This window comes from Nostoc paludosum FACHB-159 (genome assembly GCF_014698835.1).
Classification (GTDB): Bacteria; Cyanobacteriota; Cyanobacteriia; order Cyanobacteriales; family Nostocaceae; genus Nostoc; species Nostoc paludosum.
This window is the reverse complement of the sequence record NZ_JACJTU010000001.1, coordinates 57672-519044: the sequence shown is the minus strand read 5'-3', so window position 1 is coordinate 519044 and position 461373 is coordinate 57672. Positions and strand designations below refer to the sequence as shown.

The window sequence follows — 461373 nt, the reverse complement described above, 5'->3', positions numbered from 1 at the left end:
TAGAGTACTTATTAGTAGATAATAACAGTAGCGATCGCACTTTTACCTCCCTCAAAACAGCTGCCGAAAATTGCCCGATTACAATTCGCCCGCTGAGTGAAAATCAAATTCAAAGCTCCTACGCTGCTCGTAACACTGGAATTCGTGCAGCTGTTGGCGAAATCATAGCTTTTACTGATGCAGATTGCCGTCCCCAACCACAATGGCTAGAAGCATTAATTCAGCCTTTTGTCAACTTAGAAGTGGTAATTGTTGCCGGGGAAATTTTGGCACTACCAGGCAAAACTTTGTTAGAACAACACGCAGACCGTGAAGAAACCCTGTCACAAAAACACACTCTTGGTCATCGCTTTCGTCCCTATGGACAAACGGCTAATTTGGCAATTCGCCGCATCGCCTTAGAAAAAGCGGGTCTATTTCGTCCCCATCTGACAACCGGCGGCGATGCAGACATTTGCTGGCGAATTTTGGCCGAAAACATCGGGCGTTTAGAATTTGCCCCCAATGCCATCGTTCAGCATCGCCACCGCACCACACTTTTAGAACTGCAAAGTCAATGGCGGCGTTATGGGCGTTCCAATCGCTATTTACACGAACTGCATGGTATAGATTTAATGCGAGATATTACACTTGGTGAGTGCGGCTATCGTTTGGCGCGTTGGTTATTAAAAGAAGTACCAAGAGATATTAGTAAGGCGATCGCTGGTAAAGCCACTTTGGTAGATTTATTAAATACTCCCATTGGTCTATTGACAGCTAGGGCACGTGCAACTGGACAAAGACAAGCCAAACTCCCAGAAAATGCCAAGATCGTTGCTCGGTTGTAACAATGCTAAAAAGCTTGCTCAGATAGCTCTAATTCTGTTGTAGGCTATCCATAGTATTATCTACTACCAATTAGCAAACATTCTTGTCAGCCCGAATGTAGCAACTGAAAATTTTATCTAACTAAAGTTACTGTTTTCCTAAAATGTATCTTAAGAGATATTTTAAAAATTAGGTAAAGCAGATACAATGTTAATAACATAATATTCAATTATTAACAAAGTTATATTCTGTTCTGTTTATTTAGAATTTGTCCGGTGTTATGACTAACTGCTGCTAACCTGCTTAATACAGCCCCAAACTCAAGGAAAGCGTAGAACGTCCTCATCCTTTATAGTTTTGCCATATCGAGCCGCATGAACGCAGACGGCTTTAGCCAACATATAGAAAAATTGCGCTCACAAGTACAGGAACTACTGCAACGCAGTGCAAATGAGCCCAAGTTGGAACCAGAGATAATAACAGAAGCTTTTGAAGAACTCCACACCACAGTTGAAGAACTATTAATAGTCTCTCAAGAGTTAGAGGTAACACGAGCAGCACTATACAGAGAGCGTCGGCGTTACCAAGATTTGTTTGAGTTCGCTCCAGATGCTTACTTGATAACTAATACCGCAGGAACAATCGAAGAAGCCAATCATGCAGCAGCAACCTTGCTTCATGTCCGCCAAAAGTATCTAGTGGGTAAACCATTAATTCTCTTTATTGCTCAACAAGATCGGCAGTTGTTTAGCTACCACATGAACAATTCGCAGCAGCTACTCAACTGGGAAATTAATCTACAGCCACGGGGGGGAAAACCTTTCCCTGCTAGTGTTAGGTTATCTGCGGTGTACGACGAAAACCGGGAGCAAATTAGCTGGCGTTGGCTGCTGTGCAATATCACTGAACGCAAACAAGCTCAAAAAATGTTGCACCAAGCTTATGAGGAGTTAGAAATACGCGTAGCAGAACGGACAGCAGAACTGGTAAAAGCAAATCAGAAATTACTGACTGAAATTACAGAGCGTAAACGAGCACAGTCGCAACTGCTACACCTTGCTTTTCATGATGCATTGACAGGTCTGCCAAATCGTGCTGCATTTATTAATCGTTTAAGACATGCGATTAATTATTCTAAAAGGCATCCAGATTATTTATTTGCTGTACTGTTTATCGATCTAGATCGATTTAAACTAATCAATGACAGCCTTGGACACCACAAAGGTGACCAATTTCTGCTTGCCATTGCAAGTCGGTTAGAAATATGTGTACGCTCCATAGATACAGCAGCACGGCTTGGGGGAGACGAATTTACAATCTTGCTGGAGGGAATTCAAGATGTGTCAGACGCTATCAAAGTCGCTGAGCGCATTGAACAGGAGCTAAAGTTACCCTTTGAGCTTGACGGAAAAGAAATCTTTACAACAGCAAGTATTGGCATTGCCTTGAGTTCAACAGTAGATTATGAACGACCAGAAGACGTGTTGAGAGATGCTGATACAGCAATGTATCGAGCTAAGATTCTCGGTAGAGCGCGTTATGAACTATTCAACTCAAATATGTATGCTAATGCTCTGGCGAAATTGCAGTTAGAAACCGATTTACGCCGGGCAATTGAGCGCAGTGAGTTACGGGTTTATTATCAACCGATTGTTTCTTTAACTAGTGGCTTTATTTTAGGTTTTGAAGCTTTATTACGCTGGGAGCATCCAGAGCGGGGTTTGCTCAGTCCAGCAGATTTTATTCCCATAGCCGAAGAAACTGGACTAATTTTCTCCATTGGCAAGTGGGTGTTAAATGAAGCCTGTAGCCAAATGCAAACTTGGCGAACGTCCTATCCTTCCAACTCGCTCAATAAAATCAGTGTAAATCTCTCGTTGAAGCAATTTTACCAGCCGGATTTGATTGAGCAGATTGGGCAAATTTTAGAATCCACTGGTCTGAATGCTGACAGTTTAGCGCTGGATATTACTGAAAGTGTAATTGTCGAAAATGGCGATCACGTAATTACTGCACTCTCAGAACTTCGAGAAATGGGGGTTCAGTTATCAATTGATGACTTTGGTACAGGCTACTCTTCATTAGGTCGTCTTTATAACTTCCCCATTAGTCTGTTGAAGATAGACCGTTCTTTTATCAGTTCAATCAACACTAAGAGTAGGGATTTAGAAATTGTTGAAATACTTGTGACATTGGCACACAAGCTAGGTGTGGATGTGCTTGCTGAAGGAATAGAGACTAAAGAGCAACTAGTACTACTGAGAAAATTGAACTGTGAATATGGCCAGGGACATTTTTTCTCAGTTCCATTGAATAGTTCAGCGGCAGAGGCGTTAATTAAGGCAAACCCTCAGTGGTAAAGCATCTTGGAAGCTCAGGTTAAGTATACTTTTAAGCGGTTTAAAAACTGCGATCGCTCGGACGTTAAAGGGTTGACTGAGACAAGATGTCAACTTTAAAAGTTTTGGGGGCGGTAGAGGTGAATTCAAGTTGTTCAATGCTTGTCAACTTTCGCTAAATTGGAAAAAGGTAAACTTAAGGAAATTTTCAATGTCAGCACAACTGTTACTGGTGGATGATGAACCAGGGATACGGGAAGCCGTGAAAGATTACTTGCAAGAGAGCGGTTTCAGCGTTCAAATCGCCAGTAATGCTGTTGAGGGATGGGAATTGATGCAGGTGAATACACCCGATCTAGTGATTTCCGATGTCATGATGCCCCAAGTAGATGGCTATCAGTTCCTCAAGCAACTGCGAGAAGATCCGCGTTTCAAAGCACTCCCTGTGGTATTTTTAACCGCTAAAGGAATGACAGGCGATCGCATTCAAGGTTATCAAGCAGGTGTCGATGCTTATCTTCCCAAACCTTTTGACCCAGATGAGTTAGTGGCCATAGTCGAAAATTTGCTAGCCCGCCGCGCCGCTAAACCTGCAACCACAGCAGATGACCTTGAAACTCCTGATATTGCTGAACTAGCCAATCAGATAGCCCAAATCAAGGCCTTGTTAACTCAAAGAAATGCCATTTCTCAATCACCAGCGCCTTTCAAAATTGATTTGACCCCCAGAGAACAAAGTGTTTTAAACTTAGTCGCTGAGGGGTTGATGAACAAAGAAATCGCCCGTCGTTTGGAAACCAGCGTCCGCAACGTAGAAAAATACGTCAGCCGTTTGTTTAGTAAAACCGGTACCAATAGCCGTACAGAGTTAGTTCGTTTTGCTCTAGAACACGGTCTTGCTAAATAATTATTGGGCATGGGGCATGGAGTATGGGGAAAGGGAAAGGGGTAAAGGGGAAAGGTTAAATTTCCCTTTTCCCTTTTCCCTTTAACCTTTTCCCCTCTCTCCCTCATCCCCATATCCAATTGGTAATAGATAAAACATAAGTATTTCAGCAAATCAGGCACTTAGTTAGAGCAAAAAGCCAAAAGAAAAGTTATTTATTTTTCCTTTAGTCTTTTAGGTTTTCATTGCATTTGCGCCTGTTGTCTAACGCCTAATCTGTAAAGACACAGGGTTTTGTTTTTCCCAATGTTTTGATGTTAACTCGGTAAAATGCACCCGGCTGAATTTGCTTTGAGATTCTACCAGTAACCTTTGCTACAAACTTTTTTAATTAAGGAAACTGTTCCTGGGACTTTGTGCTGCTAAATAAGACTTTCACAAAGCAGAAATCAAAATATTTTATGAATTCTACTGACTGCTTAGTTGTTATTGCAACGGGTGTATTGACGGTATGAGATGCCTATTCGATTTGATACTTAATTCCAATTTTTCACTAGTTAAATTACACCTTTAAATTTGAGGATTTTCAGCAGCATTACGCAAGCGCATCAGCTGGCGTCGCATTTGAGGTGAGGCTTTGAACTCTGATATTTCCTGAGCTTTAACGGACGCTTGTAGCGTCTCCAGAAAATCGTCAGATCCCTCGGTCAAAGCATCGAGTAGCACCTGTAAGAGTTGCTCGCGATCGCCTAATAGACTCTTTTCCTCAATCAACCGAAATTTGAGATGTACTTCGCACTCATAAACACCTACTTCGAGATTATTGATTTGGCGTGGTAATGCTTTGGAGTTCATAGCTATTGAGATTCCTTTACTTGGTAGTCATGAGGGTAAGGAGGTAGATGTCCAGCAAAAGTTCTTTATATCTTTTTTGAATCCAAAGTGCTTGAATTAAGAATTTTTCTTCATCAAACACCAATGTATTCCATTTCACTCTCCTGTGTTTTGTTTTCAAGCTCAATTTTTACTGTCTAGATTCTGGTCTAACTGTGCCAGATGTAGCTTATGGTAAGCCATAACTATTATTCAGTTTTTAAGATTCTACACAATAAAGTTTCTGTAAGAAGTTGTCCGAGCTTTTTAAAGCTTTTTACATCAACTTTATGTGAACGTCAATAACAGTTTGACTTGTTACTTGATTTTTGGTGTTTTTACTTACGTAAAAACACCAAAAATTTTTCCTTTTATTAATGCCAGAGGTATGTGTAGCGTTATTCCGTAAAATTACTAGATGTACGTTTTTTTCAAGAGCAATTTGAGGAGAAATTGATTCACATAGTTATTAATGTAAAAATTTTTGTTCTCGCTCAAAAATGTACACAGATCAAATTATTCCACCCCGAAACCTTATCCTACCGTCTTCTAGACTTAATAAATACAAAAACCTTAGCAATAAGCAAGATAAACATAGGGCTGAGACTGGTTTGTATTTGCCTAAATAAAAATACTCTACCCAGTAATTTGGGTGTGAAGATTATAAAGATACTGTCAGTACTAGCAACTAACTGAGACTTCAACTACTAATACAAGTAAAAGCAGTAATCAGTACAGACAATATTTTTACTTACACCTAAGGCAGCAAATTTTTTTGTGTTGGCTGTTAAAAGTTGAGGGTTGACAGTTAATCGTTAATCGTCAACACCATGAGTAACTCTGTACAATTTCAAAGCGTAATAGCTAGCCCTTTTGCAACTGCCCTCAAAGCTTGTAAATTAAGAGCATTTAAGCTTGAATATAGGGTTTACAATAATTTCAGTGTAATTCACCCAAATCTTACACCCTTTTATGGATAATCCGACGCTGCTCAAGTCCACAACCCGGCATATCCGCATTTTTGCGGCTGAAATTGACCAACATGGCGAACTCCTTCCAAGCGATCAGGTCTTGACACTAGATATTGACCCAGACAACGAATTCAACTGGAATGAAGATGCCCTGCAAAAGGTTTATCGAAAATTCGATGAACTAGTAGAAGCTTCTAGTGGCGCAGACCTCACAGACTATAACTTACGCCGCGTCGGTTCAGACTTAGAACATTATGTGCGATCGCTCCTACAACTCGGCGAAATCAGCTACAATCTCTCTGGCCGCGTCACCAACTACAGTATGGGAATCCCCCAAGTTGCAATTGACGAGCAGCAGTAAGCTACTAAATGAACGCCAGTTGCTACCCTACGGGAACGCTAAGAGCGAACAAGCCGGGGAACCCGTCCAACGCACTGGCTTCTGTTGAGTGCAAACAATGGGATATTTTTCTTTGAAGTCCCTAACGTAGAGAGCTATTACCAGATGGGCTAAACTATCTGGAGAATAGAGAGTGGGGAATGGAAAAATCGGAGCAAAGGGGAAGTTATAGTAAGTCTTTCCCCCCTCTTTTTGTCCTTCCACCCCCTCAATTGCCCATTATCTGACTTGTAAAAACCTGGAAACAGCATTTTTTAAGCAACTTCATTCGTCAGGTAGTTTTGCCACCAACTCTATTACAGTTATGAGACTTCTATTTGATTGCTTCAAAAAAGCTCCAGCCCTATTCCCTACTCCCTAGCTACACAAATAAGCTCAACCTTCAAAACCGATCGCTATATCTTAATTCTTAATTAAAGTTAATTATTGCTATCTTACTTATAAACTAGATAAATACCAATATTATCTGCCTATTGAACATGGAGTAATTCAGCAAAAGCAAATAGCACAGTTATGCTTGAGCTATCTTTGGTGAGACGGTTGGAGTTATTTGCTTTAGCGATGGAGAGTCACACAGCGATAGAAGCTATGATGGGGCTGTAGGGTTAACTTGGAAGCGTAATCTTTAGATAAGTTAAATATTAGCATCTGCTGATAAAGGCCAGCTAAAATCATCATCTAAAGCCTGAATATGTCAAGTTTAAGAAAGACGAGCGGTCTAGATTGTCCCTAGTAATGCTATTAAAGAAATTGCCAATCTGCGATCGGTGGGAAAACTATGGAAAATGATGCGGCAACGCTCCAGTGTCCACATGAAAATTGTCAGGCTGCCAACCCCCTGACTCATAAGTTTTGCCAGCGATGTTCTACGCCTCTACCCAAAAATTACCTCTGGGCTGTGATAGACGACCAGAGTTTGGGTAGCCCTGGAAAAATATTAGCCGATCGCTATTTAATTGTTGATAAATTTGTCCTATTAGATACCAAGCCTGGTTTATTAACCCTAACGCCAGAGCTAGAGAATTTACAGATTCCCAGAGCTTACTTAAGGCTCATTCCCTACCGCTTACACGTACCGCAGGTACATGGAGTACTTCCCTTAACTAAGGACTCCCCCCAGCGAGAAATATTACTTTTAGAAAAACCACCAGTAATGGTGGATAATACAACCCAACAAGTGCATCTGGGCAGCGAGTTAACCAGTGCTTGGCGTGATGCTACATCCATGCGCCAACTCAATTGGTTGTGGCAAATAGCTCATTTGTGGCAACCCCTGGCCAGTGAAGGTGTCGTTTCTAGCCTGCTTGACTCCTATGTTTTACGGATAGAAGGCTCGTTAGTCCGTTTGTTGGAATTGCGCTTCGACGATACCACATCACCAAAATTACCTCAATTAGGGGAATTCTGGCAGCAATTGGTCGCTAACGCCAAACCAGCCATAGGAGAATTTATCGATCGCGTTAGCCTTTCCCTGATTCAGGGCGAAATTCACTCATCCGAACAATTAATCACCGCTTTAGACCGGGGACTGGCAGAATTAGGGCGATCGCAAACACCCACAATCAAAATTATCACCAAAACCGATACCGGGCCTAGCCGCCAACGCAATGAAGACGCCTGTAGCCCACCCAGCGGCACTCTAGTAAGCAAGCCACCCCAGCCTACAGCCTTAGCAATTGTCTGTGATGGCATCGGCGGACACGAAGGCGGCAATGTTGCATCAAATTTAGCCATTGAAACAATCCAACAACAAGTACAGCAACTTACCAAAGTTCCCTACGACCACATAGACCCCTCACTGCTGCTAAATGACTTAGAAAAAGCCGTGGCAATGGCTAATGACAAAATTAGCCAGCGCAATGACGGTGAAAATCGCCAAGGGCGTCAGCGTATGGGCACAACTTTAGTTATGGCACTACCTGTCGCTCACGAAATGTACATTACCCACGTCGGCGATAGTCGTGCCTACTGGATTACCCGCCAAGGCTGTTATCAAGTTACCCTTGATGATGATGTCGCTTCCCGCGAAGTTCGCCTGGGCTATGCCATTTACCGCGAAGCCGTGCAACAAAGTTCTGCTGGTTCTCTCGTCCAGGCTTTGGGGATGGGCCCTAGCACTTCATTGCATCCCACTTCTGCACGATTTATGCTCGATGAAGATGCAGTTTTTCTGCTGACATCCGATGGCTTGAGTGATTTCGATCGCGTGGAAGAGTACTGGGAAACAGAAATCTTGCCGATTTTGCTTGGGGAAGCAAACATCGTCAATGTAGCAGATAGATTAGTAGAAATCGCTAACAGCAAAAATGGACACGATAATGTCACCGTCGCTTTAGTACACTATCAAGTCCAATACTGGGAACCAGAAATCACCATCAAAGCTGTTATTCCAGAAAGCTATTCAGCAAAAACCGTCGATTTGGCATCCAGAGGGGCAAATACGTCAGTTTTAAGCAGCCCAAACCACAAAACTCAGGTGATTGAGGAAAGTCAGCCTACCAAAACTCGCCAATTGCCCCTACAGTGGATAGTTCCGTTACTATTTGTTCTAGCAGCGGGTACTGGCGGATTTATCATTCAACAACTGCGATTAAAATCCACCAGCCAGCCTCCAATTGCTTCTAATCCCACACCAACTCAAACTCCTACTGTTGCAGCCACAGAACCACCCCGAACCCTTGCTAACCTTGCTTCTGGTTGGGTAATTCAAACCACCAAGGAAATCCCGTTGGCGAATAACCAATCACTTCCTCCTAAAAGTTTTTTAAAAGTTATCAGCACTGACCCAAATCCCAAACCTGCATCTGGAGATTTCTTAGTTCGGATGCAAGTCTGTACATCAACTCCAGCATCATCTCCATCAAAACCTGGGTTGAAACCAGGCCAAGAGGTAGCGATTGAATTTTCCAAACTGAAGGGTTCTGGAGCGTCTGTTTTGGAATCAGGCGCAGCAAATCCATGTAAACCCCCCACTCAACCACCAGTTACTCAACCATCTGATAGTAGTCAAACTTAGTTAAATACTCGATAAACTAGTAAAAACCTGGAATAATAACAGGTAAGAATCAGACTCAAAAACTGATAAGGTAAAAAAGTAAAAATTTTTACCTTCGAGAATTGTTATTTGAAATTATTTGTTTTTAGCTTTTAGTTTTATGAATCCATGCCATCCCTGATTTTGGCGATCGCCCGTCTGTTAAACACTGGCACTGACAATTTCGCCATTTGGGTGGTCAAGGCTCCCTATCCCAGTGGCCATGTTTTACGTGACTGTGTGTGGCCTGTTGAACTCACCCAAGTCTGGCAAGAATGGCGGCAGATGTTTTCTGGCCATAACCATTTAGTTCTTCCCCCAAACTCCACATCTCAAAACAGCAACCTATTACCCACTGATTCGATTTCATTTTCTTCAAATCAGACCACTGGCCCTTACAGCAGTCGCCTGATGCAATATCTGGGAATGCTTTTATGGCGCTGGGTATTCGATGGACAAATTCTCGGTAGTTTAGAACGCAGCCGGGGAATTGCTATGGGTCAGCATACACGTTTGCGCTTTCGACTGGAAATTCGCGACCCCGATCTGATTGCTTTCCCTTGGGAAATTATGCAGCGCGAGCCTGGCCAATCGGCTATGTCCCTTTCCCAAGATTTGCTCTTTAGCCGCACTAGCAGTGAAGTTGACCCGTTACCGTATTTGCGAACTGACCAGGCTTTAAATATCCTGTTGGTTTTAGGTCATGATGAGAACCTGCAACTAGAACAAGAAGCGCTGATTTTGCAGCAAACTCTGACAGATACCCCAGTCGATACTAATTCCCAAAGATATGCACCCTGCACGGTGAATCAGCTGTTACAACCAACTCCAGAAGAGTTGATTCAAGAATTAGAAACTAAAGCATACAATGTCTTCTTTTATGCTGGACACGGTTTGCCAGATCCAGACGGTGGGCTACTGTTTTTGCGACCGGGCATGATCCTCAATGGTATAGAATTAGCCCAAGCATTGACTCGTACAGGTGTGAAATTAGCGGTTTTCAATGCTTGTTGGGGAGCACAACCAGCTGTCAGCAATAATCAAGCGATACCTGCCAGCAGTTTGGCAGAAGTATTAATTCGGCATGGTGTACCAGCGGTTTTGGGGATGCGAGATGAAATCGCCGACCACGAAAGCCACAGTTTTATTCAAGCCTTTGCTGAAGCTTTGCGATTGTATAAGCCAATTGATGAAGCTGTCAGCCAAGCCAGAAAAGAATTGTTAACACTGTATAGATTCAATCAACCTGCTTGGACTTTGCCCGTTCTCTATCTACATCCAGATTTTAATGGCGAACTGATTAAAAACCTGGATGAAGGAATTACCGAATTACCAGATACAGCCATTCCAGATGTCGGTTCTGGGCTTCCTAGTGCAAGTTTACGATCGCTCTCTTCAAAAGATAAAACCTGGTTATTGCGTTATGGAGTTACTCGCATCGGCCGCACCAAAGATAATGATATTGTCATCCCCGAACCGTCTGTTTCTAAACGTCACGCTGAAATCTTCTGCCGCAATACTTTGACTGATGCTACACTAGTGCGAACTTATTATTTACAAGATTTTTCCACTTACGGGACAACGTGGTTTTTAGGCCCTAATGGCTGGCAACAAATCCTCCGAGAGGAAGTGCCCTTGAAATCCGGTATGCAGTTAAAGTTTGGAAGTGCTAGAGGTGAGACCTGGGAGTTCATTATTGAAGACTCCTAGTACGGCTATTACAGAATTAAATTTTGGTCTTGAGTATCAATTTTAAAAATCTGTTTTTACCAAGAGAAAAAATCAACTTTTTTGCGGAAATCTCTTCTGGGCAATTGTAGCTGTCAATACCACTAAATAATCGTGAGGCAAGAAAATGACTAATAAAATTAATGGTTCAGACACTTTCTATTCTTTGCAGTCTCAAGTAGATTTAGAGTTATTAGAAGCTTTACTAGAACCAGAGGATGCTACTTATCCTTGGAATGTGGCTGACGAAGAATCAGAAGCTTATTTTCAAGAATTAGAACAACAATTCGAGAGCCAAGATTTAATCGATGAAGATCTGACTAAGCGATCGCAAGATTTTTACAAGCATTTAGATACGCTTTGGTCTGGTATCTCTTTTAATGAAAGCTATGATGGCAATTCCCAACAATCAGTAGTGGTTAATCTCCAAGAAACATTACGCGCTAGTTTTTGTACCTGTGTTCCCCAAACATTGCTCAACACCATTGCTACTAAAGCGGCTGAAATATTTGCCCGTCAGCAATTAAGAGGCGAACAACTAGTTGAGTGCGTTCAGGCTGTACTTCCAACTTGGGGAGAAGAGGATCTTTTAGTTTTAGCCCGTCCTTTTGCTTATGCGATGCGAAGCAACGAATCACACAACCCAGCATCTACAATGGCTAACTTGAACAATCGGGAATGGACAACTTTATCAGAAATAGAACAAGCAAAGGTTAGTCTGGCCATCGCCTACTACGCTTTAAGTCAACTCAGCAAATACCAGTCCCAACCATAACTCCAGTCTGTTATTTATTTTTTCAATAATTCAATTTTCGAGATAGCTAGCCTTATCTGCGTAATATTGTCTTGCTTTGTTATACCAATTCAGAATTCAAAAACTTAGATACAGCAATACTTTCCTGATTGACATTTGTTGGTTTATTTTCGAGAACTGGTATTAGTTTTCAAGTAAAGACACCTAAGGTAGATCGATAATAGCCTAATTTAATCATTAGACCATCTATCGCAAGATATATATTTTTATAGTCTTTAGGAATTGGACATTGGGAATTGGGCATTGGTTATCCGCCCTATTTTCCCATCTCCTCACCGCTTCATCCCCCTCATTTATTATCTGGGGCCAAGGAATCGGGTAGCAAAGTTTTGCGATCGCGTTGGTGAAAGCGCCCGTGCCTTGAGAATTGCCGCCATCAAAAAGGCGTAAGATAGCACTCCAACAACTACCAAAAGCAAGGCATTGATCGATCCAGTGGCATTCCAGAGGGCGTGGAGTGCAGAGGCACTCAGATAACCAATAGAAAGAATTTGCCAACTTCTACTGGGTTTGAGGACGGCTAAGCCGATAAAATAGCCCAAGTAGCCACTATAAGCCATGTGTCCAGCCACAGAGCCTAAAATTCGCGGAATTAGCAGTTGTAAACCCGCCAGTTGACCGGCAGCACCGATACCCACCTGTTGCGTGACATTTTGAGTGATATCGGGCACATATTGACCGAGAGTTTCCAACAAAGTGAAGCCCACAGCAGAAGCCGTTCCCAAGAGAATCCCGTCTAGAGGTTCCCAAACTCCGATGCGTTCTCGCCAAGGTGAAGACAACATTCTACCAATGGCGAATACTGCAAGTACAGGCACTGCTTTGAGTAATTCCTCCATCAACCCAGCGCCAAAAAACATCCGTACCAGTAACTCTGTGAAGGTGGTAGATTCTTGGGGTGAGGGTAAGTTTCCAGGCAAGATGCCACGAAAAACGAAGATAAATAAATCTAACAGCGGACTGAGCAAAATCAACGCCGTACCCAATGCCGTAGCCATTAACACCCACCAAGGCTTTTGTTTACCACAAAGTTGGTAAACAAAATAATAGGCGGCGAAGGCAATGTAAGTTGCGACGATTACTTGATTTGCTTGGGGACGACCGACTGTAGCAAACATCAACACTACGAAGATTACAGTCAGTATGCCTGGTACGAGGTAAGCTTTACGAGTTAAATCTTTACCAGTGGAAATAATCGGAAAAAGCTGAGTGAAGCTAACAGAATCGGGCTGCTTTAATTGGGTGTGGTTGTGGTAGTTGGTTGCTGAAGGCAGTGATGCCAGTTGGTTAACTGTTGTTGCCGGGGTTTGCGAGGTCAACTCGTACTCAAAAACGTATTGCGGCCCATCAGAACCTAGAGAAATGCGATCGCCTGGGTGCAATTCTTGACATTCATACAAGCGTTGTCCGTTCAAATAAGTGCCATTAGCACTATTTAAATCACAAAGCACCCAGCTAAATTTGCTATCTGGAGATAAAGACAGAGGACGAACCACCGCATGACGACGAGATACCATTCGGTACATCATGGCATCCAAGACAACTTGGCAGCTGGGGTCGCGTCCAATTACTATCTCTTTACTGGGGGAGAGCGAGAAGCGAGATTCCGATCCCGAAGCTGCTCCATTACCAGACACTAGCCGCAGAAATGCATTATGTCTTGCGTTTTTGCCTGTCATTGAGTTAGAGTGAGTGCGTTTCTAAATTAATTCTTAAAATAATTTGGCAGCAGGACTAACCTTAGCCACATCAACAGCAGCATTGCTAAATCCACTATAGCTTCACTTACTGCTAATAAATTTAAATTTCTCGATGCAAAATTTCAAATTTTTTCATTCATCTACTGTTAATAAGTATTTCATCCACTGAAACTTTTGACTCAACCTGTGTTGTTAGGCAGATAAATTCAGATTCTATGGCCGATCTACATCTTGACATCCTAGCTGCAAATTAAACGCACGGCAATTTATTACTAAATAGTAGTTTTTACTGCATTTAGTTAAGTTAAGAAAATATATAATTTCCGCTGGTCTATTGCCGGTTCTTTTTGCCACTAATGATTGACTAAGTTGTTTTGGCACAGGAAATAGGGAGTAGTAAAATAAACTACCCCAAAGTATTGAAAGATAGCAGTCCTAAATGAGAAAGTGAAATCTTGTTCCCCAGACTGTTAACGGTCAACCCTCAACTGTTATATAAGATTTCTGGTATCTTGTCTCTAAACAACTGTAGCCAGTTTGGGGTGTTCAATCTTAGTTCCAAGTACTGTGAGGAATTCTGCCAGCCAACGGGGATGAGCAGGCCAAGCTGGCGCTGTTACCAAGTTACCGTCAACTATGGCCTCATCAACAGGAATATCGACATAGATACCTCCAGCACTGTTGACATCTGGGCTACAAGCAGGGTAAGCAGTACATCTTTTGCCTTGTAACACATCGGCAGCTGCCAATAACTGCAAGCCGTGGCAAATAGCAGCGATTGGCTTATTTGCTTGGGCAAAATGACGAGTAATTTCTATTACCTGCTGATTCAGGCGGATATATTCTGGTGCCCTTCCTCCGGGAATTACCAAAGCATCGTAGGTTTCGGCTTTTACCTCTGCAAAGGTAGCATTTAAAGTGAAATTATGACCAGGTTTTTCGCTGTAGGTTTGGTCTCCTTCAAAGTCGTGAACTGCTGTTCGTACTTTATCGCCAGCTTTTTTATTGGGGCAAACTGCATGGACAGTATGTCCTACCATTTGCAGTGCCTGGAAAGGAACCATTACCTCATAGTCTTCTACATAGTCGCCAACCAGCATTAAAAGTTTCTTTGCAGCCATATTTTTGCTACCCTCAGTGATTAATTATTTATTTATCATTGGTCAGTTGCAAAGCACAAATGACAACTTTAACGTCTAAATGTCCAATTTAGACAGATATCAGCTAATGCGTTTATCCGCGAATTTATCGATATATTAGAGCATTAACTTTGGCAAAATGCACCTTTTGAAGGCTACGATTTAACAAAGTTTAACGCATCCTTGTATATTATTTGCTAGTTAGGAAAAGGCAAGAGAAACCACTGCCTATTGCCTATTGCCCATTACTAGCTATAATTAACTACTGAGGTTTATTAAAGCAAATGAAATTCTGCGATCGCTCTGCTAAAGTTTTTGTTTTCATGTCCTGGGCGACTCAGTTTAATTAAGGCGAAACGCTGTAATGGTGTTAAATATGCCCATTGTTGTTGTGTCAGGACTACTCCGATTTCTTGAGCTTTTTCTTGGACAGTGGGTGGTATGGTATCAGAGTCAAGCCATGCAGGATGCGCTTCTATAGGCAATTTGCCAACTACTATGCCCGTGCGCTGTAAAATCAACTGCTCGATATATTTGCGGTAAGACTGAATTTCGGTTTCTGTAGTGCAAGGCAATTCGACTAAAGCTTGACGCTCTGCTGTAGTCATTTGATTCCAATCAGACAATTTTAGCTTAATGCCACAGGTATCTAATTTGCAACGCACCTGCATGGGAATACAACGCAGCGAATCAACAAAATCTGCTTCAAATTCAAAGAAATCTGCCATAGCAAAGTATTGAAAAATGGCTTATAAGAATATTGGTTGAGTAATATAAAATTTCTCGGTGACGGTGGGGAATAAAGGGTGTAAAATACAGTACATTTCATCTAAATTAGCTATAGAAGGGCGGGCAGGATGCCCACCCCACAAGATTTATCATATTAAGATGCGTACTTAATTTACTTGCAAAGTGCTGTTTTTTTAATCCACAACAAGTTGTTATGTCTTTTATTTAACTTTTTTACCTGGAAGTACTGGAACGAATTATTAAATAACTAATTGATAGGGCAAGAATAGCGACACCTAAACCAATTATATCAATTCCGGGAACTTTTTCTAAATCAAGAATAATAATTTTTCTGGCAACAGCAATTAAAGAAGTTACAATAACTAATTCAACCTGAATAACGTGTTTTCTCAAATAACCTGTGATGTTTTCTAAAATTTCTAAAGCAATTAAAATATTCAAAAATAAACCAAATATTTTATATAGTGTTGTGTTAAATTTACCATAAGGCATTGTAAATAATTCTTTATATAGAAAAAATGCTAAATCGCCGATCGCCACTAAAATTACAACTACCATTAAAATAGATAAAACCTTAGAAACCAGCACTTCTACATTTTCAATCATGTGCATGAAGTTCTGGTCTTTGGTAGTTGCTAAAATTGCCTTCAGTAGCCTTCTCATGTCCTGCACCTGATTCTAAAATAAAATCCCATAGAAAAATCTAAAGGATTAAAAAGATTACTTATCGATGCTTTGTAAGTTTTTTATTTCCCAGATTAAAATGGGAGCTAGTAAAATTTCTTGTGATTCAAAATTTTACCTCTTTAAATATAGTAATTGGTAATAGCCAAGAGTTGAGAGACAGAAAAAATAATAATAACTATTGACTATTGAGTATTGACTAATTTACCTATTGCTGGTTACCGATTCATGGTTAAGAGTTATATCATTTCACGAAAATCTTAATACATTATAGATTTACCGTAGGGACGTACAACTGTAAAGCCCATACCAATATATTTGTATCAGGTTGAAAGTGAAACAGTATTACACTTAGCATCTCACCGTTGTAAGGATTGGAGTTGATGATTTTTGACTGTAGTTTCCAGAGAAATTGGTGTCAATTGTACTGCACAGGCTTTTAATTCTGGTTGCAGAGAATCGGGACAAGATTCAGGGTGGGTGAGGGCGTTTGCTTCGGCATTATCCGCCCAAAGGTAACCCCAGTGCATGGGGACAAAAACTGTACCAGGTGCGATCGCTTTTGTTACTTTAGCAGGAAATTTAGCTTCACCGCGACGCGATCGCACTTCTACATACTGATTATCTACAATACCTAAACGAGCAGCATCACGGGGATGAATTTCGATAAACGGTTCGGGATGCATTTTGCAAATTTTTTCAATCCGTCCGGTGCGCGTCTGGGTGTGCCAATGGCCGTAAAGTCGTCCGGTAGTTAATACAAAAGGATAATCAGGGTTTGGTGGTTCTGCCAATCCTTTAGAGTAATACGCGCCAAATCGAGCGCGTCCGTCAGGGGTGTGGAAGCGTAAGTTGGTGTAGAGGCGTTTGGAGTTAGGAGTGAGGAGTGAGGAGTTAGGAGTGAGGAGTGAGGAGTTAGGAGTGAGGAGTGAGGAGTTAGGAGTGAGGAGTGAGGAGTTAGGAGTAGAAGATTCTAATTCATCACTCTTAACTCTTAACTCATAACTCTTTTCTGGGTGAGGCCATTGAGTCGGGCCTTGTGCTTTTAATTGAGCGTGGCTGATACCCGTCATCTCACAAAGGCGATTTTTAGTTAGTTTGGCAAACTCCGCGTAAACTTCAGCGGAGTTAGCAAAGGCAAATTCTTTAGTAAAACCGAGCCTGCGTCCAACTTCAGCAAAGATTTCCCAATCTGGCTTCGCTTCTCTTGGCGGTTGGCGGAAGGCTTGACACAGAGTCACCGTTCGTTCCGAATTGGTCATGACGCCAGTTTTTTCACCCCATTGGGCTGCTGGTAGCAGAACATGAGCGTAAGCAGAAGTTTCTGTGGGATAATAAGCGTCTTGGTAAATGGTAAAAGGCGATCGCAACAAAGCCTTCTTCGTCCGTTCTAAATCTGGCATACTCACAGCCGGATTTGTAGCAGCAATCCAAAGTAACCCTACAGCATTATTTTCTAGCCCAGTAATCATGTCCCAAGCAGTCAAACCGGGATGGGGCGAAATTTGTCCAGGGTTGAGTCCCCAAAACTCTTCAATTTCTGCGCGGTGTTCGGGATTTTTGACTAGCCGATAACCCGGTAATAAATGCGCTAAACCCCCAGCTTCCCTTCCTCCCATTGCGTTTGGTTGACCGGTGAGAGAAAAAGGGCCGGCGCCTGGTTTACCAATTTGTCCAGTCATCAGATGCAGGTTGATGATGGTTCTCACCTTAGCCGTTCCTTCTGATGATTGATTTACACCCATCGACCACAACGACAATACCCGCTTTGATTGACTCCAATATCGAGCTGCTGTTTCTAAATCTTCAATAGTGATGCCACATTCACGAGCTACGACTTCTGGAGGGTAGTGGCGAATTACCTCAGCATAAGCAGGAAAATTGCTGGTACAGTCTTCGATGAACATGGTATCAACGTGGTTCCAGCGCATCAACAAATGAGCGATGCCGTTTAACAAGTCGATATCTGTACCCGGACGAATCGCTAAATGTAAATCTGCGACTTCTGCGGTTGGCGTGCGCCGGGGATCGACGACAATCATTTTGACTTTGCGGTTCTTTTTGTGATATTTTGCCAGTCTATTGAAAGCGATCGGGTGACATTCAGCTGCATTAGTACCAATTAAAAATGCACAGTCAGTTAACTCCAGGTCTTCGTAACAGCAAGGAGGCCCGTCTGAACCAAAGCTTTGAATGTATCCAGCCACAGCACTAGACATACATAAACGGGAGTTGGCATCAAAATTATTAGTACCCAAACACCCTTTCATGAATTTCTGGGCTATGTAATAATCCTCGGTTTGAAATTGACCAGAACCATACATACATATAGCTTCTGGGCCTTGGGTGAAACGCACGGTTTGAATACGCTTAGTGATGAGATCGAAAGCTTCATCCCAACTAACACGGCGAAACTCTTGGTCTAAAGACTCTCGCACCATTGGGTAATGTAATCTATTTTTATCTAGAGATTCGGCGATGGTTGCACCTTTGACGCAAACCATACCTTGACTAGATGGATGAGCTTTATCACCCCGTACCCGCCAAATTGGATTTCCTTGGTTATCTCGATTGGTTGCTTTGCCAAGTTCTGCTGGGGGCGAAACTTCTAATCCGCAACCAACACCACAGTAAGGACAGAGGGTTTTGGTAAATTCACTCATGGCAGTTGTATATGGATAGTTTCACGCAGAGACGCTCCAGGTGCAGAGAAGAGATGAACAGAGGTATTGAGTGTTCGTAGAGAATTGAAAATTGCTCTTCTTAACTCTCTGTGTCTGTGCGACTCTGCGTGATATTTATTCTTCGGTTAACAAGATAGTAGGCGACGTTTCTGATATTTCACTTTCATCAGCAGCAAAGGAATTTTTCGGCTCTTTGAGGAAGAAGGCACACATAAAGGCGCAGATTATGGCAGCTAAACCCATTGTGCTGAATAGTGTGGGTGCGTCAGTTAAGCTAAAAATTGTTAGGTAAACTACGCCGCCAAAATTACCGTAAGCCCCGACGTTGCCGGCAATTTGTCCGGTGGCTTCTTTTTTAATTAAGGGTACGATGCTGTAGGTTGCACCGCAGCCAGCTTGGGCAAAGTAAGCGGCAAACATTGTAGCTGCGATCGCCAATGGAATCGGCCAGTTACTATTAATAAAATGCGCCATCAAGTAGCCAACACCAATACCTGCACTGATAATTGTCATTGTCCATTTACGGGAACTGAATTTATCAGAAATTAAGCCACCGCTAGGACGAGAAACTAAGTTCAGAAACGGATAAGTAGCGGCAATCATCCCAGCAACAACGTGTTCTAAACCAAAGGTTTTCTCAAAAAATGCTGGCAACATGGAAACGGCAGCAAGTTCTGAACCAAAGTTAGTGACGTAAGTAAATTCGAGTAAAGCTACTTGACCAAATTGAAAACGTTGGGCTGGTGGGTAAGTTTTTTTGCCCATTAAAAGTTCGCGGTTGACTTGCCAAGCTTTATAACTTTGATAAAGAAATAATCCTGCTAATAATAACCAAGCCAGATACATTTGGCTCAAAGTTAAGAAGTGAATGTTCTTTTGTTCTAAGCGCCAAGCTAATAAACCGAGAGCGAAAATCAAACCAAAATTCGAGACAATCATCGCCCAGAAGCTTTTAATACTGGTTACTTCTAAAGCACCATTTTTCTTAGGTTTTTTGTAGATTTTCCCAGTGGGCGTATCTTGGACACTGTTGTAATAGATTACGCCGTAGATAGCTGCTACGATGCCTGTAGAAGCGATCGCTAATCGCCAATTAGAAGCACCACCAGCCAAAAAGCTTGTAGAAACTGCAATTATCGGCAAGGCAAACTCGGCACCAAAAGCCCCAAAGTTACCCCACCCGCCGTAAATACCTTGGGCAATTCCCATCTCTTTCGGCTGGAACCATTCAGCCACCATCCGAATACCGACAACAAACCCAGAACCAACTATTCCCATCAACAAACGACTGATGACTAATTGATTGAAATCCTGGGCGAACGCTGTCGCCAAACAAGGAACAGCTGCAAATATTAGCAGCATTGAATAGGTAATTCTGGGACCAAAACGATCTAAAAGCATCCCAATAATTAACCGTGCGGGAATTGTTAAAGCCAGGTTACAGATGCCTAAAGTTTTGATTTGTTCTGGTGCTAAATCTAATTGTTTGCCAATAGTTGTAGCGAAGGGAGCAAAGTTAAACCAACAGACAAAGGTGAGAAAAAAAGCAAACCAGGTTTGATGTAAGATGCGATAGCGATCGCTGAATGAAAATAGATTTTTAAGCATTCTAATTCTTGAAGGTGTAGGGATTGCTGACTGGGGACTGGGGACTGGGAGTATGAGAAGTACAGAAGAATAATTCATAACCAATGCCCAATGCCCCATGCCCATTTTTTTTATTCGTCAGTGTGAGCAAATCGGCGATAGAGGAAGTCTAAAGCGTAGTTCCGCAGGTTGTAGTATTCTGGTTCCATGATGCGGTGACGGTTGCGGGGGCGCGAAATACGGTTCAGTTAAGGCTAGGACTCTTTTTTTGAACATAGACGCGCAGCGGCTTGCGGCAGGCTACCACAGAGGCGCAGAGGACACAGAGAGAAGAAAGAGAAGGAAAAATTGCTTAATTGAACTGTATTGGGGTATGGGGCATTAGTTATTTCTTTCCGTGCCTCCCCACTCCCCAATCTTGTACAGACAAGGGTTAATCGCGTCTGTACTAACTACCAACTACTAAAGCTTCTTGTTTGAGTTTTGCTCCAAAGTTTTTGATGAGTAAATCTTGCAATATTGGCTGTAAATCTTCACAGGGTATGCCTTTGATAATGCAACTTCCCAGATGGGCATCTTTGCCAACTTTGCCACCCATATATATGTCAACGCCTTCGAGGGTTTTGCCATTTTTGCGGGTTTTAGTTCCCATTAAGCCGATGTCTGCAACTTGAGGCTGTCCGCACGAATTAGGGCAACCAGTCCAGTGAATTCGCACGGGATGGGGGAAGATTAAATCTTCTTCTAAGGCTTTAATCATTGCTAGGGCGCGGTTTTTGGTTTCGATGAGGGCAAAGTTGCAAAATTGTGCGCCTGTGCAAGATACTAGCGATCGCGTTAATAAACCTGGATTAATCGAAAATCTCTCTAGCAAAGGTTCTGCTAAAAACGTGGCTAATCTCGATTCTGCAACGTTGGGGATCACAATGTTTTGCTCGACTGTTAACCGGATTTCGCCACTACCGTAAACTTCTGCTAGACGAGCAATTTCAAACATATCATCGGCATACAATCGACCTACAGGAATGTGCAAGCCTACATAATTTAATCCTGGTTGTTTTTGTTTATATACTCCGATGTGGTCGCGTTTTTCCCAGTCAATTTCGTCTTTTGGGGCTGCGAGTAACAATGATTTACCCAAGCGATTTTCTACTTGTTGGCGAAACTTTTCTAAACCCCATTCATCAATTAGCCACATCAGACGGGATTTTTGCCGATTAGCACGCGGTCCGCAATCGCGAAAAACTTCTAAAACGGCTCTACACACAGCTACCACATCTTCCGGAGCCACCCAAGCATTCAGCGGAATCGCCGCCTCACAGCGTTTGGCAGAGAAAAACCCACCGACGAGGATGTTGAAACCAAATATTGGGGATTGGGAAGAATTTTCCCCAGTCCCTAGTCCCCAGTCCCCAGTCCCCTCTTTAAATGCCGGCACGAATGCCAAATCATTAATTTCGGCGTGAACTGAATTGTCTCTGCCACCAGCGATCGCAATGTTAAACTTCCGTGGTAAATTGCTAAACTCTGGGTTGCCTTCGCCTTTGTTGGTGAGCATATCTTGAATTTGCTGTACTAACTCTCGCGTGTCGTACAACTCATCTGCATCTAACCCCGCCACGGGATCGCCTGTGATATTGCGGACGTTATCCATCCCCGACTGGACGCTGGTTAAGCCAACTGCGTGAAATCTATCAAAAATATCTGGTAAATCTCCAATTCTGATGCCTCGCAATTGAATATTCTGTCTTGTAGTAATGTCAGCGCTACCCTCATCACCGTAACGCTGCACTACTTGGGCTAAAACACGCATCTGAGTGCTGGTGAGAATACCGTTAGGCATCCGCAACCGCATCATAAACTTACCTGGAGTGACTGGACGAAAAAATACACCCACCCATTTGAGTCGATGATCTCGGTCTGTTTCGTCCATTGCTTCCCAACCCAAGGCGGCAAATTTTTCAATTTCACTCTTAATGGCGAGTCCATCTTTTTGAGCCTTGAATTTCTCGAACTTATTCAGGTTGGCGGTGGTAGTTGCTGTGTCTGTCATGAGGCTGACTCTCGTTGCAAGTTACTAAGTAAACGTCAAAACTTGTAGTTATTACCCGATATCAATCAACCCGTAGTCCCATCAGGTGGTGTATCTACGAGGATTAGAGATGAAAAACTTAGATATGCGATTACGGCTGATTATTTATACTTCCGAAAATTCCAACGCGAAACTTCAAATCCGTGGTTTGTTGAGGAAAATTTGTCGTAATTTACATTTTGGGAATTCGTCAAGGAGTTTTGGCTACTGTTCATGTAACAATTTCGATACTCATAAGTTAAGGTCAGATTTCTGTTAAAATCGTATAAATTGTTACGGTTTTTTAGTAAAATTGCAGAAAATGTATGAGAACTATGCATTTTTTACATCAAATTTAGATCTAAGTAGCCCAAAGTGCTTACATCAAAGGTATTTGAGATGACTGAAGGGATTTTCAATTACTATGTAGCAATCCTATTTGACGATCTGTCACAATTCTTGTCAAAGAACTATGAAACGTCGTGATTTTATTAATTGGGTAGGTTTGGGTTGGATAGCGAGTTCTTTACCTGTGGCGATCGCAGCTTGTTCTTCCGTGAAAAATATAGGATTAGAAGACTGGGTATCGGTAGGCCCATCGGCAGAATTAGATAAAACAGGTCAATTGCTGGCGAAAGAGTCACCTGTTGGGCCTGTGTTGATAGTCGGCACATCTAAGTCTGGAAGTTTGACGGCTGTTAGCCTTACCTGTACTCATGCAGGTTGTACCGTGGGATGGAAAACTGACACCAAAAAATTCGTCTGTCCCTGTCACGGTTCAGAATACGCCCTTGACGGTACAGTAAAAAGAGGCCCAGCAAAAGAAGGGCTGAAAACCTTTGCGGCAAAAATTGAGGGTGATTCAGTCGTAGTTAAACTAGGCTAAAAGCGATTGGGGATTGGGGACTGGAAGTGATGAGTGTTGACTGTTAACTGTTGACTCTTAAGCTGAGCTTGAGATGCTCCCTCCGCCTCCTGTGAAGAGTTATTATTCTTCCCTCTGCTCCCCCTACCTCGCCATCTCCCAAGTCCCCAGTCCCCAGTACCCAGTCCCCATTCACTTTTAGAATCGTGAACAACATCAACCAGCTTTTGGTGCAAGCCCAGACTGCCCATGATGCAGCTGATTGGTCATCACTAATTCAATATTTACAACAACTAATTTTAGGGGCAGATTCTGAACATCCAGAGATAGTTAAAAATCGAGAATATCTGCTCTCATTAGCACTTTCAATGTTAGAGATGGGGGATTTTCAGCAACGCTGGGAAATTACCAAGGTATTAACTAACTTGGGAAATATTGCCATCCCACCACTTATTGAAATCTTAAAAGATGAAGACGCAGACGAAGAATTACGTTGGTATGCAGCGCGGACTTTAGGCGAATTTAAGCACCCAGATGCCATCACATCTTTAGTAGAATTATTGAAAAATGATGAGGATGAAGAACTTAAAGCGATCGCAGCTACAGCACTAGGACAAATGGGTACTGTTGCTATTACTTCGCTCACAGAACTTCTAGTAGATGAAGATACACGACTTTTGGCGGTGCGATCGCTTTGTTGTATTCCGCAAACAGAAACCATTGCACCACTGTTGAGTGTAGTCCAAGACCCACAACCCGCAATTCGCACCGCTGCAATTGAAGCCCTGACTAACTTTGATGATGAACGCGTACCACCAGTTTTGTTAAACGCTTTGGATGATGTAGCCGCCACAGTTAGACGGAAAGCAGTGGTTGGTTTAGGTTTTCGCCCCAACTTGCGCCAAGCCTTCGATTTAGTGACGAGACTACAACCAAAGCTTTATGACATTAATCTTGATGTTTGTTGTGCAGCAGTCGTTACTCTTTCTCGTATGGATTGTGATGAGGCTGTCAAACACTTGTTTGATTTGCTAATTTCACCCCAGACACCGATAACGCTGCAATTAGAAACTATCCGCGCTTTAAGTTGGATGGGGACACCATCGAGTTTGGAATATTTACAAACAGTATTTGAGCAAAGCACATCAGAAACAGTGTGGCAAGAAATTGTCACAGTTTTAGGGCAAATGCAAAAGCCGCAGTTAACAACACTAGCAGCAGAGATTTTACTAGAAGTATTGCGATCGCAACATCCAGCTACAAAAATTCTCAATATCAAAAGTGCGATCGCTTTATCTTTAGGACAGTTAGGCAAAACCCACGCAATTGAACCATTAATTTCGCTGCTAGCTGATTCTCATACATCGGTGAGACTACATGCCATCGCTGCACTGAAAAATCTTGATAAACAAGCTGCATATCAAAAATTGCAGCAGTTAGCAAATAACGCTGCACTTATACCAGATTTGCAACAAGGAATCGCGATCGCTCTGGCAGAGTGGTAAATTTTCTGAAAGAGGATGAGGAACCAGGGGAGTGAATACTAGCTTTGAGAAAAGCATTAGAAGGTAATACAGCCATTTGGTTTTGTGTTGGTTCACATACAGAGTATGACATGTTAGTCTCTGAGTTATAGCTGATGACTGTTGACGGTTAGCAGTCAACAGTCAACTCACATGTCTAGAAAAATTGGGTTTTCCCGACGCCTTTTTATAATGTGATGAATTAAAAATCTTATCTAAAAATTTATATATTTCAGCAGAAAATAGTTAAGTCTTTTTTGGCGATATTTGCCGAAAAAGTCGGTGCAAAGCGGATAATTGACCACGAAGGCAGGAAATTCTGATTTAGGCAAATGTAAATCCGATCGAAAGACCTGTAACAAACTCTACTAAACTCTGGTGAAAAAACCGTTAACTTAATGAAACCGATAAATGTAATGCAGGCTACATAAAAATGCGCCTAGAGCAGTTGCAAGCCTTTCTAGCGATCGCCCAAACCGGCAGCTTTCAACAAGCAGCGCGAACATGTGGTGTCACGCAATCAACGATTAGCCGCCAAATCCAAGCATTAGAAGCAGATTTGGGGATAGAACTATTTCACAGAACTAGTCATGCCAAGCTAACGCTGGCGGGTGAACGTTTGCTACCTCGTGTCCGCAAAATTTGCCAAGAATGGCAGACCGCTACAGAAGAATTAGCCGATTTAATAGCCGGAAAGCAGCCAGAACTTTGCATTGCCGCGATTCACTCACTCTGCGGTTCTTACTTACCACCAGTGTTACAAAAATTTTGCCATGATTATCCAGAAGTGCAATTGCGGGTGACTTCATTGGGAAGCGATCGCGCCCTGAAAGTCCTTAAGGATGGATTGGTAGATTTAGCAATTGTGATGAATAATCGCTTTCTGACCACTGGTAGAGAAATGGTAGTAGAAGTACTTTATGATGAACCTATAGAAGTTCTAACCGCAGCCAATCATCCCCTAGCCCAATATGAATTCGTCCCTTGGTCAGAGTTAATTCGTTATCCCCAAGTCGTTTTTAAAGATGGTTATGGGATGCAGCGTTTAGTACAAGATAGATTTGAGCGTATGGAGGCTCCACTACAGGCAGCTTTAGAGGTCAATACCCTAGATGCCTTCCGGGGAGTCGTGCGCCAAGGCGAACTGATAGCTTTACTACCTCAATCAGCATTAGTAGAAGCACGCCAAGACCCTACCCTAGCCATTCGTTCCTTAGCCAGTAATAGTACTGGTAGTTTACCAGATAATTCTACTTTGACTCGCCGCGTAGTAATGGTTACAACTGGTGACCGTCTGCAAATTCCCCCCATCAAGCACTTTTGGCAACTTGTACTAGAGAATATCCCATTACAAATTGACCGGCAGCGATCGGCTTCATAATAATTGGGCATGGGGCATGGGGCATTGGGCATTGGGCATTGGGCATTGGGCATTGGGCATGGGGCATTGGGCATTGGGCACTTGTACTGAGCCTAGCCGTTGGCGCAGCCTCTCGTAGAGAAGTATGGGGCATTGGGCACTTGTACTGAGCTTGTCCTGAGCGTAGTCGTTGGCACAGCCTCTCGTAGAGAAGTATGGGGCATTGGTTATTAGTTATTGTTAACTAACAAAGGACTAATGACTAATGACTAATGACTAATAACTAAGGACTAATGATTAATGACCAACATATTTAGGGAATTCGTGCAGAAAGTAGGTAGCGGTAACCACACAGGGGAAAATTTAACTCGTGCCCAAGCAGCCACCGCTACTAAAATGATGCTGCTGGGTGAAGCTACACCTGCACAAATTGGAGCGTTTTTGATTGCTCATCGAATCAAGCGTCCCACCGGGGAAGAGTTAGCGGGAATGTTGGATGCTTATGATGAACTCGGCCCAAAACTGCAACCAATCGTTTCTGAGCGACCAGCGATGGTTTTGGGCATCCCTTACGATGGCAGAACCCGCACTGCACCAATTATTCCGGTGACAGCTCTACTACTCGCGGCGGCTGGACAACCAGTGGTAATGCACGGTGGCGATCGCCTGCCAACTAAGTACGGTTTACCTCTGATAGATATTTGGCAGGGTTTAGGAGTCGATTGGACTGCCCTACCCCTAGCAAAAACCCAGCAAGTATTTGCACAAACGGGAATCGGCTTTATTTATCTACCTCAGCATTTTCCCTTAACTACAAGTATTTGGGAGTACCGCGACCAACTTGGCAAACGTCCGCCCTTAGCAACAATGGAGTTAATTTGGTGTCCTTATGCCGGAGATGCTCACGTAATTGCCGGGTTTGTCCATCCACCAACTGAAGGCATGTTTCAGATAGCCTTAGGATTGCGGGGGGTAACAAAATTTACATTTGTGAAGGGATTAGAAGGTAGTTGTGACTTACCACGCGATCGCACTGCAATCATTGGCTTATCTGCATCGGTAACATCCCAAGAGATAGAACGATTGCACCTAGTACCGCGCGATCATGGTTTTACTACCAAAAACGTACCCCTTGGAACTACTGAAGAACTGGTGGCGGATATTCGAGATGTTTTGGCAGGTAAACCAGGGGAATTAATGCAAACCGCCCTATGGAATGGCGGATTTTACCTGTGGCGGAGTGGAATTTGCCCAAATATGCCAGAGGCTTTAGCTAAAGCAGAAGAATTATTAACCAGTGGTGTGGTAGCAGCTAAACTCGAAGAACTACAAGCCTTGCAGTAAATTCAGTGTCAGCTGCGGCCATACCCTTTAGGGTGTGAGCGACTTCTCCAAAATAGATTTTTGTTGTAACCAATCTTGACCGACTTGAATACTGATATCCGAGCCAAGGTTGCCAGTGCTTTCCACACGCACTTCTCCGAATCCCAAACTGTTGCGAATTGATTCGGCACTGTCACCATCTCCTTGTTGGGCAACGATGTGAGTTACCTCTAGAGGTTCGCCCCATGCCTTAGCTATAAATATATTGCGATAACCAGATTTTTCCAAGGCTGTGATTAATGGTTGGAGATTAGAGCGATCGCCACCTGTACTATCTTGAATTGCTACACGTAAAGAACGTGGGTCAGTCGTCTGCTGTTCTTCTTCAGATTCCAGACCAAAGTGTTGAGCCATGAGTTTGGCAATACCATTTTTGCTAGGTAACCAATAGCTAGCCTCAAACTCATTCTTCTCGCTAAATCGACCTGGTAGCATTAGCATTTGCATGTTGGAGCGATTTGTCCGGACTCCAAAACCTAATAGTGCTACTAATTCCTCAACCGTCAAGTTAGTGTCAATGTGTTCTTTAACGACATCAAGAACTTTAGGCAATTGAGCCACAGTAGCGGGGTTGAGAGTCTGATCCATCAAAGCACGCATAACCATTTGTTGCCGCTGAATCCGACCAATATCTCCGAGTTCATCATGGCGAAAACGTAACAATTGTAGTACCTGATCGCCATTGAGATGCTGCTTACCCGCTTTCAAATTGATGTACAAGTGCTGAGAATCATCTTGATATTTCATATCTTTGGGGACGTAGACTGTCACGCCACCTAAAGCATCAATCAGCTTGCCAACTCCCAAAACGTTAATTCGCACATAGCGATCGATTCCTACGCCACCCAAGAGATTGCTGACAGTTTTAGCAGTCAAAGCTGGGCCGCCGTCAACATTGGCAGCATTAATTTTTTTGACTCCATACCCTTCTATTTCTGTGCGAGTATCTCTGGGAATGGAGAGCATAACTATTTTTTTTGTCTCTGGATCGAATTTGACCAAGAGCATCACATCGGAAAGACCATCAAACGAGTTGACTTGCGGCAGATATTTAAGATTTTTAGTTTCGTGAGGGGGGTTTTGGATATCTGGCGGTAGTACGCTCATACCCATAACTAACAGATTAACCGGGCGAGTTAATTCTGAAAATCGCAGCACACCTCCGGAGATGCGATCGCTATCAAACACCGCTTCATCTTTTGGGCTTAGCTGGGCTTGCTGCAAAGGTGTACTAGTCAAAGACACCGCCAACAATGCCCCCGCTGTTGCCGATACCATTGCAATCCCACTCATACCCACCCAAAACCAGACCCAACGTCCGGATTTCGAGCTGTGGGAAATTTTTTTAATGGACTTTGAGGCTTTTCCCGATTGGTTTTCTTCTGCCGAACTTCTTTGAATGGTCACAGACTTCCTCACACTTACTCACTAATCAAATTCGGTAAATTTGCAGACTAAAAATATGCATACAAATCAACCCATAATACCTAACTCTTAATTATTAGTGCTAACTTTTTTAATCTAGTGTCAACCACAACACTTATAGCAGGATTTTTCCTTCTTTTGGGTAAATCTGGAGATGTTTTACTGAAGTATGGCAATAATAAACTGGATTTGACTAGATAGTATGAAGAAATCAATTGTAATTTTTTCCAATATCAGTAAAAATACTGTTAATTTTCATCCGAAAAAATTAAGATAAGTACTTTCCAACCACCCGTTCCGCTAAAGTAGTAAACCCTGGTAAACGCCCCGATTTGCCCTGTACTACACGGAAAATCAACCAAACACTCACTAAAAAATAACCTGATGTGAGAAAGCTATTAAGGATAAATAAACGTATTGTAAAAAAATCCGAAGTTGCTGCTCCGGTAGCCAATAATGAATATCCCAACAGCCAAGTAAGTGCCAAAGTAATAGACAGACGACTAATAGCGAGTTGTTCCCGACTACCGTGGCGGCGATAGAGAGTCCACAGAGATGGGAAAAAACCGATAATCGGAATTAAATATAAAAGTAACTGTGTTTTGGGCATTGGGGATTGGGCATCGGGCATTGGGCAAGCCGGAAGTGTGGGAGGTGTGGGAGGGTGGGGAAGAAATCTTTCCCCCCTCTCTCCCCACACTCCCGCATCTGTGTTTGTCTCCTCATCTCCCCCAGTCCCTAGTCCCCAGTCCCCATCCCCCATTCCCCACTCCTCAGTCTCATTTTGTTGATAATTTTCCATTGGGCTTAGTCTAACTCCTAAACTAGAAGGATGAATAAGACTCGTATAGTTAGAGATAATAGACTGTAAAGAAAGATTTAATCTTGTTCTATTCCGCAATCAGCTGAAAATGCAGACACGTAAGCTACTCGACTGGTGGCAGACATTTACACCAATGGCGCGAATCACGACGATCGCGTTATTCGTTCCGCTGCTAGTTCTCAATGGTTGGGCAATTTCGGTATTTTTTAATTATTTCCATTCTCTCATAGTCATTTTAGTCGGAGCCTCGGTACTAGCATTTCTGCTCAACTACCCCGTAAGCTGGATGGAGCATCATGGTGCCAGGCGAGAGCAAGTTGCTATTCTTGTATTTCTCCTGGCTTTATCGATTTTATTGGCCTTGGGTGTGACACTTTTTCCTCTAGCCCTCACCCAAGCTCAGCAATTAGTGGCTCGCTTGCCGGAGTTAATTGACTCTGGACGCTCTCAGCTAATGATTCTTAACGAAAAAGCTGAGATTTTCGGCTTACCCATCAACCTTGATGCTTTGGTAGTGCAAATCAACGATCGCGTTAAAGGACAATTGCAAGCGATCGCTGGACAAGTTTTAAATCTGGCTGTAGTCACATTCACCAGTCTGCTAGATTTTCTCTTGACGATGGTTTTGACTTTCTATCTTTTACAGCATGGAGGCGAACTTTGGCAAAGTCTAGTGGAATGGCTACCTGCTAGATTTCGAGATCCGTTTTCCAAAACCGTGCGCTTGAGCTTCCAGAATTTCTTCATCACCCAGCTAATTTTATCTACCTGTATGGCTTCAGCCCTAATTCCAAGTTTTTTGTGGCTGAAAGTCCCATTTGGACTGCTGTTTGGCCTAACTATTGGCATTATGGCTCTCGTGCCATTTGGTGGTTCTGTGGGCATCGCTCTAACTACACTATTGGTAGCGCTGCAAGATTTTTCAATGGGTGTGAAAGTTTTGATAGCAGCGGTGATAGTACAACAAATTCTGGAAAATCTAATTGCTCCCCGAATTTTAGGTAGCTTTACTGGTTTAAACCCAGTTTGGATTTTAATTTCAGTCTTAACAGGAGCAAGAATTGGCGGGCTTTTAGGTGTAATTGTCGCAGTACCCACAGCCGTTGTAATCAAGACCATTTTAAATGCAGTACGTCTTGGAGGGTTCACTAGTGAAATTGAGGAAGGTACTACAGGAGAAATAACTGGGTCGGTTGCACCAAACGAACCCCCAGAAGCTGATGCCAAAAAGACTCTCAGCATTTCGGAAGCAACATTACCCTAGTAAGAGGATAAGGGGACAAGGTGACAAGGGGAGTATTCTTTATTCCCGAATCACGCAAACAGAAGGGTTGTTGATCGTACTCACCAACCCTCTTAAGACTCGGTTATACAGTCCATATAATTCTCGGCCTTGCTTGAAATCTAAATAGTTACATTTAACCGCAAACTTCAGCCATACTTGAGTTTCTGCTGCCTCTGCCTCACAATCATTGAGTTTAGCAACAAAGGCTGCCTCACATCTTCGCTTGCGCCAGGCCTATGCTAAGTTAGCACACACAGAGCGAGATGAGCGTCGAATTTGGTCAGTTAAGGAATATCGCTCCTCAACAGGAAATTTTTTCGATATTTCAAAGATTTCCATTGCTGCGGAGAACGCCAGTTGATAAACCGCTAAATCTTCATGAGTCTTGATAGATTCTTTTCCCATTTCTTTGTCCCCTTGTCCTTTTCACTGTGGTTCAACAATTGAACCCATAAACAAAACGCTTCCCGTTTGATTATCCCTAATAGCACAAAAGAAGGGGCGATCGACAATCATGCGGAATGGTTCTGGCTCTTGTCTTAAAGAGGTTGCTACTATTCCTACAGAAGTAGCCGCAGCTGCTTGGGTGCCTTCTTCATTCACTTCCAAAAAAGTTTTATGCTTAACTTGGCTAATGGCAAAATTTTTACCCATGCCGGAAAAATTAGCTTTGTTGCTGAAAGCTTCTTCCATACCCAAAGCTTTCAAAGTATTATTAAGTGTAACATCGTATTCGGTTTTGAAGCGGGGTAAACGAATAAACCCTTTTTGTTTGTTGAACTGAGTCATCCATTTTTCCCAGTTCTCAACATTCAAGTTTTGAGAGAAGGCTTTGAGGTTAGAGTTTTGTTTGGGCAAGAAGATATAAAAACTGAGTTTACCATCTTTGCCATAAGGTAAACTCACTGCCTGAAATTGTTCGTTTTCATAATACCTGTAATCACCCTCTTGTGACATCATGGGGTGTGGTTTTTGTCTGCCAGATGTGATGTAAAACGGTTGTTCATTTGTTTGATTTTTATCAAATTCATTTGTCCAATTACCTTTAAAATATATGGCATTAATCAAAAACAACACTTGATCCGGTTCGATTTTTTGGACTATTTTATCGATTTTGCCAGCAGTATTAGCTTTTACCCAATCGTTTATGGTAGTGGTGGCTGTAGGATCTTGAAAGTTTAAATTGCTGACCTTGGCTTGATAAAAATTCTCTGTTCTTTGGAGAAAGTCTGGCTGAAATTTTACCTCTTGATTTGCCCAAAGTGAGTTAGCAATCTTCAGTTGCACTTTGGCATCAGGATTCTCTAAAAGCTGCTTTAATATTGCTGCGTATGCAGAGTTAATTTCTGACAGATTCATCCCCTGTAATTCCAGGGTTTTTGCCATTGCTTGTTGAGTCGAACCGCTAGCGCCATTGTATGTCATTGCTAGGGCGATCGCTACACTCGAAGGTGAGATAAAAACGTTTTTTTCTCTACCATCACTTTTGTTAACTTCGGAAAAAAGCTTGAAGCCAAACTTATTATTAGATTGAACAATTTTAGTATCAGTATTGACTGTTTTTTTTTCCAATGGAGTTTCTGGCTGGGGTAAACTAGATTGAGCAAGGGCACTTTTATTACTATCGACCTGAGAACACCCTAATACACTGAAGAGAACAACACTTGCAGCAGCCAAAACATAACGTCTGCCAAGACTAACCCCGTAACGTCTTTGCAGAAAATTTTCTTTCACACCAGTAAATTTTTGCCGATTCATTCTGCTACCTCACTTGCCAAAGATTGTTAATCTGTGTCTCAGGGTTGACGCAAAACCGTGTCAATGATTAACTATTGCACCTGCTGTAATAGAAGAATGGCACTGTTACAGTTTTTGTAACAGCAAACAATTAGGCTCAGAGGAATTAAACACAAGTTTTAGGGTTGGGAATTCCCAATTGCTGTTCCAGGCGTTTGTACAAAGGAGTTATCAAAAATTTCGATTTTTAGAAAATTGCCCAGTTATCTATAAACGTATAGTAGACTACGCAATTATAAAATAAGTAATTCCGCAGAATTATTTACACAAAGGCAATGGACAATAGCTTTTGACTATTCCCTATTGCCTAAATTTTATGTGTAGTTATGGGTTGCTACTTCAATTAATGGGCACACTCCACCAAGCTAAAGCATAAGGTTGAGTTGCTTCATTTAATTTTTGACGAAACTGGACGCGGATTTTGTAATTTCCAGTAGCAGCAACCGGGCAAAAAATATGTTCTACACTATCAATTTGACTGATTGAAGAACAAACAACACTGCTATCTTTTTGGGCATCAGCTTTTACTAGGTAGAGGTCGAGGTTATTCAAGCCACGATCGCGAAAATTTTCACCCACATCATACTGCTGATTCTTATTGCTATCATTGAGTTCTACCAATCGATCCCAACTCAGAGTAATCGCTACAAAACTACCCTGTTTTAAGGGTTTGGCTAAGGGATAATCAACAGAACCGCCAACATCGATTGTGCGATAATCCCAACCAATAGAGGGTATTGCGGCTGATGGCTGCCATTGACCAGCGTTAAATTGCTGATAAGCGCGAAAAACATTCAAATGACCTGCTCCCATTTGGGCATCCAAAGGAATTTTTGGATCTTTGTAAGCTTCAGAAGCCAGCCAATCTTGATTTTGCTTATCAATTAATGTCCGAGTCATTCCCAAACGCAAACCATCGCCCCTATCTTGGATTTTGTCTGCTGAATTGAGCAATACAGCTTTCATCACTTGATGACGCCGAGAATCTGTACTCCAATGAGGTTGTTTTGTTCGCAACTGTCGGTCACCAAGTTCCTGCAACAAAGCAACACTAGCAGTAACCTGAGGTGCTGCAAAACTTGTCCCCGTAACCTTGTTCAACTTGCCATCTGGATTAAGTAAATTGATGTTATTACCAGGAGCAACTAAACTGATAGCGCGACGCCCACCAATATTAAACTCCCTCCCAGCTAGCCGCCCAGTTGCTCCTTGATTTACACCAGCCAGATTAGCAACATCTACTTTATTAAAAACTCCCCCCCTGCGGGATGAAAAAGCTACGTTGATTCCGTTAAAATTATCTGTAGGAATGGGAATACCGCCCTTTCCTTGGTTGCCAGCGATCGCATACAAAACATCATGAACGCGACCAGACCAGTCAACACATAAAGTTAACAAAGCATTGCCGTCTAGAGTCGCCTGCGGCCGAGGATCGCGGCTCAGAGGTTCGCCAAAACTAAAGTTAATCGCACGGACATCGCCACTATTTTGCAGCGCTACATGCTGTGCTGATAAGCATTCTTCTGGCTGACCCATATTTTTAGTTGAACCGACAGCAGACGAGTAAAGTCGCGCTCCCGGAGCAACTCCTGGTATGCCTTTGTCTCGACTCACCATCACACCAGCAACATTGTAAGCATGGGGGTCAACACCGCTATTAGACTTAGCTGGCCCATTGCGTAAGAACACCGCAGCTAACGATATGGCGCGGTTTTTAGACACCGCCTTATCCCAGCCAAACATTCCCGGCCGACCGATTTCTACTTGACCAATAGCAATCTTGCGACCGATTAAATTATAAGGACTTTGATGTAACTTGAGAGCGTCAATGCCGTTAGTTCCCAAAGGAGACTCTAAAACTGAAGCAATTACTGGCGCACTCAGACACGAAGCACTCAATCCCCAAATTATCCAAGTTAGTTTTTTAGTCATTAGTTATTAGTCATTAGTCATTGGTCAAGAGTTAGGAGTTATTATTGTTCCTCTGCTCTTTTGTTATCTACTCCTGCAAAAAGGCCGGGATCAAAGTTATGAGTCTTGCTCAATGCTTTGTTACAATGATTACAGACGAGGACGCTTAAAAATCCACTAGCCATGACCCAAAACCTATCTCAAAAGCCCATTGTAATTTCTCCATCTATCCTATCAGCCGATTTTAGCCGTCTGGGTGACGAAATTCGTGCTGTAGACGCGGCCGGAGCAGATTGGATTCATGTTGATGTAATGGACGGTCGTTTTGTACCTAATATTACGATAGGCCCTCTGATTGTGGAGGCGATTCGTCCAGTTACAACAAAGCCACTGGATGTCCACTTGATGATTGTGGAGCCAGAAAAGTATGTAGAAGGATTTGCTAAAGCGGGTGCTGATATTATTTCTGTACACGCAGAACATAATGCTTCCCCACATTTGCACCGCACTTTGGGACAAATTAAAGAGCTTGGTAAGAAAGCTGGTGTTGTACTCAATCCTGGCACTCCTCTAGAGTTAATTGAATACGTTCTGGATTTGTGCGATTTAGTACTGATTATGAGCGTAAACCCCGGCTTTGGCGGTCAAAGCTTTATCCCCGGTGTGTTACCTAAAATCCGCAAGCTGCGCCAATTATGTGAGGAACGCGGCCTTGACCCTTGGATTGAAGTAGATGGGGGTCTGAAGGCAAATAATACCTGGCAAGTTTTGGAAGCGGGAGCCAATGCGATCGTTGCTGGTTCGGCTGTATTTAACACCAATGATTATGCACAGGCTATTACAGCAATTCGCAACAGCAAGCGTCCTACCCCAGAATTAGCCAAAGTTTAATTCATTTTTACATTGACTATACTTTACAAAAGGTAGGTTGGGCAGATTAATTGCCCAACCTATTTTTATTGGAAATAAAAAACTGGAAGCTATTCAAATTTTGAACTTCCAGCCATTGAAATATAAATTGAAAGTTTATAAACCATACATAATCCAGGTTGGGAGGACTAGGATTACAATAGTCAAAAGAGAAGCGTGTGAGCCACTAGTTCTACCAGCCAAGACAACAATCTAACCGTAACTATTTCTATTTCCGTTCTTGGTGTTGATGCTAAGCGTTTGCTTTATTAACTAAAGCAACACCAACCCCAAGATAGAAAACTTTATCAGCATGACTAACACCGTCTGCAGCTCGGTGAAAGCTTTATAAGATTTGGTTTGGGGGAAGCCACCTCTCCAAATTTTCTTTGCTCGGACTTTCTCGGAAAAAGAACCACCAGTAGCAACGGTTGGTTCATTGGTCTTGGTCTAAGAATTATCTAATACATGAAATGCTGACTATTTGTATAATCAGTTTGATCTATTTCATGTTGAGAACTAATGATTGATTTTATGTTTTAAATTAACTTGCTTGCCAGGCACCTCTATTTTGATTGAAGTTATTATTTTTAGTTTACCAATTTCGTCAGTATAAATTTGCCATTTTGGCAGATTTATACTAATCTGCTTTGATTTTTCAATTTATTTACGCAGGTAGAGAATGGGGAGTATGAATCCGATTAACCTTTCGTGTAGAGTTAAGGAATCAGATTTTTTGAGTTGAAGGCGAGTTTTTCAGACAATCAAATAGAAGTTTTATATGAAAAATCTGCCACCCATTAAAAAATGGCATGGCAGTAGCTGAGAGGCTTAATCAACCCCAAGCAAAATCTATTGATGCAAAATATTTTTAATTCAATCTCAAGTATCTCAAATAAATATTTTGAGTACTTCCAATTTTATTGTTGATTGGACTGATTGATATTCTTTAATTTATTGTGCCAGCCTGCGATCTAAACTACTACCACGGATTTCTGTTTTTTGCTTGCCCACTACTTCAAGATAAGGTATGTCTTTAATTTTAGTTAAGCAACTTGATGATACATTGCTATCAGATCTGGAATCGTTGGGCTGTTTGAGCAGTTTTATATTTTCAGTTTGCTGTTGGTTTACTCTACTACCTTGAGAGTTTTCTTTCAACAATCGATTATAAGTACGATATGGAATGTAATGAAGAGGATTATAACCAGCAAATCGCAGCATTAAAACACACGCCCAGGAATACTTTCCAGCCAAAATTGCTTCAACTACTTTATCAAATTGTTGAGCCTTCATTGTCTTGTCTAAGTTACTACTAATACTAGCAATGTCTTGATTCATAGTCTTTAGTTCTCTTGGGTAAAGTAAACTAGTTTGGTTTTTGCAATTCTTGGTGTTTCAATTAAGGCTTACAAACTAGACTAGCCTTTTTGCAGCTGTTTAATCGCTTGGGAGAAGTAATCCATAAGGGGCGATGTTGGATGTTGATAGAGAATAAGCATCCATCAACAGACGCGTAGATAAATTTCCCAAATTATCGCTGGCGATCGCTGCTTTCAAGTCTGGGCGTAGCTATTGGTAGATGCAGCTTTGCCCTCTTATAACTTTCTCAACCCCTAATTCAATCAATTTTTTTGGATTAACTATTGTATAAAATACTACTCACAAAGTGAAATCATTTCCGGGAAATTTCTAAACTTTTTAAGACTACTACAAAAAATTATTTACCTTTAGGCGTTTTAAACGCCATTTGTATTTATACTATTTTTTGCGGTTAATGTCACTTGCTATATTAGCAGATTTATAAGTTAAATTTACCGATCACTTTTCAATATTTACTTATGTATTGTGCAACTTTTACATTTGTCATATTTGCTAATTAATGGGGGGTAAGACCCCTCAGACAATATGAATTTTAACCCATTATTATTGTCTAGGAGCTAGATGATAATACCATTAAATATCATCTAAAACAACATCGCATTTAAGGAGTGTATATAGCATTGTCAATAAAACTAGCGCAGCATTTATTAAAAATATTCTTTATATCTGGCTAGAGCAAATAGTAATTTTTTGCTTGAAACTCTTGTTCTAAAAGGATTTTGTAAAACAAAATTTATAACATAGCCATGCAGTTTTAATTTTTTATAAATACTAAATATAGTTAGCTATATTTTAAATTAACTCCTTAATGCATACATATATTATTATGCAAAATTTTCTAGCATTATTTAAAACAAGTTAATAATGCTAGATTTTATATAATAAATAAAAATTAGTCTTTATGAAAAATATAAAAAGTTATATTTTTCATAAAGACTAATTTGATTGAAAGTAAAGTTTCCTATTTTTATTTAAAATAAATATATACTTATTAGAAACTTTAAGCTATTCAAATAAATAAGAATATTAGTCTAATTTTATTAGTAAAAAGCTCGAATAAAAGCTATTAGTCAGTATAAATTGCTCACGAACATCTTGGATAAATAGGATACCTCGGACGAAAACAAGGTATGCCGTGTATGAGCAATGGTGGAGAGAGCCTGGGATGATGATGAATTTAGTAAGATATTGACTAATTTGGGTTAAGTTCTCTTGAAATTAGCGTTCCTACTCAATAGTTAGGACTATAGTTGCTTGATTCAGAAGCGAAAATTGTTGGCTTTTGCATCAGTGGGGGATGCCTGCCGTTTTTGCTAGCCTACGCAATTTTTCTCCTTACCAGACAAAAAATAGCTCGGAAATTTCTTGCCAATAAGCTATCTATGGGTTATGATATGAGTCCGGCTAATTAATACTTGCCCAAACTACTAGCACCTCATATCCCAAAGTTTGGGCTACTTCTGGCTACTTCTGCTAAAACCGAGAGAAAACCACTGTGTGGTCTATCCGCCCAAAGTTACGCAAAGTCTAAATGTCTTAGCGTTTATGTTTGTAATATTGTCAGCTTTCTCCGGAAAACAGCCTGGACAATGCTAGCAATATTTATCGCTAAAACTAGTAGTATTTGCATTTTTTGAAACGTAGTCTTGAATTCTCACTACTTTAACTCATACCATTACTGAAATTTTCCTTCCCTTCCGGAAACACTGGAAAATAAAATTACAAATGTAGACTCTGACTTTTTACGTCATCTAGAAAAACTAGGGAGTGGGTAAAGACAAGGATTAACACCCTTGTCTTTACGGAGTGGGAAAATCAGGAGAATGAAGAAGTGAGGAACCTCTCAATACAGGATGTTGTTGGCGAATCAGGTGTCATACCATTTCCAACAGGACTTACGCAAAATCATGAAAAAACGAACCGCAGAGGACGCAGAGGGCACGGAGAAATAAGAGTTTCAGAGAGTTCTTGCGTAAGTCCTATCCAAAAATCTTTGGAACACATGAATCAGCTGTAGGGGTCTACAGCTGTACGCCCCTACCTATCTATCTGTATCAGGTATTTCGTGAAATGGTATCACACCGTACACCCACCCTTTTTCGTTATCCAACAGATGTAGAGACGTTGCATTGGAACGTCTCTACTGCATCCTACAAAAAGAGAGGTTTTGCAGATAACACTGAAAAGTTAGCTATTTTTCCAGGTAAGGGGAGAGTCAGTAATATGGTGCAAAAAAACCAAAATATATAACGAAAAGTAAAGTTGCTCAAAAAGCTCTTTCCCCCTGCATTGTCATAACGACAATTTTCAACACCGACCTACTTAACATTTGCGAAGTCAATCAATTAGTAAATAAATTCCCCAGATTGCCATTGGGCGCAGGTAAGTGCAGGCGCGAAAAGTGCCAGTTGCGGTGATGGCTTCAGGCGTGCGAAATTGTAGTCCATTGTCGTAAATTTGCTGCACTACAGCTTGGGTCAACTTAAATGCTTCATCTTTCATTCCCATCTGCACAAGAAAAGCGGCCAAGCCAAAGTTTATTCCTGTCCAGATTTCCAAAGGATGAGTAGCTTTGGGGTTTTCTGGCGAACCATCGGGACGAACACCGTTAGCAGCACCAAATTTCCCATCACAGAATTTCAAAAAGCAGGCATCATAAACAGTTCTCAACGCAGAGAGGGCACGATCGCTCGGTACAATATCTGGTAGTCCTAGCAATCGGGCGTAGAACTGTCCGCATAATTGATCCGCCATCACTACATCAGAACCACTTTCACTATCCAGCCGATAATACTGTCCATTCCAAAGCTTTTCTTGGTAAATTGGGCGAGATTGTTCTAACCAAGCTTCATAGGTTGATTTTTGAAATTCTAAGTCGTTGCGATCGCCAAGGTTGTGATTTAATAAAATTTGGCTAGTGGCGATCGCAGCTTCTAGCGCCGCTAACCACAACCCACCACAATAGGCGCTGACACCTTGCAACCGCCAGTCATCAAATGTTTGGTCAGGCGCACCAGAATTTTCAGGAATACCATCGCCATCTAGGTCAAAAGTTTTCAGGTAGTCGAGAGTCTTAACAACCGCATCCCAACAGTCTGCCAAGAATTCCACATCTTCACCACCCGTGAACAGAAAATCTCGGTATACTTGCAATACAAAATCGCTACCTAAATCTTTCCATAAATTGCAATCTTGATAACTGGTGTAGTTAGTTTTTTGCCAAACGTGTTCGTTAGGTGCGCCTAAATCGTGGGGTGTTGCACCAGGGGCTTTACGAACTGCAAGGGGGCTTTCTGCCTTGATTGTCATGTAATAGCCAATGATTCGGGGAGTGTCATCACCTTGGGGAATTGCCCGTGCAAATGCCCGTATCACTGATTTTTCTAATTCTGGAAACAGCATCAACAGGGCAAAAGAACCATACAACCGCACATCTAGACTTTCATACCAGCGATAATCTAGGCACTCCAGCACTGCAAACTGACCGATGGGGTCAAGTTTTGATGCTGCACTCCAGAGAGTACCGCCACAGGTGAGGTCGTAAAGCTCATTAAATAAAGCCATTTTGAACCAAGAAGGCAAATCTTTTCGGTCGAGAATGGGTTGTTGCCAACTTTGAATTTGCGATCGCCAGGTTTGGTATTGTTGTAAAGCGGTAGATGCAATCGTCCAAGCATGGCTACCATCTTTACCAAAAAAGTCTGTGTATCTGCGATAGTAGTTTATTCCGGCGGCAAATTCTGTAATCGGTAAATCCCAAGCCAAGACAAAGGGGATTTCGAGAGTTTCGCCTGGTTGAAGAGTAAAACGAATTGCGATCGCAGCTGCTAGTTGTGTGTTTTCTGCTGCTGGAGTTGTGTCTTGATAATTAGGTAAAGAACCATTTTCAGCAAAGGTTTGCCATATATCTTCACCCGTACCAATGGAATTCCAGCGCGTGTGATGAAATACTTCCACTCCTGGATGTTTCAAAGTTGCAATACACCAGGTTCCATCCCCTTCTTCCAATGGTTTGTCGCTATTAACCCGACCTAAAAGACAACCAAAGTATTCTGGATTTTCTACAATCTGATTATAATTTCCTTGACTTTCACCCCAGCGTGGTTGGTATTCATAAACTGGGCTACCATCATCCCGCACCCGCACTTGAGGAGATTTGAGGGCATTAGTAAACCAACCCACCATATTTTCCCAGGTGAACATGATGCCCAGAGTAATAGGTGCATTTGTGGGGTTGTGAGCATTCCAATGGAACACCGCCACAGGGTAGCTAGTTTCTTGGTAATTGCCAGCCCATACAGGTGAAAATTGCTCGCAAGTCAACTGTGTTTGAAAAACGTTTTCATACACAAACCAGCTACGGGGATACAGGGCATGATACTCGCCAGTTTGCTGTTGATTGATGGAGTTAATTTCTCCCCTGGTTCCTTGTTCCCCTGCTCCCTTGCTGTCTGGATACCATTGCCATGCTTTGAGACTACCATCCTCAGGTGCTTGGGTAGATAAAGCATAAGCTTGGGTAGATGTACCATTGGACTCAAATACACTGAATTGACAGGCGGGCACGTTTTTGAAGATATGCTCACCACCATCAATGTGCCATAGATTAAAGTCTCCCCGTGAAGAACGACCGATGCAACCTGCACCAAAGCCACCTAATGGCGCACCATGCCAAGGGCCATCATCAAGATTACTTGCGTAACGGACGGTATAGGGCTTATCCCAGCCTAAACCGATGGGACGATTCCAAGTGCAAGAGGGAATTTTTGGGGAGTATTGATTTGTCATCGCCTAATGTCACAGCGTGGAGTTACGTCCATGAAGACTAGCGCGATGTACGGTTTTTATCAAGTAGCAAAGTATTGGGCATGGGGTAAGGGGAAAGATTAAATTTATTCATTTTCCCTTTAACCTTTTCCCCTACCTCTCCTGCCCCCATGTGCCAGTCCCTTTTACGTCTATCAGTGCATTTCGTCGTATTCTGGGGCTTCAACTCGTCTTGGATCGATACGAGAAGCAGGCAGAAACTCAGCGCGACGTACTGGAACCAAGGGTGGTGTAGGACCTTGATAAGGGTGAATGACTTGTACGGTGCGGGTTGGACGCTGCCGTGGTGAGAATAAAGCCAACACACCAGCGACAACAACACCACCACCAATGGTGAGAGCTGCGCCTCCCACTGCCCACAGCATAGGTGAAGACCACCAGGGACTTTGTGGCTGGAATGCTGCTACTTTTTGTTGGTTATTTTGCTGAGCTAATTGCCACTGCTGCTGAGTATTGAAATTTTGGACTTGACCTTGCAGTTGTTGGTTAAACAACTTCAGCTGTTCATTGTCCTTTTTCAAACTCTCCATCTGCATGTTCAGCTTTTCCATTTCTAGGCGCTGGTCAGAATTGGGAGCAGTTGGCGGCTGATTGGGATAAATTGGTTGTGGTTGCCCGTAATACCCTCCTGGATATTGTACTTGTGGCGGCATAACCTGGGGCGCTACCACAGTATTCGGCATTTGCGGAGCAACAGCGAAGTTAGGTTGTACATTTGTTCCTTTGAGCAATACCAGAGCTGCCAGCCCAGCCACAGCGACCCCACCGATAAATGCCATACTCTCACTCATCGCCTTTGCCCCCGAACTGCAATATAACTATAACCATCTGTGAATGACTCACTCTCACACTCATAAATTTTGACCACTTCACATAATACTCAGACTATAAGCGACTGTATCAGCTAGTTTTTTTACATCTTGATATCTGATGTTAATATTCAAGACCAGAACAGTCAAATTGTCTACTAAACTTAGGATAAAAAAACTACGCTGTTACACTTTTTTAATCTACTTTTTCGCTCTCATCAACATGAGTATTTGTGCTGTTACGTGGTCTTGATGGCTGCTTTGAGACTTTGGCAAAATTGAGCGATCGCATTTAGTCCCTGTTCTGGCGTACCTTCTGCTAACCGCTTCACAAAAGCACTGCCCACAATCGCTGCATCTGCACCCCATTCCTTTATCTGACGGGCTTGGGCTGGTTCGGAGATTCCAAAGCCCACGCCAATGGGTTTATCAGTGACACTACGAATTTCTTTGAGTAAATCTGATACTCGCGTTTGGATTTCCGTTCGCATTCCCGTCACACCTGTGACGCTGACTAAATAAATAAATCCTTGGGAGGAACGGGCTATGGCTTGTATCCGTTCGGCAGAACTGGTGGGGGCTATCAACAAAGTTACATCGATTCCCATCTCACCAGCTGGTTTGAGTAAGCCTGCGGCCTCTTCTAAAGGTAAGTCCGGCACTACTAATCCTGCTACTCCAGCCGCAGCAACTTGCTGGAGAAATTTTTCAATCCCACGGTGCAAAATTGGATTGTAGTAGGCAAATAGAACAATGGGCGATCGCATTTTGGGAGTTGTTGCTTGGAGCATTTCCAGCACCTGCTCAAATTTCGTTCCCCTTTGCAAAGCGCGGGTAGCAGCTGCTTGAATGACTGGCCCATCCGCTAGAGGATCGGAGTATGGTACGCCCAGTTCAATGATATCTGCCCCACTGCGATCGAGGATTTGCAACGCTGCTGCTGTTGTTTCTAAATCTGGGTCGCCAGCGGTGATAAAAGGAATCAAGGCACATTCACGATTGTGCCTTAGGGTTTCAAAGCAATCAGAAATTGCAGTCATTAGTCATTAGTCATTGGTCATTGGTCATTGGTCATTAGTCATTGGTCATTGGTCATTGGTTATTTGCAAATGACAAAGGACAAACGACAACTGACCAATGATCACTTTACACCTGAGACTGCTCTTCTTGTTCTATCTCGGCTTGAATTCGTGCTAGTTCTTCGGGAGTTAGTTCTTCCAAGCGCTTTTGCAGAAATTCTTGCTCATACTGTTCCCGCTGTTGGTGGTAGGTCATTTTTTGTCCCACCGCACGGAAAAAATAGGTAGCTAACCAGCCAACTAACACAGCCACTAGTAAGATTTGGCTCCATATACCAGCTTGCTGATTATCGAAGCCGACTAGCTGTAATCCTACATACGCCAAGCCGCCGGCAATAAAAATGCCTAAGCCAATTCCAATAGCGTCAATCCGTCGCATGAGAGTTATGACCTACCAATTTCGTTAAACTTCAATTTGTCGCGGCCGGGGTCGAAAATTTGCAAACGGCGATAAAACCAATAAACCCGGAAAGAAAAAGAACACCAAAAAGTACATAAACACACGCTCGATGGAGCTAGCCACGTACCAACGCTGCTTTAGGTAGAGCAAGACAGCGATCGGAATTACTAGAAGGTAAGCTCCAGCCAAAATCAGATACAGCAGGGCGACGATCATAACTTTTTTGTCTAAGCATCTATTTCTCATCATAGGGCGAAGAGCGAGACTCAGGGAAGTAGAGTCATGATGCTTTCAAGAAATAGAGGGAGTGGAGAAATAGGGGGCACAGGGGCAAAGGAGTGAATAATAATTCTCTGCCAACGGTTATCAGTCAATATTCAGCACTCAGCACTAAAGGGATTTTGAGAAAAGCCGTCAAGAAAATTGACAAATGTCCAGTGTATGATGCTATGATAAATAGCCCGGTAGCAAATCAGTGCTATTGTCAGACAAGGTGGAAAATTTTCATCCAAATTGGTTAGGAAAAAATAAAAACTTCCAATTGGAAAAAATATTTTCAATCTAGTTGGACAAATGACACAATTGGTGGTGGAATAGATGAGGAGGTGTTTGCTGCCTCTACAAAATAAATAGCTACCGAACACCTGCGGGGGTGTGGCGGAATGGTAGACGCTACGGACTTAGATAACTGAGCCTTGAAGGAGAAATCCCTCAAGTGGAAGCTCTCAAACTCAGGGAAACCTAAATCTGGTAACAGACATGGCAATCCTGAGCCAAGCCGAAAAAAGTTATGAGTGCTGAGTAGTGAGTGATGAGTAAACTAAAAATTCATAACTCCTAACTCAAAACTGCTAACTATTCGGAAGGTGCAGAGACCCGACGGGAGCTACCCTAACGTAAAGTCGAGGGTAAAGGGAGAGTCCAATTCTCAAAACTTGAAGCGGCTGTTGCCATCAAGTAGCAGTGAAAATTGCGGGAGAATGAAAATCCGTTGACCGTAAAAGGTCGTGTGGGTTCAAGTCCCTCCACCCCCATTAAATTTAGACTTATCAGTTGCTGCAAACAGACAAATTTATTTGTCAGTAGTGATATTTTATTTTCATTGAGTCACTTTAGCTGTGTTAGCGATCGCTTAATTGCAGCCTTTTTATTTTGAGAAATTAATGTTGGCGATAATACCAGGCGATCGCACTAACAATCTTTGTATGTGGCAGGTTTTGTTATCATACACTTACCCTGCTATTTCCAAAGTTTCACTTTGGATAAGTCCAAAAACAATTTATTTGGATTATCGCTGACATAGTAATAGCTGTGTAAAATCAAGCTCAATGGTTGGATTTTGGGAGGTTGAAAAATCAGATGACAGCGCCTCAACCAACAGTCTTCACAAACTCTCATCTTTACGATCAAGATTTTTATTTGTGGATAGAGACAACAGCTAAACAATTAAAAGAAGGCAGATTTTCTGAGGTTGATTTAGAAAATCTGATCGAAGAGATTGAATGTATGGGGAGAAGTGAAAAAAAGGCAATCAAAAGTAATTTAATAGTTGTATTAATCCATTTGTTAAAATATAAATATCAGCCAGAAAAGCGCTCTAATAGTTGGAAGGGAAGTATTAGAGAACATCGCCGGAGGCTCAAAGAGGCTTTTGTGGATAGTCCTAGTTTAAAACCATATTTCCACGAAGTTATCGCACAGTGTTATCAAGATGCAAGAAAGCAAGCCAGTGATGAAACTGGTTTATCGCTTGATACTTTTCCTTTAGACTCTCCGTTTACTGCGGATGAGTGTTTAGATGAAGAGTTTTTACCTGATTAGTTAAGTTCTAATTTGGTAAGATTACAGCGGAATTGGTGAGTTCTTGGACTCAGAATTGATAAGTAAAATAGGCTTTATGCTTAATCCAAAATCCAAAATGGTGCTAACTGAAAAGTTATCACTCGGCAAGGCGTTCGTGTAACCAAGCCAAGGCAGCGCCTATGGTTTCAGATAGAATACTAATGAGGCGATATAAAGCGATCGCACTAAAAACTAAAGCAGCTGGAAACTGGTGTCGCAAAAGTTCATAAGCAGTCGCTTCAAACACACCCAACCCACCAGGCGCACCGGGAATCACTAAGCCGAGTAACCAAGCGCAACTAAAGGCCCCTAGCAATAAAGGAATTTGACTCCAATTTCCGGAATTGAGTGCAAATACAGTTAAAATAAACCCGACGCCACGCAAAGCTAAAAAGCCCAATTCCCCTAATAAAGGTCGTAGGGGATAGCGTTTGAGAGTTAAGACGACACTTGGCTGAGTATTAAGATCGGATTTTTTTGCCTTCAGTTTGTATAAAAAGCCAATGGCTGGGTTTAAAAACCGGGGATGAACTGCACAAAGCACCACAGCTAAACTCACCAATTGTAAGATTTGTACCGTTAAAGTGGTATTCTTTGCATCAAATTGACTACTGAATAAAATAATGAAGATTAAAGCAGCCGTCGCCATAAGTAGCGGTTCCAGCAAAACGCTTAAGGTGGCTGCACCAGCAGCAACGTTGGCATTTCTAGCGGCGAGAATTCGTCCGTAATAATGCCAGATATTACCTGGTAAATACTTAGCAATATTAGTTTTTAGGTAAACTTGGATGAATTGGGAAGATGGCACAGGTTGATTTAACTCTTGCAAAACCCAAGTCCAAACCCAGCCAGCCCAGGTATGTGCCAGTAAAGTGACGACTGTAGCGATCGCCATAATTCCCCATCCTACCCCATCAATGCGGATAGCAGTCACTTGAATCCAATTATCTTTCAGGGCTTTCCCTAAAAAAAATATTGTTCCGCCTAAAATTATCCAACGTAAAAATTGCTTCATTAAATTAGTATTTTAACGGTTAGGAAAAAAAGGTACAAATACCTCAAATCTTACTATATATATCTGCTACATATTCAAACATTTAGAAGTATGAAAAAGCTGGATGTAATTTTTTTTACTTAAAAGCTATTATATTATTTTATATCTCTCTAGAGTTAGATAAAAATATTATTTTTGTGCTAATAAAAATGTGGCCTGCGCTAGAGGTAAAAGTCGTTTTATTCTTCCTATCTTTGAATAGAGGTTATTCACAAATTAACCAACTAAACAACCACAATAACTGACTGAATAATAGCAATGATTCAGCTAAGACTTCAGCTTATTAATACTTTGGTAAGGAGGACTACGTGAACGCTGCGATCGCTTTTTTGAAAAAACTACGGCTGCGCCAAATATTAACAATTTTTCTCGCAGGATTATTGTTGATAGTTAGCACTGCTTGTAGTACAGGAGATGCTCAAGGTGCAAATCCACAAAACCCTGCTGTGCAAGCAGGTGGAGCCAACAATCCTTATAAGAATGGTGGAGACAAATACACTAGATCTCCCGATTCCAAAGTAACGAACCTAAAAAACAATCAAGGACGCGACCAAGCTAGCCTAGAGCCAAGCTCACTATTGATTGCTACAAATGTTGGAAATAGAGATTCTGAGATACTTTATCCTGGTGCTGAAACACCAGTAGGCCGAATCAAAAAAGAAGCAGAACTCCCAATTATCACAGACAAAAATTTCCAACAACCTGAACCAGGTGGTTTGATTCAGAACGAACCCAGTGTAGGAACTCGCGTTAAAGAACGCATTGGAACTGTGAAAGAAACTGTTGAAGAAGCTTCCGGCTTTTTAAAAGACAAGGCAGATGAAGCAGGTGGTAGACCAGAATTACAAAAAAATCCAGCAAGAGGCAAATAGAAATTTTATTTTGTCTCAATAGTTGAGATTTGAAATGGTTTGCAAATACCATCTTGTTTGAAGTTTAAATTAGCGACAAAAATGCAAGGAGTAAGAGTATGAAACAATTAGGTACTTGGTTGAAAAATATTCGTCCGCTGAAAGTTTTAGCTGCTTTTTTAGTAGGAATATTCTTGTTTGTGACCCAGGCTTGTGCTGCGCCAGGAGTAGCAACACAACCACCACAGCCTGATGCTCAAACGCCTCAATCAAATAATTATGTAAAACGTTACGATCCCACAAAAGATTATCCTCTTTCTGCACCTGCTGGTGGGATGAATAACTTTAGCGATGTAGATCCTAGAGGGGGATTAGGTGAAAAGGCTGCTAATGATAGAGCTGATGCGCTAGCGAAAAACGCTCAAAAAAATATTGAGCAAAAGAGTGTTGACTCTCGCGAGCAATATGTCCGGAATTACCAACAAGGTACACCATTTGGTGAAAGAGTGAAAAACCTGGGTGAAGATGTTGGAAGTTCTGCTGGAGAATTAGGGGAAGGTTTTGCTAAGGGAACTCAACGCGGAATTGAAAACCTCAAGGGAAATACCCAGAATGCAGCCAAAGATTTGACCAAAAATGCTCAACGTGCTGGCGAAGATGCTAGTACCAATATTCAGCGCACCGCTGAAGATGCAGCTAACGCATTGAATAGAAATTAGTCGTTAGACTGGTGGTAATAATCCAGTTTAACAAGCAACAATAAACGCACCACTCGTCAAAATTCATGCTGAATTTTGACGAGTTTTTATTTCATAAACAGGACTCAGAATGATGCAGACAATGAGAATCTAGAAATCTTTTTACAGTCAACAGTCAACACTATTTTCAAGATGGGTTAGTTGTTTTGATTTTCTAAATACCAATGCTGTAGCGCTAGCCGTTGAACTTCCCGCCAGGGAATATTATGTTTTCGGGCTAATTCTGCACAATCTTCGTATTCTGGCTGCACATTAGCAATAAGTTTTTCTGACGATCGCCCTTTCCATGCTACTTTAACGCGCACTTTGCCATATTCAGTTTCCACTTGTTGAATTTCTCGTTGTAAAATGGCGCGTTGCTGATTAGTTCGCCTAATACCCAATGTTGTGGTTTCACGGAATATAACAGCTTCACAACTGAGTAAATTTTCTGGATGACAGATAACAGTCAGCAAAATTCCTGGGCGGGATTTTTTCATCGCGATCGCCACAGTAAAAACATCCAGCGCACCAGCCGCAAACAAAGCCTCAAACACATAGCCGATGGCTTGAGGATTTAAATCATCAATTTGGGTTTCTAATACCGATATGGTTTCCACATTTGAGCTAGTATCGCCAGAATCACGGAAATCTGACTCTAAAATTGCGCTTTCGCCCAGCCAGAGGCGTAAAATATTGGGGATGGGTAAATTTATGGTTCCTGCTCCCAATCCTACCTGCTTGATAGTGATGGGGGGCGGCGAACCAAATTCTCTGACTAAGGTAGTGGCGATCGCGGCACCTGTTGGTGTCACCAGTTCTCGTTCAATGCCGTTGCTATAAACTGGACAACCCCGCATTTCCCACAGCTTTAATACTGCTGGTACTGGTACAGCCATTTGACCATGCGCCGCCCTCACAGTACCGCCGCCAGTCGGGAACGCCGAGCAGTATAGTAAAGGCAATCCTGACTCATTGCTCTCAATCCCTAGCCAATCCAACCCCAAGCAAGTACCCACAATATCTACAATCGCATCTACAGCACCCACCTCATGAAAATGAACTTTTTCAGGAGAAATGCCATGCACTGCCCCTTCTGCTACAGCTAGCTGCCGGAATACCGCCAAACTCCAAGCTTCTGCCCGTGGCGGTAACCCTGCTTTGAGAATCATCTGCTCTATTTCTGGCAGGTGGCGTTCGTGATGATGAGTGTGTTCGCGATCGTGGTGGTGATGATGATCTATTAAATCCACATGGACTTTAGTCGCCTGCTGACCATTCCGTTGCACAAGTTCTGCCCTTAACTTATATTCCTGCTCAATTCCCAACCCATTGAGTTTTTCAATTAAATACTCCACAGGAACACCCAAACTGACCAAAGCACCCAGGCACATATCACCAGAAATTCCTGTCGGACATTGAAGATAAGCGATTTTATTCATAGTCATTAGTCATTAGTCATTAGTCATTAGTCATTGATTATTGGGCATGGGGAGGTGTGGGAGGATGGGGAAGAAATCTTTCCCCCCACACTCCCCACACTCCCCACACTCCCCAGTCCCCAGTCCCCACCTATGGCAAAAATCTTCCCAGTTCATCCGGACAATCCTCAAATTCGCCGAATAGAGGAAATAAAGTCAGCGCTCTCTAGTGGTGCTGTCATGCTTTACCCTACTGATACAGTCTATGCGATCGGTTGTGATTTGAATGCCAAGTCGGCGGTAGAACGAGTGCGGCAAATTAAGCAGCTAGCAAATGATAAACCACTGACATTTTTATGTCCCTCGCTTTCAAATGTGGCGACTTATGCCTTCGTAAGTGACACAGCCTATCGGATTATGAAGCGCCTAATTCCAGGTACATACACGTTTTTGCTACCAGCTACTAAGTTAGTACCGCGATTGGTGCAAAGTCCCAAGCGGAAAACTACAGGAATTAGAGTCCCAAACCATACTGTCTGTTTGGCTCTGCTGGAAGCGTTAGGCAATCCGATTATCTCAACTTCCGCACACGTGCCACCAGATGAAGGAAATAATGGCTTGGTTCACATAGATCCAGAGACTATTCAATCACGGGTAGAGCTATTTGACCGTTTAGACAAATTCGTAGACATAATTGTAGATGCTGGCGAAGAACCTAAGTACGAAGTGTCTACTATTTTGGATTTAACAGGAGATGAAGCAGTAATTATACGGAGGGGTTTAGGTTGGGAAGCAGCAGCAACATGGGTATAAGGATTAAATTTCATCAGCGCACTTGTTAGTTTCGGAAATTGTGATTTAAATGACTCCAGTTTTGAAATTGTCATAATTAAAGGCGATATCAGTGGGTATAACAGGATGGTGGCAACACTGGCTAGAGCAAGGCATTTAACAACTTTGAAGAAATGCTGCGTATCCATTTACTAGCATCAATGTGGTGGTTTGTGGAAGAACCGACACATTGTCATAGCTATAACTCTTTCGTATTTCCTACAGTTTTAAATATGAGCTTTAGATGTGAGCATTACGTGGGGCAAGTCTTGATGGATGAATGCCCAAAGATTCTCCAACCAAGACTAGCCTCGATCGCTGTGTCTGCGTTGTAATTACGGTGCAATACTACTCCCTGGAAAAGTCATGAAAGCTAATGTCGCCAATCTACCAAACTCTACACCAGTTTTTAACAACCATGTTTCTGGCGAAGAATTGCCAGCTAGCAGCAGTGACACCTTAGTTCAATTGCTGTGTGAGGAAATGCAAGGGCAAGTGAAAGCAGCGCCCAGATGCGTACAAGCTTTAGCAAAGCGCATCGCCAAGGAAGTAGAACGCATTTGCGATAAAAGCTCGCGTATCCAAACATCTGGACAAATTCAGTCTTGGCAGATGACGTTGGCCAGACACCGGATGCAAAAGTGCTTGCGTTACTACCACCTAGGTTCCAAACAAGGACGGGTGGAATTACATAGCAATTTGGGCGCGATGGTTTACCGCCATGTCACTATATCCGGCTCGGAGTTGGGTTTTGACGCTCGTTACAGCCTAATTGAAGATTTTTTACAAGCATTTTATATTGAAGCGATTAAAGCTTTCCGCCGCGAAAACGAATTACCTGAGGATCACACGCCGCGTACTCAGCTGCAATTAGCTGAATATATGGCATTTACAGAACAGTACGCCAAACGTCGCATCAATTTACCTGGCGGCGCAAATCAGCAATTAATTATTTTGCGGGCGCAGGGTTTTGCTCGTCGTCAGCCCCAAGAAACTACTGTGGATATTGAAATGGCGGTGGAGTCTGCTAAGGGTGAAGAAGCAGAATCTTACCAACGTAATTCGGCGGTACAGCAACTGCGATCGCAAATGATTGCCAAAGCCAGTTTCGATCCATCAGAAGAATCAGAACGCGATCGCGTCATTGCTGAATTGATGAAATACTTAGAGTCCCAAGGTCAATCTGACTGTATGGACTACTTAAGTTTGAAACTGCAAGACCTTTCAGCACCAGAAATTGACCAAATTCTCGGTTTAACTAGCCGTCAGCGCGATTATTTGCAACAACGGTTTAAATATCATGTAGAAAAGTTTGCCAAGCAACATCATTGGCAATTGGTACATCAATGGTTAGGTGCGGGTTTAGAGCAAAAGTTGGGTTTATCTTCCCAACAATGGGAAATATTTATCGGTCAACTTACAGAACAACAACAGCAAATTTTACAACTCAAAACTGCACGGGAGAGCGACCAGGCGATCGCCAAAGCCATCAAATGTACCCCCAAACAAGTGCAAAAGCGCTGGACTCAACTATTAGAAATAGCCTGGGCTATCCGCAACGGTAATACTGAAGCTCAGACAGGTTGAAGTCTAAAGGAAAATTATTAAAATTTATCTAACCTGAATTTCAGTTATTAGAAATATTGCTATGGATATGAAGGTTTTGGGTGTAATAATGAAGGTGAATCAAATTAAGAAAACACCATGAATCCAGTATTTCCCGAACTCTCTAGTCTTTCGAGAGCGGAAAAACTTCAACTAGTAGAAGATTTATGGGATGAGATAGCCGCTACACCAGCAGCACTCCCAGTTTTAGATTGGCAAAAACAAGAGCTAGCCCGCCGCAAAGCTGAATATCTGCAAAATCCATCCATTGGCAGCAGTTGGGAAGATGTAAAAGCTAGAATCTCTCAACGACATGGCTAGAAAATTAACTATTCTTACAGCCGCAGAACTAGACATTATTGAAGCTTATGACTGGTACGAGGGGAGGGAATTTGGCTTAGGTGCTGAGTTTTTACGCTGTGTTGATGCCTGCCTGAATTTAATTCAGCGTCAACCCAGCACATACCAGATTGTTCATGAAAGTTATCGCCGCGCTACAATTAGGCGTTTTCCCTACGTCGTTTTTTACGAGTTTAATGAACAGGAGATTATTATCTACGCTGTTTTTCACTGTTCCCAAGACCCAGAAAAATGGCGTACTCGCTTGCAGTAGAAGGCATGTTTACAAGAGCTAAGAAAAGTATTAAAAGGAAAAATCACAAGGAAATTCCTTTTTTTTCACCCTTCTTGGAATCAGCAACCCTTAATTATCCAAATTATTAATACATTTGTATTTATTTAGTACATAGATACCAAATTTTTGTACTTTCAATAAAAATTCATATTAAGCAACTGACCATTTATTACTGCTTCTATGGAATCCTAGAATAAGCAGTACTTTTGGCAGAGGATTTTAGCATGGCTCTGACTCAAGGTGGGCGGGCAAATAAGGCAGGGAGAATTTTAGAAATTAATGTAGAAGCAATTTTGAATGGCCATAATTATTTCCAAGTCGGGAATTATGTCTCCAAAGAAATTGTACTAAATGCGGCTTTATTGCCAAAACGCTATGGGAAAGAGGTTTATATTGGAACTGGAATTTATCATACCGATTTAAAAGTTGATTTTTACGTTGTTGGCTCACCTGCAATGCCATCTGGTTTAATTATCGAGTGCAAATGGCAAGAAAGCCCTGGTTCGGTTGATGAAAAGTTTCCTTATTTGAATATGAACATTCAGCATTATTACCCTGCACCGACTATTGTCATATTAGGTGGTGAAGGGATGCGAGAAGGTGCAAGTAAATGGCTCAAAGCAAGAGTTAACGATAACCATAATTTATTAGCAGTCTATAGCTTAGATAGATTCATTGCCTGGGCAAATAAAAATCTTTAGAAGAAGTCATAATTCAGAATGTAATATTTGCTAAATTGACTATTAAATCTTGCTTTGATTTATTCAGTTACCAGTTGTACAGAATTCATGCTAATTTCTGAGTTATGACTCCTGAATTATTAATTATTAAAGGATGTAATTAATAGTTCGTCAATCATGCCTCGATTTTTGATATTCGAGTTAATTGAACGTGCTGCTTTAATTGTGTGCGTTTCAAAATTGATATCTGTATAAATTTTTTTAATAAATTCACAATCAGAATTGCATACCATAACTTTGACACCACGACTTGCTAACTCTGCACAAGTATCTCTCAAAAGTTCTTGGTCTTTTTTACTAAAAGAATTTGAACTATAAGCGGTAAAATAACTAGTTTGACTGATAGGGTGGTAAGGCGGATCGAAAAACACAAAGTCATTACTGCTAGTGGCATGATTTAGCACTTCTGTAAAATCTGCTTGTTGAATTTTAGCCTGAGAAAGCGCTGTAGAAGCAACTTGCAGTAAGTTTTCAGGACAAATGTTAGGATTGTTATATCTGCCTAAGGGCACATTAAAATTACCGTGGGAGTTGACTCGATAAAGACCATTGAAACAGGTTTTATTCAGATAAATAAAACGAGCAGCTTTTTCTAAATCTGTACCAACATAATTATTTCTTATAGTGTAATAATAATCTCTATTGTGTCGTTCTTTATGCTCTTTGAGAAGCAAGATTAATTCATCAACATTATCTCGAACGCAGCAATAAGTATTAATTAACTCAGCATTAATATCAGTTAAAATTGCTTTATTTGGTTGCAAATGGAAAAAAATAGCACCTCCACCTAAAAATGGTTCATAGTAATTTTGATAATTCTTAGGAAAATAAGGAATATATTGCTGAATCAACCTACTCTTACCCCCTGCCCACTTCAAAAATGGACGCGGGCTAGTTTCTTTGGGGATTTGAATAACCATTTACTTACAATTTTACCGAAATAGTTGCGACTAAATATAGTTAATATAGCTGACGAACCATATTTTATATTAACTGGGTAATTTTCCAGGCGCATAGATTACAATTAAATAGATAAAGAATGTCAAAACAAACGTAAGTCTATAGCAAGGCAGTTTAAATTCAAATGTTCGACGGATTTTGGGATAACGTCTTTCGCTACCCCCGCTACTTCATTACTGTCCTCTTAGGGGTATTTCTCAACACCTTTGCGCCATTAGTGCCACTGTTGAAACGCCCAATCACCTTAATTGCCCTTTTGGGTTTGTTTCTCAGCAGTCTGGTGTTCGTCACTCTCACCCTACGTGCAATGCTGGGATTGAGTACAATCTAGACTGGGGCGATGCTGCGGCTTCTGCCCTAGAGACAGTTGTTTTTGGCGTTACTTGCCATACGCTAGGTATTATCACCCAGCTTGCGTTTATATTATGTCGTACAACCTCTGTGAGGAGGCTAAACTTTTATGGCTACAAATCGCCGCGTTTCCCGTGTTGCTGAACTGATTAAACGGGAAGTTAGCCAAATGCTGCTCAACGGCATTAAGGATGACCGTGTGGGTACAGGAATGGTAAGTGTTACTGATGTTGATGTTTCCGGCGATCTCCAACACGCCAAAATCTACGTCAGTATTTATGGTACAGATGAAGCCAAGGCAGAAACAATGGCGGGCTTAAAGTCAGCCACGGGTTTTGTCCGTAGCGAACTTGGTGCTAGGGTACGGCTACGTCGCACACCAGAGGTTATCTTTGTCGAAGATCGCTCTATAGAACGTGGCAATAAGGTATTGGCACTATTAAATCAGCTGAATAATCAGCGATCGCCAGAAAATTCCACACCAGTAGAAGACACCACAGATCGAGATGATGACGAACTCTCAGAATAAGTAACCCAAATAACAATGTAACTTCAGAACAAATCGATCTCAGCAAATCCGCCAAACACTTTACAGACGCGACCAAATCGCGTCTGTTTTAATGTGAACATAAGTATAGGGGATGGGGCATTGGGCATGGGGCATTGGGCATTGGGCATTGGGCATTCGGCATTCGGCATTGGGCATTGGGAGGTAGGAAGCTTTTTTTATCGAAACAATCGGGTCTAAAACCGGGCTTCGTCCCGCTACGAAGACAGCCTTTTAAGGCGAAAAGTTTTTGGAACGCGGTATAAATCCTCGTTATAAAAACGGCCTCCTGCCTCCTGCCCCCTGCCTCCTGCCTTCGTTAACTCCCCTACACTTCCCCTACCTCCCGCCTCTGTGCCTTTGTACAGATGTTCTTCTAAAAAAAACCATGTAACATCGGCGCTGAAATTAACCAAGTAATTGCGGATTTGTTTAAGAAATTGTTAACAGTCGCTAGCTTAAAAGCCTTCATAGTGTAATTTAGCCGTTAGTTTTGCCATAGTTTATACCCTAGTTGCTGCCAAATATCCTTATCTTGTTTACCCTGAGATAGATACCAACACTTCTAGATACAGCTTTTAGGTAATTATTTGGTCTGTGAGCGATCGCTATATGGACTCTTCTCACTAGCCAAATCATGCCTCAAAGCGCTAATAGCAGAGCTTTGGAACCTGTTGAATAAAACTAACACAACTAGCACAGCAGGTTTCGTTAACTACTTTGACATTGTTTTGTGAAGCTTATTTTTCGGAAATGTCAGCTTTTGTTGACTTTCTTAACATTTCTTGAGATAATTTCAGGATGTGTAGCGTCAAAATGAAATTAGTTCCGTATAGCAAACTACAAAAGCATAGCCACAAGTCAAATCTCTGTCATGTTTGTTCCTTATAGCTAAACGGGAACACTATCTAAGTGTTAATTTGTGAGTAAAAACCATGAGTGTGAATACGGTGCCTTCTATTAATTACTACTCTCTGGATGTCATCCAAGACGAAGCACGCCGACTGGTGCAAAAGGGAATGGTCAGCCGACAACAGCCAATATATACACTCTGCCAATACATCCCAGCGAGAGAGTGGGTTTGCGTTGAATGTGAATTAGAAAAATGTGACTTTTTGTTACGCGATCGCATTGGTGATTTGATTGGTCGTGAAGAATGGGACAACGACTAATCAATGTTCAATTTCGGATTTGAGATTGGGAGTTTATTTTTGAAGTGTGGATTTCACAATCAATGATTTAACGCCCAATTTGGGATGATCTCTGGCTTTGGGGAAGCATTGCTGAATCTAGAATCTTGCGTTTTTCTTTAATACGGAAACATTAGAGTCTCAAATTATACAATTTTTCAGGTAGGTTTAGGCATTAAAACCAATAGTTTTGGTGCTACAACTTGAGTCTAGTATGTGGATTATCTTACCGGAGCGGTTCCTAATGTTGAACTGTTGCGGTAATTTTTCTAAATGGGCATGGGGCATTGGGCATTGGGCATTGGGCTTTCCAGGGAATGGTAAAAGGGAAAGGGGGAAAGGTTAAATTTATCCCTTTACCCTTTACCCTTTAACTTTTCCCCATCTCCCCATCTCCCTCATCCCACTTGGTCTAAATACTGATTAATATCATCAATGATGCGAGTCAATTCGGCTTCTGTAGTTATGCGGATGTTGATGTTGCGAACAGTCAGTAGGACTTTGGCTGCGAAGGGACTCGGCCAAATATTAGGATTACAGAAAACTTCTAAAAAGACTTCGCCAGTGTAACGATATTCCAGGGGAGGTTGGGGAGCCGCTTTACTGCTGCCAGGAGTGGATTTAGCAGCGACAGCTTTGAGGCCTTCCATTAACCGATCTATTGCTGCCTTTAATTCTCGTGCTGCTTGGGGTGAAAAACTGAAGGACACAGAACCTTCAACTAGGTTGAGTGTTAGAGGAGTTGAAGACATTAGCTTTGTATTAAAACTTCTTGGTAATTACTAATGTTACCTGAATAGGTAGTCTAGGCTCGTGCATTCAGCCTCAAAAGAATCATTGGTTCTGGCGTGCTTTACGTGATATCGAAACTTACGTAGGTTTTGAGGAGAAATGGCATCGTTCGTTTCCAAAGCAAGATATACAACTTCTCGGACAACAAATACAGAATTTCTAGTTTTGCTAACGCTGAGAAAACTTGCTCAAATTCTTTTTGCTAGAATTTGCAGACAAAAAAATTAATATCTATTTGCTATTAACGCTAAATATACGCTCTTATTTGCAAGACTATTACTAATAATTATCAAGGTTTTAGCGTATTTTAGTTAAAAACAATCTCAATAAATTCATATAATTTTAGCAATTATCGAGAGAATTACTTCTTACCGTGTAAGACTTTGATACATTTTATTTGTATCTATTGATGTTTTAAGTTTTACATTAGAAGTCATAGAGCTTGATGTAATAAATAATTTATGACTGCCGATAACCGTGCTGAAGTGCGAAAGGTTTTAATTATCACCCTAATACTCAACCTGTTTGTCATGGGATTAAAAGCAATAGTTGGCTCATGGACAGGTTCTTTGAGTTTATTAGCTGATGCTTTGCATAGTGTGACCGATAGTGCCAACAATGTTTTAGGATTAATTGCGAGTAAATTTTCTTCTCCCCAACCAGATCGCGAGCATCCTTACGGACACAGCAAGTTTGAAGCAGTGGGAGCATTAGGAATCGCAGCCTTTTTAGGAATAGCCTGTTTTGAAATTCTCCAGGGAGCAATTGAGCGAATTCTCAAGGGTGGTGAACCCGTGAGAATATCACCACCTGAGTTGTGGTTATTACTAATTGTGTTGGGTGTAAATATTTTTGTCGCGTTTTACGAACGTGGTGTAGGTAGGCGAGTAGGTAGCCCGATTCTCATTGCGGATTCTACACACACCATGAGCGATATTTGGGTGACAATTTCTGTAATTGGCGGCTTGATCGGAGTTTGGCTGGGTTATCAATGGATGGATGTGGTGTTAGCTTTTCCCGTAGCTTTGTTGGTATTTTGGAGCGGGTGGTCAGTTTTAAAAGAGAATTTGCCTTGGTTGGTGGATCAAATGGCGATCGCACCAGAAGTAATTCATGCGATCGCTACTTCTGTTCCTGGTGTAATCAACTGTCATGATATCGCTTCTCGCGGTGTTCTTGGTCGTCAAGTATTCATTGAAATGCATTTAATTGTAGACGCACCAGATGTACAAACTGCCCACCAAATCACTGAAGAAGTAGAAAGCCGATTGGAAGAACGGTTTCGTCCAGTGAGAATTTTAATTCACGTGGAGCCACCGGGATACAAGTCTGAGCAAATTACCTTTGAGACGAACAGATGAAGGGCAAAGGAGGGCAGCGACGAATAATAACTCCTAACGGAAGCTTCAGAATCTCCGGCTTTCCTCAACAGTCAGCGCTTCCAATGACCAATGACTAATAACCAATTTTTTGTATTAATTATTACAAGAGTTAACTAAATTTGCCACTATGGCCACTAGTTCCCCTGGATCGACTGGCTTAGATACATGCATTTGAAAGCCTGCTTCTAGGGCAGTGTTACGATATTCGCGATCGCCATAGGCAGTTAAGGCGATGGCAGGGAGTTTGCCATAAATATCTGGTTGCAGGGTTCTTATTTTGTGGATGAGAGTGTAACCATCTTCATTAGGCATAGCAATATCACATATCAAGATATCAGGCTGCAATTGGGGTAGTACTTTTAATGCGGCGGCGGCCGATGCAACTGCTGTGACGGATGCTCCATCTGCCTCCAATACAGTTGTAACGTAGAAGCGGCTATCCTCATCATCATCAACTACGAGGATGTTTAAGCCAGCAAGAGGGAGAGGAGATTCCATAACATTTCCATTAACGTTGATAGAATAAAATTTAATTGCTAATGACCTACTTGTTTTACTTTTTCAGTGGCCATATCATTGGTCATTTTACTGCGATCGCGCTTATTTTTCTAGGAAATAACTCAACTCTTTTAGCTATTATTCAATTTACAGCTAATTTTTCTCTGACATTAATCTTCTTGTCTAAATTCATTTACGTAAATAAATTTCATTTTAATTCAGTTACAGTTTCATCAACAAATCTGCTGGCAACAATGTTTAGATAGATTAAATCAAAAATTTGACAACTAAATTCAAAACTATTCTTAGACTGAGGTACATTCCTCAGGCACTAGTCATCCATTGGTACTAAAACGTGAACACTAACGATATTAACATTTCCTTTGAAGTTGATCTGACTAACTGCGATCGAGAACCAATTCATATTCCTGGTTATATTCAACCTCATGGAGTTCTTTTGGCATTAAAAGAACCAGAGTTAACTATCCTTCAGTGCAGCAATAATACTTATTCTTTAATTGGCATAGAACCAGAAGATTTACTAAATAAACCTTTAAGCAATTTTTTGGAATCTGAGCAAATCAATTTTTTGAAAGATTGTTTATCTCAAGACGATTTACAACTTGTCAATCCTCTAGAAATTACCATCAAGGCTGGAATTGAGAATTTACATTATGATGCGATTCTTCATCGGCTAAATCAAATTTTGGTTCTCGAATTAGAACCGACGTTTTTAGAAAAAAGTAATGGGTTTTTTAAATTTTATCATTTAGTTAAACAAGCTATATCTAAATTACAAGTGGCATCAGGTGTCCTAGAACTCACTCAAATTCTTGCTCAAGAAGTCAAAAAAATAACTGGCTTTGAACGAGTGATGATCTATCGGTTTGATGAAGATTGGAATGGTGCTGTAATTGCCGAACAAAAGCCAGAATATCTGACATCTTATTTAGGCTTACACTATCCAGCTTCCGATATTCCCGTACAAGCTAGGCAACTCTACAGCCAAAATTGGCTGCGGCTAATACCGAATGCTGATTATCAACCAGCAGCAATTTTGCCTACAAATAATCCTGTGACTGGGCAGCCTTTAGATTTAAGTAAGTCGGTATTGCGGAGTGTTTCGCCTTTACATATTGAATATATGCATAATATGGGCGTAACGGCATCAATGTCAATTTCCATTATGAAAAACCAAAAATTATGGGGATTAATTGCTTGTCATCATCAATCACCTAAATATGTTCCATATGAAATTCGTAATGCTTGTGAGTTTTTAGGACAAATTACATCTGTAGAACTTAGTGCAAAGGAGGATAGCGAAGATAGCGAATATAAAATTCAGTTGAAATCAGTTCATAGCAAGTTAGTAGAGCATATGTCGGCAGAAAATAACTTTATTGAAGGTTTAATTCAGCATCAACCGAATCTACTAAATCTTGTCAATGCCCAAGGAGCAGTGGTATATTTTGAGAAAGAATATTTTCTAGTCGGCAACACTCCCGAAAAACCAGATATTCAAAATTTAATTGAATGGATTTATCAAAACGTCCAGGAAGAAATTTTTTACACAGATTCACTATCAAAAATTTATCCAGAGGCAGAAAAATTCCGGGATGTAGCTAGTGGCTTGATGGCGCTTTCATTTTCTAAAGTTCAGAAAAACTATGTTTTATGGTTTCGCCCAGAGGTAGTACGAACTGTTAATTGGGGAGGTAACCCACATAAACCTGTGGAAGTAACTGGAAATGGGAATTTGCGTCTATCACCCCGGAAATCCTTTGATTTATGGAAAGAAACGGTGCATTTAAAATCTCTGAGTTGGAAAGCTTGTGAGGTGAATGCAGCACTGGAGTTGAGAAGCGCTATTATTGGTGTGGTGTTGCGAAAAGCAGACGAATTAGCGCAGCTAAATATTGAACTAGAACGTAGTAATAACGAATTGGATGCCTTTGCCTACATTGCTTCCCATGATTTGAAAGAACCACTGCGCGGTATTCATAATTATTCTAATTTCCTAATTGAAGACTACGGCGAAGTTCTCAACGAAGAAGGTAGAGAAAAGTTAAGAACTCTGATTCGTTTGACTCAGCGTATGGAAGATTTAATTGATTCGCTGCTACATTTTTCCCGCTTGGGAAGAGTCGATCTTTCTATGCAGCAGACTGATATTAATAGTGTTGTACAGCGAAATTTAGACTTGTTGAGTGCGCGAATTGAGGAGATGGGCGTAGAAATTCGGATTCCTAGATCCTTACCAACAGTATATTGCGATCGCGTCCAAGTAGGCGAAGTCTTCAATAATTTGATTGCCAACGCTATTAAATACAACGACAAACCCGAAAAATGGATTGAAATTGGCTATATCGAAGCCGCTTCACCTACACCAGTGATATTCTACGTGCGAGATAACGGCATTGGCATTCGAGAAAAACACTTTGAGGCAATTTTCCGCATCTTCAAACGGCTACACGGACCAAGCAAATATGGTGGTGGTACAGGGGCGGGATTGACCATCACAAAAAAAATAGTGGAGCGACATGGCGGTAAAATCTGGGTAGAGTCAACCTACGGCGAAGGTAGTACGTTTTATTTCACGTTACAAGCAGGAGACTGAATTCATGATTGGCAAAACCGCCCAACCTTTGCTGGTGATTGAAGACAGCGACGAAGACTTTGAAGCGTTATGTCGAATCATGCGCCGAGAAGCTGTGATTAACCCCATCTTTCGCTGCACTGATGGCGATGAGGCCCTGGACTTTCTTTACCACACAGGGGCCTACACTGATTCTCAAAAGTTTCCTTGTCCGTCAATTATTTTGCTCGACTTGAATTTACCAGGAACCGATGGGCGAGAAGTTTTAGAGCAAATCAAGCAGGATGGAAGCCTCAAAAATATTCCGGTGGTTGTATTTACCACCTCTTCTAACCCCAAAGATATTGAAGTATGCTATCGATATTGCATTACTAGTTATATTCTAAAACCAATCGACATTAACAGATTGGTACAAACTATTCAAAGTTTCATAACTTATTGGTTAGATATCGTCATTCTCCCTGATACTGTTAGCAAGTAGTCATGGTGCAACCGCTAACTGTTTTAATCATCGATGATTCTCCTGAAGACCGACAGGTTTATCGTCGCTATCTTTTGCAAGACCAAGAACACAGCTACACAATTCTCGAAGCAGAATTGGGAGAAGAAGCGTTGGCATTATGTCAACAATTGCAGCCTAAGGGCATCTTATTAGACTTTCTGCTGCCAGACATGGATGGACTGGAATTTCTAGCAGAATTACAGCAGCAGTCAAAGGGAACTATGCCAGCTGTAATTATGTTAACGGGATATGGCAACGAGTCTATAGCTGTCCAGGCGATGAAAAGCGGCGTCCAAGATTATCTCATCAAGGGACAGACAACAGCACAACGTTTGCGTTCTACTGTCTACTCAGCAATTAAAAACACTCAGTTACGCCAGCAACTACAATGCAGCGAAGAACGTTTTCGCACCTCGGTGGAGAATATGCTCGACTGTTTTGGCATTTACTCAGCTATTCGTAACGATACGGGTGAAATACTTGATTTTTGTGTTGATTATGTAAATGCCGCAGCTTGTGAATTTACTCAGATTAATAAGGAGGAACAGCTTGGCAAAGGACTGTGCGACATCCTCCCGAATTTTCGAGCAAGTGACTTGTTTGATGACTGTTGCCAAGTTGTAGAAACGGGTAATCCTGTGACGAAAGAATCACTCATCTACACTTCAAATTTTGATAGCAACCAGCTGCTAACCAAAACCATCGATATTCGCATCACCAAGATGGGAGATGGGTTTGTTGCTTCCTGGCGGGATGTAACTGAGAAATACCAAGCACAACAACGGTTGCGCTCAAGTCAGCAGTTCATCGAACGCATTGCCGAAACTACTCCGGGAATTTTGTATGTTTACGACTTAGTTAAACAGCAGAGCGTCTACATTAATACTCAGGTTAGTCAATTGCTTGGCTACACTCCAGAGCAAATTCAACAAATGGGAACACAGTTCTTACCCACACTGATGCATCCTGAAGATTTAGCTCGATTTCCTAGCGTATTCCAAGAACTTGGCTCAAGTGAAGAGAACAACATCGTGGAAAATGAATATCGGATGCGACACGCCAATGGAGAATGGCGTTGGTTTTTTAGTAGAGATACGATATTCACCAGAAATCCTGACGGTTCCCCACACCAAATTATCGGTACAAGCTTTGACATTACAGAACGCAAGCAAACTGAGGAACAGCTACGTTTGAGCAACGAACGTTTCCAACTAGCAGCAGCGGCGGTTAATTGCCTAATTTATGACTGGGATGTGGAAAACGACAAAATTGAGAGAACTGAAGGACTAACTAAAATTTTGGGTTACTCCTTAAAGGAGATACCAACAACCCATCAATGGTGGAAAGAGCAAATTCATCCAGAAGATCGAGAGCGTTTAAACGCTCAGTTCCACAGTATTATCTCTGCCAATCAAAATCACTATAGCGTTGAATATCGGGCACGACACAAAGACCAAAAATATCGATATGTGCTCGATCAAGGGTTAATTACACGAGATGCTAATGGCCGGGTAATTAGGACAGTGGGTAGTATGACAGATATTAGCGATGCCTATCGGCAAGCTACGCAACGCAAACGTGCTGAAGTCGCTTTGCAAGAAAGTGAAGCTAAGTTCCGCCGCATTGTCGAATCTAATATAGTTGGCATTTATTTCGGTGACTTCAGCGGTGGAATTTATGAAGCAAATGACGCTTTCTTAGAAACTTTCGGTTACACTCGCGAAGATTTAGCAGCCGGAATCATCCACTGGGATTCCATGACACCACCAGAATATCAAACCCTCGACCAACAAAAAATTCAAGAACTCGAAGTCTCTGGTGTTTGCACTCCTTTCGAGAAGGAATATCTTCACAAAAATGGGACTCGAATTCCAGTTTTACTGGGAATTGCCCGGATAGAAAGCACAAACAACAACGGTTATAGCGTCTGTTTCGTTCTCGACCTTACCCAACGCAAACGCACTGAAATAGCACTGCGCCAAAGCGAGGAACGCTACCGCTACTTATCCAATGCCATGCCACAGCTTGTCTGGATCTGCAATGCCCAGGGCGAATGCGAATATGTCAACGAACGCTGGTATGAATTTACTGGGCAACGGGCTGAAAATGCGATGGGGTTTGGCTGGACAAAAGTTATCCATCCAGAGGACATTGAAGCAGCTATGGCAGGATGGACTCAAGCCTTGCAAACAGGCGAACTTTACCAACAGGAAATCCGCTATCAAAAACGCGATGGTAGCTCTTCTTGGCATTTAGTACGAGGTGTGCCCATCAAGAACGAACAAGGAAGTATCATCCAGTGGTTTGGCACGAGTACAGATATTGACGATCGCAAACACTTAGAAGCCGAACGCAACCAACTTTTGCAACTAGAGCAAGCCGCCCGCACCCAAGCTGAAGCTGCTAACCGCACTAAAGATGAGTTTGTGGCAATGGTTTCCCACGATCTGCGCTCTCCACTCAATGCCATTCTCGGTTGGGTACAACTCCTGCGGACTCGCAAATTCGATGCAGCCAACCTCGCTAAAGCTCTAGAGACCATCGAACGCAATGCCAGGTCTCAAGAAAAACTCCTCGAAGATTTGCTGAATATGTCTCGCATCCTCCAAGGTAAGCTACAGCTTGAGGTCAGCCAAGTGAATCTGGGAGTAGTTGTAGGCGCAGCAATTGAAACTGCTTATCCATCCGCTAATACCAAAAATATTCGTTTACAGTCCAAAATTGACCGCTCAATTTCCCCAATTTCTGGTGATATCAATCGTTTGCTGCAAGTTCTCGGCAATTTACTCGCTAACGCTATCAAATTCACCCCGCCAGGGGGACAAGTAGAAATTAGTTTGTTTCGTAATGGCTCTCATGCCCAAATTACAGTCAGCGATACAGGTATCGGTATTAGCCCGGAGTTTCTGCCCTACGTTTTTGAACGCTATCATCAAGGACATTCGACTCACAAACAAGGTGGCTTGGGACTGGGTTTGGCGATCGCCCGTCATTTGGTTGAATTACATGGCGGCTCGATTCAAGTTGCTAGTCCTGGCATTGGACAAGGAGCTACTTTTTCCATCAAGCTACCGTTGTAAAAATTAAAAATTTATAGTTTGATTTATATTTTTAACTTGGCATTAATCAAAATAGTTATAGCAGTAGCCAATAATAACCAAGAATTTGAATACATCAAAAAAGCCTGTAATTAGTCAACTGCTCAAACAAACTAAACTCCTTGTTTTATTGAGAATTATTCGCATGAAATTAACATAACTTAATTAAATTTATAAATTTTATGAACTTTTGGCACTGGAATTCAGAAGGTATATAATGTTATTCCATGATTTGATCTCTTGCTGATACGCCTGGATAAAAGCGATCGCTAATAATATTCTCCAATGAATATAAACATTGTTCCGAGAAAGTTGACAGCGGCAAATTTGTTTCACCTGATGCTAAATCTCTAGCATTTTCATAAGCTTCCTGGAGTAATTCAGCCAAACAAGGCTTTAAGCTAGGATTTTCATTCAACAACTTCAGAGTCTCCCGCCTTTGCACGCGAATTGTAGCTAACCAACTGCGACTACGTTGTTCTGGTTGATATTCCCACTTCAGCAAATGTCCAATTAAGATACTGAGGCGATTTCTCAATTCTTGGCGTTCTTTTCTGCCCAAGGATTCAATTTCCTCAATTAAATTGGACAAATCCAATTGGCTCCATTGGTGATGACGCAATAAGTTAGCCTGTTGTTGAGTCCAAGCGTGGAAATCAGTTTCATAAAGGTTTTGGTTCGCACTTTTCGCTGTTTGCCCTATTTGTGGTGTCTGCATGGTGGGATCAAAACCTGGCGATGTTTTCCCAATTCTAGTATTTAGTCAAAGGGAAAGAAAAACTTATCTTCCCCTTACCAAAAACTAAATTATTCCCACTCAATGGTTCCAGGCGGCTTGGAGGTGATGTCATAAACCACTCGATTCACACCTTTTACTTCATTCACAATCCGAGTGGAAATTACTTCGAGTACATCGTAAGGCACTCTTGCCCAATCAGCAGTCATGCCATCTTCACTGGTGACAATCCGCAAAACGATAGGATAAGCGTAGGTACGTTGATCTCCCATGACGCCAACGCTGCGAATTGGCAGCAACACCGCAAATGCTTGCCAAAAGCTATGATACAAGCCTCGTTGGTTAATTTCTTGCCGCACAATTAAATCAGCATCGCGCAAAATATTTAAGCGTTCGGCGGTGACTTCACCCAAAATCCGAATTGCCAAACCGGGCCCTGGGAAAGGTTGGCGTTGGACAATTTCTTCTGGTAAACCAATGGAACGCCCAACTTTGCGGACTTCATCTTTAAATAGTTTCCGCAGTGGTTCCACTAATTTAAATCTTAAGTCTTTGGGTAAACCACCGACATTGTGATGGCTCTTAATTTTCACTGCTACGCGTTCGCCAGTTTGGGGATCGACGTTGGTATCAGCAGATTCGATCACATCTGGATAAAGAGTCCCTTGAGCCAGATAATCAAAGTGACCGAGGCGTTTTGATGTTTCTTCAAATACGCGAATGAATTCGTGACCAATGCGGCGACGTTTTTCTTCGGGATCTGTAACACCAGAAATAGCGGTTAAAAAGCGATCGCGAGCATTCACGTATTCTACAGGAATATGAAACTGCTCTTGGAACAGCTTCACCAATCGCTCTGGCTCGTACTTCCGCATAAAGCCTTGGTCGATAAACACGCAAGTCAGTTGCTCCCCAATGGCTTTATATAACAAGAAAGCCAAAGTCGAAGAATCCACACCTCCAGACAATGCCAACAACACCCGCTTCTCGCCAACTCTGGCGCGAATTTCCCGAATTGCTTCTTCTACAAAAGCTGCTGTTGTCCAAGTAGGTTCGCAATCGCAGATATGGTAGACAAAATTCCGAATTAATGCTAAGCCACCAACTGAATGCACTACCTCTGGATGGAACTGCACGCCGTAAAGTTTCCTTTCGTGGTCGGCAATGGCAGCACAGGGTGTATTTTCGGTATGCGCCAGCAATTCAAACCCCGGTGGCATTTGGGTAACTGAGTCTCCGTGACTCATCCACATCGTGGTACCGTCTTCAACATTGGTGAGCAAATCGGTGGGATCGTCTATATATAATGATGCTTTGCCATATTCACCCCGGTCAGCCTTTGCCACTTCCCCACCGAGTTGATTTACCATCAGCTGCATCCCATAGCAAACACCCAAGATAGGTATTCCCAAATTCCAGATTTCTGGGTCACAATGGGGAGCTTTATCGCCATAAACTGAACTCGGTCCGCCAGAAAGGATAATTCCTTTAGGATTGAGTTGGCGCAAATGTGCAGAACTAGTGCGATAAGACAAAACTTCAGAGTATACTTGAGTCTCGCGGATGCGACGGGCAATCAGCTCGGAATATTGGGAGCCGAAGTCCAAAATCACAATCAATTGGCGATTCAGCTGCCCAAAGTTTTCTAATGTTTGGGGAGCTTGTTCTGTTGGTAGAGACACCGCTGTATTCATGACGGGGAAAATTATGTCTATGAAGGATAAATTGATGCCCTGGGATCTTTCTAGCTTGATGCTATTATTCAGCCTGGGCAGGCTGATAATGGTATAAAGAACCTTGACAAACGCTTATTTATATGCGTTTATCTATTTCCTGAATTGGAGATGGTATTAGAAGGATAAACTTACCCGAAAGTGATTACTTAAAAGATTATTTATGTGAATTGTTTACGATTATTCATAATAAGTTAACATAATTTTCCCATTAACAGACCAGCAGTTTGACTCTTCACAATAATTTTGCGATCGCGATCAAACAGGGCCGAGCCACAGACTGTAACTGCTGTGCCCCTTTGGCTATGGCTTTGGATGTATTCTTGAGAACGGACATCAATAGTTTCAGCGATCGCACTGTAAACTTGATTTACCCAATTGCTACCTGTGGCAGCGTCTAGGGATCGTAAGTATTTTAATGCGGCTTCGGCGGTAGGGCTGTGAAATACAGCTTGGATATCTGATGATTGTAAACCAGCGATCGCACAATGGGCTGCTAAAATTTCCCGGCGTCCATCAGCTAGGTGGTGATGGGTGTGAAAAATCCCGCCTGCTAACTTCATCAGCTTCCCGTGATAGCCAAATAATAAGATTTCTTTCACACCCAGCACATCAGCTTCTACTAGCATTGGGCCAAGCCAGTTAGCAGTTTTCACCAATTGTTCGGGATTAATCCCTAGCTGACGCGCTAAATCTAGGCCATTCTCCCCAATACAAAATACCAAACTCTCAAAACCACTGGCTTTATTTTGTAATTCAGCTCGAAAAGCTGCAAGTTGGTCTGATGTACTCAAAGGTTGGGAAATGCCAGTTGTGCCTAAAAGGGAAAGTCCTTCAACCACACCAAAAGCAGAATTGGAAGTGCGAACAGCAAGCGATCGCCCTTCGGGTAAAATAATCGTCACCGTGATTTTTTCCCCAGCTGCCAACATTCGTTGCAAATTCTCTTGCAACAGCCTGCGAGCATAAGCATAAATAGCCGGCTTATCCTCAGCATTGGTCTGTCTGCCAATGCCTTCCCCACCTTGAATAATTACAGCGTCTTCTCCCTCTTCTCGCCATTCCACCATTGCCCAAATCGGTGTATCTTTGGTCAGGTCAAGATTATCACCAGGGTCACTACGAGTAATTGCTAAAGCTGTATTTTCAGATAGCCCTGCTACCTGTTCAATGGGGATTTCTGCGATTTGATTTGGTTCAATTAGATCTATGGATGCTGTGGTTAAAGGTAGGCGATCGTGTAACCAGTGTAAAGCAGCAACGGCCGCAGCGCAGGCAAAGACGGGAAGTGTGTATCCAGAACGGGACATTTTGTAAATTCAAAAATCAAAATAATTCTTCAAAATTGTTCGCGTAGCGTCTCCTACAGAAGACAATTTCAGATGGCAATTTAGATCCAACTGTAGTTTGCTTCTCTCAGGGTAACGTTCCCGCTCATCGGACGCAGATGATTTGTGCCCCTCAGCGATTGCTTTGCGGCGTTCTGGTGCAACGGGATTATTAGGCTGCGGTTATTCAACAAGGGGTTAACTGGGGGAATTCTCAATAGGACGTTTAGTTGCTTCTTCAGCACGCATCTTTCTAAATCTGTCTCGAATCTTTTGTAAATCTTCTTCGGTTTTAACTGCGTCTAAATCTTCAATTAACTCCTCAGCTTGCACAATATATCCTGGGTAAAACGCTATCTTCTCTTGAACGTTATAAAGCTTTTGAACGCTAAGCAGTGCTGTAGATATTAGACCTAACCATGCCGCAGCACTCACGCCCAAAGGGTTTGCCCAAGGATTTTGTGAGTCTTTGAATACAGGGCTAGTGCCACTAATAGCAATCAAAATAGTCAATATAATGGAAGCGCCTATGATTGTGTTATTTGTGTACTGATTACGCTTAAAACGAGCTTCGTATGAATCTCTGTATCGTTCTATTCTTTTCTTCAAATCTCCGGGCTTAAGACTATCCATCTCAGGCGACATTTTTCTCCTCACTTTTACCGTTTATCGTTGCAAGTCCAAAACTAGCAGGTTTTAAAACATCTTCTTAGATCGCACCGGGAGAGCAGTTTGGGAACTCTGACTCAGATAATATAGCTAGACTATAAATATGAGAACAGGAATGATGAAAGAGCTATGCTTAAGAACTCCTCAATCATTAGTGCATCACCCGAAATTATGGGCGGGACTCCGGTTTTTACTGGTACGCGGGTTCCTGTGCAGACGCTTCTTGACTATCTAATGGCGGGAGAGTCAATTGATGATTTTTTAGACGGCTTCCCAACTGTAACTAGAAAGCAAGTCCTTGGATTCCTAGAAGAAGCTGGAAGACAGGTCATAGCTATGGTGGCATAATATGAGGCTGCTTCTAGATGAGTGTATCGATCGCAAATTTGCGAGAGAATTTTCTGGCTACGAGGTGAAAACAGTTCCACAGATGGGATGGGCGGGAGTCAAAAATGGTCAACTTCTTGCCCTCGCTGAGACAGAGTTTGATGTTTTCATCACAGTCGATCGCAACTTATCGTTTCAACAGAATTTACCACAGTTCAATATTGCGGTAATTGTTTTGCAGGCATAATCCAACCGATTAGCAGATCTAAAGCCTCTGGCATCGCGGGTTTTAGCTATTCTAAGTATAGTAACTAAAGGGCAAGCTACGATAGTCAGTGAGTAAATACAAATTGTAATTAGTTACACTCCCACCTCTGAGAATAGAACTTGCATAGCTTCCCAAGAAACTCCTTGTTGAATATAGCGAGGGGCTTCCGGATTGTATGGACTAGCTACTCGGTCAATATTGAGAATAATTGCCTCATCTGGCAGAACGGGCACATCTGGATCGAATGCTGTTGGGTGCATCAAAGAACTGGAAAAACCTTTGAAAACAGCGATTGTATCTTGCTCTCCAGCAATTTCTACTGTTACCAGTAAGACTTCTTGGGGTCGTCTAGCGGTATATTGTTCCAGTCGCTTGCCAATGGAATCCATTTTTAGAATTTTAAATTTTCAGATTATTGAGGTGTAGCTGTGCGTCCCTGCTTGCCTAGCTTAATCAGGACAAAATAGCTTAAGTAAAGCACATAAATTACTAAACTAGTTATGCCAAGAAAACCTAAGAACTCAGCTTTGCTATTAGCATGAAAATATTCTTTAAACATTAACGGAGCCTCGAACCAGACGCGACAATAGGGTGTTTTGAGCGCACTGGCAGAAAAAGCGCAATTTAAAAAAAGTGTAGAAGCTACTGCGCCTAAAAGACAATAAACAGTAGTCGCCCAGCGCCAAGAAGTAAAAATGAACTTTAAAGATCCAGTGGTTTGATACTCAATTTCATCATTGATATCCACCCAAAACCATAGCGAAATCGGGATCAAAATCTGAGCCATCAATGCAGAAATAAAGCTAACTGGATACTGGGCAATCATCAGATAAATAGTGATTGCTAGCAGGCTTGATACTCGCCAGTATATAGCTAATAACCGTTGTACGCCTTCTGCTTTTTGGACAAATGCCCAAATCAGCAGAATCAGTGGAATAATTACCAAAAATAATACTGCCAGTCGATAATCAATCCAGACAAAAGGGCGAAACCAAACATTAAAATCCATAGTTTTTCTCAAATTATAATTGAAGGAAAATTCACCAATTCAGATGGCTTGTGTTTTGATAGAACATTTCTAATCAAAAGCGAAGATCCATAACCGATAGAAATCTACGTTGGAAACTGAAAATTTCAGTTTCAGAGAGTAGGCACTAGGGAGTATAAATTTCTAAATTACGCAAATGACATATAAATTTGTATGAGAAATTTTTGTTCAAGTCAATCAACTCTGACATACTTCTAAGCTATTAACTATAGCAATTGTATCCTAGTTGTCAAAATTACTTTTTTAACAAACCACTAAGGATGCAAAGAAGCAAAATACGTAGAAAGAGAATTTCATTACCTCAAGGATAATCCTAGCTTGGATGCTATGGATTCATTTGCATTAATGCGATCGCTTCCCAATCTATGCGGCTGAAAGTTTTTACGTATAACACTTTAAAGACTGTACTATAAAATACATTTGTAGGGGCGCACAAATGCACGCCCCTACAAATAGTTGATTTGTTACAAAAATTTTTGCAATCCGTATTACAGAATGAAATTTTGTAACTTAGCTAATTGATTTTCTGGAATTTTTTTATTTGCCAAAACACCAAGGAACTCGAAGATTCTAAATTTTGATTTTTTACCTACTTATATGTAGTAGTATCAGGGAAAGTTGGAAAACTTACCCAGCACCTATACATTTGCTAGTTTTAGACAAAACCCCAAGTTTTCTAGGGTGTAAAACTTTACTTCCCAAATAAGAATGCTTACCTCTAGATCTTTCACCAATTCTCTATCTTTTGGCTCAAGATAATGAAAAGGCGAGAGTGCCATTTTATAAGGGTAGTGACTGTAAGGCGCAATATATCACTAAATAGATCTTAAGTTGCCTGCTGACTAAACAAAAAATTCACTTGCCTCAATTTCTAATCGTCGTAAACTCGGCATTCAATTGCTTCTGGGTTATCATCACAATACTGTTCCAAAGAGTTTTTTGGTTTGCTTTGGCGTTGGTGAGAAGCTTCGGCTTGCAATTCTTCTACTGCATCCCAAGCAGCAGCACACTCTGGTGAGTTGCTACCGTTAACATCACAGACAGTACGTGCCTGTTCTACTTCTTGTTGGATTTGTTCTTGGATGCCGTTTTTTGCTGTTTCTTGAATGTTTGTCATTGTTTTAGTCTCGTTGTGTGTTGTTAGTACTAGTATAGAAAGACTTCAAAAATGGCAGTTTTTGGTTTTATTACTAACCATTTTAACCACTTAGCTGATAATTAAGTTAGCGTTTGAGTCTATTGATTTCTAATCAATACAGCAAAGTGTGACATTTATAATGTATCCATCTTTATTTTTTAAGATTTTTTGGAATCAGTACTATAGATAGATAATCATACAATATATTTAGATGCATGTATTAGGGAATGACAACCCCGGTTTGCTGGGATGGTGAATACAAACAACTGGGGTCAACTCTTCTAGGATGCAATTCTTCCCAAAATGAAAAATCAAAAACTACTAGCCTAAAAGCAAAAGAAGCCCAAAACTCATGGCAGACCAAATGCAGTGGGCAAACGCCCTATCAACCCATCATTCATTGGAAGCCGCAGTCGCAGATGTGGTACAACGAGCCGTCTCCTTGTTAACAGCACCTGCGGATTTAGGGCTGGTATTCATTTCGTCTGCTTTTACGAGTGAGTATTCTCGACTATTACCTTTGTTGGCTGAGAAGCTTTCTGTGCCAGTGCTAATTGGCTGTAGTGGTGGTGGTGTAATTGGGACAACAGTTAGCGGAGAAACCCAAGAACTAGAAGCTGAACCAGCTATCAGTCTGACTTTAGCGCACCTTCCAGGGGTGCAGGTTCAGGTATTTCATGTTGTTGCTGAAGAATTACCTGACTTGGATAGTTCCCCAGATGCTTGGCTTGATTTAGTTGGTGTACCACCCTACCCCACACCCCAGTTCATTTTGCTTTCTAGTTCCTTTGCTTCTGGAATCAATGATTTGTTGCAGGGGCTGGATTTTGCTTATCCAGGATCGGTAATAGTGGGGGGGCAAGCTAGTGGCGGGGGTATGGGCGGTCGTGTTGCCTTATTTTGTAAGGACGACTATGGCGATTTGGGTCAAAGCTTGTATCGTGAAGGAACTATTGGCATAGCTTTGACTGGGAATATTATTTTGGAAACGATTGTCGCCCAAGGATGCAGGCCTATTGGCAAACCGTTGCAAGTCACCAAAGCCGATCGCAATATCATTCTAGAGTTAGATGAACAAGTGCCTTTAATAGTATTAAGAGATTTGATTGCCAGTCTCAGCGAACAGGAACGGACTTTAGCACAGCACTCTTTGTTTGTGGGTGTGGCAATGGATGAATTTAAGCTAGCTTTACAACAGGGAGACTTTTTAATTCGCGGTATTCTCGGTGTCGATCCTACAGCAGGAGCGATCGCAATTGGCGATCGCGTTCGTCCCGGCCAAAGGCTGCAATTCCACCTCCGCGATGCCCAAGCCTCCGCCGAAGACTTAGAATTACTCCTCCAAAGTTATCAAGACCAACGTAACTCCGAACCCTCTGCCGCAGCTGCTTTGATGTTTGCCTGTCTTGGAAGAGGTGAAGGGCTATATGGTAAACCCAATTTTGATTCTGAATTATTTAGGCGCTATATCAAAGATATTCCCGTAGGCGGCTTTTTCTGTGGCGGTGAAATCGGCCCTGTTGGCGGTAGAACCTTCTTACACGCCTATACTTCAGCATTTGGAATTTGTCGGCAAAATCAGTTGTGAATTAGGAGTTAGGAGTTAGGAGTTGGGAGTTAGGAGTTAGGAGTTAGGAGTTAGGAGTTAGGAGTTAGGATTTGGGAGTTAGGATTTGGGAGTTGGGAGTTAGGAGTTAGGATTTGGGAGTTTAAATATCTAACTCTTCACTCGTGACTCCTGACTCCTCACTTCTTATTTTTAACTCCTCACTCCTCACTCCTCACTCCTAACTTTTAACTACTTATTCCTATCCAGCAAAAGTGTACTGTTATTATCAATCATAGTCAGGGTTCCACCTGTGGCGATGCCTGGGTTGGGCTGTGAAGCACCGTAAGTTTGAATGTAGCGGCGCACTTCTTGGGGAAAATGGGGGTAGTCTAACACAGCATCACCATCGGCAATAGTCGCCCAGAAGTCACGCAAACTAGGGGCTAATTCTTTTGCCTGCGATAGTGGTAAGTTTAATGGAGAGTGAGTTAGTAGTTTGATTAAAAAGGGGAAAGAGCGATCGGCCATCCACTGGCGTGATGACTGTTGCAAGTTGGGAAAATCAGGCACTGACTCTACCCTATGGGATAATATTTGCAACCATTCTCTACCTTGGCGATCGCGACGAAATTCTAGCACCCGATAAGGATGAGGATAGCTAACTAAAGAGCCGGTGGTAATATCATATACGCCTTTATCGTAAGCAACATCCTGAACGTGTAAATGCCCAGTAAACACTAGCTTGACTCCGTAGCGCCTGAGTAACTGCAACAATTGGGCGGAATTCGCCAGCATATAGCGATTTGCTAGTGGGTGACGGGATTGATTGGGTAAATGCTCAACCACATTATGATGCACCATCACCAAAATTAATTCATCACTACATGCCGCCAGCACTTCTTCTAACCAACGTAGCTGTTTGCTATCCAAACATCCTACCTGTTCGCCTTGGTCGTTAAAAGAGTTAGAATTCAGTCCAATTAGTTTGACTCCAGGTAGCAACTCACGAATGTAGTAAATCTGTCGTGGATCTTCATAGCCACACTTGGTGTAATAGTAGGGAAAATCTGCAAAAGCAATTGATTGTTCATTGGCCGACATCACGGGAACATCATGATTGCCAGGAACAACATAGACGGGAAAAGGTAGCTGCGCTAAGCGTTGTTGCAACCAAGCGTGATTTTCTCTTTCGCCGTGCTGGGTTAAATCTCCTGGCAACAACAGGAAGTCTAAATCGAGTTGTGTCAAATGTTCTAGTACACTTTCAAATGCTGAAATACTCACTTCCACAAGATGAAACCGACTAGGATGATTCCAGATTGTGTGGGGAAGTGCTAGGTGTAAGTCACTGACGATCGCAAACCGAAAATTGAGAGTCATCGATTTAGGAAAATGTTAAAAGGAGGAGCTAAAACAAGTCTTTTCCAAAAAGTATAACCCTTACTCAATCTTCCTGCTCAGCAGTGCGCCTATTTAACATTTGTACACATTGAGCATCGATTCCACGCTATAGTAACAATTAACTTGAAGACTTATGAGATACATTTAATCTGTAAAAATCAAAAAATTTGATTACTAAAAATTACGTAGCTTGCTTCTCGCCAGAGGCGAGTATTACAAATTACGAATTACAAACAAGGAGAAGAAATTTTGGCAGCAGTTCGAGTCCGCCAGCATGTTAATCCACTTGCCCAAAAGTATCAGACACCAGTAAGTCCTCTTGACTGGGAAAAAGTTTATGCAAAGCCAAATCAATCTCTACATTTAGATATTGGCTGTGCTAAAGGACTTTTTTTATTGAATATGTCCAAGATAGAACCAAACTGGAATTTTTTGGGCTTAGAAATTCGGGAACCGCTGGTGGTGGAAGCGAATAAGTTGCGTTCTCAGTTAGGTTTAACAAATTTGCATTATTTATTTTGCAATGTAAATAATTCCTTGGAATCGCTTTTATCTTCCCTACCTCCAGAAAGTTTACAGCGGGTGACAATTCAATTTCCCGATCCTTGGTTTAAAACCCGCCATGCTAAACGTCGTGTAGTCCAACCAGAACTAGTAGCAGAATTAGCTAATTATCTTGCAGTTGGGGGGGTTGTATTTCTGCAATCAGATATGGAGTTTGTGGCTATGGAAATGCGCGATCGCTTTGCTGCTCACCCAGCTTATCAGAAAGTTGGTACAGAAGAATGGCTAGCCGAAAACCCGCTACCAGTGCCCACAGAACGAGAAATATATACTCAAAACAAGGGTGAACCTGTTTATCGGGCTTTGTTTGTCAGACGAGAAGTTGGGAATCAGGAAGAATGACAGCGCCGTCTCCAGACAAAAAAGTTTTCAGGGCATAAATGTTTTAGTTGCTGCTCAAAATTTGAATTGCTGCGTAGGCGTAGCCAGCCGTAGGCATCGCTTTTGGCTTGAATAGAGGCGGCGATTTTCCCTTATCTTCTTATCTCCCCAGTCCCCAATCCCCAGTCCCCAGTCCCCTTCAATGGGACATAAAAGTTTTAGTTGTGTCGAAGGAAAAATTTTAACAATAGAGTCTACAATCTTCATTTTGCCTAAAATCGTAGAAGACAAAAGATTTCTTTTACAGAAAACTGCACTCTTTAAGCTTAGTATTCATATTTGATAGCGTATGACATTTATATTGAACTCCAACAATGTTTTCGATTATTTAGTTGAGCGTGACTTATTGACTCAATCAGAGCAATCTCTCACGAATATTGAGGCGATACCTGCAAAAAACTTTAATTTATTACTTAGCCTGTCAGACGGTGGTAAGCTTCTTGTGAAGCAAGAACGGTGCGATCGCGATGGAAAAACAGCAGGTGAGTTTTTAGATGAGTGGCGAATTCAAGAGTTATTACAAAAATTTCCGGAACTTAATTACACAAAGCCATTTTTGCCGGAAGTACTTTATTTTGATAGAGAAAATTCCATCATTGTCTTTAAATACCTAGATAATTATCGCGATTTAAACGATTTCTATATGAAGGGAAATATATTCCCACCGACAATAGCAGCAGCTATCGGTAGTTGTATAGCAACAATCCATCGTGAAACCTTCAATTGCCAAAAATATCAGGATTTCTTCTCTCAAAATTCCGATAATATAAAATCCGATCTGGTATTGCTTTTAATTCGGAAATTGGAGCAGATCGGCCCCGAAATTTTTGGTTTAGTACCTGCTGATGGATTGAAATTTTTCGCCCTTTATCAGCGATATGATAGCTTAGGGCAAGCACTTAGAGAACTGAGTACAGCTTTCCAGCCACGGTGCTTAACGCACAATGACCTCAAGCTCAACAACATTCTATTGCATCATGAATGGGAGCAGTCATTCCCGCAAGCGGAAGTATCAGAAAACGGCATTGTGCGACTGATTGATTGGGAGCGATCGTCTTGGGGAGATCCAGCCTTCGATCTAGGGTCAATTATCGCCAGTTATCTGCAAATTTGGCTCAATAGCTTAATTGTTAGTAAAGAGATGACTATCGATGAATCTCTGCGCTTAGCTACCACTCCCCTCGAATCCCTACAACCTTCTATTTATGCTCTGATTAGCGCTTATTTAGAGTCTTTTCCCGAAATTTTGGTTCACTATCCTGATTTTATTCAGCGAGTTGTGCAATTTTCCGGTTTGGCATTGATTCAAGCAATTCAGTCCATAATTCAGTATCAAAAATCTTTCGGCAATATGGGTATTTCTATGCTTCAGGTTGCGAAAAGTTTGTTGTGCCGCCCAGAGCAATCTATTCCTACCGTTTTTGGTACCACAGCAGCAGAACTAACCCGCCTCACTAGCTCTCGTACTGAAGTATTATCTAACCCAAGTTGCTAGCTCAAAAGAGTTTGGTTTCTAATGGTAATTGTAAAAATAATTGGGAATAAATGATTATTTATTAGCAACTTACAGCAGATAACTAGTAAATTACGTTATCTGTAAAATAAACTTTTGAGTATTAAAATCCTTGCAGCTTAGGTGAAATGACAGTTATGTTATTTCACCATTTTTTATATAATTGTGTCGCATGTAAAAATGTAAAGCATCTGATTTATTTAATTAGCCAATTAGAAAAAAGCAAAGATGACAAAAAAGGTGTATTAAAGGAATAAAAACTACTTGCTTATCCTAGCTAATCTATTAACTACTATGCCAACATTTAGGCATGAACTAAAAAGTTCATCATTCAATTTACTTTATTCAACTAGGAGAAATTTCATGGCTACTATCAAAATTCACGACTTAAGTCCTGCTGGTTCCGAACTGTTTCAAGATTCTGAAAGTTTTCTCAATGAGCTAACAGATGCAGAATTGGGAGTACATGGCGGTAGAGCCATAGAATCAGTCACTGTTACTATTAGTGTTACTTTGTCAGTTACTTACTCTTGGTCTTGGACTTGGTAATTTTTTACTTTTACTTTCAAGACAGTCTTGTTTGGTGAAACTGTCCTTTGTTGTTCATAATTCACACATTATTTTTTGAGGATGATAACCTATGGCTACTATCAAAATTCACGACTTAAGTCCCGCTGGTTCCGAACTGTTTCAAGATTCTGAAAGCTTTCTTAATGAACTCACAGATGAAGAACTGGGAGTACATGGTGGTTTAAGAATAGCATCAGTCACTGTAACTGTTACAGTTAGTTGGACTTGGACTTGGACTTGGTAATTTTTTAGTTTTGCTTAAAAGACAGTCCTGCTTGGTGGAACTGTCTTTTTTTTTTGTTCATAACTCACACGATATTTGAGGATGAAAACTGATGTCTACTATCAAAATTCATGACTTAAATCCCGCTGGTTCAGAACTATTTCAAGATTCTGAAAGCTTTCTCCATGAGCTAACAAATGCAGAATTGGAAGTACAAGGAGGTTTTAGAACGCAATCGTTCACCTATTGCTGGCCTGTGTCTTGGACTATCCCTTTGTAATCTTTTGTAGATAATTCACACAATATTCGAGGATGAAAACTGATGGCTAATATCAAAATCAATAACTTAAGCCCGGCTGGCTCAGAACTATTTCAAGATTCTGAAAGCTTTCTCAATGAACTCACAGATGCAGAACTGGGGACACGTGGTGGTATTATCTCACTTACTTTGCCTTTTACTTTGCCTTGGACTTTGACTTGGACTGTTACTACTATTGTGGCTTTGTAATTTTTTAGTTTTACCTCAAAGACAGTTCTGTATGGCGGAACTGTCTTTTTTTGTTTCTATGTTTAGACAGAATTTGAGAATTATAACTGATAGCTATGCGTGACAACTAGCTAATTAATGCAGAGCTAATACCAATTCTTCGTGAAGCTGCATAGAATTTTACCCCTCCCCAACCCTCCCCTTGGCAAGGGGAGGGTGCGCGCTAGCGCGGGTGGGGTATTTATATGCGTCTTCATATTAAATTGGTATAAGCAGATAAGAGAGATTAAACTTCTGTTTAGCTGGGAATTTTATGGTTATATAACCTGGCTTTTTCCGAAACTGATAATTGGTAAGGTTTTTGTTCTGCTTGGATGACACATTGCCTCCAAGCAGGTTTTTTTTGGGGCTGTATAGGATAACTTACAGAAATAAAACATGACATAAAGGTTTTAGTTGTGCCCGAAAAAGCATTCTATTTTTGTTGTTTTACTCAAATCAATATGCCAGTATTTAAACATGAACTAAAAAGTTCATAACTCACAATTAAATTAACTCAATTAGGAGATTAACTCATCATGGCTAATATCAAATTGCACGACTTAAGTCCCGCTGGTTCCGAACTGTTTCAAGATTCTGAAAGCTTTTTGAATGAATTAAATGCTGAAGAATTGAATAATGTCAATGGAGGTTTGCTCGGAATAACACTAACTATCACTATAACGATTACAATCACTTTTACTTTGTAATATTTGAAGCTATATAGTAGTTTGTTCGAGCATTAGTAACAGTGCTTTATCCAGCACTGTTACCCCTAAGGCGATAGTAAATCCTCTCTATTTATTAACTAGCTTATTCAATGATTGCTGAATTATTAGAAATTAACCCAAACCAATCACCAGAAGCAGATCGACGACTGTGGGATGCTTTAGAAGACATCGTTAATAATGTTGAAATCGAGTCTGATTTTTGCATTCGTCACCCAAATTACAAGCCTTTGGATTTGCCAGAAGAGGTGATAGTTCGTTTCAAAAAGATGTCTCAGGATGTTCAAAATAGATACTCGAATTTGCAACTGCGTAGTTTTCTTTATGGAATTTATTACAACGGTTCTCTGCAAAGGACTCTAGCGCTTGATGGAGATTCATCTAACCTGCAATTGCACCAAGATTTAGAAAATAACTCCTTCTTAGGGGTAGACTTGGCGTTTTACGATCGCTTACACAACAGCAATACTGGAGAGGGTTACTTTGACGCTAATTGGTCTGTAGTCAAGCAGGTCAATGATGATACCTTAATGGTCACAAAGGGCGGTTTAAATTTATATATTAAACGCGATTACCACTTACAACCAGCCGAACAATTTGCGGTAGTAGGCGATTTAGTTGCGATTCGATTGCCTAAAAATCGAGTTCAAAATGGATTTTATTTGGCAGTTGGCAATGCTGGCCCCCAAACTATCGGCAATCCAAATCATCAGCCACAAACTGTACGCATTTATTTTAATTTGACCCCTGAAGGTGCAGTTGCAGTTATGGGTAGCCTAACACAGCAACTCAACGAAATTAACATTCCTTTCACATTTAAAGCACTATATAATCCTGCGGACTACGGTCGCTATGACTCAGCAGTACTTTACTTTGAGAAAAGCTACTACGAAGCCGTTCGACCAATTTTACAAAGTGTTTATACAGAAAAACCATCGCACTTTAATCCAGAAGTTCCATTATTCACAAAATTACTGAAGCCAGGGCTAAGTTTGGCAGAAGAACCAAACCAGAGATTTGCAGCCCAAGAAAGTTTTGGTATCAATCGCTGTCAAATTATTGCTAATGGATTGTTACAAGCTAGGCAACAGGGAAATAACTCTCCCCAAGAACGGATGAAAGCTATTCTCGAAAACTTTTCACTTCTGGGAATTGAATTACACCGTTCCTATCTTAATGCCAACTCTGAAGATATCTACACACCGTTGAACTAATGCAAATACTCGACCTTGCGCCACCAAAAGTAGTAACTTCCAACGAAGTTAATTTCAACAATAAATTTCCCGAATCAGATTTGCCATTTTACCGCAAACTCGGACGAACTGATTTAACTGTTAGCGCTCTAGGATTAGGAGGTGGAGGTAAAATCTCTAGTGAAGATACCCTTTATGCCTTCGACCAAGGGGTTAACTTCTTTTTTTACTCTAGCGATTTGCACCACTATCTCTACAGCCACATGTCTGAAGGACTGCGGAAATTATGCGGTCGTGGCTCATCAGTGCGAGAAAAAGTAGTATTGGCAACGGTGAGTTATATCAAAAATCCAGATGCGGCAATGGCAGCCATCATCGACCAATTTGTAGACCTAAGAATGGACTATATTGATGTCTTCTTTTGGGGCTGGATTGGCACTAGTGATGAGCCAATGTTTGAGAAATGCTTAGACAGATCTAACGATCTTAGAGGTGCCGGCAGCATTTACGAACGAATTGTAGAAAGAATGTTTGGTGTTTCCGAACGTCTGAAAAAAATGGGGGCTGTTCGTTATATTGGCGCTTCTTTTCACGACTTAGATTTAGCTAACAAATGGCTGAATAATTCTTTAATAGATGTAGCGATGGTGAGACATAATGTCGCTCATCGTACTGCTCAAAAATCAGTATTTAACAATTTGGAAGCGGAAGATCCACAGCGATCGGGTGTTGTCACGTTTAAATCTGCGGGAATGCACGGGCCCCTTTGGCATCCTCCTGCTGGTTTGCCAGAAGGATGTTGGGTGCCTTCAGTTCCCGATTTATACCGCTATTCTTTGAGCCAAAACTGTGTAGATGTCTGCCTGATGGGTTCAGAAAAGCGGGAACATATAGACGCGGCGATCGCAGGCATTCAAAAAGGTAAACTCACTCCAGAAGAAATAGATTATCTCAACCTTTATGGTGATTTACATCGCCATCGTTTCCAAAACCAAAATATTCCTACAGATAGATTAATTTACAGGGGTTAATAATTATGACAGAAAATGTAGCTACACCAAGAATATCTAGCGGCGAAAACCTTTTAGCAACACTAAAACTCCCAGAAATTTCGCTCGCAACAAATGAACAAATATTAGACCACCTACGCCATTCATATAAAATTGGTGCTGTTGCTGCTGATGCCGAACAAGAAGTCTTGATTTTACGTCTCTGCGAACAGCTAGAAATTACAGTTTCTGAAGATGAATTGCAAGCCGCAGGAGATACCTTTCGCCAAGATCACAAATTATTAACAGCTTCAGAAACTTTGTCATGGCTAGCACAGCAACGTTTACAAGTAGAAGAATGGTCTGAAAGTATTAGAGTTGCACTGCTGAAACAAAAGTTGAAAGAACGTTTATTTGGCTCAACTATAGATACCCAATATCTAGTCGATCCTTATATTTTTAAACGCGTTGCTTTATCTCAGATTCTCGTACTCGATTTAACAGAAGCTTTGAGAATAGTCCAAGCACTGCAACAAGATAAGGCTGCCTTCTGTAGTTTGGCACTACAATATTCAAAGGGTAAGCAATCCAAAGAGAATGGCGGCTTTGTGGGTATTCGTTTTGTTTCAGAACTACTGCCGGAATTGGGACAAGCTATTGCAGAAGCAAAAGATGGTGATGTAATTGGCCCAATTCAAACCAAATTAGGTTATCACATTCTCAAAGTCGAAAAATGGTTTTCTCATGAGTTTAGAGAAGTCAAAGAGCAAGTACTAGAATTCCTTCTGCAAACATGGTTAAAGAGTCAAACTCACTCTGATTCTCAAAGTTTGGCAACAGCTAAAAATAATTAGAAATCGCACAAATTTCCTGGATATTTATATTCAATGTCCAGGAAATTTTAGACAAAATATCTATATAATCTAATCATCAAGCTATGTCAATGCATCCTCAATCGAGACATTATTACCTCAAACTCAGGTATATTGGTGAGTTTATGAAAAGACATTTCAAAAAAGTTTGGCTCTTTTTGGGCTTAACTTTTTTCTTTAATTATTTATTAGTTATTCTGTACCTAGCTTTAGGTGGTAAATGGGTCGTACCTGGTTCGCTGATTGTAACTACAGCTTATATGTTTATTCCCATGCTCGTTGCTGTAGTTATTCAGAAGTTAATTTACCATGAACCATTGCAAAAACCATTGGGTATTTCTTTTAAGTTCAATTGGTGGTTTTTAGTAGCCTGGTTATTAGCACCAACTATAGCATTTACGACCTTTGGAGTTAGTCTACTTTTTCCTGGAGTTGAATATTCTCCAGAAATGGCAGGACTATTTGCACAATTACAAACAGTACTCTCTCCAGAAAAATTGCAGCAGGTACAAACTCAAATAGCAGCTTTACCAATTCCATTGATTTGGATTAGCTTAATACAAGGTTTAATTGCAGGTGCAACCATCAATGCTGTTGCAGCTTTTGGTGAAGAATTAGGTTGGAGAGGTTTGCTGCAAAAAGAACTTAATTATCTAGGGTTTTGGAAGTCTTCAGTTCTTATCGGTTTGATTTGGGGAATATGGCACGCCCCAATAATTATCCAAGGGCATAACTATCCTCAACACCCATTATTAGGTGTATTCATGATGACAATTTTTACCCTATTGTTATCACCAATTTTTAGCTATATCAGACTTAAATCCCAATCTGTGATTGCTACTTCCATTTTACATGGAACATTAAATGCCACAGCAGGATTATCTATCTTATCAATTAAAGGAGGTAACGATTTAACAGTTGGTGTTACAGGATTAGCTGGTTTTCTAGTTTTAATAGCTGTAAACATCGGTCTATTTGTTTATGAGTATGCTAGTTCTAAAAGGTCATTTATAAAGTAAAATTCAACAAATCAATTATCTAACTTTGTGGACTGGAAAAAATGCCCAGTCCACAATAATTAATTGGATATTTTATTATTTATAAGTCAATATAGTTCAGTTAAGGCTAAAACTCTTTGCCAAAGTCAATTTTTTTAACCTAGACGCGCAGAGGCTTGCCGCAGGCTACCGCAAAAGACGCAAAGAGAAGAAAGAAATGCTTAACCCAATCTCTCTCTTCTCTCTGTGTTCTCTGTGTCTCTGTGGTTCGTAAAAAAGACTTTAGCGAACCGACCATATTAATTGATTAATCCCTAAAATGCTTATTTCTTTGGAGTAAGAACAGGCAGAAATTCAAATTTCTCGATTTGTGACTTCAACCAGCCAGTAAATAAATCTGTCAGAATTTGCCGAGATAGCTTATTATCTAGCTCTGGTTGAATGATTTCCTCAACTAATATTAAATGTATCCCTTTAGAAGTAACTATGGGTTTGAGAAGTTGAGGAGGTTTAGCAGCAAAGACCGCAGCAGAAATTTCCGCCTTCAAATCTTTACGGTACAATTTCCCCCGATAACCTAATTTCCGACGTAATTCCTTATCTTCAATGTATTTGTGAGCCACCTCATAAAAACTAATTTCACCTTCCTGGATGGCATAAAACAGTTCTAGGGACAAATCTTCATCATCTAAAATAACTTCATAAAGCAAGACCGTAGCATAATCTAGTTGATGTTCAAAGAAATATTGTTCAACTTTATCTCCAAACAGATGAGCAGCTAATTTTCCAGAGATAACAGTGTTGTAGACTAATTCTTCAAAATTATCGAGAGATAAGCTATGTTTTTCTAACCATGCCCAAGTATCATCAGCATTATTGAGTTTTTGAGCTAATCGTATTTGGTCTGCTGTTTGCTGGAGTTCTTCAGTTTCTACTTTGATACCTGCTTTATCTACCGCATCTTTGATAATTTGAAGAGTAATAATGTCTTCAACTATCTCAGGAATTTTGCAAGATAATTTTACTTGATTAAGAATATCTTCGGAAGTAATTGTAAGAGGTTGTGACATGAGAATCTCCTAAATAAAAGAATTAAAATTTAACAAAAAAGAATAAGCGATCGCTATTTTTTTACAATTTCACATCTCCCTGCTGTAACTTTTTAAATGGATCTAGTAGAAAATCAATAATTCGGCGCTGGCGCACAATTACCTCAGCTGTTGCTGTATCTCCAGGACGGAAGGGAATACACTTATTTGCAGAGGGAATGCAATTCTGTTTTATTGCAATATCTAAGTTATAAGCTGCCACTTTTCCATTAGGAGTATCTATCTCTATAGTAGTAGGAGAAATTTTGATTATTTCTCCTGATATAACCCCATAATCTTGAAAAGGATAAGCATCAAATTTCAGTTTCACTGGTAGTCCTGTCTGCAAAGAACCACTTTCTGTGGTTGCCATTTGTGCGCGAACTATTAAAGGCGAATTTAGCGATGCGATTTCGGCCACCATTGTTCCAGGCTGTACGACAGAACCAGCTTTTTCAATGGGCAGATGAAATAATATACCACTGGTGGTAGCTCTGATTTCTCGTTGGCTTAACTGAAATCTTAATGCTAAAATTTGTCTTTTACTTTGGGCAATTTCCGATTGTAATGAAGTAATATCAGTTTCTAAACTTTTCTGTTGTTCTCCGATTTTTAGCACGGCTAGCTGGCCAGAACGAGTCAAAGTTTCATAACTTCTTTCTTGTTCTTTTAATCGCAATCTAGCTTGTTCGATATCTGCATTAGTTTGGCGAATACTGCGTTCGTAACTACTCTTTTGTTCTGCTAAAGTTAATTTTGCTTGTTCAATATCTGACTTACTTTGTTCGTATATTTTTTGCTTTTCCTTAGCTATATCTTCCTTTTCTACAACATTAATTTCTGGAACTACTCCTTCTTGTTTAAGTTTGCTATAGCGTTCAACCTCTCGCTGAGTACTTATCAAACTACTCTCAGCTAACTTACTATTAGTTCGACTATGTTCGAGAGTTTTTTGTGCTTGATTAACTTGAGCTAATTTTTCTTCTTTTTGCAATTCATAGGCATTTTTTAAAGCATCAAGATTTTGACTTGCTTGAGCGATTTGGGTCTGCTTCTCTAACTGTTGAGATTGATTTTGTTGCTGTTGAGTTGCCAAAGACACAAGCAATTGATTTTTAGATGAATTTAACTGAGCGAGTCGATTTAATTGTCCCTCTAATTTATCCTGCGCCTGCTGCAAATCTGATTTGACTAGTTCTGATTCTAATACCAATAAAGTTTGTCCAGGCTTTACCGGATCGCCTTCTTTAACTCGAATTTCGGCAACAGTTCCAGCCACAGCAGCATCGAGTTTAATTGTCTTTTCTTTAGGCTCAGTTCGTCCTCTGGCTGTACCAGTTTCATCGACCTTAAATAGCATTGTCCAAGGTAATATTATAGACACAAATATAACTAAAAAATATAGCAATCCTCTTGTCCAAACCTGGGGAAAGCTATCAAGTGATTCCTTGGTAATCTCAGACCAATCATCAGTTGAGATTTCTGGAATTTGTGGTTCCAAAATTTCCTTGTCAAATATTTCTTCTGGTATTGAGTTCGTTACTCGTCCATTCAATATACTATTAGGCATAATTATTGTGAAATATATTTTTCAAGTGGATAATTTCTCAACTATTAATTACCAAAAAAATTTATGCTTTTAGAGTTTATGCTGCCACCTGTAACTGTTGTTGATTGAGATAGAAATAATGTCCCCGCTTGGACATTAATTCTTCATGATTTCCGCTCTCAATTAACACACCTCGGTCTAGTACTAAAATTAAATCGGCACTGCGGATTGTAGAAAGACGATGGGCAATTACTAAAGTGGTTCTTCCCCTAAGAATCGTGTTAAAGTTCTGTTGGATAATCCTCTCTGATTCGGTATCTAAATGAGAAGTTGCCTCATCTAAAACTAACAACTGAGGATTACCTAATAAAGCCCTGGCAATAGCGATTCTTTGTCTTTGTCCACCAGATAATAATCCTCCACCTTCGCCAATTTGTGTTTCATATCCCATTGGTAACTTTTTAATAAATTCGTCAGCACCTGCTAGTTTTGCTGCCTGAATTACCTCTTCTAAACTCGACCCTGGATGTCCTAAGCTAATATTTTCTCGAATTGTGCCGCCAAACAAAAAGGTATCTTGATCAACTACCCCAACTTGCTGACGCAAGGAACTTAAGGAAATACTGGTAATATCTTGTCCATCAATTAAAATTTTGCCGTCTGTTGGCGGATACAATCCTAAAACTAATTTAGAAATCGTAGTTTTTCCAGAACCGCTACGTCCTACGAGGGCTACCATTTGCCCTGGTTTAATTTCAAAGCTGAGATTCTCTAAAATATTGATATCACTGTCTGAATGATAGCGAAATGTCACTTTATCAAAGCGAATATTGCCTTTGATTTTTGGTAAATTTTGTCGTGGCTGGTGGTGTAAATCTTCTTCGGGTTCTGCATCCAATACATCATTAATACGTTCCATCGCTATCACGACTTCCTGAAACTGATTCCACAAAACAGTTAAGCGTTGAAAGGGGGAAATAATATTGCCCAATAGCATATTAAATGCCACTAGTTGCCCAATAGTTAATTGGTTGTGAATTACTTGGTACGCCCCAAACCACAGCAAACCAGTAGTCATCAATGCTTGAATTGTATTACTGAATATTTGTAAACGATTGTTAATAACTTGTCCAGAAAAGTTAGTTTTTACTTCTTTATTTAATAATTCCTCCCAATGCCAACGCACTGTTTGTTCTACAGCCGTTGCTTTGACTGTCCTGACACCGGTTAGGGCTTCAATTAAGTAACTACTTTCTTTGGCAACAGCGTTAAATATTTCTCTTGAAATTTTTTGTAAAAAAGGCGTGGCAATTAAGGCTAGTAAAGCAAAAGGTGGGATAATTAACAATGACAGCAACGCCATTTTCCAACTGTACCAAAACATTAATCCCACATAGATAAAGACGGTAAGTAAATCTAGCAGGATTGATAATGCTTCACCAGAAAGAAAGCGTTGAATTTTGCGATTTTCTTGCACGCGAGAGATAATATCTCCCACATAACGGGACTCGAAGAAACTCAAGGGTAGCCGCAGGGTATGGCGAATAAAACCCACAATTAATGCTAAGTCTATGCGATTGGCTGTGTGGTCTAGGAGATATTGCCGCAACCCTGTCATTGCTACCCGAAACAGGTTAAACATCAACAACCCTATGCCCACAGCGGTCAAGGTGAGTTCCGATCGCTGCACCACTACGCGGTCTAAAATTAACTGGGTAAATAAGGGAGTAATCAGTCCAAATATCTGGATAAATATTGAGGCAACAAACACCTCCAGCATTACCAAAGAATGAGGCTTCATCAACTCAAAGAACTGCCAAAAAGGCGTAGAACTCTCCTGAGTCTCTTTGAGCATGGCTGTCGGTTGCAGCAGCAATGTGTAACCAGTCCAGCTGGCTTTAAATTCGGTGTGAGTCAGGGTGCGTTGACCGATCGCTGGATCGGCTACAATTACATGTTTGGCGGTAATTTCGTAGACGACAATGTAATGCTTGCCTTCCCAGTGAACAATGGCTGGTAAACTTTGCTTCGCCAATTGCTTCAAACCAGCTTTTACAGGCCGTGTGGCAAAGCCTAAGCTTTCGGCTGCTACCAATAACCCGCGCAAAGATGCGCCATTGCGATCGACATTGGCAATATCTCGCAAGCGATTGACGCTAAAGCGTTTCCCCCAATAGCGAGACACCATCACCAAACAAGCTGCACCGCAGTCAGATCCACTCTGTTGGGCAAAAAACGGATAGCGTCGTGTCATTCGCTGCCATAAATGCCCGACTTGCTGAGTCGGATTGGGAAAATAGGCTTTGCTAATTTTCTTACCTTGGGGCACATCTGCTGGTTGTGAGAAAATATCTGTTTCAGAATGTGTATTTGTCTCAACATTGTTGGCAGCATTGCCTAATTCCACCTGTTCGGGATTGCGAGATAACGCCCTAGCCCATAGATGCTCCCGAATTTGAGGATACTTAGCCATCAATGACCACAGCACCTCACCGGGAATAAAACACAGTTGTAAATTTACTGAGGCTCTGGCTGCATAAGGCTGAAATTGCGTATCTGGGAATAAGGTAAATTCCCCGAATGAGTCTCCCGGCTCTAAAGTAGCGATTAATTCGTCGGCGCTATCGAGCAATCTTACCTTGCCAGCGATCGCAATATATATACCTGGTTCAACCTCAGTTCCTTGCCAAAATTTGCCGACTTTCGGGTTGCTTTCTTTAAATTGTGGCAGATATCCTTCAAATTCTTCTTTAGAGAGAGAATGCCCCAGAATATTGTTGAGTTGTTGCAGAGAAACCAACTGATTGGATATGTTGTGCGCCATTATTTGAATCTTTTGATAATTTTGCAAAGTTAATAGGTAATAATTCGGAATCTTCCGCATTAGTTACCGATTTGAGGTCACCAATCAAAATTTTGTTACCTTGAGTCTGCTCGTTGCTGGTGGCTTCGGTGTTGTTTGCTTTTGGCCGTGTGGATAACCCCATTTGTTTGAGCAGTCGCTTGAGATGGCGATCGCTTAATTCAATCCCAAATTCTTTTGCCAAATGTTTCGCTAGCCAGTTTGCTGTCCATCGCCGAAAAGAATAGCCATAATCCCGCGGACTATTTCTCATCAGTTCTTGCAAACGTTCTAAATACTCGTCATTTATTGCCTTCGGCCGACCAATCGGGCAATCTTGCCATTGATGCGCCATTCCTGTCTTCGCTATATGCGTCCAATGTCTTGCTGTTGCTGGACAACACCCCAAAATTTGACAAATCTGGGTTTGAGTTTTTCCCTCATCTGCCAACAACATAATTTCAATCCGTTGTCGATAAGATTCAGGTAAATCTTTCTGTAAATTCACTGACAGTAATTTCCGCTGAAATGATGTTAAATACTTACCAATATTTACATCTGCATATTTTGTTTTAACTTTCGTGTCACAGTCAGGCATATAAGTAAAATCACTTAATTTGTATACACGCCACTATCTGATTTTTAATGCTTCTTTAGTCCTATATCTCTAGACTTAAGTAGAAATTACTAGAGATATTCCAGAAACGAATTTTTGTTGTATCTGTAATACTTATTACGATTTGCATTTTATTTTATGCAATAATTTTAATTTTGCAAAGTAATATTTTTTACAGTACTTGTTGGTTTGTTGCTTTTTAGGGATAGATTAAGCTACAAATCGTATTTATAAATTCCGAAAATCTTTTTGTAAAGATAAATGAAATTACTCTGGACAGATAAAAAATAAGTCATAGGCGAACTGCTCGGACAATAGGCTTGAAAGTCTCTTATAATCAGGGGTTGACGAGCAGTTTATGTTTTCAACTATGCTTCAACTGCTATCTAGCAAGGAACTCTTTACTGACTGAAAAGCCTTTTGGTGTCTAAGTTTTATCATCTTTTGATGCCCTAACTACCTTAGCTGTTGCTATAAATTGTGAAAACCCCAATAGTGCGATCGCTTACCCTCACTTAGAAAGCAATTATGTATAAAAAAATACCCCTAAAACGGGGACAGAATAAAGGCGTAGGGTGCAGTGGCTGTGGGAATCATAACTAATTACCCGAACATGGTATTACACACTGAAGCTTGAAACACGATATCCCCTAGCCCCCTTTTTAAGGAGGTTGGGGGATCTAAATGCGTAGTCCTGATATAGTTTTTGTAGGGTGCATTAGGCTTAAGCTTAATGCAACGACAGTTATAATCGACGACAGCCGCCGCTTATCCTACCTACCCTACTTAAGGCTTACTGTATAAGTGGTTTTCCATAAATTTATATTTTTAGATTAAATAACAATCGGGGAAAACTAGGGGAGACGAGTTATTAGTTACAATAATTCATAATTTTTACCCTGAGCAACCAAAAACCCAGACCCCAACAGACTTTCGCAAGCCTATTGCCTCTTGCCTGCTACAACAACCTAAACTTCTAGTAAAGGCAAGGTGACAATAAAAGTTGTACCTACTCCTACTTGACTATTGACTACAATCTCACCACCGTGTGCCTCAACACACTTTTTGGCGATCGCTAGCCCTAAACCAGTGCCAGGAATGCTTCCGACGTTATCTGCACGATGGAAAGGCTCAAACAGTCGCTTTTGGTTTTCTTCAGGAATGCCAATTCCCCAGTCTTGAACTCGGAAAATTACTGCTTTTTCCTGGCCAATTAGTTCAAAGCGCACCATACCGCCTGGTAATGAATACTTAATTGCATTGCTAAGTAAATTGCTTAAAATGTGCCGCAGCAGGCTTTCATCCCATAGCCCTTGGTTTAATTCCCCAAAACTGCCGAACACCAAAGTGAGATGTTTTTGGCTAGCAGTTAATTGAACTTCATCGACGATCTGACGGCAAAAAGCTTCCAAATCCAGAGAAATTAAATCGCACAGCAGTTTCCCAGAATCAGCCCTACCGATCAATGAAACTTCATCTAATAGCTGTGCCATATTTTTAATTGCTGAGCGAATCAACTCCAAATGGTTGAGTTTTTTCTCCTTGGTCAATCTTTCGTCGTGAGTTTCTAGCAACCCAGCAGCCAAGAGAATAGTATTGAGGGGATTACGGATGTCATGGGAGAGCATCGACACAAATTCAGATTTAAACTGATTGAGTTCTTTAGCTTTTACCAGTTCAGCAGTTCGTTCTTCAACCCGGATTTGTAAAGTCTCATTGACCGTGCGTAATGATTCTAATACCTGCTTGCGCTCGATGGCATAACGCAGCGATCGCACCAATACATCTACATTTACCTGTCTCTTGACTAAATAATCTTGTGCCCCTTGCCGTACTGCCTCAATTGCTAGTTTTTCATCATTGGTGTTAGTTAGGACAACAATCGGTACACTTGGGGCTTGACCAATCAGAGGAGGCAAAGATGATAATCCTTGACTGTCGGGTAAAGTTAAATCTAACAAAATAACATCATAATTACACTTCCTTAATTCCTCTAGTGCTTCCCCCAATCGCTTCACATGAACTAAAGTGAACTCTTGCAACTGGGCTTGCATGAGAAACTCTTGTAACAACCTAGCAGAAGCGAGGTTATCCTCAATTAACAAGATTTTTACTGAGTAGCTCACAACCATAATCTTCGGGTTTCACCCCCTATTGCTCCTCTATCTTGTAAATGGGCATTGGGCATTGGGCATGGGGCATGGGGAGGTGTGGGAGGTGTGGGAGGTGTGGGAGGTGTGGGAGGTGTGGGAGGTGTGGGAGGTGTGGGAGGATGGTGAAAAAATCTTTCCCCCCTCTCTCCCCACACTCCCCCATCCCCCTCTCTCCCCTCTCTCCCCTCTCTCCCCACACTCCCCACACTCCCCACACTCCCCACACTCCCTCATCTTTGCGTCCTTGCGTCTCCCTCATCTCCTTATCTCCTCACTCCCCTCAATCCGATGGTAGCGTCACAGTAGAGAGCCAAAAGTCTTCAATACTCTTGACGATTTGAAATAGCTGGTTGAGGTTGCGGGATTTTGTGATGTAGCAGTTCACATGTAAATCGTAGCTGTGATAAATATCATCTTCATTTTTTGAGGTTGTTAACACAACAACTGGAATACGTTTTAGTACTGGGTCGGCTTTAATTTCCGCCAGCACTTCTCGACCATCTTTTTTGGGTAAGTTCAAATCGAGCAAGATAAGGTCAGGGCGCGGTGCGTTGGCATATTCGCCTTCTTGGCGTAAATAAGCCATAGCATCTATGCCATCCCTGACCGTTACCACCTCGTGTGGCACCGAACTATTTTTCAATGCTTCTTGAATTAAGCGAATGTCGGCTTTATTGTCCTCGACCAAAAAGATGGTTTTGTGTTTTTCTCCCGTTTCTACGCTCAAGTTCGCGTCCTCCAACTGGAATCGTAAAGTAGAAGGTTGCGCCTTTACCCAGTTCTGATTCTACCCAGATCCGTCCCCGATGGCATTCGACAATCTTCTTACATATTGCTAAACCCATACCTGTACCAGTATATTCATCACGTGTATGTAGCCGCTGGAAGATAACGAAAATGCGATCGCTAAATTGGGGGTCGATACCAATTCCGTTATCGTGGACTGAGAAGAGCCATGCATCTTCTATCCTTTCTGCTCCTACATGGATTTGTGGTGGCTGGTTACTGTGGAATTTAATGGCGTTACCGATGAGATTCTGGAATAGCTGCATTAGTTGGGTGCTGTCAGCCATGACTATTGGTAAAGGATCGTGGGTAATGGTAGCCCCAGTTTCCTGAATGCGTTGACGCAAATTACCCAAAGCTCGATTTAAGGCTGTTTCCACCTCGTTCATTTGAAATGCGATCGCTTGCATATCGACTTTTGAGTATGCCAGCACATCATCAATCAATGTCTGCATCAGGCTAACTCCCTGTACAGCATAGCTGATAAATTCCTGGGCATCTTCGTCGAGTTCTTCGGAATAGCGCATTTCTAAAAGCTGCACGTAATTCACGACTTGATTGAGTGGTTCTTGCAAGTCATGGGACGCGACGTAGGCAAATTTCTTCAATTCCGCATTAGAACGTTCTAAATCTTGCGCTAACTGAGCGAGTTCATCGGCTTGACGCAGCACAATATTCACAATTGCTTTTCGTAATTCTAGTGCTGCTTTGATTTCTACTTCTTTCCAAGGTAAAGAAGTTAAGCGAACGGTTTCTTTCCACAGTTCAAATGATTTGCGCGGACACAGACGCACATTTCCTTCTGACTGGCTGACTTCAAATGCTTTATTCGGATCGCCGCCCCAATTTACAGTTTGAATTACTTCTGGTCGGAACCACATAACGTAATTACGCTTAGCGATGGGAATAGCTAACAAGCCGCTGGCGACATTTTTAAATGTTTCCGCATCTGGATAAATCTGTGGCAAAGAATCCGTATAAAATACTTCTTGCTCAACATTATTTTTCAGCCATTGCACTAAGAAACTCAGTTCTTCTTCTTTGGGGGTTTCACCAACTACCCTACAATTGCCACCAAAACATACGGCTGCACCTTGGGCGCTGGCTAAATCTAGAAAATTTTGCGGGTTTTTAACTAAACCATCAATAAAGTTTTCTTCTTGGGACATATATTCAATCAAGACTGATTGAATATGTGTCAAATTTATCCGGTGATAGTAATCTTCTGTTTCTTCTCTGGCTGAAATTTCTGTGAATATGACTCTTCCTAAAAATTCGCAAGCCTTACGCAATTCGTAGGAAACATATTTTGGTGACAGATGATGACAAGCAATTAGTCCCCAGAGTTTTTCGTCTTTAATTAACGAGATAGTCAGCGAAGCACCAACACCCATATTGTGCAAATATTCTGTATGGCAGGAAGCAGCACTTCTGAGAATGGAGTTGGTTAAATTAATGGGGCGATCGCTAATCGGATTATTCACCGGAAAAAGTTTTACTGGCTCTGAATAAGCATCCGGGATAATTCTGATGGAATTGGAAGCAAATAACTTTCTCGCTGGTTTAGGAATATCCGACTCTGGGTAATGCAGCCCCAGGTATGGTTCTAGGCTTTCTAATTTTTCTTCAGCAACAACACATCCATGACCATCATCATCAAATTTATATAACATTACCCTGTCAAATTCCGTTAGTTTCCGGACTTCTTGAACGATAATTTGACAAAAATCATGGAGACTTGCTGTTTTTTCCAGTTGGTTAATGGAGGCTCTAGCTAGATGATAAAAGCTTAAAAATGGAATATTTTCTTGAGTGATAGCAGGTTCTAATTCCAGAATCAGAAATCCTTCTAGATTCCGGTGAAAAACTGCATCAAATACTATATAGTCATCACCTTTTTTTCTTACCCAAACCTTCGTCGGATTGATAAAATCGAGATTTTCCTCAGATAGTCCTTTTTTAATTCTTTCTATTTGAAATGAATCGAGTAAATCTTCGAGTTTTTTGTGCAACATATTTTCGGGCGTAATTCCGAAAATTTTTGATGTATTAGTGCTAACTTGTAATATTTTTAGCTCTGGCTCCTCCAATACCAACAGAACACCATGAGGCTGAATTTGACTAGAAATATGAATTGGTGCTTCTTTTAAGCTGATTAAATTAATACCTGGCAATTGTATGTTCATTTCCATGACGATCCTCCTGGTGCAGTTGGGGAGCATCAAAACTAGAGTATCTATAATTACTTAAAATAATGAAGGTAAAAATTTTCGTAATTTTAATTCATCATTTTTACTTAGTATCTAATTTTTCATGCCCTTGTATTGCGTATTACAGTCTTTTTACGATCTGCTTTCGCTTTAAAAGTTTAACAGTGAAGAAAGTTAGATACAGATAAGAAATATAAAAATTATGTGATTAAAAAATTCTGTATATATGTAGTTGTGTTAAGTCTAAAATTAGTGTGAGAGATTTTCGATGAACATCGTCTTTAGTCATTAAACCACATTGATGTATTTGACTAATGATTAAACATCTGAATTCGTCCTTAACCCTTGTTCGCGTAAAAGCATATCAGACCATAAAGCATCTTCTGGTTTTAGGGGTGGTACTGGTTCTTGATTATAATTAATTGCTAAATGATATCTGGCACGATTGTAGATACCATGCAACAAAGATTGCAAATTTAAAACTGGTTCTGTATCTTCTGACTGTAAAGGTAATGGGAATACAGGAATTGGTTCTCTGATGCTAAAACCGTATAATTTAGCTTGAGGCCGCGTGACACTTCTGCTAACAATGATTTGATAATCTGTTGGTGGAAATTCTCCTAAAATTAACATTGGTTTTCCCGCTCTGAGAAAATCAATTTCGACTAAATTAGAAAGACTAGCTAAAATTTGTTTACGTTTTAATTCATACGCCTTTCTACCTTCACCTGGGCGTTTATTTTTAGGAGATAAAACTTCGATAGAAGTGACTACAAAACCTGTAGAAACTTCTCGAATTTCTAAATAATTTTCTGTAATATGTTCTGGTAACGGTATGATGACTGTAATACCGTCTGATGTTGATGTTTGGCTATTTGTTACTGAATATTGCTGAGATGATATTTGTTTAGTAAAAACAGAAACATCAGGTATACCAACTAATAGAGAATCTGAATCTTCACTTAAATAAGTACGTTGTTCAATTGCAACTCTATATTCTGGCGGAATATTTTCCTCAATAGTATCTGCTAAGGCTGTAATCAATCGATGATGTACTTCTGCCCAAAACACAGGATTTTCTAAATAAGGATTCATTCCGGGAAAGGGAGAATTCATAGCTTGATTGTAATAGGGAGTAGGGGAAGTGGTAAAAATAATTCTAAACAATTGCAGTATTGCCTCAAAGGCAAGTTTAAAGCTTGTTTGACTCCTAACTACTGTTAGCCCAGCGGGGCGTAGCCCATTCACCAATTCTACTTTATCTAACTTAAACCCAAGACTTGAACCACATCCGCAACCAATAGCCTTTAGGGGAGAGGGGTAAACCTAAATAAATGGGCATCCAGAAAATAAAAGCAGCTAAAATTATAAAAGTGATGGTGACGCCTACTGCGCGGAGTTGTTGATAATAACTGCGAAGACACTGATCGACAAACCAAGCGATCGCTAAAAATACAAACACCACTGCACACATATAATGATAAATGAAAACGCACCTTGTAACTTTTACCCAAGGTAATAAATTAGCGGCATAATTTATTACTAAATACAAGGCAATCCAAGTATCAACGCCAACAGTTGCAGGTACAGAAAAACGCTCTCCCTTTACCCAAGGAATTAAGGCTTGCGACACCAGCATTCCGATTAAAAATAAAATCGCAGCAACACCAAACCACCACAAAAATGGATTACCCATTGCATGGACATCATAAATAACTTTTTCAGCACCAGCAGGCAAAGGCGGCCCCATAACCGGTAGTGGTTCGTTGAGACTTCCAGCCGTTTGATAATAATATGCCATTGGTCGAGTCATCAAAGGCCATTTGTACCAGGGGGCACAATAAGGATGCACATCTGAACTATTACCACCCAAATGCAAATGAAACTTCAAAATTTGCTGATGTACTGCGATAAATCCGTATGTTTTATCTAGTTGCAGGTGAGGAATCCAGATAATACTATAAATAAAAGCTGGAATTATCCCCAGATAAAAAAACATCTGGAAAACATTTAATTGAGTTAGATTTTGGAGTGGTGTCTGAGGTGGGGAGATGGGGAGATGGGGAGGTGAGGAGATGGGGAGATGGGGGGATGAGAAAGAATAACTCCTAACTCCTACTTCCTGCGGTAGACTTCTACTCTCTTGCTGCTCTACGTTGCTGAATGAGGGAGATGTTAAAAGAAGTTTGGAGTTAGAAAAAGAATAAATTCCCTGAATTATCCAGGCTGTTATCCAAAGAAGATAAGCGCCGAAAAGAAACCATAAACCATTCCATTTTGTTCCCACTGAGGCACCAAAATTAATGCCAGCAAGAACTAACCAAAACCAACGACGTTGATTTTGGTTGTCCAATGCTAATAATAAAAACCAGTGGCCTAATAAACCAAATATGATGATATAAATATTACTTAAGGCATAGCGAGATTCAACAAGAAATAAGCCATCACAAGCAGTGAAAAAACCTGCAAGCAAAGCAAAGCTACGACGATAACTTAATTGATAAGCGATCGCAGCTACAACTACAGGAATAAATGAGCCAGTAAGGGCATTAAACCACCGATAAGTCCAAGGCGATCGCAATGAACCTGTCAGCCCATTTACCGTATCGTGCCAAAAAGGAATGTGACTGCCAATCCAAATGCCGATACCAATCATATATTGACTCAACGGCGGATGAGCATTAAAAAAGGGCGTATGCGTAAGATAATTATTACCAAATTTGGCAAAATAAACTTCATCAAATACCAGGGTGTTGAATCTTTCTAGTCCCCAAAACCGTAAGGCAAGTGACATCAAAAATACACCCGCTATTCCAATTCGGAACCATTTTTTAGTCATTAGTCAATTGTTATTGGGTATTGGGCATTGGGCATTGGGCATTGGGCATTGGGTATTGGGCATTGGGCATTGGGCATTGGGCATTGGGCATTGGGCATTGGGCATTGGGCAAGGCGCACAAGAGGCGGAGGGGCAGAGGGGCAAAGGAGAAAGAACTTGTACAAAAACTCTCCTCTGCTCCTCTGCTCCCCTGCTCCCCTGCTCCCCATGCCCCATGCCCTATTTCCTACCTTCCAGTGCATTTTGTTCAAATACGAGCAGTTCAATACCGTAATACTTTGTTGTTCGCCCTATTGGCTTCATCCCTAATCTTTGAGTTACACGGATTGAGGCATGATTTTTTGGGTTCACTACTGCATAAATTACTGGCAAATTCAAAACATTAAATCCGTAGTTGAGCATACTTCGCCCTGCTTCGGTTGCATATCCTTTACCCCAAGATGCTCGCCGTAAGTGCCAACCTACTTCATAATCTTGAGTGGCTAAGCCGTCTTTGTCGGGCAATGGTTTGAGAAGGATAGTTCCGACAATTGTTGTGGTTTCCTTTTCGACAATTGCCCAAGATCCAGTACCATTGTTACGTCGTTGCGATCGCTCCAAGTTGTCCACTAAGCGCTGACGTTGTGACTCAATACTCGTGACGCGAGAACCATTACCAAGAAAATAGGTAACTTCGGGGTCGCTATAAATAGCAAACGCTTGTTCGGCATCGCGTTCGGGTATCCAACTGCGAATTATTAAGCGATCGGTTTCTAACAGGTTTGTCATTTTAGCTTTGACTAAACAAAGTTACTATTTTGCAAGATATTAAGGGGATGTTTTAAAAGTTGTGGTTGAGCTAACCAAAACTTTAGATCCGCTATTATCCTCCTTAAAAAGAAAGACTTTAAGAAGTGATTTCCCCATTTTTAAAGCTTGTTCTGGAGTATATCGATACAACGGTAAAGTTTACAAACATCCTCCAAGATAGTTATGGTTGAGCAGTCAAAAGCAATAGGCACAATTACACAAGCATAATACATGATTGCTGGTCATTGAATTGGTTATGCAACAGCAAATTCGGAATCTTTCCTCAGTTCCTCAGACCGGAATCCTAATACAATCCGATCCTTTGGTATACCTGCCCCGACAAGTTCTGTTGCAATTCCCTCTTCAGTGCCGTCACGTTGAATCCAAATTTTACCATCAATAATATCAACGTGAATCAGGCAGCCATGTACGCGACGAGTTGCAGTTGGAGAAAGTTCTGGGACTGGTTCTCGACCAAGAATCATCACCAAATATCGATCCTGCTCTTTATCAAAAATAGTTTCATGCTGAATATCGCCATAAGAGTAAGGTATTTTGGTATGTTCGAGAAGAATGTTGCAAATTAGCTGTCTGTATTGCTCTATAGTACCCATCGGACTATAACCTCCCGCTTTGGATTAAAAACGATTAGAGGAATTTTGTAGTCTTCCAATATAAGTTTACCAAGCGGTTCTTCCTCGAAAATGTCAGTAAAAATATCCTCATGAACAGCAATATACAAAACTCTATCTGGATGATTACGAGTCATGACAGCCAGGTAAGTAAAATACTGACCAATTGCCTGTTCGAGGTCTGCCACTTCTGAGTCACCACTGAAGGTCTTAATTTCAACGGCTATCTTTTGGGTTCCTTTTTCTGCTATTAGTAATTTTTCGGCTCCCAAATCAACGTATAAATCTTTTTTACCCCACTTTAGATGAAAAGGATCGTCTGTAATAGTCCAGCCATCTTTAATTAGGGCATTCTTTAAGTTGTCGTGATAGCGGTCTCTAGCTGGCATAAATTTACTCGAATTACAAATTAATACCTTCAACTTTTGCTACTTCCAACATTGTCTTTAACACCGAATCTGGATTTAAACTAATAGAATCAATTCCCTGTTCAACTAAAAACTGGGCAAATTCTGGGTAATCGCTGGGTGCTTGTCCACAAATACCGATTTTGCGATCGCATTTTTTTGCGGTTTCTATGGCCATTTTCACCATTCGCTTCACACCTTCACTGCGTTCATCAAACAACCGCGCCACCAAGGCTGAATCTCTATCTAACCCCAATGTCAACTGAGTTAGGTCGTTGGAACCAATGGAAAAACCATCAAATACCTCAGCAAACTCTTGGGCCATAATTACATTGCTGGGCAATTCACACATCACATAAACTTGCAAGTCGTTAACACCTTGCTTTAAACCATTTTTTGCCATTTCTGCTAACACTAATCGCCCTTCATCGGGAGTGCGACAAAAAGGAATCATGGGGATAACATTCGTCAAACCCATTTCTTCGCGTACCCGCTTTAGGGCTTGACATTCTAAGGCAAAAGCTTGTCTGTAACCATCATCATAATAACGCGCCGCCCCCCGCCAACCAAGCATGGGGTTTTCTTCATCGGGTTCAAATTGTTGACCACCTAATAAATTTGCATATTCATTACTCTTAAAATCTGACATTCGCACAATCACTGGTTTGGGATAAAAAGCTGCGGCAATTCTGCCAATGCCTTGGGCTAATTTATCCACAAAATATTGAGGTTTGTCGTCATAAAGTGTGGTAAGCTTAGCAATTTTATCTTTGACAAATTCATCTTTTAATGAATCATATTGAATCAATGCCATTGGATGAACTTGGATTTGGTTAGCAATAATAAACTCTGTCCGCGCTAAACCGACTCCATCGTTGGGAATTGCCGATAAACTTAATGCTTCTTGGGGATTACCCACATTCATTAAAATTTGCGTGCGGGTGCGGGGTAAGTTTTCTAAAGCGACTTCTTCAACTTCAAAAGGTAATAAACCTGCGTAAACTTTTCCTTCTTCGCCTTCTGCACAAGAAATTGTAATTTCTTGCCCATTTTTTAAGACATCTGTAGCATTGCCACATCCAACGATCGCCGGTACACCCAATTCTCGCGCAATAATGGCGGCGTGACATGTTCTACCACCAGAATTAGTCACAATTGCACTGGCACGTTTCATAATTGGTTCCCAATCTGGGTCAGTTCTTTCTGTTACTAAAACTTCCCCTGGTTGAAATTGTTCTAATTTTTGAACATCTAAAATTAAACGTGCTTTTCCTTGACTAATTGCTTCTCCAATTGCGCGTCCGGTGACAAGAGGATGTGGGGAGTGAGAAGATTTTTCCCCAGTGCCCAGTCCCCAGTCCCCAGTCCCTAATACTAAGTGATAACTCCGTAATACATTTCCTTTCTTCTGCGATTGGACAGTTTCGGGACGAGCTTGGACAATAAAAAGTTGTTTCGTAATTCCATCTTTTGCCCATTCGATATCCATTGGTGTGTAAATACCGTGGACTTGGGAATAATGGTCTTCAATTAAACACGCCCAAGTTGCTAATTCTAAAATCTCTTCATCGCTGAGGGCAAATTTGCCTCTTTCTCTAAAAGGAACAGATACATTTTTAGTAAATTTTGAGCCATCATCATAAATCATTTTCAGTTCTTTACTGCCCAACTTTTTGTCGATAATTGGGCGAAAACCTGCTTTTAAAGTTGGTTTAAAAACATAATATTCATCTGGATTTACTGACCCTTGAACAACGTTTTCACCTAAACCGTAGGCGGCTGTAATTAACGCTGCATCTTTAAAGCCGGTTTCTGTGTCAATGGAGAACATTACCCCAGAGGTTGCTAAATCAGAACGCACCATTTTTTGTACGCCAACCGCAAGGGCTATGCTAAAGTCATCAAATCCTTTAGTATGGCGATAGGAAATGGCGCGATCGGTAAATATGGAAGCAAAGCATTTATGACAAGCTGCTAAAACTCCTTCCACACCAACGACATTGAGGTAAGTTTCTTGCTGTCCGGCAAAACTGGCGTCGGGAAGATCTTCGGCGGTGGCGCTAGAACGGACTGCGACATCTGTCTCTGCATTGTATTTTTCACAGAGGGTTTGATAAGCTGCGGCGATCGCTTCTCGCAATTCTACAGGAAATGGGGTGTGGATTAATAGCGATCGCGCTTTTTTGCCCCGTTCTCGTAAATTTTTCACATCCTCAACATCCAAGTCAGCAAATAATTTCCGTAGCTTTGTTTCTAACCCCGCTGATTCAATGAAATAACGATAAGCATAAGCAGTGGTAGCAAATCCTGTAGGAACATTAATGCCTTTGGGTATTAATTGTTGAATCATTTCACCTAGTGATGCATTTTTCCCACCAACTAAGGGAATATCACTAATACCAACTTCATCAAACCAGAGGATGAGCGATCGTTCTTTGTCAGATGGAGATAAAGTGCTTGTAGATACTATAGTCATATGTATTACCTCTTAATTTAATGTGTTTTAAGTGCCTAATTATTACTGTCTAATTTCCCGCCAAGAAATAAATTTCACAGGCTTTTAGTTTGATCCCACTGAAGTTTATTAAGAAACATAACACTAACAGGGTTTACTCCTCTTGAGAGGACTTTCGCTATTAGCTGTATATTTCTAATCTATGGCGGTTTTTGCCACTAGTAGTATATGTTTCCCATATTTAATTGTAAATTTTGCAGCCATCTCGTCAGAGTCGCAGGATTTTACATTGTGCAATTAAATGCCTAGCTATAGTCCAAAAATAACAATTATTCGAGATAATGGCTGTATCGCAATACTAGATACAATCCACAATGGCGCAATTAGAAAGGCTGCTGCTCATGGCAGAAGATGAGCTAACTGAGTACAGTACTGATGCTCGGAAAATGGAAAAACTACGCCGTAAAATAGGTTTATCGGTATCGGCAGCCGAACAGCGCCAAGTTAAAGAAGCATTATTAGCTACAAATAAATCTAATATAATTACTCAAATTGTCGAAGAACAAAGACAAACCGTAGCCTTACCATTTTGGGGAATTGCTGGCTTAGGTTTGTTGCTGGGAATTTCTTTAAATCAACCCATAGGCTTGTTAGCCGCCGTAGCTGGGACTGTATCAGCTTACAGAATTCAGAAATGGGGTTGGCAATTGCAAGCAAGGCGTTTATTGTTACAAACATTAGAAGATATTGAAGCGCGTGTTGCTCAAGCTAATGTAGCAGGCAACAGGCAATAGGCAACAGGCAAAGAAAGTATCTCTCTGCTGGGATTTTACGCTCGGTTTATGTCCTAAAGTCGGCTTAAAATACATATAAATAATAGCAAGCAAGTCATTTGGCTTGATTTTAAAGACACCAAGAGATTGTTAATCCTTTTGCCTATTGCCTGTTTTATCCGGCTTTACGTGCAATAAACACCGCATGACCTGGCGATAGTTCATATTCGCCATAACTACGGCTGGTTTGAACCTCAAAGCCTACCTGCTGGAGTTGATTTGTAATCGTTGCTGTGTCGTATAATCGTTGGTGGTGTACTTCGTCATCTCGTCTATAGTATTCGCCTACTTTGCGGAAGGTGATAATTCGACGAGTCAAAGTTTTTTGTTCTATATCCTCGTGCTTTTCAACGAGTACTAGCCAGTCTTCTCCTTCAGTGAAACCTTTGGTTGTGGTTCCTGGTATAACTTGTCCCGTCTGTGAAATGTCGAAGATGAATACACCCCCAGGAGTTAAGGCATTATATATGCGGTGGAAGAGGTGAACAAGGTCGCAATCTTCGTCAAACACATAGCTGAGACATTCACTAATCGATGTCACAGCATTGCACGGGGGAATCTCAGTTTTAAATAATGATTCGATGCGAAACTCAGCATTTGGGACTCTACTTCGGGCAATATTTATCATTGACTCGGAAATATCGACTCCCAAAACATCATAATTAGCCTCGATCAATTCTTGCGCCCATAAGCCGCTACCGCAACCCAAATCAACCACTAGTCCATCAGATATTTTGTTTTCAGCCAATATTTTGAGTATGCCAGGTGCAGACTTAAGAGCATAGTCACGGTAACCGACATCATGAATAAAAGCCAGGTCTTCTTTGTACCACTCATTCATATATATATATAGTAAAAACTTAGTACAACATCTCATTAATTTATAGCAAATTCTCTGCGTCCCTTTGCGTTTAAATCTGCCCTAATTCATTAATTCTCGGTGTTGGGTTTCGTTCCTCAACCCAACCTACGCAGTTAAGCTTTTTAACTACAATCTTTTTATGTCTCACCCCTATTGAAACTTTCAACCAGGCTTTGGGGAAGTCAAAAGTCAAAAATAAGTAATTTCAGATTGTTGCTGTGTTAATATTTTGGTTAAATATTATTATTTATACCATTTCACTAAAATCCTAATACAAATTCTTTCCCCTCTGCTCCCCTGCTTCCCTAAATGTATCAACCTTAAAGTGAAACGGTATTACAGGCTGCGTGATTTCTAATTCCTCCCCATTTCCAGCCCAACCTTTTCTAAATTCTCTTGTATCGCCACACACCGAACATGCTCAACACCCCAAACTCGTTCACAAATTCCTAAAGCTTCTAAATAAAGAGATTCTGCTTCACTAAAACGCCCTGTTGCCCGATAAATTTCAGCTAAATTGTTGAGACTTTCCGCAACATTAGGATGATTTTCTCCCAACAAAAGCTTATCAAGTTCCAAGGCTTTTATACATAAAACTTCAGCCTCATTATAGCGTCCTTGTTCTCTATACAAATAACCCAAAGCATAGATCGTATCTGCTAAAAGCGGATGTGCCTTTTGTAATACACGCTGCTTCAGTTCCAAAGATTGTAAAAACAGAGATTCCGCCTCATTGTAGCGTCCTTGAGCGCGGTAAATTAAACCTAAATTGTGCAAATCTGTCGCCACATCAGGATTTTCTTCTCCCAAAAATTGCTTGTCTAATTCTATAGCTTGTTGCGACAAAGGTTCAGCTTCACTGTAGCGTCCTTGATGGTAATAAAGTAGCGCTAAATTATTCAATATCAGAGCAAAAGAAGGATGATTTTCGCCTAGTAAACTTGTAGCAATTTCTAGCGATCGCAGATACAAAGGTTCTGCCTCATCATAACGTCCTTGTTCATCATATAATAATGCCAAATTATTCAAACTAGCGACAACATCAGCATGATTTTCTCCCAATAAGCGTTTTCTTAATTCCAAAGCTTGTTGGTAGAGAAGTTCTGCTTTGCTATATTGTCCCGTAGATTTATAAATTCCTGCCAAATTATTCAGGCTAGTAGCATAAGCAGGATGATTTTCTCCCAACAGGCGTTTTCTTAATTGCAAAGCTTGTTGATATAGTGGTTCTGCTTCGCTGTAACGTCCTGTTGCACGATATAAACCTGCTAAATTGCTAAAGTTAACAGCTAAGTCTATTTGCAAACCTAATTCATTTTGCAATTCAATTGCTTGCTGCCAATACTTAATTGCTAGTTCTTGTTCTTCTTGATAATTTTGAGATTCCCCGCGTTCTAATCTGCTGCGATAAATATCACCCAATCTTGAATATAAAGTAGCCAAGCTGGGGTCTTTAGTTCCTCGTTCATGCTCGATATTATCAATCAGCCTTTGTAAATCTTGAATAGGCAAGAAAAAAGTATTACTTTCATTAGTATCTGTGCTGGCTAATTCCGTGTCTCGAAAAACAAAGCGTATAGGTTCTAATTCTTTACCAGCAATAGCATTCGTCTTTTTAGATACAAACCGAAATACACCGTTGCGCCAACTCCAAAAATCAGGAGCTTTTTTGCTCAAATTAATTAAAATTTGATTAGTTACCCAAAGCACAATTCCAAAAGGAAAATCACGCAATCCTTCCCTTGTCCACTGTAAATAACCAAAAAATTTCTCCTGTTCGGATTGTTCCTGTCCTAATCTGAGAAAATAAAGTTGTTCGGCACCCGTGACAGTAATTATTGCTGGTTGATGCTGACGGAGATATTCTTCTTGTTCTACAAGTTGGTTGAGAGCAGCTTTTAAACTTGGTTCATGACGCGCTAACATCACTCGATATGCACGAAAATTAGGTTCGAGTTCGGCTTCATATCTAGCAATAATCTCATCACGAAAATTAGGATCGTCACAAACAGCAATCAGTAAATTTAATCCTTGGGTTTGAGCTTCAATAGAAACAATTAAATCATCATATGCATCTTGATTTTCCCCCTCATCATCTAAAAAATCTTCATTTAACATTAATAGCTCCCTGCCTTTTCAAGCTTTCGATAATAATTGGATGAACATCGTACCATGTTTCTTCAGTGCGATATTCTAGGACATATAAACCATGTAGTAAATCTAAAAACTCAGCTTGTTTGGGGTCATTGGGCATAAGTTGTTCGTAAACACTTTGCAAGATATCGATATCAGTTTTTCCTAAACGAATGGAAAAATCATTGCGAATTTTATTGATTGCTTGGGCGAGAATTTGATCGTCAATGATAACTTCGGCGTTAGGATTTCGTCGAATCATCCGCAAACAAATACGGCAACACTCTTTAGAAATGCGAATTAACTCTCGCAGTACACCCCCACTGTAAATGACGATTTTTTCTGCTGTTTCTGCTGCTATTAATTCACTAGCGATACGCTTGCGTAAAACTTCACCGAGAATCTTTGTTGCTTCCGGACGCGGTTGAGCATTAGGAAAGCGATTTTTACCTTTATCAAAGATTTTGAGGACAGGCATGGCTACAATTTGGTCGTTAGTTTCTGTAGCAATTATTGTACTAATAAATGTCTCTCGAAGAACTGCGATCGGGATGGTATAGATAATCCGAAAGTTCGGTTGGCACAGAGCTTTAATATTATCTTTATAAATTTCATTAACTCTGCCTAAATCGAGTTTATCCAAATCATCAATAATGACTAAAACATCTTGTTTAGTAGCAGCTTGAATCAAAGCGGCAATTTCGTTAATTCTAGCCACCAAATCTGAAATTTTGCGCTCAAACTCTTGTTTAATTTCATCGCGGACGCTAGCATCAGCTTTTAGTTTAGAGCTAATCAACTTGAGTAGGTCAAAACCTATTTCAGCCTCTACTTGTAAATTTAATTCTTCAGTGCGGGTGCGGGTAGCAAACCATTTATAAAGAGCCTCTTTAGTACTTTGAGGAATATCAACTTGGCGTGCTTCCGCTTCTGCCATTAAATTAACTGCAATGGCAAAGAGAATATTAATATGGTTAACTGCTGACATTTCAATTTTGTCAGCAATAGAAAATAGAACTACAAAATACTTATTTTGAATTTGCCTACTAAATTCAGCCAACAAAGTTGACTTACCACAACCGCGATGTCCTGTAAAGACAATTTTGCCATCTTTATTGGGACTGTCTTCAACTAATTGGTTGAGGTCTGCAATCAAATCATCACCATATTCAACTCTAAATCTTTCCATTTCATTCCGTTCCATTAACGGAAATAATTCGAGATTGCTGTATGCTGACTGAAAAGAGTTTAATAATTCTTTAGACATTGGATTGTGCCGTAAAAGGAAGTGCTAACTATTCATATAATGCCTCATCCTTTTTGTAGCAAAAGCTCAGTCTATGTCTAGGATAGAGTATGCCTATTTAATTTATCAAATTTCCTCAATAAATGACTACTAGGTGAGTAGTTACTTATGTCTTACAAATAGATACTTGATTACCAAAATACCAACGGATAAATAAGTAATAGAGGGCAATAATAAATAAAACTGAATGATAGATTATACATTTAGAAGTTAAGATTGAATGAGAGATTATACATAGAAAATAGTGAAAGTTACTTAACAGAGAAAGAAAATAAAATTTTGAGTTATAAAAATAAATTTTTTGTGTGCTTCGCTTTATCTGGCTCTAGGGCTGAATGTAACTTAAAGCCATTTTCAAATAAATAGACCATACTGTAGAGGTTTAGCATTATGCTTTACTCCTACGATATCAGTGAGATTTGACGGTAGATTGTAGCGATCGCCAACTACAACACTGCTAAAATAAATCCATAAATATTCGATGCCCTATTCATTCTATGACCATAGCTCAAGAATTAGATTCTCAAGAAGGCATCCCTGCTGATGTTATATTTCCCCCTGGTGATTTATATAGTGACGAGCCTCCCTTGGAAACCGAACTGCATCTACGACAAATAATTTTACTTTTGACCTGTCTAGAATGGCTGTGGCGAGATAGAAATGATTTCTATGCAGCGGGAAACTTGACTATTTACTATAGTCCACGCCAACTCAAATCAGAATTGTTTCGAGGCCCAGACTTTTTTGTAGTCTTGGGAACCGAACGCAAAACGCGTAAGAGTTGGGTAGTCTGGGAAGAAGATGGTAAATATCCGAATTTAATTTTAGAAATTTTGTCAGACTCAACAGCGAAGACAGATAGAGGTTTAAAAAAAGAAATTTATCAAGATACTTTCCGCACCCCTGATTATTTTTGGTTCGACCCATACACATTAGAATTTGCAGGATTTCATTTAGTAGATGGACAATATCAACCTCTGCAACCAAACGAACAAGGATATTTATGGAGTCAACAGTTAGGGTTGTATTTAGGAATTCATGAGGGACTATTGCGGTTTTTTACACCAGATAGCCAACTCGTACCAACACCTGAGGAAACAGCAGAACAGATAGAACAAAGACTAGAACAAGCAGAACAAAAGGCGCAACGTTTGGCAGCAAAATTGCGAGAGTTAAATATTGATCCGGATACAATTTAAACTAGAGAATACGCAAGGAAAAATCAGAAATTTAATAAATTAATCAAAAAATAGGAAATACTTTAGAGGTTTAAGATAATAAAGACGTTGCAATGCAACGTCTTTATTGGTAAAGATTCAGATATCAATAAAAATTGAGTTTTTTATTTAGGAAAGGCTTGGTATTACAGAACGAACAGTGTTGATAAAATTTTGAGCATAATTATGCGTTGAGAAATCGAGGGCGCGTTGCCTAGCAGCGACTCCCGCACTTTGGGCAAATTCTTGCTCGTCAAGGTAACGGAGAATAGCGATCGCTAATTTATCCGCATCGCCGTAAGGTGTTAATAGTCCATTAATCCCATCTGTAATAATCTCCGTTGGCCCGCCTGCATCACCAGCAATTACAGGTTTGCCCAGCGCCATCGCTTCAATAATTACAATACCAAAAGGTTCTTTATCCGATGCATGAACAAATACATCCATCGCCTGTACCCACTCTGGAATATTGCGCTGTAACCCAGCCATAATTACTTGCTCTTTCAAGCCTAAAGTGGCGATTTCTGCTTTTAAAAAGTCCTCATAATCCGGTTCCAAATCGTGCTTACCGCCAACTATTACACAATGGGCATCGGGATACTGCTGTAAAATTTTAGGCATTGCTTGTACCAATACGTGCATCCCCTTCCATCGTTGCAATCGTCCGACGATTCCAATCAATGGCCCGTGCAAAGGTAAGCCCAACTTTCGCCGTGCTTCTTGAGGAGAAGGTAAAGCGCCAGGTTCAAATCTGTCTAATGCTACACCAGGATAGACCAGAGGTGTTGGTCTGTGCGGCCAAATCTCTGCTTGTGCTTGTTTACCATCTTGGGAGAGAGTAATAATTGCCCGCGCTGGGATTAAGGTAGCAAGTCGTACTAACAAAGGCTTATCGCTAGGTACTTCTAGCTGATACCACACAGCAGGTAACCCCGCCAGCATCGCCGCCAAGCCTCCGGATATGTGCGTTATCCACATCCAATTGACGATTATATCTGCATTTTCCTCGCGGGCGATCGCAGCTATCCGGAAAACAGCAGCGATAAAACGGTGAATTTGGCGCAAACGTCCACTTTCCACAACTCGCGTCTCAATACCCAGAGACTTTACTTGCTCTACCATCGGGCCGTTTTCTAAAAATATCACTATCCATTCCACGCCAGCATTACGTCCCTGCTGCATCAAATCCCAGAGCATCATTTCACCGCCGCCTCGTTGTTCGGCTAGTGGCATTACAATAATTACTTTCATAATTTCAACCTATTTAGTAAAGATATTTTTTTCACGCAGAGGCACAGAGAGAGAATTGAGAGTTTTTCAAGATGTTTAGGAATTTGAATAAGTACTCTGGCATTGCTGAATCTAGGGATGATTTTTACCTCACGCAAAGGCGCAAAGGCGCAAAGAATCTACCTTTAGCCTTCGTCAAAAATCTTAATTCATCCCGCATTTATGCAACGCCAGTACTCTCATCCTTTGTGCGAGTCTGCGTCTGTGCGTGAAAATTTTTCTTGATGTAAATAATATTTATGCCCTGCCATAGCCATAGCTAAAAATCCCCAAAGAATCATACCTGCTACGCTCAACATGCCACTACCAATAACTAGTTGTGTTGCAGAGCTAATACCAATGGCGCGGGCAGCACTGATAAAACTATCAAAACGACCTTCCCCATATTTGCTAACACTAATAATTAATAATATTAACCCACCCATATAGAAGATGGCTCCAAACCAACCAAGGGTAAAAAACATATCTAGAATGCCACTGTCAATGACTACTACTTCGATTTGGCCTGTTTTTTCGTTGACTTTCCAAATATTTCCTAATCCGTTACCTAAAGCATTAGAAAGAGCTAGACTCAGATTTTTGTCGTAACTTTGAGATCTATCTCTAAAACTATTATCTTCTTCCAAATTAGAAAAAGTTTCTAACCGAGCTGATACAACCTTAGAAATTGGCTCGATGGTTGTTAATGGCACAACACAAATCGCCATTACTACAATTATGGTTATTAAGCGCATTTGAATCCGGGTTTTGACTGAACCCACAATCATAATTATTCCCAATAACCAGCCGCCCCAATTTGTACGCGCTTGTGTCAACAAAAAGGATAAATAACCAACGGCTGAAGCCGGAAAAATTAAACTTCCGGAACTGGTAAATAACAACAATAACCCAGCTTGCATCACAGAACCAAAGGGGCCGACTGAGTGCAATGTACTCCAGACGCGCATCCCAAAAGGCACAGGATTTCCAGCGCTCATGAATAGTTTTGATTGTATCAGCCAGTATCTATCCCATTCAGGAGCGACAACAAATTGATATACGCCATAAGCTCCTAAAATTAATACACACCAGAGGAATGTTCGCTGAAAATTTTGGCGATAAGTAGGATAATCTCGCCAGTTAATAAATAAGTGAAAAGCAAAAATAATTGGCCCTAGCCAATCCAATAAACCGCGTGCTACGGGAACTGGTGCGTTGTAAATTAAACCTACTAAAAAGCCGTAAAAGACTCCAATAAAAGCCAAAATAAACGGCAAACCTCCCTGATAATAGGCGCTTTTAAAACGCCTTAAGAAAGTTGCAATGGTGACAAACACCACTAAGTATGGTGCTATCAGCATTTGACGGGTAGGGTCCCAGCCCACTCGATAATCAACTAAGCGGGTAGCTAAGGGTGTGAGAAAGCATATCCACCAAGTAAAGCCGATGTAGAGAATGGGATGGCGCAAGTATAAAAACACGGCTACTAATAAAGCTGTCACCGGATAAATTAGACGCAATGCAGCAGTAGCACCGGCAAAATAGCAAACTACAGTTAATAGGAGAAAGCCGGCGATCGCCATCCAACCCTGTGGCGATCGCTTTTCAGGGGAATAGCTTTCTTGTGAAAAACTATTGTAAAGTATCTGTTTGGAAATCATTCAATCTTGGATTTATATAACAGAACTCAGGAGTCAGAATTCAGAAGTAAAATAGTTTTGATTCCTAGCGTTTAGGTTGAGCTTATATATTTGGCAAACTACAAATGAGCTATAAATAAATTTACCAGTTATATTCTTGAATTCTGAATTCTGAATTCTGAATTCTGAATTCTAAATTCTTTATATCCTTGCCAACGTCCACGCCAAGATGCCAACAGCTTTTTATTTGCCAATTCTCTTTGACTGGGTAAAAATCTTAGCCATTGGATTAAGCCAAAACTATCGCGTGTTCCAACTAATATTGACCAAAATAAAAATACAATTCGGCGGATAAATGGCAGGTGTTCTAATAAAACTAGGGTTTCATTATGAACTAAATTAATTAAGGCAATTTCATTAAAGCTATTTCGCCGATCTTCATCAAAACGTTGTGCTGGGTAGTGTTCTACAGCAATGTTAGGGTCGTAAATTATCTTCCAACCAGCTCGCTTTAATGTCAGGGTGAATGCCATTTCAAAGTGTACTTGTGCTCCTGTACCTCGCATCCGTTCGTCAAAACGCAACTGCCCAATTGCCTGTTTACGAAAACTCATGTTTACGCCTTTGAGAACATCGACTTCGCGGGGTTCTCCGACTCCCAGATGATGGTTGCCAATTACTCGTCCAAACCACTGCAATCGACCAACAATCAAGCGAGATTCGTCTTCTAATTTGTTGCCGTGATGTATCCAATCACGTCCACCAAGACCACCAAGACGACTGTCACAGTTAAAGTAAGCAGCGATACGTTCTAACCAATCGGGATGGGGTGCAGCATCATCATCAGTGATGGAAACAATATCGCCTTGCACCTGTGCCAGTCCGGCGTTGAGGGCTGCTACTACCCCTGGTTGCGTAACTTTCACAGTTTGCAGTGGCAAGTTGGGTGCTTTGAATTGGGTGAGAAATTCCCAAGTTTCTACATCCGTATCGCGAACAACCACTATCACCTGATGGGCTGGTTTAGTTTGCTCCTGTAGCGCCAAAAGGCAGCGTGATAGGTCTTGTGGACGGCGATAAGTTGGTATGAGAACGGTGTTCCGCATTCTTGCTTAACTCCTCGAATAGATCCACATAAGTTTGTGCCATAGTAGTCCAGCTGTGTTGTTCTGCCACAGAACGAGCAGTTTGGCTCATTTGTTGCATCAGCGATTGTTCGCTTGTTAAGGACATCAATGCTGTTGCCAATGCATCGATATCATCTGAGTCAGTTAAGACGATGCCACATTCTGGTGTTACTAACTCTGCACCCCCGGTAGCTGTGGCAGTAATTACTGGCAGTCCTGAAGCCAGTGCTTCTAACAATACCAAGCTGCAAGCTTCATATCGGGAAGGAAAAATAAATAAATCTACCGATCGCATAATTTCGGGAATATCACGACGAAATCCGACGAAATGCACGCGATCGTTTAACCCCAAGGAAGCTGCTAATTGCGGAAAGGGACTACCTTCAATGTGACCTACCACTACTAGATGTAGATCGGCAACTTTGGTTAAGGCGTGTAGGACTGTATCTAAGTTCTTCCTGGGTGTGCGGATGTCACCGGCGAACAATGCTAGAGTGACATTTTCTGGTAAACCTAATTTTTGGCGATTGCTTTTACCAGGTGTAAACTCTTCTAGGTCTACTCCATTGACAATTACGCGGATGCGAGAACGGGGTACACCAATGTTAATTAATTCCTGGGCTACCTTTTCGGATACCGCTACAACGACCTTAGCTTTTTGAAAAGCTTGTTTTTCCCAACGTGCATTAAAAGCAGTAAATAGCCACTGATATAAACCATATAAATCTCGGCGGTTGCGAGAAATATGAACTGGCGATCGCAACCATGAACTATGGACAAAATGTACAGCATTCACATCAGCAGCAGCCATATTAATCGCGCCATTAATTTTGATTAAATCAATGTCTGAGCGATGTTGACGCAACCAATTTGTACTTTTTTGGGCAAAGATAAAATTACGTATAAATTCGGTGGGATAGCCTTTGACTGGAATTTTTACCCAATTTACTTGAGTATTATGTTCTAGTTCTGGCGCAATTTCACTTGCTAATAATGTTAGTTGGTGACCGCGACGGATTGCTTCGTTAGCAACTTCGTAGTTTACTCGACCTTGACCATCGCCTTTTTTAATTTTATGAGTAACAATGCAAAGTTTCATAGGTTATTTATTTAGAAAAAAAGCTCACGCAAAGGCGCAAAGTCGCAAAGTAAAAAAGAGTATTTTCTCTGTGTCCTCTGCGTCTCTGCGGTTCGTTATAAAAATAACTTGCTCAATTATTTCGCGACTCCTATTAACTTATTTGCAAAAAAGCGCGGAGTAAAACTAAGCGTCAGCGCCACTAGAGTTCGCAAATTAAATTTTTGTTTTTTCAATGCCTGCCAAAAATAAGGACGTGCAGCCGCTATTTCTTCACTTCGCAGCAAACCAATTCCCAATGTCGTATTTGCTTCCAACCATTTTTCTTGAAAATGCGTCCTAAATTCTTGTAGACGAGTATCTTCCATAAAGACTTCATAGCAAAACATTTCGCTTTTAGCTTTGCGAATTTTTGCCTGTACATTTCGACTACCACTGAGCATGGTATCAGTTTGTTCGTGGGCGCGATATCGTGTCAATCTTTCTGGATAATAGTAAGCACCACGGCCAGATATACAGCAAAGGTAAGTTAAATATAAATCCCACATCCCACCAACTTCTGAGGGAATACTATCCCAATCAATAAAGTTATTGCGAATTACACAAGATGCAGCGGTGGGTATACTTTTATCTATTAACCCAATTTTAGAGAAGGATTCATGAATTCCTGCTGTTAGTTTGTCGCGTTTGAAACCGCGTGTATTTTCTTCGGTTCCAATATTATTAATTGTGCCGTTTGCGTCTATGATATATTGGTCGCAAAAAGCAAGAATTAAGTCAGGATTTTCTTCTAATGGTGGTACAAGCTTTGCTAAAAAGCCTTGATTCCACATATCATCGTCATGAAGGCTAGCAACGTATTTCCCTTGGGCCATTTTGAAAGCATGTTGCTGATTAGCAAGCATACCCACGTTTTGGTCGTGTCGCCAAAATCGAATGCGTGAATCATTAAAAGATTCAACAATGGCTTGGGGATTTTCTGGACTGCAATTATCAGAAACAATAATTTCAATATTTTGATAAGTTTGTTCAACAGCGCTAGCGATCGCTTGCTTAAGATACTCTGCTCTATTATAAGTAGGGATAATAACGCTGACTAATGGTTGTTGATGCAATGACATATTTTTCTCTGTTAGTTTATTGAGGGATTTGATATAACTTTTTCCCTGGATAATCAAATTCAGCTATTGTTTTTGCATAAATTGTTCGCAGATTATTTACATGGCAATTCATTGTAAATTCTCTCATCAACAAAGCATGACCTTGTGCGCCCATGTCTCTACTTTTTTGATAATCTGTAGACAGTAAATTAATAGCTTGGGACAATTTTTTAATATCATTACCAGGAACAAGAATACCCGTTTCTCCATCTCGTAAATGTTCGGGTATTCCTCCGACTGCGCTACCAATTACAGGACGATAACGAGCATAGGCTTCGAGGGTTACAAGACCGGCAGGTTCAGGCCAAACACTGGGAAAAATGACTGCAAAACACTGTTGATATAGCTGATTTATTTTATGGCGATCGCACCAACCATGCCAAGTAATTCGATGATTCAATCCCAAGGTAGTTGCTAATTTTTCTAACCGCGGTCGTTCCCATCCTTCACCTGCAATATCAAGTTGAATTTGCGGGTTTGTATGTATTAAAGTTTTAATTAACCATTCCAGACCTTTATCAGAAACGATTCGACCAGCAAACAAAATTCTCTGATTTTGGTGGACTTCTAAACTTAGGGGTGCAGCTGGTGTTTGCGGCAGAGAAATACCACAATGTACTGTTACAGTTTGTTCGGCTGGTATGCCGTTTTTAATTAACTGTTGACGCACATATTCGCTATTAGCGATAAAAGTAACCTTTATCTTTTTTAAAACATCTAAAAACTGCTGAGTACCTTGAATCTCCCTGACAGTTCTTAATGGTTTACGGCTACCACATTTATCTACTAATTTACCCCAGGTACATCCTAAGTAAGAAAAGTTGCGATCGCAGATTCTTCGCTCTCCAGCTAAATACTTTGTACCGCTAGGACAATACAGTGAGTGATTATGAACGCTGAAGATTGTAGGACATTCACCTGTAAGGTGCAATAGTAAATCTGGGCTATGGAGATGTAATAATTTAAACTGGCTTTGATCGACATTCTTGAGCGATTTTATCACGCGATCGCTAATATCAGGCGAACGATGTTCAAATAGAGAAGCTAAATAAGTTTCAACGCCTCCACCCTCACCAACTTCAAAATTGGAGCATTGGTAAATCAGGTTTTCTGCAAACCTTTCGCTGTGCAGTTGTTTAGTTTTGTGCTTGAAATGATTAATTATTTTAGACATTAATTACTGCGTTATTACTAATTTTATTGCTTGTATATTTATAGTTTTTAGTTCATCGCTTTATATCAATTCTCCATGAAGATGCACTTAATATTTATTAAACGAACCGCCAAGGACGCCTTCTCTACGAGAGGCTTCCGCCAACGCGCAGCGTCTCGTTAGAGAAGGACGCCAAGGAAGAAGGAATTATCATTAAGTGCAAGTTCACAGAGAATTGGTATTATCTACCGACATTAAACCAAAACTTGTGTCTGACATCGCTAACATAATGCCTGAGAGCAATGTCTTTACTTGCAGATTTATCTGGATAAATGAACTGATCTTCTACATTCAGAACATAGTTTTTGGAGCAGAGAGGCTGACCATGATTGTGATGCATTGTCAGATGTACAATTGTTTGTTCGGTAAAATAGCTAGGATGTTCTTGAAGATTTGCTAAACGTTCAATAGCAAAAGTCCAGTCAAATTCATGCCTAAATAAGATAAATCCACCATTCACTGGATTTAACTTCTCAGAATCATCGTAGATAATTCGTTCATCTAGTGACATAGAACAATCAGGTAGATAAAGAGAGTATTTGTTGTTCGATTCACTCAAGTTTATTAAGTCTATACCGCCAGGAAAAAATAAAATATCTGAATCAGTGTAAATCGTAGTTCCATTAATAGGAATTGACATTAATGCCGATAATTTTTTGCCCATTGGATGCAGTTGAGCATAATCAAGAACGCATTGAGGTAAATCTGTTCTCACGAAGTTTTTTAAAAGTACTACCTCAACGCAGGGATGAATGCGGCGGAGTAAATTACAACTAGAGTCACTATAACTCCCATCAGAAACCACTGTGAATGTGTCTGGAATACCCACATGGCGAATAAATGAGCGAATACTTGCCACTTGTTCTGGCAAATCACGTTCGCATGATAAGGCATAAATATTTATGGGAGCTTGGCGAGTTTGTTTAATCGGGATGCTGACAATTTGAGAAAGGGCTGCTTTATATAGATAACGATTAAATTTACCTTGTAATTTAGCAGTGTGGTAGCCTATATTTACCATTAACTTTTCCTCGTTAAAACTATAAATAAGAGTTAGAAGGGTTCAGAATAATCCACCAATAACGTGATTTCGATAATTGAAAAACCTTGTAAATTCGTAATTCGTAAATTACGAATTACATAGTTTGCTTCTCACGCCTTGGCGAGTATTACGAATTACGAATTACGAATTACGAATTACGAATTACGAATTATAGTATTGCATCTGATGATATTCCCAAAGCTTACCTTGGCGTCCGAGTAATTCTTCATATTTGCCTTGTTCTACTATTCGTCCTGCTTCCAAAACCACGACTTTATCGGCTTTAGAAATAGTAGAAAGACGGTGAGCGATCGCAATTACTGTTCTGCCAACAGATAGCTTTTCTAATGAGTCTTGAATCAAGCGTTCCGATAGAGAATCTAAGGCGCTGGTTGCTTCATCCAAAATCAAAATTTCTGGGTTCCGTAGTAACGCCCGTGCAATAGCAATTCGCTGTCTTTGTCCTCCAGATAATCTAACACCCCTATCTCCTAATTGGGTATTAAAACCTTGAGGCATTTCTAAAATAAATTCTAGTGCATTCGCTAATTTAGCAGCTTCTTGAATTTGCTCGTTGGTAGCTTCTGGAGTCCCATAAGCAATATTTTGCCAAACACTAGTATTGAAAATAAAAGTGTCCTGACTAACAACTGCTATCTTTGAACGTAGAGAATTAATTTCAAAGAGTCGTATATCAGTTTCATCGATGTAAATATTTCCCTCTGTAGCATTATAAAATCGAGGAATTAAATCAGCAAGGGTTGTTTTACCAGCCCCAGAAGCTCCCACTAATGCTGTCATTTTTCCCTTTTCAATGGTTAGGGTAATATTATGCAGTACTAGATTTTCATCGTCGTAACCAAAATCTACACATACTAAATTAATTGATGTTTTTAACCCTTTAAATTTAATATGTCCATTCTGAAAATAATTTTTGTCATCAGTTTTTAGAAGATTTTTAATGTTGCTTGCGGAACCAGATAAAGTACTGAGAAACGCTCTCGTGCCATTAATATCTTGGACAAATGGGATAAAACGAAATAGCACAAAGAAAAATGTTAGTAAAGAAGCTACTTGTAGCGTTCCATTACTAACTAGGCTAGTGAATGCCAAAATAATCATTCCCACCAATACCGTAGTAGCTACTCCTTCGGCAATTGGTTTAACAAGTGTCCAAGTGAAGACAACTTTAGTTGTAGTACTTACGACTTTATCGCTAGCTTTATAATAACGTTGACGCTCAAATTCTTGAGTGCCATAGGAGTGAACAGTACGAATGCCATTAATAAATTCTACGGCTGTTGATGTAAAATTAGAATTAGCATTTGTGACGCCAAAACTTGATTCTCTAACTCTGGCATTTAAATTCGATAACCCTACACCTAAAAGTGTAAATAGTAATGCTGAAATCAAAGTTAGTTGCCATGAGATCAGAAACATTGAGATTAAGTAAACAAGAGTTGTTATTCCTCTAGTAAATAAAAAAGCTGCGGCGCTAAAACCTTGTCTAATTCTGTCAATTTCTGTGGTAATCGTGTTAATTAATTCCCCAGCACGAGTTTTGGCAAAGTAACTTAGGGATAAGGCTTGTAACTGCTCAAAGATTTGCTTGCGTAAGCGGTCTGCAAGATGTATTTGAGATAATTCTGTGTAGACTTGGGAAAAGTAATTAAAGGTAGCACGTAACCAAGTACTCAACAAAATTAATAGAGATACACGATATAGTCGATTAATTGCTGATGTCTTAGTTCCCAAAATCCAAACATCAAACAAATCTATTCCTGTCTGAACAGGTTGAGCGTTAGGACTAGTTAGGCTTTGCAAAAATGAAAGTAAGAAGCCAATACTTACACCTTCAAATACTGCTGCCAAAATTGAAAAAACCAAAGCGGAAATTGCAATTTTGCGGAAGTTTGCAACTTCTCGTAATATCAAATAATTGTCCTGCCAAAAGTTTGTGGCTTTGAGCAGATTGCTGATTGTTTGAGGAAGTTTCAAAAGCATGGATTTTTCTAACGAGAATTTGGCATATAAACAGGAGTCAGAATTCAGAAGTTAGAATGATTGGTAAGTTAATAACTGATAACATTATTCAAATTGGATATCAAACTTTTCTGAATCCTGACGATTAAACTATCAATTACCGTACAGATAAATTTCTGAATTCTGTATTCTGAATTCTGAATTTTTCTTCAACTAGTTGTATTGCATCTGCTAATGTCGAAGAACGAGATCCCATCAAACTCATATCACCGCGCAGTACATTAAATAACAATGGCAGATTGTTGAGGCTGTATCTATGCATCCAACGCCCTAGCAGTGTGATGTTGTGGTTTGGTGTCGTGGAAAATTTAACAGCTCGAAAAAGTTTACCTTTTTCTCCAACACGCCATTCATGACAAAAAAGTGACTCTGGCGAATAAAATTGCAGCAATACAATCAATCCCAGGATAACTGGACTGAGGAATAACAGCAATGAAAAAGCAACAATCCAATCAATTATTCGCTGTAACCATCTCAAGGTTTGATTGCTTTGTTTTAGCTGTTTATTGCTAGGGGATACGCGTAAGAATATTGGTTTATGAGCTTGTTCGCAGGCATCTGCCCAAAACTGTAGCAAATCTTCACCCAGTTTGGCATCTATGCTCACTAAATTTATAGGAGAATGTTTTAAGCATTCTACTAGCGATCGCTGATTATTTAATGAAGGCAAATATGGTAATTTAACTCGTCCCGGCGGCTTCACCAACAGTTTACCCCGTCGCCACAGTAATGTGCAGGCTCTGGAGTAATGGTTTTGGTTTTGCTGAGTTACATCATAAAAATTCTCTAGACTTGGAATTATTGAAGTTGTCATGATGTCTTTGGGTTTATACAAGAGTGAATTGCTGAAGCGAGGCATTATCAAAAACTATCAAGCTAATTCGTAATTCTGTGAGAGATAGTCATTTATATGTAATAATTCAGGAGTCAGTAGCCACAATCCAGAATAATTAGAAAATTAACCGTGTAAGAAATTGTTGATTTGATAATTTTCCTGAATCTAGATTCTGAATTACTACATTTAACCTCTATCTTAAACAAACCTACCTGTGGAGATAATGGTTTGAAAGCTTATGCTTAATTACAAGCAAGATTCTGATAAAGATTCTTAGGTAATTGCGATCTAAATAATTAGCGATGTGTAGAGAAAAATTACCTGTTGAATCTATATCTATGTTTAATTATGTTCAGGTGTTGCTGATGTCGATAAATTTAACAAAACTAGTTCACTCTTGTGTTTTATCTTTTTGGAAGTGCTTTAATCTCTAGAATATAAGACTCTGTAAAAATAGCGATCGCTCAAATCAATTCTTTATTTAGACTTTAATTACTCTGTGATTTTTCTTCAAACTGGTAAAGATAGCATAAATATACCAGATTTTTCCTGATAGTAATAAATCTAAATTTTAATAGCTTTTGATACATTTTTAGGGTAGCACAGCTGTGCCACCCTACCGTGTGTTACTGAAATTTAGTTAAAAATATATCTGCGTAGCGCACACATTATCTACAAACTTAGGACTTAGGCACTCAGATCCCCCTAAATCCCCCAATAAATTGGAAGACTTTGAGAGGTTTTTGCCCCCCTTTTTAAGGAGGGTTGGGGGGATCTAAACGCTGTGGCACAACTGTAGAAGGCTTGTGTATACACCCTAGCCTTAAGGGGGGTTAAGCCTCACCAATGCCCAATGCCCAATGCCCTATTTATTTTTCCACAGCTTGGCGCAGAGCTAATTGCTGTTGTTTGACATAAGGTACGTAACTACTGCTATTTGATACCCCATTTGCCACAACCCCAATCAAATTTAACTTGCTCAGCATGGCTGTAGCTTGAGTCAATTGGCTTCGGGTGACAATACCAATGCTTGCCACCATGACCACACTACGAGAAGATGATGCGGTGAGCATGGCATCTACCATGCCGAGAACTGGCGAAGCATCTATAAGTACCAAATCGTAGTTTTCCTCAAATGCTGCCATCAATTGCATCATCCGAGGGGAACTCAAGAGATTAGCGGGGTCAGCAGGTTTTGGCCCGGCGGTCAAAATATCGATGTAGGCTGAACCTGTGTACTGAATACTAATTTGGTTGGGTAGAGTTGCATCACTAGCCAACAGAGTTGAAAGCCCCTGTTCATTGGGAAGATTCAGCTGTTCGTGCAGACTAGGATCGCGTAAATTGGCATCAATGAGCAATACTCTTTTATGTAAACGTGCAGCACTCATGGCCAAACCCAACGCTAAAGCTGATTTACCCTCATCCGGCAAAGCCGAGGTGACCATCAAAGATTTCAAATTGGAAACAGCATTTAAAAGTTCAATGTTTTTGTAAATCAGATCCAGCGATTCCCAACGCGGTGGAGATTGCAATACTTGAATTGTCCAAGGTGCGAGAACTTCTGGCTTGCCAAAAGGCAATTTAATCATTGATTCTCTCGGTTTAGCTGGCGGTAATTTGGGAGTTGTTCCTAACAATGGTAAAGGTATTTGCTTCTCTAACTCAGCAGTAGTGTGAACAGAATCATCAATAGATTCGCGAATAAAGACAGCAATTCCTCCTAACATTAACCCAACTACTGCACCTAGCATTAAATTCTGCTGAAGATTGGGGCCTAATTGTGCGCCTTGTTGGGGTTCTTCTACAACTTCCCAATTAAATCCACCCTTAGCAAGTTCTTGCCGTAATTGTTGTTCTGCCCTTAAAAGCTGCTCTAATCTTTCACGGCTAAATTGTAGCTGCGGTAGCATCCGATTGTAATAAGCTAACAAAGGTGGAAAGCGTTTGATTTCAAAACGCAGTTCGTTTTCTTTCTTAGCTAAAGTTTGGTCGCGGGCGCTTAAAGCAACTAAATTTGTTTGGGTTTCTACTAACTGACTAGCAAGGTTGAGATCGATTTCACCGAGTTGTCCTTTTTCGAGCAGAGAGTCTCCAGAAATAAATGCACTAGCAGACTTTACGCCTAAAGTTCTTCCTACTTCTTGTTGCAATAATTCCTTTTGACTTTGCAGCTGTTCTTTGAGCTTTTGCACGCTAGGAGTTGCATCTGTAAACCGTAAGCGTTCTTGTGCTAGTGCCAGTTCTGTTTTTTGGATTTCGTTGAGTAAGCCTTGATAGCGAGTAGACTGACTCAAACGTGAAGCTACTAAAGCATTCTGTGGAGAACGGTTAAGTTGTTCTTCTAAAGATTTTTGCCGTGCTAAAGCCTCGCCATATTGAGCGCGAGTTGTTTGGCGTTCTTGAGCAATATTATTTAAAGCTGTTTCAATTGCTTTAGCCTGTGATTCGGGGTCGATTAAATTTTGGTTTCTGCGAAATCTTTGGAGATTTGTCTCAGCCGCTTTTACTTCTTCACTGGCTTTAGCTAACTGTTCCCTAATAATTTGCAGACCCTTTTGTAAACGCGAATCCTGTTGTTGTTTGTTGTATTCAACATAAACCTGCCGAATCGCAGTTAAAACTTTTTGGGTTTTTTGGGGATCTTTATCGGTGTATTCAACCTGAAAAATTTTAGTCGCAACATTATCTTCTTTGCTTCTTAATTGAGTTAAGACCAAAGAACCTTTAATCTCACCTGTCGTGATATCTGGATATTCAGACTCAAGTTTATCAACTGCTTTTTGAATTAAACCTGAACTTTGCATCAAGTTAAGTTGGGTTGCAGTGTCTATCACGACATTGGAGTCTGTAAACTCATTTTCTATTCCTCCTGCTTCTTTCCTACCTTGATAGTTCGGTTCTACTAGCAGCTGCATGGAACTTCTAAAAGTTGGTTTGGTCTTTAATGTTAATATGCCTGCAATAGTAACTGAACCAAACAATACTATTAAAAACCAAGGAAATCTCCGCAGCAAGACAGTAAACATTTGTCCATAGCTTGGTTCAGTTTCCGAAACTGTAGTTATATGAGAATTTAGACTAGTTTGAACCACTTTTATTATCCTTCCCAGAATTTACGCTAAGAGATAAAAAGAATTCAGAATTCAGAATCCAGAATTCAGAATATAATCAGTAGAGAATTGTTTTTTTAACTGTTTACAACTTAGTAAATCTTGGATTTACTCAGGGGATTAAAATAGTTATTTTGCAAGATTTACATAGCTTATTCTGACTTCGGACTTCTGAATTCTTTTAAAGATGCACGCTGCAAGCTTGGTTAATAATTTGCTCAACTTTACTGAAAAATGCGTTTTCAGAAAAGTTTGTGACTGCATGATTACGAATGCGATCGTAATTCCAAGAAATTCCCTTGGCTTCTTGTAATGCAATTTGCAAAGAATCAGGGGTTTGTCTTTTGAAAAAGACTCCAGTTTCACCAGGGATTTGAGTATCTAATACTCCACCTGCTCCATAAGCAATAACTGGTGTGCCGCTAGCATTAGCCTCTACCGGAACTAACCCGTAGTCTTCTAAAGCTGCCACAATAATGGACTTGGCTTTAGAAAATAAGTCTTTGCGGGTCTTATCACTTACGTGTCCCAAAAACTGAATATTTTGTAATGCTTTGGCTTTTAACCGTTCTAGCTCTGGGCCATCGCCTGAGATTAATAATTGCCAGCCTAACCAATTAAAAGCTTCTACTATTACATCAAGACGCTTATAACTAATCATTCGAGCAGAGGCGAGATAATATTCATCTTTAATATCAGAAAAAACAAACTTACTAGTATCAATTGGATAGTTCACCATCATTGCCTGTTTGCCGTAAATATTTTCAATTCGGCGGGCAACAACGCTAGAATTAGCAATATAAATGTCAGGCTCTTGTGAATATTTCAAGTCTACTTTTCTCATTACTTGGAAGACTTGCTCGATTAAAGGAGCAAAATATTTATAGTCTCCATACTCCTTTAAATAAGTTGCCGTATCCCATAAGAAACGAGTCACATTATGACAAAAACAAATGTGTCGGGCATTGGGATTTTTTCGCACTGCTTTGGCAAAGCTAGTGCTACTACTAATAATTAAATCGTAGTCTTGCAAATCTAAGGCACGAAAAGCAGGAAAGTATAAAGGTGCCATTGACCTAAAATACTTTGCTGCACAGGGAATCTTTTGTAAGAATGTTGTGTTAACTATGCGATCGCCAAGATCGATAGTTTTTTGTGGATCGTACAGAGATGTGAAAATGTCTGCTTCCGGATAACGCTTACAAAGCAGTTCAAATACACGCTCTGCCCCACCCCGCTGAGTTAAATAATCGTGGACTAGAGCAATTTTCATGAATTTTACCTAAAAAAATAGGGAATGGGGAGTGGGGAGTTAGGAGTGAGGAGTTAGGAGTTAAGAATTATTCTCCGCGTCCCCACGTCCCCGCGTCCCCGTGTCCCCTCATCTCCCTCATCCCCGCGTCTATAAATCTGAAATCCTAATACCCAACTGCCGCCAGGATTTTTTCTGGGGCGAAATAGTTGTTTTGCTCGGCTCGTAGCTGGTCGCAAAGTCTACCTTCGGGTAATTCTACATCGTCGTATGTGAGAACTCGATCTCTAGGAATGTCTCGTTTGAGGCGACAGCCTTCGGCTAAACCGATTGGTAGGAGATTTTGCTGTTGGACGATATCGGAATTTTCGCATTGTCCGTAGGTCATGTAGTAGCCGATGCCATCGAGGGTTTCTCCGGCTTTGAGGTCGATTTTGGCGGTGGTGACGACATCTACTAAGGGGCCTGCTAGGGGAGACATGACAGCATCACCGAACAAAACTACACGCGCTACAGATAAGGGAACTTCAAAATGACAGAGGTGATAAGGAGTATAGAAGCTGTAAAGGGGGCCTTCGCCTAATTTGTATAAGTTCAGATAGTGGCGTTGTTTGGGGTCGTCGTGAGTGGCAAATACATATACGCCAGGGCCGGGTTTTGCTCCAACTACATAATCGACGATACCACCAAGCTCTTTGAGTTGTTCGACATCATATAGTTGGGTCATTTCATCGACGTAGCCGGTGAAGTCATATCCGAGCATTCCTCGTTTGGCGACTTTCATGCCTGTGGCATTGGCTACGATCGCTTGCTCAAAGGAAATTTTGGTTCCGTCGGCAAAGCTAGCCACCATGTGGGGCTTTTGACCCCAACGTTTAGCAAATCCTTCTTGGGTGGTGGGGTTGCGATAGGGGTCTTGAAGTCCTTTAATGTTACCGCACAAAAGTGGAGTTAAACCAATGCTTTTAACAAATCTGTAGAGGTTCATTTGCACCCCTGGCTGATCGCCATCACAAGCGCTGAGGATAACGCCTGCTTTGTCGGCATACACTTTCAGGATGGGGCCAATGGTGCCGTCGAGTTCGGCATTCATCATAATTACATGTTTGCGATGGGCGATCGCTTCCATGACGATTTGAGCGCCAAATTCAATTGCACCTGTGACTTCGATGAGTGCATCGATACTCTCGGCGCGACACAGTAACTTAGCGTCTTCTGTGACTGCATATTGCCCGTTGGCGATCGCATCTTCTAATTCGCCGACAGTTGCAACAACTTGAATATCTTCAATTCCTGCTTCTGAATAAGCTTGTTTAGCTGCATCAATCTTGCGATTAAAGATAGCAACTAACTCCATTCCTGGGACTGAATTGACAATTTGGTTGGCAATTCCTCGACCCATAAAACCAGCACCAATCATCCCAACTTTAATCGGATTGCCTGCTGCTGCTCTGGCTTTTAAGGCGCGATCGATAATAATCATGAACTAAACTCCTTTTTAGAACTGTTTGTTGTGTTACAAATTCCCAATTATTTTGTACTTAATAATTTTTACCCTTTGCTGTTAAGTACATTTTCAGTCGCAATTAGTATTAGGTACTAACTAGTTGCTTGTTAGACTCTATGAAAGAACTCTGTTTTTTATTGTTGTGGTGTTTGAGCATTTGCTCCACAGCATTTTTATATGCTTGAGCAAAATTTTCTCTAGTATGATTTGCTCTTGCGTATTCCCATGCTTTTTGAGACATAGCTTTGAGGCTTTCTACAGGCAAATTGGAAATACTTCTAACTTTCGCTTTAATTTCTTCTAGAGAAAGGTTATCAAAAATCACACCAAAATCGTGGATATCCACACCAGATTCGTAGCTTAAAATTGGAATTAATCCAGCGTGTAAGCAACTGATGACTGCTCCTGACTGTCCCTCCGAAACGGAAGGATAAACAAGTCCGAGGCAATTATTTGTTACCTGTATAAACTCAGGGCTACTAACATCAATCCAGCCATAGGTATGAATGTTTGGTGTTTGGTAGAGTTCTTTATAGAAAGCCTTCTCAAATTCTTTGTCATTAGCGATCGGGCCGCAAACCGTTAAATGGTATTCTGGCATTTGAGCAAAGGCATCTAAAACTAAATCTAGTCCTTTGAGAACTAAAGCGCTACCACCAAACCAGAGGAAGTTTTTTCTAACAGCTTCAAAATCTTTCTGTTCGGGATAAGGATAAACAACAGGCGAAGAAATGGGAATACGATACATCGGTTTGTTGGCATATTGGAATGTACCAACTGTAAAATCGTTGCCCAAAACCGTAGCACAATCGGCGTATTCAATTCCCAAGTTGGGCATTTCAAATCGCTGTGGAGTTAAGGTAATTCCTCTGCGCTGTTGGAGTTCTAGAAGCCTATTGCATTCAGCTGCATTGCGAAAAACCATATTCGCAATGTCAACGTGAAAAATTTTGATGCAATCTTTATTTAGTTTTGCTGCAAGTGCCTCCATCCGATGACGAATATCAATGAAAAATGCGTAATCTTTTTGGGGAACGAATTTATCATTGTGAAACTGGATAACATCAACGTTGTAGCGCATGTCTAAAAAAGTTTGCGCTATTTGCCAAACTTCCCAGTACCAAGTATGGTCGTTAGGCATTGGCTGACCTGGTTTTAATAAGAATGGCTCAATTCGATAAGAAAGGAGTACGTTTCCTTTAGAAGGTTGTTTGGGTTTGAGGGAAACAACTTGTAAGGTTTTGGCGTAATTGATGCGGGCTTGGATTTTTTTGGAGATTAGAGAGAAGGAGTTGGTGATAGGAGATAGAATATTATTTGGCATTTATTTCTACCTAAATTATTTAGTTTTTTCACGCAGAGGCGCGGAGGCGCAGAGAGGAGGAGGTGAGATTGTTAGGAAATTGTGGCGCCGACGGTCATCATTCTTAATAGCGGCCAATTTAAATCTTTTTCGGAGATTTCAGTTACATTTAGAGGCCAATCAATGTTAAAGAATGGGTCGTCGTAGCGTAAACCGCGCTCATATCCAGGTGTGTAAAATTCACCTACTTGATAAACGACTTCGGTTTCATCTGTGAGTGTTTGATAACCGTGAGCAAACATTTCTGGAACATACAAAGCGCGGCGATTTTCTGGAGTTAGTTCTACGCCAATGTGTGATAAAAAGGTGGGAGATTCGGGACGCATATCAATAATTACGTCATAGATAGCGCCTTTGGTGCAGCGAATTAATTTTGTTTCTGCTGCGGGCAAAATTTGATAATGCATTCCCCGAATAGTGCCTTTTTTGTAATTAAAAGACAGGTTACATTGGGCAACTGTCGGCTTCAAACCGTGTTCTGCAAATTCTTGAGCGCAGAAAGTCCGAGCAAAAAAACCACGATGGTCTGGCTTTTCTTCTAAGTCAATAATGAATGCGTCTTTGAGTTCAGTTTCAGTAAAAATCATATTGATTCCTCTAACATAAATGTTGACTTATTCACTCTTCTCTCTGCGCCTCTGCGCCTCTGCGTGAGATATATTCAACTAAGTCTAAACCTGAACTCCATCTAATGCAGAACGTAACTCTACTCGGTGATAAGTATCATCCCAATATTGCGTACAAAGATCTGGTCTTTCTGGAGGGTTAGCCGTGTAACAAAAGAACAATGTTGACCGTTCTTCTGTGCGGACTGTACCGTGATGCAAAGCATTTTTCGTATCTACAATAATCACTGTACCTGCTGGCCCTGGGCAGGATTTCCAAGCTGATTTAGGGATAACTGGTTTAACATCTTCATCGTCAATACCCATATAATTCGACTTGAAAAGTTTGTAGTAAAGCTGAATATATTTCCAACTAAATACAGGAGCTAAAGAACGGGGAATATATTCAAATGGCCCAGTTTTTTCTTCTACATCACTCAGGTAAATAAAGATTTTGATAATGCGCCGATCTTCAGCATCGCTATGCCATAGCAGCGTCCCAAATTGATGTTTGCTCGGAAAATCTTTGCGTAAATGTACGCCGTGAAAAGCGACAGGAAGACCAATATAATTTTCGATGATATTTAGCAGCCTTTTCTCTTTTCCCCAGTTATAAATTTCTGGTACGCTTGTGACTGTATAAATTTGTGGCAACTTTTCATCTAGATGGGCGTTGTTTGGATCTTCCATCAAAGACAATTGCTCGTAAGCAGCTTTGAGGAGTTCTGAGTTAGAATCTAACCCTAAATCTGCAAGTGTTGTCACATAAACACCGTCTTTTTTGAGAGTATTGAGAATTTGGCGATCGCCTACTCCTAATTCCGGCAATTTTCTGCTATGCTTCCAACGGGCTAGGTAATATTCAAAGTCAGAAGACAATGTAGATATTTTGCGTTTAATTGCACTCAACATAATGTAATTTCCTTGAATTTTTTGATTATAAATCTCAGTAGTTTATGGCTCATAACTCCGCATTTCTTTACCAGATATTTCACTTGATTCTGCTAATGTGAATTCTTTATAAATCATCACATCAAAAGCACACAAGCTGACTAAAGCCAAAAATGGAACTACTGTTTTGATGGCGGACATCGGCCATCTTCTTAAAGCACCCAAAAAAACTTTCCAGTTGACTTCTTTACCGTTTTGCAAAACCATTCGTCTACAAAACTGCTTAGAATATCCATTTTCTTGCAATTTCAAAATCACTTCTGGTATGTGCTTATATTGCATTAACAGTGCAGATTTTGGCTCTTTCTGCCAATAACTCACACCAACAACACATTCTAAATAAGTTTCCTTGGTGACAATTACGCTACCATTTGCAGCACAATAACCGCCTAAATAAGCTAAAGATATCCAGTTGTTTTCAGCGTCTGGCCAGATTTCTAAAGCGCGTTTTACTAAATCAGTACGGTAGATGGTAGCCGTCAAGAAAATCACTGCACCGACGCTTTTTGAAAAACAATGCTCAAATATGGTTTTACCGTCACCATCACCATTTTCGCTATCTATATCAAACCAGCGGTTACCAACAATTGTCGGTGGATGAACTGGTTCACCAGTAATTTGATTGCGGCCAGAAAAATTCAGGAACAATAATGATAAATCTTCATGCAATCTGAGTTTGCTAATTACATAAGCAATGGCTCTATCCTGAATCGGATCGTCATCACCAATTGTCCAAACATATTTTGTTGTTACAGAATTTAGACAATACATAATATTTTTAACTACGCCTAAATTCTTCGAGTTTTTATTTGATTTGAATGTGATATTGCTCAGTGTTGTTTGCCATTTTTTTATCACTTCCTGAGTATTGTCTGTGGAACAATTATCAGAAACTAAAATTTCACAGTCATCTTCAAAACCTTTGATAGCTTGAGCCAGCCATGCTAATTGTTTATCGAGTAATACAGCGCGATTATAAGTAGGAATGGCAATGGTCAGTAATTTAGGCATAGTAGAGTAATGAAATTAGTAAATAGCCTATTGGTGGTTGGATAACAAATATTCTTATGGCAAATACGCCTTTATAGAAAAAGTAATTCAGGAGTTAATCATGAAATACAAACTAAATCTTTGTGTAACTTTACCTAGAAAACCTTAATAATTTTCACTTTTATCAATACCTCGTTACACTAATTAATTCTGATTTCTAACTCCTGAATTATCAATTCTGGTTTCTGATTCCTAAAAAGACTTATATTTATATTTACAGCCTTATTAGAACCCTATCAGGAACAGGACATGGGTAAATTTTTACTTCAGGAATTGGCACTACAAATTGCCCGCCCCATTCGCCAATAAATGCCATTTGTTCCATAATTTCTTCCTTGAGATTCCAGGGTAAAATTAGGACATAATCTGGCTGAGTTTCACTAATTTTATCTGGATGAAAAATAGGGATGTGGGTTCCAGGTAAAAATAAACCTTGTTTGTAGGGATTGCTATCTACTGTATAATCAATAAAATCTTTACCAATACCACAGTAATTGAGCAAGGTATTGCCTTTAGCAGGTGCGCCATAACCGACAATTGATTTTCCTTCTGCTTTAGCTGCTAAGAGAAAACTTAATAGCTTGTGCTTTGTTGCTTTAACTTTTTCTCCAAATGTGACGTAAGTTTCTATTTGATGTAGTCCAGCAGCAATTTCTTTTTCTTTCAAATACCGAACTCGCTCCCTAATGCTAGGATAATCAGTATCATCGTGTCTAGCATAAATTCTCAGAGAACCACCATGAGTTGGTAGTTCTTCCACGTCAAAAAGTCGCAAGTTATGTGCTGCAAAGATTTTTTCGATTGTCAGGAATGAGAAATAAGAAAAATGCTCGTGATAAATAGTATCAAATTGATTTTGCTCAATTAGTTGCAAAATGTGAGGAAATTCCATCGTCAAGATGCCATTTGGTTTGAGGATGGCTTTCATCCCGGCGATAAAATCGTTGAGATCTGGTACATGAGCTAAAACATTGTTACCTATTAACAGGTCAGCTAATTTTCCTTCCATAACCAGTTCTTTGGCAGTCTCAACTCCAAAAAACTTGTTAATAGTCGGAATACCTCTATCTTGAGCAACTTTGGCTATATTTGCGGCTGGTTCTATTCCTAAGACTGGGATACCTTTCTCTAAAAAATATTGCAGTAAGTAACCGTCATTACTAGCGATTTCAATCACTTGGGTATGATGATTAAAGTGAAACTTTTCTACCATCATATCTGTGTAGGCTTTGGCATGTTTTAGCCAACTTGTTGAGTAGGAAGAAAAGTAAGCATAGTCACTAAAAATTTGATCCGGAGTTTCAAATTGTTCTAATTGAACTAAGAGATTCTCTTCAGAAATATAAGCGTGAAGAGGATAAAATTTTTCTGCTTTATTTAGTTGCTCTGGTCTGAGATAAGCATTGGCTAAAGGTGACATTCCTAAGTCAACAAAGGTTTTGTGTAAAGGTTGACCACTGAAACGACATTTTGCGATCGCCATAATTTCAAGCCCTATTAATAGTGAATAAATTGCTGTGTGATCTCAGTCTTCATCAGGAATATATTTTCGTAGTTTGCACTTTAGTCTTAAAGCACAAACTACAAACAATTTCTACTTCTTCCAGAAGAAATCTTTGTCAATTTGCTCGGTACGAATCAAATACTCTAGCTGTTTTAAACGGGTAAATCCTCTAAACAAGAAAGTATCTTCAGCCATATCGATTTGACTGAATAAATTAAGTAGCTGCTGGGCACCAAGTCGAGCATTCCAGTCACACTTAAATCCGGGTAGAATGCTGTTAATTTTCTCGAAGGATACCCGATAGCTGCGGTTATCTGCGCCGTTATTGCCAAAGAACAATTTACAGTCAGGGAAAACATCAGCAATAATTTCAGCGATTTCTTTCACCCGATAGTTGTTGGCTGTATCTCCAACATTGAAGATTTGGTTATGTATAATGTCCCGTGGTGCTTCCAAAGCGCAGACTATTGCTTTGCAAATATCCAATGCGTGGACTAACGGGCGCCAAGGTGTACCATCACTAGTCATTTTGATTTGTTTGCTAGTCCAAGCCAACCCTGCCAAGTTGTTTAAAACAATATCAAAACGCATCCTGGGAGAAGCACCAAAAGCAGTTGCATTCCGCATAAAGGTAGGTGAGAAGTCATCGTCAGCTAATGGTGCAACATCTCTTTCTACAAGAGTTTTACACTCTGCGTAGGCTGTTTGGGGATTAACTGGAGATTCTTCTGTAACATCATCGTTGGTAGCAACACCGTAGACACTGCACGAAGACATATATACAAAACGACGCACGCCCATAGCTTTAGCCAAGCTAGCTAGACGAACTGAACCTACATGATTAATTTGGTAGGTAATATTGGGTGCCAATTGTCCGGCTGGGTCGTTGGAGAGTTCCGCCATATGAACAACAGCTTCCACACCTTCCAAATCTTCAGGGGTGATGTTGCGGATATCTTTGTTGAGGGTTTTGGCTGTGACATCAGTACCGTTGTAGAGCCAACCAACTTTATAGTAACCAGTATCTATACCGATAACTTCATGTCCGCGTTCGATTAATAGAGATGGCAATAATGAACCCAGATAGCCTTCTGTGCCGGTTACTAATATTTTCATTGTGGTTAATACCTTTGTATTGAAGAGTTAAATTCGATTTCGTTTTGTAGGGGCGCACAGCTAGCTGTGCATCCCTACAGCGTGTTGCATCAGACAACCGCTATATGAATCGCTTCACAGTCATTAGGTAGTTAGTAAAATCGTTATTCAGCAGTCAGAATTAGTTTCTTTGCCTTTGAAACTTAAACGATGTACTTCACTAACTTGAAATCTGCTGTATTTCCTGTGGGATATGCGTCTCGCCCGTCCTTCGGTGTGCTTGGGCGGGCTTTTCGGCCCACCCCACAAGATTCATCCCTTAATTGAGGAACGCCAATATGCATCCTCAAAATGTAAGCAATTTAAGTAAGGGGACATAATTAAATGTAAAATCCAAACCAGCGAAAGCTTTTACTGTTGAGGGTTTTACCTCCTGCCTCCTGCCCCCTGCCTTCTACTTATCTATGCAGTTACTACACTATCTAGATGCGAGAGTTGGGGAATTTGCGCCACTATGGCTTTGCCAATTTCTAGAGAAGAAGTAGCAGCAGGAGAGGGAGCATTGCAAACATGGATGGAGTTTTGACCGGAAACAATCAAAAAGTCGTCTACAAGCTTGCCATCGTTCATTAAGGCTTGAGCGCGGACTCCTGCATGGGTGGGGACTAAATCTTCTGCTTGGACTTCAGGAATTAGTTTTTGCAAACTTTTGACGAAGGCTGCTTTACTAAAGGAACGAATAATTTCTTGGATGCCTTCATCGGCATGTTTGGCTGCCAATTTCCAGAAACCAGGATAAGTCATAACTTCCAGAAAATCGCCCAGGTCAAAGTCGGTTTTTTTGTAACCTTCGCGTTTGAGAGACAAAACCGCGTTTGGTCCTGCATGAACGCTACCATCAATCATCCGGGTAAAGTGGACGCCGAGGAAGGGAAAATCTGGGTTGGGTACTGGATAAATTAGAGTCTTGACTAGATAGCGTTTTTCTGGAGTGAGTTCGTAGTATTCTCCCCGGAATGGAACGATTTTGGCTTGGGGTTCAACTTGATTTAATCTGGCAGTGCGATCGCTATGCAATCCACTACAATTTATTACGAACCTGGTTTCAAAGCTACCTTTGTTTGTTTCTAATACCTGAGTTTTACCCCTTGTTAGGATTTTCAGTACTTTTGTATTTAGGTGTAAATCTCCCCCCTGCTGTTGAATCAGCTGGGCATATTTCAAACAAACTTGCTTGTAGTTAACAATCCCAGTTGAAAATACCCGAATTCCACCTACGCAACTAACATGAGGTTCAATTTCCTTGACTTCTTGCGGGCTGATTCTTTGGACTTCTATGCCATTTTCCAAGCCGCGTTGGTAGAGATTTTCGAGGCGTGGTAGCTCTTGTTCTTCAGTCGCAACAATTACTTTACCACAAACTTCATGGTCAATTCCATGTTCTTGGCAGAAATCTACCATTGAGCGAGAACCATCACGACAAAATTTAGCTTTAAAACTTCCTGGCTTGTAGTAAATACCAGAATGAATCACCCCGCTATTATTGCCGGTTTGGTGAAATGCCCATTGACTCTCTTTTTCTACTACTAAAATACGTGCATTGGGATAGCGTTTTCCTAAAGCCAAAGCTGTAGAGAGTCCAACTATTCCCCCACCTATAATCGCAAAATCATACATTAGTATTATCGTACTTGTAGTTACACTATAAATTTACTTGAGCATTGGGCATGGGGCATTGGGCATTGGGCATTGGGCATTGTGCATTGGGCATTGGTTATTTCTTCCCCTGCTCCCCTGCTCCCCAGCCCCCCAGCCCCCCCTACCTCTACCACACTTTCCAAGGAGCCTGACCGCTATTCCACAGCCCCTCTAGGTGGTTTTTATCGCGTAAAGTATCCATTGGTTGCCAAAAACCATAGTGCTTGAAGGCAGATAGCTGTTCCATATAAGCTAACTTTTCTAATGGCTCTTGCTCCCACACGGTAGAATCATCAGCAATCAAGTTTATCACTTCTGGCTCTAATACGAAATAGCCCCCATTAATCCAAGCGCCATCGCCTTCAGGTTTTTCCCGAAAGTTAGTGATTTTAGTTTGCTCATATCCTAAGGAAATGGCACCAAAACGTCCTGCCGGTTGCACGGCTGTGAGTGTTGCTAAGGTGTTTTGTTGTTGATGAAATTTCACTAATTCGGTGATATTAATATCACTGACGCCATCACCATAAGTAAAGCAAAATGTTTCATTTCCCAGATGTTCGCTGATTCGTTTTAAACGTCCACCTGTCATTGTATTGTCGCCTGTATTTACTAAGGTGACACGCCAGGGTTCCGCATATCCGGAATGGACATTCATTTGGTTAAATCGCATGTCAAAAGTAACATCTGACATGTGTAAAAAGTAGTTAGCGAAATACTCTTTAATTATGTAACCTTTGTAACCACAACAAATGATGAAGTCATTAATGCCGTGGGCAGAGTAAGTCTTCATTATGTGCCACAGAATTGGCTTACCACCAATCTCAACCATCGGCTTGGGTCTGATACTAGTTTCTTCACTGAGGCGCGTACCAAGTCCTCCAGCCAAAATCACCGCTTTCATGCAATTACCTCGGAGATTTGTAGGGATATTATTTGTCTTTGTTGACATGAAGAGGATGCACTTATATGGAGAAAAATTGATTTCTGATTTGTTTTTCTCAGTCAATAATCTAACTGTATTTTTTTGCAAAATTATGAAGGAGATATAAATTAAAATCTTTTCTATATAAAGAATATCTATAGAGGAGAATTCAGTAGTCAGAATTCAGAATTCAGAATGGGCTTTGCCCCGCTGCGCTAACACAATTCAGAATGAATTAGGTAAGTATAAAATTACTCTTTTATTCTTTTTTAATAAATTATTTAATTAAATAAAAATGTTACACATATAACTATAGTAATCTGCTTTAATTTTTGAACTCCTACAGCGTAGGTATTAAATTATTGTAGGGGCGCACAGCTGTGCGCCCCTACAACAAATTGCTATGAAATTAACACTACCGAATCATAGTGAGATTTGATTTATTCAATCAAAATCAATAATATTCAACTAATACAGCAGCTTTCAATAATCCTGAAGTACACAATCTAAGTCTAGTACCTAAGCACAGAGATGATTCTAATTCTGACTACTGAATTCTGAATTCTGTTAGCGCAGCGGGGCAAAGCCCATTCTAAATTCTGAATTTAGTTGATTTTTTCTCCACTACTTGAGCCTTGGAATAAAGGATCGCATTTATTTTCGACAACTACACACATATTACTGAGTGCTTGCTGATAATTATCCATATCATCTTGCTCAAGAAAGATTTTAGCAGCTGTCTGTAAATCTGCGATCGCTCTTGTTTGGTTTTGGTTGGATTCACTACCACCATATTGGGCTAGCTCATAACGAACCATGCCTCGTTTGAGGAAGGCTTTTGCTAGTTTGGGGCTGATGGTTAAAGCTTGGTTAAAGTCAGCGATCGCTTGTCTATATTCTTCCTCATAATTGCTGCTATACTGGGCAATCTGATAGTAAACAACACCGCGCTGAAAATAAGCTTCTGCTTTAGATAAGTTCAGTTTGATTGCTTGAGTAAAATCGGCGATCGCTCTTTTGTAAACTTGTTGAGACTCGCCGCTATATTTAGCCATTTGGGCGCGGACAATACCGCGTCTAATATAAGCTTCAACTTCATTGGGTTCAAGTCCGATGGCGCGATTATAATCAGTCAGGGCTAGATTATATTCTGTATCCGGGTCGTTGCTATATTCAGCAAGCATAAACCGAGCATTTCCCCGATTTACTAAAGCTTTAATTTCGCTAGGCTTGATTTTCAGAGCTTGGGTATAATCTGAAACTGCTCCTTCATAATCTTTGAGATTATAACGGGCATTGCCACGATTTACGAGCGCTCTAGCATGTTTGGGTTCTTGTTCAATTGCTTGACTATAATTTGCAACTGCTTTTTCATAGTCTCGCTGTTTATAAGCAGTATGACCTTGTTGATAATAATCGGCGAAGCTGAGTTTATTAATTCCCTGACCAGATTTCAATGTTTGTTGAGTGTAAGCATTGTGAGAAACTAACGGCTCAGTAAATTTAATCATTAAGTCCGCAGATCCCAATAAAACTAAACCCAATAAGCAAAAACCAATGGGATACAAGTTTGATTTTTTGGAACGTTTATAATGCGAACCGGTTGGCGTCATGGGTTGCCAATAATTAGCCAGGTGTGGTGACATGGCTCGTTGTGGCAAACGCGGTGTTTGAGTGTGGCGCTTTTTGGGTTTGATTCGCGGTTGAAGATGTTCTCTGGCTTCTATGGCCCGATGTGATGGGAAAGGATCGCGGCCACCCAATCGCACGCTACGTTCGCACCAAGGACAAAGATTTAGGTGATTGTTGTAACGATGCTGAGGATTAGTAGTGCAAGTAATCAGGGAATCTTCGGCTTCGGCTATTGCACTAAGCCAAGTTTGGGCACTAGGACGCAGCTGTGGGTTGTTGTGGCCATCTTCAAAACAACGTAGAAATAGTTCTTGTAAGCTGGGATGAAGAATTTCCCAAGGAGGTGCGATGGGTGTAGGTAGGTAAGGTACGCGTCGCTTTTGGCTGTAAGTGAAATGACCGGCTGCGATGCGGGCTTCATAGGTTGGTGGCTCGATGGCGCCTTGAAAAATCCCCGAAAATGGGTGCGTACCTTCCATTAATAGTTGGAATACCAGTACCGCTAACCCGAATAAGTCGTGAGAAATTTCGCGATCGTGTTCCGCAAAAGTTTTATTTTGGAGTTCTGGTGGCGTAAACTCTGGTTTACCCACTGAGCAACGGTAAACAATGTCGGTGTCTGGGTTACGTACTTGGAAGGAGTCTGTATCTATCAAGGTCACCAGTGCTGTGTCACTGACGAGGATGTTGGACTCATTCACATCACCAATGCAATATCCGCTAGCGTGTAAAGCCGCAAAAGCCGCTGCCAAGTTCCGAGCCGTGCGGAGCAGGTACTGATAGTTGAATAGGGGGCAGTGTTGGCGACGGGTTCTGGGGTTATAAAAGTCAATGATTGGCCGCATTCCCTGAATGCGTGGCATTAAAAACCCCAGGATGCCGTTGCTACCATCTGCCGCGTGCAATAAATCCTCTGGCCAAGCAATGGAAATATGACCCAAACTAGCTGTGGGGTTTTCCGGCGGGTTAGCCAGCATTGCTTGGAGTTTTTCGGCATGGGCGCTGCTTGGCTTATGGTATATTTTGGCCACCAAGTTGTTATCGGATGGCACTGCATAAACACAAGCTTCACCGCCACGCCCCAAACTCATACTCAAATTGAGGATTTCTTTTTTAGGAGAACAACGTAGTACCTGCATAGTCAATTACCGCTAACGGGAGTATTTAAAATCTCAAACTTTTAAAGTTAATGCTTATGAGTTGTTGAATGCAGCTATTATCAGTGTCAAATCATCATCAGTGCGTTGGGCGATGCGCTCTGAGCGTAAAAATTTTACTAACTGCTCTTTTGCTGCTGTCTTATCCTCGGCATTGGCTACAAATTCAAACAGCGGAAAAAAGAACGGTTTATGAGGTTCCCCAACAACCATATTTAAAGCCAGCATTTGTAACCCGTCAGTAATTATACCAACATTTACTATGTCTGTACGCCATAATCTCATCTGTGCTGTATCTAAGGCAGTGGGCGAAGTCAAAAAAGTGGTTTCGTTGATGTATTCGCCGCTATCAGGCATAGTCAGTGCTAAAAGGTTACCCAGTCGGTCTTTGGCTACAGCCAACCCATCACCTATTTGGGCTACAGCTACAACGTCTGGTGTAGCAACCATAATAATTAAGGTAGTTGCTAATTCCGTAAGTTGTTTTTCACAAGCAACCGCCTCATTTTCTACAGCTTTTTTGGCAGCTAGTATGGCATCATTTAAGAGCGATCGCACATTAGCATCATTAGTCAAATTGTTTCGGGTCAGTCCTTTACTAGAAAGGTTTTCGATGGCTGTCTCCACAGCCAGCATCGCTCCCACTTTCCCCAGACTTGCAGAACCCGCGCCATCTGCCGCCGCTGCCACTAAAATGTTATCTGACAATATCTGCCAGTGATGAGCATCCTGACATAATTGCTTATTTCTTAAGTGACTTGTACCACATACTGACGCAGCCACTATCCGCCATTGAGCAATCTGTTTTGATATGTTCATAAGATTTTGTTCCAACAGCTAGCTGCCACCTTTGTAATTAAACAGTCCCCCAACCTATTGGCGGTAGTGCTACCTGTTCGTCCACCTGAGAATGCGAAACAGCTGACATACTAGCTGAGAGCCAAACAAACATCTCGATAAAGTTTAGCCCTTTGAGTTTCAGTGGAGTACGCACAGCTATTTGACTTAAGCGCGTCATATTCGCATTTTCTACCCCAACAGTAAAAAATGCTACTCGCTTACTGGCTTCATCACCTTGTAAGCGCTGGGCTGCTTGCTCTACTTCACGATCTAACTCACCTTGGGGTTCTCCGTCGGTAATCATAAATACCCAAGGACGGTAGTAAGCAATCCCATTGGCACGATACTGAGACTTTCTCTCTTGAATGATATCTAAAGCTTTATGAATTCCCGCACCCATCGTCGTCAATCCCTGAGCTGTTAAAATCGGCGGATTGAATTGATCGGCGGTTACAAAGTCTTGTACTACATTAATATTACTGTCAAAAGTGACGATCGCCACTTCCACTCGTCTAGCTGCCAAGGGATTTTTGATTAATTCATCCTTTAAACTGAGTAAACCCTGATTCAAAGCCTCAATGGGATCTCCTTGCATCGAGCCGGATGTATCTAGTAAGAGGACACACGGACAACGCGGTTCTGGGTTCTCTGCAAATTCTACAACTTCATCAAGTCTTAATGTGTCATGCATAACTTTTTGTGTTATGTTAAAATCCAAAGTTTTATTTTCCTGTTTTCAATGTATATGTTTGCTAGTCACTGACGCGACTACAGATATAGTATCTAGTGGTAGATGGCCTAATTGTCATCAAACAAATTATTTTCACCAACTTCTCTACATATTTCAGGAGAGATTCAGCGGCGTCTAGTTTTGCAAAAAAGAGTTTCTCAAAACTCAGCATTCCCTGTTGTAGTGTATCTACCAAAAATTTATATCTATCAAACCTACAGTACAATAAATACGTAGAATTTCCTACATAAGTTTTTAAAGATTTTATGTAGGACAATCCTTTCTTAATATAAAAGTAATTAAGCATAATTAAGTTCGGTTACTTTACAAGTGTGTCTGTGTAATTGTGAAAACTTCTAATCCAATTTACCTCACAAGGGAACTAGCATAACTAAAGATGTAGATGATTGCGGTCTTGAGTCAAGATTTATCAGTAGTAAGTCAAGTTAAAAATGGTCAACATGTACTGATATTCTATTTACAATTGGTCTTTACATTTGTTTATTTGTACCTACCTCAGTTAAAACAAAGCTGGAAACATAATCAAAGAGAAGTTGTTTAGTGCATAGTCTACATAATTAAACACAACTATTTATTTTTCAAACCTCCATAAAACGTATAAAATACAACTAAATATATTAGAATTTATAAATTTTAATATATTTACATATTTGAAATAAATAATTTCTGCATAAAGAAATATTACAAAGAAGAAAATACTTCATCGCTGATATTTGTAATTTACAAATGTTAGGTTGCTGATTCCGCAAAAAAGTAGAAAAAGTATGAATAATTCAGGTGTGTTCGCCAAACTACGTCCTTTAAATTTGTTAAGACAGTTATCTAATTGCTCCGACACTACTTGTTTACAAGCAGTAAGTAACTCAGTTTCGTGGTCGATTTACTTAGAACAAGGCAAAATAACTTACGCCACCCATTCGGTAGAACCCTTCGACCGACTAGAACGTCATTTGCGTCGCTTGGGCCATCAAATTCCACTACTTACCAACGAGGTTCGCGTTCAAGTTCGTTTGATGTTTGAACCTGACTCACACAGTCAGTTAACAGAACATGACACTCAATTGAGAAGCCAGCCTCCTGAATACCAAGCTATATACTGGCTCGTTAGTCAACAACATCTACATTCTACCCAAGCAGCAGCATTGATTCAAGAACTAGTCAAAGAAGTGATTGAATCATTTTTGCTCATCAAAGAAGGTAGTTATGAATTAACTGAACCTTTTAGTAGAATGCCAAAAATTTGCAGGTTCGATATAGAAAAAATTTTAGAACGTTGCCAAGCAAGATTAGAGAGTTGGCAGTCCTTTGCGCCGCAAATTTCTTCTCCATATCAACGTCCATATCTCTTGGCTAACAACCAATTTGAGCAAAAAGATTTACCAAACCTCCAGCCGAATTTAACTAACTGGATGAAGGGTTTTAGTATTTGTCATTTGGCTGCAATTTTAAATCAGGATGAAATTAAACTGGCTCGACAATTATACCCTTACATCATTCAAGGCGGAATTATCTTACATGAACCAGATCCACCATTTGATAAATTACCAAAAATATTTGAAGAAAAATCGCTTTCACAAAAATTGACTACAGATTTATTTGATACTAAAGAAGAAGTCAATACTTCTCTAGATATAGCCCAAGAGAATATCGGTACTGTTGAACAATTACCACAAATTTCCACTCCTCCAAAAGCGAACTTTCAAGAACCAACAATATCAAATAACATAAATTCTGCTTCCGAAAGAGTAACCGCCGCTACTGTAACTGCACAAAAAGTCCACAAAATTGTTTCTGTAGATGATAGTCCGACAATTCTCAAAGAAATTAGCCATTTTTTAGAAAATGAAAATTTTTCTGTAGTCACTATCAACGATCCATTAAAAGCCGTTTTGTCAATTATCAGGCACAAACCGGACTTAATTTTGTTGGATCTAAACATGGCAGGAATTGACGGTTATGAATTGTGTAGAATTATACGTAATAATTCAATGTTTAAACAGACTCCCATTATCTTTGTCACTGGTAACAAAGGAATTGTAGACAAAGTAAAAGCGAGATTAGTCGGGGCATCTGGATATCTAACGAAACCATTTACTCGTGCAGATTTACTGAAGATAGTTTTCATGCATTTAACTTAAATTCATGAATATACGGAGTTTTAACTAGTAGGAATAAATATGGCCAAAGTTTTAGTTGTGGAAGATACTCCTTCTGTGTTGGAGTTAATCAATAGTTTTTTAAGAGAAAGCGGACATACGGTGATTAAAGCTTACGATGCCAAAGATGGTATGAGTAAAGCTATTAATCACCAGCCAGATGCCATAATTACTGATGTGGTAATGCCAGAAGTTAGCGGGTTTGAATTTTGTCGCCAACTGAAAAGAAATCCAGCAACTAAAAAAGTACCTATTATTATTTGTAGTTCTAAAAATCAGCCGATTGACAGAATTTGGGGAATGCGACAAGGTGCAGATGTTTATTTAGCTAAACCTTTTACTAAACAGCAATTACTACATGCAGTTAAATCTCTTGTGGACGGAGGGGAATAGGGCATGGGGAGATGGGGGAGTGTGGGGAGTGTGGGAAGAGAGGGGAGTGTGGGAAGTGTGGGGAGTGTGGGGAGTGTGGGAAGAGAGGGGAGTGTGGGAAGTGTGGGGAGTGTGGGGAGTGTGGGGGGAAAGATTTCTTCCCCATCCTCCCACACCTCCCCATGCCCAATGCCCCATGCCCAATGCCCCATGCCCCATGCCCAGTTCCAGCCTATTGCCTGTTGCCTGCTGTGAATTGAGACTTTGGGATGGAGCGATAAACCAAAGATGAGGGGAAATCCAAGTTTTCCTGATTTGCTTGTTTTGTGGCTGTGGTAATCAAGTGATGGTGTGGTGACAGATGGCACACAGGATCGGTGGCAGTAGCATTATTAGTCAGAAGTAAGGCTTGGCAACGGCAACCACCGAAATCAACCTGGCGGCGATCGCAACTTTGGCAAGGCTCAGGCATCCATTCTGTGCCCCGGAAGCGATTAAAAGCAGGTGATTCAAACCAAATCCAATCTAGTGAATGGTTGCGGACGTTAGCAAATTCTAGTTCTGGAATAGAAGTGGCGGCTTGACAAGGTAACACATCGCCATTGGGAGCGACAACTAGAGCTAGATGACCCCAGCCACCCATACATGCTTTGGGATAATCTTCATAATAGTCTGGAAGCACGTATAAGATGCCCATTGGGCAGATGTTACGCTCTCTAGCGGCTGCTACTGCGGCATCTGCTCGTTTTAGCTGTTCGCGGGTGGGTAGTAAAACATCACGGTTGCGATATGCCCAGCCATAATACTGAGTGTTCGCTAATTCAACTCGGTCTGCTTTTAAAACCTCACATAGTTCTAAAATCTCCTCAATTCTGTCTAGGTTTTGCCGATGCAAAACAAAATTAAGTGTCAGCGGGAAACCTAAATCTTTTACTAATTTTGCTGCTTCTAGTTTTTGCTGAAAGCAGGGAGTTCCAGCAATATAGTCTGACTCAGCAGCACGACTATCTTGGATACTAATTTGTACGTGATCGAGTCCGGCATCACGCAACTGTGTAGCTCGTTGTGGAGTTAACAGGGTAGCAGCAGTAATCAAAGTGGTATATAGTTCGGCTTTGGCTGCTGCTGCCACAAATAATTCTAGGTCTTTTCGTAGCAGTGGTTCGCCGCCGGTCAAGCCAAGCTGTAACACACCCAAGTTTGAGGCTTGGTGAATTACTCGCAACCAATCCTCGGTAGAAAGTTCTTGACGATACTGGTTATCACCATAATTAAGCGGATTGGAGCAGTACGGACAACGCAGTGGGCAGCGATACGTTAATTCTGCAATTAAGCTTAAAGGTCTTGTCATACTAATTCGTAATTCGTAATTCGTAATTCGTAATTAATCAAGGAGTAAAATCTCCTGATAAATTGACTTTTACCTCCTGCCTGTTGCCTATTGCCTATTGCCTTCTACAATTAATAGTCCTCGTTTGCTAATTCGAGAGAGTAGATGGCGCACGTCCTCTAGCAGGTTTTCGCCCTGGTAGTGTTTTTCTAACTCTGTCGCGATCGCATTTAGAGTCCGCTCGCCATTACAAAGTGCCAGAATTGCCGCTGCTGTTGAGTTTAATTGTAGTGCCCCTTCTGGAACCAGGAGCCAATGCTGCTTTCTCACGTCATCCCAGCGTAAACGCACACCACGAACTAACCGCGGTCGAGCATGATTTTCTATAGTACTCATTTAATTCGTAATTAATGTGTTGGGCATTGGGCATACGGAGGTGTGGGAGGATGGGGAAGAAATCTTTCCCCCCACACTCCCCACACTCCCCACACTCCCCACACTCCCCCCTCTCCCCATCACCCCCCCAGTCCCTACCCCTCTTGAGGTCTAGTATCGCCCCGTTCGATCGCCTCTAACTGGCTCCACAATAAATTGCACTTGAATACTAAAGCTTGTACTGCTTTCTCCTGAGATTCACGAGTCCGACAGTGTTTGAGGACTTGCTTGAGGGCATATTGGGCATCTCTGGGGGCTTGGTAAAGACGCGCCCGGAAGTAGTCAAATCCGGCAGGATCGATCCAGGGGTAATGCTCTTCTAATGCAGCTAAGCGGACTCGAATTGCATCGGGGCCAAATAGTTCGGTTAGGGATGCAGCCACCGCCTCAATCCAGGGTCGAGTGCGACAAAAGTTAACGTAGGCATCCACAGCATATTGAACTCCTGGGAGAACGTGTTGGTCTTCTAAGAGTTCCTGACGAGACAATCCTACAGCTTTACCGAGTCTTAACCATGCTTCAATACCGCCTTGACTGTCGCCTTGACCGTCATGATCGATGATGCGTTGAATCCATTCGCGTCGCACTTCTAAATCAGGACAGTTTGACAAGATTGCAGCATCTTTCAGGGGAATACTTTTTTGATAGTAAAATCTATTTGCTACCCAGCGTCGGACTTCTGTTGGCGTTAAATCACCGCTGTTCATCCTCGCATGAAATGGATGCAGATGATGATAGCGGCGATGTTGCGATCGCAATACTGCCTCTAGTTCTGTCTGAGTCCAAGGGAGAGGTTCTTTAACTAATTCCAACACGCTTTTTCTTGCACCTCAAAATTACAATTCGATGGTCAAGCCATCGTAGCCAACTTCTATTCCTGCGGCTTCAACAATTTTGCGTTCTTCTGAATCAGGTAAAAGGATTGGGTTTGTGTTGTTGATGTGAACGAGAATTTTCCGGGGACGGCTCAAATTAGCAAGACTTTTTAAACTAACGTTCAAGGGTAAGTGTCCCATATCGCGGGCTTGTAGCTTTGATATTCCTAAAGCCAATAACTCGTCATTCTGCCAGCAAGTGCCATCTACTAAAATGCAGTCACTAGACTCAAATCGCTCTAGGATTTTTTCGTCAAGTTCGGCTAAACCTGGAGCATAAGTAGCAACTTTGCCAGTTGTGCGATCGCGAAATGTTAAACCGATAACCCAAACTCCATCTAAATTTGCCTTGTCGCGCATATATTTTGGTGGTTTAGCTGCTAGTGGAAAAACTTCCACCTCCAAACCATCTGCACCATTTAACCCCAGGTTTATAGGTACATGAGGTTCGAGTACAGACCATTCCACACCACAATAGCTGGCTAACGTAGACAGCAGGGGATAACCCTCTGTCAGAGCCATACGTACTGTTTGAGTACCGTAGACGCGGAGTTTTTCCGTAGATTCTCTCAGGATAACCAGTCCAGTAGTATGGTCAATCTCTGCATCAGTTAACAGAACACCAGCGATGGGGCTTGACCGAATTGTAGATGGTTGTCCTTCCCGTAATTTCTCTAACTGCGGACGTATATCTGGGGAGGCATTGACCAAAAACCAAGGCTGATTGTTTTTCCTCACCGCAATTGATGACTGGTTGAGCCAATTGACACCTGCGCGACTTGTGCGGACTGCTTGGCAATTGGGACAGTTACAATTCCATTGAGGAAAACCGCCACCTGCGGCAGTACCAAGAATTTTTAGGAACATAAAAACAAAAAGCAGGTAGAGGTTTTCATTGAGCAATTAGGCTTAGTTTTGACTATTATTGCCCATTGAGGATGTATGTCGTAATTTCCATACACAAGTCAAGCTCATCAAAATCTGGTTTTTCCCAATCAATGGCTGACTTAATATTTGGAGGAAGAAATGAGGTTCTAGCAGAGACATCCTCACTTAATTGTGAGCTATTGCTGTCTTGCTCTTGCATAGAGCGATCGTTGGTTTCGCGAATCATTAGGAACACCTATTAAAATCAATTTTTGATTTGGCCTACAATTAATTTTAGTAATTTTACTTACTATTTGTTTTAATTTGCTGGTTCCAAATCTGTTTGCTATAGACTAAACTGTGTTACACAAGAAGCACACAGTATTTTTACTGTTATTTTATTAAATTTTTATCGGGCGTAACAGTAATATCATCTATATAACTCATATTTGATTTCTGAAATACACGTAGGGTGCGTTACGCCAAAGGCTAACGCACCAGTTAACGATTTAGGTGCGTTAGGCTACGCCATAACACACCCTACAAATACTTAGATTTAGGTGCGTTAGGCTACGCCATAACACACCCTACAAATACTTAGATTTTTTCATAACTGAAATCGGACTCCTATATCTATCTATTTAGTAAGGTGAACGAGTTAATTACCTGCTGATATGCTCTCTCGTAAATAGCGTCATTATTGCCGTAACCAGTTTTGGATATTGTGATGGCAATAATTCGAGAGTTTTTTGGGTTGATAAAAGCGACATGTTCGTTTTCGTATAAGCCACTCGATTTAAATTTCAAACCTGTTTGCCCTGCAATTTTGGCAGTTTTGAATTCACGGGTTGCAGAAAATTCGTTATTTTTTTGAATCCACTTTTGCAAAGGTAATTTACTACGATTGTTATATACAGATACGCGTACATTCGCCGGGTATTCTGTACCACCTTCATATTCTCCGGCGCGGATTTTCTCGGCATGTTTGTGAGTCCAGATATCAATAGCAGCCAATGGAGAATTAACGTTATTGTTGGGAGTGGTTATTTTGTTATCTATTACAAAATCTTGGAGCGAGTAGCTAAACTGAAAACCAAAGCGATCGCTCTTATAAATACCGTGTTCTTTACGTGCAGGTTTGGGTGTAGACTTTTCTAATGAAACAACTTCTGCTGTAGCTGGGTTTGTCAAAGAAAAATTCATCTCTGTTTTGCAGGCGATTGTCGCTATTGCTAGCAAACCCATCATCATTGGATGTAAAATCCATTTTTTTACATTATATTTAACTTCCATGATTGGCTCCTGGGAACTTAATCTTTTAGGCTCTATAGCTTTAATAAATCCAACTTCTCAAAGACCATTTCCGCAATTTATTTTCTGGTTGCTGAAATCAACGTATTAGGATAGTCGGTCTAAAACTTTCAGGAGTTCCCTTTGAGTTAGCCTACTTAGTTAACTCAATTGTTTGTAATAGCTTACTGACTCCCAGACTTAACCGTTGAATCGTCGGTTCCGTGATGTAGGTGTAAAAGGCCAAGAAAAGATGAGCATGGGAGATTGTTCTGCTAGTCTGACGTAGTAGGATTGTTCAAGTGACAAGGCTATGACTTGCAGAGTGAATAGCGATCGCTCGCTAACAGACACTCTAAAATGAGAGCAAAAGACGATTCCTAAAACCAGCACACTCCATGCGTATTTCTCTAAATTGGCTGCGCGAACTAGTAGAGATAAAACTTAGTCCGGAAGAATTAGCCGAAACCCTCACAATGGCGGGGTTTGAAGTAGAAGATATTGAAGACCGCCGCACTTGGGCAAATGGCGTAGTTGTGGGGAGAGTGCTTGAGCGTCAACCACACCCCAATGCTGATAAATTAAGTGTTTGTCAAGTGGATATTGGCGCAGATGAGACTTTAAATATTGTCTGTGGCGCTGCTAATGTCAAGGCAGATATCTATGTGCCAGTAGCAACTACGGGTACTTACTTACCCAACATTGATTTAAAAATTAAACCCGCAAAACTGCGTGGTGTCCCCTCTCAGGGCATGATTTGTTCTTTAAAAGAACTCGGTTTGCCCACTGATGTAGACGGAATTTATATTTTTCCCCAAGAAAATTTAACCTTGGGTAGTGATGTGCGTCCGTTGTTGGGTTTAGATGATGTCATTTTAGACCTCACGGCAACTGCTAATCGTGCTGATGCGTTGAGTATGGTAGGTGTAGCCAGAGAAGTAGCAGCTTTAACTGGTGGAAAACTGAACATTCCTCAACCGAGTGAAGTGCAAATTGCCAAAAATGCAGGAAATTTAGCTTTAAAAATTGGTGATACCCAAGCTTGTCCTGCTTACATTGGTACAGTAATCGAACAAATTAAAATTGCGGCATCTCCCGAATGGTTGCAACAGCGTTTACGGGCTGCGGGAGTACGTCCGATAAATAATGTCGTGGACATTACTAACTACGTGTTGTTGGAATGGGGACAACCACTGCACGCCTTTGACCGCGATCGCCTAAAATCAGTTGCAAGCAGCGAAAGTTTAACCATCGGCGTCCGCTTCGCCACTGCTGGGGAATTCTTAAAAACCCTAGACGGACAAACTCGCACTTTAGCATCCCAAAATTTATTAATTACCGCCAACGAGAGACCCGTTGCCTTGGCAGGAGTCATGGGTGGAGAAGAAACCGAAGTCCATGAAGGTACCGAAAGTTTAGTTTTAGAAGCCGCTTTATTTGATTCCGTCGCAATACGCCGTTCTTCTCGCAGTGTTGGCTTAAGAAGTGAAGCTTCTGGAAGATACGAGAGAGGAGTTAACCGCGCCGAATTGGAAGTTGCAAATCGCCGCGCCTTGTCATTGATTAGCGAATTAGCTAGTGGAATTATTACTCACCAAGAAATCGCCGACACCCGCCCCGACCCATCTACCTGGAGTCGTTCCATTGCCCTGCGTTTAGATAGAGTAAATCAGGTACTAGGGCCAATCGATTTGGGAGAAGACACAGGAGAACTCCAAGAACAAGATGTTGAAAGGATTCTCACTGCATTAGGATGTCAGTTGACTCCTTCAGGTAATGCTTTAGAACAAAACAATACATCCCAAACCACATGGTCTGTTTCAGTACCACCCTATCGTTACCGCGACTTAGAACGGGAAATTGACTTAATTGAAGAAATCGCCCGTCTGTATGGATACAACAGATTTTGCGATACCTTACCAGAAAAAGCCGAAGCGGGTTATTTGCCTTTAGACCAAGAATTGATTCGCAAATTACGAGCTTTTCTGCGCGCAGAAGGGTTAACAGAATTAATTCATTATTCTTTAGTTAAACCAGGAGAAGACAGACAAATAGTATTAACAAACCCATTATTTGTAGAATATTCAGCCCTGCGAACCGATTTAATATCCGGGTTAATTGACGCCTATCAATATAATATAGAGCAGGGTAACGGCGCCCTCAACGGCTTTGAAATTGGGCAAATTTTCTGGCAAGAAGAAGACGGTTTGCAAGAAACAGAAGTCCTCGCTGGTATCATGGGAGGCGATCGCTTTATTGGGAAATGGTCAAAAGGCGGTCGAGAACAACCCTTGACTTGGTTTGAAGCCAAAGGCATTTTAGAAAGCGTATTTCGTCAACTTGGCTTGCAAGTAGAATATCAACCCGATCGCCGAGACGAACGCTTCCATCCCGGACGCACCGCTTCCCTATGGATTAGAGGTAGTAGACTGGGTATTTTTGGGCAAGTTCACCCCCAACTGCGACGCGAAAAAGGCTTACCAGATTCAGTTTATGTTTTCCAGCTAGATTTAAACGTACTTTTAATTTCTCTAGAGGAAGACGAAACTCTCAACCCCACATTTAATTCCTATTCCACCTATCCAGCAAGCGATCGCGACATCGCCTTTTTCGCACCCGTAAAAGTCTCAGTCGCGGAACTTGAAAAAGCAATTACCAAAGCTGGCAAAGATTTACTCGAATCAGTGGAATTGTTCGATGAATATCGTGGCGAAAACGTCCCCGAAGGCCAGCGCAGCCTAGCATTCCGCCTAATTTATCGGGCAAGCGATCGTACCCTCACCGAAGCTGAAGTCGAACCAGTACACAATAAAGTCCGCGAAGCCTTAGTGGAAAAATTCGGCGTCAACTTGAGGAGTTAGTCATTAGTTAGGAGTTAGGAGTTAGGAGTTATGAATTAATAATTCCTCACTCCCCAACCCACTGGTTCCAAAATCTAAAATCCAAAATCTCAAATCCAAAATTGTCTCAGTTATGCCTAAATATGTACTCTGGGGAACTTACTGCGAAGACGTTCTTGAAAAACGCGCCCCTCACCGTCAAGCGCATTTAGACGGATTAGCAAAACAGAAAGAATCCGGTGTGCTAATTACCATCGGCCCTACCAAAGATGTCACAAAAGTTTTTGGAATTTACGAAGCCGAAGATGAAGCTACTGTCCGCGACTTAATTGAAAACGATCCTTATTGGAAAAATGGCATCTGGACAGAATATTCTGTCCAAGAATGGATTCAAGCTTTTTGAATTGGGCATTGGGCATGGGAAAATGAGGCGGATAAACTAGAATGTTGAGCCTCAGAAGGTCAAAGTTGAGCCTCAGAAGGTCAACGTTGAGCCTCAGAAGGTCAAAGTTGAGCCTCAGAAGGTCAACGTTGAGCCTCAGAAGGTCAACGTTGAACCTCAGAAGGTCAACATTGAACCTCAGAAGGTCAAAGTTGAACCTCTGAACTTGAAACTTTCAGTTTTAACTCTCCCCATCTCCCCATACCCAATGCTCCATGCCCGATGGCCAATGCCCCATGCCCCATGCCCCATGCCCCATACCCATATATGAAAACTTGGCAGGCTGATTTTTATCGTCGTCCATCACCGGATGCATCTGGAAAAGCATTATGGGAGTTGTTGATTTGTGATGCAACTCGCAGTTTTGAATATGAAGCGACTTGTCTTCAGTCAGCAGCAAATTCTACTTGGGTTGCGACTCAACTTCAGCAAGCAGCTGGTGAAGAATTGCCAGATGTAATTCAAGTGTTTCGTCCTCAGTCTTTGAATTTAATTGAGGCGGCTGGACGTAGTTTAGGTATTCAAGTCGAACCGACTCGCCGCACTTTGGCGCTGAAACAGTGGTTACAGGAAAAGCAATATCCTTCAGTGCTGGATAAACCACCCCCAGCACCATTACCAGAAAACCTCTTGGGAGAACAATGGCGTTTTGCGACACTCCAGGCTGGCGAACTCGTGGATGCGTTTGCACAACGCCCCATTCCGATTTTGCACATACCAGAGTATCTCAAACCGATCAATTTAGGTTTGGCGTCAACGATCGCTGTTCCTGGTGTGATAATTTATGGTGGAAGGCGATCGATGCACTTAGCGCGGTGGTTACAGCAAGCCCGTCCTATAGAATTGACCTACATTTCAGGCGCACCAGATGGCTTAATATTAGAAGCAGGCTTAGTGGATAGATGGATTGTTGCGACATTTGAAGATCCAGAAGTTACCACAGCAGCCCAAACATATGAAAAACGAAAACAACAAAGCCAAGGATTACATTTTTTATTAGTCCAACCCGATGATTCTGGAATGACTTATAGCGGCTTTTGGTTATTACGGACAGAAAATTGATAATAACTTCCAAAAATATTTGTCTCCTGATTCCTCAGCCTTAAGCAAATGCAATTTTTTACAATAATTTAGTAGACTTCTTGCAAAAGTCCTGATTTTCGCCTTCTCCTTTGCGTCTTTGCGTCTTTGCGTGAGACCTCAAGATCCAGAGTATCAAACTGAAATTACTGCTTGGGATAGTGTTGTTGGAGATGGCATAACTATTTCTAATATTGCTTCCTGAGCTACAGCTTTAACTACATTAATACTTACAGAATTTCCCAGTTGATAATAAGCCTTATCATCATTATGATCAAGTATAAAACTATCAGGAAAACCTTGTAGTCTTGCAGCTTCTCGCGGAGTTAGTCGCCGCACTCTCTGATTGTGATAAACTCCCAATCTATTAGCATCACTAGCAACTAACGTTACTGAAATTTTATTTGGATCTACAAATTTATAAACTTCAAATGAAAAGTTACCTGATAGAGGTTTATATTTATCATTAATCAGTTTTAAATATTTTTTGTTAACCAGTGAATTCAAAATTTCTGCAACATTGGGATGTTCAAAAAAACTAGCTATTTGTTCCTGAGTTAATAATTTACCATCTTGCTCTTTTCCAAATTCTTTATTGCGCCTCTTTAAGATAAAACGGTTCATCAGTTCAATTTCTTCTTTACTACACTCGCCACGCAATCCTAAATCCCACGAGTGAATAGAGTTTCCACCCCGATAATCAATCAACCTAATGCCATGTAAGCGATTTAAATCGTTATTAAATGTTCGTTTCAACGCATTAACAAACTCTGGCGAACAATCATACTTTTCATCTGGGTTATTTTCTAAAATATCGCCAACAGTTACAGATTTGTTTAATGAGGAAAATAAAGATAACTGCTGAGGGTTATATGAATGAGAATCTTTTGGCCCTACGTCAGAAATTAATTCAAAAGTCGGAGAAGCATTTAAAATACCTACTAAATAAATACGGACACGATTTTGTGGTAAACCAAAGTTTGCACTGTTAAGTAAAAAGGCATCAAAGCTATAACCTCGTTTTTGAATTTCATGCTTAATCGTTGTCAGAGTTCGTCCTTTGTCGTGGCTATAAAGTCCTCGAACATTTTCAAAAATAAAAGCTTGTGGTTTATAGGTATCAATTAATCTTGTTATTTCAAAGAATAGTGTGCCTCGTGTATCGCCAAAGCCTTCTTTTTTGCCAGCATGAGAAAAAGACTGACAAGGAAACCCAGCTAATAAAAATTCGTGTTCTGGTAGTTTATCAATTAGTCGAATATCACCTAAGGGTATTTGACCAAAGTTTTTTTCATAAACTAATCGAGCATTTGGATTAATTTCGCTACTGAAAACGCATTCACTTTCTATATTTAAAGAATCAGCAGCTTGTTCAAAGGCTAACCTAATTCCCCCTATTCCGCAAAATAAATCAACAAACCGAATCTTCTGCATTTCCGTAGAATATAAATCATTCTAAGACAGTAGGACTTACGCAAAAACTCTCTGAAACTTTTATTTCTTTGTGTCCTTTGCGTCCTTTGCGGTTCGTTTTTTCATGATTTTGCGTAAGTCCTGGACAGAATATATTGTGTCTCTATATGTATAATATTTAATTAAATACCGTTGTAAATCACTTTGTCATTTTCTACTTTGATTGCACCCGCGCTTGCTTCACCATTGCAATCAAAGTTTGATGAGCATCTTCTGAATCTACTAAAACATGATCAAACTCAATACGAACTGGCACATCTTCCCCGTTTACTTTTGCTGTTAAATCCATGCCCTGTGCATCAATGGACAGCATTTGGGCTGCGATCGCATCTGTAATACCGCCAAAAGTTTTAGCATAAAGAACCACAGCATCACCATGATCTTCATTCATGTGGTTACAGATACGCGAACTAATTTCAGCAGAAAAATTGTTAGACATTGTGAGATAAAAATTTAGGTATACAGCAACACCTTAGATTCTAGGCTAACAACCTAGATGAATTTGACTGCTTTTTAAATTGTCACAAAAATCATAGACTATGTTGCGATCGCCAATCAAACTTATTTCTGACGGAATAATAATTAAATTAAAATTAAACTTTAAATTAAAATAAAGGCAATCCAGTGTTTTTACCTGTCATTGCGGAAACAAGACAGCTTAAACTGTAGCAGAAGTATTAGCGAAAGTTCCAAATTATTGTAGTCAAGAGACAATGAGCGAAACTAACCCCAGACGAATTGTAATTGGGGATGTACATGGTCACTATGAAGGTTTGATGATATTGTTGGAGGCCATCGCCCCCACATCAGACGATCGAGTCTATTTTCTGGGAGACTTAATCGATCGCGGCCCTCATAGCGCACAAGTAGTTAATTTTGTCAAGCGAAATAACTACTCATGTTTGCTGGGAAATCATGAGCAGATGTTATTAAGCATTCTCACTGATGAAAGGGCTTCTTCCCCAAGGATGCAAGCATGGCTATACAGTGGGGGGCAAGCGACTGTAGCCAGTTACCACGAGGCTACAATTCCAGATGACCATGTAGACTGGTTTAAGTCTTTACCTACATATATTGACTTGGGGGATATTTGGTTAACTCATGCTGGCGTTGACCCTTCTAAGCCAGTGATAGAACAAACAGCCGAGCAACTGTGCTGGATACGAGAAGAATTTCACAGCATTCCCAAGCCTTACTTCCCTGATAAGCAAATTATTATCGGTCACACCATTACCTTTACTCTACCAGGTGTTTCTCCTGGTCAACTGGCACAAGGGCAGGGATGGCTAGGCATAGATACTGGCGCTTATCATCCCCGGAGTGGATGGTTGACTGGACTAGATATTACAAACAATTTAGTTTATCAAGTTAACATTTTTAGAAATTATCTGCGTGCCCTACCCTTAAAAGATGCAGCGATCGCAATTGACCCAGCTAAAATCAAAGTTCATCGCCGGGATTAGGGATGAGGGAGATGAGGGAGACGCGGGGACGCGGGGACGCGGGGAAAAACTAATGCCCAATGCCCAATGCCCAATGCCTCATGCCCCATGCCCCATGCCCTTAACATTACGCCAAAGGTCGAATATTGGCTCTATAACTAGCACTATCTAATCCGTAAGTTCCATTACTAGGTTGGGACTCTATGGCACGTTTGAGGTTAGCAATGCGATCGCTCGTTCCGGGGTGCGTACTCAAAAATGTGGGAACAGAACCACCCTGTTTTAAAAGCTTTTGCATAAAAGAAACCATTGCAGACTGGGCATAACCAGCCCGTGTCAAAGTTTTTAATCCTCTTTTGTCAGCATCATATTCATCTTGACGACTGCGGGGACGATTCAAGGCAAGTTCTACACCAATATTGACAGCTGTGTTGCGATCTAAACCAGTCGCACTTGCTAAACCACTAGCGACCGCTTTTTGCCGCATCTGTTTAACCAAGTGTCTTCCACCAATGTGACCAATTTCATGGGCGATGACACTTGCCAGTTCTGCTTCATTATCTGCGGCTTTGAGCAAACCTGTGTTGACATATACATAGCCTCCCAACGTCGCAAAGGCATTAATCGTATTGTCTTCAACTACTTGGAAAGTATAGCTAAGATTGGGGCGATCGCTATTAGCCGCTAAGCGCCGACCAATTTGTTCTACATAGCTATTAACTCCAGCATTCTTGTAAAGCCGGACTTGACTCCCTATTATTTCCTGATTAATCTGCTTACCAATATCAGTTTCCTGGCGATCGGATATATTAGAAAGCTGAAGTACCTGGACTCCCTGCAATATCAGAGGCAAGAATTCTAAACTTCTTCCAGGCAAGGCTGTACCCAGGCACAGACTCAAAGCAACTACCACCGAAATTAGTGGATAAAACCAGCGACGCCGCCACATGCGGTAACTCACAACAAAACCTTTCCAATTCAACATAATCTGTACTGAAGATAATTTCGAGAGAACGTAAAATGATAAGACAAATTATGAGACGGATTTAGAGTATTCTAAGTTGCATTATTAGTTCAAAACCAAACGGATTGTTATACAGCTAATACTTACGCAAATCTACCGAAGTTTAGACGGCTAACGATTCCCTCTAGAGATAGGCTTAAACATTAGATTTTATCTCTTGGGTACATTAGTTCCAATACGCAAAAATTTTAAGGTTAGCTGCCGCAGCTCTAAACTTACAAACTCGTGATAAACTGTCCACCAGCCGATTTCAGTTATTACCAAATAGATAAAATTACCGTTCCCGTCGAAAAGATTCTTGCTACAATCAATTACTTCGCTATTACCTGGGAAAAGTTTTTATGGCTATTTTAGATTCAAAAGGTCGTTTGTTTGGCAAAATTAACCTCCTAGATTTAGGTGCTGCGCTGGTAATCCTGCTAGTTATATTTGGCATCTTTATTTTTCCTGGTACTTCTGGTTCTGTTGCCCAAGTTGGTGCCAAAACAGTACCCATAGAGGTAGATTTAGTAGTTCGTGGTTTAAATGTACGCGACCCAGAACAATTATTTGATAACGGATTAAAAAAAGGTGGTAAAACTAATGTGATTATCCGTAACCAACCTTATGGGCAGATTGAGATTAAATCAATTCAACAGCTACCAAGAACGGTCAATGTTTTCCAACCTGATGGAACTGTTAAAGAATTGCCAGATCCAAAAAGTAATAATTTTAGTACAGATTTTCTCTTAACTTTAGATGGCAAAGCCCAAGTAACTCAAAGCGGCCCTGTTCTTGGTAACAGTAAAGTTAAAATTGGAATGCCATTTGAGTTGGAAGGTTTTAACTACAATTTCAATGCTACTGTCATTGATGTCAGAATCAAAGACAAATAGTATTTGTAATAATTTAGAATTCAGAATTCAGAAGGGTTTGATACCAAACTTAATCAGTTAAAAAATTAATAAGTTGTAGCAAGTTTCATTTTCAAGTCCCACCCTTGATTCTGAATTCTGACTCCTGACTCCTGAATTCTGAATTCTGATATTAATTAAGCAAAGGCAAAAATTGACGAATTAACCCAATTGTGACTGCTGGCAATTCTAACTGCGGTGTTAAACCTACATCTTCCAATTGTTGAAAAAACCGGATTGCTTGGGGATTCATTTCGGCAAGACGGCGACCAATTGCAGGGCCTGTAAATTGCGATTTTTGTCCCCAAATAATAGCCGTGGGAGTGGTCAATTGTTGAATATAAAGGGATAAATCAAAGCACAAATCGCCACGTACAAAAGACAGTGCTGCATACTCAGCATTTGGCTGTTGGGCAGATTCTAAATAAGCATCTACAATTTCTTGGTAGACTCGATTGGACTGAGCAAACTGTCGTTGCTCTAAGAAACTGCGAATACCGCCACTGGTAGCAACTCCAGTACTATATAGCACGCGGTCAATAATAGGAACACTGATTAACTGAGCAAAAAAGCTGCGGGAATAGTCTTCGCCAAAATCGGAAAGTCCGGCGGGAGTAGTGAGAATTAAAGACTTAAATAAATCAGGATGAGCGATCGCCACTCTAATTGTAAAGGCTGCGGTCAAAGATGAGGCGATCGTTTTTACCGGGCCAGTACAAGTCTGCTGCAAAAACTCGCGAATTGTTGTCAAATAATCGTCAATTTTATAACTACGTGCTGGATGCTCAGATCTACCCCAACCGATTAAATCTGGTGCAATAACCCGATATTCAGCAGCAAAAGCCGGATAAACTTTCGACCACTCATAAGCAGAAGATCCACCACCAAAGCCGTGTAGAAAAACCAAAGTTTCTCGGTCATCTTTGAGACTCACATCGTTGTGCCAAGGCGACCCAACATTAGTATAATACACTATCTTACCTAATGAGGTAATTACGGAGCGTTGTTCAAATCCTATTGGCTCAAACATAAATATTTTTCTTCACTTTAATGATTCATTAACACGGATAACACCACAGACGGGGGCATAGGGGGACGCCAAGAGAAGTCCGAACACTGCTTTGACTAATGGTAACTTCGGAACATAAGTAGAACAGCGTAAAAAAATCGAAGTATGTAACCGAAATAGGACTTACGCACACTCTACGAATCCTTGGCGTTCTTCTCTACGAGACGCTGCGCGTTGGCGGAAGCCTCTCGTAGAGAAGGTGGTTCGATAAATAAAGCTTTTTGGCGATTTTTACGTAAGTCCTGCGAAAGAAAAGTTGCCCAAAAAGCTCTTTCCTTCTGCCTTGCCATAACGACAATTTTCAACACCCACCTCACCTACTTACAAGTAATTGTTTGCGTCCTGCGTCTCCCACTCCCCACGTCCTCTTCCTTCTTTGCGTCCCCGAATCTCCCACAGATTTATTATGGGCGAATCAATTACTTTAAGGCTTCTGGCCAGCGTCAGATTAAGCAGATGTAAAACTACTGAAGTAGTTGTAAAGATTTGGTGTTTATTTTTTCATTTTAAAAACGAAACTAACCTTGTAATTACTGTGTTTACATTATTCTACGTAGTAGCAAGTATCACTATAGACATAAATACAGATCAATTGTTTATGGTACTCTATGAAAAAACTGATAAATAATTTTGAGCTTCAGAAATAGCCAAAATGATGGTTTGAATCAGCTATTAGTTTTAGTTCTGCATCTAAAAACAATAGCTTTTGATATATTACTCATCTGATTATTCTCTAGGTAATGGTAAGGCGGAATGTCATGGTAAAGCAGGCTACTCTTCAATCAAATAAAGTACCAAGGATTGAAGACCCTAAATTTGCGCCTGACAATTTTAATATACAAAACCAAATTACAGCTTCATCCCGGCGCGATCGCATCAAGCCACCCATTGACCTTACCAAAGGCAGCATACCTACTTGTATTTGTTTAGACTTTGAAGACTTAAAGTGTTTTGAAGTAGTAGAGCGCCAGTATGAACGCTGGGGAGTAATTTTTCAGAATTCTCTAGCAATACAGCCATCAAATCCAGCATTTCCAAGCTATTCAGGACTGACAGTCTTAATGGGAGCGCCCAAAAGCGGATTTTTAGAAGCTAGTTTCTTGCATCCTGTCAACTCGGTTAGTGCCTTTGTCACAAGTTCGCAGCGGCTAGTGCTTTCGGCTTACGATCGCGATCGGCAACTCCTGGGACAAACCGTACTACCCGGCGCCAATCTCGCCAATTCTGACTCAGCAGTTTCCCCCAATACCTTATTATCCATAACTGCGAATAACATTTACACTGTTACCTTCTGTGCTTTTGACGGTCAATTCGTCCTTGATGACTTTCGTTTTTGTCTCTAAACTAGAAACGTTAAAAACTCAGTAAGAAAATTAAGTTTACTCATCCGAGTCCGGGTATTCTTTTAGAGTATATTGTTCATGGATCTCCCCAAGGGTAGAAACTAGGGTGTGATTTATCATCTCCTAGTATTTTTACCAATTCGGGACGCTCCTTGATTTCTTCGTCTCTAACAAAACTTTTACAATAGGTAATCTCGTATTCAAGTAGGTAAACACCGTGGCACAGGCTTCGTCTTCTTGGCAGCAATTGATCGAGCAGATCCCCAACTGGTCGCTTCCAAAGTTCAAGATAGGAGGAAGCTCAAAACAACAAACTTTTAAACGTTACTCTGGGCCTGGAGGCTTTCTTGGGTTCCTGACGATCACCGTTGCTATGCTCTTGTGGAACTGGAAACTCCTACTAGCTCTGTTAATCGGTGTTGGAGTAATGGTATTAGTTTACTCAATGCAGGAGTGGGACTGGCAATTGCGCTGGTCTAAAATACGGGAGTTTTTAAACAGTCCAAACCGTCGGTTAGTCTTAGCAGTTCTCAGTGGTGGTATTGCTACTGTCAGCACTTACATGGCGGCTGCAATTTGGGTTGAATCTCATAGCCGATGGATTGCGGCTGGCGCCATCGCCCAAGGCGTAGGAACCCTGTTAACTTTAATTTTATTAGTATGGCAACTTGTCAACTTTTATGGAAATCAACAAGAAGACCACCTAGAGCAGTTGTTAGTCAATTTAACAGAAAAAGATCCATTAAAGCGGTTAATTGCCCTGCGTCAACTAACTAAATTGATTGCCCGTAAGCGAGTTGATTCTTCAGTGCAGCAAGATGTAGTCCAATGCTTGCAACTCCTACTGAGTCGTGAGAAGGAAGTTGTCGTTCGAGAAGCAGCTTTTAAGATCCTACAAGCTTGCGATCGCCCACAAGTACTACCACCCAAAACAGCCAAAACCTTCATACCCATATCAGCAAAACTTAAACAGGGCGTTTATTAGTCATTTGTCATTAGTCATTTGTCCTGAGTTAAACAACAAGTCCTTTGTTAATTACCAATGCCCTATGCCCTATGCCCCATGCCCCATAATTATTTTCGAGACAACTTTCCATTGCGAACTTGCACTACTGGATGATTACACCGCCGCACCAATTGTTCATCGTGGGTAGTAACAATCACCGTAGCCCCAAAGGAATTTAACTTTTGGAGAATTTGTATAACTTGCCAGGAATTATCTGGATCGAGATTTCCTGTTGGTTCATCAGCCAGTAGCAGTGGTGGTGTACTGACGATCGCCCTAGCAATACTCACTCGTTGTTGTTCTCCTCCTGAGAGCTGATCTGGAAAGCAGTCAGCTTTACTCAGTAACCCTACCAACTTTAACGTTGGTTCTAAGCGGCGTTGAATTTCTTTCCGGGTATACCCTTGAGCTTGGAGTACAAAAGTTACATTTTCCGCTACTGTTCGCTGGTTAATGAGTTTGTAGTCTTGAAATACAATGCCAATGCGTCGCCGGAATAATGACAAGCGATCGCCCCTTAAAGTTGCTACATTACATTCATCAACAATTACTTCACCCTGTGTAGGTAACTCCTGGCCATACAGCAGTTTCAAAAGCGTTGATTTACCAGAACCACTCGGCCCTGTGATAAACAAAAATTCTCCTTTTTTAACCTCAAGGTTTGCATCCAGCAAGGCATGAGAGCCATTAGCATAGGTCTTGGTTACAGATTGCAATTGCACCTTTGCAGCAGTATTGCTAATGTGCTGTTGAGTTTCACTGTTCTGTTTATCAACGGATTTCTCTGTCTTAACTTCAGTTGTTAATACTGGCATTGTTAAATTCTCCTCATACCCACAACCAAACACTTTGCCAACATAGATTCGACATTCCCCCCAAAATCAGAATTCCCAGGTTTTGCCTGGGAATTTCAAATCCAACAGAGAAATTTAAAATTTGTTAAAGATTTCAGGATTAACTAAGTAAAAACACCCGGAATTCAGAAGCCAGAATTCAGCACTTATAGCAGTTGAAGCATAGTTTAAGACATAAACCCATCGTAAAACCCCAGCCCCAAAAGACTTTCTTTGCTTATTGCCTATTACCTGCGATAATTGCACTCCTAGCAGTCCAGCGATAAACAAAAGCTTTCATCGCAAACTCTGGCAAAGCTAACATCCGCCGCCAACGCCAAGGTTCTTGATACAAACGATATAGCCATTCCAAATTATTATTTCCTAACCAAGCAGGAGCGCGAGTTTTAGTTCCCGACCAAATATCAAAACTGCCACCAACGCCAATCCAAATTGCTTGGGGGCACAAATGACGGTTTTGGGCAATCCATAATTCTTGACGTGGCACTCCTAGACCTACAAAAATCACTTGCGGCTGTAATTGGGCAAGAGTTTGTTGCAATTGTGCTTCTTCTTCTGGAGAGTGGTAACCTGAGTGACTACCTACTACATTCAAATCTGGAATTTGCTGCTGCCAAAACTCTGCTGCTTTTGCAGCTACTCCAGGTGCGGCACCATAAAAAAATATTTTTGCTCCTGTCTTATGTTGTCCAAGTTCTTGCAAAAGCTTTTCTGATAATTCAATTCCTGGGCAACGCTGTACTTTTTGCCATAATAACCAGCGTAAATACAGAACAACCCCAGCCCCATCTGGAATCACTAGTTCAGCATTTTGAATGGCCTGAGCTAGGAGTTCGTTCCGCTCTGCCTGCATAGTCATTTCTGCATTGAGCGTTACCACATGAGTTCCTCTGCCTTGTTGCAAGCATTCTAACAACCAGCCTGGATAGTTAGTCATCACATGAACTGGTATTCCCAATACTGAAAATGCTTTAGGCGATTTAGACATAGTGCCTATTTTTTGATTGATTTTACACCACATTTACTTGAATGTTAAGTTTATCAAATATTTTTATCAAAGAAGAATTTAATAGGAGCCAGTCTGGTTTCTGTCATGAGGGTTTACAGAGCAATAGCTCTGCAACAATAGAAAGCATTGGCTGTGATGGGGAATTGCGGGACAATTAAGGGGACATCAAGTGCCCTTGATTGTCACGACTATGTTCCTTTTCAATGTAGGATTTGAGTTGCCTAAGTGTGAGAACTCTATACGAAGGTGTCTTTAATCTGCACCTCTTAAGACTTTTTAGTAAACTCGACTTTACAGTTAAGGTAGTGTAACGGGCTGAAGTTGGCTATGAGTAAAATTCGTATTGCTCTGATTGAAGATCACGATCTGACTCGCGTAGGTATTCGCACAGCACTACTGCAAAAGGATGAAATTGAAGTTGTAGGGGAAGCTGCTACTGCCGCTGAGGGCTTAAAAATGTTAAAAGTGCTACAACCAGATATTGCCATAGTAGATATTGGTTTACCAGATAAGGATGGCATTGAGTTGACACGGGAGCTAAAATCTACTACTAATAGCGAAGAGTTAAGCACAAAGGTGTTAATTTTGACACTGCGCGATAATCGAGAAGCGGTATTGGCGGCTTTTGCTGCTGGGGCAGACTCCTACTGTATGAAGGATATCAAATTTGATAATTTGCTGGAAGCAGTGCGAGTAACTTACAATGGCAACGCCTGGATCGATCCGGCGATCGCTCGAATTGTATTACAACAAGCGCAACAAAATCCCCAGAAGTCGGAATCGGCTTTTGTAGATACCAAAGCCGTTCTCCCTAATCCAGATTTTGCGGAAAATCTGGAAGGAATTGAACCCTACACCCTGACAGAAAGGGAGTTAGAAGTGTTACAGTTGATTGTCGAAGGTTGTAGCAATGCGGTAATTGCGGAAAGGCTTTACATCACTGTCGGAACTGTTAAAACTCACGTCCGCAATATTTTGAATAAGCTATGTGCCGATGACCGTACCCAGGCAGCAGTCCGCGCCTTGCGTTCTGGGTTAGTGGGATAAAAGTTAAATTCAAGTAGCAGTGAACAGTTATCAAGGTTTCAAACACTGATAACTGATAACTGTTGAGAATGATTAGTTCTAAATTTTCGTTGGTTATCAGGTGGGATAAACATCATACTATCTCGCCACTAAACATAGTTGAAAAATTAAAGTCAAATATGGCTGAGACAGGGGTGGACAAACTCAAGCTCATGGTGGTAGACGATGAGCCAGATAACTTAGATTTACTCTACCGTACTTTTAGGCGAGATTTTCAAGTGTACAAAGCGAATCATGCTTTTGGTGCATTGGAAATCTTGGACAAAGTTGGCGAAATGGCTGTGATTATTTCTGACCAAAGAATGCCAGAAATGAGTGGCAGCGAGTTTTTTAGTCGCACGGTGGAACGGTTTCCGGACACGATTCGGATTTTGTTAACTGGTTTTACTGATGTCGAAGATTTGGTAGATGCGATTAACTCCGGTCAGGTGTTCAAGTACATCACCAAACCCTGGAATCCAGAGCGACTCAGGGCGTTAGTCGAACAAGCTACCGATACATACCGCCTGGTGAAGAAGCGTACCCAAGAGTTACGTCGGGCACTGCGGCGGGAATCTTTGTTTAATGCGGTGACAACGGCAATTCGGGAGTCTTTAGACTACGACAGTATGCTGCAAAAGACTGTAGCAACCATTGGACAAACCTTTGAAGCTACTAGTTGTTTGCTTAGACCAACAGAAGGCGATCGCCTCACACCAGAGGTATTCTCATACTACGATCCTCAATCTGATGTATTGGATTGCGCCTTCGACACTGCTCCTTTAATTGAAAAAGTTCTGCAAACCCGTCATCACGAACTTGCTCAAGAAATATACGACGGTAACCCCTGCCATCATTTGGTTGTGCCACTTAGCTACCAGCAGTACCTCGTGGCTGTGTTGGCTCTCCACCAATGGGGACGCGATCGCCCTTGGGAAGAGGAAGAGATCCAATTGATTGCTGGTGTTGCCGAACAAGCTGCCTTAGCTCTGTCTCAAGCAAAACTCTACCAACGCCTCCAAGAAAAACAACAGCAGATTCACAATGAGTTAGAGGTGGCTCGCCAAATTCAATACAACCTGCTCCGCCAAAGTTTACCTGATATCAAAGGCGTGAAGGTGCAAGCCTGCTGCTACCCCGCACGGGAAGTAGGAGGGGACTTTTTTGAAGTGTTTGTTCATCCCAAAGGCGATTTGTGGTTAGCTGTGGGTGATGTTTCTGGTAAGGGCGTTCCAGCGGCTTTATTTATGGCTAGTGTGATTTCCGTCTTGCGTCGGGAATTATCTCAAGAAGCCCCAGCGCCACCAAATGTGGTCATGCAGAACCTTAACCACGCTCTGAGCGAAGACTTGATTAGCAATAATTATTTCATCACTCTTGTGTTAGCCTGCTACACGCCTAGTACAGGAGAACTCGTTTACACTAATGCTGGTCATATTTATCCACTCTTATGGTCACACAAAGCAGCATCAGCCGACAGTCCCAATTACCTCAAAGTCCGCAGCGTTCCCTTGGGGATATTGCCCAAATGGCAAGGACAGTCTGGTAGCTTGGTTCTCGCTCCTGGGGACACACTGTTACTAACTAGTGATGGCATTACTGAAGCAATGGTATCAAACAATGCATATAATACAGTAAATACCGTGTCTAGCGTTGAGCCATGTAACCGTTCTATGCTGAATCAAGATGGCCTTTGGCAACTCCTACAACAAGAGGAAAAACCGCTTTCTCTTAACCATTTAGTAGCTCGCATCCAGGCAGATAACCACGTCCAAGAAGATGATCAAACTATACTCTCGCTGGAGATTTTGTAAGTAATGAAAAGTGAGCTTCATGTACCAAGTGATTTGAATTTTCTCAATATTGTCGAGAACTGGTTGCTGGGATGTTTGAAAATCCAGCTAGGAGACTCGGTAGATTGGTCGCGCCAATCGAGTCGTTTGAGATTAGCTTTAGTAGAAGCCTACTCAAACGCAGTACGTCACGCCCATCGGGACAAACCAAATTTGCCCATATTACTGCGTTTGGAACTCAAAGACCGAGACCTGGCCCTAGAAGTTTGGGACTACGGCGAAGGCTTTGATATGTCTACATACTATGCTCCTGACCCCGTTGAAAAACAAGAAGGTGGTTATGGTTGGCTGATTATGAATCGTCTCATGGATAAAGTAGACTACAAGTTGCAGATTAATGGCGCTAACTGTCTCAAGTTAGAAGCTACTTTACCCGAATTAGTCAAATGAGTAGGTTTTCAGGCAGAAATAGCTACTTACTATTTTTGAGGGCGTAAAGATAGTAACTCTTGAGGTGAAGCTAAAAGTTTGACTCTAGTATATAAAATTTGCTGTTGTTGGTTGAGGATAAATATCCACAAGACATTTACCCCACACCAAGAGGTTTGGGCCTTACCTGTCACTTGGACTTGGATCGTAGCGTTTTCCAAAGTCTCGCTTATTCCTGTTTTGGGGTAAGCTTTAATGTTTTGAGCTTCTTGTTTTAAGTAAGCTGCGATCGCATCACATCCAACAATATCAGACTCAAGCGGTGGATGCATCACACCATCCTCACCAAATAAGGCCGCAGTTTGATCAAATTCTCCTGCATTTAATGTTTCAAAATAACGCAGTACACTTGTTTCTGTAATTCCTAGAATCTGGAATTCTGATGAAGGCTGTACTGGGGATATTTCAGCAGAGGTCATAAAATTACCTGTATTACGTTAGCTAAATATTTATTTCATTACAAAAATCGTTAAAAAAAAAGCCACTATTGAGATAGATTGGCACACATGTATAAATCTTTCTGACGATGGATCTATTGACTGTTGACGGTTAACAGTCAAGAATTTTGAATTCTCCTGTCTGAAGGTAAAATGAGTAACAAATGTTTATCAAAAAAATTACTAGATTAATGTATAATAATCATGCCTGTAGTTAGGCAAATTCAGATATAAAACAATGAATCAATGTTCCGTAACCAGCAGCAGTGTAGTGAAAGAAAAAGCCAGCGAGTTAGGCTTTCATAAAATTGGGATTGCTGCTGTGGACAGGGTGGATGTTACAGAAGCACAGAGATTGAAAGCATGGCTAGCGCTGGGTTATCACGCCGATATGGAATGGATGAGTAACCAAAAGCGTCAGGATATTCGGTTAGTGATGCCAGAAGTGCGATCGCTTGTTTGTGTAGCCCTCAATTATTACACACCACATCAACGTCCCCAGGGCGAAGAATATGGCAAAATTTCTCGTTATGGCTGGGGAAGAGATTATCACAAGGTAATGCATAAAAAACTCAAGCAGCTAGCTACCTGGCTAGAATCGCTTGATGAAAGCGTGCGAGCGATTTATTATGCAGACACCGGGCCAGTGCAAGATAAAGTCTGGGCACAAAAAGCGGGAATTGGTTGGATTGCGAAAAATGGTAATGTGATTACACGCGAGTATGGTTCTTGGGTGTTTTTGGGAGAAGTATTGACCAATTTGGAACTAGAAAGCGATCGCCCCCATACAGAACACTGCGGTAGCTGTACTCGTTGTCTTGAAGCTTGTCCTACCGGTGCAATTACTCAGCCTTTTGTAGTGGATGCGAATCGCTGCATTGCTTATCATACAATTGAAAATCGGGCAGAAGAATTGCCACAAACACTTACACCTTATTTGCAAGGTTGGGTTGCTGGTTGTGATATCTGCCAAGATGTTTGTCCTTGGAATCAACGTTTTGCTAAGACAACTGATATCACAGAGTTTGCGCCTTATCCTCAGAATCTTGCTCCCCAACTGCTAGAATTAGCCCAAATCTCAGATGGAGAGTGGGACAAACGATTTCCAGCATCCGCCTTACGACGGATTAAGCCAGAAATGTTACGACGCAACGCTCAAGCTAATCTTGACGCATTTAGGCGAAAGATGACCCAAAAAGTAATTATTTTCGATTTTGATGGCACAATTGCAGATACAGTAGATGCCCTTGTTAGTATTGCTAATCGTCTAGCTGTAGACTTTGGTTATATCCAAATCACTCCAGACCAATTAGCTCTACTCAAAAACTTAACATCTAGGGAAATCATTAAGTACTCTGGAGTTTCGCTGTTCAAGATACCTTTTTTAGTGAAAAAAGTTAAAGGCGAATTAAAAAACAAAATCCCAGAATTAAAGCCCATTCCGGGAATTAAAGAAGCATTAATACAACTCCAAGCTCAAGGATATAAACTAGGAATTATTACTTCTAATTCCAAAGAAAATGTGACGGAATTTCTCAAAATCAATGATTTAAATTATTTATTTGATTTTATATATTCAGGAATTACAATTTTTGGTAAAACAACCATTATTAATAATGTATTGAAGCAAAAACAGCTTAAGCCTCAAGATGTAATTTATGTCGGAGATGAAACCAGAGATATAGAAGCATCAAAAAAAGCAAATATCCAAGTAATTGCAGTGACTTGGGGCTTTAATTCCCCGGAAGTACTAGCTAAGCAAAATCCAGATTATTTGATTCATAGACCTAGTGAATTACTAGAAGTCATGAAGTGAGAATTCAGTTATTTGAGCTAGATTTAGCTCCCCGACTTATTGAATAAGTCGGGGAACTGCGGTTGAAAGAACTTATTTTTTAGGTTGACCTTTTTCTAAAGCTTTTTCTACTAAATCGTCATCAATGCTAGCTACGCCCTCAGTTTTGGAATTTCCAACTTCCTTAGCCAAGTCTGTATAATCATCAGGATTACCAGTTGACTGGCTTTGTGTTGTTGTTTCTTTTGCTTGAGGAACTTTTTGTTGAGGAGCGGTTGCGGCTTCGGCTGCTGCTGCGCCTTGACCTGTGCGGTCAATTTCACTAACACTGAATTGTTGTGCAGCTGCATAATCAGCATCAAAATCTACTGTTGGCGCTTTTTCTTCACCACTAGCTATGTTTTCGGCAGCTAATTGAGCATCATGGGTGGGAGCTTGATTAACATTGGGTTTTATTTCATCTGGCATAATTAAAACCTTAGGTAAATTTTTATTACTGGGGCAATCATAGCAAAGCAATCCGCTACTTTATTACTTTCTAGCGAAAGATTTTTACCTCTATTAAAAGGTAGATTAATGTTGCATTTGATAATTAATTTAACTCTTTCTCTTGATAGTAGAATCTGATTCTCAAACTTTGGTAACTCTTAGTTTGGCCTGTTAATTAAATTCTGTTGGAGAAAAGTTATGACTACAAGTTACGATAAAAATATTTCTCAAGCTCGAAGCAATGAAAGTCAAAAAGTGGTAGATGCCTTTAATGCTTTAGATACCGATGCCAAATTAGCTTGGTTCTATTTAGTTTATAAAAAAATGGGTGATTCTGTTACTCCAGCTGCTCCAGCTGCTACCGATCCAGAATTAGCACCACTTCTGTTAGGAAAGTATTTTGATTTATCAGATGACGAGCAATTGGAAATTATGCGGGATATCGTTAACCGCAAGGATACAGAATATTCCCGTGCTTATGGGGCGATTAAAGAAAACAATCAGTTGTTAGTTTGGTATGCTTGGGCAGTAGCTATGGGGGATAAAGTGGTTGATTTGCCAGATACTTATCAGCCAAGTCAGGCGATTAATGATTTGCTTTCCCAAACTGAAGGACTAGATTTTGATGAGCAAATTTCGGTGTTCCGGACAATAGCTGGCGAATTGGGTTACACCGATATTAAACCAATTGAGACACAAGCACAAACTGGTAAAACGCCGAGTTTGTAACCAAACTAAATCCATATCTATAACCTGTCTTTGCTCTAATGGTAAGTCATGCGCTTACCTATGCAGACTTTAGAAAATGGGGTATTTAAATCAACTTTAGTGTCAGTAAAAGCTAATGGCTAATAGCTAATAACTGTTAATATTTAGCTATTAGCCCTCTGCTAATAATGTGTTTCGCAACCATTTACCGATTGTCTGCTCCATACAGGTTTCTGTTTCGGTAAAGCCAAGTTTTTTATAAAATTGGATAGAATCATCTGTAACTAAACAGACATGCTGACCTTGCAATTTGCCTAATAGGATTCGCATCATTGTGCTAGCAATTCCTTGGTGACGATAAGGCGTAAATGTCCAAACATCGACTATGTAAGCGTTACAAATACCATCGGATAGGACACGAGTAGTGCCAATAATACGATCGCCTGCATAAGCAATACAAGTAGCATAACTATTAGTAAAGGATGCTCTGAGTTGTTCAGGACTTCTACCGTTGTCGAATTTATCTTGACTAAGTGTAGCTTTCATCTCCTCCCAATCAACATTTTCGAGATCCTGTTTATATGTCACCATTGCAGTACAGAAGTTGATTTATGATACAGCCAACTGGTTTAAGTCAGATGGAGTCAAATTTGAGTGTACTACTTGACCGTCACGGAACCAGACGATGCGCTGGGTTTGACGTGCTACTTCTGGTTCGTGGGTTACCATGACAACGGTGATTCCGCTAGCATTGAGTTCGCCAAAGATGTGTAAAACTTCTTGGGTTGTGCGCGAATCAAGTGCGCCGGTGGGTTCATCGGCTAGGAGTACTACGGGACGGTTGACAATGGCGCGGGCGATCGCTACTCTTTGTTGTTGTCCCCCTGATAGTTGAGTTGGTTTGTTGTTGAGGCGATTTGCTAAACCAACTCGTGTCAGTGCAACGATTGCGCGATCGCTTCTTTCTTTGGGATTTACATTAGCATACACCATTGGCAGCATCACATTTTCCAATGCTGTGAGTTGAGGCAATAAGTGGAATTGTTGGAACACAAACCCCAGCTTTTTGTTACGGATGTGTGCCAAGGATTTATCGTCCATTTGCGCCACATCAATATTATCTAAGTAATAATGCCCGCCTGTGGGTCGGTCTAGACAGCCGATAATATTCATGGCTGTGGATTTACCCGAACCAGAAGGCCCCATAATTGAACAATATTCGCCCTCGTGGATAATCAAATTCACATCGTTGAGTGCTTTGACTTCGGTTTCACCACTGCCATAGACTTTATATATATTTTCTAAACGAATGATTGTTGATTTCGGTACAGGATTTGGTACTAGAGAATCCGTAATTGAAATAGTCTTTGCCATAAGAATTTTATTTATTAATTGTAGACGCGATTTATCACGTCTTTGGCTGGATAAAGACGCGATTCATCGCGTCTCTACAAGGTTTCCGTTCTATCATTTTTCTATTTACTTCTTATCTCTAGGATAATACTGGCGCTTAGTTATCAGCCAACCTATGCCAATAAAAAATCATGTGGCTAAAACACTCAAGAATAAAGATGCGTAAAAGGGATGGGGTGGGTTGTCAAGAGAGATTGTGGCTAAGGGTTGGTTGATGTTGTCGATGTGCTGGACGATGACGCCGGAGATAATTGCCTTGCCGCCAAAGCCGATGCGTCATATTTGGATTGTGTGTTCTAGGGAGCGATCGCGTTCTGTTTGTTCTATTTCTACTATGCCACGAATTGAGTCTATTGCTTTACTTATTAACTCCAAACCGTGACGAAAATATCCTAAATAGGCGTTGATTTGTTGTTGAAAGAAAGGACTATTTTTTTGGCTGGAGTTTTCTAAAAAACTGATATTTTCTTACATCCCTACACCCATGTTTATTCAGAGATTTTTCAATCACCCAGCCTTTAAAGTCTGACGCACTTTTTCAACAACTTGAGTAAGTGCCCCAGGTTCAAACGGAGTTAGGAGATTTGCCGATCGCACTAATTCTCGAAAGGACGCGGAACCCCCGCGTTCGCATAACGCAATGTACTCCGCCAACGCTTGCGAATAATCTTCTTGGGCTTTGGCCCAAAACTGCAACGCACAACACCCCGCCAAGGTGTAATCAATGTAGTAGAACGGTGAACAATAGATGTGCTGTTTGTCTTGCCAGAGTCCGCCTTTGTTGAGGTAGTTCAAATCTCCATATTGACGCCAAGGCAGATAACGAGCTTCCATTTGTTGCCACATTTGATGTCGTTCTTGTGGGGTTGCTTCTGGGTTCGCATAGACCAAATGCTGAAAATGATCGACTGCCACGCCATAAGGCAGAAACAGAATCGTCCCGGCTAGATGCTGAGAGCGAAATCGATCGGCTCGATCGCCGAAAAACTTTTCCATCTGCGGGCCGGTGAGAAACTCTAGGCTCATAGAGTGAATTTCACACGATTCTTGGGTGGGCCACAGGTAATCAAAAACTGGCAAATGGCGACTTTGCCACATTTGGAAGGCGTGACCAATCTCGTGAACAAACACTTGCACGTCGTTTTTTGTACCATTGAAATTTGCGAACACGTAGGGAACGTCATAGGTTGCGAAGCTTGTACAGAATCCGCCTCCTGCCTTTCTAGGACGATTTTCTAAATCCAGTAAATGCCGCTCAACCATCATGCCGAAAAAGTCACCCAACGATGGATTCATGGCATCAAACATTTCTTGCGCCCGTTCCAGCATCCAGTCACGATCGCCAATTGGAGCTGGACTTCCTTGAAGATCAAAGACGGACTCATCCCAGAAATACACAGTGTCTATGTTGAGCCGTTTCGCCTGTTGCTGAATTAGCTCGATCGCTAAGGGCACGACCTCCTGAACGACTTGATCTCGATAGCGTTCGACATCGGTTCGATCGTAATCCACCCGTCGCATTCGGCGATATCCTAGCGCAATGTAGTTTTCCAAACCCAATTTTTTTGCCATGCGATCGCGCAGTTTCACCAACTGATCAAACAGTTGATCGAAGCGGTCTTGATTCTGCTCAAAAAACTGCCAGCGACACTGTTCTGCCTGGTGGCGAATATCTCGATTTTTACTTTGCAGATAGGGTTGCAAACCCGATAAATTCACCTGCTCACCCTGGAAGGCTAGCTTTGCTGAGGCGATCAGTTCGGTGTATTCATTGGTGAGTTTAGATTCTTCGACTAAATCTGCTGCGATTGCTCTTTCAAAAACCGTGATGTCTGCTTCCCACAACAAAAAAGCTTGCCTTCCCAAACTTTGTTCTAGCTCAGCGCGATTGGGGCTGTGGATAAGTTGCCGTTTTAGGTCTACTTCAAGGGCAGTCAGAGAAGGCAAAAGTTCGCTGCAATAGTCCAAGGCAGCTTTGTACTCTGGGTTTTGCGTGTCTTGGTGAAAGTGCAGTTGCGTAAGTTCTGTCCACGTACTAAGTCTGCGTCGCAAAGCATCCCACTGCTGAAAAACAGCTTTTCGTTGCTCAGAGGTTTGAGCCTGGTTAAACTGCCTCTGAATGGCTTGGTATTCGGCAGTCACGGTTAAAAGCGTTGGAGTTTCCGCTATAATGTCGGCAAAATCTATTGGAGTTTGCATCAATCATTCCCCTCAGCGATCGGGCGATTTCTTGAAAGTTTTTATTTGGAGAAATCGCCAACTTTTACAGTCAGTATACCGAAAACTTTTGGGATGGCTAGTGCGATCGCAATTATAGATAACATCTTGCCTGAAAGTGATTTGCCTAGTATCTAATAGCTAAAACCTCTGGCGATCGCCTCTTGTGTAAGATACACTAAGCACCTGCGTCAAGGTTATGAAAAAACCGACTTTCAGTGTGTGGCGGTGCGTTATGGCTTCAGCCTAACGCACCCCACTTCTAAGCGCTTCTTAATGCAACGATGGGGTCGAGTTTAGCGGCGCGACGTGCAGGGACGACGCCAAAGAATAAACCAATACCACCGGAAACACCCACAGCAGTTGCGATCGCCACCGTAGAAATCCCTGCCTCTAATGGTGTGAAAGCTGACACTAACAGAATACCACTGACACCGACGGCAGTGCCAATTAAACCACCAGCGGCAGATACTATTACTGCTTCAATGATGAACTGTAGCAAAATATCTTGCTCTGTTGCCCCGATCGCTTTTCTCAATCCAATTTCTTGGGTGCGTTCGGTGACGGAAACTAGCATAATATTCATGATACCAATGCCGCCAACAAACAGCGATATGGCTGCGATCGCTGCCAACATAATTGTCAATGCACTTGTAATTTGACCAACGGTTTGCAAAGCATCTTTTTGGGTGCGAATCGTAAAGTCATCTTCACCATTAATTTTGTGTCGCAGACGCAGCAAATTTGTAATTTGAAACTCTGCTGCATCGACACTATCACCATCGCGAGCCGCCGCAACGAGGTAATCTAAGGCGATACCATAGGGAGAATTCTTTCCCACAAGGCGGTTTGCAGAGGTGGTAATCGGTATTAAAGCAGCTTCATCATAATCTGCTCCCACGCTAGAACCTTTGGCTACTAATGTGCCAATTACTTGAAAGCTGGTATTGCCAATTCGCAATTGCTGACCGGTGGGATTACTATTACCAAATAGTTTTTCTGCTAAGTCTCCACCTAATACAACAACTTGATTACTTCGCTTAATATCTACTTCGCTGAAAAACCTGCCTTTATCAGTTTCAAAATCCCGTACTGATAAAAAACTGGGAGTCGTGCCAATAATATTAACGTCAGTATTTCGATTACGATAAGTTACCACTTGTCTTCTATTTAACTCTGGCGCAACTCCTACGACTGATGGTACCTGAGAGGCGATCGCCTCAGCATCTTGCAACACTAAATTTTTCGGCACTTCAAAGGAAATGCGTTGAGTTTCTTGATTTCCTGGCAATACAAACAACACATTTGGCCCTAGTGACTCCAGCTGTTTATTCACAAACTTTTGCCCACCTTCGCCAATACCAATCATGGCAATCACTGAAGCATTACCAATAACTATACCCAGCATCGTGAGGGCACTACGCAGCTTATTTGATAACAGGGTTTTCCCCGCCATTTGCACACTTTCTAAAAAATTCATGTCTTGTGAATTATGAATTATGAATTATTTTGTTCTTTAGCTTTTTCTATTTTGTAATCGTTTGGTGGGTTCACAAAAATGCGATCGCCTTCTTTAACTCCTCCTAAAATCTGCGTTTGGTCTTTGATTTGTGCGCCAACTGTGACTTCGCGGAATTGGGGTTTATTGTCTGCATCTGGTACAAGTACGCCAGTTCTACCTTTTTCGGTGACGATGGAAACTGTTGGTAATACTAAGGCATTATTCACGCGATCGCCTAAAAAAGTTAGATCCACATTTAAGCCAGAACGCAGTTTATCTAAGCCAGTATCCAAAGCAACCCGCACCTGGAAGGATGTCACACCTTGTTCTACCACGGCTTCGGGAGCAATCAAGCGCACGTGTCCTTTAAAAACTTGGTCTGGATAAGCATCGGCGACAATTTCCACTTGCTGTCCTGGTTTGATTCTGCCAATATCGGCTTCGGGAACTTGAGCTAATATTTCTAAACCCCGTGCTACGGCGACAATTGAACTAGAAGTTGCTGAAGCACTGGTAGAAGCAGAAGTTGTGGGGGTGACAAAAGCACCTACGTTCGCATACTTTTGGGTGACAATTCCCGAAAAGGGAGCGCGAATAATTGTATCTTCCAACTGCACTTGTACGCCTTTCAACTGAGCCTCGGCGGATGCGACACCTGCTTGGCGTCCAGCAATTTCCTCAGAACGAGTGCCATCTTCCAACAGTGTTAATGCTGCGCGTGCTTCATTTACTGCTGCTTGACGTTGGGCGATTTCTTCACTGCGAGAACCGCTTTGGACTAACGACAATCGTTTTTTCGCTTCTTCTAAATTGGCTCTGGCGCTTTTGTCTTCGCTGATGGCTTGATCGAGTAATTGTTTTTTCTCTGCACCTTCTTTATATAGATATTGATAACGCTTTACTTGTTCGGCAGTGTAATTCACTCTTGCCTGAGCCGCATCTACTTGGGCTTGCGCTTGGGCAATTTCTTGGGGACGATTACCTACACGAGCTTGGGTTAGCTGGGCTTGGGCTTGGGCTAATCGCGCCCTTGCTTGGGCAATTTCTTGAGGACGGCTACCAGCAAGCGCTTCGGCTAACTGTGCCTGACTTTGCGCTAGGTTAGCAAGATATTGACTTTTTTGTGCTTCAATGCCTGCGCTATCCATGCGGGCGAGAATTTGCCCTTTTTGAATGCGATCGCCTTGTTCCACGTACAATTGCGACAGCACACCAGGATTCTTGGGACTAATATTCACGCTCTCGACTGGCACGACTTTACCACTAGCCGTTATCCGCAACGTGACGTTTTGTGCTGATACTGGGACAGTTAGGCGATCGATGTCTTCTTGGTTTGTGCCTTGATTTATCAGAGTAAAGTTTGCAACTGTACCCACAACCAAAGCCCCCCCCGCCATCAGCCCAATGAACCAGCGTAATGGATACTTAACTTTGCCAATAACTGGAATTTCTATGTTCGTAGCCATACAATAAAACCCTGTGATGATTGCTGTGTGGGAGTAGCCTTTAGTTAGAGGACAATGCAGAATCAGGAGTTGTTAAAGGTTTGCTATGAAATCTCGATCGATTTACCAACAACCAGACGCATAATTAGCTTCATGGTTGCTTAATGTTACTTCATATTAGGCATTGGTATATCTGTATGCCTTCACCTGAATGGATGACTTTTGCCACTAATATCACTGGGTGGCATCAAAAATGCTACGGCATTTCTCATTTGCTTGATGTACAAAGACGTAGCAGTAGAGACGTAGCAGTGCTACGTCTCTACAATTAATTTTCACTTTTTCTTTATCTAAAGCCACAAAACAGGGTTAAACACATCCAACTCGCACCGCCCTAGTAGCAGCTTCCGTGCGGTTGGTTGCTCCTAACTTATTTAGTACCTGACTGACATGATGTCTAATGGTAGAAGGACTCAATTTCATTCGTTGAGCGATCTCTTCATTACTCAATCCTAAAGCCAAGAGTGTTAAGACCTCTGCCTGTCGCCTACTCAGTTTATATGCAGGAGGGGATGATGGTTGAGTCGGTTGCAGCAACGCCTGAATTACCTCTGCTGACAAAATAGATCGACCAATGGCAGCACAACGTATGGCATTCGCTAACTCATCAATTGAGACACCCTTGAGCAAGTAGCCAATGGCTCCCGCTTGCATTGCTTTCTGTACCAAGCCCTTGTCTAGAAAACTGGTCAATATTAAAACCTGAATTTTTGGATATTTTTTGCGGATAACTTTTGTTACTTCCGCCCCATTCATCCCCATCATCAAATCCATCAGCACTACATCTGGTTGCAAGTTTTCGCAAAGACGTAGCGCTTCATCTCCATTACCCGCTTCCCCTACTAATTCAATGTCATCAAACGCCAGCAAGAGAAATTTAATACCCCCCCGCAAGATTTGATGATCGTCAACAGTTATGACCCGAATTGGTTTGACTAATTTATTTGTTTCCATATTTAAATTCGGGTTGTTAATACTATTTTTTAAATCATTGATATTATTTTTTATTATTTCATAGTTAATTTTTTAGCTAAAATTCTTAATCTTTAATTTTTATTTTCCTAGCAAATAAGGCTAAGCCAAAACGCACCATACATCTACTAACTGCTTTGATTTGCACCTTTGTTGTATCGACTTGCAACTTTGATGTTTTGATTTATAACTTTGTTGTATCGACTTACAACTTTGATGCTTTGATTTGCACCTTTGTTGTATCGACTTGCAACTTTGATGTTTTGATTTATAACTTTGTTGCATTGACTTGCAACTTTGATGCTTTGATTTGCACCTTTGTTGTATTACAGTCAACTTAACTAAGAAAGGCAGTCCCGATGAAAATTTTTTCATCGTCATGCATGTAAATATATAGTTCTTCCCTGTTGCCTGTTGCCTGCTCCCTGTTGCCTGTTGCCTATTGCCTGTTGCCTATTGCCTATTGCCTGTTGCCTGCTCCCTGTTGCCTGTTGCCTATTGCCTGTTGCCTGTTGCCTGCTCCCTGTTGCCTGTTGCCTATTGCCTGTTGCCTGTTGCCTGTTGCCTTTTAACTTACTGATAGCTTTAGAGTGGTAATGGGTACATTAAATACATAACTGACAACAGTATGGTAATATGACTACCCAAAATACAACACGCCGTTTGCGCCCTCAATTAATTAGTGAAGATGTAAGTTCATGGCACGGTTTACAAACCATCAGTAGCTATGAAACTAACCGTGCTGATGCCTCTGCTGCCAAATTACAGCAAGCTTATCAAGCTATGTTAGCCCAGCAACAAGCTGAAACCGAAAAACAAACTTTATACCGTGCTGCGGCTGATGCTGCACGACTAGCAGAATGGGAATTTCACAATGCGGTATTAGCAATGAAAGAAGTTGTGCGCGGACAATATGGATTAAATAGCGATCAAGCTCAAGCAGTAGGATTGAAGAAAAAATCGGAGTATAAGCGTCCTAACCGCAAAAAGCTAGTTGCATCATGAGTTAAGTATAATTAACGCATTTTAACTGAGCGATCGCACTTGATATTACTTGTGCGATCGCTTTTTTGCATAGATAAGAACCTTGCAAAACTCTCTATCACTTGTCATCGTCAGCAAAATTTTAACACCGCCAATAAGTATAAGTAACAGTTATATAGGACAAAGATCCTAGTCAAAACTAGGATCTTTGTTCGATGCGGTAATTAAGGCGATCGCTATATAATCCATCTCGCTACAGCAAAATTTAGATAATTATCTAAACTGACAATGAATAAAATCTGGTTTAGCAATACTTTATTGTTTAGTTCAGTTTTAGCAAGTATCTTATTTGCTAGTCCTAAGGTGGCTAGGAGTAACGACTTCACCGTACCCGAAACTCTAGCAAATACAGCACCTTGTCGCCTTAACGTTACTGGTGCTTATCTAACAACAATCTTCAACCCAGATAACAGCGTCGCCTCTCGTGGAGTTATTACACTGACCGCAGATGGTAACTTTTTTGTCACTGACTCCAATCAAGGTGGTGTTCCTAACGCTTTCAATCCCTTTACTAGTGGACAAGGTGCTTGGAAGTGTAATAGCAAAACTAAGGTGAGTGCTAGGTCTATCACCTTTGCTTTTCCTGGCAGTGCAGGAGCCGGTAGCATTGGCCGCGCCGACTACCAAGCCACCTTTAATCCTCAAACGCAGACAGTACAAGGGACTATCACATTGCGCCTTTTTAACGTCAGTGCTAATCCGTTGTCAAATAATGTCCCACCTCTAGGAACATTCAACTTCTCTGGGCAAAAAATCAAACCTAATTAATTTTGAACGAACAAAGGCACAGAGAGTAGAAGGTTTAAGGATAAATTATTCCCTTTGCCAAAACTGTATTGAGCCACTTAGATATAGCATTCTCGTTTGGATGCAATACACTGTGGTGGCGTACAGCTAGCTGTGCGCCTCTACAAAAGGAATATTTTTTTTTGGAAGTCGCTTGAAAAACACTGAAGCGTTGGCGTAGCCCACCGTAGGTATCGCTACTCTCATGATTCGCATAAGTATCAATTATATAGGACAAAGATCCAAGTTCTGACTTGGATCTTTGTTCGATGCGATCGTTGAAGCGTAGACGCGCTGCTTCGGCTTGTAGTAATACTGTTTCACTTTAAACAATCAAACTTTAGCGATTCTGGCTGGCTTTGATACGACGACGCTGACACAAAACAACTTTACTGCTGTTTAAGTTATTTGGGTGGGTAAATGTTTGCCCACTCGACAAATTGGTTAGTTGCATCCAAGAACAGCTTTGATGTATTGGCTTGCATCTTGATTGCATCAAAGAGCAACTTCGTTGCATCGACTTGCACCTTAGTTAGGTTCTTGTCAGCTTTTGGTGATCACTAGTGGGCTGGTTTAGGCAGAAGGCAGAAGGCAGAGGGCAGAAGGAAGAAAGAAGAAAACTACAGAAATTCCTGCTGTGCAAGGGTTACAGAACCTCTAGATCACAAGAAAAGTCTTCAAGTTCGATCTGAGTCTTGGCCACAAGTTCTACGACGACAGGCAGAATCTTAAAACCCTTCTGCCTTCTGCCTCCTGCCCTCTGCCTTAAAGCGCGTAACTTTTCATCATCACCAAAAGTTGCCAAGAACCCTTAGTTACATTGGGTTGCATCTTTGTTGCATCGACTTGCACCTTAGTTGCATTGGGTTGCATCTTTGTTGCATTGACTTGCACCTTAATTGCATTAAAGGATTACTGTTGAAATTGGCTCAATAACCAAGCACCAACTTGACTGTGAGACATTTGACGAGTTCGCCGTAATGCTTCGTTTAATAAAGAAATAGCTAATCCTGGCAACACCTGAGATTCTGTAATTCGGCGGCTACCTTGGTTTTCAATGGCAAAAGCCATAATTTCCACGTTTTGGACATTTAAAATCCAGTATTCTTTGACTCCTAAATCTTCGTATAGTAACCGTTTGTTACCGAGGTCGTCAGCAAGGGAAGTATTAGCAACTTCAATTACTAAATCTGGTGGTGGATAGATGTCTAAGTTAACAATAGAAGTTCCATAGGGGATAACATTAGCATTCTCGTTAATGTAGTAAGAAGCATCAGGTTGAGCTTCATTAAAGCCTGTCTTTCGATACGTACAATTATCCTTGCCATTTAAAGTAATTCCTTTAATACTGGCAAACAGATAAACTGCATACATTATAATTCCGTGGTCGCTGGCGTGGTCATTTCCGATTGGCGGCATTTCAATCCTCATGTGTCCATTGTGGTAGTAGCCCTTGGCTTTTTCGTAAGCAGGATCTTCTATTAGTTCAATATATTCATCCCAAGTGGCTTTTATCCAAGCGTCAGTTACTAATGGCGTCTGCAATTCACTCATAATATTTTCCCAGTCCCTGCTTCTAACATAATCAATTGCGGGAAAATTCCACACTCGCTACAGACAAGGGTTAACCGCGTCTTTAGTCCCTATTTCCAGCTAGAGGCGATCGCACTCAATATTATATTGTGAAAAACTTTTTAAATTCTGGTGTGTTTAAAAGCCATCACCAGAATTTTTTGATTTGACACCCAATCACCAATCCCCAGGGCTGCACTGAGCTTGTCGAAGTGCCCACAGTACCCTAGACTTCACTTTTTCAAAACTATCTGAAAGGAATTCAAATATCCCGTAATAGTTTTAGCTAATGTCTTTTGCTGCTTTTTGGTCGTTATTGCCATTACTTGATATAATCTTCCTTCGGCAACATACATTCTACTTTTAGTGATTTTTCCTCCAGAATTGATATACTCAATTTCTTTGCCAGGATGATTATTTGAACTCCGAATGTTTCGTTGACTAATTAAATTACTTTTGGTAGTTTTCAGAGCCATATCTCGCGCATTGTTGAGTACAGCTTGGGGGTCAGACATTTCTCCATAGCTGTAAGGAAAATCATTGTAAGTAACTATGTATGCTACTTGTTGTTTTGGTGGTTGAGCGACAAATATTTCTAAGTTAATTTCCCCCATGTAAGTTTTTTGGTATTGGGTTTCTCTGTTGGGGCTTCCTGGCATCAAAATACTAAAGCGCCCATCTGGAGCAGTGAATAATTTCCATTTTGGTTGTACAGGTTGAGAAACGGTTGGTTTGGCCTTTGGCTTAATAGTTGGTTTGGGAGTTGTTTTGACAACTGATGCAGGAGATTTGGGTTGACGCGCTTCCACCAAAACAGATCCGCCACAGATAAATGTGGCGGCGATGAATGGCAACAGACGTTTAATTGTCATATTTCTTGCCTTTGAGATGCTAATCTCACTGATGATGCCAGCTGTTATAACCTAGCAGCACATAAAGCAGCACCTATTAGCCCCACTTGGGAGTTGAGAATAATATACACGGGTATCTCTTCAAGGAGCGATCGCATTCTACCTTTTTGGGTGAAATTGAATAAGAAATCGCTGTTTTGGATTAAAGGCAGGATTTTGGGCGCAATTCCACCAGCAATGTATAAGCCGCCGTAAGGTAGGAGTTTGAGGGCGAGATTCCCGGCTTCTGCGCCGTAAGCGTCTATGAATAATTGCAAGGTTTGTTCACAAAGGCGATCGCGTTTTTGTAGTGCAGCTGTACCAATAGCAGCACCAGGATCGACACTTTTCTCTTCTTTACCGGCTTCTTGTTCCCAAGTTCTGACGATTTGGGCGATGTCTGGTGATTCGCTGGCAAATTTGCGATCGCGCAAAAATTGGTAAATTGCCACAATTCCCATTCCGGAAACCACGCGTTCTACAGAAATACGCTGGATATCATGTTTACCCAGCAGGTATTTCAACAATTGAAATTCTATCTCGTTACGGGGAGCAAAATCAGCATGTCCGCCTTCTGAGGGAAAAACTTGATAGTAATTTCCCGTTTTAATTAAGAATCCTTGCCCTAAGCCGGTGCCAGCACCAATAATGGCAACGGGGGCTTCTAGTTGAGGTTTCCCAGGCTGTAACACGTGCAAGTCTTGTTCTTGTAAACCAGCAATGCCATAGCCGATGGCGGCGAAGTCATTAATCAAAGAAATTTGGGGGATACCCAACTCTTGTTGTAAACGTTCGGTATCTAAGAACCAGACTAAATTCGTCAGCTTGGCAGTATTTTTGACAATGGGACCGGCGATCGCAAAACAAGCTTTCTCTGGTATTGATGTATTAGCTTTAGCCAAAAACTGCTGCACTATCGGTACTAAATCAGGAAAATCTGCACTGTGGTAACTTTCCTGATAAATGGTCTGTAAGGTTTGCGAATCGGATGTTTGGGCCAATCGCAAAATAGTTTTCGTACCGCCGATATCTCCCGCAAGTAACAAAGTCATAGAATTTATTGGCGAATTAATTCTTTTTTTTGGAGCATATACTCAACATAGCGAAAGCTGCGATCGTAAATTCTGATGTAGGATTTAAGCAAATCGAATAACTTCTTCTATGTGAGTTAAATGGGAAGTATCTCCCTTGAGTTCTAATAACCATTCTGGTTCGTCACGTACCACTTTTACCAAAGAACATAAAGAAGCTTTAACTTCGGTTTTGGCAACTTCTCCCACTAAACCCATTGCTGCACCCAACACAGATGCACCATGCGCTACTAGCAGGATATTCTCTGGGAAGAATTCACTGGCTAAACATCTAGCAGTTTGTCCAGAACGTTCCCGTACTTTTTCGTGAGTTTCAGGATAATTAGCGGCGATACGCGGTGTGTAGCCAAGGTCAATTCTAGGGAATAATTCTGCTAATGCTGGAGTCGAGAGTCTTTTGGGTTCTTCTGTCATCCAAGCTGGGTTTAGCCATTCACTCAAACCTGTTTCGAGTTTGATAGACAAATTCATCACTTCTGCAACCGCGTTTGCTGTTTGTACGGTTCGCAAGAAGGGTGAAGCAAAAATATGAGTAATCTTTTCTCCCTTTAAACGCTTTGCTAACTGCTGGGCTTGGATCGTACCATCATCAGACAAAGGTGGATCGTAACGTCGTTCGGCAGTGAGAAACCAATCAGGGTTTACGAAGTCGAGGCGGTTGGCGTGTCTTGCGATCCAAACTATTTGACTCATGGGTTTAAATATTCTGGCGAATAGAATTCACCGCTAAACAAATATAGATATCTGCAAGCAGGGCTGCAAATATTAATATATGACAAAAATTGTAATAATTTTTAATAATATTATTTATTTGGAAAAGTTATCGGTGGCAGAATTCAAAAGTTAGAACTAAAACAGCCTTTATTGCTGGGTTTGAGACGTACTTTGCGTGCTTCACGTTTCTTGAAATCCCCTGTATGCGTTTATCCTGATGCATAACTGCGAAGATATTAACTGAGCAATTTATAGAGGGTGAAATAATTTTGGATTATTTCAATGCAAAATCCAAAATTATCTGACTCTTTTTTCTAAGTTATTCAGGGAGCTAAAGATGGTTTCAACTATAGTCACATTGATAATTATTGTGACGGCAGTTGTTTTGATGTTCAAGCATTTTGACGTGCGTTTGAGTTTATTTATCTGTGCAGTAGCATTATTTTTACTTGCAGGTAAATTACCCCAAATTTTCGTCATCATTACTCAACAAATGACGAATGAAAAGACAGTTGTGCCAATTTGTACAGCGATGGGATTTGCATATATCCTCAAACTTACAGAATGCGATCGCCATCTCACACATCTGTTACTCGCACCTTTACGTTATGGCAAGTGGCTATTAATTCCCGGTGGAATTATTGCTGCATATATTGTCAATATGGCAATTGTCAGTCAATCTAGTACAGCTGCAATTGTTGGGACTGTTTTATTACCATTATTATTAGCTGTGGGAATTGCACCAACTATCGCAGGCGCACTTTTATTACTTGGTTCTTCTATGGGAGGCGAGTTATTTAATCCTGGTGCAGTGGAAGTGGTCAAACTTGCAGAACTGACTGGACAATCAACAACTACTATCCTCGCCCAAGTTTTGCCAATTAATTTGTTAGCAAGTGTCACCGCACTTATAGTTTTCTGCATCTTGGTTTTAATTGAATCTCAAAAGACCACGATTGCATCAGAGGAGATAACTAAAACTGAGCAAAATTTAGGAATAAAATTTGAAATAAATTACATCAAGGCATTAATACCACTACTACCAATGATATTATTATTTGTTGTGCCTGTAGTGGTCAAGCTACCCACAGAATTTGCTAATAATAGTGTAGCGATCGCTGCGGCGATGTTAATTGCGATCGTTGCTGCTGGGTTAACTACTCCGAAAGCTTTGCATAGTTTACCAACAGCATTTTTTGAAGGAGCAGGTTACGCCTATGCCAACATTATTTCTTTAGTTATTACCGCGACAATTTTTACTGAGGGAATCAAAGCCAACGGATTAATTGAAACTCTCACTAACGCTTTAGCAAATCGCGCAATGTTGGCAAAGTTTACCAGTTTGATTTTACCATTTACTTTGGCAGGAATTACAGGTTCTGGAAGTGCCACCGCGATCGCAGTGATGAATGTTCTCGTACCAATAGCTGCAAAAATCAATCTCGAACCTGTGAAAGTTGGAACCTTGGTATCTGTGACGGCGCAGCTGGGACGCACCATGAGTCCAGTAGCGGCGGTTGTGATTATGAGTTCCACCATCGCCCAACAACCACCGCTAAGTTTAGTTAAATGCGTAGCTTTACCCCTATTAGCTGGGCTTGGCGTCCTACTCATAGCAGCATTGTGCAATTGGATTTAAAAATGTCAGCCGAAGAACTTTGAGCAAAGCCTTATCAATTTTGAATTCTGAATTCTGAATTCTGAATTCTTAATTATGCATAAATTTTCTCAATCTGCTTGAGAAAAATTGTAGAGGTCTGCATGATGAGGCTAACAAAAGGCATAAATCGCTATGGATGAAGAGCTTCGAGAATTGATCGGACAAGCTTCAGAGTTGTCTCCAGATAGTCCACAACGAGCCAAGGCCATTTCTTTGCTCATAGTCAAGATACAACAACTACCGGGATTTTATCAATCTTCTCATCAAGATTACTTTGATGCCTTAGATCAAATTTGGGAGTGGCTTGGGAGAAATATTCAAGATTTTGAAGAACATCCACCATCGCTAACTGTCAGTTTGGTACGTTGGGTTAACGGAAATTTACATTGGAGAGTCAAAGATATCAGAAATAAACGAAATCAAGGTATTAGTCTTGATGCACAACTCAATGAAGACAGTATGAGTATTAGCTTTAAGGAAGTAATATCTGAAACGGGGTTTGAACCTCCACGCTTAGACGGACTCGAAGGCTACATTGAGAAAATTCAACAGCAGAATATTAGGTTTATAGCTCAAAAACTGAAAGAATATATCGATGAAGACCCTGATTTTATCTTGCGAAAATCACATTTAAGAAATAACCCTGGGTGTAATTTTCAAGTCATTATTCAGCGACTTTATTTAAAAGATAAACCAGAAACTAAGCGAGCGATCGCTCAAGATTTTGGAGTTTCCGAGCAAACCCTCTACGCACACTACAGAAGAAATTGGTCAAAAATTCAATCACATCTACAAAAAGTTGCTTTAAATTCTGGATTGGAGCAGGATTACTTATTATGAATGAGGCGAAAATGCACAAATCTACGGTTCCTCTATCAATAAAAGCACATCAGTTAGCTAAGAAATTTGCCGCTCAACAACTGACACCTGAAAAAGGAAAGCAAGTTTACCTCAATATATTAAGTGTCTATGCTGTGCATCGCTATTTAAAATACCTTGGAATTCATACAAATTTAGAGCAAAGTGATTGCTGGCAATTATCTAATCAAGTTATATCTGATATCGCTGATTTAGTTTTACCAGACATCAATCAAAGATTAGCATGTTGTCCAATTTTACCAGGGCAAATACACTTTGAGTTACCACTGGAAGTCACAGAAAATTTGCTTGGTTATATTGGTGTACAGTTTAGTGATATGCTCAGGGAAGTTGAACTTATGGGTTTTTTACCTGTAAATCAAGTGAGCGAACAACAAATGGTAAATATAGGGATTGATGAACTGCGATCGCTAGATATTCTCATTGAACATATTTATGCTGCTAAAGCTGCACAGCAGACAGAAGATATAACACAGCAACCAGGTTTATTGAATAAGTTAAAAAATATCAATATTGCTGAAATATTTCAGCAAACCCTGAAAGATATTTACTCAGAACCTGCGCCATCCTATGCAACTCGCAGTCTTTCTCTAAGTACCCTAGTTACTGCAATTAACTTAGGTTCACAAAATATTCTGCTGATTGCTGAAATCACACCTAAAGACCTGCAACGCCAACGTGTTTCCTTGCGTTTAGAAGCAATCGACAGCGAAGAATTGCCATCATTACAACTTTCAATCATTGATGAATCTGAACACATCTTCCCTCATAAAATAGACTTAGAAACCCCTACTCATATTCAACTCCAACCCTTCATTGCAGGTATCGGAGAAGCTTTTCAGGTCAAAATAGTGAGTGAAGAAATTAGTATTGTAGAAAATTTTGTTATCTATTGAAAATCAGATTTTGAAAATTTATTTGAAAATTTATGCAAGTTTCTGTTCTCACCATAGATGTTCAATATAATCAAGAATTAACACGTTATTGACCGTTCATGTATTCCCTCGCTGGTTTTGTTTATGGCAGTTTGAAAAAGTCTTCTAAAGTTATGGGTTTAGTTGGTGATTTTACCATATACTTGTAACTCCAAAGTTGGAATTTAATAAATTATCCTAAATAAGCTTTTTTCACTCGCTCATCACTAATTAATTCTGATGCGGCACCTGTTAAAGTGATAGAGCCAGCTTCTAAAACATAACCTCTATCTGCAATTTGTAGTGCCAGATTAGCGTTTTGTTCAACTAACAAAATAGTTACACCAGTAGCCCGTAGATTTTCAATAATTGAAAAAATTTCCCGGACGATCGCAGGTGCTAAACCTAAGCTAGGTTCGTCTAAAAGTAATAGCTTTGGTCTACTCATTAAAGCACGAGCGATCGCTAACATTTGTTGCTCGCCACCACTCAAGGTTCCTGCTAGTTGATTGCGTCTTTGTGACAAACGTGGAAATAGCTCAAATTGACGCCCAATATCTTCTTTAATCTCCGCTTGATTTGAGCGAATATAAGCACCTAAAAATAAATTATCAAATACCGTTTGCCGTGCTAATACTCTCCGCCCTTCTGGACAATGAGCAATACCAAGTTGCACAACTTCATGAGCTTGGCGGCGGGTAATATTTCGCCCATCATAGATAATTGCGCCACTTTTAGGATTAACTATTTTAGATATAGCCCTGAGTGTAGTAGTTTTTCCAGCACCATTAGCACCAATTAAAGTAACTACCTCACCTTTTTTTATAATTAAATTAATTTTCTTCAGAGCTTGAATCCCGCCATAATTTACATCAAGTTCTTGAATTTCTAAGATTGTATAATTTGGTATATTATCGGCATTCATCGGCGTTTTATATCCATAAATATCTTGATTTAAAACCTAACATACATCAATCATAGGTTTCCTCAAACAGTACGTAGCCGCATCCCGTCGTAGATATTGCATTAAGTAAAAAACTAACGCCAGAATACTCGAATCTTTGTGGTATACCTTTAATTACGAATAAGTATATTAACTCTCCTGTGACAAAAGCAGCAGATATTGGTAGCAAGCGATTAATTAATTTAGCTCCCGATGCATGGGTACAGTGGGTAACACAGCGTCCTGAAGTCGTGGCAAAAGAAATTCTTGGTTCGGAGTTTCAATGGGTTAGCCGGGAAACTGATGTTTTGGTGAAAGCATACAGCCCTACTCACGGAGATTTTCTGGTACTCAATGAACTACAGTTGCGTTATACAGCACATATGCCTCTAAGGATGAGAACCTATGCTGCCTTGGCACAAGAACGCTACCGACTACCAACTTACCCAGTACTCGTCAACATCTTACCGCCCCCATCCAGCTTAACTATTGTAAGTAGTTACGAGCAGGAATTTTTAGGATTACGTGCCATTCAAGATTATCGCGTAATTAATTTGTGGGAAGTCGATGCTGAAATAGTTTTTAGACAACCACTACCGTCATTGTTACCGTTTGTACCCATCCTCCAAGGAGGGGGAGAACCATCAGTAGTGCAACGGGCATTACAAGTATTGCGAGCGGATGCACAATTGAACCAATTAGAATCATTGCTGGCATTTTTTGCTAGCTTTGTGTTAGACATCCCTTTAGTGCAACAAATCATGAGGTGGGATATGGCAGTATTGCGAGAATCGCCTTGGTATCAACAAATTTTAACTGAAGGACTTCAGCAAGGACTTCAACAAGGACTTCAGCAAGGACTTCAACAAGGACTTCAGCAAGGTGTAAAACGGCAGTTAATCCGAGTATTACGACAACGCTTTGGCGAAATTCCCCGTGAGGTGGAAGTAAGGCTTGAGGACGAGAGTGTAGAAAAATTAGAAACTTTAATGGATAGCGCGATCGCTGTAAATTCTTTAGAAGAATTTATCACAACTTTGTCTGCTTAACTTTCACAGTTAGTAAATTATTCATTTCCCAAATAAGCTTCAATTACAGCCGGATCGTTTCTAACTACAGCTGGTTCGCCCAAAGCAATTAATTGTCCAAAATCTAAAACAGCAATGCGATCGCACAAACCCATTACTAATGGTACGTGATGTTCAATCAACACAATTGTTAAATTAAACTGTTCTCGCAGACTGCGGATAAATTCGCTCAGTTGGTGTTTTTCATTAGGGTTCATTCCCGCAGCAGGTTCATCGAGAAGTAAAATTTGCGGTTCTAGGGCTAAAGCGCGGGCGATTTCTAAGCGGCGTTGGTCACCATAGGCGAAGTTTTTTGCTTTTTCTTCGGCGCGATCGCTCAAGCCCACCATCTCTAATAATTGTAAAGCTTTTCGCTTACTTTTTTTCTCTTCCCGACGCCCTCGTGGTAATCCTAAAACTCCTGTTAATACATTACTTTTATTATCCAAATGTCGGGCAATTACTATATTTTCTAACGCTGATAATTCACCAAATAAGCGAATATTTTGAAAAGTTCGAGCGATACCTAAACCTGCAATTTGATGCGGGCGGAGTTGGGAAATATTAGCACCTTGATAGCGTAATTCTCCACTAGAAAGGGGAATAAATGCTGTAATCAAATTAAACAGTGTTGTTTTCCCAGCACCGTTAGGGCCAATCAATCCAAAAATCTCATGTTGATTGACTGTAAAAGATACATTATTCACCGCCACTAAACCCCCAAAGCGGCGAGTCAGTGATTTCGCTTCTAAAATAATGTTGTTTGTCATTTCGCTGCGGCTTTAATCAAATCGGCTGCTTTTTCACCAATCATAATTGTTGGTGCATTTGTGTTTCCCGTAATAATAGTTGGCATAATTGATGCATCCGCTACACGCAACCCGGCAACACCATGCACTTTGAGTTCCGGGTTTACTACTGAATCACGGTCAGATCCCATTTTACAAGTGCCGACTGGATGGTATACACTGTCGCAGGTTTCCCGAATGTAAGCCAAAAGTGTTTCATCACTCTGATTATCAGCACCAGGGGCTACTTCTTCTCCTCGCAACTCATCAAATACACTTGATTGGAATATCTGCCGACAAATTTTGATTCCTGCCAAGAGTTTTTGCAAATCAGATTCACTTTGCAGATAGTTCATCCGAATTATGGGTGGGTCTTTGGGGAAAGCAGAACCCAGGTTGACACTACCACGACTTTCGGGATTAGTGATACAAACTGCACCTGTGAATCCAGGCACAGAACGCCCATAAGTAGGATGTGTCCACAAAATAGGGGCAGAGAAAAACTGTAAATCTGGTGCAGCATCTAAACGACCTTCGGTATGCAAGAACAATCCAACTTCTGCAAGATTGCTGGTTAAATCTGGTTGCAGATCCTGGGTTGCTTCGTGTGCTACGCCGACTAGCACGTGATCTTGAAGATTCTGACCAACACCAGGTAAATCAACGACCACAGGAATATCCAAACTCTTTAGATGTTCTGCTTTGCCAATCCCAGAGAGCATCAATAGCTTGGGCGAATCGATCGCACCAGCACTTAAAATCACTTCTTGTTCTATCCAAACTTGCTGTATCGTTCCCTGATGGATGAATTCTACCCCTACGGTTTGCGTTCCCTCAAACAATAACCTAGTAACTAATGCACCAGTGGTAACAGTTAAGTTGGGGCGGTGCAAAATCGGTAGTAGAAATGCCGTTGCGGTACTATGCCGCTTACCGTCTTTAATTGTTAACTGATAAAATCCGGCTCCGTGCTGTTGTGCGCCATTGAAATCAGGATTGTGCCCATAACCCAATTCAACAGCAGCTTCCACAAATTTTTGTGAGGTGACACTCTTCGCTAGGGGATCTGTCACACTTAGAAATCCATCAACCCCATGAAATTCACATGCTTCTCGCTGCTGATTTTCAGATTTTTTGAAATAGGGCAACACATCTTCATAACTCCAACCAACATTGCCCAACTGATCCCACTGGTCATAATCATACCGATTGCCTCGAATATAAATCATGGCGTTGATCGCACTGCTGCCACCCAAGACTTTCCCGCGCGGACAATAGATTTTACGGTTATTGATGTAGGGTTCTTCTTCTGTAGAATATGCCCAGTCCGCCTCTGTACCCCAAAGTTTTGGCCAGCCTAGAGGAATTTCGTGTTCTGGTAAATTAGGCGGATTCCCTGCTTCCAACAATAAGACAGTTGTTTCGGCATCTTCCGTCAATCGGTTAGCAACGACACAACCCCCCGAACCCGCACCAATTACAACATAATCATATTTAGTCTTCATATTATTAACTTCTCTGTTTTGATGTGTTGGCAAATAACTTTAGTAATTGCTTTTTACCTTTTTTCAAAATATCTGGAGTGACAAATCCTTGGGGAAAAAATATAGTCCCTAAAACTATTAAACAACCATAAATAATTAATCTGCCATCGCGTAGAAATTGGGCTAGCCAAATGGGCAGACCGCCTATATCAGCTATTCTTCGCAAAATAATTTCTAATAAAACTTTCAAGACAATGGCACCTACCACCGAACCTAAAAAAGTTCTCGAACCACCAATTAAGACAATCGTTAGATAGGTAATACTGGCATCAAAAGTACCTTGTCGAGCATTCCAGGTATTGAGAAAATGAGCGCTAATTACACCGACAATACCCGCAAGAATCGCTCCCAGAGTAAAGGCTAAAACTTTGTAGTAAGTGGGGTTAATTCCCATCGCACTCGCAGCTAACTCATCTTCGCGAATGGCGATGAATGCCCTACCGGTGCGAATGCGTTCTAAACGGTAAAATAACACCATACTAATTAATAGTAATGGCAGAGCAATCTTTAAATATTCAAGTTGGCTTTGGAATGGTTGAGGAATACCAAAAATCCCTACAGCACCGCCTGTAATATCTAGATTTAAGGATACAACTCGTAATACTTCTACAAAAGCAATGGTGGCGATCGCTAAATAAATTCCCCGCAATCGCAATGCCGGAATTCCCACTAATACAGCTAATATACCAGAAACTAAACCAGCAATTAACATTTCCAATAAAAGTAATGGAATCGGAAATAAATTATTAGTAAATGGGAAAAATTTTAAAAGTAATTGAATAGGCCATAAAGTATTAGTAGATATGAAAACTTGTGTAGATAAAATCGCTGCAATATATCCACCTAAAGCATAAAATCCCGGACTAGCTAAGGACAATTGTCCAGCCATCAATGGCAAATAAAGCGATAGCCCTAATAAAGCCTCCAATACCATGTAGACTATTGGTGATTCATAAGTAGAAAAAAATTCAGACATTGTAAAATATTTTAATTAAGCTATCACTTTTATCAATTCTTAAGCTGTTAATATTTGCTCTGCTGTTAACGTTAGTTCAGGAAAAGTTCGTGACACTATTTGTTCGGAACCCCTAAAGTGTGTGCGTTGGTATTTTCCCTCAGCATCTAGTAGAAAAACAAACACAGTTGGAACTTTGGGATTTCCCAAATACTCCCTTGAACCAATTGCCAAATAATCTACAATCCAATATTCTTTAATACCTAAGCGTTGATATTCATCTAATTTATCAATGTAGTCATCTTCCCAATTAGTCGATGTTACTTCTACAGCTAACTGGATGGGTTCTTCAAGTGCAGAATAAGCAGAACGATTTGAGCGCCATACATCTTTATCTATTACACTGACATCAGGTTTGCGTCCTTGTTCTATTCCATTAGCAGTTATAGTTTTGATAATTGCTGTGTTTTTTACTACGTAATTCAGATTTAAACGTTTAATTTCATCGTTGAAACCAAACAATATAAAATCGGCGACATCATCATGATTTCTAGTTGCACGCACTTCTACAATTTCTCCATCTACCAGTTCATATAAACCTTCCTCTGGGCACTGTTCCAAAAAATCATCAAAAGTTAGTTTTTGTTTGGTGTATGTTTTCATAGCCTTACGTGTGTTTAAACTTTCTGAATAAATCGACGACCTAGCAAACCTTGGGGTCTAACTAACAGCATGATAAATAATATTCCGTAGGCTACAGCGTCTTTGTAACCGGAATATTCAGTCGGTACAAAAGCTTCAACTAATCCAATAAGTAATCCTCCTAAAACTGCGCCGGGAATGCTACCTAAACCACCTAAAACAATTACTGCTAAACCCCTCAAACCAAAGGCAATGCCGAAATAAGGGCCGGCAATACTAACACTAGAAGCGACTAAAGTTCCTGCTAATCCTGCTAAGAAACTGCTAATAAAGAATGTTAAAACGATAAAGCGATCGCTATTTATTCCTAATAAACTCGCAGTGGTTGGATCTTCGGCGATCGCCTGCATTGCTTTACCATATTTTGTGCGATTGATAAAATAGCTGAGAATTGCCACAATCGCTACTGATACACCAAAAATTACTATCTGAACCGTGCGAATGGGAATTTCCTGATCTTGGGTACCAAAGTTAATAGAAGGTGGTAAATTCCCATAAGTATTTGCTGGGTAAGTGTAACTTTCTGCGCCTACTAAATACTGAATTAAGTTCACAATTACCACCGCTACTCCCAAACTGGAAACAACAGTTAGCAAAGGATCGGAACCTTGACGCCGCAGAGGTTGAAAAGCAACTCGTTCCATCACTACCCCAACCAATCCCGCCAAGCTACTTCCTAAAATCAAAGCTATAGCAAATGGTAATTTTATCGGCAAGGCTGCATTAGCTAATAAGCCATTAAATCCAAAGTTACCACCCATGAGTGCATAGGTGAAATATGCACCCAAGGTAAAAATCGCCCCATGAGCTAAATTAATAATGCCCAAAATAGAATAAACCAAGGTATATCCCAAGGCAAAAATTGCATAGACACTGCCAATGGATAAGCCGTTTAATAATTGCTGCAAAAATAAGCTGATATTCATGTAGCAACTATTTCAAAAAACTAAATTTACCTTGACTTCCATCTTTTTCCATTTTGATTTGGGCGACATAGAAATCTTTTTGCACAACTTCACCCACCGGAGTAAATCCAATTTCACCCAGCGGTGTATTGTATTTTCCAGCAAGTATTTCTTTATTTAATTGCGTCCGTAATTCTGGTAGCTGTAACTTATTAACTTTGCTTTTGCTATCTAAAGCTTTTAATGCTTCGACATAAACTTGCACCGCTGCAAAAGCTTGGGCGCTAAATTGGGGCGGTTCTTTCTTGTATTCCTCTGCATAGGCTTTGCGAAATGCCGCGTTAATTTCCCCTGGATGTTCTGGACTATAGGCTTGAGCAATCAATACGCCATCACAAAGTGCTTTACAAACTGCCAAGATATTCGATGTATTTAGACCATTACCACCAACAATTAAGCCTTTGTAACCCAGTTCTCGCAATTGTCTTATCAAATTACCACCATCAGCAGCTAAGCCAGAAATAATGACCAAATCTGGTTTAAGGTTAATTGCATTGGTAGCTTGGCTTTGAAAATCTGTATCGCTGGTTTGGAATTTTTGGACTGTTAATAATTCCAGTCCTTGATCCTTAACTGTTTGCTGGAATATTTCCGTTTCTGACTTGCTAAATGCATCATTTTGAGCATAGAAAACTGCGACTTTTTTAATTTGAGGGTTTTGCTTGAGTGCAGCTTTCACGGAATTCGGAGCGACAACGGAAACTGGTGCAGAAACACGAGCTACATAATCACCAATTTCTGGAATATTTTTCGCAGTATTTGATGGGCCAATGATTGGTACTTTTGCACGTTCGGCAACGGGATCGGCACTAAAGGCTTGCTGTGATAAAGTTGGCCCCACAATGCCAATAACTTTATCTTTATTAATTAAACTTTGAACAGCGTTAATTGCTCCTGCTTCATCTCCGCTAGTATCTTGAAACACTAATTTAATTGGAGTGCCGTTGACGCCACCTTTAGCATTAAAATACTTCTCGGCAATTTTAACTCCAGCCACTTGTTCTTGACCCAATAATGCCACATTGCTAGTTTGAGCAACCGCAATGCCGATAGGAATCGCACCTGATAACGTACCTGTATTTGTTGTGGTGTTAGTTGCAGTGTTATTCGTACTACTATTTGGAGTATTTGGAGAATTTGTCACAGTTGTATTGTCGCCACCGCAGCCTGTTAGTAGCAAAGCGCAACTTGATAATAATGCTGTTATCCCAAAGAAACTTGTTTTCATCGTTAAATAATCATCTAGTTATTAGATAGGTTCGGAAAAATTAAAAGTAAAGGTTAGAATCTGCAAACAATATAAGGCAGATTTTAACTTTTGCAAGAATTATATTAAATCATTTTTGCCAGAACTCAGAAGTCATAATTCAAAAGCTACAAGAGTTCAAGAATCAGGACGATACTAGATGAATGAATACACAAATCATACTAGACTGTTATAAATTGTGGCTTTTCACTTTTTGATACTGAATTCTTACTCATTTTTATTTGACCATACAAAGACAAATATTCAAAGTCTTTGTAAATACAAGTTATTGTAGTAGCCCATGATTTTATCATTCCCAGGTTTAACCTGGGAATGCGGTAATAAGTTGGTTTTTCAGTTCAGTTGAGTACCAGGGGTTAAGCTCATCCCACCCTTAAAAGGAGATGGGATTTCACGTTGACTGTTAACGGTTAACAGTCAACTAAAAAACTATCAAGCCTTTTTCTCATTACCGATTAATTCTTTTGGCTCGTAGTGACGACAACCGTTACATGGCCCGTCGGGATTCACGGCACAGCGGATGTAGCCAGATCGGGCATTAAACTTGCAGCTGATGTCGCCAATCAGGTAACCTACCCCTTCTAAATAATAGCGATCGCCTTCAGGCGATGTGAAGTTTTCCCCTTGCCGCATCCTGGGAAAATTCATGGCTGCTTGCCTCATCCGTAAACGCGCTCGCGAACGCGTTTTGCGGATCGCCCACAGGGAAAACAGGGACGGTAAAAAACCAACGGCAATCACTAAAAGTGTCTTTAACACCTTCTTTTTACCCCTTTTGAGCACCGAGCGATCGTCCCTGATGTTGCACCTGGTTTTACACAAGTGCAAATCTGAGGGTAGATGTCCCTTTTGTTACCATAATTGGTAGCAATTAGCAATTGTCTGGTGGTATTTAGGTAATGAAAGAGAATATCTTTCTTCTACCACTTCAATCAGCATAACTGTTACAACCTCAGAGGTGGATTGCCTTTAAATAGCGATCGCTTTAAGATTTGTTGACTAATGTTTTTTGAAGAATCGTTTTATATCAGCCTCAGCCTTGTTTTTTCTGTGTTGCTGGGACGCTAATCTTTTTTTGGTTTGCTGACGTAGTTGCTGTGCTAATAGTGCTGCTTCCCTTTCTGCTCGAAATAAATCAACTCTTCTTGTTGTCAAAATAAAAGACTGGTCTGATTTTTTTCTTACCCAAGGCACGCTAACTGCCAAATACTGACAAATATTTTTACATTGGTTCGGCTTGATGAGTGGGTAACGTTTTTGAGTATTGAGTGTGTTAGCGATCGCTTTCAACTCTAGTATCGCTGCTTCTAGCTCCCCTGCCATCCAGTTGATGCGTTCAACTTGCGCGACTAAGCGTTCCTGGTCACTGATGATTTTTTCCTCTTGCGGTTGTAGTGGCACTATTGCAGTAATCACAGGTGTTGGCTGCAACAGTGAAATTTTGGCTGGAATAGGCTTTTTGTAGCTGTCTTGGATTTTTTTCATACTACCTCAAGCAAGGCTAGCTGACTTGTAAGGCATTTTAGCAGCAAAACAGTACATTTGTACTGTAAAATTTTGTATATCAAGTTTAGGGGCTTGTATAGCAGGCAACAGGGAATAGAATTAAAAGTCTCTAAGTAGGTCGGTAGGCAGGAGGAAAGAACTTTTTGAGCAACTTTACTTTTCGTTATATATTTTGGTTTTTTTGCACCATGTTACTTAGCTTGAAAATCAAAAAACCTCCCCCTGGTTTTGCGTAGTAAAACCAGGGGGAAGTTGATTGGAAGCTATCGTTGGGTTAATGGTGGTTAGGGTGTAAAGGTGTTTTGCTCACCTACACCCTTAGAGGATGTTTGAAAAGTCCTTAGTGATGTAGCAAATACTTTTAGATCCCCCTAAATCCCCCTTAAAAAGGGGGACTTTGATTCTATTTCCCCCCTTAAAAAGGGGGACTTTGATTCTATTTCCCCCCTTAAAAAGGGGGGTTAGGGGGGATCAATAAGTGCCTAAAGTCACAGCCAACAACTTTTAAAACAACCTCTTAGATACCTTGTTCCAAACCCTTGATTTTTCGTATTACCAACTTTAAGTTAATTAAGCATTGGCAGTTCGGTAATCAGCATCTAACCAACAGCGTGGTAAATCTTCACCAGAGGGAAAAATGAGATTTTGTTTTTTAAAAGAATCAGGTTCCTGTTCTTCTTGACCTTCTTGGTCTTTTGCGCGAACAACATCACTATTAGGGTCAAGTAATTCTTCAATTTCCAAAATTTTTACCAACTCACCGGTATCTTTCAGTTGTAAGAGCATATAACTAACCTCAATAAGTTTCCATGAAAATTTACAGCGAGTCTTAATACAAACTCGCCAAAGTTAGAGAATTTATTCTGAATTCTGGATTCTGGCTCCTGAATTCTATTCTTCTAAAATCCGATTAAATTTCGCGTTGATATTTTTCCAAAATATCTACTAAATTTACTTGGCATTGTAGTGGCAGCAAATCTATCAAAGGCAATTCGCGTTTGCCGCCGCCAATTTTTATTGGAATGGATTCCAACACTTGTGTTACTCGGTCTTCATTAACAGAGTTGGAAGTAATTAAAGGATATAGTTTTTCAGCAACAATTGTATGCAGTTTGGCATTAGATAAATAAAGATGCCATTTAGCAACGTCTATATAAACATTTTCACCAATTTCGGCTGCTAGGGCTTCTAGTAATTCTGTGGTGTTAGTCTTAGCCATAAAAATAACCCTATATTGAGAAAGAGCGCAAAATCTCAGGCTTATTTACATTATTGCTCAATTAACCAGGCTGATTCTACTGCCACAAGTTACAATCGCCCTAGCATCAGCAGTCCATCTTCAGGTGGATTTGGGTGGAGTTTCGGTGTAGTTGGCGATCGCAGCAATATAAATTAGATGTACCAACAATATTACTAGCCAACTAATAGTCAACCAAGGCAGCCACTCCCAACTAGCGCCTTTCAACTTGTGGAAGAACCACAATCCAGAATTAATAGTAGCAGCGATCGCCACATGCACGGCAAAATTCATCCGGTCATCGATTTTACGATACTCTGGGTCATTGCGATCGGGTTTACGAGGCCAACGAGGAGGCATAAATATTTGTTACAGATCTAAATACACCCTACTCATTCTAAGGGTTTTGGGAGTGCGATCGCTATTAGAGGGAGATGAGGCGGGGGGCAGGGGGGCAGGGGAGGCAAGGAGAAGAGAATAATTGTTAACTCAACACTCCCAATGCCCAATGCCCAATCAATTATTCATCAACCTTGTGGATGACCTTTGAACGTTTTGAAGTTAGAAATGATTCATCTGTTTGATAGAGGGAGTAAATATATCCACTTGTGAATATGAGGGATAACCATTAGAGGTGGACAAAAATGGCTAAGGCTAACCCAGTTGAAATCCAAAAACACTTGAAGGGTGTTGACTACCCTGCTAAAAAACAAGATTTGATTCAACACGCTAAAAAACAAGGAGCAGGTAAGGAGATTATCTCTTTGTTAGAAAAAGTGCCAGAAGACAAAGAGTTTGAAAGCCCAACGGCTCTTAATAAAGCTTTAGGTGAGATAGTGTAGTTTATTGCCCTGGCGGGGAATAATCTCCTGATTTCCCGCCACTTTTACTGATTAAGCGAATTGATTCAATTTGAATCGATTTTTCTAAGCCTTTGGCCATATCGTATAAAGTTAAAGCCGCAACAGAAACGGCAGTTAAAGCTTCCATCTCTACACCAGTTTCAGCTTTGGTTTTGACTGTGGCTTGAATTTCATAACCAGGTAGTTGGGGATCGGGTATGACCTCGATGGCAATTTTCTGCAATGGTAACGGATGACATAAGGGAATTAAAGCCGCTGTTTGCTTAGCTGCCATAATCCCAGCCAACCTTACAGTTCCTAACACATCGCCTTTGGGAACGTTTCCAGCTTGAATTGCAGCAAAGGTCGTCGGCAACATCCGCACCTTGGCGGCGGCTACTGCTTGGCGCACAGTGGCTGCTTTTTCAGACACATCCACCATCTGTGCTTGTCCTCGATCGTCTAGATGGGTTAAGTTGCCAAAATTAGATGGAAAATTATCTTGCATCATTTAGTGAGAACGTGTTAATATGGTTTCTTGTCAAGGGCGTGTAGCTCAGTGGACTAGAGCACGTGGCTACGGACCACGGTGTCGGGGGTTCGAATCCCTCCTCGCCCGTTTTTTTAAGTTAGGAGCAAAAAATTACAACTCCTAACTGCTAACTTCTAAGTTATTCATAGCGTAGGTATCTGGGGCGCGACCCAATGCAAAACGCAATGAGTTAGCTAAGTTTTTGCTGGACTTGGTAAAGAAAATCACAAGTGCGACACAAGTGATCCCAGCACCATAGGCAAACATATTGCGATAGCCGATTTGTTCGGCGATGGAACCCAAAACAGGAGCGGCGATCGCAATTCCCAAGTCAAACCCAGTGACGCAGATAGCAAAAATTCGCCCTCGTTCTTGTGGTAGCGATCGGTCTGCCATCATTGTCACAATCATCGATATAACTGTACCACCACCAGCGCCTTCAAAAATCGCCGCTAGTAAGAAACTACTCACAGTGTGAGCTTGCCACAGCACTATCGACGCTAAAGTATAAGAAATTATACCAAAAGTGATAAACAAACCACGACCCAGGCGATCGCTGGCCTTACCAGCAAATATCCTGGTACTAAAACTAGAAATTGCGGCAACTGTAAAAAATAACCCGCCATTAAAATCTATCTGAATTGATTTGATAAACAGAGATACAAAGGTGTGTACAGCGCCGGCAGACAAACCAACCAGCAACATAACTAAAGTCGGAACTCTCACCCGTGGGCTATTGAGAATTTGCCAAAATTTTTGATGGTTGTCCTGAGTTTCTTCGTGTGTTTGTATTGGAGGATTGGTGACTTGTACAATTGCCAACAGAGTGACAAAACCCAACTCAGCAGCAACCAAAAACAACACTCCATAACCAGTTGTGGCTTCTAAAAATCCTCCCAAGGCAGGGCCAATTGCTAAACCAATGGGAGTTGCTAGAGTCATATAACTAATAATTTCACCACGTTTATCAGGCGGAGCTAAATCTGCAACTAAGGCACTGTAGCCAGTGGTAAAAGCAGCAATGCTAACGCCGTGAAAAATCCGCACCAAAATTAACAGTCCAATAGATTGGGTTGCCAAATAACCAAAAGGTGCGATCGCAGCTACTATGGTACCAATCAACAACACAAATTTTCGACCGCGTTCATCAGCTAATCGTCCCAGCATCGGGCGAGTTAGCAATAAGCCGACGGCGAAACTGCCCGTTACAATCCCTATTTGTTGCTTAGTTGCGCCTACATACTCAAGATAAAGCGGTAGAGTTGGTAAGAGCGAAGCCACGCTCGACCAGAATAATAAACCTGCCGTAAATAAAATCAGCAGGTTGTACCGCAGTTCGGTATTAAACGTATTAAATATTTTCAAGGTAGATGCAATTTAATGAGTTTTTTGTGATTAGGTATTAGTCATTGGTCATTAGTCTTTTACTATTTGTTGAGTGTCAACCAATATTTATTCTTAAGTATTTACTAATGCCCAATGCCCAACGCCCCATGCTCAATCATTACTATTGTTACCTTAGTTAACCTTTTTTGCTACCACCTCTCGCACGCGATAGATAGGCCGTCCTTGGGATTCATGATATGTACGCATGAGTAATTCTGCTAAAAGGCCGAAGCAAAACAACTGTACTCCAGTTACAAGCAACAGAACTGCCAAAATCAGCAAAGGGCGATTGCCAATCATTTCACCTAAAGCTAATTTGATGAAAGTCAAATAAATTCCGATTAGCGTCCCCGAAACCATTGAAATCAAGCCCAACAGCCCAAAAACATGCATCGGGCGGGTAAGGAATTTTTTCATAAACAAAATGGTTAACAAATCCATCAACACCCGGAATGTCCGCCAAATCCCATACTTACTGCGGCCAAAGCGGCGGGCGTGATGACGCACGGGCATTTCAGTAATTCTTGCTCCTTCGATGTAGGCTAAAGCAGGTAAAAACCGATGTAATTCACCGTAGAGGTTCATATCTGCCAATAGTTCTGCACGATAGGCTTTGAGCGAACAACCATAATCGTGAATATTCACGCTAGTGGTGTAGCGAATTAGCCAATTGGCAATTTTAGAAGGAAGTAAGCGATTGATCGCACCATCTTGGCGTTTTTGTCGCCAACCACTTACCAAATCGTAACCTTCATCGAGCTTGGCCAATAACATCGGAATATCAGCCGGGTCATTTTGCAAATCAGCATCTAAAGAAACGATCGCTTTACCTAGTGCATAATGAAATCCAGCAGCCATAGCCGCAGTTTGTCCGTAATTGCGACGCAAAATCACGGACTTTAAATCAGGACGTGTTTGCGCTGCTTGCTTGAGATATTCCCCGGAACCATCCGTAGAACCATCATCCACACAAATGATTTCATAACTTATCTGACTCGAAGATAACGTAGATGCGATCGCTTCTAATAAAAGTGGTAAACTTTCCACTTCATTATGTATCGGCACCACCACCGAAACATCAGGGACAATTGTCGAAATCGCCCCATCCACCCCTTGATAAACCAACCCACTCCCCATCTTCCTCAGCGTCCTCAGCGTCTCTGTGGTTCGTAACTCTTAAAAACTCTACCAGCACCGCGCAGCTGCTGATAATACGACTGACTAACAGCATCCCCCTGTTCCGAAAGAACATCAATGCCAATCCCATTGCGTCCCTGTTCCTTTCCAGAACTATGGATATAATAACCATCCGCCAGATAAAGTCCCACATGGGTTGCTTTTTGGCTAGTCCCAAAAAATACCAGATCCCCAGCTGCTAATTCTGCAATGGTAATTGGTTGAGTAAATCCTTCCTGTTGATAAGCATCTCTTGGTAACCAAATACCCACCGAAGCAAACGCCGCTTGCATTAACCCAGAACAATCATAATTTGGCCCTACCGTACCACCCCAGAGGTAATAATTTGGTTGTTGCATGGCTTTTTGGGTAAATGCAATAACCTCTGCTAGCAGTTTTTTAATTTCAGATTCAGAAAATCTTGCAGCCTGATAAAGTACAGTAGCAGGTTGTAATAAACCCAAATCTGAAAAGGATACCCATCCGGGATAGTCATCTTCACGCAAATACACCTCAACCGCCGAATCCTGATGATTTGATGTTACCCATAAATGTCGCCCAGATGCGGCTTGAGTTGCTAGGCGCGTACACTCAGGAGAATCGTATAAGTTCAGGTCAGCTAGACACTGATACTCTGCTGATTTTAGATTTGGGATTTGGGATTTTAGATTAAAGGACATTATTTGAGAATGATTTTTTTTAATAAAGACGAACAACTCGAAAATCTTGGGTTAGGCATTTTAGATGCAACTTGGGCAGCATTTCCTACCTTAGCGCGCAACCAAATTGCCTTGACTTGGGTTGTTTACGATCCCCCAGTGCCGGTAAATACTGGTGGTGCCCTGACTCCCAACGCTTTTTGGAACCACCCAGTTCGGGGTTTTAGTTATCGGGGTGTTGAACGGATTTACCCTGCAAGTGTAGTCAAACTATTTTATCTGGTGGCAGTCAATGAATGGCTGGAAAAAGGCATGAGCCAAACTTCTAAGGAGTTAGAGCGAGCCTTGCGGGATATGATTGTAGACTCTAGTAATGATGCTACCAGCTTGGTTGTGGACATTCTCACTGGCACCACCTCAGGCCCAGAACTACCAGTCGCCCCATTTGAAACCTGGAAATATCAGCGTAATATCGTTAACCGCTATTACCAATCCTTGGGATGGGAAGAAATGGAGACGATTAACGTCTGTCAAAAAACTTGGGGTGATGGCCCCTATGGACGGGAGCGGGCATTTGTGGGAGAGTTACTGGAAAATCGTAATATGTTAACCACAAATGCGATCGCCAGATTAATGCATAGTATTATCGGTGGAGTGGCAGTTTCAAGTGTGCGATCGCAAGCGATGATGAGTTTGCTCAAACGCGACCTCCAAGATTTGCCCACTTATTTCGAGGAAGACCAAGTAACAGGTTTTTTAGGCGGTGGACTTCCCAAAGATGCCCAAATTTGGTCAAAGGCCGGTTGGACAAGTCAAGTCCGCCATGATGTCGCCTATATTGAGTTACCAAACCAGCGCCCCTACCTCTTAGTAGTATTTACTGAAGGCAAAGCCCAGGCTAAGAATCGTGAAATTTTGCCTTTTGTTTCCAAGCTAGTTGTAGAAGCGATTAGCAGTCTTTAAAAGGGACTGGGTATTAGGGACTGGGGATTGGGGATTGGTTATTCCTCTTATCCCCTCATCCCTTTGGCTCTTTATTCCCAGTCCCCAATCCCCAGTCCCCAGTCCCCATATGTCTGTAGATAGATGCAATGTTGCGGGCATCATCAATGCCACGATGGTGTGTGCCTTGCAATTCTATACCCAACTCATTGAGAGCTTGTGCCATACCAAATTTTTTAGAGACACCAAGGTATTTGGAAAATTCGTCTTTGATATTTATGTGTTCTGAACCAAAAGGATAAGGAACATTATGAAACGCGCAATCTTGAATAAATTGATTTTTGTCATAATTGCCCCAAGAACAAAAAATATGATTGGAAAATAAATTAATCCATTCTTGGAAGCGAGAAATTGCCTCTATAAATTTTGGTGCTTCATCAACATCTTGCTGTTGAATAGTAGTCAATTCTGTGCAAAAGGGTGTTAGTTGTGTATGTCTAACAGGTTGGATAAATTGCTGAAACTCCGAATCAATTTCCCACGTTTCTCGATTCAGCATCACTGCACCGATTTCGATAATTTCCATTTCGTGGCGGGGAACAGTTCCTTTGTCACAGCATGTAGCTTCTAAATCAACTATTAAATAATAGTGGGTTCTTTTAGCTTTCATAATTCAGATAATATTCAAGAATACAGAATCAATTAAACCTTATATAATAGTTATATATGTTTTTTGTATTAATTATACTACAAAATAATACTAGTTATAGGTTTTTCATTTATTTGAAGCACAATTTTGTGTAAGTAACACAGTTAGCTGTGGGCTGTGCTACCCTAATTCTCTAAGCACAGACGCTATTCTAATTCTGAATTCTGCTTTGATGGAAAAGGTTTCACCCAATTTAGCTGCATAGCGATATCAAGGGCGATCGCTGCGATTGCAAACCACAATACACTTTCTGTCGCCAATACCAAAAAAGGCCAAATTGTGCTATCAGAATTCCACCCAAGTTCTATTTGGGTTAATCCACGCACCAAGCCAAAAGCCAGCACACCACCAGATTTGAGTTGAGGATTTTTATCTGAGCGGATGATATAGCGGTAAGTGACACCAAATAAAAAACCAGTAAAAGTTGCAACAGCAGCACTCACCCACAAATGCCAATTAATATTACTTTGTAAAGTTACAAGTATTGGAAAATACTTTGCCAGTACTAAAGTATTTAAAAAACTAGCGATCGCAAAGCCAAAAAATAAAGAAAAACCTCCAATTATACCAGCCTTGAGAGATTCTAGGCGTTCTGCCATTAATTGAGGATTTGAAATTGTGTTCACTGTCTATAGGGATTGGGGATTAGGGATTGGGTACTGGGGATTAGGGATTGGTAGTTGGTAGGGAATTGAAAGTTTACAAAGAAAGGCAGAAGTTCGTTCGCGCAGCGTGTCAAAGACAGGGCAGAACGCAGAAGGTTAGGATTAACAATTAAAACTTTAGTTCTGGGTCTAAAGCTGAGTTTAGATAAATAATTATATCGAGACTGCTTGCAGCAAGGTATAAAACATCCTTGTTACAATCCCACTCTTTTAAGGGTGGGTTGCCTTCTGCCTCCTGCCTCCTGCCTTCTGCCTTCTGCCTTCTGAACCAGTCCCCAGTCCCTAGTTACCAATTCTTATTTTGTAATTAAATGTTCTTATCATGTGGGAATTTTGATGATAAATTCAGTTCCCATACCTGGTTGAGAGTTAACTTCTAATATACCTTTGTGTTTTTCTACAACTATTTCATAGGCGATGGACAAGCCAAGTCCAGTACCTTTACCAACAGTTTTTGTAGTAAATAACGGTTCAAATAAGCGTTTTTTCAACCGTTCAGGAATACCAATGCCATTGTCACCAATCCGAATTACAGCAAATTCTTCCGAATCTATTTCTGTTGAAATTTGAATCTGAGGAATTATATTGCTGATTTTGCCTTGTACTATAGCTTCATCTAAAGCATCAACCGCGTTTGCCAAAATATTCATAAATACTTGGTTCATCTGCCCTAGATAACAGTTTACTTGTGGTAAGACTCCATAATTTTTAATGACTTCAATCCGCGGGCGATCGCTATTAGCCTTGAGACGGTGTTGCAAAATCATGAGTGTGCTATCTAGCCCTTGGTGCAAATCAGCAGATATTTTGACATCGCTATCCGAACGAGAGAAGTTGCGGAGTGAATTTGAAAGGTTACGGATTCGCTCACTTCCGACTTCTAGTGAGTTTAAGATTTTTGTGATATCTTCGAGAACAAAATCCAGATCCAAGTTGTTAATAGCAGTAGTAATTTTAGCTGTTGGGTTTGGATACTCTTGTTTATATATTGAGAGCAACTCGGTGATTGCTCCAATGTATTCTTGCAAAGGTGGAATATTGCTAGAAATAAAGTTAACGGGGTTATTGATTTCATGACCAATACCAGCAACTAACTCTCCAAGTGTTGATAGCTTTTCTTGTTGCACTAGTTTGACTTGGGCTTGTTGCAAAGCCTTAGTGCGATCGCTAACTTGTTGTTCCAAAGATTCATTCAATTGTTTGAGTTGTAAATGCACACGCACTCTAGCGATAACTTCCTCTTGTGCAAAGGGTTTCGGGATATAGTCTACTGCACCAAGGGAAAACCCTTTAGTTTTGCTGTCGGTATCTGCTAAAGCAGTGGTAAAAATAATCGGAATGTTTTGGGTAACAGGATTGGCTTTGAGGCGACGACAAGTTTCAAATCCATCAATACCAGGCATTTGTACATCTAGTAAAATTAACTCTGGTTGATTGCGTTCAACTTGAGCGATCGCGCTTTCTCCATCCATTGCAACGCGGAAACGAAACCCCTCACTATTGAGGGCTTCAGATAAAAGAGATAAATTTGTCGGATTATCATCCACAATTAAGATAAATCCAGTATTTGATTTTCTGTTCATGGCAGATTTGAAATTAAAATTTAAATTTATTAATTAATGTATTGTTCGATAAAAGTTGCTAAGCGTTTGAGTTGGAAATTACTAGCAAGTTGGACAAGGTGTTGAGCAAAAACGTTGAGCTTTTCATCAGAAGCTGAAAGTCTATCCGCCAGTTCTAAAATATTTTGAATATCACCATCATGTACTAGTTCTAGTAACTCTTCTAAAATCTCCTTATCCGGAGATATCGTATTATTTGATTGTTCAAAAGCTAGTAGTTTTGTTTTTTTATTTATGTCTACCTTCTCATCAAAAATCCATTTTAGTTGCAAAAATTGTCGGAGCATTTCTAATAGTACTTCAGCTTCCACAGGTTTTGGTAGAAATGTATCTGCGCCAACATCAATACTCTTGTGCTGGTCGATTGCAAACACACTAGCAGAGGAAGCGATGATAGCAATCTTTTGAAATTGCTCCGACTGACGCAAACGATTAATTAACTCAAATCCATCTAATATTGGCATCACTAAGTCAGTGATCACTAAGTCTGGTTTGTGGGCTAGAGTCTGTTCCCATGCTTCCTGACCATGACTAGCTTCAATAACAGTAAACCCAACTGGCTCTAGTAAATTTACAATTACCGATCGGTTTTCCCATTTATCATCTGCAATTAAAATGGTGCGCCTTTGTCCCATATAACCAATAATTGTTCCTTGCTCAAGCGCTCTGGAAACCTTTGCCCAGTCTTTAGATTCTGGGAATTTTGCCTCAAACCAGAAAGTGCTACCTTTACCTAAGGTACTTTGCACCTGAATTTCACCACCCATTAACAAAACAATTTTTTGGCTAATTGCTAATCCCAAACCTGTACCTTCAGATTGTCGTTTTTGATTTCCTACTTGTTCAAAGGGCTGAAAGATTTTCTCAGCTTGTTGGGGTTTTATACCCGTGCCAGTATCTATTACCTCAAAGCGAATTTTGTAGTTAGTTTTTTCATTGGTATTTGATTCTCGACCAGTGACCTGAACTTTGAAAGTAACACTGCCTTGGTTAGTAAATTTAATCGCATTACTAAGCAAGTTAATTAGTACTTGCCGTAAGCGTTTTTCATCACCATGAATGCCTGTTGGCAAATCAGGATCGAGCTGGACTTCAAAGGCAATTACCTTTTGTTCTGCACGGATGCGGCAAATTTCAGTGACGCTATCAATAAAGGCAGGCAAGTAAAAATCAACAGGATGCAATTCGAGTTTGCGAGCTTCGATTTTGGAAAGATCCAGAACATCATTAATCAGGGTTAAAAGATGAGAACCACATTGATAAATGACGCCCAGTCCTTTACGTCCTTTTTCGCTCAAAGATTCTGTGCGTTGGAGGATTTGTGTATAACCCAAGATGCCATTGAGGGGTGTACGTAGTTCATGACTCATATTCGCCAGAAACTCACTCTTGGCCTGGCTGGAATTTTGAGCGACTTCTTCGGCTTTGCGTAGTTCTTGCTCGATGCGGTTGCGCTCTACAATTTCAGTGGAAAGCGCTCGATTGATAACCTCTAACTGGGCTGGACTGGTTAGCGTCAAGGCTTGAGGCATCAGAGAAATTAAGGCAAATGCGGTGTATATCGAAAGAATCGCAGTTAGAGCTTTTAGACAACCTGAAATCCAATAATCTGGATGCCAAAGCGTCCAAATATCCATTAAGTGTCCAGTACCGCAGGCAGTGATAAAAGCACCGAATAACAGAAAAACTCCATTAAAAGGCACGTCTTGGCGTTTAGAAATAAAGTAAATTAATAGGAAGGAAATAGAATAATAGGCAAAAGCAATAGTGGCATCAGAAATAATGTGGAGCCAAACTAATCCAGTTTTCCAGAGATAACAATGTCCGTGGGGAATAAAACCGTCGGAGTTGAAAGCGTAGCTAAGAAATGTCGGCATTGATACTAGGGGTTGCTCAATTTGAAATATATGCACTTAACCCTAATATTCCCAAGCCAGCGAATATAACAGCGCGATCGCTACTTTTTTACACTTGTTTTTATAATTACTTCAACTACTAAGTATTAATATCCAGATGGTACAAGAGAAAGCGATCGCCCACAAAACTTACAACATCATTGATAAAAAAATCTCAGCCTGCCCAATCCCTGTATGATAAACATTAGAAACCTTTTGTAATGATTTGAAAAGCGGGACTATGGAAATTTTGACGCTGGGCTGGGTATCACTGCTAGTCGTGTTCACTTGGTCAATTGCAATGGTAGTCTGGGGACGTAACGGACTGTAAAGGCATGGTAGAAAGTCCATTCCTGAGTATTTTGGCTTTAATTGCCGTAGTGCTGCTAGTAGCAGTGACAGGTGGTATTGGTTATTTGACCCTGGCAGATTGGCGCGATCGCCGTCGTCGAGATGAAGAAAAACGCACCACTCGCAGCACTACCCCCAAGCGGCGATAATCCGCTCGTAGTTAAAAAATCTTTTTTGTAGGGACATGATACTATCATGTCCCTACATTATTTTATCTAGTCGCCTTTCCTGAGTCTCCCACCATAATTTTTTGTTGGCGCTGCCGATCGGCAACTCTATTACTGAGTACTAAAATTTGGTCTAACTTCTGCCAAATTCCATAATTTTTCTGTTTTTTACCAAATTCCCAGTCCCCGATCCCCAGTCCCCAGACCCTTTTACACAGATCATTGTTAACTTTGCGATGGTTGAGGGAACTATGAGAGGAGAACTTTTAATATATAAAATTCCTCTGGGAATGGAAAACTCCTCTATTATTCAACCCATAGAACCAAATTCACAACAGCAACAATCTGATTCAGATGTGGCATTTTCCTTGCGCCAGAATGAGCAGCAAAAAGCTTTGTCTGGAGTTATTGCCAGAATTCGTGAATCTTTAGATATAGACGCCATTTTTAAAATTACAGTTACTGAAGTCCGTCAGCTTCTAAAAAGCGATCGCGTCGGTGTGTTTCGTTTTTATCCTGATTTGGCATGGGAAGGAGAATTTATCTACGAAGATGTGCGAAGTGAATTGAGTTCAGCACTAGCAGCCAAAGTCCGGGATCACTGCTTTGCCGAAGATTTTGCAGAACTTTATCAGCAAGGCCGAATTAAAGCAACAGATGATATTTATCAAGCTAAGGGTGGTGATTGCTACATCCAGATTTTAGAAAGATTTCAGGTACGCGCCAATATTGTTGCTCCCTTGTTGAAAGGTAAAGATTTATGGGGATTGTTGTGTATTCATCAGTGTGATAGTCCTCGGCAATGGGAAGCGTCAGAAATTGAGTTTGTGCAACTGATTGCCGAACATCTAGGAGTAGCTTTACAGCAAGCAGATTACCTAGAACAAGTAAAACTACAATCGGCGCAACTAGCACAAGCTAAAGCGAAAGAAAAAGCAGCAGAATGGCAGAGAACCATAGCCATAACTATTGAGAAAATTCGTCAGTCCCTAGATTTAGAAAGCATTTTCCGCACCAGCACCGCAGAACTCAGACAACTGCTAAATGCCGATCGCGTAGCGATTTATCGCTTTAATCCAGATTGGAGTGGTAAATTTGTATTTGAATCAGTGGCAGAGGGTTGGATCTCCCTCATAGATGAACAATTGCACCGGCCAGAATTGAATGAAAATATCAGCGAATGTAGTGCTAAAGATCTAGCTAAACCCCCGACTGCTGATACCTACTTACAAGAAACAGCAGGTGGCCGCTTTAGCAGAAGTGAAGTGTACCGTATTTGTAATGATATTTACAATGCAGGCTTTAGCAGCTGCTACATTCAAGTTTTAGAAAGCTGTCAAGCAAGAGCTTATGCGATCATTGCTATTTACCACGGGCAAAAGCTCTGGGGCTTGCTAGCAGTATACCAGAACACCGGAACTCGCGATTGGCAAGAAGATGAGGTTTACTTGCTCACCCAAGTTAGCACCCAACTAGGTGTAGCTTTGCAGCAAGCCGAATTCTTACAACAAATGCAACTCCAAGCAGCACAAATCAGTAAAGCTGCTGAAAGACAAAGGGCATTAGCGAACACCGTAGAAAAAATTCGTCAGTCACTTGAAATTGAAGCTATTTTTAAAACCACTACTCAAGAAGTTCGACGGTTATTAGAAGTAGAACGAGTGGCAATTTATCGCTTTTATCCTGATTGGAGTGGCGAATTTGTCGCTGATTCTATTGTTGATGGCTGGACGCCAGTGGTTAAGCCCCAACCTGTGACGGAAGGCGTTCTTGTGCAAGGAACCCAAGCAGGTAAGTATGCACGTAATGAAGTTTTTGTCCCTATTTCTCAAGGTGAGAAGCTTTGGGGATTGTTAGTAGCTTATCAAAACTCCCAGCCCCGTTATTGGCAAGATGATGAAATTAACTTGTTGGCGCAAGTTGGCGTGCAATTGGGAGTAGCATTACAGCAAGCTGAATCCTTAAGAAAGGTGCAAGTACAAGCCCAGAAGTTGGCTAAAGCTGCTGAAAGGGAAAAAGCCTTAGCCGCAACGGTAGAGAAAATTCGCCAATCTCTTGATATTGACACCATCTTTGCTACCAGCACAGAAGAAGTCCGACGGCTGTTAGAAGTTGATAGAGTGACAATCTATCGATTCCGGAGTGATTGGAGTGGCGAATTTGTTGCTGAGTCTTTAGGGCAAGGTTGGATACCAGTCAAGGAACTTGTAAGTGTAATCGCAGATGATTACTTGCAAAATAGCCAAGGTGGAGACTTTGCTAATGGTCAAATACTTGTCATTAAGGATATTTACAAAGCTAATTATTCTGTCCCTGATATTGCCCCCATCGAGCTAATTAAGGCTACGGCATATATGATTGTGCCAATTTTTCAGGGCGAGAAACTCTGGGGATTGCTAGCAGCATATCAAAATATGAAGCCCCGTGATTGGCAAGAAGATGAAGTAGATTTGCTGATGCAAATTGGTACTCAGTTAGGAGTAGGACTTCAACAAGCGGAATTACTGGAACAGACTCAACGTCAAAAAGAAGAACTCGCCCAGACTCTTAAAGAATTGCAGCAAACTCAAAGCCAGTTGATTCAAAGCGAAAAAATGGCAGGCTTAGGACAATTAGTTGCTGGGATTGCACATGAAATTAACAATCCAATTAGTTTCATTTACGGCAATATCACTTATGTTAGCGAACATGCTGAAAGTTTATTAAAATTACTGCGTTTATATGATAAAGAAGCTCCACAAATAACAGCAAAAATTCAAAAGCAAGCAGCAGATATAGATTTAGATTTTATTGCCGATGACTTACCAAAAATTCTCACTTCAATGACAATGGGCGCAGAACGAATTTCTCAATTGGTATTGTCTTTACGGAGTTTTTCTCGCCTCGATGAAGCCGAAATGAAACCCGTTGATTTGCATGAAGGTATTGATAGTACTTTGTTAATTTTACAACATCGATTACAGCCACAAACGAATTCTTTTGCCATTGAAATAATTAAAGAATATGGCGATTTACCTCCGGTAGTCTGCTATGCAGCCCAGATGAATCAGGTATTTATGAATATTCTAAATAATGCGATCGATGCTCTGGAACATACAATAAATTTTGGTAAAATAATTGACAATCCAAAAATATGGATTCGGACAAAAGTCCAACAATGGAATACTATTATCATTTGCATTGCGGACAATGGTTGTGGTATTCCAGAAACGATGCGATCGCGCATTTTTGAACCTTTCTTTACTACTAAGCAACCCGGTCAAGGTACGGGTTTGGGGCTATCTATTAGCTATCAAATTATTGTGGAAAAACATGGCGGTAATATCAACTGCGTTTCTCAGCCTGGTAAAGGCTGTGAGTTCTGGATCGAAATTCCTATGAAACACAGAGTTAGTTGAAGAACAATACAGAACTCAGAATTCAGAATTTTCGTGAAATGGGATGACACCGATATTGCTATTTTGTGAAAAAATAGCTTAGTTTCTTAATTTTGAATTTTGAATTGGTATTAGGTTTATAATATCGATTTAATTGACGATTGAAAAAAGCTCTGTGCGTCTCCCTATAAGCGTAGTAGGTAATTTGAAAAATGATTTCAAAATATGGATTAATAAAATCCAAGTGCAGAAGTCAATTCTTAATCTAAAATCCAAAATCTTTCGATCGAAGGTAGCCGAAGTCTAAAATATAAAATTACATAGTCTCAACCAGAAACCGAACAAATCTCACTAGTAATTATTTGGCTACCAGTGCAACACTCTACAATTGCTGGCAATTCGTTCTCAATATCAATTGGAGTTCCTCTTTTAGCAATTTCTTTGATTTCTTGAAAAATCTTAATTACTAAATCTTGGTTTTCAAGCAGTTCTTCTCTACCAATCTGCTTGAGAGCCAGTTTGACAGCAATATATCCTGATTGCATCCCTAATGCTAAGCTACTTTTTATTCCTAAAACTTCTGGATTTAAACTTTGATAGAGCTTTTCATTTTTTGCTACTGCATTGACATGAACGCCCGCATAGTGTGTAAAGGCATTTTTTCCCACTAAAGGATGATGAGGAGATATAGATATGTGGGAATGCTCGCTGACAAAATCATATAATTTCTTTAAATAGCTCAAATCCCAAGATGATTGTTCTTCAACTATATCTGTTAAATTTATGAGCAATTCTGCTAAATCAACAATGCCAGAACGTTCCCCTAATCCCATGACAGTTACATCAATAATATCTGCTCCCGCCTTGTAAGCATCTAGGGCATTCGCTAAGGCTAAACCGCGATCGTTGTGGCAATGAATTTCGATTTTTGGATATAATTCCTGTTTTGCCAATTCACCTTTGAGGGTTTTCACATAATAAGAAATACTGCGATTTTGAGCAAATGGTGTTGTGTATCCAGTTGTATCGGCTATGCTAATGATATTCGCTCCTGCTCGTACTGCTGCGATCGCCGCTGCAATCACGTTTTCCATAGGCGATCGCACTGTATCTTCTGGAGTATAACGAATTAATAAGTTTTCTTGCTGCTCTCTGGCATAAGTTATAACTTCTACAATTTTTTCTATCGCTTTTTCTAGACCAATGTCATAATCCTGTTGTAATCGTTTCTCGGAAACGCTATAAAAGATACCTAAAAAATTGACACCACAGTCTAGGGCTTTTTTCACATCATCTTTTCGACAAAGTGAATGAGCGGCTATCTTAGCCTTAAGCCCAGCATTGGCAATACGAGCGATCGCTAAGGCAATTTCCCTATCTACCGCAGGATTACCAGCTTCAATAATATCAACTCCTATGCAATCTAAAAACTGAGCGATCGCTAACTTGATATCAGGAGGAAAATAAACTCCAGGAGTTTGTTCCCCTTCTCTCAAAGTAGAATCCAGAATTTGAATCATCTCTTCTATAAATTTAGGAACAAATTTTCACTCTTATTTTCTCTGTGGTTGATTATACTAAGCCTTGAATACCACAGTGCATCAATTTAATGGAAAAATGTGATTAAGAATACAAAATTCTGGAAAAAACTTGAGAAGATAATTTTTAGTAATTTTATATCTTTGGAAATAGGTAATTAGACGACTAATTACCCATAATCAAGAGCGATCGCTTTGCTTAAACTTGGAGCAATGTCTACGACGGGCACGTTTGGGCGCTGGAAATTAACTAACCCATACCACCCATCACTGGATGGAAGTAGAAGGCGAACCCCAACACTGTATAAGCAGCTAATAATAAAGTGCCTTCCAGCCAATTAGACCTACCATCAGAACTAATGGTATTTGCAATCAACACTGACACAACCACAGCTACTAATTCAAAGGGTTTGAAATCCAAATCCATCGGCTGACCAAGCACCAATCCTGCTATCACCAACACAGGCGCGACAAATAGGGCAATCTGCATACTCGATCCCACAGCCACGGAAAGGGAAAGATCCATTTTATCTTTCATAGCTACGGTGACTGCTGTGGCGTGTTCAGCAGCGTTACCAATGATGGGAACTAAGATCACCCCTGTAAACAATGATGTCAAACCTAGCTGGGATGTAGCCACTTCTAGAGAATCCACCAGCATTTCAGACTCAACTGCCACTAACAAGGTGCATACTAGCAGCACGCCAACCCACAACGCAACATTGGGTTTGCTATGGGAAATTTCCTCTTCTTCTGTTTCTGCTACACCCACATCATACAAATAAGAGTGAGTTTTCATGGAAAACAGCAGCGTTAGGGCGTAAACCAAGATTAATACTACGGCAACGGCAACAGATAGATATTGCAGTGTTTGTTCGTTAACTCCTGTAGCGGTGTAGTTCATGGCTGTGGGCAACAAAATGGCAATCACAGCCAAATTCATCGAAGCAGCATTCACCCGCGCCACAATTGGCTGAAATGTTTGTTCTTTGTAACGCAGTCCTCCCAAAAGCATGGAAAGACCCATCACCAGCAGTAAGTTACCGATAATCGATCCCGTGATACTGGCTTTGACTACATCTATCAAACCAGCCTTCAGCGCTACTAGCGCTATGATCAGTTCTGTAGCATTGCCAAAAGTGGCGTTTAATAACCCCCCTAATGACGGCCCCACTACTACAGCAATTTCTTCTGTGGCCGTTCCCATCCAAGCCGCTAAAGGCAAAATCGCTAATCCAGCTGTAATGAAAACTATCAATTCTCCCCACTCCAGAAAGTGGGCTGCCAGAGAAACCGGGATAAACAGTAACAAAACCAGAAAAATAATGTTTTTAATTGACATTTGTTGGTTTGAGTTGAGGGTATCATGCACAGCGGGTAGTCCTAAATTTTAAATCTGGAGTGTTGAATTAAAAATTACTTTCACTCATCACTCCCATAGGATACTCTCAACCCTCTGTAGGCCAATTCAGAGATTTTACTGTTTTCAGTTTACTCTTGTGGATGTTATGTAAAATAATGTTGCCATTTAAGAAGAGTTCGTAATCTTTTGTTGCAAAAGTATGAAATGGATTCAGAATATTACATCAAAAATGGGGTTTAATATATTAAAAGACAATTAAGTTTTTGATTGGCGCTGCCAACGAGAAAACCCCTAAATGAGGCGTTGTTAAATGGCTAATTACTTGAAGCCTTCTGGGAAAGGGCTGTGCGATAACGCAGATTTCCCACTATACTAAAACGGCTTTCTCAAAAATTTGGTTGTATTTCATAGTTGTTGTTTATACCGGATTTTGTGTTCAAACCATTGTAGATAACGTTTATGCACAAAGTGTAACGGTGCAACTGCGAATTTTTTGTTTTGGATATATATACATGACTTCTGCTGCACAAATGCCAGCTAATGGCTCAACGTCAACATTAAATTCAGATTCTCACAACACTCACCAGGCCGATCCCCTGAGAACGGCTCATGGTGTTTATGTGACGGTGCATGGTCATTTTTACCAGCCACCGAGGGAAAATCCCTATCTGGACGCGATTGAACGTCAACCGAGCGCTGCACCTTTCCATGACTGGAATGAGCGGATTCATTGGGAATGCTATCGCCCAAATGCTTTTGCCAGAGTCTTAAACGAACGAGGCGAAGTGATGGGGATCGTCAACAATTATGAGTATTTTAGTTTTAATATTGGCCCAACGCTGATGTCGTGGCTAGAGCGCTACGATGTGGAAGTTTATCAGCGGATTTTGGAAGCCGATGCCAAGAGCAGTCAACGTTTGCATGGTCATGGGAATGCGATCGCGCAAGTATACAATCACATCATCATGCCTCTGGCGAATGAACGCGACAAATATACCCAAATTCGCTGGGGTAAAGAAGACTTCCGTTCCCGCTTTGGACGCGATCCCGAAGGTATGTGGCTAGCAGAAACCGGTGTGGACTACCCCACACTACAAGCTTTAGTTGCTGAAGGTATTCGCTTCGTTATCCTTGCACCATCTCAAGCACAGCGTTGTCGTCCATTCCCAACCAAAGATAATCCCAATCCTGAATGGTACGAAGTCGGCGGTAGTCAGATCGATCCCACCCGTCCTTATCGTTGTTATTTGAAGCCGACATTAGACACTTCATCTTCACCTCTGAGTACGATTCACGATAGTCCCAAGGATGGAAGTAAGGAAGGATTACCCTACATTGATATCTTCTTCTACGATGGCCCCATATCGCGGGACATGGGTTTTAGTGATGTGGTTTATAGTGCCAATCGCCTTGCTGGACGTATTGGTTCGGCGGTGCGTGGGGATCATCGTCCCGCACAGTTGATTTCTGTGGCCACGGATGGCGAAACCTTTGGACATCACAAAAAAGGAACAGAGAAAACTTTAGCCTACGCCTTTACAACAGAATTTCCCCAACAAGGTTGGACGGTGACGAACTTTGCCCACTACCTGAGCTTAAATGCTCCTACTTGGGAAGTGGAATTGAAGCCCATCACAGCCTGGAGTTGCGCCCACGGTGTAGATAGATGGCAGGATAACTGTGGTTGCGGTGGAGAAGGTGGTGTTTGGCATCAGAAATGGCGTCGTCCGTTGCGTGATGCTCTCAATTGGCTGCGGGATCAACTAATTGAGGTGTATGAGGAATATGGCAGGCAGTTATTTCGCGATCCCTGGCAAGCACGGGATGAATATATTCAAGTCATGCGCGATCGCTCCTCTGCTAATGTCAACCGTTTCCTTTCTCGCCATCAAACCCACAAACTAACAGCCGCAGAACAAGTAGACGCCCTGCGTTTGTTGGAAATGCAACGTCATGCTTTGTTGATGTTCACTAGTTGTGGCTGGTTTTTTGAAGAAATTTCCCGTCCAGAAGGGACGCAGATTCTCCGCTACGCCGCCCGTGCTTTGGAATTGGCAGGAGAAGTAGCTGGCGTACAGTTGGAAAAAGGCTTCGTCAAACATCTTGGACTAGCCCCCAGTAATGTCGATCAATTCAAACATGGTGGCGAAATTTATCGCCAACTAGTACTCACAGCCCAACTTGGTTTTAAACAAGTAGCAGCCCATTATGCCATTAGTTCCTTGTTTACGAATCAGGGATCGGCACTGGGTACTGGACACTCAACCCTGGGAACTCACACAAAGCGGGTTTATTGCTACGCCGTTAATGAGCTAGATTACCAACTCCAACGCATGGGATCGCTAACTCTGGCTGTAGGCAATTTGAAGCTAGTATCAGAAATTACCTGGGAAAGCGAACATTTAGTGTTTGCGGTTCTGCATTTAGGAGGTTGGGATTTCCACTGCTGCATTCAACAATTTACTGGGCGGCGTGACTACACCCAATTAAAAGAAAAGGTGTTTGGGGCACTGCAACAAGCAAGTGCAGCTCATACCATCTTGGCAATGACGCAGTTCTTTGGCGAAGAAACTTTCAGCTTGGAAAATCTATTTGCTGAAGAACGCCACAGAATTATGCGGTTACTGAGTCAGGAAACACTGACACGCTTAGGACAACTTTATACGCAAGTGTACCGTGATAATTATGGCGTGCTGATGGCGTTTCACCGAGATCAAATACCGGTACCACAAGAATTGCAGGTAGCGGCGGAGATAGCTTTGGGGCATCGCTGTATGATGACATTGCGATCGCTTGAGCAAGATATTACCGAACCGCAAATGCGTTGGAATCACATAGTAGAATTAGAGGCGATCGCCACAGAAGCAAAACATCTGCGTTGTCGGTTGAATATTCCCGACGGCAAGCAGATACTAGAACAGCTAATTGTGCGATCGCTCTGGCAATTGCTACATGATGCAAATGGTAGTTTTAATGCAGATATCCAACAATTGGAGCGGTTGATTGATATCGGGGATCAATTAAATATTGATATTTCTTTACATCGATCCCAAGAATTATATTTCAGTTGTCTGCATAGTCAGATAATACCTTTGTGTCTTACCACCCTTAGCAATGAAGAAGATATCTATCAGTGTCGGCAGTTGCTCAAGTTGGGCAAAAAGCTAGCGGTTGATGTCAGTATGATTTCAAATCAGTTGCCATAACATGTAGGGGCGCACAGCTGTGCGCCCCTACCACATATTGCATACACACGAGAATTCTTATAAATCAAAATGGCGTCTAAACCGGGGATCAATCCTGTCCGTTTTCTGCTGATTGCAGGCTAGGCAGAGGGTTTGTAGATTGCTCATATCATTTTGACCGCCACGGGCTAGGGGAATGATATGGTCAATAGTCAGGTTAATTTCTGATGCAGTTTTACCACAACTTCGGCATTGATATTTGTCACGTTGCCAGACATATTTTTTTACTTCCGGCGGAATATGAATGCGGGGAGTTTTACTCATAATTATTTAGGTAACTCTTAATAATCTAGTTATTTTAATTCACCTGAGGCGATCGCACTCTTTATATAGAAGAAATATTCAAACAAACGGATTCAATGTAGATATACCACAACCCTCAAAATCCTTAATATTTCTAGTAACAAGAGTCATGGAATGTATTTTAGCTGTTGCGGCGATAAGTATATCAGCTTGCGCTCGCGGTTTACCTTGAGTTCTCAAAAAACCTCTCAATTCACCCGAACACTTGGCAATTTCTGAGGTAATAGGTAAAATTTCACAGTGAGTTGTCAAAAAGTTTTCAAACCAAGCTTGGATTCTAGCATTAGGCTTGGCTGTTAAACCATAATAGATTTCCTCAACTGTAATAACGCTTAAGTTAATTGATGTTACTGTACTTATCCATGCTGTCACCCCTGGATTTGGCATCAGTCGAGTTAATTCACTGATAATATTAGTGTCACAAAGACTGCTCATTTTCGTCGCCAGTAAAAGGATTGTGGCGATCGCTTCGTGCTGGTATCTCTAAACTATAATTTTCTTCGGCACATAACTGTTGAAGTTCTTTAAAGACTTGAGCTAGAGATGTTTTCGCAGCTTGTTGTCGCCAGTTTAAAAATTCTTTAAAAAGCTCAGGATCTACAATAGCAGCCACTAATTCTTCTTGAGTGTAGATTAACTGAGGTTCTTGACTAGTCGCATTAATTATTAAGGATAGCTGTTTTTGGGCTTCTTCAAGTGTCCATTTCATTCTAAAAATCTCCAAGTTTTGTTAGCTTATTCTGCTAATCGCCGTCAATGTCACTTTCAAAGTTGGTGCTAACTGTAATTACGGCTTCTGATATGCTTTTAACGAGGCAGAATATCATTTAAGCGAATATCAAGGCCAGGGAAAAGCGGCGAATTAATTGATTCGTTTAACCTACATTGTTGTTGAGTATAAGCATCTTCAATTAATTGGCAAACAGTGAAAGTAGGTTGCTTGGGTTTACCAATAAATGCTACTCCGCCCAATCCTCGATAATCCACAATCCAATATTCAGGAATCTCTAAAAGTGCATATTCCTCAACTTTCCTTGCATAGTCAGTTTCCCAGTTGCTGCTAACAACTTCCACCACTAGTTTAATTGACCGTCCAAGAGTGATTACAGGTTCTCGTTCCCACAGGGGTTCGCGATCGAGAACGGTTTCATCAAGAACCACGATATCAGGACGACGTGCTGTAGCTGTATCTGCAAAGGGGTAAATTAAACAAGTGCGAGGAATAAACCAAGGCAATTGTTTTGCAACAAGGTATATGCCAATTTGAGTTGCAAGTTTGCCACTCACCGTTTCATGGGGGCCAGTGGGTTCCATGTCAATTAGTTCTCCGTCTGCTAATTCATAGCGGGGATTGTCTCGGTATTGGGAGAGAAAATCTTCAAAGGTGAGGGTTTTTGGTGAGATATGTGTCATGAAGTCAATCTCCTAATGGCAAGTTTTTTTGATTGAAGAATTCAGAATTCAGAATCTAGAAGAAATATTGAACCAGTTGACAAACACTAAAATTGGGTTGTTTGGTTTTAGCAGTAAATACCACATCACCCCTGTGCAAAAACTGTTCCAGAAATTTTAGGCGGTGCGTTACCTGTGTTAACGCACGCTAAAGTTTTTACGGCACAATCAACACTGGACAAGGGGAAAGGTTAATCACGCGGGTGGTGACACTATCAGTCGCTCCCTCTTCAGTCAAACCTAGCCCCCGACAACCCATAATGATTAAATCTGCCCCGATTTCATCAGCAACATCGCAGATGGTAAAAGCCGGTTTGCCTTGCCTTTCCAAAACTTCGGATTGAATTCCTTGCCCAGAAAATAAAGATTGGGCAGTTTGGAGTAGTTTGGCAACTACCTCTGGTGACACCATTGGATCTCCACTAGGTGCATCTGGCGGTGGTTCTTCTACCACAGACAGCAGCACTAAGCGACTGCCGTACTTTTGGACAATGTTGGTAACTACATCAGCAGCTTCCCGCGTTTCCCGGCTTTGATCGATTGGAAATAGTACTGTCTTAAACATCTCTATCACCTGGCACCCCTGACTCCGGTAAAATCTGGATGGTTCTACTTTCAAAACAATAACAAAAAGGCAATCAGGAGAGTTTGCTGTGTCCAAAAAAAGTTTAGCAAGTTTATCTGCGGCTGATGTATCTGGAAAACGCGCTTTGGTGCGGGTTGATTTTAACGTGCCTGTGGATGACCAAGGCAATATCACAGACGATACTCGCATTCGCGCGGCTCTGCCAACCATCCAAGATTTGATCCAGAAGGGTGCTAAGGTGATTCTCGTCAGCCACTTTGGCCGTCCCAAGGGTGTGGATGACAAATTACGCCTAACACCAGTGGCTAAGCGTCTCTCTGAGTTGTTAGGGCAAGAAGTTGTCAAAACTGATGACTCCATTGGCGATGAAGTTGCAGCTAAGGTAGCCGCGCTGGAAAATGGGCAAGTGCTTTTACTAGAAAATGTCCGCTTCTACAAAGAAGAAGAGAAAAATGACTCAGAATTTGCCCAAAAATTGGCGGCCAATGCTGATTTTTATGTAAATGATGCTTTTGGTACTGCACACCGCGCCCATGCTTCTACTGAAGGTGTGACTAAATTCCTCAGTCCTTCTGTGGCTGGATATTTGGTTGAGAAGGAATTGGAATATCTGCAAAACGCCATTGAAAATCCCCAGCGTCCTTTGGCTGCAATTATTGGTGGTTCTAAAGTTTCCAGTAAAATTGGCGTGATTGAAACGCTGCTGGAGAAGTGCGACAAGCTAATCATCGGCGGTGGGATGATTTTTACCTTTTACAAAGCCCGTGGTTTGAATGTTGGTAAGTCGTTGGTTGAGGAAGACAAACTAGAATTGGCGAAGTCTTTGGAAGCTAAGGCAAAGGAACGTGGTGTTACTTTCCTATTGCCCACAGATATCGTATCAGCAGATAAATTTGCTCCTGATGCCAATGCAACAACTGTCAGCATCGAGAATATCCCTGATGATGGTATGGGTTTGGATATCGGCCCAGACTCAGTAAAAGTTTTCCAAGAAGCCCTTGCAGATACCAAAACGGTGATTTGGAACGGGCCGATGGGTGTGTTTGAGTTTGATAAGTTTGCGGTAGGTACAGAAGCGATCGCCCGCACTCTTGCTGAAATTGGCAAAACTGGCACAACCACCATTATCGGCGGCGGCGACTCAGTGGCGGCTGTGGAAAAAGTCGGTTTAGCCGAGCAAATGAGCCACATCTCCACTGGTGGCGGCGCTAGCTTGGAGTTACTCGAAGGTAAGGTATTACCTGGTATCGCCGCTTTAGATGATGCGTAAGTAGAGACGTTACATGTAACGTCTCTATGTTAAAGCAATTTTCAGGTAATTAAACCATTACGATAGGGACGCACAGATGTGCGTCCCTACAGTGAATTGCGACTCAAATCGATGAAAAAGGCTGCAACTCTAGAACCCTTACCAAACCTAATTTATAACTTCCTTACACAACGCTGACTTGTAGCGTATAAGAAAAATCAGGAACACCACTGGCACTACCAGAGAAAGTTCCGCCATCTTGAGGGAAGAGAGGAAATTTACTCACTGAAATGGTGTACGTACCTGCACCCAGGAATCTGTTGATTAATGACGCAGTGCCACCAGCACCATCGTCGTTACTTGTGACTAAACTCCCAAAAGCATCAAACAGACCGAGAACTGTATCTCCTGGAGATGTCACTCCAGTGACGATATTCACAGTTGCTGCGTTTGCTAAAGAGAATGTAAAAAAGTCGGAATCGGGATTACTCTCTGGTTGAACTGTCACTAGTTGGGCTGAAACATCAACGCTTGAGCCTGATGCCAATGAACCTAATGCTTCAGCAGACAGTATTGTGTTGTTCGTACCTTTTCCAGGAAGTTCGCGCTCAAAATTGAAAAGGAAATCATTAAATGTGAGATTGTTTCTTCCCTCCACAATACCTATAATCTCATCTGGCTCCGCTCCTGGTTTGTCTAAGAATATTTGTGTGTTGATTCCAACAACTTCTAGACGGTAGTTTGACGCACTTCCTTTGAGTTGAATTTTATCGTCGCTAGAGTTGAAGTCAGTAATAATAGCTAAGTCGTTAAAACCAGGATTCACACTATTGTTATCGTCGTAGTAAACACTTATGAAGTCCCCCAGGATAAATCTATCTGTCCCAGTCCCACCAGTGAAGGTATCAATTTCCCCTAATCCAGGTGGAAGCGAATTGCCGCCAGGAGTACCAGTACCAAAAACACCGATGAGAACGTCATTTCCAGCCCCGCCATTGAGTCTGTCATTGTTCAGTCCGCTTCGGAGTCTATCGTCGCCGTCCTCACCGTTGAGGGTATCATTGCCACTACCACCGATTAGTGAGTCATCACCTCCTCTTCCGTTGAGAATGTTGTTGCCTGGACTGGTACCGCTTATGGTGTTATTGAGACTGTTACCTGTCCCATTGATGGAGCCAGTTCCCGTCAGCGTTAGATTATCTAGATTGGCTCCGAGTGTGTAGGTGACAGAAGACCGAACAGTATCTATGCCTGCATTAGCAGCTTCCGTAATGGTATCAGTAGTACTGTTAATTATGTAAGTGTCATCGCCTAGTCCACCAATTAGGGTGTCAATACCCAAGCCACCATCAATTGTGTCATTGCCATTGTTACCAGATAATCGGTTATTTTGGCTATCTCCAATAATGCTGTCACTTGCATTTGTACCGACGATATTATCAAAGTTGATTACACTAAATGATATTGTTCCCAAACCAGGAACGTTATTGGCAGAGATAGTTTGGGCTTGCAAGTTAACTGTGATAGATACTCCTGGCAAAGATGCAGATGTATCTATGGTGTTGTTAGCAACATTAGCATTGGCAATAACCCTTTCTACTTTAAAAACTTGGTCTTGCCCCAAAGCCCCTTTTTGAATGGTTCCGACACCTGATAAGGTAATGGTTTGATTTAGTTGACTGTAGTCTGCGATATCAAAGCCATCTCCACCATCAATGCTGTCGTTACCTTGGCTGCCTCGGAAGAAGTCGTTTCCTGCACCGCCGATTAAAGTATCGTTTCCTGTACCACCGTTTAGAGTGTCGTTTCCTGTACCGCCGTTTAGAGTGTCACTACCATCTCCACCGTTTAGACTATCGTTCGATGTCCCACCTGCGAGGGAATCGTTACCAGCCAAGCCATTCAAGGTATCGTTACCAGAAGTACTATTGGCATTACCACCACTAGCCCAACCAACTATCGTGTCATTTCCTGTAGTACCATTTATCGTGTCATTTCCTGTAGTGCCGAAAATAAATGCCATATCTCTCCTAAATTTTTCACTAACTATCTAAGTTCAGCCTTAATCAAAGAACTATTCATCAGTTCAATCTAGATTACTGACCATTTGCCTAACGCTAAGTCAGAAAACATTAATTATTTGGTTAGGAATTTCTAAACAAAAAAATATCCAATTATTTATTGTTGGCTGCTCCAAATCACCCGCTTTTATTAGCGGGCAAACGAAACGCCTACTTTACAAAATTAGATAGCCTATTTATTGAAAATCCTAATTAATGACCCAATTCGTAAGCAATTAGGCCAAATATTTTGGTTCTTTCCAACTTTTGTGAACCCAGATGTAGTAATTTATTTATCATGAAGTATGAGGTTACATAAACTTACTTAGCAAATCTTTAAAATTTGAAGAAAATTCAAAAATATTGTCTTTGTTTAATATATGAAATAGGACTTAGATACTGTACAAATTAATCATGGTATGCATATATAGCAATCCTAAATGAGTCGTGAAAAATATGGATAAGGAAACGCACGGTCTTGTATAGCGGTGCGTTATGCTAAAGCCGTAATGCACCTGACTATAAATGGTCTTTAAATGGAGCGATCGCTTTATGCTTTTATTAATTCGTTATTTGATCGCAAGTAGACTCCTGCTGTAGGGATTTCGCAATGCGCTTTATCCCTACGACAAGTGTGTTCTTTGAGAGGTTCATATTTTATATTTTCTGTTAACGATGACTCTCTACTAAGGCGTTGCTTCCTGCGTGGGTGTCGGTATCGGAGTAGGGGTTTCTGTGGGAGTTGGTGTCGGAGTTGGTGTCGCCGTGGGTGTAGGCGTTGGTGTCGGCGTGGGTGTTTCCGTAGGCGTTGGTGTTGGAGATACAGGTGCGGTGGGAGTTTGGGCTGTGATAGTGAGTTGATAGTCTATTGGTTTCGATGCTGTGGAAACAACAACAAACTCATAAAAACCGTTTTCTGGTAATTGAGTTGATAAAGTACGCCGCGTAGAATCTTCTAAAAATTTAATTTTGCCAGTGGGTGAATAAACTGATAACAAAACTTGGGAATTTGCTTGTAGCTTTAATTCTAAAGATTGTTCTTTGGCAAGTTCAGCAATAAAAACTTTACCACCACCAGGTTCTAGAGTACCACTGACTGTTTTACTGATAGTACCGGGATCGAAGGTAAGTTTTTGGAAAGCACTACCGGCAAGGATAGCACTGAGTCGATCGCTGACAAATCCATACCAAACTTGTCCAATGGGCTGTCCCGTAAAATTCTTACCTCGCTGTTCTGGGAATACACTTAAAAAAGCTGCATCTCCCAAATCGTACAAAGAACGACTACCAACGTTGATGCGGTTGACTTCCACTTTCCAGCGATCGCGTTCAGCAGTTGTATAAGTTCCCAATTGCCGACGTGAATTTGAACTCAGTGGCGCTAGCTTTTCCAGCAATTCTGAAGCCGTTTTATCCCATTCTGCCCGCAAACTCTCGTCTTCGGAACCATTGCTGAGAGTTCGTCCCCGTAAACTGGGATTTCTGTCCCAAAAAACTTGATTCACCAAGTTAATGTAAAAGTTTTCATTAATGCCCAATTGTTGACGGCGATCGCTTAATTGTTGTTTGCGCTGGCGTTCGGCTGGTGAGTATTGCGCTAAGGGATCGACTGGCTGGTTACTCGTTGGGATTGGGCTAGCTGTAGGGCTAGGTTCAACTTCCCCTCTATTGCGGTTGCTACTTACTCCCCAGAAAATTAATCCGGCTGTAGTAACTGCTGCTAGTGCAGCCAGAAAGGTTTTGGTTGGTGTCCAGGTGCTTGTGGGCTGCGAAGATGAGGGAGGTGAGGAATAAGAGGGAGATGAAGGGGGTGGAGGGGAGACGGCGACGGTGGCGGATGTGGGTTCTGGCGGGGTGGGAGTGGGGTATTGAGTGGGCGGATAGTTGACTGGAGGCGGGTTCAAGACTTGCAGTACTTGACGGGCTGATTGATAGCGATCGCCTGGTCTGACGGATAGCATTTTATCTAATACTTGTCCTAAAAGGGGACTCAGGCTGACTTCTCGTCGCCATTGCCAGGTTAAATTATAAGTATCAATTAATTCTTGCGGTAGTTTGCCTGTCAGTAAAACTAACATAGTGGCAGCTAAAGCATACAAGTCACTGTGGGGAGACACCAACCCAGTTTGCATCTGTTCTGGGGGAGCAAATCCTACTTTACCTAATAGGGTTGGTGATGGCGAAGAAGCGGCTACACCGGGTTGGTAATATTGGGAAGCTACAGTTGCTACTACTTGTTTAACACCGCCAAAATCAATTAATACTGGTAGTTGGTCAACGGCGCGAAGTATTAAGTTATCTGGAGAAATATCTCGATGAATTACGCCTAGTGAGTGGATATACTCCAACACTGGCAGAATTTGTAGTAATAATTGGCGAACTTCAGCTTCTGTAAAGCGTAAACCTTGCTTGGTTCGAGCATTTAACAAAGAGTTGTAAGTTTCCCCTTCTACATAATCTTGCACTAAAAACAGATATTCTCTGCCCTGTAAGTTAGTGCGAAGTAGTTCCCGGAAGCGGGGAATTTGGGGATGTTGTAGTTGATAGAGAACACTTGCTTCTCTTTGAAAAAGTTCTTCAGCTTTTTCGACAACGTAGGCGGTTTGGACTTGGGGAGAAAATTCTTTTAAAACACAAAGTTCCCGGAAACGGTTAACATCTTCAGCTAAATAAGTGCGTCCAAAGCCGCCTTGACCGAGTTGACGCACAATTACATAGCGATCGCCTAAAGTTAATCCTGCTTGTATACCATAACTCATAGGCGTATCCAATTTTTCACCACACTGGAGACAAAAGCGACTACCTGGGGAATTTTCATGTCCCTGAGAACAATATAATTTAGTCATTAGTTATTAGTCATTAGTCATTAGTCATTAGTCATTAGTTATTAGTCATTCCCAGTCCCCAGTCCCTTTAATTTCCAGATTTTACTTTATCAATTCGATCGGCTGCGAGTGCATACCAAATTTGACCGAAAGTTTGCTGATTGAGTTTCGCACGGTCTTGGTCGGGAAACAAGCGATCGAATTTTTCGTTTGTTTCTTTGTTCAACTGATTAATTGTATAGTCTCCGAATTCTCCGGCTCGTGCTTGTCGTCTCCATCTTTCGTAATCTTGTGTTGTGTAAGTTCCTAGTTTGCGACGCGCTGCTGTACTGAGGTTAGCTTGTTCTACTTTAGTCAACAGTTCGTCGGCGATACGATACCACTCGTCTCGTAAACGAGCATCTTCAGGTTTCGATGTCAGGCTGCGTCCCTTTAATTGAGAATTTTTTGTATAAAATGAATCATCTACAAAGCGTGTAAAAAATCCTTCGGGAATTTGTAACTGCTGGCGGCGAGTGATAATTTGCTGAGGTTTGCCAGTTGTGCCTCGATCGCTAACTGGTTGGCTGCTAGGATTAGGTAATTGCGGAATTTGCGGTAAAGAAATAGATGGTAAAGTAATAGACGATACACTGCGAATGACTGCGTTTACCACCGCCCAAGCACCTGCACCAGTTAAAACAACTAAAGCTGTACCGCCTAGACTCATCACAAAAGGACGAATCCAAACGGGGAAAGATGCCGGTTTAGCGATGGCTTGGGTTCTGTTCTGGAATCTACTGATAATAGCGCTGGCGCGTTGTCTTCCGGGAGCAACTACCATCGTTTTAATTTTGGTAACATAATTTGCTGGAGGTTTAGTTGCGTTTGGCGATGGTAAATCTTTGAGGATTTGCTCGGCTCGTTGATAGCGATCGCTCGGTTTATAAGCCAGCATCTTTTTTAACACAGACTCCAGTTTGGGACTCACTTGGATTTGCTTGCCCCAGTACCAAATTCCCTGATAGCTGTCGTATAATTTTTGTGGTTCTTGCCCCGTCAGTAAAACTAATGTAGTTACAGCCAAAGAGTATAAATCACTACTTAAAAATACTTTGCCTTGGCGTAATTGTTCCTCTGGAGCATAACCTTTCTTACCCAGCAAAGTGTTATTCCCAACCAACTGAGTCCGCCAAAAACCTTGAGAAGCTGGCAATTGTTTGACACCACCAAAATCAATCAACACTGGTAGATTATCAGAACGCCGCCAAATCAAATTATCGGGAGAGATATCGCGGTGAACTACATCTCGTGAGTGGATGTAGTGCAATACAGGTAAAATCTGTTGCAGTAGGGTGATGACTTCTTCTTCACTAAAGGCTTTTCCTTGAGTGCGACGCTGTTCTAATAATTGGTCAAAATTGTCACCATCTACATAATCTTGGACTAAAAAGAAAAAATCTTTATTACCGATTTTCACTTGTAGGGAACTGTGAAAACGGGGAATTTGAGAATGCTGGAGTTTTTTGAGGACATTGGCTTCTCTCTCAAATAACTCTTTAGCTTTTTGTAAATCTTGTTTCTCTTGTACTTGGGGCGCAAATTCTTTCAGCACACAGGTTTGATGGGATTTCTTATCTTCCGCCAAATAAGTGCGTCCAAAGCCGCCTTGGCCCAGTTGACGGATGATTTGATAGCGATTATCTATAACCTGCCCCACAACGAGAGGTAAGGGTTCACCGCAATGGGTACAAAAGCGGTTACCATTATCATTCGTGTGTTGTTTGCTGCAATAGACCTGCATGATGCCCAAGGATTTAAGGTTTTATTTAATGACTACAACGTGCGTACAGTTGTTTTCGGATATCTTACCAAACGTTAGTGGTAGGGTGTCGCTATCCTAAGGAATATGGTTTTGTATACTTATGTACTATGGTAATCCGCTTTGATTTTTTAACTCCTACAGCGTGAGTATAAACGCAATTAACCACGTCTGTACAATAGTAGGAGACAATCGCCACTTTCGAGGTGTAGGCGGTTGTTTCAAAAATCAACTAGGAGTTGCATAACTTAAAAAGTAAAAAGAACCAAGTTAAAAGTAAAAAAAACGAGAAATTTAATATTTGTTTTTATTTTTGTCTTTGAGCTTTTTACTTGCAAGTAACGGTGTTGGCTCTACTTTTAGGATAAAAACAAGCATCATGAATTGCAAATCACAAAGCCAGCGAGTAATTAAAGAATTTGAGAATTTTCTTTCTACCCCTCTAGAAACGCAACTGCAACGACATCTCAACACTCAAAGTTCGGCAGTTTTGAGTTTATTTCATGATGTAGCGGCTAATGTACCGGCCTACAAAGCTTTTTTAGCAGAAAGAGAAATTAATCCGGCGAATATTAAAACTTTAGAGGACTTTCAAAAGCTCCCAGCGATCGCCAAAGAAAATTATATACTACGTTATCCTTTACCTGACTTATGCCGCAACGGACAATTGGAACGGTGTGATATGATAGCCGCTTCCTCTGGTTCCAGTGGTAAACCGACATTTTGGCCTCGTTTTTTCACAGATGAACTCCAAATCGCCACACGTTTTGAACAGATTTTTCACGATAGTTTTTATACAGATAGTAGACGTACTCTAGCTGTGATTTGTTTCACCTTAGGTACTTGGGTAGGTGGAATGTTCACCACCAATTGCTGTCGCTATCTTGCTAGTAAAGGTTATCCCCTGACTGTAATTACTCCCGGTAACAACAAAGAAGAAATATTGCGAGCTGTGCAAGAATTAGGTTCGGCTTTCGAGCAAGTGGTACTCTTGGGATACCCGCCATTTTTGAAAGATGTCATTGATACTGGAATTGCTCGTGGTGTGGAATGGCAGAAATATCAGATTAAATTTGTGATGGCGGGAGAAGTATTCAGCGAAGAATGGCGAAGTTTGGTTGGTAAACGAGTTGGTTCGCAAAATCCCTGCTATGATTTTGCATCACTTTACGGCACTGCGGATGCAGGAGTTTTAGGGAATGAAACGCCATTAAGTATTTGTATTCGTCGTTTTTTGGCAGAAAACCCCGATGTAGCTAGAAGTTTATTTGGGGAATCGCGTTTACCCACATTGGTGCAGTACGATCCTTGCAGTCGCTTTTTTGAAGTTCGAGATGGCGCATTGCTATTTTCTGGAGATAACGGAATTCCTTTAGTCCGTTATGACATCTTAGATACTGGCGGCATAATTAGTTATGATGCCATGCTGGAATTTTTAGTAGAGTGGGGATTCGATCCTGTTGCAGAGTTACAGAATCAGAATTCAGGAGTCAGAATTCAGAAGTTACCTAGAGGTATTCATTCATTACCTTTCGTTTATGTTTTTGGTCGTTCTAACTTTACAGTTTCGTATTTTGGGGCGAATATTTATCCAGAAAATGTGACGGTGGGATTAGAACAACCAGTGATTCAAGAATGGGTGACGGGTAAATTTGTGTTGCAGGTGAAGGAAGATGCAGACAAAAACCGATTTTTATCTGTGGTTGTGGAATTAGCACCGGGAGTAGAAGGTAGTGAAGATAAAAGGCAAGCGATCGCATCTTCTATTCTTTCACAACTGCTACGCCTCAATAGCGAGTTTGCTAATTATGTTCCACCAGAATATCAAATATCACAGGTTGCATTAGCGCCAATGGGGGATGCTGAATATTTTCCGATTGGGGTGAAACATCGTTATACGCGTAAATAGTACTAGACGCGCAAAACACCCACAAATATAAGACGCGATGAATCGCGTCTCTACAAGGGGGGATGGGGTGGTTGTTCGCGATGGGCTATGCCCCGCCGTAGGCATCGCTCTTCCAATTGATTGGGTTATTGATAATATATTGTCTAATGCGATCGAGGGCGAATTCATTACGAATTATGTTGTCATGAAACCTTTGTTGCCATTCAAAACCTTCATATATTTGATTAATTTCAAATGAACATCGTCCTTTGTACCATCTAATAATTTTAGAAAGTGAATTTTTAGACAACATCGGGTTAAATAACCCAGTAACCCCACCCCGTTCACCATCCCCCCGTTGACTTGTAGAGACGCGATGAATCGCGTCTTCTTCCTGTGTTCGTGGATTCATCGCGTCTTCTTCCTGTATTTGATTAATAACCAAAATCCCATGAATATGATTAGGCATGATGCAAAACGAATCTATCTGGCAATTAGAAAAATGATTAGGAATCTCGTACCACAATTTATGAGCAATTTCTCCAATTGGCGATCGCTGCATTTTTCCCTCTACAACCTGACCAAAAAAGCATTTCTTACCATCCGTGCAAATAGTAACAAAATATCGACCATCACTAGCATAATTCCATGCTGGTAAACGTGTTGAATCAATTCGATATTTACCTTTGTATTTAGGTTTGTTGTCTTTTGGTTGAGGATCGTCATTATTCATGATTACATGTTTAATTGAGGCAAAAACTTATGCTAGTATTGCTTTGCATTTATGTAATTGCCAACCCAAAAAACTCGGAATTATTCTCACTATGTAAATGACGGTAAAGAAGAAGACGCGATGAATCGCGTCTCTACAATAGGGAATGAAAAAAACAATAGCATTTCCATCCTGATCAAAATATCTGTTTAAACAGGGGCGATCGCATAGCCTTGTAGAGACGGCGATTTATCGCGTCTCTCTTATTCGTTCACAACACAAGTCTGCTCTCAACCATTTATTCTCTAATACCAATTCTATATGAAGATGCACAGAATATTAAACGTAGACGCAAAGCGGCTTGCCGCAGGCTACCGCCAAGTACGCCAAGAGCGCCAAGAATAGAGAGTTACTTATTTAGTGCAGCTTCACATTAAATTAGTATAATGTCGTATAATTATTGAATATTTAATATATTAAAGTTAAAAAAGTATATTATTTTTGTAAGTTTTATTGAACCCCTACATTATCCCATTGAGACACTCTAGAAAGATAAGTTTAGTAAAAAGTGTCCATTGATGTACCGCAAAAAAAGAAGCCCTAACGCATTCGTAAAGCTACCATTACCCGGTTAAAATTTACCGCAGAATTAAAAGCCGCTTCGACACCAACCGCTTAACAAGCAACAAATAGGCATCATTCACTGTCAATGATGCCCATGTTAATGTCTTTAATTTTGAACTTTGAATTGTTAACCCCTATTTTATTCCTCAATCAACTCAAAATCAACTCGCTCATAAATATCTCGTAACGTAATTTGAAAATCGATACTATTCAAAATTAAAACAGCCTCTTCACCTTCATATTCTTTAAAAATCCATTGTCCTTCTGTTTGTTTGGCAAATTTTTCTACAGAAAAACTATACTGGTCAATCATAATATATTCTTGAAACTCAGGAATCGAACGATAATATTTAAACTTATCTGTTTTGTCATAATTTTTAGTTGACTTTGATAAGACTTCAACAATTAACAAGGGATTAGTAATAATTGTTTTACTTGTTCCCTCGTAAATAGGCTTACCTTTGATGACCATAACATCAGGATAAGTATAAATGCGATAACGAGGTAATGCTAATTTCACATCACTTATGTATATGTCATAAGCTTGACCTTGCACTGTAAGAGGAAATTTTTTATAAAAATTACCTGCAATTTTGTTATAGTTAGTTGTTCCCCCTGGCATGGGTATAATTTCTCCATCTCTGTATTCATTTTTATATTCAGCCTTCTCTTCTAATTCCAGATATTCTTCTGGGGTGTAGTAAAGCTTCTCTGTTTGTAAAACCATATTAATTAACTCACAAAATGTAGCAATTGGTCTATTATCAATAGGGTAACGCAACTGTGTCTATTAGAAGAAGTGGTAGACCGTCAGACACCTCGTTATTATTCCATTAAATCATCTACTGTAGGCTCACTTGGATAACAGCGATCGCTTAAAATCCATAATTCATAATTCTGTTTCAGATAGAACTTTAAACCCTATCTGAAACAACACTACTACCTACAAACCCTTTTTAATTACGAATTACGAATTACGAATTACGAATTAAAAAGTCACTACACTCCGAATTGATTCACCTTTGTGCATCAAATCAAAAGCATCATTAATTTGTTCAATCGGCATTACATGGGTAATTAAATCATCAATATTGATCTTACCTTCCATATACCAATCAACAATTTTTGGCACATCTGTACGCCCTTTAGCACCACCGAATGCCGTACCTTTCCAAACCCTTCCAGTTACTAATTGAAAAGGACGAGTACTAATTTCCTCTCCAGCACCAGCAACACCAATAATTACACTCACGCCCCAACCTTTGTGACAGCATTCTAATGCTTGACGCATTACTTTCACATTACCAATACATTCAAAACTGTAATCAGCACCACCTTTTGTTAAATCAACTAAGTAAGGAACTAAATCGCCCTCTACTTCCTGAGGATTAACAAAGTGCGTCATACCAAACTTTTCTGCCAAAGCGCGTTTGCTGGGATTAACATCCACCCCAACAATCATATTTGCACCCACCATCCGCGCCCCTTGAATGACATTTAAACCAATACCACCCAAACCAAAAACCACCACATTTGCCCCAGGTTCTACCTTGGCTGTATTAATAACTGCACCAATACCAGTAGTAACACCACAGCCAATGTAACAAACTTTATCAAACGGCGCGTCTTCCCGAATTTTTGCTAAGGAAATTTCCGGCAGCACTGTATAGTTGGCAAAAGTAGATGTACCCATGTAATGATGAATCATCTGTCCATTGATACTAAAGCGACTAGTTCCATCGGGCATAACGCCGCGTGCTTGGGTTTGGCGAATAGCCTGACAGAGATTAGTTTTGAAGCTCAAACAATATTCGCACTGACGACATTCAGGAGTGTATAAAGGAATCACACGATCCCCTGGTTTGAGACTGGTGACACCAGCGCCTACCTCAACCACCACACCAGCACCTTCATGTCCCAAAATTGCCGGAAATAAACCTTCGGGATCGATACCAGACAGGGTATAAGCGTCGGTATGACAAACCCCAGTGGCTTTAATCTCGACTAACACTTCTCCAGCTTGCGGCCCAGATAGTTCGACAGTTTCAATAGTCAACGGCTTACCTGCGCTGTAAGCGACTGCTGCTTTAACTTGCAACGTCAGCCCTCCCTGTTTGTCAATCAACTTATTTGAGTTTATATCGACCGGTGATTTAGGGGTATCGGGCATTGGGCATTGGGCATTGGGCATTGGGCATTGGGCATTGGGCATTGGGCATTGGGCATTGGGCATTGGGCATTGGGCATTGGGCATTGGGCATTGGGCATTGGTTATTAATTCTTCTGTCTGACTCCCTTATTTCCCTATTCCCCACTTCCTCAAAATATTACTTTGTAAAAATATCATTCTCTAGCTAGATTGGTTAAAGGCGGAAAAAGTTGTTTTGGCAACGATGTAAACTGGATGTCAGCAGCAAATCCCAAATAATTTGTCCACCCTCAATTAATAAATTTTATCAAAGCTTATGAACCCTGCCCTAACACAAATTGGCGCTCAAATGTCCAACCTGACTGGCGTCAGAGCAATCATGAAGGATATTATCGAAACATTACGAGCCGGTTCAGGGCAGCAGTTTATTAATTTGAGCGCTGGGAACCCGTTGATTTTACCGGAGGTAGAACAGTTGTGGCGGGATTGCACTGCACAGCTTTTGGCTAGTTCGGAATATGGTGAGGTAGTTTGCCGCTATGGCTCAAGCCAGGGCTATGCACCATTAATTGAAGCGATCGCCAACGACTTTAATAAACGCTACGGTTTAAAATTGAGCGATCGCAATATCTTTATCACCCCCGGCAGTCAAACCCTCTATTTCTACGCTGCTAACGTATTTGGTGGCTACACCAGCAGCGGCCAGTTAAAAAACATCGTTTTGCCCCTAAGCCCTGATTACACGGGTTACGGCGGTATCTGCTTGGAACCAAAAGCCTTAGTGGCCTACAAACCAACTCTCGATATTGATGCACCTGCCCACAGATTTAAATATCGCCCAGACTTCAGCCAAGTAACGATTAACGAAAACACAGGTTGTGTCATCTTCTCTCGCCCCTGTAACCCCACCGGTAATGTTCTCACTGACGAGGAAGTCAAAAAGATTGCGGCCCTAGCCTCGCCTTACAATTTACCCGTGCTAATTGACTCGGCTTATGCGCCTCCCTTCCCGTCATTGAACTTTACCGAAATGACCCCGGTGTTTGGCGATAATATTCTGCACTGCATGAGTTTATCCAAAGCCGGATTACCGGGAGAAAGAATTGGTATTGCCATCGGGGATGAAAAGTGGATTGAAGTGCTAGAGTGTTTTCAGGCAAACGCGAGTCTGCATTCTTCACGTTACGGTCAAGCGATCGCTGCCTTAGCAATTAACTCTGGTGCCTTAGTAGAAATTTCTCAAACTGTGATTCGTCCCTTTTACCAAAATAAGTTTGCCGTCTTGGAAACCAGCTTAGAACAAGCAATGCCCAAGAATTTACCTTGGTTCCTCCATCGCGGTGAAGGAGCAATTTTTGCTTGGTTATGGCTAGAAAATTTACCCATCACCGACTGGGAATTTTACCAAGAACTCAAACAAGTAGGTGTAATTATTGTACCTGGAAGTACTTTCTTCCCCGGTTTACATGAAGAGTGGGCGCACAAACACCAATGCTTCCGTATCAGCCTCACCGGCAGCGATGAAGAAATTGTCACTGGTATGCAACGTTTAGCCAAAGTAGCCCAAGAAGCTTATCAACGTGCGGCTGTGAGTGTGTGATCGAGAAGTGGGGAGTGGGGAGTTAGGAGTTAGGAGTTAGGAGTTATTATTCTTCCCCTACTCCTTTGTGCCCAATGCCCAATGCCCAATGCCCCATGCCCAATGCCCAATCAATGCCCAATGCCCAATGCCCAATGCCCAATGAATAATGACTGGCTAGAAATTGGTAAGATTGTTGCACCGCAAGGATTATCTGGGGAGTTACGAGTTTATCCTGACTCGGACTTCCCGGAACGATTTGAAGTGCCAGGAAAACGTTGGTTGTTGCGTCCTGGCCAGACAGAACCGCAACCGATAGAATTATTGGCAGGGCGTTACATTGAGGGCAAAAATTTATATGTCATCAAGCTAGCTGGGGTGGAAAATCGCAATCAGGCAGAGGAATTGCGCGGTTGTAAGTTAATGGTGCCAGTAAGCGATCGCCCCCAATTAGCCGAAAATGAATATCATGTCCTCGATTTGATTGGCTTGGAAGTATTCATGCAAGCATCTGGGGAACTCGTCGGTACGGTGGTAGATATTATCCCGGCTGGCAATGATTTGTTAGAAGTGAAATTGCATGAATCATTTGCTAGGGACAAAAATCAAAAAACTGTTTTGATTCCTTTTGTAGAAGCGATCGCCCCAGTGGTAGACTTGCAAGCACGCCGCATTGAAATTACGCCGCCAGCTGGTTTATTAGAAATTAATAATTAAATCAATCATATGTTACCTACAAACGAAGGGTTACTTTACGATATATAAAGCTAAATCTCTCGATTTAGTAGTAATATGCTACCCTAATTAAACCTTTCAATTTCCTCAAAAATAGTATTAAACCAACATCCATCAAAAGAAATATATTAATAAATTCTTAGAATATAATTCTTTAATTCTTTAAAAGAGAATTTTCTATTTTTACTAGAAATCAAACGAATTTGAAAATTAATATTAAAAAACCAGCAATCTTAAACTAATCTTGCTAGCTTACTAGTGGCAAGATTCCATAGTTATTTACACTTATTCTATATGTGAATAAAGGTATCATGTGCTGACTAAGGCTACCTTTAGCAGTTCGCTTTTGGAAATACTTGTCATGGGTAAGATGACCTTCATACCCCAGACAAGTAAAATTGCATACTAATGAACTGGTCAAAATCCTTTTGTAATGGAGTGTCGGAATGACATTAGCAACTACTCCACAAACAAAGCCTTTAACAGACGAAGAATTACGCAAGATTAATGCCTACTGGCGTGCAGCGAACTATCTTTCAGTTGGGCAAATATATCTACTAGACAATCCACTACTGAGAGAACCACTAAAGATAGAACACGTTAAACCCAGGCTTTTGGGTCACTGGGGAACAACTCCAGGGTTGAACTTCATCTATGTTCACCTGAATCGGGTTATCAAAAAATATGACCTCAACACAATCTACATTGCTGGGCCTGGTCATGGCGGCCCCGGACTGGTAGCCAACACCTACTTAGAAGGTACTTACAGCGAGTATTACCACAACATCTCCCAAGATGCTGAGGGAATGCAGAAACTCTTCAAACAATTCTCTTTCCCTGGTGGTATTCCTAGCCATGTTGCACCGGAAACTCCTGGTTCTATCCACGAAGGCGGGGAACTAGGTTATGCCCTCGTCCATGCTTTCGGTGCTGCCTTTGATAACCCAGATTTGATTGTTGCTGCTGTTGTGGGTGACGGGGAAGCCGAAACTGGTGCTTTAGCGACTAGCTGGCACTCCAACAAATTTCTCAACCCAGCGCGTGATGGTGCGGTACTGCCGATTTTACATCTGAATGGATATAAAATTGCTAACCCAACAGTATTATCACGGATTAGCAATGAGGAATTGGAAAGTTTATTTGTGGGCTATGGCTACAAACCATACTTTGTAGAAGGTCACGATCCCACAGATGTACACCAACAGATGGCGGCAACTCTAGATACAGTCATCGGCGAAATTCAAAGTATCCAAAGAGAAGCCCGCGTACATGGTTTCACGGAACGTCCTCAGTGGCCGATGATTATCATGCGAACCCCCAAAGGTTGGACAGGGCCCAAGGAAGTGGATGGCAAAAAAACCGAAGATTATTGGCGATCGCATCAAGTCCCCTTTGGTAACATCAGCAAACAGCCAGAACACCTGAAACTCCTAGAAGATTGGATGAAGAGTTATAAACCAGAAGAACTCTTCGACAGCAATGGTAAGCTAATTGAGGAACTAGCAGAACTAGCCCCCAAAGGGCAGCGACGCATGGGTGACAATCCCCACGCCAACGGCGGGATTCTGCTGCACGATTTAAAGATGCCGGATTTTCGAGACTATGCTGTAGATGTTCCCGAACCAGGTACAGTAATAGCTGAAGCAACCAGAGTTACTGGTAGATTCCTGCGGGATATTATGCAACTTAACGAAGACAAACGCAACTTCCGCATCTTCGGCCCCGATGAAACGGTATCCAATCGTCTGGATGCTGTACTTGAAGTCACAGACCGGACTTGGGTAGGCAAGTTTCTCCCAGAAGACGACCATCTTTCCCCCGACGGTCGAGTGATGGAAATTCTCAGCGAAACTTGTTGTCAAGGATGGTTAGAAGGCTATCTCCTCACAGGTCGCCACGGCTTTTTCTCCTGTTATGAGGCTTTCATCCACATCATTGACTCCATGTTCAACCAACACGCCAAATGGTTGAAAACCACCAGACACATTCCCTGGCGCAGACCAATTGCTTCCCTCAATTACCTGCTTTCCTCTCACGTTTGGCGACAAGACCACAACGGTTTTTCGCACCAAGACCCCGGTTTTATCGATCATGTGGTTAACAAGAAAGCAGAAATCGTTCGCGTGTATTTACCACCCGATGCCAACACTCTGCTATCAGTAACCGACCACTGTTTGAGAAGCCGCAACTATGTCAACGTCATCGTTGCCGGAAAGCAACCAGCATTGCAATATCTCAACATGGATGCAGCCGTCAAGCACTGTACCAAAGGCATCGGCATTTGGGAATGGGCAAGCAACGACCAAGGCGGCGAACCAGATGTAGTACTGGCTTGTGCCGGCGATATCCCCACCTTAGAAACCTTGGCGGCTGTAGACATATTGCGCCAAAACTTCTCTGACTTAAAAGTGCGGGTAATCAACGTAGTCGATTTGATGACACTACAGCCAAAAAGCGAACATCCCCACGGTTTGAGTGAAAGAGACTTTGATACGCTTTTCACCACAGATAAACCGATTATCTTTGCGTTTCATGGCTATCCCTGGCTAATTCATCGCTTAACCTACCGCCACACAAATCACAAAAACTTGCATGTGCGCGGCTATAAGGAAGAGGGAACCACCACCACGCCTTTTGATATGGTTGTTCTTAACGATTTAGATCGCTTCCATCTCGTAATTGATGTAATAGATCGCGTTCCCAAACTCGGATCTAAAGCAGCTTATGTCAAACAGGAGATGCGAGATCGACTTATCGAACATAAGCAGTACATTGAAAAATACGGCGACGATATGCCGGAAATTCGCGACTGGAAGTGGCCTTATTAAGTGATATGTTAAGCGATCGCTAAAAACAAAAACCCTAGAGACTTTTTTCTCTAGGGTTAGGGCGATCGCAATCAAGAATTTCAGGCGCTGTGTCATTTTTGCAACGCAACTAATTAAAAAATATTTGCATAATTTTTTACGTTTGTGCTGAAAAGTACTTCAAGCTACTTAATGCATCGATCGCTACCGATTTTTCTCGTTAGCGCTAGGATAGCTATGTATTTTTTGGAAGTATAAATATGGCTCAAACTTTTTATGTAAATCCAGTAACAGGCAGCGATACTAACGCGGGTAGCCAACAAGCCCCGTTTAAAACTATTACTCAAGCCCTGAAGGTAGCTACAGTTGATACTAAGATTCAACTGGCAAATGGTAATTACAATGCTGCTAGCGGTGAAGTCTTTCCCCTAGCTATTCCATCTGGGGTGACAGTGGTGGGTAATGAAGCCAACAAAGGCAATGGTATTTTGATTGAAGGAAGTGGTAGTTTCCTCAGCCGTACTTTTGCTGCTCAAAATGTCACTTTTGTGCTAGCTGATAAAGCCGAACTTCGGGGAGTGACTGTAACAAATCTGGCTAGCCGTGGTAGCGGTGTCTGGGTTGAATCAACTGCGCCTACTGTTGCTAATAGCACGTTCACTCAATGTAAGCGGGAAGGAGTATTTGCTACAGGCGATGCTAAGCCAGTTATTCTAGGTAATGTGTTCAGTGAGAATGCAGCCAATGGAGTTGCGATCGCCAAAAATTCCCAAGGTCAAATTCAAGGTAATACTTTTTTCAAAACAGGTTTTGGCATTGCCATTAGTGATACTGCATCACCCATACTTCGAGATAACAAAATTTCTGAAAACCGTTCTGGAATTGTCGTCTCTGGTAGTGCCCGTCCTGTATTACGAAATAATTTGAGTGAGAATAACACTGATGATGGTCTAACTATAATTGCAAGCGCCTTACCGGATATTGGCAGTACTAATAACCCAGGAGGCAACACTCTACGAAATAACGGTAAATTTGATTTGCAAAATGCCAGTTCCAACAAGCTAGTTTCTGTGGGAAATACAATAGATCCGACTAAAGTCACAGGAAAGGTAGAGTTTGCTGATACTTCGGTTCCTACACCCACTCCAACTCCAACTCCGACACCAACTCCAACTCCTACACCCACCCCAACTCCAACTCCTACACCCACCCCAACTCCAACACCAACACCAACACCAACACCAATTCCTACACCCACCCCAACTCCAACTCCAACACCCACACCCACCCCAACTCCAACACCCACCCCAACACCAATTCCTACACCAACTCCAACACCCACGCCTACTATTGAATTAACAGATATTACTAATCATTGGGCAGGTGCATTCATTCGGGAATTAGTCAAATTGGGGATAATTAATGGTTTTCCCGATCGCACATTTAAACCTGACGCTACAATGACACGGGCGCAATACGCAGCATTAATAGTAAAAGCTTTCAACCCATCGCCAAACCGCCAAGTTACCAAATTTAAAGATGTACCAGCAGACTTTTGGGCATCAAAGGTAATTCAGCAAGCATATCAAGGTTTATTTCTCTCTGGTTTTCCCGATAATACCTTCGGCCCCAACAAAAATATCCAGCGCGTGCAAGTAATTGTTTCTCTGGTGAATGGATTGGGATTATCTGGTAATGGTACAGCAACCAGCAAAACTTTTGATGACCAAGCCAAGATTCCTGATTATGCTAAAGATGAAGTCATCAAAGCTGTTCAAAAAGAGATTATCGTTAATCACCCTAATCTCAAACAACTCAATCCTACCCGCGATGCCACGCGTGCTGAAGTAGCTGTGATGGTATATCAAGCTTTGGTAGATGCTGGTCGTGTAGCAGCAATAGACTCACCTTATATTGTGAGTGCATAAACTGGTTTATTTTGTTTTGCAACACATCAATCTGTTGTAGAGGCGTACAGCTGTACGCCCCTACTTTCTACTAGAATTTGGGCAAATTATTCGGGTCAATACCCTGAGATTGCAAATAAGCAATTAACTGTTCTTTTTGCTGGCGTTCTTGTTCGGCGCGTTGGCGTTCTTGTTCGGCGCGTTGGCGTTCTTGTTCGGCGCGTTGGCGTTCTTGTTCGGTGCGTTGGCGTTCTTGTTCAATCTGTTCTATAGCCCAAGGTAACAAATTACCATCTCGATCCCACCAGCGCAACCAATAACCAGTTCGCGCTTCTTTTGTGCCTTGCCAAGTTCCTAAAAATAAGCCCATGACCTCAACCCAATGACGGCCATTTTCGTCAGGTTGCTTTAACTCATAACGTTGATTTTCCAGTTGATAATATTCTAATAAACCACCATCTGGGTCAAAAATTATGTAGATGGGAATCTGTAAAATTTGCTCGTAGAAAAACCATTTGCCTGGGGGATAACTTCGCTTTACCGAATATTCTCCACCATCAGTATCAGATAGAAATTCAATAGCGATCGCCGGAATATCTCCTTCTAAATTCGGTGTATAACTTTTACGATTGCCTACAATTTCATTTACAGACGGCACATAAACCCAGTCTGGTGCTTTGGCGATAAATTGCCCGTTAACAGTGGCACAAAGACCAAAGTTTGAAGCTATCAACATTTGAGGTTGAATGAATCCACTGATTTCTAGACTTTCACGCAAAGCACCAGCCAAAATTGGCTGACCGGTATTCTCCACTGGTTCATCCTCTAGTTGAAAATCTTTGGGTAAGGCTTCCCAAGAGATTACCAGTTCAGTTGCAGATTTGGCTTGGCTGAGTTGGGTTGCCATAAATACAGCTTGAATTTATTTTTGATTTTATCGCTTCCAGAAGGGCTGTGGAGGTGATGTCAGTATCAAAAAAATATAGACAAGCTTGCCCTTCTATTTAACTAGGAAATTCCAAATGCTTTTAATTAAGTCTTAAGGACGTAGCGATCGCCGCATTTGGAGATATATTTTACTACTTAAGATGAATTCCAGTAAAACAAATTTGTATTTAAGATTACAAGTACTGAAATACTAAATTTGCAGGTAATTAATTTTCCCTGCTACTAAGGAGTAATAATGATTTTAAGTCAAAATCAACGCATTGTAGGCGTATTTACTCATCGTCGAGATGTAGAACAAGCACTACAGGAATTGAAAGATTCTGGTTTAGGGATGGAGAAAGTTTCTGTAGTTGTACAGAACCCAGACCGCAATTATGACATTGCTAATAATGAAACTGGTGATAAAGCTGACGAAGGTGCAACAGTAGGAGGACTTTCGGGGGGTGCTGTTGGTGGTTTGACTGGTTTATTGGTAGGCCTTGGGACTTTAGCCATCCCTGGAGTCGGGCCAATAATGCTGGCTGGGGCAGCGGCAACTGCTTTGGTTACAACTCTTGTAGGGGCAAGTATTGGTGCTGCTACTGGGACTTTTGCTGGTGCATTAGTTGGTTGGGGAATATCAGAGGATCGAGCTAGAGCATATAACGAGCGAGTAGAGGATGGACACTATTTAATAATTGTCGATTGTACATCTTTAGAAATTGTTCAAGTAGAAGCAATTTTACAGCGTTGGGGTATTGAAGAGTTCGGCATTTACGAGCATCTCAACACTGAGTATGAAACTACAAATTATTTAAACACAACGACTTCTGTTAGCGCCATTCCTAATAAAAGTGGAATTCTGACCAAGTATGCAATTAATTACTTCGATCGCATAGATAATGCTGAAGCGGCAATTAACGATATGCTTGTTGCAGGTTTTCCAGTAAGCCAGATTTCCTTAATTAGCAAAGGCTTTCCTCAATTGATTGGATCGACAGGTGTTATTTTAAGCGATCGCTTTGACGCTTTGAGGCTAGGAATACCAGATGACTGGGCACGCTTTTACAACGAGCAAATTGAGCAAGGTAATTACATACTTATTGTTAGTGGCACAGACAAAGATCTCCATGACGTTAGCTTGATTCTGGGCAAGTATGGTATTCAAGAGTGCCAAATTTATGACCCGATGTTAATTCGTTCTTAAAACTGAATGCTGCCATTGATATTGCGAACTTATTTGAGTTTCAGAATATAGTTTATGAAGACAAGTTACAGCAATTCTCAGGTAATTAAACCATAGGGTAGGGGCGCACAGCTGTGCGCCCCTACAAATGTACAAAGAATTTGGTAGTAGTTTCTTTTTTGGAAGTGCTTTACAGCAGAACTTTCGCTAAAATCGGTTCCACAGTTTTAGAAATCTCTGGGACATATACTTGTGAAACGTAGTCAGCAATCATTCTGTCAGTGTTGAATAACGGCGCATTTGTCTTAATCGACGTTTTCATCATCTGCACCCAGCGGTGGGGAATACCTTGAGCATCTTGGTCATAGTATAAAGGAACGATTTCCTCTTCCAAAAGCTGATACAGCGATTGCGAGTCAATACGATCTTGCAATACTTGGTCGCTAGTATGAGCATCTTCACCAATTGCCCAACCGTTAATTCCTTTGCCATCTTTGCCGGCTTGATAACCTTCGCACCACCAGCCATCGAGAACGCTGCAATTAAGACCGCCGTTAAAGCAGACTTTTTGACCACTCGTACCAGAAGCTTCCAGGGGACGACGAGGATTATTCAACCAAACATCCACACCTTGTACTAATTTTTGTCCAGTGTAAATGTCGTAATCTTCAATAAAGGCGACTCGGTTAATAATGCCGGAATTATGACACCATTCCATTAAGCGCTGGATAATCCGCTTGCCTTCTTCATCTGCTGGGTGGGCTTTTCCTGCAAAGATAATTTGTACTGGGCGTGAGTTGTTACCAAAAATCTTTAATGCGCGTTGGGCGTCCCGCAGAATTAGATCCCCACGTTTGTAGGGGCTGAAGCGTCTGGCAAATCCAATGGTTAATACATTGGGGTCGAGTAGCCTTTGGGTTGCTTGAATCAGTTCATAATTTTCGCCACGCAACTCCCGTGATTTCTTCACCTTATAACGTGTGAAAGCAACCAATCGTTCTTTGAGGATGAGATGTCGCGACCATAGTTCCTCATCGGGAATGTCGTCAACTTTAGCCCACATCTTGGGATCGACGGCGCGAGTTTTCCAGTCTTCTCCGAGATACTGATTATATAAGTCAGCTAACAGGGGTGCAGTCCAAGTGGGTGCATGAACGCCATTAGTAATGTAACCAATTGGTACCGTATCTTCCGATCGCTGCGGAAACAGAACTGTCCACATTTTACGGGAAACTTGACCGTGCAATTCACTGACGCCATTACAAGCCCGACACATCCGCAATGCTAAAACGGTCATACCAAAGGGTTCCCAAGGATCGCCTAGTCGGCGTGCGCCCAATGCCAAAAATTGCTCGCGGGAAAGTCCCAATTGCGGCCAGTAGTTGGCAAAGAAGGAGTCAATTAAATCTGGGGAGAAGACATCGTGACCGGCGGGAACGGGGGTATGGGTAGTAAATACGCAACTGTTCCGCACCTTGGCTTCGATGTCGTAGAAGGATTTGCCAGTCCGTTCAACTTCTAAACGGGCAATTTCCAAGGTGCAAAATGCAGCGTGTCCTTCGTTGAGGTGATAGACGGAAGGTTGAATTCCCAAGGCATTCAAAGCACGGACACCACCAATACCCAAAACAACTTCTTGGGCAATGCGGGTTTCTAAGTTCCCGCCATATAGGTGTCCTGTTAGCCAACGATCAATGGGATCGTTATCGTTGCGATCGCTATCCAATAAATATAATGTCACCCGCCCGACTTGCACTCGCCAAATTTGCACTTTTACATACCGCTGGCGGACTTGTAGCTGGATAGTCACCGCTTCCCCTTGGTCATTTTTAATTAACTCTAGGGGCATTTGCCCAAAAGGGTTGTCAATATAATAATCTTCTTGCCAACCGTGGCGATTCAAACGCTGCCGAAAATAACCTTGGCGATACAACAAGCCGACGCCAACCATTGGTACACCTAAATCTGAGGAGGATTTCAAGTGATCCCCAGCGAGAATGCCCAAGCCCCCAGAATAAACTGGTAAAGATTCGTGGATGCCAAACTCTGCACAAAAGTACGCAATGGGGTGTTCTTGGGATACTTGCGGTGCAACTCGACTTACCCAAGTATCTTGCTGTGTAATATATTGATCGAACTCACGCGCCAAGGCGGATATCTGCTTGAGGTAGGATGGATCTTCTGCTAATTGGGTGAGACGTTCGTAGCTTGCTGACTCTAAAATCGCCACTGGGTTATGGCCGCAGCGTTCCCATTCTTGGGGATCGATGGTTTGGAATAAAGAAACGCGATCGCCACTCCAACTCCACCAATAGTTATAAGCCAAATCTGCTAAACGCTTGAGCGGTAAAGGTAACTTTTCACTTAAGCGTCGTGCTGCTTCTGTTGCACTGCTATTAACCATACTAATCTACACCCTTTGTTTTAATTTTTTCTCTAAGCAATGGGGACTGAGGAATGGGGACTAGTAACTGGGGAATGGGGAAGAGTTTTCCTAACCCAATGCCCCATGCCCAATACTTCTCTACGAGAGGCTGCGCCAACGACTGCACTCACCACAAGTCGGTACAAGTCGCTCAGTACAAGTGCCCAATGCCCAATTCCTCTAACTTCCTCTTCAGGATTATGATGCTGGAGTCCTCACTCGCTGAATTTTCCCCTGAAGTTGGAGCAGTCGATCGACATCAAACTTTATCCAAATGAATGGTTTTTACTGTTTTCGTCTTTTAAAGATTATCTCTGCTTGTTGGAGAAATGTGAGATTTTTTTATATCAATTTCATTGACATTATTTTAATTTATTTATTTTCTTGTTAATATTTATTGAAAATTTTTGTGTGAATAACTAAAAATTACTCATATCTAATTTTTATGGGAGTAAGTTATGACTAAACGTATTAGCTTTGAAATAATACTAAATAATACTTTTTATAGGTAAATACAGCAATAATACCGTTATCTGCCTGGTGAAATGATTATATTAACGAAGGATTAAGCATAAATTACAAAGTGGCAAAATTGTGCATACAACAGCAAGCCTCTCAACTTGAGAGAACTGGTATATCATACTAAGTCGCATTTAAAAAGCACATCTTTCCGTGTTGGGCGTTGAGTGTTGACAGTTAAAAGTCAGCTGTCAACAGCATGGGTGATTGTGCAATTTAAAGGGGTAATCACTTAACATCTCCCTCTTATTTGCTATGGAAGATTTTATAATTTATATCGAGAAATTAAGTTATTCTGCACCATGAATTACGAATTACGAATAATTATTTTTTCAGTTAGATCCTAAAGCGATCGCATGGTGACGGATATGATCTTCAATAAAAGTGGAAATGAAATAATAACTGTGGTCGTAGCCTTCTTGATAACGTAAGTTTAGCGGCTGGTTAACATCTGCACAAGCTTGCTCAAACACTTCTGGCATTAATTGTTCAGCTAAAAATTTATCAGCAGTGCCTTGATCAATGAGAATCGAACTGTGATACCCAACTTTTTTGACTAATTCGCTAGCATCATAAGCATTCCAGCTTTGGCGATCGCTGCCAAGATAACCACTAAAAATTTTTTGACCCCAAGGACAACGCATAGGTGCAGTAATAGGTGCAAAAGCTGATACTGATTTGTAGAGTTGTGGATTTCTCATTGCACAAACTAACGCCCCATGTCCCCCCATTGAATGACCGAAAATACCTTGTTTATCCGATCGGGCGGGGAAGTTTGCGGTAATTAAAGCAGGTAATTCGTGGACGACATAACTATACATTTGGTAGTATTGACACCACGGTTCTTCTGTAGCATCAATATAAAACCCCGCACCAGTGCCAAAGTCCCAGTCATCATCCTCACCTGGAATACCTGTATTACGCGGGCTAGTGTCTGGCGCAACGATTATCAAACCATACTCAGCTGCAAAGCGCTGCATTCCACCCGCCTTAACCATAAAATTCTCTTCAGTGCAAGTCAAACCAGAGAGAAAATAAAGAATTGGCACAGGTTGTTGAGTTGCTTGTGGTGGTCGATAAATGGCAAAGCGCATTTCACCGTTACAGCTTGACGACAAATGACTATAAAAGCCAAGTTTGCCACCAAAGCTTTTATATTCTGAAATGAGGTTGAGGTTAGGCATTGCTTATATTCTCTTTCCTGAGCAGTTGCCAAAGAAAGATCATACCATTTTAGATTTGAGATTTTTAGATTGGAAATCGCCTTTTATATCTGGATTTAGTGAATCTATATGTCGCAATTATTTTTCAAGATAGTATTTTAAACGAAGTATAGGATGGATAACAATGTTATTTGGAATCCACCTCTACTTTACTCAGCAATGGGTGTTTGATACTTTTTTCGTTCAATATGTGCGTTCAAGCGCACCTATATCTACTATCGCAATACCATTGCCATCTCCATCTTGTGGACGAATAACGCCACGCTGATCGATGTTCGGTGCTTTGGCGCCATTGAAGGTACTCAGTCCAGCATCAATCGCCAAGCTACCATATCTGAGTGAGAAATTACTTGTAGCTATATCTGCAAATTGTGGATCTTTTCCAATAATGTTACTCAAGCCTGAACTGGTGTACTTAGAGGAATTGTAGACAAGGTTATGGTCATAGGTTACGGTATTCTGAGATTGATACAAACTGTTGACTATTCCATCTTTCTTGGCATACATGATATTATTGAATACTTTAACGCGCTCAGCCGTAACGGTTGCAATTTCACCTAAGTTTTGAGTGTCAGGATGTTGTGCATTTTGATAAGTCGTATTGTTGATTACATCAACATTGGCACTTCTAAATACGTGAATACCAGAAGCGCCATTTTTGTAGACGATGTTATTTGCAATTAAGGTTTTTCCCCAATAAGCTTGATGATTTGAATTCGTGTTTTTATTTAGAGCATCATCAATCATAATCCCATTACCTTCAGTAATTTTTCCTGCATAATAATAGGGAATAAGGTTTTGATTACTGTAAGAGACATTACCTCTAACAATCATTTTATAGTCAGTGGTATTGTTGTCATAATTCCAGTTAAACAACATGCTAATGGCACTCGTTCCCAAAGGACTATACAAGCAATTTTTAAAGAGGATATTGTTTTCAATGGTGATGTAGTCAGCTTTAAATGTGCCAATTCCTGTACCACCAAACTTAGAAATTTTGTTGTTGCGAATTACTACGTGGTGGGAATGGTTTTTGATTCCTCCCCCTGAGAAGGATGGATTAAGCGCAATCCCTATGCCACTTGTCAGTGGGTTGTTCAAATTATTTTTTTGCTGTAGTGCATACTCCAAAGTGATATTGTCGTTATTTCCTATTAGCTCAAGACCTTCGATAATCACGTAAGACGAGCCAACAACATTAATGGCGAAAGAATTTTGTGATTTGATAATAGGTTTGTGTCCGGGATAGGCTTTGAAAGTAATTGGAGCAGTAGATGTGCCATGTTTTTCCCAAATCACAAGGATTTCTTTAGGGGAATCTGTACGCGTATAAGTACCGTTCATCACGTAAACTGTATCCCCTGGTGCTGAGACACTATTTGCTGCTCGTTGCAACGTCCGAAACGCGGTAGTTGTTGTCAAACCATTATTGCTATCGTTTCCAGTGCTAGAAACGTAGTACGTCTTGCTGGTATTAGCTTGTGCTAATTTGCTAACACCAATTCTAGAATTATGAATGCCTTTAACCGAGTTAAAGCTACCTGTAGTAGTACTTATTAAGTCTGCATTATTACCAGTCTTTTCTTCATAGTTAGATGCAGGCTGAACATTTGTTGTTGAAGCTACTTTTTGTACATTACCGAAACCAATTAATACACAGGTTAGTACAATAGAGTAGCTTGAAACAAGATTTTTCACTAACATAGGAACACACTTTTCTTAACATTGCCATTCAAAGTTACTTTGAAGAGCTAAGTGTGCCAACTGTGATTACACTAAACAACTGTGTATGCAAAGCTAACAACATCTGATAATAAAACGTATTATCTACGACTAAGCACTTAAATATTTATACTTAAGCTAAGACCTATTGAAATTGAGTTGAGACCTATTGAAAAATTATTTTATGCTAGCAAAGAGGGTTTTGCTCGGAATTTAATCAATCGATGTAATCCGAACAAACAAAGCAACTATCAAATTGATAATTTAAACATCTGTGGGGTATTAAGACGCACATTTGATCGTAAAGCCAATGCTAAATTTCTACGCTAGCTCTGAGTTTTTAAATAACACGTTTTTGGTGTTTTTGTTGGAAGATTAGAAACAATTTCTAGCAAATACTCGCTGAGATATGAACCATATTTAGCGATAATACTACTAGCTATTAATGCTCACTTTTGTTGCGTCATCGTCTGCGATCGTCAGACGTATAGAAACTTCCAAGCTATAGCTTATATAACGTCTTTTTTTGACATAGGTATGTACGAAGACCACAACAACCTGAATTTCTGCTTTAGTACTAGCAGAATAAAGATGATGTTTCCGATGAAATAACGTTGCCATAAACGTTTAGGTTCCATAATCAACCGGAACAACCACTCTAAACCAGCTTTCTGCATGAATTTTGGCGCTCTTTTTACCATCCCAGCAACTAATTCAAAGCTGACCCCAATACCAATGGATACTGGAACGCCTAGTTTTTGGTAATTGTTGTATATCCAATATTCCTGCTTTGGGGCACCCAACCCAACAAATAGAATATCTGGTGCTGCTGCTTGAATCGCTAAGTTAATTCGTTTTAATTCCTCTGGGTCTGACTCAAAACCGTAGTAAGGACAATAAGTACCAACAATATCGAGGTTGGGATGTCTTGCTTCTAGAACCTGTTTTGCCTTCTTTGCAGCTCCAGTTCGACCACCTAGCAGAAACACTTTCAGCCCTTTGTCAGCACTGATTTTGCACAGATGCTCGAACAAGTCTGTTCCATTTACTCGGCCAGACAGTGGTGTGTTAAAAAGCTTAGCTGCCCACAAAAGAGGAACACCATCCGGTACCACCAGAAAAGCCTGGTGATATATCAGACGAAAACGAGCATCATGTTGCAGTGCCACAATATGCTGTGCATTGGGTGTCACCACATATTTAGGAGTAGTTCTTGAAATTGCCTGATGTGCGATCGCCTCAACTACGCGATCGAATGGGTACTTGTCTATCTGGATATCGCAAATATTTACTCTTGTTGAATAGTTCATAAATTTGTGGTGTTGGAGTTAAGAGGCCATCAAAAAGTGCTGATTGCTTTTTGCAGTGATAATGAGCAATTTAAAAAAGAAAAATTTAGCAATGCGTAAAGTGGGGGATTTAGATCCGCATCTAGAAGCACCACCAAATTTTCAGCAAAACAGAATTCAGGGGTCAGAAACCATAATTAAGAATTTAATTCTGCCCGACTGGCAAATGAATAACTATCCCGCTCCTAAAAGGGGATAGGATTTGACGTTAACTGTTGGCTGATAACTGTTAGCTTTCAACAGTTAACGATTAACGATCTAAAAAGGCCTCTTTCATCCTATCCCTAGAAGAGATGGGATGAAAGACACCTTTTTATATAATGTATTTAGAGTTTAAGTAATCATAAATCTTTGATTGCATAAGCTATGTCATGAATGAATTTATCTTGTCGAGTATGATACCAATCTTTTGCTTCCTCAAAAACTTTTTGTGTAAATGGCAAGGAGACTGCCGAAATTATAAAATTAGCAAACTCTTCTGGCTTTTCAGCTATTTTGACTGTTGAGGGTAGACAAGAAATTCCTCGTAATGCTACTGGAGTTGCTACGATACAAGATCCCGAAGCAATAGCATCTAAAGTTTTTATCTGTATACCTCCCCCACTAAGAGTAGGAATAGCAATTACCCTTGCTTGAGCCATAAATTCTTGAGCATCAGGTACAACACCACAATAGTAAATATTAGGATACTTATTAGTTAGCCAATCGGCACCTTTGCCAGCTATATGAATTAATAAATCGGTGGGCAAATAAGGATAAATTTCTTCAATAAACCATTGGAGTGCTTCTCTATTCGCTTTCCATATCCAACTACCTAGAAGGCCAATATCAAAGCATTTATTTACTGCTTTATCTTGTAAATTTGTAAAACCAGGTGTTATTCCAAATGTTCTAACTTTACCTAAACCTCCAACATTAGAAAAGTACTTTTGATCGCGATCGGTCAGTGTCCAGACCTGTTGAGACGCATGTAATAAATGTTCTTCTTGGACTTTAATTAAATTAGCTTCACGTCTATAAATAAACTTTGATATAAAGTTGTTTGCTTTCTGAAAAATATCTTCATACATCTGATACTCTACGTTGTGAGCAATAGTAATTAATTTATTTTCTACTGAGATTAAACGCTCTATCCATCCTAACTGAGCATGATCGATGACGATCGCGTCATAATTGTCCTTGATTAAAAGCTTTTTTACTAGTGCAATGTAATTATGAGAATAATATTTTGCTGAAGAATATGGCAACCCTTTCAAAAAAGCTATTATTAGCCAAAAAATCAAGAAAAGCTTTGTTTTACTCGTTTCAGTATATCGTTCATCAACTATTAGTGTTTCTTGAGGATTATGTTCAAACTTATCACCTTTGCGTAGATATCCAATGACTGTGATTTGATGTCCAAGATTCCTCAGAGCATTAATAAAACATTGTGAAGCTACTTCGCCACCATTGCAATTTTTACTTAAGATAATAGTTGTTAAGAAGAGAATTTTCATAAAAAATGTTTCTAATGATTATGTAAAACCATAACTTCTTTCATTAACAAGAATTTGCTGTTAAGTTTGATTACCATGCTCCATAGCGATCGGCTGGTAAGCTACCAATTTTCTCTCTGAGAAAAGCTTTTATTCGTATAGATAATTGTGGCTTAATAACTAATTTTAATGGAAAAGTTATCAACTCCTTCAATAGCCAAGTCAAATAAAACTTTCGATGTTTAATATTTAAACTATTTGATTCTTGTTTAGCAAATTTAGAGGTGACTTTCCAACTCTCGTGAATTTGCTTAAATTTGTTCAATGGTTTCCCACTCATGCCATTAAGTGAGTAAGAGACAAGAGGCATTGCAACGTATTGAAAGCAAAAACCCGACCTGTAAGCTCGAAAAATAAAATCGTAATCAGCTGCTATGTCATAGCTTAAATCAAACAAACCTAGTTTGTCATATACCGATTTTTTCACAAAACAACTAGGATGATTAAGCGTAAATTTGAATACTAAATTTTTTAATTCTCCGGGAATAAAAGTATTCATATATTTACCTTCAAAATAGTTGTCTATAGAAGAGTAAAGAATTGAAATTTTTGGTTCCTGCTGAAAGCTATTTTCAACAATTTGCAATGCATTAGGATTATACCAATCATCAGAATTGATAATACCAATAATATCTCCTGTGGAGAGATTTATGCCTTTGTTCATAGCGTCATAAATACCTTTATCAGATTCTGATATTAAAATATCTATGTCATCCGAATAACGATTAATTATTTCTAAAGTTCCATCATTTGACCCACCGTCAACAATAATGTACTCTAATTCAGCTTGAGTATCTTGATTAATTACGCTCAGTATAGTCTTTTCAATAGTACTGACAGCATTATACACAGGTGTAATAATTGATATTTTCATTAGTTTTGTGTTCTAGTTTATTTTCTAATTGAAAAAGAAGATGTAAATTACCATAAAATCCTTCAGGGAAAAGCCAATCTTTCCAGAGTTTTTGGCACTCATTCTGTAAATCTAAAAATTCTTTTGGTGAAATATTACTATGAAAATCAGCTACTTTTTCTGCAATATATGGTATTTATTTTTCATCTATCCAGACGCAATATTTTTTCTGGTCAATTACGAAATCGTAAGGTAAAACGCAGTCTGTATCAATAAAAATTGGGATACGACCACAGCAGAGAGTTTCAATTGTTAGCATCTTTACCACTTTCCAAAATATTAGTAAAAAGAGAAGAATAATGATGTGCTTGTTTTGTAATTGTAAATTCTTTTTCTGCTTTTTTACGAGCGTGAACGCATAGGTTCTGATGCCGCTCTTGGTTTTCAAGCACCCAAGCAATTCCTTGAGCTAAATCTTCAAGTTTATAAGGTTGGGCTAAATAACCATTTTTTTGATGTTCAATTATATCCGACATCCCGCCAATCCTAAAGGCAACGCAGGGGGTTCCACAGGAAATTGCCTCCACCATTGTATTTGCTAAATTCTCTTGAATAGAAGGTAGAACAAATACATCGGCTGCTGAATACAGTAGAGCTAAGGATAGGTCATCATTAAGTGTACCTAGATAGTGAGCCTTGAAGCCAAATTCAGGTGGATTATCCGGTTTCAATGAGCCAAAAATTACTAATTCTAATCTATCTTGCCATCCGGATTTAGTTAGCTCTTGCAAAGCTGGTTGAAGTAGATAAAATCCTTTTCTATTATCGCTAGTTGCCTGTAGCGATCCGAAAAGAATTAGTTGTTTATCTTGGGGTAAGTTAAGTAATTGTCTGGCTATGGATTTTTGAATAGGTCTGTAAACTTGAGTATCCAATCCATTAGGAATGACCTCTATCCGCAAATCCTTAAATAAGGAACTGGATTTAGCGCACTTAGCTAACCAAACACTAGGCGAAATAATTGTCAGATTTAAATCTCTCCAAGCTTTAGTTTTGCGTTGCCATACCCAATGGGATAAGTCCAAGTTGCCAGTACTCCCAAGCTGGGGACAACTACCACAGGATGCTGTGTAGCGATCGCATTCCCCGCTGTAATGACACCCTCCAGTAAACGCCCACATATCATGGATAGTCCAAACTATAGGGCGTTTAAACTTGGCAATAGTTTCTATCTGCATAAATGCAGAATTAATCCAGTGGAGATTGATGATATCTGGATTAATCTGAGTAACCTTAGAAACAACTCTATCTGGTAACCACTGTAGAGAAAATGTAGTTTTAGTACGCTGACCATAAAACTTTAATGGCAAGGCATCAAACGTCTGTTTTGCGCGTGCTATACCTTGAGAAAGTCTAAATTCTGGTGCAAGCACCGTTTTGTCATCACTATATTTTTCTTGTGTTAATAATTGTGAAATTGCAGCAATACCCTGTAATCCTTGGTGCAAACGATAGGCAGCACGCGAGGCACCGCCACTAATATCAGAGTGATTAATCAGTAAAATTTTCATTTGTATTCCCTGGCTTATTCAGCCTCAGATACACTATCAGAATACTCAGGTTAAAAATCTTTATTTTGATAATTTAGTTTTTATTATTCATTTATTCACTAATTGATTCTGCAAATTTTACAACATTAGCTTTGAGCCTATTTTGCCAAATTATAGTTGATAGTACTATTGATACGTATATTGAACATATTGTATGGAATGATATCAGAGTTAATGTCTCACTAACTTGTAATAAAAAGGAAAGGATAAGAAATTCAAGCATCCAAAAACTTTCTATTGTTTGAGTTAAATGTATTAAATTAATAACTCTCTTAACTGCTGCAAAAAAATTGAATATAAATAGCGAAAATCCTATAAGACCTACTTGCAAGATAGTATCGATAAAGCCATTATGGGAGTGAAAACGATTAGTAGTACCCACAGTAGATGCTGCCCAAGTGTGTTCAACGATCAACAGACCCTCATTAGAAGTCCAAAATCCAGCAAACCCATAACCCAGCAAAGGTCGTTTTAAAGCAGCTTCAATAGCTAACTGCCAAATATCAAAACGCCCATTAAAATCTGGAGGCTTGCGTAGAATATCAACTACTATTATTTCTAAGTTACCAAATATCAACACAGCGATACTTCCAGCTATTAATACTACAAAGACATACATTATTGTACGAATTTTGTAGTGCCATCTTGTGAATTTGAGAATAGGCAACAAAGTTAATCCAACTATAAAACCTACCCACGATGTCTTACTTTTTGAGAGAAAAAGTAAAATGATTGATAAGCTAAATCCAATCCATGTCAGCCAACGAAATCTTTTGTGAGAAAAAGAGCTCAACAAAAATAATATGGCTGCGTGCATCATCATCCGACCTAGATATTGCTTGTGTGTCAAAAAACCTTGCCATGAGGGTTCATTGTTTGCTTGAGAAATAGCGATGTATGGTTGGCCAATAGCAACTACAAAGCCAGTAAATATCAAGTTGATAATTATCGCTATACCAAACATTCTGAGGAATAGCTGCATCAGTTCCTTTGGGTTATATTGGGCAGCTAGATAAATTCCAAAGAAAATCGCACGCACGACACTTTTAGACTCGTCTAAAGTAAATTCCGGAGCAGCAGACCAGAAATACGATATCAATAGAACACCAATTAGTAGCAATAGAGATATATCTCTAGTAGCAACATAGATGAATCGTTTCCATCGCAAAATTATGAGAAAGAGTAGAATACCATAACTTGCAGTGTTGAAGCGATCGCGCCATTCAAAAATGTTAGCGTCAAAGAAACCTATAAAGAATAATAAAATAGCAACAAATTCTAACTTGTTACATAGTAAATTAAGTATTCTATTAACTGTAAACTTCTCTATTGATGAAACACTCATTTAAATATTATTAAAATAAAGTTTCTGTCACAATCTTTCTAATATTTCAGTAACTTATTGAGTCGCTGCTTCAATAATTGGAGTTTACTTTGTCTAAATAAAGTTTCCTGTGTAAAGCTATCTGCTTGAAAATCACGAATTATAAAGGGTGGATGTTTTATGGGAAAGTCTATTGCCTCTGTTGGCAGACTCCCGTATCTTTGTTTTTGATTGGCTGTGACATTAGTCGAGTCTAAACCAAAACCAATATTAGAAATTAAATTGACATTGGAGATAATACCTAGACTACTCTGAACCCAGCAAGCAAATGTCCATTGATAACTCCAAATTGTAGATGCTGGATTAGCGAAGACCGACTCAAACATGCTAGTCCAATAATCCACCGCCTGCCGATCGGTTAGGATATCATTAAGGAAACCTCCTTCTTGAATTTCTGTCCAAAGTTTCATCTGAATATCAAAATGCTGCCAAGCACGTCTCCAAGTTGCCCACCCCCAACAATGGTTATATCGTGAAAAGTAGTAGCTGTAATTAGTCCTTTTACGCCCAAACTGAACATTTTGTCCGGAGATTGAGGCCACTCGGTTATCATATCTATACTTATCCAACAATTCTTCACAAAATGGAAAAAATGTAGGATTAGGTACGCAATCATCCTCTAAAATAATTGCCTCTTCAACTTGGTCAAAAACCCAATCCAGTCCGCTAGAAACACGTTTAGCGCAACCTAAATTAATATCAGAGTAGTTATTTAAAACCTCACAATCCCAATCAACTCGCTCAATAGTTGCACGAGTTAATTCGCACTTTTGTACCTCCTCAGGACGGTCGGTACGCGGGCCATCTGCAATCACAAAGAGTTTTGGTGGTTTTGCTTGGCGAATTGCTTGAAATACTTGTTCAGTGGTATCTGGGCGTTTAAAGATAATAAATGCAACAGGAGTTTTCATAGCTTTTTTTGAGCATAGTCAAGACTTAAAACAAATTCTTGGTATTTATTTGGAAATTATTACTCATCCTTCAAATTTAAGATTTATCTAAAGCTGAATAAATTTTACCATCCACCGTAAACAATCAAAGATTTAGTTAAACCAAAGATTTTCTCTTCATAATAATTTGCGCCAGGAAAAAGATTAACAAACTGGTCTTTGTTCAATAATTTAATTGATTCAACTATGTTTTTGGCTTTTTGTTTATCTGGTTGTTTTTTCAACCATCCGAGATTAAAGCTAGTTAATAACTCTACTCTAAGCTCTATTGGAAGAAATTGAAAAAAGGGAAAAACGAAATGAGGTTCAATGGGAAAGTAAAGATTAGGTGTTTGAATAAAATACCTTTGTCCAAGTCGGATGACTTCATTAGCCATTTGACGTTGATCGCTATAATCTCCTACGTGTTCAATGACAGAATTTGAAAAAACAATGTCAAACTCTTGGTCTTGAAACTGTTTTAGATTTCTGGCATCACCAGTCATAATTTTTATTTTCTGATTATTTGTTCCATGTTTTTCATAAAAAGGATTTATATTGACTATATAAATTTCTACATCTACAGAAGGTTGTTCCAAAAATGCCGAATTTTGCCAAAACTCTGGGACTCCTCCTACGTCAATAATCTTTACTTTAGTTTGTGTTTGGGGTATCAAAGCCATCAGAGAATAAAAAAAACTCAGCCGTTTTTTTCTCAGTTTTGCTGACCATGAATTAGAGTTACGGTAGTCGTAAACATTTTCGATAATTTGGTTTAACATTGTTGTTTCTCAGCTAATCTTTCAGTATAAAGAGACGCGTAACAGCGTGCTTGCAATTCTTGAGTGAATTCAGATTTTATAATCTACGATCGCCCATAATCTAGTTTTGTTAAGTTTAAATATCTAGCCAATCTTTCACTTCATTAATGTATTCTTTTCTAATAGCAATAATATTCTGATAAGCAAATATTTCCAAATTTAATGAATAGTATTCACCCAAAAAAACCAAACCATCTGGTAGTAATCTGTAAAGTAAATAATTGTTTAATATTTCATAAATGTCTCTAAAGAAAACTCTACTAATAACATTCATTTCATTAAATTCAAGTTGGATAATATCAATTAATCCTTCTGCAAGACTTTCTTTAGCTCCCAATAATACTTTAAGCTCATTTCCCTCGGTGTCTATCTTTAATAGGCGAATACGCTCGATTTCAGAACTTTTAACAAATTCATCTATTGTAGTTACGTTCACATACCAACTTTGTGAAACTCCTTTGTGTATCTTATCGATGACATCTTTATAGAGAGAAGCATGGGAAGTTTTCTTTTCATAGTCATACAGTTGTAAGCTACCTGCTAGATCGCTACAAGCTGCATTCAACGCTACATAATGATTTTGATTAGCTTGAATTTCAAGCTCTGTGAAGGTATTGGGATGAGGTTCAAATGCATAGATATTTGTACTTGGTGATGAAGTTTTAATTTTGTTAGAGTAATTGCCAATATTCGCTCCCACATCTATTACTACTGAATTATGCAAAATTTTTGCTATTTTTTTTATAAAAAAATCTTCACCGCTTAATCTATCATTCTCATGATTAAGAATTCCCATACCTCTCAAACTGAGACTAAAAATTAGCTTATTTAACTTGAATAATGATTTCCTTAGGAAAAAAAATCTATAAGTAGATATGACAATATCCAAAATATTTTGCTTGGTTGTTTTATACATTATAAAATCCTACAACGAATATTAATTATGAGATAATAGCAACCTTTTTGAGTTTGAGTGAAATGAAGCGATCGCTAAAAAGGTAACAATGATTTCAGTTGCAACTTAAATATTTTTCGTGTTTTTGGATGAATGGCATGGCTGAAAAAAGTAGCAAATGATTGAGATATTACAGTTGCTATAGCAGCCCCAACTCCAGCATACTGAGGAATCAATAAAAAATTTAACAGCACATTAATAATTGCCCCTAGTAAAGTTCTATTTAGGGAAAGATGAGTCAAATCCTCACTAATAAACCACGGTGATGTTGCCACCCCCATAAAAACAAATAAGGAAGCCCAGATATGAATTGCCAGTACTGGTCCGGCAGCTGCATAACCATCGCCAAACAGTATGGTAATTATCGATCCGGATAGAAATGACATCGGCAGAGCGATCGCAACAGAAATCACCACGATCAGACGCAATAATTGTTTGAGCCGCTGATAGTAAAGCGCTTCACTGGTTTGTTTGGCAGCATAAATTGTTGGAGACACTGAAGAGACGATCGCTGTAGGAATAAAATACCAAACTTCAGAAATACGGGACGCAGCCGAATAAATTCCTACAGCACTATCGCCAATCATTTCTCCTAGCATAATCTGGTCGATTTTCATGTAAATCATGATTGTCATCCCAGAAAGAATCAGAGGCCAACTATCTTTGAGCAAAGTCTTGGCGACAGGAAAACTCCAACGCCACAACCCCAACGAATAACCCTTGATTCTGTAGGCGACGGCCAAACCAACTGCACCCAAGCTAAATTCTGCCAATGTCACCCAGGCAAAAGCAATTAATGGTGCGTGCATATCAATCAGAGCTACCTTCACCAGAGTAACAATGATAAAAGCTGTATTTTTAGCAATTACGGTGTACTTGGATAGCACTTGAGACTGAAACCAAAAATCAATGGCATCTACAGCTTGAAAAATTCCTACACTTGCCAAAATTGCTACTAGCCAAACAGTGACCTTTTGATCTTGGCGCAACACATATATCACACTAACTGCTAATAATAAAGAAGCCACTCCACCAAGTAATTTGAGCCAGAAAGTTGTCCCTACAATTGTCTCTTTGTTCGATGAGTCACGCACAAGATCCCGAACTACTATGTTGTCTAACCCTAGTGTTGCAAGCGGACTGAATAAGGCGACAAAGGCAACGGCATAGTTAAAAAGACCATACTGCTGTACTCCCAAGTAGCGTGCAACCCAAACCCCCACAATTAGACCTACACCCATCCGAATAATCCGGTCAGCAAACAACCAACCTGTATTCGTAATAATTGCACGCAGACCGGTGCGAGATTTTAGGAGCGATAGCTTCTCAATTTTGAATTTCCCTAGCATCAAACTTTTTTGTTGTGGTTTTGGCTAACTCAAACAGCTTGTTTCTTTTTTGTCTTGTTCGATAATAAATTCGACTCAGTTGATTCTCTGGAGTAGTAGAAGTAGCTGTCAGTTTCTCGTTTGATATTCACGCCGTTAATTACCATCCCTAAAACTTGTTGCCCTGACTGTCTGAGAAACTCTTTAGCCGCATTGGCGGTGTCATAGTTAATCACTCCAGGGCGAACCACCAACAAGATACCGTCAACTAACTTACTTAAAACAGCAGCATCTAGCATTCCTGCGAGGGAAGGGGTATCGAAAATTACGAAATCGTACTTCTGTGTAAAATAACCGACTAGTTTAGCCATCCTCTGGGAATCTAGAAGTACTGCTGGGTTAGGAGGTACAACTCCAGAAGGTAGAACGTCAAGGTTTGGCATTACTTTGTGTACAGTTACACTCAGAGGAACTTGGTCAATCATGACATTGGATAGCCCGACTGCATTTGTCATTTCCCAAATATGATGCTGCACTGGATGGCGCATATTGGCATCCACTAGTAGTACTCGTTGTCCTGACTGAGCCATTGTCACAGCTAAATTTGCAGCTACCTCAGACTTGCCTTCTTTGGATACAGAACTAGTAACTACGATCGCTTTTAGCTTTTTATCGGAATTTAGAAACTGTAAGTTGGCTTGCAGCATTTGGTATGCATCACCAACAGGATACTGGGGAATCTCTCTGCCAATTATTCTGGGGATCTGTTGCTCTACAGAACTCTTTTTAAGATTCCTACCTACTGAAGGAATCACCCCTAGTAGAGTATATTGAAACAATTGCCTAGCTTCTTTAACTGTTTTCACGGAGCTATCAATTAGATCTAAAGTGAAAGCAGCAATAATGCCAAGCATCAGACCAATAACTCCACCCCCTAATAGAAACAGGGCTTTGCGAGGACCAGTAGGATCGTCTGGTACTAAGGCAGAGGAGATGATCCGAGCATTGCCAATATTTTGGTTCTCTGCTACCTGAACTTCTTGCAGTTTTGTCAAAAGTACTTCGTAAGTTGTTTGAGCCGCTTTCAATTTGCGCTCAAGTTCGCGCTGGGTCTGTTCGAGCTTGGGTAAAACGTTTGCTCGTTGTTTGTATGCATACCACTTATCAGAAAGTGTAGCAATTTGTTCGGCTAAACCAGCCCGTTCTGTCTCAGTGCGAGCAAAATCTTCAATCAGACTTTGACGTAGTTCTCCAATTTGTAAATTTTTTGCAGGAATTTGCTGATTACTACCTATGCTTCGGTTGATACGATTTTGTAGTAAATTGTTGAGACCAGTAATTTTTTCTCGCAAATTGATGATGTTAGGATGAGTTGGCTGCAAACGAGTTTGCTCAACTGTCAACTCGTTTTGTGCTTCTTGAAGTTGAGTCAACACTTGTTGAATTCCAGGTATTTGACTCAAGGAGGCAAAACTCACAGATTGCTGTGAATCAATGCTTGCCTGATTTTGCAATTTTTGTACCCTAGCATTGACGTTCACAAATTGAGCTTGGGCTTGAGAAATTTGCTGTTCTAAGCTGGAAATAGTTTGGACTGCTATGGATGCTTCAGTTTCTAGAGCAATTATTTTATTTTCCTCTTTAAATTTACGTAGATTTGACTCTGCTTTTTGTACAGCTGCCTCGGTGGCAGGTATTTCTTGCCCGATAAATTTCCGCGCTGACGCTGCCTCAGCCCGATTAGCTTCTATGTTATTCCTGATATAAACTTGCATCAGTTGGTTGACAACTTCGGCAGCTAAAACTGGATCTTGATCTGTATAGGAAACTTGTAAAATCTCAGTCCCTTTAGCATTTTCTATCTTCAGTTTTTGCAGAAAGTCCTGAATTTTCAAAGGTTCGCCTTGTTTATCTTTTAGGCCAAGCGTTCTAATAGTTTCCTCAAGAACTGGCACAGATGTCACTATTTTGGCTTGGGTTTCTAGAGGATTATTTGTAGAAGTTAAAGACTCTAGTCTGCCTATAGCTTCTCCTAGACCAGTTAACGAAGAGGTTTCATTCGTCCTAATCAACAAACTGCCATCTGCTTTATATGATGGTTTTAATGACAGTGCAAACAAGGTTGCAGCGGCAGTAACAATTGCCCAAATTCCGACTGTAGCAAGCCAACGTCGTTGTAAAACGAGTAGATATTTTTGAAAGTCTATCTCTTCAGAGTTTGCTTTAGTTTCCATAATCGCAAGATATTTTATTGGTCTATGGGAGGCTGCAATTATTTTAAAGTGTCTTTACCGAAAATCTTTGATGCCGCTACCGGCTATTCTGGCTTGTCTTTTAGTAAACTCTCCTACGGAAGGGTTGCCTTCGGGGTGAATTACGCCACTTGCTTGCTGCCAAAGTTCTGAGGGTGCGATCGCCACTTCATAAGTACGATCGCATTTCTTGACGTGATACCACTTTGTTTGCTGACATAGATTGCACCAAAATTCTTCCAACCATTCTCCTTCTAAAGGAATAGCTGTTTTAGTTGCCACTAAAATTAGTGCATTCTGCCGTCCTATCCCCCTTTGTTGGAGTTGTCCGGCTCGATCGGCATATAATTTATACTTTTGACTCACACTATCCAAATAGCATCCATGAATTGGACAGTAAATAGCCCGTCGCTTTGAACGTTTCCGATTTTGGTTACACTTATCCTGCAATTAGACCTCACTTATTGGTAGGCACACCATTAATAAGGTTCCACTGGAGGGACTGAGATATAAATCATCGAAGCCCAACTCCTAAATCAAACATCAGTTATTTAATTCAACTTAAAAATTTTGATTAATTACTAATCAGGTTGCATAACTATTTTATTTTCTTTCTTTTTTCTCTGCTAAAAAAAAATAAATTTCTATCCTGAGACTTAACCATAATTATAGATAGGGTAAGTGGAGATTAATCACAACCATCGAGGTGTCCATTTTTCAGAAATTCCTTACTTAATATTTCCAGATTTTTTGTAAAAGGGATATTAGAAATAGGTCAAAGTCAAAAGAGATAATACTGATACTCTCAGTTTTTTACCTATTCTAAATAGTTAAGTTTATTTAGTCGATGATGTCCTAGAGACGGAATAAACTTACCTCAACTGGATTTAGATCCTCGATTTCTTCAATAAGTAGAGGAACTAAGCAGCAACTTTTACTTAAGTAATTACAACTCATGATTAGGTACTAGAGATTAAAGATTGACAATCATTCTTGATCTGTTCGGACGAGAAATAATTTCTCAATGGATAAACTAACTTTTTCTCAACATATGAAGAATGATTGATAACTAGGTTGCCACTCGTAAAAATATGTTCCAGGCTTTAGATCCCTCGCAAATTTTAGAACAATTTTTCAGTAGCCACTACCTACCAGAGAGAATATACCAACAACCAGCATCATGAAGTATAATTTTGCGCCTCCTTTTGTGCGGTACGGTATCCGGCTCGTGGCTCAGTAGGAACTAGCGATCGCCGCGACAGTTTATTGGGTTTCAGACAAAGAGGCTGATTCTGGTAAATATTTAAGAAATAATTTATATTTCTTCCTCTCACTTAAGTAAATTAACACTAGTCTCGCTCTAAAGATATAAAATTATATTAATCTTTGTTAAGATTGATTGTGTCCAGGGAGGCTGTCAGGCAGACCGATAAGCGATATCAAAATTGTGCATTGTGGCCTTGCCTGCGAGTAAAGTCTGCTACATAAGAGTTTCCTTGAGGGTGAATTATGGCACTCGATCGTAGCTGCGATTATACAGCAGATTGCAAGTTGGTGAGGTACAGATCTATAGTAGGGGCGCTAAGCTTGGCGCCCCTACCCATGTACTTCATTTACCTGAAAAACGCTGTATTTCTTGACATAATTCCACTTTGTTTCCTTGCAACTATCACACCAAAATGCTTCCAGCTATTTACTTTATAAGGAAATGGCTGTTTTAATTGCCACTCGAATTAGTGCATTCTGGCGTCCTAAACAACTAATAATATACCCAAAGATAGATTTTATATTCGGGAAGTAACTCTTATTGTTACTAACGAGCACATTAATATACGGTTAATATTAAGTCAAACATGAAACCGGAATAACGTGAAAACACAACTTGTTTCTAGGGCATTTCAGAAAGTATTTCGCCGCGTATTTCAACTATTGAGCATAGATGAAATAACTGGTACAAAAGTCGTATCGCGCAACGATTTATTACATATTGGTACAGATTATGGCGGCTGGGTAGTTCCCAAAGACTTACTGAATGCAGATTCTACATGCTATTGCGTTGGTTGTGGGGAAGACATTACGTTTGACTTGGGGTTGATAGAACAATTTAACTGCCACGTCTATGCTTTCGATCCTACTCCTCGTGCGATTAAGCACGTTAGAGAACATGCCGCCGATTATCAGAAGTATCATTTCTCTGATATTGGACTGTGGAATCAAGAGGAAAAATTAAGGTTTTACGCACCAAAAAATTCAGCGCACATATCACACTCTGCATTAAATTTACAAAAAACTGAAGAGTTTTTTGAAGCTCAGGTAGATAGACTTGCAAACGTTATGCACAAGAACGGACACACTCATCTCGACTTACTAAAACTAGATATCGAGGGAGCCGAGTATAAGGTTGTAAACTCCATTATTGAAGACAAATTGGATATTAAAATACTATGCGTTGAATACGACGAATGCTTCAACCCTTTAGATACAAACTATAGGGACAGAATAAAAGAGTCTGTAACCAGTATCCTGCAATTTGGATACTCACTTGTGTATGCTCAAGGTAATGGAAATTACACCTTTGTTAAGGAAATATAATTACGTTTATTTTTTAAAGCCTCTCAGCCTCATCTAAACAAGCTTTTAATTTTTTTGCCAAAACTTGTACATGGGGTTCTCTGAGTATGCTGGTGTGGTCTCCAGGGATTTCATGAACCTCTACCCCCTCCAATGCCAGCCCGCCCCAACCCCCCAGAGGATCTGAGTAACGTCTTGAAGATTTTAATTTGGCTCGAAACAGGGTGACATGGCTGGGATAAACTTGCGGTAAATAATTTTTGCTGGCGTGGAGGTTAGCCTCTAAAACATTTAAAGTGTATAGAGTTTGAGGCGAACGATCCATATCACGTAAGTTATAGAAAACTTGGCGAATAGGCTTCGGGATTCTTTTGCTAATATGCCACTCTAACCTTTCCCAGATGTAGGTCAGTTTTTCTTGAGGCTTGAGTTGTGCAAGGTTATTTAAATGGCCAGAAACAAAATCAAAGAATGTGGTGGGTAAATTATTCCATCCAGCACTATCCAACAACGATAGCAAAGCCACTTTTTCACCTTGGGCATAGAGTTGCTGAGCCATCTCGAAAACTACTGTGCCCCCAAAAGAAGCCCCACCAAGAAAATAAGGGCCATTGGGTTGGACGGTACGTATTTCTTTGATGTATTGAGCTGCCATATCTTCGATGCTGGTATGTGGGGGAGTTTTTCCATCCAAGCCTTGAGCTTGTAGTCCATAAACTGGTTGGTTTAAACCCAAATGGCGTGCTAAATCACAGTAGGAAAGGATGTTACCACCTACCGCATGGACAAGAAAAAAAGGAGGTTTGGAACCTTTAGGTTGAATTGGCACTAACGAAGACCAAGGCTTGACCCATCCTGGTTGACGTAAGATGTTAGCTAGTTCCTCAATAGTGGGGGCTTGTAGGAGGGTAGCTAAAGGAAGATTGTTGCCCAAGGTCTTTTCAATTTCTGCGAACAAGCGTACCGCAAGTAGGGAATGTCCTCCCATCTCAAAGAAATTGTTTTTGATACTGATGCGTTGGATGCCTAAAACTTTTTCCCAAATCTTTGTCAGTTCGAGTTCTAATTCATCTTGGGGAGCTACAAAAATGTCTTTTGATTGCTGTATGGTTTGGTGAGATGCCCTTAGAGCGTACCGGTCTACTTTGCCATTGGGAGTTAAAGGTAGAGCATCTAACAATACAAAAGAGTTTGGCAGCATGTAATTAGGTAGTTTTTGTTTGAGAAAGTGGCGTACTTCATCAAACGTAGGTGTCTGCTCTCGGTGGGGAACAATGTAGGCCACTAGCCGCTGGTCACCTGGGTTATCTTCTGTTGGTATGACTACAGTCTGTTGTATACTAGCGTGTTGTGCGAGAATTGCTTCAATTTCTGCAAGTTCGATGCGGAAGCCCCGCAGCTTGATTTGATTGTCAAGGCGACCGAGAAACTCAATGTTGCCATTATCAAGGTAGCGGGCTAAGTCGCCAGTTTTATATAATCGTGCTTCTGGCTTTTTGCTCAAAGGGTCGGGAATAAATTTTTCACTGGTCAAATCGGGACGGTTGAGGTAGCCACGAGCAAGTCCAACACCACCAATATGTAGTTCCCCTGATTCACCAATAGCCGTAGGTTCTAAATTCTCATTCAGGATATAAATCTGTGTATTGGCGATCGCGCAACCAATGGGAGCAATGAGATAATTACTAGTGCGATCGCATTTCCAAAAAGTGGCATCAATGGAAGCTTCTGTCGGGCCGTAGCAATTATATAGAACGTCGTCTAAGTTCAATTTAGCAAAGAAACGCTGTATGAGTTCCACAGGTAAGGCTTCGCCACCACAAGTAATGTGCCTGAAAGATTGACAATTCTCAATTTCCTTCTCATCTAGTAATACCCGCAGCATGGAAGGTACTAAGGCCATAACGGTGATTTGCTGTTGGAGAATTAACTCAACAAGATATCTAGTATCCAGATTTCCACCAGGACGAGCCATAATTAATTGCGCTCCCCAGCACAACGGCCAGAAAATCTGCCACACCGAAGGGTCAAAGCTCAGAGAAATATTTTGTAAAACTTTGTCTGCTTGAGTCAATCTAAAAGTTGTTTGTCTCCATGTGATTTGATTGCAGATCCCACGATGAGTAATCATTACACCTTTGGAGCGTCCTGTAGAACCGGAAGTGTAGATCGTATATATCAGGTTATCAAGTGTCGTATTACTAAAGAGATTTTCTTGGTTGTTCTCGCTAATTACTTGCCAATCTGAATCTAGACAAACAACATGAGTTATACGATCAGGTAAACTACTTACTAATTCTTGTGTGGTGACGATCGCTGATATCTGGCTGTCCTCTAAGATATAAGCTAAGTGTTCTGATGGATATGCCGGATCTAAAGGTAAGTATGCGCCTCCAGCCTTGAGAATTCCTAATAGTCCTACCACCATTTCTAAAGACCGTTCGAGATAAATGCCAACAAGTACCTCAGGTTTGATACCTAAACTACGTAGGTGACGCGCCAGTTGATTTGCTCGTTGGTTTAGCTGGTGATAAGACAGTTGGTTGTTTTCAAATACTACAGCAGTTGCTTGGGGCGATCGCTCTACTTGAATTTCAAACATCTGATGAATACAGAGTTGATTTCCATCGGGTGTTTGGCTAACTTGAATTTTTGTAAGTTCAGTTAATGTATCGATCTGCTCTAAATTATTACTATTGGTACTCATCTTTTATATTTTTACTACCTTACTAAATTGTCTAGAGCGAGCTACATTTGCCAAAATTTAGAAGTTGAATTATAGAAATAATTAAAAAAATGATGTATAAAGATAACACAGTATTTGGATGAGCTATAGATTGTAACTTCTAACCAGCAGATACTATAGCTTTTCGGAAACTTCGCAATGCACACTTCATGTTTTGTGCTGAATTTTTATCTAAATATTAAACGCGATCGGGATTATTTAAATTTATTTTTTTGTAAAACTAAGAATAAAATACTTTAAATAATCTTCAAAATATCTAATTAAGATGCAATATTTATTATTTAATTCCTGAAAATTCAACTAATCTATTAAATCAAGCTAGTATCACTCTAGTCTTACTTCTACAGACATAAAATCATCAACATATTAATAGATGTATGTATTAAAATTGACATTAGACCTTTTGCAGAAATCGCAAATAAGAACCCCAAAGAGCCAAAGCTACGCTTTGTCTCCCCTCCCCTTAGCAAGGCTACGGTGTACACACAAGTCTTCTAGAGTTGAGCCGCAGACTTTAGATCCCCCCAACCCCCCGATAAATTGGGGGACAAAAATCTCTCAAAGTCCTCCTTTTTAAGGAGGATAATGACGGATCTACGAGGATTTTGGTTTCCTACACAGATGTGTGTATACGGTAGCCTTAGCAAGGGGAGGGGTTGGGGGTGGGGTGTTAGGGACGCAAGAGACTCCATGAACACAATTCACAACGAAGGAATGAAAATATTTCTTTCCTAGTCACCAGTCTCCAGTCCCTATTTTCAAGGCAGATCTATTGATATGAATTCAAGTTAAAGCATCTTTGAACAGGACGCAAGGACACCCCATATCTAAACTCTCTTGATTGCAACAAGGAATATTGGCGTTGCATAAATGCGGGATGAATTAAGATTTTTGACGAAGGCTAAAGGTAGATTCTTTGCGCCTTTGCGCCTTTGCGTGAGGTAAAAATCATCCCTAGATTCAGCAATGCCGGAATATTTTTGTTGTTCTTGTCGAATAAGTTCACTTTGTGATGAGCGAGTGCTTCCTTCGCGACATGTTCTGCGTCTCTTATTTGCATATTTCTTTGTGTGTTCTTAGTCAATTAACCCTTTGACTAGGTAACTTAGTCCCACAGTTTTTACAAAACACAGCATCAATATCGTGGAAAGCCAAACCACAATTTGAACACACTGTTTCTACCTGATTAGCTGTTTTCACCACTTGTTTAATCAAATCTCCCACTTGCCAAGGAATCAAGGCAATTCCTGTAAAAATCATCAGTACTGTTAGCGATCGCCCTAATTCAGAAATGGGAATCACATCACCAAATCCTACAGTTGTCATTGTGACAACCGAGAAATAAAATGCATCCAAAAATGTAGCGTAGTTTTCCGGATTAACCGGATGTTCGACTTGATAAATTAAGCCAGAGTAAACAAAAACAATTGCAAATAATGTAAATAATATTCGTGCAAAAATCAAGCCATCTTCGGTGCTGATACTGGCGAATAAATATTTTTTATCTATAAATCTAATTAATCGTAAAATCCGAAACCATCGCAATAGGCGGATAAATCTAATATCTACTATTCCTAATAACAATGGTAGAATTGCCATTAAATCAATAATCGAATAAAAACTAAAAATATACTTAATTTTATTTTCTGCACTCCAGAAGCGGAGTATATATTCTATCAGGAAGATAATGGCGATCGCAGTATCAGCTACGCTCAACTGAAAGCGAACATAATCAGGAATATTATAAGTTTCTGCTACAAAAATTCCTGATGAAATCAGCACCAAGACTGCAAGTGTTAAATTAATGGCTTGACCTAATGGCGTTTCCAAGTCTTTTAAGTAAAATTCTGTTGTTTGTCTACTGAGTAACATATTCGACCATTAACCACTTTTAATTTCTAGTTATAGCATTAGAAACACGATATGATTAAACATTGTCTTGATGTTATCCCCAACTGATATGAACTCAGAATATTTTATGCATTTAGCTTTGACAGAAGCCAAAAAAGGTGATGCGCCTTACGGTGCAGTGATTGTTAAAGATAACGAAGTCGTCGCCGTAGGTCATAATACTGTCAAAAGAGATAACGATCCATCAGCTCATGCGGAAATTAACGTCATTCGTAGTTTAACAGCTAAACTTAAAAACCCTTCTTTAGAAGGTTATAGCATATATACAACTGGCGAACCTTGCCCAATGTGTGCAACTGCTTGTGTTTGGAGTGGTTTATCAGAAATTGTATATGGCGCTTCAATCCAAGATTTAATTTTGGCTAATCAATCACAAATTAATATATCTTGCGAAGAAGTGATTGCTCAATCATTTAGAAACATCAAAGTAACTAAAGGTGTTTTAAAAAATGAATGTTTGCAGTTATTTCAATAATTTTTAACTTGGTTCGTTCAAATAAGATAAATAGCTATTTGCCCAAATTGCAGCTTGAGTGCGATCGCGCAAATTCAACCTGTTTAAAATATTTGTAACATGATTTTTGACTGTCCCCTCAGAAATGTAGAGTTCCTGAGCAATTTCTCGGTTACTAGCACCTATAGCAATTAATCGCAAAACCTCCTTTTCTCTAGGAGTTAGTTCACTTAAACCAGATGGTACAGGTGGTGATTGAGTTGGTGTAGGTTGAGAAAACTGGGTCAACAATTTTTTAACTATTCCTGGGCCTAATTGAGTGTATCCTTTATATACAGCGCGAATAGCAACAGCTAATTCTTCTGAGGGTGTATCTTTCAATAAATAACCCATTGCTCCACTTTGCAAAGCCGCAGAAACATATTCATTATCATCAAAAGTTGTGAGTACTAAAATCTTCGTTTTGCTAAAATGTTTTTGGATTTCCCGTGTGGCTGCAACTCCATCCATAATAGGCATTCTGATGTCTAACAATACGACATCTGGCTGAAATTGGGCAACAAAATTAATCGCTTCTTTACCGTTTTCTGCTTCTCCTACTATTTCTAAATCTGGTTCTAGTTCTAACAAAGCTCTTAATCCTTGACGAATTAAACTTTGGTCATCTACCAACAATACTTTAATACTCATGTCAACCTCGTTAAGGGGATATTAACTATAATTTTGCAACCAGAACCAGGAGTAGTATCAATATTAAATTCGCCTCCCAACGCTAAAGTGCGATCGCGCATACTATGAAGTCCAAAACCAGTGGTATTTTGCCTGATATCAAAACCTCTACCATTATCCTGAATTATTAACCGTAAATTACTTCTAATGGTAGTGAGTTGTATTTTGACCTCTGTCGCAGATGCATATTTAGAAATATTTGTCAAAGATTCTTGAGTAATCCGATAAATAGCAGTATTAATTTCAGGCGGTAAAGAATATTCTAGATTGATTTCATAAATTGGTAGAATACCATTTGAGCGATGAAAATTTTCTACAAGACCAGCGATCGCACGTTCTAAAGATTGCTCTTGTAAAGGATTAGAACGCATAGTTGAAACAGATTGACGGACATCTTTGAGTGCTTTTGAACCTAATTCCTTTGCCGTTGCTAGAAATGTCTCAGCCTTAATTGGATTAGATTGCCACAGTTTTAAAGCAGTTTCTAATTGAAGATTTAAAGCAGTTAGAGAGTGTCCTAATGAATCATGAATTTCACGAGCAATGCGGTTTCGTTCTTCCAAGGTAGCTTGATTTTCAATTTGCATGGCATATTGGCGAAGTTTTTCGTTAGCAATAGCGAGTTTTTCGCGACTGTGCCGTTCAGATAATACAGCATTCATCATCAACAATACAAAAACTAAACTCAGACCAAACACCAAAGACCAATTCAAGCTCAGAAATCGAAAACGTTCTTGAGCTTGTGGTGAAGATTGAAAACTGAATAATTGATATTTTAATTGTGTAGTCAGTAAAAATAAAGTAAATGACAGACTTGTCATGAATAAACGCCCAGGTAACTGAAAAATTAGACAACTGCGAGTCACCAAAATTATATAAAGAAACGGAAAAAGACGGGCAAATCTTTCACCAAAAAGTCCAGTCACTAAAATCAATACAATTTGAATAGTTGTGTATATTAATTTACTTTTATGATTGCTTTTAGGTAACCATAACCCCATTAATGCAAAAACAATCAGGCTATAAATTGACAATTCTGGCAAGAAATTACAAACTGATAAATCTGGAAATGTCCCACAAATAGATAGCTCTGCTCGTCTAGGACGAAATCGCCGCAAAGGTGGTGGTATAACTGCTATTAAAGCAGTGATTGTCAGTAATATCCATTCTAAATAAAGCAGAGACGGAAAAGGATGTTTTTTAATTTGAATTAGAGGATTCATGATGATAACACCTAATTGCTAACTCTTAACTCCTAACTCTTAACTTCTATTATTGTCAGTCACATTTGTCATAATTGAATCATGACTAAAGTCATGGGCATAACCGTGACTTTCTCCTCATGTGAATATTGAAGATAAATTCTTATGATGGTGGCATCCACACAGGCAAGAACCACGAAGTAAGTAATGAAACTCAAAACATTATCATTAGTAGCTGGAGCGATCGCTTTAAGTTTAACTGCAACTTCCTTTGCTGTCGTAGCTCAAACAGCCTCTCCCTCACCCCTGCTACTAGCACAAACTCCACAAAAACCAAAGGGCCCTTGGGCAGAATTAGGGCTAACCGATGCCCAAAAAAGCCAAATTCAGGCAATTCGCCAGGATAGCCGTGCTAAATGGGAAGCAATTTTAACTCCAGAACAAAAAGCAAAGTTAGAAGCAGCTAAGCAAGCGCGTCAGGCTCAGCGCCAAGCAGGTCAACAAGGTCAACGCCAAGCGGGTCAGCGTCGAGGTGGATGGAAGAACTTTGCAGACTTAAATCTGACCGAAGCACAAAAAACTCAAATGCGGCAAATCCGAGAATCTGAGAAACAACAAATTCAAGCAGTTTTAACCCCCGAACAGCGGCAAAAACTCGAACAAATCCAGCAAAACTTCAAACAGCGTCGCCAACAACGCAATCCTCAATAATTTTAACAAGAAAGAATTCAGGAGTCAGAATAGAGAATTCAGAATTCAATTCTGTGTAACTAATTCTGATTTCTTTATTCTTCTTCAATCTTTAAAAAGAGAGTTAATAGTCATTGCTTTTTACATCTAGGTTTTATTAATCCATCTGTCGCAATCATTTTTCAAATTGGTATAAGAATTAAAAAATTATACAGACTTCTTGCAGAAGATGGGAAAGGGGAAAATCGATCTCCTTTCCCTTTCCCTATTTTTGTGGGGAGATAGGGAGACGCTCTTACGCGGAGAATAACTAATGCCCTGTTTGCCCAATCGCTATTTTGTTTTCAATTCAATGGAATAGACATGCTTGAAAATTAAATCATTTTACGTTAGCCCAGTTGTGCTAACTACTGCAAGTTGCTATAATGTCTGACACAACAAGAGTATAAAAATCTCTTGACCCCTAAACCCCGTAGTGATTTAGTTTTCCTAAATCACTACTCCCCACCTACTATTTTTAAGCTACTCAACTAGGGGAAAAACCCCAAGCAAACATCAAAAATTTGCTTCCCCCACTCCCTAGAGACGTGATTAATCGCGTCTCTAACCACTCCACAATCCCTATTTTGAAGCTAGCTTTTTCAAGATGTCTAAAGAATTTCCTATTGGTAGTAAAGTCCGTGTTGTAGCGCTACCGCCCTACGTCAAAACTGCTGAACCTATGCCCATGCTCCGCCCCCCTGATGTGATTCACATTGGCGAAGAAGGTATAGTTCTTGACCGTAGACCTGGCGGATATTGGGGTATTCGCTTTGCTAAAGGGGCTTTTCTCCTAGATAGCCAATACATCGAAACCATAGATATTTCTCCCGAATCTGACTCAGAATGAGATTAGTAGCAACCAGGAATGTAAACTTGTGTAAAGTTGTCATTTTGGTTTGCACCATGATTTCACGCCGCACTTTTTTAAGCATATTATTTGCCAGCTGTATTTCTATTATTAGCTGGCTGAATTTTGTCCCTACTGCTGATGCTCTTGGTGGTAAACTTCCTGCAATTAATCAACCTGCGCCAGAGTTTACCTTGCCAACCAACATAGGTGATGGCAAAATTTCCCTCTCTGACTTTCGTGGTAAGTGGGTAGTTTTGTACTTTTACCCCAAAGATTTCACTTCCGGTTGTACTATAGAAGCTCGTCGTTTCCAAGAAGATTTACCCAAATATCTGGAAAAAAACACTCAAGTTCTCGGTGTCAGTGCTGATGATATTGATTCGCACGCTCAATTTTGTGATTCAGAGGGACTAAAATTCCCTCTATTGGCTGACACTGACGGTTCAGTGAGTAAAGCTTACGGTTCGTGGCTGAGTTTCTTATCTATGCGCCACAGTTTTATTATCGATCCTCAAGGTATTTTGCGCGAAACTTTTGTGAAAGTTAACCCAACTATTCACAGTTCAGAAGTACTAGCACGACTAGAAAAATTACAATCTGCGGCTTCTTAAATACAGCACAGAAGCGCGACCTAGCGTATTTGCTGGGTTGCGCTTAATTCTTGTAGAGCCTTTGTCTGTTGAATGTGCTGCTAAATTTAAATCGTCAATATAAAACCGTTGAATATCAAATTGACAAAATTATCACCTAAAAGCTTCACTTTAATTCCTCCAGTGATTGCTATCATATCTGCCTGAGATAGTTTCCGTACTTGAACTTGATTGTCAGGTTGTAAATCAGTAATTTTGATTCTGGACATATTTTTTTCTTCAGATTTTTTGAAATCTAGGAGAATTTTCGTTTGATTAGCTAGCAATCTCATCAACCCAAAGTTATAATATTTAGTATTTATATGCTTTTAAAACAGACATTATTGTAATTAATTATTTTTTGTTAGTAACGCTTATAAGTATAATTTTTGTCTTGAGTATACACCCAATTCAGTGTTGTTCTATTTCCAATTTGAACAGTATAAAAATGAGACTGAATATCTGATAACTGTGTAATTAAAAAGCACAAATAGAATAAATACTTGAGTGATTGATGAAATTGATTTTAACGGTCATAGGTGTTTGTAGTAAAAACTTTAGTCCTTGATTTTTTAAGTACTAAAGTGCTGACTACAAACCTATGAAGAACAAGCTGCTAGTTATTTAGGCACAATAAATCCATATTTTTTGAGTATATCTTTGGCTTGAGCGCTAGATAAAAATTGGACAAACTCCTTGGCAGCAGAAGGATTTTTACTGCTTTTGAGGACAGCGATCGGATAAACTATCGGTGAGTGAAATTTCTCATCAGCAGCGACTACAACTTTTACTTTGTTGGAGATTTTGGCATCAGTGGCATAAACTAGACCGGCTTGGGCGTTACCAGTTTCAACTGCTGCTAAGACTTGGCGCACATTGTTAGCAAAGACTAATTTGGGTTTAACGCGATCGTAAAGTTTCAATTTCTTTAAAACTTGCTCTCCATATTGCCCTGCTGGTACGCTTCTGGCTTCACCGATCGCAATTTTCTTAATCTTCTCATCTGTTAAATTGTAGAAGCTAGTGACGCCCACAACATCCTGAGCCACTACCAAAACCAGACGGTTATTTGCTAAATTGGCACGCGTACCTGGCAAAAGGAGTCCTTTTTGTTCTAAGGCATCTACTTGTTTTTTCCCAGCCGAAATAAAAATATCTGCTGGCGCACCTTGCTCAATCTGTTGCTGCAAAGCACCAGAAGCCCCAAAATTATAAGTAATATTCACATTTGATTTACTTTGTTGGTACAGAGGCTTAATTTCTTCCATCGCATCTTTTAAGCTAGCGGCGGCTGAAACAAGTATGTTGTTTGACTGGGCGACTACAGGAGAAGGAGTAACTAAGGGTAAACCAATTGCTAGCAATAAACCAGCAATTGCTATACCCAAAAAGCCAAGAATTTGTCTTCTTTTCATGGAAAAGGCGTTTAAGATGTTTTTTTCATCAAATTGATGCTACGTAGAATCCTACCAAAATTTACCCAACTATATCGGTAAAATATTCTATTGGATATTCATCAACACACGTTGCCAAAACCCTATATTTTTGTGTAGCCGTGTCAATGCCTTGCAGGACAAGCGTTTGAGGTCGGTTTTTGTTAAACTGAGCAAAACCGATAGTTTGATAGCCGTGGGAGTTTCAGTTATGCCTTCTCCATTTCCCGGTATGAATCCCTATCTAGAACATCCTTCTCTGTGGGCAGGAATCCACCATCGGTTAATTACAGCGATCGCCAACGATCTTGCCCCTAAGCTTCGTCCCAAGTATATTGTGGCGATCGAGGAGCGTGTGTATGAGGTGAATGGAGATACTGCACTGCTTGTGGGTATACCCGATGTTTCGGTGCAAAGTTCGCTCTCTCTACCGCCACCAACTGAATCCAATCTTGCAGTTGCTCCAACAACCCAGCCCATTGAGGTGATGCTACCCTTACCAGAGATTCTGACAGAAGCATACTTAGAAATTCGCGCTGTGGAAACTGAGGAGGTTGTGACCATCATTGAGGTGCTTTCTCCAAAAAATAAACAGGTAGGAATTGGGCGGCTACAATACGAAACAAAACGGCTCAAGATTTTGGGCAGTGCAACTCACTTCGTTGAAATTGATTTATTGCGCCAGGGAAATCCAATGCAAATGGTCGGAAATTTTTTGCCAACCCTCTATCGTATCGTGGTGAGTGATAGCGAAACTCGTCCCAAAGCTAAACTTTATGGGTTTAATTTGCAAGATGAAATTCCTGATTTTTCAGTGCCGCTTAGGGCTGGTGAACCTAAACCAATTATCAACTTAAATCTATTACTCAATGATATTTACAACCAGGGCAGTTATGATTTAAGAATTAATTACAGCCGCCCTCCAATTCCTACCTTGTCAGAAGCAGATATGGCTTGGGCAAATGAGAGATTGCAAGAGCAGGGATTGAGGTAGAGTAGCATCATTCCTCAGCCATTTCCAACAACTGCGCTTCGCTTAACTGCGTGATTCCCAACGAAATAGCTTTTTCTAACTTAGAACCCGCATCTTCTCCTACTAGCAAATAATCTGTCTTTTTGCTGACGGAATCAGTGACTTTTCCCCCAGCTTTTTGAATCAATGCCTTGGCTTCATCGCGCTTTAGGGTTGGCAATGTACCCGTGATTACAAAAGTTTTTCCGGCGAACTTTTGATTGCTATTATTAACTGTTTCTGTTGATTCGGTAGAAGTAAATTGCAATCCTTTTGTTTGTAACCGTTGTATTAATGTTTGGTTAGCATCAATCCGAAACCACTGATAAACAGATTGAGCAATTTCAGCACCGATACCATAAATACCCTCAATATCTGACTGTTTTGCTGCCGCTAATTGTTCTACGGTGGAATATTTCTGAGTCAACAATTGGGCATTCACACTGCCTACATGACGGATGCCTAAACCATACAATACCCTTGACCAAGGTTGGTTTTTTGATTGAGCGATCGCATCTACCAATTTCTCTGCCGATTTTTTTCCCATTCTTTCTAGATCGTATAATCTCTCTTCTGTCAATTCATATAAATCGGCAACGGAATGCACCAAACCTTTATCAACGAGTTGGTATACCAACTTTTCGCCTAAACCTTTAATATCTAAGGCATCACGGCTGACCCAATGTTCAATGGAACCTTTGAGAATCGCGGCACAAGAAGCATTGACGCAGCGAGTTACGGCCTCACCTGATTCTCGCACCACCGGTTGACCGCACACTGGGCAATCAGTAGGCATGATAAAGGGTTCGGTGTCAGCAGGACGAAGTTCTTTGAGTACCCTGACTACTTCTGGGATGATTTCCCCAGCTTTGCGGACAATCACAGTATCGCCAATGCGGATATCTAATTGAGCAATGCGATCGCTATTATGTAAAGTAGCGCGGGAAACTGTTGTCCCCGCCAGTTGCACTGGCCGCATCTGGGCTAACGGCGTTAACGCCCCGGTTCTGCCGACATTCACAGCTATATTTTCCACGCGGGTGGGCGCTTCTTCGGCTGGATACTTCAAAGCCACCGCCCAACGAGGGAATTTCTGGGTAAAGCCTAGTTGTTCCTGAAGTTTAAAAGCATCCAACTTCACTACTACGCCATCAGTCATGTAGGGTAAATTTAGCCGTTCCGTATCCCAATATTCGTAATATTCTGCTACTTCTTCGAGGGAAGCACACAATTTATGGTTGGGGTTGACTCGAAAACCCATTTTTTCTAACAACTCCAAGGCTTCCCATTGGGTATTGGCAATACTGGCGTCATCCCTACCGGGAATATGCAACGTGTAAGCAAAGAAATCTAGTCGTCTCTTAGCGACAATGCGCGAGTCTAGTTGCCTGAGTGTACCAGCTGCGGCATTTCGAGGATTAGCAAATAATTGTTCGCCTGCTTTTTGCCTTTCCTCGTTGATTTGTTTAAACACTTCCAACGGCAAAAAAGCCTCGCCTCGCACTTCCACCCTTTCTAAAATTTCTAAACCTTCAAAATTCAACCGCAGAGGAATTGAGCGAATTGTCCGCACATTTTGGGTGATATCTTCACCCATCACTCCATCACCCCTAGTTGCACCCCTGACTAAAACCCCATTTTGGTAGGTCAAAGCTAAGGCAGAACCATCAATTTTTAGTTCCGTGACATATTTTACTGAGTCTAGTTTCGGTACTTGTCGCCGCCAACGTTGTTCCCAGCCTTGCAACTCAGTAATATTAAACGCATTTTCCAAACTGTACAAAGGAATGTTATGGCGCACCGAGGTAAACTGAGTTGCCGGTCTCTCACCTACGCGCTGAGTCGGACTATCTGGTGTAGTTAATTCTGGATACTGAATTTCCAGTTTTTGTAATTCCCGATATAACTGGTCATAGATTGCATCCTCCATAATTGGAGTATCTAAGACGTAATAAGCATAGCTCGCTTGTTGCAATAATTGGCGCAGTTCTTCTGTACGTTTTACTAAAGTTTGAATCTGTGTCATGAGATTTTTTGTAAAATACTAGGAATAAAAGTTAAAGACGATAAAACCTGCCATAAGCAGGTTGTGGATGCATAACCTTACACTGATAGTTGAGTGGCTCTGGCTTAAAACAAAAACATCTACTTTTCTAGGTTACTAAATTTAATACCAATAGTCCCATCCATCGGTACAGTTAATACATTCCTATTGAATTCCAGAAAATCGAGTTGAGATCTTTACAAAGATTCATTTGGGTCAACTAATGGCATTAAAAGTGCCATAATTAAAGAATATGCTGTTCAAGCTTTAGATATTCGGCGAATTGTTCTCTGTCTTCATCCTCCAGAAATATTGCACTAGACAATTAAATACTACAAGTTGTATTATAAATTTAGTTTTGAACTACAAATACTACAATGTTCTCGACGATCGGCAAATTCTCTTCAACCATTGATAGCATGATGCATTGTCAACCGAGCAAGGGTTCAGGCAGAATACCTGGTGCGTGTGCGTTTGAGAGGGCGTATCGGTTATTAGTGGCTCAGTCTGCAAGTGAAACCATTATAGGAGCGATCGCTCTAGTGCTGAATCCAGATCGAATTATCTACAGCGGGAGGTGCAACTGTCTCATAGCGCCCATAACTAGGAAAAAAGTACCAACGACCTGACCCCCGCTCCTGATAACCAGAGGTGGGGGTTATTTTTTTGAGGAGTTTTTTACATATGCAAGTCCAGCAGCAAACTCAGCAACCACACATACTACAAAATTCAGTGGTAGTATTCTCCAAGAACTACCTACCATTAGCACGCATCAACATCAAACGAGCAATAGTACTGTTAGTTACTGGTCAAGCAGAATCATTGGATTTTGGCAGTACAAAGCAGTGGGAAGTCCGTTCACCCAGCGTTGTACTACAAGTTCCGGAACACATCCGTTTGACAACGGGTAATCCAGAACGACACTGGAAAGTACCTCCTGTGAATCGTCGTGAAGTACTCAAGCGCGATAACCACACTTGCCAATACTGTGGTAGTGGTAAACGTTTAACCCTTGACCATGTGATTCCTCGTTCCAAAGGTGGACAACACACCTGGGATAACGTTGTCACAGCTTGCGAGAAGTGTAACTCAACAAAAAGCGATCGCCTTCCTCATGAAGCTTCTATGGTACTCAAAACCAAACCCAAAGCTCCAATTCACCCCGCCGTCGCCTTTGCAGAGCATTTTTGGAGCGTACAACGGATGAATGAAAGTGAGTAATTCACTCGGCTATGTCCGTAAACGGGAATATACACCTATTCCAACAAATGTAGAGACGTTGCATTGCAACGTCTCTCATATTTTTTCACCAACATTGTAGAGAAATTGTAATTGTTGCAATCCTGGCAAAATCAAAGGGGATTTATATAATTATCAAATCCATTAAATACTTCTCAAGTACGTGAAAAAAACAAAAGTATGGCTATTAACGATACTCGTTGTAGGAATAGTAGTAATCAATATCATCGCCGGACATAGCAATTCCCTGAAAGCTGCTTCATCTTTAGGAAAAGACACGCTAACGATGATTACTTCACCAGATTATCCGCCTTATGAGTTTTATGATACTAAAAACGGTGAAAATCAAATCGTTGGCTTTGATATCGATATTGCTAAAACCCTGGCTGAAAAACTAGGGTTTAAACTTAAAGTTATGGAATCTGACTTTAATGGCTTAATTCCTGCACTCCAAGCAAATCGAGCAGACTTTGTAATGGCAGGGATGACTCCAACTCCAGAACGTCAAAAAAATGTTGATTTTTCAATTATTTATTATGAAGCCAAAGATACGATTGTCGCCCCTAAGGGTAGTAATCTGAAACAGCCGCAAGACTTATCAGGAAAAAAAGTAGGGGTACAGCTAGGAACGATACAGGAGCAAAATGCTAAAAAAATTGCCCAAAAAGTTACAGGTATTCAGCTAAAGCAACTTAATAAAGTGCCGGAGGTAGTTCAAGAAATCAAATCTCGGCGAATTGATGCGGCAATTGTTGAAGATACGGTGGCGAAAGGATTTGCCCAAGCTAACCCAGATTTAGAGTTTAATGTTATTCCTTCAGAAGAAGCAAGTGGATCGGCGATCGCATTTCCTAAAAATTCTAATTTAGTCGAACCTTTTAACAAAGTCCTGCAACAAATGAAGGACGATGGCACATTAAATCAATTAGTAAATAAGTGGTTTTCCCAGAAGATTATTACCGATACTAAATCCTCAACTCCTGCCAAAACCGGATTAAATCTCGACTTCACAAGAATCTTTCCAGATATTCCCTTTATTCTTCGGGGAATCCCTTTAACTTTGTTGTTTACGCTATTATCTGTAACTTTGGGCTTAATCTGGGGAACAATACTTTCTCTAGCAAAAATTATCGGCATCAAGCCGCTTACCTGGGTTGCAAATGCTTACACCTCTATCTTCAGAGGCACACCCTTGCTGTTACAATTGGCGCTGGTTTATTACGCAACACCCCAACTTACAGGCTATGATATTTCGGCATTGGAGGCAGGGGTTTTAACTTTTACCCTAAATTCTGGCGCTTATATGTCGGAAACCATCAGAGGTGGAATTCAAGCTGTAGATAAAGGACAAACTGAAGCGGCGTTGTCTATGGGTGTTCCTTATCGGTTGATGATGTGGGATGTGATTTTACCCCAAGCATTGAAGAATATTCTGCCAGCATTAGTAAATGAAACTATTGGGCTGCTGAAAGATTCAGCTTTGGTGTCAACAATTGGTGTGGTGGAAATATTACGCAGTGCTCAAATCGTCGGTGCAAATAAATATATTTATTTTGAACCATTGCTATTTGCAGGATTAATTTATTATGTTTTGGTTATGGGTCTAACCTTCGGTGCATCCACTTTAGAAAGGAGATTACGGCAAAGTGAGTAATGCAGTAATTCGCACGGAATTTTTGTGTAAATCCTTTGGTCAACTTGACGTACTTAAAGATATTTCCACTGAGATTTATCAAGGCGAAGTCGTTGCCATACTAGGGCCTTCTGGTTCTGGTAAGTCTACTTTTTTGCGATGCATGAATTTGCTAGAACAACCCACCAGAGGAAGAGTTTATTTTCAGGAGCAAGAAATCACTAATCCGAAGGCAAACATCGCTAAGGTTCGTCAACATTTGGTGATGGTATTTCAACATTTTAATTTGTTTCCCCACATGACAGTGCTGCAAAATGTCACCTATGCGCCTATCAAGGTGAAGAAAATAGACAAGCAAAAAGCACAGGAACATGGTTTAGAATTGCTGGCGAAGGTAGGTTTAGAGCCAAAAGCCGATGTCTACCCGTCGAGACTATCCGGGGGACAGAAACAGCGGGTAGCGATCGCCCGTGCATTAGCAATGGAACCAGAGATGATTTTGTTTGATGAACCCACCTCTGCTTTAGATCCAGAAATGGTAAAAGACGTGCTGGAAGTGATGAAAGGTTTAGCCTTATCTGGAATGACAATGGCCATCGTTACTCATGAAATGGGTTTCGCCAGGGAAGTCGCCAGTCGAATTATGTTCCTCGATCGCGGAACGTTAGCAGAAGATACTGCTCCGAGTGAGTTTTTCCAAAATCCTAAATGCGATCGCGCCAAGCAGTTCTTGGAAAAAATGCTTTAGCACTAAGCAGATTGCAGGTTGTTACAGCCTTTTTCATGTATTTGAACTACAACATCCGCCCTGCACCTTTGTTGCATCGACTTGCACCTTTGTTGCATCGGCTTGCACCTTTGTTGCATCGACCTGCACCTTTATTGCATCGACCTGCATCTTTGTTGCATCGCCCTGCAATGCGATTGCAAGCCCATGCAATGTTATTGCATCAACCTGCAAACGCGATTAATTAATACCTACTCCCGGTCTCAGAACGGGCATCGTACTCGTAACTCAGCACTCTTCATTGCACGCAGTTAGGGTTACTACCAGGAGTAGCATCAGGATAGAAAGTGCGGACGCCGCCATCTCTCCTGACAAACACTGCTTTAAACGTGTTACCCTCATCAGTTACAGTCCAATGACAAACAGTATTAGTCGAACTTGTATTGGGGTTATTTTTATAAGCTAAAGCTGCCATACCGAGAATTTCTTCAGCACTGAGAGTGTAAGCATAACCTTTGATTGAAGACTGAGCAGTACTATTACCTACTTTAACAACAGCACCAATAGTATAAATAGCATTGGGAACAACTTCTTCGTTGGATGTGTTGTTATTTAGTCGTCCAGCTAAACCCTTTTCTTGAAGCTCTAAATAACGACCAATGAAGTGTAATCCACCAATTGAACCTCCTGCAACAGGTTCTCCACAGAAAACATGTTCAAAACCTTCTGCATTAAACCAAACATTAGTCAAGTCAGCTAAAAAATCTGTATCGGAAGTACGCCCTGCAATCAAATATCCTCCTACATATTGTTTAATATTTGCCAAAACAGTAGGATTATTTGTCATCATTAACTGGAAGTTAGAAGGACTGACAACTGTGCCAGGTTGTCCACAAAGATCGGTCACTGCTGTGTCAAAAGTATTTAGAGTTCGGGGAGTGGGAGTTACATCTGCTGGGCTACCGTATGCTAGTCCAGATACAGGATTGTTGATATTGTCAAAGAATGGAACAGAACCAGCGGGTAGAGGGGGAGAACCAGAAGAACCATAATCAGTAATTACAATATCATCGATGTTAGTTCTGTTGGAACTAACATCAGTTTTGCGGACTTCGCAGCGAACTATGCCAGAAATATTAGGTGTGAAAGTTGCAGTTTGAAGAGTTTTAGAACTTGTTGTAATTGTTGAACCTACTGCTGTCCATGAGGTGCCGCTGGTTGTCGAACACCACAATCCCCATGTGGTGTTACCATCATTACCATATTTGGCATGTTTGATTGTAACTGTGCCAGCACCCGTAGTGCGATCGAATTTCATGGTAATTTTGCCAATGTTACGAACGCGAACAGATTGCGCTCCGTTTTTAACATCGGCTGAAGTGTTCCCAATTAGCGCGTCATTCAAATTCCAAACGCCTGAACTGAGGTTGACATCAGCCGCAGCATAAGCTCCTTTTTGGCCAGACTCAAAACCTTCTGAAATTGTGGCGGCAATTGCTCGAAAAACAGTAAATGAAAGCAGGAAGACCGCTCCTCCTGCTATTTTCAACGGTAAACTTAATTTCAGCATACTCAACAAAATTAAATATTCAATTAGTAGTTTTAAGCTTGATTGGTTATCTGCTGATTAACCTTTTTTTAAAATAGTTTTTTAACCCTGTTTTTTCAATTTTTGTGAAAAAAAGGGTTAAATAGTACAGAAGATGTATTTGGGAGCGATCGCCATCTACAAAAACAAAGATTGAACAGTCAAATCCTTCAAAGTAATGGTGAAGTTACGCTGTTCTGCTGTGGCAATGAATGAGACAATTGCTTCACATGCTACAGCAACGGTTAATATTACTAAATTTCGTGCCAACGGATAATCGCAAACATCATCATTCATCTCAGAAGGCACGCGATAAACATCATTCCAAATCACTTCTGCATAATCAGATGCTAGTCCAACATGAAGACAAGGAATGCTAAATTTATCGGCATAATCTTTTATTATTTGACGTGCGACGCTATTGTCAAAAACATCAATAATTAGCTGGCTATCTTGGAGTAATTGATTTACATTTGCTGATGTCAATTCTTTTGTTTTGGCATCAACTTTAGTACCAATTGCTCGATATAAATTGTTAGCCAAAATTTTTGCTTTGAATGCTCCGACATCAGAACGATAGTAAGGCTGAGTGGAAAGATTACGCTCCTCAATACGATCGCGATCGATTACCGTAAGCTTATCAAAACCAGACCGAGCCAAGTTTTCCGCAATGTTAGCTCCTAACGCTCCCGCCCCACAAATGGTTACAGGATAATTTTTCAACTTTGCCATCACAGCATTGCTGCGGTAAAGTTGTTCGTGAAAAAAAATACTCATAATAATTGGTAATTCGTAATTAATACACTCATTAATCTTGTTGTTCGATGACAGCAACCAAAGATTGCAAATCGAAGTCGCGATCGTATCCACTCAGGCAGATACCAGAACTGATTACAGTCAAGTCAGTTTTAGCGATCGCGCTACTGTGGCGAACACCATCAGCCGTTGTCCAATCGACTGTCCAGTAGTCACCGCGATCGTGAAACTGCTTTAATTCACCGCCACCCATTTGCAATGCTTTTCTCAGTCGTCTTTCATCCTGTTGGGGTTGGTCGAAGCCCTCAATACGCCGAGTTGCTAATTCATACACCGTGCGAATTTCTGGAGTCATGCCTTTGAATTGCAATTCTTCAACAGGAATGAGTTGCTTAACGGCAGATTGCAGAGTTTCAACAATAGCCGGATCGGTGCGGCGATCGATTTCCTCAAACCAGCAGGACTGTCCATTCCAGCGGGCTATGATTTGGTCAAAGATGATACCTTCGGTTACTAAATGGATTGCGATCGGTTTCACCACCTGCAACCGTTGACCCACATCTGCTTCATTCACGGGGTATGCTAACCAAGTTTGTCCCCGCAGTTGGTGTGCTAATCGCAGTCGTATTTGGGGAAAGTGTCGCAGATATCCGGCAATTTGGGGTAAATCTGCCTCTTCTAGAAGCGTTGCTGTCTTCTCATCCACAGCCTCAAAGATACCCCAACCTTCAAATTTACTAGGCTTTGGTGTGAAGGTGTAAACCATCCCTGCTACTCGCGTGCGAACTCGTCCACCTTTTACACAAGGTGCAATAAATTGAGTGTTACACAACTGTGCTTCTGCGCTAGCAATTTGGTTGATTAGCTTAAAGATGTTAGTCATAACTAATATTAATTATTTAAAATAAGGCTACAAATGCAACGCTAGAAAGCTGGATAAAATCTAATACCAATTCCAACAATCGTTGCAACACATCCTTGGGTGAAGACGCGATTCATCGCGTCTCTACAATTCGTCTATTTGTCACATTATTTTTTCAAATTTGTATAACTTTCTTAATAACGAATTACGAATTACGAATTACGAATTACGAATTAATTTGCGTGCAAGTTGGTGGAGCATTGCGTTTTCTCAGTTACTAGAGGGACTCCGCTGGTGAGTTGTTACACACTCTTTCAAAGATGGCTACTTCTAAGCCGACTTTCCAGGTTCTTCGCACTCCCCGTTCACAAACGCTCACTGCATTGGCAGTGTTATCTTCCTCTCGTACTAGTATGTAGGCTCACACGAGTTAGGGCACGCAAGATATTTATATAATACAATATACTACATAATTTTGAACAGATAAAAAGAGAGATTTTGCATTAGTGCGATCGCTGCTAATTGATATATCCTTCAACAGCCAATATCATATAAAATAAGAAATCAAATCAAGCATAATCCTTGAGATGGCAGAATATGACAACCTTTGTAAAATACTCGCAGAAAAGTATCCCCTTGATTTTGCTCGTTGGTTGTTAAATCAAGAACCCCAAAAAATTGAAATTTTAAAAACTGAATTGAGCATCGAACCCATACGTGCTGACTCAGTAACATTTTTGCGAACAGAAAATCGTATCTTGCATCTAGAATTCCAAACTACTATCAAATCCCAAAAACCGATTTCTTTCAGGATGCTAGATTATTACGTTAGATTGACACGTCAATATCAAGTTCCTGTCACACAAGTCGTAATTTTCTTACAAGAGACGACAGACGCGATCGCTTTTACTGAGGAATATGTCAGCGAGGTAACAACCCACCGTTATCGAGTTATACGCATGTGGGAGCAAGATTCAGCACTATTTCTTAGCAATCTGGCGTTATTACCTTTCGCACCACTAACACAAACAGATTCACCCCAAGTGTTATTATCACAAGTTGCCCAGGAAATTGCTAAAATTCCAGATGTTGAGACTAGACAAAATACAGCTGCATACACAGAAATATTAGCGGGGTTAAAGTTTAAGCAAGATTTTATTCTCCAATTATTACGGGAGGCAACTATGCAAGAATCAGTTATTTATCAGTATATTTTGCAAAAGGGAGAACAAAAACAAGCTTTAAAATATACTTTGCGTCTTGTAAATAAACGCTTTGGTAAGATAGATTCAGGAATAATTGAACGCTTACAAGTATTATCTACTGAGCAATTAGAAAGTTTAGGAGAAGAATTTTTAGATTTTTCAAATGTGTCTGATTTAGTTGCTTGGCTTGAGCGAAATACTAATAGTTAAAATTAATCCTGAGTTCTGAGCAATCTTCAGAATGTGCGCGGAGAATTTAAGGTAGGCAGAAAGTTGTCTTTAGAAGAAATCAAAAAGGAGGTTTTATAATAGTGCGATCGCTACTACTTATATAATTGTTAACAACACAAAGATTTCTTGCAAACTTAAGATTTTTACTTAAAAGAAGCAATTTTCAATTTACAAAGTAGGCAATGTTTACTATTTGTAATAATAAACATTGCCATATCTTAGAACTTATTTATCATCTCGCACAGGCAACGGCATGTCCAAAATCTCCATCAGCAAATCCAAACGAGAGGGGCGCGTCAGCAGTGGAACGAGGTTCGGCAAGCTGTAGTAGTCACCCTCGAAGGTGAAGGTATCCACAGGTGCTTGCTGCTGCTTGAGTTGACTCTCAACCCAGTTGTAATGACTACCCACACGGACAATCACCACATTAGGCATTACCGCAAACTCTCGGCAATAGGTCTTGTAGACTTCACCGAAGTAAGGAGCAGCATTTTCGCCTTCATCCGTCACCAGAATAATCTGGTCAACTACCTGCTTCTTCTTCCGCATTGCTTCCAATGCAGAACCGATACTAGTACCACCGCCTGCATTGATGTGCTGGAAAGCACGCTCCCAATCGGTTAACTCTTTGCCCTTTGCTGTGACAGCGTAAGGGATGGTGTCGAAGGCGTAGACAAACAGTTCTGCTTGAGCGATACCAGAGATAAGCGCACCGAGTTGCTTACCAAGTGCGATCGCATTCTCCATTGAACCAGACTTATCTACTAATAAAGCAGTTGGACGAGCGATCGCACCACGCCGTTTCACCTGTTCGTTGGTCACTTTTTCCAAACGTGCAACGGTGTCTGCGTCTAAATCTGCGGTGTCTGCGGCAATTTGAGCTTTGAATGCTGCCACACGTCCACTTTTAGAAGCTTCTTCCAGCTTTGAATCAATCAGTTTCTTGACTTCTGGGTGATCCATTGCACCTCTAGCTTGGAGTGACTTGAGGTTATTGATCGTTTCCTGGGGAGTCATGCTGTTGATTAACGCCACCAGAACAACCGGTGTGAGTTGTTTGATTGCACCGATCGCGATGGTGTAGGGAATGTTAAACTCCACAATCAGCCGTGCTTGTTCTGCGGCACTTTCCGCCTTTGCAAGCCGCTTGAGGATATCTGCTAAGGAACCCTCTGGAGGAGTATCGCCAAACAAAATCGCATTTGCTCGTTCATTTGGTTTGATGTGCAGCGAAGCATAGAGGTGCTTCATTGCCTTACGACCCCGCAACGCGGCGCGATCGAACAAAGCCGCATTGCTCTCCCGTGTTTTCAGGTAACGCCGTACAGCAGTCCGAGCCGAACGAGGCACTTTATTTTGCTGCTGTTTCATAAAATCGACTACACGCGCCACCTGATAAGGTGGAAACTCTTGCAGCATGATAAATCCGGCGTCGCGGTGTTCAATCAAATTGCTGGTTAGCAAGTGAGCAACAAACACTTCCTTGTGGTCGCGGACATCACCATGACGCTGATACCAGACTGCCAGGTGTCCATAGAAAATAGGATCGAGTTCAACAATTAACTTGTGAATTTCTGCGACTTGCTCAAGTTTGCGGTGAGGAGTTGTCAGCAAACTGTTGAGCATTTCCAAGCGCAGGTCACGTTCTGCGGTATTCATAGTAACCTCCTTTAAGAATTTTAGATTTTGGATTTGCAATTTTGGATTCCAATCTAAAATCCAAAATCTAAAATCCAAAATTGAAGGAGGCAGATGTTGTACGCGGGGCGATCGAGTCACCGCGCAAGTTGCAGAAGCATTGTGTTTAACTTATTCAGAGTTATGTTAGCTTCTGCGATCGGGGCGCGACAACAACTGCTAAGGGTTGGGTATTGGAAAATAGGATTTTTAATCAATCCAGGACTTACGCGCTCATACCGAGTTGCGTTCAAAAATATTAGTTTTGGGAGGCAGGGGGGATCTAGATTTCAGGTTTCAGTGCGTAAGTCCTACATTAATTCCCTAGTCCCCAGTCACCAGTCCCCAATCACTATTACCTCAGAGAAACAACTGCTCCTGCTTCCTCTAGCTGTTGCTTGAGAATTTCAGCCGCTTCCTGATTCATTCCTGTCTGAACCACTTGAGGTAGGGATTCTACAAAGTCTTTTGCTTCTTTAAGTCCCAAACCAGTCACCGTCCGGATGACCTTGAGTAAGGCAATCTTTTTCTCTGCTGGAACCGATACCAACAAGACATCAAATTCCGTTTGAATCTGCGGTTGAGTTTCATCCTCATCTCGCTTGTCAATCTGAAGGAATTTCGGTGTGGATATATCGACATTGAAAGTAGCTTCAATCTGCTTTACTAATTGACTGGTTTCATTAACATTTAGAGACTTAATTTGTTCTAAAATTTCTAGAATTTTCACAGACATAGCAGCCTCTACCCATACCAAATAGTAATAATTAGTCTTGTTTTTATTTACAAAAAACAGCTTTGTAACTACAGCGGATTTCGAGTAAGGTCAAACGAAAAACCTCAGCTATGTAGAATATAAAGCTTTTTATTGCTGAATTCTGACTCCTGAATTCTGAATTCTTATTTTTAACCACTTCGTGCAAGTTGAAAAAGCTGTTGTTTCACACACGGGATTTGAACCCGCAATCGCTTGATCTCAAGTCAAGTGCCTTTTCCAATTAGGCTAGTATGTAAGCTTTTTCGGTTAGGGCACGAAGTGAATATTTTAGTTTTGAGAAAGTTGATTTAAAATAAATCGAATTTCTTTCTTACTACATTGCTGTTTTCTAGCAGCGTAAATTTTTCTACCCTTATGCCATAAAGCAGCATAACGATGAATGAAACCTTTGAGAACATCTCTTACATAATCAGTTGACGATGGGAAATTTTCAAAGGTAATTAGATACCAAATCTCGTTCAGCTTCTGATATTGATGATAATCATCGACAATCAAAACATCAGTTTGCTTTGGCTTTTGTTTCTGCTTTCGAGGCGTTTTTTCGACTGCACAAAGAATTCCAGTCTGAGGATGAATGTAGAAGCGATCGCCATAGTTTTGAGCTAACAGATTTCGATACCCTTGGTAAGGCTTGCTATAAACATTACCATCAATTATTTCTACATATCGCTCAACGTAGTCCCACAGATGGCCAATAACATGCTGTCCTGCCATTGTTTTGGCATCTAATCGTTGAGACAGTTCGCTGTAAACATCATTCCACGGCTGTCCCACTTTCGAGCGCAAAAACCGACGCAACGGGCCAAGATGATCTGAAAGATATTTGGATTTATTTCTTGGTTTAATTAGGTAGCAATTAAACAATCCATCTTCGCTTGCTTCTTCGGTGAGTTTGTTTAATTGCTTTTTAAAACCACTCAACTTTTTAAGACTAATTCTCCTGCCACTGCGAGGACGCTCAATCACAATCTCGCTCAAACGATGTTCGCTCATATCTCAAGTTGTTTAAATATAGTTCTAGTAATTGAGTTTTGATTAAACATAAATTTGCGAACATCATTGAACTCACCTCCGTATTGATCATTGAGTTAGGGTTAATAAATAAATACAATTTAAATAATTGGAATTCCGCACAAGTTAGCAAAGCAGTTTTCACAGTTGCCTTTACCAATTTGGCCACGCTCCCATAAGTGGAAGCGGCAGGAATCGAACCTGCAATCCGTTGCCGGATAGTAGTGTGTATGCTTTACAAGTTAGGGCGCGGAAAGAAGACACGGGGACGCAAAGAGTGGGAGACGCGGAGAATTTATCTAACCGTAAACAGCTTCAGGGCGCACAATTAAATCCCCACTGGGACGCCGATCTACTACATAAGCAGAAAGGCGATCGCTATTTACATCTAAATGTCGCGCAACTCGTTCCTTCACTGCCATATCATTCATACTTGCTGTAATTCCCAGTTGTGTTTCTACAACATCAACAGAACGTCCTTCAAATCGAATATGAACCATCACAATCACCTCTTTTTTAATTACCAATTACGAATTATTTAGTGGATCTGATCGGAATCGAACCGATACCTTCCCTGTGAGAGTTGCACTCACACCTCGTGCAAGTTGAAAAAGCTGTGGTAACACACGCAGGAATCGCACCTGCAACTTTTCGTTTAAGAGACGATTGCTCTACTTTTGAGCTAGTATGTAAGCTTTTTCTGTCAGGGCACAAGTGAATCCAGGCGCTCTACCATTAGAGTTACAGACCCAAGTTTGTTTAGTCAGTGGAGTCGTCGGGAATTGAACCCGAATCCTGCAACCGTCCGTTTGTTGGTTTCGGAGCAGGCGAACGCCAATCGCGACCCCAAAAGTTCTAATTAGCTATTCAGTTTTCTTGGTTCTGAGATGTTTTGCCTTCGCCTTTTGCGGAGGCTTTTGTTTTCATATTACATTTGTAATACATAAGTTACATGGTGTCAAGGGGATACTACAAATTTTTTGGCTTATGAGACAGCCAGTAGTATGAATTTACAAAAAGTTTCAATTATTACAATTGCTAGCCAGGGAATTGGCGGAGGTGATGAGAGTTAGCAGCGTGGCGTTATGGCGTTGTAAACATGCCTACAACAGAGCTAAACTCTAAAGCCACCATAGTTAAAAAACTATTATTTTTTTGAAAATAAAAATATGAGGGTATAAAATTTGCGCTTAGTTGATTTCATCAATTTTGAGGACAAACAACTAATGCTGAAAATTTGTGTAACTTTTTTGTGTGCGATCTTCTTGAGCTTTAATATAGCGATCGCTAACGCTTGGGCAACTGGTGAGTTTTCTCAAACCTGTAATAACATTAGTCTTGAAGGTTCAACCCTAACCGCTAGTTGCGAAAAAGCTGATGGATATACTGTTTCTGCAACTTCTATCGACTTAAATCCATATCTCGCAAATCTGGATGGAACCTTAAGTTGGGATGGAGATAAATTTGCTCTCACCTGCGGCAATATTGGTTTAGCTGGTAAAAACAGACTCCGTGCTGAGTGTGAAAGAGCAGACGGACAAACATATCTAGGAACATACATCAATCTTGACGAGCATATTGCTAATATTGACGGTCAGCTAAAGTTTGAATAATTTAGAACAGTCCCTATCTTCTAATCCCAAATTGGCAAAAGAAGTATTAGAGACTTCCAACAAATAAATTATCCAATCTTGTGGGGTAGGTATCTTACCCGTCTTTTCTAGCAGGCAGCCGAGATGCCCGCCCCACAATTAGTAATTGGATAATCTCAGGGTGCAATCTACTAAAAAAAAGGCACAACATATAATGTCAGACCAATTTACATTTACTGTAACCAACAACACCGACTTAGCAATTACAGAGTTGTGGGCATCTCTTGATGACGAAGAATGGTCTCAATTTACTCTTTCCGAAGAAGGGATTCCCATAGGTGAAGCAGTAACGATTGCCTGGGCAGAATATACAAATGACTCGCCCTGTGAATGGTACATCTCTGCTGTATTTGAAGATGAATCAGAAAGTGAGTCAGCCTTATTTAACTTCTGTGAAGAACCAGATTTAGTATTTGGATAAATTTCTCCATACCTCATTATGATATCCAAAATGTAGAGACGTAGCACTGCTACGTCTCTACTCCTGAATCCTGATAACAAAATTTTAGGGGTGGTTAGACAACCACCCCTTTATTCCCCTCATATTAGAATTTAATTCCAACACCCTTTGTAGGATGTATATTTTACTTTGAAATATTAACTAAACTTTCAACTTGAGAACTAGCCAAGGTTGGTGCTGTAAAAATACGTGAGTAGAGACTTGATGGTTGCTGGTGAGCAACGACTGGTAGAACTTGACGAGCATGAGCGGCTAATTCTACTGCTTTGACATCATAAGTCTGCGTTGCCAACTTGGGATAGAACCCGATACCGATGATTGGTAGCAGCAGACAAGCGGTGATGAACAGTTCGCGGGGTTTGACATCAGATACTACAGCATCCAAGTGCAACTCTTGATTTTGGTTTCCGTAGAACACTTGACGCAGCATCGACAGTAAGTAAATCGGTGTCAAAATCACGCCCACTGCTGACAGCAACACAACTACAAGTTTGAAGCTAGAACTGTAAACATCACTGGTGGCGATACCCAGGAATACCATCAACTCACCGACGAAGCCACTCATCCCTGGTAAAGCCAGAGAAGCCATTGAGCCAGCAGTAAACAGAGCAAAAGTTTTGGGCATTACCTTCGCTATTCCACCCATTTTATCCATCATCAAGGTGTGGGTGCGATCGTAAGTGACGCCAGATAAGAAGAACAAGCTAGCAGCAATCAAACCGTGAGAAACCATTTGTAGTACTGCGCCGCTGATGCCAAGTTCTGTGTAGGAGGCAATGCCAATCAGCACAAATCCCATGTGGGCAATTGAAGAGTAAGCTAAGCGACGCTTGAGGTTGGTTTGGGCAAAAGCACAGCAAGCACCGTAGACAATGTTCACTACACCCAAAATCGCCAGCACTGGAGCAAAGTAAACATGAGCGTTAGGCAGCATCTCAACGTTGATGCGGATGAGAGCATAACCACCCATTTTCAATAACACACCAGCTAAAATCATCGAACCAGGTGCTGATGCTTCACCGTGAGCATCAGGTAGCCAAGTGTGTAAAGGGAAGATTGGCAGTTTTACACCGAAGGCAATCAAGAAACCTGCGTAGACTAATAATTCAAGAGCTTTAGGATATTCTTTCATTCCCAGAGTCGCCATATCGAAGGTGACTGTATCTCCTGAGAATGCCATTGCAAAACCAGCTACTAGGATAAATATTGAGGCAGCAGCAGTGTAAAGAATAAACTTAGTGGCTGCATAGCGGCGATTTTGTCCTCCCCAAATGGAAATCAGCAGGTAAACCGGCACTAACTCGATTTCCCACATTAAGAAGAACAACAGCAAATCCTGAGCAACAAACACGCCAAGCTGGGCGCTGTACATCGCTAGCATCAAACCGTAAAATAATCGCGGCTTGTTGGTAACTTTCCAAGCCGCGAATATTGCGAGGGTATTGATTAAGCCTGTCAGAAGTACCAAGGGCATCGATAAACCATCAACCCCCACAGCCCAATGTAAACCTAACTGCGGTACCCAAGGATAGTTTTCTATCAGTTGGAGTGTTGAAGTTTGAAAGTCGTATTTATACCAAAAGGTATAAATCATCAATGCGAAATCTGCAAGAGCAACTCCTAAACCGTACCAACGGACGGTTTTACCTTCTTTATCTGGGATTAACGGGATGGCTAAGGCAGCCACCAAGGGCAAGATAATTATGGCTGTTAACCAAGGAAATTCCATAGCATTCATCACTTCTGACAATCAATTTCACTTTTCGCTTTTAATTACATTATATTAAGCAGTTTGTACTTTTGTAAACGAATTTTGACTTGGAGAGAGTAAATTTAAGATTTCGATAGTAATAAATACTTATTTATAGCGACCCTACACAATTTTAAATGTAAAGTTTTACAACGTCAACAAAAAACGGCGGCATTAGCCACCGTCCTAAGTTATGTTTTAGTGGGTTTTGAATTGATGAGTATTGACTCAGATTTCAAACAATACGGTTGACAATTGTCCAGACTTCACCGTCTGAGCGGACGTAGGGAACAGAGATTGTCTTGAACCCAGTAATGAAGGGTTTGTAATACACTTGCCAATACATGGGACTAAGCTCATCGGCGCAAGCTTTGAGTAGCCGGATTTCTGTAGCTAGTTCTGCTGCGATTTGATTAATGCGTTGAGCGTGAACCTGAGCTACTTTTTTTGCTTCCTCTAGCTGCTGCTGTTGGGTAAGTTGTTTTGATTCAATTTGCCAACGAGCCAATTGAGCTTGTTTTTGCTGTAGTTGCAATTCCAGCGCTGCGACTGCATCATCTATCCCTCTGAGTTCAGCAGATAACTGGGGATTTTCTCTAGCTTGGCGACGGTAAGCCTCAACCATTGCCAAGGGTGAATCATTTTGGCTGATGACATCATTATTAATAGTGAGTGCAGCGCGTTCTTGCTGGAGAGCGTGAATTTGAGACTTAAGCGCTGCTATTTCAGCTTGAATTCGATCCATAAGGAAGTGGGTACTGGGTACTGGGGACTGGGGACTGGGTACTGGGGGAGATGGGGAGAACAACTCTTAACTCCTAACTTCTAACTCACAACTCAGCACTCCTAATGCCCATCTTCTAACTTTTTGCGCCTTGGATATCCAGAGAAAGCGATCGCACATTGGCTATAATTCCTTCTTGTTCCCAAGCACTGGACATGGCTGCTTCTACAGCCTGTGAGTGTAACTCATCTGTCAAAGCTAACAGTGTCGGCCCCGCACCACTAATCACCATGCCATAAGCACCAGCTGTTACAGCTGCTAAATTGACAGAATCGTAACCAGGAATTAAAGCTTTGCGATAGGGCTGATGCAATTTATCTTGCAAAGCCGTTTTTAACCATTCTGCTTTACCAGTTTCCAAGCCACGCAATAATAAACCCAAGTGTGCAGTATTGAAAATTGCATCTGCACGGCTGAATTCCGTTGGCAGAACCCGCCGCGCTTCGGAAGTGGAAAGTTCAAAATCAGGAATAGCTACAACTGGTATGATATCTTGATGCCAGGGAACATCACAAATTTCCCAACCTGCACCACCAGAAGCAGCCAACCGACATCCACCCAACAAAGCTGGAACTACATTATCAGGATGTCCTTCCATTGCGATCGCTAATTCCATTACCTGGGACTGACTCATCGGCGCACCCTCAAGTTGATTCGCCGCCACTAATCCACCAACAATTGCTGTTGCTGAACTACCCAAACCCCTCGCTAGCGGTACACCCAGTTGAATTTCAATTTTTACCGATGGTGGTGTTTGCTCTATATGCTGATAAAACCTGATAAACGCTTGGTACAGAAGATTGCTTTCATCGGTTTGTACTCGTTGAGCTTCTTCACCCGTGACAGCGATCGTTAAACCACCCTCTTCCACACGAGTGAACTTGAACTGGTTGTACAGCTTTAAAGCTGCACCGATGCAATCAAAACCAGGCCCCAAATTAGCGGTTGTGGCGGGAACAGTAACAGTGACACCAGAAACAACAGACATCTGCAAATAATCCCTAATCAATCAACCAGCATCCCACGGAAAGGGCTAATTTGTTCATCTGGTTTTAAGTAGAAGGCAGGAGGCAGGCTTCGCCGTGAGCGTCAGCCGAACGGAGGCAGAAGGCAGAAGGTAAAACCCTCAATAAATAGTAGAGGGTTTCGCTGAGTTGTATTTTACATTTAATTATGTCTAAGTAAATAGGGTAGCACAGCTGTGCTACCCTACCATGCGTTAAATTTAAACGAAAATCCCTATTCTTTGTTCCCTATATTGCAATACTTTGTGCAATTTTGGAGGGGAGAAGGTAAGTGTAAGGTTGAGAAACAGATGCGTTACGGACAGATATTTTTGTTTCGATTTCTCGAAGATTTGTCTGAAATTTTTGAAATGCCTGCTTTGCTACAGGATCGGAGAAAGGATTTCTCAAAGTCGCTAGAGATTTGCTGGAGTATGGTGGCGCTATAGTTAAAGCTTTCACGAGGACGATTTGCACAATAGATTGAAAGCGATTTGGCAACCTTTCGGGAAGTGTTGCTTTATTTTGACTTTCAGATTTAAACACATCCAAGAAAGGCTTGTAAATAGCAAATGGGTTATTAGGAATCCATCCTGCATAGTCATATTGACCAAAATTGACAGCTGAATGCTGAGCAGTTGCTGTAAAAATAATGATGGTAGCAATCTCAATCAAATCATCTAATGTATTTAGCTGATTTGATTTATCAGGAGTCAGCAGTCCTTTAATGTTGCCATTATCGAGCAGTTCATCTTTCCAGTTTTGCAGCTGGCGATCGCCAATGATTTCTGCATCATTTTTGTAGTGCGATCGCAATACATCATCTACATACTTTTTAATAGCATTCCAAATTAATAATGCATCATCGCGATAGTAATAATTTGGTAATTCCTTGACCTCACGTTTTCCCAAATCATAAGGCAAAGCTAACTCGTAAAAATTTAATCCTTCTGTTTGATTTTCACTTGCTTCACTGTTATGGTTGATACCGTTATATGCTCTATTTAAAGCCCTATTATAACCTACATAACCCACTGAACCTACATTATCAAATAAACCACCTCTGCCAAGGAATACATTACGAGCCATATTATTGATGGGCAAGGTGTTGAAAAAGTGAGGCTTTAACAGTTGATATAAAATGTGTTGTGGCGATAGTTTTCGGTTTGTAGTTACTGCAAAAGGCTCAATAATTAGATGTGTATAGAGCAAGTGAGAAATCATCCCTTGGTAAGCAGCGTCAGCACCAGCTACAGCTAACTTAGCTACTGCCCATTCTTCGGGTAGTGAGTTGGGCGTAAAGATTTTTTTAACTATATCATTTTCAGTGCTAATTTTTTCCTCTAACTGTATGGCAATGGGAACAAGCTGTTTTTGCTCATCTACATAAAAAAGACTAATTGAAGATTGGATGTATCTTCCTAATTGGTCTGATAATTCAGCAGTGGTAATGTTATCGAAGATTGGGTAATCCAAGATGAACAAGCGATTTTCTGCTAATGCTGATGTGAGGTCGATATTCTTACCCCTAACTGGGTTAATTATTTTATTGGTAACTGCAAATTTACCACCAGGGTTAATATCTTCAGCCTTGCATTTGCGTATCAATACTGGATTCATCCCATTGAGACGTTGGCGACCAAATTCTATATCTGACTGCCAATTTTTAGCTACATCTGGTCTTTGGAAAAATGTCCAAGGTTTAAAGAACTCATTAAATTCTTCAAGGCTATTCCAATTATTGAAATCAGCGAAAATCTTTATTAATCCCAAGTCTGCCGTACCTGTAAAGACAATTTCGCCTTTTTTAAACTTGCCCCAAAGGTAAGGAAATAAATGTAGAAATTGTGCTGTCAGTAAACCTATTACACCTTTAATAGCAGTGAAAAGAAAAATGAAGATTTTGAATATACTAAATCCTTCTCCCCTGGGAACACCTTTGACATGGCCAGGTAAGTTCTCATAGGTTCGCTCCCATTGGTAACGACTTTCTATATTCTGCGAAATTTGTTGATTCGCCTGAGTATCGTTGAGTAATGTAAAATCTTTGACTGTGGTTGTTTTAGAGTAATTCATGATCTAGAATTCCTGGATTCTCAACTACCAACGGTGTAAAAATCAAGTTTTTCAGGTCTTATATTTCCTGTTGTTGTACTTGCGTTTTTACTACCTTAGCCACAAATTATGCTGTATTTTCCGCAAAACTATTTAAGTGAAATTACTTAAAAAATATTAAATAATATTTCGATATTAGCGATAATTACCCAGATCCAGGAGATAGTATTCAGTTAATTTGCTTAGGCGGTGTGGTGCGATCGCCAACAGAATCTTTACTTTACCAGCACCAAATACAACAACAATTGCTGATTAAGATTTACAGCTAGTAAGGCTAAATATTGATATAGCGCTTTTTACGTAAATGAAGCACGTCGCAGGATAGTACTTAAGTACTATCCTGCGGACTGTATTATACTTACAGCAGATTTCCAGTTAATGAAGTACATTATCTAGGTGTAAAAGCTAGGCTCAAAGGTTGTTGTAATTCTGAATTCTGCTGTAAATTACTTCAAAGTTCCTAAAACAGGTGTTAACTCAGTTTCTGGGATTTTCGTCGGAACCAAAAACTTATTAGCGTAAATGTGGGGGTTTGTTTGGGAAGCTATGGCATAAGATTGGCGAATACGAGCGTTAACTGCCACAGTCTTGACATCGTACATCTGCATAGCTGCCTTGGGGTAGAAGCCAATGCCGATAATTATCAGCAGAAAACAGGCAGCAATAAATACTTCACGAGGTCTGGCATCGTCGTAGACTGCTTCCTCTGGCACGAGGCAGTCTGTACCAAAACAAACTGTTCCCTCGTCTTCTTGATTTTCCAAGTTTGCATTATTAATATCGCATAGAAGTGCTGCATCTTTACCATAAAATACCTGCCGCAGCATGGAAAGTAGATAGATGGGTGTGAGGATGACTCCGACTGCGGCGAGAAAAACCGTTACAGTGCAGAAAGTTGAACTGTAAATGTCACTGGTTGTGATGCCAAGGAAGACCGAGAGTTCGCCAACAAAACCGCTCATACCAGGGAGAGCCAAGGATGCCATCGCTGAGATTGTAAACAGAGCAAAGACTTTGGGCATGGCTTGACCAATACCACCCATGTCTTTCATTACCATAGTGTGGGTGCGATCGTAAGTAACACCTGCCAAGAAGAACAGCACCGATGCAATCAAACCATGTGAGATCATCTGTAACATCGCGCCGTTGATTCCCAAATCAGTGAAGGACGCAATACCTAGCAGTACAAATCCCATGTGTGAAATCGACGAATAAGCCAAACGCCGTTTCATATTGGTCTGAGCAAAGGAGTTTAATGCACCATAAATAATGTTGACAACTCCCAGAATGGCTAGAACGGGTGCAAAATAAATGTGTGCATCAGGGAGCATCTCAAGATTGAGGCGAATAAGTCCGTATCCGCCCATTTTGAGCAACACACCAGCCAAAATCATGGACACAGGAGACGATGCTTCTCCGTGGGCATCAGGCAACCAAGTGTGCATGGGGAAAACAGCCAGCTTGACACCAAAGGCAATCAACAATCCTGCATAAAGCAACAATTGTAGACCAAGTGGGTATTCCTTCATGGCAAGTGCGGTTATATCAAAAGACATATTACCACCGCCGTATAGACCCATTGCTAGGGCTGCCACTAGAATAAATATCGAAGCTGCTGCTGTATAAAGCAAGAATTTTGTTGCTGCGTAGCGGCGTTTCTGTCCACCCCAAATGCACACTAGTAGGTATACGGGAATTAGTTCTACTTCCCACATGATGAAAAATAGTAGCAAGTCTTGGGCAACGAACACGCCTATCTGTGCGGAATACAGCACAAGCATCAGAAAATAGAAAAGGCGGGGTCGGTGATTAACTTGCCAAGCTGAAAAAATCGAGAGTGTAGTGACTAATCCTGCTAGAAGCACAAGTGGAAATGAAATTCCATCCACCGATACTGCCCAGTTCAAGCCTAACTCAGGTACCCAGGCATAGTTCTCCACGAGTTGAAAATTAGCACTACTGACATCGTAATGCTCCCAAAAGGCGTAACACATCAAGCCAAAGTCTGCGATACCTACACCCAGTGCATACCAACGCACGCGCTTGCCGTCTTTATCAGGCAGCACAGGGATGAGCAGGGAAGCAATGAGTGGCAGCAAGACAATCGCGGTAAGCCAAGGAAATCGATCCGCTATCATCATGTGTATAGGAAAAAATACTTATCTGTGATTGATGTCATTCTACTAAACTTTGTAACAATCTCTTCATAAGTCTTTACCCTGGATAAGCATAGACGGATCTTTAGGTGCTTTGACAGTTGAATTTTTGAGTAGACGAAAAATACCCGCTACCACATTAGGAAGAGTAGCGGGTATTTCAGCTAAAATTTTGGAAAGTTATAAAAAGCAAGCAAGAGTTAATAGGCAATAGGCAAAGAAAGTCTCTTGGTCGAGGGGTTTGACGATGAATTTATGTCCTAACCTAACTGGCAATTGCTATAGTTAGGCTTAAGATCTGAAGTTTGTAGGTGGGTAATAGCTAAGAGATTGTTAGAAGTTCTCGAAGTTAGCGATCGCATTCTTCATCTTATCCAACACCTCATCCACAGATATAGTTCCCAATTCCCCAGAGGCGCGGGTGCGGATACTCAAGGTGTTGGTTTCTACTTCCTTGGCTCCCACGACTGCCATTACAGGTATTTTATCTTTTTCTGCGTTGCGAATAAGTTTACCCAAGCGATCGCCACTAGTATCCACCTCTGCACGGATACCCAATGCCCGCATCTTGGCTACTACATCTTTAGTAAAATCTAACTGTGCTTCACCTACTGGCAGTAATCTAGCTTGCACTGGTGCCAACCACAAGGGAAAATCCCCCGCATACTCTTCAATTAAGATACCAATCAACCTTTCCAGCGAACCAAAAGGCGCACGGTGAATCATCACCGGACGTTTGCGAGAACCATCTTCAGCAACGTACTCTAACTCAAAACGTTCTGGCAAGTTGTAATCTACCTGCACAGTCCCCAATTGCCATTCCCGTTCTAAGGCATCACTGAAAATAAAATCCAGTTTCGGCCCATAAAACGCCGCTTCTCCAATTCCCTCAAAATGTTCCATCCCCAAGGTTTCAACTGCACGGCGAATTGCACCTTCAGCTTTATCCCAAACTTCATCGCTACCAATGTACTTATCACTAGCTGGGTCGCGGAAACTCAGTCTAGCTTTAAAGTTTTTTAGTTGTAGTTTATTGAACACCGATAAAATCAAATCCACCACGTTGAGGAATTCGCTATCGAGTTGTTCTGGAGTAACGAAGAGGTGAGAATCATCTACAGTAAAACCACGCACCCGCGTTAAACCGCCTAATTCTCCGGATTGTTCGTAGCGATAAACAGTACCGAATTCTGCCAAGCGCATGGGTAGTTCTCGATAGGAACGTAACTCACTCTTATATATTTGGATGTGGAAAGGGCAATTCATGGGCTTCATGACAAAGCCCACCTCTTGGGCGGCTGCTTCTTCATCATCTGCCATTAAAGGGAACATATCTTCTTTATATTTTTGCCAATGTCCAGAGGTTTTAAATAAATCGACTTTGGCAATGTGGGGCGTTACCACAGGTAAATAACCACGTTTTAGTTGCTCCTGTTTCAGGAAGTCTTCTAAAATACTCCGCAACAGGGTACCCTTGGGCGTCCACAAGGGTAAACCCGGCCCTACTAAGTCAGAAAATATAAATAATCCTAGTTCTTTACCAAGTTTCTTATGATCTCGCCGCAGCGCTTCTTCTTTGCGTCGCTTATACTCAGCAAGTTGTTCTGGAGTTTCCCAAGCAGTAGCGTAGATGCGTTGTAGTTGGGCTTTGGTTTCATCACCACGCCAATAAGCGCCAGCAACACTTTCTAATTCAATGGCTTTGGGATTTAATTCACTAGTATTTTCCACATGAGGCCCTGCACACAAATCCCACCATTCATTCCCCAGATGGTAAATTGTGATTGGTTCCTCTTTAATATCTGCTAGGATTTCTAGCTTGTAAGGTTCCTTAATTGCCTCAATCCGCTGTTTGGCTTCTTCTCGGCTGACTTCTTCTCGAATCACTGGCAATTTGCGATTGATAATCTTGACCATCTCTTTTTTGATGGCTTTTAGATCGTTTTCGCTAAAGGGTTCTGGGTTGTCGAAGTCGTAATAAAATCCGTTTTCAATCCAAGGGCCGATTGTAACTTGCGCCTTGGGAAACAGCTTTTGTACCGCCATTGCCATCACATGGGAAGCAGTGTGGCGAATCTTTTTTAACTTCTCCGATTCGCTGGTACGCGGTAAATAAATTTTTTCAGGTTTTTCTGACTCTTCCGAAGGATTTGATGATAATTTTAGCGACATTGGCTGCTGAACCATTGGCGAAGTGATTACAAAAAGGATCGATCTGAATCTGTAAGCTTATTCAACTATAGCGGTATTGGGTATAGGGCATTGGGCATGGGGCATTGGGAGTTAAGAGTGAGGAGTTGGGAGTTATTCTCCTTGTCCCCTTGTCCTCTTCTCTCCTCCATCTCCCTCATCCCTATGCCCTATGCCCAATGCCCTATGCCCATCTTATAGACACCTTTCCAAAGGATCTGTACAAACCCCTTAGCAAAAATATATAATCAAAAGTGTGCTTTTTGTTACAAATCGTTGTTTTTTTAAATTTATTGTGTGTGAGAGAGATAAGATAATTGTTAAGAATCGTAAATAACGTTAATATTAGTAAGAAAGTTGGAAATATTCTTCTAATTTATGCGAGACTCAGATTTACCAGGGACTCAGTTGCTGAAAACGGTTTTAGAACCCCTGCTGGACGATTTTCAGTATTGGTTTACGCGATCGCGCGACTTACTCGAAACCGAGCGACTCTCATTTATGAGCAACAAAGAGCAATCAGACTTGCTCTGTCGTGTTAAGCAAGCTCAAGAAGAACTCAACACCGCAAAAATGCTATTTAGTGCTACTGACGGACAAGTCGGAATTGATATGGCAACTTTAATGCCTTGGCATCAATTAGTAACAGAATGTTGGAATGTGGCAATGCGCTTTCGTCAAGCACCTGAAGTCTAAATAGCATTAGCTAAAGTTAGACACCACAGACAGCTTAACAATTGGAAAACGACACATTCAGTCGTTAAACAAATAGTACAAAATTCTTAACATTATCTTAAGTTTGTTTTCATTAACAAAAGAATGTATCCTATGTTACCGTAAGTGGAATAACGGTTGACAGATTGCTCCATATCAATGCAAGCGCACAAAAAGTGCCTTAAATATTTCGCCTCACTGTTAGCTTAATTAATGTGAGCCACAGCGTCGGCGAACCAAAACGTTACAAAATAAACTTTTAAAAATTGCTGCCCTGGAGGAAAATCCAATGTTACACCTGCTTTACATCTTTGCTTTTACAATCCTTGCATTTATAGCTGTTGGTAATTTAATTCGTAACCTGATTATGTTCAGTTTCGATCGGGAGCGAACTTACCCAACGAATTCTTCAGGTAATCAAGGTAGCTTTGGTTATTACGCATCAAGAAAACAATTTGTACCCCATCCAGAGTTATTAGATAGCGCGGGCAACTTAATTAAAGAGCCATTATTGGTAATGCGTTCGATTAATGTTGAAGATGCTCGTCAACATCTTGATGCGCTTTATGAAGCATCTCCAGGGCATAAGAGAGAAAATTCTGAAGAAGCATAATAAAAGAAAGTTAGGAAGGATTTTTTGGATTTGGAATTTTGGATTGTTAGGGAAAATTTCAAATCTCAAATTACCAGAGTTAGGAATTAAGAGTTAAAGATTTAGAACAAACCTTAGTGGAGGTGTTAACGTGGAAAGCACCCAACGAAGGTTTATTTTATTGGCGATCGCTTCCCCATACTTCTGATACGGTATACACAGCAGTAGTTAGTAACCGCAGTATTCCTGTCATTCGATGTAACTGTAAGTTTTTACAACACAGCGTATTGACAACGTAAATACATCTTCTTGAGACTATCAAGCATGGATGTGTATTTCGTGCTTAATGGTGTAACCTTCGTTTGGAACGAAGAAAAAGTGAAACGGGCGGTTAGAAACCGCGTCTGTCCACTAGGTTGAAAAAGGGAGTAGGAGTGGAAAATTTCCCACTCCCGACTCCCTTGCTATGCTTCGATAACTACCCGCAAATTACCGCGTTTTTTGGCAACGCGACAAGCAGTTGTACCACCAGAACGCTCGAATTCTAAATCTAGGATAGTGGTACCAACTTGCAAATTGTGAAAGGATAGGCGATTAATGGATTCTGGTAAAGCCGGATCGATAATTCGCAAACAGTTATTTTGAGCATCAGGCACTAAGTTGACCATCATTTGCAGTAGTTGAAAGATACTACCAGTAGCCCAAGCTTGGGGAGTGCAGGCGACTGGATATTGCACAGGCGCATTATTACCGTTACGTTCGTACCCGCAGAAAAGTTCTGGAGGACGTTGGTAGGATTGCTGGCTAGTCATGTCAAATAAACCTTGGAAAATTTCTAAAGCTTGATCGATAAGACCGAGCGATCGCAATCCCGTTGCAATCAAAGCGTTATCATGTGGCCACACCGAACCAATGTGATAGCCCATTGGATTATAAGCAGGTGACAAACTACTCAGGGTGCGAATGCCCCAACCGTTGAACATATCTGGTGCCCGCAAACGTTCTGCCACACTGTAGGCTTTTTCGGGTGTGAAGATGCCCAAATGCAGACAATGACCGGGATTTGAGGTAATACTATCTACTCGCTTACCATCTCCATCCAAAGCCAAGGCGCAGAAATCCTGGTCTTCCATCCAAAAATCTCGATTAAAACGCACCTTGAGATTTTTCGCTTCTTCTTGCCAACGGTCTGCCAAATCAAGGCGCTTCTTCATCCTGGCTATTTCTGCTAAGCGCATTTTTGCCGCATAGACGTAAGCTTGCACTTCACACAAAGCAATGGGGCCGTTGGCTAGTTCTCCCTTGTGGTCAACAATACAATCACCAGAATCTTTCCAACCTTGGTTAGCAAGACCGCGTTTAGATCTACAGTAGTAGCTGAGGTAGCCGGTTTGTTGGGTATTGCGATCGACCCACTCCATTGCTGCTAGAGCATTCGGCCAAAGTAGCTCTAGGAGTTCGTGGTCATTAGTCCAGGCATAATATTCAGCATATAGCATCAACCATAGAGGAGTGGCATCAACTGTACCGTAGTAGGGTGTATGGGGAATTTCTTGACACCGAGCCATTTCCCCCAAACGTAACTCGTGTAAAATTTTACCCGGTTCTTCTTCCCGCCATTCATCGTCGGTTTTACCTTGGTATGTCGCAAGTAGTATCAGGGTTTCTTTGGCAATTTGCGAATTTAACATCAGAGTTTGGGAAGCTGTAATCAACGAATCCCGCCCAAACAATGTAGAAAACCACGGCACTCCGGCGGAAACAGTTTTATACTTGCCAAAAGACTGGCGCAACAAATACATATCTTCCTCAGCCCGTTCAATTACTCGGTTGAAAATGCTTTTATCCGAGCTAATACGTGTAATTTGTTGTACCCAGTGTTGTTCTTCCATCCACTCAGCAGCTTTCGCCTGTCCTAAGGTGGCGGGGGCGCTGACAGTTGAAGTGGACTTGTTGTTGGTCACCATGTTCACCCGATAGCCGAGTTTTTGGGTTTCGTGAGAAGCCAACTCTAACTGCCAAACCGCAGTGTAACCTTTGAAATAGTCTGGTTGCCGATGTTGAAATATCAGACGCGATTCCATCACCGAGCCATCGAGACCTTGATAGGCGAGTGTTAAAAATTCTTCTCTAGAGGCGTGTAGCTCTTTGGTTACAGGTGAAACACCATTCACCAGAGAAAATATTCCGTCTTCAGCCGTTGGCTCCACTAGGCGTAAAAGCCTACCCCGTTTTTCTCTCTCGTAACCCCGAACTTCAAATAAATCAACAAAATCCGCGTCAAAGCTGATACTGAGTTCAAAACTGATGGTGGTTGTGCTGTAGTTAGATACCTCGATTTCTTCAAATAGTGCGCCATTTAGCACCATTTCCCGGCGAATTCCCACAGTTTCGGCTCTGAGGCGTTCGTCAATTCTGGGGTTGGTACACAAAACTGAGAGTAAAAGCCCTTTTTCAGCAGTACTACTTAAGAGTACAGGCGATCGCCCTTCAATTTGCAACTCCAAACGATTGAGAAATCGCGTATCACAGCAAAACAGCCCCATACTGGGATTGCCATCATTGAGGGAACAGCCAGAAATGTTTCCTATAGTATCTGTGACTAAAAATAAATCGTCATCTTTAACCGTCAGTGTTGGCTGTGGTCTTTCACTGACAACACAAGGCCACTCTGGAATAGGTAATTGATCGGCAGCAATAAAAGTTTTTCCATCAAGTAAAATTTTTTCCGGGGTTATGAGTGCATCTGGTGTCATTAGGCAAAGTTCCGTCTACAAGTCTATATTTTGGCGATCGTATTATTTATAGCTGTTCTCGATTGCGTGCAATACATCCTCAAAGAGGATACAAGGTAAAAAAATTTCAAAATACGGTAGGGGACAGGCAACAGGCAATAGGCAATAGGAAAATCTTAAAAGGTCGTTCCTCCCTGTTAAGAGTTTTATTCTAGATAAAATCCTCTTTTTTGAGTTCCTCACGAATTGAATGTGCCATTCAATTAGTGGGGTATAAAGGCCTCACCATACGCAGTCTCTGTTGCCCATTGCCCATTGCCTATTGCCTATTCCCTGTTCCCTGTTACTAATTCCTTTCAACAATTCAGACTAAAATAGTCATCAATACTTCATCCACTGAGTGTTTATCTCAACGCTATCAACTGGTCATTGTGGCAGGGAAATGAAGACACACGGAATTTTATTGAAGAGTTCAAACCAGCGATCGCTCCTTTAAGAGGGTAATTTAGCACAGTAAGTTACCTTTTAATTTTTTACTTTTGCTTTGTTCGATGACGATAAAGGCGATCGAGAATGTATATTGGGCTTAGTGGTCTATCATTTAAAACATCACAATGTCAGCCAATGGATAAAAAGACTTGAGTTAAGAACAAAGCGATCGTGGCAAATGACTACGCCACGCCAAGGTGCGAAAGACAAATGCATTGCCGCTGTTGCTCTATTTCCTACTCAATACTTTTAAATTTTGTAAATGAAGCTAGCTGCACCCACTCCTGCTAATTAGTAACAAAGTGTTGCATTTGCTTAATCAGAAAGTGCTTTTTAGCGTTCTTTACATATTGAAACTGTCTATTTAACTTGAGAGTCCTTTGGAATTTGTACAATGCAGCTGTGACGTGGATCTTGTTGAGATTGGGCGTTTAACGATAATTCATGAGCATTTCGACTTCTGTGCTGAGCGATCTCCTAAAGTCCCTACCGTACTTGCGGCCCCAGCTATATTTTAAGGCTTCACTAACGGCGCTCTCCCACGCGATGGAAGATCAAGTTTTGGCTGCGACTTTAGCTCAACCGCTTATAATTGCTAGTTTCCAGCGAGAGCGATTCTACCGCCAAGAAGCTCATCGCTATCAGCGGCTTGCCTTGCGAAGTAATCAAATATACGTATTGTCGGCTCCGGAAACTGATTTCGCGAACAGTTCGGAACACTACGAAAAGGTAGCTTTTGAGCCAGAGGATGGCTTAAGTCAAGAGTGGCATTTGGTTGTGATTGCTGACAGTTACGCGACTTGTTTGGTTTGTCGAGAAAACCTCGGTTCTATTGCCAAAAACAAGCAAGTACCAGAGCAAAGCCCTAGTCTGGATATGGATACAGCGCGGAGATTTGAGGGGATTTGGACATCAGAAAGGGGAGTTAGCCTCAAAGCCGCCGAATTACTGTTAGAGAGGATTTTGATCTACAGGCCAGAACTGGCAAGCAAAATTGAGCGGGCACGTCAGAGGTTTGGCATTGGGCAGACGAGAACATACTTTGGAGCAGAACAGATCAGCGAATATGCTTGTGACATTGACACCGATCCGTTTGTGCAACGCTTGGTTACTTACCTGCAAGCTAGTCAGTACAAATTGCACAAAGCCTACCGTTCAATTACTGCCAAGGCACGAAAAGAACGATTAGTCAATACCATTAGTACAGCCATTCGGCGATCGCTCGATCCTCACGAAGTTCTGCAAATAGCAGCACAAGAATTAGGGCAACACCTCAATGCTTGTCGCTGTCTAATTTACCGCGCTCAAGCTACGGATAAGCAAGCGATCATTGAACATGAATTTTTGACTGCTGGTGTTTTATCTGTTCGCGGACAAACCTGGGAATTAGAGAAAAATGCCCTATTTCGGGATATCATCCAACAAGGGGAAGGGGTCTGTATCAGCGATACACTCAGCGATCCTCGCGTTACGAATTCCGCCGGGCTTTCTTTGATTGCCAAAAAGTTTGCCATCCGTTCTTGGCTGATGGAACCAGTATTTTATCAAGGACGATTATTAGGCATTGTGGAATTACACTACTGCCAGATGCCACCGCACGAGTGCCAACCAGGGGAATTGGATTTGGTGAAAGCGATCGCCACCCAAGTGGGAGCTGCTCTCATCCAAGCCGAAGCTTACGCCAACCTAGAAGAACTCAATCAGCAGCTAGAAGCTCTAGACCGCACCCGCAGCAATCTCATAGCCATTACCGGACACGAACTGCGTACCCCCCTATCCACCATTCAAGTGTGCCTAGAAAGTCTGGCTAGCGAGCCAGATATGCCCTTGGAATTGCAACAGGTGATGCTCAACACTGCTTTGGCTGACTCAGAACGAATGCGGAAACTCGTGCAAGATTTCCTTACCCTTTCCAACTTAGAAAGCGGTCGCGTGGAATGGCATCCAGAATCCCTGACTTTACAAGAGTGTGTAGATTTGGCACTCAGCCGCCTTCGTACTCGCTCCTCAACGGAAAAGCCCCCCCAAATTCAAACTCAAATTCCCCAAAACTTACCTTTGGTCAGAGCTGATGGTGACTGGCTGGTAGAAGTACTAGCAAAACTCATAGATAACGCTTGTAAATTCACGCCATCCCAAGGAGAAATCACCATTAACGCGATTCGCAACAGCCATCAAATGGTCGAGGTTACTGTGGCTGACACAGGACGCGGTATTGAACCGAATCGTTTAGAAATCGTTTTTGACCGTTTCTATCAAGAAGAAGGAGCGCTCCGACGCACCACTGGTGGAACTGGACTTGGACTAGCAATCTGTCGTCAAATTGTCAATGGCTGGGGTGGAGAAATTTGGGCTAAGTCAGCCGGAAAAGACCAGGGAAGTGAGTTTCACTTCACCATCCCAATTGTTCAAAGTAGCCAAGAAGAAAAGCGGGCGAAAGTTAAGACTAAGTAGGGATGGGCATGGGGCATTGGGCATTGGGCATTGGGCATGAGACAGGTGGAACGCCCAATTGCATTCACGAGTATTAAAGGCTCGTTCACGAGTATCAAAGATTCATCGGTGAATATCTAAAGACTAACTTTTGCGTTCCACATAAGTTATATCTCCCCTGCCCATGCCCAATGCCCCATGCCCAATGCCCAATCAAAAATGACTAAAAACTGTTACAGTCTATGACGCGATCGCAATACGATCCTTATTACGATGTTAGTATGCCCTAAAAACGTTGAGAGAACACTTTATGGCTGAAACACTCTCTGGACAAACGCCACGATTTGCTGGCAACACTGGCGGACTGCTTTCTAAAGCAGAAGTGGAAGAAAAGTACGCTATCACCTGGACTAGCCCCAAAGACCAAGTATTTGAACTGCCTACAGGTGGTGCTGCTACTATGGTCAAAGGCGAAAACCTGCTGTACTTAGCCCGGAAAGAACAAGGCATCGCTTTGGGTGGTCAACTCCGTAAATTCAAGATTACAGACTACAGAATTTACCGGATTTACCCCAACGGAGAAACTACTTTTATTCACCCAGCTGATGGTGTCTTCCCCGAAAAAGTGAATGAAGGCCGTGAAAAAGTACGTTTCGTCGCACGCCGCATCGGACAAAACCCCAATCCTGCACAGCTCAAGTTCAGTGGTACACCCACCTATGATGCATAGGGATTAGTTACTGGGTATTGGGGAATGGGGAGATGGGGAGATGGGGAGATAGGGAGATGGGGAAATAGGGAGATAGGGGGAATAACCAATGCCCTCCTATACCCAATCTCCCATGCCCAGTCCCCAGCGATGCACTGAGCTTGTCGAAGTGTCCCCAGTCCCCAGTCCCCAGTGCCCAGTCCCGAGTCCCCAACCCCCTAGCTATTTATGGTATTTCCCGATTTTTCTGAATTTTCACAGCTAGCTGTACAAGGCAACTTCATTCCGGTATACCAGGAATGGGTGGCAGATTTAGATACGCCAGTATCTGCTTGGTATAAAGTCTGTGCCGGTCAGCCCTATAGCTTTTTGTTGGAATCCATAGAAGGTGGAGAAAAACTGGGGCGGTATAGTTTAGTGGGTTGCGATCCTTTGTGGGTTTTGGAAGCAAGAGGCGATCGCACAACTCAAATCAACCGCGATGGCTCTCAGGTAGTTTTTGCTGGCGACCCTTTTACAGCTTTAGCTGAATGTCTAGCACCTTATCACCCAGTGAAATTGCCACAGCTACCGCCAGGAATTGGTGGTTTGTTTGGGTTTTGGGGCTATGAATTGATTCGCTGGATTGAAGGGCGCGTACCAATTCATCCACCAGATGAGCGAAATATTCCCGATGGATTGTGGATGCAGGTAGACCACCTGTTGATTTTTGACCAGGTGAAACGGAAAATTTGGGCAGTGGCCTATGCTGATTTACGCGATCCGCAAGTTGATTTACACGCAGCATATCAAAAAGCTTGCGATCGCGTTACCCAAATGCTCGAAAAGCTATCTCTCCCCCTATCGCCACAAAAAACTAGGCTGGAATGGAAGCCACCAGGGAGCAGAGGAGCAGAGGAGCAGGGGAGCAGGGGAGCAGAGGGGTATCAGAGTAACTTTACTCGCCCTGATTTTTGTGCAAGCGTGCAAAAAGCAAAAGAATATATTAAAGCTGGGGACATCTTCCAAGTAGTTATTTCTCAGCGATTATCAACAACATATACAGGTGACCCGTTTGCTCTTTACCGTTCTTTACGTCAAATAAATCCTTCGCCTTACATGGCTTATTTTCACTTCCAAGATTGGCAAATCATCGGTTCCAGTCCCGAAGTAATGGTGAAAGCAGAAACCGATCCAAATGGTGGAGCGATCGCAACTCTACGTCCAATCGCAGGAACGCGTCCACGGGGCAAAACCATCCAAGAAGATACATCTTTTGCTGAGGATTTACTGCAAGATCCTAAGGAAATTGCCGAACATGTGATGCTTGTTGATTTAGGGCGAAACGATTTAGGGCGTGTTTGTCAAACTGGTAGCGTCAAAGTTGATGAATTAATGGTAGTTGAACGCTACTCCCATGTAATGCACATTGTCAGTAATGTTGTGGGTAAATTAGCAGACAATAAAACAGCATGGGATTTACTCAAAGCTTGTTTTCCAGCAGGTACAGTCAGCGGCGCGCCCAAGATTAGAGCAATGGAAATTATCCACGAATTAGAGCCTAGTCGTCGGGGTGTTTATTCTGGTGTTTACGGATATTATGATTTTGAAGGACAATTAAATAGTGCTATAGCAATTCGCACAATGGTCGTGCATAATAACACGGTCAGCGTGCAAGCCGGTGCAGGTTTGGTGGCTGATTCTGAACCTGAAAAAGAATACGAAGAAACGCTAAATAAAGCTAGAGGTTTATTAGAAGCAATTCGTTGTTTGCGTTAAATTTAGAGACTGGGCATTAGGCATTGGGCATTGGAAGTTTGTGAATAGTGTGAAGCTTTTTTATAATCTTCCCATACTCTCTTATATCCCGATGCCCCATACCACACTTACTCATGAATGGCACACTGATTTATATTGGTTGATTGTAAGATTCGACTTGATATCAATACAGTAATTGTTCGATTAGCTGTATGAGAATCCAGACCAGACTTTAAAAGTTGATATATTAGTATTCTTCTATTTTGAATTACATAAGTTCTACTCTGAACAGCAAGGTATTTGGCAACAATTTCTGCTACTTCTAAACCTACATATCCACAATAACGCGATAAATTGGGAAGATTTATAAATCCAATTAACATCAAAATTTTCAATTGATGGTTTCAAAGTTGTTGAAAGTACATCTAAAAATAATCGATCCAATTAAATATTTTTTGGGTAATTAAAATTAGTTTTCATAGTTATGCCTCTAAGTTATTATATTCGTCAATGGGGGAAAATTCGTAAATTTGAAGCAATACGTTGAAATTAAGCCGAAAAAATAAATTTGGCCTTGTTTTTACGAAACTGCGAAGAGATGTAAATTTATGTAAATTTTTTATAAAAGCTTGACACAGCAATCGAACTAGTAAAAATAGAACTCAGCAAGTAGGCTATTTCAGATTGGTCAAGGAATACCACGCATTAATGGAATTAGAATTGCGATCGCTCTCATAGTTCAATAAGGAAAAAGACATTACAATAAGTTATTCATAAATAAAATTTATCAATTTATAATGAAGAAGTATTGCTTATTTGTAATATTTTTTGTTATATTTCTTTACATAATGAAATAAAAATTAAAAAATGCCTAAAACCACTGTTAAGCAATAAATTCAAGGTAAGTTTTCATTGTTCGGTATCCAAAGCTACAACAAGAAATTCTTGTAGCTTTTGCAAAGCGATCGCAACTGTGTTTATTTTCCTCGTTGAGTATCTTTGCTAACAGTGAAAAGTGACATAAAGATATTTCCAACAGTTATTGATTGGATAGTCTGATTTTCAGGTAAAAAATGGAGATTTAGAAGGCGGGCTGTATGGATGCTGATGAACTTCTCAAACGCTATTGTGCAGGAGAGAGAAATTTCACCCAGGTAAGCCTGCACTTGGTTAACCTCAGCGAGGTCTGCCTAGCTGGAATCACTTTAGATCGAGCTAACTTGGCGAATGCGACTTTATCTCATGCCAATCTTTCTGGAGCTAATTTGACTCAAGCAAATTTGACTGCGGCATCTCTATGGAGAACCAACCTCAGTCGAGCTAATCTGATTTGGGCAAACCTCAAGGCTGCTAACATGATTCGGGCAACTCTCACCAAGGCAGATCTGCACAGAGGAAACCTTGCCAAAGCAGACTTACGTTTAGCAAATCTGTGTGATGCAGATCTTAGCAGTGCAAACTTCGCTGGAGCAGACTTACGGTATGCCAACCTCAGTGGTGCAAACTTGGCTAGGGCAGATTTGAGTCGTGCAAACCTGACTGGAGCAAACTTGAGCAAAGCAGACCTCAGTCATACCAATCTCACCAAAGCCATTTTCTTGAAAACCGATCTCAGTTACGTTGACTTAACACAAGTAGATCTCACTCAAGTACATCTAGAGAACTGCTTGCTCAACGGAATCACCTTGCCGGAAGCAAGCTTAATTAAGGTGGGTTAACCATCGTTGGGAGATGCTATTAGCCTTAAGCCCTAGCGAATAGAATTCGCGGCTACACAAGCAAAGTCCGCCTAAGCGGACTAATGGAAAATTAGGGTTTCTAACCAAATACGGTTCAGTTAAGGCTAAAAACTAAAACTAGCGTAGGTTGGGTTGAGGAACGAAACCCAATATTATCGAAGCTTTGTTGGGTTTCGCTGCCGCTCAACCCAACCTACTGTTCTTCTTAACTGAACCGTATTGGTTTCTAACCGCCCGTTTCGCTCCCTTCCAGTCGCCAGAAGGATCGCCCATCAGACAGAAGGTTTACCTTCTACCTCTCTTGTTAAGAATATTAGTGTAGTTTTAATAAATATTTTAGTTATAGGAATTACGCAAAATATCTCTCAAACTCTGATTTCTCCGCGTCCTCTGCGCCTCTGTGGTTCGTTATTCCGTAACTCGTGCGTAAGTCTTAAGTTATTTAAACTTTAATTATCTTTCGGTTTGGTATGGACGTATTTTCTTATTATTTTTTCAGCAGAGATGCTTTAATACTTCGCTTAATATTTGTGTTCTCTGCATCTCTATAGTTAAATCAATTATTTATTTTCTAACCACAGAAACACAGAGAACACAGAGTCAAGAGAAAGTTTGAAGTTAAAAGGTAAGCTTTGAAAGTTTTATTTTACATTCTTGCAAGAGCTACTACTTTGGTCAGTTTATCTTTGTCGAGTTCGTTTAATTCATCAAGAGCTAACCAGCCCTCTTTGACTAACCTAGCAAACACAAAGATTAGTACAGAATATCTGTAGTCATACTTCCCATCTATGTCATGTCTTCTTGCACTTAAGAAGTCATGTAAGCGCCACATATCATCAAGTTCTGCGATCGCACTTGCTCTGGCGCGAACTTCTTCCATCAAAGCATTGATTTCTCTTTCGTAGGCTCTTTTAAAGACTACTTGAGCCAGTTGTTTCTCTGTTGCAGACCACTCTGTATCACTCACTTGCATTATCAAACCTAAAATATCATCGTTCGAGCCATTTTATATTGAGTTGCACGTTTTACTCCACAATAGGGGAACGCCCTGCATCACAGAGCGTTCGCACCAATTTGTCACAATTTACTCAAACTGAGTATGTTTCTAACGAACTAAGTTTAATAGTTCTTTGGGAGATGCCAGCAAATCAATAGCTACAAAGAAAATTTTATTATCAGGAGTTAGCAGGAATCTCCAAGCCATATTCATACCCACAGCAGCACCAAACCAAGGAGTTTGGACTTTGCCGGTGACTTTCACTTGAGTAAAACCATCTTCAGCAGGTTCAACTACTCCTCTCTCTGGGATTAACTTGAGGTTTTGACAATCTTCTCTAAAAAACCGTAGGACACCCTCTTTACCAACAATCGGTCTCTGGAAGGGAGGTTGCAGGGCACCATCAGATGTGAATAACTCAATCAGCGCATCAAAATCGTTAGCGTTAAGGTTATTCATATAACTTAACACTACTGGGTTGTCAACGCCTTCAATATTGACTTGAGTTCGCTGTGATATTTCTTTAGGAACAACAACAGGCTCGGAAACTCTTTTTTGACCATCCAATTTATTTGGGTCAAATCCCATATCAACTACAGAATTACGCAAGACTGTAATTTGCTGACCTGCATCAAGTTCCCTAATTGCTTGCAGAACAGCAGCAGCGTTAGCAGAAAGCTTATACCCTTGGGGAATTGGTGCAACAATCCCTTGATCCATCCATTTTCCTAGCTGATACCAGAAACCTAGTTTGATGTTTGCAGACCAAACCGCGTATGTGCGGGTAATTGGTGTATCTGCTCGGTTTGCCAGATCGCACATCACTTGTGATTGCTCGGTAAAAGACATTTGCCGAATTTGATTCAATGTCGCCTCAGCAAATTGCATACTTGCAGCTCCGGGAGCCGCAATAGTGATTGTCTTGCCCATTTCCAGGTAAGCAAACCAAATTAGTGCAAGCTGATCTTCAGCACTGAGTTGATTAAACCTGGCTATTGTTGCAGGTACAACATCAGCCGCTAATGTGTTGGGAAAGATACCACGAGCTGAATCAATGGTAAATGGCATATTGCAGTTCTACCTTACTAGATTGGTAACTAAAAAAAGTTCAAACAAAAGTTTTTAGGGGATGAAGTAGCACCTCATATATCCGAAAATATCACAAAACTTAATTAAAGTACACAAAAAATTATATGGTATTCATAAGGTAACCTTACTCATGGCTGCTAAGGTAAGCCTGAACTCCCATGAGACAGTACATTCATCGAAAGTGGCCGTAAACTTTAGGCTATTTGCAGGGTGAAAGATATCTGCACCCCTTTAATGTTGAACGCAGGTTTTCCATACAGCAGAATACTACCAGGTGCGATCGCTAGCAATGCAACTCGAATTACAGTAGATAATGTTGCAAGCTACTTAAGATGATTAAGAGAGAAAATTAATTTGGGCTGAGTCTCTGGGAAAAATCAGGTTAGCAAGTTTCATTGTACGGTTCCAGCAACCACTTATTCTATGGTAAGTACGTCAATTCTGACAGTTGAATAAAAAAAGGCTGGTTAATGCCAGCCTCATAACTAAAGTGTCATCTGGAAGCTACTAACGAATCGTTTCAAACCTTGACAGTTTATCCCAAGGCTACCCACTTCCTAAATAAAGAGCAGCCCCACAATATCTACTTTAAGTTGGTCGCTTTCAAGTCGTCGGATAGCAACTTAGGAACCTCGGCTCGATACCTAGTAGGGACTATTATGTTCCCGGACGAGAGCGAAGATGATCGGGTATATGATGGCGATCGCCTAAAATTTCTAACAGAGGGCCATGAACGTCAAATTTAACCATACTTACCGACGCGACCAAAATATTCACCCGATAGCGATAGCGCCCCAAATCAATTCCCAGTAAACTGCAAAGCATAATCCGAATCGTGGCTTTATGGGAAACTACTAAAACATTACCTTGGGGATGTTTTTCTTGGATTTCAGCAATTACAGGCATAGAACGGTTAGCAATATCTACCGCAGTTTCTCCACCTAGTGGTGCATTCCAAGCCGGTTCTGTCAACCATTTTACATAATTTTCTGCGTAATTCTCTTGGGCAAACGATTTACTCTTAGCTTCCCATTCGCCGTAACTACCTTCTCTAAGTCCGTCACGCAACTGCATATCCATACCGATAGCATCACAAAATGGCTTGGCAGTTGCAATTGTGCGCTTCATCGGGCTAACATAAACAGCCTCCCACTTCAATTGTTGATAAACATCGGCAAAACCGGATGCCATCTGCATCCCTTCTGCTGTCAACTCCGCATCAGTTTTGCCGCAGAAATTACCACTTTGACTAAAAGTAGTTTCTCCATGCCGCAATAAATATAAATTGAGTGTCATAGCTTGTAGCGCAATTGAGATAAAGGAGTTTGTGCAAAAACAAAATACCATCAATCTCGCAATGGAGTATGTAACACCAGGACAAAGTAATCAACCAAAAAAGTCAATCAACACAAACTTTAACTTGAGACAACGGTGTACTAGGTATTTAGATGTCTGAGTACCCAGACATTTCTACATCCAATTAGCCGTGTACCCTCTTTGAGATATTATGCTTTATTGATTAACAAACAGATGCCGCATTTCAAAACGGCTTTCTTCCCAAAGGCTTTGTAAAGCTTGTTTAGCAGCATTTAATTGAGCTTGGGAAAAACTAATTTTTCCGTTTTCTATTATCCAGATAAATGTCCGAGTTATTAAGTCTGCTTTGAAACTATTTTCATATTTACTATTATTTATTCTTGCTACTTGTTCATCTAAGCAATTCATAGCATCTTTAAAATTACACTGGTTAAAGTTATAAGGAATCTCTATTTGTGTATTCTGCCAATTAACAGCAAGCAAATTTCTCATAATATAGTCTATCCCTGTGATTGAGGAATCAGTATTGCGTATTAAATCTGTAAATGCTTGATAATAAGATTGCAAGAGTGAAGCAGCAATATTTTCCTTATATATATGTAACCAAGAGTGGATATGACGAAGATAAGGTAATAAATCTTTAATATCATTAATTTGCTGTATCTGCACGCGTTCGCCTTGATAATTTATTATTTCGGCTAGTAATTCAGTTTCAGATAATTGAAACTTATCTAAATAGTAACTAATCACTTGAGGAATATATTTTTCTAATAACCACTGCTTAGTATATTTAGCCGTCCAGGTTCCCCTTAGCCCAATGTCTTGTTGCCAAGAAGTAACTTTTCCTCTTTGAAAAGATTGAAAACAAACATTATTTATTTTATATATAATATTAATTTTGTTATTAATACCGAATGCTAAATTACTATCAAATCTGGGCAATATAAAAGCATGATCGTGAATTCCTCGACTCACTCGGATTGACATATCTTCATTATCAAATAAATGCCATTCAGACTTGCCTTTACTATAATCAAATTCATCAGCGAACTGCTGCATTAATTTCCATAATTTTTGACCTACAGAAAATAGGATAAAACCCCGAATATTTGCAAAATCTACAAATTCAAAATCCCAGGTTTCTAGATAATTCTCAAATTGAATTATTGATTTTTTGTATTCTTGGCAAACTATATCAACACAAAAACACAAATCCAACGTCTCTAATTTAGATAAAATAAGTGTTGTTTTACCTAAATTTACTTCAAAATAATCTCCATCTAGCTGTTTCAAAAACTTCCGACAACTCCAATCTGGCTGGGTGTTTAATCCAGTCATTAATTGACCCAAAATATCTTGATGATTTAAGCTAATTTTGAGATCTCTTAAAATGATGTTGCTAAAGTCTATTTCACAATTACCTTCTGCAAAAACTTTGGGTAAATTACAGGCGATCGCTACTTTCGGTTGCACAACAACCAAGCGATAATCTTCTCGCTTAATTAAAGGCTCAAAATCACATGTTTCTAAAACATCCTGTAAATCTGGATAGCGTCTTATAATCTTTTCTATTAAATTATATTTAGCATTTCTCCAAATATTACTCATTTTATAAATTGTTTAATTGGCTCTAGAATGGACATCACACAATCTACCTGATTGTATAAATTCGTTACAGCTAATTTTCTTCGTATACTTAACAATTTATCAAGTAATTTCAGATTATATGGTAATTGCCAATACTTTACCAATAATCTTTAGTGGTGTGCGCGTGCAAATATTATTTATTATATCTGTAAGTCTTTTAAGTAAGTTACTGAAGATAAATAGAGTAGCACAGTTATCTGTACTACTCTAAAATAGTTTCTTCTGCAAATTGCTGTATATGCGGAATGTGTAAACCACCAGCCGCGAGTCCAGAGACATCGCTATTTACCGACTAGCCATTTTGCAACCATACTCCGGCGTCCTTCGTGCGATTCTTGTACCCAAATCATTGTCAGTTTTGGTTGAGCAGATTTAAAACCGGCAATTTCAGAAGTATTAGAGGATTCAATTAGCTGCATAGGAAGTTGAGCAACACGAGTATTTTCTAATAATTTCATTTCTGTTTCTCCTGAGTTTAAGTAATAAAGGTTTAATTTTTTGGTTGTATAGTGTTATCATCCGAGATTTGGTTTTTTATGCAAGTCTTTAGAAAAAAGTTAAAACAGAATTCAAAACTTAGATGTAATACAATTAAAACAATCTTTGCAACACATCGACGGTAGCGTATTACTGCTGTGCTAACCTTTTCAATGTATTTGTTGCATTATTTTATTTTTTGGCGTTGCTGATTTCATGTATGAAAACGATTGTGCATGATATCAAAATCCTGTAGAGACTAGCAATTGCAACGTCTCTACATTTTGATTAATATTGCAATTCAGCAACGCCAATTTTTTTAATCAATACAAAAAACCCTACTGTTAACTAACAGTAGGGCAAGTTAATTGGTTGTGTCGTTTTCTCAAGCTTGTTAATTGAGGAAATATTTGAATTTTAAAAATTACTAGATTTGATAGGCAATATAATTTATTCCTTAAATTTTGGACTGAATAGCTTCTGTTTGCTGTTTTTGCTAATAGAGAGCTACACAATCAAAATCGAGTATTCCGGATTTTGGCCGAAATAGATTAAAAGCAACTTGTTGCCAAAAATCAGCTTACTACTGTTCTGAATCTGAAAATGGCTAAATGTGTATTTCACCAAGGACTTTTGGCGGATGAACTCGCAAATTCATCTGCTGATGACGTACAGTTAACCAAGGCCGGCCTAAACCTATTTCAGAAAAAGGACTTGCAGCAGGGATTTCTAACTGAGAACTAATCAAGCCCAAGAAAGACTCAAATTCAGCGGAGAATATGAGCAAATCACTACCCTTGGTGCTGAAAGCAGACGCGCCTAATTGCACAGGCCATACCCAGCTTTGTTGATTATAGTTAAAACTACAGAGTTTCTGGTTTCCTTGATGCACACTAGCATATTCTCTTTCCAGGGTAAACTCAGCTAGTTCCTTCGGTAGCCCCCAAATTTCTCGACCGCCAGCTACAGAATCAGCATTATCTACATAAATGTGCGAAATCCAAGGGCCGATTTTCGTTTGGTGATAAACCAAAGCTGGGGCAACAATTAACTCGTTGTACTCCAATACTGAGCCTGACCCATAATTAGCCAAATACGCACTACCAATGGTTTTACCAGGCCACACAGAAATAATTTCTAATTCTGAGGGAATTAAAGGACGCACTCGGTCAATATTTACCAAATGCAGAGTTTGGATAGCGTAGCCTTGCAGTGTCCAAGGTGCTTGAGGATAAGGCATAAGAAAGTTAGGAGTTGAGAGTTAGGAGTGAGGAGTTAAAAATAAAGTTTAAATTTCTAGTTAAAAATTAGCACTATTATTTCTGACTCTTAACTCTTAACTTTTAACTTCTAACTTCTAAAAAAAAATCCCACCCAAGAAAAACCTTGGATGGACAATATGAAATGGGACAAAATAATCTTCCCCAAGAAATAGGAGAATTATTTGCTTTCTGTAAAATCAGCGTCAATTACATCATCACCACTACCAGCAGAAGAAGAACTACCATCTTGAGGTTCAGCGCCAGGTGCAGCACCGCCACCAGCTTGTTGATAGATGTTGCTACCAACGGCGAATAGTGCTTGTTGCAATTCTGGGGTCAGCTTCTTGATTTGCTCATCGTCATCTTTAGCAATTGCTTCCCGCAGTTCTTTCACCAAACCATCGACTTTTGTCTTGTCAGCAGCGGGAACTTTATCGCCCAATTCTTGTAGCTGCTTCTCGGCTTGGTATGCCAAAGAGTCGGCTTGATTCTTGCGTTCAATTTTCTCGCGTCGTTCTTTGTCAGTTGAAGCGTTTTGTTCAGCTTCTCTGACCATGCGGTCAACGTCATTTTTATCCAGTGTGGAAGCACCAGTAATGCTGATGGACTGTTCTTTGCCAGTACCTTTGTCTTTGGCAGTGACGTTGAGGATACCGTTAGCGTCGATGTCGAACACAACTTCGATTTGGGGGACGCCACGTGGTGCGGGAGGAATTCCATCAAGGCGGAAGGTTCCCAAACTCTTGTTATCGGTAGAGAATTCGCGTTCGCCTTGAAGAACGTGAATTTCTACGTTGGTTTGACCATCCACAGCGGTGGAGAACACTTCAGACTTCTTGGTGGGAATTGTGGTGTTGCGGGGGATAATTTTGGTCATCACACCGCCCAATGTTTCAACACCCAAAGATAGCGGTGTTACATCTAACAACAAGATGCCAGTAACATCACCAGCTAATACACCTGCTTGAATTGCTGCGCCAACTGCCACAACTTCATCAGGGTTAACACTTTGGTTGGGGTCTTTACCCAATACCTGCTTGACAATCTGTTGGACTGCGGGAATGCGGGTAGAACCACCAACTAACACTACTTCATCGATATCGCTTTTGCTTAACTTGGCATCCCGGAGAGCGTTTTCCACGGGGATACGGCAACGGTCGATTAAGTCAGAGCAAAGTTCTTCAAATTTAGCACGGGTCAGGGTTGTATCGAGGTGCTTAGGCCCGTCCTGAGTAGCGGTGATAAATGGTAAGTTGATTTCTGCTTGGGTGACGCTAGAAAGTTCAATTTTTGCTTTCTCTGCGGCTTCAGTCAAACGTTGTAAAGCTTGTTTATCTTTGCGTAGATCGATGCCTTCGTCTTTCTTAAACTTCTCAGCTAGGAAGTCAACTATTTTTTTATCAAAGTCGTCACCACCAAGGTGGGTATCACCTGATGTGGCTAACACTTCAAAAACTCCATCGCCTACTTCTAGTACGGATACGTCGAAGGTACCACCACCAAGGTCAAATACTAGAATTGTTTCGTTGCTCTTTTTATCAAACCCATAAGCTAGAGAAGCGGCTGTAGGTTCGTTGATAATCCGCAGAACTTCAATCCCTGCGATTTTACCAGCGTCTTTTGTCGCTTGCCGTTGGGAGTCATTGAAGTATGCTGGAACTGTGATTACTGCTTGGGTTACAGTTTCACCCAGGTATTTGCTAGCGTCTTCAACCAGTTTGCGGAGAACTTGTGCAGAAATTTCTTCAGGGGCAAATTGCTTACCAGCGCCTGGTGAGTCTAGCTTGACATTGCCGCCGCTGCTAAGGACTTTGTAAGAAACTTCAGTAGTCTCCTTGGTAACTTCGTCAAAGCGGCGTCCAATAAAGCGCTTGACAGAGTAAAACGTATTTTCGGGGTTCATCACCGCTTGACGTTTGGCGATTTGACCAACCAAGCGATCGCCATTTTTGGCAAATGCAACCACTGATGGTGTTGTCCGAAAACCTTCCGCATTAGCAATAACTGTGGGTTTACCACCTTCCATCACTGCCACGCAGGAGTTCGTTGTACCTAAGTCAATTCCAACTACTTTTGCCATTTTAGGTGCTGGCTCCGTATAACTACAAATGAATGAATGAGAATATTAAGGACTAAATTTTCAACCAACAGGGTTAAGAAATCAGCCAGTTCAGCATTAATACCTTAATTTGGCTTTTTCTGGGGATTAAGACTCCAGACTATGCTGATATATATATTGAGATCCATGAAGGGTGGTTTACCGAACCTTGGTGGGGACGGTTAAACTAACTCAATAGTTTTTAAGTTAATTCATGGATTGATTTGCTTCTACTTCGTCTAATGTATGAGAATTAATACTTTCAGTAATTAGGGTGAACCGTAACATCTGAGTGGTGTTTGCCGTCTTTAGAGGTAACAAATTACAGATGGCAATTGGGCATGGGGCAAAACCCTTCGGGTAGGGAAAAGGGGAAAGGGTAAGGGGAAAAGGGGAAAGGGATGTATGTAGGGTTTATTCCCTAGTCCCCTAGTCCCCTAGTCTCCCCATCTCCCCACTTACTCAAGCCCGGAAAAAAGAGTTTCCCAGTCGATCGCAGCTGGTCTTTGTCCTTTATTGACTATTTCAAAAATTTTCCTGGAAGTACTTGGGTAAAAAAGACACTCGACACAAGCGTTTGCTACATCAATTCGGCTGGCATCACCTACAAGTGTATCACCTGTGCCAAGTACCACAGCGGATTTACCGCCTGTTTTTGCCCTTAGGAGGGTGTTGAGGTCGTATGAAGTATAAGGCCCGTCAATAAGGCGTCCTGGGCGGATAATAGTGTAGGGTAATCCTGAATTAATGATGGACTCTTCGCCCTTTTGTTTGGCATCCAAGACGCCGAATGCATTGAGGACGCTAAAAGGAAACTGATTTTTACGGAGAATGCCGCAGGAGGAGACGAAAACGAATCGCTGCAAATTCTGAGGCGCTGCTGCTACTAGGTTGCTGACACCTTGGGCATCGATTTTTGCTGGACTATTCTTTGCTTTGGCTTGGCTAGATTGGGGGTTAAGAAAAGTTAAACCCCATTCAATCAAGTTTGGGGATTCCTCAAACTCCCATCTGGCAGAGGGAAAGGCTGTGGTTCCAGTACAACATATAATCTGGGTGACATTTGATATTGCAGCACTAAGTGTAGCGGGCTGGCGGGTATCACCAACAACAATTTCCACTTGCTGATTAAACATTTTTTCAGCTTTGGCGGCATTCCGTGTCAGAACACGAACCCTAACACCTTTTTCCAACAACTTGCCTACCACAAGTTGTCCTACTCCACCAGTAGCACCAGCAACTAGTACCAAATTCTCAACTGACGCTTCCAAAGAAGTCATAAAATGTTCTTGAGATAGTCTATTGCTAATCTACTGAAAAATTAGGCGATCGCAAAAGTTAGGAATAAAGAGGGAGTATACTTTTGTTCTTCGTAGATATTAATTAAAGCAGTTGTAGAACGCTACTTTCTGCTATATTTAATCACCTGATCTAATCGAGGTAAGGCACTCACCGCTGACTCCCGAACATACGAATCGACAGTTTCATCGTTAGTCAATGCTGTCAGCACTTCTACGCCTCTGACATCGCCCATTGAACCAAGTGCATTTACAATCGCCACAGCTACCGCAACATTATCTGTGGTTTTCAAAGCTTCAGTTAAAATTTCAAAGGCAGGAGAACCAATCTCGCCCAGAGCCATCACAGATGCAATATATACAACACCATTTGGATCGTTGAGTGCTGTTTTTAATCCTTGCAAGCCCTCTTCTGGGAAAGGTACGTCTGGATGGTTGGCGGCGACCTGTGCCAAAGCTTTAGCACAACTGCCCCGAACCGTTGCGTTATCACTATTGAGCAATAACTCTACCAGTGCTGGCACAGCATCTACACCAACGGCACCCAAAGCCTTTACCGCAGCTCGACGATAGGTCACATCTTCATCATCCAAAATACTCATCAATCGAGGAATAGTATTTTCATCGCGGACTTCGGCTAGTTGCCACATAGCTCGTTCCCGCAGATTTGGGTTAGGGTGTTTTAACTGTTCAAATAGAGAATCTGTCGTCATAATAAAAAATTGAGTTCTAGTCAAAGATAGTAATTTAGGCTGCGAGTAGGGAGTATAAATATTCTATTTGAACGCAACTTAGTATCACTCCTACTCCTGAATTCTGAGTTCTGAATTCTTTCAATAACAACTGAGGGACTCTAAGTCCATCGCTCAACCTCATTTAGGCAAAGCAATAGACCCAGAGTCCCTAGTTTTAGAGTGCAACGGTCGCTCGGCTAATCAATCCGCGTATTATGACAAGGAGTTGATTACGTAGTCGAGGAGAGCGCGGAACTCAGTCAACGCTTGAGGAGACAAGTCGCGAGGAGAGCAAGCGCGATCGCGGGTGTAGGTCAATGCGGTAACGTAGGGAGCGGTAGGCAGACCTAAAGAGCGATATGTTTCGCGAGCGCCTGCAATACCCCACTCATCCAATGGGCCGGTACCACCAACAACTAAGCTGTAGTTGATCAAGCGTAGGTAGTGCTTGATGTCGCGGAGGCACTTGTCTTTCTTAACTTGGGTGTCGCCAGCTTCACCTGCTTGGGTCAAGTAAGGATATTTTTTGAAAGCTGCATCATAACCTTCTTTAGCTACAGCATCCAGACCAGAAGCTAGCTTTTCAGCAGCTTCTAGACGAGCAGTAGCACGTTGAATGCTACCTTGAACGGATTCTAGGTCAGAGGTGCTGGGGAAACGGCCTGCTGCATCAGCAGATGTAACAACTGTGGTGATAACTGATTTCATTGCTTTTTATACTCCAGATGGGATTTGATCGGGTTTTGATTTCACTTCGTTTGGCTAAATAGCCGTTAACTGTGAGCTATTAGCTCAGAGCAGAAATAACGCGATCGAAGTAACTAGCAGCTTCAGCAGCTAGAGCAGAGCAGTCGCCTTGGATAACATCCAATTTGCGGAACTTAGGCCCAGCATTAGCTTCGGTGTTGGTGTTGGTGATGTGAGCAACAGCGATAGCTTTGAGGATTTGAATAGCACGTACAGTGGAGCTAATGGGAACTCCCAGAGCTGTGTAGGTTTCTTTTAGTCCGTTGATAGCACGATCGTCCAATACGGAAGAATCACCAGCCAACAACGCATAGGTTACGTAGCGCAGGATGATTTCGGTATCACGCAGACAAGCAGCGTGGCGACGAGTGGGGTACAAGTTACCGCCGGGTTGAAGCAAACCAGTGTTTTCGCAAGCTATTCCAGCAATGGCATCAGAAACAGCACAGCTAGCGTTGCTGGCGATCGCATTGACAGCATCAAGGCGCTTGTTGCCCGCAGCAATAAAACCTTTGAGAGCATCTAAGTCAGCACCACCAATAGCAGCACCTTTAGCATCTGCTGTAATTACAGCTCTGGAAAAAGCATCAAGAACCATGAGTTCTCCTTAATATTCACAAATGGCGGATATTATTTGTGGCCTAGTTTCGTCAGATGAACTGCGAGTAGCCAAAGTAAAACATAGGGGATTAATAGTACCCTAGTCTTTTCTATGAGAGAGAAAGTAATAATCTGTAATATTTCTTTGGGCATAGGGCATGGGGCATAGGGCAGACCACTGGTTCAACGTCCCGTTCGTGTTGGCGGAGCCTCTCGTAGAGAAGAAAGCTACCAGCACTCTGTACTCAGCATTCTCAATGCCCCATGCCCCATGCCCCATGCAAAAAAAAATTAAGACTTATGCAGCCACAGCGTAAGTCTTAAGGAAAAATATTCTTTTTTTAGTGGCTTAGGCTTGTTTAAGCAGATGCTTGACCAAATTATCTTTCACCATCATCTGACGTAAAACTTCCAACAAGAATTCTTGAGCTTCTTCTTGGCTCAAAGTCTGTACTTGGGCTTTCAAGTTTTGTAGGCGAAACTGTTGCTCTAAGGTTAGTTCGATGGGGAATTCCATAGGATTCACTCCTCTAATTAGCTGAATCGAAGGTGCTTGCTGTTACTGGTACTGTGAAGGCTTAGGGGTAGCACGTTGTATACATCACTTTATATAAGTCTAACATTGAGATATCAAAATGTCCACATTGTCAAGCCATAAAAAATTAATATTACAAAAATTTACAATTACTAAAAAACATGTTTGTCTGTTCCTTTGCCAGGAGTTTATTGAAGCTAAACGCTGATGGTTGTAATGTTTAGAATGTTTATATACCAACAACTTTAAAAACAAAAAGCAAGGTAAACATCGTCCGCAGGAGTCAAAGGTAGGAGTCAGAAGATTGATAGACGCAATGGAATTTTTTCAGCTAAGTGCTGGCAAATGGCGATCGCAACGTGTAACCCATCACCTGGCGTTCAAACGCTCAGAGACAGGTGAATCAGACATAGAAGTGGAAACTCTGGCTGCCGATCACCCAGAAATCATTGAGCTGTGCCAGTATCATCAGATAGACCCAGCCCTTTCAATAGGAGGATCGCGGGTGCGTTGGCTAGGCACAATGGCTTGGGATAGAGAGGATGAAGAGAATCATCAAGGGAAAACCATATTTGCGATCGTGCCTGATGCCGATAACCCAAGGCAAGGCAAATTACTCCGCGAAAGAGGCTACGCGGAAATTGTACCCGTGGTCGGTCTTTTTCACATGGACGATGAAGATGGACTCGTATTAACAACCGAATACGAAACAATGAGTTCCATTGAGCGATTTTGGTTCGGCGGCCCGAATATTAGACTGCGAAGCAGTACAGTCAAAAGGTTTGGCGGCTTCAGCACAGCATCGTTTTGCACTGAAACCCGCATTGAGTCTTCTTTAGAAGTTTCCAATACACAAGAGGTAACTTCTAAACAACAGTTTTATTCTGTTTTAGGCTGGTGAATGATTCTCAAGCAGACCGATGCTTTTAATCGTGGGCGAGATTATCTACATCTGGTACAGGGATTTGCCCTAGAACCAGGTATGGTGGATGTATTCGATAACCTACGCGATCGCATTGCCATTTGCACTTGGATCGGCAAAAACATTAACAGCGTTAACGCCGCGATCGACACCTATTTGGAAGCCTGTCATCAGTGCTTTCATCCCGAAGAACGCCGCCAAATCCAAATTTTTGCAGTACCCATCGCTCAATCTTTCGGTATTGACGGTTTGTGCAACATTCTTACAAACCCGATCACCATTTTGGTAGATGTGGGTCGAGTTGCACCTAAAGACTGGTTCGGTATCGTCGTCCATGAATATGCTCATGCCCATCTTGGAGACTATGGTCACAATCAGCAGTTTGCTAATATTCTGTCTCATCTGTGTTTGGGACTGGGATTAGAACCACCATTATGGGAAGCAGGAATGGAAGCAACCTTGCGTAGCTGGCCTTACTGTCAGTCAACCATAGATCCCCTGGAATTTTGGGTAGGTAAAGGGAGTGGGGCATAGGGCATGGGGCATAGGGCATGGGGCATGGAGATGAGGAGAAGAGTTGCAGTAAATCTTTGTCTTTATCCCTCTATTCTCTTCCTTCTACGTGTCCCCGTGTCCTTTTCCCATACCGAATACCCATTCTTCATTAAATTCTTTTGCGAAATGTTAAAAAATATTGCCTCAGTTCAAAAAAGTGAAACTGAATCTCCTAATCTGAATTATGTGAACAAAGCTTCTACTTAATTTAGCTAAATCCAAAAAAAAACGCGATCGGGTAATAAATTTATAATCTGCGGTGGGGCATTTCTTGGACTTGAAAGTGAGCTTCAGCATATCCTGAATACTAGCTGGATTAGCTGAGAACCTTACACCGTATGCTTTGCAAACAGTGTAGGAGATGTCAACAAGTCATGAAGCTGAAAACCGCAGCGTGTCGCTGAAGCTAGTAGTGGGCTAAATCCACCAGTTCAGCGCTATTTCTTACGAATACTGAACCACTCTTGGTTAAGTTTCGTGAAACTTTATCAGAATCTCAGGTTCTGATCCAACTACGTCCCTTAATATGTGATTTAAAGTTGTTAACTTTAGTTAAGAGCATGGAGGCTTTAGAGTGACACTTCCTCTGTTAGAATACGCACCTTCAAGTCAAAACCAGCGTGTAGAAGCATACGAAGTACCGGGTGATGAACAACCCAGAATTTATTCTACAGACAATCTGCTTTCTCCCTCAGATTTTAACGATCTGATCGAAGCAGCATATCGTCAACTTTTCTTCTATGCGTTTGCTGCCGATCGCGAAACCTACTTAGAATCCCAACTCCGTAATGGACAGATTACAGTGCGGGACTTTATTCGTGGGTTGGTGCTTTCCAATACCTTTAAGAGAAGCTTTTACGACCTCAACAGCAACTACCGCTTTGTTGAGCAAGTAGTACAAAGAGTTCTGGGACGCGACGTATACAACGAGCGAGAAAAAATCGCTTGGTCAATTGTAGTTGCTACCAAAGGTATTAAAGGCTTTATCGACCAAATACTCGACTCTGAAGAGTACCTCAGCAATTTTGGATACTCTACAGTGCCTTATCAGCGGCGTCGAGTCTTACCATCTCGCGCTCAAGGTGAGTTGCCTTTCAACATCAAATCTCCACGATATGACGATTACTACCGCGCTAAACTGGGCTTCCCCCAAATTATTTGGCAGGTAGAAGTACGTCGGTTCATCCCCCAAGAACAAAAGCCCAAAGCTGGCGATCCAGCTAATTTCTTGGCTTTGGCACAGAGTATCAATGCAACTGGCAATGCTCCACAAAGAGTTTCGTCATTCAACATCGATATCGAAAGGGATGTACCTTATCGCCAACTAGCAGGAATCAAGTAACGATTTTTGCTCAACCGCTAGCTAGTAAATCTGTTTGATTATTTGATAGCGTGCATTAGTCCTGGGTTATGTAGGAGTTTCATTTAGGTTTAACTAGTGAAGCAGACTCTATCCCATGTCTGATGCACGCTAATCGTTTGTTTAGATGTACAGATTAGAGGATGTTGCGTTTCAATCCCTAATAGAGATTTTAGTTAATTGCAATGTCACTCGATCGAGAATATGCTCAGTGCGGAATGTTTCAATCCCTAATAGGGATTTTAGTTAATTGCAATTGCTACAAATCACGCATTCGCAAGCTGTTTCATTGTTTCAATCCCTAATAGGGATTTTAGTTAATTGCAATATTAGACCACTGAGAGGTAACAGCATAACCACCATTGTTTCAATCCCTAATAGGGATTTTAGTTAATTGCAATCAATGTGCCCTAAGTAGTCTTGAATTAGGCGCGTGTCGTGTTTCAATCCCTAATAGGGATTTTAGTTAATTGCAATGTTTATTGCACATATTACTCACTGTGCTGCGGCTGTTTCAATCCCTAATAGGGATTTTAGTTAATTGCAATATTTGGCTGTGGCAATGCGCCAATCTCGGCTGCTGGTTTCAATCCCTAATAGGGATTTTAGTTAATTGCAATTTTACTCTGGATTTTCCAATTCCAGCAGGAGCAAAGGTTTCAATCCCTAATAGGGATTTTAGTTAATTGCAATGCCCAAACTATCAATAATTCTTTCTCGGTCAAATTGTTTCAATCCCTAATAGGGATTTTAGTTAATTGCAATGCGTTAGACAGAAACGGTAATGCAGGGCGAGAGATGTTTCAATCCGTAATAGGGATTTTAGTTAATTGCAATCGCTTGCGTCTGAAAGCTTTGTCCTATTTGGTTTTCGAGGTTCGGTTGCGCGAATTGAAAAATCATAACACGAGGGTTTGTAATTTGGCTATATGTAAATGATTGAAAGCCCGTCTAGAAAAGGTGCGCGGATGGTTGAGAAATAGGGTACTTCTCAAATGCTTACATATACCAGAATACAGCCATTTTTGTACTCAGTCTCGTGCCAACACCTACCCATCCGCGCTTTTTTTGCACAGGACTTAGGCAAAAGATAACGAAAGTGACGGTAATACCCTGCGGGTTCGCCCAAAGCGTTCTCGCAGAGTGGCTGCTGGGCGTCTATATGAATTACCGCTACACAAGAATAAGGTTTTCGGTCACATCTTGGGTACTTAAGTGCGATCGCTTCGTTTTTTTAGCATCTCCAAAAGTTTGGTAAATTGGCTAGGAGGAGTTGCTGTGACTTCAATCATTTCTCCAGATATGGGATGCTGTAATTTAAGTCGCCAAGCGTGCAGTGCTTGACCTGGCAAATTGACTCCCACTGAACGACCAGAACCATAAATAGGGTCGCCAACAATCGGATGACCGATTTTGGCGCTGTGGACGCGAATTTGATGGGTGCGCCCGGTTTCTAGTTGAAAGTGGATTAAAGTGTAATTACCGAGGCGTTCTAGTACTTGCCAATGAGTGACCGCTGGTCGTCCGCCTTGTTCAACAGGTATGATAGCCATTTTTTTACGGTCTTGGGGATGGCGACCAATAGGTAAGTCAATTGTGCCACTTTCAACTTTTGGCGCACCGTAAACTACACCTAAGTATTCTCGACGTGCTGTTTTTGCTTTGAGTTGTGCTTGGAGGTGATGATGAGCAACTTCTGTTTTGGCGATCGCGATCGCTCCTGTTGTATCCTTATCCAAGCGATGGACAATTCCCGGACGTTGCACTCCCCCGATTCCTGGTAAATTGGGACAGTGTGCCAACAGGGCATTTACCAAAGTGCCATCTGGATGACCGGGTGCAGGATGGACAACTAAGCCTGCGGGTTTGTTGAGAATGAGTAATTGGTCATCTTCATAGAGGATATCTAGGGGAATATCTTCTGCTTGTAGTTCTAAAGGTTGGGCTTGTGGAATTTCTAGAGTAATGCGATCGCCTACCTTTACATTAATCTTTTTAGACGTACAAGTTTTACCGTTAAGTTGGACATTACCTTCTTCGATTAACTGTTGAATGCGAGAACGAGATAAATCTGGTAATTCTTGCGAAAGGTAGCGGTCAAGGCGAACACCCGCGTCATCACTATTTTCTTGGATTTGTAAATTAAATTCGGTCACAATTGCTTCATGTTAGAGAAATTACGCCGCAGTTGGGTAGAGCAATTAGATGGGCTGAGTGAAAAATATTTCATCATTGACACCAAACCCTTACTAGTTTTGGAGCTCAAGCGCGAGCGGCGATATAGTGATACCAATTCACTAAAATAATGAGACAGATGCAAACCCACCAAAGCCTTACTAATTCTGACTTTCTTAATGCAAGAATTTTGAATTTTGAATTGGTATGACTTTGGCACAAATGTCGCCCCTGGTTGGTGTGCTGGCAGGGAAATGCGTTATTTTCGATATTTACGCAGATAAAGGATTTATTTGCTGCCGATTTAATTCACATTAGGCGTAAATTCTACTCTATCACTCATTTGCAGTAGCGATCGCTCCTGCACTATCGCTGACACTCGCTAATTGCACTGTAAATGTGGAACCTTCATTTACTTTACTTTTCACAGAAATAGAACCACCACAGCGTAATAGCAATTGCTGTACAATTGTTAACCCCAACCCAGCACCACCTTGATCTTCAGCTGCTGTTGTTCGCACGCGATAAAAGCGGTCAAAAATTTTGGGGATTTCGTTTTCAGTAATACCAATACCTGTGTCACGGAATTCTAATTGGACATGAGCACCTTGAGTACGGGCACGTACCCAAACTTGACCACCATTGGGGGTAAACTTAATACTATTGTGCAGCAGATTAATCACAATTTGCCTCAACCCACCACTGACGCACCAAACAGGTGGAAGTTCGGTAGGTACAGTGTAAGCTAACATAATTCCTTTTTCCTGGGCCACAGGTTGGTAAGTACTAACAACTCCAGGGACAATATCCGAAAGACGTACTGATTCTAAAGTCGTAGCTTCTAAATCACGTTCGAGTTGCACAAGATCTAACAAACCAGTGATTAAGGAATTTTGCTGATCGCACTGCGTATTTAACATCTGTAAATAACGTTGCCGCTGCGGTGGTTTGAGATTAGGCGAATTCAATAACGAGAGTGCTGTTTTCATATGCGTCAAGGGGATACGTAGTTCCTGACAAACATTTTTCAGGTATTCATCTTTTAGTTGTTCCTTATTGTGCAGTTCTTGATTTTGCTGGTGCAATTTTGTGGTGCGTACTGTGACTATTTGACGATTAATTTCATCTTGGCGCAGGAGTTGTTTTGCCAATAATTGATTCATTAATGCAGGTTCAGGCACAGTTGGACAAATAAAATCAGCAGGTATAATTGGGGATGATTCTGGCGTAAGTGCTTGTTGAATACCATTTAATACTTGCTGAATTATTCTCCCCTCAACACTAGTAATAATTAACAACGGTTGATTTTTATTAGTAGTTACTTTCCCAGAAGTTTGATTTTTGCGTTTTTTCAAAGGTCGATGAGCCAAAATTAAACTACAAAACTGGGGAGACAACACCATCAGAAAATTTTCCCGTCGCAGTTGGCTATCGGGTGGTAGGTAAACTGGGACGTGATAGAGAGATGAGGAAGACGCGGTGACTGGGAGACGCGGTGACGCGGAGAAAGAACTCTCCGCGTCACCGTGTCCTCCGAAGTTTGGATCGGAGGCTTCCTCCGATCCAACTTCTCTCCGTGTCTCCGTGTCCTCTTTACTCTGCGCCTCACCGTGTCCCTGCGTCCCCACTTCCTCTTTACTCTCCTCAATTTGGCAAGTATAGATGAGACTAGACGCACCCGTGGAGGATTGATAACGGGCTAATTCTAATTGCCAAATTTTTTCTGGTGGTAGCTTCACCCATAAAGTAGCTGCAATTTGCTGCTCAATGAGTAAGTCAATTTGCGCTCTCACCAGAGATAGTAGAGTAGCTGGACTGAGGGACAATGGTTTAGGAGGCGTTTGCACTCCCATAACCAGTTGATAAACAGACAGATCCTTAGCTAAAGAAACATTCATGAGTCAAGCACAATAGGGATGAAGCAAAGAAATAATTCTGTCTTCGATTTTCACCTTTATGTGTGCATTTTTTACAAAATCTCCAAGGTAAGAAACGTGAACAATGAAAAATGAGGGGAGTGGGGGAATTAGGAGGATGAGGGAGACGCGGGGACAAGGAGACGCGGAGAATGCATACCCAATGCCCAATGCCCAATACCCAAATTAGGCTAGCCTTGCCTGTAAAGCTTCGCGTGCGTGTTCTCGGTCATCAAAATGGATTTTTTCAGTACCGAGAATTTGGTAGTCTTCGTGACCTTTACCAGCAAGTAATACTCCATCGCCGGGTTGTGCTTGTAAAATAGCGGTACGAATTGCGATCGCCCGATCGCAAATTACCGTTGGCTGCACTGTTTCGGGAATTCCTGCCAAAATATCTTCTAAAATTCGTTCTGGGTTTTCAGTACGGGGATTATCTGATGTCACTACTGCCACATCAGCTAATTCCGCCGCTATTTTACCCATTTTTGGCCGTTTGGTGCGATCGCGATCGCCGCCACAACCAAACACACAAATCATTTTTCCAGGTATAAACGGACGTGCAGCTTTCAACAAATTCTCTAAACTATCTGGAGTATGAGCATAATCTACAATCACGCTAATATCTTGCCCAGGGGCAATTTGCACTCGTTCCATCCGACCGGGAACACCGGGAAATTCCGGTATTACAGATGCCACTAATTGCAAATCTAAACCTAAGTGTAAAACTGCTCCTACCGCTGCTAAAAGATTTTCTAAATTATATTGACCAACTAAAGGCGATCGAAAACCTACATCACCTTTTGGTGTATGCAAAGTCCCGCTGACGCCATTCGGCTCGTAACTTAAGTCACTCATCCATAAATCAGCGTTGTTGTCGTTGACACTGTAACTCCAAACTTGCTCTGGATTTAACGAATCAATTAAGCGCTGACCGTAGGAATCATCAGCGTTAATTATCGCCCTTCCCTTGAGATAATCAGGGCTAAACAACAACGCTTTGGCGGCAAAATAATCTTCCATATCTCTGTGGTAGTCGAGATGGTCTTGAGTAAGATTACTGAATACCGCAACTTCAAATTTACAGCCCAACACTCGTCCTTGTGCCAAAGCGTGGGAACTAACTTCCATTACCCCAAACTCATTACCAGCATTTACAGCTTCAGCTAGCTGCTGTTGCAGTTCCACCGCAAACGGGGTTGTATGGACAGCAGTTTGTTCAAAACCAGGCCAACGAGTGTAGAGAGTTCCCATCAAAGCCGTAGCTAGATTAGCTTTGGCCAGCAGAAATTCAATTAAATGGGTAGTTGTAGTTTTGCCATTGGTACCGGTTACACCAACCAGCTTGAGTTTTTGCCCTGGATAACCGTAAAAAGCGCTGGCTATCTGGGCACAAGCTTGAGTGATGTTACTGGCGCTAATTACCACAGCTTCATCTGTAGGAGGATGTTTTTGTGCTGCTTGGGGAGAGACAATTGCTGCCACAGCCCCAGATGCGATCGCACTAGGCCAAAATTCCCCACCATCGACCCGCGTTCCTGGCATTCCAATAAACAAATCTCCCACACCACAAGCATGGGAATTCGTCTTCAAACCCCTAACCTCCGCATCTTCCAAAGCTGGATGGCTAGGTAATTGTTCAACACTGTCTATCGCCGTTAGCAATTCCCGCAATTTCATCTTGCGAACCTCGTCACAAACTTTTCTTGCGCTTATTCTGCATCATTTTTTTCTAATTGGCTAAATACTTACGCAACATCTCCTCCAATTTTTGCACGCTAGCACGAGGAGAAGGACGCGGCAAAAGTTCCTCCGCGTCCTCTGCGCCTCTGCGGTTCGATAAAAAAAGTACCGGCACCTCATACTGATACGCACTAAACCAATCTTCACGGGTCGTAATATCTCGAATTTCCAACTCAAAACTCAAATTTTGGATTTGTTCAAGCTTTTCTTGCAAACCCTCACATAGATGACATCCAGGTTTACTGTATAAAATCAATCGCATTTGCTTCTACTAAATTTGCCTCAATATATCTAGTCTTCAGAAGTCATAATATGCATATTAGCGATCGAATTGCTAATTTTGATTTCCAGAAAAGTCAGAAGCTGCTAGCTTCCTGAAACTCAAAACAAACCCTGATTTTGCACAGGGAGATAACGACCATGACTCAAGTAAAATCTCAAATCACACTAGAAAAATTCCTAGCACTGCCCGGAGGTGAAGGAGATATCACCTACGAATTGGTTGATGGAGAACTCAAACCCAAAATGGCACCAAAAAGATTCCATTCACGATTAACCCTTGCCCTGAGTATACTTCTGACTCAATGGGCACAAAATCGCGGTGAGGTTGGTATTGAATGGGCAATTACTTTAAAACGTCGCGGTCGAGACTGGGCGCCAGTACCAGACTTACTTTATGTCTCCTACTCTCGGCTTAACAGTGACTTAATTGAGGATGAACCTTGCCCCATACCTCCAGATTTAGCGATTGAAATTATCTCTCCCGACCAAAGTTTTGGAGAAATGAGTGCAAAAGCTACAGATTACCTGAATGCAGGCGTAATGAGAGTTTGGGTTTTGGATGCAAAAGCTAAAACAGTCACTATTTTTTATCCTGATGCCCGGCCTCAAACAAAAATTGGTGCAGATATTTTAGAAGACTCGCTGCTTGAAGGACTACAAATTACAGCAGAACAAATTTTTCAACAAGCAGGAATTCCATAAACCAGAATTCAGAATTATGCTAATTTCGTCTCTTTTTCTTAAGATAACAACTGCTCTTGTCAAAAGTAAACAAGAGCAGTTTTAACACCAAAGCCCAAAATTAAAAATTTACGCATCCTCAAGTTCCAATTGAGCCACCGTAACGGCGTTAAAAGCGAAAGCCAAAACTAATGGCATCGGAGACTGGAAGCAGAAGGTAAAAAGAACAGCAAAGATCGTGCAAATTACTGCTGAGCTAGACCATAATCGTTCTTCAAAAGTTAATCCTTTTTCGGCTTTAATCAATCTCAGAACATGAACAGGAATTGGTTCTGGCATTACACAACCCGGAGGAAAAGCCCAGTAGTTATTGCGCCGCTCGACAAATAAATCTGTCCAGCCATTTTCTTGGCACCATGCCTCAATCCATTGAAGTGAGTAATGATTAATCATCGCAGTTGAAAGTTCTATTTGTGGAATTTGTGTAGTTGCTGAAGATAACTTTTGCGAGATTCCTAAAGTTTAACTAATTCAGTATAAAATTAACTCTATCTCTGGTATTTTTAAGCTTTGTTAAGCAGTTGAGATGCATAATTATTAGCCTCAAACATTGCTTTGCTTATTTAAAAGCCTAGCAGTCGATAGAATCTGTTGACTTCAAATGAAAACAAACTTTACGTGAAATATTCAAAGTTAAGAATTGTAAATTAATTGGTGAGCCTTACTGCTTAAGAAAACTATCTATAGTAATCGGTTTTGATTTTTGAAGTTACTTCTGTGGTTAGGGAGTAGGCAAGAAATCTTCAAGTTATAGGTTTACAAAAATTAAATGTGAATCCTAAATATATCTAAAAAACGAAATTTTGAAATCAAGAATTGTGAATAAATCAATAGGCATAGGTGTAGCTATTGGTAGACATAGCTTGAAGCCATAGCTTGAGAATTAAAAAAATAGAAAGTTATTTATATCAGTCTTTGGTAATAATTTTGTTGGTATGATGTCGCGTAGGCCTAGCCCGCACTTCTCTACGAGACGCTCCGCGTAGCTTGCTTCCCCGTAGGGGTACGACAAGCTCAGTGACCGTCGTAGACATTGCCCCCTACATCACCCCCCCAAGTAATTACTACTTTCTGCCTAAAGTCGCATAAATAATTTTGCTCGTAGTGAGAAGCGATGCGTGTTTTTAGGTTACAAAATATTAAGCAGGGAAATTATAGATTCCCCAAATTTAGCAGCACGATCGCTAGTCTAAATTACTTAGGCTGTTAACGGTAAACAGTCAACAGTCAACATTAGGTAAGGTTACAATGCAGCAATTATACACCAAATTGGCTCAGGATAAGTTTTGGCGGCAAGGATTGGCGTTACTTGTGGGGATTATTGTCTGGTGTTTGGCTCATCCTGCACTGGCGGTGGACTGGACTCATCCACTGTCATTTAGTAATGCAGAGTTGTCAAGACGTGATTTTTCTGGTCAAAGTTTACAAGCTGCGGAGTTCTCTAACGCCAATATGGAATTGGCTAATTTTACAAACGCTGACTTGCGGGGAGCAGTATTGAGTGCTTCAGTGATGACACAAGCAAATCTCCACGCAGCCGATTTAACGAATGCAATGGTCGATCAGGTAAACTTGACTAAGGCTGATTTGAGCGATGCAGTTCTTAAAGAAGCCCTTTTGCTCCGCGCCATCTTTAATGATGTGAATATAGACGGTGCAGATTTTACAGATGCAATTTTGGATAAAGCACAAATCAAAGAACTGTGTGCAAAAGCTGGTGGTGTGAACTCGAAAACAGGCGTGCAAACTCGTGATTCTCTGGGATGTTAATGAAACGTGTAGGTGTAATTGGTGGCGGACAACTTGCCTGGATGATGGCAGATGCAGCACAGAAGCTAGGAGTAGAATTAGTAGTACAAACTCCAAGCCTTGGCGATCCGGCGGTGTCAATTGCTCAAGAAATTGTTTTCGCCGCGGTAGATGACGCCAGTGCTACAGAAATGTTAGCGAAAAAATGCGATGTCATCACCTTTGAAAATGAATTTGTTAACTTAGATGCTTTATCTGTTTTAGAAAAGCAAGGGGTTTGTTTCCGTCCAAGATTAGAAGCATTAACTCCTCTTTTAGATAAATATCATCAGCGCCGCTATTTAAGCGATTTAGGTTTACCAGTTCCGCAATTTTTCGCCGTCGATCGCACAGAAAATCTCAAATCTAAAATAGAATATCTAGGTTTTCCTCTAGTTCTTAAATCCCGACGCCACGGTTATGATGGTCAGGGTACTTTCATAATTAAAGACTTCGCTGCTTTAGAAGAAAAGTTAAGTTATGAAACCATAACAAAAACTGCAAATCAATCGCTTTTTTTGTTAGAGGAATTTGTACCTTTTGAAAGAGAACTAGCAGTCATAGCATCTCGTTCTGTAGATGGAGAAATTGTCACCTATCCGGTGGTAGAAACCCAACAAGAACAACAAGTGTGTCGGCGGGTAATTGCGCCAGCTGAGATTTTGCCAGATCTAGTAGCAGAAATAGAAGCGATCGCACATACTCTATTAAATAGCCTGCAAGTAGTAGGAGTCTTTGGGATTGAGCTATTTCTGACTGCTGATAGTAAAGTGCTGGTAAATGAAATTGCTCCCCGTACTCACAATTCTGGACATTTTTCCCTTGACGCGTGTGAAACTTCCCAGTTTGAACAACAGCTAAGGGCAGTTTGTGGTTTACCCTTGGGAAATCCTGGTTTACAGCGTGCTGGCGCTGTGATGGTGAATTTGTTGGGGTATGAAAATTCTGACAGCGATTACCAAAGCCAGCGTCAACAAATAGCAGAGATTCCCCAAGCGCACGTCCACTGGTATGGGAAAACTCAATCGCGTCCTGGGCGGAAGTTGGGACATGTCACCGTTTTGCTAGACAATCAAAGTCGAAAACAAGCGATGGCTGTTGCCCAGACTATAGAATCTATCTGGTATCCAACTAAATTTTTGAGAAACTTTTGATGTTGAACACACAACATCTTTTTGAAAGCTATAATGAGTTAGTTGCACTACGACGTTGGTGACTGCCATCAAGTTTTTTGATCTATGCCTTTAAAGAAAAGGGAGTCAAGCGTTCTCGTGGCAGTAGACCGGGCATGTACCCGGAAACTTTAAACGAGAAATTTAGATTCCCACCTGGTTTAACCAGGTCATAAACTTAGGTAAAACGGCGTCGCGGTGAACTCAAAATTATTAGCTCCCAAACTCAGTTAGAATTTGGGAGCTTTAATTATTTAATTTAAATTAGTAAAACTTATATCAAAAATCAGAAATTTAAAACTAGAAATCAAAAAATTGAAACCCACGCAAATTAAAGCTTTTGCCTATATTTTATTCATCAAAAAAATCACTTATAGCGGTTTTACTTTCGATGTAATAAGCCTTAGGCAAGCAACGCTGTGGTCTTTACTTCAATTCGGGAATACCTGCTAATAAAAACAAAATCTGTATAACATGATTCTAATTTAGGTGACATTCAGCGGTAAAATCGCACAATTGAATGAAATTGTGGTTAAAGCTACAAAAAATTGTCACAACAAATAACTAATACAGTGTTTCCAGCCTCGGTCTTCCGACTAGACAGTGGCTTAACGTTTATTCATCAAGAAATTCCCACTACCCCTGTAGTCGTGGCGGATGTTTGGGTGCGTGCTGGAACAAGCCTAGAGCCAGAACCTTGGTTTGGGATGGCGCACTTTTTAGAACACATGATTTTTAAAGGTACCGCAACGCTACCTCCCGGAATGTTCGACCACAAGGTCGAAAACCGGGGAGGCGTCAGTAATGCCGCAACAAGCTATGATTACGCTCACTATTCACTCACCACAGCTGCGCCTTATTTGCAAGAGACTCTGCCGCACTTGGGAGAATTACTGCTGAATGCGGCAATTCCAGATGATGAATTTAGCCGCGAACGGGACGTAGTATTAGAGGAAATCCGTTCGTGCAATGATGATTCTGACTGGATAGGATTCCAAGCTTTAGTTAGCAGTATTTATGGGCGTCACCCTTACGGACGTTCTGTACTGGGTACTGAGCAAGAACTGATGCAGCAGTCACCAGAAGCAATGCGCTGCTTTCACCGTGCCCACTACCAACCGGAAAATATGACGGTGGTAATTGCAGGGGGCATAGCCCAACAGCCAGCTTGGGAATTAATAAATCGTTCATTTAGTGATTTTGGCGAACCTTCTCATTGTCCCCAGTTTGAAAAAGTTGCACAGCCAATAATAACAGAAATTCGTCGTCAAGAACTATATTTACCACGCATGGAGCAAGCGCGATTGTTAATGGCGTGGCTTGTACCGGGAGTAGAAGAAATCCACACTGCCTATGGGTTAGATTTGTTGTCCGTGTTATTAGCAGAAGGGCGGACTTCGCGTTTAGTACGCGATTTGCGGGAAGATTTGCAATTGGTACAGGGAATTTGTAGTAATTTTTCTTTGCAACGGGAATCGAGTTTATTTACAATTACTGCCTGGTTGGAACCAGAAAACGTAGAAAAAGTAGAGGCATTGATTTGCGATTGTTTAGATAAATTACAGACTCAGGAAATTAGTCAACAGGAACTCGCGCGATCGCGCAGACTACTATGTAACGAGTATGCCTTTTCCACTGAAACGCCAAATCAACTCACAGGACTTTACGGATACTACAATACAATTGCCCAAGCCGAATTAGCTGTGACCTATCCTCAGGAGATTCAGTCTTTTGATGCCCAAGAACTGCAAAAATTAGCTAAACAGTATCTCTCGCCGCAAAAATATGCGGTTACCGTGCTTAAACCGTGTTAAGTATGGGGCATAGGGCATGGGGCATGGAAGAGGATAAGGGAGATTTAAAACTGAAAGTTGGAGTTCAAAACCTCAACGTTCCAATTCAAAACCTCAACGCTCAAACTTATTTCCCCATGCCCAATGCCCAATGCCCAATGCCCAATACTTCGGCTTCTCTACGAGACGCTACGCGTAGCTTGCTTCCCCGTAGGGGTACGCTCAGTACAAGTACCCAATGCCCCATGCTCAATGCCCAATGACAAAGGACAAATAACAAATGACAACCTTGCTGCAAAAATCGCCTATCCATCGCACTGTATTAAACAATGGCATTGTCGTGCTAGTGGCAGAAAACCCGGCTGCGGACATAATTGCGGCGCGAATTTTTGTGCGTGCTGGTAGTTGTAACGAAAACCAAGAACAAGCAGGGTTGGCACATTTGCTATCAGCAGTAATGACAAAGGGATGCGATGGACTTTCTAGCTTAGAAATTGCTGAAAAAGTCGAGTCTGTGGGGGCGAGTTTGAGTGCAGATGCGACCTCTGATTATTTTTTGCTATCTTTCAAGACGGTAACATCGGATTTTGCCGAAATTTTAACATTGGCAGGGCGGCTTTTGCGATCGCCTACTTTTCCCGAAGTCCAAGTGGAACTAGAACGGCGTCTAGCACTACAAGATATTCGTTCGCAAAAAGAGCAACCCTTCACTGTGGCCTTTGAACAATTGCGGCAGGTAATGTACCAAAATCATCCCTATGGTATGTCGGTATTAGGAGATGAAACAACCATGAGCCGCTTAACTCGTGCGGACTTAGTGCAGTATCATCAAACTTATTTCCGTCCCGATAATCTGGTAATTAGTATTGCTGGGCGAGTCACACCCACAGACGCAGTAGCATTGGTGACAGATATTTTTGGTGATTGGCAAGTTCCAGCAGCAGCAGTGCCAACACTCAATTTACCTGAAATTAGAGTGGAACCACAGGTAACGCTAAAGCCACAACAGACGCAACAATCAATCGTGATGCTTGGCTATATGGGCACATCAGTGAGTTCTCCTAACTATGCCCCGCTGAAGTTGCTGTGTACCTACTTGGGAAATGGGCTTTCTAGTCGCTTGTTTGTCGAATTGCGGGAAAAACGAGGTTTAGCTTACGAGGTGTCTGCTTTTTACTCAACTAGGCTATACCCAGCATCGTTTGTAGTTTATATGGGTACAGCACCAGAAAACACCAACACAGCCTTAGAAGGATTGCGTACAGAAGTAGATTTATTATCTACCAGCGAAATATCACCAAGCGCCCTGCAAGCTGCTAAAAACAAAATTCTGGGACAGTACGCTTTGGGTAAACAAACGAACGGCCAAATTGCTCAGATATACGGTTGGTATGAGACTTTGGGGTTAGGAATTGATTTTGACATCAAGTTCCAAAAACTGATTGCGGCTGTGGATGCCCAAGAAGCGATCGCCACCGCTTCCAAGTATTTAAAAGAACCTTATGTATCTTTAGTTGGCCAAGAAGCAGCAATCAATGGAGCGATCGCATAAGGTAGATGATGTGCATCAGGCGTAGCCCGTCACCGCGAAAAGTTGCAACGGAGGTTGTCTTTGGTTCAAACTTTTCAAGGCAGACATCGCTTTATGCAACAGCTGTTTTTTACACCAAGCGGCTGTACCATTAGCATCAGAATATTCTGGGAGTAAATTCCATGCAACGCAGCCTGACAGCAAGTATTTTGAGTTACTTAAAATTACTAGATCCAACTGTAAATCGCTGTAAAATGGAAAAACGGCAAAAGGGTTGGTGGACAAAGAGATCTAAGTCTTTATCAGCAACTCAAATACTCCTGTTCTCCACTACACCTCTGTTCATTGCTTCTTCTGCTCTAGTATCAATTGCAGCCCCACAAAAAATAGCCCAAGTAAACCCCGCAGATAGTATCAGCCGTCCGACGCTGAAAGTTGGTAGCCAAGGCGAACGCGTATCTGAACTTCAAGCAGCTTTGAGACTTTTGGGTTTTTACTCTGGCGAAGTAGACGGTATATATAGTGAAAACACAGCTACTGCTGTTTCTCGATTTAAACAAGCAGCTGGCTTAAATCCAGATGGCATCGTTGATGCCACCACATGGCAAAGACTGTTTCCTAGAGAATCGGTAGTAGGATCGACAGTTCCAGCATCTGGACAAAGATTTAACTCAGCGACAAATTTTCCCGTTCCAACTCAGGCTAGTAGCCTCACCAACGTTGGAAATCCCAATCCCAACCCACCAAGACAGGCTGTCACCCCAGTTCCCACCAAGCCCAATCCACCAAAGAAAGCTTCAACACAAGCTACTACAAACCCCAAACCGCCCAAGAAAGCTGCAACACAAGCTACTACCAGTCCCAAACCACCAAAAAAAGCTGCAACACAAACTGCTACCAGTCCTGAACCCAGGCCTGCTAACCCTAGACAAGCTCAAAAAACGCCGAATCGCACTACATCAACTACTCGAACCCAGTCAACTACCCGAAATCAGTCAAATACAAATACTAAGCGAACTCCTGGTATTCAATACACCTCAGAAGGATTACCAATTTTGCGTGTAGGTTTACGTGGTTCCGAAGTCGTCAAATTGCAACAACAGCTCAAAAAGCTTGGTTACTTAAAAGGCGATGTAGATGGAGACTTTGGCGCGACAACCGAGGCTGCTGTCAAAGCTTTACAAAAGCGTTATGGTTTAGAACCTGACGGCGTAGCTGGCGGGGCTACCTGGGAAATTCTTTTGCGCCGTTAGGGAACTCGAAATCATAATTATTCAACTTTTTAAATGAGGGGGATGAGGGAGTAAATTCTTCCTTGTCCTTTTTGTCTTGGAATCAAATTGTCAACTGAAGCTGTATGCGATCGCATTATTACTGGGTAGTTGACTAGGTACATCGTGGAATACGATAAAGATACTGGCATTATAAAGTATTTCTCGATGCCAGCAGGAGGCTATTCTAATTCCGATCGGAGGCGGAGTTTCTCCGGTTCCGTTACTGAATTCTGTTAGCGCGGCGGGGCGTAGCCCATTCTGAATTCTGACTCCTAACTTAGGGTTAATTCTTCTAAAAAAGCTTATGCGACACTTTTTATTAACTTGGCTCGGTACTGCGGTGGCGTTATTTATTACTGCTAATATTGTTCCGGGATTCATTATCAAGAGCTTTGTAGCTGCCTTAGTTGCTGCTATTGTTATTGGTCTAGTTAATGCATTTATTAGACCGATTTTGCGGATTTTAACTTTTCCAATTACGTTGCTCACTTTTGGTTTATTTACATTAGTAATTAATGCTTTAACACTTTGGCTAGCAAGTGCCCTAACTCCGGGTTCTGGATTTGAAATTAAGGGTTTTTTACCTGCTTTTTTTGGTTCAATAGTGCTAGCAATTGTTTCTAGCATTATTAACTATCTTTTGAGAGTTGTTGAATAGAAAAGTCAATCAAAGAAAGCAGTTTGGGCAACAGCTAGCGTTACTGCTCCTGATTGCCCTTTTAATGGAAAAATTTGTTTGGAAACTAACAGTTTTACCCGCAATTGTTCTGCGCTAATAGAGAGAGAATCAGTGAATAAAAAGTTGAGTTGAGTAGCTGCAACAATAGCCGCCGCCTCTGCTACACTAGGTGTACCTACTTCTTGGTTGGTAATTGTGCTGGGGTTGGGAACCCAGACACAGCGAAGAACTTCGGCAGAAAAAGTCTTTAGGGGCAAATTGCGTAGATTACAAAATTCTACTAAGCCAACTTCCGAGGCTTTAGTATTGATAGTAGCAATACCCGCGATCGCACTTTGGCAAAGTTGATTTTCTTCAAATACTTTCTCAATTGCCAAATCAATTAATTGCCATGAAGTTCCCCGTTTACAACCAATTCCTACCCATAAAATCTGCTGCATCTGGTAAATGTCCTAATTAAAAATTACGTTTTAGAACGCAGATTAGTATTAATGCTAAATTGATGAGTCCCGACACTGGCAATGGTAAAGTCAAAACAAGCGGAGGTTTTGATATGGCTCAAGCTTTACCCAAACTATTGACTTTTGAAGAATTTATTGCATGGCTGCCAGAAAACACTGGAAAACGTTACGAATTACACGATGGGATAATTGTAGAAATGTCTCAACCGAGTGGAAAGCATGAAAAAGTGACGGGATTTTTAGCAGGAGAAATTACCGTTGAATATAAGCGATTGAAACTGCCATACTTTATTCCCAAAACAGCTTTAGTAAAACCACCGAGAAAATTATCGGGTTACTTGCCAGATATCGTATTAATCAACGATGCTAATTTGCAAAATGAGGAATTGTGGGAAAAAGAGTCTACCGTGACTCAAAGTGAATCCATTCCTTTGGTCATTGAAGTTGTAAGTACAAACTGGGAAGATGATTATTACACCAAATTAGGGAATTATGTTCGCGTAGCGTCTCGAAGAGAAGCCATGAAAATTCCTGAATATTGGATCGTTGATTATGCATCTCTAGGAGCCAGAAAGTTTATTGGTAACCCCAAACAACCAACTATTTCTATTTATCATTTAGTTGATGAAGAATATCAAGTTGCTCAATTTAGGAATTTAGAACGTATTATATCCCCTACTTTTCCAGATTTAAACCTGACTGCTAATCAAATTTTCAATGGTGCTTTGTAGAGTACTTTTGATCTACACTTCAGGAAAATTCACAGAACCCTCTTCTGTCACTATTTCAAAGCTGGTAATTGGTACTGCATAATTTATTTTTTTGATGGTTATTTAAGCTAATAAATTATCTCTTACTCCCCAAAAGCGGGAATAGGGAACAGAAAACTGTTGCCCGTTGCCTGTTCCCTATTCCCTTGTTTGATAAGATTGCTATATTACATCCTTTCTAATACCTGAATTCCCAACAAAGATAATCCCAACTTTAGGGTTCTAGCTGTCAAATCACACAAAACCAAGCGGGATGTTCGCTGTGGTTCTTCGGCATCCAGTACCCGAACTCCTCGATCGCGGTCATAAAACTGATTAAATTTTTTACTCAGTTCATACAAATATTCACATAAACGATGAGGCAATAAATCTTGCTCTAAAGTATTAATAACTTCATCGAGTTGAAGTAAATATTTTGCCAGCGCTAATTCGGTTTCATGCTCTAAGATTACGGCATTATTTCCTAAATCCTGAAAGTTAATTTCACCCTTGCGGCTAATCCCTTGAATCCGGGCATAAGCATATAGCATGTAGGGCGCAGTATTACCTTTAAGATCTAGCATTTTGTCGTAACTGAAAACATAGTTACTGGTGCGGTTTTGGCTTAAATCTGCATACTTAACTGCACTAATTCCAACTACCTTGGCAACTTCATTAATAAATTCTTCAGTTTCTTCGCGTTCTTCTTCTTGTAATCTTGCTTTGAGGTCTGTATAGGAACGAGCGATCGCTTCATCTAACAAATCCCGCAACCGCACGGTATCGCCAGAACGAGTTTTGAATTTCTTACCATCTTCCCCAAGTACCAACCCAAAGGGCACATGCACTAATTCCACATCATCGGGAATCCATCCAGCTTTGCGTGCTACCTGGAAAACCTGAGCAAAATGGTTTGCTTGTCCAGCATCTGTTACATAAATTATCCGCTTTGCTTCATCCTGCTGAATCCGGTAGCGGAGGGATGCTAAATCTGTAGTGGCGTAGTTATAACCGCCGTCTGATTTTTGGACAATTAAAGGTAAAGGTTCGCCTTCTCTATTTGTAAAGCCTTCCAGAAAAACACATTTTGCCCCCTGGTTTTCTACAAGTAATCCAGATTTTTCTAAATCTTCCACAACTCCTGCTAACAAGGGATTGTAGAAAGATTCGCCGCGTTCAATTAACTTGATATCCAACAAATCATAAATTAATTGAAACTCTTGGCGTGATTGTTCGCACAGTAATTTCCAAGCATGGAGTGTATCTGGGGCACCTGCTTGTAATCTGACGACTTCTTGGCGTGCTGTTTCTTGAAAAGCTTCATCAGCATCAAACCGCTGTTTGGCTTGGCGGTAAAAAGTGACTAAATCGCCGATATCTAAAGCATTCGCAGTAGTTAAAGCTTCGGGGTACACTTCCCGCAGATAAGCAATTAACATACCAAATTGCGTACCCCAATCACCGACGTGATTTAACCGCAGGAGATCGTGTCCTTGAAATTCGAGAACGCGAGCGATCGCATCACCGATGATTGTAGAACGCAAGTGTCCAACGTGCATATCTTTAGCAATATTCGGACTAGAAAAATCCACAATTTCCCGCTGTGGCGTCTTCGCCGTTGGAATTCCTAGCCTGGGATCTCTCTGAATCGCATTCAGTTGTGCTTCCAAGTATGCTGTTTTCAGTTTCAGATTAATAAATCCCGGCCCTGCAACTTCTGGCGGTTCGCAGATTTGGGATACATCTAATTTCTCAACTATGGCAGATGCAATTAACCTTGGTTGCTTTCCTAACTTTTTACTCAGTGATAAAGCCACATTTGCCTGATAATCACCAAATTTAGGATTACTAGCAGCAACCAAAATAGGATCTATTCCAACGAAGTCAGTGCCAAAAGCCGCGACTAAAGCCTGCTCAAACTGAACTTTTAGTTTTTCTTGTGTAAGGTTCATATATAAATTCTATCTGTGAGGGGGGTGATGTAGCTCTGGAAAAGCTTGATTATTTTAACCTTAAAATATATTCATCAAGTCCAAGCAAAGACCGTCATCTTTAACCACAACCCCATAAATTGTCTTCCATCCTTGGCATACCTTCCAGATTCTGACCCTACCCCAGTGCATATTAGACTTCTTGCAGAAGTCGGGAAAAGGGGGAAAGGTTTGGTATTTTCCCTTTTCCCTTTAACCTTTTCCCACCTCTTGCAAAAGGTCTATTGACCAAGCCCTACCCTGCGGGAAGGCTGCGCGAACAAGGCTTGGGGTTAGGGGAACAGAAGAAGAACTAGCCCCCAATATTGGCTCACCATTATTTATGGAAAAATCTTGCTTTGAAACGAGATGGTGCAACCGACGAAGTTTTAATGCGTCATTATACAAATACCTTAATTTTAATTATCGCGTCTTAAACTGTTGCCTGCGTTGCACTGAGTTTCCACTGCGCTCAATTACCGCTTGTCCTAGCTGTATGGGGAAGCAAGCTACTCGGAGCTTCTCGTAGAGAACAGAAGTATTACCTGTTCCTTATTCCCTTTTAAAGACTACTATAGGACTCCTGTTCGATCGCGTGAAAAGCTCCCCCTCAGCTTGAAAAGGCTGATTCTCTACTCCCTAACGGGAGCAAAGTAAGTTGAAAAATCAAAGTAGATTACTTCAAGTTAACGAAAGTGTCGTGTGTAATCAGTACTTGAGTGCTTCAAACAAAGACTAAACTTCTGAGTACAAACTTATTTACTCAGATTTTGTTAATTTGATGGACTGCTAAGTTTCTCAACGTAAGTACGGAGATAAACTTTGTTTGTATACCCGCGAATTCCATCGAGCAAGGCTGAACTAGATGCGTATGACGTTGCTACTCTACCTATGTACTTCGTTCCAATGAAAATCGCTAGAGATTTAGGTTTTAACCTTTGACTCTATAATTTCTACATCTTGTTTTCATAAAACATATAAACTTATCATCAAATTTTCATCATATATAAGTTTAAACCCTCAGTGCTAATAACAGTGTATTACCGAATTAATAATAGTATTTTTTCAGTAAAAATACTTTAAATAAAGAGCTATTTGAATATAGGAACAAAGCGCAAAAATAAGATTGACTTTCGAGAATCATAGCTGTTAGAAGTAAGAGACAACATAAGAGAGATAGCTGCTCAAAAGAGCATTATCTAAATTGTTTTCCCTACTTAATGACTCTGTTATGAAACGTACTTTATTCACCGCTTTAATCGCTGCTACAGCTACATTGACTGGATTAGTATCTAAAGTAGAAACTGCATCTGCTTCTGGTTTTACTTGGAATGATTCTTGGACTCAACCAACAGTACTTAATAAGTCTCAAACTGGTTTTAATGACACTCCTTTCCAACAATTTGTTCAAGCAGAAGGCATTGAAATTCCAAACAGCGGTCAGTTTAAATTAGACCCGAATAAATTAAACCTAAAATACGACCACAATGTTTCTGTTTACTTTATCAATGAAGGTGCTGGTTATAGAAACCAGTTAGCCTTCGATGCCGCAGGAACTACTAATAAGTCGGGGTTAGTTTTTAACGATATTTCTTGTGAAGGAAACGGATGCGTTGGTGCTTGGGGTGGTAATGCACTCAAACTGGGCGATGGGGTAAATCTTGGTAAGTTTACCGCAGGTACTCAACTAGATTTCTGGTTAAGAGCTGATGGTGTGAACCGTGGTAGCTCTGCTAATATCTTTGGTACAGACACTGCCTCTAATGCTGATGGACTACAGCACACAGTTGCTTATGCATACAACAACTACATCATTCTGGCATTCGAGGATTTATACGGTGGTTTACACGCTTCTGGGATAGATTCTGCAACTGGTAAGTGGAACGAAGGCTCTGACCGTGACTTTAATGATGTTATCGTTGTTCTTGATGTCGGTGAAGCCAATGTTAAAGACTTAATCGGTGCTACCGTTCCAGAACCATCTGTTACTTTGTCAATGTTTGCGGTGGGAGCAGTTAGCATGTTTGGATTGCGTCGTCGCCGTAAAACCCGCACAATCTAACTAAACTTTGAAACTTTGTTAATTTTAGGTGCTTTTACTTTTCTTGGACAATAACGACCGATCGCTAGCATTTTCACCCGTATAGTTATACGGGTGAATTTATGTGTATAGTAGCATTTATCTTCTACATACCACGATCGCGTTCTAAATCCTCAATGACTTTTTGTAAATACCATTCATCTGACATCCCAGGATAATAATCCTGCTTTTGCTCAATTAATCGTTCGGCGATTTCCCAATATCCCCCCACCATTCGCAAAAGTCGCTGACGTAGCAGGTTATAATTTTGCTTTTTAAACTGCGGACTAAATTTTTGGATTTTTTCTAGGCTGCTTAAGACTTGTTGATAATTTCCCCAGTCTTCTTGTTCGCAAAAAATACTCGCGGCGCGTTGATAATTCTCCACAGCATTTTGCATTTCTTCGATGCAAGAATAGGCAATGCCGCGATTGTAATAAGCTTGAGGATCGTCAGGATTGATTTGCAGCGCTTGGCTGTAATCTTGAATTGCACCGAGATAGTTGCCCATTGCCCGGTAGGCATTACCTCTGGCAACATAGACTAAGGCATCTTCTGGTTGCATTTGGATTGCTTGACTAAGATCTGCGATCGCTCCAGTATGATCTCCTAAGATAGAACGTGCTTTGCCTCGGTTGCGATAGACAATGGCATCTTGAAAGTTTAGCCGCAATGCTTGATTAAAATCTGCGATCGCTTCTCGATAATTGCCCATTTTACAGCGGACAACGCCACGACAGCAGTAAGCTTGGGCATCTTGCGGATCGGCTTTTAATACCCAGTTTAAATCTGCTAGTGCTTCTTGGGTATCTCCTTTTTCAGCCTTTTCTAATAACTGCGTGAAATATTCTTTTGTGGATAAAATCGGCACATTTGCAGAATGGGATGGTTGTACAGCAGGTAATTCTTGGGGTTGTAGCTGTTTAATTTGTTCCAGACACAGGCGACAATTGTCTTTGTCTTGCTGCTCTAGATATAACGTAGCAGCTTTTTTAAAGTTAGCGATCGCATCTTGAATATAACCCTGTTTGCGCCGCACCATCCCCCGCAGTTGATAAGCAGGAGCATAATTGAGATTGAAACGAATAGCGCGTTCAACGTCTTCCAAGGCTCCCGGCAAATTTTTTAGCGCCAGCCTTGCTAATGCACGACAATAATACGCTTCTACACTCTCAGGATTGAGTTTCAGAGCCTCAGTATAATCTGAAACAGCTTTTAGCAATGCTCCTGAGTCATAGTATGCTAAACCCCTTTGCAAATAAGCTTCAGTAAAATAAGGTGTTAATTGTAAAGCATGGTTAAATTCCTCAATTGCTCCGGCGTAGTCTTTTCGCTTAGCCTTTTCTAATCCCCTATTGTAGAATTCCTCATTCATGGCATTTATTTACTTGATTGAGTTAGTTAAATTCGGGCAGACTTGCTTAGTAGCCTAACCTATGGAGTGAGTACTGATATTTTAAATATTCAGTTTGGCTTTGCTTAATTTCGTAATTTGTGCTGAATCTACTTAATTACAGCAAAATTTAGGATTCATGAATCAGAATTGAGGAGTAAAACAGGTTTAATAGCTGATTTTGAGACGAATCGTTGTGTATTTCACACAACTAAAATCTCCTGTATCTCTAATACATTTTTTCCTAAAATCTACCTACAGGTGATTTCTAATTAGAAGCTATTGCAACTAAGCTTACAAAGTAACGCTTAAGTTTTATATACTTTCCCATATGGTAGATATCTATATTATTGACCTATTTATAATTGGTTTACTTTTACTAACGGTCACCTTAGGGTCAGGTTGGATTTCTCGATTACCTCTTTCCTTTGCGATTATCTATCTAATTGTTGGTATTTTTTTAGGACCTTATGGCTTTGGACTGATTCAACTACGTCGAGATGAAGTGTTCAATGCGGAATTACTAGAAAAAATCACAGAATTCGTAGTAATTATTTCCGTGTTTAGCTGCGGTTTAAGAATTGTTCGCCCTCTAAAGCTAGAAATTTGGGGAATTACAGCCAGACTAATTGGATTGTTAATGCCAATTTCAATTTTTGCTTTAGCTGCTGTGGGTAAATTCTTTTTAGGTATGAATTGGGGAGAGGCAATTTTATTAGGAGCAATTCTCGCTCCAACCGATCCAGTATTAGCTTCGGAAGTTCAATTGACTGATATCAAGGATAAAGATGAGTTACGTTTTGGTTTAACTTCTGAAGGTGGATTAAATGATGCTTTAGCTTTTCCGTTTGTTTATTTTGGAATTTATGCTCTCAAAAATGATAACTGGGGCAGCTGGTTTAAGCAGTGGGTTTTAGTTGATTTAATTTGGGCGATCGCTGCTGCCATTGTCATGGGATTTGTTGTAGCTAAAGTAATAGTTTGGTTAGATCAAAAAATTCAAAAACGTCGTCAGGTTGATGAGTTGATGGAAGATTTTCTGGCGATCGCTACAATTCTATTAACTTATTCTTTAACAGAAATTGTTAATGGTTATGGATTCTTAGCAGTATTTGTTGCTGGGTTAGTGGTTCAACGCAGTTACAGAAATCCTGATAAACCACTAGAACAATTAGAATTTATTGAGCGAATGGAAAAGCTTTTAGAAATCGGGACAATTTTGATATTGGGGTCGATATTATTAGTCAAGCCCATGTTAAATTATGCTGCTCAATCTTTGTTAGTAATCTTTTTGTTATTTGTAATCATCCGGCCTTTAGGAGTCTGGATTAGTACAATAGGAAAACGTCCTATATATTCTCACCGCCGCACCTTGAACCCAGGGACACGTTTGTTATTCGGTTGGTTTGGCATTCGCGGTGTTGGCTCTTTATATTATCTTGCCTATGCCTTTGGGAAAGGCTTAGAAGGCGAAGTAGCAGAACAAATTTCTTGGATAACTTACACTACTATTGTGGTTTCTGTGATTGTACATGGAATTAGTGCAACTCCTTTAATGAAGTGGTACGAACACAAGATTGCCAAGTACGCAAAGCCTAATCCTCCTGACACAATTGATGAATTTGAGTAACAATAAATTGGATATTCGTAATTAAATATCTCAAAAATAGAGTATCTCCAATATACCGAGATTCTCTTTTTGGATAAATGATTTAGAAATGAGGAAGAGACAAAACAGTATATAAATATATAAATTGTTATTGTCTCCCACTTTTGCTACTATTTTTACTTACCTGTCACCTTTTCAACTATCTCTCCAGCTTTATCAAGTAAATTAGGCTCAGAATTTCCTTCAGCCTTTAAATTTCTTTCGTAAGCTTTTTCTATAGTTCCAAGGTTTTGAGAATCTTTTACTGCTTGATTGTAAGCCTCTTGTCGTGCTTCTTCTTGAGCACCAACACCTGGATCGTATTCGTTAGCGCGGTTAATTTTTTCTTCTGGAGTTGGTTTATACTCTGGAGGTATGAGCTTCAATTCTTCAAGAGTAGTTGCATAACTAGCTTGCTGGGTGAAAATGAACGCACCTGACAAGCTGATGAAAATCATCAAGCTAACAATCAAGAAGCTTGAACGAAAGGCATTCTTTAAAATTAATAGAATTTTTTGCATGGAAAAAATCTCCTGACTTTCTGGTTTAAGCCACTGCATATGTATAAATAGATTCAATTTCTGAGGATCACAGGCATCCTAATTGTTTACGTATAGTTCTTCCTTCTATCCCAGGGTATATTAATTTTTAACTGTTGGTGAATAGCGATATGGCTAAGTAGCGATCGCTTCCCCAATTACTAAAAAACTGAGTCAGCCAAAGCCATTAACAATTCAAAATTCAAAAATAAATGAACATATTAAAAAATGTTAGTTTAAAAATATCATTACAAACTGACCTTTATTTCCATGACTTACTACGTAATCTACGACGGGAATTGTAATCTCTGCGTTACCTTAGTACAATTGTTAGAAACCTTAGACCAGGGAAAGCTGTTTCAATACGCTCCTATGCAAGATGAACAGAAAGTTTTGCAGTGGGGAATTACAGCCCAAGATTGCGAACAGGGAATGATTTTAATTGATGGTAATGAGCCTCAAAGACGTTGGCAAGGTAGTAATGCAGCTGAAGAAATTGGGCGCTTATTGCCATTAGGAAGTATATTTGTAGACGCTTACCGGGCGTTACCGGGGGTGAAGTGGGCAGGCGATGTCTTACGACAAGCCGCTTCGCGTCTACGCTTTTACGAACAAATCCGCGATAACCGTTACACTATCTTTGGCAAGCGTTCTAGTACTTATGAATCAGCATACTGTGTTGATGGCAGCTGCAAGTCGTAGGAATCGATGGCTGTGGGGAATATAGAGACACAAAGAGAATAATACAGCAAATTTATCTTTGTGTCCCGGAACTGATTTTCTCAGGTTATTTCTTAATATTCTCTGTTTCCCTGTTCCCTGTTCCATTTAGCATTACAACTCAGGCAGAGTCACTAATATTAATCATTAGACAGAGTTTTATAGTAATAAATTCAGCCCTTCGATACTAGTAAAAAGTCTGGTAAAACCACCATGATCCTATTTGGCGCGTTTGTAAAGATAGTGTAACAACATGAAATTACTTTGACGCCAAAATCCAGCACAAAACATTATTGAAGAGGTGAATCTGCGTGAGAATTGGTGCAAATTATTTGGGGAACGGAGAGTGTGAATTTACAGTTTGGTCTCCAACGTTAGATAGCGTTGCTGTGCAAATTTTGACGCCAGAACCGCAAGTAATTGCGCTTAAGCCTCAAGCAGAGGGATACTGGCAAACGAAGGTGAATGATGTCTATCCAGGTACGCTTTATAAGTATGTGCTGAACGAGGAAAATGCTTTTCCTGACCCGGCGTCACGGTATCAACCAGAAGGCGTGCATGGCCCATCTCAAATCATAGATCCTCAGTTTGAGTGGACTGACGAAGGATGGTCTGGTATTCCTGTGGAATCGATGATTTTCTATGAACTTCATGTGGGGACATTCACCCCTGAAGGCACTTTTGCCGCCATTATTCCCCGCCTACCGGAACTACGCGAACTGGGAATTAATGCTATTGAAATCATGCCCATTTCCCAGTTTCCCGGAGATACCCATATTGAGCCTGCTTTAGCATACCGTAACTGGGGCTATGATGGCGTTTACCCCTATGCCGTACAAAATTCCTACGGTAGCCCAGCAGATTTGAAGCAATTGGTGAATGCTTGCCACGAAAACGGTATTGCTGTGGTGCTGGATGTGGTGTACAACCACTTTGGCCCAGAAGGTAATTATATGGGTCAGTTTGCGCCCTACTTTACCCGAACCTATAAAACGCCGTGGGGCAATGCGATGAATTTCGATGATGCCCTGAGTATGGGCGTGCGAAATTATTTTATCCAAAATGCCGTTTATTGGTTGGGCGAATTTCATATTGATGCATTGCGCTTAGATGCAATTCAAGCAATTTATGACTTGGGAGCAAAGCATTTTTTGTGGGAATTAGCAGAAGCAGTTCATCATTTTTCCCAACAAGGGCAAAGATGGAAACGCCATTTAATTGCGGAAAGCGATTTAAATAATCCGCGAATCATTCGTCCGGCGGAATTGGGTGGATATGGACTCGATGCTCAATGGAGTGATGATTTTCACCATGCATTGCATACACTTTTAACAGGCGATCGCCAAGGATATTATCAGGATTTTGGCACATTTGCCGATTTAGCAAAAGCTTATCAAGATACTTTTGTTTATGATTGGAAATACTCAGTCGATCGCCAACGATATCATGGCGTATCTTGCCGCGATCGTCCTTTATGGCAGTTTTTAGTTTGCAGCCAAAATCACGACCAAATCGGCAACCAAATGAAAGGCGAACGCCTCACAGCGCGCATCTCTTTTGAAGGATTAAAACTAGCCGCTGGTGCTGTGTTACTATCACCTAATTTGCCGTTATTATTCATGGGAGAAGAATACGGCGAACCCGCACCTTTCATTTACTTTGTTAGTCACTCCGACCCAGATTTAATTCAAGCGGTTAGAGCCGGACGCAAAGAAGAATTTGAACCATTTCACTATGAAGACGATCCCCCAGATCCCGAATCCGCCGAAACATTTTTAAAGTGTAAACTTAACTGGGAATTACACCAAGAAGGTAACCACAAAGTTTTGTGGAATTGGTATCGTCAATTAATTAATTTACGCAAAACCCACCCAGCACTTCTCAACCAAGACCGCAATTCTATCCAAGCGACTAGCGATGAAGACAAGCAAATAGTTATAGTTCGTCGTTGGTGTGAAACAAGTGAATTAATCTTTGTATTGAATTTCAACTCCTCTCCGGTAACGATAACTTTGCCAATTCAAAACAAAGCTCACAAACTATTAGATTCAGCAGACACCTCATGGTCTGGCCCTGGTTCCCAAGCCCCTGAATATCTCTCTGTGGAAGAAGAAATTAAATTACAACCCATTAGTTTAGTACTGTATGAAAGAGAGTAGGGAGTTTAAGAGTTAGGAATTGGGAGTTAGGAGTTATGAGTTAGGAGTTAGGAGTTAAAAGTTACGAGTGGGGAGAGTTAGAATTTCAAGTTTTAGCCTAAAGGTTCAACGTTGAAGCTCAGAGGTTCACTGTTAAGCTTGAAAACCTCAAACTCTCAACTTTCGACTTATAATATCATGTCCGCCTAATTAGTTATAATTCGGTGCATCTGTGCAAAAACCAGGAAACCCTCTTTCCCCCTGCTCCCCTGCTCCCCTGCCATCTTAATGATAAGTCTTTAACCGGACACGATATAACTCCCAACTCTTAACTCCCAACTCCCAACTCCTAACTCCTAATTCCTAACTCCCAACTCTTCAGTCAATAGTCAACATTCATCATTCCCACGAAAAACAAATATGCGAATTCCAAGAGCAACTTATCGAATTCAGTTTACACCTCAGTTTGGCTTTGAAAATGCAAAAGCCATCGCTGCTTATCTTTCTGATTTAGGCATTTCGGATTTATATGCTTCGCCGATATTTAAGGCGCGGTCTGGTAGTACCCACGGCTACGATATAGTAGATCCGACTCAACTTAACCCAGAACTGGGAACTAATGAATCTTTTGATGCATTAATTAGTGAAATACAATCTCTGGAAATGGGTTGGTTACAAGATATTGTGCCCAACCACATGGCCTATAGTAGCGAAAATGAGTATTTAATGGATATCTTGGAACACGGGCCAGATTCCAGCTATACTGATTACTTTGACCTTTCTTGGAATGTACCATTTGGCGATCGCCAGCAACGAATTCTCGCTCCTCTGCTAGGAGATTTCTATGGTGTATCTTTAGAAAATGGACACATTCAACTGCAATACGAACAAAACGGTTTAACTGTTAACTATTACAGTTTAAAACTACCGTTGCGGTTAGAGTCTTACACAAAATTTCTCACCTACAATCTCGGCAAACTTACGCGCACGCTAGGCCGCAATCATCCCGATTTTATTAAGTTATTGGGGATTCTCTACATTCTCAAAAATGTACCTTCAGAAGTTGCGGGTAAACAGCGACAAGACCAAATTGCATTTATCAAAGGATTAGTTTGGGAACTCTATAACACAAACGATTTAATTCATGAGTTCATTGACGAAAACCTCCAAACTTTTAACGGCGAACCGGGTAATTCCGAAAGCTTTAATCTGCTAGACGATCTACTCAATGACCAATTTTATCGTCTCGCCTTCTGGAAAGTCGGTGCGGAAGAAATGAACTATCGACGGTTCTTTACTGTCAATGAATTGATTTCTGTAAAAATTGAAGAATTGCGAGTTTTTAATAACACTCATAGTCTGATTCAAAAGCTCGTTGATGAAGGTAAATTTACAGGTTTACGCATTGACCACATAGATGGACTTTATAACCCAAAACAGTACCTTGAACGGCTGCAAGAAAAAGCTCCAGATGTTTACATCACCGTTGAGAAAATTTTAGAACTGACGGAAGATTTGCCAGAAAGTTGGGAAATACAAGGTACTTCTGGATATGACTTTTTGAATTATGTAAATGGTGTATTTTGTCAAACTGACATAGAGTTTTGGTTTGATAAAATTTACCATGCTTTTATTAGTAATAAAGTAGATTATGCATCTTTAGTAAAGGAGAAAAAGCAGCTAATTCTAGAAAAAAACTTAGCAGGTGATATAGACAATTTAGCCATACTGTTAAAAAATATTTCCAGCAAATATCGCTATGGTAATGACTTTACCATCAATGGACTTAAAAGAGCGATCGCGGAAATTTTAACACTGTTCCCAATTTACCGTACTTATATTACTCCCGATGGAATTGGGGAAACCGATAAACTCACCATTCAAGACGTAATTAGTCAAGCGAAAGAACAAGCACCTTTATTGCAGCATGAGTTAAATTTTATTGAAAAATTGATGCTGCTAGAATTTGATAATTCTCTTTCGCAAACAGAACGGGAACAGTGGATATATTTTGTCTTACGAATGCAGCAATACAGCGGCCCCCTTATGGCCAAAGGTGTAGAAGACACAACATTATATGTTTACAATCGCCTGATATCACTCAATGAAGTAGGAGGAAATCCCAGCCATTTTGGCATTTCTGTAGGTGACTTCCACAGCTTTAACCAAAAGCACCAAGCAACATGGCCTCACACCATGAACACCACAGCCACCCACGACACCAAACGCGGTGAAGACGTGCGAGCAAGGTTAAATGTATTGTCGGAATTGCCAGAAGAATGGGAAGAAAAAGTAAACATCTGGAGTCATTATAATCAAGGACATCACCAGATTCGCCACGGATTTGCTATGCCCGATCGCAATGATGAGTATTTTCTCTATCAAACCCTAATCGGTGCCTTTCCCTTTGCCCAAGAAGAACACGAATCTTTCGTAGAACGGGTGAAGGAATACATTATTAAATCAATTCGAGAAGCGAAAGTGCATACTGCATGGTTACGGCCTGATAGCGAATATGAAGAAGCTTGCACTTCCTTTGTAGAAAAAGTGTTGAATCCTGCAACTTCTGGGGAATTTCTTGAAGCCTTTCATCCTTTTCAACAGCGAGTTGCCTATTACGGAATGTTCAATTCCCTTTCCCAAATTTTACTCAAGACTATCGCACCCGGCGTACCTGATTTTTATCAAGGAACGGAACTTTGGGAATTAAGTTTAGTCGATCCAGATAACCGCCGTCCCGTGGATTTTGACTTACGACGGAGTTATTTAAGCGCCATAAAAGAGCAAATCAAAACCGATATTTTGGAATTGATTCAAGAGTTGCTCAAATACAAAACCGACGGTAGAATTAAACTGTTTTTAACGGCGCAATTACTCAAAGCCAGAAAAGATTATCTCTCATTATTCCAAGACGGAAATTATCTGCCGTTAGAAATTCACGGAACTCATGCCAATCATATTATTGCCTTTGCGCGACAATTAGGGAATCAAACAGCGATCGCCATCGCACCCCGCTTTTTCACTCGCCTCATTCAGCCTGGAGAAGATCCTTTAGGCGAGTCAATCTGGAAAGATACGCGCCTACAATTACCCTCCGGAACTTCCTCATCTTGGAAAAACGTCTTAACCGAACAACCGTTAGAAACCAAACAAACATTATCCATCGCATCCGCCCTCGCCCATTTTCCAGTTGCTCTTTTAATAAGTGGTTAACGGGTACTGGGTACTGGGTACTGGGTACTGGGTATTAGGAAAACTGTCCCTAGTCCCCAGTCCCTAGTCCCCAGTCCCTAGTCCCTAGTCCCCAGTCCCCACAAGATATTATGACTACTCAACTAACACTCACCACCGCGCAGATAGACGCTGTACAATCCCATATCAAAAAAACCTGGAAAACCTTAACGCGATCGCACGAACATTTATTACAATCTGCCAAGGATAGCAAGCTAGACCACACATCAAATACTCCTTGGATTGTCTACATTTCACCTTTAGAAGATTGTCCTAACGTCCAAAGTGTGTTAGAGCGGGCGCTATCTCCTAAAGATATGCAAAGAATTGAAATTCGCACTTTGCCGAGTGAAGCCGAGGCAATTCAAGAGCATGGATTATTATACCTGCCAGGGCCTTATGTCGTCCCCGGTGGTCGCTTTAACGAAATGTATGGTTGGGACAGCTACTTTATATTATTGGGACTTTTGCACGATGGCGAATTGGAATTAGCCCAAAGCCAAGTAGACCAATTACTCTACCAAGTGCAGCATTACGGTACTATCCTCAATTCCAACCGGACTTACATGCTGTCGCGATCGCAGCCGCCGGTTCTCAGTATGATGGTGATGGCGCTATTCCAGCATACCCAGGATGAAGAGTGGCTCAGGTCAACTGTACCGCTACTAGAACAGTTTTATTATTACTGGGTAGTTCCGCCCCACTTGAATGCTGCAACGGGTTTATCGAGATTTTACGCTTTTGGCGAAGGCCCTGCACCAGAAGTTTTGTTTTCGGAGCGAGATGAGCAGGGAAAAAGCCACTACGATCGGGTTAAGGAGTACTACCAAACCTTTGAGGTTGAGGATTATGATGTCAATCTTTACTACGATCGCCAAAAGGACGAACTAACTAGGCTATTTTATAAAGGCGATCGTACCATGCGCGAGTCGGGTTTTGACATCACTAACCGATTTGGCCCCTTCAGTGCTGATATTCTCCATTACGCTCCTGTGTGCCTGAACAGTTTACTGTATCAGATGGAACAAGACTTAGCCCAAATCAACGAAATTTTCGGTAACGAAGAACTGGTGCAACAATGGCGCGAACGTGCACACATCCGCCGCGAACGCATCGACCAGTGTCTTTGGGATGAAGAACAGGGGCTTTATCTGGACTATCATTTCCAGAGTGGCAAACGCCGTCGTTATGAATTTGCCACAACATTCTATCCCCTCTGGTTGGGAATTGCTTCGCCGTCCCAAGCCAAACGCGTGGTAGAAAATCTTTCTTTGTTTGAAGCTCCAGGTGGAATTTTTACCAGTACTCGTGTCACTGGGAACCAGTGGGACGCCCCTTTTGGCTGGGCGCCGCTGACGTTAATTGCTGTCCAAGGACTTCACCGCTATGGATATCATACAGAAGGCGATCGCATTGCCAACAAATTCCTCGCTATGGTGGTTAAGGAATTCGGGCGTCACAACACTTTAGTTGAGAAATATGATGTTGAACGCTGTTCTGCCAACGTTTCCGATGAAATTTGCTTCGGATATAGTTCTAACGAAGTTGGTTTCGGTTGGACAAATGGAGTCATTCTCGAACTTTTAGCAGCGTCTTGGAGAAAAAGTTAAACCAAAAAACCCTGCATACCAAAATAGAGACGTTGCAATGCAACGTCTCTACATCTGTTTTAAACCCTTGTGGGCTGGGCAGCGTTCGACTGAGCGCTCACGCCGAAGTCTTGCCCGCCCTATTTCGCTGATTCTACTCCTGAATTCTGAGTTCTGACTCCAAAAAATTAAACCAATCTCAAATCAGAATAATTTGCCAATACATCATCTGATGTCAGAGTATCGCCTTGAGCTTGGGGAGTCCAAAGAACTTCAATTGCTAGAAGTCTGTCGCTGGGGATACTACCAATTTGGCGTAGGGCTTGACGCAAATCATCAGAACTGTTAATTTTTGGAATTTCAGATTTGCCTAGTGTCGCCGCTAATAAGGTGACGATAATGTATTCGCCAGGGCCTTCGGTAATTAGACGGGTGGGGTTGTCGATTTCATCAGCTGGAGGTAAAGCATCTTTGGCGAGGGCGGCTCTGAGTTGGTTGTTGACGTTAGTCAGAGTTTCTTCGCTAAACTTGCTGCGTTCTGCTAGTGATAAGCGGTTGAACTGAGCTTCAGCTGAATTTAATCTAGCTTGTTGAGTGTCACCACCTGCATATACCCAATACTCTGGATGGCGGAGTAAAGCTAAACTAGCTTCTTGGAGTATTTCTGCTCTTCCTTCTGGGGAGTTGGTATCAGCAGTTTCAGCAATGTGGTTGAGTTCATTTTGCAAATCACGAGCCTGAGCTAATAAACCGACTTGCAAACGAGTCACGGAAACTGGAGAGCTAGTGCTGTAATCTGCTTCTTGTGTTTCACCGCTAGCAGCACGACGGAAACTTTGTAACAAGAAATTACCGATCGCCAAAAAAATTAAAATGCCAAATAGACCACCAAATCCGCCTCCAATTCCCCAAAAAGGAATCAAGAAGGGAAAGCCAAAACCACCACCAGGATAATATCCGCCACCGGGATAATATCCGCCTCCGCCTGGAGGTGCATAGGTACGCGGTGTATAGGTACGGCTAGATGGGACTCTAAATGAGCCACCGCCAATTCGTCCGCCACTAGCAGCTAAGGCGCCATCAGCGTGACCTAGAGCCAATGTTAACACCAGGCTGAGGGCTAGGAAGGTTTTTAGTAGCGGTTTGATGATTTGTTGTAGTTTTTTACGCATAATACAATCGCTTCAAAAACGGAATTTTTTATGATTTTTCCCTATGTTCTTGGGATTCTTCTTGTGGTGTGTGACTAATGCCAGCCCGTAACAACCTTTGCAATTTGTAGCATTTACTTTTATTAAGCTACACATTCACTTTACCGCGTCCCATCTTGGGTAGGCAGCGATCGTTGGGGGGATTTCTCTACAGGGGAACCGTACCTAAGGATATGTTCGCGATTAGAGAAATTGGCGATGTCTACGACGGGCTACGCCTACGAGTAATTGAGTAATCCTAATTGGAATTGTGAAAAATATCAGTGGTGAGTGTTGACTGTCAACAGCTTCTAGCAAGATTTAACAAATTATTTAGGATTCCACTAGCACTTTCTGACTACAGTTTTGAATTATACAGATGATTTGAAATTTTAGTAATTATTTTGACTTATTTTTTTAATAGTTGGCGCTAATTATTTTCTTGTAATCTCAAAAATTTTGTAAAAAATTACACACCAATGATATCAAAATCTCTTTAGCTGCACTCCCTACAAATAAAGGTTAACCCTTGTCTGTACGCCCTATTCTCCAAACAATAGACATCTTGCAGAAGTCGGGAAAAGGGAAAGGGGGAAAGGTTTGGTATTTTCCTTTCCCCTTTAACATGTATCCCTTTTCCCACAAGAGTGCAAAAGTGTTTTTTGCAAGAGACTCCATGAACACAATTCACAACGAAGGAATGAAAATATTTCTTTCCTAGTCACCAGTCCCCAGTCCCTATTTTCAAGGCAGGTCTAATAGACATCTTGGCATTCTGGCACAACTGTGGAGACTATTTCAGATATTCTGTTGAATGTAGCTAAATTTCAAAATTTTCGCCACGTTTGCTCGTCGAGCGATTTAGCTGCAAGTGATAGCTTTATATCTATTGTTGAAGAAGCACAAAAATTCTCAAGTCATGAGAAATTTACCAAATGAAATCAAATATACATAAATCAAAACTGATATTACTGGCTAATGTTCTCAAATCAGCTTAGAATTTATCTACTGCATTCGTCGAAAGAACAAACAATAATTATCCTGGTTTGGAAAATCATCTCAATTGTAAATAAATACAAAAAATATTTAAAAATCGAGTTCTCAAGTTGATTATGGAACATATTTCTCAACTCACAGCCAAAATTAGAGACGAAACTGCACATCCAGATATTCTGGTTATATCCCGGTTCTTCCTACCGAAACAAGCTGTCATTGGGGAATATATCTACAATCGCTGTCTGCAAGATCCAGAACGAGTGATTGTGTTGACTGCTGGTTGCTCAGGAGATAAAGTATTTGACGAAAATCAACAGTTTCCTATATATCGTTGGTTTTATCCTAAATACTGGCATAGCAGCTGTTTAGCAAATTTTCTCAAGCCTTTGGCGAATATTGTCTGCTCATTTGTGCTAGCAATTAGACTGTATTTTCGCTATCACTACCGCTATATTGAGTGGGGCCACGGCTATGATTTTCCTTCACTGTTGCTATTGAGCTATTTCTTACCGATTCGCTTTTTTATCTATCTGCATGGCAACGATCTTGTGGTTCCGTTACATAATCCAGTGTGGCGATCGCTATTTAAATTAACACTTCATAGAGCTGAAGGCATTGTTTGTAACAGTTCTTATACACAAAACTATCTCAGAAGTGCTTTGCGGTTAGATACACCAACCTATGTTATCAACCCAGTAATCAGACCAGAAAAATTCGGCCATGCAACAACTTCAGCTAGTCTGGATGATTTACGCGTGCGCGTGCGTCAAAGTTACAACATTCCCGAAACAGCAATAGTTATTCTCTCGGTAGGAAGGTTAGTAAAACATAAAAGCTTTGAGACCGTAATTGATAACATTCCACTATTGCTAACTTTTGGCGTGGATGTCCACTACATAATTTGCGGTCAAGGCCCTTGTGAATTAGAACTAAAATCTCTCGCACATCGCTTGCGCGTAAATAAACGGGTACACTTTGCTGGATATGTACCAGAGAACGAATTAGCTGGTTATTATGCAGCCTGTGACATATTTGCCATGCTGGGTTTATTAGATACAAAACATAATAATGTAGAAGGTTTTGGTATTGTTTATTTAGAAGCAAGTTACTTCGGTAAACCTGTAATTGCTCCTCGTGTAGGTAGCGTTTTAGACACAGTTAAACACGAGGAAAATGGCATTCTCGTGAATCCTAATTCTGGTTATGAGGTTTTTCAAGCTTTTAATAGGTTGTGCAAAAACCAACAGCTACGCGAACAACTTGGCCGCAAAGGTAAAGAATTAGCTAATCGTAGAACCCTTCATCGTTCGCTGTACAAATCAGAGACATAAAACACGATTTTGTGAAATCAAAGTTGAGTAGGGGTGTACATCTGTACGTCCCTACTATTGTGTTAGTTGGCTAACCCACGTCAATAAAGGTGCGTTGCGCTACGCGACAACACACCCTACTTTATATTTATGTGTTCCTATAGATTTAGGTATTGCCAAATTTTTGTTAATAGTAGAACAAATATTTCCAGAATTCAGCAAAATGGCAGTGTAGAATGACGCTTGTGATTTAATTAATTTGCAATGAAAAATATTTTATCTACCATATCCCAATTTGTTCGATTAACTCAGCGAAAACAATTTCTTATTTTCACAGTTATTGGATGTTTTGCTGTATTCAGTGTAATGAATTTTGGGAGAATGTACGCTCAGGCTCAACCAGCTGCAACCCCATCTAAATCTCCAGCAATGGTGAATGTGAAAAAGTCAAATTTCGGGCGACACTTTCAAGAATTTGGACGTGAAGGGTCAATCTTGATTTACGACTCCAACAACAAGCGCACTTATGAATACAATTCTCAACGTAATGCAACTGCTGTTCCTCCAGCTTCCACATTCAAAATTTTTAACTCTCTGGTGGCCCTAGAAACAGGTGTCATTCCTGATGATGTGGCGGTTCTCACTTGGGATGGAATTAGGCGAGAAATTGATGCTTGGAATCATGATACAAATTTGCGTCAAGCTTTTAAAGATTCAACTGTTTGGTTCTATCAAGTATTGGCACGTAGAATCGGATATGAAAAGATGCAGCAATTTATTAATAAAGTAGGCTACGGTAATCGTCAAATCGGCACCGCCGCAGACATAGATCGCTTTTGGCTGCAAGGGCCATTGAAAATTACACCCCAACAGCAAATTAAGTTTTTGCAACAGTTATATCAAGGAGATTTGCCTTTCTCCCAACGAACAATGAATCTTGTCAAAGACATCGCGATCCGCGAACAAACTCCAGACTACACATTGCGGGGAAAAACAGGATGGTTAACGAGTTCCAAACCAAATATTGGTTGGTTTGTGGGTTATTTAGAACAAAACAAAAACGTTTACTATTTCGCAACAACCCTTGATATGTATAAATCAGAAGATGCACCTGCCCGGATCGAGATTACACGACGCAGCCTCAAAGATCTGGGTTTACTGACTGAAACTAATTAACCACCACCAACAATAGTAACCACTTCTAAGCGATCGCCCGATCGGACTTTTGTTTCTGCCCAAAACTGACGGTGTAAAATTTCGCCGTTATACTCCACCGCCACTAAACGGGGATTGAAACCTAACTGTTGCAGTAAATCAGGTAAAAAGGTTTCAGATAAACAGCTACGGCTTTCACCATTTATCTGAACCGTAATCTCATTAGACATAAATTTGGGGAGTGGGGAATTGGGCATGGGGCATGGGGCATTGGGCATGGGGCATGGGGCATTGGTTATTGACTAATGACTAATTACTAATGACTTCTGGTTTAATACGATTGAGTTGGGAAAGCAAATATTGGGTTACTAGGGTAGGCTGTTCGGCTTGCATGAGCGATCGCACTACTGCGACGCGTTCAGCTCCTGCATCAATGACATCATTAATATTATTTGCATCTATTCCCCCAATGGCAAACCAGGGAATTGAACAATTTTTCGCTGCATGGCTGACATATTCTAAGCCTGTTGCTGCCTTACCCACTTTCGTGGGAGTTTCATAAACTGGCCCCACGCCAATGTAATCTACGCCTTCAGCAATTGCACGTTGCATTTCTTCTGCATTTGTGGTTGATAGACCGATGATGCGCTGGGAACCGAGTAGTTGCCGAGCAACGCTGATAGACATATCTTTTTGTCCTAGATGCACTCCATCGGCATCGACGGCTAAAGCTAAATCTACGCGATCGTTAACGATAAACAAAGCCCCGTAAATGTGGCATAACTGCCGTAGTTTCCTGGCTTGTTCTAGACGCAAAGAATCATCAGCGGTTTTCTCACGGTACTGTACGAGGGTTAATCCACCTTTGAGTGCAGCTTCCACAGTAGTCAATAAATTGTCACTAGGGGAAGTAACAAGATACAGACGCGATCGCCATAACAATTGATGGCGCTGATAACCCATTAAATTACTTTCTAGGGTGTATACTTGATAACGCATTTGCTTACAAGCTTTCGCCATACTTTGGTGGTAAAGCTTGCCATATTCTTCCAGCACTCGCAACGCTTCTTCTATCCGACAAAAGTTAGCCTGCAACACCGATTTTATACTAGCTCGTTCTTCCTCCTGAGGATGGGTTAACTCAGTCCCAGGATCGCCTGGTGTATCTCGCGCCGCCCGCAATTCCGGGGTATGCCATTTGGCCACTTCTTGTCGCAAGCGCTTACATTCAAGAGCCAACTGGGCATTATTCAACCCAAAGCGGCACCATTCCTCAATAATTCGCAAGCCTTCACGAGCGCGGTCTAAATTAGCGTCTAAAATCCGGTAAACAACTTGCTGTATTTGTTGTTTTTGGCTGTATGGCTCGACCATTACCACAACCCCGTTAGTACTTTCATCGAAATGTGAATTATCATATGTCCTAGTAACCATAAGTTAATTAATTTACTTTTTTTGACTCAATTTTGACTAAATCTACGCAAAAAGACGTAGAAATAAGGGTTATTTTAAATTATCCCATGTTCCCATAGGCAGCGATCGGGGTAGTTTGAGGCTACAGTTTAGCACTAAGCTTAGTCAAGTATTTTACGGTAGACTACAGGCTGACAAAGAACTGGCAATAGCGGATACAACAGCAAATCCGCACTCAGCACAAGCAATAGCCCAAGAGCTTCTAAATCAAAATATCCAACTACTCATATCCCATTACTTATTTTCCCGTGAATGTCTCACCCAAAGAAACGCATCTTAATCTTCAATATTTAGATGGGTTTGCTCTGCAATTTGCTAAACCTTTTTACAATAAATTTACAATGAACGACTACAAGACAAAAATCAAAAGGGTTAACAGTTATTGCTGCATTAATTTGTATTATTTATCACAATCTTTATTTAAACAAGATTCTGACTTTTGAAAGGTTTTCGCAACCGACGTAAGGGCTAGCATTGCAACTATTAGGTTTAATATTATCTTCTGACTTTAGCCCCCGATCCTTCGGGGGATTTTTGTTGAGAATTTGCAGATTATGAATAATTATTGCAATCAAGATTCATAATTTAAAATACAAAATTGATGAAAAAGAGGGGGAAAGGGGAAAGGAACCAGCAATTTAAAAACAGGGGTTTCAAGGCATGGAGTCGGCAATTTTTATCGCACTATGTATCTCCTCAATCTTCTTTTTTGTTCTCCATATTTAAAAACAAGGGCTTTATACCTTGCAGTGAAAAGTTTTTTCTTCTTCCCTTACCCTTTCCCTTTTCTCCTTCTTGGTAAAGAAAGAAGACTTTCATACCCAAGTTTAATAGATTTAAAAAATTAATAACTCATAGCACGCTTGACTTTCCAAACTGAAACTCGATTCCGATTTCTGATTCGTGAATTTTTACGCATTGCAGTCGAGCCGACGCTTCAAGAAATACAGGGAGTCGGTAAAGAGGCGATTAACTTATGTCTGAACTGAGGGCTGAGTGTCAGGAGATTTTGAAGAAGGCAGAAGTCAGAAGGCAGAAGGCAGTCCCGATGAAAAAGCTTACCATCTCTCCACTCTTTCCACACCTCCCACACTCCCTATGCCAAATTCTCAATTCCTTGTTTTATTAGTCGCCAAGAGACCAATATGTGGGTAATATTATCGGCATAGTGGTGTCTAAGAGTATAAGAATTTATTCATACTTTGGAGGAGCTATGTTAAATATGATTCCCTATTTTCTATTTTCTACTTACCGCAGTATAAATACTTTGCAAGGAAAGCGAAAGTTTCTGGAAGCAACAAAGCTTTTAGTGTTGAGTTCTTATGTTGTAATTTTTACTTTAACTTTCAAACTAACAAGGGTGGATAGTGCGTTAGCGGAGCTCGCCGAAGGCATCGCTCAGATGCCATCGACACCAGATTCCGCACCTATAGGTGAAAAAAACAATTCCCAAGCGAATGTGCTGTTTGTCAATCCCAATGCTGGAGACGACGGTACAGGTAATGGCAGCCAATCCGCTCCTGTCAAAACAATTACCCAAGCGCTGCGATTAGCTAGCTCCAATACTGTAATTATGCTCTCCCCAGGTACTTACAGCACCGAAACCGGAGAGGTATTTCCTTTAATGCTCAAACCAGGTGTTTCTATTCAAGGAAATCCTGGCGATCGCGGCAAGGATATCCTTATTCAAGGAGGTGGTGATTACCTAAGCCGCAGTTTTGGCGGACAAAATGTAACAATTGTTGGGGCAAACCAAGCAGTGCTAACTGGGGTCACCCTGACAAACTCAAACCGTCGTGGTTATGGTTTATGGATTGAATCTAGCAATCCGGTAGTTGTGGAAAATACCTTTGCGGGTAATATGCAAGATGGGATTTCCGTCAGTGGTAATGCTGCACCCACCATTAGCAAAAATTACTTCGATGGCAATGGCGCTAATGGCATCACAATTGCTGGTAACTCCCGCCCCCAAGTGCAGGAAAATATCTTTCATGAAACAGGCTTTGGCATCAATATTGCCCAAAATGCTGCACCTGTAGTTATAGGCAACCAAATTCAGAATAATAGATCTGGAATAATAGTCCAAGCAAATGCCCGCCCGATTTTACGGAATAATATTATTCAAGGTAGTAAAGAAGATGGTTTAGTAGCCATCGCCCAAGCAATGCCAGATTTAGGCAATGCATCCGAACCTGGGGGTAATGAATTTCAAAATAATGGCCGCTACGACATTAATGCCAGCGCTGCCAAACAGGTGATTTCTGCTGCTGGCAATAACTTGGGGAGCGATCGCATCGCTGGTAATGTAGATCTCAACGGTACAACAGCACTAGCAACCGAAAATTCTCAACCCGCCCCTGTGCCCAACAATGTCGCACCAGAAATACCAGCATCCAGGGAAATCACTTTTTCGGCCCCAGGAGTTCCAGAAACCACTAACACCCCAACCAGCAACAGTATTTCAACAGATAATCTTGTTCCTGCACAATTAAACAGTCAACTGCTACCGTTGCAACCAGCGAGTGTTCCACTTTCGCCACCCATATCCAATCAACAACCGCCTACATCTCAAGTCGCTGGATTTCCTACTCCTAGCAACTTGCCAGCCAGACAAATATCAACTAGCGCTCAAGTTGCAACTTCCACCCCAGCACAACCACCAAAGACACCGCAGTTTAATTATGTGCAGATCGATCCGAACACGATTGAATTTAGTGCGCCTCAGTATTCATCTTCTGTAGCACAGCCAGCAGTTCCCAGCACCGCTAATCAAACACAGCAGTCATTACCAAAACTAGAGCCTACTGCTTTGGGCAATGAAGCAATGTTGCCAGTTGCCAATACTCCCAATTTGCCAAAAGTACCAACAAGTTCTACAACCATGTCTTACAGAGGGAACTCCGGGACACAGTACGGTATACGTTATCGGGTAGTGGTTACATTAGTAACAGATAAAGATGGAGATTTAGTGCGATCGCTTGCTCCTGGTGCTTTTCCTACAGTTTGGCAAGGTCAAAAAGTGATGCAAGCAGGAGTATTTGACAGTGAGTATAACGCTAAAGAAATGCTCAAAACCCTTTCTAGCAAAGGCTTGAGAGTCATTATGGAGCCGTTGAATTGATTGGGGAAATGGGCATTAGCTACAATCAACAGCGATCGCATGAATCCGATGCGGATAAAGCGCGATCGCGTCAATTGTTTTCAAGTTGAGAAATTGCTAATTTAATCACCGCTTGAACTCCTGCTTCCTGTTCTTGAATCAATGCGGTTTGCAGAGGCTCTAAAGCAACATCATCACCAATTTTCATTAATGCCAAAGCGGCTGCTTTTCGAGTTTCCCAATCGGGATGATGCAATAACTCAACGAGGTTGGGAATCGCTGGTTGATGAGCTAAGCTACCCAAAGCTACAGCCGCTTCACACCGCACGATTGGCGATGCATCAGTGAGGGCGTTAATCAAGATTTGAAATGATTCAGCTTCTGTGCGTTCTTCAGCGATTTTAGCGATCGCTCCCACTACCGCGGCCCGAACTTCTGGAGAGTCAGAGTTAATTTCTCGATATAGATATTCCTTTGCCTGTGCTCCAATAAATGCTAACGCCCATACCGCATATCCTTTGGCGCTTTCTGGATATTCAGATGAAGCTAAAATTTCTAATAATGCGGGTACAGCAGCCTCACCAATCTTAGCCAGCGCTCCCACTGACGAACCTTTAACTACGGTATCCTCATCATTTAGGAGGGCGTTCACTAAGGTGGGAACTGCGATCGGGTCAGCAATCAATGTCAAAGTTTTTGTGCTAGCTCTCCTGACAACTGGATTTGGGTGGTTTGCCACCGTTTCCAATAATAAAGGAGTTACAGGCTTACCAACTTTACCCAATGCCTCTGCAAAACTCAAACGTACCATCCCCCGTGAGTCCCCCATACTCTCAATCATTTGCTTGAGGATTTTTTGGTCGTCAGGGTTGAAGGTATTTTGATTTAATTGCTCGCTGACTGCTGCAAGTAAAGCATCTGTTTCGGCGTGGGATAGCTGAATTGGATTTTCCCCGGACTGAGTTTCAAAGTTGACCATGTAAATTAGGGAGTGGAGAATGGGGAATGGTAAAAAGTTTTCCCAGTTTTAAATTGCTTAAAACTGAATAATTAAAGCCTTTTGCCTTTTGCCTTGTTGTACTAGTTACTTCCGCTGAGAGTAGCTTGCTGATTACGCAGTTCTTCGAGGGCAGCATCAATTTTGGCAAGCTCAGGTTCCAATTTTGCCATGACGCTTACCCTCATCAACTTAGCGCGTTTTGCTGTTTCTGTAGTTTCTTGAACTAAACGTTCCCGATATTGCTCAAGTTCTGCAATGACTTCTGCTATGTCTTGAGTGGTTACATCATTTGTTGTCAGTTCTGAGGTTTCATCCATATCTTTTATTTCCTTTATGTGTATTTATGATGATTTTTTGTCAGTGTTTGACTGTTGTTAATAGGCAATAGGCAATAGGCAATAGATTTTTTCACCAATGATTTAAGATTGCTATAGCTGACAAAAAATACATTCAGATCTTCTCAGATTGAGTGACCACTGGTAAAGCTTTTTGACGGAAATCCTCAAAAGGTTACTGTATTTTGTAAATTTATCTGTCGCAATCAATTTTCAAGTTGGTATAGCAGTTACCAGGTAGATTAGGGCAGAAACTGACCGTCAAACACCAACACCAAAAGACTTTTAAGCCTATTACCTATTGCCTATTGCCTATTGCTTGCTGTGCCACTACTGCGATTGAAAAATTAGCCCTTTCCCTACTTATTGTAAGGAAAGGGCTAGAGTTACCTTGAAATTGAATTACGAATTAATATCCGCCTTCTTCTTCGTATTCTGGCTGTCTTTCTTTGACTTTCTTGGGAATATTCACTGGCTTTGGCGCATCTTCCCAAGCATCGCTTTCTAAGTCGTCATAATCATCGTAGTCGTCAACGTATGGCTTGTTATAAGGCTGGGGTTCAGATTTTAGCGGTTGTTTATACCTGTCGCTACCTGTTGCTTCACTCCAGTTATCTTCTTCGTCGTCTTCTTCGTATTGAATAGACTCATACTGCCGCGCCTTCATTACTTGGCGCTGTGGCCTAACTTCTTCCACATAGTCTTCTGTCCATTCTTCTTCGGCTACGGGTTCAGGGGCGCGGACTTTTGGCTTGGGTGGCTGCAATGGCACTCCGCTTGGCAGTTGTTTATCTGGCGTCACTTGGCGTGGTGGAGTATAACCGTATTCTGCTTCTTCGTCTCGCTCCCACGGTGCTTTGCCGATGCCCAAACGCTCTAGTAAACCGACTGTTAACTGGTTCACGCGTTCTTCGGCTCCCTCAAACACAATCAAGCGATTGGGGCCTGTGCTGACAATTTCATCGACTGAGAACTCGTAAGTACTTAAAAATTGGTCGGGAATTTGGGGCAATCCTAATGAGGCAATGACTATGGAATCAAGTTTACCTGTTTCGCCGTTGAACTTGAAGCCACGAACTTTGCCTAAGACTTCACCTGTTTCTGTTATTACTTCCCAGTTAATCAGGTTGCTGAGAGCTTCAACTTCGATATCTTCTATTACATCTTCGTTATCAACCAGGATGACATCACCGATTTGGTTGATGTTGTTGAGGTACATGTAGCGCGGTATGCCCGAAATAGAGATCAGGCTGTCTCGCAAACCAAGAGCCACAACCTCTCGTTGATCGATATCTACCCACACTTGACTGACGATGCCTAGCCGCTTGCCGTTGTCGCGGGTAATTACCTGAGTATTTAATATGTCGGAACGCCTAATTATTTGTTCAGAGGTCATTCTATACCGAGTCCTGATCTCGAATCCGGTTTATCTATACACTATTATTAACAAAAACTCAAGCAGATGTATTGGATGATGTTAATTTAATCCCCAAAACTTGAGTATAAGCTCCTCGTGCTTGAGTAACGCCAATTGTGCGTTCGGCTGATTCTATCATCGGACGACGCAAACTAACAACTATAAATTGAGCTTGTTGTGACTGTTGTTTGATCATTCTAGCTAATCGCTCTACGTTTGCTCCATCCAAAAACATATCTACTTCATCAAAGGCGTAAAATGGCGATGGACGGTAGCGTTGCAGGGCAAAGATAAAGCTCAAGGCTGTGAGTGATTTTTCTCCCCCAGACATGGAAGCTAGACGCTGTACCGGTTTACCTTTGGGATGGGCAACTAAATTCAGTCCGCTGCTAAATGGATCTTCGGGATTTTCCAGTTGCAGGTAACCATCGCCATCGGAGAGAACTGCAAAAATTGATTGAAAGTTTTCATTGACGGCATCGAAAGCTTCTTTAAAAGCGAGTTGCCGCAATGTGGTAAAGTTCTCAATTCGCAAAAGTAATTCGGTGCGTTCCCCTTCTAAGGTTTCTAATTTTTGCGTTAGTTCTTGGAGGCGGTTTTGGGTGCGTTCGTATTCTTCCAACGCCAGCATGTTGACAGGTTCCATTGCTTGCAAGCGTTTGGAGAGCGATCGCAATTCTTTCTGCAATTCTTCCAAGTCTACCTTATCTGGAACTTCCGGCAGTGGGTTGGGTAATTCTGCTGCCACATCGCGCAACTGACTTTGCAGTGCAACTAGTTCTTCTCGCCGTTTTTCTTGGGTTTCTTGGAGTTTTTGGATTTCCCATTCTAGTTGTTGCTGGCGTAGAAGTTGCGATCGCACTTCTTGTTCTGTGGCGTCGCGTTTTTGTTTTTGTTCGCCCAATTTTTGTTCCATTTGATTCAACGATAGACGGGTTTGGGCGATTTGGTCGTTTATCGTTGTGATTTGGTTCAAGACGCGATTCATCGCGTCTCTACAAGAGGTTTGTTGGGTTTCGTATTCGGCGATTCGGGTTTCGGCTTCTTGGATTTTTTCTTGGAGGCGCTGTTGCTGATTTTCTAAATTTTTTAATCTTTGTTCGGCTTCTCTTAATGCTGATTCGCGTTGTTGTAATTGTTGCTCTTGAATTTTAATGGTTGCTTGGATTTGTTGCCATTCACTGGGAGTTTGAGAGGCTTCTAACTCTGCTAAGGCGTGTCGTAATTGTTGCAGTTGAGTTTCTTGTCCTGGTAATTCCCGCTCCAAAACTTCCAGACGAGATTGAGCAGCAGCTAATTTTTCGCTGTTTTGGACTAATTGCGATCGCGTCCCCTCTAATTGCGTTGTTAAATTTTTAATATCTTTGTGCAATTGTTCTAACTGCAACTGCTGTTCGCGCCGTGCTTGTCGGGCTTCTGTTAATTCTTGCGTTAATTGTTTGGTTCTGCTTGACAAAGTGGCGATCGCTTCAGTGCAACGCTCTAAAACTCGCTCAATATCCACCAAACGATTTTTTAAAGCAATAACTTCATCAGATTCCGCCGCTTCGCCAGTACCAAAGCGCAATGCCGAACGTTGAGTGTTGCTGCCACCAGTCATTGCACCGCTGGTTTCTAACAATTCCCCGTCTAAGGTGACGATACGGTAGAGTCCTAAATTTTTCCGCGCCTGTTCGAGACTCCCAAAGACAACAGTGTTACCGAAGACGTAGCTAAATACATCTTTGTAACGGCGATCGCAATCGACTAAGTTCACAGCATAGTTGATAAAGCCGCTAGCCAAACGCAGCGTTGCATCTTGAGTAAATTTCCCAGCAGAAATTTTATTTAGCGGTAAAAAAGTCGCTCTCCCAGCACGTTTTTGTTTGAGCAATTCAATACCCGCTGCGGCAATACCGTCATCTTCAACCACAATATGTCCCAAACGTCCACCAGCGGCAATTTCCAAAGCTAGCTGATAGCGGGGTTCTACTCGTCCTAGCTGGACAACCAAGCCGCAAACCCCAGGCATTCCTGATTGTAAAATCACTTTACTCGCTTGAGTACCTTGGACTTCTTGCTGTGCTTGCGTCTGTGCTTCTAATTTATCTAACTGACGTTGTTTTTCTCGTTGTTCGGCAAGTAATCGCTTTTGGGTTTCCTGCTGAATCTGCAATTCTTGTTCTGTGGCTGAGAGATTTTGCGCTAAATTTTGGATGGGTTCGCTAGAAGCGTTAAATTCCGTTTCGATTCCACTACATTCAGCTTGTTTTGCGGCTAATTCCGGCTCATAGCGTTCAATTAGCAGAGTTTGTTCTTGGATGAGTTGTTGTAACTGGTTATTGCGTTCCCTGAGTTGCGCTTGTTCAGTGCGTTGGGGTTCCAGAGTTTGCAACAAAGTTTCAATTTGACGGTTGAATGCCGTTTGTTGCTGTACCCACGCCTCCGAAGCCGAGGCGATTTCTGCGGCTGCTTGGCGAGAAGTTTCTAAAGTTTGTTGCGCTTCGTTTCTTTGCTGCTGTGAAGACGCGATTAATTGCGTCTCTGCAAGCTGCGTTTCGGCAACTTCTTGGAGAGTATGACGCTGTTGTTCAATCTCCTGCTGAGTTTGAGCCAGACGCTGGGCAGTTTCTTCAAAAGCCGTTTGTAATTCCGTTTGCTGACGCAACAATTGTTTGCGTTCTGCTTCTTGGGTAGCGAGGGTAGATTGTACCGCTAAAAGTTCGTCTTCTCCCAAAGCTTTCACGTGGGCATTGAGTTCTTCAAGTTCGGCAGTTTTTTGGACAATCTGGGAATTGAGATTTGTAAGTTGCGTATTGAGTTCGCCAGAATTACGATCGCCATTTTGAATTTCACCAACCAACTTTTCTTGGTGTGCTTGCAGCGATCGCCATGATAATACAGCTTCCCAAGATTGCTTCGCTAAGAATTCCGCCCGCAGTTTTTGATACTTTTCAGCTTTAGCACGATCTTGAGAAAGGCGATCGCGTTGTGCAGTTAATTCCGTCTCAATAATCCGACAGCTATCTTCCTTTTCCTTTACCTCATCTAAAGTAGATTTTGCTTGATTAATCTTGCGATCGAACGCCGCCACCCCAGCCAACTCATCAATAATTTCCCGCCTCTCCCGTCCATTCATCGAAATAATACTAGTGACATCCCCCTGCAACACCACGTTGTAACCTTCAGGATAAATCCGCAGATTATTTAATTCTTCATGCAACTCCGTCAGCGTACAACTTACACCATTGATGTAGTAATTCGATGTATAAGTCCCCTGATGAGTCACCCGCAACTTCCGAGTGACACTCCACTCTGCCAATCTTCGATTTTGGACTTCCGATTTTAAATTTTCTTCCCCTGCTCCCTCTGCTTCCCCTGCTTCCCCTGCTTCCTCCCTTTGCGCCTGGGCGCCTCTGCGTGACACTTCATCCGACAAATCAAACGTCACCGTCACACTAGCCTCAATTGCAGCCCGTCCCTTAGCCGTTTGAGCATTATTTACCAAATCTGGCAAGCGATCGGCTCGCATTCCCTTAGAACTAGCGAGTCCCAAACAAAACAGGAGGGCATCGAGAATATTTGATTTACCCGAACCATTTGGCCCAGATATGACAGTAAACCCCGGCAGCAAAGGGACTTGGGTAGTACCGCCGAAGGATTTGAAGTTAGTGAGTTCCACGCGCTTGACATGCACCATAGGGCGCTGGTTAACTGGGCTAATGGTTAATGAAGAACAAGTGTATCAACTAATTCAAGAATCGCAAGAGGGTAAGAGGAATAATTCAGGATTATTAAACCACAGAGGACGCAGAGAACGCAGAGGGGCACAGGAAGAAAATCTAAAATCTCAAATTGGCAAAGGGGGCAATAGCTTGCATTTCATTCACAAATTTTTGTAAGAGGATTTTGCAAGTATGTAAGATTTTAGTAGTAATAGACAAACCATGCACTAAATTATGCAACTAGGAGATTCTTGACTTTCAACGTCCCGATGATATTCGACTCAAAGGTACAAGAGTAAGAATTGAAACTCTAACTATAATATTATTTTATTTTTCATCAAAGCCTTTCATTAAGTATTAAATTATACTTTAATATAATCAAAAAGGCGATCGCCCTCCGCCTTGAGCTTGCGAAGCGGGTAAAGAGTTCGCCCAGGAGTAGGTTGATGTAGAGATGTTGAAATGCAACATCTCTACAAGAATTTAGATATCATGCACAATCTTTTTCATGCATGAAATCACCAATGTCGAAGTTCAGCTATTGTCCTATGGCTTTTTCACAGCTTCAACTTTTGCTTCTACCTTCACAGTTTTCACACCTTGAACTTCCTTAGCTAAAGTTTCAGCTTTTTTGAGTTCTTCAACAGAACTAGCTGTGCCTTTGAGGATAATTTCACCCTCTTTGTTTTCAACTTCTAACTTATTCCCTGGTAAATCTTGATTCAACCTTTTACTAACTTCAATTTTTAAATTACTTTCAGCTTTTGTTGCTGTGGTTGTTGGCGAATCAGTTTTAACTTTAGTCTTTGTAGTAGCTGCCGGAACAATGGTTGGTTGTGCTGGAACGTTAACAATTTTATCAATACCTGGATTGGTTTCGGAAGCTGGTTTTGCTGGTGGTTGTGATGCTTCATTGGTATTGCTAGGAGTTTCAGAACCAGTTTTAGTAGCTTCTTGGCAACCAACAGCACCAATTACGAGAATACCACTAACTAAAAATGGAATTAGCTTTTTCATTATTCATCTCCGAATTCAGTAGTTGAAGCGACTAGTTAAGCTGTGTGTAATGGTGAGGAGCAAATGTGAAAAATTTCTTATTTTTTGTTGGTCATTTGTCTTTTATCATTTCTTCTCTGTGATTTGTAGTTTGTAAATGACCAATGACTAATGACTAAAAAGTTTGGAGAAGCACCAATTCAATTTTTTTAGGGCTGCTGACTAGTATAGCTTTGCAACACTTTCTGGCTATCTGTCAATTTCAGGTAGATGCTAACTAGCTTTCTTGGAATGAGACTATGCAACCCCAGACTAGTGATTTGATGTTATCAGATTTGAGCAAGTTTGGCGATGTTTACAACAACCTTACTTCAGCAACTCAAAATTTCAGCATTTTTGCAATTCTCTGCCAGCAAAATTACCAACAAAATGTTACTTTAAAAAACTATGGCTTGCTTAAAATGCCCAAAATACCAGGAAAGATTAGCCAATGCCCTACCTCACTTCCGCCCGCGAAATTCGCGCCATTGTCGCTGAATATACTCATGCTAAAACGCTGTGGATAGATACAGAAGTGGCTGACTATAAAAGCCGCAATCCCAAGCTGTCGCTGATTCAGGTATTGGACGATGCTCATGATATGAGTGGCGATCGCGTTTATCTTTTAGATGTCTTAGAACAAGATGACATTATAGCTGAATTTATTGAAGAAATCATGTTAAATCCTACTATTGAAAAAGTTTTTCATAATGCCAGCTACGATCTTAAACTTCTCGGTAATAAAAAAGCAAAAAATATTACTTGTACTTTGGAAATGGCAAAGAAAATTCCTTATTATCTCTTACCATTGCCAAATTACCAACTCCAAACTATAGCTACTGCACTTTGTAGTTTTAACAATATCGACAAACAAGAACAACAAAGCGATTGGGGAAAACGTCCTCTGACTGAAGAACAAATAGAGTATGCTTACCTAGATTGTATTTATCTGGCTCAAATTCACTCGAATTTGTTAAAATTACAAGCCCAAGCTAACCCCGAACCCGCAACAGAAGATTTAACAATACTCAGTGCTAGATATTCGCAAATTGAGCAGCAATACAAGTTATTAAATTCAGAATTTGAGCATTTGCAAGAACGTATAAAAAAAGCTATGCAAGCCCAGAATATATCTGAAACTGCTGATTACAAGCTGAGTAGTTATGAGCGTACCACAATCAAAACTACGTTTACAGAATTGGCAACTCTAGCACAAAACCAAGGTCTTGATTTAGATTTTCCCATTACATTAACTCAGAAACTCCAAAAAGATTTGGGGCAAAATCTAGAACAATTGTCTGTAGATATTGATAAAACTACCGCTTGGCGGCTAACTGCCAAAACTCAGGATACTGAAACGGAAAATGAGTAACAGACGCGATAAATCACCGTCTCTACAAAGGACTATAAAATCTATTTATTTCTCTCTGCGTAGGCGTAAGCCCGCCCCAGGCATCTCTGTGCCTCTGTGGTTTGTAAGTTATTTATTTCACCGCAGAGGCGAAGAGGGCACAGAGAGAAGAGGTTATAGAGAAATTTATCTTCGAGAATTTTTATATGCCTTGAAAGGGTTCATCGTAGAATTTATAAAATTTCTTAAAAGCTGTATCAAAAGTTAGAATAATTTTTCTGCTTAAGAATTAAAATCTAGAGTTTGGGATTAATTTATTTCAGGTGTTCTCAAGAAACAATAAAGGCGTCAGTCAGCAGATTTTCTTGTTTTGACTTCTGAATTGAATTGGTGAATTATTCTTTAAGGTAGTTTATCTTAACTTATGATACGGCGTTTATTTGGGCAAAAACGAACAAGGGTAAATAAAGTATTTACCATAGCTATTTTTACTACATTAACGGTAATTAGTAGCGTTTCTTGTAGTAAGAATGACAATGTATTAATCACAGAAGTCGGAGTTAATCCACCTACCCGCCGTTCGGCTATCAGAACTAAAGCTGAAGCATTCTATGTTCAGGGAAAAAATCAGCATGTCAACGGCGATTTGCAAGCAGCGATCGCTTCTTACGGGAATGCAATTAATGAAAATTCTCAATATGTCGCTGCTTACAACGGTCGTGGATTAGCCTATTTTGATTTGGGAGACAAGGAAAAAGCGATCGCAGATTACAATCAAGCACTGCGTATCAATCCCAACAACGCCGAAGCCTACAATAACCGAGGAAATGCCCGCGCTTCACAAGGAAATAACCGAGAAGCAATTAAAGATTACAGTGAAGCGATTCGCCTAAACCCAAACTACGCCGAAGCCTACAACAACCGGGGTAACGCCCGCGCCTCCTTAGGAGAAAAAAACAGGGGGCTGGATGATTTTGACCAAGCCATTGCCCTCAACCCCAGATATGCTATTGCCTACAATAATCGGGGAAACGCCCGTGCTGCCAATGGAGATCCTCAAGGAGCGATCGCAGATTACAATGAAGCGATTCGCCTCAATCCTAACTTTGCTCCTGCCTACAATAACCGAGGAAATGCCCGCGCCAAGAATGGAGACAAGGAAGGGGCGCTAAAGGACTTAGAACAAGCAGCAAACATCTTTCAAACTCAAGGTAACAATGATTTATACCAACAAGTGACGAAAAACATCAAAGAACTTGCACAGTAGTGGGGCATGGAGAATGGGGGAGATGAGGGAGACAAATCAATTCAAATTCAAAATGACGCTCGCGGACACGGCGAATCGCTGCTCTAACAAAATTCACGCATTAAAGAACTTCTGCCTCCTCTTTTCCCATGCCCCATGCCCTATTCTTCAATAATTGGTGTACGAAGGTCTTCTACCAATGCTTGAATTTCTGCTGGTGGAGGTGGTGTTAGGCGAGAAACTACTAGGGTAACTATGAAGTTGATAATCATGCCCAAAGTACCGATTCCTTCGGGAGAAACACCAAAAAACCAGGGTTGGACGCCGCCAAATTTTACCGCAACAATGTAGATGATGGTAAAAATTAAACCCGTCAACATCCCAGCGATCGCACCTTCAGAATTGGTGCGTTTGTCGAAAATTCCCAGGAAAATTACTGGAAAGAAGCTAGCAGCAGCTAAACCAAAGGCAAACGCTACTACTTCACTCACGAATCCCGGCGGATTTACCCCAAAATATCCGGCGAGAACGAGGGAAAAACCTACCATGATGCGTCCGACAAACACCCGTTTTTGTTCTGAAGCAGTGGAATCTACTATGCGGTAGTAGATATCGTGGGCGATGGAACTGGAAATTACCAGTAATAAACCGGATGCTGTTGACAAAGCAGCAGCTAAGCCGCCAGCCGCTACCAAACCAATCACCCAAGGAGGAAGTTTAGCTACTTCTGGGGTGGAAAGCACTATGATGTCTCGGTCAATGTTAATTTCATTGGTGTCTTTCTTGGGAGTCAACTGGAAACGCCCATCTTTATTTTTGTCGTCAAAGCTTAGCAGTTTGGTTTTTTCCCATTTGGTTGCCCAGTCTAGTTGTTGCACTTGTGTAACTGTCTGATTGTGCAGGGAATCAATCAGGTTATAGCGGGCAAACATGGAGAGGGCGGGAGCAGTTGTATAAAGAATTGCAATAAACAACAGTGCCCAACCAGCGGAAAAACGGGCTGCACGCACACTTGGTACTGTATAGAAACGCACGATAATATGGGGCAACCCGGCTGTACCTACCATCAGGGCAATGGTGGTAAACAGCACATCTAGCATGGATTTATTGACAAATGGCTCAGTATATTGCTTAAATCCCAGGTCAAGCTGGATTTGGTTGAGTTTGTCAGCAACATTACTGAAAGTAAATGCTAGCTGGGGAATAGGATTGCCGGTGAGGAACCAAGCGATCGCGATCGCTGGAATCAAGTAAGCAACAATTAATACTCCATACTGCGCTACTTGTGTCCAGGTAATGCCTTTCATACCCCCCAACACTGAGAAAAAGCCGACGATTATCATACCGATAATCACGCCTGTATTGATATCTACTTGTAGGAAGCGGCTAAAAACAATCCCCACGCCGCGCATTTGACCAGCAACGTAGGTGAGGGAAATGAAAATAGCTGCAATTACAGCCACCAAACGAGCGATATTAGAGTAGTAGCGATCGCCTACGAAATCTGGAACTGTATACTTACCAAATTTCCGCAGGTAGGGAGCCAGCAATAATGCCAGTAGTACATAGCCGCCAGTCCAGCCCATTAAAAAAATAGAACCGTCGTAGCCCAAAAAAGAAATCAGTCCGGCCATTGAAATAAACGAAGCTGCGGACATCCAGTCAGCAGCCGTAGCCGCACCATTAGCAATTGAGGGTATCCCCTGACCTGCAACAAAGAAATCTTTAGTATTTTCGACTCGTGATTGCCAACCAATATAAATGTAGGCGACAAAGGAAAGTCCAACTAATACAATAGTCCAAATTTCAACTGACACAGTTTTTCCTCACTTCCTGAGATTGTATTTGTCGTCTTGCTTGCTGGGATTGTATTTGCGGTCTAGCTTGTCCATCTGGAAAGCATAAATGAAAATCAGTCCCACAAATACCAGGATCGATCCTTGCTGCGCCATCCAAAAACCAAAGGGTACGCCAAAAAACCGTATTGTATTCAAAGGTTGAACCAACAAAATACTGAAAACGAGGGAAACTAAGACCCAGACAATTAAAAGATTACGGATTAAAGCAGTATTAGCACGCCAATAAGAACGGCGCTGATCTTCATCCATTGTTATTTATCATCACTACGTTAGTGCATCAAAATAATACCAAGAAGCTTTTATTATGCTGTATGATAATGTGTTAATTTTTATATTTAGTCAATAATATTTAACTTTAAGTATAAAAAAACTCTGCTAATTGCTCTAAATTAAAGCTTCTCTAACTGTGAATTTTTATTAACAAACACTTCAGAAGTCAGCAGTCAGCAGTCTGACTTACAGTTTCTATACCAAATATTTAAAATATTTACGTACTAATTACCAGGATATTAACACCACCAAATGCTATGAAATGCTGTGGTGGGAACTCTACCAGTCATTAGCTGTAATATAACTAAGTTATTTTTTATTTAAAAAGATACCAAAACTTACTGTAGTTTATTACGTAGTTAATTTAATAACATTAATTATCAGCTTTTGTTTATTGTACACGTAAATCTTACTAAACATTAGTACATCGTGATACAAGAATTACGTATTTAATATAGATGAAATATGCATCATTAATGCGACAAAAGTTGAATTAAACATGACATTGGTAAAAATATCTCTGAAAGAATGCGAAATGCATCAATCCGAGTTTGTAGATATAGATCGATCTACAAAAGTGAGATGCATATTTTAACTTAGCCCTCAAAAAGCCCAAATTTTAGCTTCTCCCATACCACGAATCAGAATATATGTTTATTGAAACACTATTTACAGAGCCGATTTATTTTTTCAGAATCATTATAATTGTCATATTTTCCATCACTTTACACGAACTTGCTCACGGCTGGGCTGCAATGAGTCAGGGAGATAACACTCCACAAAAAACAGGTCATCTCACCCTCAATCCTGTAGTTCACATGGGCAAAGAATCAATTATTTTTCTCTGTCTCATGGGTATAGCCTGGGGACAAATGCCCGTTAACCCTTCCAAATTTCGCTCTCCCAAGCTAGGCAATATTTTAGTATCCGCAGCCGGGCCATTATCAAATCTTACTTTAGGCATTATATTTATTTTAGTGCTTAAACTTCTAGCTAATTTCAGTTTTTCAGCACTCTTTAGTGTCGAGTTTCTTTATCTAGCGGCTCGAATAAATTTGACGTTATTTCTATTTAATCTGTTGCCAATTCCACCCCTTGATGGCTTCCATGTTTTCAGTGAAATTTTTCCGAAGTTAAAGCCATTAGAAAATACTCAATTTGGAATCTTTGCAATGATGCTTCTATTTATAATTCCAGAATTTGGCATAGGACTTAGTGGCATTGCTGATTTACTTATCCGGTTAATGCTTGGGGGAGAGTCCGTAAATTTTTAGCCCAATACGTTTAGCCACAGATCCCCGACTTCTTTGAGAAGTCGGGGATCTTGTTGTTTACAAATAATTTAGGGTTGCTGGCTTTTTGGTGTAATATTCAGTTTTTGTATAAATGCTGATAATACTATCACCAACTGCAAAAAAAGTACCTTGTTGCTCATTTTTAGAAAATTGCAAATTTGGGTATTTTGCAGCAGCTTCTTGGGCAGTCATGGCTTTTGCTGACATTTGTTCTGGCAATACTCCAGTACAGCCGATATAAAATACCAAAGGAGAAATCTTGTCTTGATAGATTTTTTCTGTATATTCCTCTAGTTTGGTATTTGCTACTGTTAACGCTGAAATCATTTCTTCTTTATTGATTTGCTTACCAGCTTGTTTATCCTGCAACAACTGTGCCAAACTATCAGCGCCGACTTTCTTCAAAATAGCTGCAACTGTGCCATTCTGCTCAAGCCCAAGAAAATCATCAAAAATCGGTTTCATCAACTCATCCACTTTTGTAATCTTGGTGCGTGATGAAATTAGCCTCTCTCTAACAGCAAGATTCTGGTTAAATGCCATCTCGAAACTAGCCTTAGCGATAATTTCTTTAGTATCTTTATCATAAAGGCGATACATTCTATTCAGAAATTTGTTAGCCGAATGCAACTTGCTAAAGTTAAGAATGTCTTGGCTACCGATATCAATTTTATAGCTCAATCTTGATTCCAAAGTACCATTAACTAAAGCTTCATGAATATCTGTGTATTCATTAGTTGTCGGGAAGTTGATGTAGATGTTCTTAGATAGATAGTGTTTTTTAAACTCATCTAATTGTTCGGCTACAAATACATCTGATTCCTTTTTCAAATGAGCAGAAATAATACTAGTAAGTACTTTAATTTCTGCTAGTTGATTGAATAATCCATCAATGCTGCTGTAATGACTATCAGCAGGTACAAGCGGCAAGCTATCTAGCTGAATGGTATATTCAGTACGAAAGTCAAAATTTTTGGCATCCAACACGCCTTTTTCTTTAAGCAAGTCAAAAGCTTTTTTACTACTAATTTTGACTTGTAAGGATTTGACGTTGATTTTGCCGTCCCTAACAATGGTGTAATTATTAAAACTATTGAGGTCATTGACTAGCAAACCTGCTACCTCAAGAGTGGGAGTTTGGTCTGCTGATTTGGCAAGTTTAACTTTACATTTAATCAGCATATTAATAGTAGCGGTATTGCGATTAAAGTGAAACTCGCCCATACCAACATACTCAGCATTGTCTATATTTTCTGTTTGCAACCAAGGTTGGATTAGTTCTCCGTTTTCGTCTCTCACACCTCTAACACGCTTGACACTTGTTCTTTGATAATGTTCTTGCAGGTGCTTGATGTTGACAATAATATTGTTACGATATTCTGTCAAAATTTGGATGAGTTCTACTAAAGAAATTTGATTAGTTTTCATCTTGCCACCTTCCATGAAAGCTAAGTTTAAATATGCTGTTTAAACTGTAAAAAATTGAAGAGTAAACGTACAATAAACCGATGCCAAATATATGTTAAAATTGGCAAATAAGGCACAAGTATTGTGCGATCGCATTACATTCACGAACTAGCCACCAAACACGTTGTGTTCAAACTTTGGGTATTTCCAGGTTCTCTGCTCACCGGATATTCATACTTATATAATACACTTGTACTATAAAAATGTCAAGTCGTGATGCCTAGCATTGATATCAATTAAGTAAAATCGAAAACTACTGTTAATTTTGAATACGGTATCGTTCAGCAATATCTTCACAAGCTGCCATGTAATTTCATAAATTTTGCTGAGGCGATCGCCAACTAAATCGCACAAAATTAGTAACGGAAAGTTGCAAATTTGATGATATTTAAACAAATCATCAAAAGTTAGATTTTACTGATTAAATAGAGACAAAGTAATGAAAAATAAACTATTGTTTGCTGGCATTTTCATGGCAACTTGGGTAGGAACATTAATCCCCAGTGCTTTTGCTGCTTCACCTTGTTCTGTGGGACAAAAAGCAGAGGTTTTTTGGAAAGATACATGGTATCCAGCAACAGTATTAGATGTTGATGATAATCAGTGCTATATTACCTACGATGGTTATGATAGTTCTTGGGATGAGTGGGTTGGAACTTCGCGTTTTCGGGCATCATTTGAAGTTGGGGATGCTGTGAGAATTCTGTGGAAGGGTAAATGGTATCAAGGGCGAATTTTAGATGTTAGTAATAATCTTTATAAAATTACTTATGATGGCTACGATAGTTCTTGGGATGAGTGGGTTGAACCCGCACGAGTAAGCAGATAAGTAATACTTTACTTTTATAAATTGGGAGGGACGATTTCCATAGATGAAATCGTCCCTTAATTTTTTATCAAAAGTGTTGCAAAAATCCATTCCTTTTAAGGATGGTATGAAAGACAAAAGTTAGGTTATGGTGTTATCGATAATTTTTTCCAAGATGCTTTTTTACCTTTGAGTGACTTTTGATAAATTCGTTGTAATTTAGGCTCCGGGTTTGAAATAATCAAAAAGGCGATCGCCTGAATCAGCACGAATCAATGCTACAACTACATCTGGTAAGGCAGCTAAACTAGGGTAAACTAAATAGCGTGGTTCCCAACGGGGGCGGAACTTCTCTTTATAGGCGTGTAGTCCTTGAAAATTGTAGAAGCGATTTAAATGCTCGTAAAGATAATACAATACTTTCTCTAAACGGCGTGATTCTGGATTATCTCCAACTCCAGCCAAGGCAGAAAGACCAAAATTAAAGCTATCGAAACCATTTTCTTTAAAATGCTGGAGTATGGAAATAAATAAAAAGTCCATTATGCCATGTTCGATAGACGGGCGGTGTCGCATCAGATCGATAGTTGCTTCGTTGAGTTGATACTCTGGGATAATATTAGCAAAAGCGCTAATCTGACCTTCTGGACTATACACCACAGCTATCTCACACTCTCGCAGATATGCTTCATCAAACCAACCTAAAGAAAAGTGTTTTTCCGAACCTTGTACCATCTTTAGCCATTCATCACTCACAGGTTTGAGTAAGTGCAATAAATCATTATCAATTGGTGGTTGATAAAAGTTAATTCGATATCCTAATTTTGTTAAACGATTGATTGAGGGTCTAAAATTTTTACCAGCTTTACCTTGTAATGTAAAACTTTTCAAATCCACAATCGCTTCTTCTCCAATCTTAAGTACCTTAAATCCCAAAGATTTGTAAAGTTCAACATCATCAGGCAAAGTTTGATAAAAAGCAGGATACCAATCATTGCGTTGACAAAACAGCTGGAAAGCGACAATTGTCTCTTTGCGGTCTTCAACCGGTCCTATGGGATCTCCTAAGGCGATCGCACCTCGTCCTTTGGGAACATAAGCGATTACACTATTACCAGAGGGACTGAAATAATAACTTTTATCATTTAATAGCGTCAAAGCTGCTAAAGAGGAACATCCATATTGTTCGACAATTTCTTTAGCTTTTTGTCTTTCATTGGCAGTTACTAAGTTACGCCAAAACACAGGTTGCAACAGCATAAACACTGCGTATGTAATAGTCACTGCTGCAATAATATAGATAGAATTAGCAAAAAACTCTCCAAATCGACTCTTTGGTTCCAGTCCCAAATTATCCTCAGTGAAGAACATCGCCAAAGTCTGAAGTACAGCTTCACGCCAATTAAAATTTTCTGAAAACTTGCCGTCTAACAAATAAAATCCAATAGTTCCGTATGCCAGAGTAAACAGTAAAGCACCGATAAGTACTCGGACTCCCTGTGCAATGGAAGGACGGTCTGATTGCGCGGTAAAAATATGGCGCATCAGAATTAATTGCACTAGCAAAACTCCAGAGAGTAGACTTTCTTCATAGTCCAATCCCTTCAGTAAGTGGCTGAAGATGGAAATTACCAAAAGACCAATAGTAAGTAACCAAGCAATTTTTTTTCTGCGTAATAAATTAGTAGCAAGTGTAAGTAAAATAAATCCAGTTATAGCGGCAAAAATATGACCGCTAGCACGAATTTCAAATGGTAAAAATTCTTTTAACCAGTGATTTCGTCCGTACAGGTTAGGTGTCACTGCTGATAATAAATTTACTACCCCAACTAAACCTGTAAGGAACGCTACACTCCAAAGTAAAATCTGAGTTTTTAATTTATTAGTCATTAATTTTGGCGTTAAAACTCTTAACTGGTAATTCCAAATTTTTTAAACTGTTCTCCTACATAAGAAAGAGAATCTTTGAGATGTTTGTGGAAGTAGTTCCAGCCAATATCGGCACCAGATAAACCATGACCTCCGGGAAAAGCATAAAATACATGAACAATGCCTAACTGACTTAAGGTTTCATGGAAAGCTTTGGTAGAAGCTAGTAAATCAATATCGTTCGCGCCTGCATCGAGGTAAACACGCAATTGCTTTCTATCTTCAGGTGATAGCTGTTGCACAATTTGTTGAGGACTATTTTGCGAACCGTTACTATCAGTAAAGTAACCGCTGTGGCTAAACAGAATATGGAAGTTGTTGAGATAGCGTAACCCGATATTAAAAGCTCCCCATCCCCCAGAAGATAGACCTCCCAGCGCCCAAAATTGGGGTTGTTCTAAAGTGCGGTAACGTGATTTAACAACTTGTACTAATTCCGAACCAATTAAAGTTCCAATTTTGCCATTTGGCCCATCAAAATAATCAGGATCGTACAATGGACTGGAACCACGATTATCATTACCATCAGGTGTAATTACAATCGATGGCGGTAATTTTTTAGTTTGATAAAGTTCGTGCAACACATCTAAAATTGCATATTTATCAGCAAAAGCGCGAGCATTATCATGTCCTCCATGTAGTAAGAATATCACTGGGTAACGTTTTTGCTGGTTTTTGTTATAGCCTGGAGGTAAAATTACGCCATAGTTGCGGACTGTACCCATCGCTTGGGAATTGAAGCTTGCTAATTGAAACTTTAGCCCAGTATTTGTTTCTTCTTGCGGCGGGTCTAGTTGCGGCGCACCTAATATAAATACATAATAATAACCGACCGTGATGAGGAGTGCGATCGCTCCTACCAAGCTAATGAAAAATTTAGAAATCTTCATATACTTTTAGTGCAAAAAATTCACCTTTACTGGATTAAAATTTAATATACTTAATCCAGTAAAATTTTTCCTCAGAGTTTTTCCATTTAAATTTGACCATCCAGGTTTTGAGAAGCTTCTGTGATTATTTATTTTTTAAAATTCAAACTTTGGTTATCAGCTTGATGTGCTATTTCTGATAATTTGAATTGTTCGCCTACAAATGTCAAAGAATCAGCTAAATGTTCCCGCCAATATTGCCAAGTATGACCGCCGGGAAACTCACGAAATAGATGGTAAATTTTGAGTTTTGCAAGGACTTGACTAAATTTTTGGCCTTCTTCAATTTCTTCAATATCAGATTTACCAGAATCGAGATAAATTCTCAACCGTTTTTGCGCTTGTAGTGGAATAGTTTTGATATAAATTATTGGGCTATTTGTCGGGCCACTTTTATCCTGAAAATAACCACTATGACTAAATAAAATGGAGAAATGATTCCAATTGTGTAATCCTACGTTAACAGCACCCCAACCGCCAGAAGATAAACCACCTATGGCCCAAAAATCTGGATTTTGTATTGTACGATAACGGCTTTGTACAACTTTTACTAATTCATCTCCCAAGGCTGTAGAAATTTTACCGTTTGGGCCATCGATATATTCAGGGTCTCGGTAGGGGCTAGAGCCGCGTTTGTCGTTACCATCTGGTGTAATAATTATGCTGGGTGGCAACTTACCTGTAATATAAAGTTGTTTGAGAGTTTTAAGAGCTTGTCCCTTATTTTCAACAAACCAATCTGTAGCATTACCGTGTCCACCGTGGAGAAGAAAGATTACAGGATAGCTGCGTTTTGGGTTTTGTTCGTAGTCAGGGGGTAAAGAAACGCCGTAGGTACGACTTGCACCCATGATTTGACTATCGTAAGTTTCAATCTTATAGCTGAGGGAAGTAGGCAAATCGCTAGCATTAGGCTGGGATGGAAGAGGGGAAGGCGTTGTTTGTAAGTTTTGCTGTTGGGGTGGTTTGGCGACGACACTTTGGGATAAATTACAACTAACTAGTGTCAATACTGAAAGTAGCAAAAACATTTTTGATTTTTTGTAGTTCATCTTTAAAAGGCATTAGACATTTGGTGCTAGCAATCAAAAGTTTACGCAAGTAATTTGTCAATGTTGTGTCAACACGATGGAAACTGTACGACTGTTTGTAAGTTAAAAATCAAAAGTTAGGATAAGTTTCTTGAGGATGTCTAAAAAGCTGCGAATTAATTTCAGTTCTTTGTTTGGCTTGTTGCTATTGATGCTTTCTTTGTGGGCGATCGCTCACGAATTGCATGAGTATAATTATCGTGATATCCTCAACTCTTTAGCAGCAATTCCTAAAAGTCGCTTAAGTTTGGCAATTTGGCTGACAGCTTTGGGCTATTTAGTGATGATTGGGTACGATATTTTGGGTTTTAAATACATTAATCGTTCCCTAAGCTGGAATAAGATTGCTTTTACTAACTTCATTAGTTCTACATTTAGCAATACTATCGGTTTTGCCTTGCTGACTGGCAGTGCTATCCGTTATCGATTTTATGCTAATTGGGGAGTGTCAGCAGTGGCGATCGCTCAAGTTATTGCTTTTGTTAATTTCACTTTTTGGCTGGGAATGTTTGCAACTGCGGGATTGATATTTATTACCAACCCTTTAGCAATTCCTACACAACTACATTTGCCTTTTGCCACAGTACGTCCCATCGGAATAATTTTTCTATTGTTGATTGCTATATACTTGTTGGGAAGTATTTTAATTAAACAACCATTAATTATTCATCGACACGAATTTCGCTTTCCTTCCTTGCCAATATCCTTAGCTCAAATTGTAATTTCTAGCCTTGACTGGATTTTAGCCGCGGCAATTCTTTATGTAATATTTCCTAGTAATATATCCTTATCTTATCTAGACTTTTTAGGAATTTATTTACTAGCGATGTTTGCAGGTGTAGTTAGTAATATTCCTGGCGGCTTGGGTGTCTTTGAAACTGTAATATTGCTGTTTTTGTCATCCAAAATTTCGGCAGTGGCGATTCTGGGTTCCCTATTAGCTTATCGCGGAGTATACTACTTTTTCCCTTTGCTGCTTGCAGCAGGGTTCCTGGGAATATATGAAATTAAATTGAGATCCGGTTTGGGAAAAAATATCGATAAATTATGAGTTTAGAAAGCACTTTTCAGGAGGCAGGAGGATGAAGGCAGGAGGCAGGAGGTAACCCACCTTTAAAAGAATGGGATTGAGGCAAGGAAGTTTTATACCTTGGTGGAAGCATTATCAGTATAATTATTGCTTCAAACTGGGCTTTAGATCAGAATTAAAGTTTTAATTAATACTTATTATACCATTTCACGAAATGGCTGATACATAATGATTAGTCTTTAATTCTTCCCCCCTGCTGCCTATTTGTATCAATCTTAAAGTGAAATGGTATTAATCGTACCCTCTACCTCTTGCCTTCTGCCTTTCTTCGGTAAAATCAATCATTGTTTGGCGATAAGCATCTGGCAAACCTATATCAAAACACTTACCTTTAACAACATATCCCGTCATCCCTTCTTCTTGACGCAATCTTTCTAAACAGGATGTTAGCTGAAATTCACCTCGTTCTCGGAAATTTTGATTAATGTGTTCTGCTAAAAAATCAAAAATTTTTGGTGTCAATAAATATAAGCCAAACATACATAAAAAGTCATTTTCTGGCATTCCTTCGACATGCAAATGCCTTTGTGCATACTCAATCGTAGGTTTTTCATAAAGTTGCGTAACCTTAAAAATCGAGTTTAACTCTTGCCAAACTCCTGTTACACATCCTGCTTTATAAAGCATTTCTGCCGACATTGTAGTTAAACTAATAACACTTTGATTAACTTGTTCGTAAACATCTAAAACTTGACTAGCACAAGATTTTTCTGAATTAGATGTATAAATATGGTCGCCCAGCATTAACAGAAACGGCTCATTTTGTACCCAATCCTTAGCGCAAAATACAGCATGACCGTAGCCTAATTGTTCCTCTTGAAATAAGAGAGTAACTTTGCTACCCAAATCTTGTAAATAGCGGCTATATTCTTGATTTTCTGGTGAAAGTTTGGCGAAAAGTTCTTTTTTGGGTGGTTTTTTCAATAAATCTTCAAACATTTCTTTATCATCTGGCTGCACCACTATTCCTACTTCGGTAATTCCAGCACTAATCGCTTCTTCAATAATTGCCAGAATCACAGGTTTTGCCCTACCATCTCCATCGATAATTGGGAAAAGTTCTTTTTTCACAACTTTCGTAGCCGGAAACAAACGAGTGCCAAAACCAGCTACTGGAATTACAGCTTTTTTAACTTGATGTTTTTGCATAAATTCGTTTTAGGGCATGGGGCATGGGGCATTGGGCATTGGCCAAACAGGAGTGTGGGAGGGGTGGGAGGTGTGGGAGGTGTGGGAAGAGACGAGGGCATAAATTCTCTTTCTTCCCACACTTCCCCATCCCCCCACACTCCCCACACTTCCCATAGCCTATACCCTCTGCACCTATGCCCCATGCCCATGCCCCTAAACCGATTCTTATAATTTTTCAAACAATTCTGCTAAAACTACATTAGAAAACAAAAACCCTTGGGGATCGGTCAAACGCAACCTTTCTCCTACAATTTCCACCCAACCTTTATCAAAATACGATCGCAAGTATCTACAAATTTCTTCTACCTTCTGTTGCCCAAATACTGCCAAGTTTACACCCTCCGCTAAACGCAACCCTAACATTAATGTTTCTAACAATACTTCCTTTGGGGGGGTCACTTCACAATCAATCACAGCGCCAGCTTGCACCCATTGGTAATATTCTTTAGTCTTACGCGGACGAGTGAAGCGTTTTCCCTCAATATAACTCGCCGCACCCATGCCAAAACCATAATAGGGGCGGTTTTCCCAATACACTCGATTATGTCGGCATTGGTGACCGGGCTGAGCATAATTAGAAATTTCGTAATGTTCATAACCTGCATCAGTCAAAACCTGCTGCGCCATTTCGTACATTTTGACTGTACTTTCATCCGTCGGCAAAGGACCCTCACCCGGTTTGTAGTAACGACCAAAGGCTGTACCTGGTTCGATGGTAAGGTCGTAGATAGATATGTGAGTGGGTGAAGCTGCCACGGCTTTGTTTAAAGAATCTTGCCATCGATCCAAAGACTGATGCGGCAATCCCGAAATTAAGTCTAAGCTAAATTCGGGAATCTCGACTTGGTGGATTAAGTCTATAGCTGCAAAAATATCATCGACCGAGTGCGATCGCCCTGCAACTTGCAATAATTCTTGACTAAAGGCTTGTACGCCCAAACTAACGCGGTTGACGCCTGCACTACGATAACCTGCTAAATGTTCTAAATCAAAGGTCGCCGGGTCTATTTCCATTGAAATTTCTACCCCAGAAGCGATACCAAAACGCTGTTCTAATTGTGTAAGTACGCGTTGTAACTGGTTTATTGATAGCAGCGAAGGAGTACCGCCACCGAAGAAAATTGTCTTTAGGGGTTGACCAAATGCTGGTGTAATGGCAATTTCTTGACATAGCACCTCAACATATTGGGAGATAGTACCAGATGTTTCGCCCCGCAAGCGATCGCCGACAACAGACACAGCGAAATCACAATAAAAACACCGCCGTCTGCAAAAGGGAATATGTACATAAGCGGAACTCACAATTCCAGAAACATCAAAATTTTGACTCATTTTAAGAAAGAATATAAGTTAGTCCAATTGCCAATTAGCGATCGTGAAAATAATTAGTTTTTTTACAAGTTTTTATCGTTTTACAACGAAACAATGAAAAATATGAAGATAAAAGCCTTTGGTTATAATAATTGCAGATATTGTTTGCCTAAACCCTTAGTGTAATTCAATATTGATTAGTCTATATTACCGATGAAATAAAAAATACCTAATTTTATCGGTTAACACAGTTGTAGGAAAACAAGATAACCATGCTTGACGCCATTATCATTTTTTCATTCATCCTAGCAGCATCGGGAATAGGGTTCTACAGCATCGAACTACTACCCAATGGCACCTTAGAGAAGGTGACAAATGTCGAAGCTTTACGTTTAATTATTGCCGTTTTTGCCGCCATTATTGGTGGTGCTATCGGCTTGAGTTTCCAGACTACATATCGTCGCTTAGAGGCACAAGTCAAAGAAATGCCTCTAGAAGTTATCTTAACTCGTGCCATTGGTTTAGTGATTGGGCTATTGCTAGCGAACCTCATGCTAGCGCCGTTATTTTTGTTACCCATACCCGCAGATTTCGGATTTATTAAACCACTAGTGGCAGTTGTCGGCAGTATTATCCTGTCTGTCACTGGTATGAATTTAGCAGATACCCACGGACGCGGTTTATTGCGGTTCATTAATCCCAACACCGTAGAATCTTTGATTGTGGAAGGAACGCTAAAACCCGCCAATACCAAAGTTTTAGACACTAGCTGCATTATCGATGGTCGCATTGAAGCGCTACTAGAAACAGGGTTTTTGGAAGGACAAATTCTCGTACCGCAGTTTGTTTTGCAAGAACTCCAACAAGTAGCCGATGCTAGCAAAGATCAAAAACGAGTCCGGGGAAGGCGAGGACTAGAAATTCTCAACCGCATTAAAGAAACTTACCCCGATCGCATCCTCATCAACCCAATTGACTACGAAGATATTCCCACAGTTGATGCCAAGTTAGTCCGTTTTGCCCAAGAAATTAGCGGTACATTGCTAACCAATGACTACAACTTATCTAAAGTTGCCAGCGTTCAGAAAGTACCTGTTTTAAATGTCAATGATTTAGTTAACGCCGTCCGTCCCAGTTATTTACCTGGTGACAACCTAGATTTGAAGATTCTCAAAGAAGGTAAAGAACCCAGCCAAGGCATTGGTTACCTCGATGACGGCACAATGGTAGTCGTTGAAGAAGGCAGCAGTTATGTGGGTGGTGAACTTCGAGTAGTAGTCACCAGTGCTTTGCAAACTACAGCAGGGCGGATGATTTTTGCCAAACCCCAAGCTTCAGCATTGGCGTGAGGGAAATGTTAGGTGCAATTAATAATTAAATTGTGCGTAGCCAGCGATCGGTGCAGTCAACTGCACCGATTATTTATTAATTAGACTCACTTACTTAATATTGTTATTTAGGCATTCAACCTACACATATTATAATACCAATTTGCTAATTTAAATTTTTATATAGCAGTTCTAAATGAGTTATGAGCAAAAAGATCCCCGACTTCTTCAAGAAGTCGGGGATCTGAGCCTTTCGATGGAGAGCAAATCAAATAGGATTGCTATATAGCGAGAGGCAGGAGGTAAAACTATTACCATTCCTAGCATTCACGCTTGTTATTATGTCCTAATTTATGTGGCTGCGGCTATATCTTTTAAATTATAAGAATTGTATTCAAGCATTAAATGTGTATCGTTAGCTTACTTAATCGCTTAATTAAAATGAAGTATGTTAGTAATGCCGATTTATAAATATTTTTCCATTACATAGTTTTTAAACCAAACTCCCCGCCGTTCTACTTGCTGTTCCCTGACTACAATAAATCCTTTATTTTCAAAAAATGGCTTTGCAGTAATACTCGCTTCTGTATACAGTCGTGTAATTCCTTGTGATTTTGCAGTATTTTCTATATGTGTTAAGAGTTTTGAACCAATACCTTTTCTTTGGTGTTTGCTATGACAATAAAAACAATCAATGTGACCATCGGCTTCTAATTCTCCAAAGCCAACTATCTCGCCATTATCTTCAGCAATGTAGGGTAGCTTGACTTGTAATCTTTTATGCCAAACTTCATAGTCCATATTTTTCGGTGCCCAAGCTTCGACTTGTTCTTGAGTGTAGTCGGCAATATTAATTTCGTGAATTGTATCGTAAAATAAATTGGCGATCGCCTGAGTATCAGATAATCTATATTCTCTAATTTTCATAAATTTCTAATGGTAAATTATCTGGGTCTTTAAAAAAAGTAAACTTTTTGCCTGTTAGTTCATCAACTCTAATATTTTCTGTCACTACACCTTGAGATTTTAAGTAATTTACACTTTGCTCAATATCATCAACTTTAAAAGCTAAATGCCTTAAACCACAAGCCTCTGGACTACTAAATCTTTGCGGCGGGTTGGGGAAGGAGAATAACTCTATTTGAGCATTTTCTCCAACTCGTAAATCTAATTTATAAGAATTTCTCTCGGCACGAAAGGTCTCTGCAATAATCGCAAAACCTAAAGTTTCAACATAAAACTTTTTTGAGCGATCGTAGTCAGAACAAATTATTGCTACATGATGAATACCAGTGGTTTTCATGTGTATTTCCCAAGCTACTAATTATTTACCTGTAGCAATTTTACCAAAACTTTTTTATGCATTCATGTTGCTATATCGTTGAGCATTAAATCCCCTAAATTTATTTATGGGGATTCCTTCTGCCTCCTGCCTTCTGCCTCCTGCGTCCTTAAAATTTTTGCTTGAGCAAATCTGCAATTGAAGTCAGGAGTTCAACTGGTTGTACTGGTTTGGCAATGTGTTTGTCAAAACCAACTCTCAAAACTCGCTCTCGATCGCTTTCTCCAACATAAGCCGTCAGAGCGATGGCCAAAATTTCTCCACCCTTATCTTTTGGCATTGCTCTGATGTGCTTCATCAAACCATAGCCATCCATCTCCGGCATTGCTAAATCGCTGATTAATAAATCGGGTAGATTCTTGGCAATGGCGTCTAGGGCTTCAGTTGCAGATGCAGCGGCAGTTATCACTGCGCCATTCTGTTGTAGCAAGAAGGATACAAACTCCCTAGTATCCGCATCATCATCGACAATTAATATCTGTACCCCATTCAACAGGGAAAAGTTAAATTTTTCCGTTGTTCTTCCTACTCCGTCTGCTTCCCTTGTTGCCCTACTTTCTTTGATCGCAGGTAGTCTGATAGTAAAAATCGCTCCCTGTCCAATTCCTAAACTATCGGCCATCGCACTTCCGCCATGCAACTCCACTAAACGGCGAACTATTGCTAATCCCAGCCCCAGCCCCCCAAATTTCCTGGTTGTGCTGCTATCAGCTTGACGAAAATATTCAAATACGTGGGGTAAAAATTCGGGTGAAATACCTTGGCCTGTATCTTTGACTTGAATTACTGCCCACTGGGAAGTCAAATCTTGAGTTAATGAAAGGCTAACTTCCACTGTTCCACGAGCAGGAGTAAATTTGACAGCATTGGAGAGCAAATTCCCCACAACTTGCTGTAACCGATAAAAATCACCAGAGACTTTACCGACATTCGTGTCAAACTGGGTTTTTATTTGAATAGATTTGGTTTCTGCAATTAACCGGACTGTTTCCAATGCAGCTTCAATTACAGCTATGGGGTTGACAGGGGCAAAAGTCAAATTTAGCTTACCGCGAATAATTCGGGAGACATCAAGCAATTCATCAATTAATTGAATTTGCAATTGGGTATTTCTTTCGATGGTTTCTAAAGCACGATTGGTAGTATCTTCATCAAATTTGCGACTTCTGAGGAGAGATGACCATCCCAGAATTGGGTTGAGGGGCGATCGCAATTCGTGGGAGAGAATGGCCAAAAACTCATCTTTATTGCGGTTTGCTTGTTTGAGTTCCTCTGCTTGTTGCCTGAGTGCTTGTTCTAATTTTTTTCTGGGGGTGAGGTCAATAATAAAACAAATCCAAGACATCGGCGATCGCTCAACCATTGCACCACCAATTAATATGGGAATCCGGGAACCATCCTTGCGAATATATTCTTTTTCGTAAGCACTACATACCCCAACTGCTAAAAGTTGCTCTATGCTCTGGCGATCGAGAGGATGATATTCAGGTGGAGTGATGTCTTGTCTGCGTACCTTACCTGCTAATAATTCCTCTCGCGTATAACCTACCATTTCTAGAAACGCTTCGTTGGCCTCAGTAATGTAATCAGGAGTAGCGAAGATAATGCCAATAATGTTGGAATCAACTAACCGCCTTAATTGAGTTTCGCGCTGACGTAAATCATTTTCTGCCTGTTTGCGCTGGGTAATATCTTGGGCAGTACCCATCATCTTTACTGCTTTGCCATCGGTGTCGCAAAAGACACGACCTTTAGCGTCAATCCAATGGATACTGCCATCATGCCAAACGCTGCGGTATTCAATGTCATAATCAAGTTTTTTTTCGATACAATTGGCGATCGCTTCCTCAATAAGTGGGTGGTCTTCTCGATGTACGCAGTTGAGGAAAACCTGAAAATTAACTTCGGCTTCCGGGGATAGTCCAAACAGTTGCTTGCATTTGTCTGTCCAAATTAACTCGTTGGTAGTGATATTCCAAAACCACATACCAAGTTCAGCGGCGTTAGTTGCCAATCGAATGCGTTCTTCACTTTCTCGTAGCTTTGTTTCGGCTTGTTGGCGATCGTGCAGTGCAGCTTGCTGTTCGGTAATATCAGTACTAGCACCAACTACCCTGACTACCTGACCATTTGCATCCCGGACTGCAAACCCCTTGTCTTGCACCCACAAATAGCGGCCATCCTTGTGACGCACTCGATACTTGACGCTATAACGGTTGCCAGTCGCCATACTAGCGATGAACTCATCCGTGACCATTGACAGATCGTCGGGGTGGATGCGTTCTTGCCACCACTCAAGGGTAGGTTTAGCTTCTTGTTGCGTGTAGCCAAAAACCTGAGTTAAACCCTGAGTTCTTTCCACAGTATTGTTAAGAATCTCCCAGTCGTAAATCACAGAATTAACCGCTGCTGCTGCTAGCTCAAACCTTTCGTTACTTTGGCGTAGAGAAATTTCTGTGCGCCGTCGGTCTGTAATATCGAAAGCGATTCCCAAAAGATAATGTGTTAATCCCTCACCAGTTCTGCTGTACACAGTCTCATAGCTACAAAACCAGCGCCACTCACCATTGGCGTGTCGAATTTGGTATTCAAAAATGAGGACTTCCCCATTATGGGCAGAATTAAATTTTTCTACATGGCTTGGGAGCCGAGCTAAATCCTCAGGGTGTAGAAGTTGGGGAAATAAGTCACTTCCCATAGCTTGGATTTGTTCTGGTGTGTAGCCCCAAAATTCAGTGATTTCGTAATTAACGTAACAATTTCGCTGCTCGATTACGTCATAGATATACAGTATGCCTGGAAGAGTGCCAGCAATTTGTTGAAACAGACGTTGACTATTCCACCCAGGTCGAAAATCGTCTACATCAATTTTTTTAGGATCTTCAACTTCAAGGTACTTAGATTCAGTAATATCCGAAAAAGTTGTGGCGATCGCGTAGGGAGTAGTCCCTGTAACTTGAAATAGCGGTTGTGAAGATAATAACAGCCAGACTAGCTGACCATTAGGCTTATAGAACCCACAGACTACATTCAAACAAGGTTTACCCGTCTTCAGAGCAACCATCGCCGGGTGAATCTCACACAGCAAAGGTGAGCCATTTTCATTAATAAATTGCCATTTGGGTTCGAGCAAATTTTGTCCCACAAACTGCTCGGTTGTAACTCCCAAAATGCTTTCAACAGCGGCATTACAAGCTTGAATTCTCCCATCAGGTAACAGAAGAATCATTCCCTCTTCTTGATTGGCTACTAACGAATAATTGGATTCTTTATTAACTTGCCTATACAGCAGCTTGTCACTAGCCAGCTGGTTTTGAGACTTTTCCGCGTCTGGCATTCTATTAAAGTTAAAGAAATTTTAAGTGAATAAAAATAATATTCAGTATTTGATGATTACATAAATTTTAAGGCAAATACTTCTATCTGAAAGCGGAATATGGCTGAAATTATTAGTTATTGGGCATTGGGCAGGGGGCATTGGGCATTGGGCAGGGGGCAGAAGTTCTTTAATGCGTGAATTTTGAATTGATTTGTCCCCAAGTTTCCCCATACTGAAGATTCAGTTAACCTAGTTATAAAGCTGACTTTACGAAGTTGATGATGTAAATGCAACTCTTACAGGAGATAAGACAGTGAGTAATCTGGGCAAGAAAAGATTGGAAGTTGTTTTAGCGATCGCCACTTATTCTATTGGCAATGGTACTGCCTCAGCTGCCCCAACCCCTGGCGTAGAAATTCCGAAACAGATTGTGTTAACGGCTTCTGATGTTGCTATGTTTACCACTATCTGGAAAATCTATTTTCATGAAGACTTATCTAATAAAGGAATCTTGGAAATGCTGGCGGAGTTGGGTTTAGTTACCCTTGCTGCCACAGGTACAGCTTATATCGTTAGCAAAACCACTACAGCCATCGTCTGTGAGATTGCTGATTGGCTTGGGGCTGTGGGATGGGGTGTTGCAGCGGTTATCGCTACTTCTATTACTGGTTTATTTGCCGCTAGCTGGGCAGTCTATTGCGATCGCCTTTATTGTGAAAAAGAACCTCAATTAATTTAATCTACCTTTAATAGTTGTTCATTGGTGAAAGATGGAGCGATCGCTAATAATTATTTCCCACACAGCAAATTTTTTTCAACTTTATCCGCCCCCTACCCCATGCCCCATGCCCCATGCCCCCTTTAAATCAACATCCCAGCAATACAAGCAGTAATAAAGCTCCCTAACAATCCGCTAATCATTGCCTTAACACCCATACGAGCTAAATCATGCTGGCGATTGGGTGCTATACCAGTAATACCGCCGATGGTAATGCCAATTGAACCAATATTTGCAAAGTTACATAATGCGTAAGTTGCAATTATGACTGAACGCTGGGAAATTTTACCGCCCTCAATTAGTGCCTTCAAATCCAAAAAAGCAATAAACTCATTCAGAATTGTCTTTGTACCTAATAAAGCCCCAACTTGCTGACAATCAGCCCAAGGTACACCCATCAAAAATGCTACAGGAGCCATAAAATAAGACAAAATCCGCTGTAATGAAAGTTGCTGTAAACCGAAAAATCCGCCTAACCATCCCAGCAGTGCATTGACAGCAGCTAATAATCCCAAAAAAGCAATAATCATCACCCCAACATTAACTGCTAGCTTTACGCCGTCAATTGCTCCGCTACTAGCTGCATCAATTACATTTATATAATTAGTTTCTACATTCACCTTTACCTTACCAGCTGTTTCTGATACTTCTGTTTCTGGGTACAGCAATTTTGATACCACCAAAGATGTGGGAGCAGTCATAAAAAAAGCCGCAATCAGGTGTTCTGTTTGTAGGCCAAAGGAAATATATGCTCCTAGTACTCCACCTGCAATTGTGGCAAAACCAGTCGTCATCAGCGCATGGAGTTCAGATTGCGTCATATTCGCTATGTAAGGTTTCACCATCAGGGCTGACTCTGTTGGCCCCAAAAAGATGTTACTTGCACAGGATAAAGATTCAGAACCCGATGTTTTCATCGTCTTCATCATCACCCACGCCATTACACTTACCACTCGCTGTAAAATTCCGTAGTGATACAAGACGCTGATGAAAGCAGAGAAAAAGATAATTGTCGGCAACACTTGGAAGGCAAAGAAATGATCCTTAAAATTTTCTCCAAAGACAAATTTGGCACCAACATCAGAGAATGCTAAAAATTGACTGACAATATCTCCGAGAGATTTAAACACATTCAAGCCCCAAGGAGTTTTCAGAATCACTAGGGCAAATATAAACTCCAATCCCAAACCCCAGGCGACTATTCGCCAACGCACCGCCTGACGATTCACTGAGAAGGTGTAGGATATAGCGAGAAAAATTAAAATTCCCAACGCAGAAATAGCGCGTTCCATATTTACTCTGGGGATACAACTTTTTTATAACTTTGTCGTCAGACAATTTTAGATTTTGAATTTATGAACCCAGTATCGATGTACCGGTAGCGCTGGCACTCTCAATACTGTATTCTCTGATAAATTAGTATCTGCAAAAACAGGGATTAGGAGGAATACCATTCAGGTTTACACCTTTAAAAGTAATTTTGTCTGTAGGTAAGAGTAAATTTTATAATTTTCCCACTAATTACCTAATCCCCAGTCCTTTGGTTAAAAATCTCATTAAATAAGCATTTTAGATTTATCAAAAACCCCAAGATGCCTTCTAAGCGAATCTTGTTTATCAGTAACGGCCACGGAGAGGACAATCACACCTCTCATGTTATTCAGACCCTCCGAGAATTGTGTCCTTCCATTGAGATGGCGGCAATGCCGATTGTGGGAGAAGGAAAAGCTTACCGCAACTTGGACATTCCGATTATTGGGCCCACACAAACAATGCCCTCTGGAGGATTCTTTTACATGAAGCGCCTCTATTTGCTCAAAGATTTTCAATCTGGATTGGTTGGGTTAACGTGGCGCCAGTTACAAGCGGTCTTAAAGTATGCTCCCAACTGCGATTTAGTTATGGCTACTGGGGATTTTATCTCTCAGACATTTGCTTACTTAACCAAGCGCCCCTTTGTGTCGTTTATCTCTTGTCTTTCTGCCATCTATGAAGGGCGATTGCGTATTAATCCATTGCTGTGGCACGATTTGAATTCTTCTCGCTGTCTGACAGTTTTCACCAGAGATTCTTATACGGCTGCTGACCTGCAACGGCAAGGTATAGCTAAAGCTCAGTTTGGCGGTATTCCCGCTTTAGACCGGCTTGTCCCCACTGGTAAAGACTTGCAGCTCAAACCAGACATTCCAGCGATCGCCCTCCTCCCAGGCTCACGAATGCCAGAAGCCTCACGCAACTTCTGTTTGCAGTTGCAACTGGTGGTAGAAATTGCCAAAGTAATGCCGGAGTCAAGATTCCAGTTTCGCGCTGCCTTAGTGCCAAGTTTGATGGCAGAACTAGACGATATTGCTAAAAGTCAAGGTTGGCAACTCAATCAAGGCGTACTCACCTATTCTTTGCCGGGAAGTTCTGCCCAGGAATCACCGCTTGTAGAAGTGAGATGTTACTCAGATGCCTTCAGTGATATCGTATATTACTCTAACCTCGTCATTGGGATGGCAGGTTTGGCGGTAGATTTAGCAGTGGCGATCGGCAAACCAATTATCCAAATTCCCGGAGAAGGGCCTCAATTTACCTATGCATTTGCAGAGGCGCAAACTCGACTCTTAGGCATTAATGCCCAAACCATCGGCACAGGGCCAGCAACCCCTGACACTCTCAAACAAGCCGCTAGACGAACAGTCGAGACTTTACAAGATGCAGACTACCTCGCTAAGTGTCAAAAGAATGGCCCTGAGCGATTCGGCCCACCCGGCGCATCTGAAAGAATTGCTCGCTTTGTGCTAACCTCTCTAGGAGAAATTGAGTAAAAATTACGTCAGAATTCAGGAGTCAGAATTCAGTATTTACAAAATTGCTGATGCCGCCAAATTTTAATCATGAAGGTAAGGATAACAATACAGAATTGAATTAAGTACTTAGGAACTTCCAAAAAATAAAAACAACCGCTTCAGGTCGTTGACTGTTGAACGCCAGTTGCCACCCTACCCTGCGGGAACCCTCTTCTCCTTTGGAGACGCTAACGCGAACGAGGGAACGGGAACGCTAAAAGCGAACAACTTTGGGAACCAGAGCAACGCACTGGCTCTTGTTAACTGTGAACCCCGTCAACAGCAAACAATAGCAATGGAATATTTTTTACTTGGAACTCCCTTATTGAATTCGGGATGTCGTTTATTGAATTCGGGATGTCGTTTATTGAATTCGGGATGTCGTTTATTGAATTCGGGATGTCGTTTATTGAATTCGGGGTGTCGTTTATTGAATTCGGGCAACCGCCGATAATGCACAATGCAGAGTCTTGCCACGCTACCACAAACAAATTGGATATTTTTTTAATTGGAAGTCCTTTAGACAGAATTAATTACACACGTTGTTTTCTTGTTCCCCCAACCCTATTCTCCCAACCCCGTTCTCTATCTCCACAAATAAATTTAATTTTGTCCAACTACTTATGAAAGTCCGCTCTAGCTACTGGCAACTGTTACCCTATCTGTGGCCCCAATGGCCGCTGTTAGTTCGGGGGTTAATTTGTATATTAGGATTTGTGTTGTTCACCCTAGCACTGCCCTACCTAACAGGTCAGATCGCTTTTTTTGTTGGTCAGGGAAATGTTAACCAGATTGCCTACTGGCTCGGACTAGCTACTGTGGTATTTTTGGTTCGAGGGCTTTGTCAATACGGGCAGAATGTGTTTATGATTGCTGCCGCTCTCAACATGGTTTTAAACTTGCGTAAGCGGGTTTACGCTCACCTGCACAAACTCGGATTGGATTATTTTGAAACCACACAAACGGGTGACCTCACTTATCGGCTAACTGAAGATATCGATCGCGTAGGCGAGATTGTAGACAAGTTATCCCATCAGTTTCTTTCCAATCTCTTGCAGTTAATTGCGATTCCCATTTACATGCTCTACCTGAATTGGCGACTCACCCTTGCAAGTTTTGTTTTGGCTCCGTTGATGGCTTGGTTGATTGGGCTATTTGGTCAGCGATTACTTGTACTATCTCGCCAGAGTCAAAATCAGGTTTCTAATTTGTCAGCGATGCTAACTGAAGTTTTTAGCGGGATTCGCGTCGTTCAAGCTTTTGCAGCACAAGGGTATGAAATTAAGCGATTCAATCGAGAAGCAGAAAGCAATCGCAAAGCTAAGTATCGCGCCCTACAACTTAAATCTATTCAATTTCCCGTTGTCGGTTTTTTGGAAGCAGTTAGCATTATGCTGCTGTTTCTATTGGGAGGGTGGCAGATTTCTCAAAATCAGCTGACAGCTCAAGGGTTTATTAGTTTCTTAGCTGCTGTGGCTATACTGATTCAGCCAATCGATTTGTTGATTAGCAATTACAACGAGTACAAACAAACTGAGGCTTCTGTCGAACGCATCTTTGAATTGATGGCGAAGCAGCCGAATTTAAGCGAAAAACCAAATGCTAAGGAATTGCCACGAGTTGCAGGTAAAGTAGAGTATCGTCATGTCAATTTCGCCTACAATCCCGGTCAGCCAGTCCTCAAGGATCTCTCTTTGCTAGCCGATCCTGGCAGTGTCATAGCCTTGGTTGGGACTTCTGGTGCTGGAAAATCAACGTTAATTAGCCTTTTACTTCGCTTCTACGATCCCCAGGCGGGTGAAATTTTGATTGATGATATCGATATCCGCGATGTCAGCCTTACCAGCTTGCGCCATCAAATTGGCATTGTTCCCCAAGAAATTACGCTTTTTTCAGGAACGATCGCCGAAAATATTGGTTACGGTCAGGAAGAATTAAATTTAGCAGCAATTGAGGAAGCGGCGAAGATTGCCAACGCTCACTCGTTTATCACCCAGTTTTCCCAAGGTTACCATAGCTGGGTAGGCGAACGGGGAGTTAACCTATCGGGAGGACAACGCCAAAGATTAGCCATTGCCAGAGCCATCGTCAACGATCCCCGAATTCTCATCCTTGATGAAGCGACTTCTGCTTTGGATTCGGAATCAGAAGCGCTAGTTCAAGAGGCGATCGAGCGAGTCATGCAAAACCGTACCGTGTTTATTATCGCCCATCGCTTGAGTAGCGTTCGTCGGGCTGACTGCATTCTCGTACTCGAACAAGGACAGGTAGTTGAAGCTGGTACTCACGCCTCTCTCCTGGCTAAAGAAGGGCGCTATGCGCGTTTTTATGCCCAACAGTTTTACTCTACAGATGAGGGAGGGAGTAGGGATGAAGAGATTTTTTGATTATTTAGTATAATTTAACGTAAATTCGACAGACCTCACCCAGCAGGGAGGAGAGTGAGGAGTAACGAAAAATTAGGCTTTTTGCTCCCCTCTCCTTCGAGGAGAACGGCTGGGGATGAGGTCAAAATTCTGTACATCGAATTGACATTAATTTGTTACGTTAATGTTGCTTTGAAAACAGGAAGTAATACCATTTCGCAATTAAAAAACTTAGATGTAGGAAGAATTTCCTGCCTTACATCTGTTGCTTGATTTTAGAGAATTGGTGGTATAAGAGTAAAGCGCAATATTCTTTTTCAGGAATCGTTTGTTTATGACTCGAATGTTTCGACGATACCATCGTCAGATTGCGATCGTGCTGTGTCTGCCATTATTTATCACTGTGGTAACTGGCATGAGCTTTACCATTGCCCATGAATGGTTGCATCAAGATGATTTGGGCGAATTTATCCTGAGAATACATACCCTGGAAATCTTGCATTTAGAAAAAATTTATCCCCTTTTAAATGGTTTGGGATTAGTCGGGTTGTTAATTACTGGTTTAAGTATGACAGGGTTATTTCGTGAACGAGCCTAATCAGCTTCATGATGTATTGAATTCAGCCCATCTGATGTCGGTAGCCATCTTAGCTTTGGCTACAAATGAATGTGTAAAACATTTTATAGTATGTTATACTGCGGCATCAAACAGGGTATTTTATCCTTGTTCATTTGTCTTTTATAACCCCATAACCCTGCGATAATGAAGCTCTAATTGCTCTACCGTTTGAGATTTTCGTTTAGTCTCCCATTGACTGCGATTAAATAATTCTTCTCGCAATTCATCAACATTAATTGTTGCAAATTTACCATCATTAATAATTTGCTTGCCGTTTACCCAAGCACTATTAACAACATTACTAGGACGCCCCAAAACTAATAAACCAATGGGGTCTGTACGTGGTAACAATGATAAATTTGTGAGGTCATAAAGTACTAAATCGGCTTGTTTACCAACATTTAAAGAACCAAGTTTATCTGAAACATTTAATCCTTTTGCACCTCCTAAAGATGCCATTTCTATTGATTTTCGAGGTGTAATCCAGTGCTGATAATCTAAGCCTGTAACGTTATGTAAAATTGAACCAATTTTAATAGCTTCCAACAAATCTTGAGAGTCATTACTAGAGGCACCATCACAACCAAAAGTGACATTTACTCCAGCTTGGCGATATTTTAAAATTGGGGCGATGCCACTGCCTAAACGTAAATTGCTTAAGGGATTATGAACAACTGTAGATTGAGTTTCTGCGAGAATATCGATATCATTATCATTTAACCAAACACAATGGGCAAGAGAAGTTTTATTGCTTAAATAGCCAATTCTTTTCAAATGTTCCACGGCTGTACAACCGTACTTTTCTTGGGCGAGTTTTTCTTGTGCCCTGGTTTCGAGTAAATGGGAATGACGACTAAGATTGTAGCGATCGCTTAATTCAATACACCCTGCAAACAAAGCATCTGTACACAATTGTATTCCTGTTGGTGCAACTAAAATACTCACACCTTCATCTGGGCGATGAAATTTTCTCACCGCCTCTTCGATGATTTCCAATGTTGCCGCAGTTGAGCGAAAATAAGGTTCATGATTTTGGGTTGACTCCCCAGATGGAATACCTGCGGTGAGAGATTCATCTTGAATTAAAGGCGCAATAAAAGCCCGAATTCCTATTTCTTTGTAAGCGCGAATTGCAATAGCAATGGTTTCTAACTCTTGTCCGGGAATTAACACTAAGTGGTCTACTACACTCGTCCCGCCGGAAAGTAAAGTTTCCACCGCCGTCCCCAAAGCGCTGAGATATACTTGTTCAGTATCTAGAGGAGCAAAATCATACAGTTCTGCCAACCATAATTCTAAAGGCAAAACCGACATAATCCCCCGTTGCCACATTTCCGAAGAGTGGGTGTGGGCGTTAAAAAAGCCAGGAAGCAGCAGCTTATGTTTACCATCTATAGCTGTACCGATTACCTGTAGGTTCGGGGCAATGGCAGCGATTTTACCATCTACAACCTGTACATCTACAGTCGCGTAATCATCAGTAGTAGCAATCAAAACATTTTGGATGGTGAAACTTAACATATTTAACCTTGATTAAGTAATCGTATTCTGGACTGAGTTTCAAGTTACAAAATAGAAAATGGTATTGGCTATTGCAATTTTATGAATTTACCATTACGGACATTGGGGTTTCCACCAAATGCGTGGACAGTGAATGATGCTATTGCAGATATCACTCGTCCGCAAAAGACCCCACAACCCGTTATCTTAGCAACAGAAACAAAAACCCTGCGTCTAGACCTCGCAAAAGCCGCTATTCTCGTTATTGATATGCAAAACGACTTCTGTCACCCTGACGGCTGGTTAGCGCATATCGGTGTGGATGTCACCCCAGCCCGTAAGCCCATTGAACCTTTAAAGAACTTACTCCCAGAACTGCGTACTGCTGGTGTGCCAATAATTTGGGTGAATTGGGGGAATCGTCCCGACTTACTCAACATCAGTGCAGCTTCGCTTCACGTCTACAACCCTACGGGTGACGGCGTGGGTTTGGGCGATCCCTTACCTAAAAATGGTGCTAAAGTACTCATGGCGGGTAGTTGGGCCGCGGCAGTGGTGGATGAACTACAACCGCTAAGAGAAGATATTTGCGTAGACAAATACCGGATGAGTGGCTTCTGGGACACACCTTTGGATAGTATCTTGAAGAATCTGGGAAAAACGACACTATTTTTTGCTGGTGTCAACGCTGACCAATGTGTGCTGACCACATTATGTGATGCCAACTTCTTGGGATATGACTGCATATTAGTCAAAGACTGCACCGCTACAACATCACCTGAATATTGTTGGTTGGCGACATTGTACAATGTCAAACAATGCTTCGGTTTTGTCACAGATTCTCAAGCAATTTTCACAGCTTTAAGTGAGGAGTAGAGACGCGATGAATCGCGTCTGTATTTGTCTGTATTTACAGATTAGTAATTTTGTAAATTATATCATGTTCGGGTAATTAGTTATGATTTCGGTAATCATTAGACCCTACCCCTTAATCCCCTCCCCGCAAGCTCTTAGGGGAGATAAAGCACAGCTTTAGCTCTTTGGGGTTCTTCAAGTTTAGTAAGTAATTAACCGGGCATGATATTAGACATACAACTACAGCAATCCTAAATTCTTTGTGAAAATCTCTCTTCTCTCTGTGTGCCTCTGGATGAGATCATTTTCTAAATCTCCAATCACACAGCAAATAAGATTAATAACAACTAAATATTCAACACTTGCATCTTTTGTCATCATATCAACAACTTCGAGGGGATAAATAAATGCACGCTACTCGTTGTGTAATTCCTATTATCAAATCTCCCAAAGATTACCAAGTATATCGCATCAGTCCTAACGACTCTAATCGTTTAGCGATTATTTTCGATTCGACGAATGCGAATACTTCCTTGACTTGCTGCGTAGAAATATTTGATGTCGGCGGACAAACACCGCCAAACCGCCATCAGTGGGCAGTAGAAATGTTTTTTGTCCTTAAAGGTGAAGCGATCGCCATGTGTGATGGCAAGATGGCTAACATTAAAGCTGGAGATAGTTTATTAGTGCCTCCCACTGGCACACATTTAATTAAAAATACAGGTTCCACTCGGTTGTATACTCTAACTGTAATGGTGCCTAATGAAGACTTTTCAGAATTAATTCGCAGTGGAATACCAGTAGAGTTAGATGCAGAAGATCTGGCAGTACTAGGGAGATTAGATGCTTTAATGCCTTGTTAAAAGAGAATTGGGCAGGGGGCAAGCAGGAAGTGTGGGAGGGATGGGAGGTGTGGGAGGATAGGAAAAAAATCTTTCCCCCCACACTCCCCACACTTCCCCATCTCTCCTCTGCTCCCCAGTCGCCAGTCCTCACTCTCTTTTACTCAAATTTGAGCGTTGCTTTTGAAGGGACTTCAAGTAAATAAAAATAATCAGGACTCAACCATTCTCGCCAATTATTATCGCCACCGTTACCAATATATTGAATTGATGATTGGGATACTGTTGACCAAATTTTAGGAGAAAGCGCTTTAGGAAAAATAACTACTTTTAGTTCTTGGCGATCGCCAAATGAAACTTTTGTACTAAATGTCCCTTGACGCGACTTAATTCCATTATTATCGTAATCTTTAACTTCGATTTGGTTCAGTGGTTTGAGATTATTACAAAAGTCAAGTCGTTTATCATCTGGCGATCGCAAGCTAACCAAGGCAATCATTGATATAAAGGCTAAAAAAATAAAAATAAATATTTTTCCAAGTCTATGAACTTTCATTACTCTATATTGATATTTGTTTATCCACACTACACCGTTCAATCTTTGAGACACGATGAATTCATCTGTACATGAATACTTTTTAGATCAATACAGTCAATACAGTTTAGATAAGCCTATTCCCTGTTCCCTTTTTCTTAACCCAAGTGTATTGCATCCTATCTTAGAAAACAAAAAATAGTAGGGTCGAAAATACTTACCCTACTATTAAACTTGTTACGCCTAATGGCGATCGCACCAGAAGTTTCGTGTAATATAGCGGTAGTCACATAGGTTAGGACATTTTAAAAACTTGAATGCTAGGCATAGTAAGACTTTTACCTCCTGCCTTCTGCCTCCTGCCTCCTGCCTCCTGCTATATCTGGAGTAGTTCGTTTTTTAACCTACCTTGCTAATATAGGGACTTGTTAATTTATCCAACTGCTGAATCAAAAGGCTGAGGAATAATCCCACATCTGTGACTACACCTACTGATTCTATAGAACCGCGATCGCTCAGTTTTGTCACCACAGCTGGATTAATATCCACACATACCATTTTCACTCCCGCCGGAGTCATATTGCCCACGCCAATGGAATGTAGCATTGATGACAGCATCAAAATCATCTCTGCACCTTCTAAGTTTTTGGCATATTGTTCTTGGGCTTTGAGCAAATCCATTTGGGTATCAGGTAAAGGCCCGTCATCCCGAATCGACCCAGCAAGCACAAAAGGCACGTCGTTCTGGACGCACTCATACATTACGCCACTCTTAATTACCCCTGCTTCCACAGCTTTGGGAATACTACCGTAACGGCGGATGGTGTTAATTACCTTCAGGTGATGGCGGTGTCCACCACGTACAGCCACACCCCGCTTCATGTCCACACCCAAGGAGGTGCCCATCATATTTTGTTCGATGTCATGGACGGCGATCGCATTGCCACCGAGTAGTGCTTGTACGTATCCTTGGCGAATTAGTTGCGCTAGGTGTTCGCCGCCACCAGTGTGAATCACCACAGGGCCAGCTGTGACAACTACTTTACCACCAGCATCACGGATTTTACGCAACTCCCAAGCCACTTGTTCCACGACTAATTCGACGCGGCGTTCGCTGGAAACTCCCGACGACATAAAGGTGAATTCTTGGGTACTGCGTTGTTCCCGCGATTCAGTTTTGCGGATGGTGCGGATACCTAACACGTCTGTAACTACTTGTTCGCCAATTTCTAAGTCACGTAGTATTTTACACCTTGCTTTGAAGCCATTGGCTGTTTGAGTAATGGCGATCGCGCCATCCATCCGCTGATTTTCCACCTTCACCCACTGCCCATGAATCCGCACTTCGGTAGGATAAATTGTACTGACGTAGAAATCGTCAGGTGCTACGCCATTTTGGGTTACAGGCTCTAGTTTAGCGTCTCGCTCATCTTGGGGTAAGTCTACAGCACCTAAATCAATCAACCGCGAAATGATTTCTTCCATCACTTCATGGGATGGTGCTGATACCTTCACTTCGGCAGCTGAGGTACTTTGGCGCTGTTCTCCTAAGTTGAAATTCAGAACTTGGAAACTTCCGCCAGCATCTACAATTAAATCCAGAGCGCGGTTAATCAAACCAGCATCTAGCAAGTGTCCTTCCATGCGAATGACGCGGCTTTCCACCGAGACGTTGGCATGAAGTTCTTCTCTAACTGGTTCTGTCACGCGTAAGGTTAGACATTTAGCCGCACCACCAGCTTTGAGAAATTCAGTAAGCGGTGTTTCCAGCACTTGGAAACCAACATCAGCAAGGCGGGATTTCAAAGTATCACTCGCCTTGTTCATAATAACGATGCTGTCTACATTCACCGCATTACAAGCAAAATTCACTGCATCAGCTTCGGCAATAGCAATTCGCTTTTCTGGTGCGACCCGCATTTGAATTAAGCGGTTGGAGTAGGAATCAAAAGCACCTGGATAGTATAGCAAATAACCGTTTGCTAACGGACAAAAGCAAGTATCCAGGTGATAAAAACGTTCGTCTATCAGTCGCAAGGAGAGTACTTCAATATCCAGCCATTTTGCGAGGTAAGGGTGAGAATCTAATTCCGAACGGAAACCGTATCCCGCCCATAACCAGCGTCCTTCCCGATCTAGCAGTGCGTCTCCTGCGCCTTCAAAAGGCAAATCTTTGGGAAGTTCATTGACTGTATAACCATTTTCTTCAAACCATTGTTTGAAGTAAGGTTCTTCTCCCTGACGTTCTCTGTGTAAAAAACGACTCAGAACAACGATATCTCCCAGTACCAAACCAGCGTTGGCAGTAAAAACCATATCTGGCCAACCTTTCTCTGGTGACACTAAGTCTACAATGGCGTGTTCTTTAAGCAGCTCGTGTAGTCCTTGCCACTGTTCTACGGCGCGATCGCGCGATGATTTGTGAATATTCCCTTCCATCCAGGGATTAATCACATAATCGACATCGTAGTGATCGGGAGGACACATCAAAAAGCGAATCCGGGAAGTCATAAAAATTTTACAAGCGTATTTTGGACACAGATTTCTGTTTTTGCAATTTTGTCAAATCTGCTACTAGAGCTTCTACCTTTTGATAGTTGAAAGCTTTACAAGGGCTTCGTTCTTAATTCTATTACTGGAAAATACAAACTGAAGGTTAAGAAGAAGACAAGGTGGCAAAATGGCATGGAACTGGCGGTGTAATTTCGTGTTATTCTAACCGCATCAGCTGGTGATACAGCAGAATTGATGAATTCTTAAGTAAGATAAGCTTGATGTCTGGCTACCAAGCTCAGGCTACGTACCTCATCAAATTGAAATCTATTGTTAAGCATCTGTTGTATTTTGTGTACTTTTTGCTGACACAAATCTTTATATATTAGTGTTGCGCCACTAACTAATAAAAGTTATGCCAAAGTAAGCGATCGCTCTGTTCTAGGGACGTGTTAAGCTGTTATGCATTTCACGCGGCAGACAATCGTAATATTTTAGTGACTTAAAAGTCAAGAGTCCAGAATCTAGATTGAACTACATCTAGCTGTGTGCCTTTAAAGCTAAGCAGCGTAGTATTCGCCTGATGGATTTAGCGATACGGTAACAGATTTTAATTTCCCTTCTGGTAATTGAGATACCTTGCAGTAAACCTTGCCTAATCTTGCTGATATTCTTCTAATAGTTGCGGGATGTAATCATAGCCATCTACACCAATAAGTGCAATGATTTTAGGACGATGTTGCTGTAATAATTTTTGGAAAGCTTCTGCCCCTATTTGCCCTTGTAAAATTTTCAGTAACCCTGCTGGTTGACGCCATTCACGAGAAGCAATTTGGTTCAAAAGATACATTCCTAAACTGCCTGTGTAAATGGTTTTTTCGGTATTTTGCAAATGATAATAAGCTTCAGCTAAATAAGCTAAATTGCGTCCTTGGAGATAAAAATCACCAGAAAATTGCGCTATTTTAAAACCATCTTCGAGATATTTAATTGCTGTTTGATGTTGTCCAATTACTAAATAAGCAATTCCTAAGCTGTTGACACATAAGGCTTTACTAGGAACATCGCCTAATTTTTCTGACAACTTTAAACCTTGTTCCAAATAGTTAATTGCCGATTCATAGGTTTCTGGTTCTAGATTTTCTAGTTGTTGAGCTTGCATGACTTCGCTGTAGCCTAAATTGACTAGCGCGTTTGCTTCTCCTGTACGATCGCCTGCTTGCCGACTCAATATTAATCCTCGTTGGCTGTAGTTAATTGCCTCAGCATAATTTTGCTGTTGTACGTAGGTACGGCTGAGGTGGTTGAGATTAGCAATTTCACAGGGGCGATCGCCTGCACTCCTAGCTATGTCCAACGCCTGCTGATGAAAATTAAGGGAGCGATCGTATTGTCCTAAAGCACGCTGAGAATAACCTAAAAGTGTCAAAATCCGCGCTTTTTCTTGGGTTCCCTCCACAGTTTGCAGTGGTTCATCCAAATAGTCCAGAGTATTTCGGAGATAACTGCCAGAAAACGAGGCAAAAATGCCGCCGTAAAGGGGAAAATATGAGCGTTGGGCAAAGGTTCGCAAAATCTGGAGCATAATTTGAGAACAAGCATCGCTATATCCTGCACCAATGCTCTGAAAACCAATTGCTAACTGACTCCAAATCACTGCGAAGGTTAAAAAAGTCGAAATGGACAACTTCGGCCCTGCCTTAACGTCGTAAGCTTGTTGGTCAAACCAGTTAATTAAGCCTCGTTGCAAATATTGTAAAACCAACGCCATTTCTACCCAATCTCTGAGGGTGATACCCCGTTGCTGTTCGGCAAATTCAATTGCAGATTCCTCCATCGCTAGGGTGCGAAACAGTCTTTGGGGTAACTCACTATTAACTTGCTTCGCCCAACTCGCCCAAGGGCCGCGTTCACCCGGTACACCACCAAATCCCAGAGATTCTCTTTGCTCATACATCCAACTGAGCAAATTTTCTTGTAGGCGTTGCCAAGAAGCTAAACCACGGGTGATACCTTCAGAAAATTGTTGTAAATCGGCATCTACCTGGGCAAATTGCTGTAAAGATTTTGATAACTGCTGTAATTGTGGCAAATTTAGCGGATACTTTTGATTCGGGTCGGTAACACGAACAAATGCTGCCAAACGCTCATTAACAGAAGCAGTAGTAATTTGTGTAACTGCAAAAGCGATCGCTTCTGTAGCTTTGTTTTGCTCTTGCCAGCGTTGCCATTGAGTTTGAATGGTTTTAATCGCTCTCAAACTGCGAGTAGCTTTAGCTTTTTTGAGTTCGTCTTTTTCGCTATCAACTTGGCTTTGAAGAACATTCAAGCGATCGCTCAAAACTAGCTCAAACACCTCCCCTGTACCGGAAGTTATGTTTTTAAGCAACATTTGATACACCTGTTCCACAGAGCTAATTTTGCCCTTGAGGGTGGTTTCGATAATTTCATCGATTAAGGCAAGATAGCGATCGCGCAATGGCAGAGAGTCTGACACTTTGGCTACTAGGAAACGTCACGTCAATTCTAATTCTAGTCTGGGAGGGGGGAGGTGGGGAGACGCGGGGACTGGGGACTGGGGACTGGGGAGATGGGGGAGTGTGGGGAGTGTGGGGAGAGAGGGGGATGGGGGAGTGTGGGGAGATGGGGGAGTGTGGGGAGTGTGGGGAGAGAGGGGGGAAAGATTTTTTCCCTATCCTCCCACACTTCCTGCTTGCCCCATGCCCCATGCCCCATGCCCAATGACTAATGACTAATTAATAAATAAGTCATCATTTCACCTTTACCTTTAACTTTAATTAAACCTCGTTCTTCTAATAAATATTTATCTTTTAGAAGTTGATAGCTTGCTTCACAAACTTGGATACTACCTGCTATACCGTGTGATTCCATGCGGCTAGCTGTATTGACTGTATCTCCCCAAAGGTCGTAGGCAAACTTTTTCAGACCAATCACTCCTGCTACTACCGGGCCTGTACTGATGCCAATGCGAATGCGAAAAGATTGGTTATTTTCTTCATTAAACTGAGCTACAGCATTTTGCATATCTAACGCCATATTAGCTATGGCGATCGCATGGTTGGTAGACTGATTTGGCAACCCAGCAACAGCCATATATGCATCACCAATGGTCTTAATTTTTTCTACTCCATGACGTTCTGCTAATTGGTCAAATAAGCAAAATATTGTATTTAATAAATCAACTAATTCCGCCGGAGATGTACGAGATGAAAGTTCTGTAAAACCCACAATATCAGCAAATAGCACCGTCACTTCCATAAAACTATCAGCAATAGTTGTCGGCTGTTGTTTTAATTGTTCGGCAATCATTTCTGGCAAAATATTGAGTAGCAGCCTTTCTGATTTTTGCTGGGCTACCTCCATCGCTTTACGGGCGTCGAATTCATTTTTTTGTAAGCGTTCATATAAATAAACAGAAAAAACACAAATTATGCAAGTCCAAAAAAAATATATACCGTGTTCCACATAATAAGCTAAGGGATTTTCTAAGGTAGGTTTATATAGTACATATAAAATTAAATAGCAGAAAATTGTCCCAAGTTGTGATATTAAATGCATCCACCATTGTACGGGTACAAGTGTAGCTTGGGTTAAAAACATTAAATTCCAGAGATTGTTTGTTGGTTCAAGATAATTAAATAGCAAGGCTATATCAATTTGAACAACACAAGTTACAGACCAGCATAAGCTCAAAAAAATTAAATCCGGATGGCGTTGTCCGATGGAAGTTTTACATAAAATCGAACAAATCAAAATGAATATTTCTACTACAAAACCAATCTTAAAAGCGTATATTTTACCTAGTGCCTGTGAATTTGCCCAAAGAAAAAAAGCGATTAAAGTCAAACCAGCAATCAGCATAATCTGAGCCTGCAATTGTAGTCGCTTGAGCAGGAAGCGCTGTCGCTGTTCTTTGTAGGATTTGTCAAAGCTATTGCTTATTTGCCAATGGGGCATCCCTTGACTCATGAGGGCATCGAGTTGACTTTTGTCAGAGTTATTTGGATGAATCATGCACTTTTTACGTTATTAGTAATCAAGGGAGTGGGGAATTAAAAGTTAGGAGTTAGGAGTTAGGAGTTAGGAGTTAGGAGTTTTATGTGCCCCATGCCCAATGCCCCATGCCCAATGCCTAAAAATTATGGTTCGTACCCCAACATTGACTTTCGATCGCGGCACATTAATTTTGCATCCACCACCACGCGGCAAAGCTTGGATGGACTACGCCACATGGGATGATAGAGTTGAAAAATTCCGCATTCCGGCGATTAGATACCGATCGCTCGTGGAAGCACTACAAGCGGAAGATGTGAACTTTATCGATGAAGCAAAGGAATTTTATCCTCTAGATTTGGTTTCTAGTTTGGAAATGGAACCATATCCTCACCAGAGTGAAGCTTTAGCAGCTTGGAAACTAGCGGGTAGGCAGGGGGTGGTTGTGCTTCCCACGGCGGCGGGAAAGACTTATTTAGCACAAATGGCCATGCAGTCAACCCCCCGCACGACGCTGATTGTAGTCCCGACTTTAGATTTAATGCATCAGTGGTATGCACATTTAGTGGCGGCTTTCCCCGATGCTGAGGTGGGATTGCTGGGGGGTGGTTCGCGGGATAAAACACCGATTTTGGTGGCGACTTATGATAGTGCGGCAATTCACGCGGAAGCGATTGGAAATCAATATGCGTTGATTGTTTTTGATGAGTGTCATCACTTACCGACAGATTTTAATCGGGTAATTGCTGAATATGCGATCGCACCTTATCGCTTGGGACTTTCTGCAACCCCAGAACGCACCGATGGCAAACACGCTGATTTAAATATTCTCATTGGTCAAGAAGTATATCGCAAACGCGCTGAAGATTTGGCGGGGAAGGCGTTAGCAGAACATGAAATTGTCCAAATTAAAGTCAAGTTATCGCAGCAAGAACGGGAAAGATACAACCAATTAATTCAAACTCGCAACGACTTTTTAAAGCAATCTCGCATTTCTTTGGGGAGTCTTCAAGGTTGGCAAATGTTCGTGCAAATGAGTGCGCGATCGCAAGCTGGACGTAGGGCGATGTTAGCGCATCGAGAAGCCAAAGATATTGCTTTGGGTACTGATGGAAAGTTACGAATTTTAGCTAATTTATTAGCAGAACATTATCCAGCTAGAATTTTGATTTTTACGGCTGATAATAGTACGGTTTATCGCATTTCTCAAGAGTTACTAATTCCGGCAATTACTCATCAAACTCCCGTGAAAGAACGCCATGAAATATTAACAAAATTTCGGGAGGGTACATATAACACGTTGGTGGCTTCTCATGTGTTGAATGAGGGGGTTGATGTGCCTGCGGCTTCTGTGGCAATTATTTTATCGGGAACTGGTTCGGCGAGGGAGTATATTCAGCGGTTAGGGAGGGTTTTAAGGAAGGGGAATATTGAGAATAAGCAGGCTATTTTGTATGAGGTGGTGGCTGAGGATACGAGTGAGGAGGGGACTTCGGCGAGGCGACGAGGGGAGAAGAGAAACGTAGACGCGACAGCGGCTTCCCAAAGGGTACCGCAGAGGCGCGGAGGACGCAGAGAGGAGGAGGAGAAGAAGGGGAATTTGCAGGTTGTGTATGGGAGTGGGAAAGGAAGGAGTTTGAAGGCGGCGGAACAGTTAGAAATAAATTATTCAACTGGAAGTTCAAAATCTAAAATCAAAAATTCAGATGTTACCGACAGATTTACTGATGCATCGCCAAAACGGGGAGGAGATCATCCCGAAGAGACTGAAGATTGATAATAAAACTTCGGAGTTGGCGATTGAGTTGATTAATTATTTTCAATCAGCGGTGGGAAAAACTCAGGGTGCCCTTGAGCGACAACTGACTGATTTTGAAGGAGATTCGACAGATTATCGGGTGAAGCGGGGATTAGCTTATATTCTCAAAAGTAGTTTTTGTACTTTTGAGGTGGTTAGTCCTTTGGAACCACAAATGTTAAGAGAACGGGTGTTTTCTCTGGCTGCAAAGTCTGTTTCTAGTCGGGAATCTACACAAGTGACTCTGGGGAAAGTTGCTGATGAGTTAACTCAAGAACTGGAACGGGAAGTTTTACCAGAACAGGTTCGCAATGGATTATATGCTGATTTATCTGAGAATAAAATTTTGACTGTTTTTGATGCACCAACAGCGCCAGATTTGTTAAATCGATATAACTTATCTCAAGTGCAGGGTGTATTTTATAAAGCGAGTCAGTTAGTGTTAAATGCTCATCGCAATGTTCCGGGAGAATATAAGCTGTTATTTCGCTATCTCAAGTTATTTCAATTGATGGCTTATATTGAAGGTGATGCCGACCACGGATTTACAATTACCATAGACGGGCCGACAAGTTTATTTAATCCTAGTACGCGATATGGGTTGGCGATCGCTAAACTTATCCCCGCTTTACTTCACGTTACAAAATGGAGTCTTTCTTCCATTCTCCAAACTCGTGATGTTTATACAAATACTTGGAAAACTGGACGTTTTACTCTCAATTCAGAATGTGGTTTGGTATCCCACTATCCACCAGGAAAGCCCTACGATAGTATGCTAGAAGCATCCTTCGCTGATAAATGGGATGCTTTGAAAAGTGGCTGGGCATTAGAGAGAGAAGTTGATTTAATACCAATTCCTGGTAGTGTAATGATTCCTGATTTTCGCTTAGTGCATCCTGATGGACGTAGCTTTTTATTAGAAATTGTTGGTTATTGGCGACCAGAATATTTACAAAAGAAATTTTCTCAAGTGCGGCGTGCTGGACGAGATGATTTGATTTTGGCTATTTCCGAGCGACTTAATTTAGAAAAGGCGGGAGTAAAATTAAATGATGTCCCCGCCAGAATTGTTTGGTTTAAAGATAAGTTATTGCCAAAAGCTGTGTTAGCTGTAATGGATTAATTGAGGCGACTGGGGATTGGGTACTTGGTATTGGATATTTGTTATGAAGAAAACTCTTTCCTAATCCCCAGTCCCTAATCACTTTTAACAAGGAGAAATGAGATGAAAACTATAGAAACAATTGCCACAGTTACCAAAGATGGTAAAATCACAGCGCAGTTACCATTGGATATTCCAGAGGGTGAACATCAGGTGGTAATAGTAATTGATGAGAAGCCTTTGGCACAGAAAGCAGAGAGCAAACAAAAGCGTCCTCCTCTAAACTTTCCTGTGCATGATTGTGGACTTTGGCCTGAAAATCTTTCTCTAAGACGCGAGGATATGTATGACGATTGGGGAAGGTGATCCTATTTTTTTAGACACAAATATCCTGGTGTACGCTAGTCAAATTCAGTCTCCATTTCACCAACCTGCTATAGAGGCTATCCAAGGTTTTTATGATGCGGGGGTTCAACTATGGATTAGCCGACAAGTGTTGCGAGAATATTTGGCTACCCTTACCCGTCCGCAACAATTTGCCAACCCACTACCTATTGAAATAGTAATTCAGGATCTCCGCTATTTCTATAACCGCTTTCGGGTAGCTGAAGATAGTTCTCAGGTAACAGAAAGGTTACTAGCACTCATGGAGCAAATTTCTATTGGTGGTAAGCAAGTTCATGATGCAAATATCGTTGCTACAATGCTAGTTTATGGCATTCCTGAATTACTGACTCACAACACAGGTGATTTTGCTAGATTTTCGGAATTAATTAGTGTGTTGCCATTACAAAATTAGACTGTTTGATATTTTGCAATCCCACTGATTAACCCCAAATACTTCTGCGTTCCCAATATTGGGCGACTCTTTTTTCCCACTCTTCCCAGTAATCTTTTATCACTGCTGGTTCAAACCAAAATACCTCGGCTGGCATCTCTGGAATTGCTACTACCAACAAAGCATGATTTAGCTGAATGCCATAATCTCGATAATAGTTGTTAATTGCTCCAATGTATGCTGTAATTTGCAGTGGATGTTCGTATAAATGCTCGATTGAACCTTTAGGTTTATCTGCTGTTTTCCACTCGCAAATACAGGGGATGCCTTGATAGCTGGCAATACAATCGACTTTGCCAGAATAGCTCAAATCGTAATGAAAAACCGAGCCTTCCACGAGTCTTATTGTGTCGATTTCTGCTAAAACTGGCTTAATACTTTCCCAATAAGGGCGACTGGCTTCGGGACAAACAGGATTTTGCCCAAGGAGGTAGCGCTCAATTTGTTTGTGTGTTTGGGTTCCCCGACGACTGGCATTTGTAGATATGCGGGTGGCTTCTTCTGTTCCAACACGCGCTTTCCAATTTAATAATCTGTCTCTGTCTGCTTGGGGTTTGGTGACATTAAGTATTGTGGTGACGCTGGGGAAGCGGTTTCCCTTGGCATCTACATAATATTGTTTACCATTTTCTCTGAGAGATTTACTATTAATTCGAGGTAGGAGTTGGGTATTAAATTGCATTTGTAATTCGTAATGGGCTACGCCCCGCTACGCTAAGGTAATACTCGCCTCCGGCGAGAAGCAAGCTACGTAATTAAGATGGTTTTATTTTGGAAAATAACGATAAATATCTTTCCGGTGTAGCACTCGCTGAAATAGGACTGTTTCTCCATCAAAAATAAGTCCTATACGATAATCACCGACGCGGATGCGATAAGCATTTTCATAACCCTGAAGTTTTTTGAGGTTAGTAATTTCTTCAAAGGTTAATAGTTGTGGTATTTCTTCAAAAGCAAGGGTTTTAATAGTCTCATAGTAAGGTGTACTTTTTAGAGCCTTGAGATCCTTGATAAAGCTGGGTAGATATTGGGTAATCACTCTTGTTCTAGTTGTGCTAATGCTTCATCAATATTTAGAGGTATTTCATGTTCTACTGCCTTCATTGCTAAGATAAGTCCTTCATCCTCAATAGCTTCTAGCAACCGTAGATAGTCATCAAAACCTATGACTACTTTGCGGATATTACCTTCCATATCAGTAATCAGTTCTTGAGCAAAAGGGTATTTATCAGTTTGCATTTGGGTTGTGATTTTTTAGTCATACTATGACTTTAGCGTTATTAGCTGCCCAGATTCCCGACTTCTTCAAGAAGTCGGGAATCTAAATCCAGCTTAAGTAAGTGACATTCCACTCTACATATTACTTTTACTTCAAATCATCCCCCTCTGTCTCCTCTGGTTCCAGCAATTCCCAAATGAGAAAGGTAATTTCAATGAAAATACCCGAACCTGGGATTAACCACTCTGCAATTAAGGGAATTACAAATAGTAAAACTGTCACCAGCTTTTTAATATTGATAGATTTCGTTGCCTTTTGCATTTGTTTCACCTTGAATACTGAAGCAACGGTAAATTTGGGGTAGTCAGTGAAAGCAAATACGGTTGTTTGTTGGCTGTAATGGGTGAATACCCGGAGATTTGAGTTTGGGGATGCTAGATTAAGTTTGGGGATTCCCGAAACTTTGTCTAAATTTGAGCAAAAGTAACCGATGGCGCGTGTTAGCTATGGCGATGATGTTAAAGCGCGGGTAAGGCTGCTGTTAGAAAGGTTGTTGGCTTATGCCAATGACGAGATAGAAAAGGGTGAGCGTTTTAAAATTGACTTTAATTTGCAAACACCAAAGCAACTAGTTGTGAGGACACAGCTAAGAGTTTTGGCGTCACTTGGTGGTTTAGAGAAAGAACAAGTTCGAGAAGCACTAAAAGCACTTGCTGAGTTTTTGGGTGTTCTGGAAGATTTGCGCGAACACAAGCGAGGTTCGGAGAACTGGCATTTTAAGCTGACGCTTTGGTGCGACAAAGGCGATAAAGATGGGAACTTAAACAAATTTGATGAAGAATGGCAAAGCCGTAGAGAAGAAAAGCCAGGTGTGCAGCGTGCTGAAGCAAGAAAAGCTAAACCCAAGCCGACGTTTTACGAAAATATTCCCTTAAGTGGAGTGGTGGAGTTTGTTGGACGTGAAGTGGAATTAGAAAATCTCCACCAGCTTTTGCAGGAAAATGAACAGGTGGCTATAGCTGCTGTTGCGGGGATGGGTGGAGTTGGTAAAACTGAACTTGCCCTACAATATGCCAGAAATCACCGCGAAACTTACAAGGGTGGAATTTGCTGGTTACTGGCAAAAGTTGGTGATGTGGGCATTCAAGTTGTAGAGTTTGCCAGAACTGTGCTTGATTTAAACCTACCAGAAGGTTTGGATGTTCTTGCACAAGTGCAATATTGCTTTCGGCATTGGCGCGAGGGCGATGTGCTACTAGTGTTAGACGATGTTGGGGAATATCAGCAGGTTAAGCCTTATTTACCCTCGTCATCTTCCCGGTTTAAGGTGTTGATTACCACGCGCCAATACTTGGGAGCATCTATTAAGCAATTATCCCTGGATGTATTGCAACTAGAAGCGGCGCTGGAGTTATTAAAGTCATTTTTTCAAGAAACACCACAGCGAATTGAGCAAGAATTAGCTGTTGCAAATCAGTTGTGTGAGTGGTTGGGATATTTGCCTTTGGGTTTGGAATTAGTGGGGCGATATCTCAAGCGCAAAATAGACCTTTCTCTAACAGAAATGTTGCAACGGTTGGAGAAAAAGCGACTAGAACAACTCGCTTTGGATAAACCAGAAGGCGACATGACAGCACAACGGGGTGTGTTAGCAGCTTTTGAGTTGAGTTGGCAGGAATTAAACGACGATGACAAGCAGTTGGGCTGTTTATTGAGTTTATTTGCACCCGCACCTATAGCTTGGGATTTGGTGGAACAGTGTTTAACCGAGGAAGACGAGGAAGAGTTAGAGGAAATTCGGGACGATAAGTTATTGAATTTGCATTTACTCCAGCGCAAAGATGAGGGAGTTTACCAACTACATCCACTGTTGCGCGAGTTTTTCCAATATAAGCTTACAGATTTAGAACAGGCAGAGGAATTAAAGCGTTCCGTTTGCAAGCTAATGGTAGGAATTGCCGAAAATATTCCTTATACCCCCACCCTTGAGCAAATCAACGCTGTTTCCCCAGCTATACCTCATATAGCTGAAGTAGCAAATCATCTCATTGAATTCATCAGCGATGATGATTTAATTTGGCCATTTATCGGTAACGCTTGGTTTTACAATGGTCAGGCATTGTATGAAAAAGTAGCACCTTGGTTAGAGGAGTGTTTAGAAGCCACTAAACAGCGCTTAGGAGAAGAACATCCAGATGTTGCCGCTACCCTCAACAACCTGGCGTTACTCTACTACTCCCAAGGAAAATACAGCGAAGCTGAAAGCCTGAACCTGCAAGCTTTAGAACTATGGCGACGCCTGCTGGGAGAGGAACATCCATCTGTTGCCACTACCCTCAACAACTTGGGACAACTCTACTACTCCCAAGGAAAATACAGCGAAGCTGAAACCCTGTACCTACGAGCTTTAGAACTATGGCGACGCTTCCTGGGGGAAGAACATCCAGATGTTGCCGCTACTCTCAACAATTTGGGACAACTCTACTACTCCCAAGGAAAATACAGCGAAGCTGAAATCCTGTACCTACGAGCTTTAGAACTATGGCGACGCTTGCTGGGAGAGGAACATCCTAATGTTGCACAAAGCCTCAACAACGTGGCACAACTCTACTACTCCCAAGGAAGATACAGCGAAGCTGAAACCCTGAACCTACGAGCTTTAGAACTATGGCGACGCTTGGTGGGAGAGGAACATCCTAATGTTGCACAAAGCCTCAACAACGTGGCAGAATTCTACCGTTCCCAAGGAAGATACAGCGAAGCTGAAACCCTAAACCTGCAAGCTTTGTCACTATGGCGACGCTTGCTGGGAGAGGAACATCCATCTGTTGCACTTAATCTCAACAACCTGGCGTTACTCTACTACTCTCAAGAAAGATACAGCGAAGCCGAACCTCTGTACCTGCAAGCTTTGTCACTATGGCGACGCTTGCTGGGAGAGGAACATCCTAATGTTGCACTTAATCTCAACAACCTGGCATTACTCTACCACTCTCAAGAAAGATACAGCGAAGCTGAACGCCTCAACCTGCAAGCTTTGGAACTAAGGCGACGCCTGCTGAGTGAGGAACACCCTGATGTTGCACAAAGCCTCAACAACTTAGCGGGACTTTACCAATCCCAAAAAAGATATAGCGAAGCTGAACCCCTCTACATTCAAGCTTTGGCACTCACATGCAATCTGCTCGGAGAGGAACACCCTAATGTCGCGACTAGCCTCAACAACTTAGCGGGACTTTACGAATCCCAAAAAAGATACACTGAAGCTGAACCCTTGTACATTCAAGCTTTGGCACTCACACGCAAGTTGCTGCCAGAGGAACACCCTAATATCGCCACTAGCCTCAACAACCTAGCGGGACTCTACGAATCCCAAAAAAGATACACTGAAGCTGAACCCTTGTACATTCAAGCTTTGGCACTTAGGCGCAAGTTGCTGGGAGAGGAACACCCAGATGTCGCCACTAGCTTCAAGAACCTAGGATTACTCTACTACTTCCAAGACAGATACAGTGAAGCTGAACCTCTGTACATCCAAGCTTTAGCACTCAGGCGCAAGTTGCTGGGAGAAGAACACCTAGATGTCGCCGCTAGCCTCAACAGCCTAGCCTATGTCTACGAGTTCCAAGACAGATACAGCGAAGCTGAACCTCTGTACATCCAAGCTTTAGCAATCAGGCGCAAGTTGCTGCCAGAGGAACACTCAGATGTCGCCATTAGCCTCAACAACTTAGGATTACTCTACTATTCCCAAGGCAGATACAGCGAAGCTGAACCTCTTTTAATCCAAGCTTTAGCAATCAGGCGCAAGTTGCTGCCAGAGGAACACCCAGATGTCGCCACTAGCCTCAACAGCCTAGCGTTAGTCTACTATTTTCAAGGCAGATACAGCGAAGCTGAACCTTTGTACATCCAAGCTTTGGTACTCAGGCGCAAGCTGCTGCCAGAAGAACACTCAGATGTCGCCATTAGCCTCAATAACTTAGGATTACTCTACTATTTCCAAGGCAGATACACCGAAGCTGAACCTCTTTTAATCCAAGCTTTAGCAATCAGGCGCAAGTTGCTGCCAGAGGAACACCCAGATGTCGCCACTAGCCTCAACAGCCTAGCGTTAGTCTACTATTTTCAAGGCAGATACAGCGAAGCTGAACCTTTGTACATCCAAGCTTTGGTACTCAGGCGCAAGCTGCTGCCAGAAGAACACTCAGATGTCGCCATTAGCCTCAATAACTTAGGATTACTCTACTATTCCCAAGGCAGATACACCGAAGCTGAACCTCTTTTAATCCAAGCTTTGGCACTCAGGCGCAAGCTGCTGCCAGAAGAACACTCAGATGTCGCCATTAGCCTCAACAACTTAGGATTACTCTACTATTCCCAAGGCAGATACACCGAAGCTGAACCTTTGTACATCAAAGCTTTAGATATTTGTGAGCAACAGTTAGGAGTAAATCACTCAACTACTGTAACTATTCATAGAAATTTAGCAGATTTGCGCGATCGCCTCCCCTCAGAACAGTAAAATTCATGTTGCCAACCTCATCAATCAAGCTTTTATCTGCAAGTTTCGCGTTCTAAACGAGAACATTCCTGTTTGTAGTGAGAACGTTTCTGTTTCAAGTGAGAATGTTTTTGTTCTAAACGAGAACGTTCTTGTTTCAAGTGAAAATTTTCTTCTTTCAAGTGAAAATGTTCTTGTTTCAAGTGAAAATGTTCTTGTTCCAAATGAGAACGTTTCTGTTCTAAGTGAGAACGTTCTTATTCCAAACGAGAACGTTTCTGTTTTAAGTGAGAATGTTCCTGTTTCAAACAAGAATGTTCTTGTTCTAAAGTTGAATGATGGTGTTCTGAGGGCGTAGGCGTAGTCCGTAGCAGAAATCGCTCTCCCTTTTTACTCGAAGTTTCTTGTTCCCAAGTAAAATAATGGTGTTCTGGGGGCGTAGGCGTAGCCCGTCAGAGATATTACTCTACTCCAGTTTAATTGGAGAAGGATCTGACCCACAATATATTAGTACAAAATTACCGATGAATCAAGAACTGACTCAAGCGATCGCCTCTGAAATTCAGTTATTTCAGAATATCGAACAAAAAGAAAACTTTCTGTTTTTACTCGGTGCTTTAATTGCTAAAGTAATTAGCTTAAAAAAAGCTGCGGAAATCATGCAGCTAGAACCAGCAGAATTACTCAAGATTCTAGACTTGATGGGAATTGAGTTTTCGTATCTCTGTGAAGAAGATGTTGCTTTAGAAAAAAGCTGGTGAATGAATGCAGATTATTCTTAATTCATCACCCCTCATTTTTTGTCAAAGTTAAACTATTTGAATCAGTTTATTGAATCTCCTGATGATTTCTACATTCCTCAATCCGTTGCAGATGAAATCAAAGCTAAATCAGATCCATCTAGCCAAACTATTCAAGCTCTGATTAACTCTGGTAATCTTCAAATTAGAGCATCCAACTTAATAAACCTTGTCAATAGTTTAAATCAACGTTTGGGCAAAGGAGAATCAGAAGCTATTGCCTTGGCAATTGAGTTAAACACAGATTATGTTTTGCTAGACGACTCAACAGCCAGAAGAGAAGCCAAAAGACTTGGTTTAAATATCAAAGGTACGTTAGCAGTTATCAAGAAGAAGATTGATATTACTCCACGGTCTCATCTTATAAAGCTGGAGTTTCACCATTAGGCATTGCCTCTCCTCACAATAGCAAAAAACACAGCAAGAGATAGCAATTTATAAGTTCGCCTCAACTCATAGAATTATAAAAGCGAAAAAGGCGATCGCTCAAACTCAATTTTGACCTTCCGAGGCTCAACGTTGACCTTCTGAGGCTCAACTTTGACCTTCTGAGGTTCAACTTTGACCTTCTGAGGCTCGACGTTGACCTTCTGAGGTTCGACGTTGACCTTCTGAGGTTCGACGTTGACCTTCTGAGGCTCGACGTTGACCTTCTGAGGCTCGACGTTGACCTTCTGAGGCTCGACGTTGACCTTCTGAGGCTCAACGTTGACCTTCTGAGGCTCAACGTTGACCTTCTGAGGCTCGACTTTGACCTTCTGAGGCTCGACTTTGACCTTCTGAGGCTCGACTTTGACCTTTTGAGGCTCAACTTTGACCTTTTGATTGCAAGCAATCTGCCTCTGAGAGTTGAAAAATCAATATAATTGCGAACGCTTGACTTTCAAGACAGTTGCTACACAGTTTTAGAGCGATCGCTTTGCCTAAATTGTAGAATGATGTGCAGCTTTTGTGTTTTTGTTGATAATGGAGAGCGATCGCCGATTGCAAAATAAGCATTATTCAAGTAAATCATATCCCTGTTCGCTTCTTAACTTTCTGTCAAAACTTACTGTTGAACTACAACCATTATGTTGAGCAATTGCGCCGATTAAATAGTCGGATAAATCTGCCTTTCCCTGCTTAAATCGCTGTAATGCTTGATAAATTAAAGAGCGATTTTCTAACTCAAACACTGAACATTGCAACATTAATTCTATAGTGTTGCTAATTTCTTCCCTACTAAATTGATATGGCTTTCCCCGTAAAACCCAAACCAGCTCACAAAGAACTATATTCGCTATAAAACATTGCTCTCCTGCTTCAATGATTTGGGCAGCCTGCTTCCACTGCTTTTCATCATCTTTTGTGAGGTATCGCACGAAAATATTTGTATCAACTCCAATCACTTGCGCCTTCTTGGATTGCTGCTTCCATTTCTTCTAAAGTCGCACTTTTCATTGCCGGACGATTTAAAATGCCCGACAAGGTTTGAACAGGAACATTGAGTGGAATTAGTTTAACTGTTCCATTTTCATCAATGACAAAATCAACCTTACTACCTATATCAAGATTAAGATAATCCCGAATTTCTTTAGGAATAATTACTTCTCCTTTGGTGGTAATGGTGACGCTAGCCATTACGTTTCCTTACATAAATTATTTACTTAAATATAACGTTTCTTAACAAATCAACAGAGCGATCGCTCGACTTAAATTGTAGAATAATTCAGCATATTTTGTATTGCATCCAACTTTTAACGGCTATATTGCAACATTTAAGTATGCGTAGCCCGTCAAAGACAAATACGTTGGCACGGGCGTACAGCTGTACGCCCCTACAAGCAATTTATTAGTTGCAAAGTACTGTGTAGACGCGGTGAATCGCGTCTTGTATTCACGCCATTACCATCCCACCATCGACATTAAAAACTTGTCCGGTGATGTAGGCGGCGGCTGGGTCGGCAGCGAGGAACCGCACCATGCCAGCGACTTCTTCTGGTTGACCAAAGCGACTGAGGGGGATGAATTTGAGAATATCTTCAGTGTTGTTGAGGTCGCTAGTCATATCAGTGGCGATAAAACCAGGGGCGACGGCGTTAACGGTGATGCCACGAGATGCAAGTTCTTTGGCAACGGTTTTGGTAAAACCAATTACACCTGCTTTGGCGGCGCTGTAGTTTGCCTGACCTGGGTTGCCCATTTGCCCAGCAACAGAGGTAATGCTGATAATCCGCCCCGATCGCTGTTTGAGCATGATTTTACTGACGGCGCGTGTACATAAAAACACACCAGTTAAATTCAGGTCGATGACAGCTTGCCAATCTTCGGGCTTTAAGCGCAAAAGCAGTGTATCACGGGTAATACCTGCGTTGTTGACTAAGATATCCACACGCTTAAACTTTTCCATGACGGTGTTAACTAGCGCGTCTACTTGCTCGACTTTAGAAACGTCTGCTTGGAGAGCGATCGCCTGACCACCTGCTGTGGTAATTTCTGTAACAACAGCTTCCGCTGCGGCGCTGGAACTGGCATAATTAACAACTACGATCGCTCCTTGTGTGGCTAATTCGATGGCGATCGCTCGTCCAATTCCCCGCGAAGCACCTGTGACAATTGCGACTTTATCTTTTAATAGTGTCATTTAATGTCCCTCAATCTTTAGAATACCGCGCTAATTATCTTATGGTGATTTCGGGAACATCTGAAATATTGTTTTGAATAAAATCTAACTATAGGAATCCGCTTTGATTCCTGAACTGATTTGCGTAGGAAGGCAATAGGCAATAGGCAATAGGGTTTTAGAAAATGAATGTGTACTAAGTTTTATTCAAAAATCAAAGTGTTAACTTTAGTAATTCTGCCTCTAACTCTTTGAATCTCATAGTTGTCGTAACAATTAACTATCTATTTTATTTGCTAATGAATGGATAACGTTGAGGAATATATTTTTGGTTGAATTATAACTGTCTAGGTGAGAGCCTTTGAGACATCGCCAAATTTGATAAACTACCACTTCTGTAGACATAAGCCTCGTGAAACTCTGTATAATCATTTGGCTACGTCAAAATAGGTAAAAATAAATATCTAACTGCTATACACAAAATAATACAATATCTCTATTTTATTAGGATTATTTAATAATTTTGCTAGCGAACTAGTCTGTATTGCGCTAATGTAATCTTTTCCTGAGAAAAACTCATAAACATCTACCGATTTTATTTTCTAAGAATTACCATTGAAACAAACAATTGAAAAGCGGTGTGTATCACATGGCAACTAAAAAACAATTTAACAGCTTTGAAGAGATGCTGTCTGATTCTGATGTGCCCGTATTGGTAGATTTTTATGCTGAGTGGTGTGGGCCATGTCAGATGATGGTGCCAATTTTAGAACAAGTGAATGCCGAACTCAAGGATCGCCTGCGGATTGTCAAAATCGACACAGAAAAATACACACAATTGGCTACTCAGTATCAAATTTATGCCCTACCAACCCTAGTACTATTTAAGAAGGGTGAGCCTGTGGAGCGAATTGAGGGTGTAAGACAAGCAGCGGATTTGGTCAAACATCTACAAACAATAATTTAAGTAGTATTGAGAATTTGGTGTTATGGCAGGCAAGCAGGCAATAGGCAACAGGTAATAGGCTTGAAAATGTCTTTGTGTAAAGGTTTTATGCTGGGTTTATTCCTAACCTACCTGACAACTGCTATGGTTCCCGAAGGCGCGAAATCTCGCGTCTTTTTTAGTAGCTTAGCACTGCTGTAATACTCTAGAAATCGCCGTTTGATTGCACTACCACCAAGTAATATCATGTCAGCTTGATTGCTTGTTAAACAGCAAGAACCCCAAAGAGCCAAAGCTGCGCTTTGTCTTCCCTCACCGCCTGCGGGGAGGGGATTAAGGGGTGGGGTGCAATCACCGTGGGAATCATAACTAATTAACCGGACATGATATAAAACCTTAAGCAAACATTAAGCATAACTACTTATATGTCTTCAGAAAGTAGTTTAGAAATTAGGAGAGCTATATTGTATAGATATAATAATTTTTTTTGACAAGTGAGACAAACTATGGGTGATAAGCAACAAATACCCAACAAAGCTTATATTTGGGTAAATATTGATTTTGATAAGGTTAAAGACAGAATAAATGTAGTGACTTCCAAAATTGAGCAGGTTATCCAAAAGTATCAGTTTTCAAGAGGTAGTGACTCAGGCAAAAGGAACAATTAGGTTGTTAGCAAACCTATTTCAGTTGATGTTTTTTGCTTAAGAACGCCTTACATTCAAACAACACCATTCTTTGCGTTTCCACAGGGTAGCAACTACCCAACCATGTTTTTCTAAGGCGTCAGCGACAGCTTTAGATTGTTCGAGTAAAATACCGCTGAAGATAGCCCAAGTGTTAGGCTTAGCGATCGCACTCATTTCTGGAACCAGCTCAATAATTACATTAGCCAAAATATTGCAAACAATACCGTCCACTGGCTTTTCCAGCAGTGTTGTCAAAACGTCTACACTTCCTAGTGCAGGTATTAAACGTTCTGCACTAATCTCATTCAAGGTGCGATTGCTGATAGTTGATTGCACCGCCAAGGGGTCATTATCAACCGCGTAGACTTTCTCTGCCCCTAGTAGTAATGCTCCAATAGAAAGGATACCAGAACCACAGCCAATGTCAGCAATTACCGTATGCTCTTGTTTATTACCACTACCGACAAATGATTGTGGTACTTCACTCAGGCGCATTTCCAAAGATTCTAAACATAGTTGAGTCGTGGCATGGTTTCCCGTACCAAATGCTACACCAGGGTCGAGACGAATTACTAACCGTTGGTTTGTTTCTGGTAATGGTAGCCAAGCGGGGTTAATCAAAAAGCGATCGCCAATTTCTTGGGGGTGCCAATATTGCTTCCAGCTAGTGGCCCAATCTTCTTCATCAATCAATTCCCAGCGCAGGGTGGGAGATGAAAGCCCTACACAGAGGGCATCTTGACGCAGCCGTAGCGATAGTGCGGCTAAATCTAATAGTTGTGTTTGAATTGTCGGCAAGTAACCCCTGATTAAAGAGGAATTTCCTTTGCTTTCGCTAGCTGTGCCACGACAGCCAAAATCTTCCAGTCGCCAAAAGATAGAATCTTCTAGATCTGGTTCGCATAAAATTTGTAATTCCCACCAGGTATTTGCCATGTTTGAGTGCTGAGTGGTGAGTATGAAAGAGTTAGGAGTTAGGAGTTAGGAGTTAGGAGTTAGGAGTTAGGAGTTTTATTTTTTAACTTTTAACTCCTCACTCCTAACTTTTCTTCACTCCTAACTTTTTTCACTTAGCACTCATAGAGTTACTGTATAAGCGTCCCGAATGCCAGGGACTTTAATAATCTCATCTAAAATGCCCTCAGGTAAAGGGTCGTCAATGCTCAGAGCCATGACTGCATCACCACGGACGATTTTGCGACCGACTTGCATACTGGCAATATTCACATTGAAACTGCCGAGTAGGGAGCCGAGTTTACCGATAATTCCCGGCATATCGCGGTGTAGGGTAAACAGCATATATTTACTGGGTGGAACGTTAATCGGGAAACCGTCAACGTCGGTGAGATGAATTTCTCGTTCGCCCAACAAAGCGCCTGTGACAGAATGAGTACCTAAAGTACCAGTGGCTTCTAGATGCAGTGTGCCGGCATAATCTCTAACAGAAGCGTCGCGGGTTTCAATTACGCGAATTCCCCGTTCTTTGGCTTCGATGCTGGCATTTACGTAATTTACGCGTTCCCGCAAAGCTTGGTAAAGTAGTCCTTTGAGGGCAGCTACTACCAAAGGCTGACTTTTGTTAGTTGCGAGTTCCCCTTGCAGTCGGACATTCAGGACTTCCACTCGTCCGCCAGCTAGCTGTCCTACTAAATTACCTAGAGTTTCTGCCAGTTGCATGTAGGGTTTGAGTTCTTCCAACACATCGGGGCCGAGTCCGGGAATGTTAACGGCTGAACGTGCTGGTAGTCCTAGAAGTACATCCCGAATTTGTTCGGCGACATCAATGGCTACATTCACTTGTGCTTCCGTGGTGGATGCTCCCAAGTGGGGGGTGAGGATGACTTCCTTGCCTAGCGATCGCAATTCCGATTCTCCCAGTGGTTCTGACTCGAACACATCCAGGGCTGCACCTGCGATTTTACCAGCTTTGATTGCTGCTGCTAAAGCATTTTCTTCAATGATCCCACCACGAGCGCAATTAATAATCCGGGCTGTCGGTTTCATCTTTGCCAGGGTTACGGCATTGATTAAGTGGGTAGTTTCTGGAGTTTTAGGAATGTGTAAGGTGATGTAATCTGCTTGCTGGAAAAGTAAATCCAGTTCTACTAACTGACAGCCAATTTGTTCGGCTCGTTCTGTGGAGATAAAGGGGTCGTAAGCTAGTAATTTCATCCCCATTGCCTTAGCCACAGCAGCTACATGGGAGCCAATTTTACCCAAACCGACAATACCGAGGGTTTTTTTATAGACTTCTGCACCGATAAAGCTATTGCGATCCCATGCACCACGTTTCACCGAAGCATTAGCATCGGGGATGTGGCGAGACAAAGCTAAAATCATTGCTATAGCATGTTCGGCAGCAGCAATGGTGTTTCCTTCTGGGGAATTAACTACGACAATTCCTCGGCGTGTGGCGGCGGGAACATCCACATTATCCACACCGACACCAGCGCGACCGATGATTTTTAGCTGGGTACCGGCTTCAATAATTTCTTGGGTGACACGCGTACCAGAACGAATCATTAACGCGTCATACTCACCAATAATTTCTATCAATTCTGCTGGTTTTAGACCTGTTTTGACATCAACAGTAGCAACTTGGGAAAGAATGTCAATTCCAGCTTGGTCAATGGAATCAGAGACAAGAACCTTAGACATGATTACTTTATTTAAAGCTACAGGTTTTGCTGCACAAGACTTTTTAGTGTAGTCTTTATCTGTCGCAATTCAGCAAAAATTATCAGTTTTAATATCAACTTAACCTTGAGTTACACTGCGTGCTGATAGTATGCGGGCGCGAGTTGCTTGGTAGTGATATCTGGTGCCTCCTAGTCTTTGAACGTGAATGGGTGTTTGCACTACCCTGTCGCTAAATATAAAGCATGAATGGCATCGAACTCGATATATTTATTAATAGTTAAGAGTTACCAAAAATTTTATCGGCTTCAGCAACTTTGCGGAATATGCCAGATTGGTCAGCTAAACTAGCCGAGGCTTTTTGTTTACTCGCTGGAGGTATTTTAGATGCTTAGAGGTTGTTTTTTTGGTTTTTGTATGAGAGCGATCGCTGTCATAATATTTCTTACAACACGTGTTCTGCTAAAAATCGCTATAATTCTGGTGACCCAAAAACAACCAAGTGCTATTTGAGTTTTCGGGAGACGAAGCCATGTTAGAGTACAACTTGCCAAGGTACTTGCCATCAGCCGAAGAACTACCCGACTCTGATGAAACCCCTGTGGATAATGAACTACAAGAATTAATACCAGGTTTGCTCAAGTCGATACTGCTGATACTCTGGGCAGAACACATGGACTGGTTTTTTGGGATAGATATGGGTATTTATTATCACCCCGATAAACCGCCCATTGTGCCAGATGGGTTTTTGAGCTTAGGAGTAGAGCGGTTTTATGATGAGGAACTACGTCCCAGTTATGTGCTATGGGATGAAAACGTTCTACCGATTTTGGTACTAGAAGTTGTTTCCCAAAATTATCGCAAAGAATACAGCACTAAATTGGATGAATATGCAGCATTAGGTGTACTTTACTATGTGATTTATTCTTCTCGCCGCCGCCGCAAACCTCGATTAGAAGTGCATAAATTAGTTAATGGTAAGTATGAATTACAAGAAGGAAACCCCGTTTGGTTACCAGAAATAGGTTTAGGAATTGGTTGCGAAAGGGGAAACTATAGCGGCGTAACGCGAGAATGGATGTATTGGTATGATGAGGCAGGAAAACGCTATCCCACACCAGCAGAACAAATTAAACTAGAAGTAGAACGCGCCCAGCAAGAAGCACAACGCGCCCAACAAGAAGCACAACGCGCTCAACAAGAAGCACAACGCGCTCAACAAGAAGCAAAACGCGCTCAACAAGAAGCAAAACGCGCTCAACAAGAAGCACAACGCGCCCAGCAAGAAGCACAACGCGCTGACATTGCAGAACAACGCGTTCAACAATTAGCAGAACAATTAAGAGCGCTAGGAATCGATCCAGATAATCTAGGTTAGGTAGATATTTGAAAACATTTTCAACAAAATTTAAAGATAATCTAGTTTTGCTACTAAAAGCTGTTAAGAAACAAAAACTGTTACTTTTTAGGAATAACGTTTCTGATTCCACTTTTGGGAGAAACAGTATCACCTTTGTAACGAGGGATGATATGAATACTGGTGTGCATAATATTTTGGCCTGCTTCTCGATTTATGTTCATTCCTACATTAAAACCATCAGGCTCAAATTCAGTCTTGAGAATTTCTTGCACTTTATTTACCATAAACCAACAAGCCGATTGTTCTTTAAATGGTAGTTCAAAATAGTTGCTAACATGACGTTTAGGAATAACTAAAACATGTCCTTTACTAATAGGGTAGCCATCAAATATAGCGTAAGCTGTCGCTGATTCAGTTAAGAGTGTGAGATTTTTACGCGGATTACAAAATATACAATAAGTAGATGAATTTTGCTGATGATTATAGTGAATATATTCATAAACCTCCCGATGCTCATCTAAATAAAGTGAAGGAAAAGGAAGCTTGGCAATACATTGATATGTAGGCTTTTTATGAACATAATGTTCGCGAAAACCTTCTTTTTTAATATCCCTTCTCACAGCGTAGTAAGCTTTGCCTCCAGCTTTTAATAAGTGTGAGATTTGCATCAAAATATTAGCTTGTTCTTCAGCAAATAAAACATTTAAAACGTAAAAGCAAATGATTGTATCAAATTTATTCTGAGGATATTCTGGAAAATAATAAGGATCGTAACCTGTAATATCACAGCCTTTTTGGCGTAATATTTGCACATCATTACCAAAGCCACAACCAAAGTCTAGTATTTTGCCTTGTAGTAGGTTTTGATTTAATAAAAGCTGTGCTGGAAATGATAGATAAGTTCTTTCGATCGCAGTAAGATGACTGAATTGATTTTTTTGCTGTTTCATGGAATTTTGGTGCAGATGTCCCAAAATTATTATTCCCAGCATTTCTTGAGGTTATGCGATGTCTACGATGGCCACTGAGCTTCTTGCCCTGAGCGACGCCGAAGGGTGTCGAAGTGCGGGCTACGCCTACGCATCAGGGTCAACACCTAATTCGCGTAACCTAGCTGCTAATATATCAGCACGTTGGCGTTCCTGTTCAGCACGTTGGCGTTCCTGTTCAGCACGTTGGCGTTCCTGCTCAGCACGTTGGCGTTCCTGCTCAGCACGTTGGCGTTCCTGCTCAGCGCGTTGGCGTTCCTGTTCAGCTTGTTCGCTACTCCAAAAAAGCAAATTTCCTTCTGTATCCCACCACCGCAACCAATTTGTGGTTTGGCAAAGTCTTTCACCATACCAAATTCCCAGGAATAAATTTAACTCAGGAATCCAAAAGCGTCCATTGCTATCTGCTTGCTGCAAAGTATATCGCCCATTTTGCAAGCAGCGTACTTCTAAATTAGGTTCGTAGGGGTCGTAGGTTAGGTAGGTTGGAACCTTGAGAATTCGTTCGTAAAAATAAAGCTTACCGTAAGGTGGAGTTGAGCGAACTGAGAGTTCTCCACCTTCTGTGTCTGAGAGAAATTCCATCACCACAGCCACAGCGGCACCTTCTAAATTCTGGGTATAGCTACGCCGAATTACATCAGCGGCTACAGGGTGTACTTGAGGAACGTAAAACCAGTCTGGTGCTTTGACGACAATTTTTTTATTGACTGTGGCGACAAGTCCAAAATTAGAGCCAATTAGCATCTGCGGTTGGATGCGTTCTGCGGTTCCCAAAGCATCGGTAAGCGCCGCAGCGAGAACGGGTTGTTGAATATTTTCCACTGGATCGTCGGGTAAAATGAAGTCAGCTGGGAGTGCTTCCCATGTAACAATTGGTTCTTTTTGGGTGGGTTGAATTTGTAGAACCATAAAACGACTCCTAATATCAATTTCCAAGTTATCAGTTATTAGGGCTGTCTAAGTCTTTAAGTTGAGACTTTTGATTAATCTACGTATTCTTTCGTATTTGTTGACGCTGAATTCCAGAAATTTAATAACAATCCGAGAAAAGACAATATTTTCTTTAAGAGCTTAACGTATATTATATTGCGTTTGTAAATTCAACCAAAACTGAGCGCTGTTACCAAAATAGCGAGATAAACGCAAAGCTGTATCTGCTGTAATAGTTTGTTTCTAGCTTTTGTAAACGATTACCAGGTGGAACCCGTAAATCGTTAATTGACGACAGTAAGCTGTCAAAATTGCTCAAGAACTTTTAAATATATTGAATGAATCATCTTCAGCAGATAGGCATGGTTTACTGTTACCCAAGTCGAAAACATTAGTAAAGTTGTAAAAATTAGCAAAACCCCAAAAAAGCGACCCGTTGACATCTACCCAAATAATCCTAAGTTATAGTTTGTTGCTTTAACTAACAATATTACGTATCAATCTGACTTTTCATAGTCAAAAAGTATCATAGACGACAAAATTTTTATCAATCATTGCACCCAAAAAAACTTATCTTCTTGATTCAACATTGATAAGATTAATCTAAAGACTTGTGGAATCTGCTCTTCGTAAACAGACTGGACTGGCATAAATTACTATCAACAACTTTCCACTCACATTATGAACCGCTTTGCCTCTATTTTTCTGGCAGGCTTGATAGCTTCTGCTTCAGCTTTGGCTATTTCTCCTAAAGCTGATGCCTCTTATCTTGCTGAGTTAGATAGTTATAGCTATCATCACAATGATGATGGTAACTCTGAACTTCAGAGTCGTCACTATAGAGATCGCGATTATGACCGCGATCGCGATTTTCGCAACATTCGTGACAATGACCGTCGCTACGATCGCCGTTATGACCGTCGCTATGACCGCCATAATCATCGTCGTTATGACCGCGATAATCATCGCCGCTATGACCGCGACAACTATCGCCGTTATGACCGCGATAACGACCTTCGCAACATTCGTAACGATCGCCGTCGTTATGAAAGCGATCGCTATTGGTATCGTTATTAATCCCTCCGCGTTAATTTATTAAACGTGAATTCGACAGACCTCACCCACCCAGCCTGCCTCTCGGAGTAACGAAAAATTAGGCTTTTTGCTCCCCTCTCCTTCAAGGAGAGGGGCTGGGGGTGAGGTCAAAATCCTGTATATCGAATTCACGTTAGATTTCTACTTCTACCAAACTTTCCACCCTTTCTTCTACCAAACTGGGAACTTTGACTTCTTGTTCAACTCCCAAGTCAAAGTCATACCACTCGTTACGCCATTGCAGGCGAAACTTCAAACGCGTCCAGTGGGGTGGAAGATTGGGACAAGCCACTGGGCCAAATTGAGTCATGCGGATACCACCAAAGCCAAAGACTACTGCTTGCCAAACTCCTCCAGCACTGGCGGCGTGAATTCCTTCACCTGCATTGAGTCGGACATCTTCTAAGTCTACCAAGGCCGATCGCATGAAATGTGTGTAAGCTTCGGTTGGTTGATTCAAGTCGCAGGCTAAGACGGCGTGAATGGCTGGGCCGAGTGATGAACCGTAGGTGTGATCTGTGCGTTGGTTGTAATAGTCCCAGTTAGCGGCGAGGGTGTTATGGTCATAACGCTCCCGCATCAAATACAAAAGCATCAACACATCTGGCTGCTTGAGAATCTGCTTTTGGCTTGTGGCTTCAATTCCCAATAGACCTTGCAGAGATTTAGTACGTGGTTCGTAATCAGCAAAGTTAATATCTTCTAGCTGGAAAAACCCTTCAAACTGTTCAATTAAACCTGTTTTTGGATCTTGATTCACAAATAAATGCTCTGGGATTTCTGCCCAACGGTGCAGACGTTCTGTAGTTAAGTTGAGTTTTTGCGCTAATTGGGCTGAGGTTTCGGGGTATGCTTGCTTGAGCCAGTCCCACAGCGCCAAGGCTGATTGTAAGTGCCAGTCTACCATGAGATTGGTGAAGGCATTATTATCGACGCGATCGTGATTTTCGTCGGGGCCAATTACATCCAGAATGTCATAGCTGTGGCGTGCTTGGTTCCACTGGACGCGACTTTCCCAGAAAACCGCCGTATCTAAGATAATTTCGGCGCCATAATCCCGTATCCATTCATCATCGTTGGTGGTGTGCCAGTAGTGTAATACTGCATAAGCGATATCTGCGGTGATATGCACTTCGATGTCGCCGCACCAAATACGGACTAATTCGCCACTGGGAGTTGGCACCCAGCGCGGGGTGACTTCATCGCCGGTAGCAGCACTTTCCCAAGCAAACATCGCTCCTTGATAACCTGCTTCCTGGGCTTTGCGTCTAGCTCCTGGTAAAGTGTGATAGCGGTAGGTGAGCAAGTTCCGGGCTAGGGCTGGCTGGGTGTAGGTGAGGAAGGGAAGCATGAAAATTTCCGTATCCCAAAAGATGTGTCCGCTATAGGCAAAACCACAGAGGCTTTTGGGAGGAATGCTCACTCGGTCATCCTGACGCGGTGTGACGGCTAGTAATTGGAAAAGATTATAACGGACACTTAATTGAGCTTGGCGATCGCCTTCAATAATAATGTCACTGTCTTGCCACACTTGCTCCCATGCAGCAATGTGAGCAGCTAACAAAGTAGCATACCTGGGTTCTTTACCTAGCCTTTCTATGGCTGCGGCAATGGGGAGTTCTGTTTCCCGTGAAGTAAACACAGTGACAATCTTTTCTACTGTCACCGTTTTTCCTGGGTAAAACTCAAAGGAGGTTGCCAATGTCGGACGCTCCCGATTTTCTACGCCCACGGGTGTAGTGTCGTCATCTTCTATCACTAACTTAGCCGCCATCCCCAGTTGAATAGCTGAGTGCAGAGTTTGACTGTTCAACCAGATAATTCGATCTACACCACCTTGGTTTATCGTTCGCCAATGTCTAACGCCTTGGGTATGGGGTTCGGCATCAAACCCCGCTTCCACGGTAACTTCACCCTCAAAGTCTACGGATGTGATTTGAGTCCGAATTGCTAAAACATGTCCATCTGCTAAACTAGCGAACCGCTGAAAGTGAAAATCTAAAGTATGACCACTAGGACTACGCCAGCGCACATCACGGCTAACTAAACCCAAACGCAAATCAAGCCGACGCTCATAGTTGAGAATTTCACCACTCTCCATACTAAAGCTTTCGCCTGCTACTTTGATTGTCAATGGCAGCCAGTTAGGACAATTCACAAGTTCAGTATGAGCAATTTTCACATCATCATAAACACCATGAATGAGCGTGGCGGAAGAATCTTGAGAATATCCTTCCTCGAAACTACCTCGCACTCCCAAATAGCCGTTAGCAAGGGTAAAAACTGTTTCTTTGTGATGCAATCGCGTCGGATCGAATTCCGTTTCAATAACGTTCCAATCAGTAGTATCAATCAATTGCTGATTTTGTTGAGAATTGTGAGTGGACACGTTGAGCATGAGTAATAAAACCTATATTTTGGGACAAGCTGTGGACGGAATGAAATACACGTTGGAGTAATATCGGAACCCAATTTGATTTGGAGAATCCCTCGTCAAGAGAGTGAATGGGTTTTGGGGAACGGGAAACAGGTAAAAAGCAATAAAGATGTACCTAGCTTCGTAAAAATCAAGTATAAATCCCATATCAAATGATTCATTCCTTGTCTTTAGCGTCTACACTTGAAATATAGGCTAAACACAAAAAAGCCACATTCTTACCAACAGTAACGTTTCAGATTTCATCTGTCTACAGTTAGATTTCCTTGATAATGCAAGTTACAACTAATAAATCTCCATCAGATACAAATTGTTAGAGTTTTTCTTGAATTTATTGCATACATCAGAACTGAGGTTTAAAAGTGTATTGAGTCTGGTTATTAGCGTTATGTTTTTGTGTTTGCCGCTGGTGAATGAAATTTGCAGTTCATCTTGCACCCACTCACCCTTTGTGGAATAAAGAATATCTTCTAAACCTTGTAATTCAGGCTTTACAGCTATTTTCAGGTAAATGAACCACGGCTTTTTTTATCACGCAGAGGCGCAGAGGCGCAAAGAGGAAGATGAGGATGTGGTCTAAGATAGATGAAAACTGCTGTAAACTCTAAATGCCGAGTTCTGAACTCTAAATGTCAAGCTTTTTTCTTGAAACTTTATAACTTTTTGTTCTTCTGCCAGAAGTGATATATTGGCACTTGAGCAGAAGAGGACAAGGGAATAGCAAGAAAAAACCCTTGTGCCAAATTTTACAATCCCCCGTCTTGCCTACGGCACGCTCCCCGAACATATGTGAAATAATTTAAAAGGTTTGTGTCGAGACACGTGGTGCTATACATCAGGTGTTTATATTACAAGCCCTATCTTTAGATATGGGATTGTCCCTTTAAACTCCATGCTGGCGATCGCCAAAGCACTGCAAAATGAAGTATACGACCTTTTGAGCGAATAACAGCGCCTGTCTCTAAATAATCTCTAAAATAGCGCCAAGAATCTCTTGGAATTAATCAACCACATCCTCGACTTAGCCGATATTGAATCTAACAAAATGGAACTACAACTAGCTTCGACTTCAATTGAAGAACTATGTGACTCTTGTCTGAACTTTGTTAAACCTCTGGCATTGCAAAAACATATCCAGTTAAGCGTACAAGCACCTGAAGAACTCCCACCCATCCAAGTTGATGAAGACCGCATTCGAGAAGCGTTCATCAACCTGTTAAGCAACGCTGTTAAATATACTCCAGAGGGAGGCAAAGTTTGGATTGAAATCCAACCACACCCCACAAAGCAATATATCTTTTTCAGCATCGTTGATACTGGCATTGGTATTCCTTCCGATGACCTGTTCCAATTATTTCAACCTTTAGACCCGGATGAAAGTTCATACTCCCGTCGTTCTGCAAACACAGGTTTAGGATTACTAACTGTGCAAACAATTGTAGAGTCCCACGGTGGTAGTGTCCATGCTGAAAGTCAATTAGGCAAAGGCAGTAGATTCACAATCAAGCTTCCTTGGAAGAAGATGGGGGAGTAGGAGTGGGGGACGGAGGGAAAATTTCGGAACTAAAAAATAGGCTTTGCGAAAAATCTACGCTTGTGAGGGAGTGGGAAAGTAGAGGAGAACTTGCTAGGAGTCTTTCCCTAAATCTCCGTACTTCTGATGCTTCCACACAAAGAAATCTTAATAAAGAAGCATACTTGATAACAAGAAGCTGACCCTAAAGCCCAGATACCAAAGGGCTTTTGACGCTGTTGCCTGTTGCCTATTGCCTATTGCCTACTATAAGTGATTGTTCGTATTTCATCCAAGTCAAGTGCCTCTGGTGCAAAGATGCACAGAGATTTTAATAAGTGATTATCCGGAGTTCAGATGAATTCCGGTTGAACAATTACAGTATTTTTCGATATTTACGTATTAAGAATAGTTTGCTAAATTCTATATTCAAATATTTACCAGTGCTAGAGCTTGCAAAGCTTCAAATAGGATTAAAAAATTTTTTCCGTGTTTGCACTGATTTTATTTTCCATCATAAATCTGATGATTCTTAATACTAAAAAAATAGTAAAGAAATTGGGTTTATATGTAGAAATTAGATTAAAACTTCCCTTAAATCAAAACTAAACAAATGCAGAGTATGTCGGATATAGCTACTAAAAAGTTGGGAAATTTTTTGCAAGAAATAGAACAGCGATCGCACTTTCACGCAGGCTATCCATACAATTTAACTTGCGATTACAGCGAGATAGTTAAATCTTTTAATTACATGTTAAATAATGCTGGAGATCCTTATGTAGAACCAGATTTTGGTCTGCATTCTCGTCAATTTGAACAAGAAGTTTTATCCTTTTTCGCCCAACTTTATAAGATCCCCGAACATAAATTTTGGGGTTATGTGACTGCTGGAGGAACTGAAGGAAATTTATATGGAATGTTTTTAGCAAGAGAAATTTATCCCAATGGAATTCTTTATTCATCAGAAGACTCTCATTACTCAATTCCTAAAGCAGCCAGATTATTTCGCATCAAACATCAAGTTGTAGATTCGCAAATTAATGGTGAAATGGATTATCGCCATTTTGCAGAACTAATTAGCCAAAATCGTGAGTATCCAGCGATAATCAATTTAAATATTGGCACTACTGTTAAAGGTGCGATCGATAATTTAGACAAAGTTATCGAAATTTTAGAGCGTTATCAAATTAAAAATTACTACATTCATTGTGATGCCGCACTTTCAGGATTAATATTACCCTTTTTAGATGGCGCTCCTCAAGTTAACTTTCAAAAACCCATAGATAGCGTAGCTATTTCTGCTAAATTCATGGGTTCTCCATTGCCTTGTGGCGTCGTCTTAACGAAGAAGAAATGGGTAGAAAGAGTGGAAACAATGATTGAATATATTGGTTCCAAAGATACAACTATTCTCGGTTCTAGAAACGGCCATGCTCCTCTAATTCTTTGGTATGCACTGCAAAGCAGAGGTTATAACGGCTTAGCCAGAGAAGCAAAGACCTGTATTCGGAATGCTCAATATCTTTTTCAACAACTTCAATTGAGAGAATATCCATGTATGCTCAATAAGTTCTCTACTACTGTCGTGTTTAAAAAACCTTCTCAAAAATTAATTAAAAAGTGGCAGTTAGCAAGTTTTGAGAATTGGGTACATATTGTAGTCATGCAGAATATCGATAGAGAAAAAATCGATACTTTTATTGATGAACTTGTTTTAGAACAAAGATTATTTGAGCAAGTCCAAGATTTACAGCTACAGGCAGTAAGCTAAATTATTATTGGGCATTGGGCATGGGGAAATGAGGGAGAAATAACCAATAGCTAATGACTAATGATTAATAACAATTTAGTACCTTAAGAAGTCTTTGTAACAAAAGTTAGCAGCAAGTAATCTTTCTACTTCTACACTTTGCATAGGTGGTAAAAAGAAATATCCTTGTCCATAATCACATTGCAATGCTTTAAGTTGTGCTAACTGCTCTACAGTTTCTATTCCTTCTGCTGTTACAGACATATTCAAATTATGAGCTAACGTAACAATCGCTCGCACAATTTCTAAATTTTCTCCTCGACTACCTATATTGTTGACAAAAGAACGGTCAATTTTAATAGTTTTTATTGGTAGTCGATGCAGATAATTCAAAGAGGAATAGCCAGTACCAAAATCATCCATATGTAACTCCACATTCAGCGCAGTTAACTCGGAAAGCACGGTATTAGCTAATTCAAAATTATCCATCAACAAACTTTCAGTAATTTCTAATTTCAAACTACATGGCTCTAGTCCAGTTTGTTGTAAAGTCTGCTTAACTTGTTTAAAGATATCAGCTTGGGTAACCTGTTTACCAGAAAAATTGACGCTAATTGTCAAGTTTAATGAACTAGGAAATTGTTGATGCCATGTATGCATTTGTTGGCACGCTTCATAAAGTACCCATTGTCCGATACTAATAATCATTCCAGTTTCTTCCGCCAAGGGAATAAAATCTTGAGGAGAAACAATTCCTCTTTCTGGATGATGCCAGCGTATCAATGCTTCAAATCCAATAATTTTACCAGTTATCAGTGAAACAATTGGCTGATAGTAAAGGCGAAATTCCTCTTGCTTGAGCAGCAGTGCATGTCGCAGAGCAGTTTCTAATTCTAAGAGCAAAGATGCACCCTCGTGCATTTTTTGGTCAAACACCTCGTAACGTGCTTTACCAAGTGCTTTAGCAGAGTACATTGCCACATCGGCATCGCGGATAATCTGCGCTGCTTGCTGATAATCTGTTTTACTCAAAGCAATACCGATACTAGCATTAGTGAACACCCTATGTTCATTTAATTGAAATGGTAAAGCTAGCACCTTTTTAATACGTTCAGCTATCTGTATGGCGGTGTTAACATCTTCAATTTCTTCAATTAAGATTGTGAACTCATCTCCACCAAAACGGGCAACTATATCTCCAGTTCGGACAACTGATTTGAGACGATGAGAAATTGCAATCAAAAGTTGATTTCCTAGTAAATGCCCCAAACTATCATTCACGACTTTAAAGCGGTCTAAGTCTAAAAAAAGTACAGAAAATAAATAATTTTTGTCCTGTTTAGTACGTTCTATTGACTGCTGCACTCGGTCGATAAATAAACGTTGATTGGGTAACCCAGTTAGCCCATCATGAAGAGTATTGTGTAGTAATTGTTCTTGTGCTTCTTGACGCTTGATAATGTCTTGTTGGAGTTGTTGATTAACTCGAATAAGTTCTATGGTGCGTTCTAAAACTAATTGCTCAAGCTGGCAACGGTATTGGACTAACTCTTCCTCTGCTAGCTTTCGTTGAGTGATGTCACGTACAATCACAACATACTCTCGTAGTTGGGGATTAAATGGCCGGGAAACAGTTGATTCAACAATTCGCAGACCTTGGTTGATTTTTAAAGTTTGCTCGCTCCTAATAGACCATTGCTCAGGTTTGCCGTGATAACACATTAAGAGTTGATTCAAATTTTGCCCAAGCAATTGCTGAATACTCAATTCAAATAATTCTTCAGCGGCTGTATTTGTTTGACAAATAATCCCGTTTTCATCTAAGACTAAAACAGTATCTGGAACTGTATCGAGAGTAGTGATAAATAAGTTTTTTGCTTGTTTGCGTGCCTCATCAATAGCAACAATTTGTGGTAGAGTTGTCCAACAGGCGATCGCCACTCCTGCAAAAGAAAGCGTCACTAGTAAAATCGCTAATAAAGAGTTGTGGCTATCATTAGTAACTTTGCCTAATAAATCCCGGATAAACCAACTGCTTGTAGCAGTAATGCAAATTAATGATACTAAAACAATTACCTGTAAGACAACAAAGTCTGGATTGTGTTTAGTAGGCTTTTTATCATAAATTTCTTTCCAATATTTTCGATATAATGCCGCACGACTTACGCGGCTTAGCACTGTATCTCCTAACATCAAAAAAATCGGTAATAATAATCCAACTAAAAAATCTCTCCAATTCCAAGCTAAACCTCCCACTATTAGAACTATCGCTTCTATAAAGAAAAAACCAAGTGACCACCAAGGCCATAAAACCTCTGGTTGACTTCGAGACAACCATAATCCTAAATGTAATCCCATAATCGACAAAAGATAACAAGTGCCTGCTACCGTCACTAATTGAGATACATTTCCCAAATTTAAACAAAGCAGACTGAGGAGAAAGGCAACAAAAATCGCAGGGCCAAGAACACCTTGGCGAGAAACTACTGTAAATATCTCAGAAACCTTTCCGTCTAAGCCAAGTTGATATAATACGCGAGGAGAATTAGAAACTGCGGTAGCAGAACTTAGAAGGCAAGATACTGTAATTAAAAGTGTTACTAAAAAAGAGGCGTATTGACCCCAAAAAGGTACAGAAGCTGCTAGCAAATTTAAAAAAGCATCGTCGCCTATTGCTTGATTTGGAGCCGAACACGTTAAGACCCAAGAACTGCCTAAAAATACCGGAGGAATTAACCAAGCAGCCACAGTTAAAAACTTCAAAGTTTTATCTGGATTGTGGCTATCAGCAACAAAAGAAGAAGTAGTTTCACAAGCATAAATTGAATAGCTGGCCAGGAAAAACCACTTTGCCCATTCTTGAAAGCTCAAGCTATGTATACTAATTGCAGGTAAATTAAAACTAGTGTTTGAGAAGGTTAACCATACCAAACCTTGAATACAAAATAAAAATAGTAATAAAATCGCTGGGAACACAAAAAATAAGTGCAGCAGTGCTAAAGCACGACTCCCACTGAATGCCACAATAAAAGGAATTGCTGTAAATAGAAATTTTAAAAAAGTTTCTGGACAAACAATATCTAATGTTTGAAAATTGACTTTAATCAGGTTTGTCAGAATAATTGCGTACAGTGCTGGTGCTGCTGCCCAACTAAAAAAGTATCCTAAAGCTACGTAACGACCTAAGTAAGGAAAGTTTTTTAATAGCCTTGTGGTATAGTTCGGTGTTCCTCCTGCGACATCTGACCAATGTCTTCCTAAACTTTGTACCTGCAAATTAAGTAAAAAGGAGACGATAGTGCCAAACAACCAAACTAAGATAGCTTTAGACCCTAATGCTGCATGAATAATGGGCGCAGTACCAATCCATCCAACATGACCCGTCAACCCAAAGCCCCAGGTTTCTAGATAACTCAGAGTACGCGGTAAACGCATTCGCAAGGGTTGATTTTTCTCTGCCTGTAGAGAATCGTTACTAGTCATTGTTTCTTAGCTAGATTTACTGGCCTTTTCACTCAATAACTGAATCTAGCTATTATAGCTTCAGTATAAGTACTGGATTTAGAAAATAACTAGCTTAATTCTTAAGAAATTTTATTTTTTTATATATTATTTTTATATATAAAAATCGACAATAAAAAATTCCCTAATTCGTTGAAAATTAGGGAATTTTGTTGTTTATGAATGGTTAACTAGGGCTATAGTTTTTGCAACAACTCCTGAGTTAATTGAAAGAATGCTTTTGAGCCAGGTGATTGAGGGGCATTTAAAACAGCTGGCATAAAACTATCAACAGCCTTAGCAACATTCACATCAACTGGTATTTGTACCTTGCAAATTTTCTCAACACCGAAATCTTCAACAACACGGTGCATCACTTGTTTATAGTATCTCCCAGTTAGTAGGTTAGCACTAGACATACTAAAGACAATTCCTAACATTTTTATATCTATTTTTGTTTCATTTCCGTGACTATCTTTTAATTGGGCGATCCGTCTTTCTAGTAGTTGAATACCCACTACAGACAAGGGTTCTGGTTTAGCAGGAAGTATGTAGAAATCGCTGGCAGCTAAAGCGCTACGAGTCAAAAGATTATAACCGGGGGCACAATCAAGAAGGATAAAATCATATTCTTGCCGCACAGGTTTTAAAATGTTGTTTATCAAAACTCTTTCAAAGCGGTTCCAAATCGTTTCAAAGTCTTGTTCACCTAAAGCAGTCGCTTGTTGATGTAGCATTTCTGACACAACAAATTCATCATACAAATCAATATCTCCAGGTAATAAATCTAGTCCGGGAAGATTACAAACTTGGGATTGAATGATATCTTGAATTGTCAGCTTTGCTTGTGGTTCTGGATTGATAACCTCGTCTATGAGATATCTAAATGTCTTACTTTGTTTACGACGTTTAGCAAAATCTAATGGTGACATCAGACTAAGCGTGGCACTAATTTGGCTATCCAAATCAAGAACAAGCACCCGCTTGCCATAATTTTTAGCTAGACAGGTAGCTAAGTTCACAGTAAGGGTGGTTTTACCAACGCCGCCTTTCATATTTGCAGTTGCAATTACATATCCCATTGATTGAGTCCTTTGTTAACGCATTCCCATCTAGGTAGCGTACACCCCCGTGGATCTATGAAATCTTCCATTAAATTTAATATTTTGACACAAAAATACTAACTGTAGGTTGGGTTACCCTGGGGTATCTTGCTACGTTCCTCAACCTAACCTACGAAACTCCTCACTCAAAGTTAACACTGAACAATCAACAATCAGCATTGCCAATGCTCTTTTCTTTTTTTACCAAAACATTGATTCTGTGAGTTCAGAACCTCCTGCTTGACGCCCTAAGAAATAGTGAATTACTGCAAATAACATAACCATTGGCACTGAGGCAAAGTGAACAATTCGTAAGGCTTGCCAACTACCAAAAAAATCTACAATCCAATGAAATTGAGCAGGTTTATACATTCCTATTCCTGTAAATAATGCCAACAGCAAAATTGGAATAATTGCTGTATAAGCGATACGATGCCAAGCATAAATAAGACGTTTGGAATTTTGAGTTTTTTGTAATGCTTTGAGATCGTTAGCTCCTACAAACCGATGACGCCAGCGTCGAGTAATTAAAATGTAAATTCCATACCACAAGAGATTTAGTGAAAATAGCCACATTGCTGCAAAATGCCAATGTCTACCTCCTGCAAGCCAGCCTCCCAAGGTAAATATTGGCGGAATATGTAAACCTGAACGTCCACCAAAAACAGGGTTGGCGTTGTAAATTTGTAGTCCGCTGGTGAGCATGAGGAACAGACTAATGATGTTACACCAATGAAATATTTTTGCTGCGATCGCTTGGGTGGGTAACTTCCGTGGTTTGGTAGAAATGCTTGAAGTCATAGATTTTAATTGAAAATAGGGAATAAGGAGTGGGGAGTAGGGATAGAATTTAGGTTTTTCGAGTTGTACTGAGTACGTAAGAAATGCAGTAATATTATATATAACCGTAACCGTATATTATTTTTGGGTATTAAGACTCATTATGCATAGCCACTATGACGATGAAGAAGATATGCTGTGCTTATCCCTACGATGTCTTAGTACCCTGACAATCTAGTTATGGACAATACGGTTTTGTTAACAAATCGTTAATTGAGTTGATTAGACTGTAACTTAGATCTCAGATTATCAGCCCAGATCGTTAATTTTGATGTAATTTAGCAAAAACTAAACGGACAAATCTCACCTTTGTTACGATCGCCTGACCTATTTTTGAAAAAAACAGCTAATTTGTCTGCATCTACATTCTAAAATATGTCTCAAAAAAGTAGATAAAATCACATAAAATTGAAAAAATAAGAAAAATTTGTCAAAAAATTTTATGATTAAATCACATCAAAAATCTGAGTATACCAAAAATTATCCAGACTGATAGCAATCTTAAATCATTCGTGAAAAAGCTCTTGCCTATTGCCCGTTGCCTATACTTCGACTTCTCTACGAGACGCTACGCGTAGCTTGCTTCCCCGCAGGGGTACGCTCAGTACAAGTTGCCTGCCTTCACAACTAATTTGACAACTCATTTAGGAATGATATATTTGTATCTTTTTGGAAATAGCTAGCTCTTACACACACTCAACAAGCTACATGCACTTGCTAAGAATAATCCTGTGAGACAATTTTATGCTTAATTAGAGTCAATCAGTAATGACAATAGATGAAGTAGTACTCTTATTAAAAGCCAGTCAAGCTACCGGTTTAACAACACTCCAAGAAATTGTATTACGTTCTGCCTGGGAAGGAAAAACCTACACAAACGTAGCAGTTGAAAGCAATTATCCTGAGGATCGCGTCAGGAAAGTTGCTGCTGATTTATGGCAAATTCTGAGTGATTTTTACAAAGAATCAATAAACCAATCCAATTTCCGCGAGACTCTAGAAAATCATCGTCTTGGCAAAGCACATCAGCAGTTACTTAGGGAATTTAACCAAGCTGCCACAGCCATATCCTTGGAATTTCCTAGTGGCCCTGTATCTCTAAATTCCAGATTCTACATTTGTCGCCCGCCAATTGAGGAACTCGCTTACGCAGAAATAGCTCAACCGGGGAGCGTCATCTGCATCAAAGCACCTAAGAAAATGGGGAAAAGCTCTTTAGTTTTGCGGTTGCTTGCACGCGCTAAAAAGCAAAACTTCCGCACCGTGAGTTTAGATTTTCAGCAAGCAGACAAAACAGTATTGGCCAATTTGGAGAAATTTTTGCGTTGGTTTTGTGCCAATGTGAGTCGGGAATTACAGCTAGAACCAAAACTTAATGATTATTGGGATGAAGAAATGGGTAGCAAAGTCAGCTGCTCTATCTATTTCCAAAATTATTTGTTGTCTGCGTTGGAAACTCCTCTAGTTTTAGTTTTGAATGAAGCTGATTGGGTGTTTGATTCTCAGGAAATTGCCCCAGAGTTGTTATCATTAGTGCGTTCTTGGCACGAACAAGCTAAAGCAGTTGAAATTTGGCAAAAACTCCGCTTGGTTCTGGTTTATTCCACGGAAATTATTGTTCCTATAAAACTGACTCAATCACCATTTAATATTGGTTTGCCCATTAAGTTGCCTTTGTTTACAAAAGAACAAGTGCAAGATTTAGCACAGCGTCACGGTTTAGATTGGACAGATGGTAAAGAGGCTGATAATTTAATGGCAATGCTGGGGGGACATCCTTACTTGGTACGATTGGCTTTATATCATCTTGTAGGTAAAGGAGGATTACAAGGCAATTTAAAACAGCTATTGCAACAAGCACCTACAGAGTCAGGAATTTATCACGAGCATTTAAGACAATATATATTAGCACTACAAAATGACCCAGATTTAGCAGCTGCTTTTTATCGAGTAATTAACGCTAAAAATTATGTGAAATTAGAACCAGCATTGGCATATAAATTACAGGGTATGGGGCTAATTAATTTAGAAGGCGATCGCTGTACTCCCACATGTGAATTATATCGTTTATATTTTTGCGAATATTTAAAAATAAATGAAAGTTGTAACAATAATCATGTTGAACGTTTGCAACTAGAAAATCAACAATTATTTGTCTTTTCTAGCTTGGATGAACTAACTCAATTAGTAAATCGCCGCTATTTTCAAACTTCCCTACAAATTGAATGGCAGAACTCTGTTAGTCAACGCACCCCGATATCACTAATTTTATGCGATATTGACTATTTTAAAATTTATAATAAAACTTACGGCGTTGCCGCAGGAGATAGGTGTTTACAAGAAATCGCTAATACTATCTGTAACTGCGTAAAATGCTTGCTGGGTAATAGTAGTTTCTCATTTTCTAGGAAAATTGCGAATCCTCCTACTAATTCTTCTGCAACTTTCCCTAAAGGAGATTTCAGAGATGAAAACAGCGAGGTAATAGTGGCTCGTTATGGTGGTGAAGAATTTGTGATTCTTGCAAAAATAGATGTTGCTGCTGCAATGTACATCGCCGAATATATTCGAGAGGAAATAAAAGCTTTGGCAATTCAGTGTAAGTATCCTAGTATTGGTGGTTTGCCTGCTCCTGTTTTGACTGTAAGTTTAGGCGTAGCTAGTATTATTCCCGCAGTTGAAACTGAGCCTGCTAATTTAGTTAATGCTGCGGAAAAAGCACTTGATCGCGCCAAAAGACAAGGACGCGATCGCGTTGTTTTAGGTTAAGTTTTTATCATTAAGAGCGATCGCTTGCTTATTTAGGCTTTAAAGTAAAGCGATCGCCATTACAAAAACATCATAATCTAATCTTAAATCGCGATCAAAGTTTTGTTGGGTAACGCTTATATTCAACCTAACCTGCTATCTTCTGAATTCTTCCTTAAGAAATCATTCTCTGAAGTTTCTTCCGCGATTTTTTCAAAAACCGATTCATTTGTGACATCACACTAGGAGCTTTCAATTCTTTTGGTTTTCGTTCTGGCTCTTTGAGAAATCGATAATATAAAAATTCATCTCTATAATCGATATTCACATCTTCTCCTTGGCATAATCGGGTAAAGTCAATAGAAGAATAGCTCATGTAGTGAATGCGATGAATTGGTTTTAAACCATCTTGATTATAAAGAACATTATTAATATTAACGAATCGGTCTGCATTAGCACAGTTACCTGTTCTATCTTGAGGATTGGGGCTGAGGGTAAAGTTAAATATTCGGGGATCGCCGTATAAAGTTATATAAACGAATATGCCAGAACTAGACCACCAAGAACCTGGACGAATCCATTCAAATTCACGTTCTTCAATCCATTTTTGTTTAATTATATCTAAATCTTCGCCACCAAAAAGCAACCGCTTAGAACCAAAAAAACTATCACAATGAATTTTTGCACGCAATTGGGTTTCTGTTAGCTGGGTTACTTTTTCCAGTACTTCCAGATTTAATTGTGTTTTTTCTCTAGGTTTAGCATGTTCCCAATCGTTAAATATTAAATCGTAATTATCGAGTTTTTCAAAAACATCATCTATTGGTTTCATGGCTAAACTATCAGCATCATAAAACACAAATCTCTCAAAATCACCATTAAAAGAAGCAAACTTTCGGTGTACAAAGCCTTTGTACCATCCGGGACGATTCAATTTGGAATCATTTGCTCTTGGATGAGCATCCCAAAGCTCATTAATGAAATTATCCCAGCGGTGAATTGCTTCCCAATCTTCAAAAAGTGTGACATTTTTTCTAGATTTGATTTCCTGTTTAACCAGGTCTAATTGCTGGTTATAGGGAATCACGCAAACAGGAATATTTTCTCCAACATTTACCTCAATGCTGTTTAGCAAAGCAACTAATTGGTCGTATACAGTATCATTGGCAAGCGTATAAATACCAAATGATTTCATTTTACTAAATCCTACTTAACTTTTAGACTAGTTTGTTCGCTCAGCACTTTGTCAGTGACAGTTACATACTGACTTATACTTGACTGTAAAAACAACAGATGAGTTTGAACTATACAGTAAATTTACTATTACTGCCTGTTAATCAGTAACTAGCTTTTTGTTTGCTTTAATTTATGAAAATTTTACAAATCATATATTAAGGGATACTTATGATGACATACAAGCATGAATCAGTCATGGTGTATGTATCACATTTGATGCATTACTTGTATGAACATCTTAATGGTATCTTGCACCTTTCCCTACCCGCCCACAAGGGGAGGAACTCAAGTCAGGACATTTTATTTACTTAAGTACTTAGCTCAAAATCATAATGTTACCTTAGTTACCCAACGCGAACGCGGCGTTACTGATGCGGAATTAGCAGGATTACGTGATTGTGTCGATCATTTGGTAGTTTTCGATCGCCCGCAAGAAGCTGCAACTACAGCTAAAATGTTAAAAAAAATACAGCGTTTTAGTAAATTTTTATTACACGGTACGCCGCCAAGCGTACTCAACCACTATTCAGTGGAGATGCAGACCTGGATTAATAACTGGGTAGAAGCAGGGAAATGTGATGCGATGACCTGCGAGCATAGCGTCAATGAAATTTATGTGCAGCCACATTTTCAAAAACAGCTAAAAACTATAGTTAATGTTCATAGTTCTGTTTATGCTACTTGTCGCAAACAACTAGCGATTGGTATTTCTCAAAACACAATTAGAGACAAAATCAATCTGCCACTTTTGCGCCGTTACGAACAAAATTACTGTGCTAAATTTTCGGAAATTGTTGTGACAACAGAAGAAGATAAACTGCAAATAGAAGAATTTAACCCCAATAGTAAAATTACAGTTATCCCCAACGGCGTAGATTTAGTTTCTTTTCCCTATCGTACAAGCGATCCAGGGGGACATCATTTAATTTTTATTGGTGCAATGGATTATTTAGCGAATGTTGATGCTGTCTGCTTTTTCAGCAATCAAGTATTACCAGAAATCCAGAAAAAATATCCTGATACAACTTTCGATATTGTCGGTTCTCACCCGGCGCCAGAAGTTTTAGCACTTGGTAAAAGACCAGGAATTAATGTTACTGGTCGCGTACCTTCAATGGTAGAATATTTACACAAAGCAACCATCTGCGTTGTACCCATGCGGACTGGATTTGGCATTAAAAATAAGACCCTAGAAGCAATGGCAGCTGGTGTACCAGTAGTAGGAAGCGATCGCGGTTTAGAAGGATTAGCTGTAGACGGTGCTAGCGAACCATTACGTGCATTACGAGCCAATCAGCCTACCGAGTACGTCAGTGCAATTAGTAAATTATTCGACAATCCACAATTGCGATCGCAACTGTCCCAAAATGCCAGACAACTAGTAGAAGCAGAATTCACTTGGGATATTGCTGGCAAGAGGTATGAACAAATTTGTCTTGCCTAATTCCTAATTGTTTTGAATTGTGAATTATTAAAACAAATGTATATAGAGACGCTGTAATACAACGTCTCTATATAAACCATTGGTGATGCAAATTATCTTATCTAAACCGTTATTGGGTTTTAGTTATACCAAATTTAAATCAGGATTGTAATAGATGGAGTTACCAAAAATCCGCTGACTGAGTAACTCATTTTCTAGAAGATGCACGCCCGAACACAATCAAAAATTTCAAATCCAAAATGGTATTACTTTGTGAAAAGACGACTCAATTATTTTCAAAATTAGTCGCAGCTTTGAACACAAGTAATTTTTTATGCTTACGCTTATTCTTATTCTTGAGCATAGCCAAATAATTATCAACATAGCGAAAAGCAGATGCACAATCGTAAGCAGCGATCGCTATAGCTTGCAAGAAAACCTTTGAGGGAATTTCAAACCCTAAAAATTTTTCTGTTAAAATCAATAAATCTCGATCTGTGGCAGGAAAAGTAATTTCTTGTGCCTCTTCTGAATCATTAAAGATATCTTCAATTAATGCTTTGGACATTTTGTACCTCCCCAAAAGCATAAGACGCAAAGCCAGTGATGAAATTGAGCTGCTGATCGCGAGTCCGTAAGTTATCTGGGAGTTCAGTACCAGGACATCCTATTTCCCGCAAAATTTCTAAACAATAAGCACCGAGTTTGGTATATGGAGCTTGCTCCAATTCTTGAGCTACCTCCAGAGCCATCTTTAAATTGACCTGGATAACCGTCGTTACAGGGCTGGTCATAAATAAACCCTAATCAACTGGATGCTCTCAGTTTTGATCGGAAAGACAAATTAAGTAACGGTGTTTTTGCGGAATTTATTAACAAGGCAAATTAAAGTATCAGGGCATTTGCGGTCAAGCATCCAAAACAGAAGACTCCAATCTTGGTAAAGTCAGGTTCTCAGTGGATTATACGATAATATAATGTCCGCTGAATTGCCCATAATCGGTACTTGTGCGGCTACTGTGAACGCCTTAAGGCTTTGGCGTTCATAACTTCAGTTACTGAGGACTACTGACGGTTTTTTGTTGTTGATAACGCTGTTTAAACTGCTGTTGTTGTCTTTTATGATCTACAATTGGTTCCGGATAGCCAGCAGCATGGCGTTCTAAAGGTGGAATTTTACCAGTAACTAAATATTCTGTATCCACAGACCGCAATTCTCTCACCCATTGGCGAATATATTCCCCATCTGGATCGAATTTTTGCGCTTGACTGGCTGGGTTAAAAATTCGGACGGGTTTTGGGTCCATCCCACTAGAAGCACTCCATTGCCAACCGCCATTATTAGCAGATAAATCACCGTCAATCAGTTTCTGCATGAAGTATTTTTCTCCCAGTTGGGGATTAATTAGTAAATCTTTGGTGAGAAAACTAGCGACAATCATCCGACAACGGTTGTGCATCCAACCGCTTTCATTCAACTGGCGCATTGCTGCATCCACAATGGGGTAGCCAGTTCTACCTTCGCACCAAGCTTGGAAATGTTCTTCGTTAGTTTCCCAAGGAAAATTTTTGAAGGTATCGCGGAAAGCACCATCAGCCAATTCCGGAAAGTTATACATTGCATGTTGATAAAACTCGCGCCAGGCTAGTTCCTGTTGCCATGTGCGGATAGCGACTGTTGCTTCCTCGCTACGACTATTTTCTTGTGCTTGCGTTGTGGCTTGCCAAACAGTGCGAATGCCAATTACACCAAATTTTAAAGCTGCACTCAGTTGCGATGTTCCATCAACTGCGGGAAAATTGCGCTGTTCTTGGTATTCAGTAATGGCTTTAGTGCTAAATTCCTCTAGCCGTTCTTGCGCCGCCGCTTCTCCTGGTGAAAGAATTAATCCTCCATCCCAAATAAATCCTAAGTCTTTTGCAGAAGGTAATGCTATCGCTCCTGCTTGTTTTGCAATTTCCCGTTCAGTTTCCGTTAACCCCTCGGCATTTTGCAGAGTTTCTACTGGTTCACTCTTAGGTTTGTTAATCCAATTTTTCCAAAAGGGAGTATAAACCGTATAAGGTTGATTACTGCCCGACCGTATTTCTTCTGGAGAATGGAGAATTTGATCCCAGTTTTGGGTAAGAAACTGAATACTTTTTTCTTTAAGGGCATTTATAATAGTGCGATCGCGTTCTTGGGAATAAGGTTCTACATCCCAATTCCAAAATACAGCTTTCGCTGATAACGCCTCAGCTAAAGCTGGTATCTTTTGCACAGGGTTGCCATGAAGTATTAACAACTCGCTGCCAACTTCAGCATATCGCTGTTGTAATTTCTCCAAACAGCCAATCATATAAGTTACCCTCACCGGGGCAACATCATCTCGTTCCAGAATCAGCGGATCGAGGCAAAACACACCCACCACTTTCGGACTCTGCCGCCGTGCCGCAGCCAGTCCCGTATTATCACAAATGCGTAAATCCCGACGATGCCAAAACAGAATTAAGTCAGACATTCTATACTCAAGATAGTTCACCCGTACTAGCTTAGATGTTAATGGCACCAAACAGCATCATTCTATTGATAAATTTATTCTGTGAATTGGGCATTGGGCATTGGGCATGGGGCAAGCAGGAGGTGTGGGAGGTGTGGGAGGTGTGGGGGGTGTGGGAGGTGTGGGAGGTGTGGGAGGTGTGGGAGGTGTGGGAGGTGTGGGAGGTGTGGGAGGATGGGGAAGCATTAATTCTCTTTCTTCCCTCACTTCCCCCACTCCCCTCTCTCCCGACTCTCCCCACACTCCCCTCTCTTCCCACACTCCCCACACTCCCCTCTCTTCCCACACTCCCCACACTCCCCACACTCCCCTCTCTCCCCACATTCCCCACCTCCCGATCTCCCCATAGCCATTCCCCGGTTTGTCAATCGGCAATAGTGGTTTTTGAGTAAAAAGTTGAGTATACTTTTGTTAATAGTTAATTAGTCTTTTTATCATGGCTAACCTCCTACTTGATGACGGCACAATTGAGAGCGATTTAGGCGAAATAGTTCGTGAACTTGCCCCTCTTGGTATTCAACTAAGACACTACGACCCAGGAACATCGCTCCTTTTCCCAAATCTGGTAGACCAAGAGGTTTTAACAGAGTCTGAAAGACTTTATATTCTAGAACTCCATAACAGCGTCTTTGAATTTATCCAGCAAGAAAATGAGGCTCTCTGGTCTGACTTGCTGAATCTCCATCCAGGTTCCCCTAATCTTCACCAGTTGATAGCAACATACGGCCGTTACCACACTCACAATGCTGCTGAACCCCTCTACGTGTTGGCAGGAGAAATGATCTATGGCTTCGTGCGGCCTGATGGTAGCCAAGTACAGCTTTTAATTCAGGCACAAGACTATCTCTACATCAAAGCAGGTGTTGAGCATTGGTGCAGCCCAAATGGATCGTTGAATTTCAAAGCAGTACGCTATTTTGCAAATGCAGAAGGATGGGTTCCTAAGTATACAGGTACTCAAATGAGTGATTCCTTGAATAAACCGCGTTAAAATCATTAATTTTTTCAGAAGGCAGAAGGCAGAAGGCAGGAGGCAGAAGGCAGGAGGCAACCAACCTTTAAAAGAGTGAGAAAGTATAGGCACAAAAAGCTAAAATAAAATGCCCAACTGTGGTTATGAGCTAGAAGTTAAGAAGTTAAACTGGCAAATTTAGCAGATCCAACTCAGAGAGACGAAAGGTATTCTGAGTTCATTTCCCCCACTAAACTATAGTGGGGGTTTTAAAATGTTCCACAGGTTACTAGAGTGAATTTGATTTACTTTCTTTTACGTTCTGCTTGGGGTATGGTAGCGATCGCGATCGTTACTGGATTCTTAAGTGGCGGTAGTAGTGCTGGCTTGATTGCTTTGATTAGCCGTGCTGCTAGTAGCGGTAGTGCTTCCCGGATTACATCTATAGCTTGGGGTTTTGCGGGGCTGGCCATAGTTGCATTGATTACCAGTATTATTTCCCAAGTGATGCTGATTCGCCTTTCTCAGAATGCAGTTTTAAAGTTGCGAATGCATTTGAGTCGGCGAATTCTTGGTTCTGAGTTGAGCCATTTAGAAGATTTGGGTAACCCGCGATTATTAGCAACTTTAACTGAGGATATTCAAGCAGTTGCTAATGCTGTTTATCAGATGCCTTTTTTGTTTATTAATTTAGCGATTGTTGTGGGTTGCATTGCATATATCACCTGGCTTTCTTGGTTAGTACTGGTGATGGTTTGTGCTATTTCCATAGTAGCGATCGCTAGTTGCCAGTGGCTATTAACTGAGGGTAGAAAATTTCTAGCCCTGGCTCGTGATGATGAAGACCGACTGTTTAAGCATTTTCGCACCATTACCGAAGGAGTCAAAGAACTCAAGCTTAATTATCAGCGGCGTCAAGTTTTTTTAGAAGAAAAGCTACAAGCAACTGCTAATGAATTTCGCCATCATAATGTTAAGGGTTTAACTCTTTTTGCTACAACTTCTAGCTGGGGTCAACTTGTTTTCTTTTTTGCCATCGGTTTTGTCTTGTTTGTGCTGCCTAATTTACTGGCTCTTGATGCCACAACTCTCTCTGGGTACATTTTGACTTTCACTTACTTGGTGTTACCAATGGATAACATCATCAGCAAACTTCCTTTATTAAGTAAAGCCGGTATTGCTTTACAAAAGATAGATTCATTGGGCTTGTCTTTAGCTACTCGTTCTGAAGTATCAACTATTCCACCTGCTATTAAAACTTCGTGGCAGAGTTTAAAATTCCAAAATATTACACACACTTATTACACAAATCAAGAAGACAATAGCTTTATCTTCGGCCCGATTGACCTAACATTACATCGTCAGGAATTAGTCTTCATTGTCGGCGGTAATGGTAGCGGTAAATCTACTTTAGCGAAACTAATTACTGGACTTTATATTCCAGCTAGCGGCGAGATTTGGTTTGATAACGAGTTAATTAATCAAGAAAATCGCGAATGGTATCGGCAGCATTTTTCTGTGGTGTTTTCCGATTTTTATTTATTCGATGAACTTTTAGGATTAAAAAATTCCAATTTAGATAATCAAGCTACAAAATATATCAAACAACTGCAATTAGACCATAAAGTAAAAGTTGAAAATGGACAACTTTCTACCACTGCTCTTTCCCAAGGACAACGCAAACGCCTAGCTTTACTCACAGCATACTTGGAAGATAGATCAATTTATCTATTCGATGAATGGGCAGCGGATCAAGATCCAATATTCAAAGAAATATTTTATACTCAACTATTACCAGAACTGCGATCGCGTGGTAAAACAGTCTTGGTAATTAGCCATGATGATCGCTATTTTCATTTAGCAGACAGAATTATCAAACTTGATTATGGACAAATAGAGTATGACAAAACTTGACACCCTACTGCTTTAGGGAATTGGTAGCTAAAAATAGTGTTAGCATCATGTAAAACAGCACTCTTAAAGTACCTTTGGCAACCTGTATAAGGATGAATTTATAATCTAACTTCCAACAGATTTTTAAAATTAACAACAGCAAATATTCTGGTAATGGAAAACTAGTTACTCGTTGCTTTTCCCAATAAACCTATCAAACTAAATACTTGTTTAATTAAGGGTTTTGATAGCTTAGGAAAATCAAAGTAACCTTGTAATCAAAGGTTTTGATAATGACTAATTTGATTCCTGAACGCAAAACATCTGAAGAAGAACGTTTTGAAGATGACTACTATTCTTACTTCCAAGCACCAGAAAATTTTACACGTTATACACCTACATCTAGTTTTCTAGATAAAATTTTTGAAGAAAAGCCCTTCTCTTTATTGGATTTAGGTTGCGGTAATGGCGCTTTATGCAAATATTTACCTGTCCGATGCGACTATTTGGGAGTAGATCACAGTGAATTAGCTATTGAAGAATGTTTAAAGCTTTACCCCAATAGAAACTTTGTCGCCAAAGATTTATCACTTTTCTTATCTCAATTAGTTGAAAAAAAACAAAAATTTGATGCCGTCGTATTAGCAGGTTTGCTATTTCATAGCGTTGACAAGGAAACCGAAGAAAAAAAAGACGATGTAGAAATTATTCAATTTTGCTTGGATAAAATACTAAACGACAAAGGATATTTAGCGATCGTTGTACCTTTTGCTTATGGAAATCATCCATCTCACAACCTATTTGTTCGAGCAAAATGGCTGCAAAATTCAGTAGAAAAAATGCTAGAAATTAGCAAAGCAAAAATTGTTCACGAAAATATATCCTTACAAATAGGCTTAGATGAAAGAGTTCGCCAGCAGAAGGTAATTCCTGATTGGTTTATTTCTGACAGTAATGCTGATTATTCCAGCGCATTTGATGGAACATATATGGCAACTTGGACATTTATTGCCTGCCCCAGTACGTAAGCTACGGAACAAAAAAAAGCACTATAGCAATCCTAAATCATTCGTGAAAAAATCTATTGCCCATTGCCCATTCCCTGCCTCCACAACTAATTTCACAACTAATTTAGGAATGCTATATAACGTTTAAACTTGTTCAAGGAACATTTGCACATTTGCCAAATAAAATTAATGTCTGAGCAAAAATCCCTCAATCCCTGGAACTACAAACCTTGGTGGTGTCAACCCTGGTCTATACTCCTTACAGGTGTGACACTGATTGTTGGTAGCTGGTTATTATTTAAAACTATCTGGCTAACAGTTCTTGTTTCTATCCCTGTAGGAGCTTGGATGGGATTTTTTATATTAATTTGGCCGCAACTAATTATTCGCAGTGGAATTTTAGAGTCCTATAAGACTGATATTTGATTTTTGAAATACATGTAGTAGCGTGCCACTTGAAGGTTTTGGTGCGTTAGGCTTTATCCTAACGCACCCTAAAAATTTTTTTGGAGCATTTTAGTCTTACCACGCCACTACAATAATTTCCCCGAACTTTTATCAGGGTCTAGGCGAGTTTATAGTATTAAAAATATCAAGCTTTGACGAAGAAATTTTACAATTTCATAAGTTTTGATAATTTTTAGCCAATATTGATCGTTTTCAACCTGGCTTTGGGCACAAGACTTTGTAAGCATTTACATACCCAGGGAATTTGCAGCTCAAAGCTAGAGTGAAATGAACAACACAGCAGACCGAAGGCATGAAGAACATAATAATGCAATAGAATATCTCTGTACAAGATTCAACCGAATTTTAATTTCCGTTGCAGAGATGTTTTTATCGTGCAGGTTTGACCTTCGAGAGACAATCCTGCCATTATTGCAAAACTTCCAGCCTAGCGGACTTTGTTGCCTAAAGTTGAGACGCTCATCTGTGAAAACCCGACCTGCTCTTTTACCTGAAAATGAAGCAGAAAGGCTCAAAGCATTAGAGGATTACAATATTCTCGATACCCTGCCGGAACAAGGATTTGATGACCTGACTGCTCTTGCTGCCTATATTTGTAAGACTCCAATTGCTTTAATTAGCTTAATTGATAGCGATCGCCAATGGATTAAATCTAAAGTGGGGCTAAAAGTGAGGGAAATACCCAGAGACTGGGCTTTTTGCTCCCATACGATTCTGCAACCACAGAAGATATTAGTAGTTAGCAACACCATCAAAGACGATCGCTTTGCAAACAATCCCTTAGTTAAAAATAATCCCAAAATTCGTTTTTATGCTGGTATACCGCTAGTTACATCCAATGGATTTGCCATCGGGACATTGTGTGTCATCGATATGATTCCGCGTCAATTAAATGACCGACAATTAGACGCGCTGCACCGCCTCAGCCGTCAAGCGATCGCCCAGATGGAACTCATCCAGGAAATTCACAACCGCAAACAAGCAGAGATCGAAGGAAGACAGCTATCGCTAACCGATGAACTAACAGGATTGCATAATCGGCGTGGCTTCTTCCTACTAGCTGAACAACAACTGAAAATCGCTCACCGGATGAAACTTCTATGCTGGGTAATCTTCATTGATTTAGACGGACTAAAACAGATTAACGACACCCTTGGCCACGATGTCGGAGATGCGTTGATTATTGATGCTGGCCGATTACTTAAGCAAAGTTTTCGCAAGTCCGATATTGTTGCTCGTTTAGGTGGAGATGAGTTCATTGTTTTCATTTCCAGCTATTTCAAAGATGCAGAAAACATCCAAACACATTTGCAAACAAACATTGCCAATTTCAATCAACAGCAAAACCGTAGCTATGAAATTTCCATGAGTATGGGAATACAGCGTTACTCACCAGAAACCAATATGTCACTAGAACAACTCATCGCCAAATCTGACGAGTTAATGTATGCTCACAAACGTCTCAAGCGGCAGTCTGTTT

At 41.0% G+C, this 461373-nt stretch carries 393 protein-coding genes, 2 tRNA genes, 1 other RNA gene, 4 pseudogenes, 1 CRISPR repeat array and 1 other annotated feature (2 of these 402 running past the window's edge); of the genes and pseudogenes, 162 read left to right on the top strand and 238 right to left on the bottom strand.

From position 1 onward, the window contains the following. From H6H03_RS02215 to H6H03_RS02205, 3 genes are all read left to right on the top strand, one after another. A protein-coding gene (locus H6H03_RS02215; protein WP_190953493.1) for a glycosyltransferase crosses the window boundary here: on the top strand, positions 1-827 show its 3' portion. Its footprint begins 142 nt before the window's first position; the window shows 827 of its 969 coding nt (coding positions 143-969); its start codon lies off the left edge, out of view; the stop codon is at positions 825-827. 354 nt (positions 828-1181) lie between these two features. Beyond that, positions 1182-3167: a putative bifunctional diguanylate cyclase/phosphodiesterase gene (locus H6H03_RS02210; protein ID WP_190953492.1), complete on the top strand. Its 1986-nt coding sequence runs from the start codon at positions 1182-1184 to the stop codon at positions 3165-3167. A gap of 190 nt (positions 3168-3357) precedes the next feature. Beyond that, positions 3358-4053 (top strand): response regulator transcription factor, encoded by a 696-nt coding sequence (locus H6H03_RS02205; protein WP_096537406.1) that lies wholly within the window; start codon positions 3358-3360, stop codon positions 4051-4053. Positions 4054-4602: 549 nt separating this feature from the next. Here H6H03_RS02205 and H6H03_RS02200 read toward each other — a convergent pair. Then, the gene (locus H6H03_RS02200; protein WP_190949742.1) at positions 4603-4887 is read right to left on the bottom strand and encodes an Npun_R1517 family heterocyst differentiation transcriptional regulator; all 285 of its coding nucleotides are present in this window, start codon (positions 4885-4887) and stop codon (positions 4603-4605) included. A gap of 990 nt (positions 4888-5877) precedes the next feature. On the opposite strand from H6H03_RS02200, the gene ndhM reads away from it, so the two are divergent. The 4 genes from ndhM to H6H03_RS02180 all read left to right on the top strand — a co-directional run bounded on the left by ndhM (position 5878) and on the right by H6H03_RS02180 (position 11813). Then, the gene (gene ndhM, locus H6H03_RS02195) at positions 5878-6237 is read left to right on the top strand and encodes an NAD(P)H-quinone oxidoreductase subunit M (RefSeq protein ID WP_190953491.1); all 360 of its coding nucleotides are present in this window, start codon (positions 5878-5880) and stop codon (positions 6235-6237) included. A gap of 817 nt (positions 6238-7054) precedes the next feature. Continuing rightward, on the top strand, positions 7055-9292 hold the full coding sequence (locus H6H03_RS02190) for a protein phosphatase 2C domain-containing protein (RefSeq protein ID WP_190953490.1): 2238 nt from the start codon (positions 7055-7057) through the stop codon (positions 9290-9292). 147 nt (positions 9293-9439) lie between these two features. Continuing rightward, entirely contained in the window at positions 9440-11020 is a 1581-nt protein-coding gene (locus H6H03_RS02185; protein WP_190953489.1) for a CHAT domain-containing protein, read from the top strand. A gap of 145 nt (positions 11021-11165) precedes the next feature. Then, positions 11166-11813 (top strand): hypothetical protein, encoded by a 648-nt coding sequence (locus H6H03_RS02180; protein ID WP_190953488.1) that lies wholly within the window; start codon positions 11166-11168, stop codon positions 11811-11813. A 335-nt stretch (positions 11814-12148) separates the two neighbouring features. Here the strand turns inward: H6H03_RS02180 and H6H03_RS02175 are convergent, their stop codons facing one another. From H6H03_RS02175 to H6H03_RS02140, 8 genes and pseudogenes are all read right to left on the bottom strand, one after another. Beyond that, a complete protein-coding gene (locus tag H6H03_RS02175; RefSeq protein ID WP_190953487.1) occupies positions 12149-13531 on the bottom strand; it encodes a PrsW family glutamic-type intramembrane protease in 1383 nt (460 codons plus the stop codon). A gap of 539 nt (positions 13532-14070) precedes the next feature. Then, positions 14071-14673: a DJ-1/PfpI family protein gene (locus tag H6H03_RS02170; RefSeq protein ID WP_190953486.1), complete on the bottom strand. Its 603-nt coding sequence runs from the start codon at positions 14671-14673 to the stop codon at positions 14071-14073. A gap of 293 nt (positions 14674-14966) precedes the next feature. Further along, on the bottom strand, positions 14967-15419 hold the full coding sequence (locus H6H03_RS02165) for a nitrate reductase associated protein (protein WP_190953485.1): 453 nt from the start codon (positions 15417-15419) through the stop codon (positions 14967-14969). A gap of 235 nt (positions 15420-15654) precedes the next feature. Continuing rightward, positions 15655-16104, bottom strand: coding sequence for a phosphate-starvation-inducible PsiE family protein (locus H6H03_RS02160; RefSeq protein ID WP_190953484.1), 450 nt, complete (start codon positions 16102-16104; stop codon positions 15655-15657). Between the two features lie 380 nt (positions 16105-16484). After that, positions 16485-18788 (bottom strand): molybdopterin oxidoreductase family protein, encoded by a 2304-nt coding sequence (locus H6H03_RS02155; protein ID WP_190953483.1) that lies wholly within the window; start codon positions 18786-18788, stop codon positions 16485-16487. Between the two features lie 135 nt (positions 18789-18923). Then, a complete protein-coding gene (locus H6H03_RS02150; RefSeq protein WP_190953563.1) occupies positions 18924-20417 on the bottom strand; it encodes a NarK family nitrate/nitrite MFS transporter in 1494 nt (497 codons plus the stop codon). A gap of 110 nt (positions 20418-20527) precedes the next feature. Beyond that, a pseudogene (locus tag H6H03_RS40045) lies at positions 20528-20632 on the bottom strand (ABC transporter ATP-binding protein); the annotation flags it as partial. 212 nt (positions 20633-20844) lie between these two features. Further along, positions 20845-22449: a ferredoxin--nitrite reductase gene (locus tag H6H03_RS02140; RefSeq protein ID WP_190953482.1), complete on the bottom strand. Its 1605-nt coding sequence runs from the start codon at positions 22447-22449 to the stop codon at positions 20845-20847. 490 nt (positions 22450-22939) lie between these two features. Between H6H03_RS02140 and H6H03_RS02135 the strand changes: the two genes are divergently transcribed. From H6H03_RS02135 to H6H03_RS02120, 4 genes are all read left to right on the top strand, one after another. Beyond that, complete coding sequence (locus H6H03_RS02135; protein ID WP_190953481.1) at positions 22940-23353, top strand: QcrA and Rieske domain-containing protein; 414 nt, start codon at positions 22940-22942, stop codon at positions 23351-23353. A gap of 182 nt (positions 23354-23535) precedes the next feature. After that, positions 23536-24837, top strand: a complete 1302-nt coding sequence (locus H6H03_RS02130; protein ID WP_190953562.1) for a HEAT repeat domain-containing protein — start codon at positions 23536-23538, stop codon at positions 24835-24837. A 451-nt stretch (positions 24838-25288) separates the two neighbouring features. Continuing rightward, a complete protein-coding gene (locus tag H6H03_RS02125) occupies positions 25289-26236 on the top strand; it encodes a LysR family transcriptional regulator (protein WP_190953480.1) in 948 nt (315 codons plus the stop codon). A gap of 279 nt (positions 26237-26515) precedes the next feature. After that, complete coding sequence (locus H6H03_RS02120) at positions 26516-27559, top strand: anthranilate phosphoribosyltransferase family protein (RefSeq protein ID WP_190953479.1); 1044 nt, start codon at positions 26516-26518, stop codon at positions 27557-27559. A gap of 27 nt (positions 27560-27586) precedes the next feature. On the opposite strand, the gene H6H03_RS02115 is transcribed toward H6H03_RS02120, so the two are convergent. Beyond that, positions 27587-29005, bottom strand: a complete 1419-nt coding sequence (locus H6H03_RS02115) for an LCP family protein (RefSeq protein ID WP_190953478.1) — start codon at positions 29003-29005, stop codon at positions 27587-27589. Between the two features lie 286 nt (positions 29006-29291). After that, on the bottom strand, positions 29292-29654 hold the full coding sequence (locus tag H6H03_RS02110) for a hypothetical protein (RefSeq protein WP_190953561.1): 363 nt from the start codon (positions 29652-29654) through the stop codon (positions 29292-29294). Between the two features lie 280 nt (positions 29655-29934). Here H6H03_RS02110 and H6H03_RS02105 point away from each other — a divergent pair, with 280 nt between their 5' ends. Then, positions 29935-31110, top strand: coding sequence for an AI-2E family transporter (locus tag H6H03_RS02105; RefSeq protein ID WP_190953477.1), 1176 nt, complete (start codon positions 29935-29937; stop codon positions 31108-31110). A gap of 39 nt (positions 31111-31149) precedes the next feature. On the opposite strand, the pseudogene H6H03_RS02100 reads toward H6H03_RS02105, so the two are convergent. The 3 genes and pseudogenes from H6H03_RS02100 to H6H03_RS02090 form a co-directional block, all read right to left on the bottom strand. Continuing rightward, positions 31150-31536 (bottom strand): annotated as a pseudogene (locus H6H03_RS02100) (four helix bundle protein). Positions 31537-31557: 21 nt separating this feature from the next. Further along, positions 31558-32889 (bottom strand): serpin family protein, encoded by a 1332-nt coding sequence (locus H6H03_RS02095; protein WP_190953476.1) that lies wholly within the window; start codon positions 32887-32889, stop codon positions 31558-31560. A 378-nt stretch (positions 32890-33267) separates the two neighbouring features. Next, positions 33268-34860: a S8 family serine peptidase gene (locus H6H03_RS02090; RefSeq protein WP_190953475.1), complete on the bottom strand. Its 1593-nt coding sequence runs from the start codon at positions 34858-34860 to the stop codon at positions 33268-33270. A gap of 162 nt (positions 34861-35022) precedes the next feature. Here H6H03_RS02090 and rpe point away from each other — a divergent pair, with 162 nt between their 5' ends. Further along, a complete protein-coding gene (gene rpe, locus H6H03_RS02085; protein WP_190953474.1) occupies positions 35023-35730 on the top strand; it encodes a ribulose-phosphate 3-epimerase in 708 nt (235 codons plus the stop codon). A gap of 972 nt (positions 35731-36702) precedes the next feature. Here the strand turns inward: rpe and H6H03_RS02080 are convergent. The 6 genes from H6H03_RS02080 to ndhL all read right to left on the bottom strand — a co-directional run bounded on the left by H6H03_RS02080 (position 36703) and on the right by ndhL (position 44462). Beyond that, entirely contained in the window at positions 36703-37089 is a 387-nt protein-coding gene (locus H6H03_RS02080) for a HetP family heterocyst commitment protein (protein WP_190953472.1), read from the bottom strand. Positions 37090-39468: 2379 nt separating this feature from the next. Then, entirely contained in the window at positions 39469-41919 is a 2451-nt protein-coding gene (locus tag H6H03_RS02075; RefSeq protein ID WP_190953463.1) for a GH116 family glycosyl hydrolase, read from the bottom strand. A gap of 173 nt (positions 41920-42092) precedes the next feature. After that, on the bottom strand, positions 42093-42749 hold the full coding sequence (locus H6H03_RS02070) for a bZIP transcription factor (RefSeq protein WP_190953460.1): 657 nt from the start codon (positions 42747-42749) through the stop codon (positions 42093-42095). 257 nt (positions 42750-43006) lie between these two features. Next, positions 43007-43807, bottom strand: coding sequence for a tryptophan synthase subunit alpha (trpA, locus tag H6H03_RS02065; RefSeq protein ID WP_190953457.1), 801 nt, complete (start codon positions 43805-43807; stop codon positions 43007-43009). A gap of 106 nt (positions 43808-43913) precedes the next feature. Continuing rightward, a complete protein-coding gene (locus H6H03_RS02060; protein WP_190953454.1) occupies positions 43914-44225 on the bottom strand; it encodes a DUF3007 family protein in 312 nt (103 codons plus the stop codon). A gap of 24 nt (positions 44226-44249) precedes the next feature. Then, entirely contained in the window at positions 44250-44462 is a 213-nt protein-coding gene (gene ndhL / locus H6H03_RS02055; protein WP_096537434.1) for an NAD(P)H-quinone oxidoreductase subunit L, read from the bottom strand. Between the two features lie 1143 nt (positions 44463-45605). Here ndhL and H6H03_RS02050 point away from each other — a divergent pair. Continuing rightward, the gene (locus H6H03_RS02050; RefSeq protein ID WP_190953560.1) at positions 45606-46067 is read left to right on the top strand and encodes a DUF29 domain-containing protein; all 462 of its coding nucleotides are present in this window, start codon (positions 45606-45608) and stop codon (positions 46065-46067) included. Positions 46068-46185: 118 nt separating this feature from the next. Here H6H03_RS02050 and H6H03_RS02045 read toward each other — a convergent pair whose 3' ends face one another. Then, complete coding sequence (locus tag H6H03_RS02045; RefSeq protein WP_190953452.1) at positions 46186-47103, bottom strand: lysylphosphatidylglycerol synthase transmembrane domain-containing protein; 918 nt, start codon at positions 47101-47103, stop codon at positions 46186-46188. A 347-nt stretch (positions 47104-47450) separates the two neighbouring features. On the opposite strand from H6H03_RS02045, the gene H6H03_RS02040 reads away from it, so the two are divergent. Both H6H03_RS02040 and H6H03_RS02035 read left to right on the top strand, forming a co-directional pair. Further along, positions 47451-48014, top strand: a complete 564-nt coding sequence (locus H6H03_RS02040; protein WP_190953445.1) for a DUF6658 family protein — start codon at positions 47451-47453, stop codon at positions 48012-48014. Positions 48015-48112: 98 nt separating this feature from the next. After that, the gene (locus H6H03_RS02035; protein ID WP_190953443.1) at positions 48113-48712 is read left to right on the top strand and encodes a DUF6658 family protein; all 600 of its coding nucleotides are present in this window, start codon (positions 48113-48115) and stop codon (positions 48710-48712) included. 176 nt (positions 48713-48888) lie between these two features. On the opposite strand, the gene larC is transcribed toward H6H03_RS02035, so the two are convergent. Next, the gene (larC, locus tag H6H03_RS02030; RefSeq protein WP_190953559.1) at positions 48889-50172 is read right to left on the bottom strand and encodes a nickel pincer cofactor biosynthesis protein LarC; all 1284 of its coding nucleotides are present in this window, start codon (positions 50170-50172) and stop codon (positions 48889-48891) included. Between the two features lie 132 nt (positions 50173-50304). On the opposite strand from larC, the gene H6H03_RS02025 reads away from it, so the two are divergent. The 6 genes from H6H03_RS02025 (at position 50305) to H6H03_RS02000 (ending at position 53922) form a co-directional block, all read left to right on the top strand. Then, entirely contained in the window at positions 50305-50964 is a 660-nt protein-coding gene (locus tag H6H03_RS02025) for an L-threonylcarbamoyladenylate synthase (protein ID WP_190953558.1), read from the top strand. A gap of 152 nt (positions 50965-51116) precedes the next feature. After that, positions 51117-51317 carry a hypothetical protein gene (locus H6H03_RS02020; RefSeq protein WP_190953434.1) on the top strand — a complete coding sequence of 67 codons (201 nt, stop codon included), beginning with the start codon at positions 51117-51119 and terminating at the stop codon, positions 51315-51317. Positions 51318-51348: 31 nt separating this feature from the next. Then, positions 51349-52569 (top strand): HetZ-related protein, encoded by a 1221-nt coding sequence (locus H6H03_RS02015; protein WP_190953432.1) that lies wholly within the window; start codon positions 51349-51351, stop codon positions 52567-52569. Positions 52570-52686: 117 nt separating this feature from the next. After that, the gene (locus tag H6H03_RS02010) at positions 52687-52908 is read left to right on the top strand and encodes an addiction module protein (protein ID WP_190953430.1); all 222 of its coding nucleotides are present in this window, start codon (positions 52687-52689) and stop codon (positions 52906-52908) included. Then, positions 52901-53200 (top strand): type II toxin-antitoxin system RelE/ParE family toxin, encoded by a 300-nt coding sequence (locus tag H6H03_RS02005; protein WP_190953428.1) that lies wholly within the window; start codon positions 52901-52903, stop codon positions 53198-53200. The genes H6H03_RS02010 and H6H03_RS02005 overlap by 8 nt, the downstream gene beginning before the upstream one ends. A gap of 245 nt (positions 53201-53445) precedes the next feature. Next, entirely contained in the window at positions 53446-53922 is a 477-nt protein-coding gene (locus tag H6H03_RS02000; RefSeq protein WP_190953427.1) for a PD-(D/E)XK nuclease superfamily protein, read from the top strand. Between the two features lie 119 nt (positions 53923-54041). On the opposite strand, the gene H6H03_RS01995 is transcribed toward H6H03_RS02000, so the two are convergent. After that, positions 54042-54881, bottom strand: a complete 840-nt coding sequence (locus tag H6H03_RS01995) for a DNA adenine methylase (protein ID WP_190953424.1) — start codon at positions 54879-54881, stop codon at positions 54042-54044. A gap of 164 nt (positions 54882-55045) precedes the next feature. Here H6H03_RS01995 and H6H03_RS01990 point away from each other — a divergent pair, with 164 nt between their 5' ends. The 3 genes from H6H03_RS01990 to H6H03_RS01980 all read left to right on the top strand — a co-directional run bounded on the left by H6H03_RS01990 (position 55046) and on the right by H6H03_RS01980 (position 56991). Further along, positions 55046-55252, top strand: coding sequence for a DUF751 family protein (locus H6H03_RS01990; protein WP_190953422.1), 207 nt, complete (start codon positions 55046-55048; stop codon positions 55250-55252). Positions 55253-55381: 129 nt separating this feature from the next. Next, complete coding sequence (rbfA, locus tag H6H03_RS01985) at positions 55382-55801, top strand: 30S ribosome-binding factor RbfA (protein ID WP_190953420.1); 420 nt, start codon at positions 55382-55384, stop codon at positions 55799-55801. A gap of 953 nt (positions 55802-56754) precedes the next feature. Continuing rightward, on the top strand, positions 56755-56991 hold the full coding sequence (locus tag H6H03_RS01980) for a DUF4327 family protein (RefSeq protein ID WP_096537447.1): 237 nt from the start codon (positions 56755-56757) through the stop codon (positions 56989-56991). Between the two features lie 416 nt (positions 56992-57407). Here H6H03_RS01980 and H6H03_RS01975 read toward each other — a convergent pair whose 3' ends face one another. Beyond that, positions 57408-57761 carry a hypothetical protein gene (locus tag H6H03_RS01975; protein WP_190953419.1) on the bottom strand — a complete coding sequence of 118 codons (354 nt, stop codon included), beginning with the start codon at positions 57759-57761 and terminating at the stop codon, positions 57408-57410. 501 nt (positions 57762-58262) lie between these two features. On the opposite strand from H6H03_RS01975, the gene H6H03_RS01970 reads away from it, so the two are divergent. Then, positions 58263-59162 (top strand): cation diffusion facilitator family transporter, encoded by a 900-nt coding sequence (locus H6H03_RS01970; protein WP_190953417.1) that lies wholly within the window; start codon positions 58263-58265, stop codon positions 59160-59162. 114 nt (positions 59163-59276) lie between these two features. Here H6H03_RS01970 and H6H03_RS01965 read toward each other — a convergent pair whose 3' ends face one another. Continuing rightward, positions 59277-59681 (bottom strand): response regulator, encoded by a 405-nt coding sequence (locus tag H6H03_RS01965; protein WP_190953415.1) that lies wholly within the window; start codon positions 59679-59681, stop codon positions 59277-59279. A gap of 355 nt (positions 59682-60036) precedes the next feature. Here H6H03_RS01965 and H6H03_RS01960 point away from each other — a divergent pair, with 355 nt between their 5' ends. Genes H6H03_RS01960 through H6H03_RS01950 form a run of 3 tightly spaced genes read left to right on the top strand, consistent with a single transcriptional unit; the run spans position 60037 to position 65859 of the window. Continuing rightward, on the top strand, positions 60037-62298 hold the full coding sequence (locus tag H6H03_RS01960; RefSeq protein ID WP_190953413.1) for an ATP-binding protein: 2262 nt from the start codon (positions 60037-60039) through the stop codon (positions 62296-62298). A gap of 4 nt (positions 62299-62302) precedes the next feature. After that, positions 62303-62758, top strand: coding sequence for a response regulator (locus H6H03_RS01955; protein WP_190953411.1), 456 nt, complete (start codon positions 62303-62305; stop codon positions 62756-62758). A gap of 2 nt (positions 62759-62760) precedes the next feature. Continuing rightward, positions 62761-65859 (top strand): PAS domain S-box protein, encoded by a 3099-nt coding sequence (locus H6H03_RS01950; protein ID WP_190953409.1) that lies wholly within the window; start codon positions 62761-62763, stop codon positions 65857-65859. 238 nt (positions 65860-66097) lie between these two features. Here the strand turns inward: H6H03_RS01950 and H6H03_RS01945 are convergent, their stop codons facing one another. The 4 genes from H6H03_RS01945 to H6H03_RS01930 all read right to left on the bottom strand — a co-directional run bounded on the left by H6H03_RS01945 (position 66098) and on the right by H6H03_RS01930 (position 70307). Beyond that, on the bottom strand, positions 66098-66595 hold the full coding sequence (locus H6H03_RS01945) for a DUF29 domain-containing protein (RefSeq protein WP_190953408.1): 498 nt from the start codon (positions 66593-66595) through the stop codon (positions 66098-66100). 89 nt (positions 66596-66684) lie between these two features. Next, positions 66685-68307, bottom strand: coding sequence for a glutamine-hydrolyzing GMP synthase (gene guaA, locus H6H03_RS01940; RefSeq protein WP_190953406.1), 1623 nt, complete (start codon positions 68305-68307; stop codon positions 66685-66687). Positions 68308-68540: 233 nt separating this feature from the next. Then, positions 68541-69656: a cobalt-precorrin-5B (C(1))-methyltransferase CbiD gene (cbiD, locus tag H6H03_RS01935; protein ID WP_190953404.1), complete on the bottom strand. Its 1116-nt coding sequence runs from the start codon at positions 69654-69656 to the stop codon at positions 68541-68543. A gap of 216 nt (positions 69657-69872) precedes the next feature. After that, the gene (locus H6H03_RS01930) at positions 69873-70307 is read right to left on the bottom strand and encodes a hypothetical protein (protein ID WP_242065730.1); all 435 of its coding nucleotides are present in this window, start codon (positions 70305-70307) and stop codon (positions 69873-69875) included. A 165-nt stretch (positions 70308-70472) separates the two neighbouring features. On the opposite strand from H6H03_RS01930, the gene H6H03_RS01925 reads away from it, so the two are divergent. Together H6H03_RS01925 and H6H03_RS01920 are read left to right on the top strand one after the other, a co-directional pair. After that, positions 70473-70691, top strand: coding sequence for a DUF433 domain-containing protein (locus H6H03_RS01925; RefSeq protein WP_190882849.1), 219 nt, complete (start codon positions 70473-70475; stop codon positions 70689-70691). A 1-nt stretch (position 70692) separates the two neighbouring features. Then, positions 70693-70917: a DUF5615 family PIN-like protein gene (locus H6H03_RS01920; RefSeq protein ID WP_242057690.1), complete on the top strand. Its 225-nt coding sequence runs from the start codon at positions 70693-70695 to the stop codon at positions 70915-70917. Between the two features lie 113 nt (positions 70918-71030). On the opposite strand, the gene H6H03_RS01915 is transcribed toward H6H03_RS01920, so the two are convergent. From H6H03_RS01915 to H6H03_RS01905, 3 genes are all read right to left on the bottom strand, one after another. Continuing rightward, entirely contained in the window at positions 71031-71327 is a 297-nt protein-coding gene (locus H6H03_RS01915) for a DUF7734 family protein (RefSeq protein ID WP_190953400.1), read from the bottom strand. Between the two features lie 23 nt (positions 71328-71350). Beyond that, positions 71351-71947: a DUF3177 family protein gene (locus tag H6H03_RS01910; RefSeq protein ID WP_190953398.1), complete on the bottom strand. Its 597-nt coding sequence runs from the start codon at positions 71945-71947 to the stop codon at positions 71351-71353. A 910-nt stretch (positions 71948-72857) separates the two neighbouring features. Beyond that, positions 72858-73103, bottom strand: a complete 246-nt coding sequence (locus H6H03_RS01905; protein ID WP_190953396.1) for a Calvin cycle protein CP12 — start codon at positions 73101-73103, stop codon at positions 72858-72860. Positions 73104-73476: 373 nt separating this feature from the next. On the opposite strand from H6H03_RS01905, the gene H6H03_RS01900 reads away from it, so the two are divergent. Further along, a complete protein-coding gene (locus H6H03_RS01900; RefSeq protein WP_190953395.1) occupies positions 73477-74712 on the top strand; it encodes an FIST signal transduction protein in 1236 nt (411 codons plus the stop codon). 210 nt (positions 74713-74922) lie between these two features. Here H6H03_RS01900 and H6H03_RS01895 read toward each other — a convergent pair whose 3' ends face one another. After that, complete coding sequence (locus H6H03_RS01895; RefSeq protein WP_190953393.1) at positions 74923-76053, bottom strand: metallophosphoesterase family protein; 1131 nt, start codon at positions 76051-76053, stop codon at positions 74923-74925. 270 nt (positions 76054-76323) lie between these two features. Between H6H03_RS01895 and trmB the strand changes: the two genes are divergently transcribed. The 11 genes from trmB (at position 76324) to H6H03_RS01840 (ending at position 84652) form a co-directional block, all read left to right on the top strand. Next, entirely contained in the window at positions 76324-76980 is a 657-nt protein-coding gene (gene trmB / locus H6H03_RS01890; protein ID WP_190953391.1) for a tRNA (guanosine(46)-N7)-methyltransferase TrmB, read from the top strand. Between the two features lie 328 nt (positions 76981-77308). Beyond that, on the top strand, positions 77309-78514 hold the full coding sequence (locus H6H03_RS01885; RefSeq protein ID WP_190953389.1) for a phosphotransferase family protein: 1206 nt from the start codon (positions 77309-77311) through the stop codon (positions 78512-78514). 381 nt (positions 78515-78895) lie between these two features. Next, entirely contained in the window at positions 78896-79081 is a 186-nt protein-coding gene (locus H6H03_RS01880) for a hypothetical protein (protein ID WP_190953387.1), read from the top strand. 91 nt (positions 79082-79172) lie between these two features. Then, complete coding sequence (locus tag H6H03_RS01875) at positions 79173-79346, top strand: hypothetical protein (protein ID WP_190953385.1); 174 nt, start codon at positions 79173-79175, stop codon at positions 79344-79346. Between the two features lie 91 nt (positions 79347-79437). Continuing rightward, complete coding sequence (locus H6H03_RS01870; protein ID WP_190953384.1) at positions 79438-79605, top strand: hypothetical protein; 168 nt, start codon at positions 79438-79440, stop codon at positions 79603-79605. Between the two features lie 42 nt (positions 79606-79647). Continuing rightward, positions 79648-79833: a hypothetical protein gene (locus H6H03_RS01865; RefSeq protein ID WP_190953569.1), complete on the top strand. Its 186-nt coding sequence runs from the start codon at positions 79648-79650 to the stop codon at positions 79831-79833. 557 nt (positions 79834-80390) lie between these two features. Then, positions 80391-80561 carry a bacteriocin gene (locus tag H6H03_RS01860; protein ID WP_190953382.1) on the top strand — a complete coding sequence of 57 codons (171 nt, stop codon included), beginning with the start codon at positions 80391-80393 and terminating at the stop codon, positions 80559-80561. 110 nt (positions 80562-80671) lie between these two features. After that, positions 80672-81793: a T3SS effector HopA1 family protein gene (locus tag H6H03_RS01855; RefSeq protein ID WP_190953380.1), complete on the top strand. Its 1122-nt coding sequence runs from the start codon at positions 80672-80674 to the stop codon at positions 81791-81793. After that, entirely contained in the window at positions 81793-82803 is a 1011-nt protein-coding gene (locus H6H03_RS01850) for an aldo/keto reductase (RefSeq protein ID WP_190953379.1), read from the top strand. The genes H6H03_RS01855 and H6H03_RS01850 overlap by 1 nt, the downstream gene beginning before the upstream one ends. 5 nt (positions 82804-82808) lie before the next feature. Next, entirely contained in the window at positions 82809-83615 is an 807-nt protein-coding gene (locus tag H6H03_RS01845; protein WP_190953378.1) for a peptidylprolyl isomerase, read from the top strand. A gap of 143 nt (positions 83616-83758) precedes the next feature. Further along, entirely contained in the window at positions 83759-84652 is an 894-nt protein-coding gene (locus tag H6H03_RS01840) for a CPBP family intramembrane glutamic endopeptidase (protein ID WP_190953377.1), read from the top strand. A gap of 302 nt (positions 84653-84954) precedes the next feature. Here H6H03_RS01840 and H6H03_RS01835 read toward each other — a convergent pair whose 3' ends face one another. From H6H03_RS01835 to H6H03_RS01815, 5 genes are all read right to left on the bottom strand, one after another. Then, entirely contained in the window at positions 84955-85701 is a 747-nt protein-coding gene (locus H6H03_RS01835; protein ID WP_190953376.1) for a peptidylprolyl isomerase, read from the bottom strand. 61 nt (positions 85702-85762) lie between these two features. Next, entirely contained in the window at positions 85763-87289 is a 1527-nt protein-coding gene (locus H6H03_RS01830) for an HlyD family efflux transporter periplasmic adaptor subunit (RefSeq protein WP_190953375.1), read from the bottom strand. Positions 87290-87365: 76 nt separating this feature from the next. Beyond that, the gene (locus tag H6H03_RS01825) at positions 87366-90092 is read right to left on the bottom strand and encodes a peptidase domain-containing ABC transporter (protein WP_190953374.1); all 2727 of its coding nucleotides are present in this window, start codon (positions 90090-90092) and stop codon (positions 87366-87368) included. Then, entirely contained in the window at positions 90019-90708 is a 690-nt protein-coding gene (locus tag H6H03_RS01820; protein ID WP_190953372.1) for a helix-turn-helix domain-containing protein, read from the bottom strand. Before H6H03_RS01820 ends, H6H03_RS01825 begins: the two co-directional genes overlap by 74 nt. A 986-nt stretch (positions 90709-91694) precedes the next feature. Then, on the bottom strand, positions 91695-92858 hold the full coding sequence (locus tag H6H03_RS01815; protein WP_190953371.1) for an ATP-binding response regulator: 1164 nt from the start codon (positions 92856-92858) through the stop codon (positions 91695-91697). 140 nt (positions 92859-92998) lie between these two features. On the opposite strand from H6H03_RS01815, the gene H6H03_RS01810 reads away from it, so the two are divergent. After that, complete coding sequence (locus H6H03_RS01810) at positions 92999-93220, top strand: hypothetical protein (protein WP_190953368.1); 222 nt, start codon at positions 92999-93001, stop codon at positions 93218-93220. Here the strand turns inward: H6H03_RS01810 and H6H03_RS01805 are convergent. From H6H03_RS01805 to ppsA, 9 genes are all read right to left on the bottom strand, one after another. Continuing rightward, positions 93160-93606: a response regulator gene (locus H6H03_RS01805; protein ID WP_096537481.1), complete on the bottom strand. Its 447-nt coding sequence runs from the start codon at positions 93604-93606 to the stop codon at positions 93160-93162. The two genes, H6H03_RS01810 and H6H03_RS01805, sit on opposite strands and share 61 nt — an antisense overlap. Next, positions 93551-95857: a sensor histidine kinase gene (locus H6H03_RS01800; RefSeq protein ID WP_190953365.1), complete on the bottom strand. Its 2307-nt coding sequence runs from the start codon at positions 95855-95857 to the stop codon at positions 93551-93553. Before H6H03_RS01800 ends, H6H03_RS01805 begins: the two co-directional genes overlap by 56 nt. 336 nt (positions 95858-96193) lie before the next feature. After that, positions 96194-96991, bottom strand: coding sequence for a DUF4058 family protein (locus tag H6H03_RS01795; RefSeq protein ID WP_190953364.1), 798 nt, complete (start codon positions 96989-96991; stop codon positions 96194-96196). Between the two features lie 151 nt (positions 96992-97142). Next, the gene (locus tag H6H03_RS01790) at positions 97143-98714 is read right to left on the bottom strand and encodes a dolichyl-phosphate-mannose--protein mannosyltransferase (RefSeq protein ID WP_190953363.1); all 1572 of its coding nucleotides are present in this window, start codon (positions 98712-98714) and stop codon (positions 97143-97145) included. A gap of 3 nt (positions 98715-98717) precedes the next feature. Next, positions 98718-98930 carry a hypothetical protein gene (locus tag H6H03_RS01785; RefSeq protein WP_190953362.1) on the bottom strand — a complete coding sequence of 71 codons (213 nt, stop codon included), beginning with the start codon at positions 98928-98930 and terminating at the stop codon, positions 98718-98720. A gap of 3 nt (positions 98931-98933) precedes the next feature. After that, positions 98934-99482 carry a GNAT family N-acetyltransferase gene (locus H6H03_RS01780; protein ID WP_190953361.1) on the bottom strand — a complete coding sequence of 183 codons (549 nt, stop codon included), beginning with the start codon at positions 99480-99482 and terminating at the stop codon, positions 98934-98936. 275 nt (positions 99483-99757) lie between these two features. Next, on the bottom strand, positions 99758-100117 hold the full coding sequence (locus H6H03_RS01775; protein ID WP_190953360.1) for a XisI protein: 360 nt from the start codon (positions 100115-100117) through the stop codon (positions 99758-99760). Then, positions 100105-100524, bottom strand: coding sequence for a XisH family protein (locus tag H6H03_RS01770; RefSeq protein WP_190953359.1), 420 nt, complete (start codon positions 100522-100524; stop codon positions 100105-100107). The genes H6H03_RS01775 and H6H03_RS01770 overlap by 13 nt, the downstream gene beginning before the upstream one ends. 13 nt (positions 100525-100537) lie before the next feature. Beyond that, positions 100538-103018, bottom strand: a complete 2481-nt coding sequence (gene ppsA / locus H6H03_RS01765) for a phosphoenolpyruvate synthase (protein ID WP_190953358.1) — start codon at positions 103016-103018, stop codon at positions 100538-100540. Between the two features lie 353 nt (positions 103019-103371). Between ppsA and H6H03_RS01760 the strand changes: the two genes are divergently transcribed. Further along, the gene (locus H6H03_RS01760) at positions 103372-103791 is read left to right on the top strand and encodes a hypothetical protein (RefSeq protein WP_190953357.1); all 420 of its coding nucleotides are present in this window, start codon (positions 103372-103374) and stop codon (positions 103789-103791) included. 154 nt (positions 103792-103945) lie between these two features. Here H6H03_RS01760 and H6H03_RS01755 read toward each other — a convergent pair whose 3' ends face one another. The 3 genes from H6H03_RS01755 to H6H03_RS01745 all read right to left on the bottom strand — a co-directional run bounded on the left by H6H03_RS01755 (position 103946) and on the right by H6H03_RS01745 (position 108092). Then, complete coding sequence (locus tag H6H03_RS01755) at positions 103946-104671, bottom strand: class I SAM-dependent DNA methyltransferase (RefSeq protein WP_190953356.1); 726 nt, start codon at positions 104669-104671, stop codon at positions 103946-103948. Between the two features lie 375 nt (positions 104672-105046). Then, positions 105047-106810: a tetratricopeptide repeat protein gene (locus H6H03_RS01750; RefSeq protein WP_190953355.1), complete on the bottom strand. Its 1764-nt coding sequence runs from the start codon at positions 106808-106810 to the stop codon at positions 105047-105049. After that, positions 106800-108092: an ATP-binding protein gene (locus H6H03_RS01745; protein ID WP_190953354.1), complete on the bottom strand. Its 1293-nt coding sequence runs from the start codon at positions 108090-108092 to the stop codon at positions 106800-106802. The genes H6H03_RS01750 and H6H03_RS01745 overlap by 11 nt, the downstream gene beginning before the upstream one ends. 536 nt (positions 108093-108628) lie before the next feature. On the opposite strand from H6H03_RS01745, the gene H6H03_RS01740 reads away from it, so the two are divergent. Then, a complete protein-coding gene (locus tag H6H03_RS01740; RefSeq protein WP_190953353.1) occupies positions 108629-109330 on the top strand; it encodes a Uma2 family endonuclease in 702 nt (233 codons plus the stop codon). 147 nt (positions 109331-109477) lie between these two features. Here H6H03_RS01740 and H6H03_RS01735 read toward each other — a convergent pair whose 3' ends face one another. From H6H03_RS01735 to lhgO, 19 genes are all read right to left on the bottom strand, one after another. Beyond that, positions 109478-110599, bottom strand: coding sequence for a glycosyltransferase family 4 protein (locus H6H03_RS01735; protein ID WP_190953352.1), 1122 nt, complete (start codon positions 110597-110599; stop codon positions 109478-109480). Positions 110600-110817: 218 nt separating this feature from the next. Next, entirely contained in the window at positions 110818-112278 is a 1461-nt protein-coding gene (locus H6H03_RS01730; protein WP_190953351.1) for an O-antigen ligase domain-containing protein, read from the bottom strand. A gap of 128 nt (positions 112279-112406) precedes the next feature. After that, on the bottom strand, positions 112407-113363 hold the full coding sequence (locus tag H6H03_RS01725) for a glycosyltransferase family 2 protein (RefSeq protein ID WP_190953350.1): 957 nt from the start codon (positions 113361-113363) through the stop codon (positions 112407-112409). Then, positions 113281-114483 carry a glycosyltransferase family 4 protein gene (locus H6H03_RS01720; RefSeq protein ID WP_190953349.1) on the bottom strand — a complete coding sequence of 401 codons (1203 nt, stop codon included), beginning with the start codon at positions 114481-114483 and terminating at the stop codon, positions 113281-113283. The genes H6H03_RS01725 and H6H03_RS01720 overlap by 83 nt, the downstream gene beginning before the upstream one ends. A 116-nt stretch (positions 114484-114599) precedes the next feature. Continuing rightward, on the bottom strand, positions 114600-115583 hold the full coding sequence (locus H6H03_RS01715) for a glycosyltransferase family 2 protein (protein ID WP_190953348.1): 984 nt from the start codon (positions 115581-115583) through the stop codon (positions 114600-114602). Between the two features lie 16 nt (positions 115584-115599). Continuing rightward, complete coding sequence (locus H6H03_RS01710; protein ID WP_190953347.1) at positions 115600-116796, bottom strand: glycosyltransferase family 4 protein; 1197 nt, start codon at positions 116794-116796, stop codon at positions 115600-115602. 220 nt (positions 116797-117016) lie between these two features. Next, a complete protein-coding gene (locus H6H03_RS01705) occupies positions 117017-117856 on the bottom strand; it encodes a hypothetical protein (protein ID WP_190953346.1) in 840 nt (279 codons plus the stop codon). A gap of 183 nt (positions 117857-118039) precedes the next feature. Continuing rightward, complete coding sequence (gene hepA, locus H6H03_RS01700; protein ID WP_190953345.1) at positions 118040-119881, bottom strand: heterocyst formation ABC transporter subunit HepA; 1842 nt, start codon at positions 119879-119881, stop codon at positions 118040-118042. Positions 119882-120017: 136 nt separating this feature from the next. Continuing rightward, entirely contained in the window at positions 120018-120734 is a 717-nt protein-coding gene (hepC, locus tag H6H03_RS01695) for a heterocyst development glycosyltransferase HepC (RefSeq protein ID WP_190953344.1), read from the bottom strand. An 890-nt stretch (positions 120735-121624) separates the two neighbouring features. Further along, entirely contained in the window at positions 121625-123850 is a 2226-nt protein-coding gene (locus tag H6H03_RS01690; RefSeq protein ID WP_190953343.1) for a GumC family protein, read from the bottom strand. 199 nt (positions 123851-124049) lie between these two features. Beyond that, entirely contained in the window at positions 124050-125141 is a 1092-nt protein-coding gene (locus H6H03_RS01685) for a glycosyltransferase (RefSeq protein ID WP_190953342.1), read from the bottom strand. Between the two features lie 145 nt (positions 125142-125286). Continuing rightward, positions 125287-126603 carry an NAD(P)H-dependent oxidoreductase gene (locus tag H6H03_RS01680; protein ID WP_190953341.1) on the bottom strand — a complete coding sequence of 439 codons (1317 nt, stop codon included), beginning with the start codon at positions 126601-126603 and terminating at the stop codon, positions 125287-125289. 109 nt (positions 126604-126712) lie between these two features. Further along, positions 126713-127951 carry a glycosyltransferase gene (locus H6H03_RS01675; protein ID WP_190953340.1) on the bottom strand — a complete coding sequence of 413 codons (1239 nt, stop codon included), beginning with the start codon at positions 127949-127951 and terminating at the stop codon, positions 126713-126715. A gap of 71 nt (positions 127952-128022) precedes the next feature. Beyond that, positions 128023-128577, bottom strand: coding sequence for a dTDP-4-dehydrorhamnose 3,5-epimerase (gene rfbC / locus H6H03_RS01670; RefSeq protein WP_190953339.1), 555 nt, complete (start codon positions 128575-128577; stop codon positions 128023-128025). Between the two features lie 84 nt (positions 128578-128661). Then, on the bottom strand, positions 128662-129507 hold the full coding sequence (locus tag H6H03_RS01665; RefSeq protein WP_190953338.1) for a phytanoyl-CoA dioxygenase: 846 nt from the start codon (positions 129505-129507) through the stop codon (positions 128662-128664). Between the two features lie 42 nt (positions 129508-129549). After that, positions 129550-130557 carry a glycosyltransferase family 2 protein gene (locus H6H03_RS01660; RefSeq protein WP_190953337.1) on the bottom strand — a complete coding sequence of 336 codons (1008 nt, stop codon included), beginning with the start codon at positions 130555-130557 and terminating at the stop codon, positions 129550-129552. A 253-nt stretch (positions 130558-130810) separates the two neighbouring features. Continuing rightward, positions 130811-132079 (bottom strand): class I SAM-dependent methyltransferase, encoded by a 1269-nt coding sequence (locus H6H03_RS01655; RefSeq protein WP_190953336.1) that lies wholly within the window; start codon positions 132077-132079, stop codon positions 130811-130813. Positions 132080-132190: 111 nt separating this feature from the next. Then, complete coding sequence (locus H6H03_RS01650; RefSeq protein WP_190953335.1) at positions 132191-133216, bottom strand: NAD-dependent epimerase/dehydratase family protein; 1026 nt, start codon at positions 133214-133216, stop codon at positions 132191-132193. Positions 133217-133657: 441 nt separating this feature from the next. Then, entirely contained in the window at positions 133658-134872 is a 1215-nt protein-coding gene (lhgO, locus tag H6H03_RS01645) for an L-2-hydroxyglutarate oxidase (RefSeq protein ID WP_190953334.1), read from the bottom strand. A gap of 50 nt (positions 134873-134922) precedes the next feature. Between lhgO and H6H03_RS41105 the strand changes: the two genes are divergently transcribed. After that, positions 134923-135045: a hypothetical protein gene (locus tag H6H03_RS41105; protein ID WP_277926117.1), complete on the top strand. Its 123-nt coding sequence runs from the start codon at positions 134923-134925 to the stop codon at positions 135043-135045. Here H6H03_RS41105 and rfbF read toward each other — a convergent pair. From rfbF to H6H03_RS01625, 4 genes are all read right to left on the bottom strand, one after another. After that, positions 135021-135794 carry a glucose-1-phosphate cytidylyltransferase gene (gene rfbF, locus H6H03_RS01640; protein ID WP_190953333.1) on the bottom strand — a complete coding sequence of 258 codons (774 nt, stop codon included), beginning with the start codon at positions 135792-135794 and terminating at the stop codon, positions 135021-135023. The two genes, H6H03_RS41105 and rfbF, sit on opposite strands and share 25 nt — an antisense overlap. Before the next feature lie 626 nt (positions 135795-136420). Then, complete coding sequence (locus H6H03_RS01635; protein ID WP_190953332.1) at positions 136421-138586, bottom strand: tetratricopeptide repeat protein; 2166 nt, start codon at positions 138584-138586, stop codon at positions 136421-136423. 54 nt (positions 138587-138640) lie between these two features. Continuing rightward, on the bottom strand, positions 138641-139423 hold the full coding sequence (locus H6H03_RS01630; protein ID WP_190953331.1) for a PP2C family serine/threonine-protein phosphatase: 783 nt from the start codon (positions 139421-139423) through the stop codon (positions 138641-138643). A gap of 37 nt (positions 139424-139460) precedes the next feature. Further along, positions 139461-140135: a vWA domain-containing protein gene (locus H6H03_RS01625; RefSeq protein WP_190953330.1), complete on the bottom strand. Its 675-nt coding sequence runs from the start codon at positions 140133-140135 to the stop codon at positions 139461-139463. Positions 140136-140959: 824 nt separating this feature from the next. On the opposite strand from H6H03_RS01625, the gene H6H03_RS01620 reads away from it, so the two are divergent. Together H6H03_RS01620 and H6H03_RS01615 are read left to right on the top strand one after the other, a co-directional pair. After that, positions 140960-142333 carry a response regulator gene (locus H6H03_RS01620; RefSeq protein WP_190953329.1) on the top strand — a complete coding sequence of 458 codons (1374 nt, stop codon included), beginning with the start codon at positions 140960-140962 and terminating at the stop codon, positions 142331-142333. 39 nt (positions 142334-142372) lie between these two features. Beyond that, complete coding sequence (locus tag H6H03_RS01615; protein ID WP_190953328.1) at positions 142373-142744, top strand: response regulator transcription factor; 372 nt, start codon at positions 142373-142375, stop codon at positions 142742-142744. Here the strand turns inward: H6H03_RS01615 and H6H03_RS01610 are convergent. The 8 genes from H6H03_RS01610 to H6H03_RS01575 all read right to left on the bottom strand — a co-directional run bounded on the left by H6H03_RS01610 (position 142706) and on the right by H6H03_RS01575 (position 147913). Further along, entirely contained in the window at positions 142706-142942 is a 237-nt protein-coding gene (locus H6H03_RS01610; RefSeq protein WP_190953327.1) for a hypothetical protein, read from the bottom strand. The genes H6H03_RS01615 and H6H03_RS01610 overlap by 39 nt on opposite strands. Positions 142943-142955: 13 nt before the next feature. Next, a complete protein-coding gene (gene pqqE, locus H6H03_RS01605; protein ID WP_190953326.1) occupies positions 142956-144074 on the bottom strand; it encodes a pyrroloquinoline quinone biosynthesis protein PqqE in 1119 nt (372 codons plus the stop codon). Between the two features lie 87 nt (positions 144075-144161). Further along, entirely contained in the window at positions 144162-144449 is a 288-nt protein-coding gene (gene pqqD, locus H6H03_RS01600; RefSeq protein ID WP_190953325.1) for a pyrroloquinoline quinone biosynthesis peptide chaperone PqqD, read from the bottom strand. Positions 144450-144583: 134 nt separating this feature from the next. Further along, complete coding sequence (pqqC, locus tag H6H03_RS01595) at positions 144584-145303, bottom strand: pyrroloquinoline-quinone synthase PqqC (protein ID WP_190953324.1); 720 nt, start codon at positions 145301-145303, stop codon at positions 144584-144586. 21 nt (positions 145304-145324) lie between these two features. Continuing rightward, positions 145325-146230, bottom strand: coding sequence for a pyrroloquinoline quinone biosynthesis protein PqqB (gene pqqB, locus H6H03_RS01590; RefSeq protein ID WP_190953323.1), 906 nt, complete (start codon positions 146228-146230; stop codon positions 145325-145327). Positions 146231-146285: 55 nt separating this feature from the next. Further along, positions 146286-146477: a pyrroloquinoline quinone precursor peptide PqqA gene (pqqA, locus tag H6H03_RS01585; protein ID WP_096537521.1), complete on the bottom strand. Its 192-nt coding sequence runs from the start codon at positions 146475-146477 to the stop codon at positions 146286-146288. A 386-nt stretch (positions 146478-146863) separates the two neighbouring features. Further along, positions 146864-147523, bottom strand: coding sequence for a hypothetical protein (locus tag H6H03_RS01580; RefSeq protein ID WP_190953322.1), 660 nt, complete (start codon positions 147521-147523; stop codon positions 146864-146866). Positions 147524-147721: 198 nt separating this feature from the next. Then, a complete protein-coding gene (locus tag H6H03_RS01575; RefSeq protein ID WP_190953321.1) occupies positions 147722-147913 on the bottom strand; it encodes a hypothetical protein in 192 nt (63 codons plus the stop codon). Between the two features lie 5 nt (positions 147914-147918). Between H6H03_RS01575 and pheT the strand changes: the two genes are divergently transcribed. From pheT to H6H03_RS01560, 3 genes are all read left to right on the top strand, one after another. Further along, complete coding sequence (gene pheT, locus H6H03_RS01570) at positions 147919-150381, top strand: phenylalanine--tRNA ligase subunit beta (RefSeq protein WP_190953320.1); 2463 nt, start codon at positions 147919-147921, stop codon at positions 150379-150381. Positions 150382-150493: 112 nt separating this feature from the next. Further along, complete coding sequence (locus H6H03_RS01565) at positions 150494-150763, top strand: YciI family protein (protein WP_190953319.1); 270 nt, start codon at positions 150494-150496, stop codon at positions 150761-150763. A gap of 306 nt (positions 150764-151069) precedes the next feature. After that, the gene (locus H6H03_RS01560; RefSeq protein WP_190953318.1) at positions 151070-151864 is read left to right on the top strand and encodes a Tab2/Atab2 family RNA-binding protein; all 795 of its coding nucleotides are present in this window, start codon (positions 151070-151072) and stop codon (positions 151862-151864) included. A gap of 153 nt (positions 151865-152017) precedes the next feature. Here the strand turns inward: H6H03_RS01560 and dcm are convergent, their stop codons facing one another. Continuing rightward, on the bottom strand, positions 152018-153316 hold the full coding sequence (gene dcm, locus H6H03_RS01555; RefSeq protein WP_190953317.1) for a DNA (cytosine-5-)-methyltransferase: 1299 nt from the start codon (positions 153314-153316) through the stop codon (positions 152018-152020). A gap of 193 nt (positions 153317-153509) precedes the next feature. Next, the gene (locus tag H6H03_RS01550) at positions 153510-153794 is read right to left on the bottom strand and encodes a DUF2470 domain-containing protein (protein WP_190953316.1); all 285 of its coding nucleotides are present in this window, start codon (positions 153792-153794) and stop codon (positions 153510-153512) included. A gap of 274 nt (positions 153795-154068) precedes the next feature. Here H6H03_RS01550 and H6H03_RS01545 point away from each other — a divergent pair, with 274 nt between their 5' ends. Continuing rightward, positions 154069-154818: a metallophosphoesterase family protein gene (locus H6H03_RS01545; protein ID WP_190953315.1), complete on the top strand. Its 750-nt coding sequence runs from the start codon at positions 154069-154071 to the stop codon at positions 154816-154818. Positions 154819-154924: 106 nt separating this feature from the next. On the opposite strand, the gene H6H03_RS01540 is transcribed toward H6H03_RS01545, so the two are convergent. Further along, entirely contained in the window at positions 154925-155782 is an 858-nt protein-coding gene (locus H6H03_RS01540) for a M48 family metallopeptidase (RefSeq protein WP_190953314.1), read from the bottom strand. Positions 155783-156162: 380 nt separating this feature from the next. On the opposite strand from H6H03_RS01540, the gene H6H03_RS01535 reads away from it, so the two are divergent. Then, positions 156163-156696, top strand: coding sequence for a DUF4330 domain-containing protein (locus tag H6H03_RS01535; RefSeq protein WP_190953313.1), 534 nt, complete (start codon positions 156163-156165; stop codon positions 156694-156696). A 151-nt stretch (positions 156697-156847) separates the two neighbouring features. On the opposite strand, the gene H6H03_RS01530 is transcribed toward H6H03_RS01535, so the two are convergent. Together H6H03_RS01530 and H6H03_RS01525 are read right to left on the bottom strand one after the other, a co-directional pair. After that, positions 156848-157744 carry an alpha/beta fold hydrolase gene (locus H6H03_RS01530; RefSeq protein ID WP_190953312.1) on the bottom strand — a complete coding sequence of 299 codons (897 nt, stop codon included), beginning with the start codon at positions 157742-157744 and terminating at the stop codon, positions 156848-156850. A 173-nt stretch (positions 157745-157917) separates the two neighbouring features. Beyond that, positions 157918-158073, bottom strand: coding sequence for a hypothetical protein (locus H6H03_RS01525; RefSeq protein WP_190953311.1), 156 nt, complete (start codon positions 158071-158073; stop codon positions 157918-157920). Between the two features lie 468 nt (positions 158074-158541). Here H6H03_RS01525 and H6H03_RS01520 point away from each other — a divergent pair, with 468 nt between their 5' ends. Together H6H03_RS01520 and H6H03_RS01515 are read left to right on the top strand one after the other, a co-directional pair. After that, the gene (locus tag H6H03_RS01520) at positions 158542-159126 is read left to right on the top strand and encodes a hypothetical protein (protein ID WP_190953310.1); all 585 of its coding nucleotides are present in this window, start codon (positions 158542-158544) and stop codon (positions 159124-159126) included. 217 nt (positions 159127-159343) lie between these two features. Then, positions 159344-160111, top strand: coding sequence for an armadillo-type fold-containing protein (locus H6H03_RS01515; protein ID WP_190953309.1), 768 nt, complete (start codon positions 159344-159346; stop codon positions 160109-160111). 89 nt (positions 160112-160200) lie between these two features. On the opposite strand, the gene ftsE is transcribed toward H6H03_RS01515, so the two are convergent. Together ftsE and H6H03_RS01505 are read right to left on the bottom strand one after the other, a co-directional pair. Then, positions 160201-160947: a cell division ATP-binding protein FtsE gene (gene ftsE / locus H6H03_RS01510; RefSeq protein ID WP_190953308.1), complete on the bottom strand. Its 747-nt coding sequence runs from the start codon at positions 160945-160947 to the stop codon at positions 160201-160203. A 256-nt stretch (positions 160948-161203) separates the two neighbouring features. Continuing rightward, positions 161204-161974 (bottom strand): WecB/TagA/CpsF family glycosyltransferase, encoded by a 771-nt coding sequence (locus tag H6H03_RS01505; protein ID WP_190953307.1) that lies wholly within the window; start codon positions 161972-161974, stop codon positions 161204-161206. A 348-nt stretch (positions 161975-162322) separates the two neighbouring features. Between H6H03_RS01505 and H6H03_RS01500 the strand changes: the two genes are divergently transcribed. The 3 genes from H6H03_RS01500 (at position 162323) to H6H03_RS01490 (ending at position 165303) form a co-directional block, all read left to right on the top strand. Next, complete coding sequence (locus H6H03_RS01500; protein WP_190953306.1) at positions 162323-163042, top strand: response regulator transcription factor; 720 nt, start codon at positions 162323-162325, stop codon at positions 163040-163042. Between the two features lie 158 nt (positions 163043-163200). After that, entirely contained in the window at positions 163201-164874 is a 1674-nt protein-coding gene (locus tag H6H03_RS01495) for a SpoIIE family protein phosphatase (protein ID WP_190953305.1), read from the top strand. Between the two features lie 3 nt (positions 164875-164877). Beyond that, positions 164878-165303, top strand: coding sequence for an ATP-binding protein (locus H6H03_RS01490; RefSeq protein ID WP_099070959.1), 426 nt, complete (start codon positions 164878-164880; stop codon positions 165301-165303). A gap of 29 nt (positions 165304-165332) precedes the next feature. On the opposite strand, the gene H6H03_RS01485 is transcribed toward H6H03_RS01490, so the two are convergent. After that, entirely contained in the window at positions 165333-165761 is a 429-nt protein-coding gene (locus H6H03_RS01485; protein ID WP_190953304.1) for a nuclear transport factor 2 family protein, read from the bottom strand. Positions 165762-166017: 256 nt separating this feature from the next. On the opposite strand from H6H03_RS01485, the pseudogene queG reads away from it, so the two are divergent. Both queG and H6H03_RS40035 read left to right on the top strand, forming a co-directional pair. After that, positions 166018-166997 (top strand): annotated as a pseudogene (gene queG / locus H6H03_RS40040) (tRNA epoxyqueuosine(34) reductase QueG). Continuing rightward, a complete protein-coding gene (locus tag H6H03_RS40035; RefSeq protein ID WP_242057701.1) occupies positions 166966-167595 on the top strand; it encodes an HAD-IA family hydrolase in 630 nt (209 codons plus the stop codon). Before queG ends, H6H03_RS40035 begins: the two are co-directional and overlap by 32 nt. A 72-nt stretch (positions 167596-167667) precedes the next feature. Here the strand turns inward: H6H03_RS40035 and H6H03_RS01475 are convergent, their stop codons facing one another. Continuing rightward, positions 167668-168042, bottom strand: a complete 375-nt coding sequence (locus H6H03_RS01475) for a hypothetical protein (protein WP_190953302.1) — start codon at positions 168040-168042, stop codon at positions 167668-167670. Positions 168043-168261: 219 nt separating this feature from the next. Here H6H03_RS01475 and H6H03_RS01470 point away from each other — a divergent pair, with 219 nt between their 5' ends. Continuing rightward, entirely contained in the window at positions 168262-168792 is a 531-nt protein-coding gene (locus H6H03_RS01470; RefSeq protein ID WP_190953301.1) for an orange carotenoid protein N-terminal domain-containing protein, read from the top strand. Between the two features lie 150 nt (positions 168793-168942). Here H6H03_RS01470 and H6H03_RS01465 read toward each other — a convergent pair whose 3' ends face one another. Continuing rightward, a complete protein-coding gene (locus H6H03_RS01465; protein ID WP_242057691.1) occupies positions 168943-169317 on the bottom strand; it encodes a GNAT family N-acetyltransferase in 375 nt (124 codons plus the stop codon). A 63-nt stretch (positions 169318-169380) separates the two neighbouring features. Then, a complete protein-coding gene (locus tag H6H03_RS01460) occupies positions 169381-170145 on the bottom strand; it encodes an ABC transporter ATP-binding protein (protein ID WP_199338645.1) in 765 nt (254 codons plus the stop codon). Positions 170146-170380: 235 nt separating this feature from the next. On the opposite strand from H6H03_RS01460, the gene H6H03_RS01455 reads away from it, so the two are divergent. Further along, the gene (locus H6H03_RS01455; RefSeq protein ID WP_190953299.1) at positions 170381-170566 is read left to right on the top strand and encodes a hypothetical protein; all 186 of its coding nucleotides are present in this window, start codon (positions 170381-170383) and stop codon (positions 170564-170566) included. Between the two features lie 125 nt (positions 170567-170691). Here the strand turns inward: H6H03_RS01455 and H6H03_RS01450 are convergent, their stop codons facing one another. The 3 genes from H6H03_RS01450 to H6H03_RS01440 form a co-directional block, all read right to left on the bottom strand. Continuing rightward, a complete protein-coding gene (locus H6H03_RS01450; protein WP_190953298.1) occupies positions 170692-172383 on the bottom strand; it encodes a M3 family oligoendopeptidase in 1692 nt (563 codons plus the stop codon). A 280-nt stretch (positions 172384-172663) separates the two neighbouring features. Continuing rightward, entirely contained in the window at positions 172664-173881 is a 1218-nt protein-coding gene (locus H6H03_RS01445; protein ID WP_190953297.1) for an ABC transporter permease, read from the bottom strand. Positions 173882-173898: 17 nt separating this feature from the next. Beyond that, positions 173899-175368 carry an efflux RND transporter periplasmic adaptor subunit gene (locus H6H03_RS01440; protein ID WP_190953296.1) on the bottom strand — a complete coding sequence of 490 codons (1470 nt, stop codon included), beginning with the start codon at positions 175366-175368 and terminating at the stop codon, positions 173899-173901. 176 nt (positions 175369-175544) lie between these two features. Between H6H03_RS01440 and H6H03_RS41100 the strand changes: the two genes are divergently transcribed. Next, positions 175545-175679: a hypothetical protein gene (locus H6H03_RS41100; protein ID WP_277926118.1), complete on the top strand. Its 135-nt coding sequence runs from the start codon at positions 175545-175547 to the stop codon at positions 175677-175679. A gap of 37 nt (positions 175680-175716) precedes the next feature. On the opposite strand, the gene H6H03_RS01435 is transcribed toward H6H03_RS41100, so the two are convergent. Next, complete coding sequence (locus H6H03_RS01435) at positions 175717-176361, bottom strand: response regulator (RefSeq protein WP_199338643.1); 645 nt, start codon at positions 176359-176361, stop codon at positions 175717-175719. A 654-nt stretch (positions 176362-177015) separates the two neighbouring features. Between H6H03_RS01435 and H6H03_RS01430 the strand changes: the two genes are divergently transcribed. Both H6H03_RS01430 and H6H03_RS01425 read left to right on the top strand, forming a co-directional pair. Further along, the gene (locus H6H03_RS01430) at positions 177016-177384 is read left to right on the top strand and encodes a hypothetical protein (protein ID WP_190953295.1); all 369 of its coding nucleotides are present in this window, start codon (positions 177016-177018) and stop codon (positions 177382-177384) included. 267 nt (positions 177385-177651) lie between these two features. Continuing rightward, on the top strand, positions 177652-178191 hold the full coding sequence (locus H6H03_RS01425; protein WP_190953294.1) for a hypothetical protein: 540 nt from the start codon (positions 177652-177654) through the stop codon (positions 178189-178191). A gap of 930 nt (positions 178192-179121) precedes the next feature. Here H6H03_RS01425 and H6H03_RS01420 read toward each other — a convergent pair. The 4 genes from H6H03_RS01420 to H6H03_RS01405 all read right to left on the bottom strand — a co-directional run bounded on the left by H6H03_RS01420 (position 179122) and on the right by H6H03_RS01405 (position 182455). Then, a complete protein-coding gene (locus H6H03_RS01420; RefSeq protein ID WP_190953293.1) occupies positions 179122-179763 on the bottom strand; it encodes a Uma2 family endonuclease in 642 nt (213 codons plus the stop codon). Positions 179764-180014: 251 nt separating this feature from the next. Then, positions 180015-180653 (bottom strand): hypothetical protein, encoded by a 639-nt coding sequence (locus tag H6H03_RS01415; protein ID WP_190953292.1) that lies wholly within the window; start codon positions 180651-180653, stop codon positions 180015-180017. A gap of 44 nt (positions 180654-180697) precedes the next feature. Continuing rightward, positions 180698-181723 (bottom strand): glucokinase, encoded by a 1026-nt coding sequence (locus tag H6H03_RS01410; RefSeq protein WP_190953291.1) that lies wholly within the window; start codon positions 181721-181723, stop codon positions 180698-180700. An 84-nt stretch (positions 181724-181807) separates the two neighbouring features. After that, positions 181808-182455, bottom strand: a complete 648-nt coding sequence (locus H6H03_RS01405; protein ID WP_190953290.1) for a histidine phosphatase family protein — start codon at positions 182453-182455, stop codon at positions 181808-181810. 358 nt (positions 182456-182813) lie between these two features. On the opposite strand from H6H03_RS01405, the gene dcuC reads away from it, so the two are divergent. The 3 genes from dcuC (at position 182814) to H6H03_RS01390 (ending at position 185911) form a co-directional block, all read left to right on the top strand. Then, complete coding sequence (dcuC, locus tag H6H03_RS01400) at positions 182814-184115, top strand: C4-dicarboxylate transporter DcuC (protein WP_190953289.1); 1302 nt, start codon at positions 182814-182816, stop codon at positions 184113-184115. Positions 184116-184268: 153 nt separating this feature from the next. Beyond that, positions 184269-184976: a hypothetical protein gene (locus H6H03_RS01395; RefSeq protein ID WP_190953288.1), complete on the top strand. Its 708-nt coding sequence runs from the start codon at positions 184269-184271 to the stop codon at positions 184974-184976. Then, complete coding sequence (locus H6H03_RS01390) at positions 184973-185911, top strand: DUF1822 family protein (RefSeq protein WP_190953287.1); 939 nt, start codon at positions 184973-184975, stop codon at positions 185909-185911. The genes H6H03_RS01395 and H6H03_RS01390 overlap by 4 nt, the downstream gene beginning before the upstream one ends. 211 nt (positions 185912-186122) lie before the next feature. Here H6H03_RS01390 and H6H03_RS01385 read toward each other — a convergent pair whose 3' ends face one another. Beyond that, positions 186123-186854, bottom strand: a complete 732-nt coding sequence (locus tag H6H03_RS01385) for an ABC transporter ATP-binding protein (RefSeq protein ID WP_190953286.1) — start codon at positions 186852-186854, stop codon at positions 186123-186125. A gap of 179 nt (positions 186855-187033) precedes the next feature. Between H6H03_RS01385 and H6H03_RS01380 the strand changes: the two genes are divergently transcribed. Beyond that, a complete protein-coding gene (locus H6H03_RS01380; protein WP_190953285.1) occupies positions 187034-187921 on the top strand; it encodes a DUF4351 domain-containing protein in 888 nt (295 codons plus the stop codon). 17 nt (positions 187922-187938) lie between these two features. Here H6H03_RS01380 and H6H03_RS01375 read toward each other — a convergent pair whose 3' ends face one another. From H6H03_RS01375 to H6H03_RS01325, 11 genes are all read right to left on the bottom strand, one after another. Continuing rightward, entirely contained in the window at positions 187939-188709 is a 771-nt protein-coding gene (locus H6H03_RS01375) for an ABC transporter ATP-binding protein (RefSeq protein ID WP_190953284.1), read from the bottom strand. After that, positions 188706-190232 (bottom strand): GMC family oxidoreductase, encoded by a 1527-nt coding sequence (locus tag H6H03_RS01370; protein ID WP_190953283.1) that lies wholly within the window; start codon positions 190230-190232, stop codon positions 188706-188708. Before H6H03_RS01370 ends, H6H03_RS01375 begins: the two co-directional genes overlap by 4 nt. Before the next feature lie 4 nt (positions 190233-190236). Next, positions 190237-191247, bottom strand: a complete 1011-nt coding sequence (locus H6H03_RS01365; RefSeq protein ID WP_190953282.1) for a branched-chain amino acid ABC transporter permease — start codon at positions 191245-191247, stop codon at positions 190237-190239. A 39-nt stretch (positions 191248-191286) separates the two neighbouring features. After that, positions 191287-191889 (bottom strand): Uma2 family endonuclease, encoded by a 603-nt coding sequence (locus tag H6H03_RS01360; RefSeq protein ID WP_190953281.1) that lies wholly within the window; start codon positions 191887-191889, stop codon positions 191287-191289. 14 nt (positions 191890-191903) lie between these two features. Further along, positions 191904-192854: a branched-chain amino acid ABC transporter permease gene (locus tag H6H03_RS01355; protein WP_190953280.1), complete on the bottom strand. Its 951-nt coding sequence runs from the start codon at positions 192852-192854 to the stop codon at positions 191904-191906. A gap of 7 nt (positions 192855-192861) precedes the next feature. Then, positions 192862-194121, bottom strand: coding sequence for an ABC transporter substrate-binding protein (locus H6H03_RS01350; protein ID WP_190953279.1), 1260 nt, complete (start codon positions 194119-194121; stop codon positions 192862-192864). A gap of 471 nt (positions 194122-194592) precedes the next feature. Beyond that, a complete protein-coding gene (locus H6H03_RS01345) occupies positions 194593-194919 on the bottom strand; it encodes a DUF6464 family protein (protein WP_190953278.1) in 327 nt (108 codons plus the stop codon). A 240-nt stretch (positions 194920-195159) separates the two neighbouring features. Further along, positions 195160-195645 (bottom strand): hypothetical protein, encoded by a 486-nt coding sequence (locus H6H03_RS01340; RefSeq protein WP_190953277.1) that lies wholly within the window; start codon positions 195643-195645, stop codon positions 195160-195162. 591 nt (positions 195646-196236) lie between these two features. Continuing rightward, positions 196237-196452 carry an acetyltransferase gene (locus H6H03_RS01335; protein ID WP_190953276.1) on the bottom strand — a complete coding sequence of 72 codons (216 nt, stop codon included), beginning with the start codon at positions 196450-196452 and terminating at the stop codon, positions 196237-196239. A 124-nt stretch (positions 196453-196576) separates the two neighbouring features. Then, positions 196577-196885 carry a DUF3181 family protein gene (locus H6H03_RS01330; protein ID WP_190953275.1) on the bottom strand — a complete coding sequence of 103 codons (309 nt, stop codon included), beginning with the start codon at positions 196883-196885 and terminating at the stop codon, positions 196577-196579. A gap of 120 nt (positions 196886-197005) precedes the next feature. Then, complete coding sequence (locus tag H6H03_RS01325; protein WP_190953274.1) at positions 197006-197263, bottom strand: hypothetical protein; 258 nt, start codon at positions 197261-197263, stop codon at positions 197006-197008. Between the two features lie 284 nt (positions 197264-197547). On the opposite strand from H6H03_RS01325, the gene H6H03_RS01320 reads away from it, so the two are divergent. Then, on the top strand, positions 197548-197745 hold the full coding sequence (locus tag H6H03_RS01320; RefSeq protein WP_190953273.1) for a DUF2795 domain-containing protein: 198 nt from the start codon (positions 197548-197550) through the stop codon (positions 197743-197745). A gap of 1 nt (position 197746) precedes the next feature. Here H6H03_RS01320 and moaC read toward each other — a convergent pair whose 3' ends face one another. Next, on the bottom strand, positions 197747-198253 hold the full coding sequence (gene moaC, locus H6H03_RS01315; RefSeq protein WP_190953555.1) for a cyclic pyranopterin monophosphate synthase MoaC: 507 nt from the start codon (positions 198251-198253) through the stop codon (positions 197747-197749). Positions 198254-198290: 37 nt separating this feature from the next. Here moaC and H6H03_RS01310 point away from each other — a divergent pair. Further along, a tRNA-Arg gene (locus H6H03_RS01310) sits at positions 198291-198364 on the top strand. Between the two features lie 33 nt (positions 198365-198397). On the opposite strand, the gene H6H03_RS01305 is transcribed toward H6H03_RS01310, so the two are convergent. From H6H03_RS01305 to H6H03_RS01295, 3 genes are all read right to left on the bottom strand, one after another. Then, positions 198398-199642 (bottom strand): MFS transporter, encoded by a 1245-nt coding sequence (locus tag H6H03_RS01305; protein ID WP_190953272.1) that lies wholly within the window; start codon positions 199640-199642, stop codon positions 198398-198400. Between the two features lie 153 nt (positions 199643-199795). Beyond that, positions 199796-200800, bottom strand: a complete 1005-nt coding sequence (locus tag H6H03_RS01300; RefSeq protein WP_190953271.1) for a glycosyltransferase family 2 protein — start codon at positions 200798-200800, stop codon at positions 199796-199798. A gap of 14 nt (positions 200801-200814) precedes the next feature. Further along, positions 200815-201519 (bottom strand): C40 family peptidase, encoded by a 705-nt coding sequence (locus H6H03_RS01295; protein WP_190953270.1) that lies wholly within the window; start codon positions 201517-201519, stop codon positions 200815-200817. A 9-nt stretch (positions 201520-201528) separates the two neighbouring features. Here H6H03_RS01295 and H6H03_RS01290 point away from each other — a divergent pair, with 9 nt between their 5' ends. Further along, on the top strand, positions 201529-202461 hold the full coding sequence (locus H6H03_RS01290; protein WP_190953269.1) for a serine hydrolase: 933 nt from the start codon (positions 201529-201531) through the stop codon (positions 202459-202461). Between the two features lie 55 nt (positions 202462-202516). Here H6H03_RS01290 and H6H03_RS01285 read toward each other — a convergent pair whose 3' ends face one another. The 4 genes from H6H03_RS01285 to H6H03_RS01270 all read right to left on the bottom strand — a co-directional run bounded on the left by H6H03_RS01285 (position 202517) and on the right by H6H03_RS01270 (position 207313). Further along, positions 202517-203110: a 3'-5' exonuclease gene (locus H6H03_RS01285; RefSeq protein WP_190953268.1), complete on the bottom strand. Its 594-nt coding sequence runs from the start codon at positions 203108-203110 to the stop codon at positions 202517-202519. Positions 203111-203295: 185 nt separating this feature from the next. Beyond that, on the bottom strand, positions 203296-203748 hold the full coding sequence (locus H6H03_RS01280) for a hypothetical protein (protein WP_190953267.1): 453 nt from the start codon (positions 203746-203748) through the stop codon (positions 203296-203298). A gap of 386 nt (positions 203749-204134) precedes the next feature. Beyond that, positions 204135-205397, bottom strand: a complete 1263-nt coding sequence (locus tag H6H03_RS01275) for a sensor histidine kinase (RefSeq protein WP_190953266.1) — start codon at positions 205395-205397, stop codon at positions 204135-204137. 29 nt (positions 205398-205426) lie between these two features. Further along, on the bottom strand, positions 205427-207313 hold the full coding sequence (locus H6H03_RS01270) for an ATP-binding protein (protein ID WP_190953554.1): 1887 nt from the start codon (positions 207311-207313) through the stop codon (positions 205427-205429). A gap of 259 nt (positions 207314-207572) precedes the next feature. On the opposite strand from H6H03_RS01270, the gene petN reads away from it, so the two are divergent. The 3 genes from petN (at position 207573) to H6H03_RS01255 (ending at position 211247) form a co-directional block, all read left to right on the top strand. Further along, a complete protein-coding gene (petN, locus tag H6H03_RS01265) occupies positions 207573-207662 on the top strand; it encodes a cytochrome b6-f complex subunit PetN (protein ID WP_012408302.1) in 90 nt (29 codons plus the stop codon). A 4-nt stretch (positions 207663-207666) separates the two neighbouring features. Continuing rightward, positions 207667-207831: a hypothetical protein gene (locus H6H03_RS01260; protein ID WP_190953265.1), complete on the top strand. Its 165-nt coding sequence runs from the start codon at positions 207667-207669 to the stop codon at positions 207829-207831. A gap of 308 nt (positions 207832-208139) precedes the next feature. Further along, positions 208140-211247 carry a GAF domain-containing sensor histidine kinase gene (locus H6H03_RS01255; protein WP_190953553.1) on the top strand — a complete coding sequence of 1036 codons (3108 nt, stop codon included), beginning with the start codon at positions 208140-208142 and terminating at the stop codon, positions 211245-211247. Positions 211248-211552: 305 nt separating this feature from the next. Here the strand turns inward: H6H03_RS01255 and H6H03_RS01250 are convergent, their stop codons facing one another. Both H6H03_RS01250 and cax read right to left on the bottom strand, forming a co-directional pair. Next, positions 211553-212746, bottom strand: coding sequence for a LeuA family protein (locus tag H6H03_RS01250; RefSeq protein WP_190953264.1), 1194 nt, complete (start codon positions 212744-212746; stop codon positions 211553-211555). 268 nt (positions 212747-213014) lie between these two features. Continuing rightward, the gene (gene cax / locus H6H03_RS01245) at positions 213015-214136 is read right to left on the bottom strand and encodes a calcium/proton exchanger (RefSeq protein WP_313931769.1); all 1122 of its coding nucleotides are present in this window, start codon (positions 214134-214136) and stop codon (positions 213015-213017) included. 503 nt (positions 214137-214639) lie between these two features. Between cax and H6H03_RS01240 the strand changes: the two genes are divergently transcribed. Beyond that, a complete protein-coding gene (locus tag H6H03_RS01240; protein ID WP_190953262.1) occupies positions 214640-217333 on the top strand; it encodes a DUF3536 domain-containing protein in 2694 nt (897 codons plus the stop codon). Positions 217334-217390: 57 nt separating this feature from the next. Here H6H03_RS01240 and H6H03_RS01235 read toward each other — a convergent pair whose 3' ends face one another. From H6H03_RS01235 to H6H03_RS01215, 5 genes are all read right to left on the bottom strand, one after another. Beyond that, positions 217391-217636 (bottom strand): HNH endonuclease, encoded by a 246-nt coding sequence (locus H6H03_RS01235; protein ID WP_190953261.1) that lies wholly within the window; start codon positions 217634-217636, stop codon positions 217391-217393. A gap of 78 nt (positions 217637-217714) precedes the next feature. Next, on the bottom strand, positions 217715-218110 hold the full coding sequence (locus H6H03_RS01230) for a type II toxin-antitoxin system VapC family toxin (RefSeq protein WP_190953260.1): 396 nt from the start codon (positions 218108-218110) through the stop codon (positions 217715-217717). Next, positions 218094-218384 carry a prevent-host-death protein gene (locus H6H03_RS01225; RefSeq protein ID WP_190953259.1) on the bottom strand — a complete coding sequence of 97 codons (291 nt, stop codon included), beginning with the start codon at positions 218382-218384 and terminating at the stop codon, positions 218094-218096. The genes H6H03_RS01230 and H6H03_RS01225 overlap by 17 nt, the downstream gene beginning before the upstream one ends. A gap of 98 nt (positions 218385-218482) precedes the next feature. Next, on the bottom strand, positions 218483-219088 hold the full coding sequence (locus H6H03_RS01220; RefSeq protein WP_190953258.1) for a Uma2 family endonuclease: 606 nt from the start codon (positions 219086-219088) through the stop codon (positions 218483-218485). Positions 219089-219284: 196 nt separating this feature from the next. Beyond that, a complete protein-coding gene (locus H6H03_RS01215) occupies positions 219285-219692 on the bottom strand; it encodes a universal stress protein (protein ID WP_190953257.1) in 408 nt (135 codons plus the stop codon). A gap of 88 nt (positions 219693-219780) precedes the next feature. Between H6H03_RS01215 and H6H03_RS01210 the strand changes: the two genes are divergently transcribed. Next, a complete protein-coding gene (locus H6H03_RS01210; RefSeq protein ID WP_190953256.1) occupies positions 219781-220983 on the top strand; it encodes a phosphoglycerate kinase in 1203 nt (400 codons plus the stop codon). A gap of 163 nt (positions 220984-221146) precedes the next feature. Here H6H03_RS01210 and H6H03_RS40030 read toward each other — a convergent pair whose 3' ends face one another. The 3 genes from H6H03_RS40030 to H6H03_RS01195 all read right to left on the bottom strand — a co-directional run bounded on the left by H6H03_RS40030 (position 221147) and on the right by H6H03_RS01195 (position 227630). Continuing rightward, a complete protein-coding gene (locus H6H03_RS40030) occupies positions 221147-222985 on the bottom strand; it encodes a pre-peptidase C-terminal domain-containing protein (RefSeq protein ID WP_190953255.1) in 1839 nt (612 codons plus the stop codon). Positions 222986-223708: 723 nt separating this feature from the next. Further along, positions 223709-225868 carry a serine/threonine-protein kinase gene (locus H6H03_RS01200; RefSeq protein WP_190953254.1) on the bottom strand — a complete coding sequence of 720 codons (2160 nt, stop codon included), beginning with the start codon at positions 225866-225868 and terminating at the stop codon, positions 223709-223711. A gap of 67 nt (positions 225869-225935) precedes the next feature. Continuing rightward, complete coding sequence (locus tag H6H03_RS01195) at positions 225936-227630, bottom strand: protein kinase domain-containing protein (RefSeq protein WP_190953253.1); 1695 nt, start codon at positions 227628-227630, stop codon at positions 225936-225938. A gap of 397 nt (positions 227631-228027) precedes the next feature. Between H6H03_RS01195 and H6H03_RS01190 the strand changes: the two genes are divergently transcribed. Next, entirely contained in the window at positions 228028-229557 is a 1530-nt protein-coding gene (locus tag H6H03_RS01190; protein WP_190953252.1) for a phenylacetate--CoA ligase family protein, read from the top strand. 85 nt (positions 229558-229642) lie between these two features. Here the strand turns inward: H6H03_RS01190 and H6H03_RS01185 are convergent, their stop codons facing one another. From H6H03_RS01185 to H6H03_RS01175, 3 genes are all read right to left on the bottom strand, one after another. Next, positions 229643-230269, bottom strand: a complete 627-nt coding sequence (locus H6H03_RS01185; protein ID WP_190953251.1) for a transposase — start codon at positions 230267-230269, stop codon at positions 229643-229645. Between the two features lie 742 nt (positions 230270-231011). After that, on the bottom strand, positions 231012-231599 hold the full coding sequence (locus H6H03_RS01180; protein ID WP_190953250.1) for a Uma2 family endonuclease: 588 nt from the start codon (positions 231597-231599) through the stop codon (positions 231012-231014). 261 nt (positions 231600-231860) lie between these two features. Next, complete coding sequence (locus H6H03_RS01175) at positions 231861-232970, bottom strand: S-(hydroxymethyl)glutathione dehydrogenase/class III alcohol dehydrogenase (RefSeq protein WP_190953552.1); 1110 nt, start codon at positions 232968-232970, stop codon at positions 231861-231863. A 367-nt stretch (positions 232971-233337) separates the two neighbouring features. Between H6H03_RS01175 and H6H03_RS01170 the strand changes: the two genes are divergently transcribed. From H6H03_RS01170 to H6H03_RS01155, 4 genes are all read left to right on the top strand, one after another. Then, complete coding sequence (locus tag H6H03_RS01170; protein ID WP_190953249.1) at positions 233338-234621, top strand: valine--pyruvate transaminase; 1284 nt, start codon at positions 233338-233340, stop codon at positions 234619-234621. 102 nt (positions 234622-234723) lie between these two features. After that, positions 234724-235317 carry a ribosome maturation factor RimM gene (rimM, locus tag H6H03_RS01165; RefSeq protein ID WP_242057703.1) on the top strand — a complete coding sequence of 198 codons (594 nt, stop codon included), beginning with the start codon at positions 234724-234726 and terminating at the stop codon, positions 235315-235317. A 464-nt stretch (positions 235318-235781) separates the two neighbouring features. After that, complete coding sequence (locus H6H03_RS01160) at positions 235782-238163, top strand: phosphoketolase family protein (RefSeq protein ID WP_190953247.1); 2382 nt, start codon at positions 235782-235784, stop codon at positions 238161-238163. A 239-nt stretch (positions 238164-238402) separates the two neighbouring features. After that, on the top strand, positions 238403-240070 hold the full coding sequence (locus H6H03_RS01155; RefSeq protein WP_190953246.1) for a DUF1565 domain-containing protein: 1668 nt from the start codon (positions 238403-238405) through the stop codon (positions 240068-240070). A gap of 70 nt (positions 240071-240140) precedes the next feature. Here H6H03_RS01155 and H6H03_RS01150 read toward each other — a convergent pair whose 3' ends face one another. Then, a complete protein-coding gene (locus H6H03_RS01150) occupies positions 240141-240956 on the bottom strand; it encodes a Uma2 family endonuclease (RefSeq protein WP_190953245.1) in 816 nt (271 codons plus the stop codon). A gap of 276 nt (positions 240957-241232) precedes the next feature. Between H6H03_RS01150 and H6H03_RS01145 the strand changes: the two genes are divergently transcribed. Further along, positions 241233-242183 carry a general stress protein gene (locus tag H6H03_RS01145; RefSeq protein WP_190953244.1) on the top strand — a complete coding sequence of 317 codons (951 nt, stop codon included), beginning with the start codon at positions 241233-241235 and terminating at the stop codon, positions 242181-242183. A gap of 169 nt (positions 242184-242352) precedes the next feature. On the opposite strand, the gene glgP is transcribed toward H6H03_RS01145, so the two are convergent. Further along, the gene (gene glgP / locus H6H03_RS01140; RefSeq protein WP_190953243.1) at positions 242353-244566 is read right to left on the bottom strand and encodes an alpha-glucan family phosphorylase; all 2214 of its coding nucleotides are present in this window, start codon (positions 244564-244566) and stop codon (positions 242353-242355) included. Between the two features lie 39 nt (positions 244567-244605). Between glgP and H6H03_RS01135 the strand changes: the two genes are divergently transcribed. Next, a complete protein-coding gene (locus H6H03_RS01135; RefSeq protein ID WP_190953242.1) occupies positions 244606-244791 on the top strand; it encodes a hypothetical protein in 186 nt (61 codons plus the stop codon). Positions 244792-245438: 647 nt separating this feature from the next. Here the strand turns inward: H6H03_RS01135 and fghA are convergent. The 13 genes from fghA to H6H03_RS01070 all read right to left on the bottom strand — a co-directional run bounded on the left by fghA (position 245439) and on the right by H6H03_RS01070 (position 261517). Further along, positions 245439-246290 carry an S-formylglutathione hydrolase gene (gene fghA / locus H6H03_RS01130; protein ID WP_190953241.1) on the bottom strand — a complete coding sequence of 284 codons (852 nt, stop codon included), beginning with the start codon at positions 246288-246290 and terminating at the stop codon, positions 245439-245441. A 222-nt stretch (positions 246291-246512) separates the two neighbouring features. Further along, the gene (locus H6H03_RS01125; RefSeq protein ID WP_190953240.1) at positions 246513-248033 is read right to left on the bottom strand and encodes a choice-of-anchor Q domain-containing protein; all 1521 of its coding nucleotides are present in this window, start codon (positions 248031-248033) and stop codon (positions 246513-246515) included. 527 nt (positions 248034-248560) lie between these two features. After that, on the bottom strand, positions 248561-249361 hold the full coding sequence (locus H6H03_RS01120; protein WP_190953239.1) for a WecB/TagA/CpsF family glycosyltransferase: 801 nt from the start codon (positions 249359-249361) through the stop codon (positions 248561-248563). 380 nt (positions 249362-249741) lie between these two features. Continuing rightward, on the bottom strand, positions 249742-250896 hold the full coding sequence (locus H6H03_RS01115) for a glycosyltransferase (protein ID WP_190953238.1): 1155 nt from the start codon (positions 250894-250896) through the stop codon (positions 249742-249744). A 70-nt stretch (positions 250897-250966) separates the two neighbouring features. Beyond that, positions 250967-251809 (bottom strand): glycosyltransferase family 2 protein, encoded by an 843-nt coding sequence (locus H6H03_RS01110; RefSeq protein WP_190953237.1) that lies wholly within the window; start codon positions 251807-251809, stop codon positions 250967-250969. Between the two features lie 284 nt (positions 251810-252093). Continuing rightward, on the bottom strand, positions 252094-253359 hold the full coding sequence (locus H6H03_RS01105) for a glycosyltransferase family 4 protein (RefSeq protein WP_190953236.1): 1266 nt from the start codon (positions 253357-253359) through the stop codon (positions 252094-252096). A gap of 91 nt (positions 253360-253450) precedes the next feature. Then, entirely contained in the window at positions 253451-254743 is a 1293-nt protein-coding gene (locus H6H03_RS01100; protein WP_190953235.1) for an O-antigen ligase family protein, read from the bottom strand. A 38-nt stretch (positions 254744-254781) separates the two neighbouring features. Continuing rightward, positions 254782-255693 carry a glycosyltransferase family 2 protein gene (locus H6H03_RS01095; RefSeq protein ID WP_190953234.1) on the bottom strand — a complete coding sequence of 304 codons (912 nt, stop codon included), beginning with the start codon at positions 255691-255693 and terminating at the stop codon, positions 254782-254784. A gap of 104 nt (positions 255694-255797) precedes the next feature. Beyond that, on the bottom strand, positions 255798-256493 hold the full coding sequence (locus tag H6H03_RS01090) for a class I SAM-dependent methyltransferase (protein ID WP_190953233.1): 696 nt from the start codon (positions 256491-256493) through the stop codon (positions 255798-255800). Between the two features lie 115 nt (positions 256494-256608). Next, positions 256609-257448 carry an FkbM family methyltransferase gene (locus tag H6H03_RS01085; RefSeq protein WP_190953232.1) on the bottom strand — a complete coding sequence of 280 codons (840 nt, stop codon included), beginning with the start codon at positions 257446-257448 and terminating at the stop codon, positions 256609-256611. Positions 257449-257522: 74 nt separating this feature from the next. Then, complete coding sequence (locus H6H03_RS01080) at positions 257523-258836, bottom strand: flippase (RefSeq protein WP_190953231.1); 1314 nt, start codon at positions 258834-258836, stop codon at positions 257523-257525. A 29-nt stretch (positions 258837-258865) separates the two neighbouring features. Then, positions 258866-261049 (bottom strand): GumC family protein, encoded by a 2184-nt coding sequence (locus H6H03_RS01075; RefSeq protein WP_190953230.1) that lies wholly within the window; start codon positions 261047-261049, stop codon positions 258866-258868. A gap of 54 nt (positions 261050-261103) precedes the next feature. Beyond that, entirely contained in the window at positions 261104-261517 is a 414-nt protein-coding gene (locus H6H03_RS01070; RefSeq protein WP_190953229.1) for a hypothetical protein, read from the bottom strand. 1419 nt (positions 261518-262936) lie between these two features. Between H6H03_RS01070 and H6H03_RS01065 the strand changes: the two genes are divergently transcribed. Further along, positions 262937-263659, top strand: a complete 723-nt coding sequence (locus H6H03_RS01065) for an FkbM family methyltransferase (protein ID WP_190953228.1) — start codon at positions 262937-262939, stop codon at positions 263657-263659. 13 nt (positions 263660-263672) lie between these two features. Here the strand turns inward: H6H03_RS01065 and H6H03_RS01060 are convergent, their stop codons facing one another. Then, positions 263673-266345: a thioesterase domain-containing protein gene (locus tag H6H03_RS01060; RefSeq protein WP_242057692.1), complete on the bottom strand. Its 2673-nt coding sequence runs from the start codon at positions 266343-266345 to the stop codon at positions 263673-263675. A 1119-nt stretch (positions 266346-267464) separates the two neighbouring features. Next, on the bottom strand, positions 267465-268256 hold the full coding sequence (locus H6H03_RS01055) for an ion transporter (protein ID WP_190953227.1): 792 nt from the start codon (positions 268254-268256) through the stop codon (positions 267465-267467). Between the two features lie 88 nt (positions 268257-268344). On the opposite strand from H6H03_RS01055, the gene H6H03_RS01050 reads away from it, so the two are divergent. Further along, positions 268345-268770 (top strand): nucleoside deaminase, encoded by a 426-nt coding sequence (locus tag H6H03_RS01050; RefSeq protein WP_190953550.1) that lies wholly within the window; start codon positions 268345-268347, stop codon positions 268768-268770. A gap of 3 nt (positions 268771-268773) precedes the next feature. Here H6H03_RS01050 and H6H03_RS01045 read toward each other — a convergent pair whose 3' ends face one another. Next, positions 268774-269439, bottom strand: coding sequence for a response regulator (locus H6H03_RS01045; RefSeq protein ID WP_190953226.1), 666 nt, complete (start codon positions 269437-269439; stop codon positions 268774-268776). Then, on the bottom strand, positions 269436-270701 hold the full coding sequence (locus H6H03_RS01040) for a sensor histidine kinase (RefSeq protein ID WP_190953225.1): 1266 nt from the start codon (positions 270699-270701) through the stop codon (positions 269436-269438). Before H6H03_RS01040 ends, H6H03_RS01045 begins: the two co-directional genes overlap by 4 nt. A 186-nt stretch (positions 270702-270887) precedes the next feature. Here H6H03_RS01040 and H6H03_RS01035 point away from each other — a divergent pair, with 186 nt between their 5' ends. The 3 genes from H6H03_RS01035 (at position 270888) to H6H03_RS01025 (ending at position 272873) form a co-directional block, all read left to right on the top strand. Continuing rightward, positions 270888-271391, top strand: coding sequence for a Spy/CpxP family protein refolding chaperone (locus H6H03_RS01035; protein WP_190953224.1), 504 nt, complete (start codon positions 270888-270890; stop codon positions 271389-271391). A gap of 625 nt (positions 271392-272016) precedes the next feature. Continuing rightward, a complete protein-coding gene (sipA, locus tag H6H03_RS01030; protein ID WP_190953223.1) occupies positions 272017-272259 on the top strand; it encodes a regulatory protein SipA in 243 nt (80 codons plus the stop codon). A 56-nt stretch (positions 272260-272315) separates the two neighbouring features. Continuing rightward, positions 272316-272873: a peroxiredoxin gene (locus H6H03_RS01025; RefSeq protein ID WP_190953222.1), complete on the top strand. Its 558-nt coding sequence runs from the start codon at positions 272316-272318 to the stop codon at positions 272871-272873. An 86-nt stretch (positions 272874-272959) separates the two neighbouring features. On the opposite strand, the gene H6H03_RS01020 is transcribed toward H6H03_RS01025, so the two are convergent. Further along, a complete protein-coding gene (locus H6H03_RS01020) occupies positions 272960-273121 on the bottom strand; it encodes a hypothetical protein (RefSeq protein ID WP_190953221.1) in 162 nt (53 codons plus the stop codon). A 390-nt stretch (positions 273122-273511) separates the two neighbouring features. Beyond that, positions 273512-274306, bottom strand: a complete 795-nt coding sequence (gene modA, locus H6H03_RS01015) for a molybdate ABC transporter substrate-binding protein (protein WP_190953220.1) — start codon at positions 274304-274306, stop codon at positions 273512-273514. Positions 274307-274535: 229 nt separating this feature from the next. On the opposite strand from modA, the gene H6H03_RS01010 reads away from it, so the two are divergent. After that, on the top strand, positions 274536-275318 hold the full coding sequence (locus H6H03_RS01010) for a DUF4058 family protein (RefSeq protein ID WP_190953219.1): 783 nt from the start codon (positions 274536-274538) through the stop codon (positions 275316-275318). 7 nt (positions 275319-275325) lie between these two features. On the opposite strand, the gene ligA is transcribed toward H6H03_RS01010, so the two are convergent. Beyond that, on the bottom strand, positions 275326-277362 hold the full coding sequence (gene ligA / locus H6H03_RS01005; protein WP_190953218.1) for an NAD-dependent DNA ligase LigA: 2037 nt from the start codon (positions 277360-277362) through the stop codon (positions 275326-275328). Between the two features lie 702 nt (positions 277363-278064). Here ligA and H6H03_RS01000 point away from each other — a divergent pair. The 4 genes from H6H03_RS01000 to H6H03_RS00985 all read left to right on the top strand — a co-directional run bounded on the left by H6H03_RS01000 (position 278065) and on the right by H6H03_RS00985 (position 281227). Beyond that, complete coding sequence (locus H6H03_RS01000; RefSeq protein WP_190953217.1) at positions 278065-278601, top strand: HNH endonuclease; 537 nt, start codon at positions 278065-278067, stop codon at positions 278599-278601. 181 nt (positions 278602-278782) lie between these two features. Further along, positions 278783-280273 (top strand): ABC transporter permease subunit, encoded by a 1491-nt coding sequence (locus H6H03_RS00995; protein WP_190953216.1) that lies wholly within the window; start codon positions 278783-278785, stop codon positions 280271-280273. Continuing rightward, a complete protein-coding gene (locus H6H03_RS00990) occupies positions 280266-281000 on the top strand; it encodes an amino acid ABC transporter ATP-binding protein (RefSeq protein WP_190953215.1) in 735 nt (244 codons plus the stop codon). The genes H6H03_RS00995 and H6H03_RS00990 overlap by 8 nt, the downstream gene beginning before the upstream one ends. Continuing rightward, complete coding sequence (locus H6H03_RS00985) at positions 280961-281227, top strand: hypothetical protein (protein WP_190953568.1); 267 nt, start codon at positions 280961-280963, stop codon at positions 281225-281227. Before H6H03_RS00990 ends, H6H03_RS00985 begins: the two co-directional genes overlap by 40 nt. Before the next feature lie 50 nt (positions 281228-281277). On the opposite strand, the gene H6H03_RS00980 is transcribed toward H6H03_RS00985, so the two are convergent. The 3 genes from H6H03_RS00980 to H6H03_RS00970 form a co-directional block, all read right to left on the bottom strand. Continuing rightward, positions 281278-282549, bottom strand: a complete 1272-nt coding sequence (locus tag H6H03_RS00980) for an EndoU domain-containing protein (RefSeq protein ID WP_190953214.1) — start codon at positions 282547-282549, stop codon at positions 281278-281280. A gap of 156 nt (positions 282550-282705) precedes the next feature. Further along, the gene (locus H6H03_RS00975) at positions 282706-283344 is read right to left on the bottom strand and encodes a HesA/MoeB/ThiF family protein (protein WP_190953213.1); all 639 of its coding nucleotides are present in this window, start codon (positions 283342-283344) and stop codon (positions 282706-282708) included. 31 nt (positions 283345-283375) lie between these two features. Next, positions 283376-284206 (bottom strand): hypothetical protein, encoded by an 831-nt coding sequence (locus H6H03_RS00970; protein ID WP_190953212.1) that lies wholly within the window; start codon positions 284204-284206, stop codon positions 283376-283378. A 270-nt stretch (positions 284207-284476) separates the two neighbouring features. Further along, positions 284477-284532: a sequence feature (23S ribosomal RNA rRNA prediction is too short), on the bottom strand. A 240-nt stretch (positions 284533-284772) separates the two neighbouring features. Between H6H03_RS00970 and H6H03_RS00965 the strand changes: the two genes are divergently transcribed. Then, a complete protein-coding gene (locus tag H6H03_RS00965; RefSeq protein WP_190953211.1) occupies positions 284773-285600 on the top strand; it encodes a DUF4351 domain-containing protein in 828 nt (275 codons plus the stop codon). 246 nt (positions 285601-285846) lie between these two features. Here H6H03_RS00965 and H6H03_RS00960 read toward each other — a convergent pair whose 3' ends face one another. The 5 genes from H6H03_RS00960 to H6H03_RS00940 all read right to left on the bottom strand — a co-directional run bounded on the left by H6H03_RS00960 (position 285847) and on the right by H6H03_RS00940 (position 289587). Further along, on the bottom strand, positions 285847-287280 hold the full coding sequence (locus H6H03_RS00960; protein ID WP_190953210.1) for a vWA domain-containing protein: 1434 nt from the start codon (positions 287278-287280) through the stop codon (positions 285847-285849). 373 nt (positions 287281-287653) lie between these two features. Then, positions 287654-288034 carry a 50S ribosomal protein L7/L12 gene (rplL, locus tag H6H03_RS00955; RefSeq protein ID WP_190953209.1) on the bottom strand — a complete coding sequence of 127 codons (381 nt, stop codon included), beginning with the start codon at positions 288032-288034 and terminating at the stop codon, positions 287654-287656. A 203-nt stretch (positions 288035-288237) separates the two neighbouring features. Continuing rightward, a tRNA-Ser gene (locus H6H03_RS00950) sits at positions 288238-288312 on the bottom strand. 31 nt (positions 288313-288343) lie between these two features. Then, positions 288344-289069: a hypothetical protein gene (locus tag H6H03_RS00945; protein WP_190953208.1), complete on the bottom strand. Its 726-nt coding sequence runs from the start codon at positions 289067-289069 to the stop codon at positions 288344-288346. Between the two features lie 317 nt (positions 289070-289386). Further along, complete coding sequence (locus tag H6H03_RS00940; RefSeq protein ID WP_190953207.1) at positions 289387-289587, bottom strand: hypothetical protein; 201 nt, start codon at positions 289585-289587, stop codon at positions 289387-289389. 726 nt (positions 289588-290313) lie between these two features. Here H6H03_RS00940 and H6H03_RS00935 point away from each other — a divergent pair. Continuing rightward, positions 290314-290700, top strand: a complete 387-nt coding sequence (locus H6H03_RS00935) for a mannose-binding lectin (RefSeq protein WP_190953206.1) — start codon at positions 290314-290316, stop codon at positions 290698-290700. Between the two features lie 193 nt (positions 290701-290893). Beyond that, on the top strand, positions 290894-291160 hold the full coding sequence (locus H6H03_RS00930; RefSeq protein WP_190953205.1) for a hypothetical protein: 267 nt from the start codon (positions 290894-290896) through the stop codon (positions 291158-291160). A 163-nt stretch (positions 291161-291323) separates the two neighbouring features. Here H6H03_RS00930 and H6H03_RS00925 read toward each other — a convergent pair whose 3' ends face one another. The 6 genes from H6H03_RS00925 to thrS all read right to left on the bottom strand — a co-directional run bounded on the left by H6H03_RS00925 (position 291324) and on the right by thrS (position 301195). After that, positions 291324-292937: an NAD(P)H-quinone oxidoreductase subunit 4 gene (locus H6H03_RS00925; protein ID WP_190953204.1), complete on the bottom strand. Its 1614-nt coding sequence runs from the start codon at positions 292935-292937 to the stop codon at positions 291324-291326. 247 nt (positions 292938-293184) lie between these two features. Continuing rightward, the gene (locus H6H03_RS00920; protein WP_190953203.1) at positions 293185-293694 is read right to left on the bottom strand and encodes a hypothetical protein; all 510 of its coding nucleotides are present in this window, start codon (positions 293692-293694) and stop codon (positions 293185-293187) included. Positions 293695-293809: 115 nt separating this feature from the next. Further along, on the bottom strand, positions 293810-294721 hold the full coding sequence (gene thrB / locus H6H03_RS00915) for a homoserine kinase (protein ID WP_190953202.1): 912 nt from the start codon (positions 294719-294721) through the stop codon (positions 293810-293812). Between the two features lie 265 nt (positions 294722-294986). Then, positions 294987-296813 (bottom strand): lipoxygenase family protein, encoded by a 1827-nt coding sequence (locus H6H03_RS00910; protein WP_190953201.1) that lies wholly within the window; start codon positions 296811-296813, stop codon positions 294987-294989. Between the two features lie 485 nt (positions 296814-297298). Further along, the gene (locus tag H6H03_RS00905) at positions 297299-298990 is read right to left on the bottom strand and encodes an NAD(P)H-quinone oxidoreductase subunit 4 (protein ID WP_190953549.1); all 1692 of its coding nucleotides are present in this window, start codon (positions 298988-298990) and stop codon (positions 297299-297301) included. Positions 298991-299341: 351 nt separating this feature from the next. After that, complete coding sequence (gene thrS, locus H6H03_RS00900) at positions 299342-301195, bottom strand: threonine--tRNA ligase (RefSeq protein WP_190953200.1); 1854 nt, start codon at positions 301193-301195, stop codon at positions 299342-299344. A 381-nt stretch (positions 301196-301576) separates the two neighbouring features. Between thrS and H6H03_RS00895 the strand changes: the two genes are divergently transcribed. Beyond that, positions 301577-301894 (top strand): DUF2605 domain-containing protein, encoded by a 318-nt coding sequence (locus tag H6H03_RS00895; protein ID WP_190953199.1) that lies wholly within the window; start codon positions 301577-301579, stop codon positions 301892-301894. Between the two features lie 307 nt (positions 301895-302201). Then, positions 302202-302525: a DUF2973 domain-containing protein gene (locus H6H03_RS00890; protein WP_190953198.1), complete on the top strand. Its 324-nt coding sequence runs from the start codon at positions 302202-302204 to the stop codon at positions 302523-302525. 443 nt (positions 302526-302968) lie between these two features. Here H6H03_RS00890 and H6H03_RS00885 read toward each other — a convergent pair whose 3' ends face one another. Beyond that, positions 302969-305260, bottom strand: a complete 2292-nt coding sequence (locus tag H6H03_RS00885) for an amylo-alpha-1,6-glucosidase (protein WP_190953197.1) — start codon at positions 305258-305260, stop codon at positions 302969-302971. A 912-nt stretch (positions 305261-306172) separates the two neighbouring features. On the opposite strand from H6H03_RS00885, the gene H6H03_RS00880 reads away from it, so the two are divergent. From H6H03_RS00880 to H6H03_RS00865, 4 genes are all read left to right on the top strand, one after another. Continuing rightward, entirely contained in the window at positions 306173-308182 is a 2010-nt protein-coding gene (locus H6H03_RS00880) for a DICT sensory domain-containing protein (protein ID WP_190953196.1), read from the top strand. Positions 308183-308471: 289 nt separating this feature from the next. Further along, positions 308472-308891 (top strand): photosystem I reaction center subunit II PsaD, encoded by a 420-nt coding sequence (locus H6H03_RS00875; RefSeq protein WP_190953195.1) that lies wholly within the window; start codon positions 308472-308474, stop codon positions 308889-308891. Between the two features lie 207 nt (positions 308892-309098). Further along, the gene (gene trpE / locus H6H03_RS00870; RefSeq protein ID WP_190953194.1) at positions 309099-310628 is read left to right on the top strand and encodes an anthranilate synthase component I; all 1530 of its coding nucleotides are present in this window, start codon (positions 309099-309101) and stop codon (positions 310626-310628) included. A 1076-nt stretch (positions 310629-311704) separates the two neighbouring features. After that, complete coding sequence (locus tag H6H03_RS00865; RefSeq protein ID WP_190953193.1) at positions 311705-312325, top strand: pentapeptide repeat-containing protein; 621 nt, start codon at positions 311705-311707, stop codon at positions 312323-312325. A 667-nt stretch (positions 312326-312992) separates the two neighbouring features. Here the strand turns inward: H6H03_RS00865 and H6H03_RS00860 are convergent. The 11 genes from H6H03_RS00860 to H6H03_RS00810 form a co-directional block, all read right to left on the bottom strand. Continuing rightward, complete coding sequence (locus tag H6H03_RS00860; RefSeq protein ID WP_199338641.1) at positions 312993-313319, bottom strand: hypothetical protein; 327 nt, start codon at positions 313317-313319, stop codon at positions 312993-312995. A gap of 132 nt (positions 313320-313451) precedes the next feature. Then, entirely contained in the window at positions 313452-314411 is a 960-nt protein-coding gene (locus H6H03_RS00855; RefSeq protein WP_190953192.1) for an orange carotenoid-binding protein, read from the bottom strand. Positions 314412-315089: 678 nt separating this feature from the next. Further along, entirely contained in the window at positions 315090-315728 is a 639-nt protein-coding gene (locus H6H03_RS00850; protein WP_190953191.1) for a histidine phosphatase family protein, read from the bottom strand. Positions 315729-315944: 216 nt separating this feature from the next. Then, on the bottom strand, positions 315945-317357 hold the full coding sequence (locus H6H03_RS00845; protein WP_190953190.1) for a hypothetical protein: 1413 nt from the start codon (positions 317355-317357) through the stop codon (positions 315945-315947). 320 nt (positions 317358-317677) lie between these two features. Further along, the gene (locus H6H03_RS00840; protein WP_190953189.1) at positions 317678-317854 is read right to left on the bottom strand and encodes a hypothetical protein; all 177 of its coding nucleotides are present in this window, start codon (positions 317852-317854) and stop codon (positions 317678-317680) included. 626 nt (positions 317855-318480) lie between these two features. Continuing rightward, positions 318481-319113, bottom strand: a complete 633-nt coding sequence (locus tag H6H03_RS00835; RefSeq protein ID WP_190953188.1) for an acetoacetate decarboxylase family protein — start codon at positions 319111-319113, stop codon at positions 318481-318483. A 200-nt stretch (positions 319114-319313) separates the two neighbouring features. Beyond that, positions 319314-321215: a molecular chaperone DnaK gene (gene dnaK, locus H6H03_RS00830; protein WP_190953187.1), complete on the bottom strand. Its 1902-nt coding sequence runs from the start codon at positions 321213-321215 to the stop codon at positions 319314-319316. Positions 321216-321691: 476 nt separating this feature from the next. Next, a complete protein-coding gene (locus H6H03_RS00825) occupies positions 321692-322513 on the bottom strand; it encodes an SDR family oxidoreductase (RefSeq protein ID WP_190953186.1) in 822 nt (273 codons plus the stop codon). A 122-nt stretch (positions 322514-322635) separates the two neighbouring features. Continuing rightward, the gene (locus H6H03_RS00820) at positions 322636-323244 is read right to left on the bottom strand and encodes a HEAT repeat domain-containing protein (RefSeq protein ID WP_190953185.1); all 609 of its coding nucleotides are present in this window, start codon (positions 323242-323244) and stop codon (positions 322636-322638) included. Positions 323245-323478: 234 nt separating this feature from the next. Next, positions 323479-323973 carry a bleomycin hydrolase gene (locus H6H03_RS00815; protein ID WP_190953184.1) on the bottom strand — a complete coding sequence of 165 codons (495 nt, stop codon included), beginning with the start codon at positions 323971-323973 and terminating at the stop codon, positions 323479-323481. Positions 323974-324052: 79 nt separating this feature from the next. Further along, a complete protein-coding gene (locus H6H03_RS00810) occupies positions 324053-324610 on the bottom strand; it encodes a bleomycin hydrolase (protein WP_190953183.1) in 558 nt (185 codons plus the stop codon). Between the two features lie 160 nt (positions 324611-324770). Between H6H03_RS00810 and H6H03_RS00805 the strand changes: the two genes are divergently transcribed. Further along, positions 324771-324929, top strand: coding sequence for a hypothetical protein (locus tag H6H03_RS00805; protein WP_190953182.1), 159 nt, complete (start codon positions 324771-324773; stop codon positions 324927-324929). A 32-nt stretch (positions 324930-324961) separates the two neighbouring features. Here H6H03_RS00805 and H6H03_RS00800 read toward each other — a convergent pair whose 3' ends face one another. After that, the gene (locus tag H6H03_RS00800) at positions 324962-325129 is read right to left on the bottom strand and encodes an NblA/ycf18 family protein (RefSeq protein ID WP_190953181.1); all 168 of its coding nucleotides are present in this window, start codon (positions 325127-325129) and stop codon (positions 324962-324964) included. Between the two features lie 325 nt (positions 325130-325454). Here H6H03_RS00800 and H6H03_RS00795 point away from each other — a divergent pair, with 325 nt between their 5' ends. From H6H03_RS00795 to H6H03_RS00785, 3 genes are all read left to right on the top strand, one after another. Next, positions 325455-326048: a phycobiliprotein lyase gene (locus tag H6H03_RS00795; protein ID WP_190953547.1), complete on the top strand. Its 594-nt coding sequence runs from the start codon at positions 325455-325457 to the stop codon at positions 326046-326048. Further along, positions 326049-326603, top strand: coding sequence for a hypothetical protein (locus H6H03_RS00790; RefSeq protein ID WP_190953180.1), 555 nt, complete (start codon positions 326049-326051; stop codon positions 326601-326603). A 595-nt stretch (positions 326604-327198) separates the two neighbouring features. Further along, positions 327199-327966: a phycobilisome rod-core linker polypeptide gene (locus H6H03_RS00785; protein WP_190953179.1), complete on the top strand. Its 768-nt coding sequence runs from the start codon at positions 327199-327201 to the stop codon at positions 327964-327966. 167 nt (positions 327967-328133) lie between these two features. Continuing rightward, positions 328134-328821: a CRISPR direct-repeat array (repeat unit 38 nt; unit sequence TGTTTCAATCCCTAATAGGGATTTTAGTTAATTGCAAT). A 374-nt stretch (positions 328822-329195) separates the two neighbouring features. On the opposite strand, the gene H6H03_RS00780 is transcribed toward H6H03_RS00785, so the two are convergent. The 4 genes from H6H03_RS00780 to H6H03_RS00765 form a co-directional block, all read right to left on the bottom strand. Then, complete coding sequence (locus H6H03_RS00780; RefSeq protein WP_390841550.1) at positions 329196-330140, bottom strand: RluA family pseudouridine synthase; 945 nt, start codon at positions 330138-330140, stop codon at positions 329196-329198. A gap of 354 nt (positions 330141-330494) precedes the next feature. Continuing rightward, a complete protein-coding gene (locus H6H03_RS00775) occupies positions 330495-332057 on the bottom strand; it encodes a DICT sensory domain-containing protein (protein WP_190953178.1) in 1563 nt (520 codons plus the stop codon). Between the two features lie 204 nt (positions 332058-332261). After that, positions 332262-333755 carry a UDP-N-acetylmuramoyl-L-alanyl-D-glutamate--2,6-diaminopimelate ligase gene (locus H6H03_RS00770; RefSeq protein ID WP_190953177.1) on the bottom strand — a complete coding sequence of 498 codons (1494 nt, stop codon included), beginning with the start codon at positions 333753-333755 and terminating at the stop codon, positions 332262-332264. 52 nt (positions 333756-333807) lie between these two features. Continuing rightward, positions 333808-334080: a glutaredoxin family protein gene (locus tag H6H03_RS00765; RefSeq protein ID WP_190953176.1), complete on the bottom strand. Its 273-nt coding sequence runs from the start codon at positions 334078-334080 to the stop codon at positions 333808-333810. A gap of 158 nt (positions 334081-334238) precedes the next feature. Here H6H03_RS00765 and H6H03_RS00760 point away from each other — a divergent pair, with 158 nt between their 5' ends. Beyond that, positions 334239-334802 carry a Uma2 family endonuclease gene (locus tag H6H03_RS00760; RefSeq protein ID WP_190953175.1) on the top strand — a complete coding sequence of 188 codons (564 nt, stop codon included), beginning with the start codon at positions 334239-334241 and terminating at the stop codon, positions 334800-334802. 108 nt (positions 334803-334910) lie between these two features. Here the strand turns inward: H6H03_RS00760 and H6H03_RS00755 are convergent, their stop codons facing one another. Beyond that, the gene (locus tag H6H03_RS00755) at positions 334911-335234 is read right to left on the bottom strand and encodes a slr1957 family protein (RefSeq protein WP_190953174.1); all 324 of its coding nucleotides are present in this window, start codon (positions 335232-335234) and stop codon (positions 334911-334913) included. Between the two features lie 855 nt (positions 335235-336089). Here H6H03_RS00755 and H6H03_RS00750 point away from each other — a divergent pair. The 8 genes from H6H03_RS00750 (at position 336090) to H6H03_RS00715 (ending at position 343057) form a co-directional block, all read left to right on the top strand. Next, positions 336090-336611 (top strand): pentapeptide repeat-containing protein, encoded by a 522-nt coding sequence (locus H6H03_RS00750; protein WP_190953173.1) that lies wholly within the window; start codon positions 336090-336092, stop codon positions 336609-336611. Then, the gene (locus H6H03_RS00745; RefSeq protein WP_190953172.1) at positions 336611-337783 is read left to right on the top strand and encodes a 5-(carboxyamino)imidazole ribonucleotide synthase; all 1173 of its coding nucleotides are present in this window, start codon (positions 336611-336613) and stop codon (positions 337781-337783) included. The genes H6H03_RS00750 and H6H03_RS00745 overlap by 1 nt, the downstream gene beginning before the upstream one ends. Before the next feature lie 41 nt (positions 337784-337824). Continuing rightward, positions 337825-338007: non-coding RNA, 6S RNA (gene ssrS / locus H6H03_RS00740), on the top strand. A gap of 366 nt (positions 338008-338373) precedes the next feature. Next, on the top strand, positions 338374-339615 hold the full coding sequence (locus H6H03_RS00735; RefSeq protein ID WP_190953545.1) for a M16 family metallopeptidase: 1242 nt from the start codon (positions 338374-338376) through the stop codon (positions 339613-339615). Between the two features lie 2 nt (positions 339616-339617). After that, positions 339618-339857, top strand: coding sequence for a hypothetical protein (locus H6H03_RS00730; protein WP_190953171.1), 240 nt, complete (start codon positions 339618-339620; stop codon positions 339855-339857). 17 nt (positions 339858-339874) lie between these two features. After that, positions 339875-341146, top strand: coding sequence for a M16 family metallopeptidase (locus H6H03_RS00725; protein WP_190953170.1), 1272 nt, complete (start codon positions 339875-339877; stop codon positions 341144-341146). 161 nt (positions 341147-341307) lie between these two features. Then, positions 341308-342378: a peptidoglycan-binding domain-containing protein gene (locus H6H03_RS00720; RefSeq protein ID WP_390841548.1), complete on the top strand. Its 1071-nt coding sequence runs from the start codon at positions 341308-341310 to the stop codon at positions 342376-342378. A gap of 325 nt (positions 342379-342703) precedes the next feature. After that, positions 342704-343057: a phage holin family protein gene (locus tag H6H03_RS00715; RefSeq protein WP_190953169.1), complete on the top strand. Its 354-nt coding sequence runs from the start codon at positions 342704-342706 to the stop codon at positions 343055-343057. Between the two features lie 5 nt (positions 343058-343062). Here the strand turns inward: H6H03_RS00715 and H6H03_RS00710 are convergent, their stop codons facing one another. After that, positions 343063-343518 (bottom strand): cobalamin biosynthesis protein, encoded by a 456-nt coding sequence (locus tag H6H03_RS00710; protein ID WP_190953168.1) that lies wholly within the window; start codon positions 343516-343518, stop codon positions 343063-343065. Between the two features lie 113 nt (positions 343519-343631). Here H6H03_RS00710 and H6H03_RS00705 point away from each other — a divergent pair, with 113 nt between their 5' ends. Beyond that, positions 343632-344270 (top strand): Uma2 family endonuclease, encoded by a 639-nt coding sequence (locus H6H03_RS00705; protein WP_190953543.1) that lies wholly within the window; start codon positions 343632-343634, stop codon positions 344268-344270. A gap of 206 nt (positions 344271-344476) precedes the next feature. Here H6H03_RS00705 and argS read toward each other — a convergent pair whose 3' ends face one another. Then, positions 344477-346240 carry an arginine--tRNA ligase gene (gene argS, locus H6H03_RS00700; protein ID WP_190953167.1) on the bottom strand — a complete coding sequence of 588 codons (1764 nt, stop codon included), beginning with the start codon at positions 346238-346240 and terminating at the stop codon, positions 344477-344479. A gap of 1249 nt (positions 346241-347489) precedes the next feature. Between argS and H6H03_RS00695 the strand changes: the two genes are divergently transcribed. Beyond that, the gene (locus tag H6H03_RS00695) at positions 347490-348320 is read left to right on the top strand and encodes a DUF4114 domain-containing protein (protein WP_190953166.1); all 831 of its coding nucleotides are present in this window, start codon (positions 347490-347492) and stop codon (positions 348318-348320) included. 124 nt (positions 348321-348444) lie between these two features. Here H6H03_RS00695 and H6H03_RS00690 read toward each other — a convergent pair whose 3' ends face one another. Beyond that, positions 348445-349713 carry a tetratricopeptide repeat protein gene (locus H6H03_RS00690; protein ID WP_190953165.1) on the bottom strand — a complete coding sequence of 423 codons (1269 nt, stop codon included), beginning with the start codon at positions 349711-349713 and terminating at the stop codon, positions 348445-348447. A gap of 349 nt (positions 349714-350062) precedes the next feature. Here H6H03_RS00690 and H6H03_RS00685 point away from each other — a divergent pair, with 349 nt between their 5' ends. Beyond that, on the top strand, positions 350063-351361 hold the full coding sequence (locus H6H03_RS00685; RefSeq protein WP_190953164.1) for a cation:proton antiporter: 1299 nt from the start codon (positions 350063-350065) through the stop codon (positions 351359-351361). Between the two features lie 155 nt (positions 351362-351516). Here H6H03_RS00685 and H6H03_RS00680 read toward each other — a convergent pair whose 3' ends face one another. Further along, the gene (locus tag H6H03_RS00680; RefSeq protein ID WP_190953163.1) at positions 351517-351900 is read right to left on the bottom strand and encodes a hypothetical protein; all 384 of its coding nucleotides are present in this window, start codon (positions 351898-351900) and stop codon (positions 351517-351519) included. 288 nt (positions 351901-352188) lie between these two features. Here H6H03_RS00680 and H6H03_RS00675 point away from each other — a divergent pair, with 288 nt between their 5' ends. From H6H03_RS00675 to H6H03_RS00660, 4 genes are all read left to right on the top strand, one after another. Next, entirely contained in the window at positions 352189-352620 is a 432-nt protein-coding gene (locus tag H6H03_RS00675; RefSeq protein ID WP_190953162.1) for a thiol-disulfide oxidoreductase DCC family protein, read from the top strand. Between the two features lie 329 nt (positions 352621-352949). Next, positions 352950-354797 carry a malto-oligosyltrehalose trehalohydrolase gene (gene treZ, locus H6H03_RS00670; protein ID WP_190953161.1) on the top strand — a complete coding sequence of 616 codons (1848 nt, stop codon included), beginning with the start codon at positions 352950-352952 and terminating at the stop codon, positions 354795-354797. A gap of 399 nt (positions 354798-355196) precedes the next feature. Continuing rightward, positions 355197-357989 carry a malto-oligosyltrehalose synthase gene (treY, locus tag H6H03_RS00665; protein WP_190953160.1) on the top strand — a complete coding sequence of 931 codons (2793 nt, stop codon included), beginning with the start codon at positions 355197-355199 and terminating at the stop codon, positions 357987-357989. Positions 357990-358099: 110 nt separating this feature from the next. Continuing rightward, positions 358100-359617 (top strand): trehalase family glycosidase, encoded by a 1518-nt coding sequence (locus tag H6H03_RS00660; RefSeq protein ID WP_190953159.1) that lies wholly within the window; start codon positions 358100-358102, stop codon positions 359615-359617. Positions 359618-359784: 167 nt separating this feature from the next. Here the strand turns inward: H6H03_RS00660 and H6H03_RS00655 are convergent, their stop codons facing one another. Continuing rightward, the gene (locus H6H03_RS00655; RefSeq protein ID WP_190953158.1) at positions 359785-360768 is read right to left on the bottom strand and encodes a DUF1517 domain-containing protein; all 984 of its coding nucleotides are present in this window, start codon (positions 360766-360768) and stop codon (positions 359785-359787) included. Between the two features lie 1130 nt (positions 360769-361898). On the opposite strand from H6H03_RS00655, the gene H6H03_RS00650 reads away from it, so the two are divergent. After that, positions 361899-363113, top strand: a complete 1215-nt coding sequence (locus tag H6H03_RS00650) for a glycosyltransferase family 4 protein (protein ID WP_190953157.1) — start codon at positions 361899-361901, stop codon at positions 363111-363113. Positions 363114-363377: 264 nt separating this feature from the next. Continuing rightward, positions 363378-364268, top strand: a complete 891-nt coding sequence (blaOXA, locus tag H6H03_RS00645) for a class D beta-lactamase (RefSeq protein ID WP_390841662.1) — start codon at positions 363378-363380, stop codon at positions 364266-364268. Here blaOXA and thiS read toward each other — a convergent pair. Together thiS and H6H03_RS00635 are read right to left on the bottom strand one after the other, a co-directional pair. Then, positions 364265-364477, bottom strand: a complete 213-nt coding sequence (gene thiS / locus H6H03_RS00640) for a sulfur carrier protein ThiS (protein ID WP_190953155.1) — start codon at positions 364475-364477, stop codon at positions 364265-364267. The genes blaOXA and thiS overlap by 4 nt on opposite strands. 79 nt (positions 364478-364556) lie before the next feature. Then, positions 364557-365621: a thiamine phosphate synthase gene (locus tag H6H03_RS00635; RefSeq protein WP_242057693.1), complete on the bottom strand. Its 1065-nt coding sequence runs from the start codon at positions 365619-365621 to the stop codon at positions 364557-364559. Between the two features lie 1095 nt (positions 365622-366716). Between H6H03_RS00635 and H6H03_RS00630 the strand changes: the two genes are divergently transcribed. Both H6H03_RS00630 and H6H03_RS00625 read left to right on the top strand, forming a co-directional pair. Beyond that, positions 366717-366875, top strand: coding sequence for a hypothetical protein (locus H6H03_RS00630; protein ID WP_190953153.1), 159 nt, complete (start codon positions 366717-366719; stop codon positions 366873-366875). A 67-nt stretch (positions 366876-366942) separates the two neighbouring features. Next, positions 366943-368841, top strand: a complete 1899-nt coding sequence (locus tag H6H03_RS00625; protein ID WP_190953152.1) for a DUF1565 domain-containing protein — start codon at positions 366943-366945, stop codon at positions 368839-368841. Positions 368842-368911: 70 nt separating this feature from the next. Here H6H03_RS00625 and H6H03_RS00620 read toward each other — a convergent pair whose 3' ends face one another. The 5 genes from H6H03_RS00620 to H6H03_RS00600 all read right to left on the bottom strand — a co-directional run bounded on the left by H6H03_RS00620 (position 368912) and on the right by H6H03_RS00600 (position 376293). Next, positions 368912-369799 (bottom strand): HEAT repeat domain-containing protein, encoded by an 888-nt coding sequence (locus H6H03_RS00620; protein ID WP_190953151.1) that lies wholly within the window; start codon positions 369797-369799, stop codon positions 368912-368914. A 101-nt stretch (positions 369800-369900) separates the two neighbouring features. Further along, the gene (locus H6H03_RS00615) at positions 369901-370137 is read right to left on the bottom strand and encodes a hypothetical protein (protein ID WP_190953150.1); all 237 of its coding nucleotides are present in this window, start codon (positions 370135-370137) and stop codon (positions 369901-369903) included. A gap of 427 nt (positions 370138-370564) precedes the next feature. After that, complete coding sequence (locus H6H03_RS00610) at positions 370565-371551, bottom strand: PRC-barrel domain-containing protein (protein WP_190953149.1); 987 nt, start codon at positions 371549-371551, stop codon at positions 370565-370567. 58 nt (positions 371552-371609) lie between these two features. Further along, positions 371610-375251, bottom strand: a complete 3642-nt coding sequence (gene smc / locus H6H03_RS00605; protein WP_190953148.1) for a chromosome segregation protein SMC — start codon at positions 375249-375251, stop codon at positions 371610-371612. Positions 375252-375822: 571 nt separating this feature from the next. Beyond that, positions 375823-376293 carry a BON domain-containing protein gene (locus tag H6H03_RS00600; protein ID WP_190953147.1) on the bottom strand — a complete coding sequence of 157 codons (471 nt, stop codon included), beginning with the start codon at positions 376291-376293 and terminating at the stop codon, positions 375823-375825. A gap of 469 nt (positions 376294-376762) precedes the next feature. Between H6H03_RS00600 and H6H03_RS00595 the strand changes: the two genes are divergently transcribed. Beyond that, positions 376763-377683, top strand: coding sequence for a ribonuclease D (locus H6H03_RS00595; protein ID WP_190953146.1), 921 nt, complete (start codon positions 376763-376765; stop codon positions 377681-377683). 403 nt (positions 377684-378086) lie between these two features. Continuing rightward, positions 378087-378929, top strand: a complete 843-nt coding sequence (locus tag H6H03_RS00590; protein WP_190953145.1) for a tetratricopeptide repeat protein — start codon at positions 378087-378089, stop codon at positions 378927-378929. 140 nt (positions 378930-379069) lie between these two features. Here the strand turns inward: H6H03_RS00590 and H6H03_RS00585 are convergent, their stop codons facing one another. Both H6H03_RS00585 and H6H03_RS00580 read right to left on the bottom strand, forming a co-directional pair. Continuing rightward, positions 379070-380725, bottom strand: coding sequence for a sodium:solute symporter family protein (locus tag H6H03_RS00585; RefSeq protein ID WP_190953144.1), 1656 nt, complete (start codon positions 380723-380725; stop codon positions 379070-379072). Between the two features lie 9 nt (positions 380726-380734). Then, positions 380735-381016, bottom strand: coding sequence for a DUF4212 domain-containing protein (locus tag H6H03_RS00580; protein ID WP_190953143.1), 282 nt, complete (start codon positions 381014-381016; stop codon positions 380735-380737). A 671-nt stretch (positions 381017-381687) separates the two neighbouring features. Here H6H03_RS00580 and H6H03_RS00575 point away from each other — a divergent pair. After that, entirely contained in the window at positions 381688-382311 is a 624-nt protein-coding gene (locus H6H03_RS00575) for a site-2 protease family protein (protein WP_190953142.1), read from the top strand. 57 nt (positions 382312-382368) lie between these two features. On the opposite strand, the gene H6H03_RS00570 is transcribed toward H6H03_RS00575, so the two are convergent. Beyond that, complete coding sequence (locus H6H03_RS00570; protein WP_242057694.1) at positions 382369-383760, bottom strand: hypothetical protein; 1392 nt, start codon at positions 383758-383760, stop codon at positions 382369-382371. A gap of 478 nt (positions 383761-384238) precedes the next feature. Between H6H03_RS00570 and H6H03_RS00565 the strand changes: the two genes are divergently transcribed. Continuing rightward, positions 384239-384628 carry a Tudor-knot domain-containing protein gene (locus H6H03_RS00565; RefSeq protein WP_190953140.1) on the top strand — a complete coding sequence of 130 codons (390 nt, stop codon included), beginning with the start codon at positions 384239-384241 and terminating at the stop codon, positions 384626-384628. A 198-nt stretch (positions 384629-384826) separates the two neighbouring features. Here H6H03_RS00565 and H6H03_RS00560 read toward each other — a convergent pair whose 3' ends face one another. The 3 genes from H6H03_RS00560 to H6H03_RS00550 form a co-directional block, all read right to left on the bottom strand. Continuing rightward, positions 384827-386497: a phosphatidylglycerol lysyltransferase domain-containing protein gene (locus H6H03_RS00560; protein ID WP_190953139.1), complete on the bottom strand. Its 1671-nt coding sequence runs from the start codon at positions 386495-386497 to the stop codon at positions 384827-384829. Positions 386498-386517: 20 nt separating this feature from the next. Beyond that, positions 386518-387426, bottom strand: a complete 909-nt coding sequence (locus H6H03_RS00555) for an alpha/beta hydrolase (protein ID WP_190953138.1) — start codon at positions 387424-387426, stop codon at positions 386518-386520. A gap of 128 nt (positions 387427-387554) precedes the next feature. Then, positions 387555-388496 carry an alpha/beta hydrolase gene (locus H6H03_RS00550; RefSeq protein ID WP_242057695.1) on the bottom strand — a complete coding sequence of 314 codons (942 nt, stop codon included), beginning with the start codon at positions 388494-388496 and terminating at the stop codon, positions 387555-387557. Between the two features lie 157 nt (positions 388497-388653). Here H6H03_RS00550 and H6H03_RS00545 point away from each other — a divergent pair, with 157 nt between their 5' ends. Continuing rightward, the gene (locus tag H6H03_RS00545; RefSeq protein ID WP_190953136.1) at positions 388654-389607 is read left to right on the top strand and encodes a lysylphosphatidylglycerol synthase domain-containing protein; all 954 of its coding nucleotides are present in this window, start codon (positions 388654-388656) and stop codon (positions 389605-389607) included. Positions 389608-389877: 270 nt separating this feature from the next. Here H6H03_RS00545 and H6H03_RS00540 read toward each other — a convergent pair whose 3' ends face one another. Then, positions 389878-390795, bottom strand: coding sequence for a UTP--glucose-1-phosphate uridylyltransferase (locus H6H03_RS00540; protein WP_190953135.1), 918 nt, complete (start codon positions 390793-390795; stop codon positions 389878-389880). On the opposite strand from H6H03_RS00540, the gene H6H03_RS00535 reads away from it, so the two are divergent. Beyond that, positions 390790-391008, top strand: coding sequence for a hypothetical protein (locus H6H03_RS00535; protein ID WP_190953134.1), 219 nt, complete (start codon positions 390790-390792; stop codon positions 391006-391008). The genes H6H03_RS00540 and H6H03_RS00535 overlap by 6 nt on opposite strands. Here the strand turns inward: H6H03_RS00535 and hemW are convergent. Continuing rightward, positions 391003-392169 (bottom strand): radical SAM family heme chaperone HemW, encoded by a 1167-nt coding sequence (gene hemW / locus H6H03_RS00530; RefSeq protein ID WP_190953133.1) that lies wholly within the window; start codon positions 392167-392169, stop codon positions 391003-391005. The two genes, H6H03_RS00535 and hemW, sit on opposite strands and share 6 nt — an antisense overlap. Positions 392170-392420: 251 nt before the next feature. Between hemW and H6H03_RS00525 the strand changes: the two genes are divergently transcribed. Beyond that, on the top strand, positions 392421-393497 hold the full coding sequence (locus H6H03_RS00525; RefSeq protein ID WP_190953132.1) for a PIN/TRAM domain-containing protein: 1077 nt from the start codon (positions 392421-392423) through the stop codon (positions 393495-393497). 444 nt (positions 393498-393941) lie between these two features. On the opposite strand, the gene H6H03_RS00520 is transcribed toward H6H03_RS00525, so the two are convergent. From H6H03_RS00520 to H6H03_RS00510, 3 genes are all read right to left on the bottom strand, one after another. Continuing rightward, a complete protein-coding gene (locus H6H03_RS00520) occupies positions 393942-394403 on the bottom strand; it encodes a GNAT family N-acetyltransferase (protein ID WP_190953131.1) in 462 nt (153 codons plus the stop codon). Further along, the gene (gene gloA2, locus H6H03_RS00515) at positions 394393-394779 is read right to left on the bottom strand and encodes an SMU1112c/YaeR family gloxylase I-like metalloprotein (RefSeq protein WP_190953130.1); all 387 of its coding nucleotides are present in this window, start codon (positions 394777-394779) and stop codon (positions 394393-394395) included. The genes H6H03_RS00520 and gloA2 overlap by 11 nt, the downstream gene beginning before the upstream one ends. Positions 394780-394927: 148 nt before the next feature. After that, positions 394928-398155: a PAS domain-containing hybrid sensor histidine kinase/response regulator gene (locus H6H03_RS00510; protein WP_190953129.1), complete on the bottom strand. Its 3228-nt coding sequence runs from the start codon at positions 398153-398155 to the stop codon at positions 394928-394930. A 295-nt stretch (positions 398156-398450) separates the two neighbouring features. Here H6H03_RS00510 and H6H03_RS00505 point away from each other — a divergent pair, with 295 nt between their 5' ends. Next, the gene (locus H6H03_RS00505) at positions 398451-398876 is read left to right on the top strand and encodes a hypothetical protein (RefSeq protein WP_190953128.1); all 426 of its coding nucleotides are present in this window, start codon (positions 398451-398453) and stop codon (positions 398874-398876) included. A gap of 122 nt (positions 398877-398998) precedes the next feature. On the opposite strand, the gene H6H03_RS00500 is transcribed toward H6H03_RS00505, so the two are convergent. Then, positions 398999-400207 carry a NupC/NupG family nucleoside CNT transporter gene (locus H6H03_RS00500; protein WP_190953127.1) on the bottom strand — a complete coding sequence of 403 codons (1209 nt, stop codon included), beginning with the start codon at positions 400205-400207 and terminating at the stop codon, positions 398999-399001. 300 nt (positions 400208-400507) lie between these two features. Here H6H03_RS00500 and H6H03_RS00495 point away from each other — a divergent pair, with 300 nt between their 5' ends. The 3 genes from H6H03_RS00495 (at position 400508) to H6H03_RS00485 (ending at position 404710) form a co-directional block, all read left to right on the top strand. Continuing rightward, positions 400508-401725 (top strand): lipid-A-disaccharide synthase-related protein, encoded by a 1218-nt coding sequence (locus H6H03_RS00495; RefSeq protein ID WP_190953126.1) that lies wholly within the window; start codon positions 400508-400510, stop codon positions 401723-401725. 644 nt (positions 401726-402369) lie between these two features. Then, complete coding sequence (locus H6H03_RS00490; RefSeq protein ID WP_190953125.1) at positions 402370-404133, top strand: ABC transporter ATP-binding protein; 1764 nt, start codon at positions 402370-402372, stop codon at positions 404131-404133. A 313-nt stretch (positions 404134-404446) separates the two neighbouring features. Continuing rightward, complete coding sequence (locus H6H03_RS00485) at positions 404447-404710, top strand: peptidase (protein ID WP_190953124.1); 264 nt, start codon at positions 404447-404449, stop codon at positions 404708-404710. 141 nt (positions 404711-404851) lie between these two features. On the opposite strand, the gene H6H03_RS00480 is transcribed toward H6H03_RS00485, so the two are convergent. After that, positions 404852-406252, bottom strand: a complete 1401-nt coding sequence (locus tag H6H03_RS00480) for an amidohydrolase (protein WP_190953123.1) — start codon at positions 406250-406252, stop codon at positions 404852-404854. Between the two features lie 81 nt (positions 406253-406333). Between H6H03_RS00480 and H6H03_RS00475 the strand changes: the two genes are divergently transcribed. Both H6H03_RS00475 and H6H03_RS00470 read left to right on the top strand, forming a co-directional pair. Next, positions 406334-407107, top strand: a complete 774-nt coding sequence (locus H6H03_RS00475) for a cysteine hydrolase family protein (RefSeq protein ID WP_190953122.1) — start codon at positions 406334-406336, stop codon at positions 407105-407107. A 386-nt stretch (positions 407108-407493) separates the two neighbouring features. Then, positions 407494-407949 carry a cupin domain-containing protein gene (locus tag H6H03_RS00470; protein ID WP_190953121.1) on the top strand — a complete coding sequence of 152 codons (456 nt, stop codon included), beginning with the start codon at positions 407494-407496 and terminating at the stop codon, positions 407947-407949. Between the two features lie 139 nt (positions 407950-408088). Here the strand turns inward: H6H03_RS00470 and H6H03_RS00465 are convergent, their stop codons facing one another. The 5 genes from H6H03_RS00465 to H6H03_RS00445 all read right to left on the bottom strand — a co-directional run bounded on the left by H6H03_RS00465 (position 408089) and on the right by H6H03_RS00445 (position 414991). After that, positions 408089-408484, bottom strand: a complete 396-nt coding sequence (locus tag H6H03_RS00465) for a hypothetical protein (protein WP_190953120.1) — start codon at positions 408482-408484, stop codon at positions 408089-408091. A 378-nt stretch (positions 408485-408862) separates the two neighbouring features. Next, on the bottom strand, positions 408863-410974 hold the full coding sequence (argZ, locus tag H6H03_RS00460) for a bifunctional arginine dihydrolase/ornithine cyclodeaminase (protein ID WP_190953119.1): 2112 nt from the start codon (positions 410972-410974) through the stop codon (positions 408863-408865). Positions 410975-411611: 637 nt separating this feature from the next. Next, the gene (locus tag H6H03_RS00455; RefSeq protein ID WP_190953118.1) at positions 411612-413453 is read right to left on the bottom strand and encodes a tetratricopeptide repeat protein; all 1842 of its coding nucleotides are present in this window, start codon (positions 413451-413453) and stop codon (positions 411612-411614) included. A gap of 35 nt (positions 413454-413488) precedes the next feature. Then, entirely contained in the window at positions 413489-413692 is a 204-nt protein-coding gene (locus H6H03_RS00450) for a hypothetical protein (protein WP_190953117.1), read from the bottom strand. Between the two features lie 9 nt (positions 413693-413701). Further along, a complete protein-coding gene (locus tag H6H03_RS00445) occupies positions 413702-414991 on the bottom strand; it encodes an adenylate cyclase (protein ID WP_190953116.1) in 1290 nt (429 codons plus the stop codon). 127 nt (positions 414992-415118) lie between these two features. Between H6H03_RS00445 and H6H03_RS00440 the strand changes: the two genes are divergently transcribed. From H6H03_RS00440 to H6H03_RS00425, 4 genes are all read left to right on the top strand, one after another. Then, the gene (locus tag H6H03_RS00440) at positions 415119-416747 is read left to right on the top strand and encodes a DEAD/DEAH box helicase (protein WP_190953115.1); all 1629 of its coding nucleotides are present in this window, start codon (positions 415119-415121) and stop codon (positions 416745-416747) included. After that, positions 416677-417891, top strand: a complete 1215-nt coding sequence (locus tag H6H03_RS00435; protein ID WP_190953114.1) for a DUF790 family protein — start codon at positions 416677-416679, stop codon at positions 417889-417891. Before H6H03_RS00440 ends, H6H03_RS00435 begins: the two co-directional genes overlap by 71 nt. Before the next feature lie 102 nt (positions 417892-417993). Then, positions 417994-418236, top strand: a complete 243-nt coding sequence (locus H6H03_RS00430; RefSeq protein ID WP_190953113.1) for a hypothetical protein — start codon at positions 417994-417996, stop codon at positions 418234-418236. Then, positions 418217-418669 carry a type II toxin-antitoxin system VapC family toxin gene (locus H6H03_RS00425; protein WP_190953112.1) on the top strand — a complete coding sequence of 151 codons (453 nt, stop codon included), beginning with the start codon at positions 418217-418219 and terminating at the stop codon, positions 418667-418669. Before H6H03_RS00430 ends, H6H03_RS00425 begins: the two co-directional genes overlap by 20 nt. Positions 418670-418697: 28 nt before the next feature. Here the strand turns inward: H6H03_RS00425 and H6H03_RS00420 are convergent, their stop codons facing one another. The 4 genes from H6H03_RS00420 to H6H03_RS00405 all read right to left on the bottom strand — a co-directional run bounded on the left by H6H03_RS00420 (position 418698) and on the right by H6H03_RS00405 (position 420248). Continuing rightward, positions 418698-419390 carry a PD-(D/E)XK nuclease family protein gene (locus H6H03_RS00420; RefSeq protein ID WP_190953111.1) on the bottom strand — a complete coding sequence of 231 codons (693 nt, stop codon included), beginning with the start codon at positions 419388-419390 and terminating at the stop codon, positions 418698-418700. Positions 419391-419474: 84 nt separating this feature from the next. Beyond that, complete coding sequence (locus H6H03_RS00415; protein WP_190953110.1) at positions 419475-419747, bottom strand: type II toxin-antitoxin system RelE family toxin; 273 nt, start codon at positions 419745-419747, stop codon at positions 419475-419477. Continuing rightward, positions 419744-419947, bottom strand: coding sequence for a hypothetical protein (locus tag H6H03_RS00410; protein WP_190953109.1), 204 nt, complete (start codon positions 419945-419947; stop codon positions 419744-419746). Before H6H03_RS00410 ends, H6H03_RS00415 begins: the two co-directional genes overlap by 4 nt. 127 nt (positions 419948-420074) lie before the next feature. After that, a complete protein-coding gene (locus tag H6H03_RS00405; RefSeq protein WP_190953108.1) occupies positions 420075-420248 on the bottom strand; it encodes a hypothetical protein in 174 nt (57 codons plus the stop codon). 169 nt (positions 420249-420417) lie between these two features. On the opposite strand from H6H03_RS00405, the gene fxsT reads away from it, so the two are divergent. The 3 genes from fxsT to H6H03_RS00390 all read left to right on the top strand — a co-directional run bounded on the left by fxsT (position 420418) and on the right by H6H03_RS00390 (position 425618). Beyond that, positions 420418-424452, top strand: a complete 4035-nt coding sequence (gene fxsT / locus H6H03_RS00400) for an FxSxx-COOH system tetratricopeptide repeat protein (RefSeq protein ID WP_190953107.1) — start codon at positions 420418-420420, stop codon at positions 424450-424452. Positions 424453-424853: 401 nt separating this feature from the next. Beyond that, complete coding sequence (locus tag H6H03_RS00395) at positions 424854-425192, top strand: hypothetical protein (protein WP_242057696.1); 339 nt, start codon at positions 424854-424856, stop codon at positions 425190-425192. Between the two features lie 57 nt (positions 425193-425249). Further along, positions 425250-425618 carry a DUF3368 domain-containing protein gene (locus tag H6H03_RS00390; RefSeq protein WP_190953106.1) on the top strand — a complete coding sequence of 123 codons (369 nt, stop codon included), beginning with the start codon at positions 425250-425252 and terminating at the stop codon, positions 425616-425618. 611 nt (positions 425619-426229) lie between these two features. Here the strand turns inward: H6H03_RS00390 and H6H03_RS00385 are convergent. The 3 genes from H6H03_RS00385 to fabG all read right to left on the bottom strand — a co-directional run bounded on the left by H6H03_RS00385 (position 426230) and on the right by fabG (position 427854). Continuing rightward, positions 426230-426619: a PIN domain-containing protein gene (locus H6H03_RS00385; RefSeq protein WP_190953105.1), complete on the bottom strand. Its 390-nt coding sequence runs from the start codon at positions 426617-426619 to the stop codon at positions 426230-426232. Then, a complete protein-coding gene (locus H6H03_RS00380) occupies positions 426606-426851 on the bottom strand; it encodes an AbrB/MazE/SpoVT family DNA-binding domain-containing protein (protein ID WP_190953104.1) in 246 nt (81 codons plus the stop codon). The genes H6H03_RS00385 and H6H03_RS00380 overlap by 14 nt, the downstream gene beginning before the upstream one ends. Before the next feature lie 256 nt (positions 426852-427107). Beyond that, positions 427108-427854: a 3-oxoacyl-[acyl-carrier-protein] reductase gene (gene fabG, locus H6H03_RS00375; RefSeq protein WP_190953103.1), complete on the bottom strand. Its 747-nt coding sequence runs from the start codon at positions 427852-427854 to the stop codon at positions 427108-427110. Positions 427855-428482: 628 nt separating this feature from the next. On the opposite strand from fabG, the gene trxA reads away from it, so the two are divergent. Then, entirely contained in the window at positions 428483-428800 is a 318-nt protein-coding gene (trxA, locus tag H6H03_RS00370) for a thioredoxin (RefSeq protein WP_190953102.1), read from the top strand. A 107-nt stretch (positions 428801-428907) separates the two neighbouring features. Here trxA and H6H03_RS00365 read toward each other — a convergent pair whose 3' ends face one another. Beyond that, positions 428908-429183: a hypothetical protein gene (locus H6H03_RS00365; protein ID WP_190953101.1), complete on the bottom strand. Its 276-nt coding sequence runs from the start codon at positions 429181-429183 to the stop codon at positions 428908-428910. 102 nt (positions 429184-429285) lie between these two features. On the opposite strand from H6H03_RS00365, the gene H6H03_RS00360 reads away from it, so the two are divergent. Then, the gene (locus H6H03_RS00360) at positions 429286-429447 is read left to right on the top strand and encodes a hypothetical protein (RefSeq protein ID WP_190953100.1); all 162 of its coding nucleotides are present in this window, start codon (positions 429286-429288) and stop codon (positions 429445-429447) included. A gap of 36 nt (positions 429448-429483) precedes the next feature. On the opposite strand, the gene prmA is transcribed toward H6H03_RS00360, so the two are convergent. After that, the gene (prmA, locus tag H6H03_RS00355) at positions 429484-430404 is read right to left on the bottom strand and encodes a 50S ribosomal protein L11 methyltransferase (RefSeq protein WP_190953099.1); all 921 of its coding nucleotides are present in this window, start codon (positions 430402-430404) and stop codon (positions 429484-429486) included. A 141-nt stretch (positions 430405-430545) separates the two neighbouring features. Then, the gene (gene serA / locus H6H03_RS00350) at positions 430546-432126 is read right to left on the bottom strand and encodes a phosphoglycerate dehydrogenase (RefSeq protein ID WP_190953098.1); all 1581 of its coding nucleotides are present in this window, start codon (positions 432124-432126) and stop codon (positions 430546-430548) included. Positions 432127-432637: 511 nt separating this feature from the next. Here serA and H6H03_RS00345 point away from each other — a divergent pair. Next, positions 432638-433483 carry a Uma2 family endonuclease gene (locus H6H03_RS00345; protein ID WP_190953097.1) on the top strand — a complete coding sequence of 282 codons (846 nt, stop codon included), beginning with the start codon at positions 432638-432640 and terminating at the stop codon, positions 433481-433483. A gap of 80 nt (positions 433484-433563) precedes the next feature. Here H6H03_RS00345 and H6H03_RS00340 read toward each other — a convergent pair whose 3' ends face one another. The 3 genes and pseudogenes from H6H03_RS00340 to H6H03_RS40025 all read right to left on the bottom strand — a co-directional run. Then, entirely contained in the window at positions 433564-434415 is an 852-nt protein-coding gene (locus H6H03_RS00340; protein ID WP_190953096.1) for an HIT family protein, read from the bottom strand. Positions 434416-434541: 126 nt separating this feature from the next. Beyond that, complete coding sequence (locus H6H03_RS00335) at positions 434542-435366, bottom strand: Uma2 family endonuclease (protein ID WP_190953095.1); 825 nt, start codon at positions 435364-435366, stop codon at positions 434542-434544. A gap of 162 nt (positions 435367-435528) precedes the next feature. Then, positions 435529-435630: pseudogene (locus tag H6H03_RS40025) on the bottom strand (HigA family addiction module antitoxin); the annotation flags it as partial. A gap of 438 nt (positions 435631-436068) precedes the next feature. On the opposite strand from H6H03_RS40025, the gene H6H03_RS00325 reads away from it, so the two are divergent. After that, positions 436069-436464 (top strand): hypothetical protein, encoded by a 396-nt coding sequence (locus tag H6H03_RS00325; RefSeq protein WP_199338633.1) that lies wholly within the window; start codon positions 436069-436071, stop codon positions 436462-436464. A 151-nt stretch (positions 436465-436615) separates the two neighbouring features. On the opposite strand, the gene H6H03_RS00320 is transcribed toward H6H03_RS00325, so the two are convergent. After that, positions 436616-438880: a glycoside hydrolase family 65 protein gene (locus tag H6H03_RS00320; protein ID WP_190953094.1), complete on the bottom strand. Its 2265-nt coding sequence runs from the start codon at positions 438878-438880 to the stop codon at positions 436616-436618. A gap of 1033 nt (positions 438881-439913) precedes the next feature. Between H6H03_RS00320 and H6H03_RS00315 the strand changes: the two genes are divergently transcribed. Then, positions 439914-440453 (top strand): sensor histidine kinase, encoded by a 540-nt coding sequence (locus H6H03_RS00315; protein ID WP_190953093.1) that lies wholly within the window; start codon positions 439914-439916, stop codon positions 440451-440453. Positions 440454-441045: 592 nt separating this feature from the next. Further along, positions 441046-442203: a histidine decarboxylase gene (locus H6H03_RS00310; RefSeq protein ID WP_242065729.1), complete on the top strand. Its 1158-nt coding sequence runs from the start codon at positions 441046-441048 to the stop codon at positions 442201-442203. Between the two features lie 75 nt (positions 442204-442278). Here H6H03_RS00310 and H6H03_RS00305 read toward each other — a convergent pair whose 3' ends face one another. From H6H03_RS00305 to H6H03_RS00295, 3 genes are all read right to left on the bottom strand, one after another. After that, positions 442279-445665 (bottom strand): EAL domain-containing protein, encoded by a 3387-nt coding sequence (locus H6H03_RS00305; protein ID WP_190953092.1) that lies wholly within the window; start codon positions 445663-445665, stop codon positions 442279-442281. Between the two features lie 215 nt (positions 445666-445880). Beyond that, entirely contained in the window at positions 445881-446765 is an 885-nt protein-coding gene (locus H6H03_RS00300; RefSeq protein ID WP_190953091.1) for a ParA family protein, read from the bottom strand. Positions 446766-446987: 222 nt separating this feature from the next. Continuing rightward, complete coding sequence (locus H6H03_RS00295; RefSeq protein WP_190953090.1) at positions 446988-447587, bottom strand: cytochrome b/b6 domain-containing protein; 600 nt, start codon at positions 447585-447587, stop codon at positions 446988-446990. Positions 447588-448394: 807 nt separating this feature from the next. Here H6H03_RS00295 and H6H03_RS00290 point away from each other — a divergent pair. Then, positions 448395-450395: an AAA-like domain-containing protein gene (locus H6H03_RS00290; protein WP_190953089.1), complete on the top strand. Its 2001-nt coding sequence runs from the start codon at positions 448395-448397 to the stop codon at positions 450393-450395. Positions 450396-450549: 154 nt separating this feature from the next. On the opposite strand, the gene H6H03_RS00285 is transcribed toward H6H03_RS00290, so the two are convergent. Then, positions 450550-451569 (bottom strand): Npun_R2821/Npun_R2822 family protein, encoded by a 1020-nt coding sequence (locus H6H03_RS00285; protein ID WP_190953088.1) that lies wholly within the window; start codon positions 451567-451569, stop codon positions 450550-450552. A gap of 270 nt (positions 451570-451839) precedes the next feature. Here H6H03_RS00285 and H6H03_RS00280 point away from each other — a divergent pair, with 270 nt between their 5' ends. Further along, on the top strand, positions 451840-453054 hold the full coding sequence (locus H6H03_RS00280; protein ID WP_190953087.1) for a glycosyltransferase family 4 protein: 1215 nt from the start codon (positions 451840-451842) through the stop codon (positions 453052-453054). Between the two features lie 265 nt (positions 453055-453319). Here the strand turns inward: H6H03_RS00280 and H6H03_RS00275 are convergent, their stop codons facing one another. The 3 genes from H6H03_RS00275 to H6H03_RS00265 all read right to left on the bottom strand — a co-directional run bounded on the left by H6H03_RS00275 (position 453320) and on the right by H6H03_RS00265 (position 455534). Further along, a complete protein-coding gene (locus H6H03_RS00275) occupies positions 453320-453601 on the bottom strand; it encodes a hypothetical protein (protein WP_190953086.1) in 282 nt (93 codons plus the stop codon). Next, positions 453582-453827: a hypothetical protein gene (locus H6H03_RS00270; RefSeq protein WP_073643120.1), complete on the bottom strand. Its 246-nt coding sequence runs from the start codon at positions 453825-453827 to the stop codon at positions 453582-453584. The genes H6H03_RS00275 and H6H03_RS00270 overlap by 20 nt, the downstream gene beginning before the upstream one ends. A gap of 261 nt (positions 453828-454088) precedes the next feature. Beyond that, on the bottom strand, positions 454089-455534 hold the full coding sequence (locus H6H03_RS00265) for a deoxyribodipyrimidine photo-lyase, 8-HDF type (protein WP_190953085.1): 1446 nt from the start codon (positions 455532-455534) through the stop codon (positions 454089-454091). Between the two features lie 106 nt (positions 455535-455640). Here H6H03_RS00265 and H6H03_RS00260 point away from each other — a divergent pair, with 106 nt between their 5' ends. The 6 genes from H6H03_RS00260 to H6H03_RS00235 all read left to right on the top strand — a co-directional run. Further along, entirely contained in the window at positions 455641-455922 is a 282-nt protein-coding gene (locus H6H03_RS00260; RefSeq protein WP_190953084.1) for a hypothetical protein, read from the top strand. An 87-nt stretch (positions 455923-456009) separates the two neighbouring features. Continuing rightward, the gene (locus H6H03_RS00255) at positions 456010-456564 is read left to right on the top strand and encodes an acireductone dioxygenase (protein WP_190953083.1); all 555 of its coding nucleotides are present in this window, start codon (positions 456010-456012) and stop codon (positions 456562-456564) included. Positions 456565-456819: 255 nt separating this feature from the next. Then, positions 456820-458439: a cyclic peptide export ABC transporter gene (locus H6H03_RS00250; protein ID WP_190953082.1), complete on the top strand. Its 1620-nt coding sequence runs from the start codon at positions 456820-456822 to the stop codon at positions 458437-458439. 272 nt (positions 458440-458711) lie between these two features. After that, on the top strand, positions 458712-459446 hold the full coding sequence (locus tag H6H03_RS00245) for a class I SAM-dependent methyltransferase (protein ID WP_190953081.1): 735 nt from the start codon (positions 458712-458714) through the stop codon (positions 459444-459446). A 168-nt stretch (positions 459447-459614) separates the two neighbouring features. Further along, the gene (locus H6H03_RS00240; protein WP_190953080.1) at positions 459615-459851 is read left to right on the top strand and encodes a DUF6737 family protein; all 237 of its coding nucleotides are present in this window, start codon (positions 459615-459617) and stop codon (positions 459849-459851) included. Positions 459852-460358: 507 nt separating this feature from the next. Further along, positions 460359-461373, top strand: the 5' portion of a protein-coding gene (locus tag H6H03_RS00235; protein WP_190953079.1) for a sensor domain-containing diguanylate cyclase. 5 nt of this gene lie beyond the right edge of the window; only the first 1015 of its 1020 coding nucleotides appear in the window; the start codon lies at positions 460359-460361; the stop codon falls past the right edge of the window.

Bases quoted from the DNA above. Each gene is read 5' to 3' on its own strand.
- H6H03_RS02210 (WP_190953492.1), top strand. From the start codon at position 1,182: ATGAACGCAGACGGCTTTAGCCAACATATAGAAAAATTGCGCTCACAA.
- H6H03_RS02205 (WP_096537406.1), top strand. From the start codon at position 3,358: ATGTCAGCACAACTGTTACTGGTGGATGATGAACCAGGGATACGGGAA.
- H6H03_RS02200 (WP_190949742.1), bottom strand. From the start codon at position 4,887: ATGAACTCCAAAGCATTACCACGCCAAATCAATAATCTCGAAGTAGGT.
- ndhM (WP_190953491.1), top strand. From the start codon at position 5,878: ATGGATAATCCGACGCTGCTCAAGTCCACAACCCGGCATATCCGCATT.
- H6H03_RS02190 (WP_190953490.1), top strand. From the start codon at position 7,055: ATGGAAAATGATGCGGCAACGCTCCAGTGTCCACATGAAAATTGTCAG.
- H6H03_RS02185 (WP_190953489.1), top strand. From the start codon at position 9,440: ATGCCATCCCTGATTTTGGCGATCGCCCGTCTGTTAAACACTGGCACT.
- H6H03_RS02180 (WP_190953488.1), top strand. From the start codon at position 11,166: ATGACTAATAAAATTAATGGTTCAGACACTTTCTATTCTTTGCAGTCT.
- H6H03_RS02175 (WP_190953487.1), bottom strand. From the start codon at position 13,531: ATGACAGGCAAAAACGCAAGACATAATGCATTTCTGCGGCTAGTGTCT.
- H6H03_RS02170 (WP_190953486.1), bottom strand. From the start codon at position 14,673: ATGGCTGCAAAGAAACTTTTAATGCTGGTTGGCGACTATGTAGAAGAC.
- H6H03_RS02165 (WP_190953485.1), bottom strand. From the start codon at position 15,419: ATGGCAGATTTCTTTGAATTTGAAGCAGATTTTGTTGATTCGCTGCGT.
- H6H03_RS02160 (WP_190953484.1), bottom strand. From the start codon at position 16,104: ATGAGAAGGCTACTGAAGGCAATTTTAGCAACTACCAAAGACCAGAAC.
- H6H03_RS02155 (WP_190953483.1), bottom strand. From the start codon at position 18,788: ATGAGTGAATTTACCAAAACCCTCTGTCCTTACTGTGGTGTTGGTTGC.
- H6H03_RS02150 (WP_190953563.1), bottom strand. From the start codon at position 20,417: ATGCTTAAAAATCTATTTTCATTCAGCGATCGCTATCGCATCTTACAT.
- H6H03_RS02140 (WP_190953482.1), bottom strand. From the start codon at position 22,449: ATGACAGACACAGCAACTACCACCGCCAACCTGAATAAGTTCGAGAAA.
- H6H03_RS02135 (WP_190953481.1), top strand. From the start codon at position 22,940: ATGAAACGTCGTGATTTTATTAATTGGGTAGGTTTGGGTTGGATAGCG.
- H6H03_RS02125 (WP_190953480.1), top strand. From the start codon at position 25,289: ATGCGCCTAGAGCAGTTGCAAGCCTTTCTAGCGATCGCCCAAACCGGC.
- H6H03_RS02120 (WP_190953479.1), top strand. From the start codon at position 26,516: ATGACCAACATATTTAGGGAATTCGTGCAGAAAGTAGGTAGCGGTAAC.
- H6H03_RS02110 (WP_190953561.1), bottom strand. From the start codon at position 29,654: ATGCCCGATGCCCAATCCCCAATGCCCAAAACACAGTTACTTTTATAT.
- H6H03_RS02105 (WP_190953477.1), top strand. From the start codon at position 29,935: ATGCAGACACGTAAGCTACTCGACTGGTGGCAGACATTTACACCAATG.
- H6H03_RS02095 (WP_190953476.1), bottom strand. From the start codon at position 32,889: ATGAATCGGCAAAAATTTACTGGTGTGAAAGAAAATTTTCTGCAAAGA.
- H6H03_RS02090 (WP_190953475.1), bottom strand. From the start codon at position 34,860: ATGACTAAAAAACTAACTTGGATAATTTGGGGATTGAGTGCTTCGTGT.
- rpe (WP_190953474.1), top strand. From the start codon at position 35,023: ATGACCCAAAACCTATCTCAAAAGCCCATTGTAATTTCTCCATCTATC.
- H6H03_RS02080 (WP_190953472.1), bottom strand. From the start codon at position 37,089: ATGAATCAAGACATTGCTAGTATTAGTAGTAACTTAGACAAGACAATG.
- H6H03_RS02075 (WP_190953463.1), bottom strand. From the start codon at position 41,919: ATGACAAATCAATACTCCCCAAAAATTCCCTCTTGCACTTGGAATCGT.
- H6H03_RS02070 (WP_190953460.1), bottom strand. From the start codon at position 42,749: ATGAGTGAGAGTATGGCATTTATCGGTGGGGTCGCTGTGGCTGGGCTG.
- trpA (WP_190953457.1), bottom strand. From the start codon at position 43,807: ATGACTGCAATTTCTGATTGCTTTGAAACCCTAAGGCACAATCGTGAA.
- H6H03_RS02060 (WP_190953454.1), bottom strand. From the start codon at position 44,225: ATGCGACGGATTGACGCTATTGGAATTGGCTTAGGCATTTTTATTGCC.
- ndhL (WP_096537434.1), bottom strand. From the start codon at position 44,462: ATGATCGTCGCCCTGCTGTATCTGATTTTGGCTGGAGCTTACCTTCTA.
- H6H03_RS02050 (WP_190953560.1), top strand. From the start codon at position 45,606: ATGACAGCGCCTCAACCAACAGTCTTCACAAACTCTCATCTTTACGAT.
- H6H03_RS02045 (WP_190953452.1), bottom strand. From the start codon at position 47,103: ATGAAGCAATTTTTACGTTGGATAATTTTAGGCGGAACAATATTTTTT.
- H6H03_RS02035 (WP_190953443.1), top strand. From the start codon at position 48,113: ATGAAACAATTAGGTACTTGGTTGAAAAATATTCGTCCGCTGAAAGTT.
- larC (WP_190953559.1), bottom strand. From the start codon at position 50,172: ATGAATAAAATCGCTTATCTTCAATGTCCGACAGGAATTTCTGGTGAT.
- H6H03_RS02025 (WP_190953558.1), top strand. From the start codon at position 50,305: ATGGCAAAAATCTTCCCAGTTCATCCGGACAATCCTCAAATTCGCCGA.
- H6H03_RS02020 (WP_190953434.1), top strand. From the start codon at position 51,117: ATGCTGCGTATCCATTTACTAGCATCAATGTGGTGGTTTGTGGAAGAA.
- H6H03_RS02015 (WP_190953432.1), top strand. From the start codon at position 51,349: ATGAAAGCTAATGTCGCCAATCTACCAAACTCTACACCAGTTTTTAAC.
- H6H03_RS02010 (WP_190953430.1), top strand. From the start codon at position 52,687: ATGAATCCAGTATTTCCCGAACTCTCTAGTCTTTCGAGAGCGGAAAAA.
- H6H03_RS02005 (WP_190953428.1), top strand. From the start codon at position 52,901: ATGGCTAGAAAATTAACTATTCTTACAGCCGCAGAACTAGACATTATT.
- H6H03_RS02000 (WP_190953427.1), top strand. From the start codon at position 53,446: ATGGCTCTGACTCAAGGTGGGCGGGCAAATAAGGCAGGGAGAATTTTA.
- H6H03_RS01995 (WP_190953424.1), bottom strand. From the start codon at position 54,881: ATGGTTATTCAAATCCCCAAAGAAACTAGCCCGCGTCCATTTTTGAAG.
- H6H03_RS01990 (WP_190953422.1), top strand. From the start codon at position 55,046: ATGTTCGACGGATTTTGGGATAACGTCTTTCGCTACCCCCGCTACTTC.
- rbfA (WP_190953420.1), top strand. From the start codon at position 55,382: ATGGCTACAAATCGCCGCGTTTCCCGTGTTGCTGAACTGATTAAACGG.
- H6H03_RS01980 (WP_096537447.1), top strand. From the start codon at position 56,755: ATGAGTGTGAATACGGTGCCTTCTATTAATTACTACTCTCTGGATGTC.
- H6H03_RS01975 (WP_190953419.1), bottom strand. From the start codon at position 57,761: ATGTCTTCAACTCCTCTAACACTCAACCTAGTTGAAGGTTCTGTGTCC.
- H6H03_RS01970 (WP_190953417.1), top strand. From the start codon at position 58,263: ATGACTGCCGATAACCGTGCTGAAGTGCGAAAGGTTTTAATTATCACC.
- H6H03_RS01965 (WP_190953415.1), bottom strand. From the start codon at position 59,681: ATGGAATCTCCTCTCCCTCTTGCTGGCTTAAACATCCTCGTAGTTGAT.
- H6H03_RS01955 (WP_190953411.1), top strand. From the start codon at position 62,303: ATGATTGGCAAAACCGCCCAACCTTTGCTGGTGATTGAAGACAGCGAC.
- H6H03_RS01950 (WP_190953409.1), top strand. From the start codon at position 62,761: ATGGTGCAACCGCTAACTGTTTTAATCATCGATGATTCTCCTGAAGAC.
- H6H03_RS01945 (WP_190953408.1), bottom strand. From the start codon at position 66,595: ATGCAGACACCACAAATAGGGCAAACAGCGAAAAGTGCGAACCAAAAC.
- guaA (WP_190953406.1), bottom strand. From the start codon at position 68,307: ATGAATACAGCGGTGTCTCTACCAACAGAACAAGCTCCCCAAACATTA.
- cbiD (WP_190953404.1), bottom strand. From the start codon at position 69,656: ATGTCCCGTTCTGGATACACACTTCCCGTCTTTGCCTGCGCTGCGGCC.
- H6H03_RS01930 (WP_242065730.1), bottom strand. From the start codon at position 70,307: ATGGATAGTCTTAAGCCCGGAGATTTGAAGAAAAGAATAGAACGATAC.
- H6H03_RS01925 (WP_190882849.1), top strand. From the start codon at position 70,473: ATGCTTAAGAACTCCTCAATCATTAGTGCATCACCCGAAATTATGGGC.
- H6H03_RS01920 (WP_242057690.1), top strand. From the start codon at position 70,693: ATGAGGCTGCTTCTAGATGAGTGTATCGATCGCAAATTTGCGAGAGAA.
- H6H03_RS01915 (WP_190953400.1), bottom strand. From the start codon at position 71,327: ATGGATTCCATTGGCAAGCGACTGGAACAATATACCGCTAGACGACCC.
- H6H03_RS01910 (WP_190953398.1), bottom strand. From the start codon at position 71,947: ATGGATTTTAATGTTTGGTTTCGCCCTTTTGTCTGGATTGATTATCGA.
- H6H03_RS01905 (WP_190953396.1), bottom strand. From the start codon at position 73,103: ATGACAAACATTCAAGAAACAGCAAAAAACGGCATCCAAGAACAAATC.
- H6H03_RS01900 (WP_190953395.1), top strand. From the start codon at position 73,477: ATGGCAGACCAAATGCAGTGGGCAAACGCCCTATCAACCCATCATTCA.
- H6H03_RS01895 (WP_190953393.1), bottom strand. From the start codon at position 76,053: ATGACTCTCAATTTTCGGTTTGCGATCGTCAGTGACTTACACCTAGCA.
- H6H03_RS01885 (WP_190953389.1), top strand. From the start codon at position 77,309: ATGACATTTATATTGAACTCCAACAATGTTTTCGATTATTTAGTTGAG.
- H6H03_RS01880 (WP_190953387.1), top strand. From the start codon at position 78,896: ATGGCTACTATCAAAATTCACGACTTAAGTCCTGCTGGTTCCGAACTG.
- H6H03_RS01875 (WP_190953385.1), top strand. From the start codon at position 79,173: ATGGCTACTATCAAAATTCACGACTTAAGTCCCGCTGGTTCCGAACTG.
- H6H03_RS01870 (WP_190953384.1), top strand. From the start codon at position 79,438: ATGTCTACTATCAAAATTCATGACTTAAATCCCGCTGGTTCAGAACTA.
- H6H03_RS01865 (WP_190953569.1), top strand. From the start codon at position 79,648: ATGGCTAATATCAAAATCAATAACTTAAGCCCGGCTGGCTCAGAACTA.
- H6H03_RS01860 (WP_190953382.1), top strand. From the start codon at position 80,391: ATGGCTAATATCAAATTGCACGACTTAAGTCCCGCTGGTTCCGAACTG.
- H6H03_RS01855 (WP_190953380.1), top strand. From the start codon at position 80,672: ATGATTGCTGAATTATTAGAAATTAACCCAAACCAATCACCAGAAGCA.
- H6H03_RS01850 (WP_190953379.1), top strand. From the start codon at position 81,793: ATGCAAATACTCGACCTTGCGCCACCAAAAGTAGTAACTTCCAACGAA.
- H6H03_RS01845 (WP_190953378.1), top strand. From the start codon at position 82,809: ATGACAGAAAATGTAGCTACACCAAGAATATCTAGCGGCGAAAACCTT.
- H6H03_RS01840 (WP_190953377.1), top strand. From the start codon at position 83,759: ATGAAAAGACATTTCAAAAAAGTTTGGCTCTTTTTGGGCTTAACTTTT.
- H6H03_RS01835 (WP_190953376.1), bottom strand. From the start codon at position 85,701: ATGTCACAACCTCTTACAATTACTTCCGAAGATATTCTTAATCAAGTA.
- H6H03_RS01830 (WP_190953375.1), bottom strand. From the start codon at position 87,289: ATGCCTAATAGTATATTGAATGGACGAGTAACGAACTCAATACCAGAA.
- H6H03_RS01825 (WP_190953374.1), bottom strand. From the start codon at position 90,092: ATGGCGCACAACATATCCAATCAGTTGGTTTCTCTGCAACAACTCAAC.
- H6H03_RS01820 (WP_190953372.1), bottom strand. From the start codon at position 90,708: ATGCCTGACTGTGACACGAAAGTTAAAACAAAATATGCAGATGTAAAT.
- H6H03_RS01815 (WP_190953371.1), bottom strand. From the start codon at position 92,858: ATGGTTGTGAGCTACTCAGTAAAAATCTTGTTAATTGAGGATAACCTC.
- H6H03_RS01810 (WP_190953368.1), top strand. From the start codon at position 92,999: ATGGTGAAAAAATCTTTCCCCCCTCTCTCCCCACACTCCCCCATCCCC.
- H6H03_RS01800 (WP_190953365.1), bottom strand. From the start codon at position 95,857: ATGGAAATGAACATACAATTGCCAGGTATTAATTTAATCAGCTTAAAA.
- H6H03_RS01795 (WP_190953364.1), bottom strand. From the start codon at position 96,991: ATGAATTCTCCCTTTCCCGGAATGAATCCTTATTTAGAAAATCCTGTG.
- H6H03_RS01790 (WP_190953363.1), bottom strand. From the start codon at position 98,714: ATGACTAAAAAATGGTTCCGAATTGGAATAGCGGGTGTATTTTTGATG.
- H6H03_RS01785 (WP_190953362.1), bottom strand. From the start codon at position 98,930: ATGGGGCATGGGGAGCAGGGGAGCAGGGGAGCAGAGGAGCAGAGGAGA.
- H6H03_RS01780 (WP_190953361.1), bottom strand. From the start codon at position 99,482: ATGACAAACCTGTTAGAAACCGATCGCTTAATAATTCGCAGTTGGATA.
- H6H03_RS01775 (WP_190953360.1), bottom strand. From the start codon at position 100,117: ATGGGTACTATAGAGCAATACAGACAGCTAATTTGCAACATTCTTCTC.
- H6H03_RS01770 (WP_190953359.1), bottom strand. From the start codon at position 100,524: ATGCCAGCTAGAGACCGCTATCACGACAACTTAAAGAATGCCCTAATT.
- ppsA (WP_190953358.1), bottom strand. From the start codon at position 103,018: ATGACTATAGTATCTACAAGCACTTTATCTCCATCTGACAAAGAACGA.
- H6H03_RS01760 (WP_190953357.1), top strand. From the start codon at position 103,372: ATGGCGCAATTAGAAAGGCTGCTGCTCATGGCAGAAGATGAGCTAACT.
- H6H03_RS01755 (WP_190953356.1), bottom strand. From the start codon at position 104,671: ATGAATGAGTGGTACAAAGAAGACCTGGCTTTTATTCATGATGTCGGT.
- H6H03_RS01750 (WP_190953355.1), bottom strand. From the start codon at position 106,810: ATGTTAAATGAAGATTTTTTAGATGATGAGGGGGAAAATCAAGATGCA.
- H6H03_RS01745 (WP_190953354.1), bottom strand. From the start codon at position 108,092: ATGTCTAAAGAATTATTAAACTCTTTTCAGTCAGCATACAGCAATCTC.
- H6H03_RS01740 (WP_190953353.1), top strand. From the start codon at position 108,629: ATGACCATAGCTCAAGAATTAGATTCTCAAGAAGGCATCCCTGCTGAT.
- H6H03_RS01735 (WP_190953352.1), bottom strand. From the start codon at position 110,599: ATGAAAGTAATTATTGTAATGCCACTAGCCGAACAACGAGGCGGCGGT.
- H6H03_RS01730 (WP_190953351.1), bottom strand. From the start codon at position 112,278: ATGATTTCCAAACAGATACTTTACAATAGTTTTTCACAAGAAAGCTAT.
- H6H03_RS01725 (WP_190953350.1), bottom strand. From the start codon at position 113,363: ATGCGGAACACCGTTCTCATACCAACTTATCGCCGTCCACAAGACCTA.
- H6H03_RS01720 (WP_190953349.1), bottom strand. From the start codon at position 114,483: ATGAAACTTTGCATTGTTACTCATAAAATTAAAAAAGGCGATGGTCAA.
- H6H03_RS01715 (WP_190953348.1), bottom strand. From the start codon at position 115,583: ATGTCATTGCATCAACAACCATTAGTCAGCGTTATTATCCCTACTTAT.
- H6H03_RS01710 (WP_190953347.1), bottom strand. From the start codon at position 116,796: ATGTCTAAAATAATTAATCATTTCAAGCACAAAACTAAACAACTGCAC.
- H6H03_RS01705 (WP_190953346.1), bottom strand. From the start codon at position 117,856: ATGGTAAATATAGGCTACCACACTGCTAAATTACAAGGTAAATTTAAT.
- hepA (WP_190953345.1), bottom strand. From the start codon at position 119,881: ATGCTTTTGAAACTTCCTCAAACAATCAGCAATCTGCTCAAAGCCACA.
- hepC (WP_190953344.1), bottom strand. From the start codon at position 120,734: ATGACAACTTCAATAATTCCAAGTCTAGAGAATTTTTATGATGTAACT.
- H6H03_RS01685 (WP_190953342.1), bottom strand. From the start codon at position 125,141: ATGAAAATTGCTCTAGTCCACGATTATTTAACTCAGCGGGGTGGGGCA.
- H6H03_RS01680 (WP_190953341.1), bottom strand. From the start codon at position 126,603: ATGATTATTATCGATCGCGCCTTAAAAGCCAGAGCAGCAGCAGGCAAT.
- H6H03_RS01675 (WP_190953340.1), bottom strand. From the start codon at position 127,951: ATGCCAAATAATATTCTATCTCCTATCACCAACTCCTTCTCTCTAATC.
- rfbC (WP_190953339.1), bottom strand. From the start codon at position 128,577: ATGATTTTTACTGAAACTGAACTCAAAGACGCATTCATTATTGACTTA.
- H6H03_RS01665 (WP_190953338.1), bottom strand. From the start codon at position 129,507: ATGTTGAGTGCAATTAAACGCAAAATATCTACATTGTCTTCTGACTTT.
- H6H03_RS01660 (WP_190953337.1), bottom strand. From the start codon at position 130,557: ATGCCTAAATTACTGACCATTGCCATTCCTACTTATAATCGCGCTGTA.
- H6H03_RS01655 (WP_190953336.1), bottom strand. From the start codon at position 132,079: ATGGCGATCGCAAAATGTCGTTTCAGTGGTCAACCTTTACACAAAACC.
- H6H03_RS01650 (WP_190953335.1), bottom strand. From the start codon at position 133,216: ATGAAAATATTAGTAACCGGCACAGAAGGCTATCTGGGTTCATTATTG.
- lhgO (WP_190953334.1), bottom strand. From the start codon at position 134,872: ATGTATGATTTTGCGATTATAGGTGGGGGAATAGTTGGACTCTCTACA.
- H6H03_RS41105 (WP_277926117.1), top strand. From the start codon at position 134,923: ATGGGGCATTGGGCATTGGGCATTGGGCATTGTGCATTGGGCATTGGT.
- rfbF (WP_190953333.1), bottom strand. From the start codon at position 135,794: ATGAAAGCGGTGATTTTGGCTGGAGGACTTGGTACGCGCCTCAGTGAA.
- H6H03_RS01635 (WP_190953332.1), bottom strand. From the start codon at position 138,586: ATGCAGGTACTACGTTGTTCTCCTAAAAAAGAAATCCTCAATTTGAGT.
- H6H03_RS01630 (WP_190953331.1), bottom strand. From the start codon at position 139,423: ATGAACATATCAAAACAGATTGCTCAATGGCGGATAGTGGCTGCGTCA.
- H6H03_RS01625 (WP_190953330.1), bottom strand. From the start codon at position 140,135: ATGCATGACACATTAAGACTTGATGAAGTTGTAGAATTTGCAGAGAAC.
- H6H03_RS01620 (WP_190953329.1), top strand. From the start codon at position 140,960: ATGAATAATTCAGGTGTGTTCGCCAAACTACGTCCTTTAAATTTGTTA.
- H6H03_RS01615 (WP_190953328.1), top strand. From the start codon at position 142,373: ATGGCCAAAGTTTTAGTTGTGGAAGATACTCCTTCTGTGTTGGAGTTA.
- H6H03_RS01610 (WP_190953327.1), bottom strand. From the start codon at position 142,942: ATGGGGCATGGGGCATTGGGCATGGGGCATTGGGCATGGGGAGGTGTG.
- pqqE (WP_190953326.1), bottom strand. From the start codon at position 144,074: ATGACAAGACCTTTAAGCTTAATTGCAGAATTAACGTATCGCTGCCCA.
- pqqD (WP_190953325.1), bottom strand. From the start codon at position 144,449: ATGAGTACTATAGAAAATCATGCTCGACCGCGGTTAGTTCGTGGTGTG.
- pqqB (WP_190953323.1), bottom strand. From the start codon at position 146,230: ATGTTCCTAAAAATTCTTGGTACTGCCGCAGGTGGCGGTTTTCCTCAA.
- pqqA (WP_096537521.1), bottom strand. From the start codon at position 146,477: ATGATTCGCGAAACCAACGATCGCTCTATGCAAGAGCAAGACAGCAAT.
- H6H03_RS01580 (WP_190953322.1), bottom strand. From the start codon at position 147,523: ATGGAAGTTAAATATAATGTAAAAAAATGGATTTTACATCCAATGATG.
- pheT (WP_190953320.1), top strand. From the start codon at position 147,919: ATGCGTATTTCTCTAAATTGGCTGCGCGAACTAGTAGAGATAAAACTT.
- H6H03_RS01565 (WP_190953319.1), top strand. From the start codon at position 150,494: ATGCCTAAATATGTACTCTGGGGAACTTACTGCGAAGACGTTCTTGAA.
- H6H03_RS01560 (WP_190953318.1), top strand. From the start codon at position 151,070: ATGAAAACTTGGCAGGCTGATTTTTATCGTCGTCCATCACCGGATGCA.
- dcm (WP_190953317.1), bottom strand. From the start codon at position 153,316: ATGCAGAAGATTCGGTTTGTTGATTTATTTTGCGGAATAGGGGGAATT.
- H6H03_RS01550 (WP_190953316.1), bottom strand. From the start codon at position 153,794: ATGTCTAACAATTTTTCTGCTGAAATTAGTTCGCGTATCTGTAACCAC.
- H6H03_RS01545 (WP_190953315.1), top strand. From the start codon at position 154,069: ATGAGCGAAACTAACCCCAGACGAATTGTAATTGGGGATGTACATGGT.
- H6H03_RS01540 (WP_190953314.1), bottom strand. From the start codon at position 155,782: ATGTTGAATTGGAAAGGTTTTGTTGTGAGTTACCGCATGTGGCGGCGT.
- H6H03_RS01535 (WP_190953313.1), top strand. From the start codon at position 156,163: ATGGCTATTTTAGATTCAAAAGGTCGTTTGTTTGGCAAAATTAACCTC.
- H6H03_RS01530 (WP_190953312.1), bottom strand. From the start codon at position 157,744: ATGTTTGAGCCAATAGGATTTGAACAACGCTCCGTAATTACCTCATTA.
- H6H03_RS01525 (WP_190953311.1), bottom strand. From the start codon at position 158,073: ATGGCAAGGCAGAAGGAAAGAGCTTTTTGGGCAACTTTTCTTTCGCAG.
- H6H03_RS01520 (WP_190953310.1), top strand. From the start codon at position 158,542: ATGGTAAAGCAGGCTACTCTTCAATCAAATAAAGTACCAAGGATTGAA.
- ftsE (WP_190953308.1), bottom strand. From the start codon at position 160,947: ATGCCAGTATTAACAACTGAAGTTAAGACAGAGAAATCCGTTGATAAA.
- H6H03_RS01505 (WP_190953307.1), bottom strand. From the start codon at position 161,974: ATGTCTAAATCGCCTAAAGCATTTTCAGTATTGGGAATACCAGTTCAT.
- H6H03_RS01500 (WP_190953306.1), top strand. From the start codon at position 162,323: ATGAGTAAAATTCGTATTGCTCTGATTGAAGATCACGATCTGACTCGC.
- H6H03_RS01495 (WP_190953305.1), top strand. From the start codon at position 163,201: ATGGCTGAGACAGGGGTGGACAAACTCAAGCTCATGGTGGTAGACGAT.
- H6H03_RS01490 (WP_099070959.1), top strand. From the start codon at position 164,878: ATGAAAAGTGAGCTTCATGTACCAAGTGATTTGAATTTTCTCAATATT.
- H6H03_RS01485 (WP_190953304.1), bottom strand. From the start codon at position 165,761: ATGACCTCTGCTGAAATATCCCCAGTACAGCCTTCATCAGAATTCCAG.
- H6H03_RS40035 (WP_242057701.1), top strand. From the start codon at position 166,966: ATGACCCAAAAAGTAATTATTTTCGATTTTGATGGCACAATTGCAGAT.
- H6H03_RS01475 (WP_190953302.1), bottom strand. From the start codon at position 168,042: ATGCCAGATGAAATAAAACCCAATGTTAATCAAGCTCCCACCCATGAT.
- H6H03_RS01470 (WP_190953301.1), top strand. From the start codon at position 168,262: ATGACTACAAGTTACGATAAAAATATTTCTCAAGCTCGAAGCAATGAA.
- H6H03_RS01465 (WP_242057691.1), bottom strand. From the start codon at position 169,317: ATGAAAGCTACACTTAGTCAAGATAAATTCGACAACGGTAGAAGTCCT.
- H6H03_RS01460 (WP_199338645.1), bottom strand. From the start codon at position 170,145: ATGGCAAAGACTATTTCAATTACGGATTCTCTAGTACCAAATCCTGTA.
- H6H03_RS01450 (WP_190953298.1), bottom strand. From the start codon at position 172,383: ATGCAAACTCCAATAGATTTTGCCGACATTATAGCGGAAACTCCAACG.
- H6H03_RS01445 (WP_190953297.1), bottom strand. From the start codon at position 173,881: ATGAATTTTTTAGAAAGTGTGCAAATGGCGGGGAAAACCCTGTTATCA.
- H6H03_RS01440 (WP_190953296.1), bottom strand. From the start codon at position 175,368: ATGGCTACGAACATAGAAATTCCAGTTATTGGCAAAGTTAAGTATCCA.
- H6H03_RS41100 (WP_277926118.1), top strand. From the start codon at position 175,545: ATGCCTTCACCTGAATGGATGACTTTTGCCACTAATATCACTGGGTGG.
- H6H03_RS01435 (WP_199338643.1), bottom strand. From the start codon at position 176,361: ATGGAAACAAATAAATTAGTCAAACCAATTCGGGTCATAACTGTTGAC.
- H6H03_RS01430 (WP_190953295.1), top strand. From the start codon at position 177,016: ATGACTACCCAAAATACAACACGCCGTTTGCGCCCTCAATTAATTAGT.
- H6H03_RS01425 (WP_190953294.1), top strand. From the start codon at position 177,652: ATGAATAAAATCTGGTTTAGCAATACTTTATTGTTTAGTTCAGTTTTA.
- H6H03_RS01420 (WP_190953293.1), bottom strand. From the start codon at position 179,763: ATGAGTGAATTGCAGACGCCATTAGTAACTGACGCTTGGATAAAAGCC.
- H6H03_RS01415 (WP_190953292.1), bottom strand. From the start codon at position 180,653: ATGACAATTAAACGTCTGTTGCCATTCATCGCCGCCACATTTATCTGT.
- H6H03_RS01410 (WP_190953291.1), bottom strand. From the start codon at position 181,723: ATGACTTTGTTACTTGCGGGAGATATCGGCGGTACGAAAACTATTTTG.
- H6H03_RS01405 (WP_190953290.1), bottom strand. From the start codon at position 182,455: ATGAGTCAAATAGTTTGGATCGCAAGACACGCCAACCGCCTCGACTTC.
- dcuC (WP_190953289.1), top strand. From the start codon at position 182,814: ATGGTTTCAACTATAGTCACATTGATAATTATTGTGACGGCAGTTGTT.
- H6H03_RS01395 (WP_190953288.1), top strand. From the start codon at position 184,269: ATGGATGAAGAGCTTCGAGAATTGATCGGACAAGCTTCAGAGTTGTCT.
- H6H03_RS01390 (WP_190953287.1), top strand. From the start codon at position 184,973: ATGAATGAGGCGAAAATGCACAAATCTACGGTTCCTCTATCAATAAAA.
- H6H03_RS01385 (WP_190953286.1), bottom strand. From the start codon at position 186,854: ATGAATGCCGATAATATACCAAATTATACAATCTTAGAAATTCAAGAA.
- H6H03_RS01375 (WP_190953284.1), bottom strand. From the start codon at position 188,709: ATGACAAACAACATTATTTTAGAAGCGAAATCACTGACTCGCCGCTTT.
- H6H03_RS01370 (WP_190953283.1), bottom strand. From the start codon at position 190,232: ATGAAGACTAAATATGATTATGTTGTAATTGGTGCGGGTTCGGGGGGT.
- H6H03_RS01365 (WP_190953282.1), bottom strand. From the start codon at position 191,247: ATGTCTGAATTTTTTTCTACTTATGAATCACCAATAGTCTACATGGTA.
- H6H03_RS01360 (WP_190953281.1), bottom strand. From the start codon at position 191,889: ATGAAAACATACACCAAACAAAAACTAACTTTTGATGATTTTTTGGAA.
- H6H03_RS01355 (WP_190953280.1), bottom strand. From the start codon at position 192,854: ATGAATATCAGCTTATTTTTGCAGCAATTATTAAACGGCTTATCCATT.
- H6H03_RS01350 (WP_190953279.1), bottom strand. From the start codon at position 194,121: ATGAAAACAAGTTTCTTTGGGATAACAGCATTATTATCAAGTTGCGCT.
- H6H03_RS01340 (WP_190953277.1), bottom strand. From the start codon at position 195,645: ATGAAAAAAATCCAAGACAGCTACAAAAAGCCTATTCCAGCCAAAATT.
- H6H03_RS01335 (WP_190953276.1), bottom strand. From the start codon at position 196,452: ATGCTCTTACAACTGAAAGATACCGGTGAGTTGGTAAAAATTTTGGAA.
- H6H03_RS01330 (WP_190953275.1), bottom strand. From the start codon at position 196,885: ATGGCTAAGACTAACACCACAGAATTACTAGAAGCCCTAGCAGCCGAA.
- H6H03_RS01325 (WP_190953274.1), bottom strand. From the start codon at position 197,263: ATGCCTCCTCGTTGGCCTCGTAAACCCGATCGCAATGACCCAGAGTAT.
- H6H03_RS01320 (WP_190953273.1), top strand. From the start codon at position 197,548: ATGGCTAAGGCTAACCCAGTTGAAATCCAAAAACACTTGAAGGGTGTT.
- moaC (WP_190953555.1), bottom strand. From the start codon at position 198,253: ATGCAAGATAATTTTCCATCTAATTTTGGCAACTTAACCCATCTAGAC.
- H6H03_RS01300 (WP_190953271.1), bottom strand. From the start codon at position 200,800: ATGGGGAGTGGGTTGGTTTATCAAGGGGTGGATGGGGCGATTTCGACA.
- H6H03_RS01295 (WP_190953270.1), bottom strand. From the start codon at position 201,519: ATGTCCTTTAATCTAAAATCCCAAATCCCAAATCTAAAATCAGCAGAG.
- H6H03_RS01290 (WP_190953269.1), top strand. From the start codon at position 201,529: ATGATTTTTTTTAATAAAGACGAACAACTCGAAAATCTTGGGTTAGGC.
- H6H03_RS01285 (WP_190953268.1), bottom strand. From the start codon at position 203,110: ATGAAAGCTAAAAGAACCCACTATTATTTAATAGTTGATTTAGAAGCT.
- H6H03_RS01280 (WP_190953267.1), bottom strand. From the start codon at position 203,748: ATGGCAGAACGCCTAGAATCTCTCAAGGCTGGTATAATTGGAGGTTTT.
- H6H03_RS01275 (WP_190953266.1), bottom strand. From the start codon at position 205,397: ATGAACAGAAAATCAAATACTGGATTTATCTTAATTGTGGATGATAAT.
- H6H03_RS01270 (WP_190953554.1), bottom strand. From the start codon at position 207,313: ATGCCGACATTTCTTAGCTACGCTTTCAACTCCGACGGTTTTATTCCC.
- petN (WP_012408302.1), top strand. From the start codon at position 207,573: ATGGAAATTTTGACGCTGGGCTGGGTATCACTGCTAGTCGTGTTCACT.
- H6H03_RS01260 (WP_190953265.1), top strand. From the start codon at position 207,667: ATGGTAGAAAGTCCATTCCTGAGTATTTTGGCTTTAATTGCCGTAGTG.
- H6H03_RS01255 (WP_190953553.1), top strand. From the start codon at position 208,140: ATGGAAAACTCCTCTATTATTCAACCCATAGAACCAAATTCACAACAG.
- H6H03_RS01250 (WP_190953264.1), bottom strand. From the start codon at position 212,746: ATGATTCAAATTCTGGATTCTACTTTGAGAGAAGGGGAACAAACTCCT.
- H6H03_RS01240 (WP_190953262.1), top strand. From the start codon at position 214,640: ATGACTTCTGCTGCACAAATGCCAGCTAATGGCTCAACGTCAACATTA.
- H6H03_RS01235 (WP_190953261.1), bottom strand. From the start codon at position 217,636: ATGAGTAAAACTCCCCGCATTCATATTCCGCCGGAAGTAAAAAAATAT.
- H6H03_RS01230 (WP_190953260.1), bottom strand. From the start codon at position 218,110: ATGAGCAGTCTTTGTGACACTAATATTATCAGTGAATTAACTCGACTG.
- H6H03_RS01225 (WP_190953259.1), bottom strand. From the start codon at position 218,384: ATGAAATGGACACTTGAAGAAGCCCAAAAACAGCTATCCTTAATAATT.
- H6H03_RS01220 (WP_190953258.1), bottom strand. From the start codon at position 219,088: ATGACACATATCTCACCAAAAACCCTCACCTTTGAAGATTTTCTCTCC.
- H6H03_RS01215 (WP_190953257.1), bottom strand. From the start codon at position 219,692: ATGTTTAAGACAGTACTATTTCCAATCGATCAAAGCCGGGAAACGCGG.
- H6H03_RS40030 (WP_190953255.1), bottom strand. From the start codon at position 222,985: ATGGCATTTATTTTCGGCACTACAGGAAATGACACGATAAATGGTACT.
- H6H03_RS01200 (WP_190953254.1), bottom strand. From the start codon at position 225,868: ATGACTAAATTATATTGTTCTCAGGGACATGAAAATTCCCCAGGTAGT.
- H6H03_RS01195 (WP_190953253.1), bottom strand. From the start codon at position 227,630: ATGCAGGTCTATTGCAGCAAACAACACACGAATGATAATGGTAACCGC.
- H6H03_RS01190 (WP_190953252.1), top strand. From the start codon at position 228,028: ATGAATTGCAAATCACAAAGCCAGCGAGTAATTAAAGAATTTGAGAAT.
- H6H03_RS01185 (WP_190953251.1), bottom strand. From the start codon at position 230,269: ATGAATAATGACGATCCTCAACCAAAAGACAACAAACCTAAATACAAA.
- H6H03_RS01180 (WP_190953250.1), bottom strand. From the start codon at position 231,599: ATGGTTTTACAAACAGAGAAGCTTTACTACACCCCAGAAGAATATCTG.
- H6H03_RS01170 (WP_190953249.1), top strand. From the start codon at position 233,338: ATGAACCCTGCCCTAACACAAATTGGCGCTCAAATGTCCAACCTGACT.
- rimM (WP_242057703.1), top strand. From the start codon at position 234,724: ATGCCCAATCAATGCCCAATGCCCAATGCCCAATGCCCAATGAATAAT.
- H6H03_RS01160 (WP_190953247.1), top strand. From the start codon at position 235,782: ATGACATTAGCAACTACTCCACAAACAAAGCCTTTAACAGACGAAGAA.
- H6H03_RS01155 (WP_190953246.1), top strand. From the start codon at position 238,403: ATGGCTCAAACTTTTTATGTAAATCCAGTAACAGGCAGCGATACTAAC.
- H6H03_RS01150 (WP_190953245.1), bottom strand. From the start codon at position 240,956: ATGGCAACCCAACTCAGCCAAGCCAAATCTGCAACTGAACTGGTAATC.
- H6H03_RS01145 (WP_190953244.1), top strand. From the start codon at position 241,233: ATGATTTTAAGTCAAAATCAACGCATTGTAGGCGTATTTACTCATCGT.
- glgP (WP_190953243.1), bottom strand. From the start codon at position 244,566: ATGGTTAATAGCAGTGCAACAGAAGCAGCACGACGCTTAAGTGAAAAG.
- H6H03_RS01135 (WP_190953242.1), top strand. From the start codon at position 244,606: ATGGGGACTGAGGAATGGGGACTAGTAACTGGGGAATGGGGAAGAGTT.
- fghA (WP_190953241.1), bottom strand. From the start codon at position 246,290: ATGCCTAACCTCAACCTCATTTCAGAATATAAAAGCTTTGGTGGCAAA.
- H6H03_RS01125 (WP_190953240.1), bottom strand. From the start codon at position 248,033: ATGTTAGTGAAAAATCTTGTTTCAAGCTACTCTATTGTACTAACCTGT.
- H6H03_RS01120 (WP_190953239.1), bottom strand. From the start codon at position 249,361: ATGAACTATTCAACAAGAGTAAATATTTGCGATATCCAGATAGACAAG.
- H6H03_RS01115 (WP_190953238.1), bottom strand. From the start codon at position 250,896: ATGAAAATTCTCTTCTTAACAACTATTATCTTAAGTAAAAATTGCAAT.
- H6H03_RS01110 (WP_190953237.1), bottom strand. From the start codon at position 251,809: ATGAAAATATCAATTATTACACCTGTGTATAATGCTGTCAGTACTATT.
- H6H03_RS01105 (WP_190953236.1), bottom strand. From the start codon at position 253,359: ATGAAAATTTTACTGATTAATCACTCTGATATTAGTGGCGGTGCCTCG.
- H6H03_RS01100 (WP_190953235.1), bottom strand. From the start codon at position 254,743: ATGAGTGTTTCATCAATAGAGAAGTTTACAGTTAATAGAATACTTAAT.
- H6H03_RS01095 (WP_190953234.1), bottom strand. From the start codon at position 255,693: ATGAAAACTCCTGTTGCATTTATTATCTTTAAACGCCCAGATACCACT.
- H6H03_RS01090 (WP_190953233.1), bottom strand. From the start codon at position 256,493: ATGTTAAACCAAATTATCGAAAATGTTTACGACTACCGTAACTCTAAT.
- H6H03_RS01085 (WP_190953232.1), bottom strand. From the start codon at position 257,448: ATGTATAAAACAACCAAGCAAAATATTTTGGATATTGTCATATCTACT.
- H6H03_RS01080 (WP_190953231.1), bottom strand. From the start codon at position 258,836: ATGCTAGGGAAATTCAAAATTGAGAAGCTATCGCTCCTAAAATCTCGC.
- H6H03_RS01075 (WP_190953230.1), bottom strand. From the start codon at position 261,049: ATGGAAACTAAAGCAAACTCTGAAGAGATAGACTTTCAAAAATATCTA.
- H6H03_RS01060 (WP_242057692.1), bottom strand. From the start codon at position 266,345: ATGAGTACCAATAGTAATAATTTAGAGCAGATCGATACATTAACTGAA.
- H6H03_RS01055 (WP_190953227.1), bottom strand. From the start codon at position 268,256: ATGTTACTCAGTAGACAAACAACAGAATTTTACTTAAAAGACTTGGAA.
- H6H03_RS01050 (WP_190953550.1), top strand. From the start codon at position 268,345: ATGAACTCAGAATATTTTATGCATTTAGCTTTGACAGAAGCCAAAAAA.
- H6H03_RS01045 (WP_190953226.1), bottom strand. From the start codon at position 269,439: ATGAGTATTAAAGTATTGTTGGTAGATGACCAAAGTTTAATTCGTCAA.
- H6H03_RS01040 (WP_190953225.1), bottom strand. From the start codon at position 270,701: ATGAATCCTCTAATTCAAATTAAAAAACATCCTTTTCCGTCTCTGCTT.
- H6H03_RS01035 (WP_190953224.1), top strand. From the start codon at position 270,888: ATGAAACTCAAAACATTATCATTAGTAGCTGGAGCGATCGCTTTAAGT.
- sipA (WP_190953223.1), top strand. From the start codon at position 272,017: ATGTCTAAAGAATTTCCTATTGGTAGTAAAGTCCGTGTTGTAGCGCTA.
- H6H03_RS01025 (WP_190953222.1), top strand. From the start codon at position 272,316: ATGATTTCACGCCGCACTTTTTTAAGCATATTATTTGCCAGCTGTATT.
- H6H03_RS01020 (WP_190953221.1), bottom strand. From the start codon at position 273,121: ATGTCCAGAATCAAAATTACTGATTTACAACCTGACAATCAAGTTCAA.
- modA (WP_190953220.1), bottom strand. From the start codon at position 274,306: ATGAAAAGAAGACAAATTCTTGGCTTTTTGGGTATAGCAATTGCTGGT.
- H6H03_RS01010 (WP_190953219.1), top strand. From the start codon at position 274,536: ATGCCTTCTCCATTTCCCGGTATGAATCCCTATCTAGAACATCCTTCT.
- ligA (WP_190953218.1), bottom strand. From the start codon at position 277,362: ATGACACAGATTCAAACTTTAGTAAAACGTACAGAAGAACTGCGCCAA.
- H6H03_RS01000 (WP_190953217.1), top strand. From the start codon at position 278,065: ATGCAAGTCCAGCAGCAAACTCAGCAACCACACATACTACAAAATTCA.
- H6H03_RS00985 (WP_190953568.1), top strand. From the start codon at position 280,961: ATGCGATCGCGCCAAGCAGTTCTTGGAAAAAATGCTTTAGCACTAAGC.
- H6H03_RS00980 (WP_190953214.1), bottom strand. From the start codon at position 282,549: ATGCTGAAATTAAGTTTACCGTTGAAAATAGCAGGAGGAGCGGTCTTC.
- H6H03_RS00975 (WP_190953213.1), bottom strand. From the start codon at position 283,344: ATGAGTATTTTTTTTCACGAACAACTTTACCGCAGCAATGCTGTGATG.
- H6H03_RS00970 (WP_190953212.1), bottom strand. From the start codon at position 284,206: ATGACTAACATCTTTAAGCTAATCAACCAAATTGCTAGCGCAGAAGCA.
- H6H03_RS00965 (WP_190953211.1), top strand. From the start codon at position 284,773: ATGGCAGAATATGACAACCTTTGTAAAATACTCGCAGAAAAGTATCCC.
- H6H03_RS00960 (WP_190953210.1), bottom strand. From the start codon at position 287,280: ATGAATACCGCAGAACGTGACCTGCGCTTGGAAATGCTCAACAGTTTG.
- rplL (WP_190953209.1), bottom strand. From the start codon at position 288,034: ATGTCTGTGAAAATTCTAGAAATTTTAGAACAAATTAAGTCTCTAAAT.
- H6H03_RS00945 (WP_190953208.1), bottom strand. From the start codon at position 289,069: ATGAGCGAACATCGTTTGAGCGAGATTGTGATTGAGCGTCCTCGCAGT.
- H6H03_RS00940 (WP_190953207.1), bottom strand. From the start codon at position 289,587: ATGGTTCATATTCGATTTGAAGGACGTTCTGTTGATGTTGTAGAAACA.
- H6H03_RS00935 (WP_190953206.1), top strand. From the start codon at position 290,314: ATGCTGAAAATTTGTGTAACTTTTTTGTGTGCGATCTTCTTGAGCTTT.
- H6H03_RS00930 (WP_190953205.1), top strand. From the start codon at position 290,894: ATGTCAGACCAATTTACATTTACTGTAACCAACAACACCGACTTAGCA.
- H6H03_RS00925 (WP_190953204.1), bottom strand. From the start codon at position 292,937: ATGAATGCTATGGAATTTCCTTGGTTAACAGCCATAATTATCTTGCCC.
- H6H03_RS00920 (WP_190953203.1), bottom strand. From the start codon at position 293,694: ATGGATCGAATTCAAGCTGAAATAGCAGCGCTTAAGTCTCAAATTCAC.
- thrB (WP_190953202.1), bottom strand. From the start codon at position 294,721: ATGTCTGTTGTTTCTGGTGTCACTGTTACTGTTCCCGCCACAACCGCT.
- H6H03_RS00910 (WP_190953201.1), bottom strand. From the start codon at position 296,813: ATGAATTACTCTAAAACAACCACAGTCAAAGATTTTACATTACTCAAC.
- H6H03_RS00905 (WP_190953549.1), bottom strand. From the start codon at position 298,990: ATGATAGCGGATCGATTTCCTTGGCTTACCGCGATTGTCTTGCTGCCA.
- thrS (WP_190953200.1), bottom strand. From the start codon at position 301,195: ATGGTTCAGCAGCCAATGTCGCTAAAATTATCATCAAATCCTTCGGAA.
- H6H03_RS00895 (WP_190953199.1), top strand. From the start codon at position 301,577: ATGCGAGACTCAGATTTACCAGGGACTCAGTTGCTGAAAACGGTTTTA.
- H6H03_RS00890 (WP_190953198.1), top strand. From the start codon at position 302,202: ATGTTACACCTGCTTTACATCTTTGCTTTTACAATCCTTGCATTTATA.
- H6H03_RS00885 (WP_190953197.1), bottom strand. From the start codon at position 305,260: ATGACACCAGATGCACTCATAACCCCGGAAAAAATTTTACTTGATGGA.
- H6H03_RS00880 (WP_190953196.1), top strand. From the start codon at position 306,173: ATGAGCATTTCGACTTCTGTGCTGAGCGATCTCCTAAAGTCCCTACCG.
- H6H03_RS00875 (WP_190953195.1), top strand. From the start codon at position 308,472: ATGGCTGAAACACTCTCTGGACAAACGCCACGATTTGCTGGCAACACT.
- trpE (WP_190953194.1), top strand. From the start codon at position 309,099: ATGGTATTTCCCGATTTTTCTGAATTTTCACAGCTAGCTGTACAAGGC.
- H6H03_RS00865 (WP_190953193.1), top strand. From the start codon at position 311,705: ATGGATGCTGATGAACTTCTCAAACGCTATTGTGCAGGAGAGAGAAAT.
- H6H03_RS00860 (WP_199338641.1), bottom strand. From the start codon at position 313,319: ATGCAAGTGAGTGATACAGAGTGGTCTGCAACAGAGAAACAACTGGCT.
- H6H03_RS00855 (WP_190953192.1), bottom strand. From the start codon at position 314,411: ATGCCATTTACCATTGATTCAGCTCGTGGTATCTTTCCCAACACATTA.
- H6H03_RS00850 (WP_190953191.1), bottom strand. From the start codon at position 315,728: ATGACACTCAATTTATATTTATTGCGGCATGGAGAAACTACTTTTAGT.
- H6H03_RS00845 (WP_190953190.1), bottom strand. From the start codon at position 317,357: ATGAGTAATATTTGGAGAAATGCTAAATATAATTTAATAGAAAAGATT.
- H6H03_RS00840 (WP_190953189.1), bottom strand. From the start codon at position 317,854: ATGAAATTATTAGAAAATACTCGTGTTGCTCAACTTCCTATGCAGCTA.
- H6H03_RS00835 (WP_190953188.1), bottom strand. From the start codon at position 319,113: ATGCCTTATCCTCAAGCACCTTGGACACTGCAAGGCTACGCTATCCAA.
- dnaK (WP_190953187.1), bottom strand. From the start codon at position 321,215: ATGGCAAAAGTAGTTGGAATTGACTTAGGTACAACGAACTCCTGCGTG.
- H6H03_RS00825 (WP_190953186.1), bottom strand. From the start codon at position 322,513: ATGACTTCTTTGGAAGCGTCAGTTGAGAATTTGGTACTAGTTGCTGGT.
- H6H03_RS00820 (WP_190953185.1), bottom strand. From the start codon at position 323,244: ATGACGACAGATTCTCTATTTGAACAGTTAAAACACCCTAACCCAAAT.
- H6H03_RS00815 (WP_190953184.1), bottom strand. From the start codon at position 323,973: ATGAAATCAGTTATCACCACAGTTGTTACATCTGCTGATGCAGCAGGC.
- H6H03_RS00810 (WP_190953183.1), bottom strand. From the start codon at position 324,610: ATGGTTCTTGATGCTTTTTCCAGAGCTGTAATTACAGCAGATGCTAAA.
- H6H03_RS00805 (WP_190953182.1), top strand. From the start codon at position 324,771: ATGGGGCATAGGGCAGACCACTGGTTCAACGTCCCGTTCGTGTTGGCG.
- H6H03_RS00800 (WP_190953181.1), bottom strand. From the start codon at position 325,129: ATGGAATTCCCCATCGAACTAACCTTAGAGCAACAGTTTCGCCTACAA.
- H6H03_RS00790 (WP_190953180.1), top strand. From the start codon at position 326,049: ATGATTCTCAAGCAGACCGATGCTTTTAATCGTGGGCGAGATTATCTA.
- H6H03_RS00775 (WP_190953178.1), bottom strand. From the start codon at position 332,057: ATGAATGTTTCTTTAGCTAAGGATCTGTCTGTTTATCAACTGGTTATG.
- H6H03_RS00770 (WP_190953177.1), bottom strand. From the start codon at position 333,755: ATGAAATTGCGGGAATTGCTAACGGCGATAGACAGTGTTGAACAATTA.
- H6H03_RS00765 (WP_190953176.1), bottom strand. From the start codon at position 334,080: ATGCGATTGATTTTATACAGTAAACCTGGATGTCATCTATGTGAGGGT.
- H6H03_RS00760 (WP_190953175.1), top strand. From the start codon at position 334,239: ATGACTCAAGTAAAATCTCAAATCACACTAGAAAAATTCCTAGCACTG.
- H6H03_RS00755 (WP_190953174.1), bottom strand. From the start codon at position 335,234: ATGATTAATCATTACTCACTTCAATGGATTGAGGCATGGTGCCAAGAA.
- H6H03_RS00750 (WP_190953173.1), top strand. From the start codon at position 336,090: ATGCAGCAATTATACACCAAATTGGCTCAGGATAAGTTTTGGCGGCAA.
- H6H03_RS00745 (WP_190953172.1), top strand. From the start codon at position 336,611: ATGAAACGTGTAGGTGTAATTGGTGGCGGACAACTTGCCTGGATGATG.
- H6H03_RS00730 (WP_190953171.1), top strand. From the start codon at position 339,618: ATGGGGCATAGGGCATGGGGCATGGAAGAGGATAAGGGAGATTTAAAA.
- H6H03_RS00725 (WP_190953170.1), top strand. From the start codon at position 339,875: ATGACAACCTTGCTGCAAAAATCGCCTATCCATCGCACTGTATTAAAC.
- H6H03_RS00720 (WP_390841548.1), top strand. From the start codon at position 341,308: ATGCAACGCAGCCTGACAGCAAGTATTTTGAGTTACTTAAAATTACTA.
- H6H03_RS00715 (WP_190953169.1), top strand. From the start codon at position 342,704: ATGCGACACTTTTTATTAACTTGGCTCGGTACTGCGGTGGCGTTATTT.
- H6H03_RS00710 (WP_190953168.1), bottom strand. From the start codon at position 343,518: ATGCAGCAGATTTTATGGGTAGGAATTGGTTGTAAACGGGGAACTTCA.
- H6H03_RS00705 (WP_190953543.1), top strand. From the start codon at position 343,632: ATGGCTCAAGCTTTACCCAAACTATTGACTTTTGAAGAATTTATTGCA.
- argS (WP_190953167.1), bottom strand. From the start codon at position 346,240: ATGAACCTTACACAAGAAAAACTAAAAGTTCAGTTTGAGCAGGCTTTA.
- H6H03_RS00695 (WP_190953166.1), top strand. From the start codon at position 347,490: ATGAAACGTACTTTATTCACCGCTTTAATCGCTGCTACAGCTACATTG.
- H6H03_RS00690 (WP_190953165.1), bottom strand. From the start codon at position 349,713: ATGAATGAGGAATTCTACAATAGGGGATTAGAAAAGGCTAAGCGAAAA.
- H6H03_RS00685 (WP_190953164.1), top strand. From the start codon at position 350,063: ATGGTAGATATCTATATTATTGACCTATTTATAATTGGTTTACTTTTA.
- H6H03_RS00680 (WP_190953163.1), bottom strand. From the start codon at position 351,900: ATGCAAAAAATTCTATTAATTTTAAAGAATGCCTTTCGTTCAAGCTTC.
- H6H03_RS00675 (WP_190953162.1), top strand. From the start codon at position 352,189: ATGACTTACTACGTAATCTACGACGGGAATTGTAATCTCTGCGTTACC.
- treY (WP_190953160.1), top strand. From the start codon at position 355,197: ATGCGAATTCCAAGAGCAACTTATCGAATTCAGTTTACACCTCAGTTT.
- H6H03_RS00660 (WP_190953159.1), top strand. From the start codon at position 358,100: ATGACTACTCAACTAACACTCACCACCGCGCAGATAGACGCTGTACAA.
- H6H03_RS00655 (WP_190953158.1), bottom strand. From the start codon at position 360,768: ATGCGTAAAAAACTACAACAAATCATCAAACCGCTACTAAAAACCTTC.
- H6H03_RS00650 (WP_190953157.1), top strand. From the start codon at position 361,899: ATGGAACATATTTCTCAACTCACAGCCAAAATTAGAGACGAAACTGCA.
- thiS (WP_190953155.1), bottom strand. From the start codon at position 364,477: ATGTCTAATGAGATTACGGTTCAGATAAATGGTGAAAGCCGTAGCTGT.
- H6H03_RS00635 (WP_242057693.1), bottom strand. From the start codon at position 365,621: ATGGTCGAGCCATACAGCCAAAAACAACAAATACAGCAAGTTGTTTAC.
- H6H03_RS00625 (WP_190953152.1), top strand. From the start codon at position 366,943: ATGATTCCCTATTTTCTATTTTCTACTTACCGCAGTATAAATACTTTG.
- H6H03_RS00620 (WP_190953151.1), bottom strand. From the start codon at position 369,799: ATGGTCAACTTTGAAACTCAGTCCGGGGAAAATCCAATTCAGCTATCC.
- H6H03_RS00615 (WP_190953150.1), bottom strand. From the start codon at position 370,137: ATGGATGAAACCTCAGAACTGACAACAAATGATGTAACCACTCAAGAC.
- H6H03_RS00610 (WP_190953149.1), bottom strand. From the start codon at position 371,551: ATGACCTCTGAACAAATAATTAGGCGTTCCGACATATTAAATACTCAG.
- smc (WP_190953148.1), bottom strand. From the start codon at position 375,251: ATGGTGCATGTCAAGCGCGTGGAACTCACTAACTTCAAATCCTTCGGC.
- H6H03_RS00600 (WP_190953147.1), bottom strand. From the start codon at position 376,293: ATGAAAAAGCTAATTCCATTTTTAGTTAGTGGTATTCTCGTAATTGGT.
- H6H03_RS00595 (WP_190953146.1), top strand. From the start codon at position 376,763: ATGCCCTACCTCACTTCCGCCCGCGAAATTCGCGCCATTGTCGCTGAA.
- H6H03_RS00590 (WP_190953145.1), top strand. From the start codon at position 378,087: ATGATACGGCGTTTATTTGGGCAAAAACGAACAAGGGTAAATAAAGTA.
- H6H03_RS00580 (WP_190953143.1), bottom strand. From the start codon at position 381,016: ATGGATGAAGATCAGCGCCGTTCTTATTGGCGTGCTAATACTGCTTTA.
- H6H03_RS00575 (WP_190953142.1), top strand. From the start codon at position 381,688: ATGTTTATTGAAACACTATTTACAGAGCCGATTTATTTTTTCAGAATC.
- H6H03_RS00570 (WP_242057694.1), bottom strand. From the start codon at position 383,760: ATGAAAACTAATCAAATTTCTTTAGTAGAACTCATCCAAATTTTGACA.
- H6H03_RS00565 (WP_190953140.1), top strand. From the start codon at position 384,239: ATGAAAAATAAACTATTGTTTGCTGGCATTTTCATGGCAACTTGGGTA.
- H6H03_RS00560 (WP_190953139.1), bottom strand. From the start codon at position 386,497: ATGACTAATAAATTAAAAACTCAGATTTTACTTTGGAGTGTAGCGTTC.
- H6H03_RS00555 (WP_190953138.1), bottom strand. From the start codon at position 387,426: ATGAAGATTTCTAAATTTTTCATTAGCTTGGTAGGAGCGATCGCACTC.
- H6H03_RS00550 (WP_242057695.1), bottom strand. From the start codon at position 388,496: ATGTTTTTGCTACTTTCAGTATTGACACTAGTTAGTTGTAATTTATCC.
- H6H03_RS00545 (WP_190953136.1), top strand. From the start codon at position 388,654: ATGTCTAAAAAGCTGCGAATTAATTTCAGTTCTTTGTTTGGCTTGTTG.
- H6H03_RS00540 (WP_190953135.1), bottom strand. From the start codon at position 390,795: ATGCAAAAACATCAAGTTAAAAAAGCTGTAATTCCAGTAGCTGGTTTT.
- hemW (WP_190953133.1), bottom strand. From the start codon at position 392,169: ATGAGTCAAAATTTTGATGTTTCTGGAATTGTGAGTTCCGCTTATGTA.
- H6H03_RS00525 (WP_190953132.1), top strand. From the start codon at position 392,421: ATGCTTGACGCCATTATCATTTTTTCATTCATCCTAGCAGCATCGGGA.
- H6H03_RS00520 (WP_190953131.1), bottom strand. From the start codon at position 394,403: ATGAAAATTAGAGAATATAGATTATCTGATACTCAGGCGATCGCCAAT.
- gloA2 (WP_190953130.1), bottom strand. From the start codon at position 394,779: ATGAAAACCACTGGTATTCATCATGTAGCAATAATTTGTTCTGACTAC.
- H6H03_RS00510 (WP_190953129.1), bottom strand. From the start codon at position 398,155: ATGCCAGACGCGGAAAAGTCTCAAAACCAGCTGGCTAGTGACAAGCTG.
- H6H03_RS00500 (WP_190953127.1), bottom strand. From the start codon at position 400,207: ATGGAACGCGCTATTTCTGCGTTGGGAATTTTAATTTTTCTCGCTATA.
- H6H03_RS00495 (WP_190953126.1), top strand. From the start codon at position 400,508: ATGCCTTCTAAGCGAATCTTGTTTATCAGTAACGGCCACGGAGAGGAC.
- H6H03_RS00490 (WP_190953125.1), top strand. From the start codon at position 402,370: ATGAAAGTCCGCTCTAGCTACTGGCAACTGTTACCCTATCTGTGGCCC.
- H6H03_RS00485 (WP_190953124.1), top strand. From the start codon at position 404,447: ATGACTCGAATGTTTCGACGATACCATCGTCAGATTGCGATCGTGCTG.
- H6H03_RS00480 (WP_190953123.1), bottom strand. From the start codon at position 406,252: ATGTTAAGTTTCACCATCCAAAATGTTTTGATTGCTACTACTGATGAT.
- H6H03_RS00475 (WP_190953122.1), top strand. From the start codon at position 406,334: ATGAATTTACCATTACGGACATTGGGGTTTCCACCAAATGCGTGGACA.
- H6H03_RS00470 (WP_190953121.1), top strand. From the start codon at position 407,494: ATGCACGCTACTCGTTGTGTAATTCCTATTATCAAATCTCCCAAAGAT.
- H6H03_RS00465 (WP_190953120.1), bottom strand. From the start codon at position 408,484: ATGAAAGTTCATAGACTTGGAAAAATATTTATTTTTATTTTTTTAGCC.
- argZ (WP_190953119.1), bottom strand. From the start codon at position 410,974: ATGACTTCCCGGATTCGCTTTTTGATGTGTCCTCCCGATCACTACGAT.
- H6H03_RS00450 (WP_190953117.1), bottom strand. From the start codon at position 413,692: ATGGGGCATGGGGCATGGGGCAAGCAGGAAGTGTGGGAGGATAGGGAA.
- H6H03_RS00445 (WP_190953116.1), bottom strand. From the start codon at position 414,991: ATGATTCATCCAAATAACTCTGACAAAAGTCAACTCGATGCCCTCATG.
- H6H03_RS00440 (WP_190953115.1), top strand. From the start codon at position 415,119: ATGGTTCGTACCCCAACATTGACTTTCGATCGCGGCACATTAATTTTG.
- H6H03_RS00435 (WP_190953114.1), top strand. From the start codon at position 416,677: ATGTTACCGACAGATTTACTGATGCATCGCCAAAACGGGGAGGAGATC.
- H6H03_RS00430 (WP_190953113.1), top strand. From the start codon at position 417,994: ATGAAAACTATAGAAACAATTGCCACAGTTACCAAAGATGGTAAAATC.
- H6H03_RS00425 (WP_190953112.1), top strand. From the start codon at position 418,217: ATGACGATTGGGGAAGGTGATCCTATTTTTTTAGACACAAATATCCTG.
- H6H03_RS00420 (WP_190953111.1), bottom strand. From the start codon at position 419,390: ATGCAATTTAATACCCAACTCCTACCTCGAATTAATAGTAAATCTCTC.
- H6H03_RS00410 (WP_190953109.1), bottom strand. From the start codon at position 419,947: ATGCAAACTGATAAATACCCTTTTGCTCAAGAACTGATTACTGATATG.
- H6H03_RS00405 (WP_190953108.1), bottom strand. From the start codon at position 420,248: ATGCAAAAGGCAACGAAATCTATCAATATTAAAAAGCTGGTGACAGTT.
- fxsT (WP_190953107.1), top strand. From the start codon at position 420,418: ATGGCGCGTGTTAGCTATGGCGATGATGTTAAAGCGCGGGTAAGGCTG.
- H6H03_RS00395 (WP_242057696.1), top strand. From the start codon at position 424,854: ATGGTGTTCTGGGGGCGTAGGCGTAGCCCGTCAGAGATATTACTCTAC.
- H6H03_RS00380 (WP_190953104.1), bottom strand. From the start codon at position 426,851: ATGGCTAGCGTCACCATTACCACCAAAGGAGAAGTAATTATTCCTAAA.
- fabG (WP_190953103.1), bottom strand. From the start codon at position 427,854: ATGACACTATTAAAAGATAAAGTCGCAATTGTCACAGGTGCTTCGCGG.
- trxA (WP_190953102.1), top strand. From the start codon at position 428,483: ATGGCAACTAAAAAACAATTTAACAGCTTTGAAGAGATGCTGTCTGAT.
- H6H03_RS00360 (WP_190953100.1), top strand. From the start codon at position 429,286: ATGGGTGATAAGCAACAAATACCCAACAAAGCTTATATTTGGGTAAAT.
- prmA (WP_190953099.1), bottom strand. From the start codon at position 430,404: ATGGCAAATACCTGGTGGGAATTACAAATTTTATGCGAACCAGATCTA.
- serA (WP_190953098.1), bottom strand. From the start codon at position 432,126: ATGTCTAAGGTTCTTGTCTCTGATTCCATTGACCAAGCTGGAATTGAC.
- H6H03_RS00345 (WP_190953097.1), top strand. From the start codon at position 432,638: ATGTTAGAGTACAACTTGCCAAGGTACTTGCCATCAGCCGAAGAACTA.
- H6H03_RS00340 (WP_190953096.1), bottom strand. From the start codon at position 434,415: ATGAAACAGCAAAAAAATCAATTCAGTCATCTTACTGCGATCGAAAGA.
- H6H03_RS00335 (WP_190953095.1), bottom strand. From the start codon at position 435,366: ATGGTTCTACAAATTCAACCCACCCAAAAAGAACCAATTGTTACATGG.
- H6H03_RS00325 (WP_199338633.1), top strand. From the start codon at position 436,069: ATGAACCGCTTTGCCTCTATTTTTCTGGCAGGCTTGATAGCTTCTGCT.
- H6H03_RS00320 (WP_190953094.1), bottom strand. From the start codon at position 438,880: ATGCTCAACGTGTCCACTCACAATTCTCAACAAAATCAGCAATTGATT.
- H6H03_RS00310 (WP_242065729.1), top strand. From the start codon at position 441,046: ATGCAGAGTATGTCGGATATAGCTACTAAAAAGTTGGGAAATTTTTTG.
- H6H03_RS00305 (WP_190953092.1), bottom strand. From the start codon at position 445,665: ATGACTAGTAACGATTCTCTACAGGCAGAGAAAAATCAACCCTTGCGA.
- H6H03_RS00300 (WP_190953091.1), bottom strand. From the start codon at position 446,765: ATGGGATATGTAATTGCAACTGCAAATATGAAAGGCGGCGTTGGTAAA.
- H6H03_RS00295 (WP_190953090.1), bottom strand. From the start codon at position 447,587: ATGACTTCAAGCATTTCTACCAAACCACGGAAGTTACCCACCCAAGCG.
- H6H03_RS00290 (WP_190953089.1), top strand. From the start codon at position 448,395: ATGACAATAGATGAAGTAGTACTCTTATTAAAAGCCAGTCAAGCTACC.
- H6H03_RS00285 (WP_190953088.1), bottom strand. From the start codon at position 451,569: ATGAAATCATTTGGTATTTATACGCTTGCCAATGATACTGTATACGAC.
- H6H03_RS00280 (WP_190953087.1), top strand. From the start codon at position 451,840: ATGAACATCTTAATGGTATCTTGCACCTTTCCCTACCCGCCCACAAGG.
- H6H03_RS00275 (WP_190953086.1), bottom strand. From the start codon at position 453,601: ATGTCCAAAGCATTAATTGAAGATATCTTTAATGATTCAGAAGAGGCA.
- H6H03_RS00270 (WP_073643120.1), bottom strand. From the start codon at position 453,827: ATGACCAGCCCTGTAACGACGGTTATCCAGGTCAATTTAAAGATGGCT.
- H6H03_RS00265 (WP_190953085.1), bottom strand. From the start codon at position 455,534: ATGTCTGACTTAATTCTGTTTTGGCATCGTCGGGATTTACGCATTTGT.
- H6H03_RS00260 (WP_190953084.1), top strand. From the start codon at position 455,641: ATGGGGCAAGCAGGAGGTGTGGGAGGTGTGGGAGGTGTGGGGGGTGTG.
- H6H03_RS00255 (WP_190953083.1), top strand. From the start codon at position 456,010: ATGGCTAACCTCCTACTTGATGACGGCACAATTGAGAGCGATTTAGGC.
- H6H03_RS00245 (WP_190953081.1), top strand. From the start codon at position 458,712: ATGACTAATTTGATTCCTGAACGCAAAACATCTGAAGAAGAACGTTTT.
- H6H03_RS00240 (WP_190953080.1), top strand. From the start codon at position 459,615: ATGTCTGAGCAAAAATCCCTCAATCCCTGGAACTACAAACCTTGGTGG.